General features: G+C 40.0%; 384 protein-coding genes, 16 tRNA genes, 2 rRNA genes, 5 pseudogenes and 7 riboswitches (1 of these 414 running past the window's edge). Of the genes and pseudogenes, 271 read left to right on the top strand and 136 right to left on the bottom strand.

What is annotated here, in order from left to right; genetic code table 11:
* The 20 genes from ACQKFG_RS04915 to ACQKFG_RS04820 all read left to right on the top strand — a co-directional run.
* Window positions 1-89: ribosomal RNA gene (locus tag ACQKFG_RS04915) — 23S ribosomal RNA — on the top strand; the annotation flags it as partial.
* A gap of 119 nt (window positions 90-208) precedes the next feature.
* A 5S ribosomal RNA gene (rrf, locus tag ACQKFG_RS04910) occupies window positions 209-324 on the top strand.
* A 9-nt stretch (window positions 325-333) separates the two neighbouring features.
* Window positions 334-408 (top strand) — tRNA-Asn (locus ACQKFG_RS04905).
* A 5-nt stretch (window positions 409-413) separates the two neighbouring features.
* Window positions 414-505, top strand: a tRNA-Ser gene (locus ACQKFG_RS04900).
* 9 nt (window positions 506-514) lie between these two features.
* A tRNA-Glu gene (locus tag ACQKFG_RS04895) sits at window positions 515-589 on the top strand.
* A gap of 15 nt (window positions 590-604) precedes the next feature.
* Window positions 605-680 (top strand) — tRNA-Val (locus tag ACQKFG_RS04890).
* Window positions 681-783: 103 nt separating this feature from the next.
* Window positions 784-857, top strand: a tRNA-Met gene (locus ACQKFG_RS04885).
* Window positions 858-862: 5 nt separating this feature from the next.
* Window positions 863-938, top strand: a tRNA-Asp gene (locus ACQKFG_RS04880).
* Between the two features lie 11 nt (window positions 939-949).
* A tRNA-Phe gene (locus tag ACQKFG_RS04875) sits at window positions 950-1,025 on the top strand.
* A gap of 7 nt (window positions 1,026-1,032) precedes the next feature.
* Window positions 1,033-1,108, top strand: a tRNA-Thr gene (locus ACQKFG_RS04870).
* Between the two features lie 16 nt (window positions 1,109-1,124).
* Window positions 1,125-1,208: transfer RNA gene (locus ACQKFG_RS04865), tRNA-Tyr, on the top strand.
* 10 nt (window positions 1,209-1,218) lie between these two features.
* Window positions 1,219-1,292: transfer RNA gene (locus ACQKFG_RS04860), tRNA-Trp, on the top strand.
* A gap of 17 nt (window positions 1,293-1,309) precedes the next feature.
* Window positions 1,310-1,385, top strand: a tRNA-His gene (locus ACQKFG_RS04855).
* 35 nt (window positions 1,386-1,420) lie between these two features.
* Window positions 1,421-1,495: transfer RNA gene (locus tag ACQKFG_RS04850), tRNA-Gln, on the top strand.
* Between the two features lie 3 nt (window positions 1,496-1,498).
* Window positions 1,499-1,573: transfer RNA gene (locus tag ACQKFG_RS04845), tRNA-Gly, on the top strand.
* 8 nt (window positions 1,574-1,581) lie between these two features.
* A tRNA-Cys gene (locus tag ACQKFG_RS04840) sits at window positions 1,582-1,655 on the top strand.
* Window positions 1,656-1,663: 8 nt separating this feature from the next.
* Window positions 1,664-1,744: transfer RNA gene (locus ACQKFG_RS04835), tRNA-Leu, on the top strand.
* Window positions 1,745-1,885: 141 nt separating this feature from the next.
* Complete coding sequence (locus tag ACQKFG_RS04830) at window positions 1,886-2,872, top strand: tyrosine-type recombinase/integrase (RefSeq protein WP_427556707.1); 987 nt, start codon at window positions 1,886-1,888, stop codon at window positions 2,870-2,872.
* A gap of 183 nt (window positions 2,873-3,055) precedes the next feature.
* The gene (locus ACQKFG_RS04825; RefSeq protein WP_427556704.1) at window positions 3,056-3,556 is read left to right on the top strand and encodes a hypothetical protein; all 501 of its coding nucleotides are present in this window, start codon (window positions 3,056-3,058) and stop codon (window positions 3,554-3,556) included.
* Window positions 3,557-3,602: 46 nt separating this feature from the next.
* Window positions 3,603-3,845, top strand: coding sequence for a hypothetical protein (locus tag ACQKFG_RS04820; RefSeq protein WP_427556702.1), 243 nt, complete (start codon window positions 3,603-3,605; stop codon window positions 3,843-3,845).
* Window positions 3,846-4,137: 292 nt separating this feature from the next.
* On the opposite strand, the pseudogene ACQKFG_RS04815 reads toward ACQKFG_RS04820, so the two are convergent.
* Window positions 4,138-4,623, bottom strand: a pseudogene (locus ACQKFG_RS04815) (bclA protein); the annotation flags it as partial.
* 452 nt (window positions 4,624-5,075) lie between these two features.
* Between ACQKFG_RS04815 and ACQKFG_RS04810 the strand changes: the two are divergent.
* A complete protein-coding gene (locus ACQKFG_RS04810; protein WP_427556699.1) occupies window positions 5,076-5,219 on the top strand; it encodes a hypothetical protein in 144 nt (47 codons plus the stop codon).
* 33 nt (window positions 5,220-5,252) lie between these two features.
* Here the strand turns inward: ACQKFG_RS04810 and ACQKFG_RS04805 are convergent, their stop codons facing one another.
* From ACQKFG_RS04805 to ACQKFG_RS04780, 6 genes are all read right to left on the bottom strand, one after another.
* Window positions 5,253-5,756, bottom strand: coding sequence for a YfmQ family protein (locus tag ACQKFG_RS04805; RefSeq protein ID WP_427556696.1), 504 nt, complete (start codon window positions 5,754-5,756; stop codon window positions 5,253-5,255).
* On the bottom strand, window positions 5,746-6,063 hold the full coding sequence (locus tag ACQKFG_RS04800; RefSeq protein ID WP_427556693.1) for a hypothetical protein: 318 nt from the start codon (window positions 6,061-6,063) through the stop codon (window positions 5,746-5,748). The genes ACQKFG_RS04805 and ACQKFG_RS04800 overlap by 11 nt, the downstream gene beginning before the upstream one ends.
* Before the next feature lie 385 nt (window positions 6,064-6,448).
* Window positions 6,449-6,697, bottom strand: a complete 249-nt coding sequence (locus ACQKFG_RS04795; RefSeq protein ID WP_427556690.1) for a hypothetical protein — start codon at window positions 6,695-6,697, stop codon at window positions 6,449-6,451.
* A gap of 131 nt (window positions 6,698-6,828) precedes the next feature.
* Complete coding sequence (locus tag ACQKFG_RS04790) at window positions 6,829-7,104, bottom strand: hypothetical protein (RefSeq protein WP_427556687.1); 276 nt, start codon at window positions 7,102-7,104, stop codon at window positions 6,829-6,831.
* A 240-nt stretch (window positions 7,105-7,344) separates the two neighbouring features.
* The gene (locus ACQKFG_RS04785) at window positions 7,345-8,220 is read right to left on the bottom strand and encodes a winged helix-turn-helix domain-containing protein (protein WP_427556684.1); all 876 of its coding nucleotides are present in this window, start codon (window positions 8,218-8,220) and stop codon (window positions 7,345-7,347) included.
* A 16-nt stretch (window positions 8,221-8,236) separates the two neighbouring features.
* Window positions 8,237-8,518: a hypothetical protein gene (locus tag ACQKFG_RS04780; protein WP_427556681.1), complete on the bottom strand. Its 282-nt coding sequence runs from the start codon at window positions 8,516-8,518 to the stop codon at window positions 8,237-8,239.
* Between the two features lie 999 nt (window positions 8,519-9,517).
* Here ACQKFG_RS04780 and ACQKFG_RS04775 point away from each other — a divergent pair.
* Entirely contained in the window at window positions 9,518-10,042 is a 525-nt protein-coding gene (locus tag ACQKFG_RS04775; RefSeq protein ID WP_427556679.1) for a hypothetical protein, read from the top strand.
* Window positions 10,043-10,619: 577 nt separating this feature from the next.
* Here the strand turns inward: ACQKFG_RS04775 and ACQKFG_RS04770 are convergent.
* Window positions 10,620-10,910, bottom strand: coding sequence for a hypothetical protein (locus ACQKFG_RS04770; protein WP_192207899.1), 291 nt, complete (start codon window positions 10,908-10,910; stop codon window positions 10,620-10,622).
* Between the two features lie 382 nt (window positions 10,911-11,292).
* Window positions 11,293-11,499 carry a hypothetical protein gene (locus ACQKFG_RS04765; RefSeq protein WP_427556676.1) on the bottom strand — a complete coding sequence of 69 codons (207 nt, stop codon included), beginning with the start codon at window positions 11,497-11,499 and terminating at the stop codon, window positions 11,293-11,295.
* A 446-nt stretch (window positions 11,500-11,945) separates the two neighbouring features.
* On the opposite strand from ACQKFG_RS04765, the gene glsA reads away from it, so the two are divergent.
* Complete coding sequence (glsA, locus tag ACQKFG_RS04760; RefSeq protein ID WP_192208149.1) at window positions 11,946-12,887, top strand: glutaminase A; 942 nt, start codon at window positions 11,946-11,948, stop codon at window positions 12,885-12,887.
* A gap of 274 nt (window positions 12,888-13,161) precedes the next feature.
* Here glsA and ACQKFG_RS04755 read toward each other — a convergent pair whose 3' ends face one another.
* Window positions 13,162-13,356 (bottom strand): hypothetical protein, encoded by a 195-nt coding sequence (locus ACQKFG_RS04755; RefSeq protein WP_192207901.1) that lies wholly within the window; start codon window positions 13,354-13,356, stop codon window positions 13,162-13,164.
* Window positions 13,347-13,859 (bottom strand): tyrosine-type recombinase/integrase, encoded by a 513-nt coding sequence (locus tag ACQKFG_RS04750; RefSeq protein WP_192208150.1) that lies wholly within the window; start codon window positions 13,857-13,859, stop codon window positions 13,347-13,349. Before ACQKFG_RS04750 ends, ACQKFG_RS04755 begins: the two co-directional genes overlap by 10 nt.
* Before the next feature lie 374 nt (window positions 13,860-14,233).
* Between ACQKFG_RS04750 and ACQKFG_RS04745 the strand changes: the two genes are divergently transcribed.
* The 4 genes from ACQKFG_RS04745 (at window position 14,234) to ACQKFG_RS04730 (ending at window position 17,307) form a co-directional block, all read left to right on the top strand.
* Entirely contained in the window at window positions 14,234-14,557 is a 324-nt protein-coding gene (locus tag ACQKFG_RS04745) for a hypothetical protein (RefSeq protein ID WP_427556673.1), read from the top strand.
* A 425-nt stretch (window positions 14,558-14,982) separates the two neighbouring features.
* The gene (locus ACQKFG_RS04740; protein WP_427556670.1) at window positions 14,983-15,690 is read left to right on the top strand and encodes a sigma-70 family RNA polymerase sigma factor; all 708 of its coding nucleotides are present in this window, start codon (window positions 14,983-14,985) and stop codon (window positions 15,688-15,690) included.
* A 30-nt stretch (window positions 15,691-15,720) separates the two neighbouring features.
* Complete coding sequence (clpP, locus tag ACQKFG_RS04735) at window positions 15,721-16,305, top strand: ATP-dependent Clp endopeptidase proteolytic subunit ClpP (protein ID WP_098370859.1); 585 nt, start codon at window positions 15,721-15,723, stop codon at window positions 16,303-16,305.
* A 414-nt stretch (window positions 16,306-16,719) separates the two neighbouring features.
* The gene (locus ACQKFG_RS04730; protein WP_349730374.1) at window positions 16,720-17,307 is read left to right on the top strand and encodes a DUF6241 domain-containing protein; all 588 of its coding nucleotides are present in this window, start codon (window positions 16,720-16,722) and stop codon (window positions 17,305-17,307) included.
* 185 nt (window positions 17,308-17,492) lie between these two features.
* Here ACQKFG_RS04730 and ACQKFG_RS04725 read toward each other — a convergent pair whose 3' ends face one another.
* Window positions 17,493-18,386 carry a TauD/TfdA dioxygenase family protein gene (locus tag ACQKFG_RS04725; RefSeq protein WP_427556666.1) on the bottom strand — a complete coding sequence of 298 codons (894 nt, stop codon included), beginning with the start codon at window positions 18,384-18,386 and terminating at the stop codon, window positions 17,493-17,495.
* Between the two features lie 30 nt (window positions 18,387-18,416).
* Window positions 18,417-19,406, bottom strand: a complete 990-nt coding sequence (locus ACQKFG_RS04720; RefSeq protein ID WP_427556663.1) for an aliphatic sulfonate ABC transporter substrate-binding protein — start codon at window positions 19,404-19,406, stop codon at window positions 18,417-18,419.
* Between the two features lie 389 nt (window positions 19,407-19,795).
* Between ACQKFG_RS04720 and ACQKFG_RS04715 the strand changes: the two genes are divergently transcribed.
* Both ACQKFG_RS04715 and ACQKFG_RS04710 read left to right on the top strand, forming a co-directional pair.
* Entirely contained in the window at window positions 19,796-20,554 is a 759-nt protein-coding gene (locus ACQKFG_RS04715) for an ABC transporter ATP-binding protein (protein ID WP_427556774.1), read from the top strand.
* Window positions 20,555-20,576: 22 nt separating this feature from the next.
* A complete protein-coding gene (locus ACQKFG_RS04710; protein ID WP_370662513.1) occupies window positions 20,577-21,410 on the top strand; it encodes an ABC transporter permease in 834 nt (277 codons plus the stop codon).
* 61 nt (window positions 21,411-21,471) lie between these two features.
* Here ACQKFG_RS04710 and ACQKFG_RS04705 read toward each other — a convergent pair whose 3' ends face one another.
* Window positions 21,472-22,698, bottom strand: a complete 1,227-nt coding sequence (locus ACQKFG_RS04705; protein WP_427556659.1) for an ATP-binding protein — start codon at window positions 22,696-22,698, stop codon at window positions 21,472-21,474.
* A 620-nt stretch (window positions 22,699-23,318) separates the two neighbouring features.
* Between ACQKFG_RS04705 and ACQKFG_RS04700 the strand changes: the two genes are divergently transcribed.
* From ACQKFG_RS04700 to ACQKFG_RS04670, 7 genes are all read left to right on the top strand, one after another.
* On the top strand, window positions 23,319-24,248 hold the full coding sequence (locus ACQKFG_RS04700) for a glycerophosphodiester phosphodiesterase (protein ID WP_427556656.1): 930 nt from the start codon (window positions 23,319-23,321) through the stop codon (window positions 24,246-24,248).
* Window positions 24,249-24,404: 156 nt separating this feature from the next.
* Window positions 24,405-25,544 carry a zinc-dependent alcohol dehydrogenase gene (locus ACQKFG_RS04695; RefSeq protein WP_427556653.1) on the top strand — a complete coding sequence of 380 codons (1,140 nt, stop codon included), beginning with the start codon at window positions 24,405-24,407 and terminating at the stop codon, window positions 25,542-25,544.
* A gap of 331 nt (window positions 25,545-25,875) precedes the next feature.
* The gene (locus tag ACQKFG_RS04690; protein ID WP_427556650.1) at window positions 25,876-26,328 is read left to right on the top strand and encodes a hypothetical protein; all 453 of its coding nucleotides are present in this window, start codon (window positions 25,876-25,878) and stop codon (window positions 26,326-26,328) included.
* A gap of 234 nt (window positions 26,329-26,562) precedes the next feature.
* A complete protein-coding gene (locus ACQKFG_RS04685; RefSeq protein ID WP_192207912.1) occupies window positions 26,563-27,096 on the top strand; it encodes a histidine phosphatase family protein in 534 nt (177 codons plus the stop codon).
* Window positions 27,097-27,265: 169 nt separating this feature from the next.
* The gene (locus tag ACQKFG_RS04680; protein WP_427556646.1) at window positions 27,266-28,054 is read left to right on the top strand and encodes an HAD family hydrolase; all 789 of its coding nucleotides are present in this window, start codon (window positions 27,266-27,268) and stop codon (window positions 28,052-28,054) included.
* 115 nt (window positions 28,055-28,169) lie between these two features.
* Window positions 28,170-28,284: riboswitch (TPP riboswitch) on the top strand.
* 135 nt (window positions 28,285-28,419) lie between these two features.
* A complete protein-coding gene (thiC, locus tag ACQKFG_RS04675; RefSeq protein WP_427556643.1) occupies window positions 28,420-30,201 on the top strand; it encodes a phosphomethylpyrimidine synthase ThiC in 1,782 nt (593 codons plus the stop codon).
* A 22-nt stretch (window positions 30,202-30,223) separates the two neighbouring features.
* Window positions 30,224-30,394 (top strand): hypothetical protein, encoded by a 171-nt coding sequence (locus tag ACQKFG_RS04670; RefSeq protein ID WP_427556640.1) that lies wholly within the window; start codon window positions 30,224-30,226, stop codon window positions 30,392-30,394.
* 92 nt (window positions 30,395-30,486) lie between these two features.
* On the opposite strand, the pseudogene ACQKFG_RS04665 reads toward ACQKFG_RS04670, so the two are convergent.
* Both ACQKFG_RS04665 and ACQKFG_RS04660 read right to left on the bottom strand, forming a co-directional pair.
* Window positions 30,487-30,994: pseudogene (locus ACQKFG_RS04665) on the bottom strand (DUF3231 family protein).
* 46 nt (window positions 30,995-31,040) lie between these two features.
* Entirely contained in the window at window positions 31,041-31,235 is a 195-nt protein-coding gene (locus tag ACQKFG_RS04660; protein WP_427556637.1) for a hypothetical protein, read from the bottom strand.
* Between the two features lie 178 nt (window positions 31,236-31,413).
* Here ACQKFG_RS04660 and ACQKFG_RS04655 point away from each other — a divergent pair, with 178 nt between their 5' ends.
* Window positions 31,414-32,046: a spore coat protein gene (locus ACQKFG_RS04655; protein ID WP_260287322.1), complete on the top strand. Its 633-nt coding sequence runs from the start codon at window positions 31,414-31,416 to the stop codon at window positions 32,044-32,046.
* A 58-nt stretch (window positions 32,047-32,104) separates the two neighbouring features.
* Here the strand turns inward: ACQKFG_RS04655 and ACQKFG_RS04650 are convergent, their stop codons facing one another.
* From ACQKFG_RS04650 to ACQKFG_RS04640, 3 genes are all read right to left on the bottom strand, one after another.
* A complete protein-coding gene (locus ACQKFG_RS04650) occupies window positions 32,105-32,470 on the bottom strand; it encodes a carboxymuconolactone decarboxylase family protein (protein ID WP_192207918.1) in 366 nt (121 codons plus the stop codon).
* Window positions 32,471-32,582: 112 nt separating this feature from the next.
* On the bottom strand, window positions 32,583-33,365 hold the full coding sequence (locus ACQKFG_RS04645) for a cytochrome c oxidase assembly protein (protein ID WP_349730383.1): 783 nt from the start codon (window positions 33,363-33,365) through the stop codon (window positions 32,583-32,585).
* Window positions 33,355-33,873, bottom strand: coding sequence for a DUF2243 domain-containing protein (locus ACQKFG_RS04640; protein WP_349730384.1), 519 nt, complete (start codon window positions 33,871-33,873; stop codon window positions 33,355-33,357). The genes ACQKFG_RS04645 and ACQKFG_RS04640 overlap by 11 nt, the downstream gene beginning before the upstream one ends.
* A 290-nt stretch (window positions 33,874-34,163) precedes the next feature.
* Here ACQKFG_RS04640 and ACQKFG_RS04635 point away from each other — a divergent pair.
* The 6 genes and pseudogenes from ACQKFG_RS04635 (at window position 34,164) to ACQKFG_RS04610 (ending at window position 39,077) form a co-directional block, all read left to right on the top strand.
* Window positions 34,164-35,008, top strand: a pseudogene (locus ACQKFG_RS04635) (manganese catalase family protein).
* A 473-nt stretch (window positions 35,009-35,481) separates the two neighbouring features.
* On the top strand, window positions 35,482-36,249 hold the full coding sequence (locus ACQKFG_RS04630; protein ID WP_192207922.1) for an arylamine N-acetyltransferase family protein: 768 nt from the start codon (window positions 35,482-35,484) through the stop codon (window positions 36,247-36,249).
* A gap of 192 nt (window positions 36,250-36,441) precedes the next feature.
* Complete coding sequence (locus tag ACQKFG_RS04625) at window positions 36,442-37,059, top strand: hypothetical protein (RefSeq protein ID WP_342615113.1); 618 nt, start codon at window positions 36,442-36,444, stop codon at window positions 37,057-37,059.
* Between the two features lie 356 nt (window positions 37,060-37,415).
* Window positions 37,416-37,559, top strand: a complete 144-nt coding sequence (locus ACQKFG_RS04620) for an anti-repressor SinI family protein (protein WP_260287328.1) — start codon at window positions 37,416-37,418, stop codon at window positions 37,557-37,559.
* A gap of 204 nt (window positions 37,560-37,763) precedes the next feature.
* Window positions 37,764-38,333, top strand: a complete 570-nt coding sequence (locus tag ACQKFG_RS04615; RefSeq protein WP_427556631.1) for a YdhK family protein — start codon at window positions 37,764-37,766, stop codon at window positions 38,331-38,333.
* A gap of 225 nt (window positions 38,334-38,558) precedes the next feature.
* A complete protein-coding gene (locus tag ACQKFG_RS04610; RefSeq protein ID WP_427556628.1) occupies window positions 38,559-39,077 on the top strand; it encodes a GNAT family N-acetyltransferase in 519 nt (172 codons plus the stop codon).
* A gap of 339 nt (window positions 39,078-39,416) precedes the next feature.
* Here the strand turns inward: ACQKFG_RS04610 and ACQKFG_RS04605 are convergent, their stop codons facing one another.
* Window positions 39,417-40,253, bottom strand: a complete 837-nt coding sequence (locus tag ACQKFG_RS04605) for an RMD1 family protein (protein WP_192207926.1) — start codon at window positions 40,251-40,253, stop codon at window positions 39,417-39,419.
* A 458-nt stretch (window positions 40,254-40,711) separates the two neighbouring features.
* Here ACQKFG_RS04605 and ACQKFG_RS04600 point away from each other — a divergent pair, with 458 nt between their 5' ends.
* The 6 genes from ACQKFG_RS04600 (at window position 40,712) to ACQKFG_RS04575 (ending at window position 45,931) form a co-directional block, all read left to right on the top strand.
* Window positions 40,712-41,896, top strand: coding sequence for a glycosyltransferase family 4 protein (locus ACQKFG_RS04600; RefSeq protein WP_427556625.1), 1,185 nt, complete (start codon window positions 40,712-40,714; stop codon window positions 41,894-41,896).
* A 20-nt stretch (window positions 41,897-41,916) separates the two neighbouring features.
* Entirely contained in the window at window positions 41,917-42,240 is a 324-nt protein-coding gene (locus ACQKFG_RS04595; protein ID WP_192207928.1) for a hypothetical protein, read from the top strand.
* Window positions 42,241-42,277: 37 nt separating this feature from the next.
* Window positions 42,278-44,068 carry a hypothetical protein gene (locus ACQKFG_RS04590; protein ID WP_427556622.1) on the top strand — a complete coding sequence of 597 codons (1,791 nt, stop codon included), beginning with the start codon at window positions 42,278-42,280 and terminating at the stop codon, window positions 44,066-44,068.
* Window positions 44,069-44,347: 279 nt separating this feature from the next.
* A complete protein-coding gene (locus tag ACQKFG_RS04585; RefSeq protein ID WP_192207930.1) occupies window positions 44,348-44,833 on the top strand; it encodes a PaaI family thioesterase in 486 nt (161 codons plus the stop codon).
* 226 nt (window positions 44,834-45,059) lie between these two features.
* Window positions 45,060-45,515: a LytTR family DNA-binding domain-containing protein gene (locus ACQKFG_RS04580; protein WP_192207931.1), complete on the top strand. Its 456-nt coding sequence runs from the start codon at window positions 45,060-45,062 to the stop codon at window positions 45,513-45,515.
* A complete protein-coding gene (locus tag ACQKFG_RS04575) occupies window positions 45,515-45,931 on the top strand; it encodes a DUF3021 domain-containing protein (RefSeq protein ID WP_427556618.1) in 417 nt (138 codons plus the stop codon). Before ACQKFG_RS04580 ends, ACQKFG_RS04575 begins: the two co-directional genes overlap by 1 nt.
* Window positions 45,932-46,051: 120 nt before the next feature.
* On the opposite strand, the gene ACQKFG_RS04570 is transcribed toward ACQKFG_RS04575, so the two are convergent.
* Together ACQKFG_RS04570 and ACQKFG_RS04565 are read right to left on the bottom strand one after the other, a co-directional pair.
* Window positions 46,052-46,216, bottom strand: coding sequence for a hypothetical protein (locus ACQKFG_RS04570; RefSeq protein WP_427556615.1), 165 nt, complete (start codon window positions 46,214-46,216; stop codon window positions 46,052-46,054).
* 67 nt (window positions 46,217-46,283) lie between these two features.
* The gene (locus ACQKFG_RS04565) at window positions 46,284-48,353 is read right to left on the bottom strand and encodes a Na+/H+ antiporter (protein ID WP_427556612.1); all 2,070 of its coding nucleotides are present in this window, start codon (window positions 48,351-48,353) and stop codon (window positions 46,284-46,286) included.
* 372 nt (window positions 48,354-48,725) lie between these two features.
* Between ACQKFG_RS04565 and ACQKFG_RS04560 the strand changes: the two genes are divergently transcribed.
* The 9 genes from ACQKFG_RS04560 (at window position 48,726) to ACQKFG_RS04520 (ending at window position 57,273) form a co-directional block, all read left to right on the top strand.
* Window positions 48,726-50,318 (top strand): spore germination protein, encoded by a 1,593-nt coding sequence (locus ACQKFG_RS04560; protein ID WP_427556609.1) that lies wholly within the window; start codon window positions 48,726-48,728, stop codon window positions 50,316-50,318.
* Window positions 50,315-51,559 (top strand): Ger(x)C family spore germination protein, encoded by a 1,245-nt coding sequence (locus ACQKFG_RS04555; protein ID WP_427556606.1) that lies wholly within the window; start codon window positions 50,315-50,317, stop codon window positions 51,557-51,559. Before ACQKFG_RS04560 ends, ACQKFG_RS04555 begins: the two co-directional genes overlap by 4 nt.
* Window positions 51,560-51,573: 14 nt before the next feature.
* Complete coding sequence (locus tag ACQKFG_RS04550) at window positions 51,574-51,777, top strand: hypothetical protein (protein ID WP_427556603.1); 204 nt, start codon at window positions 51,574-51,576, stop codon at window positions 51,775-51,777.
* A gap of 47 nt (window positions 51,778-51,824) precedes the next feature.
* The gene (locus ACQKFG_RS04545; protein ID WP_427556600.1) at window positions 51,825-52,925 is read left to right on the top strand and encodes a GerAB/ArcD/ProY family transporter; all 1,101 of its coding nucleotides are present in this window, start codon (window positions 51,825-51,827) and stop codon (window positions 52,923-52,925) included.
* 189 nt (window positions 52,926-53,114) lie between these two features.
* Window positions 53,115-54,221 (top strand): GerAB/ArcD/ProY family transporter, encoded by a 1,107-nt coding sequence (locus ACQKFG_RS04540; protein WP_427556597.1) that lies wholly within the window; start codon window positions 53,115-53,117, stop codon window positions 54,219-54,221.
* Between the two features lie 463 nt (window positions 54,222-54,684).
* A complete protein-coding gene (locus ACQKFG_RS04535) occupies window positions 54,685-55,422 on the top strand; it encodes an extracellular solute-binding protein (protein ID WP_427556771.1) in 738 nt (245 codons plus the stop codon).
* Window positions 55,423-55,444: 22 nt separating this feature from the next.
* Window positions 55,445-55,915, top strand: coding sequence for a hypothetical protein (locus tag ACQKFG_RS04530; protein WP_427556594.1), 471 nt, complete (start codon window positions 55,445-55,447; stop codon window positions 55,913-55,915).
* A gap of 80 nt (window positions 55,916-55,995) precedes the next feature.
* Entirely contained in the window at window positions 55,996-56,550 is a 555-nt protein-coding gene (locus ACQKFG_RS04525; RefSeq protein WP_427556591.1) for an RNA polymerase sigma factor, read from the top strand.
* Window positions 56,551-57,273 (top strand): anti-sigma factor, encoded by a 723-nt coding sequence (locus ACQKFG_RS04520; RefSeq protein WP_192207940.1) that lies wholly within the window; start codon window positions 56,551-56,553, stop codon window positions 57,271-57,273.
* Window positions 57,274-57,506: 233 nt separating this feature from the next.
* Here the strand turns inward: ACQKFG_RS04520 and ACQKFG_RS04515 are convergent, their stop codons facing one another.
* Window positions 57,507-58,880, bottom strand: coding sequence for a sigma-54 interaction domain-containing protein (locus tag ACQKFG_RS04515; RefSeq protein WP_192207941.1), 1,374 nt, complete (start codon window positions 58,878-58,880; stop codon window positions 57,507-57,509).
* A gap of 295 nt (window positions 58,881-59,175) precedes the next feature.
* On the opposite strand from ACQKFG_RS04515, the gene ACQKFG_RS04510 reads away from it, so the two are divergent.
* The 7 genes from ACQKFG_RS04510 to ACQKFG_RS04480 all read left to right on the top strand — a co-directional run bounded on the left by ACQKFG_RS04510 (window position 59,176) and on the right by ACQKFG_RS04480 (window position 66,792).
* Window positions 59,176-60,195, top strand: coding sequence for an NAD(P)/FAD-dependent oxidoreductase (locus tag ACQKFG_RS04510; protein ID WP_427556587.1), 1,020 nt, complete (start codon window positions 59,176-59,178; stop codon window positions 60,193-60,195).
* Window positions 60,196-60,220: 25 nt separating this feature from the next.
* Entirely contained in the window at window positions 60,221-60,469 is a 249-nt protein-coding gene (locus ACQKFG_RS04505) for a ferredoxin (protein ID WP_192207943.1), read from the top strand.
* A gap of 90 nt (window positions 60,470-60,559) precedes the next feature.
* A complete protein-coding gene (locus ACQKFG_RS04500) occupies window positions 60,560-61,642 on the top strand; it encodes an aromatic ring-hydroxylating oxygenase subunit alpha (RefSeq protein WP_427556584.1) in 1,083 nt (360 codons plus the stop codon).
* A complete protein-coding gene (locus ACQKFG_RS04495; RefSeq protein ID WP_427556581.1) occupies window positions 61,635-63,086 on the top strand; it encodes an aldehyde dehydrogenase family protein in 1,452 nt (483 codons plus the stop codon). The genes ACQKFG_RS04500 and ACQKFG_RS04495 overlap by 8 nt, the downstream gene beginning before the upstream one ends.
* A gap of 18 nt (window positions 63,087-63,104) precedes the next feature.
* On the top strand, window positions 63,105-64,187 hold the full coding sequence (locus tag ACQKFG_RS04490) for a tartrate dehydrogenase (RefSeq protein WP_427556578.1): 1,083 nt from the start codon (window positions 63,105-63,107) through the stop codon (window positions 64,185-64,187).
* Window positions 64,188-64,382: 195 nt separating this feature from the next.
* On the top strand, window positions 64,383-65,933 hold the full coding sequence (locus ACQKFG_RS04485; RefSeq protein ID WP_427556575.1) for a BCCT family transporter: 1,551 nt from the start codon (window positions 64,383-64,385) through the stop codon (window positions 65,931-65,933).
* Between the two features lie 163 nt (window positions 65,934-66,096).
* The gene (locus tag ACQKFG_RS04480) at window positions 66,097-66,792 is read left to right on the top strand and encodes a YjjG family noncanonical pyrimidine nucleotidase (protein ID WP_427556572.1); all 696 of its coding nucleotides are present in this window, start codon (window positions 66,097-66,099) and stop codon (window positions 66,790-66,792) included.
* A 90-nt stretch (window positions 66,793-66,882) separates the two neighbouring features.
* Here ACQKFG_RS04480 and ACQKFG_RS04475 read toward each other — a convergent pair whose 3' ends face one another.
* Window positions 66,883-68,181, bottom strand: a complete 1,299-nt coding sequence (locus ACQKFG_RS04475; RefSeq protein WP_427556569.1) for an MFS transporter — start codon at window positions 68,179-68,181, stop codon at window positions 66,883-66,885.
* A 451-nt stretch (window positions 68,182-68,632) separates the two neighbouring features.
* Between ACQKFG_RS04475 and ACQKFG_RS04470 the strand changes: the two genes are divergently transcribed.
* From ACQKFG_RS04470 to ACQKFG_RS04455, 4 genes and pseudogenes are all read left to right on the top strand, one after another.
* On the top strand, window positions 68,633-68,812 hold the full coding sequence (locus ACQKFG_RS04470; RefSeq protein WP_098370899.1) for an IDEAL domain-containing protein: 180 nt from the start codon (window positions 68,633-68,635) through the stop codon (window positions 68,810-68,812).
* A gap of 289 nt (window positions 68,813-69,101) precedes the next feature.
* Window positions 69,102-69,230, top strand: coding sequence for a hypothetical protein (locus ACQKFG_RS04465; RefSeq protein ID WP_260287369.1), 129 nt, complete (start codon window positions 69,102-69,104; stop codon window positions 69,228-69,230).
* Between the two features lie 172 nt (window positions 69,231-69,402).
* A pseudogene (locus ACQKFG_RS04460) lies at window positions 69,403-69,737 on the top strand (antibiotic biosynthesis monooxygenase).
* Window positions 69,738-70,232: 495 nt separating this feature from the next.
* Window positions 70,233-70,406 (top strand): hypothetical protein, encoded by a 174-nt coding sequence (locus ACQKFG_RS04455; protein ID WP_427556565.1) that lies wholly within the window; start codon window positions 70,233-70,235, stop codon window positions 70,404-70,406.
* A 329-nt stretch (window positions 70,407-70,735) separates the two neighbouring features.
* On the opposite strand, the gene ACQKFG_RS04450 is transcribed toward ACQKFG_RS04455, so the two are convergent.
* The gene (locus ACQKFG_RS04450) at window positions 70,736-72,139 is read right to left on the bottom strand and encodes a sigma-54 interaction domain-containing protein (RefSeq protein ID WP_427556562.1); all 1,404 of its coding nucleotides are present in this window, start codon (window positions 72,137-72,139) and stop codon (window positions 70,736-70,738) included.
* A 316-nt stretch (window positions 72,140-72,455) separates the two neighbouring features.
* On the opposite strand from ACQKFG_RS04450, the gene speB reads away from it, so the two are divergent.
* The 17 genes and pseudogenes from speB to ACQKFG_RS04365 all read left to right on the top strand — a co-directional run bounded on the left by speB (window position 72,456) and on the right by ACQKFG_RS04365 (window position 90,715).
* Window positions 72,456-73,454 carry an agmatinase gene (speB, locus tag ACQKFG_RS04445; protein ID WP_342615123.1) on the top strand — a complete coding sequence of 333 codons (999 nt, stop codon included), beginning with the start codon at window positions 72,456-72,458 and terminating at the stop codon, window positions 73,452-73,454.
* A 100-nt stretch (window positions 73,455-73,554) separates the two neighbouring features.
* Window positions 73,555-74,994, top strand: a complete 1,440-nt coding sequence (locus tag ACQKFG_RS04440) for a sodium:solute symporter (protein ID WP_342615124.1) — start codon at window positions 73,555-73,557, stop codon at window positions 74,992-74,994.
* A 24-nt stretch (window positions 74,995-75,018) separates the two neighbouring features.
* Window positions 75,019-75,798 carry a class II aldolase/adducin family protein gene (locus tag ACQKFG_RS04435; RefSeq protein WP_427556558.1) on the top strand — a complete coding sequence of 260 codons (780 nt, stop codon included), beginning with the start codon at window positions 75,019-75,021 and terminating at the stop codon, window positions 75,796-75,798.
* An 89-nt stretch (window positions 75,799-75,887) separates the two neighbouring features.
* Entirely contained in the window at window positions 75,888-76,877 is a 990-nt protein-coding gene (locus tag ACQKFG_RS04430) for a D-2-hydroxyacid dehydrogenase (RefSeq protein ID WP_427556555.1), read from the top strand.
* 311 nt (window positions 76,878-77,188) lie between these two features.
* Complete coding sequence (locus tag ACQKFG_RS04425; RefSeq protein ID WP_349729232.1) at window positions 77,189-78,058, top strand: 5-oxoprolinase subunit B family protein; 870 nt, start codon at window positions 77,189-77,191, stop codon at window positions 78,056-78,058.
* Complete coding sequence (locus tag ACQKFG_RS04420) at window positions 78,055-79,053, top strand: biotin-dependent carboxyltransferase family protein (RefSeq protein WP_342615127.1); 999 nt, start codon at window positions 78,055-78,057, stop codon at window positions 79,051-79,053. Before ACQKFG_RS04425 ends, ACQKFG_RS04420 begins: the two co-directional genes overlap by 4 nt.
* Window positions 79,046-79,294, top strand: coding sequence for an acetyl-CoA carboxylase (locus ACQKFG_RS04415; RefSeq protein ID WP_323599577.1), 249 nt, complete (start codon window positions 79,046-79,048; stop codon window positions 79,292-79,294). Before ACQKFG_RS04420 ends, ACQKFG_RS04415 begins: the two co-directional genes overlap by 8 nt.
* Window positions 79,295-79,325: 31 nt before the next feature.
* Window positions 79,326-80,678, top strand: coding sequence for an acetyl-CoA carboxylase biotin carboxylase subunit (locus ACQKFG_RS04410; protein WP_427556551.1), 1,353 nt, complete (start codon window positions 79,326-79,328; stop codon window positions 80,676-80,678).
* Window positions 80,679-80,683: 5 nt separating this feature from the next.
* Complete coding sequence (locus ACQKFG_RS04405) at window positions 80,684-81,448, top strand: LamB/YcsF family protein (protein WP_192207956.1); 765 nt, start codon at window positions 80,684-80,686, stop codon at window positions 81,446-81,448.
* Window positions 81,449-81,819: 371 nt separating this feature from the next.
* Complete coding sequence (locus ACQKFG_RS04400) at window positions 81,820-83,868, top strand: sigma-54 interaction domain-containing protein (RefSeq protein WP_427556547.1); 2,049 nt, start codon at window positions 81,820-81,822, stop codon at window positions 83,866-83,868.
* Between the two features lie 18 nt (window positions 83,869-83,886).
* Complete coding sequence (locus ACQKFG_RS04395) at window positions 83,887-84,762, top strand: 5-oxoprolinase subunit B family protein (RefSeq protein WP_353871521.1); 876 nt, start codon at window positions 83,887-83,889, stop codon at window positions 84,760-84,762.
* On the top strand, window positions 84,763-85,740 hold the full coding sequence (locus ACQKFG_RS04390; RefSeq protein ID WP_427556543.1) for a biotin-dependent carboxyltransferase family protein: 978 nt from the start codon (window positions 84,763-84,765) through the stop codon (window positions 85,738-85,740).
* 334 nt (window positions 85,741-86,074) lie between these two features.
* A complete protein-coding gene (locus tag ACQKFG_RS04385; protein WP_220126990.1) occupies window positions 86,075-86,167 on the top strand; it encodes a putative holin-like toxin in 93 nt (30 codons plus the stop codon).
* A 465-nt stretch (window positions 86,168-86,632) separates the two neighbouring features.
* Entirely contained in the window at window positions 86,633-87,205 is a 573-nt protein-coding gene (locus tag ACQKFG_RS04380) for a TetR/AcrR family transcriptional regulator (RefSeq protein WP_192207960.1), read from the top strand.
* A 58-nt stretch (window positions 87,206-87,263) separates the two neighbouring features.
* On the top strand, window positions 87,264-88,691 hold the full coding sequence (locus tag ACQKFG_RS04375) for an MDR family MFS transporter (protein ID WP_427556540.1): 1,428 nt from the start codon (window positions 87,264-87,266) through the stop codon (window positions 88,689-88,691).
* A gap of 247 nt (window positions 88,692-88,938) precedes the next feature.
* Window positions 88,939-89,979, top strand: a pseudogene (locus ACQKFG_RS04370) (alkene reductase); the annotation flags it as partial.
* Window positions 89,980-90,193: 214 nt separating this feature from the next.
* Window positions 90,194-90,715: a topology modulation protein gene (locus ACQKFG_RS04365; RefSeq protein ID WP_192207963.1), complete on the top strand. Its 522-nt coding sequence runs from the start codon at window positions 90,194-90,196 to the stop codon at window positions 90,713-90,715.
* A gap of 148 nt (window positions 90,716-90,863) precedes the next feature.
* On the opposite strand, the gene ACQKFG_RS04360 is transcribed toward ACQKFG_RS04365, so the two are convergent.
* The 3 genes from ACQKFG_RS04360 to ACQKFG_RS04350 all read right to left on the bottom strand — a co-directional run bounded on the left by ACQKFG_RS04360 (window position 90,864) and on the right by ACQKFG_RS04350 (window position 95,216).
* Entirely contained in the window at window positions 90,864-92,270 is a 1,407-nt protein-coding gene (locus ACQKFG_RS04360; RefSeq protein WP_427556536.1) for a M20 family metallopeptidase, read from the bottom strand.
* A gap of 38 nt (window positions 92,271-92,308) precedes the next feature.
* Entirely contained in the window at window positions 92,309-93,568 is a 1,260-nt protein-coding gene (locus tag ACQKFG_RS04355) for an amidohydrolase (RefSeq protein ID WP_427556533.1), read from the bottom strand.
* 118 nt (window positions 93,569-93,686) lie between these two features.
* Complete coding sequence (locus tag ACQKFG_RS04350; RefSeq protein WP_427556768.1) at window positions 93,687-95,216, bottom strand: AbgT family transporter; 1,530 nt, start codon at window positions 95,214-95,216, stop codon at window positions 93,687-93,689.
* A 488-nt stretch (window positions 95,217-95,704) separates the two neighbouring features.
* Between ACQKFG_RS04350 and ACQKFG_RS04345 the strand changes: the two genes are divergently transcribed.
* The 5 genes from ACQKFG_RS04345 (at window position 95,705) to ACQKFG_RS04325 (ending at window position 101,836) form a co-directional block, all read left to right on the top strand.
* Window positions 95,705-97,009: a hypothetical protein gene (locus tag ACQKFG_RS04345; RefSeq protein ID WP_349729212.1), complete on the top strand. Its 1,305-nt coding sequence runs from the start codon at window positions 95,705-95,707 to the stop codon at window positions 97,007-97,009.
* A 380-nt stretch (window positions 97,010-97,389) separates the two neighbouring features.
* Window positions 97,390-98,688: a hypothetical protein gene (locus ACQKFG_RS04340; protein ID WP_427556529.1), complete on the top strand. Its 1,299-nt coding sequence runs from the start codon at window positions 97,390-97,392 to the stop codon at window positions 98,686-98,688.
* Window positions 98,689-98,930: 242 nt separating this feature from the next.
* A complete protein-coding gene (locus tag ACQKFG_RS04335; protein ID WP_427556765.1) occupies window positions 98,931-100,103 on the top strand; it encodes a M20 family metallopeptidase in 1,173 nt (390 codons plus the stop codon).
* Between the two features lie 12 nt (window positions 100,104-100,115).
* A complete protein-coding gene (locus ACQKFG_RS04330; protein WP_192207968.1) occupies window positions 100,116-100,316 on the top strand; it encodes a DUF3311 domain-containing protein in 201 nt (66 codons plus the stop codon).
* The gene (locus ACQKFG_RS04325) at window positions 100,313-101,836 is read left to right on the top strand and encodes a sodium:solute symporter family protein (protein WP_427556526.1); all 1,524 of its coding nucleotides are present in this window, start codon (window positions 100,313-100,315) and stop codon (window positions 101,834-101,836) included. The genes ACQKFG_RS04330 and ACQKFG_RS04325 overlap by 4 nt, the downstream gene beginning before the upstream one ends.
* 236 nt (window positions 101,837-102,072) lie before the next feature.
* On the opposite strand, the gene ACQKFG_RS04320 is transcribed toward ACQKFG_RS04325, so the two are convergent.
* On the bottom strand, window positions 102,073-102,201 hold the full coding sequence (locus tag ACQKFG_RS04320) for a hypothetical protein (protein ID WP_255256698.1): 129 nt from the start codon (window positions 102,199-102,201) through the stop codon (window positions 102,073-102,075).
* Between the two features lie 1,015 nt (window positions 102,202-103,216).
* Window positions 103,217-104,560 (bottom strand): alpha/beta hydrolase family protein, encoded by a 1,344-nt coding sequence (locus tag ACQKFG_RS04315; protein ID WP_427556523.1) that lies wholly within the window; start codon window positions 104,558-104,560, stop codon window positions 103,217-103,219.
* Window positions 104,561-104,908: 348 nt separating this feature from the next.
* Window positions 104,909-105,074, top strand: a riboswitch (M-box (ykoK) riboswitch).
* A gap of 282 nt (window positions 105,075-105,356) precedes the next feature.
* On the opposite strand from ACQKFG_RS04315, the gene mgtE reads away from it, so the two are divergent.
* The 6 genes from mgtE to ACQKFG_RS04285 all read left to right on the top strand — a co-directional run bounded on the left by mgtE (window position 105,357) and on the right by ACQKFG_RS04285 (window position 111,625).
* Window positions 105,357-106,715, top strand: coding sequence for a magnesium transporter (gene mgtE, locus ACQKFG_RS04310; protein WP_192207971.1), 1,359 nt, complete (start codon window positions 105,357-105,359; stop codon window positions 106,713-106,715).
* A gap of 483 nt (window positions 106,716-107,198) precedes the next feature.
* Window positions 107,199-108,227: an NADP-dependent oxidoreductase gene (locus ACQKFG_RS04305; protein WP_427556520.1), complete on the top strand. Its 1,029-nt coding sequence runs from the start codon at window positions 107,199-107,201 to the stop codon at window positions 108,225-108,227.
* A gap of 32 nt (window positions 108,228-108,259) precedes the next feature.
* Window positions 108,260-108,448 (top strand): hypothetical protein, encoded by a 189-nt coding sequence (locus ACQKFG_RS04300; RefSeq protein WP_427556517.1) that lies wholly within the window; start codon window positions 108,260-108,262, stop codon window positions 108,446-108,448.
* Between the two features lie 405 nt (window positions 108,449-108,853).
* Entirely contained in the window at window positions 108,854-110,806 is a 1,953-nt protein-coding gene (locus tag ACQKFG_RS04295; protein WP_427556514.1) for an FUSC family protein, read from the top strand.
* 146 nt (window positions 110,807-110,952) lie between these two features.
* On the top strand, window positions 110,953-111,366 hold the full coding sequence (locus tag ACQKFG_RS04290) for a YbjN domain-containing protein (RefSeq protein ID WP_427556511.1): 414 nt from the start codon (window positions 110,953-110,955) through the stop codon (window positions 111,364-111,366).
* A gap of 185 nt (window positions 111,367-111,551) precedes the next feature.
* Window positions 111,552-111,625: transfer RNA gene (locus tag ACQKFG_RS04285), tRNA-Gly, on the top strand.
* A gap of 434 nt (window positions 111,626-112,059) precedes the next feature.
* Here ACQKFG_RS04285 and ACQKFG_RS04280 read toward each other — a convergent pair.
* Entirely contained in the window at window positions 112,060-112,728 is a 669-nt protein-coding gene (locus ACQKFG_RS04280; RefSeq protein ID WP_427556508.1) for a B3/B4 domain-containing protein, read from the bottom strand.
* Between the two features lie 104 nt (window positions 112,729-112,832).
* Here ACQKFG_RS04280 and queG point away from each other — a divergent pair, with 104 nt between their 5' ends.
* Complete coding sequence (gene queG / locus ACQKFG_RS04275) at window positions 112,833-113,972, top strand: tRNA epoxyqueuosine(34) reductase QueG (protein ID WP_427556505.1); 1,140 nt, start codon at window positions 112,833-112,835, stop codon at window positions 113,970-113,972.
* 473 nt (window positions 113,973-114,445) lie between these two features.
* On the opposite strand, the gene ACQKFG_RS04270 is transcribed toward queG, so the two are convergent.
* Window positions 114,446-115,138 carry a DUF421 domain-containing protein gene (locus tag ACQKFG_RS04270; RefSeq protein WP_427556502.1) on the bottom strand — a complete coding sequence of 231 codons (693 nt, stop codon included), beginning with the start codon at window positions 115,136-115,138 and terminating at the stop codon, window positions 114,446-114,448.
* Window positions 115,139-115,410: 272 nt separating this feature from the next.
* Between ACQKFG_RS04270 and ACQKFG_RS04265 the strand changes: the two genes are divergently transcribed.
* From ACQKFG_RS04265 to ACQKFG_RS04235, 7 genes are all read left to right on the top strand, one after another.
* Window positions 115,411-116,268, top strand: coding sequence for an amidase domain-containing protein (locus ACQKFG_RS04265; RefSeq protein ID WP_192203428.1), 858 nt, complete (start codon window positions 115,411-115,413; stop codon window positions 116,266-116,268).
* Window positions 116,269-116,335: 67 nt separating this feature from the next.
* Window positions 116,336-116,824 carry a tRNA (uridine(34)/cytosine(34)/5-carboxymethylaminomethyluridine(34)-2'-O)-methyltransferase TrmL gene (trmL, locus tag ACQKFG_RS04260; protein ID WP_192203429.1) on the top strand — a complete coding sequence of 163 codons (489 nt, stop codon included), beginning with the start codon at window positions 116,336-116,338 and terminating at the stop codon, window positions 116,822-116,824.
* Window positions 116,825-116,905: 81 nt separating this feature from the next.
* On the top strand, window positions 116,906-117,655 hold the full coding sequence (gene nfsA / locus ACQKFG_RS04255; RefSeq protein ID WP_427556497.1) for an oxygen-insensitive NADPH nitroreductase: 750 nt from the start codon (window positions 116,906-116,908) through the stop codon (window positions 117,653-117,655).
* A gap of 290 nt (window positions 117,656-117,945) precedes the next feature.
* On the top strand, window positions 117,946-118,794 hold the full coding sequence (locus ACQKFG_RS04250) for an ABC transporter ATP-binding protein (RefSeq protein WP_192203431.1): 849 nt from the start codon (window positions 117,946-117,948) through the stop codon (window positions 118,792-118,794).
* The gene (locus ACQKFG_RS04245; RefSeq protein WP_192203432.1) at window positions 118,745-119,665 is read left to right on the top strand and encodes an iron-hydroxamate ABC transporter substrate-binding protein; all 921 of its coding nucleotides are present in this window, start codon (window positions 118,745-118,747) and stop codon (window positions 119,663-119,665) included. The genes ACQKFG_RS04250 and ACQKFG_RS04245 overlap by 50 nt, the downstream gene beginning before the upstream one ends.
* 66 nt (window positions 119,666-119,731) lie before the next feature.
* Window positions 119,732-120,742: a FecCD family ABC transporter permease gene (locus ACQKFG_RS04240; protein WP_427556493.1), complete on the top strand. Its 1,011-nt coding sequence runs from the start codon at window positions 119,732-119,734 to the stop codon at window positions 120,740-120,742.
* Window positions 120,739-121,746 carry a FecCD family ABC transporter permease gene (locus ACQKFG_RS04235; protein WP_427556490.1) on the top strand — a complete coding sequence of 336 codons (1,008 nt, stop codon included), beginning with the start codon at window positions 120,739-120,741 and terminating at the stop codon, window positions 121,744-121,746. The genes ACQKFG_RS04240 and ACQKFG_RS04235 overlap by 4 nt, the downstream gene beginning before the upstream one ends.
* A 78-nt stretch (window positions 121,747-121,824) precedes the next feature.
* Here the strand turns inward: ACQKFG_RS04235 and ACQKFG_RS04230 are convergent, their stop codons facing one another.
* The gene (locus ACQKFG_RS04230) at window positions 121,825-122,772 is read right to left on the bottom strand and encodes a response regulator (RefSeq protein WP_342615143.1); all 948 of its coding nucleotides are present in this window, start codon (window positions 122,770-122,772) and stop codon (window positions 121,825-121,827) included.
* 4 nt (window positions 122,773-122,776) lie between these two features.
* Window positions 122,777-124,039, bottom strand: a complete 1,263-nt coding sequence (locus ACQKFG_RS04225) for an ATP-binding protein (protein WP_192208158.1) — start codon at window positions 124,037-124,039, stop codon at window positions 122,777-122,779.
* Between the two features lie 406 nt (window positions 124,040-124,445).
* Between ACQKFG_RS04225 and ACQKFG_RS04220 the strand changes: the two genes are divergently transcribed.
* The 3 genes from ACQKFG_RS04220 to ACQKFG_RS04210 all read left to right on the top strand — a co-directional run bounded on the left by ACQKFG_RS04220 (window position 124,446) and on the right by ACQKFG_RS04210 (window position 129,642).
* A complete protein-coding gene (locus tag ACQKFG_RS04220) occupies window positions 124,446-125,435 on the top strand; it encodes a glutaminase (RefSeq protein ID WP_427556761.1) in 990 nt (329 codons plus the stop codon).
* A 164-nt stretch (window positions 125,436-125,599) separates the two neighbouring features.
* On the top strand, window positions 125,600-127,234 hold the full coding sequence (locus ACQKFG_RS04215; RefSeq protein ID WP_427556487.1) for an APC family permease: 1,635 nt from the start codon (window positions 125,600-125,602) through the stop codon (window positions 127,232-127,234).
* Between the two features lie 512 nt (window positions 127,235-127,746).
* A complete protein-coding gene (locus ACQKFG_RS04210) occupies window positions 127,747-129,642 on the top strand; it encodes a PrkA family serine protein kinase (protein ID WP_192203436.1) in 1,896 nt (631 codons plus the stop codon).
* A 209-nt stretch (window positions 129,643-129,851) separates the two neighbouring features.
* On the opposite strand, the gene ACQKFG_RS04205 is transcribed toward ACQKFG_RS04210, so the two are convergent.
* Window positions 129,852-130,061: a hypothetical protein gene (locus tag ACQKFG_RS04205; protein WP_063235974.1), complete on the bottom strand. Its 210-nt coding sequence runs from the start codon at window positions 130,059-130,061 to the stop codon at window positions 129,852-129,854.
* Window positions 130,062-130,179: 118 nt separating this feature from the next.
* On the opposite strand from ACQKFG_RS04205, the gene ACQKFG_RS04200 reads away from it, so the two are divergent.
* Together ACQKFG_RS04200 and yhbH are read left to right on the top strand one after the other, a co-directional pair.
* Window positions 130,180-130,359: a hypothetical protein gene (locus ACQKFG_RS04200; protein WP_427556483.1), complete on the top strand. Its 180-nt coding sequence runs from the start codon at window positions 130,180-130,182 to the stop codon at window positions 130,357-130,359.
* A gap of 512 nt (window positions 130,360-130,871) precedes the next feature.
* Entirely contained in the window at window positions 130,872-132,041 is a 1,170-nt protein-coding gene (gene yhbH, locus ACQKFG_RS04195) for a sporulation protein YhbH (protein WP_427556480.1), read from the top strand.
* A 304-nt stretch (window positions 132,042-132,345) separates the two neighbouring features.
* Here yhbH and ACQKFG_RS04190 read toward each other — a convergent pair whose 3' ends face one another.
* Entirely contained in the window at window positions 132,346-133,572 is a 1,227-nt protein-coding gene (locus ACQKFG_RS04190) for a CynX/NimT family MFS transporter (protein WP_427556477.1), read from the bottom strand.
* Between the two features lie 14 nt (window positions 133,573-133,586).
* The gene (locus ACQKFG_RS04185) at window positions 133,587-134,264 is read right to left on the bottom strand and encodes a FadR/GntR family transcriptional regulator (protein WP_427556474.1); all 678 of its coding nucleotides are present in this window, start codon (window positions 134,262-134,264) and stop codon (window positions 133,587-133,589) included.
* A 517-nt stretch (window positions 134,265-134,781) separates the two neighbouring features.
* On the opposite strand from ACQKFG_RS04185, the gene ACQKFG_RS04180 reads away from it, so the two are divergent.
* Window positions 134,782-135,315, top strand: a complete 534-nt coding sequence (locus tag ACQKFG_RS04180) for a dihydrofolate reductase family protein (protein WP_427556758.1) — start codon at window positions 134,782-134,784, stop codon at window positions 135,313-135,315.
* 270 nt (window positions 135,316-135,585) lie between these two features.
* Here the strand turns inward: ACQKFG_RS04180 and ACQKFG_RS04175 are convergent, their stop codons facing one another.
* The 3 genes from ACQKFG_RS04175 to galU all read right to left on the bottom strand — a co-directional run bounded on the left by ACQKFG_RS04175 (window position 135,586) and on the right by galU (window position 137,598).
* A complete protein-coding gene (locus ACQKFG_RS04175; protein WP_342615149.1) occupies window positions 135,586-135,759 on the bottom strand; it encodes a hypothetical protein in 174 nt (57 codons plus the stop codon).
* A gap of 99 nt (window positions 135,760-135,858) precedes the next feature.
* A complete protein-coding gene (locus ACQKFG_RS04170; protein WP_427556471.1) occupies window positions 135,859-136,128 on the bottom strand; it encodes a hypothetical protein in 270 nt (89 codons plus the stop codon).
* A gap of 609 nt (window positions 136,129-136,737) precedes the next feature.
* On the bottom strand, window positions 136,738-137,598 hold the full coding sequence (gene galU, locus ACQKFG_RS04165; RefSeq protein ID WP_192203444.1) for a UTP--glucose-1-phosphate uridylyltransferase GalU: 861 nt from the start codon (window positions 137,596-137,598) through the stop codon (window positions 136,738-136,740).
* Window positions 137,599-137,775: 177 nt separating this feature from the next.
* On the opposite strand from galU, the gene ACQKFG_RS04160 reads away from it, so the two are divergent.
* The 12 genes from ACQKFG_RS04160 to ACQKFG_RS04105 all read left to right on the top strand — a co-directional run bounded on the left by ACQKFG_RS04160 (window position 137,776) and on the right by ACQKFG_RS04105 (window position 152,235).
* Entirely contained in the window at window positions 137,776-139,440 is a 1,665-nt protein-coding gene (locus ACQKFG_RS04160; protein ID WP_427556755.1) for a DUF6044 family protein, read from the top strand.
* 15 nt (window positions 139,441-139,455) lie between these two features.
* On the top strand, window positions 139,456-140,478 hold the full coding sequence (locus tag ACQKFG_RS04155) for a glycosyltransferase family 2 protein (RefSeq protein WP_076367686.1): 1,023 nt from the start codon (window positions 139,456-139,458) through the stop codon (window positions 140,476-140,478).
* On the top strand, window positions 140,438-140,893 hold the full coding sequence (locus tag ACQKFG_RS04150) for a GtrA family protein (RefSeq protein WP_192203445.1): 456 nt from the start codon (window positions 140,438-140,440) through the stop codon (window positions 140,891-140,893). The genes ACQKFG_RS04155 and ACQKFG_RS04150 overlap by 41 nt, the downstream gene beginning before the upstream one ends.
* A gap of 5 nt (window positions 140,894-140,898) precedes the next feature.
* Window positions 140,899-141,051, top strand: a complete 153-nt coding sequence (locus tag ACQKFG_RS04145; RefSeq protein ID WP_349729184.1) for a hypothetical protein — start codon at window positions 140,899-140,901, stop codon at window positions 141,049-141,051.
* A gap of 193 nt (window positions 141,052-141,244) precedes the next feature.
* A riboswitch (cyclic di-AMP (ydaO/yuaA leader) is annotated at window positions 141,245-141,389 on the top strand.
* Between the two features lie 138 nt (window positions 141,390-141,527).
* Window positions 141,528-143,354, top strand: coding sequence for an APC family permease (locus ACQKFG_RS04140; RefSeq protein WP_427556465.1), 1,827 nt, complete (start codon window positions 141,528-141,530; stop codon window positions 143,352-143,354).
* 871 nt (window positions 143,355-144,225) lie between these two features.
* Window positions 144,226-145,071, top strand: a complete 846-nt coding sequence (locus ACQKFG_RS04135; protein ID WP_427556462.1) for a helix-turn-helix domain-containing protein — start codon at window positions 144,226-144,228, stop codon at window positions 145,069-145,071.
* A gap of 177 nt (window positions 145,072-145,248) precedes the next feature.
* The gene (locus ACQKFG_RS04130; RefSeq protein WP_427556459.1) at window positions 145,249-146,721 is read left to right on the top strand and encodes an aldehyde dehydrogenase family protein; all 1,473 of its coding nucleotides are present in this window, start codon (window positions 145,249-145,251) and stop codon (window positions 146,719-146,721) included.
* 76 nt (window positions 146,722-146,797) lie between these two features.
* On the top strand, window positions 146,798-147,748 hold the full coding sequence (locus ACQKFG_RS04125; protein WP_369618832.1) for a DMT family transporter: 951 nt from the start codon (window positions 146,798-146,800) through the stop codon (window positions 147,746-147,748).
* Window positions 147,749-147,833: 85 nt separating this feature from the next.
* On the top strand, window positions 147,834-149,786 hold the full coding sequence (locus ACQKFG_RS04120; RefSeq protein ID WP_427556456.1) for a primary-amine oxidase: 1,953 nt from the start codon (window positions 147,834-147,836) through the stop codon (window positions 149,784-149,786).
* 36 nt (window positions 149,787-149,822) lie between these two features.
* A complete protein-coding gene (locus ACQKFG_RS04115; protein ID WP_427556453.1) occupies window positions 149,823-150,407 on the top strand; it encodes a hypothetical protein in 585 nt (194 codons plus the stop codon).
* A gap of 169 nt (window positions 150,408-150,576) precedes the next feature.
* Window positions 150,577-151,431, top strand: a complete 855-nt coding sequence (locus tag ACQKFG_RS04110; RefSeq protein WP_427556450.1) for a RhaT/GlcU family sugar-proton symporter — start codon at window positions 150,577-150,579, stop codon at window positions 151,429-151,431.
* An 18-nt stretch (window positions 151,432-151,449) separates the two neighbouring features.
* A complete protein-coding gene (locus ACQKFG_RS04105; protein ID WP_192203454.1) occupies window positions 151,450-152,235 on the top strand; it encodes an SDR family oxidoreductase in 786 nt (261 codons plus the stop codon).
* Window positions 152,236-152,305: 70 nt separating this feature from the next.
* Here the strand turns inward: ACQKFG_RS04105 and ACQKFG_RS04100 are convergent, their stop codons facing one another.
* Window positions 152,306-152,851, bottom strand: a complete 546-nt coding sequence (locus ACQKFG_RS04100; protein WP_192203455.1) for an NADPH-dependent FMN reductase — start codon at window positions 152,849-152,851, stop codon at window positions 152,306-152,308.
* Between the two features lie 106 nt (window positions 152,852-152,957).
* Window positions 152,958-153,926: a bile acid:sodium symporter family protein gene (locus ACQKFG_RS04095; protein ID WP_192203456.1), complete on the bottom strand. Its 969-nt coding sequence runs from the start codon at window positions 153,924-153,926 to the stop codon at window positions 152,958-152,960.
* A 244-nt stretch (window positions 153,927-154,170) separates the two neighbouring features.
* Between ACQKFG_RS04095 and ACQKFG_RS04090 the strand changes: the two genes are divergently transcribed.
* The 4 genes from ACQKFG_RS04090 to cobT all read left to right on the top strand — a co-directional run bounded on the left by ACQKFG_RS04090 (window position 154,171) and on the right by cobT (window position 157,373).
* Window positions 154,171-154,587 (top strand): Rrf2 family transcriptional regulator, encoded by a 417-nt coding sequence (locus ACQKFG_RS04090; RefSeq protein ID WP_427556445.1) that lies wholly within the window; start codon window positions 154,171-154,173, stop codon window positions 154,585-154,587.
* A gap of 114 nt (window positions 154,588-154,701) precedes the next feature.
* On the top strand, window positions 154,702-155,409 hold the full coding sequence (locus ACQKFG_RS04085; RefSeq protein WP_192203458.1) for a nitroreductase family protein: 708 nt from the start codon (window positions 154,702-154,704) through the stop codon (window positions 155,407-155,409).
* 256 nt (window positions 155,410-155,665) lie between these two features.
* The gene (lepB, locus tag ACQKFG_RS04080) at window positions 155,666-156,211 is read left to right on the top strand and encodes a signal peptidase I (RefSeq protein ID WP_342615157.1); all 546 of its coding nucleotides are present in this window, start codon (window positions 155,666-155,668) and stop codon (window positions 156,209-156,211) included.
* A gap of 115 nt (window positions 156,212-156,326) precedes the next feature.
* Entirely contained in the window at window positions 156,327-157,373 is a 1,047-nt protein-coding gene (gene cobT / locus ACQKFG_RS04075; RefSeq protein WP_427556441.1) for a nicotinate-nucleotide--dimethylbenzimidazole phosphoribosyltransferase, read from the top strand.
* A 59-nt stretch (window positions 157,374-157,432) separates the two neighbouring features.
* Here cobT and ACQKFG_RS04070 read toward each other — a convergent pair whose 3' ends face one another.
* Complete coding sequence (locus tag ACQKFG_RS04070; RefSeq protein WP_192203461.1) at window positions 157,433-158,836, bottom strand: sigma-54 interaction domain-containing protein; 1,404 nt, start codon at window positions 158,834-158,836, stop codon at window positions 157,433-157,435.
* A gap of 264 nt (window positions 158,837-159,100) precedes the next feature.
* Here ACQKFG_RS04070 and ACQKFG_RS04065 point away from each other — a divergent pair, with 264 nt between their 5' ends.
* Entirely contained in the window at window positions 159,101-160,768 is a 1,668-nt protein-coding gene (locus ACQKFG_RS04065; protein WP_427556437.1) for an alpha-keto acid decarboxylase family protein, read from the top strand.
* 730 nt (window positions 160,769-161,498) lie between these two features.
* Here the strand turns inward: ACQKFG_RS04065 and ACQKFG_RS04060 are convergent.
* The 5 genes from ACQKFG_RS04060 to ACQKFG_RS04040 form a co-directional block, all read right to left on the bottom strand.
* Window positions 161,499-162,680, bottom strand: a complete 1,182-nt coding sequence (locus tag ACQKFG_RS04060; protein WP_427556435.1) for a LysM peptidoglycan-binding domain-containing protein — start codon at window positions 162,678-162,680, stop codon at window positions 161,499-161,501.
* Window positions 162,681-162,966: 286 nt separating this feature from the next.
* A complete protein-coding gene (locus tag ACQKFG_RS04055) occupies window positions 162,967-163,803 on the bottom strand; it encodes a TIGR03943 family putative permease subunit (RefSeq protein ID WP_342615162.1) in 837 nt (278 codons plus the stop codon).
* A 14-nt stretch (window positions 163,804-163,817) separates the two neighbouring features.
* Window positions 163,818-164,699, bottom strand: a complete 882-nt coding sequence (locus ACQKFG_RS04050) for a permease (RefSeq protein ID WP_370662517.1) — start codon at window positions 164,697-164,699, stop codon at window positions 163,818-163,820.
* A gap of 338 nt (window positions 164,700-165,037) precedes the next feature.
* The gene (locus ACQKFG_RS04045; protein ID WP_192203465.1) at window positions 165,038-165,658 is read right to left on the bottom strand and encodes a DNA-3-methyladenine glycosylase; all 621 of its coding nucleotides are present in this window, start codon (window positions 165,656-165,658) and stop codon (window positions 165,038-165,040) included.
* A 110-nt stretch (window positions 165,659-165,768) separates the two neighbouring features.
* The gene (locus tag ACQKFG_RS04040) at window positions 165,769-167,334 is read right to left on the bottom strand and encodes an MDR family MFS transporter (RefSeq protein ID WP_427556430.1); all 1,566 of its coding nucleotides are present in this window, start codon (window positions 167,332-167,334) and stop codon (window positions 165,769-165,771) included.
* Window positions 167,335-167,601: 267 nt separating this feature from the next.
* On the opposite strand from ACQKFG_RS04040, the gene proC reads away from it, so the two are divergent.
* On the top strand, window positions 167,602-168,408 hold the full coding sequence (gene proC, locus ACQKFG_RS04035) for a pyrroline-5-carboxylate reductase (RefSeq protein ID WP_192203467.1): 807 nt from the start codon (window positions 167,602-167,604) through the stop codon (window positions 168,406-168,408).
* Window positions 168,409-168,492: 84 nt separating this feature from the next.
* Window positions 168,493-169,860, top strand: a complete 1,368-nt coding sequence (locus ACQKFG_RS04030) for an FAD-binding oxidoreductase (protein WP_349729164.1) — start codon at window positions 168,493-168,495, stop codon at window positions 169,858-169,860.
* Window positions 169,861-170,208: 348 nt separating this feature from the next.
* Here the strand turns inward: ACQKFG_RS04030 and ald are convergent, their stop codons facing one another.
* The 6 genes from ald to ACQKFG_RS04000 form a co-directional block, all read right to left on the bottom strand.
* A complete protein-coding gene (gene ald / locus ACQKFG_RS04025; RefSeq protein WP_192203469.1) occupies window positions 170,209-171,342 on the bottom strand; it encodes an alanine dehydrogenase in 1,134 nt (377 codons plus the stop codon).
* Window positions 171,343-171,515: 173 nt separating this feature from the next.
* The gene (locus ACQKFG_RS04020) at window positions 171,516-172,337 is read right to left on the bottom strand and encodes an EcsC family protein (RefSeq protein ID WP_427556425.1); all 822 of its coding nucleotides are present in this window, start codon (window positions 172,335-172,337) and stop codon (window positions 171,516-171,518) included.
* 49 nt (window positions 172,338-172,386) lie between these two features.
* The gene (locus tag ACQKFG_RS04015) at window positions 172,387-173,643 is read right to left on the bottom strand and encodes a PucR family transcriptional regulator (protein WP_427556422.1); all 1,257 of its coding nucleotides are present in this window, start codon (window positions 173,641-173,643) and stop codon (window positions 172,387-172,389) included.
* Window positions 173,644-173,772: 129 nt separating this feature from the next.
* Complete coding sequence (locus ACQKFG_RS04010; RefSeq protein ID WP_192203472.1) at window positions 173,773-174,771, bottom strand: inorganic phosphate transporter; 999 nt, start codon at window positions 174,769-174,771, stop codon at window positions 173,773-173,775.
* Between the two features lie 15 nt (window positions 174,772-174,786).
* Window positions 174,787-175,407, bottom strand: coding sequence for a DUF47 domain-containing protein (locus ACQKFG_RS04005; RefSeq protein ID WP_063235631.1), 621 nt, complete (start codon window positions 175,405-175,407; stop codon window positions 174,787-174,789).
* A gap of 238 nt (window positions 175,408-175,645) precedes the next feature.
* On the bottom strand, window positions 175,646-176,644 hold the full coding sequence (locus ACQKFG_RS04000; RefSeq protein WP_192203473.1) for an inorganic phosphate transporter: 999 nt from the start codon (window positions 176,642-176,644) through the stop codon (window positions 175,646-175,648).
* A 396-nt stretch (window positions 176,645-177,040) separates the two neighbouring features.
* Here ACQKFG_RS04000 and ACQKFG_RS03995 point away from each other — a divergent pair, with 396 nt between their 5' ends.
* Complete coding sequence (locus ACQKFG_RS03995; RefSeq protein ID WP_342615168.1) at window positions 177,041-177,871, top strand: aldo/keto reductase; 831 nt, start codon at window positions 177,041-177,043, stop codon at window positions 177,869-177,871.
* A 464-nt stretch (window positions 177,872-178,335) separates the two neighbouring features.
* Window positions 178,336-178,590, top strand: a complete 255-nt coding sequence (locus ACQKFG_RS03990; RefSeq protein ID WP_179086047.1) for a GlsB/YeaQ/YmgE family stress response membrane protein — start codon at window positions 178,336-178,338, stop codon at window positions 178,588-178,590.
* Between the two features lie 202 nt (window positions 178,591-178,792).
* Here ACQKFG_RS03990 and ACQKFG_RS03985 read toward each other — a convergent pair whose 3' ends face one another.
* A complete protein-coding gene (locus ACQKFG_RS03985; RefSeq protein WP_427556416.1) occupies window positions 178,793-179,704 on the bottom strand; it encodes an RluA family pseudouridine synthase in 912 nt (303 codons plus the stop codon).
* A gap of 231 nt (window positions 179,705-179,935) precedes the next feature.
* Here ACQKFG_RS03985 and ACQKFG_RS03980 point away from each other — a divergent pair, with 231 nt between their 5' ends.
* On the top strand, window positions 179,936-180,355 hold the full coding sequence (locus ACQKFG_RS03980; protein ID WP_260284401.1) for a YhcU family protein: 420 nt from the start codon (window positions 179,936-179,938) through the stop codon (window positions 180,353-180,355).
* A 67-nt stretch (window positions 180,356-180,422) separates the two neighbouring features.
* Here ACQKFG_RS03980 and ACQKFG_RS03975 read toward each other — a convergent pair whose 3' ends face one another.
* Window positions 180,423-180,893 carry a thioredoxin family protein gene (locus tag ACQKFG_RS03975; RefSeq protein ID WP_192203476.1) on the bottom strand — a complete coding sequence of 157 codons (471 nt, stop codon included), beginning with the start codon at window positions 180,891-180,893 and terminating at the stop codon, window positions 180,423-180,425.
* Between the two features lie 126 nt (window positions 180,894-181,019).
* Window positions 181,020-181,307, bottom strand: coding sequence for a hypothetical protein (locus ACQKFG_RS03970; RefSeq protein WP_349729159.1), 288 nt, complete (start codon window positions 181,305-181,307; stop codon window positions 181,020-181,022).
* Between the two features lie 202 nt (window positions 181,308-181,509).
* Between ACQKFG_RS03970 and ACQKFG_RS03965 the strand changes: the two genes are divergently transcribed.
* From ACQKFG_RS03965 to ACQKFG_RS03955, 3 genes are all read left to right on the top strand, one after another.
* Window positions 181,510-183,057 carry a carbon-nitrogen hydrolase family protein gene (locus ACQKFG_RS03965; RefSeq protein ID WP_192203477.1) on the top strand — a complete coding sequence of 516 codons (1,548 nt, stop codon included), beginning with the start codon at window positions 181,510-181,512 and terminating at the stop codon, window positions 183,055-183,057.
* A 153-nt stretch (window positions 183,058-183,210) separates the two neighbouring features.
* Window positions 183,211-184,941: a phospho-sugar mutase gene (locus tag ACQKFG_RS03960; RefSeq protein WP_427556411.1), complete on the top strand. Its 1,731-nt coding sequence runs from the start codon at window positions 183,211-183,213 to the stop codon at window positions 184,939-184,941.
* Window positions 184,942-185,107: 166 nt separating this feature from the next.
* Complete coding sequence (locus ACQKFG_RS03955) at window positions 185,108-185,635, top strand: NADPH-dependent FMN reductase (RefSeq protein WP_076367619.1); 528 nt, start codon at window positions 185,108-185,110, stop codon at window positions 185,633-185,635.
* Window positions 185,636-185,767: 132 nt separating this feature from the next.
* On the opposite strand, the gene ACQKFG_RS03950 is transcribed toward ACQKFG_RS03955, so the two are convergent.
* Window positions 185,768-186,010 (bottom strand): YhdB family protein, encoded by a 243-nt coding sequence (locus tag ACQKFG_RS03950; protein ID WP_427556407.1) that lies wholly within the window; start codon window positions 186,008-186,010, stop codon window positions 185,768-185,770.
* Between the two features lie 132 nt (window positions 186,011-186,142).
* Here ACQKFG_RS03950 and ACQKFG_RS03945 point away from each other — a divergent pair, with 132 nt between their 5' ends.
* The 12 genes from ACQKFG_RS03945 to ACQKFG_RS03890 all read left to right on the top strand — a co-directional run bounded on the left by ACQKFG_RS03945 (window position 186,143) and on the right by ACQKFG_RS03890 (window position 198,428).
* The gene (locus ACQKFG_RS03945; RefSeq protein WP_353871533.1) at window positions 186,143-187,111 is read left to right on the top strand and encodes a M14 family zinc carboxypeptidase; all 969 of its coding nucleotides are present in this window, start codon (window positions 186,143-186,145) and stop codon (window positions 187,109-187,111) included.
* A 49-nt stretch (window positions 187,112-187,160) separates the two neighbouring features.
* A complete protein-coding gene (locus ACQKFG_RS03940) occupies window positions 187,161-187,481 on the top strand; it encodes a DUF3889 domain-containing protein (protein WP_349729156.1) in 321 nt (106 codons plus the stop codon).
* A gap of 242 nt (window positions 187,482-187,723) precedes the next feature.
* Entirely contained in the window at window positions 187,724-188,605 is an 882-nt protein-coding gene (locus tag ACQKFG_RS03935; protein ID WP_427556403.1) for a radical SAM/SPASM domain-containing protein, read from the top strand.
* A 204-nt stretch (window positions 188,606-188,809) separates the two neighbouring features.
* The gene (locus tag ACQKFG_RS03930) at window positions 188,810-189,652 is read left to right on the top strand and encodes a MurR/RpiR family transcriptional regulator (RefSeq protein ID WP_427556400.1); all 843 of its coding nucleotides are present in this window, start codon (window positions 188,810-188,812) and stop codon (window positions 189,650-189,652) included.
* A gap of 65 nt (window positions 189,653-189,717) precedes the next feature.
* A complete protein-coding gene (locus ACQKFG_RS03925) occupies window positions 189,718-190,872 on the top strand; it encodes a M20 peptidase aminoacylase family protein (RefSeq protein ID WP_427556397.1) in 1,155 nt (384 codons plus the stop codon).
* The gene (locus ACQKFG_RS03920; protein ID WP_192203485.1) at window positions 190,865-191,659 is read left to right on the top strand and encodes a GNAT family N-acetyltransferase; all 795 of its coding nucleotides are present in this window, start codon (window positions 190,865-190,867) and stop codon (window positions 191,657-191,659) included. The genes ACQKFG_RS03925 and ACQKFG_RS03920 overlap by 8 nt, the downstream gene beginning before the upstream one ends.
* Before the next feature lie 13 nt (window positions 191,660-191,672).
* On the top strand, window positions 191,673-192,782 hold the full coding sequence (gene menC / locus ACQKFG_RS03915) for an o-succinylbenzoate synthase (RefSeq protein ID WP_342615174.1): 1,110 nt from the start codon (window positions 191,673-191,675) through the stop codon (window positions 192,780-192,782).
* Window positions 192,783-192,947: 165 nt separating this feature from the next.
* Window positions 192,948-194,027, top strand: a complete 1,080-nt coding sequence (locus ACQKFG_RS03910; RefSeq protein ID WP_192203487.1) for a YkvI family membrane protein — start codon at window positions 192,948-192,950, stop codon at window positions 194,025-194,027.
* 163 nt (window positions 194,028-194,190) lie between these two features.
* Window positions 194,191-195,606 carry a SpoVR family protein gene (locus ACQKFG_RS03905; RefSeq protein WP_192203488.1) on the top strand — a complete coding sequence of 472 codons (1,416 nt, stop codon included), beginning with the start codon at window positions 194,191-194,193 and terminating at the stop codon, window positions 195,604-195,606.
* A gap of 155 nt (window positions 195,607-195,761) precedes the next feature.
* The gene (locus tag ACQKFG_RS03900; protein ID WP_427556391.1) at window positions 195,762-196,250 is read left to right on the top strand and encodes an arsinothricin resistance N-acetyltransferase ArsN1 family A; all 489 of its coding nucleotides are present in this window, start codon (window positions 195,762-195,764) and stop codon (window positions 196,248-196,250) included.
* Window positions 196,251-196,530: 280 nt separating this feature from the next.
* A complete protein-coding gene (locus ACQKFG_RS03895) occupies window positions 196,531-196,986 on the top strand; it encodes a MarR family winged helix-turn-helix transcriptional regulator (protein WP_192203490.1) in 456 nt (151 codons plus the stop codon).
* Between the two features lie 68 nt (window positions 196,987-197,054).
* On the top strand, window positions 197,055-198,428 hold the full coding sequence (locus ACQKFG_RS03890; protein WP_427556388.1) for an FAD-dependent oxidoreductase: 1,374 nt from the start codon (window positions 197,055-197,057) through the stop codon (window positions 198,426-198,428).
* 176 nt (window positions 198,429-198,604) lie between these two features.
* On the opposite strand, the gene ACQKFG_RS03885 is transcribed toward ACQKFG_RS03890, so the two are convergent.
* Window positions 198,605-198,922: a hypothetical protein gene (locus tag ACQKFG_RS03885; protein ID WP_427556385.1), complete on the bottom strand. Its 318-nt coding sequence runs from the start codon at window positions 198,920-198,922 to the stop codon at window positions 198,605-198,607.
* 470 nt (window positions 198,923-199,392) lie between these two features.
* On the opposite strand from ACQKFG_RS03885, the gene ACQKFG_RS03880 reads away from it, so the two are divergent.
* From ACQKFG_RS03880 to arsC, 3 genes are read left to right on the top strand one after another with little or no spacing between them, the layout of a single operon-like run.
* A complete protein-coding gene (locus ACQKFG_RS03880; protein WP_192203493.1) occupies window positions 199,393-199,740 on the top strand; it encodes an ArsR/SmtB family transcription factor in 348 nt (115 codons plus the stop codon).
* 17 nt (window positions 199,741-199,757) lie between these two features.
* The gene (locus ACQKFG_RS03875) at window positions 199,758-201,056 is read left to right on the top strand and encodes an arsenic transporter (RefSeq protein ID WP_427556382.1); all 1,299 of its coding nucleotides are present in this window, start codon (window positions 199,758-199,760) and stop codon (window positions 201,054-201,056) included.
* Between the two features lie 31 nt (window positions 201,057-201,087).
* Entirely contained in the window at window positions 201,088-201,507 is a 420-nt protein-coding gene (gene arsC, locus ACQKFG_RS03870) for an arsenate reductase (thioredoxin) (RefSeq protein WP_427556380.1), read from the top strand.
* Between the two features lie 84 nt (window positions 201,508-201,591).
* Here arsC and ACQKFG_RS03865 read toward each other — a convergent pair whose 3' ends face one another.
* Entirely contained in the window at window positions 201,592-202,368 is a 777-nt protein-coding gene (locus tag ACQKFG_RS03865) for a SurA N-terminal domain-containing protein (protein ID WP_353871539.1), read from the bottom strand.
* A gap of 427 nt (window positions 202,369-202,795) precedes the next feature.
* Between ACQKFG_RS03865 and ACQKFG_RS03860 the strand changes: the two genes are divergently transcribed.
* Window positions 202,796-203,842, top strand: a complete 1,047-nt coding sequence (locus tag ACQKFG_RS03860; protein ID WP_427556376.1) for an HD domain-containing phosphohydrolase — start codon at window positions 202,796-202,798, stop codon at window positions 203,840-203,842.
* Between the two features lie 190 nt (window positions 203,843-204,032).
* Here ACQKFG_RS03860 and ACQKFG_RS03855 read toward each other — a convergent pair whose 3' ends face one another.
* The 7 genes from ACQKFG_RS03855 to ACQKFG_RS03825 all read right to left on the bottom strand — a co-directional run bounded on the left by ACQKFG_RS03855 (window position 204,033) and on the right by ACQKFG_RS03825 (window position 210,916).
* On the bottom strand, window positions 204,033-204,584 hold the full coding sequence (locus ACQKFG_RS03855) for a TVP38/TMEM64 family protein (protein WP_427556373.1): 552 nt from the start codon (window positions 204,582-204,584) through the stop codon (window positions 204,033-204,035).
* 1 nt (window position 204,585) lies between these two features.
* Window positions 204,586-205,263: a response regulator transcription factor gene (locus ACQKFG_RS03850; protein ID WP_427556370.1), complete on the bottom strand. Its 678-nt coding sequence runs from the start codon at window positions 205,261-205,263 to the stop codon at window positions 204,586-204,588.
* Window positions 205,241-206,638, bottom strand: a complete 1,398-nt coding sequence (locus tag ACQKFG_RS03845; RefSeq protein WP_427556367.1) for an ATP-binding protein — start codon at window positions 206,636-206,638, stop codon at window positions 205,241-205,243. Before ACQKFG_RS03845 ends, ACQKFG_RS03850 begins: the two co-directional genes overlap by 23 nt.
* Window positions 206,639-207,676: 1,038 nt before the next feature.
* Window positions 207,677-208,231, bottom strand: a complete 555-nt coding sequence (locus ACQKFG_RS03840) for a chromate transporter (protein WP_427556364.1) — start codon at window positions 208,229-208,231, stop codon at window positions 207,677-207,679.
* On the bottom strand, window positions 208,231-208,818 hold the full coding sequence (locus ACQKFG_RS03835; protein ID WP_427556361.1) for a chromate transporter: 588 nt from the start codon (window positions 208,816-208,818) through the stop codon (window positions 208,231-208,233). Before ACQKFG_RS03835 ends, ACQKFG_RS03840 begins: the two co-directional genes overlap by 1 nt.
* Window positions 208,819-209,115: 297 nt before the next feature.
* Complete coding sequence (locus ACQKFG_RS03830) at window positions 209,116-209,988, bottom strand: DMT family transporter (protein WP_427556358.1); 873 nt, start codon at window positions 209,986-209,988, stop codon at window positions 209,116-209,118.
* 715 nt (window positions 209,989-210,703) lie between these two features.
* Window positions 210,704-210,916 (bottom strand): hypothetical protein, encoded by a 213-nt coding sequence (locus ACQKFG_RS03825; RefSeq protein WP_061461893.1) that lies wholly within the window; start codon window positions 210,914-210,916, stop codon window positions 210,704-210,706.
* A gap of 452 nt (window positions 210,917-211,368) precedes the next feature.
* Between ACQKFG_RS03825 and ACQKFG_RS03820 the strand changes: the two genes are divergently transcribed.
* Complete coding sequence (locus ACQKFG_RS03820; RefSeq protein ID WP_098373329.1) at window positions 211,369-211,731, top strand: group I truncated hemoglobin; 363 nt, start codon at window positions 211,369-211,371, stop codon at window positions 211,729-211,731.
* Between the two features lie 646 nt (window positions 211,732-212,377).
* On the opposite strand, the gene ACQKFG_RS03815 is transcribed toward ACQKFG_RS03820, so the two are convergent.
* Genes ACQKFG_RS03815 through ACQKFG_RS03805 form a run of 3 tightly spaced genes read right to left on the bottom strand, consistent with a single transcriptional unit; the run spans window position 212,378 to window position 214,606 of the window.
* On the bottom strand, window positions 212,378-213,658 hold the full coding sequence (locus ACQKFG_RS03815; RefSeq protein ID WP_427556353.1) for an FtsW/RodA/SpoVE family cell cycle protein: 1,281 nt from the start codon (window positions 213,656-213,658) through the stop codon (window positions 212,378-212,380).
* Window positions 213,655-214,074, bottom strand: coding sequence for a PadR family transcriptional regulator (locus ACQKFG_RS03810; protein ID WP_342615185.1), 420 nt, complete (start codon window positions 214,072-214,074; stop codon window positions 213,655-213,657). The genes ACQKFG_RS03815 and ACQKFG_RS03810 overlap by 4 nt, the downstream gene beginning before the upstream one ends.
* Window positions 214,064-214,606: a sigma-70 family RNA polymerase sigma factor gene (locus ACQKFG_RS03805; RefSeq protein WP_192203506.1), complete on the bottom strand. Its 543-nt coding sequence runs from the start codon at window positions 214,604-214,606 to the stop codon at window positions 214,064-214,066. Before ACQKFG_RS03805 ends, ACQKFG_RS03810 begins: the two co-directional genes overlap by 11 nt.
* 269 nt (window positions 214,607-214,875) lie before the next feature.
* Between ACQKFG_RS03805 and ACQKFG_RS03800 the strand changes: the two genes are divergently transcribed.
* Entirely contained in the window at window positions 214,876-215,010 is a 135-nt protein-coding gene (locus tag ACQKFG_RS03800; protein WP_342615186.1) for a hypothetical protein, read from the top strand.
* 82 nt (window positions 215,011-215,092) lie between these two features.
* On the opposite strand, the gene ACQKFG_RS03795 is transcribed toward ACQKFG_RS03800, so the two are convergent.
* Together ACQKFG_RS03795 and ACQKFG_RS03790 are read right to left on the bottom strand one after the other, a co-directional pair.
* Entirely contained in the window at window positions 215,093-215,284 is a 192-nt protein-coding gene (locus ACQKFG_RS03795) for a hypothetical protein (RefSeq protein WP_427556349.1), read from the bottom strand.
* Between the two features lie 209 nt (window positions 215,285-215,493).
* Entirely contained in the window at window positions 215,494-216,951 is a 1,458-nt protein-coding gene (locus tag ACQKFG_RS03790) for a S8 family serine peptidase (protein WP_427556346.1), read from the bottom strand.
* 510 nt (window positions 216,952-217,461) lie between these two features.
* Between ACQKFG_RS03790 and ACQKFG_RS03785 the strand changes: the two genes are divergently transcribed.
* The 18 genes from ACQKFG_RS03785 to ACQKFG_RS03700 all read left to right on the top strand — a co-directional run bounded on the left by ACQKFG_RS03785 (window position 217,462) and on the right by ACQKFG_RS03700 (window position 239,780).
* Window positions 217,462-217,650, top strand: a complete 189-nt coding sequence (locus tag ACQKFG_RS03785; protein ID WP_192203508.1) for a hypothetical protein — start codon at window positions 217,462-217,464, stop codon at window positions 217,648-217,650.
* Window positions 217,651-217,883: 233 nt separating this feature from the next.
* Entirely contained in the window at window positions 217,884-219,239 is a 1,356-nt protein-coding gene (locus tag ACQKFG_RS03780) for an APC family permease (protein WP_192203509.1), read from the top strand.
* Between the two features lie 27 nt (window positions 219,240-219,266).
* The gene (locus ACQKFG_RS03775) at window positions 219,267-220,892 is read left to right on the top strand and encodes an amidohydrolase (RefSeq protein ID WP_427556341.1); all 1,626 of its coding nucleotides are present in this window, start codon (window positions 219,267-219,269) and stop codon (window positions 220,890-220,892) included.
* 31 nt (window positions 220,893-220,923) lie between these two features.
* Window positions 220,924-221,838, top strand: coding sequence for a carbon-nitrogen hydrolase (locus tag ACQKFG_RS03770; RefSeq protein ID WP_342615191.1), 915 nt, complete (start codon window positions 220,924-220,926; stop codon window positions 221,836-221,838).
* A 384-nt stretch (window positions 221,839-222,222) separates the two neighbouring features.
* The gene (locus ACQKFG_RS03765; RefSeq protein WP_155727232.1) at window positions 222,223-222,363 is read left to right on the top strand and encodes a hypothetical protein; all 141 of its coding nucleotides are present in this window, start codon (window positions 222,223-222,225) and stop codon (window positions 222,361-222,363) included.
* Between the two features lie 944 nt (window positions 222,364-223,307).
* Window positions 223,308-224,612, top strand: coding sequence for an MFS transporter (locus tag ACQKFG_RS03760; protein WP_394571519.1), 1,305 nt, complete (start codon window positions 223,308-223,310; stop codon window positions 224,610-224,612).
* Window positions 224,613-224,911: 299 nt separating this feature from the next.
* Window positions 224,912-225,829 carry a class II fructose-bisphosphate aldolase gene (locus ACQKFG_RS03755; RefSeq protein ID WP_192203512.1) on the top strand — a complete coding sequence of 306 codons (918 nt, stop codon included), beginning with the start codon at window positions 224,912-224,914 and terminating at the stop codon, window positions 225,827-225,829.
* A 135-nt stretch (window positions 225,830-225,964) separates the two neighbouring features.
* The gene (gene tpx, locus ACQKFG_RS03750) at window positions 225,965-226,495 is read left to right on the top strand and encodes a thiol peroxidase (protein ID WP_427556335.1); all 531 of its coding nucleotides are present in this window, start codon (window positions 225,965-225,967) and stop codon (window positions 226,493-226,495) included.
* 613 nt (window positions 226,496-227,108) lie between these two features.
* Window positions 227,109-227,774 (top strand): GntR family transcriptional regulator, encoded by a 666-nt coding sequence (locus ACQKFG_RS03745; RefSeq protein WP_228467332.1) that lies wholly within the window; start codon window positions 227,109-227,111, stop codon window positions 227,772-227,774.
* A gap of 357 nt (window positions 227,775-228,131) precedes the next feature.
* Window positions 228,132-229,529: an NCS1 family transporter gene (locus ACQKFG_RS03740; protein ID WP_427556332.1), complete on the top strand. Its 1,398-nt coding sequence runs from the start codon at window positions 228,132-228,134 to the stop codon at window positions 229,527-229,529.
* Window positions 229,530-229,663: 134 nt separating this feature from the next.
* Window positions 229,664-231,046 carry an allantoinase AllB gene (gene allB / locus ACQKFG_RS03735; protein WP_427556329.1) on the top strand — a complete coding sequence of 461 codons (1,383 nt, stop codon included), beginning with the start codon at window positions 229,664-229,666 and terminating at the stop codon, window positions 231,044-231,046.
* A gap of 160 nt (window positions 231,047-231,206) precedes the next feature.
* The gene (locus ACQKFG_RS03730) at window positions 231,207-231,962 is read left to right on the top strand and encodes an IclR family transcriptional regulator (protein WP_349729124.1); all 756 of its coding nucleotides are present in this window, start codon (window positions 231,207-231,209) and stop codon (window positions 231,960-231,962) included.
* Window positions 231,963-232,230: 268 nt separating this feature from the next.
* Window positions 232,231-233,055 (top strand): transketolase, encoded by an 825-nt coding sequence (locus ACQKFG_RS03725; RefSeq protein WP_427556326.1) that lies wholly within the window; start codon window positions 232,231-232,233, stop codon window positions 233,053-233,055.
* A gap of 1 nt (window position 233,056) precedes the next feature.
* Window positions 233,057-234,004: a transketolase family protein gene (locus ACQKFG_RS03720; RefSeq protein WP_427556323.1), complete on the top strand. Its 948-nt coding sequence runs from the start codon at window positions 233,057-233,059 to the stop codon at window positions 234,002-234,004.
* A 33-nt stretch (window positions 234,005-234,037) separates the two neighbouring features.
* Complete coding sequence (locus tag ACQKFG_RS03715) at window positions 234,038-235,492, top strand: four-carbon acid sugar kinase family protein (protein WP_427556320.1); 1,455 nt, start codon at window positions 234,038-234,040, stop codon at window positions 235,490-235,492.
* Window positions 235,493-237,250 carry a thiamine pyrophosphate-binding protein gene (locus ACQKFG_RS03710; RefSeq protein ID WP_427556317.1) on the top strand — a complete coding sequence of 586 codons (1,758 nt, stop codon included), beginning with the start codon at window positions 235,493-235,495 and terminating at the stop codon, window positions 237,248-237,250.
* A 142-nt stretch (window positions 237,251-237,392) separates the two neighbouring features.
* Window positions 237,393-238,331, top strand: a complete 939-nt coding sequence (locus ACQKFG_RS03705) for a sugar phosphate isomerase/epimerase family protein (protein WP_192203520.1) — start codon at window positions 237,393-237,395, stop codon at window positions 238,329-238,331.
* Between the two features lie 198 nt (window positions 238,332-238,529).
* Complete coding sequence (locus tag ACQKFG_RS03700) at window positions 238,530-239,780, top strand: allantoate amidohydrolase (protein ID WP_427556313.1); 1,251 nt, start codon at window positions 238,530-238,532, stop codon at window positions 239,778-239,780.
* A 449-nt stretch (window positions 239,781-240,229) separates the two neighbouring features.
* On the opposite strand, the gene ACQKFG_RS03695 is transcribed toward ACQKFG_RS03700, so the two are convergent.
* Window positions 240,230-241,882 carry a PucR family transcriptional regulator gene (locus tag ACQKFG_RS03695; protein WP_427556310.1) on the bottom strand — a complete coding sequence of 551 codons (1,653 nt, stop codon included), beginning with the start codon at window positions 241,880-241,882 and terminating at the stop codon, window positions 240,230-240,232.
* Window positions 241,883-242,506: 624 nt separating this feature from the next.
* Between ACQKFG_RS03695 and ACQKFG_RS03690 the strand changes: the two genes are divergently transcribed.
* The 7 genes from ACQKFG_RS03690 to ACQKFG_RS03660 all read left to right on the top strand — a co-directional run bounded on the left by ACQKFG_RS03690 (window position 242,507) and on the right by ACQKFG_RS03660 (window position 252,211).
* On the top strand, window positions 242,507-243,874 hold the full coding sequence (locus ACQKFG_RS03690) for an allantoinase (RefSeq protein WP_427556307.1): 1,368 nt from the start codon (window positions 242,507-242,509) through the stop codon (window positions 243,872-243,874).
* A 414-nt stretch (window positions 243,875-244,288) separates the two neighbouring features.
* Window positions 244,289-245,053, top strand: a complete 765-nt coding sequence (allE, locus tag ACQKFG_RS03685; RefSeq protein ID WP_192203524.1) for a (S)-ureidoglycine aminohydrolase — start codon at window positions 244,289-244,291, stop codon at window positions 245,051-245,053.
* Between the two features lie 129 nt (window positions 245,054-245,182).
* Window positions 245,183-245,566, top strand: a complete 384-nt coding sequence (locus ACQKFG_RS03680) for a cupin domain-containing protein (protein ID WP_427556304.1) — start codon at window positions 245,183-245,185, stop codon at window positions 245,564-245,566.
* Between the two features lie 227 nt (window positions 245,567-245,793).
* Window positions 245,794-247,098: a uracil/xanthine transporter gene (locus ACQKFG_RS03675; protein ID WP_427556301.1), complete on the top strand. Its 1,305-nt coding sequence runs from the start codon at window positions 245,794-245,796 to the stop codon at window positions 247,096-247,098.
* Window positions 247,099-247,384: 286 nt separating this feature from the next.
* A complete protein-coding gene (locus tag ACQKFG_RS03670; RefSeq protein ID WP_427556298.1) occupies window positions 247,385-249,553 on the top strand; it encodes a malate synthase G in 2,169 nt (722 codons plus the stop codon).
* An 899-nt stretch (window positions 249,554-250,452) separates the two neighbouring features.
* A complete protein-coding gene (locus tag ACQKFG_RS03665) occupies window positions 250,453-250,641 on the top strand; it encodes a hypothetical protein (protein ID WP_427556295.1) in 189 nt (62 codons plus the stop codon).
* Window positions 250,642-250,981: 340 nt separating this feature from the next.
* Window positions 250,982-252,211, top strand: a complete 1,230-nt coding sequence (locus ACQKFG_RS03660; RefSeq protein ID WP_427556292.1) for a pyridoxal-phosphate-dependent aminotransferase family protein — start codon at window positions 250,982-250,984, stop codon at window positions 252,209-252,211.
* Between the two features lie 341 nt (window positions 252,212-252,552).
* Here ACQKFG_RS03660 and ACQKFG_RS03655 read toward each other — a convergent pair whose 3' ends face one another.
* Genes ACQKFG_RS03655 through ACQKFG_RS03645 form a run of 3 tightly spaced genes read right to left on the bottom strand, consistent with a single transcriptional unit; the run spans window position 252,553 to window position 254,916 of the window.
* Complete coding sequence (locus ACQKFG_RS03655) at window positions 252,553-252,999, bottom strand: hotdog fold thioesterase (protein ID WP_349729109.1); 447 nt, start codon at window positions 252,997-252,999, stop codon at window positions 252,553-252,555.
* Window positions 253,000-253,015: 16 nt separating this feature from the next.
* Window positions 253,016-254,566: a solute symporter family protein gene (locus tag ACQKFG_RS03650; protein WP_342615203.1), complete on the bottom strand. Its 1,551-nt coding sequence runs from the start codon at window positions 254,564-254,566 to the stop codon at window positions 253,016-253,018.
* Window positions 254,563-254,916 carry a DUF485 domain-containing protein gene (locus ACQKFG_RS03645; protein ID WP_192203531.1) on the bottom strand — a complete coding sequence of 118 codons (354 nt, stop codon included), beginning with the start codon at window positions 254,914-254,916 and terminating at the stop codon, window positions 254,563-254,565. Before ACQKFG_RS03645 ends, ACQKFG_RS03650 begins: the two co-directional genes overlap by 4 nt.
* 264 nt (window positions 254,917-255,180) lie before the next feature.
* Between ACQKFG_RS03645 and ACQKFG_RS03640 the strand changes: the two genes are divergently transcribed.
* From ACQKFG_RS03640 to paaX, 15 genes are all read left to right on the top strand, one after another.
* The gene (locus ACQKFG_RS03640; protein WP_427556287.1) at window positions 255,181-256,509 is read left to right on the top strand and encodes a phenylacetate--CoA ligase family protein; all 1,329 of its coding nucleotides are present in this window, start codon (window positions 255,181-255,183) and stop codon (window positions 256,507-256,509) included.
* Entirely contained in the window at window positions 256,490-256,621 is a 132-nt protein-coding gene (locus tag ACQKFG_RS03635; RefSeq protein ID WP_260284461.1) for a hypothetical protein, read from the top strand. Before ACQKFG_RS03640 ends, ACQKFG_RS03635 begins: the two co-directional genes overlap by 20 nt.
* 90 nt (window positions 256,622-256,711) lie before the next feature.
* Entirely contained in the window at window positions 256,712-256,951 is a 240-nt protein-coding gene (locus ACQKFG_RS03630; protein ID WP_192203533.1) for a ferredoxin, read from the top strand.
* 128 nt (window positions 256,952-257,079) lie between these two features.
* Window positions 257,080-258,036: a 1,2-phenylacetyl-CoA epoxidase subunit PaaA gene (gene paaA, locus ACQKFG_RS03625; protein WP_427556283.1), complete on the top strand. Its 957-nt coding sequence runs from the start codon at window positions 257,080-257,082 to the stop codon at window positions 258,034-258,036.
* 18 nt (window positions 258,037-258,054) lie between these two features.
* Window positions 258,055-258,414 carry a 1,2-phenylacetyl-CoA epoxidase subunit PaaB gene (gene paaB, locus ACQKFG_RS03620; protein WP_192203535.1) on the top strand — a complete coding sequence of 120 codons (360 nt, stop codon included), beginning with the start codon at window positions 258,055-258,057 and terminating at the stop codon, window positions 258,412-258,414.
* Window positions 258,404-259,204 (top strand): 1,2-phenylacetyl-CoA epoxidase subunit PaaC, encoded by an 801-nt coding sequence (gene paaC, locus ACQKFG_RS03615; protein WP_427556280.1) that lies wholly within the window; start codon window positions 258,404-258,406, stop codon window positions 259,202-259,204. The genes paaB and paaC overlap by 11 nt, the downstream gene beginning before the upstream one ends.
* A gap of 24 nt (window positions 259,205-259,228) precedes the next feature.
* Window positions 259,229-259,726, top strand: a complete 498-nt coding sequence (paaD, locus tag ACQKFG_RS03610; protein WP_192203537.1) for a 1,2-phenylacetyl-CoA epoxidase subunit PaaD — start codon at window positions 259,229-259,231, stop codon at window positions 259,724-259,726.
* Window positions 259,727-259,746: 20 nt separating this feature from the next.
* Window positions 259,747-260,052: an EthD family reductase gene (locus ACQKFG_RS03605; protein ID WP_034314904.1), complete on the top strand. Its 306-nt coding sequence runs from the start codon at window positions 259,747-259,749 to the stop codon at window positions 260,050-260,052.
* Window positions 260,049-260,825 carry an enoyl-CoA hydratase/isomerase family protein gene (locus ACQKFG_RS03600; protein ID WP_192203538.1) on the top strand — a complete coding sequence of 259 codons (777 nt, stop codon included), beginning with the start codon at window positions 260,049-260,051 and terminating at the stop codon, window positions 260,823-260,825. The genes ACQKFG_RS03605 and ACQKFG_RS03600 overlap by 4 nt, the downstream gene beginning before the upstream one ends.
* Before the next feature lie 10 nt (window positions 260,826-260,835).
* A complete protein-coding gene (locus ACQKFG_RS03595; RefSeq protein WP_427556275.1) occupies window positions 260,836-261,609 on the top strand; it encodes an enoyl-CoA hydratase-related protein in 774 nt (257 codons plus the stop codon).
* 23 nt (window positions 261,610-261,632) lie between these two features.
* Window positions 261,633-263,153 (top strand): aldehyde dehydrogenase family protein, encoded by a 1,521-nt coding sequence (locus ACQKFG_RS03590; RefSeq protein WP_230302805.1) that lies wholly within the window; start codon window positions 261,633-261,635, stop codon window positions 263,151-263,153.
* A 116-nt stretch (window positions 263,154-263,269) separates the two neighbouring features.
* Window positions 263,270-264,142: a 3-hydroxyacyl-CoA dehydrogenase gene (locus ACQKFG_RS03585; protein ID WP_192203541.1), complete on the top strand. Its 873-nt coding sequence runs from the start codon at window positions 263,270-263,272 to the stop codon at window positions 264,140-264,142.
* A complete protein-coding gene (locus ACQKFG_RS03580; RefSeq protein WP_427556271.1) occupies window positions 264,139-265,347 on the top strand; it encodes an acetyl-CoA C-acyltransferase in 1,209 nt (402 codons plus the stop codon). Before ACQKFG_RS03585 ends, ACQKFG_RS03580 begins: the two co-directional genes overlap by 4 nt.
* Before the next feature lie 66 nt (window positions 265,348-265,413).
* Window positions 265,414-266,190: an enoyl-CoA hydratase-related protein gene (locus tag ACQKFG_RS03575; RefSeq protein ID WP_427556268.1), complete on the top strand. Its 777-nt coding sequence runs from the start codon at window positions 265,414-265,416 to the stop codon at window positions 266,188-266,190.
* Between the two features lie 85 nt (window positions 266,191-266,275).
* A complete protein-coding gene (gene paaX, locus ACQKFG_RS03570; protein ID WP_142244574.1) occupies window positions 266,276-267,157 on the top strand; it encodes a phenylacetic acid degradation operon negative regulatory protein PaaX in 882 nt (293 codons plus the stop codon).
* 76 nt (window positions 267,158-267,233) lie between these two features.
* Here the strand turns inward: paaX and ACQKFG_RS03565 are convergent, their stop codons facing one another.
* Entirely contained in the window at window positions 267,234-267,746 is a 513-nt protein-coding gene (locus tag ACQKFG_RS03565; protein WP_076367452.1) for a gamma carbonic anhydrase family protein, read from the bottom strand.
* Between the two features lie 80 nt (window positions 267,747-267,826).
* On the opposite strand from ACQKFG_RS03565, the gene ACQKFG_RS03560 reads away from it, so the two are divergent.
* Window positions 267,827-268,792, top strand: a complete 966-nt coding sequence (locus ACQKFG_RS03560) for an NAD(P)H-dependent flavin oxidoreductase (protein WP_427556264.1) — start codon at window positions 267,827-267,829, stop codon at window positions 268,790-268,792.
* Between the two features lie 331 nt (window positions 268,793-269,123).
* Entirely contained in the window at window positions 269,124-269,735 is a 612-nt protein-coding gene (locus ACQKFG_RS03555; protein ID WP_192203545.1) for a DedA family protein, read from the top strand.
* Window positions 269,736-269,780: 45 nt separating this feature from the next.
* On the opposite strand, the gene ACQKFG_RS03550 is transcribed toward ACQKFG_RS03555, so the two are convergent.
* The gene (locus tag ACQKFG_RS03550) at window positions 269,781-269,912 is read right to left on the bottom strand and encodes a YjcZ family sporulation protein (protein WP_427556260.1); all 132 of its coding nucleotides are present in this window, start codon (window positions 269,910-269,912) and stop codon (window positions 269,781-269,783) included.
* Between the two features lie 217 nt (window positions 269,913-270,129).
* On the opposite strand from ACQKFG_RS03550, the gene ACQKFG_RS03545 reads away from it, so the two are divergent.
* From ACQKFG_RS03545 to ACQKFG_RS03525, 5 genes are all read left to right on the top strand, one after another.
* On the top strand, window positions 270,130-270,873 hold the full coding sequence (locus ACQKFG_RS03545; protein WP_427556258.1) for a metallophosphoesterase family protein: 744 nt from the start codon (window positions 270,130-270,132) through the stop codon (window positions 270,871-270,873).
* A 98-nt stretch (window positions 270,874-270,971) separates the two neighbouring features.
* The gene (locus tag ACQKFG_RS03540) at window positions 270,972-271,106 is read left to right on the top strand and encodes a hypothetical protein (RefSeq protein WP_286182057.1); all 135 of its coding nucleotides are present in this window, start codon (window positions 270,972-270,974) and stop codon (window positions 271,104-271,106) included.
* Window positions 271,107-271,314: 208 nt separating this feature from the next.
* Window positions 271,315-272,238, top strand: a complete 924-nt coding sequence (locus ACQKFG_RS03535) for a cation diffusion facilitator family transporter (protein WP_427556254.1) — start codon at window positions 271,315-271,317, stop codon at window positions 272,236-272,238.
* 251 nt (window positions 272,239-272,489) lie between these two features.
* Window positions 272,490-273,179: a response regulator transcription factor gene (locus ACQKFG_RS03530; protein ID WP_427556251.1), complete on the top strand. Its 690-nt coding sequence runs from the start codon at window positions 272,490-272,492 to the stop codon at window positions 273,177-273,179.
* The gene (locus tag ACQKFG_RS03525; RefSeq protein ID WP_228467657.1) at window positions 273,169-274,599 is read left to right on the top strand and encodes a HAMP domain-containing sensor histidine kinase; all 1,431 of its coding nucleotides are present in this window, start codon (window positions 273,169-273,171) and stop codon (window positions 274,597-274,599) included. The genes ACQKFG_RS03530 and ACQKFG_RS03525 overlap by 11 nt, the downstream gene beginning before the upstream one ends.
* Window positions 274,600-274,653: 54 nt before the next feature.
* On the opposite strand, the gene spx is transcribed toward ACQKFG_RS03525, so the two are convergent.
* Window positions 274,654-275,049: a transcriptional regulator Spx gene (spx, locus tag ACQKFG_RS03520; protein ID WP_034314875.1), complete on the bottom strand. Its 396-nt coding sequence runs from the start codon at window positions 275,047-275,049 to the stop codon at window positions 274,654-274,656.
* A 247-nt stretch (window positions 275,050-275,296) separates the two neighbouring features.
* On the opposite strand from spx, the gene modB reads away from it, so the two are divergent.
* Window positions 275,297-275,950 (top strand): molybdate ABC transporter permease subunit, encoded by a 654-nt coding sequence (gene modB / locus ACQKFG_RS03515; protein ID WP_349729097.1) that lies wholly within the window; start codon window positions 275,297-275,299, stop codon window positions 275,948-275,950.
* Here modB and ACQKFG_RS03510 read toward each other — a convergent pair.
* Window positions 275,912-276,391: a GNAT family N-acetyltransferase gene (locus ACQKFG_RS03510; RefSeq protein WP_427556751.1), complete on the bottom strand. Its 480-nt coding sequence runs from the start codon at window positions 276,389-276,391 to the stop codon at window positions 275,912-275,914. The two genes, modB and ACQKFG_RS03510, sit on opposite strands and share 39 nt — an antisense overlap.
* Window positions 276,392-276,507: 116 nt before the next feature.
* On the opposite strand from ACQKFG_RS03510, the gene ACQKFG_RS03505 reads away from it, so the two are divergent.
* Together ACQKFG_RS03505 and ACQKFG_RS03500 are read left to right on the top strand one after the other, a co-directional pair.
* Window positions 276,508-276,999 carry a hypothetical protein gene (locus tag ACQKFG_RS03505; RefSeq protein ID WP_192203553.1) on the top strand — a complete coding sequence of 164 codons (492 nt, stop codon included), beginning with the start codon at window positions 276,508-276,510 and terminating at the stop codon, window positions 276,997-276,999.
* Window positions 277,000-277,197: 198 nt separating this feature from the next.
* On the top strand, window positions 277,198-277,395 hold the full coding sequence (locus tag ACQKFG_RS03500) for a cold-shock protein (protein WP_028393295.1): 198 nt from the start codon (window positions 277,198-277,200) through the stop codon (window positions 277,393-277,395).
* A 40-nt stretch (window positions 277,396-277,435) separates the two neighbouring features.
* Here the strand turns inward: ACQKFG_RS03500 and ACQKFG_RS03495 are convergent, their stop codons facing one another.
* From ACQKFG_RS03495 to ACQKFG_RS03480, 4 genes are all read right to left on the bottom strand, one after another.
* Window positions 277,436-277,603: a hypothetical protein gene (locus tag ACQKFG_RS03495; RefSeq protein ID WP_369618866.1), complete on the bottom strand. Its 168-nt coding sequence runs from the start codon at window positions 277,601-277,603 to the stop codon at window positions 277,436-277,438.
* Between the two features lie 122 nt (window positions 277,604-277,725).
* The gene (locus ACQKFG_RS03490) at window positions 277,726-278,163 is read right to left on the bottom strand and encodes a flavodoxin domain-containing protein (RefSeq protein ID WP_192203554.1); all 438 of its coding nucleotides are present in this window, start codon (window positions 278,161-278,163) and stop codon (window positions 277,726-277,728) included.
* Window positions 278,135-279,187, bottom strand: a complete 1,053-nt coding sequence (locus ACQKFG_RS03485) for a ribonucleotide-diphosphate reductase subunit beta (RefSeq protein ID WP_427556246.1) — start codon at window positions 279,185-279,187, stop codon at window positions 278,135-278,137. The genes ACQKFG_RS03490 and ACQKFG_RS03485 overlap by 29 nt, the downstream gene beginning before the upstream one ends.
* 45 nt (window positions 279,188-279,232) lie before the next feature.
* Entirely contained in the window at window positions 279,233-281,530 is a 2,298-nt protein-coding gene (locus tag ACQKFG_RS03480; RefSeq protein WP_260284483.1) for a ribonucleoside-diphosphate reductase subunit alpha, read from the bottom strand.
* A gap of 139 nt (window positions 281,531-281,669) precedes the next feature.
* Window positions 281,670-281,850: riboswitch (cobalamin riboswitch) on the bottom strand.
* 293 nt (window positions 281,851-282,143) lie between these two features.
* Between ACQKFG_RS03480 and ACQKFG_RS03475 the strand changes: the two genes are divergently transcribed.
* Window positions 282,144-283,073 carry a manganese-dependent inorganic pyrophosphatase gene (locus ACQKFG_RS03475; protein ID WP_349729096.1) on the top strand — a complete coding sequence of 310 codons (930 nt, stop codon included), beginning with the start codon at window positions 282,144-282,146 and terminating at the stop codon, window positions 283,071-283,073.
* Window positions 283,074-283,171: 98 nt separating this feature from the next.
* On the opposite strand, the gene ACQKFG_RS03470 is transcribed toward ACQKFG_RS03475, so the two are convergent.
* The gene (locus ACQKFG_RS03470) at window positions 283,172-283,318 is read right to left on the bottom strand and encodes a hypothetical protein (RefSeq protein WP_192203558.1); all 147 of its coding nucleotides are present in this window, start codon (window positions 283,316-283,318) and stop codon (window positions 283,172-283,174) included.
* Window positions 283,319-283,402: 84 nt separating this feature from the next.
* The gene (locus ACQKFG_RS03465; RefSeq protein ID WP_427556241.1) at window positions 283,403-284,860 is read right to left on the bottom strand and encodes a SulP family inorganic anion transporter; all 1,458 of its coding nucleotides are present in this window, start codon (window positions 284,858-284,860) and stop codon (window positions 283,403-283,405) included.
* A gap of 304 nt (window positions 284,861-285,164) precedes the next feature.
* Between ACQKFG_RS03465 and ACQKFG_RS03460 the strand changes: the two genes are divergently transcribed.
* Together ACQKFG_RS03460 and ACQKFG_RS03455 are read left to right on the top strand one after the other, a co-directional pair.
* On the top strand, window positions 285,165-285,464 hold the full coding sequence (locus ACQKFG_RS03460; protein ID WP_427556238.1) for a hypothetical protein: 300 nt from the start codon (window positions 285,165-285,167) through the stop codon (window positions 285,462-285,464).
* Window positions 285,465-285,851: 387 nt separating this feature from the next.
* Window positions 285,852-286,052 carry a hypothetical protein gene (locus tag ACQKFG_RS03455; RefSeq protein ID WP_427556235.1) on the top strand — a complete coding sequence of 67 codons (201 nt, stop codon included), beginning with the start codon at window positions 285,852-285,854 and terminating at the stop codon, window positions 286,050-286,052.
* 199 nt (window positions 286,053-286,251) lie between these two features.
* On the opposite strand, the gene ACQKFG_RS03450 is transcribed toward ACQKFG_RS03455, so the two are convergent.
* Window positions 286,252-286,446, bottom strand: coding sequence for a hypothetical protein (locus tag ACQKFG_RS03450; protein WP_349729092.1), 195 nt, complete (start codon window positions 286,444-286,446; stop codon window positions 286,252-286,254).
* Between the two features lie 77 nt (window positions 286,447-286,523).
* Window positions 286,524-286,614, bottom strand: a riboswitch (cyclic di-GMP riboswitch).
* A gap of 350 nt (window positions 286,615-286,964) precedes the next feature.
* A complete protein-coding gene (locus tag ACQKFG_RS03445) occupies window positions 286,965-288,176 on the bottom strand; it encodes an MFS transporter (protein ID WP_192203562.1) in 1,212 nt (403 codons plus the stop codon).
* A 195-nt stretch (window positions 288,177-288,371) separates the two neighbouring features.
* Here ACQKFG_RS03445 and ACQKFG_RS03440 point away from each other — a divergent pair, with 195 nt between their 5' ends.
* Window positions 288,372-289,679, top strand: coding sequence for a CitMHS family transporter (locus ACQKFG_RS03440; RefSeq protein WP_192203563.1), 1,308 nt, complete (start codon window positions 288,372-288,374; stop codon window positions 289,677-289,679).
* 167 nt (window positions 289,680-289,846) lie between these two features.
* A complete protein-coding gene (locus tag ACQKFG_RS03435; protein WP_427556230.1) occupies window positions 289,847-290,479 on the top strand; it encodes a superoxide dismutase family protein in 633 nt (210 codons plus the stop codon).
* A gap of 308 nt (window positions 290,480-290,787) precedes the next feature.
* Here ACQKFG_RS03435 and ACQKFG_RS03430 read toward each other — a convergent pair whose 3' ends face one another.
* Window positions 290,788-291,753, bottom strand: coding sequence for a rhodanese-related sulfurtransferase (locus ACQKFG_RS03430; protein WP_427556227.1), 966 nt, complete (start codon window positions 291,751-291,753; stop codon window positions 290,788-290,790).
* A 140-nt stretch (window positions 291,754-291,893) separates the two neighbouring features.
* Between ACQKFG_RS03430 and ACQKFG_RS03425 the strand changes: the two genes are divergently transcribed.
* From ACQKFG_RS03425 to ACQKFG_RS03415, 3 genes are all read left to right on the top strand, one after another.
* Window positions 291,894-292,910, top strand: coding sequence for a nitronate monooxygenase (locus ACQKFG_RS03425; protein WP_427556224.1), 1,017 nt, complete (start codon window positions 291,894-291,896; stop codon window positions 292,908-292,910).
* Window positions 292,911-292,927: 17 nt separating this feature from the next.
* Window positions 292,928-293,383 (top strand): GNAT family N-acetyltransferase, encoded by a 456-nt coding sequence (locus ACQKFG_RS03420; protein ID WP_427556221.1) that lies wholly within the window; start codon window positions 292,928-292,930, stop codon window positions 293,381-293,383.
* 73 nt (window positions 293,384-293,456) lie between these two features.
* Entirely contained in the window at window positions 293,457-293,600 is a 144-nt protein-coding gene (locus tag ACQKFG_RS03415) for a hypothetical protein (RefSeq protein ID WP_342615211.1), read from the top strand.
* A 46-nt stretch (window positions 293,601-293,646) separates the two neighbouring features.
* On the opposite strand, the gene ACQKFG_RS03410 is transcribed toward ACQKFG_RS03415, so the two are convergent.
* Window positions 293,647-294,225, bottom strand: a complete 579-nt coding sequence (locus ACQKFG_RS03410) for a GNAT family N-acetyltransferase (protein WP_427556217.1) — start codon at window positions 294,223-294,225, stop codon at window positions 293,647-293,649.
* A gap of 103 nt (window positions 294,226-294,328) precedes the next feature.
* Between ACQKFG_RS03410 and ACQKFG_RS03405 the strand changes: the two genes are divergently transcribed.
* Window positions 294,329-295,720: a PLP-dependent aminotransferase family protein gene (locus ACQKFG_RS03405; RefSeq protein ID WP_427556214.1), complete on the top strand. Its 1,392-nt coding sequence runs from the start codon at window positions 294,329-294,331 to the stop codon at window positions 295,718-295,720.
* Window positions 295,721-295,788: 68 nt separating this feature from the next.
* Here the strand turns inward: ACQKFG_RS03405 and ACQKFG_RS03400 are convergent, their stop codons facing one another.
* Window positions 295,789-296,208, bottom strand: coding sequence for a MarR family winged helix-turn-helix transcriptional regulator (locus tag ACQKFG_RS03400; RefSeq protein ID WP_076367409.1), 420 nt, complete (start codon window positions 296,206-296,208; stop codon window positions 295,789-295,791).
* 359 nt (window positions 296,209-296,567) lie between these two features.
* Window positions 296,568-296,771, bottom strand: coding sequence for a hypothetical protein (locus tag ACQKFG_RS03395; RefSeq protein WP_098372640.1), 204 nt, complete (start codon window positions 296,769-296,771; stop codon window positions 296,568-296,570).
* A 128-nt stretch (window positions 296,772-296,899) separates the two neighbouring features.
* On the opposite strand from ACQKFG_RS03395, the gene ytvI reads away from it, so the two are divergent.
* On the top strand, window positions 296,900-297,943 hold the full coding sequence (gene ytvI / locus ACQKFG_RS03390; RefSeq protein ID WP_349729081.1) for a sporulation integral membrane protein YtvI: 1,044 nt from the start codon (window positions 296,900-296,902) through the stop codon (window positions 297,941-297,943).
* Window positions 297,944-298,289: 346 nt separating this feature from the next.
* Here ytvI and ACQKFG_RS03385 read toward each other — a convergent pair whose 3' ends face one another.
* Complete coding sequence (locus ACQKFG_RS03385; protein ID WP_192203572.1) at window positions 298,290-299,642, bottom strand: hemolysin family protein; 1,353 nt, start codon at window positions 299,640-299,642, stop codon at window positions 298,290-298,292.
* 615 nt (window positions 299,643-300,257) lie between these two features.
* Here ACQKFG_RS03385 and ACQKFG_RS03380 point away from each other — a divergent pair.
* The 4 genes from ACQKFG_RS03380 to ACQKFG_RS03365 all read left to right on the top strand — a co-directional run bounded on the left by ACQKFG_RS03380 (window position 300,258) and on the right by ACQKFG_RS03365 (window position 302,718).
* Window positions 300,258-300,833 (top strand): YitT family protein, encoded by a 576-nt coding sequence (locus ACQKFG_RS03380; RefSeq protein WP_311202512.1) that lies wholly within the window; start codon window positions 300,258-300,260, stop codon window positions 300,831-300,833.
* 91 nt (window positions 300,834-300,924) lie between these two features.
* Complete coding sequence (locus ACQKFG_RS03375; protein ID WP_427556208.1) at window positions 300,925-301,638, top strand: FixH family protein; 714 nt, start codon at window positions 300,925-300,927, stop codon at window positions 301,636-301,638.
* A 92-nt stretch (window positions 301,639-301,730) separates the two neighbouring features.
* Entirely contained in the window at window positions 301,731-301,895 is a 165-nt protein-coding gene (locus tag ACQKFG_RS03370) for a hypothetical protein (protein WP_230302241.1), read from the top strand.
* 163 nt (window positions 301,896-302,058) lie between these two features.
* Window positions 302,059-302,718 carry a DedA family protein gene (locus ACQKFG_RS03365; RefSeq protein ID WP_427556748.1) on the top strand — a complete coding sequence of 220 codons (660 nt, stop codon included), beginning with the start codon at window positions 302,059-302,061 and terminating at the stop codon, window positions 302,716-302,718.
* Window positions 302,719-302,743: 25 nt separating this feature from the next.
* Here the strand turns inward: ACQKFG_RS03365 and ACQKFG_RS03360 are convergent, their stop codons facing one another.
* The 4 genes from ACQKFG_RS03360 to ACQKFG_RS03345 form a co-directional block, all read right to left on the bottom strand.
* Window positions 302,744-304,075, bottom strand: coding sequence for a hemolysin family protein (locus ACQKFG_RS03360; protein ID WP_192203575.1), 1,332 nt, complete (start codon window positions 304,073-304,075; stop codon window positions 302,744-302,746).
* A gap of 281 nt (window positions 304,076-304,356) precedes the next feature.
* On the bottom strand, window positions 304,357-305,466 hold the full coding sequence (locus ACQKFG_RS03355) for a histidine kinase N-terminal domain-containing protein (protein ID WP_427556203.1): 1,110 nt from the start codon (window positions 305,464-305,466) through the stop codon (window positions 304,357-304,359).
* 236 nt (window positions 305,467-305,702) lie between these two features.
* Entirely contained in the window at window positions 305,703-306,590 is an 888-nt protein-coding gene (locus ACQKFG_RS03350; RefSeq protein WP_342615214.1) for a cation diffusion facilitator family transporter, read from the bottom strand.
* 440 nt (window positions 306,591-307,030) lie between these two features.
* Window positions 307,031-307,555 carry a universal stress protein gene (locus tag ACQKFG_RS03345; protein WP_427556199.1) on the bottom strand — a complete coding sequence of 175 codons (525 nt, stop codon included), beginning with the start codon at window positions 307,553-307,555 and terminating at the stop codon, window positions 307,031-307,033.
* A 319-nt stretch (window positions 307,556-307,874) separates the two neighbouring features.
* Between ACQKFG_RS03345 and ACQKFG_RS03340 the strand changes: the two genes are divergently transcribed.
* Window positions 307,875-309,872: a transglycosylase domain-containing protein gene (locus tag ACQKFG_RS03340; RefSeq protein WP_427556196.1), complete on the top strand. Its 1,998-nt coding sequence runs from the start codon at window positions 307,875-307,877 to the stop codon at window positions 309,870-309,872.
* A gap of 191 nt (window positions 309,873-310,063) precedes the next feature.
* Here ACQKFG_RS03340 and ACQKFG_RS03335 read toward each other — a convergent pair whose 3' ends face one another.
* Window positions 310,064-310,372: a hypothetical protein gene (locus ACQKFG_RS03335; protein WP_098372549.1), complete on the bottom strand. Its 309-nt coding sequence runs from the start codon at window positions 310,370-310,372 to the stop codon at window positions 310,064-310,066.
* A gap of 192 nt (window positions 310,373-310,564) precedes the next feature.
* On the opposite strand from ACQKFG_RS03335, the gene iadA reads away from it, so the two are divergent.
* From iadA to ACQKFG_RS03300, 7 genes are all read left to right on the top strand, one after another.
* Window positions 310,565-311,737, top strand: a complete 1,173-nt coding sequence (gene iadA / locus ACQKFG_RS03330) for a beta-aspartyl-peptidase (protein WP_192203580.1) — start codon at window positions 310,565-310,567, stop codon at window positions 311,735-311,737.
* A gap of 190 nt (window positions 311,738-311,927) precedes the next feature.
* Window positions 311,928-312,113, top strand: coding sequence for a hypothetical protein (locus tag ACQKFG_RS03325; RefSeq protein ID WP_427556191.1), 186 nt, complete (start codon window positions 311,928-311,930; stop codon window positions 312,111-312,113).
* 395 nt (window positions 312,114-312,508) lie between these two features.
* On the top strand, window positions 312,509-313,597 hold the full coding sequence (gene pdhA / locus ACQKFG_RS03320) for a pyruvate dehydrogenase (acetyl-transferring) E1 component subunit alpha (protein WP_427556745.1): 1,089 nt from the start codon (window positions 312,509-312,511) through the stop codon (window positions 313,595-313,597).
* Window positions 313,597-314,580, top strand: a complete 984-nt coding sequence (locus tag ACQKFG_RS03315) for an alpha-ketoacid dehydrogenase subunit beta (protein WP_427556189.1) — start codon at window positions 313,597-313,599, stop codon at window positions 314,578-314,580. Before pdhA ends, ACQKFG_RS03315 begins: the two co-directional genes overlap by 1 nt.
* 29 nt (window positions 314,581-314,609) lie before the next feature.
* A complete protein-coding gene (locus ACQKFG_RS03310) occupies window positions 314,610-315,890 on the top strand; it encodes a dihydrolipoamide acetyltransferase family protein (RefSeq protein WP_427556186.1) in 1,281 nt (426 codons plus the stop codon).
* Window positions 315,891-317,315 carry a dihydrolipoyl dehydrogenase gene (gene lpdA, locus ACQKFG_RS03305; protein WP_192203583.1) on the top strand — a complete coding sequence of 475 codons (1,425 nt, stop codon included), beginning with the start codon at window positions 315,891-315,893 and terminating at the stop codon, window positions 317,313-317,315.
* 355 nt (window positions 317,316-317,670) lie between these two features.
* The gene (locus ACQKFG_RS03300; protein ID WP_427556183.1) at window positions 317,671-319,050 is read left to right on the top strand and encodes an amino acid permease; all 1,380 of its coding nucleotides are present in this window, start codon (window positions 317,671-317,673) and stop codon (window positions 319,048-319,050) included.
* 89 nt (window positions 319,051-319,139) lie between these two features.
* Here the strand turns inward: ACQKFG_RS03300 and hisC are convergent, their stop codons facing one another.
* Window positions 319,140-320,252, bottom strand: a complete 1,113-nt coding sequence (gene hisC / locus ACQKFG_RS03295; protein WP_427556180.1) for a histidinol-phosphate transaminase — start codon at window positions 320,250-320,252, stop codon at window positions 319,140-319,142.
* Window positions 320,253-320,425: 173 nt separating this feature from the next.
* On the opposite strand from hisC, the gene ACQKFG_RS03290 reads away from it, so the two are divergent.
* Window positions 320,426-320,893, top strand: a complete 468-nt coding sequence (locus ACQKFG_RS03290) for an Lrp/AsnC family transcriptional regulator (RefSeq protein ID WP_427556177.1) — start codon at window positions 320,426-320,428, stop codon at window positions 320,891-320,893.
* 97 nt (window positions 320,894-320,990) lie between these two features.
* On the opposite strand, the gene ACQKFG_RS03285 is transcribed toward ACQKFG_RS03290, so the two are convergent.
* Window positions 320,991-321,386 (bottom strand): carboxymuconolactone decarboxylase family protein, encoded by a 396-nt coding sequence (locus ACQKFG_RS03285; protein WP_192203587.1) that lies wholly within the window; start codon window positions 321,384-321,386, stop codon window positions 320,991-320,993.
* Window positions 321,387-321,504: 118 nt separating this feature from the next.
* Between ACQKFG_RS03285 and ACQKFG_RS03280 the strand changes: the two genes are divergently transcribed.
* Both ACQKFG_RS03280 and ACQKFG_RS03275 read left to right on the top strand, forming a co-directional pair.
* Window positions 321,505-321,933, top strand: a complete 429-nt coding sequence (locus ACQKFG_RS03280) for an Lrp/AsnC family transcriptional regulator (RefSeq protein ID WP_342615219.1) — start codon at window positions 321,505-321,507, stop codon at window positions 321,931-321,933.
* Between the two features lie 152 nt (window positions 321,934-322,085).
* A complete protein-coding gene (locus ACQKFG_RS03275) occupies window positions 322,086-323,018 on the top strand; it encodes a catalase family peroxidase (RefSeq protein WP_427556172.1) in 933 nt (310 codons plus the stop codon).
* A 282-nt stretch (window positions 323,019-323,300) separates the two neighbouring features.
* On the opposite strand, the gene ACQKFG_RS03270 is transcribed toward ACQKFG_RS03275, so the two are convergent.
* Together ACQKFG_RS03270 and ACQKFG_RS03265 are read right to left on the bottom strand one after the other, a co-directional pair.
* Window positions 323,301-324,971 carry an ABC1 kinase family protein gene (locus ACQKFG_RS03270; RefSeq protein ID WP_427556169.1) on the bottom strand — a complete coding sequence of 557 codons (1,671 nt, stop codon included), beginning with the start codon at window positions 324,969-324,971 and terminating at the stop codon, window positions 323,301-323,303.
* 15 nt (window positions 324,972-324,986) lie between these two features.
* The gene (locus ACQKFG_RS03265) at window positions 324,987-325,289 is read right to left on the bottom strand and encodes a phasin family protein (protein WP_260284516.1); all 303 of its coding nucleotides are present in this window, start codon (window positions 325,287-325,289) and stop codon (window positions 324,987-324,989) included.
* A 244-nt stretch (window positions 325,290-325,533) separates the two neighbouring features.
* Between ACQKFG_RS03265 and ACQKFG_RS03260 the strand changes: the two genes are divergently transcribed.
* Entirely contained in the window at window positions 325,534-326,286 is a 753-nt protein-coding gene (locus ACQKFG_RS03260; protein ID WP_427556165.1) for a glucose 1-dehydrogenase, read from the top strand.
* 1 nt (window position 326,287) lies between these two features.
* Here the strand turns inward: ACQKFG_RS03260 and ACQKFG_RS03255 are convergent, their stop codons facing one another.
* Together ACQKFG_RS03255 and ACQKFG_RS03250 are read right to left on the bottom strand one after the other, a co-directional pair.
* Window positions 326,288-326,518, bottom strand: a complete 231-nt coding sequence (locus ACQKFG_RS03255; protein ID WP_144526882.1) for a hypothetical protein — start codon at window positions 326,516-326,518, stop codon at window positions 326,288-326,290.
* Between the two features lie 63 nt (window positions 326,519-326,581).
* The gene (locus tag ACQKFG_RS03250) at window positions 326,582-327,373 is read right to left on the bottom strand and encodes a TIGR00266 family protein (protein ID WP_192203593.1); all 792 of its coding nucleotides are present in this window, start codon (window positions 327,371-327,373) and stop codon (window positions 326,582-326,584) included.
* A 192-nt stretch (window positions 327,374-327,565) separates the two neighbouring features.
* Between ACQKFG_RS03250 and glpK the strand changes: the two genes are divergently transcribed.
* Both glpK and ACQKFG_RS03240 read left to right on the top strand, forming a co-directional pair.
* Window positions 327,566-329,056 (top strand): glycerol kinase GlpK, encoded by a 1,491-nt coding sequence (gene glpK, locus ACQKFG_RS03245; RefSeq protein ID WP_427556161.1) that lies wholly within the window; start codon window positions 327,566-327,568, stop codon window positions 329,054-329,056.
* A gap of 73 nt (window positions 329,057-329,129) precedes the next feature.
* On the top strand, window positions 329,130-329,597 hold the full coding sequence (locus tag ACQKFG_RS03240; RefSeq protein WP_192203595.1) for a CBS domain-containing protein: 468 nt from the start codon (window positions 329,130-329,132) through the stop codon (window positions 329,595-329,597).
* 51 nt (window positions 329,598-329,648) lie between these two features.
* Here ACQKFG_RS03240 and ACQKFG_RS03235 read toward each other — a convergent pair whose 3' ends face one another.
* From ACQKFG_RS03235 to ACQKFG_RS03220, 4 genes are all read right to left on the bottom strand, one after another.
* Window positions 329,649-331,763, bottom strand: a complete 2,115-nt coding sequence (locus ACQKFG_RS03235; RefSeq protein ID WP_427556157.1) for a peptidoglycan D,D-transpeptidase FtsI family protein — start codon at window positions 331,761-331,763, stop codon at window positions 329,649-329,651.
* A gap of 360 nt (window positions 331,764-332,123) precedes the next feature.
* Window positions 332,124-332,477: a hypothetical protein gene (locus ACQKFG_RS03230; protein WP_349729057.1), complete on the bottom strand. Its 354-nt coding sequence runs from the start codon at window positions 332,475-332,477 to the stop codon at window positions 332,124-332,126.
* Window positions 332,478-332,551: 74 nt separating this feature from the next.
* Window positions 332,552-333,643, bottom strand: coding sequence for a DUF2515 family protein (locus ACQKFG_RS03225; RefSeq protein WP_427556154.1), 1,092 nt, complete (start codon window positions 333,641-333,643; stop codon window positions 332,552-332,554).
* Window positions 333,644-333,754: 111 nt separating this feature from the next.
* A complete protein-coding gene (locus ACQKFG_RS03220) occupies window positions 333,755-333,922 on the bottom strand; it encodes a hypothetical protein (RefSeq protein WP_427556151.1) in 168 nt (55 codons plus the stop codon).
* Window positions 333,923-334,432: 510 nt separating this feature from the next.
* On the opposite strand from ACQKFG_RS03220, the gene ACQKFG_RS03215 reads away from it, so the two are divergent.
* The 3 genes from ACQKFG_RS03215 to ACQKFG_RS03205 all read left to right on the top strand — a co-directional run bounded on the left by ACQKFG_RS03215 (window position 334,433) and on the right by ACQKFG_RS03205 (window position 338,580).
* Window positions 334,433-336,184: an ABC transporter ATP-binding protein gene (locus tag ACQKFG_RS03215; RefSeq protein WP_192203601.1), complete on the top strand. Its 1,752-nt coding sequence runs from the start codon at window positions 334,433-334,435 to the stop codon at window positions 336,182-336,184.
* On the top strand, window positions 336,181-338,199 hold the full coding sequence (locus ACQKFG_RS03210) for an ABC transporter ATP-binding protein (RefSeq protein ID WP_427556147.1): 2,019 nt from the start codon (window positions 336,181-336,183) through the stop codon (window positions 338,197-338,199). The genes ACQKFG_RS03215 and ACQKFG_RS03210 overlap by 4 nt, the downstream gene beginning before the upstream one ends.
* A 132-nt stretch (window positions 338,200-338,331) precedes the next feature.
* Entirely contained in the window at window positions 338,332-338,580 is a 249-nt protein-coding gene (locus tag ACQKFG_RS03205) for a type B 50S ribosomal protein L31 (RefSeq protein WP_061461980.1), read from the top strand.
* A 112-nt stretch (window positions 338,581-338,692) separates the two neighbouring features.
* Here ACQKFG_RS03205 and metC read toward each other — a convergent pair whose 3' ends face one another.
* A complete protein-coding gene (gene metC / locus ACQKFG_RS03200) occupies window positions 338,693-339,874 on the bottom strand; it encodes a cystathionine beta-lyase (RefSeq protein ID WP_427556143.1) in 1,182 nt (393 codons plus the stop codon).
* Complete coding sequence (locus ACQKFG_RS03195; protein ID WP_260284525.1) at window positions 339,871-340,983, bottom strand: methionine biosynthesis PLP-dependent protein; 1,113 nt, start codon at window positions 340,981-340,983, stop codon at window positions 339,871-339,873. Before ACQKFG_RS03195 ends, metC begins: the two co-directional genes overlap by 4 nt.
* An 86-nt stretch (window positions 340,984-341,069) precedes the next feature.
* Window positions 341,070-341,183: riboswitch (SAM riboswitch) on the bottom strand.
* A gap of 324 nt (window positions 341,184-341,507) precedes the next feature.
* Here ACQKFG_RS03195 and fumC point away from each other — a divergent pair.
* Window positions 341,508-342,890, top strand: a complete 1,383-nt coding sequence (gene fumC, locus ACQKFG_RS03190) for a class II fumarate hydratase (RefSeq protein ID WP_427556140.1) — start codon at window positions 341,508-341,510, stop codon at window positions 342,888-342,890.
* 108 nt (window positions 342,891-342,998) lie between these two features.
* Entirely contained in the window at window positions 342,999-343,241 is a 243-nt protein-coding gene (locus ACQKFG_RS03185; protein ID WP_387596500.1) for a hypothetical protein, read from the top strand.
* 60 nt (window positions 343,242-343,301) lie between these two features.
* Here ACQKFG_RS03185 and ACQKFG_RS03180 read toward each other — a convergent pair whose 3' ends face one another.
* Window positions 343,302-344,447, bottom strand: a complete 1,146-nt coding sequence (locus ACQKFG_RS03180; RefSeq protein ID WP_192203607.1) for an ABC transporter ATP-binding protein — start codon at window positions 344,445-344,447, stop codon at window positions 343,302-343,304.
* Window positions 344,448-344,572: 125 nt separating this feature from the next.
* Window positions 344,573-345,457, bottom strand: coding sequence for a PucR family transcriptional regulator (locus tag ACQKFG_RS03175; RefSeq protein ID WP_427556137.1), 885 nt, complete (start codon window positions 345,455-345,457; stop codon window positions 344,573-344,575).
* A 183-nt stretch (window positions 345,458-345,640) separates the two neighbouring features.
* Here ACQKFG_RS03175 and ACQKFG_RS03170 point away from each other — a divergent pair, with 183 nt between their 5' ends.
* A complete protein-coding gene (locus ACQKFG_RS03170) occupies window positions 345,641-346,678 on the top strand; it encodes an NAD-dependent epimerase/dehydratase family protein (protein WP_192203609.1) in 1,038 nt (345 codons plus the stop codon).
* Window positions 346,679-346,919: 241 nt separating this feature from the next.
* Here ACQKFG_RS03170 and ACQKFG_RS03165 read toward each other — a convergent pair whose 3' ends face one another.
* Genes ACQKFG_RS03165 through ACQKFG_RS03155 form a run of 3 tightly spaced genes read right to left on the bottom strand, consistent with a single transcriptional unit; the run spans window position 346,920 to window position 349,468 of the window.
* Window positions 346,920-347,741, bottom strand: coding sequence for a MetQ/NlpA family ABC transporter substrate-binding protein (locus ACQKFG_RS03165; RefSeq protein ID WP_192203610.1), 822 nt, complete (start codon window positions 347,739-347,741; stop codon window positions 346,920-346,922).
* A 55-nt stretch (window positions 347,742-347,796) separates the two neighbouring features.
* Complete coding sequence (locus ACQKFG_RS03160; protein ID WP_098372520.1) at window positions 347,797-348,465, bottom strand: methionine ABC transporter permease; 669 nt, start codon at window positions 348,463-348,465, stop codon at window positions 347,797-347,799.
* Entirely contained in the window at window positions 348,452-349,468 is a 1,017-nt protein-coding gene (locus tag ACQKFG_RS03155; protein ID WP_427556132.1) for a methionine ABC transporter ATP-binding protein, read from the bottom strand. Before ACQKFG_RS03155 ends, ACQKFG_RS03160 begins: the two co-directional genes overlap by 14 nt.
* A 68-nt stretch (window positions 349,469-349,536) precedes the next feature.
* Window positions 349,537-349,641: riboswitch (SAM riboswitch) on the bottom strand.
* A 282-nt stretch (window positions 349,642-349,923) separates the two neighbouring features.
* Between ACQKFG_RS03155 and ACQKFG_RS03150 the strand changes: the two genes are divergently transcribed.
* Window positions 349,924-350,748, top strand: a complete 825-nt coding sequence (locus ACQKFG_RS03150) for an MBL fold metallo-hydrolase (RefSeq protein WP_342615230.1) — start codon at window positions 349,924-349,926, stop codon at window positions 350,746-350,748.
* A gap of 121 nt (window positions 350,749-350,869) precedes the next feature.
* On the opposite strand, the gene ACQKFG_RS03145 is transcribed toward ACQKFG_RS03150, so the two are convergent.
* From ACQKFG_RS03145 to ACQKFG_RS03120, 6 genes are all read right to left on the bottom strand, one after another.
* Window positions 350,870-351,058 (bottom strand): hypothetical protein, encoded by a 189-nt coding sequence (locus ACQKFG_RS03145; protein ID WP_076367325.1) that lies wholly within the window; start codon window positions 351,056-351,058, stop codon window positions 350,870-350,872.
* A gap of 85 nt (window positions 351,059-351,143) precedes the next feature.
* Window positions 351,144-351,347 (bottom strand): YheE family protein, encoded by a 204-nt coding sequence (locus ACQKFG_RS03140; RefSeq protein ID WP_427556128.1) that lies wholly within the window; start codon window positions 351,345-351,347, stop codon window positions 351,144-351,146.
* A gap of 63 nt (window positions 351,348-351,410) precedes the next feature.
* Window positions 351,411-352,607 (bottom strand): YheC/YheD family protein, encoded by a 1,197-nt coding sequence (locus ACQKFG_RS03135; RefSeq protein ID WP_427556125.1) that lies wholly within the window; start codon window positions 352,605-352,607, stop codon window positions 351,411-351,413.
* Window positions 352,604-353,971 (bottom strand): YheC/YheD family protein, encoded by a 1,368-nt coding sequence (locus ACQKFG_RS03130; RefSeq protein WP_349729044.1) that lies wholly within the window; start codon window positions 353,969-353,971, stop codon window positions 352,604-352,606. The genes ACQKFG_RS03135 and ACQKFG_RS03130 overlap by 4 nt, the downstream gene beginning before the upstream one ends.
* 3 nt (window positions 353,972-353,974) lie before the next feature.
* On the bottom strand, window positions 353,975-355,045 hold the full coding sequence (locus ACQKFG_RS03125) for a YheC/YheD family protein (RefSeq protein WP_342615234.1): 1,071 nt from the start codon (window positions 355,043-355,045) through the stop codon (window positions 353,975-353,977).
* 17 nt (window positions 355,046-355,062) lie between these two features.
* The gene (locus tag ACQKFG_RS03120; RefSeq protein ID WP_349729043.1) at window positions 355,063-356,424 is read right to left on the bottom strand and encodes a YheC/YheD family protein; all 1,362 of its coding nucleotides are present in this window, start codon (window positions 356,422-356,424) and stop codon (window positions 355,063-355,065) included.
* 349 nt (window positions 356,425-356,773) lie between these two features.
* Here ACQKFG_RS03120 and ACQKFG_RS03115 point away from each other — a divergent pair, with 349 nt between their 5' ends.
* The 4 genes from ACQKFG_RS03115 to ACQKFG_RS03100 all read left to right on the top strand — a co-directional run bounded on the left by ACQKFG_RS03115 (window position 356,774) and on the right by ACQKFG_RS03100 (window position 358,896).
* Entirely contained in the window at window positions 356,774-357,049 is a 276-nt protein-coding gene (locus tag ACQKFG_RS03115) for a hypothetical protein (RefSeq protein ID WP_427556120.1), read from the top strand.
* A 90-nt stretch (window positions 357,050-357,139) separates the two neighbouring features.
* Complete coding sequence (locus tag ACQKFG_RS03110) at window positions 357,140-357,496, top strand: YlbF family regulator (RefSeq protein ID WP_192203620.1); 357 nt, start codon at window positions 357,140-357,142, stop codon at window positions 357,494-357,496.
* Window positions 357,497-357,642: 146 nt separating this feature from the next.
* Window positions 357,643-358,509 (top strand): Cof-type HAD-IIB family hydrolase, encoded by an 867-nt coding sequence (locus ACQKFG_RS03105; protein ID WP_192203621.1) that lies wholly within the window; start codon window positions 357,643-357,645, stop codon window positions 358,507-358,509.
* Window positions 358,510-358,623: 114 nt separating this feature from the next.
* Window positions 358,624-358,896, top strand: a complete 273-nt coding sequence (locus ACQKFG_RS03100; protein WP_228467335.1) for a transcriptional regulator SplA domain-containing protein — start codon at window positions 358,624-358,626, stop codon at window positions 358,894-358,896.
* Window positions 358,897-359,144: 248 nt separating this feature from the next.
* On the opposite strand, the gene ACQKFG_RS03095 is transcribed toward ACQKFG_RS03100, so the two are convergent.
* A complete protein-coding gene (locus ACQKFG_RS03095) occupies window positions 359,145-359,375 on the bottom strand; it encodes a hypothetical protein (protein ID WP_427556115.1) in 231 nt (76 codons plus the stop codon).
* A gap of 184 nt (window positions 359,376-359,559) precedes the next feature.
* Entirely contained in the window at window positions 359,560-360,009 is a 450-nt protein-coding gene (locus ACQKFG_RS03090) for a DinB family protein (protein ID WP_342615238.1), read from the bottom strand.
* Window positions 360,010-360,362: 353 nt separating this feature from the next.
* On the opposite strand from ACQKFG_RS03090, the gene ACQKFG_RS03085 reads away from it, so the two are divergent.
* On the top strand, window positions 360,363-360,758 hold the full coding sequence (locus ACQKFG_RS03085; protein ID WP_427556112.1) for a hypothetical protein: 396 nt from the start codon (window positions 360,363-360,365) through the stop codon (window positions 360,756-360,758).
* 128 nt (window positions 360,759-360,886) lie between these two features.
* Window positions 360,887-361,372 carry an HIT family protein gene (locus tag ACQKFG_RS03080; protein WP_342615239.1) on the top strand — a complete coding sequence of 162 codons (486 nt, stop codon included), beginning with the start codon at window positions 360,887-360,889 and terminating at the stop codon, window positions 361,370-361,372.
* A 72-nt stretch (window positions 361,373-361,444) separates the two neighbouring features.
* Here ACQKFG_RS03080 and ACQKFG_RS03075 read toward each other — a convergent pair whose 3' ends face one another.
* Window positions 361,445-362,323 (bottom strand): dimethylarginine dimethylaminohydrolase family protein, encoded by an 879-nt coding sequence (locus tag ACQKFG_RS03075; RefSeq protein ID WP_192203625.1) that lies wholly within the window; start codon window positions 362,321-362,323, stop codon window positions 361,445-361,447.
* Between the two features lie 374 nt (window positions 362,324-362,697).
* Here ACQKFG_RS03075 and ACQKFG_RS03070 point away from each other — a divergent pair, with 374 nt between their 5' ends.
* Window positions 362,698-364,314 (top strand): long-chain fatty acid--CoA ligase, encoded by a 1,617-nt coding sequence (locus ACQKFG_RS03070; protein WP_349729030.1) that lies wholly within the window; start codon window positions 362,698-362,700, stop codon window positions 364,312-364,314.
* A 93-nt stretch (window positions 364,315-364,407) separates the two neighbouring features.
* Window positions 364,408-365,205 carry an enoyl-CoA hydratase gene (locus tag ACQKFG_RS03065; protein ID WP_192203627.1) on the top strand — a complete coding sequence of 266 codons (798 nt, stop codon included), beginning with the start codon at window positions 364,408-364,410 and terminating at the stop codon, window positions 365,203-365,205.
* Between the two features lie 350 nt (window positions 365,206-365,555).
* Here ACQKFG_RS03065 and ACQKFG_RS03060 read toward each other — a convergent pair whose 3' ends face one another.
* Window positions 365,556-365,744 carry a YhzD family protein gene (locus ACQKFG_RS03060; RefSeq protein WP_192203628.1) on the bottom strand — a complete coding sequence of 63 codons (189 nt, stop codon included), beginning with the start codon at window positions 365,742-365,744 and terminating at the stop codon, window positions 365,556-365,558.
* Between the two features lie 333 nt (window positions 365,745-366,077).
* Here ACQKFG_RS03060 and cysK point away from each other — a divergent pair, with 333 nt between their 5' ends.
* The 8 genes from cysK to ACQKFG_RS03020 all read left to right on the top strand — a co-directional run bounded on the left by cysK (window position 366,078) and on the right by ACQKFG_RS03020 (window position 375,115).
* Window positions 366,078-367,001 carry a cysteine synthase A gene (gene cysK, locus ACQKFG_RS03055; RefSeq protein ID WP_089364653.1) on the top strand — a complete coding sequence of 308 codons (924 nt, stop codon included), beginning with the start codon at window positions 366,078-366,080 and terminating at the stop codon, window positions 366,999-367,001.
* A 179-nt stretch (window positions 367,002-367,180) separates the two neighbouring features.
* Window positions 367,181-368,392, top strand: a complete 1,212-nt coding sequence (locus tag ACQKFG_RS03050; protein ID WP_427556105.1) for a metallophosphoesterase family protein — start codon at window positions 367,181-367,183, stop codon at window positions 368,390-368,392.
* A 21-nt stretch (window positions 368,393-368,413) separates the two neighbouring features.
* Window positions 368,414-371,443 (top strand): AAA family ATPase, encoded by a 3,030-nt coding sequence (locus tag ACQKFG_RS03045; RefSeq protein WP_427556102.1) that lies wholly within the window; start codon window positions 368,414-368,416, stop codon window positions 371,441-371,443.
* 31 nt (window positions 371,444-371,474) lie between these two features.
* Window positions 371,475-371,882, top strand: a complete 408-nt coding sequence (locus ACQKFG_RS03040; protein ID WP_349729025.1) for a hypothetical protein — start codon at window positions 371,475-371,477, stop codon at window positions 371,880-371,882.
* A gap of 318 nt (window positions 371,883-372,200) precedes the next feature.
* Complete coding sequence (locus tag ACQKFG_RS03035; RefSeq protein ID WP_342615244.1) at window positions 372,201-373,025, top strand: ABC transporter ATP-binding protein; 825 nt, start codon at window positions 372,201-372,203, stop codon at window positions 373,023-373,025.
* Complete coding sequence (locus tag ACQKFG_RS03030) at window positions 373,018-373,716, top strand: (2Fe-2S)-binding protein (protein ID WP_427556098.1); 699 nt, start codon at window positions 373,018-373,020, stop codon at window positions 373,714-373,716. The genes ACQKFG_RS03035 and ACQKFG_RS03030 overlap by 8 nt, the downstream gene beginning before the upstream one ends.
* A 178-nt stretch (window positions 373,717-373,894) precedes the next feature.
* Window positions 373,895-374,833 carry a 3'-5' exoribonuclease YhaM gene (yhaM, locus tag ACQKFG_RS03025; protein ID WP_192203634.1) on the top strand — a complete coding sequence of 313 codons (939 nt, stop codon included), beginning with the start codon at window positions 373,895-373,897 and terminating at the stop codon, window positions 374,831-374,833.
* A gap of 99 nt (window positions 374,834-374,932) precedes the next feature.
* The gene (locus ACQKFG_RS03020; protein WP_370662518.1) at window positions 374,933-375,115 is read left to right on the top strand and encodes a sporulation YhaL family protein; all 183 of its coding nucleotides are present in this window, start codon (window positions 374,933-374,935) and stop codon (window positions 375,113-375,115) included.
* 59 nt (window positions 375,116-375,174) lie between these two features.
* On the opposite strand, the gene ACQKFG_RS03015 is transcribed toward ACQKFG_RS03020, so the two are convergent.
* Window positions 375,175-376,041, bottom strand: coding sequence for a peptidylprolyl isomerase (locus ACQKFG_RS03015; protein ID WP_192203636.1), 867 nt, complete (start codon window positions 376,039-376,041; stop codon window positions 375,175-375,177).
* A gap of 199 nt (window positions 376,042-376,240) precedes the next feature.
* Here ACQKFG_RS03015 and ACQKFG_RS03010 point away from each other — a divergent pair, with 199 nt between their 5' ends.
* Both ACQKFG_RS03010 and ACQKFG_RS03005 read left to right on the top strand, forming a co-directional pair.
* Complete coding sequence (locus ACQKFG_RS03010) at window positions 376,241-376,324, top strand: YjcZ family sporulation protein (protein WP_141242671.1); 84 nt, start codon at window positions 376,241-376,243, stop codon at window positions 376,322-376,324.
* Between the two features lie 183 nt (window positions 376,325-376,507).
* Window positions 376,508-376,591 carry a YjcZ family sporulation protein gene (locus tag ACQKFG_RS03005; protein ID WP_034314699.1) on the top strand — a complete coding sequence of 28 codons (84 nt, stop codon included), beginning with the start codon at window positions 376,508-376,510 and terminating at the stop codon, window positions 376,589-376,591.
* 111 nt (window positions 376,592-376,702) lie between these two features.
* On the opposite strand, the gene ACQKFG_RS03000 is transcribed toward ACQKFG_RS03005, so the two are convergent.
* On the bottom strand, window positions 376,703-376,885 hold the full coding sequence (locus ACQKFG_RS03000) for a hypothetical protein (protein ID WP_034314696.1): 183 nt from the start codon (window positions 376,883-376,885) through the stop codon (window positions 376,703-376,705).
* Window positions 376,886-376,993: 108 nt separating this feature from the next.
* Entirely contained in the window at window positions 376,994-377,380 is a 387-nt protein-coding gene (locus tag ACQKFG_RS02995) for a DUF3267 domain-containing protein (protein ID WP_387597157.1), read from the bottom strand.
* 390 nt (window positions 377,381-377,770) lie between these two features.
* On the opposite strand from ACQKFG_RS02995, the gene ACQKFG_RS02990 reads away from it, so the two are divergent.
* Entirely contained in the window at window positions 377,771-378,097 is a 327-nt protein-coding gene (locus ACQKFG_RS02990) for a DUF1878 family protein (protein WP_427556093.1), read from the top strand.
* Window positions 378,098-378,099: 2 nt separating this feature from the next.
* Here the strand turns inward: ACQKFG_RS02990 and ACQKFG_RS02985 are convergent, their stop codons facing one another.
* The 5 genes from ACQKFG_RS02985 to ACQKFG_RS02965 all read right to left on the bottom strand — a co-directional run bounded on the left by ACQKFG_RS02985 (window position 378,100) and on the right by ACQKFG_RS02965 (window position 382,263).
* A complete protein-coding gene (locus tag ACQKFG_RS02985; RefSeq protein ID WP_034314691.1) occupies window positions 378,100-378,678 on the bottom strand; it encodes an HTH-type transcriptional regulator Hpr in 579 nt (192 codons plus the stop codon).
* Window positions 378,679-378,867: 189 nt separating this feature from the next.
* Window positions 378,868-379,230 carry a YtxH domain-containing protein gene (locus tag ACQKFG_RS02980; RefSeq protein WP_427556090.1) on the bottom strand — a complete coding sequence of 121 codons (363 nt, stop codon included), beginning with the start codon at window positions 379,228-379,230 and terminating at the stop codon, window positions 378,868-378,870.
* A gap of 595 nt (window positions 379,231-379,825) precedes the next feature.
* A complete protein-coding gene (locus tag ACQKFG_RS02975) occupies window positions 379,826-380,344 on the bottom strand; it encodes a tryptophan transporter (protein WP_076367276.1) in 519 nt (172 codons plus the stop codon).
* 126 nt (window positions 380,345-380,470) lie between these two features.
* Entirely contained in the window at window positions 380,471-381,574 is a 1,104-nt protein-coding gene (gene serC, locus ACQKFG_RS02970) for a 3-phosphoserine/phosphohydroxythreonine transaminase (RefSeq protein WP_427556086.1), read from the bottom strand.
* Between the two features lie 266 nt (window positions 381,575-381,840).
* Complete coding sequence (locus ACQKFG_RS02965) at window positions 381,841-382,263, bottom strand: HIT family protein (protein WP_192203641.1); 423 nt, start codon at window positions 382,261-382,263, stop codon at window positions 381,841-381,843.
* A gap of 659 nt (window positions 382,264-382,922) precedes the next feature.
* Here ACQKFG_RS02965 and ACQKFG_RS02960 point away from each other — a divergent pair.
* The 3 genes from ACQKFG_RS02960 to ACQKFG_RS02950 all read left to right on the top strand — a co-directional run bounded on the left by ACQKFG_RS02960 (window position 382,923) and on the right by ACQKFG_RS02950 (window position 385,678).
* Window positions 382,923-383,666, top strand: coding sequence for an ABC transporter ATP-binding protein (locus ACQKFG_RS02960; protein WP_192203642.1), 744 nt, complete (start codon window positions 382,923-382,925; stop codon window positions 383,664-383,666).
* Window positions 383,659-384,867 (top strand): ABC transporter permease, encoded by a 1,209-nt coding sequence (locus ACQKFG_RS02955; protein ID WP_427556081.1) that lies wholly within the window; start codon window positions 383,659-383,661, stop codon window positions 384,865-384,867. The genes ACQKFG_RS02960 and ACQKFG_RS02955 overlap by 8 nt, the downstream gene beginning before the upstream one ends.
* A gap of 103 nt (window positions 384,868-384,970) precedes the next feature.
* A complete protein-coding gene (locus ACQKFG_RS02950; RefSeq protein WP_342615246.1) occupies window positions 384,971-385,678 on the top strand; it encodes an EcsC family protein in 708 nt (235 codons plus the stop codon).
* A gap of 28 nt (window positions 385,679-385,706) precedes the next feature.
* On the opposite strand, the gene ACQKFG_RS02945 is transcribed toward ACQKFG_RS02950, so the two are convergent.
* A complete protein-coding gene (locus ACQKFG_RS02945; protein ID WP_349729018.1) occupies window positions 385,707-386,918 on the bottom strand; it encodes a M20 family metallopeptidase in 1,212 nt (403 codons plus the stop codon).
* A 92-nt stretch (window positions 386,919-387,010) separates the two neighbouring features.
* On the opposite strand from ACQKFG_RS02945, the gene ACQKFG_RS02940 reads away from it, so the two are divergent.
* The gene (locus ACQKFG_RS02940) at window positions 387,011-387,634 is read left to right on the top strand and encodes a phosphatase PAP2 family protein (RefSeq protein WP_427556076.1); all 624 of its coding nucleotides are present in this window, start codon (window positions 387,011-387,013) and stop codon (window positions 387,632-387,634) included.
* Window positions 387,635-387,815: 181 nt separating this feature from the next.
* Here ACQKFG_RS02940 and ACQKFG_RS02935 read toward each other — a convergent pair whose 3' ends face one another.
* Window positions 387,816-388,331, bottom strand: coding sequence for an antibiotic biosynthesis monooxygenase family protein (locus ACQKFG_RS02935; RefSeq protein WP_427556073.1), 516 nt, complete (start codon window positions 388,329-388,331; stop codon window positions 387,816-387,818).
* A 272-nt stretch (window positions 388,332-388,603) separates the two neighbouring features.
* Between ACQKFG_RS02935 and hemE the strand changes: the two genes are divergently transcribed.
* From hemE to ACQKFG_RS02920, 3 genes are all read left to right on the top strand, one after another.
* Window positions 388,604-389,647, top strand: a complete 1,044-nt coding sequence (gene hemE / locus ACQKFG_RS02930) for a uroporphyrinogen decarboxylase (RefSeq protein ID WP_192203647.1) — start codon at window positions 388,604-388,606, stop codon at window positions 389,645-389,647.
* A 78-nt stretch (window positions 389,648-389,725) separates the two neighbouring features.
* Window positions 389,726-390,661 (top strand): ferrochelatase, encoded by a 936-nt coding sequence (gene hemH, locus ACQKFG_RS02925; RefSeq protein WP_192203648.1) that lies wholly within the window; start codon window positions 389,726-389,728, stop codon window positions 390,659-390,661.
* Between the two features lie 268 nt (window positions 390,662-390,929).
* On the top strand, window positions 390,930-391,505 hold the full coding sequence (locus ACQKFG_RS02920) for a TetR/AcrR family transcriptional regulator (protein WP_260284571.1): 576 nt from the start codon (window positions 390,930-390,932) through the stop codon (window positions 391,503-391,505).
* 162 nt (window positions 391,506-391,667) lie between these two features.
* Here the strand turns inward: ACQKFG_RS02920 and yhfH are convergent, their stop codons facing one another.
* A complete protein-coding gene (gene yhfH, locus ACQKFG_RS02915; protein WP_076367255.1) occupies window positions 391,668-391,796 on the bottom strand; it encodes a protein YhfH in 129 nt (42 codons plus the stop codon).
* 173 nt (window positions 391,797-391,969) lie between these two features.
* Here yhfH and ACQKFG_RS02910 point away from each other — a divergent pair, with 173 nt between their 5' ends.
* The 6 genes from ACQKFG_RS02910 to ACQKFG_RS02885 form a co-directional block, all read left to right on the top strand.
* On the top strand, window positions 391,970-392,704 hold the full coding sequence (locus ACQKFG_RS02910; RefSeq protein ID WP_192203650.1) for an MBL fold metallo-hydrolase: 735 nt from the start codon (window positions 391,970-391,972) through the stop codon (window positions 392,702-392,704).
* A gap of 41 nt (window positions 392,705-392,745) precedes the next feature.
* Complete coding sequence (locus ACQKFG_RS02905; RefSeq protein WP_342615249.1) at window positions 392,746-393,735, top strand: lipoate--protein ligase; 990 nt, start codon at window positions 392,746-392,748, stop codon at window positions 393,733-393,735.
* 179 nt (window positions 393,736-393,914) lie between these two features.
* The gene (locus ACQKFG_RS02900) at window positions 393,915-395,459 is read left to right on the top strand and encodes a fatty acid--CoA ligase family protein (protein ID WP_427556066.1); all 1,545 of its coding nucleotides are present in this window, start codon (window positions 393,915-393,917) and stop codon (window positions 395,457-395,459) included.
* Window positions 395,460-395,634: 175 nt separating this feature from the next.
* The gene (locus ACQKFG_RS02895) at window positions 395,635-396,162 is read left to right on the top strand and encodes an HD domain-containing protein (RefSeq protein ID WP_034314654.1); all 528 of its coding nucleotides are present in this window, start codon (window positions 395,635-395,637) and stop codon (window positions 396,160-396,162) included.
* A gap of 178 nt (window positions 396,163-396,340) precedes the next feature.
* Complete coding sequence (locus tag ACQKFG_RS02890; protein ID WP_427556063.1) at window positions 396,341-397,033, top strand: LuxR C-terminal-related transcriptional regulator; 693 nt, start codon at window positions 396,341-396,343, stop codon at window positions 397,031-397,033.
* A gap of 329 nt (window positions 397,034-397,362) precedes the next feature.
* Window positions 397,363-397,570 carry the beginning of a M48 family metallopeptidase gene (locus ACQKFG_RS02885; RefSeq protein ID WP_427556060.1) on the top strand. 1,058 nt of this gene lie beyond the right edge of the window, so the window shows 208 of its 1,266 coding nt (coding positions 1-208); it begins with the start codon at window positions 397,363-397,365; its stop codon lies off the right edge, out of view.

Below are 397,570 nucleotides of genomic sequence, written 5' to 3'. Positions count from 1 at the left end.
CCTGAAAGATGATCAGGTTGATAGGTCAGAGGTGGAAGCGTGGCGACATGTGGAGCTGACTGATACTAATAGATCGAGGACTTAACCAACGCTTTAAAAAAAATGAAATACCTTCTTATTATCTAGTTTTGAAGGAATGAAAATTTCTTCTTGCATTTTCTCAAAAAGACGTTATAATAATATATGTCTTGAAACAATGTTAACATTGTTTGGTGACGATAGCGAAGAGGTCACACCCGTTCCCATTCCGAACACGGCAGTTAAGCTCTTCAGCGCCGATGGTAGTTGGGGGTTTCCCCCTGTGAGAGTAGGACGTCGCCAAGCTTATATTGTTCCGCAGTAGCTCAGTGGTAGAGCATTCGGCTGTTAACCGAACGGTCGTAGGTTCGAGTCCTACCTGCGGAGCCATTATTGGAGAGCTGTCCGAGTGGCCGAAGGAGCACGATTGGAAATCGTGTAGACGGGTAACCCTGTCTCAAGGGTTCAAATCCCTTGCTCTCCGCCATTTATACCTGGCCCGTTGGTCAAGCGGTTAAGACACCGCCCTTTCACGGCGGTAACACGGGTTCGAATCCCGTACGGGTCACCATTTAGACAACATATTGGAGGATTAGCTCAGCTGGGAGAGCATCTGCCTTACAAGCAGAGGGTCGGCGGTTCGATCCCGTCATCCTCCACCATTATTCAATAAGATCAGGTTGTTTCTCTATAAAGGATTGATCATTCATCCCCTTGAAACGCTCAACACGAAAACTTGATTCATAATAGTAACATTAATACCGTCGCGGGGTGGAGCAGTCCGGTAGCTCGTCGGGCTCATAACCCGAAGGTCGCAGGTTCAAATCCTGTCCCCGCAATCTATGGTCCCGTGGTGTAGCGGTTAACATGCCTGCCTGTCACGCAGGAGATCGCGGGTTCGATTCCCGTCGGGACCGCCATTTTATTGTTTGGCTCAGTAGCTCAGTCGGTAGAGCAAAGGACTGAAAATCCTTGTGTCGGCGGTTCGATTCCGTCCTGAGCCACCATAGTAGTGCCGGTGTAGCTCAACTGGTAGAGCAACTGACTTGTAATCAGTAGGTTGGGGGTTCAAGTCCTCTTGCCGGCACCATGTTTCATCCATATGCGGAGGGGTAGCGAAGTGGCTAAACGCGGCGGACTGTAAATCCGCTCCTTCGGGTTCGGCAGTTCGAATCTGCCCCCCTCCACCATCTTTCTTACAGGGGTATAGTTTAAAGGTAGAACAGAGGTCTCCAAAACCTCCAGTGTGGGTTCGATTCCTACTACCCCTGCCAATTTCAATCCTATAATGGCGATTGTGGCGAAGTGGTTAACGCACCTGATTGTGGTTCAGGCATTCGTGGGTTCGATTCCCATCAGTCGCCCCATTTAATAAAACATGGTATAATGATTACAACGTTAATGGGCTATAGCCAAGCGGTAAGGCAACGGATTTTGATTCCGTCATGCGAAGGTTCGATCCCTTCTAGCCCAGCCATATGCGAAAGTAGTTCAGTGGTAGAATACAACCTTGCCAAGGTTGGGGTCGCGGGTTCGAATCCCGTCTTTCGCTCCAAAAACGTTGGCGGCATAGCCAAGCGGTAAGGCAGAGGTCTGCAAAACCTTTACCACCGGTTCGATTCCGGTTGCCGCCTCCAACATACATGCCGGTGTGGCGGAATTGGCAGACGCGCACGACTCAAAATCGTGTTCCTCTGGAGTGCCGGTTCGACCCCGGCCACCGGTATCATGAAAAACGTTAATGAACGTTGAGTTAAAAGGATTCTTACAGAAAATGTAGGAGTCCTTTTTTCGTTATCTACATACGATTTTCTCCGAAATAATCTGATTCATATAATCGTGCGACCTGTCAAAGGAGAATCAATATTTGATGAGGCGTACCAACGATTTAACCCCTGTTGAAATTGCTAAAATCCATGTAAATGTAAAGTCTAATGCAATAGACTTCAAAACCGCCCTAGAACGCTTCCTTGATGACTGTGAAATAAGGAATTGTCGTTCACAAACCATCCAATATTATAAAAATGAGTTGGCAGTTTTCTATAAAATCCTTAGAGAGCAAGATATTGAGGTCAATCTAAAAGGTTTAGTATCAGATCATATAAAACAAAATGTCATTCGTTATATGAAAAGGAAAAACTGTAAAACAGTAACCATTAATACGCGATTAAGAGCGATAAGAGCATTCTTCAATTTCCTTGTTAGGGAACGGCTAATAACGAAAAAACAAAATCCTATGAGTGAAGTAAAATTACTTAAGGATAGGAAGTACGCTGTTCCTACATATACAAACGATGAAATTAACCTTCTCTTTAAACAACCTAATCAAAAGAAATTTACTGGCATAAGAGACTTAACAATCATGATGCTACTGCTTGAAACAGGTATAAGGGCATCTGAATGTATAGGAATTAATATCAAAGACATTGATTTTTCAAGATCCAGATTATTGATTCAAAACACTAAGGGATATAAACAACGTTTTGTACCAATTCAAGACAAGATGAAAAATCAACTTCAACGATTCCTTACAATTAGAGGATTGTTGGAACACGATTATCTGTTTGTAAATATAGACAATGATCCATTAACGAAAAGACAGATGCAATCACAAATATCAAAATATGGACGAGCTTTTAATGTGAGAGCAACATGCCACAAATTCAGGCATACTTTCGCTCGTTTATCTGTAGAGGGTGGAGCTGGCATATTTGAACTACAGGCAGTTTTAGGACATACATCAATGGAAATGGTTAAGCATTATGTTAATTTGTTTTCTGATGACGTTGTTAAAAAGCATAAAGAATTTTCACCAATTGAGAATCTAAATAAAAAGGTGAAAAAGAATCAATAATTAAACAAAAAAAAGACTGCTGGTACTCGACATACCGGCAGCCTGTTGCAAATTGCACAGAGAATGCAATAAGCCTCAACCTATTGTAATTGTATGGGATTTTTCGTAAAAAATCAAACATCCCATGCTTATTTCTCTGTGCCTTTCAATCTGTTCAAATGTTCTTATAAGGAGAGAATAAGCATGAAATCAGGAAGAATAGAAGATTTTAAACATTTATCAAAGTTTCGTGATACAAAAGATTTTAATAATCAAATTGAACAATGGATGATCGACATTAAAGATCAGTTTACCAAGTCAGAACTAGTCGCTTTGAAACGTCTTATTCGCTATGCTTGCAAGTTTTCTGGTGTATCGAATGCTAAGATACAAACTATCGTAGCCGCTATTCATAAGGACACTATCGGCATTTCAAGAAGCACGTTCGAACGAATGTTACGCAAAGCCAAGAAACTGGGAATAGTTAAAATTCAAAATACAAAGCGTGGTAACTTTCAGGGCCACAACGTATATACATTCTTGCCTTATCCTTCAAAAAAAGAGGAAATAAAAGAATCGTATTTAAATGAAGTAGTTAATCCTGAGAATAATGAAGGAGCAATAAAAACTACTATTCTTTCTAAAACTAACAACCAAGATTTAAAAAAACGTAAGGAGCCGATTGATTCAACATTTACGAATTAATCAGTTCCTAAAACATTCAAGAACCTTGCAAAGTGTTTCTTTGACGATGCTAATACGATTGAATCTTACTGGAACAGGGTACAAATTGCAGCTTGGCGGAAATAGATGTGAACAGAATGCGGATCAAGTATTAGACGTTGCTATTGTTAGCTTTAAGCAGCTAATCGGTAAAATGAAACGTTCAAGGGTACGGGATGCTTTCGGTTATTTCTATGGAATCTTAGACAAGAAATTTAACAATATATTTTACGATGAACTTTTTAAACTTGGTATCCAGAATAGTGGGTAAGTGATAACTTATTAGTAAGTGGTTGTTAAGTTGTTAGTAAGGAGTATCCTTGCTGCTTCTATGTGGTGAAGGCAATCGATAATTCGATTTTATAACTCGTTGCAAATGCTCTCTGGATGCCTTTACCAGAATGGAATGAAAGGAGGGAGCAAGGTTAACACTTTAATCACTGGCGGTTTAACAGTTGCGGTATTTTTTTAAAGGCTTTGTTAAAGATTAATGTTGATTTTTGAACAAATAAAAAAGACCACCTATAAGTGGTCTTCTTTATTGCATCCTTTGGATTCCTTATTCAACTAGTCTGGCCTACAGCAGTAATTTTACAAGTTGAAATTGCAAATCTAACGATTGTTTCAGGGCTTATTGGTAAAGTACCTAACACAATGCCGAGACCTGTTTGTTCCACGTTAAAATCTGCTGCAATAGAACCATTACTTGCTAAAAGATTCACTGTAGAACCGATTAGTGTATTCAGCAATTGTCTGATTGGTCGTTCACGACAATCACATTCGCACCCAAAATTAACAGGTGGCAACAAGTTGATAGTAGGTCCTGGTGGTAAAAATCCTACCCCTGTTACATCAGAAATATTTACCTCAAAAGTTGTCACTCCATTTGTAACAGTAACTAAAGAATCATTCACGTCAATAATAGTGTATAAAAAAAAGAGAGGAGGTACATTTGGTGCGTCTGCAATAGTGCCAAGAATTACTTCTTGCCCAACAAGTTGTTGTAAGACGGACTGAAGTGGAGAAACACAACAGTCACAAAGACTGCCACAAGGTCTTGGAGGAAAAAAGTTACAACCTTGTGGCGGTGTTAGTTTTTCTAAACAAGAGTTTAATAATTGATGTTTCCGTAATTTCGTAGATTCTGGTCTATATTTTGATGAAAAAAATCGATTGTTTGTAATTATAATCACCCCTTTCTAATTCAGTATATTTTCAACTTCACTAAACGTCTGTGAACTTACCTATTTATTTTGGTGTTAGAGAAGAAATTCTTATTAAACTAAACTGCCCCGTTAGTTCATCAAGAATATCAACAATACCCTCCGTTGATCTGTAAAAAGATACCGTTAATAAGTATCAATAATTAGCCCTGTGCATATTTGGTATATGTTTGGCATAAACTTTAGCAAGAGTGTAGCTTGCAAACAGAGGCTAAAGTTGAGATAGCTAATACAATACTACTACTTCAGACAAGTGGGAGTTAATTGGAGGGATTCAAATGGCAAATAAAAAAGTTGTTAATTTCACACATGAATTTAATGGAGAAGGTAAGGAAGAATTAAAGGACATATTTCAAAGACAGTTTGTAAGATGGGTGAATACACAAAAAGGATATTCGTATTTAAAGTTAAAAACAAAATAAAAAGATGCCCTTAAAAAAGGACACCTTCAGCACTTATAAAGTAGAATATCTTCGAATGTTTTCACGTTCAATAAGCAAAATGTCTTCTCCTATTAACTCGTTATATTCGTTAAGCAGAAATCCAAGATCAATATCAGATAAGTTGTTTTCCTGCATCAGATTAGCGACTAAAGGAGACGAACTAGGATGTGATGGGTTAAGCGTAATCTTCTTATTCTGCTTCACTAATTCAATAAATTGCTTGATAATATTTAATTCAGTCTGTTTCTTACCAGAAGCATAAGCGTAGATCATAAAGCTGCCGTTTCTTTTAACATTAATATTTTCTTTTTCAAGGTACATTTCATTTTCAAAACTGTCTAATATCTTAAATAGCTTTCTTCCACTAAATCGGCGATAAGTAAAATTTATAACGCTACGATCAGAAAGAAGTAGGTCATCTTTATTGAATTTAACCTCTCCGTGTTCCTTCACAAGTTCAGAGAATTCTTTTACAATTTGTTCATCCGTTAAGGCCTTTTCTTCGTTAATAAACATATTCTTTACCTTCCTTTTCTAATTCTTCAATAGTCATATCAGGGAAAATTTGTCGAAACTCTTTTAAAATGTTCAATTCTGGTTGCAATAATTGTTTATTTGCTGCTTTCTTCTTGAGTATTTCTAATATACCTTTATCGTTGAACTGTTTTAACAGTCGTATATCTGCGGTTTCTAGTTCTTCGATGCCTTCAAGGTAATTAATAGATGTTTCATTTTCGGCTGCTAACCACTTTAGATCATCATTATTAGAAACAAGTTCCTTATCGTTGTCTAGCTGCTCAATGCCTTCTAACCAATTTTTCATAATCCTTTTGCCTCCTCGTATTAGTTCAAGTTTTCAATTCCTTCAAGGTAGTTAATTTCATAATTCGAAGCTACTTCCGGAAAATTCAATTCTGTATTTGATTTTTTAGCAACTTCCCAAGATAACGATTTAGAACATTGGCCGGTTGGTTCCTCGACTAGCGCGTTACCGATGAATTTTATTCCTTTTAATATCCTTCCGTTAATCGTTTGCTCTTCAGAATTATAAGAACATTCCATAGAACAAAATAACTGTCCGCTTAAATGCATTTCATAAAGAGAAGCAACTAACTCCGGATAGCGCGACTTATATAACTTTGCAGTAACTTCTAAGTGTTCTTTACCGTCATTCTGGATAATCCTAGAAGCTGTATGATGTCCAACTATTACCGATTGTTTTTCGAGCTTAGGGAGTGTTCTGTAGGTGCTTCGAAAATATCGGGAATAACATAAAGAGGAGTATCGATAATTGTATCTTTTGTCTTCATGACTTCTTCCTTTGTAAAAATAGCGCCGTTTAAATTGGAATAATCCAGAGTTACAAGAATTAACGTAAGAAGTACATAATCTTCAGTCGAACTTGTTTCATATCCGTCAAGTTCATCAATGCGTTCTATTCCTTCTAAAAAGCTCATATTGCTGTTCCTCCATTTGTTTAATAAGTGCTGGCCCTCACCAGAGAAAAGGGGAGGGGAGTGAGTTGTATAAGAACTAATACAATCCTTACCGTGTTTTTGCTTGCTTCCTTTTCTGGCTAAGGCTACCTTCAGTTATTTTCCAGAGTCTTATCTTCTTCAGCCACTAGATAATAATGATTAATACCCTTGATTTTCTTAACTTGAATACCAGCAGCTTGTAACATAGCCATTACTTTTGCATCCTTTTTCCTCATTCTTAAACTATCTGCTGATACATTTAAGTAAGCTGCAACTTCTAAAAATGAAACCGGTGATCCGTCAACCGCATAACGTCCGAGTGTTATAGTCGAAATATGTTTAACGAACTCCTGTCTACTGTAGTAAATATTTTTCTTTAGTTTCATTGTTTATTGCCTCCGGTAATTATTGTTTTATGTCCTGTCCTATTGAAATTGCCTTTTGTTTAATTTTGATATCACTCGCTAGTTTGTTTTCAAATTCTTTATAAGAAGTTGCAATCGGCAGATTGCTAATATTGATAAATATTGTTGATATAAAGATTCTTGATAGTCTGTACTGGTGTTACAAATTGTACTTGTATTCCGGATACAACTTACACTTGTATTGCCAGTACAAATCGCTTTTTACTTTCTTTTCGTCCTGTAACCATATGGAGTTAACAAAGTGTAAGAGGAGCTGTTGTGCCTTCTAACACGTTTGATTAACCCTAATTTGACGAGCTGTTTTAAACGTTTATCAATACCGGCCGGAGAAATTCCAAATGCTTCAGCCATCGTTTCACGAGAGTGTGAACAATATCCCTGCTCATGATCCGCTTTTAACCATAACCAAGTTAATAATTGCCCTAATTCCGGTTTAATCTGAGTGATTAATTCTGCATAACCTGTCCAAAATGGCATATATCCGCCAACCTCCAAACCCTTCTTTTTCCATTCTGAGAAAATAGCAGCATGATCGTTTAATTGAACTTTTACAGATAGTTTTTTATTGTCATTTTTCCTGATGATATAAGACTCTTCCTTAGTTTCATTTGTATTAGGGGTACAAGTAACACCTTCAGTTTCTTCTTTGTTGCCATTTTCCTGTTCTTCTGGCAAGGCATCCGGCCCTTTATTTACTTCGATTGATTGTTCGACGACTTCCTTTGCCTTAATTTCTTCGATCCAAAGTTCCTGACTTTCCGAATACAAATCCCAATCCCATTCGCTTAAATCATCTTGTTTTTCCGATGATTGATTACTTCCTGTTTGCTCCTCCTTACCAAAACCGTACTTTGGAAATAGTTCATTAAAACGCTGCCTATCTTCGTCAGTAAAAGTGAAACCATGTCCGTATAATAAAAGGCTTATTGTAGCCGGATCATAATTTTTAGTGATTCTGATGTAATCGATTATTTCCGCGCCTTCAGTTGATTGAATTTGATTAGTGTAAAAGCTGTTATCTGAATTTCCGTAACCTAGCATGTCAGGACTGATGGTCCAAGTGTCGTTTGTGTCCATATCAAGTTATCTCTCCTTAGTGTTTTGATTTAAATTCTTTTACTTTTTTGTTGTGCAAAAATCTTAGGAATGAAAGATGAAAGCAAAGTTTGTTAGCATCAATCATTAACGTTTTTTTGTCATACTGTTTAATCATCTGATCTACTAGTGGCTGCAATTTCTCTGGATACTCATTTCTGTACGTTACAAGGTGCTTTCCGTCTACAAGGTCAACCGTTAATAATCCGATGTTAATACCTTCCACTGTAGCTAAGATTGCAGCCTTATTCATATCAGTCGCTTCAAAGATTTTAATCATCCATTCCATTCCTTTCTGAAGTCCTTTAATCGGTTTATTTGATTTACAATAATGTAAAAATTGATGATTTTTGTTGCTCGTTTACTCGATAACTACTTTCCGAGTGTTCGCGAGTATCGGTTCCGAGTGTTTCGGAATGTGTTCGGAGCATCATTCTTGTTTACTGCCAAAACCAATGAAGCAGTTACAAAAATGAATTATTCGTTCTTAATTTTTCGGAGGAGTGAATTTATTCATATAAAAAAGAGGTCATTCTGAAGGTGTAGGAAAGCCGGTTAATTTTTGGCCCTTCAAAATAACCTAATAATAGGGAAATACATTTGAACAAGCGTGATGAAGGCCTGCTGAAAACCTTCTTCTAAGTTCATTAATACGAAAATTTGTTACCAAAAGCGCGTTTTTAGAAAATATTTTTACGTTTATTTGAAAAAATTAAGTGGAGAAGAAAGAGTGACATCGTTAGAAGGGGAGCATAAAAGGACTCGACCACACGCGTTCTGTTAATTGTCAGATATACGATACGCAAAAATAAAAGGGGAAAGCATATCGAAACGAAGAAAATTGCTCCTGCTGTATTTGTTACATGCGACATATGAGGCAAAAAAAGAACCGGCCAGCTCGACCGATTCCTGTTTGTCTCTTATTTATATAAGTCTTCAACTGCTGCGTGCTTATCCTCTTCAGAAGGTGGTGAATACCTGTCAACTAAAGATTATGGGAAAAATGTTGCATTAGTGGTGAGGCAGGTTTCTCCTATTCCATGGACATATGATATTGAATTCATAAAAAGTAAAATAAATTTTCAAAATAGTCCTTTTGATAAAGGGATTTGGATACTAAATTCTGATCTAAAAATTATAAGGTTGAATTAAGTACAATTATTTGAGAATGAATTTAACAAAATGCGACCCGAGCTTAAGTGTTAATATAAATCATGATAGGCAGGATGGAAATAGCTCCTTTTGTCGAATTTTATTTTATTATGAATGGAGAGATTATATGCCTGATATAGGAGACTGGATAGCGTTGTTAGGAATATTGTTAACAGGTTACTTTAGTTATAGAGTACTAAGAGCTACTGAAGCTACCAATAAGTTATCTGAAGCGACCCTAGAATTAAATAAAGAGATTAAGAAGCAAGAAGAACGGATGAAAAATGAATTTAAATTAAATATGAGGACACAACTACTACCTGGTATATTAGAAAAATCAAGCCAAGCTTATAAAGCTGTAGCAGATACGAATTATACTAAAATACATGATAAAATAACTGCTGGGCCAAAAAAGTTAGATATCGATAAAGAAGTTTTATCAAGTTATTTTGAACCTCATGAGGTGCAATTAATTACAAATGCTTGGACTAAGTATGAGAATTATGTAAATAAATATTATAAGACATCATACTATTACAGTTCAGATATGGATAATAACGATGGAATAGAAAAACTTATTGAACATAATGGTCCTGTTATTGAGGTTTTTAGTGAGTTAGAAAATTATTTTAAAAGTGAACATAAGAATTAAGCATCCTTCTTGGGTGTTTTTTTATATCGTAAAAGGTGAGGAATATTGCTCCTTATAGTTTGGTATTTTTTTCAATTTACCTTGAAAAAGTCTTTAGAATTTGCTATAGTGTTTTTAAATAATATAGTCGTACGGTATATTTTTGAATCAGTTTATTTTTCTTGTGAAAATCCTTAATAATTCAACGTTTTCCTTAAGGGGAAAATTTAACGTTTTTAGCACGACTCAAAATCGTGTTCCTCTGGAGTGCCGGTTCGACCCCGGCCACCGGTATCACGAATAGCGAAGAATCGCTATTACAAAAAGCTTCACACTTAATTGTGTGAAGCTTTTTTGTGTTTATGGCGCACTATAACATATGTACAAATAATGTGCGGGATTATTGTGCATTGATTTTTCATCACTCAAGAATGGAGGCGATACATGAATTTAGGTGCCACAGATATTGTGGGGAGTGATAAGAAATATTTAAAAATTATTTGATCAGCAATAGTATAGAGTACGTTTGTTCTAATGATGAAAATAAAAAACGAATGGAAAGAGCATTAACTCTCCCATTCGTTCCAAAACAATAAATTTAAATTTCAATATTGATTGCATTTAGCTCCGCTTCCGTATAGCCAGAAGAGGATAGTGCTATTTCAATTTCTTCGGCAGCCTTATAATCAAATAATTTAAATTTAGACATTAAAGCGAAAGCATTTTGATTTTCGATTGCCAGGGCAACAGCTTCCACGTCTTGCAGTAGCTTCAGGTCTTCAATGTAGAATTGAGCGGTTCTCATCGCTAAATACTCATTCATTGTAGTCGAATTGTAGAAAAGATTTGTTAAAGTGGTGATTGCGTTAGGAACGAAAATCTTATTCATACTTACCCCTCCACTATTCTTAATATTCTGTCATTAATTCATTTCTAGTATGAGTCACGATAAAAATGTTGTCAATCTTTATCTTATGAGCATTTTAACTCACTAATTGAAAGTAAATCCGTACTCAAATTGATAAAACGAAAACAGGCTATTACAAAGGCAAAAGTGATTGGGAATGAATGCTGCTGAGTTTATGAAACGAACCAACTTACATGTGACATGTTGATTTAAGCTAGATTAATAGGTCTGGTTGAGCATCAAAAAGCCAATGTCACAAGTGGCACGATTAAGAAGAATGTTTTAGAATTTTTTTAGAGATTCTTTCATTGATGATTTCCTTTCTTTGTTTAAAATTATCGAAGGCTTGTAAAACAACAGATCCTTATTGACTGTGAAGAAGGCGGGCTTCCACATTACGCAGCTCTCCGAATGAAACACTATCAGCCACAATTATTTGCAATGTTCTCGTAGCTGTCATTCGTTTGTCTGGATGCTTCATTTGTAGATGCTGTTGTATCGCTCGGAATAGTTCATTATTTTCTGGACGGTGGGCGTTATAAATTTCTTGTAAACTCTTCGATTTCCCCATGGCTTTTCCTACTTTCCATCAAGTGTGAAAGACATATGAAAGCTTAATAATATTCGTATGTCTATATTTCCGTCTGAGCACGTCTAATTCCTTCTTTTTTCAATTAAATCTTCTTTAAAGTTCCTGACTTTTTTACATGGCGTTAGCTTAGCTGTCTTACTGCTTGACTGTTGCCTGTATATGTTGTTGTTTTCCTTTGTCTTTAACACGACCAAAGCAATGCAGAATCATGTTCTGCATTGTGTTGTTAGAATGTTCATATTGAGACATGTTGCACTAGTCCCGTTATCAACCAGGAAATTAGCTCTTTTAACCTTACTTCTATTTATTTTCCGCTTCGTACTTTTTCTAAATAATATCAATGAAATATGGTAATAAATAAAAAACCACTATTTAAGAACACTTCAAATAACAAATTTTCTAAGGGGCGGCAAAATGTGAACAATATGGGATGTCAATGCAGGTCCAATGACGAGTTACAGCAACTGGTCGATCAGGCAAAAGAATATACAAATATGGGAAAGGTGGCAGACTATATACCGGCTCTTGAAAAGGCGAATCCTGGGGATTTATCTGTTGCTATTTACTATCCTGACGGAAAAGGATATTGTGCAGGGGATGTAAGTGGGAAAATGACACTGCAAAGCATATCGAAAGTTTTGACACTTGCTCTCGTATTAATGGAAAAAGGGGAGGAATATGTCTTTTCCTATGTAGGTAAGGAACCCACCGGCGACCCTTTCAATTCGATTGCCAAGTTAGAGACAAACAAGCCATCCAAACCGTTAAATCCGATGATCAATGCAGGAGCATTGACTGTGACCCACATGATCGCAGGTGATAGTGTGAATGAACGATTTCAGCGTATTTTAGATTTTATCCGGGAATTGACTCAAAACCCCACGATTGGTTTTAATGAAGATGTAGCCCGGTCAGAATACAATACAGCAGACTTAAATAGGTCGTTAAGCTATTTTTTAAAGCAGCATAATGTAATAAATGAGGATGTGGAGGACTTAATCGAATTGTACTCGAAGCAGTGTGCCATTGAAATGGATAGTCAGGATTTGGCGAGGATAGGCTGTGTGCTGGCCATGAATGGGAAAGATTTATTGACGGGAAAGCAAATCATCCCCGGGGATATTGCCCGTATTTGCAAGACATTCATGGTCACTTGCGGCATGTATAACGCATCAGGTGAGTTTGCCATAAATGTGGGCATACCGGCAAAAAGCGGTGTGTCAGGGGGAATCATGGGGGCCGTTCCCGGAAAATGTGGGATTGGAATTTATGGTGCAGCGCTGGATGAGAAGGGGAACAGCGTTGCGGGGATAAAAATCTTGGAAATGATGGCGAAAAAGTATTCTTTAAGTATGTTTAATTTTTAAACCTTGACCATTAGCGGTGGGGCGATGATATTAATCAAATTATTTTTCATTCGGATGCTGTCTGGCTAAGGAGAGTCAGAGAAGAGAGAGAATAAAGCTTGGAATAAGAGCTTTTTCGTTTGTTTGGTGTGGTCTTACAGGAAAAGGCCTATCTGATACGATTGGTACAGTAGGATTATCAATTGAGGTTCAGTCTAAAGCCTGAAAGGAACAAATCACTCACTTTCACGGCAAAAAAAGGACCTCTGCACATTCGGCAAGGGTCTTAAGGTGATCATAACAAGTTGGATAGGAGAGATACTTTTTTATATAATGCATGTACCTCTTTATTTCGATGTTCCCCGATGTCATTTCTTAGGTGGCCTTCCATATCGGTCATTAAATCAGCTAATTTCAATGCCTTTTGCCTATCGGAAATATTGCTTCGAATGATGGATTCATATTTTGCATTGTATTCAGTCAGTGACATTTCTTCCGTCCTCCCATAATATCATTTAAGCTGTCCTCTGTTCCTTCATCAGCAATCCCAATGTACTTTAGTGTAATTTCAGGATGTGAATGATTAAGGATCGTTTGTAATTCAGCAAGGTCCTTACTTCGTTTATAGTGCCAGTACCCGAAAGTTTTCCGCATGGTATGGGTACCGACGCCCTCGATGTCCACCATATCCGCTGCTTTATTAAGCTGTCTGTAAGCCTGAATCTTGCTAATTGGCTTATCGCCCTTGCGTGAAGGGAATAGCCATTCACCATCGATGGTCGCTATATAAGCTGCCAATTCATTACATACATTATTAAGCTGTATTATTCTTGGCTTTTTTGTTTTGCCTTCCTTGATGATGACCTCCATCTTACCTTTAATGTCCTTTATCTTCAGCGATAATAAATCAGACACACGCAAGCCGGTATTAATGCCTAACAGAAACAATATGTAGTCTCTCTCGCTGCAATGTCTCTTCAGTGACCATTTCATATCATCTAATTTTTCCAATGATCTGATTGGTTGAACGTCAATTAAATGTTCTTTTGGCAAATGAGATCACCCTTATTTCATGCTAATGGAATCAGTGTTTTGAATGTATACTTTTTTTATTAATTTAAGAGTAACACTTGAAAAGGATGGAAGTCAATGTGATGTGTATAATGAAATTTTTTGGACTGTCCACGGTTAGGAGAATTTTAGTTGTTTATTCGTATTAAGGCAGAATAATGGCATTAAAAACTTCTGGAACTTGATATAATGAATCTATAGGAATATTCTTCTAAACTGGCGTTTTGATGGATATTTAATAGATGAATTAATTCATTCTGAATTTATTATGCTTTAACAGGATTGGGGTAACCAACATGAAGAGAGGTTTAGTTATATTGAAAAAGTTACAGCCTTTAATGTCAAGGGTGTTTACTATGGCAATAATGGTTGCGGTTTTTTACTGTATGTTCATGTTCGCAGACTTGGAGAAGGAAAAGACAGACAGCGGCGGGCGTCATAACGAGCAATCCGTTAATTTTGAAAAGACGAGCGATCAAGAAGAGAAGCCTGCAGGTTCTTTGGTGAACTATTGTAAAGATAGTGCTAATGAGAGTCGCACCTCCAGTTGGTTTGGTATTGAAGAAGACGTTCTGGAACCTAGCGAATATACGGTTGAATGCATGGAACACTTGGAATAGCAGCAGAGTTCCTATGGATCAACCGTAAATTTGAAGTTCAGGACAATAAGGATTCTGGACATCAGGGTTTAGCGAAAAGGTAAGGACATATAGCCGAACATTTCCGTGAGCGGGGGACATCCAAAAGCTGGTGGCTTAATGGAACGGAGTGGAATTCACGGGAATATAAGTGTTTTGGAAAATAAGGCTTCGCCGAAATGATTGGTGACGAACGGGTACGCAGGGGGGAGGCCATATTTGTTGCATATAGAACATTGACAATGGCCTGTTTGGATCTTGACCAAACAGGTTTTTAGTATGAAAGGAAATCCAATGGATAGAATGGAATAGAATATTATGAAGAATGAAGGAAAATTTTCCACCCCCATATCTTTTTCACTTTCTGAAACGTTTATAGGATAGAGGGTGTTGAAGGAGTGAGAAAAATGATAAATAAGTTAAGGGAAGATATTTCTGAAGAAAAGGATAACGGTGCGATCTTGCGTGAAGTCTATCCTGAATTGCTTCGGTTTTGCCGATTCCTAACCCAAAATAATTGGGATGGGGATGATTTGGCACAGGAAACGATATTGAAGGCAATGCAGGGCTATGGTAAGAAAACCGAGATAACAACGGCTTTATTGAAAACGATAGCCCGCCATTCCTGGATTGATACGATACGAAAAAGGAAAAAAGAATCATTAGACGAACTGTTGGATACCGAACAACAGGGATCAGTTGGGGAAAATGCCTTTGAAACGGTTGAATATATAATAAAGTCACTTACCCCGAAACAAGCTGTTGTTTTCCTGTTAAAGGAAGGATTCCTCTATCGGACAAAAGAAATATCAGAATATTTGCACACCACGGAAACGGCTGTAAAGGCAATCTTGAACCGTGTGAAAAAGCGTTTTGCCGATGAGGCTGAAGAGCGTAAGTTGTCTTGTGTGGAAGATTGGCAAGGTGATGAGGAACAGCGGCTCATGTCCCTGATGACTAAGGCTTTAAAAGCCCAGAATCCTGATATCCTCATTAGAAGCATCCCATCTTTCAAATCCTTGAACAGTGAATCGATGATTCCTAAACTGATGAATCGTTCGATTCTTTCCAAATCAAGCTTCACTCCTTCAAACACACTCTCAATGGCTGCATAGCCAATATCATTGATAGGAGGAAGAAGAGATATGACCACAATTCCATATGTAATTGAGCAATCAGGCAAGGGTGAGCGCTCGTATGATATTTATTCCAGACTTCTAAAAGACCGTATCATCATGATTGGGGAAGAAATCACCGATCATTTAGCCAATAGTGTGGTTGCTCAATTGTTATTCTTGGCAGCAGATGCACCTGAGAAGGAAATTACCATTTTCATAAACAGTCCGGGGGGATCGACCAGTGCCGGTTTCGCCATTTATGATACGATGCAATATATTAAGCCTGATATCCGGACTGTATGTACGGGGATGGCTGCATCATTCGGTGCCATGCTTTTATTGGCGGGTACGAAAGGGAAACGGTGCGCTTTGCCAAATAGTGAAATCATGCTTCATCAACCGCTTGGTGGGGCGAGGGGGCAAGCCACGGAAATTGAAATTTCTGCCCGAAGGATTTTGAAACTAAAGGATCATATCAATCAAATCATCTCGGAAAGGACTGGGCAGCCTATCGAAAAGGTGGCGAAGGACACCGATCGTGATTACTTCTTAAGCGCAATAGAGGCGAAGGATTACGGTATAATCGATGAAATAATCGTTCAAGATAATTAATCCTGATAAAAAAGGCCATCAGTAAACTCAAAAATAAGCTGGATGAAAACGAAAAGAAACTGTAGATATCTATATCGGCAGTTTCTTTTTTACCTTCGACATTACTCCATATATTTATTTTCAAATCCCCATACCTCGTTCCAATACTTTTTTGGATCCACTAATGTAGCTTCATCTCAATGGCCGCATAGCCAATATTATTTTAGGAGGAAGAAGAGATATGACCACCATTCCATATGTGTGAAAAAATAGAAGGGTGCCCAGGGTGATTATTGATATCTGAAACTACTGAAATTCTTTTTGAAAAGGGCTGAGATAAGGATTTTGGATGTCTACCTTTTCTGGATAGTCCATCCATTTAATATGTTAAAATAAATATTATCTAACATTATCAATATCTTGGAGGAAGTTTCTATGAAGAAAACGCAAAAGGTTTTACTTATTAGTGGAATCTTTGTTGGGGCATTATTCGGGTTGGGGATTGCTTCCTTTAAAATCATTGAAAACTCCAATGATTACGAAAAAGCACAACTGGAGATCGAAGCCAGGGAAACCAAAGAACAAATTGAAAGAGAAAGAGAGGATGTGAAAATCAAAGCCCAGAGGGAAGCGAAAGCTAAAGCGGCGGAACTTGAAGCGAAAACAGCCATATATGATGGGATTGAATTTGAAACAGGACTTGATGGAGACTCAACCGAAACGGAAGTCATGGACGTCATGCATAAAATGACTCATCAAAAAGTTCGATCGCAAGATAAATGGGGAGCTATACCGATGTCCCCTAAGATTATAGAAGAGGTTTATAAAATAGTGGATTTAAGTGATTTTCAGCATAGAGATAGATTGCTCGGCATTGCTGCCAGGTGGCGGGACTTTAATTTTAGCACGATCGTTCAGGACCATAACTTCTTTTGGGAAGACAAAGAAGGCACCGTTGGAAAAGCCCATGGCACATTAAGTGCGGCAGAAGAGATTGAATTCATTGAAGTGAATTTTAAGTGAGGCCATTTGCAGGGAAGTACTGAATATATCAAAGGGCGAGTTGATAAGATCCGTTCAATAAAGAAAACACTTAAACCTCCTGCAATAAGGCCAGTTCCTCAGGAGGTTTGAGTGTTTACAATTCAACTCAGTCATTCGCTTATGGGGAAGTCAAGCAATGGAACCTTTCATTCTATACATGAGTTTTATTTCTTAATAATTAGTGTGCTAGACTCGTTCTCCTTGTTTACGGGAACGTCTTTTCCTACTGTGACCCTGCGAACGACGCGGTGCTGGTCCCCGTAATCGGCAATAGCGTAATGCTGCGTGGCTAGGTTATCCCAAATGACCACGTCCCCTTCACTCCATTGCCAACGCACGGTATTTTCTAAGCGCGTGACGTATGAATCGAAGATGCTTAATAATCTTTCAGATTCACTTGTTGTATATCCTTCCACTCTGCCGGCAAAGCCACCTAATAATAAATGTCTTTTTCCGGTTTCTGCGTGCACGTGAACGACTGGGTGCCTTGTTTTATAAATGGTCGATTCGAATATATCACGATATTTCTTTTTAACCTCATCATCAATGTTTTCGGCTGGTTTGAATTGTGCATAATCATATTCATTTGTATGGATCGCCCATAGTTCATCCGCTAAATTCTTCAATCCCTCAGGCAGGTCCTCATATGCTTTATTCGTATTTGCCCATACTGTATCGCCTCCAACATCAGGGATGGTTACACCTCTTAAAACAGAGTATTTGGGGACCTCTGGAACAAAAGTGACATCAGTATGCCAATGGTTTGCTTTAGCGCCCCGTTCGGAATCAAGTTCGAAAATATAGTTAGTGTTGTCTTTGACCGGTACTGTAGGATGCGCATAAGGTTCACCCAATAGTTTGGCAAATGCCTCTTGGCTGGCATCGTCCAAATGACTTTGACCCTTGAAGAATACGACTTTATGATCGTTTAACGCTTGTTTGATTTCATTGAAAATAGCTAAATCCAAGTCTCCGCTTAATTGGACTCCTTGAATTTCCGCACCAATCCTTCCTGCTACGGGTACCACTATTAATTGTTGTGTTTTAGTTTCCGTCATAATCAATCTCCTCCTATAAAGTATGTTTTTTTATTTTTTAAAGGCTGCATCAATGTATTCATTGTGGATCTGGTTTTTAAAATTAAATGATTTCTTGATATAACCCACACCAGCTAAAGTATCGATTGATTCTTGTTGTGCCTTGATGGCATCATCGGTAAAGTAGATATTTGGTTCTTCAGCCGTTATTATTTTCTTGACTGTGCTCACAGGCAATTTAGTTTCTTTAGAATAAATTTCAGAGGCTTCATCTGGATTTGCAATTTGCCAATCGGCAGCTTTTTTATAAACCTTTAAATAGGCCTCGACAATTTCAGGATGTGCTTTTGCAAATTCGTTACGTGCAATGATTGCACCAGGAGCTAATATTTTTTCTTTTACTTTAAGTGCGACTGCATTCCCTTTTTTAATATTATTAAGGTAATAAGGGTTCCATATCGCCCAGGCGTCCAATTGTTTGGTTTCAAAAGCGGATTGAGCATCATCCGGTTGTAAATTGATGAGTTTAATATCATCAATCGTTAAACCATGTGCTTTCAATGCCTTGATTAAATACACATGACCTGTTGTCCCGGAGGCAACACCGACCGTTTTTCCCTTTAAGTCTTCAATCTTCTTAATGTCTCCTTCTGGCTGAGCCAGGATCCGGACAGATGACTCACCTCGACCCGTTTGTGCAATCACTTCAAATGGCAGATTCTTATCAATTCCGGCAATCAGTGCACCATCCCCTAAAAAAGATAGGTCAACCCGATTGGAAGCGAGGGATTCCAAAAGCGGGGGACCACTCGGGAATTCACTCCACTCGATTTGGGCATCCAGTTTAGAAAACTCTTCGTCGAACAATCCCTTTTCCTTTGCAATGACCAATGGCCCCATCTTTCCATTTAAGGCAATATGAACTTTAAGTGGATCACTTTTCCCGGAAGCCTTGCCGGCATCGGAATTGCAACCTGCCAATACAGCAATGCTAATGATGGCAAGCAATATGGCGGTTAACTTGTTACGGTATCCCTTCATGAATTCCCTCCTTTTTTATTACACTTACCTCATCTGGATAGTCAGATTAATGACAAAAAGAGATTCAACGAAGAGTATGCAGGGTTACTCTCCATTGAATCTCCGGTAGTCCAGTTGATTCACATGACCTATATTTAATTGGTTTTTTGTGAAGCGGATTTGTGTATGAATGCATCTTATCAGGTGTTAGAATAATCTGTCAATTCCTTTTTTAATTAATCCGATAAAATAAATTGGTATTGAGTGTTGATTATAAATAATCGATAAGTTAATATAAAATGAAATATAGAATCGACTAGTTAACTAGAGATTCAGCAAAGGGACAATATGTGCCTTATTGCTGGATCTCTATTTTTTTTATTTGAGAAAGGGTGAGGTTATTGGTAGCGATGTTAGAAATGAATCATGTAAGCAAAACATTTAAGAATGATAATGAAAGTGTCCATGTTTTGGATAATTTAAATCTGCACGTCAAAAATGGTGAGTTCGTCACCATCATTGGTCCGAGCGGCTGCGGGAAAAGCACACTATTAAAGCTGATCGCAGGGCTTGATTCAGACTTTGACGGCACGATCATAGCAGGGGATCATCCGGTTAGCGCCCCTTCTAAAGACCGTGGTTTCATTTTTCAGGAGCACCGCTTATTTCCATGGCTGAATGTGGAGAAAAATATTGCAGGTAACCTTCCATTAAAAAAAACGGACATTAGAAAAAGGGTGGACGCTTTAATTTCACTTGTTAAGCTAAAAGGATTTGAAAAGGCGTATCCACGCCAATTATCCGGTGGAATGTCGCAGCGTGTTGCCATTGCCAGGGCCTTATTACGTAATCCTGAAGTTTTATTGCTGGATGAGCCATTTGGTGCATTGGATGCTTTCACGCGAACGCATCTTCAAGAGGCTTTACTAGAAATATGGGAGAGGAATATGACAACGATGGTGCTTGTCACCCATGATATTGATGAATCCATCTTTTTATCGAGCAAAGTGGTAGTCATGGAGGCAAAGCCTGGACGGATTAAAGCTATCGTTCCAATCGATTTACCATATCCAAGAACTCGAACAAGCAAAGCGTTCCAGGAATTCAGGACTGTCATTTTAACCCAACTTGATCATCATCCGGAAGAAAGGGAAGATTGGAGCATTTAATTAATTTTTGAAAAAAGGAAGGATGAAAAATATGTCTACACAGACCGTTGCTCAAAACAAGTCGCTTGTCATGAGGAAAACGAAAAAACAATCCAAACTTGCCAAATCAGCATTGCGGGGTTCGTTCCTTCCTGTTGTCGTGTTGATTGCATGGCAATCATTAGGTTCGGTTGGCATCCTGCCTGCTCAATTATTCTCATCTCCTTTATTGATCGTCACGACTTTCATTGATCTCGTTCGGTCAGGGGAAATGGGCATGCATTTACAAATCAGTTTAACGCGGGCTCTTCTTGGCTTTGCATTAGGTGGTTTTTTAGGCTTATTGCTAGGAGTCATCGTGGGCATGCAAAAAAAATCCGAAGAATATCTTAATCCGAGCATTCAAATGTTACGAACGGTTCCTTTACTTGCGATTACCCCTTTATTCATAATGTGGTTCGGGTTTGGTGAACTATCCAAAGTGCTGCTTATTGCTTTAGGTGCTTTTTTTCCTCTATATTTACAAACTTTTTTGGGCCTTCGGAATGTGGATAAAAAACTATACGATGTTGCCAGAATCTTAGAGTTTAGCCGTCTGGAACAAATAACGAAGCTCATGATTCCGGCAGCTTTGCCAAACATATTGCTTGGTATCCGTTTAGCCTTAAGTGCGGCTTGGATGTGCCTGGTCGTAGCTGAATTGTTGGGTGCGGATAGAGGAGTGGGCTTCATGATCCAGGATGCCCGTTCATTCATGCAGACGGACGTCGTATTCGTAGGCATCATCATTTTTGCCGTCGCTGGCAAAATCTCCGATTCGTTTGTCCGCTTTTTAGAAAATCATTTACTGAAATGGCAAGATAGTTTTAAAGCCTAATTGAAAAGGATGACCGCTCGGTTTTGGGAGGTCATCCTTTTTCTTGTTTGGTAATGTTTGTTTAATCTATTTCTCTATGTAAGGGCAAATAAATGGTGAAGGATGTCCCTTTGTTCAATTCGCTCTGCACCACGATTTTCCCTTTGTATTTTTGAACGATGGAATAACAAACGGTCAGTCCGATACCTGTTCCCCTGTCTTTAAGCGAATAAAAAGGGGTACCGAGTATTTCAAGCTGTTTTTTGGAGAGGCCCATTCCTGTATCCGTTATTCGTATTTTTGCCATAGTGCCTTCCTGCCCTGTTTCCACTTTGATGAATCCGGGATTGTTCATTGACTCAATTCCATTTTTTATGATATTGACCAGTATCTGTTTAAGCTCGATGGGACTCATGTTAATGTGCAGGTCGTCACGGAAATCCAAGAGAAAGCCTATGTTTCGATTATTGGCGAAACTCGTTAATAGATCGGAAATCTTTTGGATCTCGAAATTTAAAGGAATGACCTCTACATTATCCGTTTGCGGTTTTGCCAAAGACAAATAATCATTGATTATCACTTGTGTATATTCGAGTTCTGTGAGTATGGTCTGTACATAAAATTTTTCCGTTTCATTCAGTTCCTTCTCTTGGTCCAATAACTGGGCAAACCCTTTCACGACTGTAATCGGATTACGTATCTCATGTGCAATGGTGGCAGCGAGCTGTCCGATTGAGTTCAGTTGCTTGGCCTGCTGTATTTCCTTGTGAAATGCATTTGTGGATTCGACCCTATTATTGGTTCCTATGAATACGAATACCAATATGATTTGTATGGCGATAAAATTAAGCGTGTTGCCGAAACTATCCAAAGCGACATATTCATAAGTGTTTTGAAAATCCGTTTTTGAAATGATCAAGATGGAAGCGGGACCTAATATGAAATTTAAAGTGGCGACAATATAAAACCCGATTTTATCAAAGAGAAAAATGGGAATCAAGGGTGCTAAAGCAAATAAAGCCAACATGATTGCGGTATCTGGAAATATCAAGAATTTTCCATATAAATAAACAGTAATTAAGAAAATGAATAGGGTTTTATAAAAATTGACTTCAGTTTTTAAGTAAAATAACAGAGAAATTATCATCCCCGATATTAAAATGACCTGCAATATCATCTCGTAGGGATTATCTTTCCAACTTATAGGTGATACAGAAATCCCAACTAATAGTAAAAGGGATATCATTGCCATGAATGCTTTCAGTATAAATCGGTGTTTGTTTTGATAATATTGATAATTTTTTAACATAATTCCCCTTAATATTAATATTCTGTTTGTTTGTTTAATAGTAATATGATACTAGTTTTTTGTAAATCAGAAAAAGATAGGTGTTGCCATCGATATTTTTTCTATATAGTACCGGAAGGGGAGGTCAAGGAGTTAGGAACATATCTATCCATGCTCACTTAGTATGTCAACATTGGCACATCTGATCTAATATATGGGTTTTATAGGGGTTGTTTTTGGTTTAGTATGGATGTGTAAGACTTAAAGAACAAGCCCTAATGGGGATGAACGATAAAGAAATCGTTAAAGACTGCGAAGAATGGAGTTAAGTAATGAGATTCTGAAAATATTTGGTTGTTGGTATTTGGGTGACTGTTTTTTTCTACTATTTCAATATGTACATGCCAAGAAACTTTTTATATTTTCTAATTGGATCACCAGTATCCATGTTTAGCACGTTTTTTATGTATGATTTTTTTTAGAAAGAGAGGCTTTTAGCGGGTTTATGAATGCACGTGGGTAATTGTTTGATAGGTTATTTTACTCATTTTTACTAAAATATGATTTCTTTACATTATATTAGCTGTAGATTCACATTCCCCTTCTAAAATGATGGTAATAATAGGAGGGGGAGAGGGAAAATGAAAAGGAATATAAAGAAATTCGGCTTTTGTATGATGAGTGCGGCCTTTATATTGCAAGCTACTTCCATGGGGGTCTCAGCTGCAAATGGAAATCATTCCAATTCATCTATTTATGAGAAGAAAATCGTGAATATTGCACATCGAGGAGCTTCTGGTCATGCACCTGAACATACCATTCCAGCTTATCAATTGGGAGAACAAATGAAAGGTGACTACATAGAAATCGATCTTCAGATGACCAAGGATGGAAGATTGATAGCCATGCATGATGAAAAGGTGGATCGTACAACGAATGGTACAGGACTGGTGAAGGATTTAACGCTGGCAGAAATCAAGAAACTGGAGGCCGGTTCATGGTTCAATGAACAAAATCCGCAATTGGCAAAAGAGGTATATGAAGGGGCAAAGGTTCCCACTCTTGAAGAAGTCTTTAAGAAGTTCGGAAAGCAGGCCAATTACTATATCGAAACAAAGTCCCCTGAAGTATATCCAGGAATGGAAGAAGAACTTCTGCAGGTTCTAGAAGAATATAAAATGGTGGATTCAAAAGGCCGTACCAAGAATGTATTAATACAATCGTTCAGTAAAGAAAGCCTTATGAAGGTTCATGACATGAATCCAAAGTTACCGCTTGTGCAACTCTATTCTTATAAGAACCCAGCAACCATTTCCGATGAAGAATTGGAATCCGTTAAGGAATATGCAATTGGCGTTGGCCCGAACTTCAATAAGGTTGACGGACAATATGTGAAGATGGTTCGCAGTCATGACCTTCAATTCCATCCATATACAGTAAATGATAGAGCGGATATGAAAAAGGCTCTTGAATGGGGTGCAACGGGGCTGTTCACTAATTATCCTGATGTATTCAGCGAGGTACTAAGAGAGTACAAGCATGATAATCACGATGAAAATGGGAGTTTATAAGGTTACTATATAATTGCTTCATATGTGAGTCCCGGTTTTCCGGGGCTTTTTTTGTATTGAAGGGCATGATTAGTGGGGAAATTGGGTGGTCTTAGGCTTAGCGGTCTTTTTTGACGGGTATAACAAATGTATTAAAAATATTTTAGGAGGTTGATTATGAAAGCTGTCACTTTTCAAGGAGCAAAAGAGATACAGGTAAAACAAGTTGAAGATCCGAAACTGCAGCAAAAGGATGATATCATCGTCCGAGTGACTTCAACGGCTATTTGCGGATCCGATCTCCATATATATCAGGGTGCTTTGCCCACGCATAAGGATTATGTCATTGGCCATGAACCGATGGGCATCGTTGAAGAAGTGGGTTCGGGAGTAACGAAGGTGAAAAAAGGGGACAGGGTTGTCCTGCCTTTTAACATTTCTTGTGGGCACTGTTATTATTGTGAACATGATATGGAGAGCCAATGTGATAATTCCAACCCAAATGAAGCGGTGGATACAGGCGGATACTTTGGTTTTACGGAACGATATGGGAACTATCCAGGCGGACAGGCTGAATATTTAAGGGTCCCATATGGAAACTTCATGCCGTTTGTCATACCAGAGTCATGTGAGCTTGAAGATGAAGCACTATTGTTCATGTCCGATGTGCTGCCAACCGCATATTGGAGTGTAGAGAATGCTGGCGTCAAGAAAGATGATACGGTAGCGGTGCTTGGCTGTGGGCCGATAGGCTTGATGGCTCAGAAGTTCGCTTGGATGAAAGGTGCAAAAAGGGTCATTGCAATCGACAATCTTCCTTATCGGCTCAATAAGGCAAAACAGATGAATAAGGTTGAGGCGTATAACTTCGACGAGTATAACGATATGGGCAGCTACATTAAGGAAATCACTTCAGGCGGGGCCGATGTGGTCATCGATTGTGTGGGTATGGATGGCAAGAAATCAACGATCGAGGCGATTGAGCAAAAGCTGAAACTTCAGGGCGGAACGTTAAGCGCGATGGAGATTGCACTTAACGCCGTACGTAAATTCGGTACGATCCAACTGACTGGCGTATATGGATCCAAATATAACATGTTCCCATTAGGCAATTTATTTGAAAGGAACATTAACCTGAAAATGGGGCAAGCACCTGTCATTCACTACATGCCAAAGCTTTTTGATGAAATCACGGATGGAAAGTTCGACCCTACGGAAATCATATCCCATAAAGTCCCTCTCGAAAAAGCGAGTGAAGCTTATCAAATCTTTAACGATCACGAAGATGAATGCATTAAAGTGGTGTTAAAGCCTTAATCTTAAGCTTATAAAAAGTCCAATGCATGGAGTTGCATTGGACTTTTTGGATATGTTCACAAATGGTTAATGGTGTATTATGGATAAACGTATAAAAGAGGTGTGAAATATGAATGATAATTATGCCTTTGTACGGAAGAAATCAGGATTACACTGATTTTTTCCGGAAATGTGACGACTGACCCTTCAGATGATGAAGGAGCATATGATTCAAAAAGAAGAGTTGATTTAATAATAAGGTGCATTGCCAAGTGAACTTGAATAAGGGGTTTGGGTAATGAGATGGAGTATTTTTATTATATAATGATAGTGACAAAAGGAGGATGTATAGATGGTATATAATTCGGCAGCAGAACTTTGTGAAGGGTTTGGGTATCCGCCCGTTCACGTTAAATTGACGATAGAGATCGTCGATAAGAGATTGGGACCTGTAACGGCGGAAGCAGAGATTGCCATCAAGCCTGTTAAGTCAAAGGAATATCTAGAAGTATTGGTGGAAGAATTGGAATCGGAGCATATCTTTGCTGATGAAAATGGCAGTATCTATGGCAGCTTCGGCATCGATCAAAGTATCCAGATATATGATGAAGTCTTGGCTACAATTCCGTTCGAAGAGTTAATAGGAAAGGAAAATTGGAAAGAGACAATTGAGGAATCAATCACTGTGGATAAGCTAAAGGAACAACTGGGGAAATCCCTCAATGATTATCAATTCAGTGATTTGAGCGGGAAATATAAATTCAGGAAAAGATGTACGATAACGGAACTTCAATTCATAGAATAAACCAAAACTGGAGAAGGCGAAATGCTTTCTCTTTTTTCAATGCCATTATAATCAAATGCTGATAGTGACACAATCCGTAAGAGTTTTTAAACATACACAATGTCAAGAAGAGATCAGTAAGGTTTTTTATGGTTGCAACATACATTTTTTTATGGTTTTACATAGGGTAATATATTGATAAGGACTTTTACAAGAAAACGAAATGTATATTTTAAAAGGTAAAAAGGAGAATATATGAAAATTGGTTTGGTACGGCATTTTAAGGTGGCACATGAATTTCCCACTGGGAGACCTGTTACGGCGGATGATATGAGGCAATGGTTTGAGGATTATGATGCAGCGGATATCATTTACGGTACGACTTTATTCGGTGTGGAGGAATGGCAGGAATGTTATTGCAGTGATATGTCGAGAGCTGTCAAGACAGCCGAACATATCTATCCAGGTACGGTTCATCGGATGGAGGAGCTGCGGGAAATACCTTCCCCTCCACTTAAAGGAAAGGTTAAGCTGCCGTTCATCCTTTGGGCCATCTGGATCCGCTGCTGCTCGGTAATCAACAAGCAGACAAGGGCGGAAATTAAGATCGCTGAGCAAAGGATCAATAAAGTATTGGATGAGGTCTTAGCAAAAGGGGACAGGGATGTTCTGATCGTGAGTCATGCCGCCCTCATGGTATATATGAGGAAAGAGCTGATACGACGGGGGTTCACAGGTCCAAAGTTCAAGATTGCCAGTAATGGAAAGCTTTATGTATTTGAAAGATGATAAAGGGAATATATTAGGTTTCCCATTAGGAAGGGAAGGTCATTTTTGCTTATTTTAAGAAAGAGGAAGGCATTTGCCGAATAGTTATTCTTTTTTTATTGGTTGTGGTTTATTATTGTAATAGTGTAATTTTTGCGAATTCAATAATAGGGAAAGAGGGGTGGACATTTTGCTGAAGGCAGTTTTTTTTGATTTAGATGATACATTACTTTGGGATCAGAAAAGTGTAAAAGAGGCTTTTGTGGCCACATGCGAAGTGGCTAAGGCGAAATATGACCTGAATGTAGACGAGTTTGAAGAGGCTGTGCGAAAGGAAGCACGTGAGCTTTATTCTTCTTACGATACATATGCATTCACTCAAATGATCGGAATCAACCCATTTGAGGGATTATGGGGAAACTTTCAGGATGATCATGATGAATTCCGGAAGATGGCCGGGATTGCACCGGCTTATCGGAAAGAAGCGTGGACGAGAGGTTTGAAGGCATTAGGGATCGATGATCCGGAATTTGGGCTTGAACTGGCAGAACGATTCCCGGCCGAGAGACGCAAAAAGCCATTTATCTATGAAGAGTCCTTCCGTGTTCTCGATGAATTAAAAGGGAAGTACAAATTGCTATTGCTTACGAATGGGTCTCCTGAACTGCAAAATACCAAACTTGAAATTACGCCTGAACTGGTTCCTTATTTCGACCAAATCGTGATTTCAGGCGCTTTTGGACGAGGTAAACCAGATGCCTCCATTTTTGAGCATGCTTTGGAAATCATGGAGCTTGATAAGGATGAAGTATTGATGGTCGGAGATAATTTAATGACCGATATCCTTGGAGCATCACGGGTAGGCATAAAGTCAGTTTGGATAAATCGCCATGATAAGGAACGGAATGAAGTGATTCCAACCTATGAAATCAAGCATTTAGAGGAGCTTTACCCAATTCTTGAGAGCTTGGGGAATTAATTAATGGCCCTCTCCAAATAACAGATTTTGGAGAGTTGTAATGAAAATATTAGGTCTTTCAAATTATTTACAGAATGAAAAGGGTGATATATAGTTACCCTGTAATCAATTAAATTATTCAGACTAGGGGTGTCCAATAAAAGTTGGGCTGAGAGAGAAGCGCTTAAGCTTCTTAACCCTCAGGACCTGATCTGGTTCATACCAGCGTGGGGAAGTTAGAATCTACTAAACAATGACATTTCAATTGGTCATTTCTGTAGTCATACTAACGTTAGCCGGGTCTTAAATATGAGATCTGGCTTTTTCGTGCGAAATGGATTGGATTTTGTCCTTTTTAAATGAACTTAAAAAGGAGAAATGAAATCATGATGAGTAATTCTGTAAATGACATGAACGTTTCAATTATGTCCAGTTTTGCCGGGAGTAAAAAAGTGTATGCTGAAGGATCTAGACCCGATATTAAAGTACCTATGCGTGAAATTAAGCTAAGTCCGACTACAGGGTCATTCGGCGAAGAAGAGAATCCGCCTTTACGAGTTTATGACACAAGCGGTTTTTATACGGATTCAGATTATCCCATTGATATTCGTAAAGGTCTGGCCCCGATTAGACGAAGCTGGGTTCTGGAACGGGAAGATGTTGAAGAGTATGATGGCCGTGAAATAAAGCCCGAAGATAACGGGTATAAAAAAGTTGAGTCACAATCCAATGCCGACGTTTTTCCGGGATTGAAAAGAAAACCATTGCGTGCAGTGAAAGGGCAAAACGTAACCCAGCTCCATTATGCCCGTAAAGGTATCATCACTCCAGAAATGGAGTTCATTTCGATCAGGGAAAATGTGGCCCCTGAGTTTGTAAGGGAAGAGGTAGCTAGCGGGCGGGCTATCATTCCAGCAAATATTAACCATCCTGAAAGTGAGCCCATGATCATCGGACGTAATTTTCATGTGAAAATAAATGCGAATATTGGGAATTCGGCTGTCAGTTCATCGATCGAAGCTGAAGTGGAGAAAATGACTTGGGCTACACGATGGGGTGCAGACAATATAATGGATCTTTCCACCGGAAAGAATATTCACACGACCCGGGAATGGATTATCAGAAATTCACCTGTGCCAGTTGGGACGGTTCCGATATATCAAGCATTGGAAAAAGTGAATGGAGTCGCGGAGGATTTAAATTGGGAAGTTTTCCGGGATACATTAATCGAGCAGGCTGAGCAAGGTGTCGATTACTTCACCATACACGCTGGTGTCCTTTTGCGATACATCCCCATGACAGCCAAGCGAGTTACGGGAATCGTTTCCCGAGGGGGCTCCATCATGGCACAATGGTGCTTGGCCCACCACCAAGAAAGTTTCCTCTATACTCACTTTGAAGAGATTTGTGAAATCATGAAGGCGTATGATGTCTCATTCTCATTAGGTGACGGCCTTCGTCCTGGATCCATTGCAGATGCAAACGATGAGGCACAATTTGCTGAATTGGAAACACTTGGGGAACTGACGAAGATTGCTTGGAAGCACGATGTTCAAGTCATGGTGGAGGGCCCTGGTCACGTACCGATGCATTTGATTAAAGAAAATATGGATAAGCAGCTGGAAGTCTGTCAAGAAGCGCCATTCTATACTCTGGGACCATTGACAACGGATATAGCTCCTGGATACGATCATATCACTTCAGCGATTGGTGCTGCCATGATTGGATGGTTTGGAACTGCCATGCTTTGTTATGTGACACCGAAGGAGCATTTGGGACTTCCGAATAAAGAGGATGTTCGGGTAGGGGTCATAACTTATAAAATTGCGGCCCACGCAGCTGACCTTGCTAAAGGCCATCCGCATGCAAGAAAACGGGATGATGCCCTTTCGAAGGCTAGATTCGAATTTCGTTGGAGAGATCAATTCAATCTTTCCCTCGATCCTGAAAGGGCGGTCGAATATCATGATGAAACTCTACCTGCTGAAGGTGCCAAAACAGCCCATTTCTGTTCAATGTGCGGCCCGAAATTCTGCAGTATGAGAATCTCCCAGGACATCCGTGATCTGGCGAAGGAAAAGGGTCTGGGTTTTGAGTCGGTAATCGATGAAGGGCTTAAAGAAAAAGCGAATGAATTCAGGAAAACGGACGGGGAAATCTATCAATGATTCCGACGAGAGGGAGAATTCGATGAATCGGGTAATCCAGATAAAAGTTGAAATGAAACAGTTGGAAAATCAATTGGAACAGCTGAAAAGAGAGCTGAACATTTTTCGGGAGAATTGTAATCATGAATTTGTAAACGATGATTATAGTCAGCAGTGTACAAAGTGCCACTTAATCGAAAGTCTGCAATGGTAGTGATGCCTTAATTGTCCTTTCATTATCTAATTCCCTTAATCATGTTGGACATTCAATCACAAAACATGATTAAGGGAATCTTTCATTACTATTTACATACTTGTTTTATTAATATGAAGAGGAGGGGGGACAAGCCAGCCTTTTTCCTTATTCAATCTTAGGAAGTCAGCACCCAATGCAGCTTTATTCGTATGGAATTGCGCAAACATCTGTGCAATATCTTCGCGGATGCATTGACCCATCATTTGGCTGCAAGCAACTAATCCTGCATTAATATCGATTGATACTGAAGTAGAGATTTCAGGATCTTGAAGACGTGCCCCGACGGGAATATCCTCCAAGTTAGCTTTAGGCCTTTCAGGTGGTGAGGGAGGCAGTCCTACATTATTTTCTTTTAATAATGATTCAAGTTGGTCATGTTCCTGTTTCCCTTGATTGATCACTTCAACAAGCAATTTATGCAGGTCCTTGTCGCCAGTTTGATTAAGCATAGTTTGATGACAGGCAATCTACCCTTGTAGTTGTTAGAAATGCCCATGTTCCAAATACTTCTCCGTAATGCATAGGCTCATCTTTCGGATTTCCGCTTAAAATTCCCATAACCATCCTTTTTGAAATTCATTAACGGGTTTAAGTTACCCTGAATTTATCCAAGCATGCATCGTTGCTGTTTGGGAAATGCTAGAGGGATTTTAATACTTAACCTTTTATTCCTTATAGCCATTCTTGATAACATTATCACAGAGCATTTCATTTCTATCCATGTCAGTAACTTGAAGCGTTCCGGCATGGATTTTTTTTCTTCCGTTTCATCAGTACAATAGAAGTATTTATGTGTCATTAGAAATCCTCCCATTGAAATAAATGTGTTTATAGTTTAAAACGTCACGTTTTTTTTATACAGAAAACATGTCTGCAGCTTAATTAGTCTTCTTGGAAGAGTTTAGATTGAATAATCCAGTTGGGGTTCAACATACTAAACTTGTTCGCATCATTGATAAAACGAGGAGGGAAATACAATGCAAAACCAATATCAACAAGGTCAAGTACACCAGAACATGCAAACGGGGGCAATTCCTCCACAAATGAATCACGGTGGTCACGAAGTATTCGATGTACATGAAGTGTTGTCGGGAACGATTGGTACTTTAAACACGTATACTCTTTTGCGTCAGCATATCAAGGATCAGGAATTACTTGACATCCTGGATCGTCAATATCAGTTCATCCAAGATGAATATAATATTTCATTGGAGTGCTTCCAAACGGGCCAGGATCCTTCTAAACGGACTCAGAGCTACAAAATGAATCAAGATAACGATTTTATATATGGATTGACACCAACGCAGCCAAAGAAACCTTTGCAATCCGTCTCGGAAATTACGGATGAATGCATTTCAGGCTTGATGCTTGGAGCTGTCAAGTCTGCAGCATCCATGAAAGCGATGGCAGCGCTTGAAATAACGAATCCGGTGGTTCGCCGCGTATTTGCAGATTCCGTTCCGAACTGCATTGAAATGGCATATGAGATTTCGATATATCAAAACAAACATCATTACTACCAAGTTCCTCAGCTTGCACAGCAGGATATGCAACAAATGTTGAATTCGTATGCACCTGCACAAGGAAATAACAACAACATGAGTCATTAAAAGCATTTGTTAAGAACATAAAAAAGGGATAGGACTAACTCTCCTATCCCTTTTTTTATCATTGTTTCATCTGATTTATTTCCTGGATGCTTTCCTGGACGAGGGTTACAGCCTGACTCATGGTGGCTCCTCCGCCAAATGCTGCGGTCACGCCAATGGCTTCAAGAATTTCTTGTTCGGAACAGCCTTGATCAAGACATCCCTTTGTATGATAGATAATACAGTATTCATCTTGAGAATATAAGCTTATTCCTAGTGCGATAAGCTGTTTTTCTTTCTGGGATAATTGACCTTCTTTAAAGCACTCTTCCGTAAATGAATTGAATTTCTCTGCGAGATCAGGCATTTTATGCGTAAAGACACCGATTCCAGCTTTATAATCACGAAGAGCATTTTCAGTAGAATTATTAGCTTCGAATTCCATTTTCCATTCAGCTCCATCCTAAATTTTTTTCATCAAAAATTAGTATGAGCTAAATGCTGGATGAATAAACAGAAACATGGAGTTTACCTAAGTAATCATGGAACCGTCCTTCCTACAAGGCAAGTGAACCCTTAGGCCGGGTGGCTTTGAACCATTGATAGCAAAGGATGCAGATAAGTGCAACGTCAATGGCATCACCGGCATAGTACATTAGCATTCCTCCATTTTCCGCTTGTTCCTTGGTGACTCCGGTTGGAGGGTGAGCAAATACATATTTAGAAAGGATATCATGGCCGGCTAGTGAAATTGTAAATACGATAGCTCGAAACATGAAGCTGAACCTGTGTGGCGCAGGGTCCATATAGATCATGGACGCAGTGAATAGATAGCCGGCTATGAACACGTGAAAATGCACCAAGGCATATAGAAGAGAATTTTGATGCATCAACCCATATAACCCAGTCGTATAAAGTATCCAGAGTCCCCCAATATTAAGCGCGGAAGCAGTGATTGGATGACTTAAAATTCGCAGCGGCCAACTTTTCAACAACTTTGAAAGGAGTCTTGCTGATTGTACATCAAGTGTTCGCAGTGCAAGAGTTATAGGTGCAGCAAGCACGAGTAGGATGGGTGCAATCATTCCAAGCAATAAATGACCAACCATGTGCGCGGTGAAGTCCAGATGCGCCCGATTGGCTATGGGGCCTATAACTGCAAAGACTGCACAAATGGTGCCAAGAATCCAAAAGAAAGTCCGGTATAAGGGCCATTTTTTATAGCGGCGGTTCGAAAATACGACAGCTGCGATATAAATAATGATAACAAGTGAGAAAAGAATCAATAAAATCGGTTCAATACCAGTTCCATTTTCATGAATATGTCCATTACTGTCCATTGCGGCCATCTTCTTTCATTTTAAGTAAGCTGCTTCTTGTTTGAATGACAAAGATAATGCCGATCAGTATCATGATTGCGGCTGCAATGTTCCAGATCAAGTCGTATGGGAGAATATCTACATTGTAACGGATTTGATGGAGACGCATTAGCTTGTGCTGGATGGTCCCATCATATAACTGAAAAGCACCTGCCCCAAGCAAAACTCCTCCTATCCACCTTTTCAGCCATAATCCCTTTCGGCGGCGAAGGTCAGCGAACATGAACAGAGACCCGACCGTTGCGAACCAGCTTAGGGCATGAAATAAACCATCCGAGACAAGTCCGATGCTGGATGAGGACTTGTCATAGAAATGATGCCAATGTAATAGTTGATGAAAGATGGCCTCATCGATGAATGCCACCAATCCGATCCCGAATAGAAAACCGGACCATAGATTACGAGCGGAATAAGTATATCGTAATTCTGAAATGGATTGATTTTTTTGATTTCGGGGCCTGAAATCCATTTTCCCTCCTCCTTTTAAGTTTCTTTATAATGTGGTTGGTTTTCCTATATATGGTTCTTCTACTGTACCCTGTATTGTAAAGTTATAGACAGGTATATGGATCTTTTTAAAGCTTATTATTGATTCATAGTCCTAAAATAATCCTTGGATTTTTAGTTCAATGTTCATTGTTGATTGCATGTAAATTTTTTTCAAATTATTGTTCGTTATAACTGGATCCATGTTTCAAGCATGGGCAGGCGGGTAATAAAAACCTAGAAAGTCAACTATTAAAAAAAGGAGGAGTTAATTTGTTTCGTCATCAAAAAGAATTGCAATTTGAAGTTAAGGTAGAGCGGCCAGATCCGATGCTTGCACGTCAAATTCAGGAAGTGTTAGGTGGACAGTTTGGGGAAATGACTGTCATGATGCAATATCTTTTTCAGGGCTTCAACTGCCGTGGAGAAGAAAAATACAAAGATATGCTGATGGATATTGGTACAGAGGAAATTGGACATGTAGAGATGCTTTGTTCGCTCATTAGTCAATTACTTGATGGCGCTTCTCCGGAAGATCAGTCAGAAGCTGCAAAAGATCCTGCCACAGCAGCAATCATGGGTGGAATTAATCCCCAACATTTGCTCGTAAGCGGACTTGGCGGACTGCCAACAACTCAAATGGGGTGCCTTGGAACGGATCTTATATTGTAGCGAGCGGAAATCTATTAGCGGACATGCGATCGAATCTCCATGCTGAAAGCCAAGGACGCCTTCAAGTGGCCCGCTTATACCATATGACCAAAGATGAAGGGGTACGTGCTACCTTCCGTAAAATGTTAGCCCGTGATCGTTACCACCAATATCAATGGATGGCGGCCATTGCAGAACTTGAAGAAAAAAATGGCGTTGTCGTTCCCGCGTCATTCCCACCGGAAGCGGAAATGGAATCTCAACCGGAAGCGTACGAATTCTGGAACTTGTCAGAAGGTAATGAATCAGGAGACGGCCTTTGGGCAACAGGAAGCGCCCCAGATGGTACGGGAGATTTTGTTTATGTTGCTGAACCAGTTGCAAAGGGGCAGATTCCTAACCCTAAGGTTCCGGCAGCACAATTGCATCATGACCTGGATAGAAGTCAATCACTTAATAAAAGGTAATGGAAACTTTTCAAAAGAGGCTCGATGGCCCCTAAAGGGACATCGGTTTTTTTATGTTTACAAAATCTGATTATTTGCCTGTGGGTATGTTTTGGAGTAGCATAGTGTTCATCTTCAAGACAACTTTATTAAAGGATGGACACTACTTTAAATAGTAAGAAGTGGGACAAATGAAAGCAATAGGTGCGGAAAAATTACTATTTAAAGATCTTTCCAAGCCCACCCCGGAAAAGGTCGAATATTAATTAAGGTGAAAGTTTTTGCGATAAATAGAACGGATATTATTTCACGAGAAGGGAAATCCGGTTATATGGCCAATCTAATATTGGTGAATGAAGGGTCTGGGTAAGTGGTGAAAGGGAAAAGGTGGAGCTAATGGCAGATTTATTGAAGAATGAAATATGGACAAAGTATAATGAATATATACAAAGTCAAGATACTCTTCGTCGGTATCTGTCTAAGGGGGAATCTTAATGAATGAACTGAATGCATTATTCAGGAAAAGAATAGGGCTCCAGGAAGATGTGAAACTGACATTTGAGAAATTAGATGAAATGCTGGAAAAGACAGCGAAAACCATTCCTTTTGAAAACTTATCGATCATGGCATCCCATTTGAGTGATATTAATAAATCGAATATCATGAACAAGGTCCTCGTGAGGAATGAGGGTGGATTATGCTATGAATTGAATGCAGCCCTTTATTTTTTCCTGAAGGAAAATGACTTTGATGTATTCTTGGTACGGGGTGTCATCTATAATCAGGGGTGGATGACCATAGGAAGGACCCATGTCACCATTCTATTGAACCATGAGGGGAGAACCTATTTGATCGATACGGGTTTTGGCGGGAATCTGCCTTTAAAACCAGTTCCGTTGAACGGGGAAACGGTCGTTTCCCAAAATGGTGAATTCAGGATAAAAAAAGAAAGTACCGACCATGGAGATCATATCCTTGAATTGAAACTGAAACATAAAGATCGCGATTGGAGAATAGGGTATGCTTTTGATTCTTCAAAACCAGTAGGAAATGTAGCGGAACTTAATGAGGTCCAAACGATCATCAGGGAAAATCCCCAATCGCCATTTAATAAACATCCATTAATCACCCGTTTGACAAACAGCGGGAACATCACTTTAACTGATACATCCTTTACACGGTGGGAAGATGGGAAAGTGACGAAAGAAGAAATAGATGGAACACGATTTAAAGAGTTAATGAAACAGCACTTCGATAGATAGTGGATAAAAAGACTGTCCATTCCCGACAGTCTTTTTTATGAATACCGGCGGCCAGGCTGCGGAAAGGAAGCGAAATTCGAAAAAAACGTAGGCAAACTCGCTTTTTTCGAATTTGCCTACAGTCTAAATAATCCATTACGGAAGTTTTTAATATTTATTCAATAAATTCGAATTCAGTGGGGTGAGAAGGATATGGAGAGGAAGAATCGATTGGTTTTTACTAGATCGAATACAGCTGCTAAACGAAAATTCGATGAAGCGATCACCATTTTGGAATATAGCGTAATGCTCGTTGAACTCTTTGGATTAGAAGAGTTCAACAATATAATTGCCGGACAGTTAAGGCTGATTTTATGTGAAACGAAAAATACGCGCATTAAGCGGGAAAAGGTCACGATTGACCAATCCTTAATAAAGAAAATCAATCCTAACCCGAAATTGTATCCCATTAAAGACTCCATTCAAATGAGCAATGTTCATATCACGGAAGACCTCTTCGATTATACTAAACAGAGGATTGAGCTTAAGCTTTGGAGAAATCAAATTATCTATAAAACCGACATTGATGGGGAAATCCAGGAAATTAAAATCATTGATTTTATTAAGGAAACAGCTAATAAGATTGGCGGTGCGCAAGCTGAATCAAGTTTCCCTAATAAGTCCATTATTTCGGATGGACATACCAAAATCATGTTAATAGGTATAGCGAAAGGGTTATTCAAATCCATAGGCAGGGATTATAAAAAACATGCCTCCATGAACCTTTCGCATATCATGCAAAAAATCGAACAATCAACTTTGGGAGACTAGACATAAGAAGGACTTTTGACCAAGTCCTTCTTGCTTGATTACCAGGCAATATCCGGAAGGATTGATCACCTCAAATACCCTCTATCAATAATCCATCCTTTTTTACCTCTGTTAAACTACGCGAGAGCATGCTGTTCACTTTTATTATGAAATAATTAAGGTTATTAATATAGAAGAATGGTGAATTCCCTGATTACAAACAAACATGGGGGGCCTTATGTATAAATGTAAAGACTTAATAAATTTACACTAAAATGCAGCTATGGATGATTGAGATAATTTATAATGATATTCCGAATATAGTTTTAGACATTATTGGAAAAATAGACTAAAAATAAAAAGAAAGAGATGATGATATGAAGGATTTTGATGGAAACCTTCCTGACGAATGGCTGGAATTAGTCACATTGGCAATGAAATCGGATATTACAAAAGAGCAATTCAAAAAGTTTTTGCAAGAAAAGTCGAATAGCAATAAAAGTAAAGATTGTGGTGGTTAAATAGAATTCTGTTAGGTGATTTTTCTATGACGTGGAATGGTTCTTCTTTTTTCAGATCTTTAATAATAACGCTATCAGGTTCAATTCAGGCAAGACTATTGTAAAAAAAGTATGAGGTACCATTACTTTTTCCACGAGTCACTCCATATTTTCTGCATATTTAATTGGTAAGATAGATGCAATCATAAAGGAGGTTTACTCAATATGAAAAAAAGAACAAAATTGCCTATCATCCTATCATTATTGGCAGCGCTGTTTTTAATCCTTGGCGCATGTTCCAACAGCGATGATAAAAACAAAGAGGATAAAGAAGAAATGGGACATAGTGAAATGGATATGAACCATTCTAGCTCGGGTGATGTTCCTGAAGGATTAAAAGCTGCAGAAAATCCAACATATGAAGTTGGAAGTCAAGCGATTATCAAATCAGGTCATATGGAAGGCATGAGGGGGGCTGAAGCAACAATAGTGGGTGCATTTGATACGACTGCTTATGCCATTTCGTATACGCCTGCAACCGGCGGGGAAAAAGTGGAAAATCATAAATGGATCATACACGAAGAAATCAAAGATGCAGGAGAGAATACGTATGAACCCGGAGCGAAGGTCACAGTAAATGCTTCTCATATGGAAGGGATGAACGGAACAGTCGCTGAAGTTGAATCTGCTGAAAAAACAACTGTTTATATGGTCGATTATACACCGACTACGGGGGGAGAAAAGGTAAAGAACCATAAATGGGTAACGGAAAGTGAATTATCGGCATCTGAATGATTTAACATCATGATTTGCAAAAAGGAAGAAGAAAATAAGCCTTGGTTATCCTTAATGGTTCCTTTTTTACCAGGAACGTTTTTTTTAAAAGTTGTAATCAACTCGCTTTTCTTCGAGTTTTTCTACAGTCTGAAGGAATGGCAAACAAGCCATTCCTTTTTTGTGAATAATCATTTTTGGAAATTATTGTTTGTGGGGAATTGTAAAATTTTAGTATATGTTAATGTGGATATATCAAAATGTGAAAAATGGGGTGCAAATATGTTGACTGGATTAACCATTAGGCCTTTTATCGAAAATGACTATGAGGCGCTGAGCAACTATTGTTTACCTAAAGAACAAGCAATCTATACTTCTTTACCTTTGAAAGTTATCGAAGACTTCAGAAAGGATAAATATAACCTCCCCATGGTCATTTATTTAGATGAGGATTTGATCGGTTGTTTTGCCTTATATACGGATAAAGCGGGAAATCAATATACAAGTAATGAGAATGCGGTTCTTCTTAAATCATTCTCCTTGGATTTGCGCCATCAAAAAAAGGGGCTGGCTTTTAAGACTTTAAAAGTGTTGCCTGAGATGATCAAACTAAGTCATCCAGATAAAAATGAGATTATACTAACAGTGCATCATTCGAATGTTCCAGCGATAAATTTATATAAAAAAGCTGGATTCGTTGACAAAGGATACAGATTTAAGGGGGAAGAAGGGGAGGAATTTATTTTCCATTTTGCTCTGGATTAAGGGAGCTTTAGATAACTTCCGGAATATATAGAGGGCAGTGGGACGTGTTGGCAACCTCGGGTAGTATGATAGAAGAAAAACGTTCTCCCATAATAGGTAAACGATAGGGGGACCAATCATTATTAGAGGTATAAAGGAGATGCGAATCCCCAAAAATACCTAGTCCCCGGTATGGATGGAATTTAATTAAACTTCCATACACAGTAACTTAAAAATGAAAGAGTGGTTAAACGCAAAATAAGCATCTTAATGATGCTTATTTTTTGGAAGTTCTCCATCCATCCAACCTGCTATGCAGGAAAATTTTCACCATTAATATGGATACGGCATATTCAGAATTCATGGTATCCATCCTACAATTTCTAAAATGGTCAGAACAATCTCAAAGACAATGAGAATCACAATGATCCATTCAACGAAAAGTCCCCTGATCGAATGGCTGATGTTAGAAAACCCATCCATAATGTTATATAAAATTTCGGTTTTACTTTTCAAGATTTTATACCGATCATTCAATTCAAAAAAATCAAGCATTCTGTCATAAAATTCGCCAGCAATACTGCTTGTCCATGTAATATCAGGTTTATCCAGAATCATGATATACGCTAGGGTATTGTACTCGTGACGAACGATTTTTGCCGTCGTCCTCGCTAATTCCTTGTTGCCGATTCTCAGTTTGCCTTTTTCCAGCCGGTCTATCATGGCTTCGAGCTTGTCGTGGATTTTTCCGAGTTGTTCCTCTGTTTTTTCAAGTGCCACCGATTTAGCGAGAATCGTGGAAATTAATTCAGGATAGAAAAATTCATATTTAGGCACAACTACATATTCGTCTGTCAAATTGATGTTTTCAGTTTCACTGAAGTGAAGTCTGTAATCGTCTGTATATTTGTCTACATTAACGAGATCAATGTCCGGCTCGAAAGAATGGATAAAGGATGAAAACTCCTTAATCTCATCCGCGTGTGAATAATTAATGAAGACAATGCTGCCAAAGGAGAAAACCAGCACCTGTTGCGATTCGTCCACATTTTTATTAAGGATGGAACTTAGAATATCGCCTTTAAGGATTAAAGGCTCTTCCCAGGTGAATTTTTTAGGAATGCCGCAATGAATGGCAATTTTGTTCAAATCAATTTCATTAGTGATTGCACATGCTTTAAAGGTAATGGGTTCCATCTATATCACTCTCTTCAGCAAATTGGTCTTTTTTCGATTCTATTCTATTCTTACAAAAACATGCTTGAATAATTCTTGAAGGTAGAAAAAGGTTACTGATTGGTCCTTGGACCCAATAAATCCCATAAAGGATATGAGCTTTTGGTTTTATGCTCTACACTCCCAGGTCTTATTAACAGACTTAAAATATAATAGTTTATATGTAAGAGGGCGATTATACGAATGCTGATCCTCCCGGTTATGTCATTACTGAAATTTAACAAAAATATATAAAAGTTCATGAAAACTTTACTTATATTTACAGAATTCTCATATTGATGTCAATATTCAGTAATACATGTTTGTTATAATCGATTGACGGTTTTAAAAGTGATTGCAAAAGGGTCTTCTAAAAATCCTTCATTTACAGATGAGTAGCAGGCTGATTGAAGATGACTGAATAGTAGGAGTGAACAAAAATGGAGGAATCTATAAATCTATATGAGCTTACATTTAGTGAAAAAGATAGATATGTAATCATTACGAATGCTTATCCACATGAAGATCAGTTATATCGGAATGGATTTATCCACAGAAGAGTCAAGGCTTATCTAGATGAGGGTTTGAAGGTCGATGTCTTTGTTTTGCATCCTGCCTATAAAAAAGCAGAAAAATATACGTATGAAGATGTGCCTGTTTATCGAGGAACTGAACAACATCTGCGCATTTTCTTAAATCATAAAGTACATAAAAAAGCGCTCATTCATTTTGTTAATCCAAAAATGATACAAGCGATAAAAGAAACGAACACAGATTTACCGATTATCACCTGGATACATGGATTTGAAACGGAGGCATGGCATAGGAGATGGTTTAATTTTCTTGAAAGCCCTGAAAGCTTGAGGAAGATACTTGAAATGTCGGAAGACTATTATGTAGAACAGCTTTCTTTTATGAATTGGTTTTATCAAACGAATGAATTGGATACAACCTTTGTTCATGTTTCCAAATGGTTCAAAGAACATATTGCGGAATGTGACGCAAGAACAGAATCGAAAAATTCAGTAATCATTCCTAATGTAATAGATGACAATCTGTTTACCTTTATGGAAAAGCCCGTTGAAAAGCGGACAAAAGTCCTTTCAATCAGGCCATATGCTTCACGAAAATACGCCAATGATTTATCGGTGAAAGCGGTGCTGGAACTATCGAAGAGACCATACTTCGATAAGTTGGAATTTGGATTTTATGGTGATGGGAAATTGTTCGATCTAACCGTTGAGCCAATCCGGGATTTTGAGAATGTAACGATTCATAAAGGTTTCCTATCTCAGGAGCAAATCGCTGCATTACATAAGGAGTATGGAATTTTCCTTTGCCCGACCCGTTTGGATTCTCAAGGTGTTTCAATGTGCGAGGCCATGTCCAGTGGGCTAGTGCCGATTTCAACAGATATCACGGCAATTCCGGAATTCGTTAAACACGACGTTTCTGGCCTTCTTACAAAACCTGAGTCTCCTATCGATATTGCGGATGCAATAGAGCGCTTATATTACAACTCGGACGTATTTTTAAGAGTGTCAAAACAAGCTTCTCAGTCGATTCGTGAAAAATGCGCGGTAGATGTTGTTATTAAAAGAGAATTGGAGATTATCCAAGGTTAAATGAGGGGAGTTTTTTCAATATGGACGAACGAAACGAATATTGGAAAACTATGTATGAGGAACTTGAATTACAAATGAAAGACATGATGTCCATGACATTGGAGCTCATAGAGGCAAGTGGCACTGAAAAGCAAAAAATAATTGAGAATATGACAAAAGAAAATAATAGGCTGCGGGAAGAATTAGAAAAAAGTAAGATGGCCCAAATAGAAAATATTAAGCTTAACAAAGAAATGCGAAGACTTAAGTTATTAGAACACAAATTCAACGTTACATATGCAGGGAAATTCACGCTAAAATATCTTGCGCTTAAATCATCTATTAAAGAGCAAATAAAAAAATAAAAATTCATATCAGATTTCAGTCATTGGAGTGAAAACTTTGAATTCACATGAACTAGTTGAAAACAGAAAAATGAAGGTGCTTCTATTTGGCTTTATTGACATGAATTCAATGGATGGGTCTGCAGTTTTTTTATCTTCCTTAGCATCGACCATTGCGTTAGATTCCAACATCGAAGTTGACTTACTTTTAGCTAGCCCGGTCAAACGTGATATCTTAATTCAGCCTCTTGAGAAATTTGATAATATAACCATTCTCAATCCTTTTGTTGATCCTTTTTTTAGGGCCACCGATGATGAGTGGGTAAAAAAAGGTGTCATTGATTTTGATATAGCTGAAATGCTCATTTCACATTATTGGAGTCAAAAGGAATATGATTGGCTATTTGTAAGAAGCATTGAGACTGTTGAAAAAATAGCAAAGCATAAGCATATCATAAAGAATACATTAGTTTATGCTACAGGCTTGACTCACATAGGTCAGGATGTTAATGAAGAAAAATTTGAGAGCATCAAAAATATATATGATCAGTGTGCGTATTTCTTATGTCAAACAGAAGAGATGTGCGATTTTGTCATTGAGATTCTTAATTTGAATAAAGAAAAAAACAAAGTTTCCCTGCTTACGCCGATGATACCGAACGTTGAATCAGCAGAAGGGCAGACCCGGTTAAAAAACAAACTTGTATATACAGGGAAATTCGACCCGGATTGGAAGACCATTCCCATCATTATTGCTTTTAAAGAATTAAAACGCGAGATTCCGAATCTGTCACTTGATGTAGCGGGGGATAAATTCAAATGGGTTAAAGATGATTCTCAGTTTAAGGAAGAAGCGGCATACCTCCTTAAAAATACAGATGGGCTTACATGGTACGGGGCATTGACAAGGGAGAATGCCCAACAATTAATCGTGAACAGTGATATTGGGATAACCTGGAGAAGTGAGGAAATGGACAGCAGTCTGGAACTGTCTACAAAGCTATTGGAGTATGGGATCTTAAGGAAGGCTGTAATAATGAATCCAACTGAAATGCATATAAAGCTTTTTGGCGAAGATTACCCGTTATATGCCGTTACAGAGAAGGATTTCCGTGAAGCTGTCAAATTAGCGCTATGTAATAAGGATATATATGAGTTTGCGGCGCAACGAATGTATCAAGTTAGCAGGCAATTTTTATTTTCGGAAGCCATAAAAAAACTGCAAGGTCTATTATGGAGCAAACGTATTACAGATTATGTGAATGAAAGCACGGATATCTTTTATATTGATGAAGATGATTTTGATGAACTGAATAAGCTTGCACCATCAAAAAAAGTGGGGAAATTGCCTGCAGAGTTTAATGTTGACGAAGTTTTCATCTATATTGTCAAAAACATACCTGAAGAAATAAAACGAGTTGAAAAACTGTTTAAACTGTCTGGGTATGGTCAAATCACTTCAGTAGAAAAATCTGGATGTTATACATTTCTCCACATCCATAAAAGTTATGGAAACTTTGAACAAAATTTTCAAAATAACATGCCATATTTAAAAACCATAGGGTTTGAAACCTATGGCAATCCTAAATTAAAACCAAAAGATGTGGAAGTTTCAATGAAAGAACAGGCAATTGTCGATAATAAAAACAATGAAATTAAAGTGAAAAATAAAGAATTGGTTAAAGAAGTGAAGCAATTAAAAAAACTGAACACAGTTCAGCTTAAACAAATTACTAAGCTGGAAAAACAGAACCTAACACTTGGACGTAAATATGATTCACTTTCGAAGTCGAAAATGGGTAAAATGACATTCAAATATTGGGATTTAAGAAAAAGGCTTAACTTTTAATAATGCAATGGCAGACACTTCTTAACTATATATTAGTCAAAGGAAAGCTCCTGAATGCTGCAAGCATACAGGGGCCTTTGTCATTTATATCGAATAAAGGAGCAAGGGATCCTTGCAAACTTTTTATGTATGTTGTCGATTTCCTCAGTATGTATAAAGCTGCGTCATTTTACGATTTCATGAAAATTAAAACTAAAACACTACTCTTTCACCATTTACCTAAATAGACCGATTATCCTTTAGTAGTGTTATAATATTCTGAAAAAGGGGGGAGAGTTGATGGAGGAGAATGTGCTAAAAGCGATTCAAGATGATTATCCAGATGAATTTGCATGGTGTTATGGATGTGGTCGGTTAAATAAAGATGGTCATCATTTTCGAACGGGTTGGCAAGGCGAACAAACAAGGACAATTTATACACCACGTCCAGAGCATATCGCAATTCCAGGATTTGTTTATGGTGGCTTGATTGCATCGTTAATTGATTGTCATGGAACAGGTTCAGCTGCACTGGCAATGCATCGTAAAAATGGGCATGAAGTTGGAGATGGAGTGGAGCCTCCCAGGTTCGTGACAGCTTCACTGAAAGTGGAGTTCGTAAAGCCAACCCCAAATGATGTGCCATTAATGGCCGTTGGAAAAATTCATGAGATTCATCCTAAGAAATGGAGAATCGAAACAGAGGTATTTGCGATCGATAAACTTTGCGCCCGAGGCGAGGTTGTCGCTGTGGTGATGCCAAGTACGTTTACAAGCAAAGAGTGATCGAACTCTTGGAAAAGTTCATTAAATAAGCTAATTAATATGAACGCAATCAAAAGGGAATTAAGATTTTTGCAAAGGGCCGTCCAATTATTTGGACGGTTATTTAGTGTATATGAGTATCCATTTCAAGCATGTTATCGCTATAAAGCGACATGTAGCTGGAAATCACAAACGATATATCGAAGATATTAATATACTTACATTATAAGCAAAGGGAGGTCGCAGAATGAAAATAAACGTAGAGATAGATAAGGAGATCAAGGCGATAGAGGTGCTTATCCGCAATCATGAATGGAATGAGGAAGTGCAGGAACTGATGGAGCGCTTAAAGGAGAGGAAAAGACCGTATTTTGTTGGTAGAAAAGAAGGAATGCAGCATGTCTTCCGGGCAGAAGAAATTATCTGTTTGTTCACAGAGCAAGATTCCATAATGGTGCGGACGAAACAGGGTACTTTCGAAATGAAAGAAAGGTTATATGAACTGGAAAAGGACCTTCCTGGTAATCAATTCGTGCGTTTGTCCAAGTCAGTGATTGCCAATTTGGATGAGTTAAACAGATTCGAGGCATCTTTCAACGGTACCTTATGTGTGTATTTCCGATCAGGGGAAAAAGAATATGTTTCTCGCCACTATGTTCAAGGGATCAAGAAAGCATTTCAATGGAAAAGGAAGGGATTATGATGAAAACACTATTATTCCGTAGCTTTGCTGGGATTTGCCTTGGGGCACTCGTGATGGTGCTGACGTGTTTTGGAGTGATCGCTTTTGGGGAGGTCACAGCATTAGACAGTGAAATATTTGTAAAAAACGCGATAGGCTGCTTATGCTGTGGCTGGTTCTTCAGCACGGCAACAATCATCTTTGAAAATGAAAAATGGAGTTTATTATCTCAAACCATTCTGCACTTCCTGACTGTCAGCATCCTTTACTTCCTATTATCCTTCTTTGTTGGGTGGATTCCATTCAGCTTAAAAGGATTAGCTATAGGAATTGGGATTTTCATACCATTCTATATGATCGTTTGGATCATTTTCTATCTATATTTCCGCCATCAAGTGAAGATATTGAATGATGGACTTGATAAAAGAGAGAATTGAGCGTGGATTGATCAGTTAGAGAGGTTTAAAGCTGAACCGCAAGAAAATAAAGGAATTTTCGTATAACCCGCCGGCTTCATGATGCTTCATCAACTGCAGGATGTTCAATTGAAACAACAGTTAAATCTGTAAAACGAACTTACCATTTGACCGAACAAGAACACCAAAAAGGATAATGGGATCAGGTGCCATGAAGATATCGTACCAACTTAAACTGAAACCCTTATACCTGCTCGATCTATAGCAGGTCTTTTTATTTTCATCTTTCCTATGACATTTCTCCATTTATTTGACCCCCTTTGGATTTAAATAAAGAGACACCGCTCGTTGTTGTATCGGTGTCTCTTTGTATTTATCGGCTTTCTATCATTAACATTTCATCATAGATTAAGTTCTGTCTAAGCTCAGTCGCTGTTTTCATGGATATTTGCTCATCTTCAACCATTTGCTGAATGATATCACGTTCGATTTGCATTGCATTCAACTGAAAATGACTCACCATCTCTTCAAAGCGATTAGCTTCTTTTTCACTTAATGTTCCGAATGGATTCAAATAACGATTATATCTTTGAATGACAAGCATGACTTCATGACGGTTTTCAGGTGTAGTTTGTTGTTTGATCAATGAAATAGCTTCCTTTGAAGCTTCTTTTTGTGCTTTACGGAACTCACGTATCAGGTCAGCATTTTTAACGATGGAGTCCTCCAATTTAGCTTCCCATTTTTTATCCCATTTGACATTGATCTTTTTCTTGAAAAGAATGGCCTGCAAATTGATCCAAGCCCTTTTCAGCGAAGATTTTTGCATATAATTTAAGGTTCTTGAAATATACACTTTATAAAGTTCAAAGGCTGTTTCCGATATAGTCCCTTTTTCGACTAATCCAGAAACGACCTCCAATTCCTTATTGGCACCTAGCTCCACTAAATCGCGTATTGTCCGATTATCCGGTCTATTCGTTATTCCCCGCTCCAAATCTATCAGTTGTTCATTTAAATCTTCCATCACTTGATGGACTGCTTTCTGATTATCGATGGTTGCTTCTTTGCTCAGCTGTTCGATCGTTTTATTTAAAACAATTTCATAAGCCTCCTCAGGGGTTAGGCGCTCATCTTTGAATACAATCGGTGTCTTTACCAGTAATGGCAAGAGAACCATAGCTAATATGACGCTTAACAATATGACGCAAGCTGCGATAAACAAGACTGTATTACGCATCGGGAATAAAGTGTCATCCGGCATGAAATATGGTATGGATAAAGCTGTAGCCAATGTGATGGTACCATGAATGCCGCAAACGGATGTCAAAAATGCAAATCGGGATCTTGAGACATTATCATCATCGGTGTTTTCGCTATCTTCTGGATGAACCCTTGACATGATGAATTGCTCTAAGGGATTCACTCTGTTTTTCGTGAAAGTATCATGTAAAATGTATACCCAAATAAAACGGATCACCAATAATAAAAGAACAATCAGAACACTTATCCCAAAAAGATTACCCCTATTTTGGTCGGACTCAATTTCCTGATAAACACTCGGCAACATGAATCCTAATAAAGCAAATACAAGTCCATTCAAAACATAACCTAATACAGACCATGTATTAGTTGATACAATTTGCAATTTAGTTGTGGAACTCTGAAGGCGGTCCCGCTCGATGCCATGGATTACACCTGCAGCAACCACTGCCAAGATTCCGGATACATGGAATTCCTCAGCTACCATATATATGGCAAAAGGCGTAATCAGTTCAATAACAATGGACATGGAGATTTCCTCAAGTCCATGAACCCGTAAAAATAATCGTAATTTAACGATTAAATAGCCCAATAGGATACCTATAAAGATACCGCCTAAAGCTACAAATATAAAATTTAGCGAAGCATCTTTTATAGAAAATACCCCAGTTAGGGCAGCTGTCAAGGCAACTTTAAAAGCAACGATTCCAGCAGCATCATTGAAAAGTGATTCACCTTCAAGGATGGGCATCATATTTCCGGGCAATTTCAACCCTTTTGTAATCGATTGTACCGCTACGGCATCTGTAGGGGTAATCGTTGCTGCTAAAGCAAAAGCGACAGCCATCGGCATATCGGGTATTAACCAGTGGATGAAAAAACCTCCTGCAAAAACAGTCACGAACACTAACCCAAAGGCCAATAACAGAATAGGTTTACGCAATTCAAGCAATTCTTTACGGGACGTATTTTTTCCTTCTGTAAAGAGAAGCGGAGCAATGACACAGATCATGAATAATTCTGAGTGAAAATCCAACGATAATGGAAATGGCAATAATGAAAGTATTGCTCCCATGGATATCTGATATATCGGCAGTGGAATACGAGTCCATTTGGCATTTAATATTGTAGCGATTATTGTGGAAACTAATAATCCGAGCAATGTGATTAAGAATGACATAGAATCTCCCTTATCTTCTAATGTTTTAGTCTGTTTGCCCATGAATCTTCTATAAAATGATAAAAAAGCAGAGGTATTTTAAAGCGAATATCCATCCTTTAAAAAGTATCCCCTACTTTATGGCCTTGCATTTCTGTCAAAATCCATACTTAAACAGAGGCAGCATTTTTCACTGGCCTCGGTTTTTGATATACCCCTTTGTTATTAATTACAAACAGGATATCACAAAGTATTACGGTTTATTCAATATCAACTTATAACATAACTTTTCAATTTGCTAAATATAAGTTCATGCTGAGCTCATGATTTTCTGTATAAAATACCCTTAATGAAGAAACATAGAAAAATGGAGTTAGAGCGACCTGCAAAAAAATGGGGGTAACCAGCTTGATTCGTAATGTTGGCAAATTGCTAAGAAAAAAGAAAGAAAAAAAATCCCTGGTACAAAATGATTACCTGGATTCCAAACCTGCAGATTCACTTGATGCGAATTTCAGTCAAAATGTAGAAACACTTCGTTCTGTTTATGATAATTGCTCGGATGTTATGTTCCGCTCGTTCTTACTTTTCGGAAAGACGCGGGCGATGCTCATTTACATTGCGGGACTCTCAGACATCGAGGCGATAGAGCAATATGTGCTTTCCCCACTCATGCAGGGGTCATCAAAAGAACCACAACCATTAAATGAGTTTATTGAACATAAAATGCCCGTTCCTAAAGTGGTAAAAGTGAATTTGTTGGCGGATTGCATTGAATCGATTTCCTCTGGAAACCCGATCCTTCTATATGAAGGGGGAAGCGATGGATTTTCTTTAGGATTGTCCAAATGGGAAAAGCGGGCGATTGAAGAACCTGTGGCAGAGGGGGGAGTTAGGGGGTCAAGAGAGGGATTTATTGAATCTCTAGAGGTAAATACTTCCCAATTGCGACGTATTATCAAAAGTCCTGCCCTTAAAATACAATCGATGAAGATCGGAACGTATACCCGGACGAATGTTTCAATTGCTTTTATTGATGGACTTGCGGATAAAACACTGATTGAAGAGATTACAACTCGGTTGGAACGAATTAAAATAGACGGTATTTTAGAAAGCGAGTACATTGAGGAAATGATTGAGGACAATCCGTATTCACCTTTCCCTCAAATCATGTCGACAGAACGGCCGGATGTAGCCTGTGCCAGCTTACTGGAGGGACGGGCTGTCATTCTTGTAGAAGGAACCCCTTTTACATTAATTGCACCAATATCCTTCTTTTCTTTGATTCAATCACAAGAGGATTATGCTCAACGTTTTATGGCAGGCACTTTTATCCGTTGGTTACGATATTTTTTTATGGGATTATCTCTTTTGCTTCCTTCACTGTATGTTGCTATTTTAACGTTCCATCATGAGGCGGTCCCAACCGCACTCCTGCTAAGCGTAGCATCATCCCGGGAATCGGTCCCTTTTCCTGCAATAGTGGAGGCATTGGCTATGGAAATTACGTTTGAAGCACTAAGGGAGGCAGGGGTTCGCTTGCCAAAGCAGGTAGGTTCTGCCGTCAGCATTGTTGGAGCGCTAGTGATTGGTCAAGCTTCCGTACAAGCGGGCTTGGTTTCAGCGCCAATGGTCATTGTGGTTGCAATTACGGGAATCGCTTCTTTTATGATGCCTCGCTATATTGCCGGAATTGCTTTCCGGATGCTGCGTTTCCCAATGATGCTGCTTGCCGGTACCTTGGGACTGCTTGGCATCATGATGGGAATCATCGCCATAGTCATTCACTTATGCAGCTTACGGTCTTTTGGCGTTCCATACTTAGCGCCACTGGCACCGTTAAAAGGTAAAGAGCTGAAAGATGTGCTGTGGAGAGCCCCTTGGTGGATGATGGATTCACGCCCGCGTCTAACAGGGGATTCTAATGTTTACCGTCAAGCCCCGGAACAGAGTCCAAATCCAAAAAGGGGGAGTGAAACGGAGTGAATAATGGCTGGAGGCGAAAAAGGATATTGGAGAAAGGAAAGAGGCGTCGTTTCATGAAAAACGTCCTTCTTTTGCTTGTTATTTGTGGAACGACCCCTTTTCTAAGCGGTTGTTGGGATCGAATAGAAATCACTGACTTGGCGATTGTCACAGCAGCCACCATCGATAAGAAGGGTAATAATCAAATCGAACTATCCGTCCAAGTCTTCATTCCAAGTTCAATTAGCAGTGGAGGCGGTCAAGGAGGGAGCAGTCAAGGTGGGAGTGGGGTTACGACAATGGTGAGATCTGCAAAAGGCTCCAATATTTCAGATGCATTGTCTAAGCTTCAAAGTAAGCTTCCGCGAAAAATATTTTGGGGACATTGTAAGGTATTTGTATTCGGTGAAAAGTTAGCGAAGGAAGGAATTCAAAAGCAGATGGATTTTTTGCTGCGCCATCCTCAGCCAAGAGAGAAAGCAAATGTGTATGTCAGTAAAGGGATAGCAAAGCCTATCCTTGAATCTTTGCCGCCCCTGGAAAACTATTCAGGGGAAGTGCTTAGAGAACTATCTGATTTACATATTGGGATGCTGGTCACATTACAGGATTTAGATGAAATGTTAACGGGTAAGCCTCAATCGGCTGCACTTCCATACGTTAAAATATTGCCGCCGGGGAAAGGGCAAACAAAATTACAGGGGATTCCTTACATTGTCGGAACAGCCGTTTTTAAAAAAGATAAGATGACCGGGACGATGACGGAAAAAGAAACAAGAGGGCTATTGTGGTTAAGGGATGAAATGGAATCATACACCGTGACCTTTCAGCCCGAAGGTGTGAAAGGGGAGATTTCTTTGAATCCAGTGACGGCTCAAATCAAGAAGATTCCGCAATTTCGAAATAACAAATGGAAATTGTTAGTGAAGGTAACTACAGAAGGAGCTGTTATACAAAATGGAACGAATTTAAACCTTTCAAGTCCAAAAATGCTAAAAGCTGCAGAACGGGCATACCAAAAAGATATAGAAGACCGCATCGAGATGGCTTTTCTGCATACTCAGGATAAGAAAGCGGACATTTTAGGGGTGGGTAAAGATTTCTATAGGAAATACCCTAAACAGTTTAATAAGGTCGAAAACCACTGGGAGGATATATTCGCTGAGATGGAAGTGGAAATCGATGTTGCGGCCCATATTCGAAGACAGGGCTATATAAACAAACCGGCAGGCTTGTCTGAAAATGAGGTGAAGGACAAGTGAGATGGGGGGCTTTTTTGTGTACAACCGTGATCGTAGCTTTAATCATTTTGTTTGAATGGCCAAAAATGATAAAAAATCCCAAAAAAGATAAAGTGGCATTTCTTACACTGCTCCTCACTGGCTTGGTTCTGTCCATGTTCAATCTCCCGCAGATGTCAGGACCTACTCAATGGATGGAAACTCTTTTCAGGCCATTTGGAGAGTTTATGGAAAAGTGAATCTGTTGCGGGATTAAATTCATTCCATTAAAGAAAGGAGGGAGCAGATGGAGAAAGGAAAAATTTCATCTCTGCAGATGGCATTCATGATGTATCCGACGATTGTGGCAACGGCTATGCTCGGAGTTCCAAGCATCACTGCCAAATATGCCAAAACTGATCTATGGCTTTCCCCCATTTTTGCTGCGCTAATAGGGTATCTGACGGTGTATATTGCATATAAACTGCATAAAATTTTTCCAAAACAAACGGTTTTCCAATTCACTGAAAAGATCATTGGTCTGATTCCGGGGAAAATTCTCGGTTTCTTACTTTTGTTTTTTTATATCCAGAACACGGGGATAATCGTTAGAGACTACGCGGAATTTGTTGTCAGCTCTTTTCTGGTAAATACCCCCATAAGCGTGATCATGGCATCGATGGTGCTTTTGTGTGCTTTCATCGTACGCGGGGGAATAGAGGTGTTGGGGCGAGCTGCTGAGTTGTTTGTACCGGTTTTTATTTTCCCAATCTGTATCGTAATTCTCTTGCTGATTCCTGACTTCGATTTTATGAATATATTTCCGGTATTGGGTAATGGCTTAATGCCCCCAATCAAGGGTGCGATTGTACCGGGAGGATGGTTCAGCGAGTTTTTTCTGGTCATTTTTCTTCTTCCCTTTTTGGCGGATATGAAAAAAGGGATGAAATCCGGGATGATGACTGTATTTGCCGTGATGATGACATTAATCGTGGTGAATCTTTTGGTTCTATTTGTACTAGGGGGAACAACACCCTCAAAGAATTACCCCTTGATGAATACATCTCGATACATTAGTATCGCCGACTTTTTTGAACATGTGGAGTCCGCGGTCATGGCGGTTTGGATAGTAGGGGCGTTTTTAAAAATTTCCGTATTTTATTATGTATCTGCTTTAGGTACGGCGCAGTGGCTGAATCTTTCCGACTATCGGCCCGTTGTATGGCCGATGGGGATCTTGATTGTCATTTTCAGTTTTTGGTCGTTGCCTAGCTCAATAGATGTTAATCGTAATGATATCATGGCCTTCCCTTTACAAGGAATCTTGATGCAAACGATTATTCCTCTGATATTGTTGGCGATTGCGGTTTTAAGGAAAAGAAAACGTAAAGGAACCGAAACAAGCTGAATGGGCGTTTTTATGCTAAATATCCTATCGATAAGGTGCTATCTATGTTCATTCTCGCGCAACGGGGGCAGAACCAACTGATTGGATTGCATCTTTTTTTAGCCGTTTGATGAGTTTACAAAAAAATGAATCTATCCAGTGGGTTGTGTGATTTCAGATTTACGTACTACCACAGAAAGGAGGAAGACGATGGAGAAAGGAAGAATTTCAGCTTTACAGATGGCATTCATGATATATCCAACAATCGTGGCAACGGCTATTCTTGGTGTCCCAAGCATCACAGCCAAATATGCCAAAGCTGATTTATGGCTTTCCCCCATTTTGGCGTCTCTCATCGGGTATGCGACGGTGTATATTGCTTATAAACTGCACAAACTTTATCCGAAACAAACGGTTATCCAATTCAGTGAACAGATCATCGGTCGGATTCCGGGGAAAATTCTCGGTTTTTTATTCTTGTTTTTTTATATCCCGATCACAGGGCAAATCCTAAGGGAGTATGGAGAATTTATTGTCGACTCTTTTCTGGTCAAAACTCCGATTAGCGTGATCATGGCATCGATGCTACTCCTCTGTGCCTTTATCGTCCGTGGAGGGATAGAGGTGTTGGGGAGAGCTGCCCAATTGTTTGTTCCTGTTTTTATCCTTCCGATCCTCCTCTTAATCATCTTACTCGGCCCTGATTTTGAATTTAAGAATATATTCCCGATATTGGGGAATGGAATTATGCCTCCGATCAAAGGTTCAATTATACCGGGAGGATGGTTCAGCGAGTTTTTCCTGATCATTTTTCTCCTCCCTTTTTTAGCGGATATGAAAAAAGGAATGAAATATGGGATGATGACTGTGTTTGCTGTGATGATGACGTTAGTTGTGGTGAATCTTATCGTTCTTTTTGTACTCGGATCGACAACATCCACAAAGAATTATCCCCTGATGAATGTAACTCGGTATATCAGTTTAGCCGACTTTTTTGAACATTTGGAGTCCGCCATCATGGCCGTATGGATAGTAGGAGCGTTTGTCAAAATTTCTGTGTTTTATTATGCAGCTGCTTTGGGTACTGCGCAGTGGATGAATCTCTCCGACTATCGTTCTGTTGTATGGCCGATAGGGATTTTGATTGTAGAATTCGGCTTTTGGTCGTATCCTAGCTCTATGGCTGTCAGTCGATATGATATCGTCGCCTTCCCTTTTCATGGAGTTTTGATGCAAACAATTATTCCTCTGTTATTGTTGGGAATTGCTATGGTTAGAAAAAGAAATAGTCAAAGAAAGGGAAGCAAATCGAGCTGACCTTTCAGCCGATTTTTTGATTTTCGATTTAAGAGGCTTGAAAAAGTATGGGCATGAAAGTAGGCAAAAGGAGCTCTAATCTTAATGTTAAAACAAAGTTGATAGGAACGAAATGTACGAGACTCCTGCTTGGAAAAGCGCTTCAATGGGAGAACCCGCAGGCGCAATGGCGCCGCGGGCACTACGTTCCAATCAAAGGCCAATTTTAAAAACCTACAAAAAATTGTAGACAAACACAATTATTTTGGAGTTTGTCTACATCTGCAACCATTCCGTTTTCGAATGGTTTTTTTGTTGCGAGAAACTGGAGATCATTAGATGTATTTTGCAGCAAGTTAAAAATAAATAACAATTTTTTTCAAACCGTTTGGAAGTTTGTCCCGTTATCTATAGTACAAAGGCTTTTTAGAGGGGAGAGATAAAAGACTTGAAAAAGGTCATTTTTGTCGGTTGGATAGCATTGATGGCAGTCTTGTTAGGGTTTTCACCGGAAATGGGTACGAAACGGGGGCAAGCTGTCAACGATGTCGTAAAAGTATACGGTCCAGGTGGCCCTCTTGGACCTATCAAGGAAATAGCGCAACAATTCACCAAAGAAACAGGGATAAAAGTTGAAGTTACAGCGGGACCCGAAGAAAAATGGATTGATCAAGCCAAACAGGATGCGGATATCATTTATGGAGGGTCCGAGTATATGCTGACTGAATTCATGCATGATCATCCGGAGGTCCTTGATGAAAAAAAGCGGACAGAATTGTATGCACGGTCAGCTGGCATTCTTGTTAGAAAAGGAAACCCAAAGAATATACAGTCATTGGAGGATTTAACGAAGAAGGGCGTAAAGATTGTAGATGTTAATGGAGCAGGGCAACTGGGGCTATGGGAAGATTTGGCCGGAAGAAAGGGATTGATCCCTGGAATTAGCAGGAATATTGACATTTCAGTGAAGTCCAGTGCAGAAGCTATCGATCTATGGAAGGCAAATTCTAAATTGGACGCATGGATTACTTATGAATCCTGGCATTACCGTCTGGCGGATGTGACGGACCTGGTTCAACTTCCTGAAGAAGACAAGCTCTATAGAGGGACCCCGGTAAGCATAACAAGTAAGAGTGAAAACAAGAAAAAAGCAAAACGATTCATTGATTATCTTAAAACGGAAGAATCCCATCAAGTATTTCAAAAATGGGGATGGAAGTAAATTTTATGAGGAGTGAGAGTATATGAAAAAGTGGATGGTATTTTCAGTTTTTATGATGGTCCTAGTTTTGGCGGCATGTGGAAATGAAGCTGATGATTCACCCAAAAATGATCAAGTGGTTAGTGGGACTGCCGATGAAAAAGCGGTAACCCTAAAATTGTTGGAAAGTGAAACAACAGACGAATACCTGGCTGATTCCAAGGGAATGACACTTTACTTTTTCAAGAATGATAAATCAGGAAAAAGCAATTGCATGGGTGATTGTCTCAAAAAATGGCCGCCATTCATGGATAAGGATTTTGCTGTCCCTAGAGGATTTGAGGAAAAAGACTTTGGAACCATTAAAAGGGAAGATACGGGGGAAGAGCAGGTAACCTACAAAGGATTTCCACTCTACTATTTTGTGAATGATAAGGCAGCGGGAGATGTCAATGGCGAAGGTGTGAAAAATGTTTGGTATATTGTAAATAACAAGACGATTTTTCCAAAATAAGAAAAAAGGGACGATCATTGATGGTCGTTCCTGTTATACGTTTTTTTCAAAAATTTACTTGTGAGGAGTTGCAGGTGCGATTGAAAGAAAAACTTGATAAGGATTTGATGGCATTAGTAATGAAAAAGCATCGTCCTGCTCTGGAAGAACTTTATGACCGGCATATTAAATTAATCTATGGTTTTATTTTTAAGTTCACAAATGGAAATGCGGATAAAACGAAGGAGATTGTGCAGTTGGTCTTTTTAAAGCTCTGGACCACAAAAAGCAGTTACAATTCCGAAAAGGGGCACTTTGTAAGCTGGCTATTGACCGTTACACGAAATGTGTGTGTGGATTATGTCCGTAAAGACAGCGTTCATATCCGGAATAACAAACAAATGGACATGAGTCATCCAATAGACATAGAAGATCCTAATAATGATATAGAAAATGGGCTATTATACAGTGAAATTGCCAATGCAAAGAGTAAGTTAAGCAAGCCGCAAAAAAGGCTGATTGATTTACTGTATTGGAAAGGGTACTCGTTAACGGAAATTGCCAAAATTGAAAATGAACCGGTTGGTACCATCAAGAGCAGACTTCATCAGTCGCTTAAATTGTTGAAAAAGTATTTGGAAGTAGGTGGTTTGTAAATGGATACAGAGTGCACTAACCTGCTTTCATTTTTATCGGGTGAACTGGGAGAAAAAGAGAAAAAAGCATTCACGGAACACTTAATGCAATGCTCTGAATGCACTAGGGAGTATGAACAAATGACGGAAGCCTGGAATTCATTGAAATGGGATTTCGAAGAAATAGAACCTTCTTCTTCCCTGAAATCAGAGGTTATGAATTTTGTCTTTGAGACTGATGATGAAGCTCCGGTGAGAAGGGAAAAGAATTGGAGTAGTTTTTTCTTTAAGCAGTTTACACCAGTCACTTCAGGTCTCGTACTGGCCGCACTGGTTTTGGCGTTTGTGCTGTTATATTCCAATATTCAACTGAAAAAAGAACTTGCGGCTGTCGATCTGCCAATGGAGGTTAAAACGTCGCTATCTTTGCAGCCAGCCGATATGACCGCTGTAAAAATGAATACGGACGGTGCTGCATACATTTTGCAGCAAGGTGAAGAAAGAAGGTTAATCGTTCAGATTCAGAATTTGCCTAGCCTTCAAGAATCAGAGGTGTATCAGGTGTGGTTACTGAAAGATGGAAAACGGACAAACGCAGGAACGTTCAAGCCTGATGAAGCCGGCACAGGATCGTTGACATACAAACTGTCCATTAATGATAAATTCAATCATATTGGCATCACAAGAGAACCAGATGCAAATAGTACAAAGCCGAGAGGCGAAAAAATAGTAGGATCTTCTTAAAAATAAGAGACTTGCCCTAAAAGGGGAAGTCTCTTATTTACTGTTCGTGCCTGATTTCAATAGCAAGTGATTTAAACAAGAAGAAGTCGCGATTTACAATGGAAGTTCATATGAATTGGAATATAAGTGTTTACCCTTCACCATCGATCAAAAGCAACGAATAACCAGCATTTTTCGGCTGGGGGCCAATGGACTTGTTTAAGGGTGGACAAACATCGTCATTTTCATGGTGCCTATTTATTCATTAAGTCCTCACAGTACTCCCGGATCAATGCTGAGGCTTTCGTTTGGCTGATGGAGAGGTCCTTCGCGACTTTCCTTGATGATTTATATGTTTGGTAAGATTTCCTGATCAATATCCGTTTCGTTTCATCAAGTGCTTTATCGAGAGTAGTGGGGAGATCGATCTGTGTGACCTGTTCAACGTTCTCGGTTATCATTTCTGGCAAGTCGGACATTAAAATAACGGAGTCACTTATTAAGACCAACCTTTCAATCAAGTTTTCGAGCTGGCGTACATTGCCGGGCCATGAATAATGAATTAATAGATTCAAGCATTCTTCCGAAATGACTTTATTTTCGTGATATCTTTCATTGAACTTGTTTAAAAAATTGTACGTAAGGGGAATGATATCTTCTTTACGTTCTCGCAATGGAGGCAGTTGAATATCAATCACATTCAAACGGTAAAATAAATCTTCCCGGAATCTTTTATCATTGACCATTTCTATTAAGTTCTGGTTTGTAGCTGCGACGATGCGGATATCGACTTTTTTCATTTCACTGCCGCCGACGGGAATGAATTGTTTGTCCTGGATTACTTGGAGAAGCTTTGCCTGCAGAGCGAGCGGAATTTCCCCAATTTCATCAAGAAAGACAGTGCCACCGTCTGCGGATTCAATCAATCCGCGTTTTCCAGTTTTGTTTGCACCGGTAAATGCACCTTTTGAATAGCCGAATAGTTCAGATTCGAGCAGTTCCTCCGGGATTGCTGCACAGTTGATTGTCAGAAAAGGTTTGCTTTTCCGTTTACTGATCCGGTGGATGAAATGGGCAAGCACTCCTTTTCCCGTTCCAGATTCCCCTTGGATTAAAATCGTGGAATCAGTCGGCGCGACCTTTTCACAAAAAGTGAGGATGCGGTTGATTTTACCGCTATTAGTAATGAATCTCCCCGTTTCATCTTCGTCATGAGTGATTTTTGACTCACCACTTGCTTCATTTGCTTTTAACATTTTATATGTTTGGGTTTCTGTGGAGGTAGTGACGACCAGTTCAATTTCCCCCGCATCATTTAAAATTGGAATCGCTGATGTCATCAATTCAGCCCCGATATACGTTTGTTGTTTTATGTAGCATGGTTTTTTCCTTTTAAATACCTCAGGCACGATGGAGGGTTTCCAGTACCCTTTTTCAAATAAGTCCACATTATATTTGCCAATGACATCAGTAGGTTTCAGACCATAATGGCGCTCACATGCCTTGTTGACGTAAAGAATCCGCTTTTCGCCGTCAAGGACGAAAATCTCATCTGAGGAATGATCAAGAATTTTTAATAAAGTTTGGAGCGTCATCTCGACACTGTCAGTAGAATCCGTACTTTTCATAGGGTAATCCTCTTTTCAAAAGGGAATGAGTGAATTTTGATTAGGGTTTCATCAATTTCGAGTTAATTATAACTCGGTATGACAGCGTTTTCAATTTGAATTCTAAATATTTTGTTTATTCAGAGTGTTTCCGGAGGTTGGCACGCATATTGCATTATATAAAATTATCAATTGGTGAAATTGACGAAGTGCCACGTTTGCATGTCAGATTATTGCATGAATCGACATCTGAGCATAGCAGAATTCTAGTAAGCGGATTTATCTTATTCAAGGAAGACATCTAGGGGGAATGAATTTGGAAGAAAAGTATGAAGTATCTGACATCACTATTATCGGGGGAGGACCGGTTGGTTTGTTCACCGCCTTTTATGCGGGGATGCGCCAAGCTTCAGTGAAAATCATTGAAAGTCTCCCTCAATTGGGAGGGCAGCTATCTGCTTTGTACCCTGAAAAATACATTTATGATATTGCAGGTTTCCCGAAAATCCAGGCCCAGGAGCTCATCAATCGATTACTGGAACAAATGGGTCAATTCAAAGCGGATATTTGTCTTAATCAATCTGTAGAGACCATTTTTCGTACTTCGGATGGGATGTTTGCCATTACGACATCCGAAGAAACACATTACACGAAAGCGATAATCATAACTGCTGGAAACGGGGCATTCCAGCCTCGGAAACTAAAAATGGAAGGTGAAGAAAGATTTGAAAATGCCAACCTTCATTATTTCGTCCAGAATATGAGCCAATTCGCTGATAAGAAAGTGGTTGTGTTCGGTGGCGGTGATTCGGCGGTCGACTGGTCGCTAATGCTTGAACCGATAGCCGAAAAAGTGACACTCATTCACCGCAGGGATAAATTTCGTGCCCATGAACATAGTGTAGAGCGATTGAAACAATCAAAGGTTGAGGTCTTGACTCCTTATCTCCCAGCCGAATTGATCGGAGATGAACATATAGAAAAAGTGATTGTGACGGATGCGAAGAGTGGAAAACCGCTTGAATTGGAAGTCGATGACGTTCTCGTCAATTATGGATTCGTATCATCAATAGGGCCAATTAAGGATTGGGGTCTTGAAATTCAAAACAATTCCATTGTTGTCAATTCTAAAATGGAAACGAATATCAAAGGCATATACGCAGCAGGAGATATTTGCACGTACGAAGGCAAGGTGAAGCTGATTGCTAGCGGGTTCGGTGAAGCGCCTACAGCAGTGAGTAATGCAAAAGTTCATATCGACCCGAGTGCGAAAGTTCAGCCGCTGCACAGCACGAGCACAATGGGAGGAAAAGAGAAAAGCACAGCGTCCGTTTAATTATGTAAATGGGGAGGGAAACCACATGGCTAAATACACAGTAGTTGACCAGGAGACATGTATCGCTTGCGGGGCATGTGGAGCGGCTGCACCGGAGATTTTCGATTATAACGATGAAGGAATCGCCTTTTCAATCCTGGATGCCAACACAGGAATAACCGAAGTATCCGAAGATCTGGAGGAAGACTTGGAAGATGCCTTTGATGGTTGTCCGACAGATTCGATTAAGTTGGCGACGGAACCTTTCGCCAATATACCGGTGTCAGCCGGCTGAATCGGAAGTTCGGATCAATCAAGAAATATCAATTTTTAATAGCAAGTATGGCAGGGATGCTAGTAATCATTTTTTAGGGGGAAATGAATGATGGCTTATAACAAGGTGGAAAATGTAACAAATCGTACATTTGAAAGAACATTGATATATGACAAATACACGGATCCGAAAGTTCTCGAAAAGGAAATCGATCTAGTATTCTCTAAATCTTGGCAGCTTGTGGGTCATGTCAGCCAATTGGAAAAAGTGGGATCATTCTTTACGACAGAGGTAGCCAATGAGCCGATCATAGTGAACCGCGGCCAGGATGAGGTGATCCGCGCTTTTTATAACGTATGTCCGCATCGTGCAACTAAGCTTGAAAAAAGTGAATCAGGCAAGAAGAAAATTTTACAGTGCAGTTATCATGGTTGGACATTCAAATTGGATGGGAAATTGAACAAAGCGCCGAATTTTAAAGGAGAAGATGAAGCCTGTGTACAAGATGCCTGTTTACGCTCCGTTCGCATGGAAATCTTGGAATCTTTAATTTTTGTAAACTTGGATGATAATGCGAAACCGCTTAGTGAATCTTACGGCGATTTCTTTGACCGTTTAAGTAAATACCCGTTTTTAAGTGAGTTAAAAAGAACAAGCCAAAAAACGAGGGTGATCAAGGCAAACTGGAAAGCGTTCATAGATAACTATTTAGAATGTGACCATTGCCATGTAGCACATCCAAGCTTTGTTGCAGCACTTGATATGGATGATTACCAAATCATTACTTGTGATAACTATTCACTGCAAGGTTCGATTGTTAAACCGGATAAAAATTACGGAACGGTTGATTTAAATAAGGCGGAAATGCAAGGAGGATCCTTTTTCTGGCTGTGGCCTAACTTGATGTTGACCATTTATCCAGGTCCTGGAAATATGGCGACCATTCAAATGGTTCCGATTGATCACGAAACGACTTTGGCTGTTTACACATATTATTTCCGCGATGAGAATTTGACTCAGGAAGAGAAAGATCTTGTTACGTTTGCCGAACAAGTCCGTCAAGAAGATGTGGAACTTGTTGAGCTGGAACAAATCGGTTTCCGCTCCCGTGCCTTTAACAAAGGTAGATATTCTTCTTCGGAAAAAGCAATTGTTCAATTTCATGAAATGCTATTGGAGGCCCTAAATGAGTAAATTAGCGAATCAATTTAAATCGATGAAACAATATTTGATGATCAATGGCGAAAAAGTCGAAACGGAAAGCTATGCCCCGCTATATTCCCCTTTTTCCGGGGAAGAAATCGCCCAAATTGCCATGGCGGATAAAGAGCTGACCGAAAAGGCGATTGCAGCCGCCTACAATGCGCGCGAAGTCATGGCAAAAATGCCAGCATATCAAAGGGCGGATATATTGGAGAAGGCTGTCGCGTTATTAATGGAGAATGCGGAAGAAGCGGCAGAAATCATTTCCCGTGAATCAGCCAAACCGATCATGTTCGCAAAAGCGGAAGTTGGAAGGACCATCGAAACGTATAAGTTCTCGGCTGAAGAGGCTAAAAGGATTCACGGTGAAACAATTCCTTTTGATGCAGCCATAGGCGGTGTTGGCCGAATTGGTTACACGTTAAGAGAACCGATCGGGGTCATTGGTGCCATCACTCCATTTAACTTCCCGATGAATTTAGTGGCGCATAAAGTCGGACCGGCAATAGCTGCAGGGAACACCATTGTTTTGAAGCCTGCTTCGCAAACTCCGCTGTCCGCACTTTTCATCGCAGAAATTTTTGAAAAAGCGGGTCTGCCGGCTGGCGTATTAAATGTAGTGACAGGACCGGGCGGCACTGTCGGAGAAGCGATTGTAGAAAACGATCGGGTAAGCATGATCACATTCACAGGCAGCCCAAGCGTGGGAATCGGAATCCGCAACAAAGCGGGTCTGAAAAAGACCACACTTGAACTTGGCTCGAACTCGGCCTTAATCATTGATAAAGATATAGATATCGATAAAATTATCGAACGCTGCATCATGGGTGCCTTCTCCAATCAGGGGCAAGTCTGTATTTCATTGCAACGTGTATATGCACATGAGGAAGTGTATGAAGAGTTTGTCGAAAAATTCACTGCAGCGGCCAAAAAACTTAGAATTGGCGATCCATTGGATCCGGATACGTATATTTCCGCCTTAATCTCCAAAGGGGAAGCAGCCCGTGTATTGGGCTGGATTGAGGAAACTAAAGGCAGTAGGGCAACGATCGCTGCAGGGGGGGAATTGCGAGGTGACATTCTTGAACCGACAATCATTACAGATGCGGATCATACGCTAAAAGTCTCATGCCAGGAAGCATTTGCTCCGGTTGTCATTGTAAATAAAGTGGGTTCAGTGAAGGAAGCGATTGATCAAGTGAATGATTCCCGCTTTGGCTTGCAGGCCGGGATATACACAAACAATGTGAAAAACGCATTGTACGCATCACGGGAATTGCATGTAGGCGGTGTGATCATCAATGATGTGCCGACCTATCGTGTCGATCAAATGCCATACGGCGGAGTCAAAGAAAGCGGGACTGGCCGTGAAGGCATTAAATATGCTGTGGAAGAAATGACCGAAATGAAATTGGTCGTTTGGAACCAAGACTGAAAATCGAGGAGATCATTTATGAAACAATTCAAAATTGCGGTCATCCCAGGAGATGGCATTGGCCCTGAAGTGATTAATGAAGGCATAAAAGTATTAAAAAAAGTGGCTGAACTGGATTCAGGTTTTCAATTGGATTTCACATACTTCCCATGGGGCTGCGAATTTTATGCCGAAAATGGTAGAATGATGGATGATGATGGGATAGAAAAGCTGAAATCGTTTGACGCGATTTATTTGGGAGCGGTCGGGTTTCCGGGCGTTCCAGACCATATTTCCCTATGGGAGCTATTATTGAAAATCCGTAAAAGTTTTGATCAGTATGTCAATATCCGGCCCGTGACACTTTTAAAAGGGGCTCACTTGCCTCTCCTTGATGTGAAACGTGAAGATATTGATATGCTGTTCATCCGCGAAAACAGTGAAGGTGAATATTCAGGCGCAGGAGATTGGCTGTTTAAAGGGCAGGAACATGAAGTTGTACTGCAAAACAGTGTGTTTTCCCGTAAAGGGACGGAAAGGATCATCCGATATGCTTTTGAAACCGCGAAAAAAGAAGGCAGATCGCTTACGAGCATTTCTAAAGCCAACGCCTTGAATTATTCAATGGTTTTCTGGGATCAAGTATTCGAAGAGGTCAGCAGGGAATATCCCGAAGTCGAAACGGCTTCATATCTTGTCGACGCAGCGGCAATGCTGATGATCAAAGACCCGAAGCGCTTTGAGGTCGTTGTCACTTCGAACCTGTTCGGTGATATTTTAACAGACTTAGGAGCAGCGCTTGCTGGAGGAATCGGACTTGCTGCCGGTGCCAACATTAATCCTGAAAGGGAATTTCCATCGATGTTCGAACCAATTCACGGCTCAGCTCCTGACATTGCCGGCAGGGGTATCGGAAATCCGCTTGCTTCCATTTGGTCAGCAAGCCAAATGCTCGACTTTTTCGGCTATGAATCACATGGTAAGATTGTGCTTGAAGCGATTGAGCAACTGTTGCTGGAAGCCCAGGTGCTAACGCCCGATATGAATGGCACGGCATCCACTTCCGAAGTGGGGGACCGGGTAGCGGAAATCATCGAGTCAATCATTTTATCCAGAGTCTGACGGTGAAATGATCGTTCAATTTGATTGTCTGGTCATTAATATAAATGTTGTAATGAAGTTGACTACATCTTTTTTGTCATTAGCCCCTGAATGGGTACCGAGGGCTAATGACAAAAATTAAATTTTTTATTCAACAAAGAAAACGTTTACATAATGGGTGTAAACTGTCTATCTTATTATTTAAGGGGTGATTGGATGAAAAGTAAGAAATATGTGTTTTACATATCATTAGCAATCAGCTTAGGCTTAATAGCCATTGGTATATTCATGCCAAGCCAATTAGAGAGTTTTTCTAATTCATCGCTTGATTTTATCTACAATAATTTGGGTTGGTTCATTTTGGGGAGTGTTTTTACTTTCTTTGTGTTTTGTATGTATATAGGACTGTCTAAATTCGGTCATATACGTTTAGGAGAAGATAGCGATCGCCCTGAATATAAAACAGCAACTTGGATTGGCATGTTATTTAGTGCTTCCATTGGAATCAGTCTAGTATTTTGGGGCGTGGCAGAACCTGTTTCCTACTATATTAATCCTCCTTTTGGTAAAGCCTCTTCCGAAGAGTCAGCAAAGCTCGCTTTGCAATTAGTTTACTTGCATTGGGGAGTTTCGGCCTGGGCCTGTTATGCACTTGTAGGAGTTTCTTTAGCATTCTTCCAATTCAGAAAAAAATTACCTTCTTCATTAAGTTCTGTTTTTTATCCCTTAATAGGAGACAAAATCAGAGGCCCCATTGGAAAGGGGATCGATGTGATTGTCATTCTCTCCATCGTCATTGGCATTGCTACGTCACTAGGTTTTGGTACGTTGCAGGTCAACAGTGGCTTGAACTTTCTGTGGAGTCTGCCGATGAATGTTAGTGTTCAAACATCTATTATTGTGGTAGTGACAATTATTTATGTAGCATCCACGGTTTCTGGGCTACAAGGGGCCATGAAACATTTATCCAATCTAAATATGCTGCTAGCTTTTGCATTATTGGCTTTCGTTCTTTTTCTCGGACCGACCCAAACCATTTTTAAAGTCTTTTTCCAAGGGATAGGTGATTACGTTCAAAACTTTGTAGGCATGTCGTTCAGGACTGAGCCTTATAGTGATGAAAAAGGGAATTGGATAGCTAGTTGGACTTTATTTTATTTTGGTTGGTGGATTGCTTGGGCGCCGCTTGTTGGAAGTTTTGTCGCTAGAATATCAAAAGGCAGAACGATTAAAGAATTTATGATGGGTGCCGTATTCATTCCGGTAATAGGATCATTCTTCTGGTTTGCTGTTATGGGGGGCTCAGCCATTCATTTAATTCAAAATATGGGTGAAACAGCACTAGCTACTGCAGTTTCGACCGACGTGACATCGGCATTGTTCAAATTTTTTGATTATTTTCCGATGACTACATTTTTAAGTATTCTAGCTATGGTACTCGTACTGGTTTTCTTTATCACATCTGCTAACTCAGCTGTTTTTGTGTTAGGGATGTTTAGCGAAAATGGAAATCCAAATCCATCCCATTCAATAAAAATAATATGGGGAGCTGTCATTGCGGCAATTTCTATCGTATTGATCATGACTGGTGGTCTGGCAGGTTTGCAATCTGCACTTGTTGCAACCGCTGTTCCTTTGGCGGTGCTAATGCTCATCATGTGTTATTCTACATATAAAGGTCTTAAAGCCGAAATAGGTCTAACAATGGGAAAACAAAATAAAGAATCTGAACAAAAAGCGCCCCTTCCTAAAAAAAAGGCTTTATAAACAGGGGATTGTGTCATCGGTCGAATAATGGACACTAATAAAACGGTGTTCATTATTCGGCTTTTTTATGCTTGGAGGAAGTTATTCTTCGTCAGGATTCTAATGATAGGAATAATAATACAGATGATGACTTTAAAGTTCAGTTTGGATACAGGAGGCAGCGATGAAATACGAGATTATCTTATTTGATGTTGATGATACATTGCTAGACTTTGGAATATCGGAAAAAAAGGCACTGCATGAAGTCTTCTTGGAGTTCGGTTTGCCCACAGGGGCGGAGGACTATGCGGGATGCTACCAAGAAATCAGTCAGGTATTATGGAGGGACCTGGAACAGGGGCTTATTGATTTAACAAATCTGGGAGTGGAGAGGTTCAAGCGATTGTTCCTGAAGCATGGGCTTGATATCGATGCAGATGCGTTCAGCCGTGCATACCTTGGACATTTGGGAAAGGAAATACATCTTCTGCCTGGGGCTTTAGAGGTTTGCGAGAAGCTTGGAGGATGCCGGCTGGCTATTATAACAAATGGCTTCACGACAGTGCAGACAGCAAGAATCGGGGGGTCACCCCTGTGCAATATCTTTGAGACTTTGATAATTTCCCAAGAGGCTGGGTTTCAGAAGCCTGATAGGGGGATTTTTGATTATGCATTTTCCAAGTTAAAGATCACGGATAAATCGAAAGTGTTGATGGTGGGTGACTCCTTGACATCAGATATACAGGGCGGTTTGAATTATGGAATGGATACATGCTGGTACAATCCCCATCAAAAGGATAATAATCTCGGAATCAAGCCCACCTATGAAATCCGGACGCTCACTAATCTTTTGGAGATTGTAGGAAGCAAGGAAGTATAACGAGGTATATGCGTTCTAAAAAAACAGAGGCCGCTCGTCCGAGTGATCGGACTTGCAGCCTCTGTATTACTCATGCCAGAGATTTTAGTATCAGTTCAAATCCAGCTCATGTGGGTTGAGTGTTTGATCCTTTTCAATCCTTTTGCTGAAATGTGGTGATAATATACAAAGCGCCACGGAAATTGCGAGACCTGCCATCATGAATCCGCCAAAAACCAAAGGGGATGGGCCATATGATTCCGCCATGGCAGTCCAGATGAGCGGACCGAAGCCTGCAATGGCTGCCGCGACCTGATAACCGACAGATAATCCAGTATAACGGACCTTGGCTGGAAAGAGCTCCGAGAATAGTGTCCCTTGTGTCGAAAAAATGGCTCCCCAGATGACGCCGAGTACAACTGCCTGCATAATGTAGAACCAGCCGACCCCACGCCCAATCAATGTGAAATATGGGATGGCCAAAAGGAAAAGGAGAATCAGGCCCCCAAAATAGATGATTTTTCGATTAATGAAATCTGAAATGTAACCAATGACAGGAATGGTAATTAGCATTGTAGCGCAGCCAATCGTTAAACCGGTAAGGGCTGAATCTTGGGAATAACCAAAATACAATGTAGTAAAGACGAGAACATAGGACATGATGAATACATTGAAGAACCCGTCCCCAATTTTTAGTCCGATTACTTGGAGCACACTTCTCCAATCGTGTTTCAACGTTTCAATAATGGGAACTTTCGCAAGATCACCGCTATCTTTCTGTTGCTGGAACTCCGGCGTTTCTTCAATGCCACTCCTTACCCAGATTGCCAATGCGATCAGTATACCGCTTAAAAGAAATGGAATCCGCCAACCCCAAGCTAAAAATTGGGCATCTGTTGTCAAGGAACTGATAAGGGTTAGGCTGAATGAACCGGCAACCAAACCGATGGGGACCCCTAGTTGGGGAATGGATCCATATAACCCACGGACACCCTTTGGAGCAGATTCCGTTGCCAATAGGATGGCTCCGCCCCATTCACCTCCCAAGGAAATTCCTTGAATCAACCTCAGCACCACCAAGATGGCGGGGGCGGCCAACCCAACCTGGGCATAAGTGGGCAGAACACCGATAAGCATTGAACTCCCTCCCATACCAATAAGGGTGAACATGAGTGCTGCCTTCCTTCCGATGCGATCACCCATATGGCCGAATAGGATACTTCCGATTGGACGGGCAGCGTAACCAGCCCCGAAAGTGACAAAGGCGAGAAGAAGTGAAATCGCCGGATCATGATTGGGAAAGAATAGAGTTGTAAAAACTAGGCCTGTTGCTGTCCCGTATAAATAGAAATCATACCACTCAATAACGGAACCAGCTAAACTAGCGAAAAGAACTCGACTTTTTTTCATGGAAATGCTCCTTTAATGCGTAGTATTTCATCAAAATTGTTTACAGCAATAAATAAAGCTGAAATGAACAAAAATGATGCTTAAGGAATATAAGTAAAAAAATGGATTATTTAGATTATTTTAGAGGGGTTATCCATGCCGGTCAACATATTTCTGATTTTTCTGAAAAAATGAAGCGAATAACTTAGCTCTCACCACCTGTATTGGAATATATTTCATTCTAAAGTAATGGAAATAATGATTTGAACTTCCCGGATAAAATGAAAAAGTTTTAACTAAGGAGGAGAATTAAACTCAAAACATTTAGAATTTTTCATGTATAGAAGAGTGGCAAAGTGGAAATCATGTGGATAAGGAAATGAAAAAAGAGGAAAGGATAAGATTTCAAGAAATAATAATAATCTCCAAGTTATTTAGTATAATAGAAAAAAGGTTAAGGAGTTGGTTTCGTATGGAGAAGCAATTGCCAGGAACATCGCTTGAACCTGAAGAGATGGCTGAAATGGTTTTAAAAAAGGCCCTTAGTGATTACCGGAGAGCACAAATCGAAAAAGAAATCGATGACTCATTAAGAAATCGAGATAAGGAAGAGTTCCTTCGTTTAACTGAAATATTGAAGGGGATTTCATGAAATTTCATACACTGTGAAAAAGACAAGTAGTAATGATATTGAAAGTACACCTGAAAGCCAGCAGGGCTCGATCATTTAAATATGATGTAGATGAAGCTTTATATAACTGGAACATTCTAATTAAATAGCAATCTATAGTATTATAACATTTTACATTGTAAGCGCTTTCTTATATAATCAAATAAAGAAAACGATGGAGAGTAGATGTAAGTGGACTACGGCGGAATACACGGGTATTAGTGGCTGAAATGTTCATGCACCGGGATAATGACTAAAAGGGGGAAGAGATATGAAAAAGGATGGAGTGTCGTTAATCGAATTTGTTCAGGAGGATCGATTTGAACTCAGCTCCTACATTACTTCTTTATTTAACAAACTGAATGACTATGTTCCCAAAAGTCTTAAAGATAAAAGGTGAATGACAATAAAAAACGGGTCAGGAAGATCTGCATGACTTCCTGATTCATTTTTTATTTTGTTTTTGGGATTTAGAGTTCTGAGGCCCAAAGTCAAAGGTACAATAATGGACAATGATAATCGTTATCGACTAAAATGTTTCATTATTAGCATATCGATTGGAGTTGTTCATAATGTTCGTTCAGATGAGGAAAATGGTAGTAAAAGAGGAAATGCGGACCAAGTAGTAAAACGGTTCAGTGGGGAAGGGATCATTGAAAGGCAGGATGGGTTCAGCGATTTAAGTGTGATCGTGAAAAAAGTGCGACGCGGCGATGAAGAGGTCATCATCATGATCAATTGGTCGGAGGCATATTTGAAGCAGTGGGAAAAGAGTGAAGCCCATATCGCAGGCCATAAAGCAAACCTTGGGAAACCAAAGCCTGAATATATCGTCAGTTCGGAAGGATCATTATATGAAGTGAAGGCTATTAAAAAGGCAGTGGACAACTTACTAGCCTTTTTTTGAATTCCGTACATTAGAAAAGTTAAGTTACTGGGTGGAATATCCCATTTCTCAACTATCGCGTCGTATAGGGATGCGGAATGGTGGCCGTTCACATACAATAGCTTACCTTCACTAAAATTCAGGCTCCCTTTATGGGTGCCTCTTTTTGTCGATGGAATCATCTCAAAATAGGTTCAGGTTATTCCTATTCTATTGATATAGTAAAATATTTTTTTAGAATGGTGACTTTGATGGGAAATTGAAGAGTGGGGGACCAGGAAGGTCGTTTAGTATGTGGATATTTATGAACTTATAAGGGGGTTAATTCTAAGGATGGCTAGGATTCCTAAGATAAAGTCAACTAAGTTTAGAAATATTAATATTTAAAAATACCCTTCAGATGTCTTTAAAGTAGTCGTTAGTTCCTCTGAAATCAAACCGGTCCCAGCAGATTTCGATTACGATTCGTGCGCCAGGATAGGCGTTCACCTTTTCCTTCAGGTGGAACTGAAAGAAATGAAAACGATTTCATTTGATGACGGTTCTTATATTGGCTTGATGATAAAAAAATATATTAAGTGGACCTTAATGAAAGGCGGAAACATTGAAAAGAAAAAATTCGTTATGGAAGATGAGCTGATCATCCGCAAAACTTGCGGTTCCAAATTGGAAAAAAGCTTGAATGTATAAAAATGTTTGGCAAGATTGCTATGTTAGTAATAGAAGGCTCCCTTTTATGGGAGCCTTATACGTTTGAGAGAGATTCAGGTTTATTCACTCAACACCACTAGGATTCTTATCTGGTGGAAATATCAGACTAAGCCACAGGTGTTGCAGGAGCTTCACTGACATCATTCTTAAATTAATGTAAGCTTTACCCTAAATATTTGGAAACGTAAATGATGTTTGTGAATCCCATTCATCTTGAATGTGGAATTTTTGAATGTTTAGGGCTTTTTAATTGGCTTTATTTTTCGGTTCAAAGATTTCACTTTTAGTGGATTCCAGTCCAGATGAAATTACAAATACTGTTTGTATTTCTTTAACTTATAGATGACTGTTGGCTGGCTGATGCCCAAATGTTCTGCCATCTCGTATGTGGTTTTACATTTTTTCCATGCTTTTGCAATCAGTTGCCTTTCAACCCTTTCCAGAGTTTTCTTTAAATCGAAATTCTCTTCACAATCCTGTTCGATTGCAAGGAAGGTGGAGTCTTCAGGCTGTTCAATTTGCCCTGTGATGGATTGCGGAAGGTGTTCCGGAAATATAATTGGTTCTTCGATGGTCAGGATTAACCGTTCAATCAAGTTTTCTAATTCCCGTATATTACCGGGCCAATGATAATGAGTCAAAACTTCATACGTCGATGGATGGATTTTTTTGAATTTCTGGTATTTATCACTGGTTTTCTGTAAGTAATGCTGAATTAAGAGAGGGATATCTTCTTTACGTTCATGTAATGCCGGAATCTGGATGGGAATCACATTCAAACGATAAAATAAGTCCAATCTAAACTTACCTTGACTTACCATCTCCTTCAAGTCTTGATTAGTTGCTGCAACCAGGCGGAAGTTAATATGGCTTTCTTTTTTTCCACCGATGCGCTTTATCTTTTTTTCCTGTAATACTTTCAGTAATTTAGCTTGCATGGCAAGTGGGAGTTCCCCGATTTCATCCAAGAAAAGAGTTCCGCTGTCAGCCTGCTCAATCAGGCCTTGCCTCCCTTGTTTATTTGCCCCTGTAAATGATCCCGGCTCATAGCCGAATATTTCCGATTCAAACAAGCTATCAGGTATCGTACTGCAATTCACTTCGATAAAAGGTTCTTTCTTTCGGTTGCTTTGGTCATGAACTGCACGGGCAAAAGTGCTTTTCCCTACTCCGGAAGGTCCTAATAATAGAATCGTGGCATCGGTTTTTGCAACATTATGGATCGTTTTTAAAATATGCTTCGTTTCATTACTTCTAGCAATCAAATAATGGTAATCCAGTTCCTTTTCTCTTAAATCCTCGACTTCGGTTTGATAGCCTTTTATTTTTCGTTGTAATTGTTCAAATTGATCCTGCAATTGCAGAATCTCGGTTTGATCCTGACCATAGCTGATTGCCCTGACGAGAAGTCCGTCCTTATTAAAAATGGGATAGCCAGTCGACATGACAACATGACCCGTTTTCGTTTCCTGCATTATCCGCATCGCTTTCTTTTCTTTTAAAACAATCGCATTGATGGAAGGTGTGAGAAGGCCCTCGCTTTCTAATTGATAGACGGAGGTACCGATATAAGAGTCACTTTCCATACCATAAATCTCCCAAAGCTTTGGGTTGGAATATAAAATGATTCCGTCTTGATCGGTAATGAGAATGTTATTATTCGATGTTTCAATAATCTTATTTAGTTCTTCCTCCAGCATATCATCGTACATACATTCCGCTCCTTTCGGTTTTGGGATGCTGTTTAATTAAAATATAAATTAAATAGTCCAAATAATCAAAAATTAAATCAAAAAACAAGAAAATGATTAAGTTTTTAATCATTTGATGAAACAAAATAATGAAAAGCCTTATATACCGCAGTGAAATAGTTGGCCTGAATCTTGCTTATGTAAAAGGTAAGAAGAGAATTTCCAAACAAGGTGTTATATATGTCCATTCTATTTGAAAAGATGGAAGTTTGTATGACATCTGCCATTGCAGTGGAGTGAAAAATAATAGCAGATTTAGAATTTAGGAGGATGTTACATGATGAAGTATCAACCGAAAGACTCATTCAAATCACCCCGTTTTTGTGGAGTGCGTACGTTTATGCGGCTCCCATTTGTTGAACGGGTAGATGAACATATGGATTTTGTCATTACGGGAATTCCTTTTGATTCCGGGCAATCATTTAGAACGGGTGCGAGATTCGGACCAGAAGCTATTCGCGATTTTTCAATCCTTTTACGTCCTTATAATCCAGAACAAGATATTAATATTTTTGACTATATATCCGGAATTGATTATGGGGATATTCCGATCATTCCGGGGTATATTTCTGAAACATATAAAAAGATCGAGGAAGAGCTTACCCCCGTCATTGAAAAAGGGATCATTCCCATTTCATTGGGGGGCGATCATTCCATTACGCTAGGGGAGTTGCGTGCGATCGTAAAAAAACATGGTCCAGTTGCCCTGCTTCAATTCGATGCTCACTCTGATACTTGGGATAGTTATTTTGATCAAAAGTATAATCACGGAACCGTTTTTCGCCGTGCGATAGAAGAGGGTCTCATCGATGTATCACGATCTCTTCAAATTGGTATGAGGGGCGGTCTGTATGGACCGGAAGATCTTCAGGATGCCCGGGATTTAGGTTTGGGCGTTTATACGACAAACGATTATAAACGTATCGGGGTCGAAAAGATGCTAAGGGTCATTCATGAGCGTGTTGCGGATGGTCCGGTGTTTTTATCCTTTGACATTGATTTCTTAGATCCGGTCTATGCTCCAGGAACGGGTACCCCTGAAGTTTCAGGAGCCAGCATTGATGATGCTTTAGCCTTAGTGAGGGGATTGACGAATATAGATTTTGTTGGATTCGATCTTGTTGAGGTTTTACCATCATACGATCACGGACAAATCACGGCTGCCGCAGCCGCTAATATTGTCTATGAATTCATCACACTCATCGCTCTCGCAAAAAAAGGGAAACTGGAGAAAAAAGAGAGAGCCGGAGATTTGGAAACCCAGCTTAACAAGTAATTCCTCATTTTTACTGGAAAGAAGGAAGGTATCGGTGTAATCCCTTCCTTCCCTCTTTACAAAGCGATAGAACATAACAAGCCCAAAAGGAGATGTGTAAATGCATATTTTGGATATATCGATCATGATTCTATATTTTTCTGTTTTAATCATTGTGGGAGTAATCGGATCCAAACGGGCAAAAACGGCAGATGATTTCATTGTGGCAGGACGTAATCTTGGTCATTTTATGTATTTATCCTGCTTAGCTGCTGTGATATTAGGGGGTGCTTCTACTCTAGGAACAGCAAAGTTAGGTTATCAGTTTGGGATATCCGGTATTTGGCTAGTGGTGATGATCGGGCTCGGAATTATCGCTATCGGGTTGTTTTTAACAAATAAGATATTTAATTTAAAAGTATTGACGATCAGTGAAATGCTTGAGAAGCGCTACAACTCTCAGACAAGATTGATCAGTGCCCTTGTCTCTGTTATCTATACATTCATGCTGACTGTAACGCAAGTGATTGGGATGGGGACGATTTTACATGTTTTGGCTGGCTGGAATTTAACGGTTTCCATGATAGTCGGGGGTGGGATCGTTTTATTTTATACAATATTAGGAGGTATGTGGTCAGTCACCATGACTGATGTCGTGCAATTCGTCATCATGACGATCGGCATTTTCTTTATCATGCTTCCGTTGAGCATCTCTAAGGCAGGAGGGTGGGGCTCGCTTAAAGAGAGTCTCCCTGCATCACATTTCGAGCTAGGCAACATTGGCGGAGAGACAATTTTTCAATATTTCCTACTATTTACTCTAGGAGTAGTTGTTGGCCAGGATATTTGGCAGCGTCTTTTTACTGCACGAACCAAAGCAGTTTCTCGTGGAGGAACGATTGGAGCGGGACTATATAGTGTTTTTTATGCAATTGCAATCAGTATCATTGGAATGTGCGCTTTTATTATCCTTCCCGATTTAGGAGATCCACAAAATGCATTTACCAGCATAGCGATGGTAACTTTACCTGCTGGTCTATTGGGGGTTGTAATTGCGAGCGTGGTATCTGCCCTAATGTCCACAGCTTCAGGAACTTTGCTAGCTTCGTCCACTTTAGTCGTTAATGACATCATTAAAAAATATATTGGTCCAAAAATGAGTGAACGACAATTTTTAAAAACATCCCGAATTACAACTTTAACGATCGGTGTATTGACCATAATCGTTTCGATATGGATTCAAGATATTTTAGTAGCATTGGATGTAGCTTACGCCATTTTATCCGGTGCTGTGTTCTTTCCGATCATCCTTGGTTTCTTTTGGAAAAGGGTCACGGCCACAGCGGCATTTTACTCCATTCTGGCCAGCATGATCGTTATTATTGTGGGATTGATGATAAATGGACCTTCCTCCACTCAACCAATTCTGTACGGGCTTGCTACTAGTTTTGTCGTCATCACTACGATTACCTTCCTAAGTTCCAATAATGATCAAAAGAACAAAAGTGAAGTAAAGCAAGATCTAAAGGGTAAAGCTGACATGGACACAATGGCTAATTGATGGTTCGGCAAAAAAAAGGAAAAATTGAGGAGGAAAGTAAAAATGACAAAGACAATTTCCCTGCAACCGGCAACATTCAATACATTGGAAGAAGAGCGCATTCACAGGAAGCGACGGTTGGCAGCTTCATTCCGTCTTTTTTCAAAGTTTGGTTTCGATGAAGGGATAGCTGGCCATATTACGGTCCGTGATCCTAAATATACAGACCATTTCTGGGTTAATCCTTTTGGGATGCATTTTAGTCAAATTTCCGTTTCGGATCTAATATTGGTTAATCATAAAGGTGATATTGTAGAGGGTGAACATTCCGTGAATGGTGCTGCCTTTGCCATTCATTCTGAAATTCATAAAGCTCGACCGGATGCGATTGCAGCGGCGCATGCTCATTCGGTATATGGAAAGACATGGTCTTCCTTAGGGAGACTATTAGATCCGATTACACAAGATGCCTGCCAATTTTACAATGACCATGCATTATTTGATGATTTTACTGGTGTGGTTTATGCATCCGAAGAAGGTAAGCGCATTGCTAAGGCTTTAGGTCAATACAAAGCTGTCATCCTCCGCAACCATGGATTGTTAACGGTCGGCCAATCTGTAGATTCAGCTGCTTGGTGGTTCATAACGATGGAACGGTCATGTCAAGCTCAGATAATGGCTGAATCTGTTGGTAAGCCGATTTTTATAGAAGAAGAGTATGCAAAGTTAACAGCAGAACAAACAGGAACGGAATATGAGGGTTGGCTGAGTTTTCAGCCTCTTTGGGACAGAATCAGAAAAGAGCAACCGGATTTCTTGAAGTGATCATCATGCACGGCATGATATAGTCGCAACGGATTGCCTTCCAATAATACAGGGAAAAGGGAATCGGAGGGTCTTGAGGAGGTTTTATAATGTCTGGTTCTAAGAAAATGGCACCTTCACTTTATATCAGGGTCGATATACCGGGAAAATACATCAATGAGTTTAAGGAGATTTGTTCAGAAGTTGTTGTCGAGCCATGGGAATTCGGCGAACCTGAACCACAGCCAACAGTTGATTTATCAAAGTTTGATGTCATTTATACGCAAGGGCTTCATGATAATCTTAACATTATAAAAAAAGCTCCTGGGATTAAATGGGTCCATTCAGACACTGCTGGAGTGGAGGCCATGCTGAATGAAGATATAGAAAACAGCGATGTCATCATCACCAATGTCAAGGGCTGCACATCTGTCCCGATAGCGGAGCATACAATAGCGATGCTTTCTTCATTAGCAAGAGGTGTACCGACAATGATCAGAAATCAAATAAACAAAACCTGGGTTGAAATTCCGGTGAAAGATCTCGAGAATGCGACTGTGGGGATAATTGGGTATGGTGATATTGGCTATGAGATAGCAAAGCGATGTAAAGCACTAGGCATGACCGTTATCGGGTGCCGCCGGAATCCCTCAAAGAGGAATAAAGAATACGAACCTGCTGATTTGATAATGGGTATGGATCAAGTGGATGATGTCCTTTCCAGGTCCGATTTTGTCGTCTTGGCACTGCCGTATACACAAGATACCTCATACTTTTTTAATAAAGAACGCTTAAATAAAATGAAAAAAGGCAGCTATGTAATTAATGTCGGCCGCGGCAATACGATTGTGGATGAAGATTTAATCGATTCCTTAAGCAATGGGCACATAGCAGGAGCGGCTCTAGATGTGTTTGAAGTAGAACCTTTACCTAAGGATCACCCTTTCTGGCAGCTGGAAAATGTCATGGTTTCCCCGCATAATGCTTATAACTCTTCCAAACACATAGATCGTGTGATGGAATTATTCCTGAAAAATTTAAAGCTTTTTTCTGACGGTAAGCCCCTAATGAACGTTGTGGAAAAAAAACTTGGTTATTAGTAGTAATGGACTCATTGTAAGAAAATACTTTATAGAATAGTGTTCATTATTGTTGATGAGGACATAAATTGAGAGACTGCAAAAGCCTAGAAAGCTTTGTGGTCTTTTTTATATTTTAGACATTATGAACTAGTAACCGGTTGATTTATTTCATTTATGAAAGATTATATTTCAGAATTGAAATATAAATTAAGGGATTTAGGCGATTTACCTTTTTAATAATCTGAATAATCAACAAATATTATAGTTCTCTGTTTTGGCATGAGAATTGCAATGGTTTAGTATAAATCCAATAAATGAGGTGAAGTCCATTGACCCGTTACGAATATGGCGGTGATGAGTTTATTTTTGTTGAATTAGCTGAGGCAATGAGTCTTGAAACAAATTTTCAAGCAATGGCTATTACTAAGGCGTTACGAAAAGAGAAAGTATCAGGAATTTTGGATATTTGTCCTTCCAATGCTTCCTATATGATTCGGTTTAATCCAGATCTCATTCATCCAGATGACCTAATTTCAAAATTGAAAGAACTTGAACAATATGTTTCCTTGGAAAACTTTGAAATAACTGCACGTGCAGTAGATGTACCCATATTATTTGAAGATCCTTGGACACATGAGGCATTAATGCGTTTTAGAGATCGGCATCAGGATCCAACATCAACAGATATTGAATATGTGGCACATACAAATGGCTTTCATACGAAAGAAGATTTAATTAAATCAATTACGGATGCCCCTTATCTGGTTTCGATGATAGGCTTTGTACCAGGCTTGCCATGGTGCTATCAAATGGTTCCAAACGAGCAGCAAATCGAAGCACCTAAATATGTTCGCCCTCGAACATATACGCCAGAGAGGGCATTCGGATTCGGCGGTTCATTTGCCGTTATATATCCGGTTCAAGGTGCAGGTGGTTATCAATTGTTTGGAACTGCTGCAGCACCGATCTTTCAAAAGGAGCAACGTTTACATGATTTTAAAGAGTCAATGACCTTCCCGAGACAGGGGGATGTTTTTAGATATCGAAGCATTTCCATGGAGGAGTACGAAGATATTCGAAAACAAGTTGAAAATGGGGAATTCCGTTATTTGACGAAGGATATAACCTTTAAACCTAAAGATGTTCTCGGAAATCCAAATGCGTTTTCAGAATCTGTGATAAGGAGGTTATATGCATGATTAAAGTTATTAACCCTGGCCTTCAAACGACTGTTCAAGATTATGGGAGAATAGGCTTTTATGAAGTGGGTATGCCACCATCGGGAGCCATGGATAAATACTCCTTCAGGGCAAGCAACTTTCTTGTTGGGAACGATGAAAATGCAGCTGTTCTCGAGATTACTTATATGGGGCCAGTCTTAGAATTCCAACAAGATGTAACCGTTGCTATTGCAGGAGGGGAAATACCACCAAAAATTAATGATCAGTATGTTCCGATGTGGGAAACATTGGAAGTTAAAGCTGGGGATGTTTTGTCCTTTGATTTTGTTAAACAAGGAGCCCGGGTGTATTTAGCGGTAGCCGGCGGAATTGAAGTGCCGCTTATTATGGAATCACGGTCCACATATACATTGTGCGGAATTGGAGGTTTCGAAGGAAGACCACTTCAAGCTGGGGACTTTTTGAAAATCGGTAATGCAAACCAATCAAAGATTGCGATCGGAACACGCATAAGTGATGAATTAATTCCGGTCTTCTCAAAAACGAATATAATACGTGTTGTTGTAGGATTGTGCAGTTATCGCCTTACTGAGGAAAGTAAAAAACGCTTTTTCTCCATCGATTGGACGGTTACAACGGAAGCAAACCGTGTTGGCTACCGTTTTAAAGGGGAGCGTTTGAATTTCGTAGAGCGTCAACAACCATTTGGAGCCGGCAGCAATCCTTCAAATGTTGTGGATTTAGGGTATCCTATCGGATCGATTCAAGTACCAGATGGTGTCGAACCGATTGCCCTGTTAAACGATGCTGTGACAGGTGGAGGCTATGCGACGATTTGTACAATTATCAGTACGGATTTAGACAAAATGGCACAAATCAAAACAAATGAGAAGGTACGCTTTGTGGCTATTGACATTAATGAAGCCCTCGAGGCAAGAAATGAATACAAAGAAAAAATCAATCAAATGAAAAAACAAGTATTAGGACAAATAGGGGGAATCAATCATGGCTGAACAAAAAACAGTTCTATCACCAATCCCAGGAGTATTTTATCGCAAACCCGCTCCCGATAAGGACGTGTACGTAAAAGAAGGAGATACAGTTAAGACTGGTGACGTTCTTGCTATGGTGGAAGTGATGAAAAACTTCTATGAAATTAAAGCAGAAACAGATGGAGTTCTTGCACAATTCTTTGTAGAGGACGAGGACATTCTAGACGCAGGACAGGAAATAGCGGTAATCATTGAGCAGTAATCAATTTTGAATAAGGAAGGAGGAAAAGTAAATGGGCTATTTTAAAAAGGTGCTAATTGCAAACCGAGGGGAAATTGCTAGGAGAATTATTCGCACTTGTAAAAAGGAAGGTATTCAAACAGTCGCTGTCTATTCTGAAGCCGATGCAGAGGCTCCTTATGTCAGTGAAGCGACTGAAGCTGTATGCATCGGCCCTGCTCAAGCGAAAAAGAGTTATCTTGATATTGAAAAAGTGATTCAGGCAGCAAAAGAAACACATGCAGATGCTATTCATCCTGGGTATGGGTTCTTATCTGAAAATGCGGAATTTGTACGCAGATGTGAGGAAGAAAATATTGTCTTTATCGGTCCTTCTGCGGAAACGATACACATTATGGGCAGTAAGCTTGAAGCTCGTACCCAAATGCAAATGGCGGGCGTAAGGGTTGTGCCAGGTACGGATAAAAGCATTGAGTCAGTTGACGAAGCATTGCTGATTGCGAACGATCTTGGCTATCCACTCATGTTAAAAGCTAGCGCCGGTGGTGGTGGTATTGGGATGCAGCTTGTTCAAAATGATGCCGAGTTAATAAAAGTGTTTGATGCGACGAAGCAACAAGCTACTTCATTTTTTAAGGATGGAACTGTCTTTTTAGAAAAATGGATTTCAAAACCCCGCCATATTGAAGTGCAAATTGTCGCTGATACATACGGAAATGTCTTACATTTATTTGAACGGGAATGTTCAGTACAGCGCCGAAATCAAAAGGTGATAGAAGAAAGCCCTTCGCCATTTCTAAATGATACCCTTCGAAAAGAATTGTTGGAAGCAGCCATTCGAGGTGTAAAACAAATCGATTATACAAATGTAGGCACAATGGAATTCATTTTTGATGAAAATCAAAATTTCTATTTTCTTGAAATGAACACTCGTCTGCAAGTAGAGCACCCAGTAACTGAAGAAATAACAGGAATAGATTTAGTTGAACTACAGTTGAAAATAGCTGCGAAGGAAAAACTGCAGATTACACAGGAAGAGATAAACAAAACAGGACACGCGATTGAAAGCAGACTTTATGCAGAAGATCCTAGTACTTTCTTTCCTAGTCCTGGTGTAATTTCTAGGTTGAAATTACCCGAAAACGATGTAAGGTTGGATTTTGGCATCGTCGAAGGTAGTGCGGTGACCCCTTTTTATGATCCGATGATCGGTAAAATTATTGTTCACGGAATAACACGTGATCAAGCAATCTCAAAAATGCAGGGAGTGCTTGAAGAAATTGAAGTACAGGGAGTTAAAACAAACCTCTTGCTTCTCAAACAAATCATGAAAAATAACCAGTTTATTAGTGGTAATTATACGACTCAATTTTTAGCAGAAAATAAAGTTCAAGTTGAGGGGTGAAAGCAATGTATAAGGTAGATTTGAACTGTGATATGGGTGAGAGCTTCGGCCTTTATGAATTAGGCTATGATGAAGAATTAATGCAGCATATTACCTCGGCTAATATTGCATGTGGTTTTCATGCCGGAGATCCCCATGTTATGAGAAAAACAGTGGAAATAGCAAAGAAATATGATGTAGGGATTGGTGCACATCCAGGTTTTCCAGATTTATTGGGTTTCGGTCGTCGCTTCATGACCTGTACACCCTCAGAAATAAAAGACTATGTAATGTATCAAGTAGGCGCCTTAAGAGAATTCAGTGCAGCAGCAGATGTCAAAATCCAGCATTGTAAACCACACGGAGCTTTATTTATGAAAGCAATGGAAGATAAGACTATAGCACGAGCAATATTAGAAACAATTCATGAAATCGATCCAAATATGATCATATTTGCGCTTAGCCAATCGGAAGTGATGGAAGAAGCTATAAAAATGGGTGTCCCTGTTGCAAAAGAAGCTTATGCTGACAGGGAGCATACTGAAAGCGGGTCCATTTTGCTAACGAGAACAGGCGCACGAATCAATGATTATGAAGAAATGGCACAGCGAGTTGTTCGTATGGTCAAAGAAGGAAGAGTCATCACACACGATGGAAAAGATGTTTCCATTAAAGCAGAGACCATTTGTATACATGGAGATACACCAGGAGCGCCGACTCTGGCTAAAAAAGTTGTAGAAGCTTTAAAGGGGAGTGGCGTCGAGATTGTCCCTATTAATAAGATCATCTAATAAGATACTTGTCCTAAAATGTATATTGGTATAGTAGTGGGGTTCTAATGAATGAACTATGCTCTTTAAAATAGGACAGTCCTAAAATAGGATTAATAGATAGTTGACTAGTAAATGACTCCGGTATTGTATGCCGGAGTCATTCTGTTTAGATCCCAATATAACGGATTGTATTGTAAATGCCTTCTAGACTCTCTTCAATTAATTTGTTAACTTCTCAAACTAAGCCGTAGTTACTTCACTAGTTGTTGAAACAAAGTATAGATATAATTGACCGAATAATCGAAATTATATTTATATTAAAATACTTCTAAATACTTATCCTTAACTAAAAAAAGTATAATAAAATAAAGATTCCGTAATCGGGAGGGGTGAGTAAGTTGATTATTTGGAACGATATTCTTAAACCGATTTCCGTATATGTTAATATACATTGCACCATTGGAGCTGTCATTCAAAAATTATCAAATCAAAAAGCGAATATTGTGTTTGTAAAGGATAAGGGGTCTTTAGTGGGCTATAGTACTATCGAGATTCTAATGAACCAAATTGCTCAAAATGAAGACTTATCAAAGCCAATTATCTATAAAAATGATATTTTAAAAGTCCCACAGTTTTCGCCTGTTGAATTTTTCCATAACGTTACTCTTATTATAGGGGAGGATGCCAATGGAGAAATTATCGGCTTCACTACAATTGAACAGGCCCGAAATCAAATCAGTGAGCTGAATTTGAAGGATTTAAATCTCCTTTTACATGGAGCTGGGGTAGGAATTGTCCGAACGAATATCGATTACCAAATAGAATATATTAATGAAACAGCAGAAAGTATTTTAGGTCTCCACCGCTCATTTTTACAGTTTCGAGACTATAAAATGTTATTAAGTATCGATAAAAATCTTGATAAAGTAATGACTGGGGAAACCCTTATAAATGTGAACGCTTCTATTAATTTTAAATGCACAGTTGGTAACTTTTACCCTTTTAAGATGGAAGATAAAATAAAAGGACTCATTCATATTTTTTTCTCGCGTGAAGTTTTCGAGGATTCTGTTAAAGAATTAGACTTTGTAAGAAATCTGAATTCTGATTTACAAACGGTATATGCTTCTTCCCAGGAACAAATACTCGTCATTGACGGAAGCGGAAAAATCATTCGAGTAGCGGGAATGTTTCTTCACGATTTTTGGAAAGTGGATAATCCAGAAAACATAATTGGTAAGAATATAAGTGAGTTTACAAGAAAAAACATTTTTCAGCCTAATGTTTTTGAACTATGTCAGAAACAAAAGAAAAAGGTTACATCGATTCAGGATTCTATGGGAAAAAGTAGAGTCTGGTCTGTAGCTACCCCGGTGTACCATGAAGGGAAATTAGAAAAAGTAGTTGTACTTTCAAGGGATATTACACAAGAAAGTTCCTCAATTCATTATCAGTCGGACGAAGGTTCTCAAACTCTACAAGATCATGATGATTTTAACAATAAACAACTTGTTTATCGTTCGAAAACAATTGAGCGCTTAGTAGTAGAGATAAAGCGAGTAGCCCAATTTAATTCGACTATTCTACTGGAAGGTGAATCCGGTGTTGGGAAAGAAGTATTTGTCCACCAAATTCATTCAGCCAGTCCTCGGAGTAACCAGCAGCTAGTCCGGATTAACTGCGGTGCTATTCCAGAGAATCTCATTGAAAGTGAATTGTTCGGTTATGAGAAAGGGGCATTTACTGGTGCAGATAAAAATGGGAAAGCAGGGTTGTTTGAAATTGCTAATAACAGCACGCTTTTTCTCGATGAAATTGGTGAACTCCCTTTAAATATGCAAGTGAAGCTATTGCGTGTGTTGCAGGAACGAGAAGTGACTAGAATTGGCGGGACCCATCCAAGACCTGTAGATGTTCGAATTATAACGGCAACCAATAAGGACTTACAAGAGTTGGTGAACCAAGGTGAATTCAGAGAGGATTTATACTACCGACTATATGTTATTCCATTTAATATTCCGCCATTGCGTGAACGAAAAGATGATATCTTTCCCCTCGCCATTTATTTTTTGGAACAATTTAAAAAAATGTATGATATCAAGAAAAGTTTCACCCCAGAAGCCATTGAAGTTTTAGAGACATATACATGGCCGGGAAATGTAAGGGAACTTCAAAATATAGTGGAGCGCTTAACATTATTGGGAGAGGGGGAATGGATTAAACGGGAGCATGCATTGAAATTTTTGTACGGGGAAGTTCAAAAAAAGAAAAAACAACTATTAGTTTTAGAATTAATGCCGCTTAAAGAAGCGGTAGAAGAATTAGAAACTCAACTTATTCAAAGAGGGATGCAAAAATACGGCACTGCCGATAAATTATCTAAGGTACTAGGTGTTAGTCCTGCGACAATAAGCAGGCGGATGAAAAAGCTGAAATAACAAAGGGGGCGACAAGTATTGTTTAATTTGCCTGAAACTCATTTTAATTTCGGGGGAGACGAATACATTTATGCTGAAATTTCTCGTGAAATGAGAATTGAGAGTAACTTTAAAGCAATTGCGGTGACTGAGGAGCTGAGAAAAAGAGAAATTCCAGGCATTATTGATATTGTTTCATCCAATGCCTCCTATTTAGTTCGTTATAGTCCGGACATCGTCTCAGCAAGAGATTTACTGGATTATTTAAAAGAAATAGATTTAAAGAAAAGTAATCCTGAAAAATTAAATTTATCAGTACGAATAGTAGAAATTCCAGCATGGTACGACGATCCAGTGTCAAGAGAATATTCCCTGCGTTTTAAGGGCAGACACCCGGCCCCTGAGTTAACAGATTTTGAATATGTGATGAAAGTAAATGGGTTTACAGACAAAGAATCATTTATTGAAACTCATTCAGAGACACCTTATTTAATTACGATGGTTGGATTTCTGCCTGGAACGGGTTGGCATTTTCCGCTTGGATTAAAGCCAAATGAGATCATTCAAGCACCAAAATATTATAGTCCCCGTACAGAAACGCCGGAAAGAAGCATTGGTATAGGTGGTGCGTTCAATGTGATTTATCCAGTCAATGGACCAGGCAGCTATCAACTAATAGGACGATCAGCTATCCCTTTAGTAGATAAAATAAACCCTTTAGAAGAGACTTCTTTTTTGGCAAGACCCGGAGATATATGGAAGTATCGTCCTGTTAAGGAATCTGAATATAATGAGATCGAAAGCAATGTAAGTGCTGGAACATATATTAATAAAGTAAAAGAAATTGATCTTTCGCCACTTGAATATGTACAAAAGGGAAAAAAATATATCGATGAGCTCATGGAGGGTTTTTAAATGATAGAAATTAAGGAGCCTGGGTTATGGACCACGGTACAGGATATGGGACGCGTCGGGAAGTATCATCTGGGTGTACCGCCATCAGGAGCAGCTGATAAATATTCATTTATTATTGGAAACCTTCTAGTAGGAAATCCAGCTGAATTTGCATCACTTGAGATGACATTATTAGGGGGAATGTTTGAAATTCATAGAAATTTAATTATCGCCCTTACAGGTGCTCCAATGGAAGCATACTTAAATCACCAACGATTATCTTTCTGGGAAACCCATCAAGTAAAAGAAGGAGACATCTTAACGATAAAAGCTTGCCAACAGGGGGTGAAAAGCTATTTAAGTATCTCTGGTGGCATAAAGGTTCAAGATGTTTTAGGTAGTAAATCAACCTATGAACTAAGCCAGATTGGGGGCTTTTATGGCAGAAAGTTAGCTGTAGGCGATAGAATACAGATTAATGAACCACTGCCAGGAGCTTCAAAACAGGTTGGTAAATCTGTTCCACTAGAATTCGTCCCAACCTTTGATGACTTTCAAGAATTACGTGTCACGATGGGGTTATCAGGTTACTTGTTGAGCGATCAAGGGTTAAAAACTTTCCTCAATTCGGAATGGATCGTTTCGCATGAATCCAACCGGGTCGCTTACCGATATACTGGCCCAAGTGTGACATTCACTGAGCAATATCCACCATTCGGTGCAGGAACTAGTTTTTCGAATGTAGTTGATTTTGCGTATCCTATAGGATCTGTTATGTTTACAAATGAGGAAGAACTGATTGTTTTACATAATGATGCAATGACGGGTGGTGGTTTTGTCACAATAGGCACCGTCATAAGCCAAGATTTAGATTTAATTTCTCAATCTAGACCTTTATCGAAATGTCACTTTATCACAGTTACCATTGATCAGGCCATCCAAGCGAGAGTGGAGAGGAGGGGAAATATGGAAAAGTTGTTCAACCTTATTAAAAGGTAAGTAATGATTTAAACTTTGGACAAACATAATAAAACTCATATCTATAACAGGAGCAAAGTGTATGAGTGTATATGAAGAGGCTCAAAAAACACTCGATAGCAGAAGCGGAAATCAAGAGCTTATTGTCAATAAAGAGTTTAGATTATAGTCGTTCCAATAAATATGTACTTTCGATTCCAAGGAATATGATTATTACGTGAGCATATTTTAACTTGTTGGGTTGCTCTTTTTTTTTATTAATGCAATATACCGTTTAAAAGCCCCCTCTTCATCTTTTTCTTGTATAGGACAATCTCTGATCAGGAAAAGCTGGGTATAAGGAGGCGATGTATGAATGGGTACTTTCGAAGTTATTTCCCTAATGCTAAGCTTTGGCATGTTTGTAATTGCTATTCTTGATTTTAAAAATCATGACAAGAATCCTTGAAGATAATGATGGCCGGCCGATTATTTTGATCATTAATGGAAGCGTTTTTAAAAAATAGCGGATTAGGTATTGCCTCGATTTTTAAACTTGCAGAGAACACCATCATGAGGTGTTCTTTTTGTTTGGCCCTTTTCGTAAAGATTGTTGTTTTTAAAAACTAAACGATTTAAGGTTGATTGGAGCGCAAGTGCGAGACTCCTGCGGGAGCAGCGGGACAGATGAGACCCCAGGCGTTTACGCCGAGGATGCTCACCGCCCGCCCTGCGGAAAGCGAGCATCTGGAGGGGAAATCAACCACACCGCTTTACTTGGTAAATAGCACCAAAGTATGCGGAAACAGTCTTTTGTTTTCACTGAGAAAATAGCATATTCCATTCATAGGCTTAGTCATTTTTGACAAAACAATGATATACAAGTAAAGTTTCTAATAGACCGGTTGATATAATTTTAAGGAGTGATCCAGCTATGGCAGAAAAACGAAACTCGAAAGATATTCTTATTGAAGCTGCTTCCCGACTTTTTCGGATACGTGGATATTACGGTGTAGGGCTCAAGGATATCATCGAGGAAAGTGGTATCCCAAAAGGTTCGCTGTATCATTATTTTCCGAAAGGCAAAGAAGAATTGGCGATCGAGGCGATTATTCATACAAAAGAATTCGTGATAGATGAAATTGAACGGGGATTTGATGAAATTGAAGACCCAATCAAAGCCATTCAGTCTCATATTTTTCATTTATCCGAGGTATTTGGTGATAGTGAAAATCTATTAGGACTGCCAATCGGGACGATTGCAGCGGAAACATATACGACGAGTGAGCAGATAAGAACGGCCTGTCAAGAAGCGATAGAAGATTGGCAATCCATATATGTGAAGAAATTACTCGAGGCGGAATTCAGTGAGAAACGGGCAAAAGAATTGAGTATCGTAATTAATGCTTTAATCGAAGGCGGTATCCTTTTATCCTTAACGGCGAAAAACGGGGAACCTCTCCAAGCCATTGCGGAACAGATACCATTATTGCTGATAAATAAATAAGTCATGGGAAATTATCTTAAGCTTAGGTCGAACAGTTAGTAATTGGAGGAATTATTTTATGTCTGCAGATGCAACACAGCAACAAAACCCAGTCATTAGAACGACCCCTATATTAATAGCATTTTTAATTGCAGGGTTCATTGGGTTATTCAGCGAGACGGCATTAAACATGGCGCTGGGGGATCTAATACAAGAATTCAATGTCAGTCCTTCCACTGTTCAATGGCTGACAACGGGTTACCTATTAACATTGGGGATATTGGTACCCGTTTCGGGACTCTTGATTCAGTGGTTCAATACTCGTCAATTATTCATTGCCTCAATGGTGTTCTCCATCATTGGGACGCTCATTGCAGCAATTGCCCCTGGGTTCGGCATCTTGATGCTAGCACGTGTCATCCAGGCTATCGGAACGGGTCTTTTATTACCTCTCATGTTCAATACCATTTTATTGATTTTCCCTATTCATAAAAGGGGAGCGACGATGGGATTGATGGGGCTGGTGATCATGTTTGCCCCAGCCATCGGACCGACGGTTTCAGGTTTGATTATCGAAAATCTAGAATGGAATTACATTTTCTGGGTGTCTTTGCCGTTCTTTGTGATCGCTTTACTATTCGGTCTCAAGTATATGCAAAACGTTTCAACAATCACCAAACCTAAAATCGATGTACCATCCATTATATTATCGACCATTGGTTTTGGGGGAATTGTTTATGGTTTCAGTATTGTCGGAGAACAAGGATGGAACAATGCGATAGTTCTATCATCGATCATTGTTGGACTTATAGCACTATTCCTGTTTGCTGTGAGGCAATTCAACATGGATAAACCGATGATTGATTTGCGTGTTTTTAAATATCCGATGTTCACGTTAGGGTTAATAACCGTCTTCATCACCTTCATGATCATCATGTCATCCATGATCCTCTTACCGTTATATCTGCAAACCGGTCTTGCATTAGCTGCGTTTTCTGCTGGGCTTGTACTATTACCGGGTGGAGTGCTTAATGGTATCATGTCTCCGGTTACTGGGCGCATTTTTGATAAGTTCGGGCCAAGAGGTTTAGTGATCCCGGGCTTCATTATCATGATTGTCATGTTATGGACTTTGACGAACGTAACGACTGAAACGGCGATCATTATGGTAATCGTCATGCATACCCTCCTTATGATTGGTGTTTCGATGGTCATGATGCCGGCCCAGACAAATGGTCTGAATCAACTGCCGAAAAATCTTTATCCGGATGGAACGGCTCTAATGAATACATTGCAGCAAGTATCGGGGGCCATCGGTACAACCGTTGCCATTACAATCATGTCAGCATCCCAAAAAAATTATATGGCAAATGCAGAAGATCCGTTCGATCCATCTGCCATCAGCGGTTCATTGACTGCAGGCGTTCAAGATGCCTTTATTTTCGGTCTTGTCCTTGCAATCATTGGTTTGATCGTGTCGTTTTTTATCAGGACAGCACGGGACTGAAAAGAATTACTGAAAAAAGATAAATTAGCCAGCAGGGAAAGATTTTCTCTGTCTGGCTTTTTGTTTGGAAAAAAACAATAACGTTCTTATTGGTCTTTATTCCCATATTTTATCAAATGCTTTAAAAACAGAGTGAATTATTTGAAAACCAACCACTTATCGGATAATCTTACACAGTAACAGTTACTAAAAATTAGCCCAGGTAAAGCGGTTAACAGGAGGAATTCAAATGAATACAATGAAAGCCAAAATGTTTGAACCTGTAACAATAGGTGCATGGAACTTAAAAACAAGAACGGCAATGGCTCCTATGACACGGTCGTTTGCCGATAACGAAACGGGTGTTGTGAACGACCTGACCGTAGAATATTACCGAAAACGGGCTCAAGATGGAATCGGACTTATCATCACTGAAGGTGTAGTGATTTCACCTAGAGCAAAGGGCAATCCTGGGGTTCCCGGAATATATGCTCAAGAGCAAATTAACGGGTGGAAAAAAGTAACGGAAGCAGTGCACGCAGAAGGCGGAACGATCATTGCGCAAATCTGGCATGTGGGCCGTGCAAGCCACCATGAAATTGCAGGAGGACTTCCTCCGCAGGCTCCGTCACCCATCGCTGCAGAAGGCAAGGTTTCACGATTCGGTAAACCTTTTGACACTCCTGAAGAAATGACAGAGACGGATATTGCAGAAGTTGTGGACCAATATAAACAAGCTGCAAAGAATGCAATGGATGCTGGCTTTGATGGCGTTGAAATTCATGGTGCACACGGCTACTTAATTGACCAGTTCAATTCAGACACCTCCAATAAAAGGACCGATCGGTATGGTGGTGATTTAAAACAGCGTCTGACTTTTATGAAGGAAGTGTTAAAGGCAGTTATTGATGCTGTTGGAGTGGAGCGCACCCTTATTCGTTTCTCGGCTTTGAAAATTGACCAGCCGTCCTACATGTGGGAAGACCCTGAAAAAGCGATCCAAACATTTATTGAAGCGTTCAATGAAACAGGGGTCAAAATGATTCACCCATCCACGATGGAATTTACCAAACCGATTGCAAGAGGATTGACGATGCATGAATTGGTACGCAGCAACTGGGATGGAATCATAATTGGTGTAGGGGGGCTTGATCCTGAAATCGCAGAAGTCGCACTGGAAAAAGGCATTATTGACGTTGCGGCGATTGGGCGTCCACTTATAGCTAACCCGGATTATCTGGCACGAATTAAGCAGGATGAAAAACTTGTTGATTACGAGGCAAAGAAACATTTAGGGGAACTGATTTAATAAAGATAAAATAGAGTCAGGCTTGTTCATCGACAGGACACCGCAGTAACCATACTTCCTTTTCTATAACTGATGCGATTCTTCATTCAAGAAGGGTCGCCTTTTCTATGGAACTAAAGGGAAGTGCAAAGGAAGAAGGCTGTTAAAAAGGTTATATATATTTGGTAGACATACTGGTCATTTCAATTAATAAAGTGAGGAAGCTGGTATATAAATGGAACGTATCATGGTTATCGGAGTGTCCGCGGGTGTCGGAAAATCTACTTTTGCAAGAAGACTTGGAGATAATTTGGATATCGAAGTACATCATTTGGATACATTCTACTGGAGGCCAGGCTGGGTGGAAGCTCCTTTAGAGGATTTTATTTCTGCTCAGAAGGAAGTATTGAGTCATGACAAGTGGATAATGGAAGGCAATTATAGTAATTCTTTTAATTTGCGTTCGGAGCTTGCCGATACGATTATTTATTTAGAGCTTCCTCTCCGTGTTTGCCTTTACCGTGTTATAAAACGTAGGTTATCTTATCTAGGTAAAACAAGACCTGATATGGGCAAAGGCTGCAATGAAAAATTAGACTGGCAGTTTGTTAAATTTATCATGACCACCTACTTTCCTCGCAAGAAAGAAATGAAAAAGAGATTTGCAGATCTTCAAAAAAGTGACCCTGAAAAGCTAATAGTTATATTGAAAAGCAAGCACGAAATGGAAGGATATCTGTTGAAAATGAAGGGATAAGCTTCTTCACATCAATTTTTATGACACTTAGAGGTTTCTGAGAGTAAATATAAAGCCAAAATGGAAAAGGGACCTTCCAACCGAAGGTCCCTGAGACTTTAGACAAAACGGACAATTAATGGTTACTTCAACCCACTAATCTAGTTTCTCATCTTTTAACTAAAGGCTTTACATCTTGCGGAATAGGGGAGATATAGCTTTTCCCTTTTAATCGATCTTTTAGCTCTGTTTTTGCCTTTTCAATTAATTCCGGATTCTGAAGCACTTCTATTGCAGTTGCCGCAATAACCTTGCCAGCATGAAGCATTCCTTTATGGGCAATGGATGTTGATCCCAGTGTAACCCACTGCCAGCTATGCAAAGGTGACCCAAGAACAAAACAAGCTGTTGTGCATTGGGCAGTAGGAACGATCCAACTAACATCTCCCACATCCGAGGAACCTGTTAATGGTGCTTGTAAGCCCTCGATGGGTTCTAACCAATTTGCCAATGCATCATCTTGGTTATCTTTAAAAGGATTGATTGTACTGTTCCTTTCTTGTTCGGTTAAGGTGGCGCGGACTTCTTTGGCAAGCTGTTTTTCCTTATCATCGTGTTGTGGAATACCTAATTCTTGAAAATTCTTGTACATGACGGATTCTAGCACATTGTTTTGGATAACATTGGAACAGGCTTTATCGAAAACGATTTCTAATTCAGTTCCTGTCATAAGGGCAGCTCCTTTAGCAATATTACAAACTCTCAAGTAAATATCTTGAACTTGTGAAACTTCCGGAGCTCGTAATAAATAAAGAACTTCTGCATCTTGTTGGACAACATTTGGCGATAATCCACCTGAATTCGTTATTGCATAATGGACTCTTGCTTCTTGAATAATATGCTCTCTTAAATAGTTCACGCCAACATTCATAAGTTCTACGGCATCTAAAGCACTCCGTCCCAAATGTGGTGATGCTGCTGCATGAGAGCTTTTGCCTTTAAACTTATAATACACTTGGAAATTGGAAAGTGAATCCATCGACATAATGCCGTTAACATCCAGTGGGTGCCAACAAAATGCAAAATCAACGTCATCGAACAAACCCTCTCTGACCATGAAGGTTTTGCCTGATCCGCCTTCTTCTCCTGGACATCCATAATAACGAACTGTCCCATTTATATGATTCTCTTCCATATAATCCTTCACCGCAACAGCTGCAGCTAAAGATCCCGTACCAAGTAAATTGTGACCACATCCATGGCCATTTTCACCTTGGACTATTGGCTCTTGTTTAGCTGTAGCTTTTTTTTGACTCATACCTGACAGCGCATCAAATTCCCCCATGATTGCCACAATAGGTTTACCGGTCCCGTAGCTACCGATAAATGCCGTTTCTATGTTCCCAACACCTTTTTCAACAGAAAATCCTTCGTTTTCTAACGTGCTGCACAGCAATTCAGCAGATTGATATTCTTCAAAGCGTGTTTCTGCAAAATTCCATATACAGTCACTGACTTCAATGAATTTTTCTTTTTTTTGTTCAATGATTTCCGATAATCTCTTTACATGTGTCATTTTACACTCTTTCCTTCCTATATTTATATTCTGAAGAATTATTTTAATAGGCGTCTTGCAATTAGATTCAAAAGTTCTGCACTCCTTGGTAAAACTTCTTCTTGAACATCAAATTTAGGGTGGTGATGTGGTGCAGGAATATCAGTCCCAATAATCATATATGTCCCTTTCCCGCCATTATCCTGTACTCTTCGAATCATAAAACTTGCATCTTCGCTACCAGCAGAACCGGATTCCCTGCATGCTTTGATTGTTGAAAAACCATCTACATTCTTGGCTTCTTCCATGGCCAGTTCGACAAGTTCCTGATCACAACGAATCGTAATTGCTTGACCTATGATTTCAATTTCATGTTCAAGCTCATGCATACCTGCACTATGAGCCACGATATTTCGAACACGTCGCTCCACTTCAGTATTTGTTTCTTCGGATACAGACCGTGTCTCAATGACCATTTTTGCATGCGCTGGAATAATATTAGCGGCTGTTCCTCCGTTAAGAATACCTACATTTATGCGGGTAGAACCTGAACTGAATCTTGGAATGGCATGTATATTTAATAATGCGGTGGCTGCCCCTAACAAAGCATTTTTCCCTTTTTCCGGAGAAGCACCTGCATGAGAAGATACCCCATGAAAATGGGCAGCCATTTTCGTACTTGCTAAAAAGCCGGAAGAACCACCATGAAATTCTCCTAGGGGGACATCTGTGCCAAGGTGCAGACAATATAAATAATCCACATCATCCAAAATCCCTTTTTGTACAATTGAATAGGCACCGCGTACTCCCTCTTCAGCAGGTTGAAAAATAAGCTTTACCGTTCCTGAAAAATTCCCATCCGCTAATTTTTCAGCAAGTCCTAAGCCGATTGCTGTATGGCCATCGTGTGCACAGGCATGCATATTCCCTTCATATTTGGAACGAAAACCGTTTATTTGCGGGAAGTGGTCAGTATCAGTACTTTCCGTAACAGGCAATGCATCCATATCAAAGCGGAAAGCTACGGTTGGGCCATCAGTTTTTCCTTTTAATAGACCAATGACAGCAGTATATCCACCCTCCATTTCTTGGAGGATTTTTGGATTGGCGCCATCTTGTAATGCTCTATTAAATGTTTCCTCCAATACTTCTATAGGGGGTACTCCACGGCGAGAATCACCATCTAAAGCATCTTTTCCAAATATCACGTTATATTTCAGAGAAGTTAGTGCTTCTACTACCTTTGAAGCAGTACGAAATTCCGTAAAGCCAACTTCTGGATGTTGATGAAGATCACGTCTTAAAGAAATAATATCCAATTCGTTTCACTCCTGATTTATTTGATGATCATTCATATAATACGATTTGTTGTTTACACCAAGCGGCCAGCCCCCCAAGTCGGATAAGGGGCAGGTGAGGCGCTTGAGAATTTTTAAATTATGGTAATTTTGGATATACTCCGGGACCAATTGGGAGGCCAAGGAAATACCAAACGACTACCAATAGCGTCCAAATGATGAAGATGATAATCGGATACGGCAAAATAAGAGAATAATAAGTTCCTAGTTTTGCATCTTTTCGATACTCTTGTAAGAAACTTAAGAATAGTGGGACAAATGGAGATACAGGTGCCAATGGCAGTACAGATGAATCTGCTACCCTGAACAACATTTGGGCGAAGGCAGGATGATATCCTAATACCATGAACATCGGGACAAAAACGGGTGCCAATATAGACCATATTGCAGATCCGCTAGCAATGAACATGGAAAGAAGTCCAGATAAGAACATTAGCCCAATTAGGACAGGTGCACCTTCTATGTTTAGCTGTTCCAAGAGATCTGTGATGGATAAAGCCAAAAATTTACCCATATTACTCCAGTTAAAGCAAGCGACAAACTGGGAAAGCGGGAAAACCATAATGATGAATCCGGCCATTCCTTTTATTGGGTCCACCAATAATTCCGGAATGTCATTTTGTTTCTTGATTGCTCCCACCTTAACTCCATAAGTAATAGAAACTGTAAAAAAGAAGAGTAAGATGATTGCGACAATTCCAGACATGAATGGAGAGGGGAGAATGGCTCCAGTTTCTGGATTTCGCAATAGAGCTCCTTCTGGAACGACTAGAACGGCCATGACAGCTATAAAAATCAATGCTGAAATACCTGTAGCCAGGAGTGCTTTGTTTTGTTGCTTTGTTAATTGCTCCAGTTTTTTATGCTGACCGCCACCTTCATACTTTCCTAAGCGCGGCTCGACAAACTTATCTGTAATCAGGGATATAACTACCGTAAGTACGAGAACGGACGTCGCCATAAAGAACCAGTTATCCGTAACATTAACGGTCAAATTTGCGTTCATGCCTTTCGCTACTTCCGAACTAATTCCTGAAAGCAAGACATCTGTTGTGACGATTAATAAGTTGGCAGTGAAACCTGAACCAACCCCAGCGATGGCAGCGAGCAATCCAGCAACAGGGTGACGTCCCACAGCAAGGAAAATCAAAGCACCAAGAGGAGGCATAATAACAAGCGCAGCATCAGAAGAAACATGACTAAAAAAAGCAACAAATACAACTAAATAACTAGCGTATTTCCCTGAGACTTTTAACGACATCTTCCGAATCAAAACTTCCAACAATCCAACTTTTTCCGCTAATCCTACTCCTAGCATAAGAGCTAAAATAGATCCCAGTGGTAAAAAGCCGGAAAAGTTTTTAATCATATTCGGCAAGATCCATTGGATGCCTTCACGGCTTAAGAGGTTTTGAACTTCAACCTTCTCTCCACTTATGGGGTCCGATGCCGAAACATGGAAGATTGATAAGAGAGCGGTTACAACAAATAAAAAGGCAATCATATAAATAAATAAGATAAAGGGGTGGGGGATTTTGTTTCCTATTCGCTCTACTCGATTGAAAAAACCACCCGTTTTATGATTTTGAAGATTGGTTGTATCTTTCATTACTTTTTGTTCCATTACATTCTCCTCCTAAACCTTCTTCCATTTGTAGTTTGTGCGTTTTGCACCATTTCCTTTATAAACTTTTTCTCTAGAAATGCCTTAAGCTCAAATTACCGACTTTCATACCTTGTTGAACTTCATTAATTCCTTCCAATATACTGATTTTTATTTAACGAACATTTAACGCTATTTTCGTTAAATGTATTATATAATTAAGAATAATCTATTTCAATAAAATTTTCAGAAAAAAGGGAAAATATTTTCTGGTAATTCTTGTGAAATAAAAAATGGATTCGAAACCTTTGAATGAATAAGCTCTGCCACTCTTGGACTCATGATAGATAAGTATCCATATTAAGTAGCACTGTTTATTTATGTCAAACGGTGCTTTACTTGCTTTTATATTTGGAGCTCTTATTTTATTCCCTGTTATGGTTGGTTATTTTGATATAATAAAACTAATAGTATGATGTAGGGGTGAAATAAACTTGTATAAAATTGGTGTTGTAGGTCCACTTTCATCTATAAAGAAAATTCGGGATGTTACTAATGAATTTGAACATGAAATAGATTTTATTGATTTTCCATATGAAGATGCACGTGAGGTAACGGACATTATAAAAAATAACCAAAATGCAGTAAATGGTTGGTTTTTCTCTGGACCGGTCCCATATAGAATAGCTAAAGAAATGTTAGATTCAGATGCCAATTTTACGTATTGTCCTCCTGTAGGATCTAGTTTATATAGATGTTTTTTACAAATGTCGGCAGATCAAAAATATTTTTTCGATAAGATATCCATCGATATGATTCGATTGGAAGACTTTTTTTTGCAAGAATCGCTACAAGAGCTGGGGATTTCCACCGAACATATTTATGTAAAAACATTTGATGAACAATATGATTTTCAAGACATTGTCCAATTTCATCTTCATTTGTGGAGGGAAGGGGCGGTACATGGTGTCCTTACCGTTTTACAGTCCGTATATGAGGCATTGAAGAAGGAGAATGTTCCTGTTTACAAAATAAATATGACAAAGATGGAAATCCGACAAGCGGTCAAGATTTTAATTGAAAAAGCAAAAAGTACTTATTTCAAAGATAGCCAGATAGGTGTGGAAATCATTGAAATTGATCAGTTCGATCAATTTGTTGACGAGGTTGATATTCGTTACCATCTGCAGCATGTAGAGCTTAAGATTAAACAAACATTACTTACATTTTGTGAAAAATTAGATGGATCCCTCATCGAAAATGGAAACGGCCGCTATCAAATATTTAGTTCACGAAAGGCAATTGAACGGGAAATTGGCAGCTTGCAAAGTACTGTTCAACAACTGGCCCTTGAAATGGATGTCCCAGTTGCAGTTGGTATTGGTTTTGGTGAGACGGCTGCATCTGCAGAAATCAATGCCCGCAAGGCGATCCGTCATTCGAAAAAGCAAGACAGTTCCGGTATTGTTGTAATCCAAGAAGATGGTGTAATGATTGAATCCGTAGGTCAAGAAGAACAATTGGCATATACCTTTCGTTCTGATGATAAAGAACTGCTAGATAAATTGAATCAGGGTAACATTAGTGTAAAAACGTATAAAAAGATAGAAGCATTGGTTGATCGTATGGGCTGGGACGGCTTCACTTCCTCAGACTTAGCTTCTCATTTATCCATGACCGTTCGAAATGCCCAGAGAATTATGAGTAGTTTGAGTGAAAGCGGTTTAGTGGAGTACAAAGGAGAAGAACTTCAATCACCTCGGGGAAGACCTCGTAAAATTTATATGTTAAAGAAGTAACACCTCGTTGGTATACACGTAAATGAAATTCGAGGGAAGCTGTCATTGAGACAGCTTTTTTATTGTAATGGGCAGGAAAGTAGAATAATTCCCAAGAGGAGATGTTCACGAATAAAAGTGTTGCATGATAAAATGATTCAAAAGAGAAAAGTTTGCGTGGGTAAGAATACAACTATATATACCAGTGCTATCACTCTTTTCTTTTTGCTGCCGATACGATAAGAGTAACTAGACAACTGATAATCACGACTCAATACAAATTAAGCAATAGTTAGGCAGAAGAAGAATTAGGGTTATGATACCATGACTGAGATTAAACTAGGATATTCTACAAAGAACAATGATTCTATTACAGATTATAAAAGGAAGTCGATTACTGGATGTATAAAATCGGACTGGTCGGTCTAAAAACTTCTATAGAACAAATTTTAATCTTGGCAGAAGAATATAAACATGAGTTGGAATTCATCTCTTTGCCCTATGAAAAGACAGAAGAGGTAGAGAATATTGTAAAGGAACATGATTCTAACGTACATGCATGGCTTTTTTCTGGTCCACTTCCCTATGAAATTGCCAAAAAGATACTAGGTACAGATAAAATAATGGTCCATGTTCCGGCCACGGAATCAGGTTTTTATAAATCCTTATTAGAAATGATCTACGAACAAGGGAAAATCATCGAGCATCTAAGTATTGATACTATGTCCTCCAATAATATTAGCGAAGAAGCTTTGTCCCAGTTGAATATAAAAACCAAAAAGATTTATACGAAAGTGTTTGAGACAGATGTTGATACGGATGAATTGGTACATTTTCACTTGGATTTATGGAATACGGGAAAGACAGAAGGAGCTTTTTCTTGTTTTCCGTCCGTGTGTGAAGCTTTAAGGGAATATGGCATTCCAGCCTACCGGTTGTCGATGAGTAAGATGGAAGTGCGGCAAACGCTTCGAATTCTTTCTGAAAAAGTAAAGACATCTTACTTTAAGGATACGCAAATCGGAGTTGAAATCATTGAAGTCGAATATTTTAACAAAGTGGCAGAGGAAATGAAAACTCCATATCATTTACAGTACTTGGAGCTTCGCCTAAAAGAAATGTTGATTCAACTTGGAGAAAAAATAAATGGTTCCTTTTCAGAGAAAGGGAATGGAAGGTACATGATTTTTAGTTCTCGCGGCGCAATTGAACGAGAAATCATTACACTCGAAGATACCATTCAAAAGTTGGCCTTTGAAGCAGATACACCCGTTACCGTTGGAATTGGATTCGGCGAGACTGCCTATTCAGCGGAAATCAATGCTTTTCGTGCTATTCAACACTCGAAAGAGATGAAAAAGCGTGAAATTGTGATTATTCAAGATGATGGAAAAATTATCGAATCACCAGGCAAAAAGAAAGAATTGCAATATGATACCCGTTCCCACAATAAACCTCTTATAGAAAGGTTGAAAAACGGAAATATCAGTGTTAAAACGTATAAGAAAATATCTGCTCTCGTTCAAAGAATGGGCTGGAGCGATTTTACTACAAAGGATTTAGCGACACATCTTGAAATGACAGAGCGCAATGTACGGCGAATTGTTGCAGATATGTGCGAAGTTGATTTGGCACAATGCATTGGGGAAGAGGCTAACGCCACTCGTGGAAGGCCGAGTAAAATTTATCGATTATTATAAATAAAAGGCACCCATAATTGGGGTGCTTTTTTATTTTCGCTTCATTCTGCGTTTCAATTTTTTTGTAAAACATGGAGATTAGATGAAGTTTGAAGACGGTTTGGAATTTTCGAAAAATATTGAAATAAACAACAAGGGAGATTATAATCTATTTAAGGAATTTTTTCCTTAAACTATCCTAAAACAATGGATGTTATGTAAATTGAATGAAAAAGGGGTTGTAGTGGGTGTCTCAAACGATAATGATTCATGATTTGATCGAGGCTGTTAAAGATGAAGTGGTGGCTTGGAGAAGATATTTACATAAGTATCCAGAGCTTTCTTTTCAGGAGGAAAAAACAGCACAATTTGTTTATGAAAAGCTGCAAACTTTTGGTGAATTGGAAATTTCACGTCCGACAAAGACGAGTATTATGGCTCGTTTGATCGGTCAGCAGCCTGGGAAGGTTATTGCACTGCGGGCAGATATGGATGCGCTTCCAATTGAAGAAGAAAATGATTTTGATTTTGTGTCACAGAATTCAGGAGTTATGCATGCTTGCGGACATGATGGGCATACGGCGATGCTGCTTGGTACAGCAAAAGTTCTTACACAGTTAAAGGATCAAATTAAAGGGGAGGTGCGTTTTTTATTTCAACATGCTGAGGAACTGCCGCCCGGTGGAGCTCAAGAAATGGTGAAAGCCGGTGTGCTTGATGGAGTGGATATGATCATAGGCACCCATCTCTTGTCGACTCTTCCTTTAGGGAAAATTGGTTTGGGCTACGGTCCGGTGATGGCTGGAGCTGATACTTTTAACATTACCGTGGTGGGGAAAGGGGGGCACGCCTCACAGCCTGAACTTACCGTCGATCCCATATCGATTGGATCACAGGTTGTATCGAATCTCCAGCATATTGTTTCGAGGTATCGGGATGCCCAGGAAGCCCTTGTGATTTCAGTGACCCAGTTCCATGCGGGAAGTGCGGTTAATGTCATTCCAAGTAGTGTAAGCATTGGTGGATCAGTTCGAAGCTTCAATCCGGAACTGAGGGAAAACGTTCCAAACTATATCGACCGCATAGTAAAAGGGATTACGGAAGCGCATGGAGCCACTTATGAATTCGATTATCAGTTTGGTTATGCCCCTACCATTAATGATGAAGAAGTTACCCGATTGATGGACGAAACGATCTGTGAAGTATTTGGTGAAGGAAGTCGAGAGATTTTAAAGCCGATTATGGGAAGTGAAGACTTCTCTGCTTTTCAAAAAGAAGTTCCGGGATCCTATATTGTAATAGGGGCCCGTAATGAAGAAAAAGGGATAATACATCCTCACCATCATCCTAAATTCACGATCGATGAACAGGCTTTACAATATGGGGTGAAGTTATATGTTCATGGGACTTTGAAAATGTTAAATCTAACATATTAGGGGGATAAGAGTTTGAAAAAAATATATTGGCTCGGAATTATCCCGTTTCTTGGCTTTATTGTGGGCGCTTTGTTTACAAATAAAGTGACTCCCTATGTTCTGGGAATGCCATTTTTTCATTTTTGGATTGTACTCTGGTCTGTGCTGACCACAGGTATAATGGGGGTTATTTACCTACTGGATCCTGCTAATCAGAAGGGAGATTCAAGATGAATATTGCCGTTTTTTTTATCCTGTTTTTTTTCGTCATTTCTGTTTTGATCGGTATCCAGGCTAAAAAAGGGAAAGAAATGAACTTGGAACAATGGTCGGTTGGCGGACGCGGGATGGGAGCCCTATTGATTTTCCTCTTGTCCGCTGGTGAAATGTATACAACCTTTACCTTTTTGGGTGCAAGTGGATCTGCTTATGGGGAAGGGGGGTCCATCTTTAGTATCGTATCATATGGCTGCCTGGCTACAGTGATCTCCTATTGGACATTTCCTGCTATCTGGAGGTATGCAAAGAAACACCAATTAGTTTCCCAATCTGACTTTTTTGTAAAAAAATATCAAAGTCCTTATCTTGGTGTGCTTGTTGCGGTTATAGGTGTTGTAGCTTGTACTTGCTACTTAGTGCTGCAATTGAAGGGGTTAGGATATATCGTTTCAGCAACATCCTATGGGGCAATCTCTTCTGCAGCTGCCATTTGGGCCGGAGCAATTGGCGTTACCATTTTTGTAATGGTTTCCGGCATTCACGGCTCTGCGAGGACAGCTATTTTGAAGGATATTCTGATTCTTGGCATTGTCGTATTTTTAGGAGTTTATTTCCCACTTCATTATTACGGCGGGCTCCAACCTATGTATGAGGCAATTGAAAATGCAAAGCCGAACTATACCATACTTCCAGATCAGGGAATGAGCGTTTCATGGTATATATCCACTGTTATATTAAGCTCTATTGGATTTTATATGTGGCCGCACGGGTTTTCTCCTATATATGCTGCCTCTAGCGAAAAAGCTTTACGGAAAAACGCAATCCTAATGCCCATGTACCAATTGATATTATTGTTTGCCTTTTTTGTTGGATTTGCAGCGATTTTACAGATGCCTGGATTAAAAGGCGGCGAAGCCGATCAAATCTTGCTGCAGCTATCTAAACAGGATTTTGATCCATGGTTTGTGGGCTTAATCGGTGGAACTGGCGTGTTAGCCGCTTTAGTGCCAAGTTCCATGCTCTTGATGTCCATATCAACAATGCTTGCAAAAAATGTATATAGCGTATTCACTCCATCAGCAACGGAAAAACAGATTGCAAAACTGGTAAAATACTTGGTTCCCCTAATTTCTCTCTTAGGGATTTACTTGACCTTTAAAGGTGGAAATTCGCTCTTTAGTCTCGCTCTAATCGCCTATAATTTCATTACACAACTTGCTCCTGCCTTTTTCGCAAGTTTGATGAGAAAGAATTTTGTAACCAAACATGGAGCATTTGCCGGGATAATAACAGGAGGGGGGCTAGTCTCTATTATGGAACTGGGGAACATGAAAATCAGTCAACTATTTCCTCATCTTCCTCAAGCAATTAAGGACCTGAATGTAGGAATTATTGCCCTATTTGTCAATATCGTAGTCTTGGTGGTGGTTAGCTTGATGACAAAAAATATTAATTATACTCATCAAGGTACCGATAGTTTGGAAACGACAACGGAAGGGCACAAGTTTCCAACACCAAAAGAATCAAATAGCTAACTTAGCATGATTAATAATTTGACTTACGATATGTTAATGAAGAATGAATGCGCTCTTTTCTGGGGGCAGTTTTGCAGGACGCTATTTACAGTTCGGATAACGCTGATAATGATTTGGACTTTCTGGAATCAAAGTTGTCCGTGCACATATGCTTGACCGCTTTCTGCCCAATAACAAAGAAGATGATCCACAAAAGGAACAAACCGGTCTGAATATGGCCGGTTTGTTTCAGTTAATTACTCAGTTTTGGAACTTTGATCTTTATTTCTTTTATTTCCTTTACTGTTGTCCCCACTAACAGGAGCTTGCCCGTGTAATTGCGGTGAATTTTGATTACGGCTGCCTTTATTGAATTTTTTTGTCATGTCTCACATCTCCTTTCTTTTTTCAAATACAGTTTGTCCCTTTTTGGTGATCTTATGTTTTCACTTGGTAAGAACATCAAATTCAAAGTGATATTCAAACCATTGTTTCAAAGATAAAAACCGAAAATTGCCTTTCAGGATATAGGCATGTGATAAAAATATTTTTACGTACAACAAGAAAAAAACATGAACCTTGAGATGCAGGGAGGAAACGCATTTCTTTCACACTGCATCTAAGGCCAGAGTAAGATCTTGTTGAAAAAGAGTCGTTCACCAATTCCAAACTGGTGGATATCATCACGTAATGAAGGAGGGTCAATTTAAGTGGGTATTTTTTCCGTAAATTACCTCGATAGAATATAATTTTCGCACTAATTTTGGAATGACAAAAACTGATTTTGGTATGTACCTTATGAAGGGCCTGTCGAATATTTGCCCCACAGTTACTAGCACTTGTACCATTAATTCGACATGGGGGAGATTTTCTGGTTACTGCTTTTTTTCTTAATTAGTGCCATTTATTTTTCATGCTCTTTCAAAAAGGCTGTTTTCGCATACTTTGGTGCTATTTACCAAGAAATGCGGTGTGGTTGATTTCCCCTCCAGATGCTCGCTTTCCGCGGGGCGGGCGGTGAGCCTCCTCGGCGTAAACGCCTGTGGGGTCTCACCTGTCCCGCTGCTCCCGCAGGAGTCTCGCACTTGCGCTACAATCAACCTTAAATCGTTTAGTTTTTAAAAACAACAATCTTTACGAAAAGAGCCTTCAAAAAAGTTTATTAGCATATAATTTAAAAGTGGGACAGAGTATCTCAGAGGAAATATAAAAAACAAAAGGCAGATTGATTCTGCCTTTTGTTTTTAGTTTTAAAAATTCCCCTGTTAGTCTTTCTAAACTATATTGATTATTCCTATTCATGATTTAATAGGAATTTGGGGAAACCAAAGAACCTGAGCCTATACACTATAACCAGCTTTCATTCAACCCGAACAACTGAACCCGGGGGAGAAGCAATTCTCAATTGTTATTTTTATGGCCGTCATTACTTGTAATGTCATTTTTGTTTAAAAATTCAATGATTCCATTCACCAATCCAGGGGATAAAGGTAGTTCAGGATTTGTATAGGTTGCTAAATTTCCCTTTCGATCTTCAGGTGCTTCTTTCAATACATGATTCATCTTTTCAAGTATAAGTAATTCAGAATCTTTTTTTTCTTTATGCAATGCTTTTGCGTTGGTTGCCGGCACTTGAATATCTCTATTACCGTTCACGATCAGAACAGGGATGTTCAGTTCCTTTACTAATTCTATCGGGTTATATTGAATCCATGATATCATGTAAGGTTGAACAGAAGGTCGGAATACACTTTGTAAATCAGCACTGACAGTCCCGACTTGTTTTCCTTGATTTAGCTTTGCCAGTATATCTTTGGATTCCGTTAATAACGTCGGTGTCAATTGCTCTTCAAGCTGTTTAATGAGTACTTGGTCAATGGATTCGCCTGCACCCGCCAATGAAATGAATATGTCTGTTTCCGTTTTCTTTGCGGCTGCCATCCCAATTAAAGAGCCTTCACTATGGCCGATGATGCCAACTTTGGAAAAACGGCCATCCTTTTTGGCAAATTGAGCCCAAGCAGCTGCATCATCAATATATTGTTCAAATCTCAGGTCCTTTTCTTTTCCTGCCAATTGCATATTTTCGCCAATTCCGCGCTTATCATACCTAATGCTTGCGATACCTTTTTCTGCAAGACTCTCGGCTAACATTTTTAAACTATTATTTTTTCCGGGATTTGCATAGGAGTTACCATCTTTATCGGTCGGACCAGAACCCGCAATTATAATCATAACAGGAAAAGGCCCTTCATTTTTTGGTGTTTCCAAAAGGCCTTTTATGGTTCCGTTCTTTAAGTCAGCCTGCACGATTTCACCTGTTTCTTTCTCTTCAACTGCCTGATCGGATTTCTTAAGCAATTCAAAGGGGAACGCTCGCCCATTTTGAACAAATGTGCCTGAAATCCTTTCCTTATCTACTTTCCCATCAAACGTTATTTTCTGATTTTGGATATCCATATTAAAAAACAAGTCTGGATTGCTTAACTTTACGCTTGTTAAGGGGAATTCGTTCAACCCTTGTACAGGAATGCTTATCGTTCCATCTTTCTTTGTGAAATGAACAATGATTGGAAGCGGTTGATTTGGAATCTTAATATCTCCCTCCCACCTGCCTTCAATAGCTTTCAATGAGCTCACTTCCTTCGATTTCTCTTCCACCTCTACCGTGTCCTTGGTTCTGCAACCTACCATTAATACAAAAGCACTTACGATAAAACATATAATCGCCAAAGGTCTTTTCATTTGAGCAATCCCTTTCTTTAATAATTAGAGATAAACATGTAAAGTGTCTCTTTGTTTCATTCATTCATATCCGTCTTCATTATAAGTAAGTTTTCATATATAATTCCAATATTTTCCCTTAAAATGATGTTTATTTTCCCAGTTTACCCTTTTAAATATGGTGGCAATATGGGACGTTTTAAAAAAATATCGAAGAGACATTCAACCAGACTGTCTTAATCGGGAGCGCTTAAATCGGTGTTTTTCTCATGGTACTCTTTTAAAGGTAAGATATTAGGTCAAAATTAGAATGATTTGAATCAAACATTGACATCTAAAAGAAACTCTTTTAAAGTGGATTTGTAAATTAAATATCCTCGTTAGGTGAGGCTCCTGTGTAGGAGATACGCTACTGCCCAAAAATGTCGAAAGACGCCAATGGGTCAACAGAAACCATCGACATAAGGTGGTTTTTAATGTAGCTGGCTTTGTCCTATGCCACACAGTGCTAAAGCTCTACGAATGGAGGAACTGGATTTATGCTTGTATTTGTCATTCAGTCATATACGACTGTTTGTATTTGTCATCCAGGCAATGTACGCATATAAACCGTATTAAGCACCTCCATTTGTAATGGAGGTGCTTTTATTTTTTTCTGGAGGTGAGGATAGTGGGGAACTATTCACGACGATATATTCGAAGCTTAATGAAAATTGAATGAACACAAAGAGTTTGGGAAGGGGAATAATAATATTTTTTTACCCTTGATATTTAAGGGAAATATTTTTGGCTCCCCTAAAAAGGAGTGAGTGACGAAATGATAAAAATCCTGACGGAAGATCAAATGACTTTACAAATCATAAAAGTATTAAAAGAAGGAAAAAAGAAAGAATTTCAAGCAATATTAGAAGAACTCCAACCATATGACATTGCGCGAATTTTTGAGGGGCTTCCAGAAAAACATCATACACGTTTCTTGTTATTACTTGATTCAGAACAAATCGCTGAACTGATTCAAGAAGTTGAAAAGGTTCATCAATTGAAAATCCTTAGTAAATTAGGAATAGAGAAATCCGGCCATGTAATGGATCTAATGGATAATGATGATCTAGCTTCATTGTTAGAGGACCTATCCCCTGAAAAAATTGAAGAACTTCTTTCAGGTATGAAACAAGAAGAATCAAAAATCGTTCAAAATATCATGAATTATCCACCTGAGACGGCAGGGCGAATAATGACAAACCGTTTCGTATGGATACCCCAACATTATACGGTTCGAGAATCAGTTGAAAAGCTGAAAATCTTTGCAGAGTTTTCGGAAACGATCAATTATCTTTATGTAATAGATAATGATAAAAAATTAGTAGGTGTTGTGTCATATCGGGATTTAATAATAAATGATGAATCTGAAAAAATTCAAGATATTATGTATAGCCGGGTTATCTCCGTATCTGCTTATGAAGACCAGGAAGAGGTAGCGCGTGTTATTGAGCGATATGATTTTTTAGCAATTCCTGTAGTTGAAAAAAATAATGAGTTATTAGGAATTGTGACCGTCGATGATATTATTGATGTTGTCATTAAGGAAGCGAATGAAGATATTGAAAAATTATCGGCTTCGGGTAAAGCTATAGACTTTGACACGAAGGCACACGTGGCCGCATATCGTAGGCTACCCTGGCTTATTTTACTTTTATTTATCGGATTAGTGTCCGGAACTATAATAAGCGGTTTTGAAGAAACATTGTCCAAAGTTGTTGCACTTGCTTTCTTCATGCCGATGATCGCAGGGATGACTGGAAATACAGGTACTCAATCTTTAGCTGTTGTTGTAAGAGGCCTAATCACCAGTGATACGGATAAAGGTGTCGTAACCAGACTTATAATACGGGAAATGAAAGTTGGATTGATAATAGGAATTACCTGTGGAATATTAATTTCCATCATTGCTTATGTTTGGCAGGGAAATCCCGTTCTGGGATTAGTGGTTGGAAGTTCGTTAGTGATGACCCTAATTATCGGGACGTTAGCTGGGACCATTATTCCTTTGATATTATATAAATTCAACATAGATCCTGCCGTTGCTTCTGGTCCGCTAATTACAACATTGAATGATATACTTTCGTTACTCATTTACTTTGGAATTGCAACGATGTTTATTTCAAAATTGATGTAGACTTTCCAGTAAACCAAGTTCCCATATGCTTGTAAAGTTTTTTTAAGTGTGAACTCAGTCTCAAAGATTTCAGAACAAAATGTCCATGCCGACGTTTTAAATCGGGATTATAGATAAGAAGAAAAAAAGTAGCTGCTGAGCTTGAACATTTGCCAAGCAGATTAAAAAAAGCTGCGGCCTTTTCCGGTATCCAAAAGGGGAAAGGCCGTTAAATTTTCCTGGGAAGCGAACCGTATAATATAGAAGTCTACGTACATGATTTATTCTTAAACGAACATTGAAGGTAAAAAAGTCATTTGCTGATGACCTTTATATGAAAGAGAAACATGGGACATAATAGGTCGTAGCAAGTTTAGGATTTTCAGGAAAGGCTACATAAAGAGTGTTATGAAGCAATAGCCAATCATATTCTTTGACCTATGAACTTCATCAGTGATACGCTTCTTTTCGAAATTACGTATTTAAAACCAAGGAGGAACAATGATGACACAAACCAAACAGCAAATGATCACCCTGGTAAATCGTCCAAAAGGTATGCCTTCGAAAGGGGATTTTAACTTTGTTGAGAGTGACGTTCCCACACCAAAGGATAATGAGATTTTAGTACGTACACTATATTTATCTGTCGATCCATACATGCGTGGCAGAATGCAAGATACAAAATCATATATTGCTCCATTTGAATTGAATAAGGTTATCACCGGTGGAGTGGTTGCTGAAGTTGTTGAGTCCAAATCGAATTCCTTCAAACAAGGGGATGTCGTTGTTGGGAATATCGACTGGGCAGAATACACAGTTGTCACTGAAAAGGAAATCCGCGTGATTGATCCCAAGGTGGCTCCGGTCACAACTCATTTAGGGATTCTTGGAATGACCGGTTTAACTGCATATTTTGGCTTGCTTGATATTGGTAAACCTCAAGAAGGTGAAACTGTAGTGGTTTCAGGAGCGGCTGGAGCAGTTGGTTCAGCAGTCGGACAAATTGCTAAGATTAAAGGTGCGAAGGTTGTTGGCATCGCCGGTTCAGATGAAAAACTTGAGTACTTAACGAAAGAGCTCGGATTTGATGGAGCCGTAAATTATAAAAGAGATAGTTTTAAGACAGATTTAGCTAATGCTGTTCCCGATGGAGTCGATGTTTATTTCGATAATGTGGGCGGCGAGGTGTCCGATGCTGTTTTCACACTTTTGAATGCAAATGCCCGAATTCCATTATGCGGAGCGATTTCCTCCTATAATGCAGAAGGGAAAGATCTAGGACCGCGTCTGCAATCGGCGATGATCAAAACGAGTGCCCTTATGAAAGGTTTCACAGTTGGGAATTATGCCGCTAGATTCCAAGAGGGGGCTACGGATTTAGGTAAGTGGCTTCAAGAAGGAAAGCTGAAGTATGAAGAAACGATTATTGAAGGGTTCGAAAACACAACTGATGCCTTTTTAGGTTTATTTAAAGGAACGAACCTTGGTAAACAGCTTGTAAAAGTTGCGGAACCTGAATTCGCTCAACTATAAGATTAGGGAACAAAGTGGAGGCGGAATCTTGTTTGACCTTTGAAAATGAGGGTGTATTAAAAGAGCTGTTATTTCAAAAAAATCCCGTTAAACCAATAATAGAGGTCGAAGCACATCTTTCAGCTAAATTGATGTGCTTCGACCTTTTTTATTTGGGTATAGGGGTGTCCATTCCTGATCATTTACAAAGCATGTCCTTCATGAAAGATAATCAACCTTAGGAATAAAATATGCAAAGGATTCTCTGGATTTTCATATGTTGGAATCAATGTCGTTTTCGGACAATTTGTTGTTATGAATAACATCCGAGATAAGATAGTTATATATCATCAATAATTTCGATACTAGTCACTAACACATGAAAGGCCGTGTTTGTCTACATATCTGTTGAAGTCATGACAGTGATGCTCCATCTTGAAAGTCAAGGACTTCGATACGTGTGGAAATCATACGAAAAGTAGGTGAAAAACAAAGGTTTTAAAGAATTCTTTACCCTTTACCGTATCTTTTGTTCCATATGAAGGATATTAAAAAAGGGTCTCTATAAACATAGCTCTCGACATAATGATATGATAAAGAAAAAGAATAGTTACCTAGGTAATCATTTGGTGGAAGGGAAAATTGAAATGAGTAAAAATAAGCAAGGGACATCTTCAAAATCCCTGAAGTTGGATGTAATACATACGACATTTAAACAGGCTTTTGAATTAAAAAAGAATCCATTTCCTTGGATAAAAGCTTTAAGTGCAGGGATAGCGGCTGCCTTACCTGTTTTAATTGGCTTATTATTCGGCAATTTAGCGTACGGTTTACTGGCAGGAATAGGCGGGTTCACTTATTTATATGTATTTAACCAACCGTATTACCAAAGAGCTAAAAAGATTTTCTTTGTGATGGTGGGTCTTGCTTTATCTGTTGTATTAGGGACACTTTTGGCTCCATACCAATTGGGAACAGCCATAATGATGGGGATCATCGGGGCAAGTGTTTTTTTTATTTTTAGTGCATTAAAGATTACCGGTCCTTCGGCGGTTTTCTTTGTCTTGAGTTTTGCGCTAGCGACAGGTATGCCCATTGATCAGACGCTTGCGCCGTTGCGTGGAGGTCTTGTTTTATTGGGGGGGGCACTGTCTTGGATAATCTGTATGTTAGGTTGGTTTTTCAATCCTCATGGACCAGAAAAGCTTGCGGTGGAAAAGGTGTACAGAGAATTGGGTGCATTCTTTGATTCGCTAGGCACCGGGGGATTCAATGCAGCAAGACAAAGAACGGTATTGGCGATGAAACAAGCGGAAGATACATTGTTAGCCGGGTTTTCAAACAGGCGAAGCTCAGACATGCTAAAGCGGTTGTTTCTATTGAATGACCAGGCAAATGTCATTTTCCTGGAAGCATTGGAACTATCCTTGCATAAAAAGGCTGTGCTACCGCCAGAATTAGGACAATCGGTACGTGCCTTGGCCGTCTCCATTGCATCTAAAACTAAAAATGAATCAAAAATTCTTCAGCCGGACCAAATGGAACTAGAGGTGGAAAAGCTATTCGATGAAATTTACAATGCAGATGCCATCATGAATGAACCGGTTAGTAAAATCCACCAAGAAGCTTCAATCTCAAAGCCTTCATTAAAAACGATTTTTCTTGGGGCGTTCGACAAGAACTCGATTGTCTTTCTCTCTTCCATTCGATATGGAACAATCCTTACCATTGCCGCCATCATCGCCTATTCCGCTGATTTTAACCGTTCGTATTGGATTCCCTTATCATGTGCAGCCGTTATGTCAGGTGCGACCATCGTTGCCACATTTCATCGTGCGGTACAAAGGACCTTCGGGACAATCATCGGACTCCTATTAGCAAGCTTAATTCTTGCATCCGTTCATAACGAGTTCATTATCGTTCTGATCATTTTGTGTTTGACAATCATTACAGAGCTTTTTATCGTACGGAATTATGGATTGGCGGCGATGTTTTTTACCCCTTCAGCTTTAATCATGGCGGAATATTCAACGCAAAGCTATGATTTTAGTTTTTTTGCGACCGTAAGAATAACCGATATCGTCGTTGGGAGCATGATAGGTCTTCTTGGATCGCTGTTAATCGGCAGTCAATCGGCCTCAAGCCTTCTCAATCATTTGATGGCCAAAACAATTCGAAGCCAGGGGCAATTTCTGTTGGTGGCGTTCTCTGGACATGATAATGGACTTGCAATCGATGAAAGCAGTGAAAGGAACAAAATGCAAACCAATATGGTGAATCTATTAACGGTCTACAATGCGGCTCTTGGTGAGATATTCAAAAACAAGGCTAGACTGGAATCTCTTTGGCCCGTGATATTTTCGATAGAACAGTTGGGATATTATTTAAATGCAAGCTTGAAATTCTCTGAACGGTCGGTACTTTCAGAGCGTGAACTTGCTCAATTACTGTATGTTTTTGAAACAATGGCAATCGCTGCAGATAAGGGGAGGCCACTTACTAATAAAGAGGTTCCGGAAATTGAAGGGTACTCAAAAATCCGCCACGAAATTTTGGATCTTCAAAAAGCACTTCGATTTAGCGGTGAAGCAACGAGCTAATTAATCTAGTGATTCTAATAAGGGAGTTCTTATTAGAATCTCATTCGCCACTGTTAATAGGATGAAATTTGCAGGATTATAGAAAAGTCTGTAAAAATGCCGGTTTTCATTATAAAATGTATTTACAAACAGAAAGGTGATGAACCATGTCAAACGTTGCTAAATTTCGTGATTTTTTAACTAGTGAGAAAATCTATATGAATGAGTTGAAAGAAGATGGCACCACCTTTTTTAGAGCCGAGCAAAAGTTAAAGGACGGGTGGAAGGTCCTTTTAGTATTTGCTTTCAATCAAGATGAAAATGTGGCGGACTTATTTTGCTTTAATGTCGCCGAGTTGAAGAATCCTGAAAAGAGACAGGATGTACATACACTGTTGAATGAATATAATGCTAATTTTAGGTATTCAAAGCTGTATGAAGAAAATGGGACCATTTCCATTCGGTATTCATACTCCATTGAGGGGGACATCGTACCGGATCTGGCATTCAGGAAGTTAATCATGCTGCTTGAAACGGCACAGCAGGTTTATCCGCGGTTAATGGAAGTCATTTGGTCTTAAATCATCATATAGGATGAAAAAGTTCTCTGAATCAGGGGACTTTTAACATCTTTACTAGAGTGAATGAATATATTAACGTTACAATACATTAATTATTAAATTTTTTTAAAAGAACTATTGCATTTTTTCACATTAAACTATATAATTAATTTTGTTAGTGATTCGACAAAGTTCTACAAGGATATGCGGGTGTAGTTTAGTGGTAAAACCTCAGCCTTCCAAGCTGATGATGAGGGTTCGATTCCCTTCACCCGCTCCAATACATACTCATAACGTAGGGTTTCGTTACCTGGAGAACGAAGCTTTGCGTTTAAATATTATTACAAGAATTCTACTGTTTACAGTGGGATTTTTTTATTGTCCCAATTAACTACATTCTATGGAAGCGGTAATGCCGGATGTCATACCGTAACGAAAATCGTGGCTTTCTATTTATTGTGATCCTTCATCTGGAAGAGTGGGGATTTCGATGCAGAACAAACTTGTTCAAAGAGATTAACTACGTAAGTAGAATCAGTTTGAATAGGTGTGTGCTTTTATTGTCCAAACTGAAAAAGTTGTGTAATTAGGTATGACCGAACGGTTGAATAAAAGGATATTCGCGCACGGGTTTTATTTATCCATATAAGTTAGGAAAAATCATGAAAAGACCCCTTCCGATTGTGGAAAGGGCTTATTTCCGTTCAGTTTTAATCATCCTTCTACAATCGAGTAAGTTCCTACACCCCCATGGATCTCAAGGAACATGTCCATCAAGGATTTCGTTAGCTGATTTGCTTCGGTGATTGGAGTATTGGGTTGTAAATATATGATTTGGATGGCCTTTTTCGTTCCTTCGGTGACTTTCGTGCGTTCTGAATCAACGTAAGGACTTCCGAATGCGCCATCATGGTCGGCTGATGTAATCATATTTTCCATGGAATTCAAGCGGCCATTCAACCCCTCATAACCATCTGACCCTTCGCCAATCTTTATCGAGATGTCTCCTGATAATTTGTCCGCATCATAAATGCCGATCGGAACTTCATATAACAGCGAGAAGAAGTTATTCAAATCGATGGCTGAATGGATGGGTGCCAAGTAATTCTGTTTTTTTATGCGGCGGTAAAGGGCTTCCACGGAGGGGCGATACCGTGACGGGTTTGTTCCTGTAGCCTTGAAAATCTCCCGCCACGCTTTAATTCCGGAAAAGTCGGTCAATTCCTTTTCTTCAAGGTCGAAGAAAAGTGCTTCCTGAAATAGTTGAAGTCTTCCTTTCACCATTTGCGGGGAGGGACCTACTTCGATTTTTTCATATGTAATGATCCCAACTTTGAATTCAGGGATTTTACTGCTTAGATTAGCTGATATAGTAATTTCCAACCGTTTCACCTCCAAAAATGATTGCAATTAGTTTATCATAGATAGCAATGGTTTGAAATGGATTCAAGCTTCAATGGGAATACTGAATGAAGTAGGTGATTAGTATGGATATGAACTTATTCAAGCAAGAAGTTATTTTATATAGTAAGGAAATCGGCATTGATAAAATCGGCTTTACATCAGCCACGGCTTTTACCGAATTGAAAGGTAGGCTGATACGTCAACAGAAGCTGGATTATCAGTCAGGGTTTGAAGAAACCGATATAGAAAAGAGGGTAAGGCCTGAATTGATATTCGATAAACCGCAATCCATCATTTCGATTGCGCTTGCTTATCCTTCGAAATTGAAGGATGCTCCGCAAAGTACAAAAAGTGAGCGACGCGGGATCTTTTGCAGGGCTTCTTGGGGAACGGATTATCATACCGTTCTTCGAAATAGATTGCAGTTACTTGAGAATTTCATTAAAGATAAAGTGCCAGGGGCATTGACGAAATCCATGGTTGATACGGGTGAATTATCAGATAGGGCAGTGGCTGAGCGTGCGGGAATTGGCTGGAGTGGAAAAAACAGTATGATCATCACTCCGGAATTCGGGTCTTATGTATATTTGGGGGACATGATTACAAACCTGCCATTTGAACCTGATCAACCGATGGAAGATCAATGCGGGACATGCAATAAATGTGTCGATGTTTGCCCGACTGGTGCGCTCGTTCAGGGCGGGCAGCTAAATTCCAAGCGTTGCATTGCATTCTTAACCCAGACAAAAGGTTTCCTTCCGGATGAGTTCAGGACGAAAATAGGCAATCGTTTGTATGGGTGTGATACATGCCAGACAGTTTGTCCGAAAAACAAAGGAATGGATTTTCATTTCCATGAAGAGATGGAACCCGACCCCGAGCTGGCGAAACCGCTGTTGAAACCACTGCTTACGATTTCAAATCGGGACTTTAAAGAGAAATACGGCCATGTATCTGGCTCATGGCGTGGTAAAAAGCCAATCCAACGAAATGCCATTTTAGCACTGGCCCACTTCAAAGATGAAACGGCATTACCCCAATTGATACAGGTCATGAAGGAAGACCCAAGGCCTGTAATCCGAGGAACGGCGGCTTGGGCAGTTGGGAAAATTGGCCGGGAGCAGGCCGTTTCCGTTCTGGAGGAAGCAAGAATGAAGGAAACGGATGAAGAGGTACTGGCGGAAATTGAGAAAGGACTGCAGTTTACCTTGGAAACAAAATGATATTTAAGATGTAGAGGCTGTCCCATAAGACGTAAATGACTTTTGGGGCAGCTTCTTTCTCTTTTTTCTAGTTATGGACATTATCACTGAAGGTAACCGGATAGCTGTCATTTTATATTCACTAAGTAGTAGTCTTTGTAGTAAATACATTATTGAACAGAAGATAAAACCAGTATCGATTTTCAGCAGAACTTACATCCCCATAATAAGATTGCTGTTATACGGGTATATTTGTTACGGCATCTACCAATTCATACTTTAGGTGAACTGCAGCACCGCTTATTTCGGACACTTTCCATTCTGAATAACTAGTTGTTATGCTATTCCTATGGTGGGGATATTTGTATATATATAAATATATATACCTGTGGGTACCTAAAAAGAGAGATTATTGGGCTGTTAATAATCAGCAAATCGTTAGCTCTCGAAGCATGACTGTCCGAATTTAAATGACTTGAGTCCCCCTATCCCTCTTAACGTGGAGGAAACTGGTCATCTTGTCTTTTATCTATATACAAAGTGCCATCACTTTGTATTTCAGCATAAAATACATCTTGTGGGCATACACCAAACTGCTGTAATTGCGTTTCCAACCAGTTTTGGTTTAAACTCAGTTTACTTAAATTATGAGGAACGATTTTTCCATCCACAATAATTTCTGTAGGTATGTATAATGGTTTCACATAAGTAATATCCTTTTTGGAAACACTCTGGCTATCCACTTTTTTTAAGACAGACAATTGACCATTTGGTTCTAAAACGGAATAGTTTACCTCTTGCATGGAGAATATGCTTTGTTCTCGCAACAGCATGCTAAGGTCATCCATGTTTAATCTTTCCCCTTTCAAAGCGTTCTCTAGGATTTTTCCATCTTTGATTACAATTGTAGGTTCGCCGTCAAGTATTATACGAGCTTTTGGAGATTTTAAATTAATAAAGCTTACAAGAATAGTGAGTACGGACCAACCGATTAAACTAACGAAGGCGTCAACCATATCAATACTTGTATCAATTGTGATGGAAGCAGCCACCGCGCCGATAGTGATACCTGTAATATAGTTGAAGTAAGTCAACTGACTTACTTGTTTTTTTCCCATAATTCGAGTAATCAATAGTAAAACCACAAAAGCAGCGACCACCCTACTTAACACTTCAATAATGCTCAAAATTTCCGTCTCCAATCTGGTCTAATCAAGTTAGAAAATTGTGTATTCATTCTTATAATTTCCCCAATATTACTTTGATTATAATTCAGCATAAAAAAGCCATACTGTAATCGACCCATACGGAAAGGCTTCACACGTGACTTTAAAATTTATGAATGTAAGGGTTGTTTGGATTGCCCTTTAAAATCAAAAGGCGAGGGAAATCGTCAGGTGCATTTTAATCCCCTTCGCACATACACATTAGCATAGATGGTAAGAAGGAGGGCATGAACTTGAGGGAACAATTGCAACGCCTTTTACAAGAAAGAGTGGAGTTTTATACTTCCGATGATTTGGAGCGGAGTGAAAGGAAGTTACATTTGAAGAGGGAAATGATGAGGAACCGTGCTGCTGAAATTGTTCGGGTGAATGCGGCAGGGAAGGTGCATTCGAGGAAAAAGGAAGATAATGATACAGTCCTGACATATCATGTGCATCTGCAATATTTATTGAAACAGGAGGATTCATTTTATATAGAAGAAGAAATGGAAGAAAGGGAGGCCCGGTTTCGAAATGGGTATATAGTGGATGAACGTGAGCTTTTTCCCACCTTTGAAACCGAAGAGGCACCGCCAAAATGTGATCCAGGCGCAGATCGTCTCGCATATAAATATGATCGGATGAAGGCCGTCCAATATGCCGAGCGTTGGTGGAATGAATTCAATCCGGCTTATCATAAATTCACTGATGATTGTACGAATTTCATTTCACAATGTTTACATGCGGGAGGAATACCGATGTGGGGGGCGCCAAACAAAAATAAGGGCTGGTGGATAAGGGGAAAAAGCTGGAGTTACACATGGACGACGGCCCATTCCTTATATCATCTGCTTAAAGCCGGGAATGTCATCAGGACAAAGCGGGTGGAGTCGGCCAAGGAATTGAATTTGGGTGACATCCTCTGCATAGATTTCGAAGGCGACGGACGGTTTGATCATAACTTGATTGTTACGGCGAAGGATCAGGACGGGATGCCGCTTGTGAATGCACATACGATGAACAGCCGTCACCGATATTGGACGTATGAAGATTCGACCAGGTATACACCAAACATCGTTTATAAATTCTTTGTGATTTTGGATGGAGGGTGATTGGTTTTTAGTCTTTTTTGTTTAATGCTATAATTAAGGTGAAGTTCAAACTAGAGGTGAAAATGAAGTGTCAATACATGTAGTTTTATATCAACCACAGATTCCAGCAAATACAGGAAATATCGCAAGAACATGTGCAGGGACGGATACGTCTTTACATCTCATCCGCCCGCTCGGTTTCTCGACGGATGACAAACAGCTTAAACGGGCCGGTCTCGATTATTGGGAAAATGTAAAGATCCATTATTATGATTCGTTAGAAGAGTTTTATGAAAGAAATGCCGGCGGTGAATTTTATTACTTAACGAAATTTGGAGAGCAGCCGCATTCCAGCTTCGATTACAGTGATCAAGACAGTGAAATATACTTCATTTTTGGCCGTGAAACGACGGGTCTTCCGAAAGAATTGATCAAAGAAAATATGGATCGGTGCCTGCGGATTCCGATGACGGATAAAGTACGTTCCCTTAATCTGTCGAACACGGCTGCCATCTTGGTTTATGAAGCACTGAGACAGCAAAATTACCGTGAATTGGATTTGAAAACAAAAGGTTGAGTTTCACCAATGTCATACTGTCATCGGGGACATTTGAGCCCCGATGATGGATATTTTACATATTCTTAAGGGGTGGGAGCATTGAATAACATTATTGAGAAGATTTTAGATCACCGTTCCATTCGTTCTTTTGAGGACAAGTTATTGTCTGAGGAGCAAATCAATACGATTGTGGAATGTGCCCAAGCGGCATCGACTTCAAGCTATATCCAAGCGTATTCAATCATAGGGGTAACCGATCCCGATAAGAAAGCCAAGCTTGCTGAACTTGCCGGACCACAATCATATGTAGAGAAGAATGGACATCTATTCGTCTTTTGCGCCGATTTATATCGTCAGGATAGGGTTTCCGAAATGGAAAACACGGACCTGTCCGAATCGATTGAAAGTACGGAGAAATTCATGGTTGCCTGTATCGATGCTGCTCTTGCGGCTCAAAATGCAGCATTGGCAGCAGAATCGATGGATCTTGGCATTTGCTATATAGGCGGGATCCGCAATAATCTCCCGGAAGTGGCAGCGATTTTGAATATACCGCATCGCGTTATACCATTATTCGGTTTAGTGGTCGGATATCCGAAAAACCGTTCGGATAAAAAGCCGCGTTTGCCGCTGGCCAATATCTATCATGAAAATGGATATCAGGAGGATAAGCAAGAGTTCATCGGACAACTTGAAGAGTATAATGAAACGATTTCGAGCTATTACGAGCAACGGACTAAAGGTAAACGAAAAGACACCTGGACCGGTCAAATGGCTGGAATGCTTGGAAAGAAAAGCAGGTTGTACATGAAAGATTATGTTGAAAAACAAGGTTTTAAGAAACATTGATAGATGAAATTGCTTATTAGGAATATTCTTGCCTTCCCATAAATGACATCTTTCAAAGTCCTGAATATGGGCCAAGCGGTAAAGATCCCGGAAATGTTTCCGGGATCTTTACCGTTTTCATTTATATACGGTTGGCTCAAGAAACCCCGGCAGAATTTCTTCTTATATGCCCATGAAATTACCATTGACAATATATATAGATAGAATTATAGTAATTAGGTAATGGATAATGATAATCATTTTCATTTGAGTTTTTACTTATCTATTTTTCAGTAAATGGAGGTTAAAAAATGGTTCGCCTATATACAGAGAATTTAAATATTGGTTATGGTGAACGTTTAATTGTAAAAGATCTCAGTGTGGAAATTCCAGATAAAAAAATCACAACGATCATCGGTTCAAATGGATGTGGAAAATCCACACTTTTGAAAGCGATCACCAGGATCATTCCAAATCAATCAGGTTCGGTTGTTTTAGATGGAGTGAATATTTCAAAAGAAAGCACTAAGATCCTTGCAAGAAAAATGGCCATACTTCCGCAGACACCCGAGAGTGCAAGCGGATTGACGGTTGGGGAGCTCGTATCATATGGGCGTTTTCCCTATCAAAAAGGTTTTGGGCGCCTGACCCAAAAAGACTATGATGTGATTGATTGGGCACTTGAAGTGACCGGAACGAAAGACTTTAAGTTCCGTCCGGTGGATGCTCTTTCAGGAGGTCAGCGCCAGCGTGTTTGGATTGCCATGGCCCTTGCCCAGGAAACGGAAATCATTTTCCTTGATGAGCCGACCACTTATTTGGATATGGCGCATCAACTGGAGGTTCTAGAATTATTACAGAAGCTGAATGTAGAACAGGGACGTACAATCGTCATGGTTCTTCATGATTTAAACCAGGCTGCTCGCTTTGCCGACTATATCATTGCCTTAAAGGACGGGGAAATAGTGAAAGCGGGTGATTGCGAAGAAGTCATCACTCATGAAGTGCTTAAGGAAGTATTCCATATTGATGCGGTAATCGGGCGAGATCAACGAACGAACAAACCAATGTGCAGCACATACAATTTATTAAAAGGAGATTTGACAACAAATGAAAAAGATAATGATCCCGTTTATACTGCTGTTAGTGTTAATTATTAGTGCTTGTGGTAACGAGTCAACCGAAAAAGAAAAAAGCACCGCTTCAAAAAAGGGAAAATCAGGTACCATCACATATCAATCTGAAAATGGTCCTGTTGAAGTTCCGGCAGATCCTCAGCGTGTTTTAGTACTATCATCTTTCGCAGGTAATGTAATGGCATTGGATGTTAACCTTGTAGGGGTTGATTCGTGGTCTAAAATGAACCCGAACTTTAAAGAGTTAAAAAATGTCGAGGAAGTAACGGACGAAAACCTGGAAAAAATCATCGAGTTGAATCCGGATTTAATCATTGGTTTATCAACGATTAAAAATGTGGATAAATTAAAGGAAATTGCTCCAACTGTAACGTATACATACGGAAAAGTGGACTATTTAACACAACATGTAGAAATTGGTAAACTTTTGAATAAAGAAAAAGAAGCTCAAGCATGGGTGGATGATTTCAAAAAACGGGCAAAAACAACCGGTGATGAAATTAAGGCTAAAATTGGAGAAGATGCTACCGTTTCCGTTTTCGAAAAGTTTGATAAACAGTTCTATGTATACGGCGATAATTGGGGCCGTGGAACGGAAATCCTTTATCAAGAAATGAAATTGGGCATGCCGGAAAAGGTAAAAGAAACGGCATTGAAAGATGGTTACTTTGCCTTATCATTAGAAGTCCTGAAAGACTATGCCGGTGATTATGTGATTTTGAGCAATAACAAAGATCAGGACAATTCATTCCAGCAAACAGATACGTTTAAAAACATACCTGCCGTTAAAAACAATCAACTATATGAAGCTGATGCAAAAAAATTCTACTTCAATGATCCAATAACATTAGAATATCAATTAGACTTCTTTTCCAAAAGTTTTCTTGGAAAATAATACAGCGAGGGAGAGGGATTCCAATTCCTCTCCTTTTATTCTATAAAAAAGAGATGAGAGAGACAGATGACTAATGAAAATCAACGTTTCATCCCATTTATATATAAACTGATCATAGGGATCGCTCTATTCATAGGCATGTTCATTATTTCAATGGCATTTGGTGCTGCGGATGTTACCGTAAAAGATGTCTGGCAAGCACTGACATCAAATGCTGCTGGTGAAAAGCTTTCAATCATTCGGGAAATCCGTTTCCCTCGAGAAGTGGGGGCAATCTTTGTGGGTGCAGCACTTGCCGTTTCCGGTGCCATCATGCAGGGAATGACTAGGAATCCACTTGCTGATCCGGGGTTGCTTGGATTGACGGCAGGAGCCAATGCAGGTCTCGCCATTACTTTGGCATTTATTCCAAATGCCAATAATTTAGGAATCATGATTGCGTGTTTCATAGGTTCTGCTGTGGGGGCAACCATGGTTTTCGGGATCGGTGCTATGAAAAAGGGAGGATTTTCTCCTTTACGGATCGTATTGGCTGGTGCTGCAGTCTCTGCATTCCTTTTTGCCGTTTCGCAAGGGGTCGGCCTATATTTCAAAGTATCAAAAGATGTATCGATGTGGACTGCAGGCGGGAATATTGGAACATCATGGGACCAGCTTCGTGTAATCGTCCCGTTCATTTTAATAGGCATCCTTATCTCCCTTATCTTTTCCAGACAGCTCACCATACTGAGCTTAAGTGAAGAAGTGGCGGTAGGATTAGGTCAAAAGACCACACAAATAAAGGCGGTTCTCTTCGTAGTCATCATTCTCCTGGCAGGCGCTGCCGTTGCACTTGTTGGAAATATGGTATTCATCGGGTTAATGGTCCCCCATATGGTCCGGGTTTTCGTGGGTACGGATTATCGATTCATCCTGCCTATGTCTGCGATTTTAGGGGCCACTTTCATGCTACTTGCCGATACGATCGGCCGTACAATCAATTCTCCATATGAAACACCTGTGGTAGCGATTGTTGCGATGATTGGTTTACCTTTCTTCCTCCTAATCGTGCGTAAAGGAGGTAAAGCATTTTCATGATCCAGTCAGCTCTAGTCAAAAAACAGCGATGGATAGTAGGTGCACTATCCGCACTCATTATCATTACAATCATTATAGGGACGTGTTCGGGATATTCGAATCTTTCTTTAGGGAGACTGATTCCAACGCTTTTCGGGCAAGGGACATTTAAAGAGGAATTCATATTATTTTCCGTCCGATTACCACGAATCATCATTACCATTTTAGCAGGCATGGCTCTTGCACTGTCGGGAGCCATCCTTCAAGGAATCACACGTAATGATTTAGCCGATCCTGGAATCATCGGGATCAACTCAGGAGCCGGTGTTTCCATAGCCGCTTTCTTTCTGTTTTTCCCGCTTGACGCTGGATCGTTTGTTTATATGGTTCCGCTTGTCGGTTTTATCGGCGCGTTATTGACGGCCTGCTTAATATATATCCTCTCATTTAAGAGAAGGAGCGGCCTTGAACCCGTTCGGTTAGTATTGATAGGGGTTGGTTTTTCAATGGCGCTTTCAGGCCTGATGATTGTCCTCATTTCATCAGCGGAACGAGCCAAAGTCGATTTCATCGCAAAATGGTTGGCGGGAAATATATGGGGAACGGATTGGCCTTTCATTTGGGCAGTTCTTCCATGGTTAATTATCCTCATTCCATTCACTTTATATAAAGCAAATCGTTTGAATCTGCTTGGTTTAAGTGAACCGGTAGCAATTGGGGTCGGTGTATCGATTGAAAAGGAGCGGATCATATTGCTAATCACGGCTGTAGCACTGGCCGCTGCTGCCGTTTCTGTTACAGGCGGAATTGCATTCATTGGACTTATGTCCTCGCATATAGCAAAATCTTTGGTAGGACCTCGAAATCAACTATTCATTCCGGTTGCCATTTTAATCGGCGGATGGCTATTGTTGCTTGCCGATACAATAGGCCGTAATATAATTGAACCAGAGGGGATTCCTGCAGGTATCATGGTTGCATTGATCGGTGCTCCTTATTTCATGTATTTATTGTTGAAAAAATAAAATCTTGCAAAAATCCCCTGAAATTTTTCAGGGGATTTGATGTCTTTTCAGGGCTTCCGTTTTTGGTTTTAATTAGGATTATGTATATCTAATTATTTCATCAGGACTCAATCGTTTCGCTTCGAAATAAAACACTTGAATAAACTTTTTTGTATTTACCCGGGTAGGTGTAAGGACTATTGTTGAATCATTTTGCAGTTCTTTCATCTTTTGACGAACGACTGTGAAATCAAAAAATTTAGAAGCGTAATTTTCAAACTTCGGATTTGAAAAATCCGTTAAACCGAGCGAAGCAAAATGATTTAACGAATGGTTAATCGTTCTGCGTATTCGCTGTTCGGCAGCTTTTATTTCCCGGTTGATATCAACCTGCAAAGCTGATGTGCCGAGCTTTTTTTTGGTGATTTCTACAAAGATATCTTTAAGGGTCGGGAAATGCCTTCCAAAAGTAAAAGTCCGTTCATACATAAATAAATATTGCAGCATTTCGATTAAATCTTTTGCACCCTTTTCTCCAACGATCCCTAATTCCGATAAAAGGAACTCACCCACCTCTCTTATACTTTTTTCATTATAACGATTGGATTTATCAACTTTTGGCTGTTCAAAGTTCAATACACTGTTTAATGAGGCCTGGATATTTGTGATCGATCTTTCTAAATGAATGCGTTCCATGACTTTTCGGATGACTGTTAATATTTCAATACGATTGATTGGTTTAGTAATATAATAATCGATTCCAAGTGAGTATGCCTCGCCAATCAGATCCTTTGATTCAACCTGCGAAATCATTATTATTTTCCCGTTAAATGTATTTTTTATATGACGAAGTGTCTCAATGCCATCCCGGATCGGCATTAATAAATCAATAAATAGTATATCGATTTGTTTTAAATTCAAAATATGTCCTTCTAATAGACTTCCATCCTCGGCTTCCTCCACCACTTCTCCTAAATCTTCGTTCTCAATAATTTGGCTCAAGTTTGAACGTATCGCACAATCATCATCTGTTATAAAAAAACGCATGGAATCATCCCTTCTGGATCAACTTATGAATGGGTAATTTTATTGAAAAAACGGCACCGTTAAAACTATTCTCAAACAGGATATCGCCTCCCAGTTCTTTTACGACTTCTTTAACATATGAGAGACCAATCCCTGTTGAAGGTGTCCCAAAATGATCATATTTTGAAGTGAATCCAGGTTTGAATATGACAGTCTGATATTTTTGAGGAATTCCAGGTCCGGTATCAGCAACCCTGAATTCTACATTGTCGCGACTTTCACTCAAACTTAAATGTACGATTCCCTTTTCTTTAATTGCTTCCACTGCATTAGCGACTAAATTATTGAAAAGGGATAACACGGTATATACATGATAATGTGAATCGTTTTTTCCGTCTAATGAGTATTCAAATTGAATATCCTTTCCTAATGATAAGGCATATTTTTCATTAATTCGGATGATTAAATGAAAAAGCTCAGCAGCATTCATATAATCCCTAAAGCTCTCATTGGAAATCAATTTGGAGAGACCAGCAAAAATTCGTTGATTATCTTTCTTGACTTCATGCATTTCACCCGCGATGCGCAATGCTTTTTGACTATAGGGTTCTGTAGGAACATGAAAGTGCTTTTCACGTTTTTCCAATGCTTTTAATTCCCGATACAAATCATACGATTTCTTTGTAATATTCTCTGCATTTTTTAATGTTTTTTTTAAGTGGATCGTTTCCTCGTATAAATTGGAAATGAGCATCAGCATATGTTCATTTTGTTTTCTGATTTGCCGTTCCCTTGATTGTGCTTCATATAGTTTCATCATATTAAAAAAGCTTAAAACGATAAAACTGTGGGCGAATGCGATCATGATCATCTCGTTTAGTGAACCTAACGTAATTGTTGTTTCTAATACAATATATTGAAAGATTAATTCTATTGAGTCAGACAATATTTCGATAATAAGACCAATAAATCCAATTATCAACGATCGGTTTTGAAAGCGATTGATTTTCACTAAATAAAAAAGAAAGGAGTAGGTGAAATAAAAAAAGAAACTTGGAAAATGAACTTGAAAAGAGGAAGACCAGGAAAAACTATCAAGCATGAAAAAGTCTATTAGAATACGAAATACCACAACCATTGTTCCTGTCAGGAAGCCTGAAAAAATGGCAGGTGTTTTCTGTAATAATAGTAAAAAGAAGAAAAGTACAGGCGGACCAAAGCTTACCCGAAACGTTTCATTTAAAGGATAAAAACTCAATTCGCCTGCTAACGGCACTGTTAACAACATCAAAGCAAGGATATTGACCTCTTTTTTCATTAACGTACTGAGATTCAAGTCGTCACCACCCAATTTGTTTAAAAAATCAGTATACAGTTTCATCGGCTTCAATACAACGCTTACTTTGTATCTGAATAGAACGGCTTATTACGATTATGGTAAACCCAAACTTTTTTCTATATGTGAAATAAACACGTTTTTTTTTGGTTTTTTATTTTGATTTTGTAGGTTTTCGTATGATTATGTAGTTCCCAATTTAAAATGAACGGTAGATAGAAATATTTGAAAGCGCTTAATAATATTTAGAATATTCATTATGTTTTCATCGAATCTATTACAAGTAAGCTTGGTGGCATTCGGAAAGACGCTCATATTGAAAAAAATGATACAACAACTGAAGAGGTGGAAGAATGTGATTGAAGAATTGTCAAAAGAGTATGACATTCATGTTAATAGTCAAAGAATAGCCGACTTAGATGAATGGGTGGCACATTACAGATCCTTTGCTGCTGAAGGGCAAACCGCCAATTATATACCGGCATTGAGAAATGCACATTTACCGCAATTGGGCATTTGCATATTGGAGCCTGGTGGAACAATGATCAAGACAGGGGATTGGGAAGTCCCCTTCACGCTGCAAAGTATTTCAAAAGTGCTCAGCTTTATAGCCGCATGCTTGGGGTGCGGCATTTCTTATGTGCTAGAGAGGGTCGATGTGGAACCAACCGGGGATGCTTTCAATTCAATTATTCGTTTAGAAATGAATAAGCCGGGAAAGCCATTTAATCCTATGATAAATGCAGGAGCGATTACCATAGCATCACTTCTCCCAGGGGATTCTTCACGAAAAAAATTGGAATTTCTCTATGCATTATTTGAAAATTTGTTAGGGAAGCGCCCAACCATCAATGAGGAAGTATATCAATCTGAGTGGCAAACTTCCCATAGAAATAGAGCTTTAGCCCACTATTTAAAAGAGATGAATTATTTAGAGTCGGATGTAGAGGAAGCTTTAGAGGTCTACCTCAAGCAATGTTCCATAGAAGTAACCACAGAAGACATAGCCTTGCTTGGACTGATTCTTGCACAAGATGGATACCATCCTATTCGTAAAGAACAAGTACTCCCTAAAAAAGTGGCTAAGCTGGCCAAAGCATTAATGCTTACTTGTGGTATGTACAATGCTTCGGGGAAATTTGCGGCTTTTGTTGGGGTGCCAGCCAAAAGTGGAGTATCTGGCGGGATTATGGCACTAGTTCCTCCAAGTGCCCGAAGCGGAATGCCTTTTCAAGATGGATGTGGCATTGGCATATATGGACCTGCCATTGATGAATATGGGAATAGTGTAACAGGTAGTATGTTATTGAAACAAATGGCACAGGAATGGGATCTAAGTATTTTCTAAAAGCAGGGAAATTCATTCTTAGAAAAGTAATCTTTAACAAGTGGTTATGTAATTCAGCAATTACTTTAAGATTCAGTTGAATGTACTTGAGACCGATCATAAATCCAATTACTTTAAGGACCTTATTATAAAGGAATAATTTTGGAAAGCATGGTGATGAACATATGAATAATTTGCAGCGAAAGATGGGAACGTTTTCGTTAACGATGGTAGGACTCGGGTCTATTATTGGCTCAGGTTGGTTATTCGGTGCTTGGAGAGCGGCGCAAATCGCAGGACCCGCTGCCATTATCTCTTGGATTATCGGGATGGTCGTTATTTTATTTATCGCACTTTCTTACAGTGAATTAGGGTCTATGTTTCCTGAAGCTGGGGGAATGGTAAAATATACGCAATACTCTCATGGTTCTTTTTTAGGGTTTCTTGCAGGTTGGGCAAACTGGATTGCAATCGTTTCCGTAATTCCAGTTGAAGCGATCGCTTCTGTTCAATATATGAGCTCATGGCCATGGGAATGGGCACGGTGGACTCGTGGATTAGTAGAAAACGGAAGTCTTACTGGGGGAGGCCTGGCAATTGCTTCTGCCTTACTGATCGTGTACTTTTTATTAAATTACTGGACAGTTAGTTTGTTTTCGAAAGCTAATTCATTCATTACAGTCTTTAAGGTTATTATACCTGGACTTACGATTGGGTCACTTTTATTTGCAGGGTTTCATGGATCCAATTTTACCTCTGCAGGAAGTATCGCTCCAAATGGTTGGGCAAGTGTACTTACAGCTGTAGCAACTTCTGGTATCATCTTTGCATTTAACGGTTTTCAAAGTCCAATTAATATGGCAGGTGAGGCAAAGAATCCTGGACGTTCGATCCCAATTGCCGTAATTGGATCCATTTTAATTGCAACGGTCATCTACGTTTTATTACAGGTTGCGTTTATAGGAGCCGTGGATCCGTCCATGATCGTGAACGGATGGCAACATTTGAATTTCAATTCACCGTTTGCTGACTTAGCAATTGTTCTAGGCATAAACTGGTTAGTCATTTTACTATATGTCGATGCATTTATTTCTCCATCCGGGACAGGAATAACTTACACGGCGACAACGTCACGAATGCTTTATGGAATGGAAAAGAATAAATATTTGCCAAGCGTTTTTGGAAAACTGCATCCACTTTATGGAATCCCTCGTCAAGCCATGTTTTTGAATTTAGGGGTATCTTTCTTATTTTTATTCATGTTTAGGGGCTGGGGCGTTTTGGCAGAGGTTATTTCGGTTGCGACATTAGTTTCTTATATTACAGGTCCAGTCACAGTTATGACATTAAGGCGCACAGGTCAGAATTTGTACAGACCATTACGTCTAAAAGGATTAAGCATCATCGCACCACTTGGTTTTGTTTTCGCTTCCTTGGTTCTATATTGGGCAAGATGGCCGCTGACAGGACAAGTATTATTTATCATTATGATTGGTCTTCCCATTTATTTCTATTATCAATCAAAAATGAAATGGAAGGGATTCCGTCAAAACTTTTCGGCTGGGCTTTGGATGGTTGTTTACTTACTCTGTATGATGACCGTTTCATACTTAGGCAGTGAAAAGTTTGGAGGACTAAACATAATCCCATTTGGTTGGGATATGGTCATCATTACATGTTTAGCCTTAGGGTTTTATAGTTGGGCAATAAAGAGTGGATTCCAAACAGAATATTTGGAACAAGGACAAAAAGTAAATGAAGACTTGAGATCGATGGAGAACGACGTTGCATCCCAAACTGATAAAAAGAACGCTGTATAAATGATGAATCCACTTCATTGGTTAGCATGTTCCAATAAGCTATTACATTCGTAGAATGACATCGAAAGTGCTTATTTCTATTTATATTGATGAGGACACAAAAAAGGGGGACGGCAAATTTAATTTGCCGTCCCCCTTTTTGGAATGTAAGTAAAGGCTGTTATTCTTTTATTTCACACCTGGTTTATCTTCATATCCGGCAGTGAAGATAGCAGCTAAAAATGTAATAGCAACTCCAACGATAACAACTGTGCCCATGTTATGACCTCCCTTTACCCATAATGTCCCACTTAAGTATAGGCTTAGTATACCCTAATTTTTAGCAGGAGTGCACACAAATTTTCTTGTCAGCATATTAATCATCAATTCTCAATGATTAAGCCTTTTTCGATACATGGAGAGTCAAGGGGGATTCGAAACATTGCCCGGCCACTTTTTAAAGTCTGACATGTTTGTCAGACTTGGAGCATAGATTTAAGTATTCTCTGAAAGTGACAGGGGGAGGTTCCTTAATGGATATTTTAAAGAAAATCGAAAAATTTAGAGAAGATGAACAGAAGCTGAAGTGGGAAGGCACCTTCGCAGAGTACTTAGAAATATTGAAAGAAACGCCTTTAGTTGCTCAATCTGCTCATTCACGTGTATACAACATGATCAGAGATGCAGGGATAGAGGAAGTAAATGGGACAAAGAAATACAATTTTTTCAGCGGTCAGTTGTTTGGACTAGAGGATTCACTGGAAAGGCTCATCGAGGAATATTTCCATCCAGCGGCAAAGCGGCTCGATGTCCGTAAGCGGATATTGCTTCTCATGGGTCCGGTGTCAGGTGGGAAGTCCACACTCGTTTCTTTACTGAAGCGTGGACTTGAAAATTATTCATTAAAAGACTCTGGCGCGATTTATGCAATAAAAGGATGCCCGATGCATGAAGATCCACTGCATCTCATTCCGCAGTATTTACGGAATGATTTTTTTGAAGAATATGGCATCCGGATTGAAGGAAACCTATCGCCGCTGAATGTAATGAGGTTAGAACAGGAGTATGGAAGCAGGATTGAAGATGTGATGGTCGAGCGTATTTTCCTTTCAGAGGATAAGCGTGTTGGAATTGGAACATTCAGTCCTTCAGACCCTAAGTCACAGGATATTGCTGATTTGACGGGCAGCATCGATTTTTCGACCATTGCCGAATACGGATCGGAATCGGATCCGCGTGCCTATCGCTTTGATGGTGAGCTGAACAAGGCGAACCGCGGGATGATGGAGTTCCAGGAGATGCTGAAATGTGATGAGAAGTTCTTATGGCATTTGCTATCATTGACACAAGAGGGGAATTTTAAAGCTGGCCGTTTTGCATTAATCAGTGCAGATGAACTCATTGTGGCTCATACGAATGAAACGGAGTATAAAGCGTTCATTTCCAACAAGAAAAATGAAGCATTGCATTCCCGTATCATTGTCATGCCTATTCCATATAATCTTAAGGTTACCGAGGAAGAAAAGATTTATGAAAAAATGATCCGTGAAAGTGATGTCTCGGATGTTCATATAGCCCCGCATACATTAAGGGTGGCGGCAATCTTCAGCATCATGACCCGCCTGAAGGATCCCAAAAAGGGCGATATCGATTTAGTGAAAAAGATGAGGCTTTATGATGGGGAAAATGTCGAAGGATTTAATTCCGCAGACATCAATGAATTGAAAAAAGAATACCAGGATGAAGGCATGAGCGGAATCGATCCGCGTTACGTGATTAACCGAATTTCCTCTACGATCATTCGGAAGGAAAATCCGTCCATTAATGCATTGGATGTACTTATGTCATTAAAGGCAGGTCTTGACCAGCATCCGTCCATTACGAACGAACTTCGGGAGAGGTATTTGAATTTCATTTCACTGGCACGTAAAGAGTACGATGCCATTGCAAAAAATGAAGTGCAAAAGGCATTTGTTTATTCGTACGAAGAGTCGGCGAAGATCCTCATGGATAACTATCTTGATAATGTCGAAGCATACTGCAATAAATCAAGGCTGCGCGATCCATTGACTGGGGAGGAAATCAACCCTGATGAAAAATTGATGCGCTCGATAGAAGAGCAAATTGGAATATCCGAGAATGCGAAAAAAGCATTCCGCGAAGAAATATTGATTCGCATTTCTGCATATGCGCGTAAAGGGAAGAGATTCGATTATAATTCCCATGATCGTTTACGGGAAGCGATCCAGAAAAAACTATTTGCGGATTTGAAGGATGTCGTTAAGATCACTACCTCAACTAAGACACCAGACGAAAGGCAACTGAAGAAAGTGAACGAGGTCATCACGAGACTTATCGATGAGCACGGATATAATTCGACTTCAGCCAATGATTTGCTGCGCTATGTGGGCAGCTTGTTAAATCGGTAATCCATAATTTTTTGCCCCTGCCCCATATCGGGCAGGGGTTTATCCCCTTTTGCGGAAGGCGAGAGGGAATCCAACCAATTCCTCTGAATTACATTGAAATCAGCACCTTTTGAAAGTGTTAAAGGGTCCTTCGACAAGGAATGAGAAATAATGAGCCAAACAAAGCACCGGGCCCTACGGTATGAAGTGGAGCCCGGTGCTTTTGATTTCTATTTAGTTACATTCAACCCATACTGCTCAATCAGTGTAATAAGTTGATTCGGTGATAGCTTGTCTTCGCTATGATCGATTTTAATTTCCCCATCATCAACATCGATGATTGCACGTTCCACACCTTCCGTTTTCAAAAGTATGGACTCCAGATTTAAAATCGGACCTTCTGACGTTGCTTCCTTTACATAAAGTGTAGTTGTTTGCATACTTCCTGCACCTCCTTAGATTTGTTCATGATGTTTTATCTATACCCGATATTTCCATAAGATATGTTACGTTTTGGATTTGGAAATATTGGGTATCAATAAGTAGGGGTGATGTTAAATGAGTAAAGAGGAATTGAAAAAAGAACATGTTCCGGAAAACAGCTCCATGGCCAAGGATTATGAAGAGATGAAAGAACTGGGGAAGCAGATGGAAAATCAAAGGACGAATGAAGAATTGAAAGAGTGGAATAAACGCCCAGGTACAGTTCAACATGAAATTGAGGAAGATAAAGATTGACGAATATCACATCCAGAATCATTCTATCTGTTTAAAAGGGGTGTCCAGAAAAACTACTGAGGCACCTTTTTTGTTGTATTTCATTGCTTTTGATGTCATTGGAGGTTTCTGTTTTGCAGATCAATTACGTGGCTAATAAGTCAAAAAGATATTTTAAGTTATCCTATAATCCGACAAATAAAACCTGCTTTAAAAAAGAACAGACCTGATAATCATCAAGTCTGTTCTTTTTCTTGAAATACTTATTTTACAGTAACATTTAGAAAACAACCTTATAGGGCCCATAATGCCCTTGCCAGGACTTGTCTAGTCCGTAGGCAAACGTCCATTATTGAATTTTGTTGTAAATTATCCTGCATCGCTGCATAAGATAGAGTAATACTTTTCTTTTAATCCGTTTTTTCGCACTGTATTTTTCATTGGAAAACCGGAATGATGTGGGCATTCCCACACTAACTTATTATATGAAGGAATGATGAAAAGCGTGCAAACATTTTTAAGGGGGGAAGAGAATGTCGGAAGAGAGTAATCAACAGTATGTTATCTCACAGGAAAATTGGTCCCTCCATCGGAAAGGTTTTGATGATCAACAACGTCATCAGGAAAAGGTGCAGGAAGCGATCAAGAATAATTTGCCTGATCTAATTTCAGAAGAAAGCATCGTAATGTCCAATGGCCGGGATGTTATCAAGATTCCCATTCGCTCCTTGGATGAATACAAAATTCGTTATAACTATGATAAAAACAAACATGTAGGGCAAGGCGATGGAGACAGTAAAGTGGGGGATGTGGTCGCAAGGGATGGCTCACCGTCCGATACAGGAGCCGGTAAGGGCCAAGGTGCGGGTGACAAGGCAGGTGAGGATTATTATGAAGCCGAAGTGTCGATGATGGAATTGGAGGAAGCCCTGTTCAGTCAATTGGAACTCCCTAATCTTCAGAGGAAAGAACATGCGGAGCACACGCTTGAACACATCGAATTCAACGATATCCGCAAGACAGGCCTAATGGGAAACATCGATAAAAAGAAAACGATGATATCGGCTTTCAAACGGAACGCCTTAACGGGGAACCCGGGTTTTCATCCTATTTATAAGGAAGACTTTAAATTCAAAACCTGGAATGAGATTCAGAAACCTGATTCTAAAGCAGTTGTACTGGCAATGATGGATACTTCCGGAAGTATGGGGTTATGGGAAAAATATATGGCTCGAAGCTTTTTCTTTTGGATGAACCGTTTCTTGCGGACGAAATATGAAACGGTGGAAATCGAGTTCATTGCCCATCATACAGAAGCGAAAGTAGTTCCGGAAGAGGATTTCTTTTCAAAAGGGGAAAGCGGCGGTACGATTTGTTCGTCCGTATACCGAAAAGCATTAGAACTTATTGATCATAAATATGACCCCATGAAGTTTAATATCTATCCGTTTCACTTTTCCGATGGTGATAACCTAACATCAGATAACGTCCGATGCGTTAAGCTTGTTGAAGAACTCATGAAGGTTTCCAATATGTTCGGGTATGGAGAAGTCAATCAATACAATCGTCACTCGACATTGATGACAGCTTATAAAAATATCGATAATGAAAAATTCAGGTACTATATCCTTAAGCAAAAGGCTGACGTTTTCCACGCAATGAAGAGCTTTTTTAAAGACGAGGAAAGTAAGAAGTATGCATAAAAAGGGAAACGTGGTAAGTGAAATTTTCAGATCAAAATAATTGTAGGTTAAAAAGGCGTACGATTCACATTGTACGTCTTTTTTCTAATCTTCCTTTTGGCAATGTCAGGGTGACGGATAAGACCAGATGAAAAGGCTGTTGCTCAACAGAAGCAACGGCCTTTTCAAATCTCCTTTATTTATATCATCCGTTTGAAGTTTTATATTCACAATATTTATAAAGTTGAACAGAACCAAAGAAAGACAAAAAACAACCATACCCTTATATTTAGTATGGTTGTTTTACAAAATTTCATGACTGGTTTTATTGAGTAGTTACATATTCATTATTTCCTGCACGCATTCCAACAATGAAAATAAGTGCCGATATTGCGGCCAACATCAATAAGGGAACTGTCCAGCTGTGTGTAATGTCATGTAGCAATCCGAATAATACAGGTCCAATGGCAGCTAAGAGGTACCCGAATGATTGAGCCATTCCTGATAATTCCGTCGCCTCATAGGTGCTTTGTGTTCGAAGACTAAAGAACATCATGGATAAACTGAATATGGTTCCGACCCCAATTCCAATCAATATCATGCATACTGGTATGAATAGAGTGCTTCCATATAATATGCCGAATATCCCTGTGATAAGGAAGACGACAGGCGGGACCACTAACAGACGCTGACTTTGTAGGCGTCCAGCTAAAATTGGCACAAGGAATGTTATAGGAATGACGGCAAGCTGCATGATGGATAGCATCCAACCAGCCTCATCAGCGTTCAGCCCTTTTTGCTCCAGGATTTCCGGCATCCAGGTAATTACTGTATAGAAGATAAACGATTGCAATCCCATGAAGAATGTTATTTGCCAGGCTAACCCAGAACGCCATAAGTTAATCTTTTTATCCTTTTGTGCCGTTTGCACATCCTTACCTGACTTGAATGGCCGTCTTAATTGCGGCATCCATAAGAAGGCTGTAATAAGTGATAAGATTCCCCAACATCCAAGGGCACCAGCCCATCCCAATCCCGATGAAGAAGCAAGGGGAATGCTGATCCCGGAACCTATTGCGCCACATAAATTCATGGAAACAGCATAGGTTCCTGTCATCAAACCGATATTCCTGGCAAAGTTATGCTTGATCAGACTGGGTAACAATACATTGCCGATTGCAATGGCTAACCCGATTAAAATGGTCCCTATGAACAATGTTGGCACTCCGCCAACTGAGCGTAACCCGATCCCGATTGTTAATAATATCAAGGAAAGGAAAAGTGTAAGTTCCATTCCAAAACGCCGTGCTATCCTAGGTGCAAATGGTGATAATAAAGCGAAAGAAAGCAAAGGCAATGTCGTTAATGAACCTGATAATGTATTGGATATCCCCAGGTTATCACGGATCGAAGTGACAAGGGGGCCAACAGATGTTAAGGGAGCCCTCAGGTTTGCCCCAAGAAGAATGATCCCGATGATGAGTAGTCCAACCTTGGGTTTAATATCCATTTTTGTTTGTTCTAGTTGATTTGCTGCTTGGTTAATGCCCATATTCTCCTCCTTACTTACTCTAAAGATTTTTTGAATTGTGCAATGTATTCATTCACTGTTTCGATTGCCCGGTTCGCATCTTGTTCGATGATGGCAGCTACAAGATTGCAATGAATGCTCAAATGAAAGTTCACATCAGAACTCATCTCCACTATCTGGTGGATGGATTCATGCAGGGGGTGTTCCATATGTTCGTACAAATCAATCAATAAATCATTATGTGATGAAGCCATAATCGATTTATGTAACTGTATATCGGCTTCTTCGTAAGCCTTGATATCCTTTGCCCTGGCAGCTTTACTGCATGCTGATATATGATATCGCAATCGTTCTATATCTTCTTGATTACGTCTTAATGCCGCTAACTGAGCTCCCTCTCTTTCGAGGGCATGACGGACCTCTAACGTTTCTAATATACTTGACTGCTGGATCCTTCTTTCAAAAGCAGCCCCCAAGGCACTTGATGACCTTACGAATGTTCCTTTTCCTTGTTTCGTTACTAAAAGGCCCGCATAAACAAGTGATCGTACAGCTTCTCTTAATGTATTTCTGCTTACATCGAACTGTTGGATCAAATCCATTTCAGGGGGGATTTGATTTCCAATTTTCCATTCACCTGATTCGATTAACGATTCGATTTGGGAAACGACTTGTTCTACAAGTGATAAGCGATTTGTTTTAGATATGGTCAATTTTACACCTCGAATTTGTAGGATGATTGGTTCATTGGTTATTTTAACATATGTTTATTGAAGATGGTGCAAACGAAGTATTTTAAATCCAAATTTGTTTCCCTTTTATTCTTCAGAAAAAAGTTGCAGTTGATTTTAGAAATCAGCCCCCTTTCTGCCGACTGTCTGCCAAGCCTCATCAAAGCAAGCGGCTGTAGTGTCTCGGCTAGCCAGTAATTCTGCAGGCGTGTCGCAAATTTCTTCCATCCAATAAGCGTTTAGAAATTGCCGAAAAGGTGTATTCTTGGGAAGATATAATTTATAAATGGGACTTCTTTAAAAAGAAGCTCAATTTTATCAATGGAATACCTTTTTCTTCTTCTAACGACACAGGTTAGCAAAAGAAGGAGGAATTAAATTTAGTGAAGATTTAATCTTGTTAGGAATGGTATCTTGCCTAGAGGAATTATTAATGGAAAAACAGGATGGTTTATTTGAAGGAATATAAGTTTATGTTCCGAGGGGGATCAGTTGGTTGATGAAAAAACAGCGTAACATTATTTTTTACATTGGTACTTCAATTGATGGCTATATTGCGAATGATGATGGTACATTGGAGTGGTTAGAATCAACAGAAGTAGAAGGAGATTCAGGCTACAATGCACTTCTGGAAAGAATTGATACTGTCGTTATGGGAAAAGGAACTTATGATGTCATTCGTGGATTTGATATAAATTATCCTTATATTGATTATAAAAATTATGTATTTTCTAAATCTGTTAGTGGTTCTGATGAATATGCTTCATTTATTGATGAAGATGTCAAAACTTTCATTAAAAAGATAAAACAAAAGCCTGGTAAAGATATATGGTTAATTGGTGGAGGAAACTTAGCTCGTGAATTTTTTAAAGAAAATTTAATTGATGAATTCCAACTAGCTATTGCACCTATTATTTTAGGGAAAGGAATTTCCCTTTATGTGGGAGATGATATTGCGCTAAAATACACATTAACGAAAGTAGAAAAATTAGGTCAACTTGCTATGCTTCATTATATAAAAAAAAAGTTTTGATCATCTTTCCCTTTTCAACTACATTTATTACTGAAAACCGATCGATGTTTATATAACTAACGATGAGCTTTAGTATAATAAGTTAATAAAGATAAATAAAAGGAAGGGCACAGTTTAAATAACTGTGCCCTTTTTATTGTAATATACTAAAATCACCGAAAAAACTCGTATATAATAACTTGCATTTTTTAGATTAAATAGTTTGTGACAGGTAAAAGAACCGGTTACTTTCAAGGCCGGTTTTCTTTAATATAGGAAAAGCTAACAAGGCTATCCGTTCTCATCTAAAAAGAGAAGAGGGGCCGGCTGTAGGTTTTCTGTTTCTTGTATCGGTTCAATTTCGCTTATAAATTCCAAATAACCGGAATATACCTGCGAGGCCATCCCTAAATAGTGCAATTCAGTGTGGATGATTCCCTTCTGTGGTGAATGGTACATATACATATTTTCATCCCTCCTTTCTATAAAAAATAGGCCAGCCAGTTATAGGAGTTAATCGAACCATTATGAACGTTATTTTTATTTGAGCTCATTCTTAATACTTCAAATATTGGATGCTCCAGGTTCGAAGTCCTTGGATTTGACGAAGGATTTTTGTTTTGTTACGAGTATTTGTTTTATTAAATCAGGATTAAAAAATGTGATAAACATTTTGGAATGGTCGTAAACGGAATTTAGCGACTTCCCCATATTCCTTGGCCAATCGGTCAGAAAGCCGATGGTATCAGTTTGGAACTCCTTTGTATGTCCGTAAATCAGCCTTCCTTTTGGAACCTTTGGAGATGTGCGGAAGACATCATCAGCGTGGCTCAATGTAGTTTTCCCCTTTCTTTAAAATAATTACATATAATCATTCTATGAGGATAAGCTAAATCGGTTTGGACAAGTCATTAAAGAAAGGGCAAATAATTCTATGGAAAAAATAAAGTTTCATAAGTTAGCAAAAAAAAAACTCTGGATGAATAGAGCCAGAGTCTTTCATGAAAGCTTTGGATTAATGGTTTTCAAGTTCTTTCTTCATCGTCCCCATGTAGGAAACGATCATTTTTTTTATTAATGGGCCCGCCAAATTGTGCATTGATTTCCTTAACCACTTGATCTAAAAACTCATCGGATATTATTGGATTTTTAGTTTTTTTGTGCATGTGTTTTTCAACAACCCTTTCTGGAAATCGTTGTTAGGATCAATAATGAAGGATACGTTATCAACATAACCTCACTGATAATAAATTATTCTTCTATGGCGAACATTTTCACTCGCTTTTACATTTCACGGAAGCGTTTATTATAAACAGGTATATTTCGCTTAGAGATTATGGTAAGGGGATATGTTAGTGGATCATTTTACAACCAGAGGGGTGAACCCGATGTGGAAATGGCCCAATTACCTCTAGGTAATTGGGCGGAGGTATATTCATTTCATTAAGGGAACAACTGCCTTAAATATGTTATTAGCTGATCACGAAGTTCAGGTCGTTTCATGGCGAAATCTAATGAAGCTTGGAGGAAGCCGAATTTATCGCCGACGTCATATCGATTTCCTTTGATGATATACGAGTATATTGGTTCCCTTTCTAACAGAAGGTCTAAAGCTTCGGTAAGCTGGATCTCCCCATTCCGATCGGGCTGTGCGGTTTCAAGGATTTTAAAAATCGCAGGTGATAAAATATATCGTCCAATAATCGCCTGTGTTGATGGTGCATCCTCCACTTTTGGCTTCTCCACCAAGTTTCTTACCAGAAATATATCCTCATATCGTTCTTGGAAATTTACAATCCCATACTTGGATACATCTGCAGGTGATACATCCTTACATCCGATAATGCTCGTACGAACCTTGTTATACCGTTCCATTAACTGCTTCAAAGCTGGAACCGGGCTATCCACGATATCATCCCCTAACAAGACGGCAAAAGGTTCGTCTCCGATAAAAGTTTTGGCACATAAAACTGCATGCCCCAGGCCTAAAGGTTCCTTTTGTCTTACATAGTGGATATCCACCATGTTGGAAATGTTCTCCACGATTTTAAGCAGATCATTTTGACCTTTCATTTGCAGAAGCATTTCAAGTTCAATGGATTTATCGAAATGATCTTCGATTGCACGTTTGTTTTTCCCAGTAACGATGATAATATCTGTAATCCCTGATTGTACCGCTTCCTCGATAATATATTGAATGGTCGGCTTATCGACAATCGGCAGCATTTCCTTTGGTTGAGCTTTCGTCGCAGGTAAAAATCGTGTTCCTAAACCGGCTGCTGGAATCACCGCTTTCTTTATCATAGCCCAGCCCCTTTTTAAGGTTCTTTAATATGTTTTTTGTTCTACCCTTCATTTTATGTGGTCATTGGTTGACCTATTTCAAAATGTGTTAAAATAAATCCCTGAAATAGAATAGATTTACCTTTGAAGCAAATATTATGGATATATGAATTGAGTCAAGAGGTGTATATTTTGCCAATTGAAAATCAAGAGAGAGTTCAAATCCTTTTTGCCTTACTCGTCATTGTTTTATATCTTTCTCCTTTATTCATCCTTGGGGAAAATGCGCATATTCGCGTACATGATAATTTGGATTCCAACCTTGCCTGGTATAAAGTCCTTTCAGAGAGCGGTGAGTTATTCGGTGCAATAGACGCCAAAATTCCCCAGATTATGAATGGGCTGCCCCGAAATGCTTTTGGCAGTGAGTTCAGTATTATCGTGTGGCTTCATTCACTCTTTCCGACAATGGTTGCATATGCAATGAGCCAGGCATTAACAAGGTTTATTGCATTCTTTGGTATGTATATCCTATTAAAGAAACATTTGATTACAGGATCCCGATCAGGCTGGATTAGGGTTGGAACATCCTTAGCCTTTGCCCTTACCCCATTCTGGCCATCGGGAATGCTCAGTACACTTGGAATGCCGCTTGCACTTTGGGCTTTTTTGAATATTCGCGGCAAGGACCATTCTTGGAAGAATTATTTGGTCCTTACACTTTTACCGCTTTATTCAAGCATCGTACTTGGCTTTTTCTTTTTCCTTGTTGCAATGGGGTTTCTTTGGCTAACGGATTTGATCAGGAAAAAAGGATGGAATATAACGTTTCTTCTTTCAATCGTGTATATGACGGTCATTTTTGGAATGGTGGAGTATCGTTTGGTCGCTTCATTCATTTTTGATTCGGAGCCAAACAGCAGAGATGAATATTTTCACGCAAGGCTGCCCCTCGAGTGGGTCATTAAACTTACATTCAAAAACTTTGTTCTTGGCCATACGCATGTCATGACTGTACATGCGCTTATCATCCTGCCAATTACCATTTTTGCCTTTTATATTATTCTGACCAAAAAACTGTGGAGACAGGAAAAGGTATATGTTTTTTTATTTTGCTTGAATTTTATCCTCTCAGCGTGGTACGCATTTTGGTTTTATAAAGGCTGGGTTCCTTTAACGGAAAGGTTTCACACCCTGGATACCTTTAATTTTGCCAGATTTCACTTCTTAAGGCCGATGGTCATTTACGTGGGGTTTGCCCTCGCGATAAAGATCATTTGGGAACACAGCGATTATGCTAAGAAAACCCTTTCTATTTTCATCGCCGTTCAAATTATGGTCTTGATGGGATTCAATGAAGAAATCACTCATAATAAAAAACCTTCTTTTAAAGAGTTCTATTCAGAAAGCCTTTTTCGGGAAATAAAAGATCATATTGACCTTCCGCAAGAAGAATATCGTGTTGCCAGCATTGGACTGCATCCCGCAATTGCACAATTTAATGGATTTTACACGTTAGATAGCTATAACAATTTCTATCCACTTACTTATAAACATCAATTTCGTCAAATAATTGAAAACGAATTGGCTAAGAATAAAAACATCAGAATCTACTTTGATGAATGGGGAGGACGTTGTTACCTATTTGCCGATGAGCTTGGGAAGCATTATATGTTCAAGAAAAGCTCGAGGAAAGAGCTGGAAAATTTAGACCTTAATATGGATGCGTTTAAAGGATTAGGTGGCAAGTATATATTTTCTGCCATACCAATCAACAACGCGGAGGAAAACGGATTGGTACTAGATAGGATTTTCACAAAAAAAGGAAGCGTATGGAAAATTTATTTATACAGAGTCATGTGAAAAGGGGGGAATAGAGTGAATTCACCGATACTGACGATTGTTGTACCTTGTTATAACGAAGAAAGCGTATTGCAGGATACCATTTCCCAGCTTTGTGGATTGGTGAGGGGGTTAGTTGAAGAAAACGTTGTTTCTGGTCAAAGTAAAATTCTATTGGTTGACGATGGAAGTAAAGATCAAACTTGGAAGATCATTTATAAGGAAACGATAAATAATGAATTTGTTCGTGGGCTAAAGCTTTCCCGGAATGCAGGACATCAAAATGCACTTCTGGCAGGATTGTTTACAGCTAAAGAAGCCTCGGATTGTGTGATCTCCATTGATGCAGATTTACAAGATGATATTCAAGTCATCCCTGAATTCATCCGGAAATTCAATGAAGGGTGTGAAATTGTATACGGTGTCCGCCAGAAAAGGGACCTTGATTCATTTTTTAAACGAACATCTGCAACTGGTTTTTATAAAATGATGAACAAGATGGGGGTTAACCTTGTCTATAATCATGCGGATTTCCGGCTAATGAGTAAAAGGGCGATCGCGGAGTTGGAACGTTTTGATGAAACGAATCTTTTTTTACGGGGAATCGTACCGCTCATTGGGTTTAAGACGGACTCTGTTTATTATGATCGAAAAGAAAGATTGGCTGGGGAAACGAAATATCCATTTAAGAAGATGGTTGCTTTTGCGCTTGATGGCATTACTTCCTTTTCAGTTACACCGATTCGGCTTGTTTTATGGCTAGGATGTCTTTCGTTTTTCATTAGCTTACTCTTTGGGTCTTACTTTTTATGGTTAAAGTTTTATGGGCAGACCGAGACTGGATGGACTTCATTAATCACCTCCATATGGTTGATCGGTGGCTTACAGCTGATTGCAGTCGGCTTGATTGGGGAATATATCGGTAAAATCTATAATGAATCCAAACGCCGGCCTAAATATATAGTTGATCTGGACCTATTTAATCCGCTCGATTTAAAAAAACGGGAGCAACTAGACAATGAACGGAACAGTATTGAAAAACTATCTAAAACACACTAACTCCTTTATCCGCTTTTTATTGGTTGGGATAGTCAATACAGCGCTTGGACTTTCCCTCATGCTTTTTCTCATGAATGTTCTTGAATTATCTTACTGGGTCTCCACCTTTATCGGTAATGGTACGGGAGCTGTAACGAGTTTTCTTTTGAACAGGACTTTTACCTTTAAAAGTGATATAGAATGGCGAAGGGGAGTTGCACGTTTCTTTTGCGTCATCCTGATCTGTTATTCCGCCGCATATTCTTTAGGCCAAGCTATTGCCGAATCAATGGAAGGATCCGTTCATTTACCCATACAACAAAATGTGGCTGTGATGATAGGAGCCATTTTTTACACAGTTCTCAACTATATTGGCCAGAAATACTTTGTCTTTAAAAAAAGCAATTTAAGACCAATTCAAGAAGGCAGGAACTAATTAGGATGGAGCAGTGGGATAATGCCCCCGGTTGGATGGGAATTAAAGTGGAATCGAAAGCGAAAATCAATGCAAGTATAACGACTCAAGCTGGGGGCAGATCTGTTTCACTTCATCCTTCACACTCTCCAAGTGGCAATCATTTATTCCTTTTCTGACCATCTTTTGTTCATTCACTCCTTGTTTTTTTTCTTTTTGGACGCTCCATTCCTCCCTTCGAACCATGTGTTTGCATGACTTATGTAATATACGTCAAGAATAAAACCTCGCATACAAAAAATAATTATATTTCCGAGCAAAATTTTCATTTACTTTTCCATTTCACGGGAGTATGATAATCAACAGTTTCATATTTCTAAATCGCTTAAACCTTATGGTGCGGGGGACCCGGTATTGGGATTGTTACGACAATCCAAGGGGTGAATCCTTTCAAGGTAGGGCTACTCTTAGGTCCGAATCCGACAGCTAACCTCGTAAGCGTTATATGAGAAGGAAGGTGGAGCTTGTTAGACAAAAAAATTGATGTCTACAGGTCTATTTAGTTATGACTTGTAGGCATTTTTCTATTTCTTCTTGTATTTTGCTACAGCAGGGTAGCATAAAATTATAAATTTAATATGGTGGTGAATACTTGATGTTATCTTCTATAAAGAGATTCTTGATTGGGAGACCTTTAAAATCAAATGCACTTGGTGAACAAAAGCTTAACAAAACAAAGGCTTTGGCGATATTATCTTCTGATGCTTTGTCTTCGGTTGCTTATGGACCTGAGCAAATATTGATCGTTCTGATCACTGTCGGTGCTGCAGCATTCTGGTATTCCCTCCCTATCGCAATCGGAGTATTGATCCTGTTAACCGCCTTGATCTTGTCCTATAGACAGATCATTTTCGCTTATCCGCATGGCGGGGGGGCATATGTGGTTTCAAAAAATAATTTGGGAGTCAATCCAGGGCTGATAGCTGGAGGATCCTTATTGGTGGATTATATATTAACTGTGGCTGTTAGTGTTTCTGCAGGTACGGATGCAATCACGTCCGCTTTTCCCGGCCTGCATTCATATAATGTCATCATAGCCATCATTTTCGTCATTCTGCTTACAATCCTGAACTTGCGGGGGGTTACGGAGTCGGCCTCTGTTTTGGCCTATCCGGTGTACCTATTCGTTTTAGCATTGTTCATCTTGATTGGTGTCGGGATTTACAAGATTTTGACAGGGGGAGTTTCACCTGAATTGCACACGCCCATCGGGACTCCGGTAGCGGGCATCAGTTTATTCATACTGCTAAGGGCATTTGCGTCAGGAAGCTCCGCATTGACAGGAGTCGAAGCTATTTCCAATGCAATCCCGAACTTTAAAGATCCGGCCCCGAATAATGCGGCGAAAACTTTAATAGCGATGGGTTCCTTATTAGCTGTATTATTTTCGGGAATCGTATTCTTAGCCTATTCTTTAAGCATTGTCCCTAGCGCAGAGGTAACGGTCGTCTCCCAGGTTGCTGAAGAGATCTTTGGACGGAATTTCATGTATTTCTTCATTCAAGGTACGACTGCTTTGATCTTGATACTTGCGGCCAATACTGGCTATTCGGCCTTCCCTCTGCTTGCGGTAAATCTAGCGAAGGATAAATTCATACCGAGGGCGTTTACGATCAGAGGGGACCGGTTAGGGTATTCCAATGGAATAATCATACTGGGACTTGCCTCGATCATCTTAATAGTCTCATTTGAAGGACATACAGAAAATCTCATTCCGCTTTATGCTGTAGGGGTATTCATTCCATTTACTCTGTCCCAGACCGGGATGATTGTTAAATGGATCCGCGAAAAGCCAAAAGGCTGGATGTTGAAATTAACCATTAATTCAATTGGTGCCATTATTAGCTTTATCGTCACGATGATATTCTTCTTGACCAAGTTTACTCAGGTTTGGCCTGTTTTGATTTTTATACCTATTATCCTGTTAGTTTTTCATCGAATCAGAAAGCATTATGAAGCAGTTGGTGACCAACTAAGGATTACAACATGTGAGCCGATCTTGCCAATTGAAGGAAATATCATTATCGTACCTGTGGCCGGGATAACTCATGTGGTCGAGAACTCTTTAAATTATGCAAAATCTCTTTCAGCGCATCAAGTCATTGCCGTTTATGTTGCTTTTGAAAGAGAAGATGAAAAGAAATTCGAAGAAAAATGGAAAAAGTGGCAGCCGGATGTCCGACTGGTTACACTGAATTCTTATTACAGAAGTATCATTCAGCCATTAACAAAATTCGTGGATACGGTTGAACATAAGGCGAGTGAATCCAATTATAAAGTTACGGTGATCATCCCCCAATTCATTCCGAAGAAGGGCTGGCACAATATTCTTCATAACCAATCAAGTTTACTGATCCGTGCCTACTTACTTTATAGAAGGAATGTGGTTGTTACGACTGTGCCATATCATTTGAAGAAGTAAGTTCCAGTATCTAAGAAATATAGAAGCCCAGACTGCAGGCAAACTTGAACTGCCTCGTAAATGTTAGACACCAAACTAACATTTACGGGGTGTTTTTTTTTATGGCTTGTACAATTTGGGGCGTTTATTTCAGCTCCTTTCCGCAGCCGGTCCTGAAGCCCTCTCGGCTTTGCGCCTTCGTGGGTCTCCCTTATGGACGCGCTTTTCCCGCAGGAGTCTTGCACACCCACTCCAATCAACTTGGTTATAGCATTTAGTTAGAAACCAAATCTGGGGATTTGAAGGTGTTGCTTCGGGGCAGTTGGTTCCTTCATTTGATGAAAGAGTCGTTTTCCGAACTCCTTATGTCTACTAACTGATAGGAAGCCTAAATATGGTTTTCTTTTTTTTATAATCTTATAAATAAAAAGACAGTCCCTACAGATGCTTTTCTTCAACTAACTCCCCCGGTAGTTGAAGAAAAACATTAATTAAAAACTCATTAAATCCACAATAACGATTATTGCTAATGAAACCCATACAAGAAAAAGGATTGCAGTAAGATGAGGGAATAGGCATAATGATTTAAATTTTTTCAGTCAAAAGGATTTTGGAAATACTTGTCGAAAATTTATAAAAACAACGCTCATGTTGATAATATCCAGGCATGGGAAGAATGATGAACGGCTCTCCGGAAACGCGAAGAAATGTGGATGACCTTCTCGGCTGTACTCAAGGCAAACGATTACTTTAATAAATCCCTAATTGCAAGCCAGGCTTAGTGAAAGCATGAAAGTCATTGTATCAATGTTGCGAAATTATCACTGCTTGCAAAAGTTTCAAAGGTAAAGGGACTGGGTGACAATGCAATATAAAAGGAGCGTGATGGTAGTTGAACATCATTCAGAATTTCAATACCTTCGACTATTTTCCATTCCAGCCGGAATTTGAGATTCTATCGGATTACTATATAGAATATAAACAAAGAAATTCTGACCATTCAACTACATTATTCTATCAATTTAAAATCAATCGGGATTTAATGAATCCAATGTCCGTCATTCCCGATGGGTGCATCGACATATTATTTTATTGCGATCCCGATAGCCCCTCCGCAGATGTATGCGGGAGTGTCCTCAAGTACAAAACGATAAACTTTCAGGCTAATTGTGAATATTTCGGTGTGAGGTTTTTGCCTAAGCAGGAAACCCAGCATTTTAAATATTCCATGAAGGAGGTAATCAATTGCCAAATCCCCTTAGCCGATATGGTGAAAATTGGACCTGCCATTATGGAAAGGTTAATAAATGAACGGGATTTTCGTAGAAGAATAAAGCTATTCAAAGAAGAAATAGGGATTAATATTTTTGCGTGTAATGAGTTGCCTGCCATTATAGAATATTCCTTGGACAAAATATATTCTTCTAAAGGAAATGTAAATATGAATCAATTAGCCGCTGAGACCGGATACTCTACAAGGTACTTGCGAAAGCAATTCGATGCCCATGTAGGAATGCCGCCCAAATTATTCAGCCAAATAGTGAGGTTCCAAAACTCCCTGCATATGTTATTGAACAAACGGGCTTTTACGGTTTGGGATGTGATTAATGAGAATGGATATTTTGATCAATCACATTTAATTAATGAATTTAAAAAATTTGGTTATATGACTCCTAATGAATTCATCGATGCCGTTTCAGGAAATTGTCAAACCCAATATAATGTTATTGATATATAGTGATTACATTGGAAAGATCCCGTTCATACGAGATCTTTTTTTGTTTGGTTTTAATCCATAGCTTAAATATTCTGAATGTTCCGCTTTTTACAATAAAAAAATAATGCGTAGCCTTATTCTTTTAATAGATATACGATGGTTGTTTTTGAGATTTCCACTAGAAAGGGGAAACGATGGATGGGGAAAAAATATCAATTGTTCATTGATGGGCGATGGGTTGATTCATTATCTGGAAGAACATTTGAATCACTTAATCCTGCAACAGATGAAGTGAATGCTGTAGTTGCCGAGGCTGGTCCGGAAGATGTTGATTTAGCGGTAAAAGCTGCACGGAGGGCGTTTGAATCTGGCCCATGGGCTGGAATGGCGCCGGGGGATAGGGGAAGGTTACTGAATAAAGTGGCACAGGCACTGTGGGAGAAAGCTGATATGCTGGCCGAAGTCGAATCACAAGATAACGGGCTGCCAATCAATGAGACAAAATTCATTGCGATGCCAGCCATGATAGACGTACTCGAATTTTATGCGGGGTTAGCAAATAAAGTCCAGGGAAGTACCCTTGCTTCTCCTAATAACCGGTTCAATTATACCTTGAAGGAGCCAATCGGTGTCATAGGAGCCATAGTGCCTTGGAACTTTCCTCTTATGCTGACGATGTGGAAGCTAGCCCCTGCTTTAGCGGCAGGCAATACGATCGTGATCAAACCAGCTGAGCAAACTCCTGTAAGCATTCTGGAAATGGTTAAAATCTTTCAAGAAGTCGGAATTCCAGATGGAGTCATCAATGTTATTCCGGGATACGGGAAGATAGCGGGGGATGCCCTCTCATCACATCCGGACGTCGATAAAATCGCTTTTACGGGTTCAACGAATACTGGCCGCCTAATCATGCAGGCAGCAAGTAAGAACTTAAAACCAATCAGCCTTGAATTAGGGGGAAAATCACCAAATATCGTTTTTGATGATGCTTCCATTGAGAATGCAGTGAATGGATCCATGTTTGGTATCTTCTTCGCCCAAGGCCAAGTATGCGCCTCTGGTACAAGACTTTTTGTGCAGGAAAGCATATATGATCGATTCATGGATTCATTCGTGAAGAAAGCACAATCCATCCGTGTAGGGAATCCTTTAGATCAAACGACCCAAATGGGACCGCAAGTTTCTTTACAGCAACTGAACAAAATTCAACAGTACGTAGCGGCCGGACTGGAACAGGGAGCTAATCTTGTCATGGGCGGCGAAAGAAACACGGTGGCAGGAAAAGGCTATTTTTTCACGCCCACCGTTTTTGAGAATGTCACCAATGATATGACAATTGCCCGGGAAGAAATTTTTGGGCCGGTTTTGTCGGTCATCAAGTTCAAAGATGAAGAGGATGCATTGAACAAGGCAAATGACAGCTTGTATGGGTTGGCTTCAGGTTTATGGACCAATGATTTAAAACGGGCGCACCGTATGGTAAGGGGGTTAAAAGCGGGGACGGTGTATGTGAACACGTTTAGCATGCTTGATAGCACAGCCCCTTTTGGCGGCAGGAAGCAAAGCGGTTTTGGAAGGGAACTGGGCATCCAAGCGATGGATTTGTATACGGAAACAAAAAATGTGTGGATTGATTTGAATGAGCAAGGCTTGAACTGGTATGGAGTTTAAGGGCAGGGATTTGATCAGCTCTTCTCACGGGTACTGGCTTAAGTTGGATTTCCTGCTATCCGCTTGATAAATCCGTATGAATGGGGTGGGTTTACTGAATATTGGCTATCTCTTCATCATATTGAATATGATTGTTTTAGGTCTTTCAATCCCGGCCGGCAGTGTAGCAATGGCAACCATTCCCGTATGGCTGTTTACGGCCATGACGCTTGGCATCGCTTGTATGATCTTACTGCCAGCAGCGAAAATATACGAAAGAATCAAGTGGAAAGGGCTAGGATATAAAACGTACTTCGGGATATTCATGCAATCCCTTTTTACCGTTACATTATATACGGTCTTCCTTTTATATGGTTTGAAATACTCTAGTGTGATAGCGGCTGGAATCATAAATAGTATGGTGCCAGCCGTAACGCTGGTTCTTTCCTTCATATTATTGGGAGAAAGATTGAACATCCGTAAGGGCATAGCCATCATGCTAGCTGTTTCAGCTGTTCTGGTAATGGAGCTCGCAGGTGCGAGTACTGAGGGGGAATCCAGTGCATTAGGGATTGCTTTCATGATATTGGCAGTTGTGTCATTGGGCTTGTTTTTTGTATATGCAAAGAAATTCGCAGTGGATGTGCCACCGGTGACAATGGCCGCAGGACTGTGCTTAATGGGTTTTCTAACTACGCTGCCGATGGCCATTCATGAGGCGATATCCTTTGATTGGGGAAAAATGACGCTTGGTTTATGGGGGGCTGTCATAGCCTATACCTTGCTTGGGTGGGTATTTGCTTATATTTTCACGTACTTAGGAATTTCAAAGGTTCCAGCAAGCACCATCGGGATGGCAACGGCAATCATCCCGATTACTGCAATGCTATATGCCGTGTTATTCCTGGGGGATAAATTACGAAAGGTCGATATCATTGCGACTGTTTTATTAATACTATCGATATTCATTGCAGAATCAAAAGAAAGTGTAAAGGAAGGAAAAGAGTCCATTCCAGTTATCGGGAAAGATGATGCGGTAGGCAAATGAAATTTGCACTTTATACACGAGTCACTTCGAGGGAAAGTTTACTTAATAGATAGAATGATATTTTAACTATAAGGGAGAGGTTAATATGGAAAAAACGTCTAGTATGAAAGTGACGAGGGAAAATCACCCGCTTGATCCATTAACGGCCGAAGAACTTAAACTGACGGTCCAGATTTTAAAACGTGATAAAGGATTGGATGACCATTACCGCTTTGCTAACATCAGCTTACTGGAACCTGCAAAATCCATTGTTCTGGGTTATCGGGAAGAAAAACGAATCAATAGAGAAGCATTCTGTATCATTCTTCATAATAAAGAGGGAAAAACATATGAGGCTGTAGTTTCCTTAACGGAAGGCAGCATAAGGTCATGGAAACTTATTCCTGGAGTGCAGCCATCCATAATGGCTGATGAATTCATGGAGTGTCAGGAAGTCATGAAAAGCCACCCTGAGATGATGAAAGCCTTTGCCAAAAGAGGGCTTACGAATATGGATGATATCATGGTCGATCCATGGTCAGCAGGGAATTTTGGAATCGAAGAGGAAGTGGATGTACGAATCGTCAGGGCTTTATGTTATTACCGTACATCATTATATGATAATGGGTATGCTCGTCCCATTTCAGGATTATATGTCCTTGTAGACTTAAATAAGATGGAAGTCCTCAAGATTGTGGATAAAGGTGTCATACCATTTCCGCCGCTTGATGGAAATTATACACCTGATCAAGTAGGTAACATGAGGCAGGATGTTAAACCTTTGGAAATAGTCCAACCAAAAGGACCAAGTTTCACGACGGAAGGCCATGTGATAGATTGGCAAAAATGGAATATCCGTTTTGGTTTCAACTCCCGTGAAGGTCTTGTCCTTCATACGGTCAGTTACAATGATGATGGAGTGCAGCGGCCAATCCTGTATAGAGCTTCTTTATCCGAGATGGTGGTGCCTTATGGAGATCCAACAGATCCGGTGAACAGGAACAATGCATTCGATGCAGGGGAATACGGCATTGGCATGTTGGCGAACTCACTAGAACTCGGGTGTGACTGTCTAGGTGAGATAAAGTACTTTGACGCGAATCTGGTGGATAGTAAAGGGAATGTAATTCATATTAAAAATGCAATTTGTTTACATGAGGAGGATTTTGGAATCGGGTGGAAACATACGGATTGGAGGACAGGTCATGTTGAAGTTCGCCGTTCAAGAAGATTGGTCCTATCGAGCATTTCGACAGTTGGAAATTACGAATATGGATTTTATTGGTATTTCTTTCAGGATGGGACGATACAGTTTGAAGTGAAATTGACAGGCATATTGCATACACAAGCCATCGAACCTGACCGGAAGCACCCGCATGGCAATTTGGTTGCACCTCAATTATTTGCTGCACACCATCAGCATTTCTTTAATATGAGGCTTGATATGATGGTTGATGGAATTAAAAATTCAGTTTATGAAGTCAATACAAAAAGTATGGAAAAAGGACCGGACAACCCATATGGAAATGGCTTCTACCCGGTTTCGACTTTGCTTAAAAATGAATCCGAGGCGGTCCGGGACCTAGATTTGCGCACAGCGCGTTTCTGGAAAATCGTCAATCCATCAAAAACGAATATATTGGGGGAACCGGTTGGTTATAAATTGTTTGCCGGGGAGAACTGTTTCCCGTTCGCCCATGATGATTCGCCCTTATTAAAACGGGCTGGATTTTTAAAACATCATTTTTGGGTGACGCCATTCGATCCTGAAGAACAGTTTGCATCAGGGAGATACCCAAACCAACATGCAGGTGGGGATGGGTTGGAAGAGTGGGTTAAAGCCGAGCGCTCCATTGAAAATGAAGATGTGGTGGTCTGGTATAACATGGGCCACCATCATATAACCCGACCTGAAGATTGGCCAGTCATGCCTACCGCTTATATTAGCTTCATTTTGAAACCGACGGGCTTTTTCAATCGGAATCCAGCTCTTGACGTGCCTCCCTCAAAACCAAAGAATTCAGCTTGCCAGATGGGCGGTAATTCTTCCTGTCATTAAAAATAAATCGTTTCACTATTGCTCGTAAAGGGGGAAATGAATCGCATGCTGCTGCTGATCAGTTTTATGATAGTCATGGCATATACAGTTTACTTTTCTAAAAAAGCTCATCAGAAAAAAGAGCATATTGGTGTTAGCCTGGGAAAATGCATGGTCATGATGTTAAGCATGACCACAAGTTTAACCTTAAGTTTAATGCTGTCATTCCTTTTGCCCGGCAAGCTGGCGGTTTTAACCGTCCTGGCTATCGCATTATGTGCAGTGGCAGCAGCAATCATCGGAAGGCCTTTCGGTTTAACAGCGGTTATGGAATCTCTATCAACAACCCTGATGGGGGCAATGATGGGAGCCATGCTTGGGGTCATGCTGCCTCTTGATTCACAAACTTTCATGCTAGTTTCGATGGATCTGATCTACCTTGCCAGTATATTCTTTGTGACTTTTTATATAAAAAGAGAGGATGTAAAAGAACTAAAAAGTGGGAGGGGATTTGCACCTTTCTATCTGACACTCTTGTTCTCCATCATCATTATCGGAACGACGGCTGTTTGGGAAAGTGATTATTTCAAGGTCGGTGATGATTCGGAAATGGACATGCAACATCATCAACATGGTGGGTAGCTGCAATAATGTCACTATCATCAAAAAGGGCTGCATCTGCAGCCCTTTTTGTGTTGCGGAAACATTTCATAAAATTTCCAAGGGTCAATTCAAATAATGCGAACATATTAAAAGAAGACAAATTGAAATTTCCTGCTTAGTTTTGAACATACATATATGGGGGTTGCAAATGGATATATTATTAGCTCTCTTACCGGCATTATTCTGGGGAAGCATCGTTTTATTTAATGTGAAACTCGGGGGAGGACCCTATAGTCAAACACTAGGTACAACGATTGGCGCCTTGATTTTTTCAATTGGTGTTTATATTTTTGCAGATATTAAGTTGTCACTCCTGGTGTTTGGAGTCGGAGTCGTATCTGGATTGTTTTGGGCCGTTGGACAAGCTAATCAGCTTAAGAGCATTGATTTAATGGGAGTTTCCAAAACAATGCCAATATCAACAGGATTGCAGCTCATAGCAACCACTTTATTCGGGGTCATCGTTTTCAACGAATGGTCTACAAAGAAAGCGATTATTTTAGGCGTTTTGGCTTTAGTCTTCATCATTATAGGAATCGTCTTGACCTCCTTGGAAGATAAAGAATCGAAAGAGGGCAAGTCGGGAAACTTGAAGAAAGGAATCGTTATTCTCCTCATCTCGACATTCGGTTATTTGGTTTATGTGGTCGTGGCCCGTCTTTTTGATGTTGACGGGTGGTCAGCGTTGTTCCCTCAAGCGATAGGGATGGTGATAGGCGGTCTGTTATTGACTTTTAAACATAAACCGTTTAACAAATATACGATTCGCAATATCATTCCGGGATTGATATGGGCTGCAGGGAACATGTTTTTATTCATATCCCAGCCCCGTGTAGGCGTGGCTACTAGTTTTTCCCTTTCACAAATGGGCATAGTCATCTCAACTATTGGCGGGATCATCATTTTACGTGAAAAGAAAACGAAGCGCCAACTAATTGGAATTGTAATTGGAATTATCTTGATCATCATAGCTGGGATTATGCTCGGGGTGGCAAAAAGTTAATAATTGGAGGGTGATTATATGTATACAGATTTAGAAGGTAAAGTCGTTGTTATAACGGGTTCATCCACTGGCTTAGGAAAAGCGATGGCCATTCGCTTTGCTAAGGAAAAGGCAAAGGTCGTGGTTAATTATCGTACTAAATTAGAGGAAGCAGATAGTGTAATGGAAGAAATTAAAACAAGTGGTGGGGAAGCCATTGCAGTTAAAGGCGATGTCACCATTGAAGAAGATGTGATTAACCTTGTTCAATCAGCGGTAAATAATTTCGGGAAACTCGATATATTCATCAATAATGCAGGAATTGAAAATCCTGTTCCATCTCACGAGATGCCGTTAAGTGACTGGAATAGGGTGATTAATACCAATTTAACTGGAAATTTCCTGGGGTGCCGTGAAGCTATCAAGTATTTTGTCGAGAACGATATTAAAGGGAATGTTATAAACATGTCCAGTGTACATGAAATGATTCCCTGGCCTTTATTCGTTCACTATGCGGCAAGCAAGGGCGGGGTTAAGCTGCTTACGGAAACCCTGGCTCTTGAATATGCACCAAAAGGAATCCGTGTGAACAGCATTGGTCCTGGAGCCATCGCCACGCCAATAAATGCCGACAAGCTTGAAGATTCCGAAAAGAAAAAAGATCTTGAAAGCATGATTCCGATGGGGTATATCGGAAAGCCTGAAGAAATTGCTGCGGTTGCTGCATGGCTGGCATCTTCAGAGTCCAGTTATGTAACGGGCATCACTCTATTCGCTGACGGGGGAATGACAAAATACCCTGCATTCCAAGCGGGAAGAGGATGAATGTAGTTTAATTTGATGCAATAAGAATCCCAGCAGGAACATTCCTGCTGGGATTCTTGTTAAACATGCATTAACGAGTATGATGATTATACCAGCTAATGAAGTTATCGACGACCGTATCGATAAACTGGACAGTCGACTCATGTGTAAGCTTGCCTTCGTTATCGATTTTGTCATGAACTGCACCAACATATACTTCATTTCCGGGAAGGAGCGGGGAGGAGATGCCTAATGCGAATAGGATCTCACGTAAATGCAATTGAGCTTTAACCGTTCCTAATTGCCCCATTGACGCACCCATGATCCATGAAGGTTTGCCGATCAAGACTTTATCGACACGTGATAACCAATCGATTGCATTGCCCAATACGCCTGGAATCGTACCATTGTATTCAGGTGTTACCCACAAGACTGCATCTGCTTCAGCCACTTTGCTTTTAAATTCTTTTACAACTAATGGAGGGTCATTTTCAATATCTTGATCATAAAAAGGTAAATCCCGAATGGTCAAGATTTCGAGATCAAATCGATCTTGATATCTAGTTTGAATATATTTTGCTAGCTTAAGGTTGTAAGACTCTTTACGAATACTTCCCACTATTGCAACAACTTTCATCTTCAATACCTCCAAGGATTATTAATGGATAATCATGTAAATGTGTTCCACTTACCTATTATAATTGGAATATAGATGAAAGGGAAAAAGGATGCTTGAGAAATAATCATTCTGCGGATCGCCCTTCATTCACACCACGATGGAAATGCTTCTCCATGACATAACCAAAAAAGGAGGCAAGCATTTGTTGAAACAGCATGCCAAGTACAACGGGAACAGCGACGGCAGCAGGGAAATAGGTTGTTGCAAGAACGGCTCCAGCACTGATATTTCGCATACCGCCTGTAAATGTCAAGGTGATGATATCCGCCTTTTCCCATCTTAAAAATGCACCGACCATCCAAGAAAGGGCATAACCTGAAGCTGCTATGAACAAAACCAGGAAGGCCATGATCATTAATTTCTTATCGAAATGGGTTAAGTAAGGAGCGATTTTTGAACTGTTCAATATGACTACGATTCCAACGCTTATCTTGGAAAATGGAGCTAAGCGGGGGGATAGTGTATATTGTATTCTCCCTTTTGTAGCCTGATTCAAGAACATGGCAAGCATGGAGGGAAGAACGACCATTCCGATTAATCCTTTCACAATCGATCCCAAATCCATTTCAATCGAACCGCCTCCAAGAAGGGAAACACTGTAAGGAACGATGAATGGCGAGAGAAGGGTGTCGATCAAGATGATGGTTAGGGCAAGTATGGCATTCCCATTATAAATGGATACCCAGATCATACTGGTGACACCGGTTGGAATCACTACAGCCAGGACTAGTCCGGTAATCGTGAAAGCATCACCATGAAACACTAAGTGGCCGAGACCAAAAGCCCAAATAGGCATGAGCATATGAAGGATGAGCAATACGATGAAAACCGGTAAAGGGTGGGTGACGGCCTGTTGCAAAGATTTAAAGTTGGAGCCTAAACTTCCGGAAAATGTAATGAAGGCGAATATCCATGGAACAAGAAAGGTGTAATCGATTAGATGTCCGGCCAATAATACCCCAATCACCACGCTTAACGGAGTGATGAGGGGCATGATTTTATCCATTTGTTCATTTAATTTTTTCAAAATCATTCATCCACTTCCTAAGCTATTCTATTAAGTAAGTTTACCATATTCCTAAAGAGATAATTTGTAAGACAAGTATTTTGTCTGTTTATTTTTGGAATAGTGAAAAGCATGTATTGGAAGGATTCATCGTTCCAAAAAGGATTTTCCCGATTATGTTCATTAACAAGAGATTTTGGCAGGTTTGCTCGATGCATCGTTGTATATTCATCGAAAAATAGTTTAAAGTAGAGGGGAGAGGTGAGGAGAAATGTCAGAAAAGGTTTCCAGTATAATGTGGTTTAGTCTTGCAGTACAAGCTCTGCTTGTTCTTGCTGATCATGATGGATTATGCAATAGTAATAAATTGGCTTATAAGCTTGATTCGGAGTCAGGTTTTCTTAGAAAAATATTAAGTAATTTAGTGAAGGCAGGGCTGATTAAAGCAAAGGAAGGAAGGGATGGAGGTTATTCACTTGCCAAAAATCCCGACCAAATCATTCTTGCAGATATATACGCTGCAATTAAATCCGAACCTTTTTCAAAGGGCTTTCTTGATGTGAATGATAAGAAATGCTTTCAACCATCTTCACGCGAAGCTTTATGCGGATTGAAAAACGAGATGGAGAGCTGGATTATACAAGGCTTGGAGCAGAAAACGATTGCTGATTTACTTTCAAAATCATAATGTGAAAAACGAAACTGAAAGGGTTTCGTTTTTTACAAACTGTATTTGACAAAAGAACAGTATGCGTTATATACTGTTCCTGTATTAATTACAGTTAAATGGAGGTCATTATAAATGACAAAAAATATAATGAGTAAAGAAGAATACTTAAATAAATCGAAAGAATTGAATATACCGTTTGAAAAGCCCAAAGTCCTTAATGATACGGACTTCATTACGGTAGCAAAAGAACGGAGATCTGTTCGCCAGTACGATGCTGAATACGTGATGACTGAAGAGGAAATTCGCGAAATCCTGGATATTGCGATCCAAGCACCGTCTTCTTCCAACTTACAGCCATGGAGATTCCTTGTGATCCAAGATAAGCAAACCCAACAAGAATTGCTCCCCATCGCCAATAACCAACAACAAATCGTCGATGCATCTGCTGTCATTGCCGTTTTAGCGGATATAGAAGGCTACAAAAATGCAGAGCGGATTTATGGTGAATTAGTCAATAAAGGGATCATGAAGAATGAAATCAAAGAGCCATATGTAGCATCTATTCTGCATAATTACGGTAACTTTTCCGCTGAAAAGGCTTTAAGTGTAGCCATGATTGACGGTGGCTTGGTATCCATGCAGATCATGTTAGCTGCAAAAGCAAAAGGGTACGATACAGTCCCAATGGGTGGTTTCGATGAAGCCAAATTTGTGGATGCATTCAATGTACCGGAAAACTTCAAACCTGTCATGTTAATTTCCATTGGAAAAGGAACTAAAGCAGGATTTGAAAAAGTCCGTTTGCCACTTGATACTGTATTGACTTGGAATAAATACTAAGGTTTTGGAAAAATATTTGTACTATGTTAAAAGGATAGCTAAAACTCGCTATCCTTTTTTTCATGATTTGAGATTTGCTCTCTACTCCTAAAAATGATTATTCTCGCAAGCGATATAAGGATATGTTACAATTTTTCCATATATTTCTTTCAGGATATCTCTTCTGAAACAGTGCTAAAGAATTATTTTTGGAGCTGAAAGCCAAAAAATACAGCAATTATCGTTGGCCGTTTACAATGGATGGGAGGGAGTCCTTATGAAGAATAAGAAAAGTGAATTGTTCTCGTGGTTGAAATCTATCTTATTCGCTGTAATGATCGTGTTCATTTGCCAACAGTTTTTATTTACACCAGTTACAGTAAAAGGTGAATCAATGGAGCCGACTTATGAAAATGATGACCGGATAGTGGTAGCTAAAATCGGAAAGCCGGAGCGCTTCGATATGGTCGTATTTTATGCTCCCGATGCGGAAGAGAATTATATAAAAAGGGTGATCGGTCTACCAGGTGACAGCGTCGAAATGAAAGATGATGTCTTATTTATCAATGGGAAAAAGTATACAGAACCATATTTGAAAACAAAAAAAGGGGAAATTCCACCTGAAGAGAATCTGACGGAGAATTTCACCCTGAGTGATTTACTTGGGAAATCCAGGGTACCTGCCGGCCATTTATTTGTCATGGGGGATAATCGAAGGAATAGTTGGGATGGAAGAAGATTTGGTTTTATTTCTGAAAAATCACTTGTGGGCAAAGTGAAATTTCGTATCTCTCCATTAAATGAAATGGGAGTGCCGAAGTAAATGGAAAGCCAAGAGGATTATTATTATATGGACTAAGTTGTATTTATAGCAGATGATGGATAAGAACCTTTTCCTGTGGTTAAGGTTTTTCATTTTGGATTGTAGGGGGATTAATATGACGAATGGATTAGCTGCCATCTCCATCCCGATGTTGGATGAAGAAATGGGACGGCAGGTTAAAGGACATGTCGATTCACTGACTGTTCCTCTGGGGAGCCTAGGCCGGCTTGAAGAATGGATAATCGAACTGGCCAAGATGACAGGATTGGCATTTCCGGACATTTCGAAACCGGGGGTGATCGTGTTTGCGGCCGACCATGGAATTACGGAAGAAGGGATTTCGGCTTATCCTAAAGAAGTGACGGAACAAATGGCACTTAATTTCCTGAATGACGGTGCTGCCATCAATGTATTGAGTCGCGCGATAGATGCATACTTGGACATTGTCGATATAGGGATCGATGCAGATATCGAAGCACCGGGGTTAACTTCGAGAAAAGTCCGCAATGGAACTAGAAATTTTTATAAAGAAGAGGCGATGACAAAGGAAGAAGTAATTCAAGCGCTTGAAATTGGATATGACCGTGCACAGAAAATGATTGCCCGTGGTGCGAACTGCCTGATCCTTGGTGAAATGGGAATCGGAAATACGACTTCCAGTACCGCCATCATCTCCATCGTAAGCGGGAAAAGCGTTGGATCACTAGTGGGGCAGGGAACAGGATTGAAGTCAGAAGGCATTATACATAAGCGGAGAATAATTGAAGAAGCGATTTCATCAAGAAATCCTAATCCAGATGATCCAATCGATATTTTGATGAAAATCGGCGGGTTCGAAATTGCAGGTATGGCAGGGGCCATGCTTGCTGCAGCGAATAACCGTAAACCCATTCTTGTTGATGGTTTCATTACAACCACGGCTGCTGTATTGGCCAACCTGATTTCCGGACGTGCAGCCGACTATATGTTTGTTGGTCATCAATCTGCAGAACCTGGTCATAGAACGGCCATAGAACTGCTTGGCAAGGAGCCGATCCTCGATGTAGGAATGAGAATCGGGGAAGGAACAGGGGCTGCCCTGTCATACCCCATCCTTAAGGCAGCGACATTGGTCATTAAAGAAATGGCAACATTTGAATCTGCAGGCGTGTCAAATAAGTAAGAAATAGGAGACCTTCATTGTGATGGTCTCCTATTTTTATAACTTCTTTCAGTTCACTTTTACTTAATGGGCAGATGCCCTTTATATTTCTTCATTTTCCTGACGACGGAAGGCTGGCTGATCCCTAAGAATTTAGCCATTTCATATGTGGACTTACATTGTTTACTCGCTTTCATCATCATCCATTTTTCCACTTGTTCGAGGGCGGTATTGAGATCACTATCATCAACCATCACATCGTCAATCATTAGGGAATCATCTATTTTCTCAAAAGATTCTTGTCCATGGAAATGGGAGGGGAGAAAGCCAGGGAAAATGATGGAGTCTTCCGAGGTCAAAATGAGCCGTTCAATCAAGTTTTCCAATTCACGCACGTTTCCTGACCATTTATGCTGAATCAGTATTTCGTAAGTGGAAGGGTGTAATTTCTTATCTGACTTGTATTTCTTGTTGATGATTTCAAGATTATGATTGATTAAGATGGCAATATCTTCTTTTCTTTCTCGTAATGGCGGTATTTGGATGGGGATCACATTTAAGCGATAATACAAATCGAGCCTGAATGTTCCCTTTTCCACCATTTCCTCAAGGTTTTGATTGGTTGCCGTTACAAGCCGAAAATCTATCTTATGCTCTTTTTTTCCGCCAACCCTTTTAAAAGTCTTCTCTTGCAGGACATTTAATAATTTCACTTGCATATCCAGCGGAAGCTCTCCGATTTCATCCAGAAATAGGGTTCCATTATCCGCTTGTTCTACTAGCCCTTGCTTCCCCTGCTTCTGCGCTCCGGTGAAGGAGCCCGCTTCATATCCAAACATTTCAGATTCAAAGAGACTTTCAGGGATGGTACTGCAGTTGACTTCGATGAATGGCTCTTTGCTGCGGTAACTCTGATTGTGCAGCCTGCGGGCGAATACGCTCTTCCCTACACCGGATTCACCGAGAAGCATGACTGTCGCATCCGTTTTGGAAACACGGTGTATCGTTTTGGCGATTTGCCGCATTTCCTTGCTGCGATAGATCAGCTCTTCCTGTTCTCTAAGTTCCTCGACTTCCGATTGGTATTCTTGAATCTTTCTCTCCAATTGACCATACTGATCCTGGAGGTTCCTGATTTCAGTTTGATCTTGGGCATAGCTGACGACACGAATCAATTCACCATCATCATCAAAGATGGGATAGGCAGTCGACATGACGATTTTTCCCGTCTTTGTATGCTGCATGATCTGGATTGGTGTTTTCTCTTTCAATACCATGGCGGAAATCGACGGTGAAAGGATTCCTTCCGTCTCGAGCTGGTAAACTGATTTTCCAAGATAATGTTCCGGTTCGATTCCATATATCCACCAATGGTTAGGATTCGTGAATAAAATGAATCCTTTTTCATCGGTCACGGTAATATTATTATTGGATGTGTTGATGATGCATTCCAAAACTCTTTTGACATTATTATCACTCATCATTTTCCCCCTTATCCACTGTTCCGGTGATTCAAATATAAATCAAAAATAGAGGTGAAATCAAGAATTTTCAGATATTTCGATTTGGAATTGAATCATTTTTTATAAGAGCCATGCCTGAGATAGTCTCACTCACTTCATTCATCAAAGCTAAAACTAGAGTAATAGAGTAGCGAATCCACCTTAAGTATATGGATATTTACGGTTAACCTACTTATGTTTGGGTATAAATAAAGTAGAGAGTAATCGATTGAAGGAGTGATTGACTTGACTGAAAAAAGAACCTTGGGACAGTATTTATACAACTGCTTAAAAGCAGAAGGCATTACAGAGATTTTTGGTGTGCCTGGAGACTATAATTTCTCATTGCTAGATACTTTGGAAGATTACGATGGGATTGAGTTCATTAATGGACGAAATGAACTCAATGCAGGATACGCTGCGGACGCTTATGCCCGTGTGAAGGGAATTTCGGCACTCATCACCACCTTTGGTGTCGGTGAAATGAGCGCATGTAATGCAATCGCTGGCGCGTACAGTGAGAATGTGCCGCTCATACATATTGTCGGCTCGCCAAAGTCCATGATGCAACAGGAGAAGGAGCTTGCCCATCATACGTTTATGAATGGAGATTTTGATGTTTTCCGTAAGGTTTATGAGCATATCACCAGTTATACGGCAATTCTTACACCAGAAAATGCAGCAAGGGAGATACCGGCTGCAATCAGGATCGCGAAAGAAAAGAAAAAGCCCGTTTATTTGGTAGTGGCTATCGATCTTGTTGAAAAACCGTTGGTTTCTCACGGTGAGACTTCTGATAATGTGGCCAAAACGAATGTCGATGCGCTGCAGTCAGCAGTGAAGCATATAAAAGGGATGCTAGAACATGTGAACAAGGCGGTTCTGCTTGTCGACGTGAAAACACTTCGTTATAACCTGCAGAAACCCGTACTGCAGCTCGCTGAGAAGTTAAATGTTCCAGTTGCTTCGCTAATGCAGGGAAAAAGCGGGTTTGATGAGAGCCATCCCCAGTATATCGGTGTTTACGGCGGAGCTTTCGGAAGTAAGGATGTCACTCAGACTGTTGAAGAAGCGGATTTCATCATAGCCGTTGGAGCTGTTTGGTCAGACGTCAATACCTCCAAAGGTACAGCAAAGCTTAACCCGTTGAAAATGGTGGAAATTCAACCTGATACAGTAAAAGTGGGGGAAGCCAGCTATATGAATGTCAAGGCGGAGGAAATTCTAAATGCACTCCAGGACATTGGGTACCGGCAGAACGAATCTGTGGGAAACATCTCATTTCCTTTTGACACAATGGTTGAAGACCCATCAGCACCATTGAAGGCCGCTTCTTATTATCCTCGAATTCAGCAAATGTTAAAAGAAAATGACATTGTGGTCACGGAAACAGGAACATTCTCTTATGGCATGTCACAGGTCAGGTTGCCGAAAGGGGCGACCTACATAGCTCAGGGAGGCTGGCAAAGCATCGGATATGCCACGCCCGCAGCTTTCGGTGCTTGCATAGCGGATAGAAACCGGCGTGTTCTTTTGTTCACCGGGGACGGATCGATACAGCTGACGGCACAGGAAATAAGCTCGATGCTGGAGAACGGCTGCAAGCCCATCGTGTTTATTCTCAACAATAACGGTTACACGATAGAAAAATTCTTGAACGTAAAAGTCGATATAGAAAAACAGAAATACAACGAGATACCAGAGTGGAATTATACAAAACTGGCTGAAGCGTTTGGTCAAGAGGCATTTACAGCAAAAGTCGAGACGAATGGTGAACTGGATGATGCCATTACAAATGCTCAGAACGCTGATAAGCTTTGCCTTATAGAATTGGTCGTGAAAGATCAAATGGATGCCCCGGAATATTTGCAAAAAATGAGGCAGTATCTTGAAAAACAAGAGAAACTAAAGTAATGCCATGTTCGAAATGCTCTCACGCGGGCGGTCCGGGAGCCTCTTCGGCGCTCTTTGCGCCTATGGGGTCTCCCTTGGACACGCTTTTCTAATCAGGAGTCTCGAACAGCTCCTCCAATCAACTTCGTTTAAAAAATTCAGATAGAAACCCATTTGGGGAAAGGGAGCTGATTTCTGAAATCAACTGAACTTTTTAAATAAAAAACTGCAGGCAAACTGAGTTTTCATAGAGTTTGGCGCAAAATGGTGTTCGAAGTCCAAATAGTAAGGTGAAGGTCAAAAAAAATTCTTGAATGGTCGAATATAGTGCTTCGGCCTTTATGGTTTATTACTCTAATCCTCATTGGGTGGAAGAAATATGCGACACTCCTTGCCGAATAACTGGCTAGGAAACCCTTCAGCCGCTTGCTTTGATGAGAAGCCTGCGGAAAGAGAGAGGGTTTCTGAAACAGCTGGAACGGATTTTTAAAGAAAGGTCTTCTGTTTATGAAGGCCTTTTTTTATTGGTATGGAAACTGTACTTACGATATATCTATACGGCTCGATCAAGGACAAGAATGCAAGTTGGAAAAGTAATAGGATGGATTCCAAAAAGATAATGAGAATGGTAATAAGCCATAACACCAGTTGGCAGCCGTTTGACATAATAATACGCAAAAAAGCGTGTATGATAGTTTATCAAAACACGCTTTTTGTTCTTTTATCAAGGCATTTAATGCCATATCATTATTTAGTTAAGAACTCGGACTGCCTTTACAAAGCTAGGTCCCCAGTAAGAACTGTTGATGTCAGCGTAGGATACACCTTTAGATGTGGAAGCATTCAGCATTTGACCATTACCGGCATAAATTCCCACATGATTGATTACACCATCATTGTTGGTATCGAAAAATACTAAATCCCCTTTTTGGAGGGATTTTGAAGATACCGTTGTACCAACGTGTGATTGTGCCACTGAATTTCGAGGCAAGGAAACACCTGCACTTTGGAATGCCCTTAATGTGAATGAAGAGCAATCAAATACATCAGTGCGTGAAGTGCTAGCACCGTAAACATACTTCGCTCCCATATATTTAGCGCCAGCAGCCAAAACTTGATCTGCCTTGTTCGATTTGGACTGTTTGTTAATTGCAGATCCTGAGGCTTGTCCGGAAACCCGGATGGATTGGCCAATACGAATACGATTTGAATTGGAAATAGTAGGGTTCATTTTAAGTAAGGCACTAAGGGAAAGGTTATATCTTTTAGAGATTGTTGATAAGGAATCCCCTAATTTAACCACATAAACTTCTGTTGTATTTTTACTATTATTCGTATTCGTATAGTTGTTAAGGGTATTAACCTTCAAGACCTGGCCGGGAAAAATAAGGTTACTAGTCAAATTGTTTTTAGACTTTAATTGTTTGACAGTCATATTATTGACTCTAGCAATCTTATCCAGGGTGTCACCGGATTTGACCCTATATGTAGCATTAGAAGGACTGTTTTTAGCCGCAGAGCTAGATGCAGGGGCTTTTCCGGAAACCCGGATGGATTGGCCAATATAAATGCGATCTGAATTAGAAATATCAGTATTTAATTTAAGCAGGGCACTAAGGGAAAGGTTATACTTTTTAGCAATTTTTGATAAAGTATCCCCCAGTTTAACCACATATTTTTCGGTTTTATCTATATTTTTATCTGTATGGTTGTTAAGGTTATTAACCTTCAAGACTTGGCCGGGAAAAATAAGGTTACTGGTCAAATGGTTTTGAGACTTTAATGTTTGGACAGTTGTATGATTAGCTTTAGAGATTCCATCAAGGGTGTCCCCTGATTTAACTTGATAAGAACCAGCATAAGCGGAAGTGCCTGCCACTAGGGTACCTATAATAGTACCTGCAAGAATGAAAGAGTTTTTAGAATTGTTCATTTAGGAAAGTTCCTCCTGATGTGGTAAAAAAATATGTAGCATTTATATTATAAGGGTATGGACTATAAAAAACATGACCCATATAAATAAAATTCAACTTTTTCGTCATTTTTCGGGTAATCTTGCTGCAGATAAATGGGGGTTTATGGGATTTAGATGGAGTGTAAGAGGGCCATACTGTAATTTCGTATAAATGGATAAAAAGAGCATTTCATAAAATGGAAGTTTGAAGTAATTAAAAAGAAAGGTAAGAATAGAATATCCTTACCTTTCCATGATTCATTTTTTAATATTGTCTATAAACGTAGGGATCATCCGGTTCAGCGATTTTACTATGTGATGATACTTTGAGCAGGGGAATGGTTTTCTTGAATGGCTGATAATAAATGGATTCCAATTCACCTGTCACGGAATACCACTCATCATTTTTGGGATGCATTCCTTCAGGAAATTCGATTAGCATACCGAATACCCCAGAGTCCGCGACACAGTGAATGACCCCAAACCGGAACAAGAATACCTGGTTTTTGGCTAGCTCATTTGAATTGTACGAAAATCCGGTTAACGTTATTTGCTTGCCAGTGAACTTTCCAGGAGAGTAATAGATGGCTTCTAAATCGTTTAGGTAGTTTTCATCTGTTAATTGAAGACTATCACGATCAACCAAGCCTTTGAGAGAGTTATCCATTAAAGTTAAATAGTCATCCTTGCCATAATAAAGACTCGTATCCGGCTGCAGGAATTGATGCTGGCTATATTCATCTGAGTCTTCATATACTGGGAAATGAAACCCCTTTTTTTCTACAATATTGGAGTCCATAGTGGCAACAGGCAAAAAAAGACCGGTTAAAATGGGAATGAAGAATAGTAAGTAAGTAAGGTTCCTTTTCCATTTCTTATTTTCCTGGGAGTGATCATGTCCGCACTGACAATCATCACCTTCTTCTTGATTATCTTCCTTAAAATATAAATAAGATCCCATTAACGTGAATATTGCCAGTATATAGATGGCAATCTGTGAAACATATGAATATTCCATATTAATATATTTCGATATATTCCCTGAGGCGTGTAAATGCATGAATAAAAAAGTAAGTCCAAGTAATATGAATAATCTTCCCATATAAAACACCCTCTTTAAGAAATAAACAATAAAGTTAGGCCTAAGACGGAAATGAATATATAGGCCATCAAACATAAAACGAATTTTGTTTTGAAGGTACCTAAAAGCATGATTGTATTTTTAATATCAAACATGGCCCCGAATACAAGAAAAGCAACTAGTGAAGAGGGCGAAAAGGTACTTCTAAAAGAACTTGCAACAAAGGCGTCCGCTTGGGAACACAAGGACATGACATAGGACAAAGCCATCATGACTGCATTCCCGGATAGTTTTCCTTGACCGATTTCAAGCAATAGCGATGTTTTCAAAAAAGTTTGAATGGCAGCTGCCAGCAATGCACCAATGATTAAGTATTTTCCAACAGAAAAGAACTCTTCAATCGAGTGTTTGAACATTCCCGTTATTTTGTCTTTAAATGTAAGTTTATGTTGATGTATATGTTCGATATGTTCCTGTTTAAGCTGATTTGTCTTAAACTGAAAAGACAGGATGCATGCAATGATCAGGACGACCACGAATGCAATTCCACCACGATAGAAAACCATGCTCCAGCTATTACCAAACGCTATATAGGTGGAAAACAGGACAATCGGATTGAGAATGGGTGCAGAAAGCATAAAGGCAATGGCCGCTGAAAGAGGAACCCCTTTTGCGATCAAACGGCGGGTAATCGGGACAATCCCGCACTCGCAGGCAAGAAAAAAGACTCCTGCACCTATTGCGGTTAGAACAGATAAGATTGGATTTTTCGGAATGATTTTTGCAATCATCTCTTCTGACACAAACATTTGGATGATTCCAGATATAAGGACTCCCAGTAAAATGAAGGGAAGGGATTCAATTAGGATACTAATAAAAATTGTATTCATTTGCAAAAGGGCCTGAACGTTCATCATAAACCACCTTCCATATTGCTGACTTAACTATATTAGGTTCGTAATAGAAGGAAGTCAATTTATTATTACTGGGGTAATAAGCTGGAAGTTGAAGGGGTAAGGAACTTATGTGATATTGAGGGACTTGAATGGTCTAATGTATAAGTTTGGCAGGAATAATTATTACTTCAATATAAGCCTTGTTCCTTTTGGCTAGAGCTTACATTAGCGATATTCATAATGTTTTCATACACGACTTGTTGATATGGATTTAGGGATGCTTACGGACAAAGTAAAATCCCTCAAAGTTGTGTAATATCCACGGAATTTACACAACTTTGAGGGGATAAAATCATGGTTCATTTTTTCGGCACAGCTTTATTAATTAGGTTTTTACGGGATATGAACGGATTGTCGGTAATCCAGAAACGCCAAGGATAATCTTTTGCTGCCCCGGAGTTGTCGATTCCGACGCGGGGGCCGCTGGATATGTGTTCAGGCATTTTTCCGGCAGCAAGATATAGCGGGGGATCCGTAAAAGTTCGACCATAATCATCCATGGTGATGCCTAGTGCCTTTGTTAGCTTCCCAGGTCCATCGGTCCATTTTCGAATATCGGCAATTCCGCGTCTTTCCTGCATTAACTCAAGCCCTGAATAGGGTTCAACAGCTCGAATTAAAATGGCCTCCGGATTTTCAGGCCCGCCGCTTACGACATTGACCAGTGTATGTGTGTGCATGACGTAAGTATAAATCAATCCGGAATTACCGAACATCACTTCCGTCCGTTTTGTCCTTCTATTTCCAAAACTATGTGCGGCCTTGTCCCCAGGTCCGATATAGGCCTCTGTTTCAACAATGAATCCAGAAGCGGTTCCATCCGCTGTTTCTTTTACAATGAGGCAGCCAAGAAGGGATTTTGCCAGTTCAAGCGTGGGCTGCTGATAAAAATCTGCGGGTAAAATTGAATGGTTTATCATAGTATCACTCCATTTAGTCTCATACAGGTAAAATTCCCTTATCAATGAAAAAGAAACATCAAGGGATTAAAAAGACCGGCTGAATATATTAGCCGGTCCCGAGCATATTTTTAGCCTAATTCTTTTTCCGTTTCTTGATCTCTTTTGATACGGCCTGAACCTACGGAAAGTGCCACTAATATCCCCGCGGAAACAAAAAAGATACCGGTGATGAAAACGCTGGAGAATGCATCGACCCAAGCATTTTCAATCGTTTTTACAAGGACATTGCTGACTTCTGCCGGCATTTTAAGGTTTTCCGGATAAAGCATGATGTTGAATAACGCATCCGTTTTATCGGCCAATGCTTTCAGTGCCTCATGCAATATAGGGTCCTTTTGGCTTACGACCGCATCATCCATATTTTGCTGGAGATTGTGATTCATGACAGCGTTCAAGATCGTGATGCCCATCGTTCCTCCTATAGATCGGAAGAATGTGGAAGCAGCTGTAACCGACCCTAGTTGGGATTTTGGAAACTCGTTTTGAACGGCAATCATCAATGTCGGCATGACAAGACCCATACCTATTCCAAGGATGGCCATGAATGAGTACGCAGTGAATATAGTCGTACTGCTGCCCATCATGCTCATTAGGAAGAAGCCAAGCGTTGCAAAGACCATTCCAAAGGTAAGCACAGTACGAAAACGGAATTTCAATAGTAACCGCCCACCAATGATACTGGAAAGAATCATGCCGACCATCATCGGAGTCATGGTCGATCCCGCTTTTGTTGGTGAAACTCCCAGTACGCCTTGCATGAACAGCGGGACGAACATGATTGCCCCGAACATTCCAAGGCCAAGCAGGAATCCCAAAATATTCGTGGTGGAAAAAACTCTATTTTTAAAAAGGGATAAATCAAGGATCGGTTCGACTGCTCTTCTTTCAAAAATGATGAATAGGGCAATGAAGACAATGGTGCTGCCGAAAATCAAGAAAGATTCCAGTGATAACCATTCAAATTTATCACCACCGAAGGTCAAGCCCAGCAGTAACAGCACAATACCAGGAATCAAGGTGAAAATCCCCAGGTAATCGATATTCACCTTCTCTGCTTTCCTTATGGCTTCATGTTTCAATCCAACATAAATCAAAATGGCAGATAGTAAGCCCGTCGGTACATTGATCAAAAAGATCCAATGCCAGCTGATATGGTCAACGATCAGGCCGCCCAGAAAAGGACCGATGACGGAACTTAAACCAAAAAGAGCTCCAAATACACCCTGCCATTTGGCTCTTTGTTCGGCAGAGAATATATCGCCGATGATCGTTTGGGATAAAGGCATGATCATCCCGCCGCCGATTCCCTGCAGCCCTCTATAAATGATCAATTGCTCCATCGAAGTGGCTGTGGCACATAAAAACGAACCAATCGTAAAAATGATCGTACCAAGCAGATAAAGGGAACGCCTGCCATATAAATCAGATAGCTTTCCAACAATGGGTACGACAGTCGTTGAGGCTATTAAATAGGCAGTCGTCACCCATGCAAAGATGGTAAAACCATTCAATTCCCCGATAATTGTCGGCATGGCCGTACCGACGATCGTCTGTTCCAATGAACTGAAAAACATTCCTATGATCAATCCTGTTAAAACTAGCTTGGTATTAACTGCTTTTTTTTCCATTTTCATATGATTTCTCCATTCCTGGAATTGTATTCCTTGTTCGTTTTTTGACTGATAGGTCAAAATTATAAATCTGAAATGACCATTTAGTCAACGGTTTTTTCACTGAAAATTTCCATTGAATTTGGATATCAAGATTCATCCATAACAATTAAGTAATTCGACCAGAAACCACCAAATCCTTCCTGATTAATATCTCCAACGTGTTTCCATTTATGATATCCGATATAATAAGAAGGAATATAGATGAACTTATGATTGGAAGTGTAAGATATGAATAAAAAAATCGGGTTTATTGGATGCGGCAAAATGGGTGAGGCAATGCTTGAGGGCATGTTGCTTGCAGAGGTCATTTCACCTGAAGGGATCATGGTCAGTACTGCGAGTGCGGAAACTAAAACTAAAATCACCACGAAATATAACGTTAAAGGCACTTTGGATAATTTAGAGGTTGCTGGTTTTGCCGACATTCTCTTTCTAGGGATCCAACCTGCCATGCATAAGCAAGTGCTTGAAGAAGTGAAGAATCATGTGAAAGAAGAAGCTGTAATCATTACCATGGCAGCTGGGATCACTATATCTTTAGTTGAGAGCAGCTTCGGAAAAAAAGTGAAGGTTATCCGGACGATGCCAAACACTCCTTCGCTTGTCGGTGAAGGCATGACGGCCATGAGCATCAATGCTGAAATTACCGATGCTGATATAGAGGATGTGACTTTTTTGCTGAATAGTTTCGGTAAAACGGAAATCCTCCATGAAGATTTGATGGACGCAGTACCGGCCATCAGCGGTTCGTCGCCTGCTTATGTATACATGTTCATCGAGGCGCTGGCTGATGGAGGGGTCCGTGATGGAATTCCACGGAAACAAGCGTACCGAATGGCAGCACAAGCTGTAATGGGGGCTGCTAAAATGGTACTGGAAACGGAAAGGCATCCTGCTGCTTTAAAGGATGATGTCTGCACGCCGGGAGGATCAACGATAGCTGCGGTAGCGTCTTTAGAAGAGAATCAGCTAAGATCCAGCATTCTGCAAGCAATGAAGTCCTGCACGGATAAAACGAAAGGTTTCAGCAAATGAAGAAAGATGGATTGCCTATTAGCGGGCAATCTCATTTTGTACAATATTTTCAGAATGTTTGGTAAAAAAAGAGGAGGCAGCATAATGAATGGTTATATAGAAAAATTAAGGAAGATACTGACGGAAGAACAAGTAACGGTGAATGAAACATTATTGGAACAGCATAGCCATGATGAATCCTACCATACTCCGCATTTACCGGATATGGTCATATACCCAAGGGATACTGCGGAAGTAAGCGCAGTCATGCGGTTTGCGAATGAGCATGAAATACCGGTCATTCCTTTTGGATTGGGTTCAAGTTTGGAGGGGCATGTCGTTCCTGTCAAGGGTGGAATTTCCCTGGATTTGTCCTTGATGAATCAAATATTGGAAATCAGGGAAAATGATTTCCTTGTGAAGGTCCAACCAGGTGTGACAAGGACGCAACTCAATAAAGAATTAAAAAAATACGGTTTGTTCTTTTCCGTCGATCCTGGTGCAGATGCTACATTGGGAGGGATGGCAGCTACGAATGCAAGTGGTACGACCTCGGTCAAATATGGGATAATGCGGGATCAAGTCAGGGATCTGGAAGTGGTTTTAGCAAACGGTGAAGTCATTCATTCCGGAAGTTTAGCGACAAAGTCATCTTCAGGCATTCATTTGAATGGCTTGTTTGTCGGCTCTGAAGGTACGCTAGGTGTATTTACTGAACTGACATTAAAGATATATGGCATTCCTGAAGTCACAATGGCTGGGAGGGCCTCATTTCCAACCGTCGAACAGGCAGTATCTGCGGTTAATGGGATCATGCTTGCTGGAATTCCGATTGCACGAATTGAATTGGTTGATGCCGAGTCCATAAAAAAGGTTAATCAATTCATGGACAAATCCTATGATGTCAAGCCAACTTTATTCCTCGAGTTTCATGGGAATTTTGCCGGCTTGGAACAGGACGTCAAATTTGCCAAGGAAATCGTAAGTGATTTTGGCTGTGGCGATATTCAGTTTGAAACCGATTCAAAAGCACGGAATGCCTTATGGGAAGCACGCCATAACCTCGCTTATGCATTCATTCACAGCGCACCTGGAAAGAAGCTGATGGTGACCGACGTAAGTGTGCCCCTTCATGAATTATCGAATGCCATACTGGATACAAGGAAGAAAGTCGAACAATCCAAAGTGGAGGGTGCGATCGTAGGACATGTAGGTGACGGGAATTATCACGTATTGTTCATGATCGATCTGAAAAATCCTGAAGAAGTAAAAGAAGCGAAGAGGTTAAATGAAGAAATCGTCGAATATGCATTAACAAAAGGCGGTACATGTACGGGTGAACATGGAGTAGGACTTGGAAAATCGAAGTATCAGCGAAGGGAGCATGGAGGAGCTTACGAAGTGATGAAAACGATCAAACAGGCATTGGATCCGAAAGGAATAATGAATCCTGGGAAGATCTTCATAGATTAAGAGGAATATACTATTTTATAGATTAGTAATAACATCAAACAGACTTGATCCCATATAAAATATAGTGGAAATCTTGTCTATTATATGGGGCCAAGTCGAAAAAGCCATCTATATATCACGGAATTTAAACATATATTCGCATAAAAATGATTTTCGTCTTTCATTCGGGCTATAATCGGAAAATGGTCCGTCCGATCTGATAATTTGACCTATATCTGGCTAAATCGCCCGTAGTGCGGCTAATCCGGCCTGATCCAGATATTGTACGAAGAAGTACAGCTTTCAACGAGATTCTCGTCCAAAAAAACAAGACTCCAGACAAGGTTTTGTCTGGAGTCTTATTTTTTATTAAGCGTTAATGTTATTTGAATTTAAGGCATTTTCAACACTTACATAGTTGTAGCCAAGGTCTGTGGCAACTGCTTCGAACGTGATTTCACCGTTCGCTACATTGACGCCTTTTGCAAGTGCATCATTTTCAAGGATCGCTTTGATGGCACCTTTGTTTGCAATTTGAAGTGCGAATGGTACTGTTACGTTAGTTAATGCAACTGTAGAAGTTTGAGGCACTGCTCCTGGCATATTCGCCACTGCATAATGCACTACTCCATGTTTAACATAAGTAGGGTTATCATGTGTTGTTATGTGGTCGACCGTTTCAAAGATACCGCCTTGGTCGATTGCAACATCGACAATGACTGAACCAGGAGACATCGATTTAACCATTTCTTCAGTAACGAGCTTAGGAGCTTTTGCACCTGGAATCAATACAGCACCGATCACTAAATCGGCATCTTTGACTGCTTCCGCAATATTATAAGGGTTGGAGATAAGTGTAGTCAGTTCATTTCCGAAAATATCATCAAGCTGACGAAGGCGGTCAGGGCTTAAGTCAAGAATGGTAACATCTGCGCCTAATCCAATAGCGATTTTAGCAGCATTCGTTCCAACCATACCTCCGCCGACAACAGCGACTTTACCACGTTTAACTCCAGGAACTCCGCTTAAAAGTATTCCTTTGCCGCCGTTATTTTTTTCAAGGAACTGAGCACCGATTTGTGCAGCCATGCGTCCTGCAACTTCACTCATTGGTGTCAATAATGGTAGTGTGCGGTTTACTGCAACCGTTTCATAAGCAATGGCCAAGACACCGCTTTCTTTTAGGGCCTGAGTTAGTGCCGGTTCAGCCGCAAGATGTAAATATGTGAAAAGGATCAAATCTTTTCGGAAATATTTATATTCAGATGAGATAGGCTCTTTTACTTTCATGATCATATCTGTGCTTGACCAAACGCTAGCAGCGTCCTCGACTATAACAGCACCAGCTTCTTGATATGATTCATTTGTAAAACTGCTTCCTAGACCTGCGTTCATTTCGATTAATACTTCGTGACCTGCATTGACTAATGCCACAACCCCGGCTGGAGTGATAGCTACACGGTTTTCATTGTTTTTAATCTCTTTTGGAATTCCTATTCTCATCTTAATCCCTCCAATAATATGTTTTTACTATTTGTATAACAAGTATAGTTGGAAAAAGAAATAGTTAGTATGTGGAAATCAGAAAATTGAAAAAGGTGTATTTGTGGAATTCCACAAACGCAGTGTCAAAAAATATGGGCTAGCCAGGAACAAGACCTTTTTAAAAGCTGAATTCAATTCTTTGCAATAGGTTCTTGAAGGCGCTCTAAAATCCTTCTTTTCTTATATAGCATGATTCCCGTATCGGCTATATCGGCAATCATGGAACGATTTGTAAGGGCGCCAAAGATTATCCCGGCAACAGGAACCATTTGCATAAGCTTTTTCCAGCCAAACTGATCACGGTATGTATAAACGACTTCCCGCCAACCTTGCAGTTCGGATGCTATTTCCCTTTTTGATTGGGAATCGGTCTGGTCCATTTTCGATAATTCATTTAATAGAGCCTTTTTGCCGACAACATCCGATGTTGTGAATTGCAGACATTTGACGATGAAAATACGTTCTTGGCGGTCTCTAGGATTGAAGCCATATGTGATGGCGATATCCTGAAGCGTTTTGATAGACATGCCGAGAAGAAGGGGGATGTCTATGGCCAAGGTGAAAATTCCGCCAATCCCTGTAGTGGCACCTTGAACCGTTGCCAATTTGCTGCCTGAATTTTTAATATCCTGACTCACGCTATCCATGATTTGGAGGGGGATGCCTGAAACATCTTCCAGGGCTTTAATTTCCAACTCGGGAATCTTGGCTTGCAGCTGACTTAGAATATGAGATTCTTTCGTTAAATATTTTCCGCCATTCTGAATGTAGCTGCCGATTTCATCAAGCATGACACCCAATTTTTTCTGAATGAAATCCGGTGTCAACTTATCCAATAGCTTGAAGGGAATCCGTCCGATCCTTTCCCAAAACCATAGTCCTTTCTGATCTTTTTCCCATTTTTCAATGATTGTTAATTCTTTTTCAAGCTCTTCTTTTGTTTCAAGTTTCATATGATCAACCTTTCCACACTTCTAGTATTCCATATCAGGGAATATATCATTAATTTTTCTTGTGAAATTCATCATATTGATTAAGTTTAATGTTAAGGAAGAGGGACATTTTTTGAATCGGGTCTTTTAGCCGAATATTTCCCACTTCAGAGATTCTTTTTAATCGGTAATTCAATGTATTCACATGGATATGAAGATTACTTGAAGATTCATTTGGATTGCAGTCTTTCTCTAGATAGACAGTGAGCGTGTGCAGCAATTCCGTCTGGTTTTTCATGTCATATGCTTTTAGCTTAAGGATGGAAGGATGAACACGACGCTGTTTGTTGCTTGCGAGTGATTCAATCATTTGAAACATGCCAAGTTCTTCATAATGTAAAATGAGTTTCATGTCATCTGGGAAAATACTCTTCATTTTAAGGGTGTATTGAGCTTCTTCGTAACTTGATTTAACATCCATTAAGTTTTTATACATATTGCCAGCCGTTCCAAGGATATGCTCAACACCGAAACGCTGTTTCATCTCCAGGATGAAAAAAGGAATGAACTCATAAATCGATGAAGTGAAAGATGGGCTGTTTTCCTGGTTGCCTCCCGCGAAAAGAATGAGCTTGTTATGGTCAATGGCAAATAAGGAACTGTTTATCTTCTGAGTGGTCGTTAACATGTATGAAATGTAACGCTCCACTTCGCGATTGATCTCTTTAGGAAATTCGAATACCAATATGGAAAAAACCACTGGAACGTGGATGGAAAATTTCTTGAAATGTTCAATTATTTCCGATTCTTCTTGGTAGTGCCCGGTCAACATGCGCCAAAGGAACTCTTGATGACCTGCTTCTTTCCTTTTCTTTTTCAATTGCAATTGCTGTAACTGGTTCTTCGCCTCCTTGGCAGCGAATTGCAAAAATTTCATATCTTCTCCGGAGAAAGGTTCATTTACTTCCAAAGCCCAAATGAATCCAAGTACTTCATTATTTTTCCGGATGGAAACCGCAACCCTGTTACCGAGACCAACATCATTGATGGCCCCGATTTTAATGGGGGCATCTTCTTTCAATAACGCGGGGATGAAGCCATCTTTCCATAAACTGTTGATGACCTTTTCAGGGACACGTCTTCCGATTATGGTCATGATACGAGCCTGATCCGTAGTATCATCGTGTGTGCTATAAGCAAGTAAGCGGTGGTTACCGTCCTCGATCGTAATGGGGCAACCCAAAACAGAACTGATTCTATCGGCAAATTCCATCATATCTCCATAAAGGTCTTTAAAAATATCTCTATTTTTTTCGAATTCCTTCATTTTTATTTGCCCCTCGCTAAAAAAAATTCCTTCTTCTTGAATTTTAAACGATTTCCCATTAATAAGCATAGATAAATCCTTTGTTAAAACAGAAAATCCCTACCGATGGAAACCGGAAGGGATTTTATTTTAGAATAAGAAGTTAATTAAAAGATAAAGCAAACCAGCTAATGTTGCCGAGATGGGAATGGTAATGAACCAAGTGATGATCATTCTTTTTGCCGTTCCCCATTTAACGCCCTTGACACGATGCGCAGATCCAACACCAAGGATTGAAGACGAAATAACATGGGTTGTACTGACTGGCATGTGTATTACTGTCGCGCCGAAAATGATGAAAGCCCCCGTTAAATCCGCTGCAACACCATTGACCGGACGGATTTTCATGATTTTGCCGCCAACGGTTTTAATGATTTTCCATCCGCCGACAGAAGTTCCAAGACCCATTGCTAGCGCACAGGAGAATTGAACCCAGAAGGGGATATCGGCACTTGATGCATAACCATTCGCAATGAGGGCCATCGTGATGATACCCATCGCTTTTTGTGCGTCGTTCGTTCCGTGGGTATACGATTGAAGTGCTGCAGTAGCAATCTGTATAGTACGGAATTTTTGGTTTGTTTTTGTCAGGTTATTGTTTTTAAAGACTACTTTAAAGATACTGTATACGATAAACCCGATTGCAAAAGCAATTAGCGGGGAGAAAATCAAAGCTTGAAGAATTTTCATGAACCCTTCCCATTTAATGCCGGCGAAGCCTGCTGCAGCAATGGCGGCACCTGCAATCGAACCAATCAATGCATGGGAGGAACTGCTTGGTATTCCGTAATACCAGGTAAGAAGGTTCCATATGATAGCGGCAAGCAGGGCAGCCAAGATTACATACGAACCATTCGGAAGCGTGAATGGATCCACGATATCCTTCGTTATGGTCTTCGCTACTCCAGTGAATGTCATAGCTCCGACGAAGTTCATGATGGCTGCCATGATGATGGCATGCCTAGGCTTCATGGCCTTTGTTGAAACGGCAGTCGCAATTGCATTGGCTGTATCATGAAAACCATTGATGAAGTCAAATGCTAAAGCAAAGAAAACGATTAATATTGTTAAAATTAATAAAGTATCCATTTATTGGGGTACTCCTTAGGCGTTTTTCATTATGATTGTTTCAAGTGTATTGGCCACTGCTTGACAGTGATCGGCGATTTCTTCAAGGCTTTCGTAAATTTCTTTATATTGAATGATTCTGATTGGATCTTTTTCAACTGTAAACAAGTTTTTGATTGATTGACGTTGGATTCCGTCACAAACTGATTCAAGATCTTTAATCTTGATTGCATTTTCGCGAATCATTGGTAATTTCTTAGTGGATAGTGTATCGACAGCATTTTCAATCTCATACGTACACTGTTTGATTGCATCCACAAACTTAAGCATATACTCATCTGCATTGACAATTGAGTACATCTCGAATAATGCTGCACAGTGTTCCAAACCGTCTATGACATCATCCATTCTCATGGTCAATTCAAGTATATCTTCCCGTTCGATAGGAGTGATGAAGGCATTGTTCAGCTCTTTAATCACATTATGAACCATTGAATCGCCTTTATGCTCATAGTCTTTCATCGTATCTGAAAATACTTTGAGATCGGAGATGTTTTTGAGTTTATAATCCGCGAAATAGTCAGCACCTTCTTTAAGGTTTTGAGCGATGTTAAAAAGCATTACTGCGAATTTGTCTTTTTTTGATTTAAAAGCCATGTTAAAGCCTCCCAATTAGTCATGCAAATTTACGCACTTTAGTCGTACGCTTAGTATTAACAAATTGATTGTAACGAATTCATGTAGTATCCGGGAAGGTTTTTCGACGAAAATTTACAAAATCTTAATAAAACTTTATATAAAAACACAATGAAAATTAAAAAATGGGAAAAACCCTACAATTATAAGGGGGTAATCTGTAAAAAAAAGCCTTTCCAATATGGAAAGGCAAAAGTTTCTATAAAAATAAAGCGATTAAATAGTAAATGATTCCAGCTAAGGAAGCAGAAATTGGCAATGTAATGAACCAAGTGATCAACATGTTTTTTGCGGTTCCCCATTTTACCCCTTTGATGCGGTGTGCAGAACCGACCCCAAGTATTGAAGAAGATATGACATGTGTCGTGCTGACCGGCATATGCAGGAAGGTTGCACCGAAAATGATGGATGCTCCAGTCATATCGGCAGCCACACCGTTAACCGGGCGGATTTTCATGATTTTACCGCCAACGGTTTTGATGATCTTCCAGCCTCCGATTGATGTACCAAGCGCCATGGCTATTGCGCAGGATAGTTGTACCCAGAAAGGAACTTCAGAGGTAGAGGCATAACCGTTTGCGATTAAAGCCATCGTGATGATCCCCATGGATTTTTGAGCATCATTCGTTCCATGTGTATAAGACTGGATGGCCGCCGTGAGAATTTGTATTCTCCTGAATCGCTTATTGGTTTTTCCTAAATTATTATTTTTGAATACTACCTTGAAGATACTGTAAACAATGAATCCAAGCGTGAAGGCAAGGATAGGGGATAGAATCAAGGCTTGTACAATTTTAGTGAATCCACTCCATTTAATCGCATCGAATCCACTAGCCACGATGGCAGCTCCCGCTATTGAACCAATGATCGCATGGGAGGAACTGCTTGGAATGCCAAAATACCAAGTGATTAAATTCCATATTATTGCCGAAATTAGGGCGGCAAGGATTACATATGAACCATTGTTCAATGTGAAAGGATCAACGATATCCTTCGTAATGGTATGCGCTACGCCGGTGAAGGTCAGTGCTCCTAATAAATTCATGACCGCAGCCATGATGATTGCATGACGTGGTTTAAGCGCCTTGGTTGATACTGCTGTAGCGATGGCGTTAGCCGTATCATGGAAGCCATTGATAAAGTCAAAGACCAAAGCAAAAATAATAATTAGCGCGGTTAAGATGAGTAGGCTATTCATACATGGAGGACTCCCTTGATTTCAAGTATGTAAAGTGTATATGGATTGTCGCCAATGAATGGGCAGGACAGTTTGCAACTCCTCAATATTAGAATGGGAGTTTTACATTTGATTATTCTTAAAATTTGGCACCTTCTTTTTTACTTGGTTTTAAGCCGAACTATTCAATTGTAACGAATTTCATACCTATAAGGATAGATGTTTCGTCATTTTTTTACAAAATATTTAACTTAGTGAATGATTTAAAAGATAAAATGATCCCTTTAATATATATAATATGGTATGTAAGTGTGTGTTTTCGCTTAAGAGGCTCTATATAAATCCCGAGGCTTATGGTTAGAAATAGAAGGTGGAGGGATGTATAATTGGTAAATAAAAGTAAGGGGGAATGATGGAATGATTTCAAATATTGGGGAAACGATCACCTTACATAATGGAGTTAAAATGCCACAGTTGGGTTTCGGTGTATTTAAAGTGAAAAATGGCAATGAAACGGTTGAATCCGTCAAGAAAGCGATCGAAGTTGGTTATCGTGCGATTGATACGGCGGCCATTTATGAAAATGAAGAAGGTGTTGGCCAGGCGATTCGGGAATGCGGAGTGCCACGTGAAGAATTGTTCATTACATCTAAAGTGTGGAATACAGAGCAAGGATACGAAACGACGCTCAAGGCATTTGATGATAGTTTACATCGCCTTGGTTTGGAATACTTGGATTTATACTTGATCCACTGGCCGGGAAAAGATAAATATCTGGAAACCTGGAGGGCATTGGAAAAGCTTTATAAGGATGGAAAGGTGAAATCAATCGGTGTAAGTAATTTCCATGTTCATCATTTGGAGAAGTTATTTGCAAACAGTGAAGTGAAACCGGTCGTCAATCAAATTGAATTGCATCCACTTTTGACTCAAGTCGAAATTCGTGACTACTGTGCAAAACATGAAATAAAGGTAGAATCCTGGAGCCCGCTGGGCAGAGGGAACCTATTGGAAGAGCCGACAATTAATCATATAGCGAAGAAGCACGGGAAAAGCTCAGCCCAAGTATTGATTAGGTGGCATCTACAACATGATCTAGTTGTAATACCTAAATCGATTACACCGTCCCGTATCGAGGAAAATGCAGAGGTATTTGACTTTTCATTAAGCCTGAATGAAATGAATCAAATAGATGCCTTGAACAAAAATGAACGGTTCGGCAGCAATCCCGATGAACTTTTGTTTTAAAAAATACTGATAGAAGGGTGTCCCAAATGGGGCATCCTTTTTCTTTTTCCTCATGAACATAATTGAGACAGTTATTGCTTATACTAACTATGTGACAAAGTTGAGCCTATGGTATACCCGTTTAATATGTCTAATAATCCTGTTTTCATTGCCAAATATTTTTTAAAAAAATTAGGTTTTAGATTAATTAAACGGGGAAAATAATGAGTACAGCGGCAAACAAAAAGAAAAAATTCACTAACATGAGGATTGTCCAATCAGTTACTCAAGGGCTATAGCTAGCTAAATCTACCCAATAACTAAAACATTCACATTCATTAGATATTGTGCGTTATCGGCATCATACCATTTGAATGTAAAAGTTAAAATTACTGAAAAAAGGCATGACAATATGGAAGTGATTTGATTTCTTGGAGTCTGCTGCAGAAATTGAAAAATAACTAATTTTAAGGAGGAAATATATTATGGGATTTTTATGGTCATTAATTATCGGAGGTATCATTGGTTGGTTAGCAGGTATGATTGTTGGACGTGACGTACCATTTGGAATTATCGGTAACATTATCGCTGGTTTTGTTGGTGCATGGTTAGGTTCGTTGATTCTTGGGAACTGGGGCCCTTCAGTAGCGGATTTCGCTATAATTCCAGCATTGATTGGTGCTATCGTGTTTGTTTTCGTCTTAAGCCTTATCTTAAAAGGCATGAGAAAAGCTTCATAAATGCAAAGATTAAGCTGGCCCAAGTGGCCAGCTATTTTTTTTGCCAAAATGGACGGATTTTCGTCCCGACATGCCTTTAAGCCATCAATTCGCCCCAATCGTAGAAAATCCTGCCGCTGGTCCACAAAAAAATATGGGCAACAATTTCATACTAATGGAAGTAATAAGAACACCGTTCCCAATGGAACGGTGTTTATTCAGTTTAAATGGTGATATCGAATATTTCAGGTCTATCCATGAAAGGAGCTTCAATGCTCATTTTTTTTTCTGAAATGGGGTGGATGAATTCAATTTTCCTAGCATGCAGGGCTTGACGTGGAAATGTCTTTTTTCCGCCATACAAGGTATCTCCGGCCAAGGGGTGATTCAAATGACTGAAATGCACCCTGATTTGATGGGTTCGGCCGCTTTCCAGTGTACAGCTGACAAGTGTCAAGTTTTTCTTGGGATCGCGATTGAGTACCTGAAAATGGGTGACTGCCGTCTGGCCTGTAGGGGAAACCCTTCGTCTCGTGGCATGGTGTCGATCGCGGCCAATTTTTTCTTTGATTTCGCCTTCGTTCCTTTTAATGTTTCCTTCAACTAAAGCTAGATATGTCCGTTTAATCTCCCTTTCTTCCAACATTCTATCCAGCATGGACCCTATGAGGCGGTTTTTGGCAAAAAGGACCGCACCGGTGGTATCCTGATCAAGCCTATGAATATGCTTGATCATACAGGACTGGCCAGTTTTTTGAAGATGGTGCGCCACTCCATTGATGAGGGAGTGTGACTCACCCGGTTGAGAAGGGTGGGTATCCATTCCAGCCGGTTTATTGGCTATCAACAACACATCATCTTCATATATGATGGGAATTCCTAAGTCTGTCGCTTGAACTGTTTCATTTTCAGCGTGATCCAATAAAGGGATGCTGATCGTATCTCCTTCATTAAGAACAGTTGACCATGCGACGGAATTTCCGTTCACTGTCACTTCTTTACTCATCCTCCATTCATGGACTAATTTCTTTGGGGCCTTCCACCGGTCCCTAAAAAGCATATCCAATGTTAATCCATTCCAACTTTGGAGAACATCTATTTTTAAATGTTGGTTAGTTAATTTAAAATTTTCCAATTAAACTCCTACTTTCGACTACTTTGGTTTTATTTAAATGAAAAAATATATAATAATTAAAGATAAATCATGAAAAAAGTAACCTTGGACCTATTGTTGAAATTTCCGTGGTGGAAATTACCACATATTTTTTACAAAATTTATGTTATTCTATGGGGAAAGAAATCGCTTGTCCTAGAATATACATATAATAGATAGGTCTAACGGATCTGAAAAAAGGTGGTTTTTTTAGTGAAGACGGTCTTTTCTTCAACTGAAGAACAAGAGCAAGAAATAGCGAGTCTCGTTTCTCGTTTCTACGAATCTGTATTTCCAAAATACTTTACGGAAAGTGAAATTCTTCATTTTCGCGAGATTGGCGTTTTAGAACCCAATCAAAGTTCTGTTACTTACTTGGCAACATTAAGAGATGCATTTCAAGTAATGACATGTCTTCAAGTTCTTATGTCGATATTAGACAAACAAAAGAGAGAAGATTTTATAATGATGGAATCTAAATCTGAAGAATTGTTCCAACATAACATCACACTATTGAATGAATGCGGAATATTCTTCCCTTTTTATTATGACCATTTTTCAAGCATAAACCAAGAAGCGAATAATGATATGCAGATGATGGACATCCAGGTGGCGAATCAATATTTAGTATAAGGTAAAAAAAACGAGCCGGCTATAACGGGAGAATCATTTCCGTTAGGGCCGGCTCATTTTTTCATTCTTAATTAATATCATGGTCCTCGAACCATTTCTCGAACGTTACTTCATCATTAAAACCGACGATTCGTTCTTGTTCTTCACCATTTTTATAGTGAACGATGGTCGGGGTCTTTTTAATGCCATAATCGCTCCATCCTTGTTCAAACTCCAAAAGATTGAATTGAACAAGATCAATACCCAACTTCTCGGCCAAAGGTGCTACGACTGGTGTGGTTTTTTGACTGGTTGAATTCGTAGGACTATAGAAATAAACGGTCACGTCTTTACTATCTTGGAGGTCCTTCTCTAACTCTACAGGAAGGATCAAATTTTGATAATTGGGGTCATCCAGCTGATCGACAGTGGCAGGTTTAAGCTTATCCTTGCCGTATGGATTTCCTTTTGATTTTTCTTCTTTTTTCATGTTTGTAAAAACGCCCAGCAGGACAAAAAGGGCGACGATTATCACTAAAAATATAGCCATTTTCTTCATTAAGCTGCAACCTCCTTGGATCTTGTCCATACGATGTAAATAATAATGACGAATGCAGTCAAGGCTAGAACGTGATGGTGATGAAACCAATACGTTTATATATTGTCCTGTACATGGAACCCTTCCTCATGCAAGGGTGTGTTCGGGAAAGAATGAAACCTTTGCAAAATAATGATACGTGAAAATGTATGCACCGATGCTGTTACTATCCTGGTATAAAAGCAAATCCAATGATCCTATCGAATGATTGCAATTCCTAAAATGATCGTAAAAGGATACGTCGCTGATACCAACAGAGCGCAAACGGTTCATTTTGCTTAATTTCAGAGAAATAAAAGCTTCCAAACATAGCAATGATGGAGCAGCCAAGGCTAAAGTTAATAGGTTTTCCCCATTGCAAATAGTCTTGTTCATGGTCCCTCTTCCCCATCTCTTTTCGCTCTCATGAAAAGTATAGTATGTATGGACGGGGTCTGTAAAATATATATTCTTTTTATCGGGCATTGAGAATGGTTTTTATCCATGCAATTTTGAAATCCATGGGTAGGTTCAGTTGTTTTAATTTTTGAATAAGGGGTATAATCCTTATGGAAGAGATTAAAGGAGTATGAGGAAAATGCCCAATTTGGACCTGCATAAATATGAAAAAATAATGGAAATACGTAATATGAGGCTAGGAGACATAGATGAAATAATTGCTTTGCAGTCGAGTTGCTTTCCTGGAATGGTTCCCTGGAAGCGAGATCAGCTTGAGAGTCATCTGGCAATTTTTCCGGAAGGACAGTTTGTGGCTGAATATGATGGAAAAGTGATTGGCTCATGTTCCAGTCTCATTATTAATTTTGACGAATATGATGACCGGCATACATGGGACGATGTAACAGATAATGGATATATCACGAATCATAATCCGGACGGTTATAATTTATATGGGATCGAGGTCATGGTCCATCCTAAATTCCGCAGGATGAAAATTGGACAAAGACTATATGATTCAAGAAAAGAACTTGTTGCCCATTTGAATTTAAAAAGCATCATTATCGGCGGCAGGATCCCCAATTACCATAAACATGCGGACGAACTGTTACCAAGGGAATATGTGAAAGAAGTGCAATTGCATAAAATATATGATCCAGTTCTTTCGTTCCAGCTTTTGAATGGGTTCACGCTTATGAGGATCAATCCGAATTATTTACCGGATGATCTGCAATCGAATAAGTATGCTACGCTCATGGAGTGGAATAACGTCGATTATCAACCGAAAACAAAACGTTATTATAAAACATCAGAACCGGTAAGGGTTTGCGTCGTGCAGTACATGCTGCGTAAAATCGATTCATTCGAAGACTTCGCTAACCAAGTCGAGTATTTTACCGACGTTGCTTCGGATGCTAATGCGGATTTCGCCGTGTTCCCGGAATTATTCACCACCCAGCTGATGTCTTTCTTGAATGAAAGATCACCAAGCTTGGCTGTACGGAAACTTTCGGATTTCACGGAGCAGTACATTGAATTGTTTACCACTTTAGCTGTAAGGTATAACGTCAATATCATCGGCGGTTCCCATTTTGTAAAAGAAGATGATGATAATATCTATAATATCGCTTATTTATTCCGTCGCGATGGAACGATTGAAAAGCAATATAAAATTCATATCACACCAAATGAGAGAAAATGGTGGGGTATTAACGCCGGTGACCGCGTTCGAGTCTTTGATACGGACTGTGGAAAAATCGCCATACAAATTTGTTATGATATTGAGTTTCCAGAACTCGCCCGGATTGCTACCGACATGGGAGCCAAAATCATATTCACTCCATTTTGTACGGAAGACAGGCAAGGCTACCTGCGAGTTCGTTATTGTGCTCAGGCCCGTGCCGTGGAAAACCAAATTTATACCGTCATTTCCGGAACGGTCGGGAATCTTCCGCAAACGGAAAATATGGATATTCAGTATGCCCAATCGGGAATCTTCGCTCCATCGGATTTCGAATTTGCGCGTGATGGCATAGTCGGGGAAACCAGCCCGAACCTTGAGATGGTCCTGATTGGCGATGTTGATTTGGAAATCTTAAGGCGGGAGCGACAGTCTGGTACTGTAAGGCAATTGAAAGATCGCCGCCATGATATATACAATCTGCATTACAAAGATGGCGAAAAATAAAGAGGTAAAAGAGCTCGTGATGTGAAGAACACTAGATGTGGTTCTTTTCATTACGAGCCTTTACTTCATTTATTGGAATAAATATGATAATTTTGTATATGTAAGGAAGGTACATAATCATTACAAATAAGGCGTTGGGAGGAGATGTTGGAGATGGATTGGAAATCTTTATATACCACATGGGCAGGGTACCAGAATTTAAATGGGGAATTACGTGTCCTCCTTGAGGAAATGCAGCTGGATGAAGCAAAACTCGAAGATGCCTTTTATAAAAATTTAGAATTTGGAACAGGCGGAATGCGTGGGGAAATCGGAGCGGGAACGAACCGGATGAATCTTTACACTGTAAGGAAGGCTACGGTTGGGTTGGCTCAATATATCTCTTCGTTTGGGGAAGAAGCAAAAGGAAGAGGGGCTGTGATCGCTTATGATTCGAGGCATAAGTCCCCGGAATTTGCACTCGAAGCAGCAAAGACCCTGGCTACATTTGGTGTGAAGGCTTATTTATTCGATGAATTGCGTCCGACTCCGGAATTGTCATTTGCGGTTCGCGAGCTGAATGCTTTTGCTGGAATCGTCATCACGGCAAGCCACAATCCGCCTGAATATAATGGTTACAAGGTTTATGGGCAGGATGGGGCACAATTGCCCCCGGAAGCAGCCGATCAAGTGATCAGCTACGTGAATGCCATTGAAAATGAGCTTGAAATTCAGATTGAAGAAGCTGATATCCTTAAAAGGAAGGGCCTCATCGAAATGGTCGGGGAGGAATTGGATGCGGCATATAACCGTGAGTTGCTCACAGTTCCCGAGAATCCGCAGCTTGCCGAGGAAATAGATGTGTCAATCGTCTTTACACCGCTTCATGGAACGGCCAATAAATCCGTCAGGCGGGCACTGCAAAGCTTAGGGTATCAAAATTTGCATATCGTCAAGGAGCAGGAATTGCCAGATCCGGATTTTTCGACAGTTAAGTCACCAAATCCTGAGGAACCAGCTGCATTTGAAATGGCCATCGAACTTGGAAACAAAGTGGAAGCGGATTTATTGATCGCAACGGACCCAGATGCCGACCGGCTTGGAATTGCCGTGAAAAACGAAGTAGGTCAATATGTTGTCCTGACTGGAAATCAAACAGGTGCACTTTTCCTGGACTATTTACTGTCCCAGAAAAAAGAAAAAGGGAAGATTCCTCAAAATGGAGTCGTCTTAAAAACCATCGTCACTTCAGAAATCGGTCGGGCGATTGCCGAGTCATATGGCTTGAAGACGGTAGATGTACTTACCGGGTTTAAGTTCATCGCCGAGAAAATAAATCAATATTATGTAAGCGGGGAAAATAGCTTTTTGTTCGGATATGAAGAAAGCTACGGTTACCTGATTAAAGACTTTGCACGTGATAAGGATGCCATTCAAGCCGCAGTGCTGGCTGTTGAAGTCTGTGCTTATTATAAAAAGCAGGGATTGACACTATATGAAGGGTTACTGAATGTGTTTGAAAAATACGGCTATTACTTGGAAGGATTGCGTTCATTGACTTTAAAGGGCATAGAGGGAGCGAAACAGATTTCTGGAATATTGAATCAATTCCGTCAAAATCCCCCTTCCCGAATAGCTGGCATTCCGGTAGTTGCTGAAGAAGACTATCAACGCAGCAAAAAGCGTACATTACTTTCGAATGATGAAGATTTGATCGAGCTTCCGAAATCAAATGTATTGAAGTATTTCCTTGAAGATGGTACATGGGTTTGCCTCCGTCCTTCTGGCACTGAACCGAAAATTAAATTCTATTTCGGTGTCCAAGGTAAATCCATGCCAGAAGCTGAGTCCAAGTTATCGGGAGTCATGGAAGATTTCATGAGTAAGATTGAGGCGTTGGTTTAAATGTATGAAAGCTAAACGAAAGACCCTTTTCGGTCTTTCGTTTTTTTGTGATGGGAAATTTTCAGCAGCATGAATGATCAAAATTCTAGGAAATTCCGTTTCCTGTTTGGTATACTGTATTGGCGATGATCTCGGAAAACATCGGGAATAATGGAGGTATAAATTCATGAAATTAGTAATCATTAACGGTTCACCACGTAAACAAGGGCGTACGGGGATAGCCTCACGCTACATATCCAAGAAATACGGAGCGGAACTTATTGATTTAAGCAATAGTGAAATCCCTTTATATTCAGGTGAAGGTGAGCAATATCAATTGGATGTGATTCAAGGTCTTCGGAAAAGCATCGAGGAAGCGGATGGCGTAATCCTGACCACTCCGGAATATCATGGTTCCATGAGCGGAGCCTTGAAAAATGCCTTGGATTTTCTAAGCAGTGAGCAATTCACGCATAAACCAGTTGCACTTTTGGCTGTATCCGGCGGAGGTAAAGGTGGAATCAACGCCTTGAATTCCATGAGGACAGTGGGTCGAAGCCTTTATGCAAATGTGATCGCTAAACAATTGGTTCTTGATCCACATTGCTTCGATTACGAAAATGATGGTTTATTTGAAGAGTCTGCCGTACTTGTAGAAGGTATGATTGAAGAGCTTAAAATGTATGCAACTGCATATACTGCAATGAAAAAATAAAGAAAATGGGGGTCAGGTATTTAAATACCTGACCCTTCCTTGTTTTTATAGGGTTTCACCAGCCAAAGTTATATCCCCGATAATTAATCCTCTTGTATAAATTTTCCCGTTTTGCAAAAACTATAGTTGATTTTAGCTTGGAAGTTCACTTAAATAATCATTTGTTTGTTCTGCCGCATGATCCAGATAGCGAAGCAGTGCATACAACTGGGATTGAATGATTTGATAATCATGCTCAAACCTGTAAGCATGCAAAAAATGTTCTATTTTTTTCGAAAGAAAGTGATCTTTCGTTCGAACCATCAATACTAACAAGCTGTCCCAATCAGAACGGTGTGTGTGAAACAATGCCTGATCATAATCCGCTATCCTCATGTTTTTCTCCCCCTTAATAAGGAGCTATTTGTATTTTGTTCAGATATGAAAGAACATTTCCTTACAATAAGTGGCGATGTATTTGGACCGCGGTTGTTGCTTTTTTCCTGAATAAAAATAAAAGGTGAGTACATGAGGAAAATACTAGTAATAGGAATATTGGTGCTGCTTTTTTTTCCTGAACCATCGCTGGCGGCAAAAGTGTATTCCCCTGAACAGATGGAAATGGATCTGCAGGGAATCCAAAAGCAGTATGAAGTTAACGTTAAAATAATCGGACAAACTGAAAAAGGGAAAAATATAAAGGCAGTCAAATTAGGAAAAGGAAAAAGATCGATTTTGCTGGTGGGATCACATCATGGAAGGGAATGGCTCAGTTCCATACTTTTAATGCGCATGCTTGAAGAGTATGCAGCCGCCTATCAAGCGGGCAAACAAGTTGGAGAATACCGGACGGAATCATTGGATGAAGTGAGCATCTGGTTCATTCCGATGCTGAATCCAGATGGAGTAAGCATCCAGCAAGGAGATCTCTCCAACTTAAATGTTTTTGAAAAGGCTGCAGTATGGAAAATGAACCGATTTAGCAGGAATTGGTCCAGGTGGAAAGCCAACGCTAAAGGCATTGATTTAAATAGGCAGTATCCGGCTGGATGGCAAGAGGTCATGAGTGATGAAACAAAACCAACGTATAAATTTTATAAAGGCGGAAAACCATTAGAAGCAGCTGAAGTAAAAGCGCTTACGGATTTCACGAAGGAGATCGATCCCCTTATTGCTGTTTCCTACCATACCTCAGGAAGGGAAATCTTTTGGCATTACAAAAACAAACGGAAAAATATGGCGAGGGATTATGGGATTGCCAAAAAAACTGCCGAATTGACTGGATATGAACTGACCTTTCCGGAAAAAGAAGCGGTAGGAAGCGGATTTACGGATTGGTTCATTACTGAATTCCGCCGCCCGGGAATGACGATCGAACTTAGTTATTTAGTGGATGAAACCAATCCGCCGTTGGCTGTGTTTCCTGAGGAGTGGAAGAGGAATCGATTGGTTGGAATCATGCTTGTAAAAGAAGCGAAGCAGCTGCATAACAACTGAACAATTTTACATAATAATAGTAAGCGAAAAGTATAAGGAGGAAAAGATTTTGAAAAAAGTCATCGTGTTGCTAATGGGGATTTTTTTAATCATGCAAGCAGGTGCCATTTCAGCACATGCCCAAAAACCCGATTACGAAAAATACGGAAAGATTGCAATTACAGTTGTGCAGGCGGATTATCCTGAAGTTGAGATTAACGATTACGAATATAAGGGCAGAAAAACTGTATCGAAAAATCTCGTCGAAGACGTTTTCAGATTTTTGGTCGATGATAAAGGGCAGAAGTTCAATGTCATCGTGACCGTACAACATGATTTGAAAAATGAAAAATTACTTAGTTTGAAGGTCACGGAGCAAAAAGGAAAGTGAGGTCAGAACAAGTCGAAAATTCAAGGTAGGCACCTTACCGGACATCTTCACCTCGAGAAGATGTTTTTTTCTGATTTCTTTTATAGGTTGTCCGGAAAATGGTGAATACCGGATTAGTTGCCAATGGAAAGTGATTCGCATCCGTTCAGCTGCCATGAAGTTTTCATTGCATTTATGAGCAGCTAACCAGTATAGTTAGTATCAGATTGAAACAATAAGCTTGATTGTAGGGGTATTAGAAAATGAGAAGGTTTAAGAAAGTTTATGTGGAAATTACGAATATATGTAATTTGAAGTGTAATTTTTGTCCAAGTTCCAGCTTGCAAAGGACCCTGAAATTCATGGATCCTGAAGGGTTTACGGATGTAATCAAGAAAATCAAACCACACACCGATCATATTTATTTTCATCTGATGGGTGAACCATTTTTAAATAAAAATTTGGGTACATTCCTGGATATCAGTGCTGAAAATGACCTGAAGGTTAATATTACAACGAACGGTACTTTGATTCAAAAGGTCAAAGACAAGCTGCTCTCCAAAAAAGCCCTTCGGCAGGTGAATATTTCACTTCATAGCTTTGAGGCAAACGATACGAACAATAGTCTTGATTCTTATGTCAGTAATATTGCCGATTTCATAAATGAAGCAAATGAAAAAAGTGAAGTGATTTGTGCCATTCGTTTATGGAATATGGATACGGCTGAATTAAAAGCGAGTAATGGCCTAAACGACGATATTCTTAGCATGCTGGAGGAGAAGCTTTCATTGGACATTCGCTTAAGTGAAGCTCTTCAGCAAAAGAATAATATTAAGTTGAAGGACCGGGTTTATATAAACATGGCCGAAAAATTCGAGTGGCCGGAATTGGACCGTGACATTATCGATGAAAATATTTTCTGCTATGCCCTTAGAGATCAGTTAGGCATCTTGGTGGATGGTACAGTGGTACCTTGTTGCTTGGATAGTGAAGGGAAAATACCGCTTGGAAATATATTCGAAACATCACTTGAAGACATTTTGAATGGTGAACGGGCGAAAAATATGTACGATGGTTTTTCAAGAAGATGTGCAGTTGAAGAATTATGTAAACGCTGTGGCTATGCTAAGCGCCATAAAAAATAAGATTAAGAAAAACCACGGAGTCCATCTTCGTGTTTTTTTGTGTGATTGAATGATATTGCCCCTCCTTTTTTATTAAAAATTCAGAATATTATTGTTTTATTGGAAGTCCTGTGATAAAATACTCACTATTATTGATGAAGTGATAACTTCATATTGTCATATAAAAAGTATTGAATTCATATCTTGCTTCAGAGGGGATGTTTTATGGATTTACAGCAAAAGGTTAAAGAAGTATTCCCTAGTTTATCCACTGGTCAAAAAAAGGTAGCAAAATACTTGTTAGTGCATTCACATACATTTGCAGTCACTTCAGCTCAAGAGCTCGGTAAAGATATAGGGGTCAGTGAAACGACCATCATCCGCTTTTGCTATTCATTGGGGTTAAGTGGATATGCGGAACTTCAAAAACTTATTCGCAATCAATTGATATACGAGAGCAGCAGTTTGAATGAATATCACTCTTCAAAACTTGAAGCCGCGAATCAGCCAAACTTCATGGCTCAGGTGATGGGGCAAGATATCATCAGCATCGAAAAGACAATGAATAATTTATCAAATGAAGATTTCTCCAAAACAGTTGATAAATTGGCGGCAGCTGACAATGTTTTGATATCTGGACACCGGTTATCATTTTCCGCAGCACATTGGTTAACCTTTACGCTGCGGCTTGTTAGGGATGAGGTCCATTTATATAGGCCTGATACAGATGATATTTTTTTACTGTTGAATAAAATGACTGAAAATTCCGTTTTCATATCTATTTCTTTTCACCGTTATGTTAAAGAGACTGTGAAAATTACGGAAATGGCCAAAAAAGCGGGTGCATTTGTAATTGGCGTTACAGATTCTGAACTGGCTCCAATTGCTGAATACGCTGACATATTATTGCCCATTTCAACACCCAGGACTTCCACTATCGATACGGCACCAGTGTTATTCTCATTATTGAATAGTTTAATAGCTGGTGTATCGATTAAGGACGAAAAGGGTTTCAAAGAAAGAAAAGCTATATATGATGCGTTCAATCAAGACGAATTTTTCTTTTAAAAGATTAAATTTCCATCAGTTCGGTGAACAAGCCGATTAAACCGGGATACAAGGGGGAGACAGAAATGGATATCACACAATCTATCGAAAAATTAAGGCCTCGTATACTCGATATCTTTGAGCATTTACACGCACATCCTGAAACGAGTTGGAATGAAGTGAATACGACAGCTTTCATTTCAAATATTTTAACGGAAAATCAGTGTACGGTAAAAACATTCAAGGACTGTACAGGAGTGATTGGGGAAATCGGGGATGGGGATTTCACGGTAGGGTTACGATCGGATATCGATGCACTTTGGCAGGAGGTGGATGGGACGTTTCAAGCCAATCATTCCTGTGGACACGATGGACATATGACCTTGGCACTTGGAGTATTCCTGGTATTGAAAGAAATGGACTTCCATCCAAGAGGCAAACTTAAATTCATTTTTCAGCCTGCTGAAGAAAAAGGTACGGGCGCCTTGAAGATGATTGAAGAAAAAGTATTGGATGATGTCGATTTCCTTTATGGGGTGCACTTAAGACCGGTTGAGGAAGTGAAGGATGGGCAAGCGGCACCAGCCATTATCCATGGTGCCGCTCAGTTCATTAAAGGAGAAATAGCGGGGACTGATGCACATGGGGCCAGACCGCATCAAGGGCAAAATGCCATCGAGATAGGAGCAGCATTCATCACTTTGTTAAATGGTATCCATCTCAATCCATCCATCCCTTATTCGGCAAAAATGACGCAGTTTTTTGCTGGAGGGGAAAGCTCCAATATCATCCCTGGGAGAGCCACTTTCTCATTGGATTTACGGGCACAGGACAATGCAATGATGGAAGAGCTCACCAAGAAGGTGGAGAAGGTTGCAGAATCTTTGGCCATTGTCCATGGAGTCGAAGTGAAACTCGAACCGGGAACCAATGTTGCCGCAGCAACCGTGAACGATCAAGCCCAGGACATAATGTCTGAAGCGATAGCCGATACACTCGGGGAAGAAAATCTGGTAGCGCCTGTCATTACGACAGGAGGAGAGGATTTTCATTTTTATACGTTGAAAAGACCTGAACTGAAAGCGACGATGCTTGGATTGGGCTGTGATTTGGCACCAGGGCTCCATCATCCGAACATGACGTTCAACAAAGATGCTTTATTATCGGGGATCGAAATCCTGACCAAAGCCATCATACTGACTTTCGAGAAATATGGGGAGGGGGGACACTTACATGACTGATGAACTATTCATTAAATCCCTATCAACACTTGAGGATTTACAAGAAGTGCAGCGACTGGAAGTTCTTGTATGGGGCATGGATTGCGTTCCCATCCATCAGACGATTACGGCAGTCAAAAACGGCGGGCTTGTTTTAGGCGGCTACTTCAATGGCGAGTTAGTCGGGTTTCAATACAGTTTTCCGGGATTCAAGGATGGAAGGGCATATCTTTGTTCACATATGTTAGCAATCCATCCATCCCATCAAAAGAAGGGCTACGGCAGATTACTTAAACTTGCGCAAAAAGAAGAAGCACTGAAAAAAGGTTACGACTTGATCACATGGACGTATGATCCATTGGAAAGTGTGAATGCAAACTTGAACATCGGTAAGCTAAAAGCTGTTTGCTCTACCTATATGGATGATTGTTATGGAAATATGAATGATACCCTCAATGAAGGATTGTCCACTGATCGATTCATGGTGGAATGGAATATACGCCAGGAAGGAAAGGAAGATACACCACTTCCAGATAAAGCCGCACACATCGTAACGACAGGAATGAATGACCAAGGCTTTCCTTACATCAAGGATTATCATTTTGAAACCAATGCAGAGGTGATCGCCATACCCATTCCGACAGATATTCAACAAATCAAAAAGGCTGATCTCAGCCTTGCGATTGATTGGCGGTTAAAAACCGGTGAATTATTCAAAAAGCTTTTTGCCAAAGGATATGTTGCATCCGGGATTGAACGGGAACAAGGTGAAAATATTCAAAACTATTTATTAAAAAAACAAGAATAAGAGGGGAATCGGGATGAAAATAACAGAAGTGCGTTTACGTCATTTAAATATGGATTTGGTAGCTCCCTTTACAACAAGCTTTGGAACGTTTGTGGATAAGGAGTTCATTCTTGTGGAAGTGAAAAATGGAGAGGGGCTTTCAGGTTGGGCTGAATCTGTGGCGTTTTCAGCACCTTGGTATAACGAAGAAACTATAAAAACCAATTGGACCATGCTGGAGGATTTCCTGATACCGCTTGTATTGGATAAAGAAATAGAGCATCCCCGTGATGTATCGGATATGTTCTCGCATATCCGTAAGAATAATATGGCAAAATCGGCAATCGAGGGAGCCATCTGGGATTTATACGCAAAAGAAAATAATATCCCATTAAGCAAGGCTTTAGGCGGGGAACTGGAAAAAATCGATGTTGGGATCAGTATCGGCATCCAAAAAACGATACCTGAATTACTGGCGAAGATAGAAGCTGGATTGAAGGATGGGTATAAAAGAATAAAAATGAAAATCCAACCAGGCTGGGATGTAGATGTAATCAGGGAAGTGCGCAATCGATATCCCGATGTCCCGATCATGGCAGATGCAAACTCCGCATACCGCCTGAAAGACATCGAATTGTTGAAACAGCTTGATCAATTTGATTTAATGATGATCGAGCAGCCTTTGTCATCAGATGATATTGTCGATCATGCCACATTACAAGCGGAAATCAAAACACCGGTTTGCTTGGATGAAAGCATACATTCCGTGGAAGATGCAAGAAAAGCCCTTGAATTGGGAAGCTGTAAAATCATTAATATTAAGATCGGCAGGGTTGGCGGTTTAACGGAAGCAATGAAAATACATGAATTATGTAAAGAAAGGAATGTACCGGTTTGGTGCGGAGGCATGTTGGAGTCTGGTGTGGGGCGTGCCCATAATATCGCATTGACAACACTTGATAACTTCACGATGCCTGGTGATACGGCAGCATCCGCGAATTATTGGCATAAAGACATCATCCAACCGGAGGTTACAGTGGAAGATGGAGTCATAACGGTTCCAAAGGCGGCAGGCATTGGCTATGAAGTCGATTACGCTGCGGTCGATGAATTCACTTCCTATAGTAAAAGATATACCAAATGATAAATATATAAGAGTTGAAAATAAAAGAGCCTCCCAGCTTCATTTGCTTCGGCACGTTAACTTGAAGCTGGGAGGGGTTTGAAAGAACCGGATAATGATGAAGGGAAAGATATTTCCTTTACCTTAAATTGTCAGAATAGTCATATAATTGAGGTGGTATGTGAAATGAAAAATAGTGTAAATCTTGCAGGGGCCTATATTGGAATCATCATTGGAGCAGGTTTCGCTTCAGGACAAGAAGTATTACAGTTCTTCACGAGTTTTGGAATCTACAGTGTATTGGGAATTTTGGTGGCAACAGCTTTATTCGCGTTTTTAGGCATGCAAGTTACTCAATTGGGGAGCACGCTTCAAACACGCTCCCATAAAAGCATCATCGATCATATTTGTGGCCGCTATGTAGGCAGGGTGGTCGATATTATTATCACATTTTTCTTGTTTGGCGTTACGGTCATCATGATTGCCGGTTCCGGAACGATTTTTGAAGAACAATTCGGGATTCCAAGCATAGTTGGTGCAATCGTCATGACGGTGCTCACGATTGGTACTCTTTTACTTAATGTTAACAAAATAATGTCCATCATAAGTGCTGTAACACCGTTTTTATTTGTTATCATGATCATTATTTCAGGTTATTCATTTTTCACATCCGATTTAAGTTTCAATCAAATCATTTCATCTTCAAGTAAAGGGACGGCAGCAACCGGAAATTGGATGATGGGGTCATTACTTTATGTTTCATATAATATGACTGCCGGAATTGCCATGCTAGCCGTAATGGGAGGGACCCTCAAGAATAAGAAAGAGGCTGGTATGGGAGGGGTTCTAGGAGGTATAGGATTGGGGATTTTGCTATTTTTGATCAATTTGGGGATGATGTCCGACTTGAAGGGCATAGAAGGCTCAGGTATGCCTACCCTTCATTTAGCAAATCAGATTTCTCCATGGTTGGGATATCTCCTATCAATCATCCTTTTAGGAATGATTTATAATACAGCTGTCGGGATGCTGTATGCATTCACCGCCAGGTTGGTGCCTGCTGAAACGAAACGCTTTAAAATATCCGTGATCATGGTCGGGATCCTCGCGTTCCTTGCAAGTTTCGTTGGCTTTATTGAATTGGTTGGGACGGTATACCCAATCACAGGGTACTTAGGTTTTGTAATCATAGCAGCGCTCATCATTTCCTGGGTCCGTTCAAAAACGAAAAAAGAGGCTGTGAATACGGAATTAGTGAAATTTTAATATCCATAAATTTGAGTGCAGAACTGCATGAAACATTTGGCCTGACATCTTCTTCATGGAGGTGTTTTTTTTCTGTTATCGAGGACCTTTACTCATGATCACGGCATTTTTCCTCCTTTTTTTCATACATTAGTTTAAAGGCGGAAGACAAGGGGGATATCGGATGAATGAAGCGGAGCAAAAGGCTCTGGAATATGCCATTAGTGAAATTACAGAAATAGCAACTGGGTTCGGGTTGGATTTTTACCCGATGCGTTATGAAATTTGCCCTTCAGAAATCATTTATACATTTGGTGCCTATGGGATGCCGACCCGTTTTTCTCATTGGAGCTTTGGGAAGCAATTTCATAAAATGAAGCTGCAGTACGACTTTGGATTAAGTAAGATCTATGAACTGGTCATTAACTCTGATCCTTGTTACGCTTTTCTGCTGGACTCCAATTCACTTGTACAAAATAAATTGATTGTTGCGCACGTTTTGGCGCATTGTGACTTCTTTAAGAATAATATCCGTTTCAATAATACTAAGAGGGATATGGTAGAAAGTATGTCGGCAACGGCAGAAAGAATCCGTGAATATGAAATCCTGCATGGCAAAAAGGAAGTGGAAACCTTCCTCGATGCACTTTTAGCCATTGAAGAACATATCGATCCGTCGCTGATGAGACCGAAACTTGCCTGGACGATGGAAGATGAGGAAGAAGAAGAGGAAATAAAACCGACAGCCACACAATACGATGATTTATGGAACCTTGATAAAAAGGATAAACCGAAGCAATCGAACATTAAAAAGAGAAAAAAATTCCCGCCAAGGCCTGAAAAGGATATTATGCTTTTCATAGAACAGTACAGCAGGGATTTAACCGATTGGCAACGGGATATCATGACGATGATCAGGGAAGAGATGCTTTATTTCTGGCCGCAGTTGGAAACGAAAATCATGAACGAAGGCTGGGCATCCTACTGGCATCAGCGCATAATCCGTGAATTGGATCTATCCTCAGGGGAAGCCATTGAATTCGCAAAACTGAACGCGGGTGTCGTTCAGCCATCACGGACCAGCATCAATCCTTATTATCTTGGATTGAAAGTGCTTGAAGATATTGAAGAACGCTATGATAATCCATCTGAAGAAATGATCAAGCTGGGCGTCAAGCCTGGATCTGGCCGGGAAAAGATGTTCGAAGTCAGGGAAATCGAATCGGATATTTCCTTTCTCCGTAATTATTTGACGAAAGATCTAGTCATGCGGGAGGATATGTACTTATTCCAAAAGCAGGGCAAGGATTATAAAATCGTCGATAAGGCATGGGAAAATGTTCGTGATCAACTCGTGAGTATGAGGGTTAACGGCGGTTTCCCTTATATCACAGTAAATGATGGGGACTACATGCGAAATGGGGAACTTTATCTAAAACATTGGTATGAAGATATTGAACTGGATCTGAAGTACCTCGAAAAAGTCATGCCATATATCCATCAGCTCTGGGGCCGCTCCGTTCATATGGAATCAGTCATAGAAGGAAAAGAAGTCCTGTTTTCCTATGATGGAAAAGGTATTCACCGGAAATACTTATAAAGCAGAAAAAACTGCCGATCACTCGGCAGTTTTCTTGTTTTAAGCTCTATAATTCGTTATAAAGAATCATGATACTTGTGATTTGCAACTATTAATGTTATAAATCGATTATAGAATTTTGAAAAAACTCATTAGGCAAACGGAAGGGGGAAGGTATGATTATTCGTGAAGCGGTGGAAGAGGACATAGATTCCATCAAAGAAATATACAATCAAGGGATTGAGGATAGAGTTGCCACGTTAGAAACAGAGATGAAGGACCGAATCTACATGGAGGAATGGTTCGCCAAACACATCGGACGCTATAAGGTCATTGTCGCTGAGCAAGAAGGGGAGATTGTTGGATGGTCCTCCTTGAATCAGCATAACAATCGCAGTGCTTATAAGGGCGTTGCTGATTTATCCGTCTATATCTCAAGAGATCATCGAGGAAAAGGGATTGGCGGTTTATTGCTGCAATCCATCGAAAAGCTCGCAAAAGAATATGACTTCAATAAAATTGTGTTATTCACATTTCCCTTTAACCAGATGGGTCAAGGGTTGTATAAAAAACGGGGGTATCGCGAAGTAGGAGTGTTTAAGAACCAGGGAATGTTAGACGGGGAATTTGTCGATGTGATGGCCATGGAAAAATTATTACTTTAAACATTTAGGGGGTAGGAGGATTATGACAGTGAACCATTCAGGCGTTTTGTCTGTTGGTTATTTTGATGCCTATTTCAAGCGGTTTTAACTTCTCGTGAACCTGTGCAAAAGGATACATTGAAACAAACTTTTTTAAGGCGAAGCGTGTTATTATGGCGAGCAAACTCACCGAATTTTCATGACAGCTTTTAATAATCTAAAAGGATAAATAAAAATATATTTGCATCAAATAGTTGCAAAATGCAAATAATATGTGTATAAATAAAGTGAGGTGAAAGTAATGGAAAATGAAAACCTTAGAGGTCTCTTCCAACTCTTAACTAGACGTTTTGGGTTATTGAATAAAAATTGTTGCAGCGCTGATGGAATTGAGATATCACTTGTCCAAAGCCACATCCTGTATGAAATAAACCGACAAAACCACACTTCCATCCAGCAAATTGCAGAAACCCTTGGAACGGATATTACGACGTTCAGCCGGCAAATCCAATCCCTTATAAAATTGAATTTAGTCACAAAAACGCCAGATGCGGAAGATCGGAGAATTTCTATCCTTTCTCTGACCGATGAAGGCGTGAAAATCAATCAAACCATCGATAAGCAAATGAATGATTACTTGAATGAAGTCTTCAAGACGATGAATGAGTTTGAAAAGGAATCAGTTGTGCGTTCTCTGAAATTGCTTAATGATCGAATGTTGAAGTCATCCGTATGTTGTACTACTCCTTGGGGGTAGTATAATTTTTAGACAATACTTGCAAATTACAACTTTTTTAAGAAGTGAAAATATAGGAGGGAATAATGATGGTACAATTTGATAAAAGTGCATTACCGGTAGCAATTATAGGCGGGGGACCTGTGGGGCTGGCCGCTGCCGCTCATTTACTAAAAAAAGGGGAGAAGTTTATCGTATTGGAAGCGGGGGACTCGGTTGGTTCCAGCATGCTGGAGTGGGGTCACGTTAGAATGTTTTCTCCTTGGCAGTATAACATCGATAAAGCAGCAAAGGAATTGCTTGAGAACAATGGATGGATGTCACCAGACGAAGAAGCTTTGCCGACAGGCAGCGAATTGGTAGAAGAGTACCTTTTGCCGCTAAGTAACCTTCCAGAAATGAAGGAAAACATCATGTTACAAGCAAAAGTAGTCGGTGTTGCCAAAAAGGCTCACGATAAGTTAAAAACAGGAAAACGGGACACAGTTCCCTTTCAACTGTATGTAGAAGTGAATGGTGACACAAAAGTCATTGAGGCCAAAGCAGTGATTGATTCATCAGGTACTTGGACCAATCCAAACCCCATCCTATCAAATGGCATCTGGACGAATACGGAGAGACAATTACACAATCAAATCCACTATGGCATTCCAAACGTCGAACAGCTAGAAAACAGATATCAAAATAAATCCATCATGGTAATCGGAAGCGGGCATTCGGCCATCAATGCCCTATTGGATCTGGCAACATTACAGCAAAAATTTACGGATACAAAGATCTACTGGGTTCTTCGTAAAAAACAGATCAATGAAGTGTACGGCGGGCAAGAAAACGACGGATTGGCCGCTCGTGGAGAATTGGGCATAAGAATTCAACAATTAGTGGAATCTGGACGAATCATTATTCTTACTCCCTTTCATATAAACGGTGTTACTCCAACAAACGATAAAATCACGGTAGTCGGAGAACTAAACGGAGAAGAATTTACACTCGGTGATATCGATGAAATCGTTGTGAGTACGGGCTTCAGACCTGATACATCCTTTTTAAATGAAATAAGGATAAACCTTGATTCAGCTGTGGAAAGCATAGAAGCGCTTGCCCCGCTAATTGACCCGAATATTCATAGTTGTGGAACCGTGCGGCCGCATGGTGAACAAGAACTACGACATCCTGAAAAGAACTTCTACATTGTTGGCATGAAGAGCTATGGAAGAGCACCTACATTCTTACTGGCGACAGGCTACGAACAAGTCCGTTCGGTAGTGGCTTATCTAACTGGCGATATAGAAGGGGCAAAAGAAGTACACTTGGAACTCCCTGAAACAGGAGTATGCAGTGTGAATCTCGCTCCAAGTTGCTGCGATTCTGATATTCCTGCAAATGAAAAAAAGGATAATTCTTGCTGTGGCAGTCCGGTTCTAGCGAGATCGGACATTTTAAATAATTCTTGCTGCGAATAAACCAAAAGACCAGTCTGATGAAACAGACTGGTCTTTTTAGAGGCTTTGTTATTATTGTTATTTTTGAACAAATAGAAGAGACCACTTATTGAGGCCTTCTTTCGGGTACTTATGCATCTATTTATTTATTTATTTATTTATTTATTTATTTATTTATTTATCCCTTCTACTGCTATTTAATTCATTGACCCTGCTTCTATTACATCCGCACTCCTTTTATTTCTTTCATCCAATTTAGTTGAGGCATATCCACCTGCAAAAGTTGCCAAAATTCCTAAAAGACCAAAACCTACTTTTCCTGTCCAGTCCTTCCAACTCTTTCGTGCATCTTCAATTTTTTCACTTAGACTGCTAATTTCTTTGTAGATATATCCCATTTCTTTTTCACTAATATTATCTTTATTCAACCGCTCAAAAAGTCTATTAATTGTATCTTTATGAACATCTATCACTTTTTCATGAACAGCTTTATTTTCTGAAGATAATTTATGCATAAAGAACAAAATTTCTCTCGGTGTGTTGGGATTTTCAATTATAGGTGATAATTTCTTTTAGTTTCCCATAAGACTTATCAATTCATCTAATTGACTGTCAGGATACTCTCCTTTATGTCTTTCAACTAAAAACAGTTTATTAACTATATTCCATTTTTACCGAAAATTATAGTGGTATAAATTGATAACTTCTTCTCGTATGCCTATTTACTCATAAAATATTTTCTGTGCACCAGTAATCCCATTTAAAGTGACTAGCCCTTTTAGTTCCATAAAAAAAGGATTGTCAAAGCGCCCTTTTGATATTGAAATAAAGCAAATCATCTTGTATCAACTCTTTTAAGCAGACTAACATTAAACTATATTGTTGAATATTTAATCCTTGATTAAATAAGAATATGCTTATACAATGATAAAGAATAAATACATAAGCATTTGATTATATGATCGATTAGGCTAGGAGGGATAACATGCAAACGAATGAAGCGTTGGATATAGAAGCTACGGCAAATGTTCTTAAACTTTTAGGTGATAAAACACGTTTGACGATGGTAAAAATTATGTCTGAACATGAATGTTGTGTCTGTGAATTTGTTGACCTGTTTGATATGAGCCAACCTGCTATTAGCCAACATTTACGAAAGTTGAAAGATAGCGGAATTGTGAATGAAGCGAGAAGGGGACAATGGATATTTTACTCGTTAAACCAAACTTCCTCGTATTACTCATTTATTCAAACGGTTATCAGGGATTTGCCAAGCCAGGCATTTAAAGTAGAAGAATTAACTGCACAAGGAAAACGAATTTGTTGTGACTAACGAGGAGGAGAACAACAGTGGGTATAGTTATATTAGCTAGTATCATCTTTTTGCTGACGTTGACACTCGTCATCTGGCAACCTAAGGGATTGTCAATTGGCTGGTCAGCATGCGGAGGTGCGGTACTTGCCTTACTCGTTGGGGTTGTTGACTTCAACGATGTAATTGCCGTTACGGGTATTGTATGGAACGCGACGTTGGCGTTCATTGCTATTATCATTATTTCTTTGATTTTAGATGAAATTGGTTTCTTTGAATGGGCTGCCTTGCATATGGCGAGAGCAGCCAAGGGAAATGGAGTAAGGATGTTTGTGTATGTGAGCATTCTCGGAGCTCTAGTCGCTGCATTCTTCGCAAATGATGGAGCCGCGCTCATTTTAACTCCGATTGTTTTGGCGATGGTTCGAAACTTGAAGTTGGAAGAGAGAATGATCTTCCCATTTATCATTGCGAGTGGGTTTATTGCGGATACTACATCCTTACCCCTTGTCGTAAGTAATTTGGTCAACATTGTTTCTGCTGACTTTTTTGATATCGGTTTTATTGAGTTCGCATCTAGAATGATCGTTCCCAACCTGTTTTCATTAGCGGCTAGCATCCTGGTATTATATTTGTACTTCAGAAAGAGCATTCCGAAGAATTATGATATGGCTCAATTGAAGAAGCCAGTTGATGCCATTCGTGATATAAAAATGTTTCGCCTGTCTGGGATTGTTTTAGGTGTTCTGCTGGTTGGCTATTTTATCAGTGAATTTTTCAACATTCCAGTATCCATCATTGCGGGTATTATCGCCATTTTCTTCTTGTTTATGGCAAGGCGAAGCCCAGCTGTTAATACCAAGACCGTTGTAAAAGGCGCACCATGGGCGATTGTGTTCTTCTCCATTGGAATGTATGTCGTGGTGTATGGATTGAGGAATGTTGGATTGACGAATATTTTAGCTGACCTTATTCAAGTGACGGCTGATCAAGGATTATTCGCTGCTACTGTCGGGATGGGATTCATCGCAGCTATTCTTTCATCGCTTATGAATAACATGCCGACGGTCATGATAGACGCTCTTGCCATTTCCGATACGAATACAACGGGCGCGATTAGGGAAGCCCTTATTTATGCCAATGTCATCGGTTCGGATTTGGGACCGAAAATTACACCGATCGGTTCTTTGGCTACGTTATTGTGGCTGCATGTCCTTTCTTTAAAAGGCGTGAAAATCTCATGGGGAACCTACTTCAAAACGGGAATCATCTTAACCATCCCAACATTGTTCATCACATTAGTCGGCTTATATATATGGTTACAAATCTTGCATTAAACACTTACTTTAAACTAAGGAGAGAAACATCATGGCTAAAAAAACACTTTACTTCTTATGTACTGGTAACTCTTGCAGAAGTCAAATGGCAGAGGCGTGGGGGAAGAAATATTTAGGTAACGAATGGCAAGTACTTAGTGCAGGAATCGAGGCACATGGATTGAATCCAAAAGCTGTAAAAGCAATGAATGAAGTTGGATTGGACATCTCCAATCAAACATCGGATATCATCGAACCTGACATATTGAATCATGCTGATTTTGTCGTTACGTTATGTGGTGATGCGGCAGACAAATGTCCAATGACGCCACCGCAAGTTAAACGTGAACATTGGGGCTTTGAAGACCCGGCAAAAGCAGAAGGAACAGATGAAGAAATATGGGCTGCCTTCCAACGTGTTCGTGATGAAATTGGAGAAAGAATTTCACGTTTCTCTAAAACGGGTGAATAAATGAACATGAAAAGCCGTTAGTGTTAGTAAGCGGACCGAAGACCATAAAGAAAGAGCTGCCAATTTTGGCAGCTCTTTTCATCATTAAATCTTAATATCGACCTTAGCATTTTTCTGGAGTTCTTCCACATGCTTCACAAGCTTTTCCTGTTTCTTTTGCTGCTCTAATTGTTCCTTGATTTGCGGCTTCAATTCTTCGAGTTTCTGTACCTTCTGCCCGCTTGTTTTAGCTTGCTCTGCAACCTGGTCGTAATACTTTTGGATTTCTTCATCAGTTGCTTCTTCCACTTTAATCTCTTTTTCAACATACTTCGTATATGGGATGTTCTCTGCGATCTGAGCATTCAGCATTTCTGAATTCAGGCCTGCTTGCTTCATCGCTTCCTTGAATTTCTCTTCACTGTCATATTGCTTTTTGATTTCGGCAAGTTGCTTTTCAATTTCGGCCTTGGAAGCTGTGTAGCCCTTTTTATCAGCTGCTTGAAGCAGCAATGTTTGCCCCACTAAAGAGTTGAGTGTTTGCTCTTTAATTTGTTTGGCTCCCTCCTTGGTTGTTGGATCTTGTCCGAATTGCTGCATTTGCATTTGTGTGGTAGACAACACGGTATTATATTCCGCACCTGAAATTTTTTCGTCATTGACGATAGCCACCGTTTTCTTTTCATCCACCTTTTGCTTGTCTAGTTTCTTCTGCATTTCTTCCATCTGTTTTTGCTGTTCCTCAGTTGCTTTAGCCGTTTCTTTCTCAGTTGTTTTAGTCTCTTTCTCGTCATTTTTCTTATCAGCTTCATCGTTCGAACCACAAGCCGTTAGTACAACTGCCAATAATCCAATGATGATTGGGTATAATAGTTTCTTCATATTTCAGTCTCCTCTCGTATTCAATGCTAAAAAATCATCTAATGCGCATTATAAAGGAATTTCCCATTAAAACACAATATTTTCATTCTTTTTTCCAGAAAACAGGAGGATAGTATAGGCATTAGCTCATTATATAAGTGTAACATTCGCGGAAATGAACCAATTTACCCTTCGTCATGAAATAAGCTTAAAAGGAATTCGAAGACTGATACGTGGTGCAGACAGAAACTTGTAGTCCATCACTTACACACAAAACATTGCTTAGTAACTATTGTATCTAAAACTTGTATGGTATTATATACTTTATCATCCGGATGTAGTTCATTTAGCCTATATATTGAGATTTTTAATCATGAACGGAGTTAGCCGTGAAAATGAGAAAAGTGAAGAGACAGGATTGGAAATCCAGCTATTGGAGGTATAGATATTGAAAGGGAAAACAAGGCTGCCATCTGAATTGGCAGCGTATTTAAAGTTGGGGGATGCCGTCATCATTACGGATCAAGATCATCGCATACTTGATATTAATGCTTATTATGAAAGGACGACAGGGTATTCAAGGAACAGTATCATTGGGTTCAAAGCTGGATTCCTAAAGTCAGGGATAACACCTTTGTATACATACACATCCCTGAAAAACGAGTTAAGGAAGGGAAATCCTTGGTCAGGGGTCTTCACCAACCGAAAGAAATCGGGTGACATTTGGCACTCCTCGATTACGATTACTCCTATTCAACTAGGGGGGCAGTGGTATTTTGTCGGGATTTTCCGTGAACTGGAACAATTGAAAGAAGGGATTTACCTTTCGGAAAAGAAAAGGGCAGAGACCCAAAGGGAATTGTTAAAGGTCCTCGCCATTTCATGCGAAATCCGTGATCCAGGCATTGAAGAGCATTTATTGAGAGTTCAAAACCTAACCGAGCAGCTAGTCATGGTTCATAATCGAAGATGCCAGCTGGAACTATCTAAAAGCTATATGAATCATATCGTTCATTCAAGTATTCTGCATGATATCGGAAAAGCGGAGATTCCTGAAGGGATATTATACAAACCTGGCCCGTTATCTCCATATGAACGAAAAATCATCGAGATGCATCCGTTGATGGGATCCGATATATTGAATAAGATTTCAAGGGAAATAAACCATGATGTAATCAGCAGCCTGGAAGTGGCTGAAAACATCATCCTCCATCATCATGAAAAATGGGATGGCACTGGATATCCACATCGTTTGAAAGGTGAGGATATCCCATTGGAAGCTAGAATAGTTGCCATTGTGGATGTGTTCGATGCATTGACCAGCAGAAGGCCGTATAAAGATTCCTGGTCAGTGGAGCGGGCCTTATCATTCATAAACGAACAAAAAGGAAAGCATTTCGACCCATCCATCGTAGCGTCTTTCATTTATTATTTTAATGAAAAGGGAGCGCAGAAAAAAGGTTTAGAAACCGTTCGCAGCACAGGGATATATTGAACTCATAGAATACCTTATCCGATATAATGGGGTTGTAATGCCTTCGTGGAAAGAAAAGGTCGCATCCGTCTTCTGGATCTGGTCGTTAACCTTTGGTGACCAAGGGGGAACGGCTCCTATCAATTGTAGGGTTGAAAAGAAAATCCCTGCCAATTTACCCTAAAAGTAGAGAAGCAGAGAAGCCTTTTTACTACATTCCTTTTTTCTTGTTTCTATTAAAGTAATAAACGATTGCGATTACCAGAATCAGCAGTACCAAAACAATTCTTACATCGTCCGATGCCTTCAATACTTGTGTTACCGAATACGCTTCGACAAGGAGGGCAGGCAGTTTTCCGATGGATGTCGCGAGAAAGAAAATCATCATCCCCGTCTTGCTTAATGCTGCTGTAAGGTTGATCACGCCGGATGGAATAAAAGGAAGGAGCCTAAGCATCAGGATCATCCAAAATGCATGAATTCCTTGTGACCTTTGCAGCTTCATGACCCACCGGTTCTTCATGAACTTGGGTTTGAATGTTTGAAAGCCCTTTCGGTATAACCAAAAGCTGACCACTGCTCCGGCAATTTCCCCCATGTAAGAAAGGATCAATCCCTTTTCAAATCCAAATACGGTGATATTGGCAGCCGTGATGAATACGCTTGGAATAAAACCAAGCACGCTAATCAATATATTGAATGCTAAACTTACAGCAATGGAAAAAGGACCGCTGGATAGTAATGCCTCAGAAATGAAATTCATATCAATCCACGGAACTCCATTTATATCCGATGCCCCAGACCGTTTTCAAATGTTGATCTGCTGGAAAACCGGCATGACGCAGTTTCTCTCTAATATTTCGAATATGGGAATCGATTGTCCGATCTTCCGTATCCGTTTTAAATCCCCATATGGTCGAAAGGAGGTGGTCTCTGGAATACACTTGATCTGGGGATTTCAAAAACAAGCACAACAGTGAGAACTCTTTTGGTGTTAATGGGATCGTTTTGGTATCATAATGTGCTTCATAAGCGGATTCATTTAATTTTAGCCCCCTAAAGATCACATGATCATCCTGTTTATGCATTCGCCGCGTGACCGCTTCGATTCTGGCAAGTAAAACATCTTCATTAAAGGGTTTCGTGATATAATCGTCTGCGCCCTTTTTCAACCCTTTCACCATTTCTTGTGCAGCATCCCGGGCTGTGAGCATGATTATGGGAATATTGGAAAACGCACGGATCCTTTCGCACGTTTCCCACCCATCCAACTCAGGCATCATTACATCAAGAAGTACTATGTCCGCATGTTTATGCCTTAAGAACTGTATGGCTTCATATCCAGATTTAATCTTCATGCATGTATATCCGTGAGGTTTCATGTATAGCTCTAATAGATCAAGCATTCTCTGTTCATCATCAACCAGAACTACTGTCTTCATTTGTTATCTCCTTAAATGTGATGGTGAAGCACGTTCCTTGCTTCAAGTTGCTTTTAACCGAAATGGTTCCTCCTTGTATCTCCACTAATTGCTTGACGATGGAGAGTCCCAATCCGAATCCACCGGTATCTCTGGCGCGTGATTTCTCGACACGATATAAACGATCAAAGATATGGGGGATATCTTCAGGGGGAATGCCAACCCCTTGATCGATTATGGAGATGGAAATCCTGCCAAGGCATTCAGTGGCTTTGATGGTGGTGACTGTATATTCGTTCGAGTACTTCAGCGCATTATCCAGCAGGTTAAGAATGACTTGCTCAAACCGTGAAGGATCTATATCGATAAATAAATCATCCTTACATTCCAGATTCAATTGAATTCTTTCATTTGTAAAAGCCGGTAAAACCTTTTCGTGAATGTTTCGCAGGAATGAAGAGAGCTGGACGGTTTCTTTTGATATGGTGAATGTATTTAGATCCATTCTAGCCATATTGAATAGTTCGTCCAATAATCTGTTTAATCGTTCGGATTCATCATGGATGATCTCTAGGTATCGTGATCGTTCGGAATCATTCAAATCTTTCCTTCGGGCAACATCGGCATATCCCTTTATATATGTTAGCGGCGTTCGCAGTTCATGAGAAATACTTGCCAAAAATTCATTGCGTTCCTTCTTTAAATAGTTCAATTCATCAGCCAAGCTTTGAATGGATTGGGCAAGCTCCCCAAGTTCATCATGAGATCGTACGGGCACAGCCACTGAAAAATTCCCTTTGCTGAGCTTGGTTGTCGCTTCCTTCATCGATATCAGTGGCCTGGTCAAAGCCTTTGATAGAAAATAAATGATGACAAGCATGAAGAAAAGGAGCAAAGCAGTCGCAAGAAGGAAATGCCTATTCAATTGTGCGATTAAATCCTCCACTTCTCTTGTATCTTTAAACATATAAACATAGCCTTTGTTTTCTTCATCGCTGATAAATGGCGTAACGGTGGCTATATATCTTTCATCCTTCCAGCTCGATTGGATGATCAGACCTTTTCGGGGGACATGCGGGAGGTTTTTAGCTAAGATTTTTTTCATTCCCCCATCCACCTTTTCGGAAGATATCAGAATAGCTCCTCTTGTATCCGTAATCACAACATCTGTATCGGTATGTGATTCCATCAGGCCGATATGCTGAAGGGTTGAGCCGGAATATGTAATTTCCAATACATCACGATGACTATTGCCACGGGCCTTCAGTGACTCCAATTCCTGATTGACACGTGAATGTATCACTTTATTATGCAAGTAAACCATGGAAACGGTTTCCAGCAAAAATATGCAAACAAATATAGATAGTCCGAGCTTAAGTGAGATTTTCAGGAGCATTCACCTTCTTATAGAATAAAGTCAGTTTAGCGAAAAAATATGAAGAAAGTATGCAGTTTTTTCAATTTCTGCGCATCTTCTTAAATAATAATACGGTTTTCAAAAGGAACAAGCCAATAAATTGCCGAGGTCATCAATTTGATGTTGGAGGGAGGGGTGCGTGTTCGTAAACTAATGAAAACTGCCAACCACTTCAAGATATTTCGGATTACAACCCGTTGTTATAAAAAAAAGCTGTTTTCGCATACTTTGTTGCTATTCACCAAGTAATGCGGTGTGGTTGATTTCCCCTCCATTGCTCGCTTTCCACGGGGCGGGCGGTGAGCCTCCTCGACGTGAACGCCTGTGGGTCTCACCTGTCCCGCTGCTCCCGCAGGAGTCTCGCACTTCCGCTCCAATCAACCTTAAATAGTTTCGTTTTAAAAACAACAATCTTTACGAATAGAGCTAAAAAAAAAGATGATTATTCATCACTTGAATTTAAATATACTGGTCTTATTTTAATCACCTATAAAAATATGAAATTGCCAGGAAATTGGGCAGTTATTTTAGTTCGTTCAAAATATTTTGTGTTAAGGAAACATTTTGTCGTAAGTGAATACTATGTAAAAAAGGAGTTGAACCATATGAATTGTACAAACCGTACGCAGAAAAAAATAATTGTTTATTCCGCATTATTCAAAAAAATGGGCATTTTCAATGATGAGGAATATAAAAACATCACAAAGACTTTTCAAACAAAGGATTGAGGAAGTGTCCATTGGATATATTCATAACTTTTCATCCTGCATTAATAGGTCTGTAAAATCCCCCGCCTTTCAATTTTTCGAATGGGGAGGGGGAGTTGCAGTCTGGCGGGAACTCATTTGCTCCCATTAATTACGACGGAGGATGGTTTCCCTACTGTCTCTTAGGGGTGTGTCGCCGGTGTTATCAATTTGTCCCGCTCTGATTCCCATCGGATTTTTCATCTGTTTGATTGCTTCGTTTTTAGCCATACGGCTGGACGAAATGCCCCCTATATAGGTGGGTTTTTTATTAGTAGGTGAGCGGGATGATAAAGCCGCCGTACGCAAAGGCAAGAATGATTACGAAGGCGGGGTGGACCTTGAATTTACCTAGGGCCAAAAAGGCCAATCCAGCGATGACGATTGAATGGATGTAGCCGATGGAACCGACGGCATCCTCGGCCATATTCCAGGTGAGCAATAACATCATGATTGCAATCACGGGCTGTACAAGCAAGGACATGCCTTTTACGATGGGAGATTGCTTGTATTTTCGCAGGATTTTTAATAAATATATCAAAGCCACAGCTGAAGGGATGATCGTGCCTGCCAATGCGGCTAGAAATCCTGGCCAGCCATATACATCATATCCGACATATGCGGCTATTTTCGTGGCGATAGGACCTGGAAGTGAATTTCCTAACGCAAGCATTTGTGAGAATTCGGCATTATCAAGCCAGCCATAACGGGTGACGATTTGATCATACATAAGCGGAATCGAGGCTGGACCTCCGCCATAACCAAGAATATTGGCAATGAAAAACGCTAGAAAAACAGCAACACCTATTGGGATAATAAGACCCATTAACCGGATTCCTCCTTCCTATTCACCTTTTTATTATTCAATCTTTCCTTTAATTTAAAATGGAACGCCCCATATAGAAGGAAAATCAAAATGACGATACCCGGATGCAGGGAAATGACTTGCAGAAGCAAAAAGGAAATCGCAAAAAAGGTGATTCCGAGCACCTTTCCTAACCCTTTTACCGCCTTTTCGCCAAACTCATAAGCCATTTGACAAAGCATGACAGCAACAACCGGCATTACAGCAGCGATCATATTACTGATTATGGCCGAATTGCTTAACACATTAATGAATGCAATCAAGAAAACCATCGCAATGCATGAAGGTAAAACGTGAGCGGCCACGCTGACTATGGCTCCTGGCCAGCCTTTTAATTTATAACCAAGATATGCTGCCATCTTAGTGGCAATAGGTCCTGGGAGTGTATTGGCAATCGCCAAAGTGTCCCCGAATTCATCATCGTCGAGCCAGTGATAACGGGAAACTGCTTCGTGGCGGATGAGCGGGATGACAGATGGCCCGCCGCCGAAACCTAAAATCCCTGTTCTCATCATCCCGAACGTCAATTCCGCATATGGATTTTTCAAGAACATTCCTCCTTGGTTTTAGAATTCTTTTCCATGATTATGAATTAATGATAACAAAGACGCTTTCGAAATGTACATGAAATCATGATGATAATTACGTAATGAATGTATAAGAGGTATTTTTCAATGCAATAGGTTGAAGTTAATAAAAAAACTTCTTTTTGTCTAAAGAAATAAAAATTGGATTGCGCAAGACAGGTAAAAATACAAAAAGTACCCTATAGGCAGACCTTTTTAAAGTGACTGCTCTATAGGGTACTTTTTAAAATATAGCTTTAACAAACTTTTTAATGTGTGTTATTCTTCCCGAATGACTAATAACACACCAATGAAAATTAATATTGTACCTATCCAAAAAGACAAGCCGATTTGTTCAGCTAGTATTAACCAACCTAAAAAAGTACCCACTATAGGTTGTAAAAAGAAAAATAATCCGCCACTTGATGCGGTAAGCATTTGCAGTCCGCGATTCCACAATAAAAAGGCACAAGCTGTGGAAATAACGCCCAAGTATAAAAGGCCGCCCCATATGGATGGATGCATGATTGCTTGAAAGTCAAGCTCGTCTAATCGACTAATCGTAATGGGTGTTAAACAGACAATTGCCACAAGCACTGCATAGGTCGTTATAACAATTTGTGAATATTGCCCAGGAATCCGTTTAATTAGAACTGACATAAGTGCCCAAGTTAATGCAGCAATCAGCAGCGATACGCCCCCAAGTTGGTGAGATGAGCCAATATGGGCATTTCCGACAATGATGCCAACACCGATCGTCGCTAAAATAACAGAAATTGATTTTTTAAAAGTGATCTTTTCTTTTAAAACGATACGTGCAAATATCACCATAAAAGCAGGGGTTGTCGAAGTAATGATGGCTCCCATTTGTGCAGTGGATAGAAGCGTACCGACTTCCTGGGTTACGATAGAAATTGTGTTTCCAACAAGTCCTATAATGAAAACCAAAAGCCAGTCTCGTCTTTCAATCCGCCAAGATTGTTTTGTTATAAAACCAATTGTCAACAATGCTAAAATCGCAATCACATATCGTAATAATACTAATTCAAGTGGTGGAACAACGTCTACCACAACTTTTACCACAACATACATCCCGCCCCAAATGCTAGCAGCGAGTGATAAATATAAAGAACCTAATATAGTGTTTTTCATTTTGTACCCTCCGTTTTAACTATACATTTCCAGTCCCTAACGGAGTTGCAATTTTCTACCGTTAAGGAAGAATAACTGCAGGTACATCATTTTCGAATAGCGGTGACCACAACATCAGCTTTCAGCTCTCTTTCAAAAATATTAGTTTCAATGATTTTTAGTTAATTATAAAACTATTCTGTTGTAACGGATCATTTGATTCAATAATCAGTAAGTTATATTAAATATACAAGATTTTAGGTATTTATAAAACAACAAAAAATAGTTTTGGACACAGCGTACCGATGGAAAACAACTCACTTGAAAATCTTCCATTAAAAAACTACTTTACACATTGAAGCCAATTTATCCGGCGTGGTTGCAAAAGAGGGACCTCCCAGTTTACGTAGATGTAGAAACCAAACTAAAACCCCACCGGTTGTAATAGGAAAAGGTGGGGGGGGGGGGCCATGTTTTAAGCTTTAGTATACTGTCTTGATTGACGGATGATCTTTGCTTATATTTTAACGTAAGATAAGAAAAATGGATTCCAGTTTGAATGAAAAGAGGAATTTATAGGGAAGGGAAGCAAATGGTGCAGTAATGGTGTTAGTCAAATGTCTGCAGCGGTAATGATGAAAGAAAAAACGTGGATTAGGATTAAAAAGGCTCCCTTGAAGAGTTTAATCCTAATCCACCATTAAGCTTTTTTTAGTGCATGGCCTTTCCAGAAGCATCACAATCGGTTATATTTTCGTTCGATTTTCCTGAACTCATCTGAAAGTTCAAATAAGGTGTGTAATACTGCTGTTTGAATATATAGATTCATATAATTATCATTGCTCTTCTTTTGAAAGGATAAATCATGTTTTTCATTAATTTTCCTAGTTATACATTCATTAATTTCGCTCCACATTTCTTTTGTTCCTTCTTTAATTTTAGTCTCCATAATCTCCCACTCCTTTTTTATTAGTTTATCCAATCTATTACATTCTTATACTTATTTATTGGCCAAGCTGGTGACTTTTTTATCTTAAAATTAATATTTACCGTTCACGATATGATTCTTTGCGTAGAAAAGGAGAGAGTAGCGACTATAGTGTTAGTCCATCATTATTTTTTTGTGGAAATCAAAAACCTCTAATGGATGATGACCTATCCTTATTGAGTTTGTTCTCAAACAGCAGGATACCAAAGGGCTAATGAACTACGGGTTCTTTGCTTCATTATCGGAGGTTGCATTGGCAGCACATTATGGAGCTACAGGGAAAGGATAGTTGCATAAGATCAAAAGGTGCCGGAGCAGTTTATCTTTTAAGTGGATTTAATTGAAAGATGAGGAATAAAAACGAGCTTATCAACAGAGAATACTGCTATTAACTACAAAATAGGAGTGTAAATATGGAACAGACACTTTATGAAAAAGTCGGCGGAGAAGAAGCGATAGCAAAAGTTGTGGACTATTTTTACTCCGAGTTGGTTCTTAAGGATGATACAGTTAATCATTTTTTTGAAAAGACGGATATGGAAAAACAACGCCGTCATCAGACGAAATTTATTAGTTTTGCATTAGGTGGTCCAAAACAATACTCTGGACAATCCATGGCAAAAGCTCACCAAGGATTGAATCTGCAACCAGCCCATTTTGATGCCATTGTAAAACATCTAAACGATGCACTTGCTCACTTTGGAGTGAATGAAGCTGACATAGATACAGCTTTAACTAAAGTTGCTTCATTAAGAGATGATATCTTGTATAAATAACCGATATTTAGCTAAAGGTACATTGCTTATGGAGCTGACTAGCAGCTCCTTTTCTTATGGAAGTAAAGGGAATTCCACACGGTAAGCAAAAAATATTATTCTTTTAGCCTAAAAATTACATTAATCGGTGTCAGTTTGACTTTGGATACGATTTTCCATTCGAGTTGATCAACAGCCTATATGGAATGTTCTAATTCCATTTTTTCATTTCTTTTAATTTAATAGTTCTCTTATTATTCGCACTTCGTAATCGAGGGGGAATGGGGGATATAATCCATGGAACAACGTAAATATCGGGTGAAGAGGTTATAAAGGGTTTCCTAGCTCGACTACCGGAAAGTGAACAACGAAACTTAAAAAAGGTAATTCGGCAGAATTACCTTTTTACTCATGCTTGAACTTCCGGTAAGCTGGTTTTTCTTCAATCTATAAACATTTTATACAATGTAATGCTTAAGCTGTGCGTTAGTTTTTTAATGATTACTAAAAATAGTCAAACTATTTTATAAAAACTGTATACTGCATCGCAGAAAAGAATCCATTTCAATCAATCTATTTTCAAAATGATTCTTTTTATTTACGCTGTGGGGGCTCAGGTTTGCCCATTCCAAGTTTCTTCAGAAAAGAGAATATGAGCTACAGTACCTCATATTTTCTTCATCAGTATAATATCTTTTTTGTGATATACACTTAAAACCAGACCAAACAAGCAGGCGTTAATTATAGCTGATAAAGCACCATAACTCATAAATGGCAGGGATACGCTTGTTATTGGTAATAAGCCGAGAGACATTCCGATGCTGACGGTTACCTGTGCAGTGAATATGGCAAAACTGCCGGAAACGAGCATTTTCCCAAATGGGTCTTTCACAGTTTGGAATATACGGGAAATTCGCCAGATCATCCATAAAAACAGCAGACCAATGAGCAAGGCCACGGACCAGCCAAGCGTATAGGTAATCGTTACAAAGATAAAATCCGTCATCATTTCATTTGAAAAATCAATCTTCCCGAGGGAACCAAAATGTCCAAACCATCCGGCATCCTCAATTAGCTTTTCCAGTTTCAAATACATATACCCCGATGTCTCACTGAATTTTTCAGGCGTAACGAACGCAAAAAGTCTTTCAAATTGATAGGTCCTTATATTTTTCAACTCTAACTCTATAAGCAGAAGTGAAACACATGCAGTAAGCAGGACCGCTCCAGTAATAAGGATTTTCCTTTTATTTAGGCCGCTCTTCCAGACCATTACAGCAACCATCAATGAATAAAGCATTGCCGCCTGCAAGTTGACTGTATTCAGAAACAGGAATGCAGAACCAACGTATAAAATGGCAGCCAAATAAACATTCATCTTTTTTGATTGAAGCATTCCGGCCCAGGCAAGCAGAAAAATTGGCAGAACCACAATAGAATCGACCGACAATAAACCTATAATATTAATTCGAGGACTGCCGTTCACTAATACATTGGAAAATTGGAACTGAAAAAGAATCAGACATCCTATCGTAAAGAAAACCCAGCCCCATCTCTGAAATTTCCGATAATCGAAAAAAAGAAGGATACAGGCCAAAATTACACTTCCTGTGACAGAATATACCTGCTTCAGCACTGAAAATGAATTTCCATCCTTAAACAAGAACCAAAACAAAAACAGGCCCGTAGCTGACATGAACAGAAACATGCTCATTAGCTTCCAATCAATCTTCGGCCTGTGCAGCTTGTCCATCTTCTGCCCAATGTCAGAGGGGCTTCCCATATTCCGGACAGCCAGTTCCTCTGCTTCATCCTCTGTATATCCTTTTTTGACCAGTTCAGTTTTAGTTTGATGCAGATGGGCTTTTAATTCAGCTTCTATATATTTTTTTGCTTCTTTTGATCGGATATACGACGAAACCTCATTTAAAAAATGATTGCTTCTCAATCGGTTCTTCCTCCTTCAAACGCTGTCCGCCAACTAGCAGAGGCGGAACCACTTTTAGATTCCTTTTTCTTAAGCCACTTTTTCGCACGTTCATCCAAGGAATAGAGCTTCCTTTCTTCCGTTTCCCAAAAAGACTGGAGCCAGCCTTCCTTCTCAAGCTCATGCAACGCAGCATACAAGGAGCCTTCGTTATTTTCAAATTTCCGGATGCCTTTCTGGTAAAGAGATTCATTAATTTGATAACCGCTTTTTTCCTTATCCAAAGATCTGAAAATACCAATCAAAATGTCTTCCTTACTTACATCCTGCTTTTCGATGGCAGTATGGATGGAGTTTCTATGGTTTTCAGTGAATTTCAAATCAAGAAATGTATGCTTTTTCATTGCCGATTTCAAGCGTGTTAATTTATCTTCCATCGGTGGATTCCTCCCAATAGGTTTTTAACCTTCTTTTCGCCTGGCGCATCCGGGTCTTCACCGTTCCAAGTTTGACCCCGGTAATTTCAGAAATCTCCTTGAGCTTCATTTCCTGAAAATAATGGAGATAAATAAGCTCGCGATACTGGATAGGCAGCTCCATAACTGCAACAGCAAGCTGCCTGTCTTCATCCTGCTGAATGACCTCTTCTTCCACGTCATCGGTAGAAGTCCATTCCTGCTCCTCTTCCGCAGTCGAAACTTTTCGGAAGTACCAGCTTTTTCTATAATCCTTACAATGGTTAATAGCAATTCTCCAAAGCCACGTCCTTATATTTGATTGCTGGTTATACGTGGAAAGCGCCTTATAGCATTTGATGAAAATCTCCTGTGTCAGGTCCTCGGCCACAACTGGATCTTTTACATAGGAATAGACCAATTGCAGAATATCCTGGCCATAAAGGGACATAATTTCATCTAGTAAGGATTCGTCATCTTTCATTTGAGACCATTTCAACACAAACTCCTCCAAAACAGTTCACACTTCCTTCCCTAGATATATAGACGATAGTACATAAAAGAAGGTTTTTGTTTTTTGAAATTATTCCTTTTTTACTACAGCTAAAAATATAGAAAACATTTTAGAATTAGTACAGCAATAGTAGGAATCCTCGCCTGACAACATCCAATCAGAAAAGTTTAACCGGTTATAAACATGATAAACCAAAATAAATACTAGAATATCTTATTCTTATAGCACTATTAGGACAGATTAGTTGAATAAGAAAAGGCGGGACAAAAATGGAAGCGTTGATTGAAGAGTATGGTCGTGGATACGCAATGATTCGGAAAGCTATCGAAGGATTAGCGGAGGAGGAGCTTCGTTCAAGCTCGCACCGGACAAGAGGAGCATCCATCAAATTCCCATCCAAATGACGGATGCTGAGGTCTTGTCTACACATCGGCTGGAAAAAAGTCTTGGCGGAGCAGGAGCCACTTCTGCTTTCGTTTGATCAAGTCACATGGGCGAATGGCTTGGGGTTATGATCTGTTGGACCGTGAACAGTATTTGCTCCTGTTCCAATTGCTGCGTTCCAGTATGCAGCCTATTCTGGACCATCTGACAAATGAACAAAGCGGGCGGGTGGGGGTATATGACGATGCAGAGCGGTGCACATTTAAGCAACTGCTGGAATTCCGTGTTGAGCATGTTCGAGGACACCTTGCCCAGATTGAAAGGGTGAGGGAAGCGTATCGGCAGAGCAAAGTATAATGTCTGTTAAATTTATAGAGCTAACAGGTGCAAGAGTTAAAGAGGGAGGCCACTCACCTTATCAGTGGCCCCTATATTTATTTTGAAAAGATGATTTCCTTTTCCTTTTCTTGTACTTTTAATATTTTCTTATTTAGAAACATAAGCTACTTCTTTATATTTGCTAATGCTCTATAAGCATTTGCTTCTCCTGAACCAAATAAAGCATCTTGTCCATTCTTTCCATAGTCAAAAGCTGTTTGCTTAATACGTGCTGTTACTTGGGCAGGTTTATACTCTGGGTGAGCTGCCTTAATAACTCCTGCAATTCCAGCTACTTGAGGAGTGGCCATAGAAGTACCAGCATTAAACTCATATGAAGTACCTAGATAGGTAGGCCAAGTACTTAGGATTAAGTTACTTGGATCAGCTGCCGCAGGATCATTGGTTTCTGCATATTTAGGCCCATAATCTCCTCCAGGAGCTGCCACGTCAATAGCACTGTTCCCATAATTAGAGTAGAAAGCAAGCTGCTGAGTTGACCAGCTTGTGGAGGCAGACACATTAATAACTCCTGGCATTTGTGCTGGTACTACAGTTGCAGGCCCTTTCACGCTCATTCCATATGGTTCATACATTTTATTTAAAAATTCGTTTACTGCCTTCTTGTCATCTAAATTTAAACTTTCATTACCACTACCGGCTACTACAGTTACTCCATTCTTTACTGCATATTGAATAGCTCTCTTCCAAAGTAACGTTTCAGCGACTGATTTATAACTTTCTCCCTCAATTGTCATTTTGGTATTATTATAGAAACGAAGAGACATATTAATAACATCTACCTTGTCATTTGTTGCTGCAATAATTCCATCTATAACCCAAGCTGGTAATCCAAGGGCTTGCTCTGAGTATAATACGCGATAGGATCGGATTCCTAAATCTGGTCCTACACCTTTTATTTTACCATTTGCTCCAATGATCCCGGCAACGTGAGTGCCGTGCCCATTTCGATCTTTTATATCAGTAGGATCACCTGTTTCAGATTCATCCATTCCAGCAGGAACAAGATTACGTCCACCTATTATATTATTCTTTAAGTCAGGATGAGACTCATCAATTCCAGTATCAATCACTCCCACCACTGCTTTATGAGTGATACTACCATCTTTATTTTTATATCCGCCTGTTTCTAAATCATATGATTTCCCGTCGTTGGTCACCCTTTGAATATCCCATTGGGAGTCCCAATAACTCTCTGAATTTTGCTGGCTGATGATACTAGACTCATAGTTATAAGGGCTGACTGCTGTTTTGTCTATAGTTAAGGGGATCTCTCTGTTAGCAGCTTCTATTGAAGAATTACCTTTTAGTTTTTTTAGAAAAGAAGGCTCGTCAGATTGAGCTTCTATTCCTCCAACTTCGGGAAGAACTTTGGTTACTTTACCACCAGCTTTCCGTATTACCTCTTGATAATTCTCTGGTAATCCACTTTTAAAAGCTATTGCGTATGTGTCATTCATCTCCTGATCTTGACTCTTAGCTTGGATAGGAACACCGCCAACGGACAATATCCCTGCTCCTACTGCAATCGAAAGTACCGTATGTAGAATTTTCTTTTTCATATTTCTCCTCCTATATATGGAAAATTTTCATCATATACTATCTTAATATACAACAACTTAAATTCCAAGTTTTCCTAATAAATCTCATATTATAGAAATTAGAAGCTCTTTTTTCTTATCAAACTATCAGTTGAAACCTTTTTGGAAAAACCTTGTATATAGATAGGGGAATGTATTTTTAAATAGGGGAACAGGTCAGGTTAGGGGATATGATATATCAAGTTATTGTTTTCGGAGGTATATAGCATCTATTTTAGGTGTTGGAGATTTTTTATTGTTTAAGAAGACCAAGAAAAGCTAATTAAATTTCTAATTCAAGTAACGGGTGCAGTATCATTCAATTGAATATGTTAAGAGCATGTTTTGATCAATCTTTTTCAAAACATGCTCTTTCTATTTATTTATCAAGGTTATTTGTATTAATTGATCAAGCTTTAGAACCTTGAGTTAGTTCCATATGATGGTCGTCAATGGCGAATTTTTTAAGTTCGATTCTTGATATAGGTTGGTTTGAAAAATGACAAAAAAGCGATTTTATTTGGTGGCATTACCGGTGATAAAATATTTACAAAAGTTCAATTAGCGGAAGGGTTAAATACTTCAAGAACGCCGGTAAGGGCAGCTATTCAAGATTTCAAGAAACAAATTAACAGCTTAACAGCGAATCTTAATTGTATTACGGCACGTAGCTTACTTTGAACCTTATTCGAATCAACCAAGAATACACAGTGAGACATCTTCGGTAGCTAACGACTACTTATGCGATTTTGAATAATTGATGTAATATTGCATAAAACTATTAATTTAATGAATAATCTGTATGTTGTAATTATTGGGAATATATAGATGATTAAATCACTAAGTAATCAATCTCCACTTGGTATGGTATTTGCATATTAGTTAATTAATCACGAATAAGGGTGGAGTGATACATGGAGAATGCAAAATTAAGACGTTCGTTAACAGTGTTTCCTTTAGTGCTATTTGGATTGGCTTATATGGCACCTACAACAGTTTTTTCTACTTATGGGGTTGTTGCGGAAATAACGAAAGGGATGGTGCCTGCTGCTTATATCATAGCTTTAGTTGGTATGTTATTTACAGCATATAGTTATGGTCAAATGGTTAAGGCCTACCCTGTTGCCGGTTCTGCATATACATTCACTCAAAAGGCTTTTAATCCTCACCTTGGGTTTTTGGTAGGCTGGGTTATCCTATTGGACTATTTATTTTTGCCAATGATCAATGGATTACTGATCGCCATTTACTTAAACGCATATTTTCCTTCCGTTCCTTTTTCCTTCTGGTTAATTACCTTTGTCATTTTAATCACCACTGTAAATATAATTGGAGTGAAAATAGCAACAAAAATAAATCTTTTATTAGTTGCCTGTCAATTCTTAATAATAGTTATTTTTACATCCCTCTCGATTAAAGGGTTACTTAACGGAATGGGTTCAGGAACATTATTCATGAGTTCCCCATTTGTGAATGGAGATATACCACTATCTTTAGTATTAGCGGGATCTTCCATTTTGTGTTTATCTTTTTTAGGATTTGATGCTGTTACCACATTTTCAGAGGAAACCATTAATCCGAAAAAAGTAATACCAAAGGCTATTTTCCTCGTCGCATTAATAGGGGGTGGTCTGTTTATCACCATCTCATACATCAGTCACCTTATTTACCCAAATTTCCAAGCCTTTAAAGATCCAGATTCCGCTTCCTTGGAAATTGCTATGTATATCGGGGGTAATTTATTTCAATCTATTTTTCTAGCAGGTTATATTACCGGGGGGCTGGCGTCTGGTTTATCAGCTCATGCAAGTGTTTCGCGACTTTTGTATGCGATGGGGAGAGATGGAGTTCTTCCAAAGAGAATTTTTGGTCATATTCATCCAAAATTTCAAACTCCAACACACAACATCATCTTAGTGGGCATTTTTGCTTTATCTGCGTTATTTATTGATCTAGTGACAGCCTCATCCTTTATTAACTTTGGGGCGCTCGTTGCCTTTACATTTGTTAATCTCTCAGTTATTTCCCATTATTTCATTAAAGAAAAACAGCGAAGCGGGATTAACACACTAAAGTACCTGATATTGCCGCTGATTGGTACTGGTTTCACAATTTGGTTATGGACCAGTCTTGATTCAAAGGCGCTTTTACTCGGACTGGGATGGTTAGGAATTGGTTTCATCATGCTCCTTTCTAATACGAAGATGTTTAGTAAGCGGCCACCAGAGCTTTCTATTGATAGTGCGATTGAAAAAGAAATTCAAGCATAAAAGCTATATTCATTAAGGAGGATAAAAATGGTAAGTGCAGACATCATTCTTTCTGGTCAACATGTATTCACTGGGTTACAAGATGAGCCAATAAAAGCAGCTATCGCTATTAAAGGTAATAAAATTATTAAAATCGGTTCTAAAGAAGATATAATGTCATTCCTTGGAAATGAAACGAAAGTGTATGACATGGAAGACGGACTAATTATTCCGGGATTTCATGATTTTCATATGCACATTATGATGGGAAGCATTTTACAGAAGGACAGTGCCAAATTATTTGATGCAGCTTCAGAAGAGGATGCAGCCAAAATAGTAGGTGAATTTGCAGAAACGAGACCAAATGATGAGTGGATATTCGGCGTGGGTTGGGATCATACCAATTGGAAGAACAAAGTGCTGCCACATAGGACAACACTAGATAAATATATTAGTGATCGCCCTGTTTTATTATTCAATGCAGAAGTGCATTACGCATGGATCAATAGTAAAGCAATGGAAATGATTCAATTAACGAAGGATACCCCAGATCCGGAATATGGAGAAATTGGAAAAGATGAAAATGGGGAACTGACAGGCCTTCTATTTGAACAGGCAATTGGGTATGCATCAGAGCATGCATACAAATTACCGAAAGATAAACGTGTAAGCCTATTCCAAGGTTTCCTTAATGAAACAAAAAGATTGGGAATTACATCTGTTAATGATTTATATGGAGCTAAAATTGCGCCAAATCCATTAGACGATCTTGAAATTTTTAAGGAATTTGAGAGAGAAGGGTTACTTACAACCAGAATTCACTTTTCGCCGGAGTTAAAAATGGATTTAGCTGCCGCAAAGGAATTACAAACAAATTATCAGTCAGACAAGCTCACCTTTTCTGGATTAAAACAATTTATAGATGGTGTTGTGACAAGTCATACTGCTTTTTTATTGGATCCTTACAAGGACCGTCCAGATACAAAAGGCGGAACCACTTATCCAGCTGAAACAATTAAACAATTAGTAAAAAAGGCAGATAAGGAAAATTTTCAAATTCGTTTCCATGCTATTGGTAACGGTGCAGTCCGTTTAGCATTGGATGCATTTGAAGAAGCGAGAAATGTAAATGGAGAAAGAGATGCTAGACATGTCATTGAACATGTGGAGGTATTGCATCCGGATGATGTTCATCGCTTTAAGGAATTGGATGTAATAGCTTCCTTTCAACCTAAACACATAGAATTAATGGAAAGTGAGGCATATACAGCCAGAATCAGTGAAACACAACAACCTCTCTATTATCCTATCAAAACACTAGTGGATACTGGTGCTAAAATTGCCTTTGGTACAGATTTTCCTGTAGTGCCCCTAAATCCCATGATGGGCATTTATCAGGCAATCACGAGAAAAGATTTAACCGGGAAAGCGTGGCAAGAGTCGGAAGGATTAACATTGGCACAAGCGTTAAAATACTACACGGCCATACCGGCATACGGGTCATTTAGAGAAAATGAATTAGGCACGTTGGAAGCAGGGAAGATAGCGGATATCGCTGTATTGAATAAAAATTTATTTAGCATATCAACAGAGGAAATTCTTGAAACAGAAGTGAAGATGACGATCATGGATGGAAAGATCGTATATGAAAACCTGGTCGTCCAAACTGTATAAGGTAAAAAAATAAAAGTGGGGAAGTGAGAAGATGTCAAAAGTAAAAGTTGGTCTTGTCCAAATTCATTGTGGAGAATTCATTGAGCAAAATATTCAAAAAACGATAGAGAAAATAAAAGAAACAGTAAATAAAGGTGCACAAATCGTTTGTTTACAGGAATTATTTTCTTCGCAATATTTTCCGCAAACGGTCAGTGTGAAAAATTATGATTTAGCTGAAGATGTAGATAGCGGTACATTAGCCGAAATGGGTGAATTAGCAAAGGAATTAGCAATTGTCTTGATTGTACCTTTTTACGAAAGAGCAGGTGCTGGTATTTATTTTAATAGTGCAGCTGTATTTGATGCAAATGGAGAATGTTTAGGGATTACAAGAAAAAATCATATTCCGGATGGTCCCCAGTATCATGAAAAATATTATTTCGTTCCAGGCAATACTGGGTATCCTGTCTATGAAACGGCTCATGGAAAAATAGGAGTCGGGATTTGTTGGGACGAGTGGTATCCAGAAGTTGCCCGAATTTTGAGCTTACAAGGTGCAGAGATATTATTCTATCCTTCCGCTATTGGTTCAGAGCCAGATCATCCCGAGATATCGACAAGATCATCCTGGGAAAAGGCAATTTCCGCTCATGGCATTTCGAATGGTGTATTTGTTGCTGCAACAAATCGAGTGGGCCAGGAAAAGGACATGAATTTTTACGGTGGTTCATTCATTAGCGATACATTCGGGAATATTTTAGCTTCACTTGATGATGAAGAAGGAATTATTGTGCAAGAAATTGATTTAAAAGAGATAGAAGAGACTAGAAAAATTCTGCAATTCTTTAGAGACCGTCGTGTCGATACATACGGCCCTATTTTACAAAAAGAAATACTTCAAAACCCCATCTCCTTCAAAAAAGGGAGCGAACAAAGCGCTGTTCAGTTAATCATTAAAAAATAAAGCAGGTGTTTTTCCTTATCAGGTACATCATAAATCCATCAAGCTAAATTTGTTTTTAATGTACGCAATCCTTCTTCTCAAAGTCGGGTATACTTGGACAACGTTGTATGGTTTTGACTTCCATAAGATTGATTTTAGATCGGAGCTGTCTTTAAGGCAGCTTCTTTTTTTGAGCAAAAAAGCAGTAATTAAAAGGAGGAGGTATCTAACACCTATCGTACTATTTTTTGTTAAGTGAGACGGTTAGAGAAGAACAATGTGGGAAATACTAAGAGAATGAAAACGTTACCGAATTTTCAGAAAAATGTATTGACGGGAAAATGTGGTTGTTATATATTATTAATAAGTTAAATTTATTGTTATATAACAGAAGGAGGAGTCAAGATGATGAACATTCAGGATAAAGCCTATGAAAGTTATTTAAAGATTTGTGAAAGGTACGAAATCGAGTCGATAAACTTCGATCACTTCATCAAAAATTTAACCAAAGATCAGTTGGATGAATACAGTAAATTAGCCGTTTAAATGAAAGGAATTGATTGCACAAGATGGATCTCCCGGTTGATGTAGATGTAGAAGCCAGTTAGAAACCCCACCAGTTGCCATTGGGAACAGGTGGGGTTTTGTCATGTGTTTTAAGAGGCTATTTTTAATTAGTAGGATAACTTGACTGACGAAAATGATAGGAAGTATGATCAATCTTTTTGGATTACCGGCAATTTTCTTGTAAAATCAAAACAATAAAATATCAGTTACTATTACATTATTATGAAGGAAAAAAGCTGTGTATTAAACTTTAGTAGGTAAGAAAATAAAATTCTGAATTTTCTTGAAATTAATCCATGCACATGTTAGAATTCATTTCAGATAAGAATATTATCAATAAGATAATATTGGAATTATGGTGAAACTACGTTTCTTAATAAGCAACAATTTCAATAAGGAAGGATTGAAGAGAATCTATATAGGAAATAAAGTCTACGGAGGTTGGTAAAATTAAACGATTCCTTATTTAAAAGCAAAAATATCTCCTCTATTTATATCATCCAAGCATCCAGTCATACTATCTACCTTAAAACATCAAAAATCAGCACAATGATTGTTATGCATAACGACATAGCTAATAATACTTTTTATAAAAGATTTTTCGGCAATAAAATGAAACGACGTTGCTTATTAAGGAATGATGACCATTGATTACTTCTTCAGTTTTAATATTATTCAAATCTATTTATGAAGGGGTGAGAGATAATTTGAAAGCGCTTCATCGATATCGAACTATAGAAAAGTTTGATGGAAAATAATATCTAAAATCAGCTTAACAGCACAAATAAAAGTTATGTCGATGTAAATATCTAATGATTTATTTTTTTGGGTGGTGGAATTGTAAGCACTTATATGAAAGTGATCAGTGGGTAATGTCCAGTGTATTTAGCATATAAATGAAATCATTCAGGAGGTTTTGATTAATGAACAAACAACTTCAGATGAATAAGAAATTTAAATGGAAAGTTCGTTATACTGTCTTATTTGTATTATGGTTATGTTGGCTGTTTTCTTTCCTTGATCGAATGGTTATCACTATTGCACTGCCTTTTATTGGTGAAGATCTAAATCTAACGGCGACAGCTCAAGGGTTATTGTTAAGTATTTTCTTTGCAGGTTATGCACTGTTCCAAATACCGGGCGGGATGTTATCAGATAAATTTGGCTTTCGTCGTGTGATGAGCATTGCGATTGTATGGTGGTCAATTTTCACATCATTGACTGGCTTAATTTTTTCTTATCCACTTATGTTAATTATTCGATTCGTATTCGGTTTAGGTGAGGCATGTTTACCAGGTGCTGCTTACAAAGGAATAGCTAATTACTTTCCTAGTAAGCAACGCGGGACGGCCACAGGAATTCAGTCAACGGTTAATACGTTAGGACCGGCTCTTGCTGCTATTGCTGCGGCAGCAATTATTGCGGCATTTGGATGGCGTACAGTGTTTATCGTAATGGGTATTCCGGGCACTATAATCGGTCTGTATATCTGGTTTAAATTCAAAGATAATCCGAAAGATCATCCTAAAATGACGAAAGAAGAGCTTGCAGAATTAGAAGAAGACAGTGAGACAGAAAATTCGAAAGAAGAGAAGAAATCTGGAGTTTCCTTTAAGGAACTTTTAAGAAAGCCTATTTTATGGCAAATGGCGCTTATTTGGTTCTTCTTTGATATTACTTTCTGGGGATTTACTTCTTGGCTCCCATCTTATCTGATAAATGTTAGAGGACTTTCTTTAATGGATACTGGTATTTTCAGTGCCTTACCTTATCTAGTTGGTACAGTCTCAATTGTTCTTGGTGGGTACTTGTCAGATAAAGTAAAAGGAAAAAGGAAATGGGTGTTTATCCCTAATGCTGTAATTGGTGGTTTAGCATTATTATTGATGCTTCAAGCTTCTTCCACTGCAATGGTCATTACATATCAATGTGTTGCAGCATTCTTCATGTTCTTAGCTCAAGGAGCATTCTGGGGTCTGGTTGTTGACACACTTCCTGCGAAAATAATGGCTGCAGGCTCATCTACTGTTAACTGTTTCGGATCAATTGCAGGATTTATCGCCCCGTTTTTAATGGGATATATGATTGAAAGCAGCGGTGGTTCTTACAATTCATCTTTCATATTAATGATTGCAGCAATTATTGTAGCAGCAATTATTGCCCTTACGATTGGCAATAATACCGAAAAAGAAAATTCATTGAATTCAGAAACAATAGTAGAAGCTTAATTTGAATTGCAAATTCATCAGTAAGTAAATGGGTTCATTCATCTATGCTGAGGATAGCAATATAATATAAATGATGTTTTTTAACATGGTAATAGCAGTATATTTACAAACCCCTTGATAAGCGGCTGTCAGATGGCAGGCGCTTTTTTTTCAGATATTGGGTAAGAAAGAGGAAAAAAAAGTGTTGTAATTTTCAGAAAAGTAATTAAAATTAAATAGGAACACCGTTGCTTATTAGGTAACAGGAAGGGTGTGAATAAACGAAATAAATTAAATCATTTAAAAGGGAGTTTGAATGAATGAAAGTAAATTTAAAACCAAGCAATGTTAGTTCATTAACAAAGGTACTTGCAGTAGCTACGCAAAATCAATTTGCTGTCGGTTCGTTTACTCCTAGAGCTACAAAGATGGTAACTCCTATACTTAGAGCGGCCCAAGAAAAGAAATCTGCGGTTATTGTTCAAACTTCTGAGAGAGAGCAGGAACGATACGGAATTAATTTAGCGGAATTTAGCCGAGAGTTTTATCGTGTGATCCAAGAGGAGAATATTACGATCCCTGCCGTGTTACATTTAGATCATACGAAGGATTTCAATGTAATTGCTGAAGCCATCGAAGTTGGTTTTACATCGGTTATGATTGATGCATCAGAGCAACCATTCAAGAAAAATATTGAGATAACAAAAAAGGTTGTTGAGTATGCACATTCAAGAGGCGTAACTGTTGAAGCTGAATTAGGCAAGATAGGGACAACCGACTTTATTGAAACCGACGTTGATGAAGAGCTATTTACAGAGCCTAAAGAAGCAAAACAGTTTGTTGAAGAGACCGGTATTGATGCATTGGCGGTTTCTGTCGGAACTTCACATGGTGTTTATCTTGTTAAAAATCCAAGAATTGATATTGAGCGTTTAATAGAAATTCGTGCATTAACATCTGTACCTTTAGTGTTACATGGTGGTTCAGGCACTCCTTCAGAGATGATTAGGAATGCAATTCAAATTCCTAATGGCGGAATTAGTAAAGTGAATATTGCAACAGATATAGAACATATGATGATAAAAACTCTTAATCGAGAAAATCATGTTACAGAAAAAGAGTGGTCGGAACTACCAACTGAAACATTAACTTTAGTCCAAAACGCAGTTCAGAACGTAGTAAAAGAAAAAATTGAAAACTTTTTGATAAGTAGCGATAGCGCTTCTTATTATATTTAAGAAGTAATATTATACTAACTTTGAACTATACCCCCTTATTTTAGTCACATAAGATAAACTCTTTAACCACATAATGGATGGCTATACTAATTATCGTCGAAGATAACTTTTTTAGGTAATAGGAGGAAAAATAATATGTCTATAGAAAGGTCTAGTTTAGTAACCTTTGCAGGTAATCCAGTTACGTTGATTGGGAGTGAAATTCGTGTTGGTGATAAAGCGCCAAATTTTGAAGTATTAGCAAACGATCTCTCAAAAGTTACACTTGAAGATTCAAAAGGGAAAGTCCGCCTTATTTCATGTGTTCCCTCACTTGATACAGGAGTATGTGACGCACAAACACGGAAATTTAACCAATTAGCTAGCAATCTAGGAAATGATGTAGAAGTATTAACAATTAGTGTAGATCTTCCATTTGCACAAAAAAGATGGTGTGGAGCAGCAGGAATAGAACAAGCCCAAACCCTTTCGGATCATTTTAAGATGTCATTTGGTACAGCTTATGGAACATATATAAAGGAACATCGTTTAGAATGCCGTGCAGTATTCGTTGTAGATGAAAAAGATGTCGTACAGTATGTTGAATACGTTCCGGAAATTACGGAACATCCAAACTATGAAGCAGCTATAGAAGCAATTAAGTCATTAATAAAAGTTAAAAAGTGATATAAGTAAGCAATATACACTATGCTTAAAGGACGTATATTATTTTCCATTAATCCCAAGAAGTAAAATGTTTATTGCATTAAAATCTTTTTTTCTCAGTTTATTTTATTCTACTCCCAAAATAGAAAGGCTGCCTCACAAAAGGACAGCCTCTTCTACTAATGGTTTTATTAATGGGGTGGTGAGGTACAAACATTGAGACAAAAAAGTTGTTATTACCTTAAAGAAATAGGGTTAAAGTTTAAATTAATTTTTGTTAATAAGGAGTCGGTAGTATTCTGAATTTTATAATTTTTTGTTGAAAAACTAAGATAGTGGTGATAGTATAAAAATGCAAATAATTTACTAAATATAGAATAAAATAACATATTTTACTCGTTTACCGAAACGGTGTTGCTTATTAAGAGGCGAAAAGGGGCAGCTAGGCTTCTGAATATTGGCAATGATATTTGAAAACAGATAGATTGAAGTATGTTAAAGAACTTAATCTAAATGACCAGGGTGTATAAAATTAGGATTCTATCATTATCCAATTTTAAATATTTTTTTACCCAATATTGTATACAATACTGCATTCAATTTTGAATTCTTCATTGAGGGGAGGTATAAAGTGTTGAATAGTTTAGAAATGGATATCTATAATAAAATCAAGCAAGCTATTATCCAGCAAAAGCTTCGGCCAAATATGCAACTAATAGAAAAGGATCTTGCTGAATCGTTTGGGGTAAGCCGTACCCCTGTTCGAAATGTTCTGCGCAGATTGGAATATGAAAAATTAGTGAAAATTAAAGAGCATAAAGGTACCTTTGTATCTTGTTCAACAATTGAAGAAGCAAAAGAAGTATTTGAAATGAGGAGAATTTTAGAAGGGGAGGCAGTGCGAAGAGCATGCAGACTCTTTAACGAGGAACAATTACAAGAGCTAGAGACTCTGGTTGAAGAAGAACGACATATTTATGGTAGTCTAGATTTTTATGAATCTTTAAAAATATCTGGGGATTTTCATTTAAAAATAGCTGAAATCGCAGGGAATTCGTATTTTTATCAATATCTCGAAGACTTAATTTCCCTAACTTATGTGATCATAGCAATCTATGGAAGAGGTAAAATGGAAACATGTGGTTCTCACGATCATTTGCAAATTTTTAATGCTATTAAGCAAAGGGATGGTGATCTTGCAGAACGCTTATCTCTCATTCATCTTAGTGAAATTGAATCGAATCTTCATTTTAATGAGGAATTACAGATCTCGTCTTCATTGTCAGATATATTTCTTTAAATATTAATTGAAAGCGCTTACTAATGTGGTATTTAAGGAGGTGATACAGTCCATCGAAATCATTTTCAAACGTAATGTAGTTGTCATGTTATTTTTTTTGATTTTCAAGAAACGCTGTTGCTTAATATGCGACGATACCTTGAGTCAAACGTAATAAGATGGTGGAGAATCGATGGGAAATAGTACTTTTAACAAAACAAATTCGTATTTTAATTCCTGTGAATGAAGAACTTAAAAAGAACACTTAGAAGAAAGATTGCATCATATCATAGCCTTGGCAAACATCTAAGACCTAACTTGTTAACCAATGCATATGTCAGAAATGCGGAAAACAATAAAAAAGGGGTTGGATGTATCATGTCTACAAATTTAAAAAGTTACGTTCCACAAGAAACGCAGATCCAACATGATACGGGTGTGGATGAATCACTTAATCCGAAAACCGAGGAAGGTAGGACGGTAAGTCCGTTAAACTATATTTTTATGTGGGTTGGAGACGGTGTTAATTTAGGTAATATGACGCTTGGAGCTAGTATGATTGTAGCGGGAGTCGCTACGTTAAACATCTTTCAGACATTTGCCGCAGCTATCATGGCAATTGGAATCATTTCAACTGTTTTTGCTTTAAATGACAGGCTCGGATACAGAACGGGAATACCATATGTAGTACAGCTTAGAATGTCTTTTGGGCTGAAAGGTTCCGTAATATCATCATTAATGCGCGGTATTCCCGCCATCGTTTGGTACGGTTTTCAAAGTTGGATTGGCGGTACTGCCTTAAATGAAATTGCGAAGATTATTACGGGCGGCGCCTTTGATAATGTTGCCATTTGCTTTGTAGTGCTACAGTTGGTGCAAATTGGGCTTTCGCTGTATGGATTCCATGCCATTAAATGGGTGGAAACGCTTGCGTCTATTGTTATTGTACTAGCGCTTCTCTATGTATTTGGCGTTCTACTAACTTCCCATAGCGAGGTTATTGCAGAAAAATGGGTTCATGCAGAAGGATCATGGGGCTTACCTTTCTTTGCATTGATAATGATGTTTATGGGGAATTATGCGGCTATCTTTTTAAGTGCAGCGGACTATTCAAGAGAGCTAAAATCTGGTATTAGCGACGCAAAACGCGGGTTTTTGTACTTTCTTCCTATATTAATAGCGTACGGCTTGACACTTGCAATCGGTGGAATGCTTGCTTCCGCAACCGGCATCAACAACCCTGTGAAAGCGTTTGCGGTAGTGGTGGATAACTCTTATATTACACTCTTTGTATCCGCATTTATTGTTTTGGGTGCAGTTGCAGTAAACATGGTTGCCAATATTATTCCGCCAACCTATGTCATTACCCTGCTTACAAAAATGAAATATAAACCTGCAGTTACCATAACCGGACTGCTTGCATTTTGCTCATTCCCTTGGGTTCTTGTACAGGATTCTTCGGCAAAGGGTCTTGGTATTTTCATCCTTATATATTCCGCATTTTTAGGTCCTATTGTTTCTATACTATTAGTCGAATATTATATATTAAGAAAGCAAAAAGTAAATGTTGCAGATTTGTATAAGGAAGACGGTCCATTTGCCGGGTATAATCCGGCAGCGGTGCTTGCATTGCTTATCGGCGCCGGAGCAGCCTTCATGAAAGTGGAGCTGGCATGGATTATCGGTGTTTTTGTGGCAGGTATTGCATATTTGCTTTTGATGAAATTTGCATTTAAAGATTCAAAATTCAAAAAGGGTACTATTTTTGAAAAGTAAACCTGTATTTCTAGGTTTCTAGGGGTTATTCACTCTGTCTAATTATATTGGATTGATGCAATCGGAGGATGAAATAAACAAGGTAGTTGAGTAATGTGAATATACGGAAAATTTTGAAAAAAGGGGTTGGGAGAATGAAGTTTGATTTAATTATAAAGAACGGAAATGTAGTAATTGAACATACAGTAGAACAACTAGATATCGGTATACTTAATGGTAAAATTGCAGAAATTTCAAAAGAAATAGTCGGAGAATCTGCTGAAATTATAGATGCTTCTCATCAATATGTCATGCCCGGGATGATAGATGCCCATGTCCATATTTGCGAGCCAGGAAGAACGGAGTGGGAAGGGTTTGTAACAGGAACTCAAGCACTAGCTGCAGGGGGGACAACTTCATTTGTTGATATGCCATTAAACGCTTTGCCGGCAACGACTACAAAGAGTTCACTGCATTTAAAATTAAAATCTGCAGAAAATAAGGCGTATGTTGATTATGCTTTGTATGGTGGATTAGTTCCTGATAATCTCGAAGATTTAGAGGACCTTTCTAACGAAGGTGTTGTGGCCTTCAAATGTTTTATGGCAACATGTGGTAGTGAGGAAATTGGAGATTTTAAAAATGTTGATGATTTTACTCTATATCAAGGTATGAAAAAACTATCGGAATTGGGGCATATTTTATCTATACATGCTGAGAATGCAGAGCTTACTGATAAACTGGCAATTGAAAAGAAGAAACAAGGGAAGACAACAGCAAGAGATTATGTCGAGTCCCGCCCAATTTTTACTGAGGTTGATGCTGTAAAACGTGCTTTGTTATTAGGTAAAGAGACTGGCTGTAAATTACATTTCGTTCATATTAGTAGTGGAGAGGCTGTTGAAGAAATCCTTAAAGCACGTAAACAAGGCCAAGAGGTTACGATAGAATCGTGTCCTCACTATTTCATGTTAGATACGGAAACCTTTGAAAAGATAGGACCTGTTGCGAAATGCGCTCCGCCGCTTCGTTCTAAAACGGAACAAGATAAATTATGGGAAGCTCTTAAGGAGGGGAAAATTGATATCCTGACATCAGACCATTCCCCATGTCCTCCAGATATGAAGCAGAGCAACACAAATAATATGTTTGATGTGTGGGGAGGGATTAGTGGCTGCCAAAATAATGTTGATTTAATGTTTGACGAGGCTGTTAAGAACCGAGGGGTTTCTGTAAGTGAATTTTCAAAGATGATTGCGACAAAGCCTGCAGAAATATTTAACTTAAGAAATAAAGGAAGCATTAAAGTTTCCTATGACGCTGATATCATTCTCCTTGATCCAAATAAATCGTACACCGTTAAGCCAGAAGGTTTGTATTACCGTCATCAACAAAGCCCTTATGTTGGAAGAAAGATTAACTGTCGAGTGACGAAAACGTTTGTAAGGGGACAACTAGTATTTGATTTTGAGACAGGGATTGTAGGTCAGCCAATCGGGAAGTTTATTTCGGCAAAAAGTAGTTTCGTAAAAGCATAAAATCCTCTAAAGAAGGTTGACCTAAAAGGGCACTTAAGTTGCTCTTGATGGCGTCATACCTTCTTTTTGTTTTATTTTTTGAATGGTATTATGTTTGGGGATTGCTATTGTGGTAAGATAAAGAAAAAGTAATATAGGATTTAATCGGAGGGTAATGCAAATGGTTAAGTCAGTGGATAGGGCGTTAACAATTATTTCATTAGTAAGCAAGCGTAAAGAAGGGATTGGGGTTACTGAGCTTGCCTCCAATCTAGATTTAAATAAAAGCTCTATATTCAGATTATTAAGTACTCTTGTAGATCATGGATTCATCGAACAAAATCCTGAAACTAAAAAATATAGATTAGGCTATAAATATTTAGAATTAAGTTCGATGCTGCTTGAATCTATTGACTTGAGAACTCAAGCTAAACCTTTTCTGGAAGAGTTAGAATCACATATTAATGAAGTGATCCACTTGACCGTATATGATCAAGGAGAGGTAATCTATATTGAAAAACTTGAGGGAAGTGAAACCCTTAGAACACATTCACAAGTAGGAAGACGGGCCCCAATGCATTGTACGGCAGTCGGCAAGGTAATCTTAGCCCACCTGCCATTAAATGAGATCGTAGATATAATTGACAGGCATGGTCTACCAAAGCATACTGAACAAACGATTACAGATAAAGAATCTTTTTTTAAAGAATTGGGGAAAATAAGGAACGAAGGTATTGGTAGAGAAGTTGAAGAAAATGAACAAGGAATCACCTGTATTGCAGCGCCAATTTTTGATAATCGGAAGAAAATTACTGCTGCCGTGAGTATTTCAGGACCAAGCATCCGAATGACTGAAGAAAGATTAACTGAAATTAAACCAATTATAATGGATATTGGTAAAAAGATTTCCAAAAGGCTTGGTTACACAGACAATTAAATAATGTGAAAAAGGAATTGGTATCAAACCAATTCTTTTTTTGTGGCAATTTATTGATTCAAGTTTATCTTCGAAGGGGCACTCTGATCTTTTGTCCTTCGAAGAATCTTCATAAAAAAATTATTGACAAAAATACTTGAAATATTCAAAAAACGGTGATAATATCAAAATAAGAAACATGGTTAGTTAATAAGCAACAAGATGCTTATTTTTTTAATCATTAAATGAAACTGCGTTGCTTATTACAAAACTAAAAGGAGGAGTAATAGTGGATTTTTCTAAAGAGAAAAGCAAATTTTATAATAATCTAACGAAAACAATTCGCCGGCACATAGTTAAGATGACGAACCATGCAGGAAGTGGTCATCCCGGTGGTTCTTTATCAGCAACTGAACTAATGTCCGTGCTATTTTTTGAGCACATGAATGTTGATCCTAACAACCCAGATTGGCAAGACCGAGATTGTTTCTTCCTATCTAAGGGTCATTGTACACCTGTATTTTATTCAGTATTAGCTGAAAAAGGTTTCTTCCCAGTTGAAGAGTTAATGACATTCAGGGATGTTGACGGTAGGTTACATGGACATCCATGTGGAGAGCATATTCCAGGCGTAGACATATCTTCAGGATCACTTGGTCAAGGATTATCAGTAGCTAATGGTGTTGGACTAATTGCAAAACTAGATGGTAGCAATAGAAGATCATATTGCATGATTGGTGATGGGGAATTACAAGAAGGTCAAGTTTGGGAAGCGGCAATGACAACTGCACATTACAATCTTGATAACGTTTGTGCGATTATCGACTGGAACAAAATTCAACTTGATGATTTTGTTGAAAATGTAAAAGGTGTAAAAAATCTTGGTGATAAATTTAGAGCTTTCGGTTGGCACGTTGTTGAAATTGATGGTCATGATATTCATGCAGTTAATGAAGCGTATAAAGAAGCTAAACGCACTAAAGGCAGACCTACTGCAATTCTAGCTCATACGGTTAAAGGCAAGGGAGTTTCATTTATGGAAGATACCCATGATTGGCATGGAATGGCTCCGAATGATGAGCAATTAGAAATCGCTTTAAAGGAGTTGGCTTAAGATGGCAAATCAAGAAGCACCACGTAAAGGTTTTGCTGATGCACTGATTAGACTTGGAGAAAAACATGACAATCTAGTGGTACTTGACGCGGACTGCGCAAAATCGAATATGACAAATCTATATAAATATAGATTTCCAGAACGCTTTTTCAACATCGGTATTTCTGAATGTGATTTAGTAGGTACCGCAGCCGGTATGGCAGTGGCGGGTAAAGTACCATTTGCCAATGCTTATGCAAACTTCCTTACTGGGCGCGCATTTGATCAAATGAGAATTTCAGTATGTTATTCAAATAACAATGTGAAAATTGTCGGTCATAACGCTGGTACATCAGCTGCTCAAGAAGGTGCAACACATTTACCGCTTGAAGATATTTCTTTAATGCGATCACTTCCACGTATGACTGTAATTGTTCCAGCTGATGCGGTTGAAATGGAAAAAGCAGTAGAAGCTGCTTATTACCATGAAGGACCAATTTACCTCCGTGTTGGCAAATTACCAGTACCGATCGTTACCAAAAAAGAAGAACCATTCAAAATAGGTAAAGCAATTAAATACCGTGAAGGATCTGATATTACAATCATCAGTACGGGGATAATGCTTGATGAATCACTAAAAGCCGCAGGTGAATTGGAAAAGCAAGGCGTAAGCGCCGAACTTTTACACATCCATACAATTAAACCTATTGATAAAGAAGCCATTATTGCATCTGCTGCAAAAACAAAACATGTCATCACAGTTGAAGAGCATTCAATTATAGGTGGATTAGGTAGTGCTGTTGCTGAAGTATTATCGGAAAACCAACCAACTAAATTAAGAAGAATCGGTACAAATGACCGTTTTGGGGTTTCTGGAAAAATGGATGAATTACTTGATTTATTTGAATTAAGAGCACACCGTATTATTTCTACTGCAAATGAATTATTAGGGCATAGAGTAACTAGCTAATCACATTTTTAGATAATGAAAGGGGGAGGGTTTTTGTCAAACGCAACCCAATATCTAAGTTTAAAGGATACTTTAGACCTCTTCTCTAAATCGGATGACAGCCTTCGTGCAAAAATCAAAGCTCATTTAATTCAAACAAAACATAAGTTTATCGTTTTAGATGATGATCCAACTGGTGTCCAAACGGTACATGATATTTTTGTCATTACGGACTGGGGAAAAGATTGGATTAAAAAAGGGTTATCTAATGAGAGAAGTGTACTTTATATTTTAACAAACACAAGAAGTTATAATGCAGAAAAAACGGAAAACATCAATAGGGAGATTGTCCAAAACATTGTTGACGTTACTAAGGAAATGGGTATTAATTATTCGATTATCAGTAGAAGTGACTCAACATTAAGAGGGCATTATCCACTTGAAATTAATGTGCTCCAAGATGAATTAGTAAAAACTGCTAATGTACAAATTTCAGGTCATTTAATCATACCGGCTTTTTTTGAAGCACATCGTTACACCTTGGATAATACTCATTATTTAGGGATGGATGGTCAGCTTATCCCAGTAAATGAAACAGAATTTGCGAATGATTCCGTTTTCGGGTTCAATACTGCTAATTTGCCGAAATGGATTGAAGAAAAGACAAATGGAAGCGTAAATTCAGAGTCAGCTTTGATCATTTCACTTGAAGATATTCATGATGGCGGCATTGATAAAGTTTATGAGATTTTACTATCTGCCAACAATAATGCCCCTATTATAGTAAATGCTAAATCTTATTATGATCTGGACATCGTATCATTAGCTGTCCTTAAAGCAATTGATTCTGGCAAGCAATTCTTGTTTAGAACTGCAGCATCTTTTGTAAAATCGATTGCGGGAATTCAGGATCGTCCATATTTATCAGCTAATGAGATTGTTTCAAATGATATAAGCCAAAACAATGGTGGCTTTATTATAGTAGGTTCTCACACGAATAAAACTACGGAACAAATTAAGGAACTAATGAATAAATACCCGATTGAACAAATCGAAATGAATGTTGTGAAAGTTCTGAATAAAGAAACGAGAATTGAAGAGCTAACACGAGTATGTCAATTAGTAGATCAAAATATTTCTTCTAATCGCGATACGCTTGTATATACGAGTAGAGATTTAATTAGTGCGAAAGATAAGGAAGAAAACTTAAAGATTAGTCAAACTGTTTCAAGTTCTTTAGTTAAAGTTATTCGCTCACTAAAAGTAAAGCCGAAATTCATCATTGCAAAAGGCGGTATAACTTCGAGTGATGTGGCAACTGACGGCTTAAAAATAAAATATGCAAAAGTTTTAGGGCAAGCGATCGCCGGTGTTCCAGTATGGTTAACCGGAAGTGAAGCTAAGTTCAAAGATACACCTTATATCGTATTTCCAGGCAACGTTGGGGATAAAGATTCGATTGCTCAAATCTTTGAAAATATAAAAAAGGATCAAAAGGGAGAGATATAAATGGCTAAACAAAAAATGACAGCTGCTGAGTTAATTGCCTTGTATTTAGAAAAAAGAGGAGTGAAACACGTTTATGGTATACCGGGAGCTGCAATTTTACCATTCTATGATGCAGTAAAAGAATTAACTAAAATTGAATCTTATATTGTCCGTCACGAGCAAACTGGTGCTTTCATGGCTGACGGTTATTCAAGAGCAACTGGTGAAGTGGGTGTATGTGCTGCCACATCAGGTCCTGGTGGAACTAACTTCTTAACTGGTCTTTATGGTGCATGGATGGATTCCATACCAATGATAGCAATTACTGGTCAACAAAAAAATAGTCTAATTGGAACCATGCAATTCCAAGAAGCGCCTATCGTTGAAATGGCAAAACCTGTAACAAAAGCTGCTTACCGTTTAACTGACGGCTCGAAAACCGCTGAATTTATTCACGAAGCATGGGTAACAGCAACTACTGGAAGAAAAGGTCCAGTCCTTCTTGATTTACCGATTGACCAACAAAAAGTAGAAATAGAAGTAGACCTAGATGAGCTTATCGCTTCTACTCCAGTCGATAACTTACCACAAGCTTCCGATGCCGATATAGAGAAAACATTAGAATTATTAAAAGACGCTAAAAGACCAGTCTTACTTTCTGGTGGAGGGGTTAACATTGCAAACGCTACTACTGAATTAAAAGCGTTAGCTGAAGAACTGCAAATCCCTGTAGTGACTTCTGGCATGGGGATGGATACATTCCCCAACGATCACCCTTTATTCGCTGGACGTATGGGAACGATGCTTGATACTCCATTCGGTAACAAAACAATTGTTGAAGCTGACTTAGTCATCAACCTTGCCGGACGTTTCGCTGATCGTTCTACTGGTAATGTTTCGGTATTCACACAAAACGGTAAGAAAATTGTCCACGTAAACCTTGATAATAAAGAAATTGGTAAAGTTGTACCAACTAATTTAGGTATCGTTTCTGATGTTAAAACATTCATGGTTAAACTTGCAGAAGCCCATAAAGCACTTGGCGCTCATGTCGCTGCAACTGCCGAAGTAGGTACTAAAGTTAACTTAGCTGAAGAGCGTAAGAAATGGGCACGTAAAACGGATTACACAACACTTCCAATCAGACAAGAGCGTGCATTGCGAGAACTTCGTGAATTCTTGGATCGCGATGCCTTCGTATCACATGACTGTGGTATCAGCCAGATCTGGTCTAGTCAATTATTTGAAACGTATGAACCAAGAACATACTTATTAACTGGCGGTGCGGGTACAATGGGGTGGGGGCTTGGTGCAGCAATGGCAGCGAAACTTGCATTTCCTGAAAGACAAAGTGTAAACATCCTTGGTGATGGAAGCTTAGGGATGTCATTACAAGATATTGCTACAGCTGCAAAACATGATATTCCGGTCATTATTTTCTGTATGAATAACTCATTAATGGGATTAATTCGTCAACAACAAAACTGGTTCTATAATGAACGCCAAATTTCTACAGACTTAATTTACAAAAATGAATTATGTGATAATGAAGAGCGAGGAATCGACTTTGTTAAAACGGCTGAAGGTATGGGTGTTCGTGGTGAGCTTGTTACACATTATGATGATATCAAACCAGCTCTACAACGTGCAGTTGACTCAGGTAAACCATATTTAATAGAAGTTATAGTTGATCCAGATCCTAAGAACGCATGCGAATTCTCTAATAACGGTGCACTTAACGGCTTTAAATACTCTGAAAAAATTGATTATTCTAAATAATCATCACTAATGGAAGTGATTTTTTTGAAGCAATGGGATATGACCTATTGCTTCAAAAAACATATTAGTAATAAAAAGCAGTATTGCCTTTACTTAAATAATGGGTTCATTAAAGGAGGGAAGCCGAAAAATCGGCGAAACGATGTCAGCAAATCTTCATAATTCTATGAAAGTCGGAATTGTTCACTTTATGGCTTATCCGGAAACAATGGGTGGAGATGGCCCAGCTGTTGAAACAATTAAGAAAATTGTACAAGATGATTTTTTCTCTGGAATTGAAATTACATCCATTAACAATCCTGAAGAACGTAAAGAGGCTGCTCAAATTTTACAATCTGGTGGAATGAATGTAGGATTTGGTGCACAACCGATTCTATTAAGAAACAAAGGAAACCTTAATTCTTTTGATGAAGCTGAGCGTAGAAGGGCTATCGATTTAGTAAAAGGCGGAATTGACCAAGCTTACGAAGTAAATGCTGCTAAACTTGGCTTCTTAAGTGGGGCTAAACCAGATACTCAACAAGATGTTGCCTTACAATTACTAACGAATTCTATCAAAGAATTATGCGATTATGCAAAATCTAAAGGTGATTTAGTACTCTCACTTGAAACATTTGATGATGAGACTGATAAGAAATGTCTAATCGGTTCGAACAAACTTGCTGTTGAAGTTGCAAAAGAAGTTCGTAAAGTAGATCCCACTTTCGGTTTAATGCTTGATTTAAGTCATTTACCAATGCAACGTGAAACGTCTCATGATGCATTAACGGTTGCTCGTGATTATATTAACCATGCCCATATCGGAAATTGCTATATTAAAGATACTTCTGATCCTGCTTACGGCGATCAGCATCCGCGTTTCGGATATCCAGGAAGTGAAGTTGATGTTTCTGAATTAGCGGAGTATTTACGATCCCTATTAGAAATCGGTTACATCGGTGAAGGCATAAAGAATATAGTCGCTTTTGAAGTAAAACCTGTCGGTACAGAATCATCAGATATTGTAATTGCACAGTCAAAACGTACTCTCGTTGATGCATGGTCATTATTACATTCAAAAAAAGGGCGTTTAGTTAGTTAGCCTATATATATGTACGATATGTATTAAACGGTGACAAGTGCTTTAGCTTGTCGCCGTTTAATCTAACTTTTAATTAGCTTATCATGCAGAATTCCTATTGAGCAACGACTAAATGTGTTAATATGACTTTGCATTAAGTAACTGGATTTAAATAACAAAAAATTTTCTTAGAGATTAAATTGGCAGGGAAGTGATCGATTGGTTAAACTTCAGAAGGATGTTGACGCTATAAGAATCAACACTAGAACCGAAGAACTTGCTGCTTGTTCATCTACATCTGTTGGTGTCACTAGACTACCTTTCACAGTGGAAAGTTTAAAAGCAGAAAGTCTAGTTGAAGAGTGGATGAAAGCAGCTGGGATGACGGTAAGAAAAGATGCTCTTAATAATATAATCGGACGTTATGAAGGGAAAGATCCTACAGCTCCAGTTTTAATGATTGGTTCACATTTAGATAGCGTGATTGAAGCAGGTAAATATGATGGTATTCTAGGTGTTATAACTGGAATCGAAGTTGTTCAAACTCTTAAGGATAATGGCATTATATTATACAATCCAATCGAAGTGGTAGGTTTTTGTGATGAGGAAGGAGTAAGGTTTCACTCAACTTTCCTCGGTAGTAAAGCGATTGCAGGAACTTTTACTGCTGAAGATTTAGAAAGGGCAGATGAACAAGGAATAACAATTGCTGAAGCGTTAAAAGGAATTGGTATTGCTGACCCATATGCTTATAAAAAGGCTAGTCGTACTCCAGAAGAACTTCTCGCTTATTTGGAACTTCATATCGAACAGGGGCCTGTGCTTGAGAAGGAGAATGAACCTGTCGGAATAGTTCGTGGGATTGCTGGTGCTACAAGATTTTATTTTGAAATTATCGGGAAATCTGGACATGCAGGGACAGTTCCTGTTGCCCTTAGACAAGATGCACTTTTAGGAGCTAGTGATCTCATTTCCTACATTGAGAACATCGCTGTCCAAAATGAACCATTAGTAGCGACAATTGGTAAACTTACTGTAAGCCCGGGTGCTAGTAATGTAATACCTGGCCTTGTAACAGGGACGCTGGATATCCGTGATTTAAATGTGGATCGTAAGAAAAAAGCCATTGATGCCATATTAACTGAAAGTGAAAGAGTAGCAAAAGCTAGAGGACTCCAAATTCATTTTGAACAGGTCATGGAAGCCGATCCTGTATACTGTGATGAACAATTGATTAAAGTAATCGAGGAGTCCATTAGCGAACTGGATGGTAGTGCTATCAGTCTTGTAAGCGGTGCTGGCCACGATGCAATGGCTATGGCGGATATAACGAATGTTGCAATGATTTTCGTTCGTTGTAAAGATGGTCTTAGTCATCATCCTGATGAATTCGTTACTGTAGAAGATATGGGTGCAGGAGCTAGAGTCCTTTACTCTACAGTAATTAAAATAGCCACAAAACAATATTGAGGGACAAATAAGGTTTTATAGAGAATATAAGACTCCTTCAAAAAAACTCGTGATCCGACTGTATCGGATCACGAGTTTTTTCAAAATGAATACATTTCAATCAGTACCTCTTGAACAAATCAGTCAACTGTTATTAGAAGCATTTTCTATAATATTGAATGCTTCGAAAAGGCCATTCGATAAGAAATATATTTAAGGTAGAGATCCTTCAAGCGATAAAACAGTCATAGGTATCAACACAGATCCGATGGTTACAAAAGGAGTTCTGGATGGACTCTTTATCATGTTAATAAAAAAGCCACTGAAATTCCTGGATTCCTCCATAATCCAAGGATTCTGTAGTGTCACTTCAGAAAAAGAAGCCGAGTTTTACTCTTCATATTGATCTCTGTCTGCGTGGGCAGTTAACTTCAGTCAATACCTGCTTAAGTAGTAATTACAACTACTTATTAATCATTGTTATCTCTGAAAATTGAACCCATGAGTAAAGCTATACGTAAATGAAGTGAGTTTTTTGAATCATGAACGGAATAATTCAAAATGTCCTCACATTTGGCAATTCGGTATTTAACGGTATTACGGTGAACAAACAGTTTCCTGGATGTAATCGCAAGTTCACAATTATTATCCAAATATACCGATAAGGTATTAATTAAGTCTTTTTCATCTTTATTTTTCGGATAGGATAGAGAACGTAAAGTATTTTCATAAAATTTTTTTAAATCTTTTTCGGGAATTAACCGAATCAGTTCGATTAATTGCTTGGTCTCGTAAAAGTTTATAAATTTATTTTGAAACAGTTCAGACCCATGTGTCCATGCTTCCACTGCCTCTTCGTATGTAAGGTGGATATAGGTAAGGTCATTAGAAAAGTTACCAACTCCAAACGACAACGAAATTTTTAGCTTTGAATAAGCCTCATTCTGGAATTCCTTCAGCCTTTCTTCTATTATGCTTTTAATCGAATCATTAATATTCAGAGGAGATTGCATCAAAATAACAAAATAACCATCTTTCATAAAAACGATGTTGTTAGTATCTATCTTTAAAAATGATTTATGTAAAAATTTATATAAATAGTCGTATGATCTATTCATTATTTCTGCACTTTTTTGTAAAGCGTTTTGTTTATCATAATCAATCTTACATACAATGCATGCGTATTTCATATTGTCGATTAAGCCATGCTGTTTTCCCCTATGAATAATTTCTTGTTTGTTGGAAATCTTTCCATCAACAAGGGAAGCAAAAAAGTTATTTTCTAACAAACGACTGTTTTCTCTAATTGCCTCGTTTTTAAGCAGCGTAAATGAAATGACTGTTGATGCTTGCTCTATAGCTAATTGGGAAGATGGGAATGAAAGCTTCTCAGGGTGAAGAATTATTAGTAAGTATGGATAGGGACGCATAGTTTTCACCCGAAACATTTTTATAGAAATGTCAGTATTTTGGATGTCGATTGTGAGCTGGTTTTTTTCTAGGTATGTTTCTATATCACTTTTAATGTGTTCCTGAACATTTTTCATAACGATTTTCATATTTCCTGTACTAAAATGATGAGAAAAGGATGTCACATCACCAATAGGATCAAGTAGGAGAACAGGACATTTTAATAGGGAGCCAAGATTTTCAATTAAAGAATTCAGGCTGTAGCCTTTTATCATCATATTGGTAAATTCCTTGTGAATATGCATCGCATAAAATAACTCTTCGATTTGGTTATCCCATATAAAGCTTAATAATTGATGAGCAACCGCACCTAATGTTAATGTCTCTGGAATTTGAATAATGGGAAATTCTAATGAGTCAGCTAATTCGATTACATCCGGCGGTATCTTATCAATGAACCTTTTAAGTTTAATGGCGATCCCTGCACATGGAAGTTCATTAATTTGGGAAATGAGATTGCATAATGCATGAGGGTCGTCTTTAAAAGCGTATCCTGTTGTCAATAATAGGGAGTTTTCAGCTAAAAAATTGATGGCATCGGGTGTTTCTGAAATCTCAATGGATTCTACTTTCCTTTTAAGTCCGGCATGTCCAGCAATAATTTTGGCTTCTCGAAACACATCAACGATAAATAAATCTTCTACCTTTTTCATCATACACCTTCTAATTCTACATTTTTGTCAGTTTTTATTTCTAGAAAGGGAAGCAAACGAATGTTGTTAAATTTGGACAAAAATTTAAATGGTAATTGTTTACATTGCATAATGATTTTGTGAATTAATCCGCTTATAATCAATTGTATAGAGGATTGAAGGGTAATGAAACTGTTTTCAAGATTTTTTTGCATTCCATAAATCTCAAGTTTATATTTATTTAGCAACTATATTTTTATTTAGAAGCACATACAATCATACATAATTTTGCAATGGTTAAAATAGCTAATCCGGGTTTTAACATCTAAGATTTTAAAGACCTTTTATACCTTTATATATATATCCAGTTTTTATTTCGGTGAAAAGTAAGCGCTATCATGCTAAGTTTTATAACGAGGAGGAACCGTTTTGAACAAACCAGAGCTCCATTGGAGCAGGAAACACAATTTAGTAGAGGCTTATTGGCAACAAAACCCGAAGAGAGAAATTGGAAAGTGGGAAACTATTTTTCTATATGGATGGGTTCTGTTCATAATGTAATAGTTGTATCTTGTTCCGAATATTAAAGAGGATTGGATTTAATAGTAATTATAAAATTTGATTTTCATAGAAAGGAATGAACCTATGGCTACATATGATTTACTCATTAGAAATGGAAATCTTGTAATGTTAGATTCGATTGTTCAAGGAGATATTGCAATTAAGGAAGGGAAAATTAAAGAAGTGTCCATCGGAAAAAATATTGATGCTATTGCAACAAGAGAAATTAATGCTGAGGGGCAGCACATCCTCCCAGGATTAATTGACACTCATGTTCATTTCAACGAGCCAGGCAGAACTGAATGGGAAGGTGTTCAAACTGGTAGCAGAAGTTTAGCGGCAGGTGGGGTAACAACCTATTTTGATATGCCATTGAACAGTACACCACCAACAATCAATAAAGAATATTTGGCATTAAAGAGAGCTTGCTCCGAAGAAAAGTCGGTAATCAATTGCCGCTTTTGGGGTGGACTTACACCTGAAAATATTGAGAATATTAAGGAACTTGATGAAAATGGAGTAATTGGATTTAAAGCTTTTATGTCACCGAGCGGAATTATCGATTTCAATCATGTCGATGATATTACGATTTTTAAAGGGATGAGAGAAATTGCCTCTATAGGTTCACTTTTAGCCGTTCATGCTGAAAGCACAGTCATTTGTGATCAGCTTACACAAGAAAAACAAAGACAAAATAAAACGACTGCAAAGGACTTCGTTGAATCAAGACCGATAATTTCCGAAATTGAAGCGGTTAGAAGAATAATTTCATATGCTGAAGCTACAGGTTGTAAACTGCATATTGTTCATGCGAGCAGCCGGAAAGTAGTGGACGTCATTAATCAGGCAAAGCAAAGAGGCCTAGATATTACGGTAGAAACATGCCCTCATTATTTATCTTTGACAGTAAAAGACTTAGAGGAAAAAGGCGGATTGGCAAAATGCTGTCCTCCACTGCGTGATGATGAAGAAGTAGAACAATTATGGGAAGCTGTAGCAAACGGTGAAATTGACGTTATAGCATCCGACCATTCACCAGCACCTGCATCTATGAAAAAGGTAATAAATGAAGACTTTTTCAGTGCCTGGGGTGGGATTTCTGGTGCTCAAACTACGCTCAATATTATGTTGACAGAGGGGCATTTTAACCGTAATCTTCCTCTGGGGAAAATTGTTGAATTAACATCAACGAATCCAGCTAAGTTATTTGGCCTTTATCCCCATAAAGGGATAATAGCGGTTGATAGCGATGCTGATTTGGCGATAGTTAATCTGAATAGAAGCTTCGAGCTGAAAAAGGAAGATTTGTTCTACCGCCATCAGCAGTCGCCTTATGTTGGCAGGACATTCAAAGGGCAAGTAACGACGACGATCGTCAATGGGGCTATTGTTTTTGAAAATGGAAGCATTACCACTGTGGAAAAAGTAAAATCTAGTGTTGTTAAGCTATAAAGGATTGAGAAAGTCTTAATCATTTTATTAGCTGATTCGCTTTCAGACATTTGTTTTAGGCTTACACAATCTTAAAGGCAAAAGAAGCCTATAAGGAACTGGGACTGATAAAAGAGAAAATCATGGATGAAGAAATAAGAAGATGTTTTATCTATAATAGACAAAAATATAAATCGTTTTTATTGATTAGGCATAATGACTATTTAAATGAAAGCGTTTAACATTTGTATAAGAGACTTAATGGTTTCTGACACAAGTTAATAATATATGAAAAGAAGCTTCAATAATAAGTTAATCTATAACGGTAACAGGGCACACCATTATTCACATGCTTATATTGGCTCACGATTTAAAAGTTTGATTGGTGTCATATGAATTGGCTCACAAAATACGATTAAAAGGAGAGTTTAAAAGATGGGTTATCCTAAAGATTTATTAGCAAGCAGATCAATAATTGAGCACGGTAAATATGCTTTAATTGCACCTGAAGGATTGGTCAATAATGTTGTTCCAGGATTTGAGAATTGTATCATTTCCATTTTGGGTTCTCCAAAGCTTGGAGCAAGCTTTGTCGATTATATTGTGACAATGCAAAAGGAAGGAAAGAACAGCGAGGGGTTTGGTGGACAAGAAGATGTAGAGACATTTGTCTATGTTATTGAAGGGAAAATAAAAGCTGCTGCAGGTGAACAAGAGTTTGTCCTCGATGAAAGCGGTTATTTATACTGTCCTCCAGGAACAAAGATGTATTTAGAAAACCAATTGGATGGAGATTCTAAACTATTCCTATATAAGCAAAAGTATCGTCCGCTTGAAGGACGGAGGCCATGGGTTTATTCAAACCATGCCAACAATATTGAATTTAGGATTTATGATGATATGCATAATGTCCATCTTAAAGATCTTTTGCCTGCTGATATAGATTTTGATATGAATTTTCATATTCTTTCCTTTGATCCTGCTGCCTCTCATCCGTTCATCGAAACACATGTGCAAGAACATGGCGCCTACTTACTCTCGGGAGAAGGGATGTATAATCTGGATAATCAGTGGGTTCCTGTAAAGAAAGGAGATTACATTTTTATGGGTCCATATGTACATCAAGCAGCCTATGCGGTAGGTAGAGAAAATTTAACATATGTTTACTCTAAAGATTGTAATCGTGATGCATCCTTGTAAAATGTCACATCACTTAGTAGGAATGCGTAGGTGCCAACTTCAAGAGATTTAATGTGGGCAGAATCTGTATTATAGGGAAATCTGGTAAGTGTAATTCAAACCCATTAAATATAAAAGAGGTGCTGAGATATGGACAAGAATATAATTTTGAACAAAAAGTCGATAATAGAGGAAAGAGTTTTTGAAATCGATAAAATAGCAAAATTCGATTCCAATGCACCACAAAAAAATTATTTCTATGAAACGGATAAAACTGTTGGGGCAGTTTGGTGTCTTGAACCTGAGCAGGAAGTATATTTACATTCTCATTCGAATGTTGATGATATTTGGGTTTGCATAGAGGGGGAAGGAACATACTTTCCGGATTTAGAGAATGAGATTACGATCAGAAAAGGAATGGTAGTATTGGCCAAGCCTAATCAAATTCATGGAATGCGTAATACAGGAAACAGTCAATTCATGTTTGTAGGCTTTGCTGCAGGGGCATTGCCAATGGATATAACAAGATATTAGAAAAAGGCTAAGATTATTAAACAATTACAAAATAATTTAAGTTTCTTCTTTCAAAAAACAAAAAAAGTGATTAAGGCGAAGCGATTGTAATGAAGACAGCGCTTCGCTTATATTTTTATTTATAAAAAGAAATGATTTGTAATTTTTACAGGAAATCAATACTTTTAAGAATTGGCTTCCTTAAAAACTCGCAAACAGATTTTATAAAGGAAATGGTGATGATTAAGATGACACAGCAAGGAGTTACTGTAACATTATTGTCCTCTTTACAGTGGCTTTTTTTTATTTTTGCCAATACGGTTGTCGTACCAATTTCTGTAGGGGCAGCATTCCAGCTTCCTTCAGAAACAATTGAAATGACGATAAGATGCTCTTTTATCTTTACAGGAATAGCCTCTATTCTGCAGGCCTGGATTGGGCATCGTTATCCATTATTGGACAGCCATTCGGGGCTAATGTGGGGTCTGATGATAAATATGGGCATCTCTGCATCTGCACTCGGATTGGATTTTGCAACCGTAGGAGGGGGAATTGCAACAGGTATTCTGCTGGCGGGAGCTGTAACCGTACTGCTTGCGGCATTTAACCTGATTTATATCATACAGAAAGTAATTAAGCCGATGGTGATAAGTGTTTATATATTTTTGCTAACCTTTCAGCTCATCTTTATTTTCTTCAAAGGTATGTTTAAAATAACCGAAAGTGGAACAATTGATCTCCCTGTCAGTTTGTTTTCAATCTTGATTGTCATCTTCGTTGGCTTTTTAAGGATTAAAGGAGGGAAAATACTAGGCAATTTCTCAATCTTAATCGGAATTATCGTAGGATGGTCATTATATCGAATTATTTTCCCTTCAGATCTTCCGACGGCTAGCTCTTCAGGTATGGCATTCACTTTCTTTCCCCTTGGAACTCCAAACTTGGATATTGGTATTATTCTTGTCTCCTTTTTTGCGGTCCTTCTGAATTTAACGAATTCTTTCGCTTCTATTCAAGCTGTTGCAGATGTTTACAAGGAAAAGGTGGAACATAGTCAATACAGGAGATCTATTTTTGTAACAGGTATTTTTGCGTTTATCTCTTCAATTTTTGGCTTGGTCCCTTTTACTCCATTTACATCTACAATAGGGTTTTTACAAAGTACCAAGTTATTTAAACGAGAGCCATTTATGATAAGCGGATTCTTGTTTATTCTCCTTGGAGTTATCCCGCCATTAGGGAGGTTCTTAGGAACAATACCACTAACAATAGGTAACGCTGTTTTGTTTGTAGCATACCTTCAATTGTTTGGGACCGCATTAAACAGCTTAAAAGGAACGTTATTCAACTCTGAAACGATACTCCGTTTAGCGGGTCCAGTCCTAGTTGGAGTTAGCATTATGAATATCCCGCCGGCATCATTCGGCAGTATTCCTGTCCTCTTGCAGCCTTTCATTACAAATGGTCTCATTATGGGTGTCATTATATCGATTTTTTTGGAAAAACTTATTGATTGGAATAAGTTAACAAATAAGTTGGAAGTCAGGAAGTAATCGATATATCTGCCTGAAAATGGAAAAAATGAGCAACAACATTTGGATAAAAAAGGAATTCATATATAATATTGACTACTTTGGATCTGTTGAAGTCAATGGTCAACTTTCTAACGATAAACTTGAAATTGATTATAAGAAAACAAAATAATAAATTGAGAACTTGATTAATCGATAGCAAATGAAGTATTGAACCCGTTCAAAGGTAGGAGAGATCACCTGGTTTAAGAAAATTCCTCTCGGCGTATGCCGGGAGTCAAACTAATTTTTAAAGGAGGAATACACCATGGGCGAATATGTAAAAATACGTAATCTTCAAGTGGCTCCGGTACTTTTTGAATTTATCAATAAAGATGGGATACCTGGAAGCGAACTGAATCAGGAACAATTTTGGGTTGATTTTGAAAAATTGGTACATGACTTGTCTCCAAAAAACAAAAAATTGTTAGCTCGTCGTGATGAAATTCAAACCAAAATCAATACATGGCATAGAGAAAATAAAGAGATTGACTTTGCTGAATATAAATCATTTTTACAAGAAATTGGCTATCTAGAACCTGAAGGAGAAGACTTTCATATCACGACAGAAGGGGTAGATGATGAAATAGCCTTCCAAGCTGGGCCGCAGCTAGTTGTCCCGGTTGATAATGCCCGATATGCTATTAACGCTTCAAATGCAAGGTGGGGAAGCCTTTATGATGCTCTTTATGGAACAGATGTTATTAGCGAAAAAGGAGGAGCCTACCGAGAAGGGAGCTACAATGAAGTACGCGGGGGAGAAGTCATTTCATTTGCAAAGGATTTTCTTGATCAAGTAACTCCTTTAAAGGATTATTCACATAAAGACGCTGTGAAATATGCAGTAGTAGATGGGGAATTAGCTGTTACACTCAGAAATGGAGAAATTACGAGTTTAGTAGAGGAATCTAAACTAGTTGGCAATCAAGGTGAATACGAAAAGCCATCGGCTATATTATTAAGAAATAATGGTTTGCATTTTGAAATTCAGATTGATCGAAGTCACATGATCGGTAAAATAGATAAAGCAGGCGTTAAGGACATTCTAATGGAATCTACTCTTACGACCATTATGGATTGTGAGGATTCTGTTGCGGCAGTGGATGCTGATGATAAAGTCCTGGTATATCGAAATTGGTTAGGTCTTATGAGGGGTGATCTGACTGTAACTTTCAAAAAGGATAATAAAATGATGACACGTACATTGAACCCGGATCGTTTATACAGAGCACCAGATGGAAAAGAATTCTCTTTGCCTGGTCGTTCACTTATGTTTGTCCGTAACGTGGGACACTTAATGACCACAAACGCAGTCCTAGATGCTAATGGTGAGGAGATTCCTGAAGGGATTATGGATACAGTCATGACTAGTTTACTTGCCAAACATTCCCTGTTAGGTAATGGTAAATATTATAATTCCTCTAAGGGATCAGTCTATATCGTTAAGCCCAAAATGCATGGATCCGAAGAGGTGGCTTTTGCCAATGAACTCTTTGACCGTGTGGAAGACATGCTAGGTCTACAGCGAAATACACTGAAAATTGGTGTTATGGACGAAGAACGTCGAACTTCATTAAACTTGAAAGCTTGTATCCGCCAAGTTAAAGAAAGAGTGGCATTTATTAATACCGGGTTCTTAGATCGAACTGGAGACGAAATTCATACTTCTATGGAAGCCGGACCCATGATCCTCAAGAATTACATGAAAGGATCAAAATGGCTACAAGGTTATGAAAAATCGAATGTCAATGTAGGTTTAGCAACCGGTTTTCAAGGTCGTGCTCAAATTGGTAAAGGAATGTGGGCAATACCTGATATGATGGCGGAAATGCTAAAGCAAAAGATTGGCCATCTGAAAGCAGGGGCGAATACAGCATGGGTGCCTTCTCCAACTGCAGCGACATTGCATGCTCTTCATTATCATCAAGTGGATGTAAAAAAGGTACAAGATGAGTTGAAAAAGAATCCAGTAAATTTACGTGATGATATTTTAGAAATCCCAGTGGCTCAAAACCTCGAATGGAGTCCGGAAGAAATTCAGCAAGAATTAGATAACAATGCTCAAGGTATCCTCGGTTATGTTGTACGTTGGATAAATCAAGGAATTGGTTGTTCCAAAGTACCGGATATCAACAATGTAGGATTGATGGAAGACCGTGCCACACTAAGAATTTCGAGTCAGCATATGGCTAACTGGCTTCACCACGGAATTTGTACGAAAGGACAGGTTTTGGAGACTTTACAACGAATGGCTAAAGTAGTGGATGAACAAAACACTGGAGATTCATCATATCAATGTATCGCGGAAAATTACGACAACTCAGTGGCTTTTCAAGCGGCATGCGACTTAGTGTTTCAAGGCTATAACCAACCAAGTGGGTATACTGAGCCTATCCTGCATCGACGACGCATTGAAGCGAAGAAAAATAAGTTGTAACAATAAGTGGAATTTCTGGGGCATTCATACCAACCAGGATGCAATGTTATTAAATTCATTCATAAAGCTTAGCGTAGGAAAAACTAATTGTCTCTTTCTATTTATTGTTTAGTTAAGGTTTTAGGTTAAAGTGGGTATCCCGTGTATAAGAAACAAGATTTTTCGCAAAGTTTTAACTCCATATTTCAGGGGGAATCTCCATTGACTACACTGTATAAACAGATTCGTGATAAGCAATTGTTACCAACGAAAGAAATAGGGTTCCTTAAAGTTCAAGTTCACCGAGTGCCATAACTTAACTTCCACTAGTAAATTCATACGGGGCTTCGGATTAAAATAAGTGATTATTCAATAAAATGGGGAACAAGTGATCAAAATTACTTGTTCCCCATTTTGGTTTGATTCTTTATAAAAAGAAGAAGCTAAGTAAACATATGTGAATTAGATGTAATAAGATAAGATTAGTCTTCATCCTTTTAGAGACCATCAGAAGTTAATTCGGACGGCATAAGTAGAATTAGCATCTTAATTTATCAAAAAACACCAGTGAAATATGATAAGGTGCTAACTATAACAATAAGTACCACTTCTTTTGATCATAGAAATCTGTATATTTTATTGGTTTGCTTCCATTGGTTATTTTGCACAAAAAAACACCGAAATACTAACAGAATTGTCAATGAAGTTAAATGCGAAAGCAAGTAAAATATTAGATGATATAAATTTCGTGAAATTAATAACGTGAATGGTTATTGAGAAGGGAATCGATGTGATGGGCAATCAAACGAAAAATTCATAGACGAAAAGGATGATGCTGCGTTCGATGATAAAATGGTTAGCATCCTTCGAGGGCAACAGAGAGTAATGGGGTGACCCGGATATAATATTCCAAGGAATGGATGAGCGCTCAGCAAGCAATGAAAGCTGAGATGGAAAAAGAAAACCTGATTACATATTTTGATAGTGTAGGCAACTTGTTTGGCAGGCTTGAGGGAACGGATTCCTCCGGTGGAATCATTCGGGCCGGTTCTCATATAGACACGGTCAAGGATGGGGGGGACACTAGGCAGAATGGATGTTTAACCTAATGTTCCGAATGTCATTGCTGGTGAAGTGGGGCTCAGTCTCGATATCAGGCATCACGAGGAAGAGGTTCTTGAAAGGTTTTGTAAGGAAATCCTTTCAACTTTCGAACCCTTCGCAAAAGAAGGTGAAATGAAGCTGGGGGTTTCACAATGGATGGATGTCAAACCTGTTGCGATGGATCGGTAAATGAATCGCCTTGTCTCGACTTGCTGCAGTTCGTTTTAAGTAAGGGGGGCTTAGCCATTCTCCTAAGGAATTTACTAGTGTTGCGGATATGGAAAAGGGAATCGACGTTTTAAGTGAAATACTATATAAATTAGCCTATTAAAGGAGTTGGTTAAGATGGCATATTCAGAATTGAATGCACCGATGAGAACGATCATGACACCAGGGCCGGTCGAGGTGGACCCGCGTGTCTTAAGGGTGATGAGCACGCCAATATTAGGGCAATTCGATCCTTCATTCACTACTATCATGAATGAAGTGATGGAAATGCTGCGTTTGGTTTTTCAAACAAAAAATAAATGGGCGTTCCCGATAGATGGTACCTCACGATCGGGGAATGAAGCGATTCTATGTAGCATCATTGAGCCAGGAGATAAGGTTCTAGTTCCTATATTCGGCAGGTTCGGTCATTTGTTGGTGGAAATTTGTGAGCGATACGGAGCTGAAGTCCATACGATGGAATGTCCTTGGGGGGAGGTGTTCGAACCGGAAGCCGTCATCGCGGAAATCAAGAAGGTCTCCCCTAAAATAACAGCAATCGTCCATGGGGAAACTTCCACTGGTTGTATGCAGCCTTTGAAGGAAATCGGGTTGGCTTGCCGTGAATTGGGAGTCCTGCTTGTGGTGGATGCGGTTGCCTCCATCGGGGGCACCGATGTAAAGGTGGATGAATGGTGTATTGATGGATTGATAGGCGGGACACAAAAATGCTTATCCGTTCCTTCGGGTATGGCACCGATTACGTATAATGAGCGAATAGAAGAAATCATCCAGTCCCGCAAAAAGGTGGAGCGTGGTATTGCGACGGATGAAGACAACCAAAAGGTTTCGGTCCGCCGGCCCATCGCCAGTAATTATTTCGATTTAAGCATGCTGCAGGATTATTGGGGGCCGCGCCGTTTGAATCACCATACAGAAGCTACTTCCATGATTTATGCGTTACGTGAAGGGTTGCGCCTTGTACTCGAAGAAGGTCTGGAAACGCGCTTTGCCCGTCATGAACTCCACGAATCCGCTCTCGTTGAAGGGATCAAGGCAATGGGACTTACGTTATTCGGTGATGGGAAAAACAAACTTCCATGTGTAACTTGCATCGGAATTCCAAAAGGAATCGATGGTGAAACTGTTAGAGCCATGCTGTTGAATGAATTTGGTATCGAAATCGCTTCCTCGTTTGGTCCGCTTCACGGGAAAATTTGGAGGATCGGAACCATGGGGTTCAGTTGCAGGAAAGAAAACATCCTGTTTGGATTGGCCTCCTTGGAAGCTGTCCTTTTGCGCCAGGGGTTCCAAGTTAATCGGGGAGAGGCTTTGCAGGCTGCTCTTGATGTGTATGTAGGAAAATAGAAGAGAAATTCGATATGATTTCTTCCGACCACTCACCATGCCCTTATGAACTGAAAGATCCTGCCATACATAATATTTTTGAAGCGTGTTCGCAAAACATAAGCAAAGCGTTTATATGGGCCCTACCTTTGCTTGCCTAATCACGGGTACCATTAATAATGGGAAAATAGTATATCAGACTGATGTAATAAGTGAAGGGGAGCGTGGGGATTGGTTAAAAGTGATGGATTCCGAATCGGGAATCCCCTCCTTTCTTTTTATCAGCTTTGCGTATGCATCATGGGCAAATCAAGGGAAAAGAAACCGGACAAGTGGATTGCTTGTCCGGTTTCAAACGTTACTTATTCAACGTGGTCGACGAAATATTGATTTTTCCTGAACACCATCGCTTCCATGGTTGCGATCAATTCCCTTTCATTTAACACGTCTATTTTATACCATGCCAGTTTATTGTTTTTCTTAATCTCTTTCGCTCTAGCGGTTAAAGTCTCCCCCCGTTTGCCAGCTGATAAGAAGTTGATGTTATTTGAAACGCCAACCGCTATTTTGCCATATGAATTGCTGGCTGCTGCGAACACATAATCAGCAAGTGAAAAGATAATGGCCCCATGAACCGTTCCATGTGCATTGAGCATGTGGTCACTAGGAATCAATTCTGCTTCCGCTGTGCCGGGACCGAGTTTCGTCAATCTCATCCCTAGAAAAGAAGCATATGGTTCGTCAACCAGTACTTGTTTGATTTGGTCATAATGCAATTCATGAACATCCTGATCTAAATGTGTGGTCATGGAAATCCCCCTCTTTTTAATGGTCTTTTGCTGAACTTATCCCATATCCGGTATTGGATTTGAACAGTACTTCAGGAAAACTGTTTTCCTCATCTTTTGCCTTTGACAGGATTGTACCTAAGTAGGCTCCAATAAAGCCAAGCGGTACGGTGAAAATGGTCGGGTTGCTCATCGTGAAGAGGGGATTGCCTGTGAAAATACCCATCCCAGGTTCCGGATTCCATACATTGGGACTGAGCATGACCAGTATGATAGAACTGAGTAACCCGAATAACATTCCTGTGATCGCTCCGGTTGCGTTGAAGCGTTTCCAATAAATTGTGCAAAGGATGATCGGTAAATTGGCACTTGCAGCAATTCCAAGCGCAAGGACTGAAAGAAAAGCGACATTCATTGATTGTGCAAATAAAGCAAGTAAAATCGAAATGACAGCTACTCCGACAGAAGCCATTCGGGCGACGAGTATTTGCTGTTTTTCCGTAATCTTTCCTTCCTTGATGATTTCACCGTATATATCATGTGCAAAAGCGGATGCTGACGTTAAAACAAGACCGGATACAACCGCTAAAATCGTGGCAAATGCCACAGCAGAAACGAATGCGAATAAAAACTCACCGCCCATGGTTAATGCAAGAAGGGGAGCGGCCATGTTTCCAGCCGAGTTTGCTGCGACGATCCGCTCAAAACCGACGAAGGATGCAGCACCGAAACCAAGGAAAATCGTCATGATGAAAAATATCCCTATAAACCATGTGGAATATACGACGGATTTCCTTGCAGTAGCTGCGTCCTTTACTGTAAAGAAGCGGACGAGTAAATGAGGAAGACCTGCTGCTCCAAGGACAAGCGACATATTAAATGAAATCATGTCGAGTCCATCGGTGTATTTATTTCCAGGATTCAAAAATTCCTTTCCGAGTGGCGTTGCAGTTTGGACATGATGGAACATCTCTGAAATGTTGAAATTAAAACGGGAAAATACGATGAACGTCAGCACAGCGGAACCGCCTAGTAAGAGAACCGCTTTGGTGATCTGCACCCAGCTTGTCGCTCTCATCCCGCCGAAAATCACATAAATCGTCATCAGCACACCGACAAGTAGGACGGATAGCCAATAATCGATGCCGAGCAGCAGTTTAATTAATCCCCCTGCACCAACAAGTTGTGCAATCATGTAAAAGATTGAAATGACAAGTGTATTGGCGGCAGCTATCCCTCGCACTTTTTTTGATTTGAAGCGTGCTGAAATCATGTCTGCCAGCGTAAACTTACCTAGATTGCGAAGTGGTTCCGAGACAAGGTACAATAAGACAAGAAAGGCAACAAGGTTCCCGATGCTCATGTAAAAGCCATCGAAACCAATCAGTGCGATTGCCCCTGTAATTCCCAGGAAAGAAGCGGCTGACATAAAGTCACCTGCTACGGCCAATCCATTTTGCCATGCTGTCAATCCGCCGCCGGCAGTATAAAAATCACTGGCATTTTTCGTTTTCTTAGAAGAGTAATAGGTTATTGTAAGCGTTAACAAAATGATGCCCAAAAAAAGTGTGAGAGATAAAATGCTCATTCGCCAAGCTCCTTCTCATATTTTTTCAAGATATTTTTAGCCAGTTTGTCGTACTTCGCCGCTTTTTTGATATAGACAATTCCTCCCAACCATACGACGGCAAATTGGAGAAGTGCATATACCCATGCCCAAGTAATATTGAAAAAAGCTTCACCTTTCAATACTTCGCTATAAGCAGCTAAAATAGGCAGAACAAAATAAAAAGCAAGAAAGAAGAGAGTGACAGGTACGATGAAAGCTTTTTTCTTTTGAAGCAAATACTTGAATTCTTCTGTTTCAATTAATTGACGATACTTATTTCCGCTGTCATGTCCTGATGGTGAATGTTCAGTTTTAGCTGGTGATTCCATAGTAAGCCCCCTTTTTAGTGTAGTACGTTTTTAAAACGAATATTTGAAAAAATGATATATCATTGTTAAAATTAACATAGTCTGAAAATTTAGTAAATTGTTATTTTTGTTTGTTCGGTCATTTTTCTGAATTTAAAAACATTATTGACAACGTAGAAATGACGTATTAATCTTGAAATGAATCATAACAATAACTTAATCTCCGTTTTATTACCGTTATGTATATCGGGTGGGACAATAGTAAAATTAAGGGGGACTGAAACAATGTACAATCCGGAAATTGAAACGGCTTCGCGTGCTGAAATGGAAAGTTTACAATTGGCTCGCCTAAAAAAAACGATAAGCCATGTATATGAAAATGTACCTTATTACAGAGAGAAATTCAGGGAGATGGGCCTGGAACCAGAAAATATACAAACCCTAAACGATGTGATAAAGCTTCCCTTTACAAAAAAACAGACTCTACGTGATCAGTATCCATTCGGTTTATTCGCCGTTCCGATGGAGGATGTCACTCGCATTCATGGTTCATCCGGAACTAGCGGAAAGCCTACAATTGTCGGGTATACGAAAAATGATTTGGAAAATTGGGCAACAATCGTCGCACGTGGAATTGTAGCAGCAGGAGGTCGCAAGTCAGATATTTTCCATAACGCATATGGATATGGTCTGTTTACCGGGGGCCTTGGTTTGCATTGTGGTGCAGAAAAGCTAGGAGTTGCGACAGTGCCCATTTCAGGGGGAAATACCGATCGGCAGATTACGATCATCAATGACTTTAAACCGCGCGGCATTTGTGGAACCCCTACTTATATTTTGAATATTGCCGAAAAGATGGAAGAGATGGGAATTGATCCTGCAGATAATGGGCTTGATTATGGGATTTTTGGAGCTGAGCCATGGTCAGAGGAAATGAGGGCAACACTTGAGAGAAAACTGAATTTGAAAGCCATCGATATTTACGGACTAAGTGAAATCATGGGGCCCGGCGTTGCGATAGAATGCCATGAAGCACAGAATGGACTGCATATCGCAGAAGACCATTTCCTTGTCGAGGTCATTAACCCGGACACGCTCGAACCAGTGGAGGACGGCGAAGATGGGGAACTTGTCTTTACCAGCCTTACAAAGGAAGCGCTGCCAATCATTCGTTATCGGACGGGCGATATCGCTTCAATTACCCATGAACCGTGTAAATGCGGGCGGACCACAACTAGAATGTCACGTGTTAAAGGCAGAACGGATGATATGATCATAGTCAGGGGAGTGAATGTATTTCCTTCTGAAATTGAGCGTGTATTATTCCAAATGGATGGAATTGTTCCTCATTATCAGATTCATCTCGTTAAGAAAGGGAAAATGGACGGTGTTGAACTGCATATTGAAATTGAAAGCGGTTTCTATAAGGAGATTGAAGAAGACTTATCGCATGGGAATGTAGATATATTAAGGAAAACGATACAGCATCATTTGAAATCCACATGTCTTGTAACGATGGATGTTGTTGTCAACATTCCAAAAAGCATACCCCGTTCAGAAGGAAAAGCCATTCGTGTCGTCGATAAGCGGAAGGATGAAGTCATTAGTTTATAAATTCCACGCTCATGAACATGATTCTGACGTTCAGTATATGACTGCTCATGTACCGATTGAAATACGGGAAGCGAAAGAACTCGAACAAGTGGTGCGAAAACGCGATACATAAAGCGGATGCATTCGTGGTTGACCATGGGTTTAACCCTTATTGGAAGCGGAGATAAGGACCGATCATGAAATAGGGAAGGAGGAGGGCATCTTGGCTAAATATACAGTTGTTGATCAAGAAACTTGCATTGCCTGCGGTGCATGCGGTGCTTCTGCCCCGGAAATTTTTGATTACAATGATGAGGGGGTGGCGTTTGTCATCCTGGATGAAAATGAGGGAACTGCAGAGGTCGCGGAAGAGTTATTGGATGACCTGGATGATGCAATGGAAGGCTGCCCAACAGATTCAATTAAAGTGGAAACTTCGCCCTTTAAAGTTTTAGTGGATTAAAAGATTCGTGAAATGCACTGATAATTTCCTTTTTATTATGAAAAAAGACAGAATAGTCTTGCGTTAAATATAACAATAAAATATAATAACGTTATATAAACGTTATATTATAAAATGAGGTGATTTGGATGAACGTTCTTTTAAATGATATGGCAGGAGAAGAAAAGCTAAATCAATTCATTGCCAGAATCGAAGCAGGAGAAAAGATAGAAGCGGATGATTGGATGCCGGATGAATACCGGGGCACTTTAATCAAGTTAATATCGATGCATGGAATCAGTGAAATCATGGGGGCGCTTCCAGAAAAGGAATGGGTGCCTAAAGCCCCGACCTTAAATAGAAAACTTGGAATCATGGCAAAGGTGCAGGATGAAATGGGGCATGGGCAATTATTGCTTCGGGTCGCCGAGGATTTGCTAAAACCGTACGAAAAAAAACGGGATGACCTAATGCAAGATTTGTTTAAAGGAGATTTAAAGTTTCATAATGTTTTCCATATGGAAGCCAAATCCTGGGGCGATGCTGGATTGATTGGCTGGCTGGTTGATGGTGCAGCCATCATTTCCCAGACGAATATGCTTGGCGCCTCATACGGACCTTATGCCCGGGCATTACAAAGGATTTGCGCGGAAGAAGTTTTTCACGCCCAACATGGTGAAGCGATCATCATGGCTTTGGCTGAAGGGACGGAAGAACAAAGGAAAATGGTTCAAGACTCCATCGATTATTGGTGGGAATCTTTATTACTCTTCTTTGGACCTCCCAGCAAGAATGAAGTGGGCACATCCAAACAGGATATAACGATTAAGTACAGAATCAGAACCAGTACGAATGAAGAGCTTCGACAAGCCTTTTTTTCTAAATATGTGAAGCGGATCCTTTCACTCGGTTTTAGCATTCCCGATGAAACGCTTAGGTTTGATAAAGCATCTGAAACCTGGATTTACAAACAGCCCGATTGGGGGAAATTGAAGGTGCTCGCAAGGAATGAAGGACCCCGTTCGCAGGATCGCTTAAGCCTTCGAAGAATTTCTTATGAAAATAATAAATGGGTACGTGAGGCGTTGGCGCCAAAGGTCATCTAATGAGGGGGGAAGGACGATATGGAAACTAGACAAGGAAATTACTTTGAAGAATTTGAAGTATTCAGCCGTAAAACGCAATCAGCACCCGTTCAATACCACTTCAGCCTGCTGGCCCCAAATGAGGATATCGCCATCATGATGGCACAAGAAAACTTCATGAGACGTGAAGCGGTTGATGATATCTGGGTCGTGAAAAGACGGAATATACGGAAAATGACGGTCGAGGAAAAGAAAACGCTTCAACGTATCGATAATAAAGATTACAGGACCACAAAAGGGTACGGGTATTTAAAGAAAAAATGGCGGAAGTATGAGCAGGGAATGCTCGATGAAAAAGAGATAATGTCTTGGGCTGGAGGTGTAAAAAATGAAGAATGAATCATTGAAGGACATCGCAGTCAAGGAATTGCTGCTTCAACTGGCGGATGATGACTTCATCCATTCATACCGTGGTGCAGAATGGCTTGGACTCGCACCGCATATCGAAGAAGATGTTGCATCCGCTTCGATATCTCAAGACACGATGGGGCATGCAGCCATATATTATAAATTGCTGGATGAACTCGGTGTAGGTGATGCAGATAAACTGGCTCATGACCGTCCCGCAAAGGAACGGCGCAATGCGATCATTCTCGAATTGGTCAATGGTCCTGGTTACTATATGAAAGACCCGGAATATGATTGGGCGTTTGCGGTAGTGCGGAATTACTTTTATACCCAAGCCAAAGCGATTAAGGTTCGATCCCTTCATTCATGTTCATATGAACCGCTTGCTGAAGTGGCACAAAAGGTACAGATGGAACTTTACTATCATTTGATGCACTGGAAAACATGGTTCGTCCAATTGCTGGGATCTGGCCACTTGGAAGCGGTATCAAGGATGAAAGCGGCTATTGGGAAAACAATGCCGGATTTTGCCGGGGTATTTTCACTTGGGCAATATGGAGAGGAAATGGTGGAGCTTGGCTTGATAGAAGGCGAAGCTGACTTACAGAAAAAATGGATCGAGGCTATCACCCCAATTTTTGAAAGTGTAGGATTAGCAACAACTATTGAAATAGGCATGGCAAGAGGTGATGGCCGTAATGGCCAGCATACGGAAGATTTGGAAAAGGCGCTAGAAACGTTAAGTGAAGTGTACGCAACCGATAAAGCAGCTTCATGGTGAATCAATGAAAAGGGGAGGGGTACCATGTCGACCATACAGTTAAACATAGAAGAAATTTATAAGCTCCTGGAAGACGTTAAAGATCCCGAAATCGATACAGTAAGTATCCTGGATTTGGGGATGGTTGAAGACGTTAAGGTTTCGGGCCAGGACGTTTCGGTAAAAATGCTGCCAACTTTTCTTGGGTGCCCGGCATTGTCGATCATCCAAAAAAATGTGGAAACAGCTCTTCGACAGCTGCCTGCCGTAAGAAATGTAAATGTGGAATTTTTACGTTCCCCTTCGTGGACATCCGATCGAATTACGGAAAAAGGGAAAGCTGGATTGAAGGTTTTCGGAATCTCCCCTCCTCCTCGACAAATGAAAAGTGATGGGTCATGGCATGTGGATTGCCCATATTGTGAATCGACATATGTCACGATGGAAAATATCTTCGGTCCAACGGCCTGCCGCAGCATTTTATATTGTAAAGCATGCAAAAATCCGTTCGAAGCGATGAAACCGATGATAAAAATAATTTAATACAATGGAGGTTCTATAAAATGGTAAAGTTAATCGCCCTATACAAACAACCTGAAAATAAGGAAGAATTCGATGAGCACTATTTCAATGTACATGGCCCGATAACGGAAAAAATTCCAGGTCTTCAAAAAATGGAGGTCACTAAAATTGTAGGGACTCCAATGGGCAAAGACTCCGAGTATTACATTCTTTGTGAAATGTATTATGAAGACCACGACGCATTGCAGCAAGGAATGCGTTCTCCGGAAGGAAAAGCATCAGGGAAGGACCTAATGGGCTTTGCAGGGAAACTTGTTACGATGATGATCGGCGAAGAAATAAAATGAATGCGCTTCAATTCATTGAAACGTCAATCGCGGAAGGCATTGGTTATATCTCTTTAAATCGGCCGAAACAACTGAATGCCCTTAACAGGAAAATGGTCAGGGAAATAGTTTCAACCATGGAAGATTTCGACCGGGACCCACAAGTGAAGGTGATTTTGCTATCGGGCAATGGGAAAGCATTTTCCGCTGGAGCTGATATCGACGAGATGGTGAACGACAGTCCAATCAGTATGGAGTTAACGAACCAATTTGCCGATTGGGACCGGATAAGCCTAGTCAAGAAGCCTGTAATTGGTGCGGTGAAAAGTTTTGTATTCGGCGGTGGTTTTGAACTTGCATTATCCTGCGATTTCCTGATAGCCGCCAGCGATACCCAGTTTTCCTTTCCGGAAGTGACACTAGGAGTCATGCCTGGTGCAGGAGGAACCCAAAGGTTGACGAAATTGGTGGGCAAGACGAAGGCACTTGAATGGATGTTGACGGCTGAAAGGATAAAGGCAAAGACAGCCCTGCAATATGGTTTCATTAATAAGATCGTGGCACCTGAATTGTTAATGGAAGAAACGGTTGATTTTGCTAGAAAGATAGCAAAGCAACCCCCGTTAGCAGTAAGGCTGATCAAAGAATCCGTCAATAAGGCAGTTGATTATCCCTTATATGAGGGCATGCAATTTGAACGGAAGAACTTCTATATTCTTTTTGCATCAGAGGACCAAAAAGAAGGAATGAAAGCATTTGTTGAAAAAAGGGAGCCGAAATTTACAGGCGGATAAGGGGTGCTCTATGTACGAAACGATCAAATATGGGGTTGAAAATGGAGTGGCTTGGCTTACTTTGAACCGTCCTGATAAACTGAATGCCTTTACGTCCCAAATGAATAAGGAAATACAGAAAGCGATCAAAGTATCTGCGGGGTCGGATGAAGTGCGGGCCATTATCATTACAGGGGAAGGCAGGGCCTTTTGTTCGGGACAAGATTTATCGGATGTTGATGAAGGCATGAATTTAGGCCAGGTGCTGCGGGAAGCCTACGGTCCGATGATGGAGCAAATAGCAAACTGTGAAAAGCCGATCATTGCCGCAGTCAATGGAGTGGCTGCAGGGGCTGGCTTCAGCCTAGCACTGGCATGCGATTTTCGGCTTGTTTCTGAAAAAGCCAGTTTTGTAAATGCTTTTGTCAATATCGGATTGATACCTGATTCGGGGAATCTGTATTACCTTTCGCGGATCGTTGGTCATGCGAAAGCCTTGGAATTATCTTTATTGGGGGAAAAGGTTCCGGCTAGCGAGGCGAAAAATATCGGGCTCGCTACAAAAGTGATTGGTGTGGAAGAATGGAACGACCAATTGAAAGCCTTTGCAGAGAATATCGCGAACAAGCCAACGAAAGCAATCGGGTTAATTAAAAGATACTTAGAGGCGTCCTATCACCTTTCATTGGAAGAATACTTAAAAGAAGAAGCGGAGGGTCAGCGAATTGCTGGCTTAACGAAGGATTATGCAGAAGGTGTGGCAGCATTCATTGAAAAAAGGAAGGCTCAATTCATAGGCAAGTAATATAGAAAAGGGAGTGGGATTACATGGTAAGAGTTCAAGAGGCGGCATTTGAAAAAGCGGAAATGAAGCGTGATTATTATCATCTGATCATTAATGGAGAAAGAGTGGAAAGCTCTGATGGTTCCACGATTGATGCGTACAATCCTGCAACTGGTGAAATCATTGCCAAGGTTGCAAAGGCAACAAGGGAAGATGCAGAAAAAGCTGTTCAAGCTGCACGTGAAGCATTTGATAATGGGAAATGGAAGAGGACTCCGATTAATAAGCGTTCTCGTGTATTGAACAAAATTGCAGCAATCATGCGTTCACGCTTTAATGAATTGGTTGAATTGGAAGTTCTGAACAGCGGCAAATCCATTTCTGCAGCACAAGGCCAAGTCATGCAGGCAATTGAAGATTTCGAGTTTTATGCAGGCGCATTGGTTGCACACCGCGGATCTGTCAATAATGTACCTGGTCAATTCCATAACTATACGGAAAAAGAGCCAGTAGGTGTTTGTGCTCAAATCATCCCTTGGAATTACCCTATGATGATGGCAGCGTGGAAAATTGCACCAGCAATTGCAGTTGGCTGTTCGGTCATCGTTAAGCCAGCTTCGTTAACGCCATTGACGGCAATTGTATTAGGGGAAATCTGTTTAGAAGCTGGTGTTCCTTCCGGTGTGGTCAATATCATTCCAGGCCCAGGATCGGACGTAGGGAATTACCTTGTCGAGCATCCGAAAGTGAATAAGGTTGCCTTTACGGGTTCTACGCCAATCGGCAGGGATCTCATGGGCAAAGCTTCACAGACATTAAAAAGGGTGACATTGGAGCTTGGCGGGAAGTCCCCTAATATTGTCTTTGAAGATGCAGACCTTGAAGCTGCCATCGATGGATCATTATATGGCATATTCTACAATACTGGACAATCTTGCGAAGCTAGATCCCGTTTATATGTACATGAAGACATATACGACGAATTCGTTGCCAGATTCGTGGAAAAAACGAAAAAATTGAAATTGGGCAATCCGCTCGACAAAGAAACACACGTCGGTGCAGTCATAGATCAAGGGCAATTGGATGTCATCGACAATTATGTGCAATCTGCCATTACTGACGGAGCAAAAATCCTGACAGGAGGAAAGCCAGCTGTCATTGAAGGATTCGAAAACGGTTATTGGTATGAGCCAACGGTCATAGCTAATGTCAATCATGAAATGGATGTAGTGAAAGAGGAAATATTCGGGCCGGTCGTTGTCATAATGAAATTCAAAGATGAAAAAGAAGCCGTGAGACTCGCAAATGATACGGAATTCGGTTTGGGTTCGGCTCTTTGGACAAAAGATGGCGGGCGTGCGACTAGAGTGGCCAATCAAATAGAAGCGGGAATCGTCATGGTGAATTGCCCATTCTCAGCATTTCCTGGAACACCTTTCGGAGGGTATAAACAATCAGGATTCGGCCGGGAACTTTGTATTGAGACACTTGATCTTTATACAGAAACGAAAAGCATCATTTCCTATCATGGAAGCCGTCCCTTAAATCCCTTTGGAATTCAATAAAACATAAAATAGGTGGCTGGCTGATCGGTATGTCGGAAAAGTAATTCAGGAATGGATGAATGCTGATCTGATTCATCGTAGCCAGCCCTATTTATTTTTGAAGGAGGAATGAACGAATGATTAGAAATCTAGTGATTGTCGGATCTGGTGTCATGGGCAGGGGAATAGCTTATGTAGGAGCAACAGGGGGCTTTAATGTAGTACTGGTGGATGTGAATCAGGATGCTTTGGAAAGTGCAAGAAAAGAGATCGATGGAATTTTTGAGAAGGGTGTACGCTACCAAAAAATCACCCAGGAAGAAGCGGCAGCTGCAAAAAGCAGATTTTCTTATTCTTCCAATTTGAAAGAATCAGCAGCATATGCGGACTTGATCATAGAAGCAGTTCCGGAAAAGGCGGAAATTAAAAGGGCAGTCTTCGAAACGATTGAAGTCCATGCAAAAGAAGACTGTTATTTTGCAACCAATACTTCCACGATGAGCCCGACAGAAATTGGTTCTTATGGAAAGCGTCCTGAAAAAACGATTGCCATGCATTTTTTCAATCCTGTACAAAAGATGCCGCTCGTTGAAATTGTACGTGGTCTTGAAACCAGTGATGAAACGGCAGCCATAATAAAAGAGGTAGCCGGAAAAATGGGGAAGGAAACCGTGGTCATTAATGAATTCCCTGGGTTTGTAACTAGCAGGATCAGCTGTTTGGTTGGTAATGAAGCGTTCTTTATGCTTCAAGAAGGTTTAGGTACGCCAGAAGAAATCGATAAGGCAATAAAGTTAGGGCTGAATTACCCAATGGGACCATTTGAGCTAGGTGATTTGGTGGGATTGGATGCTCGTTTGAATAATTTAAAATATTTACATAGTAAACTTGGTGAAAAATACCGCCCGGCCCCCCTTCTTGAACAGTATGTTAAAGCTGGCAGGCTCGGCCGTAAGACAGGTAAAGGTGTGTACGATTATACAAAAGATGGCGAGCTGGTGAAGAAATGAAGGATGTTGTGATTATTGATGCTGTGAGAACACCAATCGGAAGATATAAAGGAGCTTTGAAAAGCGTTCGCCCGGATGACCTCGGTGCAATTGTAATCAAGGCGCTGACCGATCGCAATCCAGAGCTTCCGCCAGATCAAATTGAAGATGTCATCTTCGGGAATGCAAATCAAGCAGGAGAGGATAATCGCGATGTGGCCAGGATGTCTGCCCTTTTAGCTGGTCTTCCGGTAAATGTGGCTGGTACGACAATAAATCGTTTGTGTGGATCAGGATTGGATGCCGTCATGTATGCTGCACGCTCCATTGCTGTAGGTGAAGGCGATATTTATATCGCAGGCGGTACCGAAAGCATGACAAGGGCGCCGTACGTCATGGCCAAACCTGAGAGTGAATTTCCGCGGGGTTCAATGGAGCTTCAGGATACAACAATCGGATGGCGCTTCACGAATGAGAAACTTAAAGAAATTTATGGTACGGATTCGATGCCTCAAACGGCTGAAAACGTCGCCCAGCGTTTTTCGGTTTCAAGGGAGGACCAAGATCAATTCGCATATCAAAGCCAGCAAAAAGCGAAAAAAGCAGTGGAAAATGAGCGTTTCATTAATGAAATCGTACCTGTTCGATATACGGATCGTAAAGGGAATGAAGTCATTGTCGAGAAGGATGAACACCCTCGTCCTGACACGACCATCGAAAAGTTGGCAAAACTCAAACCGATCTTTAAAGACGGCACTATAACGGCCGGTAATGCTTCAGGCGTAAATGATGGAGCCTCGGCATTACTTTTGATGAGTGCAGAAAAAGCACGGGAGCTTGGATTGAAACCTCTGGCCAAATATGTAGTAGGGGCGGTAGCGGGATTAGAACCGTCCATTATGGGCCTTGGCCCGATTCATGCCACCAAAAAAGCATTGGAGAGGGCAAGTTTGACGATTGAAGACATCGGGCTAGTGGAATTGAATGAAGCATTCGCATCCCAATCCTTGGAGTGTATCCGCCAATTGAAAATGGATCATGAGAAAGTGAATGTCAACGGCGGGGCAATAGCGTTTGGCCATCCGCTCGGTGCAAGCGGGGCGCGTATTTTAACGACGCTCGTCCACGAAATGAAAAAGCGGAATGTCCGCTATGGTCTTGCGACGATGTGCGTAGGCGTTGGCCAAGGCATTTCCGCCATTATAGAAAATATTGAAAAAGACTAAGGATGCGGTAGGCCCTTATTAGTTTTATCTGCATAAGGGTCATTTTTTTAAAGGGGGAGGAGACTTATGTCCAAGGTTATATATAAAGTGATAAATCAAATCGGATATGTAACAGTGAATCGGCCCGACGTATTGAACTGCTTCGACTATGAGACACTTTGTGAACTGCAGGATGTCATCGATGCAGTTTACTATGACGGCGATATCCGTGTTGTCATTTTCACCGGTGCAGGGGAAAAGGCCTTCAGCGCGGGAGCGGATTTGAAAGAAAGGAAGTCTTTGAATGATGCGGAAGTAAGAAGGAACGTTAAAGCGATTCGCGATGTTTTTAATAGTATTGCAGGGCTTCCACAGCCAACGATAGCTGCCGTCAATGGATATGCATTGGGGGGAGGATTTGAATGGCTGCTTTCATGTGACTTTGCAATTGCTGCCGAAGGTGTTTCTTTGGGGCTCACTGAAACTAGCTGGGCCATTATTCCTGGGGCAGGAGGTACACAGCGGCTGCCGAGATTGATTGGGGAAATGAAAGCGAAGGAATTGATCTTCACCGCTAAAAAACTGACTGCAGAAGAGGCATGTCAATTAGGGATCCTTTTGAGGGCCGTGCCAAGGGATCAACTTATGTCAGCCTGTGAGGAATTGGCAGCCAATATCATGAAAAATGGGCCGATTGCAGTTAAACAAGCCAAATATGCGATTGACCAAGGAATGAATACGGACTTGCAAACCGGAATGGCCATAGAGGGAAAGGCCTATGAATTGACCATCCCGACTCAAGACAGATCGGAAGCGCTCCTGGCATTTAGTGAACGGAGAAAAGCACGATTTACTGGTGAATAACATTGCGCTTTCTTTTTAAAAAGATATAATAATTATTATGTCTTCCGTGTGAAAATAGTAACAATGTAAGGGCGAGGTGAGAAAGATAGGTACTAACACTCAATCCATGATTTTTACGATATACGGCGATTATATCCGTAACTATGGAAATAAAATCTGGATAGGCAGTTTAATTCGTTTATTGAAGGAATTCGGCCATAATGAGCAGGGCGTACGTGTAGCCGTTTCACGAATGGTCAAGCAAGGATGGATCCAGTCAGAGAAGCAGGGAAATAAAAGCTATTACTTTTTGACTGATCGCGGTGTGCAGAGAATGGATGAAGCGGCCAATCGCATATATAAGATGAAACCGAATGAATGGGACGGTAAATGGCGTATCTTAATGTACACGATACCTGAAGATAAGCGGCAATTACGGGATGATCTCCGTAAAGAATTATTATGGAGCGGGTTTGGCAGTTTTTCAAGTGGTTGCTGGATTTCCCCTAATGATTTGGAGAAGCAAATCAATCGTTTGATCGAGAAATATGACATCAAAGAATATGTTGATTTTTTCATTTCGGAATACAAAGGCCCTAAAGAAAACCAATCGCTTGTAGAGAAAAGCTGGCATTTGGAAGAGATTGAAAATAAATATGAAGAATTCATCGAGAAATACAGCAAACAATTCATCGTTCATCAAAGCATCATTAACAGGGGCGAAATGTCCGATGCCGATTGTTTTGTGGAACGAACGAACTTGGTGCATGAATACCGTAAATTTTTATTTATCGATCCAGGCCTGCCAAAGGAACTTCTGCCTTCAAAGTGGAATGGGAACCATGCTGCTCTTTTATTTAGCCAATATTATCAAGTCTTGGCTGAACCAGCAAGCCGTTTCTTTGAAAGCGTATTTCAGGAAAATAATGATTTATGCCGGAAAGACGAAACCTATGATGCCAAGGATCATCCACTTATCATTAAGTGAAAAAGAGCTTCAGCCAGTCGCTAATGACGACTTGCTGAAGCTCTTTTCACATTAGCATTTTCGACTTTTGCAATAATTAATCAAGTATACCTTTGAAGTCTTTCCCTTTTTGAACATATGTATCGATAGAAAGTTGAATCAATTCAAGATCTTTATTATTCAATCTGCGAACCACTTTTCCTGGGGAACCGATCACGAGTGAACGTGGAGGTATGATTTTGCCAGAGGAAATTAATGTGTTCGCTCCGATGATGCATTCTTCACCGATCTCTACATTATCCAATATCGTCGAACCCATTCCAATAATGGATCGTTTGCCTATTTTACAACCATGCAGGATAACATTGTGACCAACCGTCACTTCGTCTTCAATGACAACTGGGCACCCTTCAAATAAGTGAATGGTGGAGTTATCTTGTATACTGCATTTTTCTCCTATCGTTATTGAATCCTCATCACCGCGCAGTACGGCATTAAACCAAATGGTAGAGTCTTTCCCAATCGAAATATCACCGATTAAATGAGCGCCAGGTGCCACGAAAACAGTATCATCAATGGATGGTTTTTTATTATTATACGGAATAATCATAGTATCGCTCCTTTTTGAAAAGTCAGAATTGTTTTTCTAATGAATATAGTATAACATTAAATTGACAGGGAGGGATAAAAGTGAAATATATTTGTGAACTTTTTGCGATAAAATATCCTATTATACAAGGCGGCATGGGGAATATAAGCAATGCAAGTCTTACGGCTGCAGTGTCCAATGCAGGGGGACTAGGGACAATAGGGTGCGGTACCATGAATCCTGAACAGGTAGAAGCCATCATTCTCGAAACCAAAGAAAAAACCAATAACAATTTTGCGCTGAACATTCCAATAAACGTTAGTCCATATACTGATGAGTTAGTGAATCTTGTCCTGAAGCATGATATACCTGTAGTTTCCTTATCTGCAGGAAATCCTGCCCCTTTCATTCCACTATTACAAAAAAAGAATGTAAAAGTGATCGCCATCGTCGCTTCGGTCAAGCACGCGCAAAAAGCGCAAGCTGCAGGGGCTGATGTGTTGGTCGCAGAAGGGTTTGAAGCTGCCGGCATCAATTCGAACCTGGAAATGACGACCTTTACACTCATTCCGCAAATCAGCAAGCATGTGACCCTTCCGGTTTTGGCCGCTGGCGGAATAGGCAATGGACAGGGTTTGGCGGCTGCATTGATGCTGGGGGCTTCAGGAGTCCAATTAGGAACCAGGCTGATCGCTACACAAGAAGCACCGTTCCATCCGTCATATAAGCAGAAACTAATCGAAGCGATGGGTAATGATACGGTAATTTTGGGCAGAACACTTGGCCAGGTCAGAAGAGTATTGAAGGATCCATATACCGAGAAGGTCCTGGATTTGGAAAAACAGGGACTGTCTCCTGTGAATTATCGTGAAATGACCTCTGAAGTCCATCATATTAATGGGGCGATGAACGGGGATGTTAACAATGGATTCATGAACAGCGGCCAGGTCGCTGGATTGATTGACGATATACCCACTGTTAAGGAATTACTTGATGGCATGATGAAAGATGCGAAAAAACAAATGGAGAATGGATTGAGCAAGCTCTCTGCCCCTTTTATGATTTGAGAGCGGAGTGAGCCAATCTTATCATTAGTTCATGGGTTTACTCCTTGGTAATTTACCGAAAGCTTGAGGTCAATTCGTCCTCAAGCTTTTTTTCATTTCTGGACCATTTGAAATTATATGATCATTCTTTACAATCTTAAATCTAATGTGAATAGCCCCATAACATAAAATGGACTCCATAAGGCACATTGTTTTAGGATAACATTTTAGAAAAATGTGATTGAACTTGTGATACAATGGAAAATGTCTCTTTTGAAATCAAGGGATGCCTAGAATCAATCAATCTGGGTGCACCCCTTTTATAATAAAAGTTAGAAAAGGGGAAAAGTCTATGGAAACTTTAATAATGGATATGATTGAAGCATTTAAATCTCTATCCTATTTCGGTGTGTTGCTAGCTTTGACTTTCGAATTCATTCCTGCTGAAATCGTTTTGCCACTGGCTGGATACTGGGTTTATCAAGGTGATATGAATTTATACTTGACTATCCTTGCCGGTTCGATTGGTGGGGTAACGGGCCCATTGACGCTTTATGCTTTAGGCAAATATGGCGGGAGACCGCTTGTATTAAAGTTCGGGAAATACTTTTTGATCAAAGAGGAGCAGTTGAATAAGGCTGACCGATTCTTTGAAAGGTTTGGTGGGGGAATTGCCTTTTTGGGACGGTTTGTACCAGGAATTCGTACCGCCGTTTCGCTGCCATGCGGCATGTTGAAAATGAGTATTTGGAAATTCATTTTATATACCTATATGGCGATGCTTCCCGTTACAAGCGTTTATGTTTATCTAGGGTATAAGTTAGGACCGAGGTGGGAGCAGGCAGGAGCCATCTTTTCACAATATGCGAATTTCTTGCTTATCCCCATCGCACTTATAATCATTTGGTTCATTATGAAGACTCAAAAACAAAAGCAAAGACAAAAACTAAAAGTCAATTCATAACAAAGAAGGCGCCTTGATCAGGCGCCTTTTTGATTTATGTCATTATTAGCAGCATCCGCCGAATCCCCAACTGCATCCGATGATGATCAACAAGATGAATAATACGATCAGCAATGCAAATCCGTTATCGAAACCACCGAATCCGCCGTCGCAACATTCGTTACAATTTCCACCCATTTGATTTCCTCCTCAATACATAATATGCATTACATACCTAGCAAAACATCTTTACCGGGAATACTTCATACTATGTATTCTAGGCCGAAGTGTTTGCTTATTCATAAAAAATGGGCGTGGGCAATAAGGGGGAAATAAGCCCGAATATTTTTTTGATTTCCTTTTAAATGTTATAATATACCATGTGGATTGTGAGGGAAGGGAGCTGAACTAAGTCATGAAAGTTGCCATTATAACTGATGTGCATGGAAATGCTTCAGCGTTAAAAGCCGTTCTTAAGGATATTGATCAAAGAGAAGATATAGATCGTCTCTATTGTTTGGGAGATATGGTCGGGATTGGCCCTGATACAAATGAAGTCCTTGAACTTTTATTTTCAAGAAATGATCTATCGATGATAACTGGAAATCATGATGAAGCTGTCCTGGCCATCATTAACGGGGAGCCGCATCCGGACGGCCATATTCATGTAAAGGAGCATCATGAATGGATAGCTGAAAGGATGCAGCGGAAATTCATAAATGAATTGGGGAAATTGCCTCGAACCATACATCATATCATTAATGATCACTCCGTTTACTTCACTCATTATCACATGGAATCGAAGAAATTGGATGAGCACATAAGCCAAAATCCATTTAGTAAAATAGTTGAACCGAATTTAAATAACTTAGAAATGCTTTTCAAAGATCAACATCACGATTTAATAGGATTTGGACATCATCATCCTATCCACCTCTTTAAAAATGACCGAACGATATTCCTGAACCCTGGTTCTCTTGGATGCAATGGTGAACCAGTTGCACCTTATGCCATTGTCACGATTGAAAATACAGGTATACAGGTAAAGCTTGAAAAAGTCGCCTATGATAATATATCGTTCCTGTTATCGTATCAAAGTTTACAAGTTCCAGAGCGTGAATTCATTATACGTGCCTTCCATGGCGGGCAGCAGACCTAACACGTTTATAAATGAAGAAGTATGGGAAAATGTTGAGCATAAAGGTACATGCCTGTGGATACGATAATAGGCAAACATCATGATGCTGGAGGTACGTTATGAAGGAAAAGGAACTGGAACAGGTAAGCCAAGGGCAGGAAGAGATGGAACGGCATAGTCTTGTCTGTAATGATGAATTGTTTAATAAGGATCTGCACGCCATTGTCGATGACACAATGCAAGAGGATAGATAAACGGGAAAAACGCTGCAGGAAATGTCTGTAGCGTTTTATTTTACTTTGGAATGGTTGAAGGCTGAATTTCGGTTTTTCGGATAAGGTCCCGTCCTGCTTGTTTTCACTACCCCCTTTCTTCCAGTGGATCCCGGAAATGAATCATTTGAAACCATTCTGGATTTATCCCATACTATATATAAGTTTCAAATCCGAGAGGAGGGATGGCATGGGACATCATCACGGTCACGCCCATGATCATGGGCACGGACACCACCATTCTAATAATAAAAAAGCATTGTTGGCATCTTTCTTATTAATCTCGACATTTATGATAGTCGAGGTCATTGGTGGATTCTTGACAAATAGTCTGGCTTTACTATCGGATGCAGGTCACATGCTTAGCGATGCGGCAGCTTTAGGACTAAGTTATACAGCGATCAGGTTAGGGGAAAGGAAGGCCACATCTTCCAAATCGTTTGGATATAAACGGTTTGAAATCATTGCTGCTTGTTTGAATGGATTGACCTTGATCGTCATATCCGTATTCATTTTCGTAGAGGCGATTAAGCGGTTCCTAGATCCCCCTGAGGTGCAAAGCTTGGGAATGCTGATGATTTCAATCATCGGCTTACTTGTTAATATCATTGCGGCCTGGATTTTAATGAGCGGAGATAAGGAAGACAATCTGAATGTACGGAGTGCTTTTTTACATGTTATGGGTGATATGCTTGGATCTGTGGGTGCCATTGCGGCCGCCCTCTTGATTTATTTTTTCGATTGGGGAATTGCAGATCCGATTGCGAGCGTCATAGTTGCGATTTTAATTATTATCAGCGGTTTTAGGGTAGTGAGGGATTCTTTTCATATCTTGATGGAGGGCACACCGGACCAAGTCGATATGGATGAAGTGAAAGCATCCTTGATGGGATTGGTCGGAGTATCCGATGTCCATGATCTCCATATCTGGACGATCACGTCTGGTTTTTTGACACTGAGCTGCCATGTTGTCATAAATGAGAGCGGTAATCACGATTCAGTTTTGGCAGAAGCGCAAAAACTACTTCACGATCGGTTTGGAATCGAACATAGCACGATCCAAGTGGAAAGACAGGAAGCGGGCTGTCCCAATCCACACGAGACATGTAATTGAAAAGGGCTGGCTCAGTATAGAGCCAGCCTCTTAAAAGTTTAAATAAGAAAATCATAGTTTTTCCTGTATGATTATTACAACCATTTAGCAGCATTCCTGTTAAAATGACTAAGTGAAAACATCGGTTAATTTTACTACGAACATAATCCTGACACATAAAAAGGGTAAGATTGAGGAAAAATGCTTGGTGTTTTTAATGGTTAGCATATGCAAAATGTTTCCACTATAATTCAGGAAGGAGGAATCCATAAATGAAGAAAATTCTTGTAGTAGAAGATGAAATCGCCATATCGATGGTATTGAAAGCATATTTGGAACGGGAAAGTTTTGATGTAGTCCAAGTTTACGATGGGCTAAACGCCATTCCGGTATTCGAAGAAACGAAGCCAGACCTTGTCCTGCTTGATGTCATGCTGCCGGGTAAGGAAGGCTGGGATATATTGAAGGAAATTCGGGAGAACGATACATGTCCGGTTATCATGTTGACTGCACTGACAGATGTCGATTACAGATTATCGGGATTTAAGTCAGGTGCGGATGATTACATCTCCAAACCTTTCGTTGCCGAAGAAGTCGTGGCCCGGGTGCATGCCGTTTTAAGAAGGTCCTCATCGGTCGATACGGAAGATGGTCATATACATGAGTTTGGGAGTTTAACCATCGATGATCTTTCTTATATGGTGCATTTGAATGGGGAAGAGATAAACTTGACGCCGCGTGATTTGTCGCTGCTCGTTTTTTTCGCTAAGCACCCTAATCAAATTTTCACGAGAGAACAGCTGCTCGACCAAGTGTGGGGCATGGATTATGACGGCAGTGACCGTGCGGTGGACCTGGCGATCAAACGGATCAGGAGGGCGATAGATGCATGGCCTGTAACCGAGGGGGAAATAAAAACATTGCGTGGATTGGGGTATCAATTGAGTGTCTATGAAAACTAAAAAAAGAACCACTTTACAACGCTATTGGACTAAGAGATACGTATTGACCTTGATTTCCGGTTTGATCTTATTGTCTGTTTTTTCCTTATGGTGGATGGAAAAAACGGCTTTGGAATATAGGCTTAGCCTTCTTAAGTACTTAGCTGATGAAACATCCGATCGGGCGATTAAGGATAATGGTCAGATTGTCGTTGGTCCGATCCTTTCGGAAATTGTAGAGGAAAGGGAGAAAATCCTTCATCTGAACCAACAGCCTATCATCTATATCGTCGATCCCGATGCCACCATCATATATACGATGCCACAATTGTATATAGATCCGGATGAAAATAAACTCCCGGATGTCATCATGAAAAATACGGAGTTAATCCAGAAGGTCAAGATTTCCGACAACAAAGTGTATGTCGTCAAATCCCCCATTACGTTTAATGATGAGACAAGAGGCTGGGTGGTCATTGCACAGGAAGAAGGGGCATTGAAGGAAATCAACCAAGACCATGGCTTGTTGGCGATCATGATTGGAGGCCTGCTGATTCTGGGAACGGGAGTCATTTATTTTCTTTCCAGGCAGATTTCACGTCCCATCCAAGACGTAGCTAACGCCGCTGTCCAAGTTCGTGAAGGCAACTATGATATCCATTTCAAAGAGGAAGAGGAAATCAAGGAAGAAGAAATTTATGAACTGATAGAATCATTTAAGGAAATGACCAATCGATTGAAGGTCATGGAGAAGTTACGGGCGGAATTGCTTGCAGGCGTAACCCATGATTTGAAAACGCCAGTAACATCCATTAGCGGACTGATACAAGCGGTTAAGGATGATGTCGTCAAGGGAGAGCAAAGTAAGGAATTCCTCGATATTTCCTTGAAGGAAACTCAACGTTTGCAAGGTATGATAGAGGATTTACTCAATTATAATGCCATATCGGCAGGTGCTTTTAAAATTCGGCTCCAAAAAGAGAATATCAATATATTCATTAAGGAAATCGCCTATCGCTGGCAGGTGACCCAGGATGATGATCAAGCGTTCGCTCTTGAGATAAAAGTTCCTGATGAACCGGTCTTTGGTCAAATTGATTCATTGCGGATGCAGCAAATCGTCATTAACCTTTTGAATAATGCCAGGCATGCACTTGATGGCAAAGGGAAAATAGCGATTCACCTTTATGAAAAGGATGAAGAAAGAATCTGCATTGATGTACTGGACAGTGGCCGGGGGATCCCAAAACATGAACAACAATTTGTGTTCGAACCATTTTATCGTGGTGAAAACAAAAAGTTGAAGGTACGTGGTTTAGGTTTGGGACTGCCATTCAGTAAGATGCTCGCAAAAGCGCAAAAGGGTGATCTAGTACTTAAAGATAGCGATGAACAAGGCACCACCTTCACGATTGTCATAGAGAAAGCGGATCAGGTATAAAAAAGGGTTGTCCGATGTAATGGACAACCCTCTTATTATGCAGGATGCTAACTATTAAGCCAATTGGCTGATTGCACGCCATAATTGTACATGACGGACCTTCCTTGGAAGGAAGCGTCCCATTTCTTCTTCATTATATCCTGCATGCAAATTCTTATGGTCGAAAATGATTGGCCGGCGAAGTAAATCCGGGTTATCTTGAATAAGCTTACAAAGGTCATTAAGCGGTGTATTATTTATATCGATATTCAGGCTTTTGAATTTTTTGGAACGGGTTGAGATGATTTCATCTGTCCCGCCTTCCGTTTTACGTAAAATCTCTTTTATTTCTTCTATAGAAAGAGGTTGGGAATATAGGTTGCGTTCATTAAAGGAAATTTCGTTCTTTTTAAGCCAAGCTTTTGCTTTACGACAGGCTAGACTGCTTGGAGTAGTATAAATTGTTACCATTAAAATCGACTCCTTCAAAGTTTTCAAGTTTATTGGAATGAAATTATTTTTATATTTGTGATACTCTTACTTTAACGTTTCTTTGTGTCAGCAAGATGTCAAGAAAAATAAACTTAAATGTTATTTTAAAAAGAAAGGGAGAAAATGAAATGAAATCTGCCTTTAATGAAAAAGAAGCCATTTGGGTAATGATGCCGAACAAGGATCTGCATGGGCCGATATTTAACAGTGTTGTGCGGATAGTATCATGACAGGGGATTTTTGGTCACCAGTCAGGCTATCGATACAAGTAGCGGGACTATCGGGTATCCTTGTTTTCATTTTAGGAATTATCCTGGCGCGAATGATGGCTAAAAAGAGATTCAGGGGAAGGGTCCTGTTGGAAACAGCGTTTTTATTGCCGCTTGTTTTGCCGCCTTCCGTCGTTGGGTTTTTATTGATTGTAATCTTTGGAAAGAATGGATTGCCGGGACAATTCATTGAAAGGGTTTTTGATCAGCCCCTGATGTTCACGTGGTGGGCGGCGGTCATTGCATCTACCGTGGTAGCGTTTCCGCTTATGTACCAATCCGCTAAAACGGGTTTTGAAGGTATAGATGAAGAAATCGAAAATGCGGCAAGGGTTGACGGGGCAGGCGAGTTGAGGTTGTTCCTGAATGTATCCCTTCCATTGGCGGTCAAATCCATCGTCACAGGTGCCATCTTGAGTTCTGCTCGTGCGTTGGGGGAATTCGGAGCCACACTCATGTTCGCCGGAAACATTCCCGGACAGACACAAACCATACCGACTGCGATTTATATCGCCATGGACTCCGGGAATATGACATTAGCCTGGCTATGGGTTGCCGTAATTATTGTCATTTCATTTCTTATGCTTTTTATCGTGACCTACATAAAGTGAATGCTTTTTCTCGAATATACTTATGAAAAAGTGGGGTGAGGCTTCTATGTCTTCTTTATGTGTGAAGCCGTTTTTTTCGTAAAGGTTCCGTGCAGGCAGGTTCATTTTACCGGTTGAAACGGATATCTTTTCCCAATCGCCTTGTAATTGAAGAGCAAGCAACAGTGCATCCGCGATACCCTGCCGAAAATAATCAGGATGGACAATCATTCGGCAAATCAGCATTTGACGATTCTCTTTTGAAAAAGATAGTGCACCCACTAACGCATCACCCTTTAAGTAGCATAAGAACGTTTCATGACAATGAATGAATTGTTCATATGTTTCCAATAGAGGAGGTATATCGGCAAAATCGATCATATCCGCTTCCACCTTATAGGCCTCTTTTTGAAGTTTAAAAAGCTGCTGGCCATAATCGGAGTCCAGATCCCGAATTTTCATGATCAAATCGTATCACTCCCTTTCATCACATTATAATGGAAGAAGGAGATTATTGTTTCCAATCAGTCTGTGTTATAATCGACAAACAATATGAACTAATGAAATGAGGAAGAAATTTGTTAACATTTGAAGAAAAATTGAGCATCATTGAAACTTTTCCGGAATTACAGCGAAAAGATGTTTCATTGGGACGTGTAAACTTTCATTATCCAGATAGCGTCCAGGAGAAAAAGATCGTCGTTCAGCACTTGCATCCCAATGGAAATGGATTCGTTTACGCAGGGCATATGAGAAAAAAAGACACTGACCGTAAAGGTTTTATCAATATTCGTGACTATAATGAAGCGGAATTAAAAGAATTGATCCAAAAAAGCGTCGATTACCTATCTGAACCTCCGGTTGAATTCGAAGAAGAGGAAGACGGGTTCGCTAGGTTGGAAGGGACATGGATTGGCCCTGAAAAGCAAGAGCTTACACTTGAAAGGGAAGACCTGCTTTGGAATGTGTATTCCGGATCGAACCTTGAAGAGTGTTTCGAGAGTCCAGTAGAGGCGGAGCGCTACTTATTGGACGAAGGCTTCCGACAAAGCAAGAAGAGGAATATGTAGAATTTTAGGATAATTTGTCGGTTGATTTACAGCGATAATCTTGTTTTTTTAGGAATTTCCATGATATAATATAAGTAATTATTTTTGTTCGGAATAAGTTTGATAGAAGGATTTACTGTAATAGGATTCCTCTTGAAACATTATCCAGAACCAAAAATAGTAATAAAATGGATTTTTCCAAACACAGGAGGAACTATCATGGTACAAGGTAAAGTAAAATGGTTTAACGCAGAAAAAGGTTTCGGTTTCATCGAAGTTGAAGGCCAAGACGATGTATTCGTACATTTCTCAGCTATCCAAGGCGAAGGCTTCAAAACGCTTGAAGAAGGCCAAGAAGTTTCTTTCGAAATCGAGCAAGGCGCTCGTGGACCACAAGCAGCTAACGTTCAAAAATAATTGAACGCATATAAAAAAAGACTCCGATTATGGAGTCTTTTTATTTTTCCTTTTTTTCGGCCATTTCCTTTAATGCTTTGTCCAATTTTTCTTCGATCCGTTTAGAACGATTAAAATGCCCTGCCAGGAAAAACACGATGAATATAACGAATGCGACAAGCACTAGCATAAAAAGGATAGGCAGGAACTGGGTTATATTTTCATTCATTGGATATTATCCCCTTTTTTATTCCATTATATACTACATGCTTACCGTTGCTATGATAGAGGGAGCCAAGTTCTTAAAAAAACACTGAAAGGGGATATGCGAATGCGCATATCCCCTTTCAGTCAGTTCTGGAATAGCGAGGCGAACTTTTGAAGTCTGGGCAAGTCCGATTCTTGATACATCTGTTCTATCTTCAATGTCACCAATAACTGGCTCTTGGCAAATAACATGTCCCGGAAATGATCGACCGCCCCACAAAAATGATGATAGTTGGTTTCACCAGTTCCGAAGACTCCCGATTTCAGATGAGCAATAGGCAACTGTTCCAGTTCTTTATAAAAGGCTGCTGATTTAGCAGGAAGTTCCCCATTGCCCCATGTATAGGTGCCGACGATTAATGCATCGTAATCCGGCAATGTGCGTAAGTCGAATTCATTCATTCGATATAGTCCAGCTTCAGGTAAAAGGGAAGCGAGGGCTTCAGCAAGCGCTTTTGTATTGCCTCCGGCAGAATGATAGACAATGGCAACTTTACAGCTCATCGAACCCATTGCTGGCATTTACTTGACTGTATGTCCTTGACTTCTGTTCGAAGAAATCGGTTTTGGTAAGTCCGATCGATTCATCATCGAACGTTTTGATCCATGGCATCGGATTGTCGCCATACTCTTTATACAAATTCTCAAGGCCTAGCATACGTAACCGTTTGTTGGCGATATATTCGATGTACTCATTGAATTCTTCCAAATCGAGATCGGCTTTGGTTTGGATATCTTCGAGCATATATTCAGACCATTCTTTTTCGAGTTCGACTGCTTTTTCAATCGTTGTATAGATGAACTTCGTGTTTTCTTCATTATTTAACTCAGGATATTCATACATCAAGATTTGAACGAGCATTCCAATGAAATCGAAATGGACCATTTCATCGCGATGAATATAGGATATCATCGTAGCGGAACCAGTCATTAAATTTTGTCGTCCTAAATTATAATAAAAGGCGAAAGCCAGATAGAAATATATCCCTTCAAGGTTCGTTGAATGGATCAGTGCCTCGAATAAATGCTGAGGGCTGGGATCGTCCACGAACGTTTGATAAGCATCAACGATCGGTTGGTTACGCTTAATCACTTCAGGATGTTCTTTAATGCGGTCGAATAGCTGTTTTTGTTTGCCTACAGGAATCAAGGAAGCAAGGATATAGGAATAAGACTCATTATGGATCGATTCCTGCTGGGCCATGTTGGCCAGAATAGCTTTTGCCGCCGGATCTTTGATGTACCGAAGGATTTCTACTAAAGTGGGCGTTTGAAGACTATCCATTCCAGCAATCATTGTAAGGATATCGAGAAAAGCGTCCTGGATATCTTCCTCCAATTCGCCCCACTGCTTTTTATCCTGAATCATGTTCACGCTCGAAGGCTTCCAAAAGTTATTGATGAGCTGTGTATAGGTATCATAGAATTTTTCATACTGAATATCGTTCCAAAGGAGGAAGCCTGAAGCTTCTCCTTTGAAAACACCGGTTGCTTTGGTTGGATGCGTAGGTTCGAGCATCCGAATCTTTTTGATATGATTGGTCATTCGTGAAAACTCCTTTAAGAATAGATTACTGGGTTATGATGGTCGTTAACTTGAACAGCTTTCGCAGGCATTGTCATACTCGGAAGAAGTCGAACGAACATAATACGTTGATTTCAATCCGCTTTCCCATGCAGTTAAATGGATGTCCAATAGAACCTTCGCTTTGATTGTATTGTGTACATACAGATTAAAGCTGATTGCTTGGTCAATATGGCGTTGGCGGGCTGCATTTTGCCTGATGCTTTCCAGTTGGTCCAAATTAAATCGCGTCTTTTTATAATATTCATACGTATTTGGCGTCAAGCCTGGAGCGGTCACCTTGAATTTGAAGTTTTTCTTTTCTTCGTAAAATTCAATTTCATACAAAGGGTCGATTCCATCCGTGGAATTACCGATTTTAGCTGTCGAAGAATTCGGGGCAATGGCCATTAAATAGCCATTACGGGTCCCGTGTTCATGCACGTCTGCTTTTAAATCCATCCATTTTTGATCTGTATAGTCACGCAGTTCGAAATAGTCCCCTGTATGCCAATCAGATCCTTCAAAATATGGGTATGAACCTTTTTCCTTGGCCAATTCATTGGATGCCTTGATTGTTAAGTAAGCGATCTTTTCGTATAAAGCATCTGCATAGTGAACAGCCTCATCGGATTCCCAATAAATATTCTGTGTGGCAAGTAAATGATGCCATCCAAACGTTCCTAAACCAATTGCCCGGTAACGTTTGTTCGAGATGGATGCTTGTTTGACAGGAAGATTATTCACATCTATGACATTATCCAGCATGCGGATCTGAATGGGAATCAATCTTTCCAAAACATCGCTGCCCACTGCCCGGGGCAAGTTAATGGATGAAAGGTTGCAGACAACGAAATCGCCGCTTTTACGAACCACAACAACATCTCCATCTTCTGTTTCATATTCATCCGTGATTGTCGAAGGGCTTAAGTTTTGGGCAATCTCCGTGCAAAGGTTAGAGCAATAAATCATACCTTTATGCTTATTGGGATTCTTCCGATTCACTTCATCGCGGTAGAACATATACGGTACGCCTTCTTCCAATTGAGAAATCATGATGCTTTTCATGATGTCCATCGCTTTGATTTTTTCAAAGCTATAGTTTGGAAGTGTGCCATTTTCTGCGGCCTCGACAGCAAGTGCATAATGATTCCTGAAGCTTCCTTCGCCTTTCTTCTCGTCATAAAGATCTTCAAGTGAAAATCCAAGGGTTTGCTTAACGGTATGCGGATCGAAAAGATACCATTCTTTTCTGTCGCGTACAGCTTCCATGAATAAATCGGGTATGCATACGCCTGTAAAAATATCATGGGCTTTTAATCTGTCATCCCCGTTTTGTGTCTTTAAATCGAGGAAGCTCATGATATCTTTATGCCAGGCATCCAAGTAAATCGCGATGGCACCTTTACGTTGCCCCAATTGATCGACACTTACAGCTGTCTGGTTGAATAGTCGAATCCAGGGAGTCGTGCCGGAACTGTTTCCAGAGAAACCCCGGATATCAGAACCAAGCGATCGAACCTTACCGACGTAAAGACCTACTCCGCCGCCAAATTTAGATACTTTTGCTGCATCGTAGTTTGATAGGTAGATTCCGTCAATGGAATCTTCAATTGCGTCGATAAAGCAGGAGCTTAATTGTCCATGTGTTTTACCTGAATTGGAGAGTGTAGGAGTCGCAACGGTCATATAAAGATTGGACATGGCCCAGTATGCTTCTTTAATAAGTTGCAGGCGGTGCTCCGTTTTTTCCAATCGCATGATTTCCATCGCGATGATCATGAAACGTTCTTGTGGCAGTTCGTAGACCTTGTCCTTTTGAGGGCGGGCCAGATAGCGGTCGTTCAATAAGTAGATGCCTATGTACGAGAATAATTTATCTTTTTCCGGATCGATCACCGAACCCAATTCCTCAATTTCCGCTTTCGTATATGAAGATAGCAGTTCCGATTTATAAATAGGATAACGCTGACCTTCTGAAAGCTGGGAGAGTTCCGCGATCAGCTCATAGAATGGGCCATAACTCATGCCTTCATAGCCTCGATTGGCTTGTGCATCCCTATACATTGTATTCAACAGTTCTGCTGCAGCAACGAACGTCCAATCCGGAGCATCGATATCCACACTTTCAAGAGCGAGCTGAATCAGTTTTTTTGATGCCTGTTCTTCGGTTGAGTCACTTTTGCGATCTAGCCATTTTGTAAAACGCTTTTTGAACTTTTCCATATCGAGATGGCCTTCGAATTCCTTTGATAACATCTCGAGCTGGATGGACTTCGCTTCTGTGTCATTTTCACTTATGGTAGAGTTATATGTTTGAGTCATTAATAATCCTCCTTGTTGACTTTCTTCTAAAATAAAAAAACCGCCCAATGAATTGAGCGGATCAAACGATAGAATAAAAGAGCCATGAAAAAATAGCCGTTAAACTATCGTTTCATCATCTCAATCCCCGAAGAATAAGAAACGTGAAAAATTCAAGGCAGGTCTCCTGACTCATGATCATCCTACTTTGAGTCCTTCCCGTATAGAGAGCTATACAGTGGGTTTCTCATTTCGTCACATTTACAGTTGCGGGGACAGTTCCGGGTTTACACCGGATTCCCTTTTCAGCCATCACTGGCACCTTGGATTGTAAAAAATTCTATATATAGTTATTGGTAATGTTTATGTAATCAATATCTAGTATTTCTGCTTATATTATCGTAAGCCATATACGATGATAATTCAACTAATATATTTGAAAAAAACCAACCCTTATCTATTGACAAAGTGAGGGCAGAGTGCGAAGGAATGAAAGAATTTATTGGGGAATGGGTAATTCAAGCGCTGATTTTAGGCGATTTTGTGTTAAAATAAATTGTCTAGTGAAGGTGGCTCTCCCTTATTGCGATGAGGGGATTCGCGGAAAAATATTTAAGAAAAAGGGGATAAAATCTTGGAAAAAGTATTAGTTTTTGGACATAAAAACCCGGATACAGACACAATCTGTTCAGCAATCGCTTATGCAGACCTGAAAAAGCAGTTAGGTATCAACGCTGAACCAGTTCGTCTGGGTGAAGTGAATGGTGAAACCCAATATGCATTGGACCAATTCAAATTCGAAGCTCCCCGCCTTGTGGAAAAAGTCGCAGGGGAGGCTGAAGGTGTAATCCTGGTCGATCATAACGAACGCCAGCAAAGTGCTGAAGATATTGACCAAGTCCGTGTGTTGGAAGTTATCGACCATCACCGTATCGCTAACTTTGAAACAAGCGATCCACTATATTACCGGGCGGAACCAGTTGGCTGTACTGCAACCATTTTAAATAAAATTTATAAAGAAAATGGCATCGAAGTCCCTAAAGCAATCGCAGGTCTTATGTTGTCTGCCATCATTTCCGATTCGTTATTGTTCAAATCTCCTACATGCACGGAGCAAGACGTTGCAGCAGCAATGGAACTGGCTGCCATTGCGGGAGTCGACGCTGAAACATACGGCTTGGAAATGTTGAAAGCCGGAGCTGACTTGAGCGACAAAACGATTGCCCAGCTTATCACGCTTGATGCAAAGGAATTCTCCATGGGGATGGCTAAAGTGGAGATAGCACAGGTCAATGCTGTAGATCCGAACGAAGTCCTTGCTAAGCAAGCAGAATTGGAAGCGGCGATTGGAGAGGTCATCGCTGAGAAAGAATTGGACTTATTCCTATTTGTCGTAACGGATATCTTGACTAATGACTCTGCTGCCTTGGCGCTTGGTAAAGCAGCTTATGCAGTGGAAAAAGCATACGACGTTTCATTAAACAATAACATCGCCGTCTTAGAAGGCGTTGTATCTCGTAAAAAACAAATCGTGCCGATCTTAACGGACGTATTCAGCAAATAATACAGGAAAAGGGGGTGTTCATTAAAAACATGGACATCCTTTTTCTGTATATGCAAAAAAAGACTCAACCACCATTAAGTGTGGTTGAGTCTTTTTTCTTAATTCAAAGCTTCCTTTTCTTTTTCATAGGCAATGACAATCAGTTCTTTGTTGGCTTCCTCGCCAAGTCTGTTTTCAAAGCTTTTCAGTTCATTCAATAAATCCGGTGACAGATTTGCAGCTGTATAATCCTGCTCGGGTGTCATGCTTTTCGCCCCTTTCAAAAGGAAATAATTCATGTTATCTATTTTGTCGGTTTGAAAAGTTTCTATTCAACAAAACTTACTTCTTCAAGATATTTTACTTTCTGATGTGGCGAGTTTTTCAAGCAATAACGAACTTTCTTCATCCAGTCCTTGCACTTGGACAGGTATTCCCAGAAGCTGATATTTAAGGATAACCGTATCAACAGCACCAACTGCTGAAGCATCCCAGATTTTAGAATGGGAAAAGTCGATGACGATTGAATCGGCTTTTTCCTTGAAGTCGAACTTCGAAACAAAGTCCTGGACAGAAGCGAAAAATACCTGCCCGCTGATATGATAAATGGTTTTCTTAGCCTGAATATCTTCCGTTTTCACTACAGCCACTTTAGAAATTTTAGCGGAGAAGAAAATCATGCTCAAGAGCACTCCGGCAAATACCCCTTTTGATAAATCATGTGTATAAAGGACAATGAGGACCGTCACGATCATCACGGCTGCATCCGACTTTGGAGCTTTAGTGAGCCTCTTTAGGGAAGACCAGTCAAAGGTCCCGATTGAAACCATGATCATGACTGCGACAAGTGCAGCCATCGGGATTTTAATAAGGACATCATTCAATACCACGATTAATACCATAAGAAATGCGCCAGCTACAAAAGTGGAGAGCCGCCCCCTTCCTCCTGATTTAATATTGATACCGGATTGGCCGATCATCGCACATCCCGCCATGCCGCCAAAGCATCCGGCAATGATATTCGAAATCCCCTGGCCTTTGGCTTCCTTATTTTTATTACTGTCTGTGTCAGTCATCTCATCGACTATTTGGGCTGTCAATAATGATTCAAGCAGCCCAACAAATGCAAGGGCTATGGAATAAGGGAAAATGATCGACAAAGTTTCGAAGGTCAAAGGGATATCTGGAAGCATGAACATCGGTAGCGCTTCGGTCAATTGCCCCATATCCCCAACCGTCCGCACCGTAGCCCCCGTGGCAACTGCAACGATCGTCATGAATATGATGGCGACAAGTGGTGAAGGTATGACTTTCGTGATCAGCGGAAAAAGATAAATGATAGCTAAAGAAACGGCTGTCATGACATACATGATCCATGTTTCGCCCACGAAATGGGTGAGCTGTGCCGTGAAAATCAAGATGGCTAAAGAATTCACAAAACCAGTCATGACCGGCTTCGGTATGAACTTCATTAATTTCCCGATCTTTAAAACCCCTAGTAAAATTTGCAGCAAACCAGTCAATATTGTTGCAGCAAGTAAATAGTTCAAGCCATGATCTTTAACAAGATCGACCATGACGAGTGCCATTGCACCAGTGGCTGCCGATATCATTCCCGGCCTTCCGCCGACAAAAGAGATGACGATGGCAATGCAGAATGAGGCATATAGACCAACCATTGGGTCAACGCCAGCAATGATCGAAAAGGCAATCGCCTCCGGAATCAATGCCAAGGCAACGACAATTCCCGATAGAATATCTCCTCTAACGTTGCCGAACCATTCCTGTTTATATCCAGATGTATTCAAAGAAACACTCCTTCTTTCTATATATATGTGTTCATTTCTGTTTTAACGCACTAAATTATAGCATGAGTCCTTCTTTCTATCTATATGCATAATATTAACGACAAACCGAGGGCTATTCATTTCGTATTATAGGCGAATGAAGGTAAAAGGCATACAGGGGGAAATTTCAAGAAATGCCGATGGGCAACATCCAATGATGAAGGGCAAAAAAATTTCCAAAGCCTTCTTTATCGCTTTCACTTTCAGATTTTTCTGTATTTAAATGAGTTATTCTTTTATTATGAATGAAAATGGGGTTACTCCTATGAATAAGAGCGAGAAAAGAACGAAACTGCTGGAAAAGGTTGAGAATCATTTAAGACTGACTGCAAGGAATTTAGTGAAATTCGATACAATCCAAGAAACATTGGATTTTACGGTGGAATCATTTCAATTGGAATTTTCGTTGGACTTTGTGGCGATCGTATTGAGAGGGGATGATCGTTTGTATCCAAAAGTATGGAAAGGCGGTTCGCTGCATTTTGCTGATTCTTTTCCCATTCACCTAGGTGAATGTTCCCCGGAGATTCTCGAAGAAGAGGTAAAGGATAGTTACATAACTTAATTGTTTGAAGAGAAAATAGAAGATAAGCTAAATAAGTGAATATGCGACATTGATGAACAATGATTTATACAGGCCACACCGGATTGCCGTTTTGAAACTGAAAGAGGGTCACTTACTGCCCATTCGAACCTGATCGAAAGTGAAGCGGAAAAAGCCTCGGAATGGGATCATATGAAAGAACAGCTTTATCTTAAATATAAAGAAATCATCGTGACAAAAATGGGATGATATGCTGATATTGATGATACCGGTGAAAAGGGAAAATAAACTCGCATCCTCATACTGGGAGGGGATAAGTCTTTACCTTAGTGAATATCCGATATTAAAGAAGCTTTCCCTGACGATATTATGGGGGTGGTACCACCAATAAGCTGGAGGATAATTATTATGCCTACAAATAGGCCATGCATACTCATAATGTTCCCGAAATGGATTCCCGAAAAAAGTCTTGGCCATTTTGACGAATTGGGCTCCTGCACGCTATTGAATGAACTGAAAGACCCTGTACCTGCCGAGTTATTACTTAAGAAATATTTGGCCCAGTTGATGGAAGACCAAACGGGAAGCGGAGTAGCGCTTATAAACTGATGATTTGAATCGAGCCAGCTATATTCCGCCGCACATTCACTTTACATAGCAATGATAAAAGATCTTGAAAGGGTCTTTTTTTATTCGATTTTGTGTGTAATCTGGGTAAGGAGGCATGAGGGCTATTGTTACCGAAACAAGGTGAAAAGGCCAGCTCTATCAAAGTTTTTGGAGTAGAAACGCTCCCGGTGTTAAGAGTCTATTCCTTTTCAATGATACTGGATTTACATTTAGGACATGTCACTTCTTTATAATGCTTGAACCTGATTTTTCGAAGGTCGCTTCTAGTCAACATTGCGAATACATTATACCTTGTGCCGCATGCACAAGTATTTTTATCTTTAACTATGTGTCTCTCATCTGTAGTAGCTGAATAAATGGTTGGAAAAAACATATATAACCCTCCTATTTTTAATTTTAGGCAAATTAAAAAGGGGCAATTGATAATAAAGTGATCCATTCAAGAAAAATCTTGGCAGCCCGGCTGCCATGACAACCAAGTTGTTGTGTTAGGCCCGTGGCTTTGCGTCTTTTACTTTCATAAAATTTGCCTAAAATAATCTTAACATAAAATTTGTTGCATTATGAAGTGTTTATGGCTGCGGCCAACCTTCCCCTTTTATTAAGTATCAACAGCAATCACCGGGATTGTCCAAATATAGAAGGAAAATAGAGAAGAAAGGTTTGGCACGCTATGTACCTATAGTTCGGAAAACCATGTGCAGCAGCTGGTTTCCAATATTCCTTTTTCATGTGTGCAGGACCCATGTTCGTTTTTGGCCTCACTGCCTGTATTGGAATACGACCGAAATGAAATCCAGTTCCAGAAGTATCCAGCACTACAGCTGTATGAGCATTAAACATGAGAAAGCCTGATTCCAACTGGAAGCAGGCTTTCTTGCCAAAGTGAGATTAATGTGATCTGGCCAATTCCGGATTGCGGTGCATCGCGAAATAGAGGACAAGTCCCGCTATGAGGAGTAACGTGCTGGTCGTGATGAAAACGGCGGAGAATCCGTAGAAACCAGCAACCATTCCGCCCATCGCGGGTCCAATGATATTGCCTAAAAAGCGCAGGCTCGTATTGTAACCAAGTACTTCCCCCTGCATTGCGACAGGAGCTTCCTGGCGAATGTAGGCAATCCTTACAGGGATGATGCCGCCTATTGCCATGCCAAGTATGAAACGTACCAGAACAAGCTGCCAAAAATGATTGATGAAGGCACCGGGCAAGTAGACTGTAGCAGTCAGGAAAAGAAGCAGCACAAGAATCTTCACATGTCCATGACGATCACCTATCTTGCCCCAGTGACGCGCCATCAATAAATTTCCCAGGCCTGCTGCAGAAAAGGCGATACCTGAATAAAATCCAAGATTGGAAGTTCCATGCAACTGGCCAACGTATAAAGAAAGAATGGGCTGGATGCTGAAGTGGGCAACTTGAACAAGTGTCGAAATGAGCATGACATTGACTAGGATGGGATTCCTCAAGATATGCGAGAGAACCTCCCTGCTTGTATAGCTCGATTTTGTTCCCTTCTGCCGTTCCATTTGGTACTCCTTGGTTGCAAAAACAAGAAGTCCGGAGATGAAAATGGTGATGGAGGTGAATTTAAAGGCGGTTGAATAGCCGAGTGTGTCTGCAAGCAGGCCGCCAAGCAATGGTCCGAAAAGGGAACCGGTTATATTACCCGTTTGCAAGGTTCCCAGTACGCGTCCGGCAATTTCTTTTGGGGTCTGCGTTGATATGAAGGCCTGTGACATGGAAATGAAGCCAGTGAATATCCCGGTGAACATCCTTAAGACGAATAGCTGCCAAACATTTTCAACGAATCCCATCAGGAAAATGGACAGCCCCATCCCAAAGGCACAGGCAATCAAGATTTTCTTCCTGCCGTACCGATCACCAATTCGTCCCCAAATGGGAGAAAATAAAAAGGCAGTCACAAAAGTGATTCCAAATGTCCATCCGGACCAATGCTGGATATATTGAGTCGAATAATCTCCGAATGTACCAATGTATAAGGATATGAATGGGAGAACCATCGTCATGCTCCCGCCTATGAAGAAATTGGCGAACCACATGATGAAAAGATTCCGTTTAGCTATTTTATGAGCATTCATTTTAGATTCAACACTTCTTTCCTCCGAAAAAAACTTCGGGTTCCTAAATAATAGTATACATAATTTAACTAATTTATTAAACGAATTTGTTTTTATTGGTTTTTTAATGAATAGGCAAATGATATAATGTGAAAATATTGATTTTTCAGAAAAGTTAATAAAGTATTAACTTTTCCATTTAAGGGAGTTTTTAACATGTTGACGATTTTAGGATTTTGCATGATTTTAACGTTTCTGGTCTTAGTCATCACAAAGCGCTTATCAGTGGTTGTCGCTTTTATCTTCACGGCAATAGCTTTTGGTCTGATTGGTGGATTTGCCTCGGAAATGGGAGATATGATGGTTGCGGGTATTTTAAAGGTGACACCGACAGCAGTCATGATCGTTTTTGCTATTCTATACTTTGGTTTAATGATTGACGTTGGTTTATTCGAGCCCATGATCGCTAAAATACTCAGTTTTGTAAAAGGAGATCCGCTAAAGGTTGTCATGGCAACCGCCATTATAACCATGTTGGTAGGTTTGGACGGAGACGGTTCTTCCACATTCATGATTACCGTTTCAGCCATGCTGCCGCTTTATATCAAATTAGGGATGAACAGGCTCGTTTTGGCCTGTGTTGTTGGTTTAGCCGCCGGCGTCATGAATATGATTCCTTGGGGAGGTCCTTTGGTAAGGGCGGCCGCGAGCCTTCAGGTTGAAGTATCGGAGCTATTCATTCCTCTCATTCCGGTCATGATTTGCGGTCTATTATGGACACTTTTTTCTGCATATGTACTTGGTAAAAAGGAAAGGGAGAGATTAGGGGTCAGCACGATGGAGACGAACATGCAACCTGGTATGGGAGAACAGGCTGCAGCTGTTGAAACCGCACCTAAAGGAACATCCAAGCTTTTTTGGTTTAATTGGTTCTTGACGATTTTACTGATGGTTTTGCTGGTGATGGAAGTGCTGCCGATCCAAATTTTATTTGCCACTGCTTTTGCGATTGCACTATTCGTTAACTTTCCGAACCCAAAAGAACAGCAGGAAAGAATTTTATCTCATGCCAATAGTTTCGTGATGATCTGTACACTCATTTTCGCTGCAGGGATTTTTACGGGTGTATTCACAGAAACAAAGATGATGGACTCGATGGCTGCTTCAATCGTAACTGTCATTCCTGAATGGATCGGGGCACATTTGCCACTGGTGGTAGCGCTGACGAGCATTCCGATGGGGTTCATTTTTTCACCTGATGCCTATTACTTTGGCATTCTGCCAATAATAAGTGAAACGGCATCGAACTTCGGCATTTCTCCTGTAGAAATCGGAAGGGCGGCTTTATTAGGCCATTCGACCGCAGGGTTCCCATTATCGCCATTGGTGCCTGCGACCTTCATATTGATCGGTCTTGTAGGTGTGGATTTTGGGGATCACCAAAAATTCCTGTTTAAATGGGCATTTGGGACAACCATCATCATGACGATTGCAGCCATTACTTTTGGGGTCATCACTTTGTAAAATGCGAGACCATTAAGCTATAATGCAAAATTCCTGTCTGTGAAATTAGTAAGGTGTTCGCCCTCACGGAATAATCCATTTTCCTATTTATTCCGCTTTCTGTTTATTCTTCCATGATGGTGGAAAGTAATAGAAGAAGATACATATAAGAGAGTGAGGGAGTTTATATGAACTATAAACAAAAACTTGTGCTGCCTATGTGTGCTGCCCTTTTACTGTATGGATGTAATTCAGCGGATGATTCAAATCAGTCCGACAATAATGCCGAGGACATGACTACAGTGGGACAAGGAACAGAAACAGGGGTTGATCCTCAGGTAAAAGCGGAAGTTAAAGATGTAGAAGGTAAAACACTTGGGACGGTTAACTTTACCGCCGAAGAGAATACTGTGGTGATCGAGACCGCTTTGGAAGGCCTTGAGCCAGGCTACCATGGATTCCATGTCCACGAAAACGCAGTATGTGAGCCGGATGCTAAGGAAGGCCCTTTCACTACAGCGGGAGGACACTTCAATCCAACTGATGACACGCACTCTAAACATGCAGGGGATATGCCCCCTTTATATGTGAAAAAGGATGGGACAGCCAAATATACGGCAACATTGGATAACATGACGATAGACCAGCTGAAGAAAGAAGAGTTGGCTGTAATCGTTCATGCGAAGCCAGACAACTTTGCCAATATTCCTGACCGTTATGAAGCCAATGGAGAAAAAGGACCGGATGTGGATACCTTGAAAGCCGGTGATGCAGGCGATAGGCAAGCTTGCGGGATTGTTGTAAGTGCAGAGGAAAAATAACATTAATGAAGCAAGAGCGATTCCTCTAAAGAGGAATCGCTCTTTTCATTGAAGGTAAAACCGTTGACCGCTAAATTTTAAGCTGAATTCATTCTTTTTACGTATTAAGAAGGTTTTTTCTATTGTGATATAGAAGTAAGAGAGTAAGTAATATTGGATTTGAAGCAGATGGCATTAAAAGATCATAGTTAATTCTTGCAGTGGAATAAGGTCCAAGGCATAGATTTAATATAGAAAAATAAGATTTGATTTAAATGGATAAAAAAACCCGAATAGGGATCATGTCCACTGATTCGGGTTTGCTTTTATCATTTTACGGTACTGGTTTCTTCGATTAGCTGTAATCTCTCAGCCACTTCTTCTTCAGAAAGGTTATGCTCGACTACATAGCGGTTACGGGGATGCACTCGGCATTCATGAGTACAGCTGCGCATATGTTTGTGCTCGTTCTCTTCACTGCAAAGGATTTTCTTGTTGCATTCAGGGTTAGCACAATTAACATAGCGTTCACAAGGTTCGCCGGAATAAATATCGCGACCGACAATGACATGTTCCTTTTGATTGATAGGTACGGCTATCCTTTCATCGAATACATACATTTGGCCATCCCAAAGCTCACCTTGGACTTCGGGATCCTTTCCGTATGTTGCGATGCCGCCATGCAGTTGGCTTACATCTTCAAAGCCTTCTTCGACAAGCCAGCCGGAGAATTTTTCACAGCGGATACCGCCGGTGCAATACGTTAGGATTTTTTTGCCTTCGAACATTTCTCTATTTTCCCGGACCCAATCCGGAAGTTCACGGAAATTCGTGATTTCTGGCTTGATTGCACCCCTGAAATGTCCCAAATCAAATTCATAGTCATTTCTGGCATCAAGGACGATGGTATTTTCATCTTGCATTTGCTCGAAGAACTCCATCGGGCTCAAGTATTTGCCTGTCGTCCGGTTCGGGTTGATGTCTTCTTCCAATCGAAGCGTTACAAGCTCATTTCGTGGACGAACATGCATTTTTTTGAAAGCATGGCCGTCAGCTTCATCTATTTTAAACACGATATCGGCAAAGCGGGGATCGCTTTTCATCATGTCCATATATTTGGTAGTTTGTTCGATCGTACCAGAAACCGTTCCGTTGATCCCTTCTGCTGCCACCAAGATACGGCCTTTCAATTCAAGTGCTTTACATGCCGCAAGATGCTCGGCTGCGAATTCTTCGTGATTCTCGATTGGTACATACAAATAATAAAGTAATACTCTATATGGTTTTGTTTCCATTTTTATTTACCACCTGTGTTTTATATTTGCAAGATATAAAGGGTGATCATTTAGACACTTTTCTCTTACAGATAATCATTATACCAAGAAAACGTAAAAATGATAAGGGCATGAAGAAAAATCAAAAGGAGTGGTATGGAATGCTAAAAAAGTTAATGAGATATCCGATCATTCAAGCACCGATGGCAGGAGGAGCTTCCACCCCGAAGCTTGCGGCTTCAGTATCCAATGTAGGTGGACTGGGCTTTCTCGCAGCTGGCTATAAGACTGCAGAAGAGATGAAGGACGAAATAGGGCAGACCCGTCAGTTGACTGGGCACCCTTTTGGCGTGAATGTATTTGTGCCAGGAAACGAGGCGGTGGATGAAAATATATTATCTGCCTATCGTGAAAAGATCGAAAAAGAGGCCGAGAGCGTTGGGGCTGAGATTGGAAAAGCCGATAGTGATGACGATGATTGGGAAAATAAAATAACGGTATTGAAGGAAGCTGGGGTCGCTGTCGTCAGTTTTACGTTTGGATGTCCAACGGAAGATGTAATAAGGGAGCTCCAAGGTGTCGGTTCCCTTATAGCCGTGACGGTAACCAACCTTCAGGAAGCAAAAAGGGCGGCGGGAGCAGGTGCGGATGTGCTATGTGTACAGGGGTTTGAAGCAGGGGGTCACAGGGGCAGCTTTGAAAACCGCACAGAAGATGATTACGGTCTTTTAGTTTTGATACGGTTGATACAAAGTGAGCTGGACTTGCCGATCATTGCGGCGGGCGGACTGATGCATGGAAAGGATATCGCGGCCGTGCTCGAAGCGGGAGCAACAGCGGCACAATTGGGAACAGCTTTCCTTCGCTGTCCCGAAAGCGGGGCAAGTCCCGTCCATAAGGAAGCTCTGGGAAATCCCCGGTTTACCAAGACCTCTATTACCCGAGCCTTCAGCGGCCGGAGAGCACGCGGGTTGGTGAATCAATTTATAACCGATTATGATGGAATTGCACCAGTCGCCTATCCTCATGTCCATCACATGACAAAGCAAATGCGAAAAGTGGCTGGACAAAAAAACAATCCTGAATTGATGGCTTTGTGGGCAGGACAAGGGTATAGGTTGAGCAGGGAACTTCCCGCATCGGAATTGGTTGAACTTCTTGTAGAAGAACTAAAATGAGAAGGGGGTGGATGGAGATGGAGATAAGGGAATTATTCATGGATGAGCCACCGCCGATGCATTTATTGCTTTTGGCAGATCCCTCAAGGGAATTGGTCGAGGAATACTTGGGAAGCGGAACATGCTTTGTTGCCTTGAATGATGAGCGAATGATCGGTGTTTATGTTTTACTGCAAAAAGGTCCAAAACTGATAGAGATAATGAACATCGCTGTGGAAGAACGGCACCAAGGAAGAGGAATCGGCAGGCAATTGATTGAACACGCCATAGGCCGTGCAAGGGAACAGGGATATAAAACGATTGAAATCGGCACGGGAAATTCGGGGATAGGGCAGCTTGCCCTTTACCAAAAATGCGGTTTTAGAATCACTGGGGTAGATCGGGATTTTTTTAATAGAAACTATTCCGAGGCCATTTATGAAAATGGGATTCAATGCCAGGATATGATTCGCTTGTCACAAAGTTTAGGCTAAGCAATGAACATCCAAGTTTGACGGGAAAGTTTACAGACAAAAGTGCGCGTCGCATGGTTTAGGGGGAATGAACTTGTTCTTTGGAGATATGATTTATCTTCTTTTTGCTTTATTAATGCCGTTTTTATTTGCGATTGGCGTTTTCATATTCATTCGATCAACGAAAAGGCAAAAGGATTTTTTATCGGATATTAATAAAGACTCACATGAAAGATAGCAGCAAGAGAAAAAGAGTGCAAACAACGGCACTCTTTTTCATATCTTCACCTTTTCAAAAAGGCTTCCAAATTCCTTTTCACATTGGGCCATTCATGCTCGAGAATACTGTAGACCACCGTGTTCCTTATCCTTCCATCTTGCAGTTTTTTCTCCATTCTCAAAATGCCTTCTTCAAGGGCGCCGAGCCTGGTTATTGCTGCACGCGATCTTTTGTTGCATTCGTCTGTCCTGAATTCAACCCGTTTCATTTTCCACCTTTCAAAAGCATGCTGCAATAGCAGGTACTTACATTCTGTGTTAATGGCAGTCCGCCATTTGTCGGGATGATACCAAGTCGCACCGATTTCCAGGGATTGATTATGAAATTGAATATTTCTTAAGCTCGTGCTGCCAACTATCGAATCATCAGTCTGATCGATAACGACAAATGGATGATGAAGTTCCTGTTCCCTTGCTCGTATGCCATCCTTTACATAGGAAATCGCTTCTTCATAGGACAAAATTTTTGTTGCGCTCCATTCCCATATTTCAGTTGGCAAGGAAGCGGCGTAAAGCGGTTCGATATGATGATCCATCATCGGGGTGAGTAGCACGTGTTTCCCGAATAATTCGATATGTTCCATAGTATCCTCCTCTTGATTGATATCTTCATTATAAAAATATTCTGGTCCTGCAATAAGGACCAAACCTGATATAATTTATGGAACCAGTTTGAAGGAGGACCAAATGTTTGAAGTTACTCTAAATTTAGATAAAACGAATAAAGAAGCTTTATATGTCCAATTGTATAAATACTTAATAAAGGAAATCCAGAATGGACAAATAAAGGCTGGGATGAAACTGCCTTCCAAACGAAAACTGGCTGTGCATTTAGGGATAGGCCTGAATACAGTGGATACGGCTTATCATCAGTTGATGGCAGAAGGATATGTGGAAAGTCAATTAAGGAAAGGGTATTACGTGGCCGATTTAGAACCGATCTCACCTTTGAATGAGCCTTTGCCTGTAACAGAAGGGATGATGTGCCCTCCGAATGAAAGAAATGAGATAGATTTCAATCATGGACGGGTGGACGTCGATTCTTTCCCGCATGCCGTGTGGAAAAAATGCTTAAACAATACATTGTATCTACAGGAAAGGGAAATGTTCATGAGCGGTGATCCTCAAGGGGAATGGGGGCTCCGCTTTGAAATCTCATCCTATCTATTCCAATCGAGAGGAGTTCGCTGCGGGGCAGATCAAATCATCATTGGGGCAGGTACCCAGTATTTCATCCATCTATTGCGGTTACTTCTTGGAGATGAACGGGTATTCGGGTTGGAAGAGCCTGGCTTTCATCGAATAAGGGAGGTACTGAGGTTGGAGGGAGCGGATATGGCATACATACCCTTGGATGAAAGCGGAATGAGTGTGGACTCCCTGAAAGAGAGTGCCGCGAATGTTGCCTATGTCACTCCTTCCCATCAATTTCCTTCCGGTATGATCATGCCGATAACTAGAAGGGTGGAGTTGCTGAATTGGGCAGCGGAAAAAAAAGGTTATATCATCGAAGATGATTATGACGGGGAATTCCGACATTCAGGCAAACCGATTCCGTCCCTGCAGGGGTTGGACACAAAGGGAAAGGTCATCTACCTAGGCACGTTTTCAAAGTCGCTCATCCCATCAATCAGGGTAGGATTCATGGTGTTACCTATGGAGCTGGCTTGCCGCTATCAAGAGAAGTTAATGGGATATAAACAGACCGTCTCCAGATTGATTCAGGAAACGCTCTGTCTCTTTATGAAAAATGGACATTGGGAACGCCATCTGAATAAAATGCGAACGATTTATCGTAAAAAAAATAAGGTGCTGCTTAATGCAATCGAAGAGAGCTTCCATGATCGTGTAGCCGTAATCGGTGAAAAGTCAGGATTGCACGTTCTTTTAAAAGTAAAAAACGGCAGCAGTGAGGCAGAGCTCATTCAAAAGGCTGCCAGTGTTGGGGTTAAAGTCTACCCAACTTCGGTTTATTATTCTAAGAATGTGAAAGATCCGACTGTTTTGATTGGGTACGGTGGATTAACCGAAAGTGAAATCAAAGCAGGAATCCGACTTTTAAAAATGGCATGGCTATAGCTTGATGCGAAAAAATAAGGAAAAGGCCTTGATTCACACTTATTCAACAATGATATAAGGTATCCATTTTAGTTTCTTATATTATTGAGGATTTTAAGGACTGTCTGGAAAAATATTTCCTGTTCTTCCTCGGTAATGCCTTCCAGGGCTTTTCCTTCGATTTTTTCTGCAATTTTAAGACATTTTGTATGTACCTCTTTTCCCCGGGGCGTCAGTTCAATCCGTTTTTCCTGTTCATCTTTTCCAGGAACTTGTTTAATCATATTATTCTGTTCCATGCTGTTGACTGAACGTGTGATGATAACACTATCAACATCCAAGTAACTGCAAATATCGGGGATTGTGGAATATCCACAGTTCTTTAAATAATTCAGGATCGTCCACTGATTATGGTAAATTTCAAGAGCTGTAATTTGTTCATTCATTTTGCTGACTAATGATCTCGATACTTGTAAATATTGATGAAATAATTGAGTAGGGTTCGTCATATGATTCTCCTTTATAATGGTCGACCAGTCCATTATATTCTTTAATTCTTAAAAGTCTATTGTAAAGAATCATTTTTTTCAGTCAATGTTTATTTTTGGAAGTAAAGCAGTGGAGGAAGGAATTCCGCAATGCGAATGGATTATGGAAGAGTCCAATTGTACTGGATTTTCAAAAGCTGACAAGGGGGATCTTTATATATGATGGCAAATATATATTTTTTTCCTTCGAATGTTCCATTAGCAAGTATCAAAGTGCTGCCGAGAATTGGTAAAAGTCAATACGGCACATCACCCCTTGAAGCTGAATGCAATTATGTCCTGCAACCAAAAACCAGCCCTCTATAGTGGCTGGTTTTTGGTTAAACCCTCTCGCTCGTGGAGCGGTGTTTTGTTTCTTTTTTATTTCGTTCTTCTTGTCGTTCATATTTTATTTCATCAATTGGTAAATCATCAATGGGCATGACCACTTGATCACGTTCCAGCTGTTTTTCCTGATCTTTCTTGAATGCCTTGGATTTATCATTACGCTCTTCAAGATACTTTTCTTTATCTTTATTATCCAATGTCAATCCCTCCATCTCTTTGTATCTCTTTTTCCCCTTATTTAGAAAATAAAACGTTTAAGCGAAATATATGTGACCACATTTCATAAATATAAGGAGAACAGGAAAGTGCAAGGAGGGTTTGTTCAGTGAATGTCGCCGTCTTTTTCCGTTGGTTTTGGAGAGGTATTCTCCTTTTATGCATATTAATCGTCATTCCCTATTCATGGGCTTTGATATTAGCATTGCTCACCGCCATTCTTTTAGATGGATTGGTCCGCATGATTGGCGAAACGGCAAAGCTGCATCGGTTTTGGGCAGTGTTGATTTCATTTGTTCTATATGTAGGCGGGCTTATAAGCATCACTTATTTTTCCTTTTCGGTATTAATCAAGAAGGTCATTATCTATTCGGAAGAATTTCCTGGTTTCATACGTGAAGTGTATTTGACGGCTATATTGCCAGTCATTAGGAAATGGGAACGGTATTCCCAAACGTTGCCGCCAAATCTCATACAGTCGATAGAACAAACGATGGAAAAGGGAGTCAGGGCTTTAGAAGGGTTCACAGAGGGCTTTGTTCAGGATATGGTTCAGTTCGTCACACTCATTCCCGGGCTCTTCATTGACTTTTTAATTTATTTAATCGCATTATTCTTATTTAGTCTTGAATTGCCTAAGTTAAGAAAAAAGGCAGTCCTTTATTTAAAGACATCCACTTATCAAAAGATTTCGCTAGTTTATCAAGATTTAAGTATGGCAGCCGTAGGCTTCATCAAGGCACAAATCCTTTTGAGTTTAATAACGTTCATCATGGCTTATGGAGGACTATGGTTATTGAATGTGAAGTATACGGTTCCATTGGCATTGTTAATTGTAGTTGTGGACATTCTTCCTATCTTGGGGACGGGATCTGTACTGGTTCCTTGGGCAGTAATTGTTTGGGCTCAAGGAAACCATCATCTAGGTGTTGGTCTCGTAATCCTATTCCTGGTCATTACGATCATAAGAAGGACCATAGAACCGAAAATCTATTCAGCAAATATGGGATTGAGCCCATTGGCATCGTTGGTCAGCCTTTATTTAGGGTTTAAAATGCTCGGTTTCATCGGGCTTTTCCTTGGACCTTCGATACTGATTGTTTATGATACGTTAAAGAGGGCAGGTGTCATCAAACCCAACTTCAAAATATGAAAGATTATTAGATGTTTTTTGCCTGATTTCTTAAATTTGACATATCTTTTACAGCTCTACCTTGACCGTTGCAATGATTGCAGTCCCGGGAAAAAAATTGCAGATAGCGGGTTTTCCCTTTCCCTTTGCAGTGTTGGCAAATGGTTATGAGTTTCATGATTCCTCACTCCTTCAATAAGTATCGCTTTTCTAACAGTATGAAACAATAAAGGTAGAACTATACTTCATGTAATCATTCAATTTAAAATGAAGCAGGTTTTATATATTATGTTATTATTTCATTTCATGTACCGGTTGGAAAAAAATAACCCCCGCTCCTATTGTCAATTAGGAACGGGGGTTATTATCATGAAACGATTTCAGTTTGCGATATTATCGGGAATTCTTTTACTTCGCTTACGACTTTTGCTTGTTTGTATATTTCAATATAACGAATATGGTGATCTTCCATTTCTTTTATTCTAAAGTTATAGGGACCATAAGTCAGAATATCACCTTGTTTGGCCTCGTAATTCTCGGTAAGGATCCATCCGCCCATCGTATCAATATCTTCATCATTAATATCCAATCCAAGTAAATCATTCACTTCACTGACTAATACCTTGGCATCGATGATGTAGTGATCTTCTTTTAATTTGCGGACATCAGGAACTTCATCCAGGTCGAACTCATCGCGGATATCGCCAACGATTTCTTCAAGGATATCTTCAACGGTCACCAAACCTGACGTACCGCCGTATTCATCCATGAGGATAGCCATGTGGATGCGCTCCTTTTGCATTTTTAAAAGTAAATCGTGAATTGGGATACTGTCAATGACACGGATGATCGGACGAACATATCGTTGGATCGTGGATGCTGTCTGCTTGTTATTGTCTATCATTTCAGTGAATAGCTCTTTTACATTGACCATACCGATAACATGGTCTTTATCTCCGTCAATGACAGGATATCGTGTAAAGTTCTCCTCCGCCATGACGGTGAAAAACTGTTGGATCGTATCATCTTTGGATACCGTTGCAATTTCTGTACGTGGAACCATGATTTCTTTTGCAATCCGATCATCGAATTCAAAAATTTTATTCACATATTTAAACTCTGATTGGTTAATTTCACCACTTTTGTAGCTTTCGGAAACAATGATACGAAGCTCTTCTTCTGTATGAGCCAAATCATGTTCGGAAACTGCTTTTAATCCTAGCATTCTTGTAAGCGTCCTTGCAGAGCCATTCAGTACCCAGATGAATGGATACATGATTTTGTTAAAACCAATTAAAGGTTTGGAAACCAATAAAGTTACTCGCTCCGCTTTTTGAATCGCCAATGTTTTTGGTGCCAATTCCCCAACAACCACATGTATGAAAGTTATTAAAGAAAAGGCAATTGCAACCGAGAGTGCATGTGAAGCTGAATTTGGAAGATTCAATTGATTCAAGAGTGGGTGCAAAATCTTTTTGACTGTCGGTTCCCCGAGCACCCCAAGCCCTAGAGCGGTAACGGTAATACCGAGCTGGCATGTTGAAAGGTATTCATCCAGGTTGGATATCACTTTCTTTGCTGAAAGAGCATTCGGCTTTCCTTCTTCAATTAATTGATCGACCCTCGTGCTTCTCACTTTAACAATCGCAAACTCCGTAGCTACAAAAAATGCTGTTAAAGCAATTAAAATGGCAATAAGAACCAAGTTTATTATGTCCAAATAGTCTCCCTTAACTCGCCTTCGAGACGAATAAGGAGTACACCTCCTACATTTTTAAAATATACAAGTATATTTTTTTTGCCTTGCTGAATATTATCGGGAATCATTCAAAATGGCTGTGGTAATTGATGTCCAGCCGCTTTAACTCCCATTTCTTTAAGTGATGAAGAGAATAATAGTATATGCCGATTGGCGACGCGTAGACGGGAAATAGAAGAATTTCCGTCTGAAGGAGTACAGCCATTTTTCAATAGGATGCACATATCCATTACGCAAATCAGCGTCCGCCTGTCAAAACGAACATTCTTTAATGCCCCATCAAATCACCTCAATCTAATTAATTTAAATACTTTCATTATAGAAAGAGTTAATCATTCAGTCAAATAGCTTTCTGCACCATAAATCCGGTAAATTGCTTGTAAAGGATCAGTTTGAGCTAATAATTAGCTGTTTTTGACTGTTTTCACTACTTTATTGTATGACATTATGGAATATTCAGAAAATTATAGGCGGTTACATAAAAAATTGGTCAGTTTCATTATTTTTTCGCTTGTTCATACATATTCTATAGAGTCCAAGACAAGTTCTAAATGCAGATTAAAGGGGGTGGCAGCCATGAAAATCATGGAAAGGATGGCAGCAATCATCGCCGGCAGCATGCTTGTAGGTGTGGGAATCAATTTTTTCCTGATACCTTATCATTTATTGGATGGCGGCATGATAGGGATTGGGCTGATTTTTCATTACTATATAGGACTTCCGACAGGCCTGGGTGTGATTTTGAGCAGCATTCCATTATATATATATGCTTGGTACTTTGAAAAGAAATTATTCCTGAACAGTTTGCATGGCCTGCTTTTTTCCTCATTATGCATCGATATTTTTTCCGACGCTGTCATCGGCTGGAATCTTCCCATTTATGTAAGTGCGATGATCGGGGGAGGTTTGATTGGATTAGGAATCGGCTTGATGCTTCGATATGGGACATCAACAGGCGGAACGGATATGCTGGCACAGATCCTATCAAGGAAGAGCGGATTCAATGTAGGTTTACTGATTTTTATCATTGATGGATGCGTGCTTCTTTGCGGATTGAGTGTTGTGGGGACTTCAATCTTTTTATATTCATTTTTAACGATCATCGCGGTGGCCATGCTGACCTCAGTCACCGTGATGCGAACCATTTTTTGATGAATGACGTATAAAAATCCGAAAAAAGGAAAGGATGGGCAATATGAAGAGGACAGATTTTTAGTCTAATAAATAGTAAAGGAAAGTTCATATGAAAAAACTCTATATGTTTACTGCGTTGTTAGTTATGTTGGCTGGATGTCAGGAGTCTGAAATGCCAGAGGACAAGGAAGTTAACAGTGCTGTTCCAGAATCGATGGATGCATCAATCGTCATTAAAGGCAAAATGGAGCCTGGAAAAGAAGTCATTCTTGAAACGACAGTGAAACAGGGAAGCAAATTGGTGAATGAAGCAGATGAGGTACTCTTTGAAGTAAGAAAGTCAGGGCAGGATAAACGGGAAATGCTTGAAGCAAAGAATACTGGAAGTGGCATGTATCAAGTGATGCATACTTTTGAAGAAACAGGCAAATATATTGTAGTCTCCCATGTTACGGCCAAAGGCCTTCATGTAATGCCTGAAAAAGAAGTTGTCGTTCCAGAACATGAAAGTGAAGGCGCATCGGTTCATCCTAGTACGGATGTATCCATCGAGTTTCAAAGTAACCCTGTAAAGGCAGGAAACAGTTCGAACTTTGCAGCGACCGTTGAATTGGATGGGAAGCCACTGACAAATGCAGATGTGAATTTCGAGGTGTGGAAGGAAGGCAGCGAAGAGAGTCATTTCACCAAAGCTGAAGAAGATGGAGATGGAACATATCTAAATAAGGTATCTTTCGAAGAATCGGGAACCTATAAGGTGCAGGTACATGTTGAAAAAGACGAAGTGCATGAACACCAACTGCAAACCATTCAAGTCAATTGATTGTTTTTTGGAGCGAATGGTTTAAACAGGTTTTATCCTTTCGTTAAATGGGAAGGTAAAGGATAACGGTACAGCAGAAAGGGAGGGTAAGCATGAATAATCAAATAATCAACAAGTATAAAGATCTCGGGATTCATATTGAAAAAACGAAATCACGCCAGGAGATTTTCACTAATGTTTCGCAAAATGATTCATCCTTACTCACCACAGCTGTTTTTTCTCAATTTTCCCAAAAAAGGGAGTTAAAAGAATATTGATGCAATGAGACCGGAGTACATATCAGCTGGTCTTTTTTTGTGCATTCCTAAATGTGATGCATTGTGAAACTGGATTTGAAAAGCCGAATAGAACGCTATGAGCTGAAATAGGATAGAAGGACAAACAATTTGAAATTAGCGGTAAGGGGAGTCCGATAGCATGATATCACAGCTTATTATGACGATATTGAATTGGTTTGCTGAAATGGGGTATATGGGGATTTTATTGGGGCTTATGGTTGAAGTCATCCCTAGTGAGCTAGTTTTAGGATACGGTGGTTATGTGGTCGGCCTGGGGAAAATGAATTTTTGGGGAGCTGTTCTTGCAGGTGTGGCAGGCGGGACGATGGCACAACTTTTTCTATATTGGGCTGGGTATTATGGAGGACGGCCCTTTCTCTTGAAGTATGGAAAATATATTTTAATAAAAGAAAAACATATTGTAAATGCTGAAGAGTGGTTTCAAAGGTATGGCGTTGGCGTGATTTTTACGGCTCGATTCATTCCAGTGGTTCGCCATGCTATTTCCATCCCAGCCGGAATTGCAAGGATGTCCGTATGGAAGTTTATATTTTATACGGTTGCGGCTGTCATACCTTGGACCATATTGTTCCTCACCTTAGGAAGGGTTCTCGGCGAGAATTGGCAGCAAATCCGGGGAATAACTGAACCTTATCTAATTCCGGCTGCTGGTTTTTCCTTTATCTTTATCATGTTGTATATCTTTTGGAAAAAAAAGAGCACTCCTCCAATCGTAACGGTCAAAAAAATGGGACGGTTTCCCGATAAATGTACAAATCGAAAAAACAGCCACGTAAAATAACCTTTTACGTGGCTGTTTTTCATCATTATCCTTGAGGAAGGTCTTCTTCCAGAGGAAGCTGTACGACCTTTTTGGTGACCTCTATAAAACGAATGGCGTGATCTTCCATTTCAATCACTTTAAAGCAGAATCCGTCTTTTTCCATGATGTCCCCTACCTTCACATCATAATTTTCAGTAAGGACCCAACCGCCTATAGTATCGACATCATCTTCTTCTAAGTGAATGCCAAGTAGGTCATTCACTTCCTTTACAAGAAGTTTAGAGTCTAAAATATAATGTCCATCTTTAATTTTCCTGATCGAGGCGACTTCATCAATATCGAATTCATCACGAATTTCCCCAACGATTTCCTCGAGGATATCCTCGACTGTGACAAGTCCGGAAGTACCGCCGTATTCATCCATCAAAATGGCCATATGAATGCGTTCTTTTTGCATTTTTAGCAGCAAATCGTGAATTGGGATATTTTCCATCACCCGAATGATCGGACGAGCGTAATTTTCAATCGCTTTGATATGGATTTCCCGGTTCTTAATAAGATCCGAGAATACTTCCTTTAAGTTCACCAAGCCGATGACATGGTCTTTATCACCTTCGACAACAGGATATCGAGTGTATTTTTCCAATTTGGCCACATCGACGAATTGCTGTACCGTTTCATCTTTGGATATGGTCATGATTTCTGTCCTTGGAACCATGATTTCTTTAGCAACACGATCATCGAACTCAAAGATGTTATTTACATATTTAAATTCCGACTGGTTAATTTCTCCGCTTTTATAGCTATCTGAAAGGATGAAACGTAATTCTTCCTCCGTATGGGCTATTTCGCTTTCGGATGCTGGCTTAAAGCCAAATAATCCGACAACGAATCGGGAAGAATGATTCAAGGCCCAAATGAAGGGAAAGGCTATCTTATGGAAAAAAATCAGCGGGCTGGCAATTGCCAAGGCCACTTGCTCAGCCTTTTGGATGGCAACCGTCTTTGGAGCCAATTCTCCAACAACCACATTCAGGAACGTAATCAGGGAAAATGAAATAACGAATGTCAGAACGCTTGTGACTTCTTGAGGGATGTTCAATGCCTTGAATAAAGGCCCAACCAATTTGAGGACGGTCGGTTGTCCTAGCCACCCCAATCCAAGGGCAGTTACTGTAATTCCAAGCTGTGTCGCGGATAGGTACTCATCAAGATCGGATGTGACCTTCTTGGCCGCAATGGCTTTTTTGTTTCCCTCTTCAATCAATTGATCGATCCGAGAGCTGCGAACCCTTATGATCGAAAATTCCGAAGCTACAAAAAAGGCAGTTAAAGCAATTAAAATAATGACAAATAAAAAACTTAATATGTCCAATTAGTGTGGGACTTAATTGAATCGCCAGATGTTGAGAACGATTTAATTATCCCAGTCACCTCCCAAAACCAATAATGAATGAAATGATATTAGTATATAAAATGTTAGATGAAAAATAAGTCTAGTCTATCTCGTATGAAAATTTCTCTTGTTTTTATTTTCAATCTATAGAATCATTCACCTCGATTAGTAGTGGAACCTACCTATTAGTATAAGTAACTGGGCGCCAATCAGTCAAAAATTTCACACTAAAAACCTAAGGAAAAAAGGATATTTATCCATTATTTAGTTTTTAATTGTATGGAAAAGGTCGTAAGGAAATCGGTAGAGTGACAGGATAAGGTTCCTTGATGCTTTAAAACGATTTCTTTACAGACGAATAATCCCAATCCCGTTCCTCTCTTTTTTGTGGTGATGAATGGTTCAAAAATATTCGGCAGGACGTCGTCAGGTATCTTCGGCCCATTGTTCGATATATTTAAAGTAAGAATGCCGGGTGGTGATTCAGAGCCTGAAATGTAAATGGATGGGGAAGGCATCCCCGCAACCACATCAAGAGCATTTAATATAATATTAAGTAAAACTTGACGGAATTCTTCTTTAGAACCGGAAATTACGGCATCCTCGGCAATATTGCATGTAATGGAAGCATTAACTTCCAAAATGCTAGGATATAAAAATTCGATCACCTCATTCACAAGCTGAGCAATGGAAAATAGATCAGGTGGTGATGAGGAAGTTTCCTTTTTGGAAATATTAAGAAATTGTGTGATCCGGTAATTGAGCTGATCCAATTCCTTCGAAATGATATCAAGGTACTTTATCTGAGGTTGTTCTGCCTGTAACAATTGTATGAATCCCATGATGGAAGTCAGTGGATTTCTGAATTCATGGACAAAGCTTGAGGTCATTTGGCCAAGGAGTGTCAACCGGTCTTTATGATTTGGGCTTATGAATTGATAGCGTTCTTCAAGTTCCGTCGTTTTCAATTCGGTATAATGGGATAATGCAAAATGAATAAGTTTATCGAAGTAAACGTTTACTTGCTTAATTAGTCCCGATATTACTTCTTTGGATGATTCGGAATTCAAAACATGCTCTATGATGATGGATCTCCCGATGGTAGCAGTGGAAAAGAAATTTTCCATATCCAATTGCTTATTGACTCGATCAGACGCAATCTTTTCCCCAACGACCTTCAGTACATCGTCTATTTCAGTATCCGATTTTCCAAGCTGATCCAATAGCAGATTGAAAATATTTTCCACTTCTCCTTTAAAATACCCCAGATATCCGTCCGGTAAATGCAGCAACTCATCTTTCCATTTGGAAATGATACTGCTTTTTTGAGAAGATAAAAAGTGAATGGTCATTTCTCGATTAGATACCATCTTGCCCTCCATACTGTAGGAAAATGAATTTACTTTTGACCCAGAAATTGCTTTATTTGAATAAAATTACAAAATATCAAAATAATTACATCTTGTTTTCATGATAACAGATTAATGTTCTTTTAACATGTGTTAATTGGATAAATATTCGGCAATCAATCAATAAATCCCTTTTTTTGACACAGCTTTATTACAGTGATTACAGGAATCAATAACAAAAAAAGGTATCCGTAAAGTTAATGACGGTTACCTTTTTTATGGAATGCATATGGTTCGATGTGAACGATTACATGCTGGATATTATATTCCTTCAAAAGATTTTCTTCGATTTTAACCGTAATATCATGACCCTGAATGACGGTCAAAAGAGGATTAACATGAACGGTAGTTTCGAGCAGGATTTCACTTCCATGCATCCGGGCTTTAATTTCACTCATGTCTTTAACACCCTCTGTCAATATAATGGTTTGTCCGATCTTTTGCAGGAGCTGCTCGTCGAAACCATCAGTTAAAGAGATGGAGGCATCACGAAAGATGTCCCAGGCCGTTTTGCATATGATGACCCCCACGACGGCTGCCGCTATCGCATCCAGCCAAGGGATTCCCATCTTAGTACCGATTATTCCGATGAATGCACCAACACTGACAAGGGCATCGGAACGATTATCCTGGGCAACGGCATAGATGGAAGAGCTGTTGATCTTTTTACTTAATGATAAGTTATAACGGTAGATTCCGTACATGAAAATTGCAGAGAATAGAGCGACATAGCCGGTCAGCATGCTGGGAACGGTTGTTGAATTTTGGTGAAAGAAGGATTCAATGGCACTGAATAATACCTGAAGGCCCACGGTGATCATAATGAAGGCAGCTACCAACGAGGCTACGGTTTCCGCCCGTAAATGACCATATGAATGATTATCATCAGGAGGTCTCTTTGAAATTTTCAAACCGATCAATACGGCTAAGGAAGCGATGATGTCGGTCGTATTATTTAAACCATCAGCCCAAAGCCCTTTAGAATCACCGAAATAACCAAATGACAATTTAAGAGCAGACAAGAATATGTAAGCGGCAATGCTTATGTAGGCGCCTTTTTCAGCTGAAATCGAATGTTTATCCATGTCCATTCCCTCCCCGATGTAAATTAGGCTTAATAAATCAAACCTTTGTGAGTCTATAGATTTAGCCATCTAACTTGGTTAATGGCAGGTGTAATGAAGGTCTGTAAAGAAGTTGGTTAAACAAAAGAATATGCCCTAAAATGGGGATGACAAGTTGATGATATGTATATTTTCTTTAATTGTCATTTATAGAAACTAATACTATATTCTAACCGATGATCGAAAATTAAATACTTCTGCAAGGGGAGCCAAAAAGGCTGAGTGGGACACTTGGTTACCGCTGTGTAGGATGGTTTTGGTCAGCAATTGGCGCCCCGGTGTTTTTTGCTACAAATGTATGACTGAAAAAATCCTCTTAACAAAAAGGCCGGATTCTATAAGGATCCGGCCTTTTTCAGAGAATGCTCTACTCAAGCCATACAGTGCGAACCCGCTAATCTTCATTTTGCAATGAATACCGAACAAGGTGCGTTTTTCGCAATGGAACTACTTGTACTGCCAAGAAAGAATTTTTCCAAACCGCTTTTAGCGCTATTGCCGACAACGATAAGATCGGCTGAAGTTCTTGCTGCAAAGTCACATACGCTATCTGGGGCATATCCTTCCAATAGTTCGAATTTCCCCCTGACTTGACATTCACTTAACAATCTCAACGTATTACTTTCTGCGTTCTGAATACTATTCTCGACGGGGGAAGGGGTGTCATTTACCTTTTGAGGTCCTGGCTGATCGACTTCAATAACGGGATGTGTCTGGACTGGATCTACATAAAATCCGGCAGTAGGTACGAACCCCGGAGCCGAGGCGTCTCCCATGATACGCTGTTCAACCTTATCATTCAGGACATGAACAACGGTCAATTCGGCTTTTGGAAAGGCCTTTTTCAATATTGCCCCATATTTTACGGCCCGCTTACTCTCTTCATTTCCATCAAAAGCGACGACAATATGTTTTAAGTCTTTCATTAATATCATCTCTCCCCTTTATAAGACCTTATAAGTGTTATACCCGCTTTTAAAAGGCTTCACGCCTTTAATCGGTATATAGATTGCCTTTTAAGGGTAAAGGATAGATACGAGCATAGTTAAAATGGTAGGATGAAATCTGGTCCTTCATTTAGCTGGCATACTCAGACGATGAAGGGATATCATCGGCAAGGATGCCGATTCGCGGGTATGTGCTACAAGAAAAGGGCGCCTTTTATTCAATCGGCGAGTTTTCTTTAATAAAAAGGGTAAAATATTTTTAATGAAACATGTCGAGATGGGAAAATGGGGGGGACAAATGAAAGGGCTAGTGAAATTAGGTCTAATTATAATATTGGCGGTTGTGGTTTTAGGCGCCGGTTCACTATTGTATTTCAAGCAGGGTGCAGATATAAGTCATCTTGAAAATAAACTTCAGCAACCGACAGGAATCTATGATCTGGATGGGAATCTTGCCAGTACGATCACTGCGAATAAATCCGAAGGGGTTGCGATAGAAGAAATACCGGAACATATGAAACAAGCGGTGGTTTCCATTGAGGATCACCGTTTTTATGAACATCACGGCATAGATTATCAAGGGATTATGCGGGCTTTGGTTAAAAATGCGAAGGCTGGAAGTGTTGTTGAAGGCGGGAGCACTCTCACCCAGCAGCTTGTGAAAATCACGATGCTGGAATCGAATCGGACATTGAAGAGGAAGATAGAAGAGTTTTTTCTAGCCCAGGAAGTTGAAAATCAATATACAAAAGATGAAATTCTGGAAATGTACCTGAATCAAGTTTATTTTGGCCATGGGGCATGGGGAATCAAAAAGGCCGCAAATATTTATTTTTCCAAAGAGGTCTCTGAATTGACCGTTGCCGAGGGAGCTTTGCTGGCGGGTGTCATTAACTTACCATCCAAACTTGATCCATACAAGAATTTAGACGGGGCAGTCAAGAGGCGTGATTTGGTTCTTTCGAGAATGGCGGAACATGGTTATTTGACGAAAGATGAAGAAGCAGCTGCAAAAAAAGATTCGGTGACACTTCTAATGGGGGAGAAGGAAACCGATCCATTAAGAGGTAAATATCCTTATTTTGTCGATCATGTTTTATCGGAAGCATCGAGTAAATATGGTATTAAACTTGAGGATCTGCTATCAAAGGGCTACAAAATTTACACGACACTGGACCAATCCATGCAGCAGTCTACAGAAACCGTTTATGCGAATGATGCCAATTTCCCAGTGGGAACGAGTGCAGATGAACTGGTTCAAAGCGGGTCTGTCCTCCTTGATCCTGAAACGGGAGGCATAAAGGCACTTGTCGGTGGGAGAGGTAAGCATCAATTCATGGGATATAACCGGGCAACCCAGCTGACAAGATCTCCCGGTTCATCCATTAAACCGCTTGTCGTATACTTGCCAGCGGTTGAAGAGGGATACGACATCACCGACCCTTTAAAGGATGAAAAAATGAGCTTTGGTGAATATGAGCCAACAAACCTTAGTGGTCAATATAAAGGGGAAGTGCCCATGTATGAAGCGGTGATGAATTCCTTGAATGTACCAACGGTTTGGCTATTGAATGAGATAGGCATCGATAAGGGGCTTGATTCACTTAAGCGGTTTGGAATTCCATATGAAAAAGATGATCGAAACCTATCGATAGCTTTGGGTGGGATGAAAAAAGGTGTATCCCCGCTGCAGATGGCAGGAGCCTTTTCAGCTTTCGCCAACGGTGGGGAAAGAATGGAAACCCATGCCATTATAAGAATAGAAAATGCCGATGGAAAAGAGGTAGCCGCCTGGAAAGAGAAAAGCACCAAAGTGACCTCTGAAGGCGCCGTCGACAAAATGAATTCCATGCTGCTTGGAACAGTGGAATATGGCACAGCGAAAAACGCCGCTGTTTCCGGTTATGAAATAGCAGGTAAAACGGGTTCCACACAAGTTCCCATCGAAGGAATATCAGGGGTCAAAGATCAATGGTTCATCGGTTATTCACCTTCGCTGGTCGGTGCTGTATGGGCTGGTTATGATAAGACGGACGAAAAGCATTATCTAACGACACACAGCAGTCAGGGAAGTGCAATCATCTTTCAAAAAATAATGTCGCAAGCTTTACAGAATCAAACTGCCCAATCCTTTAAAGCTCAAGATATCGGTCCGCTTATAGCTGAACAACAGGCACTTATAGCTGAGCAAAAGGCAAAAGAAGACGATGAGCAAAGGAGACAATATTGGATTGATAAAGGAAATGAAATTCGGGAAGGTTTGAATAAATGGAGGGACTGGAAGTTGCCGTGGTGATTCCCAGGAAGGGGAGCATGAAACAAGCTTTTGCATAATTTAATCAACAAAAAAGACTGTCAATAATTGACAGTCTTTCGTCATTCTTAAAAAATGAGATTTGCTATTATGCCGATTACGACGATTGCGCCTATCACCATTAGAATGGTTCGCATTTCTATACACCCTCTTCATGACGTAGTTGGAATGATTTAAATATTAACGGTTTGGTTCGATTGGAATCCAAATGAACTTTCATCATTTTCTTTACAAATAGCCTGTACTTTTTCTAGCATGGCATGTACATTCTCGCCTTCAAGTATGACTTTCATGGTTGCACACTCTTGAAGAATGAGCACAAAGGATACGAAAGTCGAAAGTTTCTTGGCATCGACCAATTTATGGTTGCAGATAAAATATATATTCCCTTTAAATTCTTTTGTAACTTGATATAGGTTCATGATTTGTCGCATGGATAATCTTTTATTTGTTTTAATATCTGAAGAAATCACTTTATTCATGTCGTTTAACTCCTTTTGTTTTTATACTTTTGGAAAAGCATAATCAAGATGTCAGTTCAGCTACAACTTTTTAAAATGAACAATTATTGTTTGTCTTTTTTTATGTAATTGTTAGCGGGTCATATTGTATATTTACCCGAGTGAAAGATTTTGAAACCTATTTGAAAATTTCAATTGGAGGGGGAACGAACATTGCTCACACTTATTAAAAATGGGGAGCTTTATGGTCCGGAATATATGGGCCAAAAAGATATCCTCTTGGTAGGAAAGCAAATTGGCTTCATTGAGGACAAGATTGAAAAACCTGCCAATTTCGTTGAAATGAAAGTGATTGATGCGAGTGGTCAAATTGTGGTTCCGGGTTTTATAGATGCTCACGTACATATTATCGGCGGAGGTGGGGAAGGGGGCTTTAAAACGAGGACACCAGAAATCCAATTAACTGATGCCACTTTAGCGGGTATAACGACATTGGTAGGGGTCATCGGAACAGATGGAACGACAAGGACCATGCCAGCACTGCTTGCTAAAGCGAGAGCGCTTGAAGAAGAAGGAATTAGCTGCTTCGTTCAAACTGGTTCCTATCAAGTTCCAGTCAAGACGTTAACAGGTAAGATCGAAGATGATTTGATTCTTGTGGATAAAATTATCGGTGTTGGCGAAATAGCCATCGCCGATCATCGTTCTTCACAGCCGACTGCAGCTGAACTGGCTAAACTGGCCTCTCAGGCGCGAAATGGAGGCCTGTTGTCCGGGAAAAGCGGTATCGTCAACATTCATGTCGGCGACAGTTTAGATCATTTGCAGGTAATTGAGGAAGTTGTCGAGACAACGGAAATACCAATCACCCAGTTCTACCCTACACATATAAATCGAAATCCGCATTTATTCAATGCAGGTGTGGAATATGCAAAAAAAGGGGGTTATATCGATTTTACGACAAGTACGATCCAGAAGTTCCTTGAAGAAGGCGAGGTCAAAGCAAGTACAGCAATAAAAATGGCACTGGAAAAAGGCGTTGAAATCGGGCAGATCACCATAACTTCAGATGGACAAGCCAGCCTGCCTGACTTCGATGGCAACGGTAACCTGCGTGGTTTGAACATTGGTACATGCATGTCCTTATATGATTGTGTTGCCGATGCGATCCTCGAGGATGGAGTGACAATTGCCGATGCCCTACGAGTTGTGACGGAAAATCCGGCAAAAATTTTAAAACTTTCTACAAAGGGGCAGCTTGCTGTAGGTAAGGATGCCGATATCATCATGATGAAGAAAAAAACTTTAGAAATGAATAGTGTTATCGCGATGGGGCAGATCATGGTCAAAGATGGTCAAGCAGTCGTGAAAGGAACATTTGAATGATAAATCTTTCTAATCTTGTTGGTAAGGTTTTCATCTTGGTTATGGCAGGAGTGATTTCCGGTGCTTGTAATACCCCCATCAATCATGAAATGCAAAAAGACCCGTAATTATATAATGGGTCTCAGTTTGTCTACAAAAAGGAGTTCGATTGATATAATCCCAAACCATTATTTTATAAGTAAACTTGGATTTGAATGAAACCCTCAATGGATTGAAGAAATTTGCGACACTCCTGCCGAATAACTCGCTAGCCGAGACCCCACAGACGCATGGCAGACAGGCGGCGGAAAGGGAGTGGATTTCTGAAATCAACTGTATCGTTTTTAAAGAAAAAACGGCAGGGAAAGGCTTTTCCTCGAGTTTGTCTACAGTCTAAGACCCATTTATTATATAATGGGTCTTTTTTTGTGCTGGAGACTTTTTGGATAGGTCTTGAATCGATCGAGCATATGAACAACTTGTAGATAATCAATATGAAATTTCCCATTAAAGGTTCTCATTTTCAAAATGAAGGTATGTTATCAGAAAACATATTCTAAATAAAGGTAAAACGAGAAAAATTCATTCTATTTAACATATTATTAAAAACATGGATGTATTATCCTTTTATATAAGGAAATGTAGTTTATGAAACAGCATTTAATTACAGACATAAAGACCAATAGATACATTTTGGGCTGTTATTTCATGACTGTTCAAAACCTTGGTAAGTTTGCGAAACAAATCTATCTTAAGGGGAGAAATGAAATGGAAAAGACGGGAAACCCAATAATGAAAGCGTATTCAAATGAAGTTGAGCCGGAAATATTTCGCGTATTGACTCCTGATGGCGAAATCATTGAAACGATTGATGGAAAAATCGATAAATCACTTATGTTAAAGATGTATGAGAGCATGCTCCTGCTCAGAACGTTTGACCGAAAATCCGTTAATCTCCAGCGCCAAGGCAGGATTGGAACTTATGCACCTTTTGAAGGACAGGAAGCATCCCAGGTAGGAAGCGCCTTAGCGTTGTCGGCAGGGGATTGGATGTTTCCCACATACCGTGATCATGGAGCGGCAATTATTCATGGGCAGGAATTATATCGTGTTTTCCTATACTGGATGGCGCATTTTGATGGCTCAATTTGTCCTGAAGGAAAAAGGATATTGCCTCCAAGCGTTCCGATTGCCACTCAAATGGTTCATGCCGTTGGAACGGCTTGGGCAAGTAAGATTAGAGGCGAAAAGAATGTTAGCATTGCTTATTTTGGTGATGGAGCAACTTCTGAAGGGGACTTTCATGAGGCACTGAATTTTGCTGGCGTTTATAAAACCCCAACAATCTTCTTCTGCCAAAATAATGGCTACGCGATCAGTGTCCCTTTTGAAAAGCAATCGGCATCCAAAACAATATCCCAGCGGGCTGCCGCTTATGACATCCATGGGGTGCGAGTGGATGGAAATGATATTTTCGCAGTATGGCTGACTGTAAAGCAGGCTGTCGAAAGAGCGCTTAATGGGGAAGGACCTACATTAATCGAAGCCATCACCTTTCGTTATGGCGCTCATACTACTGCAGACAATCCGAACATATATCGCGATCAGGACGAAATTTCAACGTTCTGGAGGGAAAACCGGGATCCCATTACACGTCTTAGAAAGTATTTGAATAAAGAGGGTCACTGGAATGAAGAGCAGGAGGAATTGGCGTTAAAACAATTCAACGAACTGATTGAAGCTCACCTTCAAAAAGCCGAAGGGTATCCAAAATCCGACCCGCTCGAAATGTTTAACCATGTATATGCCGAGGAGTCATGGCATTTAAAGGAACAGAAGCAGGAATTGAGCCAAATCTTAAGGAAAGGCGGGAAGAAATAATGGGCAAAAATTTAACGATGCTCCAGGCTATTACGGAAGCGATGGACCAAATGCTGGGTCTTGATGATCGCGTGATGATCATGGGTGAGGATATTGGAGTGAATGGCGGGGTTTTTCGATCGACGGAAGGTCTTTATGAGAAGTATGGAAAAGATCGAGTCATTGATACGCCATTAGCTGAATCCGGAATCATTGGGTCTGCAATTGGTTTAGCCCTTAACGGAATGCTGCCTATTGTAGAGATACAGTTTCTCGCCTTTATTTATCCGGGATTCGAACAACTCGTTTCCCATGCTGCCCGTATGAGGTATCGTACCCGTGGGCAATTTGGGGTGCCCCTTTTAATCCGTACTCCATATGGTGCCGGAATCAGGGGCCCTGAACTTCATTCTGAAAGTGTCGAAACCTTCTTTGCCCATACCCCGGGTTTAAAGGTGGTTGCACCCAGTAATCCATATGACGCAAAAGGGCTGCTCATTTCAGCCCTCGAAGATCCAGATCCGGTGATTTTTTTGGAACCGACTAAATTGTATCGGGCTTTCAAGGAAGAAGTTCCCGACGAAATGTACCGAATACCAATCGGGCAAGCAAAAGTGGTCCAGGAGGGGAGCGATCTGACCATTTATGCATGGGGGGCCATGTTAAGGGAGGCATTGAATGCCGCGAAAAAGATTGAAGCAGAAAAAGGCTGGAAGTGTGAAGTGGTCGATCTTCGAACATTATACCCTTTAGATAGGGATACGATCGTGCAATCCATTAAAAAGACAGGTCGTGCATTAATCGTCCATGAAGCCCATAAGACGGCCGGATTAGGTGCGGAGATTATCTCCATCATTAATGATGAAGCTCTTATTTACCTGAAAGCGCCGATTAAGCGTGTAACAGGATTTGATGTACCGGTTCCGCCGTTTACAATAGAAGATCATTATTTACCGACTGTTGATCGTGTAAAACAAGGAATTGTCGAAACGTTATCATTTTAATAGTGATTAAGGGAGAAGGAGGATGACGCATGATGGAATTTAAACTTCCTGATGTAGGGGAAGGGATGCATGAAGGGGAAATTATCCAATGGCTCATTAAAGAAGGGGAGGCGGTTAAACAGGACCAACCCATTGTTGAAGTGCAAACGGATAAAGTCAATGCGGAATTGACGGCTCCTGCAGCGGGAGTGGTCAAGAAAATATTTTTTTCCGAAGGGGATATCGTGGAAGTGGGAACCACTATATTCACAATTCAGGAAGAGAACGATGTGTCAGTTCCTGATAAAGGCATGATTGACGAAGAAATCCAAGTCGTGCAATCTGGTGATGTAATAGTTAATGCAGAACAGATTACGACTAAGCAGCATCATGAGGTAGTGCGTGCGTTGGCAACGCCATTCGTTCGTCAAATGGCGAGGGAAATGAAGGTTGATATCGAGAAGGTTAAAGGATCCGGCCCGGCTGGGCGAATTACCGAAAGTGACCTGAAGCAGTTTAAAGAAAATAACTCGATTACACTGGAAGATGCCAAACATCATGATAGCAAGAGTGTTCAAGAGATGGCCTTGATGAATGATGCCATTCAGGCAAAAGGAGTGGGAAATGAGTGGGAAGAGCGGATTCCGCTTAAAGGCATTCGAAAAAAAATCGCTGAACATATGGTAAAGTCGGTTTCAACCATTCCTCATGTAACCCATGTAGATGAATTGGAAATGGACCGATTGAAGGAATTTAAAAACCAATTAAAAGAGTACTCCGATGATAAGGATATTAAGTTGACTTTTTTGCCATTTTTCGTTAAAGCCATTGTCATCGCCTTAAAGGAGTTCAAAACATTAAACGCTTCAATTGATGAAAAGACCAATGAAATCATTCTGAAGAATTATTATCATATTGGGATTGCGACGAATACCGAAGAGGGTCTCATAGTTCCAGTCATAAAAAATGCCGATCAAAAGACCATTTTCCAACTGGCTGATGAAATCAAGCAATTGGCAGCCCAAGCCCGTGAAGGGAAGTTGAGCATTGATCAAATCACAGGCAGTACATTTACCATCAGCAATGTAGGACCGATCGGAGGGATGCACGCGACCCCGATCATTAACTATCCGGAAGCTGCCATACTAGCTTTGCATAAAATGGAACATCGCATGGTCGTTCGTGATCTTGAAGGTGTTATCCGTTTAATGATGAATATGTCTCTATCTTTCGATCATCGTTTGATTGATGGGGTAACAGCGGTGCATTTTACCAATAGAATCAAGGAATTGCTGGAAAATCCAATTCGTTTAGTTGTGGAGATGAGATAAATGGTAGTAGGGGAAGTTGCTGTAGAGACGGAAGTTATCATCATTGGAGGAGGTCCGGGAGGGTATGCTGCGGCTATCCGTCTCGGCCAGTTAGGAAAATCGGTCGTACTGATTGAAAAGGATAAGCTGGGCGGGGTTTGTCTTAATCGGGGCTGTATACCTTCAAAGGCATTAATTCACACAGCTGATCAATACCAAAGGCTTAACGATTTAGGGAAAATGGGAATCCGGCTATCCCAGGAAAGAACAGCTATGGACTTGGGAGTTTGGCAGGATTGGAAAGCGGGCATCACATCTCAGTTGAAGCAAGGTATTGCCCATTTGTGTAAGGAAAATGGAGTGACGGTGGTTAAAGGTCAAGCAGCCTTTTTATCTGATGACCGTATTGGAGTTGAAACCGATGGCGATTTTGAAACCTACAAGTTTGAGCAGGCGATTATTGCGACGGGGTCCAGACCTTTCATTCCATCCTTCATTAAAGTCGATGGAGAATATATATTGGATTCAACATCATCTTTGCAGCTGCAGGAAGTTCCATCAAGCTTGTCGATCATTGGCGGTGGATATATCGGAATCGAATTAGGTATGGCATTTGCAAAGCTGGGTACTAAAGTGACCATCATTGAAATGGCCAATCGCATCCTTCCCCAAATTGCTGAAAACCTTGTAAAGGAAGTCACCCGGAGCGCCAAGAAGCTTGGGATGAATATCAAAACATCCACGAGGGTAGAAAAGGCGAGTGTAGTGGATGGCCATGTACACCTTCATGTATCCTCGGAAGAAAAAGGGGCGGAAGTGGTCGTGAGTGAAAAGTCCCTGGTTACAATTGGCAGGATACCTAACACTGAAGAAATTGGCCTGAATCGGGCTGGAGTTACAGTTGGTGAAAAAGGCCATATAGAAGTGGATATGGAATGTCGTACAAATGTGCCGCACATCTTTGCCATCGGTGACACTACTCCTGGTCCAGCTCTTGCGCATCGAGCGTCCAAACAGGGAGTGGTGGCAGCTGAAGTGATAGGGGGATTGCCAAGTGCCGTTGACTCACCTAATGTTCCCTATGTAATCTTCTCGGACCCCCAAATAGCTGGTGTTGGTTTAAGCCGTGAAGAAGCTGAACAACAGGGATACAGCGTCAAAATCGGCAAATTTCCGTTCAGTGCCAATGGAAGGGCGCTTGCAACGGATGAAACGGAAGGATTTGCTGAAGTGATCGTGGATGCCGATAGCCACATATTGCTCGGAATGCATATGGTAGGTGCTGATGCGTCAAACCTTATAGGTGAAGGGGTCCTTGCCCTTGAGATGGCGGCTAGGGTCGAAGATATAGCCCTGATCATGCATCCACATCCAACTTTGACTGAGGGGTGGATGGAAGCGGCTGAGGCAGTTTTGGGACATGCGATTCACATCGTAAATAAATAGGAAAAGGTAAAGTCATGGGGATTACCAAAGTAGTCCCCGATAATGGAGTCAGAAAACCTCTCATTGGTCTCCAAAAGGCAAGGCTATCAGCAAATTCACGCCATTTCCAAAATTTTACCCGGCGTTTGACTAGATAGGATCCTTAATAGGCCTGCGATGATCCCTCTTGTAAAACTAACAACATATTGATATCTTTTACTTTGGTGAAGTATGAAGAGATTTTTCAAGAAGGCTTTGCATCCTTCCACTCCAAAACCAAAACGGTTGATGAATAACTTATCTATTCGCCATTCAACGATTGAAATGGGTTTGATTTTTTATACGGAAAAATTATGGAAAGAAGGAGGCAGATGTAATGGAATCAAATGGTGGGTCACTGCAAAAGAAATTATTGCCGCGGCATATTAGCATGATGGCAATGGGAGGGGCAATAGGTACTGGCATTTTTAAAGGAAGTGCCGAAACCATATCGTTAGCAGGGCCAGGAGTCATATTCACTTATATTTTTGCAGGATTATTACTGCTTATAGTCATGGGTGCTATAGCGGAAATGGCAATTATTTATCCAAATACGAATATGAAAGGTTTCGTTCAGAAAGCATTCGGTAACCGCTTTTCATTCATTATAGGCTGGATGTATTGTTTCATGTGGCTATCCGTCTGTGTCATTGAGGTAGTGGTTGCAGGAAGCTTCTTGCAATATTGGCTCCCAGCAATCCCGCTATGGATATTAAGTTTAGGGTGTACGGCTTTCATCATTGGGATTAACATGATGAATGTCAAAAATTATGGTGAATTCGAATTTTGGTTTGCTGGCATTAAAATTACAATGATTATCGTATTCATCATATTGGGAGCCTGTATTTTATTTGGAGTCATCCCAACCGGGGAATCTAATTATCTACAAAACTTCACCGGGTATGGAGGGTTTTTCCCAAATGGGTGGATGTCCATCTTTTCGGCATTACTGATCGTCATGTTCTCCTATGGCGGTTCAGAGTTAATAGGGGTGACGGTAACCGAAGCAAAGGATGCGGAACGCATTTTACCGAAGGTCATTAAAAACTATATTTGGAGAGTCGTATTATTTTTCACCTTACCGATACTTATAATCTGCGGTTTGATTCCTTGGAACGAAATTAGCGACCAGGCAAGTCCGTTTGTACAAGTTTTATCAATGTCCGGTTTTCAGGGATCTGCACATATCATGAATTTCATTTTGATTACGGCCGTCTTATCTGCCGCAAACTCAGGAATATATGGGTGTACCCGCATGCTACATTCTTTGGCTGCAGAAGGGGAAGCTCCCAAGTCGTTCTCTTATGTATCAAAAAATGGCGTTCCTTTGTATAGTTTGATATTAAGTGCTTTTGTATTGGTCGTCGGCTCCATGGTTACTTTCATTGCACAGGACAAGGCATTTACTTTATTAATGGCGTTTCCAGGTTTTGTAGTATCCCTTGTATGGATCAGCATCTGTTTAGCGCAGCTAAAACTTCGCAATTCGTATCCCAAAGCCCCGAGTTTTAAATTGTGGGGATTTCCATATGTAACCTTGTTTGCCGTAATCACCTTAAGCATCATTTGTATATCGTTCGTTTTCAGTGAACAGAATCGGATCAGTATCATTGCTTGCCTGATTGTGTTGGCTGCATTAATCTCGATTTCCATTTTTAAATTTAAAAGTGGGGATGAACAGGGGACAACGATAATAGAAAAGGATATTGCTAAATAAATTACGGAAAAGATACGACATGTGCAAAGGCGTCCATGTCGTATCTTTCATTAATAATCATCGATATACTGCAACTTCATTTCGAACGTTCATGTACCTGACGTTTCATTGATTATATGTTGTAAGGAGGATATGAACCTCTCGTTTTCAAGTGGGGTGCCGATGGTCACGCGGATAGTATTTTCATAGCCTAGCAAATGACCGGAACGGATGATGACACCTTGAATTAATAACTTCTCAAAAATGTTCCTCCCAGGCTGATTCAATTTAACCATCAAGAAGTTGGCATGTGAAGGGAAGAATGTTAATCCCATCTTGCTTAGTTCGTTTTCTAAATATCTTCTTCCTTCGGCATTCTTACGGACACATTTCTCAACGAATGGATGGTCGTCGAGGGAAGCGAATGCCGCAGCCTGTGCTAAACGATTGGTATTGAAGGGTTCCTTCACTTTAACTAGCTCTTGTATGATGGAAGCATCCATTAAACCGTAACCAATCCTTAATGCAGCCAGTCCATAAATCTTTGAAAAAGTGCGTAGGATGACCAGATTTGAATGCATATTTAAAAGTGGCAAGGTTTCTAAATATTCTGCATCATCGACATATTCATAGTATGCTTCATCAACGATCAGTAAAATATGTTTCGGCACCTTCTCGATAAAAGAGCGTAACTTTTCTTTTTGAACGATTGTTCCTGTCGGATTATTGGGATTACAGACAAATATCATTCTTGTTTTTTCTGTTATGGCATCATACATCCCCTTCAAGTCATGTACCCCATTAATAAGAGGTATCTTTACAGGTGTGCCGCCGTCAATCAATACATTCGTTTCATATCGTGGAAATGTCACATCAGCCATGATGACTTCATCATTTTGTTGGATATAGGTTCGTGTTAACAAACGAATCACTTCATCAGATCCATTGCCTAAAATGATATGATCTTTATTGATATTCAATTTCCTTGCCAACTTTTCAGCTAATGCAGGTGCCATACCTTCAGGATAAAAGGAGGTTTGCTCCATTTCAGTAATCATGGCTTCTTTTGCTAGAGTTGAGCAGCCGAATGGATTCTCATTGGATGCCAATTTAACGACCGTTTCAAGACCAAGTTCACGTTGCACTTCTTCAATAGGCTTGCCGGAAACATATGGACTAATGCTTTCGATGTTTTGTCGAACCGGGATTTTCGTAAAGGTCAATGCAGGTTCCTCCCTTTGGTAAATTCTGAATTTTCTTTTTCCATTGGATTATTTTAATGATAGAATATTAACTGATAAAATTACATACAAAAAAGAATGTATTTTTCACTATCCATACAACATTTTAAAGAAATATAAGCTTATATTCCTTCATTATGAAAGGCGGTTGCTTCATGGATGAAATAGATGTCAATTTACTGGAACTTTTACAAAAGGATGGACGCATTACGATTAGTGAACTCTCGAAGAAATTGGCTCTCAGTCGACCTAGCATCTCTGAACGAATGTATCGCCTGCAAGAAAAGGGGATCATTGAGGGGTTCAGCGCAAGGATTTCACCCCTGGCAATAGGAAGGGGGGTACTAGTGTACATTCAGGTGAGTGAACTTAAGGTTCCAGTTTCCGATTTTGAGCAATTGGTGAAAAATGATTTAGACATTATCGAGTGCCATCGTGTAACAGGAACCGTTGGATATTTCTTGAAAGCGGCTTTGGCTGATATGGACAGCATGAGATTACTGATAGATCGATTAATACCATATGGACATCTGAATACATCCGTGGTTTTGACATCCCCGGTACCTTCACGCTCCATCCTTCCTAGGATCAATGAAATGGAGGATCATGGTGCGAAATCCTAGGTGGAAGTTCAACCGATCCTTGTAAATGGGTTTGCACGGAAACCAATGAAGGTTTAAAGAAAGGAACGAGGCACGGTGCCTGTTCCTTTTTTGGTTATTATAAATCCATCAAAGCCCCGAAATATTGCTGGGCCGTTGTAAAACAAATGAATGCCAATAGTTCAGAAATCTCCTCATCACTGAATGTCTCCTTCAATACTTGGAAAAACTTTTCCTCCGTTTTTTCACGTTGTAAGAGGAATACTTCCGCAAAGGCGATTGCATAGCTTTCTTTCATATCTTCCGGCTTTAGTGGAATCCCTTTTGCCTGACAATATGAGCAGCCATTACCATATGCCAGAACCCTTCTGACGTTTTCCTTTAACTTCTTTGAAAGTTTCCCATCTGCAGATATGCAATCTGAGAGGTCCGACCATTTATGCGAAATCTCTTCAGAATGAAATAATCTTTGAAATGGACTGGATCCCTGCGATGATTTTTTTATTCTTGTCATGAACATCTCTCCTTTGAGATAATACTAATATAAAAATCCAGGAGTTTTAATTCCATTTGTAAAGAAATGCGGATTAATAATGAATAAATGTAAAGAAAAGAAGGAGAATATTTGGGGAATGAAAATTGATGAAAAAGACCAGAGTATCCTTGCTGAATTAACGTTGAATAGCCGAATTTCCATGAGGGAATTGGCAAAGAAAGTAAACCTCTCCGCTCCCACCGTTGCAGAACGGGTACGGCAAATGGAGTCGTTCGGGATTATTAAAGGGTATGTTGCCGAGATTGATCATAAAAAGATCGGTTTTCCAATTGAGTGTATCGTGGAAGCAACAATAAAAAATGGGGAATATGAGAAATTCAAAAAGTATATATCCAAGGTGCCGAATGTTGACTTTTGTTATCGAATTGCCGGGCGGGCTTGCTTTATGCTGAAAATCCACAGTGAGAGCCTTGAAGAAGTGGAGGAATTCATCAATCGGACCATTTCGTTTGCGGCAACCGTTACCCATGTGATTCTTTCAAAGGTGGAGCGGGAACTGGAATGAGTATTTTTTTCTAAATGATGTGTGCAGCGCCTGGATAATTCCAGGTGTTTTTTTGGCGATCAATGTTTTCGGCGATTCAATAAGAATAAGCTATTGGAATAAGGGGTACATGTAATAATGGATTCGAATCTGAAAAGCAGGGGTGAGATATCATGGAGGGAACGGACGACTTTAAACCTGAACTAGCCAGAGAAGCAGTTAATGTGATTGAAAATGTGGCTGGAACACATCCTGGTTATCGGCGTGCGCATGCAAGGGGATATGTTTATGAAGGGGTTTTTACCCCAAACGGAAAAGCGTCCCCATTAACGGTGGCTCCGCATCTTCAGGATGAAGCTGTGCCGGTGGTCATTCGGTTTTCAAATAGCTCGCCGATTCCAAGCCATCCTGATGCCATTTCCCCTGTAAAGGGCATGGCCGTCAAGTTTCAATTGCCGAATGGAGAAGAATCAGATCTTATTACTGTGACCATTCCGTTATTCTTTGCGAAAACACCGGAAGCGTTTGTTGATATGGCTGACTTTTTCAAGTCTGCCAAAGAAGGTTTCCCCAATCTGAAAGAGCTTGCAAAAATCATTTGGAAATACCCTGAAAGCAAGGCAAGCCTGCAAATGCTTAAAGAAATGCGTTCTCCAGCCAGTTTCTCAACGTGTCAATATTACTCCATTCATGCATTCTATTTCATTAACGCGGAAGGAAGGCGGCAGGCAATCAAGTACGAGTGGGTACCTGATGACGGCCTTAGTATGCTAGAAAAAAAGGAGGTGGCCAAGCATTCGCCGGAGTATCTGGATGAAGAAATGGAAGAAAGGCTCAAGCGCGGTCCGGTGGGCTTTAAATTGAACATCCAAATAGGAGGGGAAAATGACCCGACTGATGATCCAACCAAAGCTTGGTCGGAAGATAAACAGGTAGTCACGATAGGGCATTTGAAGATTTCCAGAAAATCGGCAGTGTTTAAAGATACTTTAATGTTTGATCCAACCAATATTCCTGCAGGAATCGAATGCTCGGAAGACCGAATCTTGCATTTTCGCCATAATGCGTATGCCGTCTCTTATAAACGTCGGATAAATAACGAATGAATGACATCAAGAAAAAAGGGAATTCCCGTACTTTTAAGGGTTCCCTTCAGACTATTGGTAAACTTGCTTTAAGAAATCAGCTTCTTTTCCTCGGACTGAGCCAAGCCTCATCAAAGCAAGCACCTGTTGAGTCCAGGCTAGCCAGTTATTGGGCAGGTGTATCGCAAATTTTCTTCAATTAAACGAGGATTTCATTTATATAACAGTAAAACATGGGGGATACCCTTAGTCATGTTTTAAAATCATGGTTCGGAGATCAATCCGAACCCTTTTTTCGTAAGTTTACATTTTTCCGGATCTGAAAATGGTGTAGAGCATAAGTAAGAACATTAGGGTTGCGACGACAAATCCAATCTCGATAACCGGTATTTTCCAAAGGATCAAGGTTTCCCCGCCTATTGCAGAGCCGATAATGAGACCGACCATGATTATGCTGAATGCTAGCAGGATAATGCTGAAAGACAGCCTATTCGAGATTTGATCAAGCTTATGTAAAAACACTTGGAGTTCGGGAATGTTGATATCAAGCCGTAATTTTCCTTTTTTAATGATACCTGTCACTTCCCTGATATCCTTGGGCAATTCGGCAATGGCTTCAGCAGACTCGATGAATTGATTCCAGGCGTTCTTCGCAATGTTTTTGGGGTTGTAGCGTTCCTTAAAAAGCCTTTCTCCAAAAGGTTCAGCTGCCTTCATAATGCTGAAATTCGGATCTAATCCTTCGACAATGGCCTCCATGGTAAGCAAAGCCTTACCGAGCATCGTGAATTCGGGAGGGATTTGGACTTGATGCCGATTGGCAACCGTGAACATGTCATTGACAGCTCCGCCTAAGCTGATTTGGCTCAATGGGATATCATAATATTTATTTCGCAGTTCATCGATATCCCCTCTTAATGATGCCATGTCGATTTCGTCCGTCAGGAGGCCCATCTCTGAAAGCGTCTTGATCAATCCATTGGTGCTGCCGCGTTTCAAATTAATGACCAGCGAGGCGAACTGAAACTTCGTCTCTTCCTCCAACCGACCCACCATTCCGAAATCCATAAGTGCGACGACATTCCCTGGCAAAATGATGATATTGCCAGGGTGGGGATCGCCGTGGTAAAAGCCGTCGATCAATATTTGCTGAAGCATGGAATTCGCTAATCTTTCCGCGATTTGCCGGCGATCATAACCTTCATCATCAAGCTGTTTATAATGATTGATCTTAATTCCTTGAATGAAATCCATCGTCAGGACCCTTTTTGTGGAAAATTCCCAATGGATCCTTGGTACCTTAAACCCTTGATCATCGACGAATTGCTTGGCTATTCTTTCCCCGTTTCGGCCCTCGGAGTTATAATCGAGTTCTGCACGGAGTGATTTAGCGAATTCATCAATCATTTTTCTGATTTGGTAGCGTCTTGCCCAAGATATGCGTGCTTCCATTAGTCTTGCCAAATCATCGAGAATTTCCAAATCCGTTTCCACAATCGGCAGGATATCGGGCCGCTGCACTTTGATTGCTACGACTTCCTGTGATGGAAGCCGTGCAGTGTGGACCTGACCAATCGAAGCCGTTGCCAGTGGGGTTTCATGAAATTCAAGAAAAAGGTTTTCCAAAGAATCACCCAATTCGGCTTCGACAATTTTTCGAACTCTCTCAAATGGAAAGGGGGTGACCTGGTCCTGTAGCTTTTCAAGTTCGCGGACGATTTCGTCAGGAACGAAATCACGCCTCGTACTTGCAATCTGACCAAGTTTAATGAATGTAGGTCCCAAGCTTTGTAATATCGTATGCAGCCTTTCCCCGATTGAGCGGAGGTTCAGGTTTTCATCAGGTTGGAGTTTCGATGCAGCTTTGCTCTCGGATAATCCCAGACGATAGATGAAGTAACCAAAACCATTTTTCAAGAAGGCATTAATGATTTCTTGGTAACGATGTGCGTGTTTCAGTCGCTTGCGAAACATTCGAGTACCTCCTGATCAGGATTGTATGTTTTGGTTCTGTTTTTCCAAAATCGCGATACGGCGCTCCAATTCCTGAACTTCTTCTTTAGTTGCCAAGTTTAGGCCATTGAGCGCTTGGTTGACTTTGGCCTTGACGGAATCATCCAGCTGCTTTTGGGCTTGTTCCCCTTTTTCGACCCATTGCTTAATAAGAACCTTTGAGTCTTCTTTTGAGATATCGCCTTTTTTCACAAGAGAGTCCACTGCTTTTTCAATTTGCTCTTTTGTAGCAGCGGCAGCACCTAATCCTAAAGAAAACACATTTTTTAATAAGTCCATTTTTACATTCCTCCAATTAAAATTTTCACACTGTAAGAAAGATAATGACGGATGCTTTTCACTGTGGTTCATTCTTGTTGTTACTATCTATCATACATCACTTTAGGGCCGCTACAAAAATATAAGGGTTCTGCAGATTTTTGATGATAAGGAAAAGAATTAATTGATCAGGCGCGGAAATGTTTGAAGTGAAGCGAATTGGATAAAATGATAGGGACAAATCTGTGAAAGCGGGGATGGAATAATGGGATTCACAAATAAAACGGTGATTGTAACAGGCGCTTCGAATGGTATAGGGAGAGGCGTGGCAAAGGGATATGCAGAAAGCGGCGCTGCTGTCGTTCTCGCAGATTTGGACGAGCGGGAAGGTGTTCTGTATGTGGAAGAGCAGCTCAAAAGTAACGGACATGAAGCCATGTTCGTTAAAACGGATGTACGCAAGGAGGATGACATCCAACATTTGATGGATGTAACTTTAAAAACATATAAGACCATTGATATATTAATCAATAATGCAGGAAAGGCATTATTCAAATCGCTTTATGATCTGACGATTGAGGATTGGGACGATATGATGAATACGAATTTGCGCAGTGTTTTCCTTTGTTCCCGGGCAGCGGCAGAATCGATGCGGAAAAATGCAAAGGGAGGTGCAATCATCAATATAGCATCAACCAGAGCGATAATGTCTGAGCCGGATTCTGAATCCTATGCAGCGACAAAAGGAGGGATCAAAGCCCTGACACATGCACTTGCCGCTTCTTTAGGCAAAGAGAAAATTACGGTCAATTCGATTTCTCCGGGCTGGATTGAAACGGGAGATTATGACTCGCTGAGGGATAAGGACCATCAGCAGCATTTTTCCAATCGGGTTGGTATGCCGGAAGACATTGCAAGGGCCTGTCTTTATTTGACGGCAACGGAAAATAATTTCGTTACGGGTGCGGATCTTATCGTCGATGGAGGCATGACAAGAAAAATGATGTACGAGGAGTAACTCATTTTTTTCGATAGAGATATTGCAGTTCAGTTCCGAGCTCACGGTTGAGCAGCTGTTCCATTTCTTCAAGCTCCTTTATGCCGATGGGGGCATCGGCAGCTGTCCAGTGAATGGTATAAACAAAATAGTAATCTCTTATTTTTCGGAAAATAACAGGCGAATTCGGGAATTGATCAAAAATTGCCCTGATATTATAGCGTCTCATGTAGGACCACTTAACAAGCTGCATGTAGCTACCCATCCTTTTCAAAAGAGATCAATGACTGCCAGGGTGGCAGCCATTGGTCGGTTCTTATTTATCGTTGAATAAATTGAATAAGCCTCTAGCTACGCTGCCTTCTTCGGATGATCCTCCATTTTGCGGCGCTGCAGCAAATACACGGCTGGCAAGCCGGCTGAATGGCAATGATTGCACCCACACGGTTCCGGGCCCTTTTAATGTTGCAAAGAATAAACCTTCGCCTCCGAATAAAGCGGTTTTCACGCCTTTTACAGTTTCAATATTATAATCTACCCCGCTAGTCATTGCCACTAAACATCCTGTATCGACGCGTAAAATCTCTCCTGCTGACAATTCCTTTTTATGGATCGTGCCGCCGGCATGAACGAAGGTCATCCCATCTCCTTCAAGTTTTTGCATGATGAAGCCTTCACCGCCAAAGAAGCCTGCCCCTATTTTTCTCTGAAACTCAATTCCGACCGAAACGCCTTTTGCTGCCGCCAGGAAAGCGTCTTTTTGACATATGATTTTCCCGCCTAGCTCGCTTAAATCCATCGGGATGATTTTACCTGGATAAGGCGAGGCGAATGAAACGTGTTTTTTATCTCGTCCTTCATTCGTAAAAGCCGTCATGAAAAGACTCTCACCAGTAAGGAGCCGTTTCCCGGCACCGAATAGCTTACCCATCATTCCGCTGTCACCATTCGAAGACCCATCGCCAAAGATGGTTTCCATCTTGATTCGATCTTCCATCATCATTAAACTTCCTGCTTCGGCAATCACCGTTTCCTGAGGGTCCAATTCCACTTCAACAAACTGCATGTCATCACCATATATTTTAAAATCTATTTCATGGTTATTCATTTTCCATTCCTCCTATCCGCTTTATTTTCATTGTAAAAGATAAACTCTTAACCTGCCAATATTTTTCAGCTTTCCGCTGTGATTTATATATTTTTTGTTTTCAAGGGTATATCTAGTAAAATGAAGAAAGAAAAAACAGCATGACACTTAAGGTGAAATGAAACGTAATCTTAAGTGTGGGGGGAGACAACCATGGAGACTTACATATTATCATTGGACCAGGGAACGACGAGTTCGCGGGCCATTTTATTTAATAAAAGCGGGGAAGTCTTGCATATTGCGCAAAAGGAATTCACACAATATTTCCCGAATCCTGGATGGGTGGAGCATAACGCCAATGAAATTTGGGGTTCCATCCTATCGGTAATCGCTTCCTGTCTATCGGAAATGAATATAAAACCGGAACAAATCGCTGGAATTGGCATAACGAATCAACGGGAGACGACCGTGGTATGGGATAAGGAAACAGGTCAGCCGATCCATCATGCCATCGTCTGGCAATCCCGGCAGACAAGTGAAATTTGCACTCAATTGAAGGATGAGGGTCTCGATGACTTATTTTTGCAGAAAACCGGTTTGTTGATTGATGCTTATTTTTCCGGTACGAAGGTGAAATGGATTCTCGATCATGTAGATGGGGCACGGGAAAAGGCAGAAAACGGAGACTTATTGTTTGGTACGATCGATACGTGGCTAATATGGAAACTTTCGGGTGGTAAGGCACATATAACCGATTATTCGAATGCTTCAAGGACGCTGATGTATAACATTCATGACCTGAAGTGGGATGAAGAGCTGCTGGATATCCTGCAAGTGCCGCAATCGATGCTCCCGGATGTTCGCTCTTCTTCAGAGATATACGGGAAAACAGCGCCACACCATTTCTTTGGACACGAAATCCCGATTGCCGGAGCAGCTGGAGATCAACAGGCAGCTTTGTTCGGCCAAGAATGCTTCGAAAAAGGAATGGCCAAGAATACGTATGGCACCGGATGCTTTATGCTGATGAATACAGGAGAAAAGGCAGTGAAATCAGAGCATGGCCTGTTGACCACGATTGCATGGGGGCTGAATGGAAAAGTCGAATATGCCTTGGAAGGCAGTATCTTTGTCGCAGGTTCGGCCATACAATGGTTAAGGGATGGGCTGAAACTCTTGCATGATCCGAAAGACAGTGAAAAATATGCTTTGCGGGTCACTTCAGCGGATGGAGTTTATGTAGTTCCCGCATTTGTTGGATTAGGCACCCCTTATTGGGATAGTGATGTCAGGGGAGCTGTATTCGGGCTGACAAGGGGGACATCGAAGGAGCATTTCGTCCGGGCAACATTGGAAGCGTTGGCCTATCAGACAAAAGATGTCCTTAGTGCCATGGAAGTCGATTCTGGGATTAACCTAAAGTCTTTGAGGGTCGATGGCGGGGTTGTCAAAAACAACTTCTTGATGGAATTTCAAAGCGATCTCCTGAATGTCCCCGTCGTACGACCGGTTATTAGTGAAACGACAGCGTTAGGAGCGGCATATTTGGCTGGACTCGCTGTCGGGTATTGGGAAGATCAGGAAGAGATTTCAAAGCTATGGGCAGTCGATAAGAAATTCGAACCAGGGATGGAAGAACAGGAAAGAAAGGATTTATATAATGGCTGGAAAAAGGCAGTTCAGGCGGCAACGGTTTTTAAATAGAGTAAGTAAGGGTATTATTAATAGAGGAGAGAGATGAATATAGAACGTACAAACATAAAAAAGGGGTGGTAATATGTTAGTCAAGGATTTCATGATAAGGGAAGTCTATGTAGCCCGTCCTGATTTTACATTAAAGGAAATTCTGCGAATCTTAATCGAAAATAAAGTGGGCGGGGTACCGGTCGTGGATGAACATGATAAGCTATTGGGAATGGTGACGGACGGGGATATCCTTCGTTATTTGACACCAGCTGAGGAAGCCATCATGGGGTATTTCACCTATATTACGGTTCTTCCCGGTGAAGAATTGGATGAAAAGGTTACATCCAAAATGAATGATAAAGTTGCACGAATCATTAAAAATAAAAGGATTACAAAGCTATCCCCCGAAGATCCGTTAGATGAATTGATAAAGGTCCTTTCCAAGCATCATTTCAAGAAAATCCCTGTCGTGGACAAAAATGATAAAGTCGTCGGCATCATCAGCAGGGGAGATGCACTAAGGGCACTATATAAGGAATTCGTTCAAAATCTTGAATAAGGGATTAAAAAAAGGCCCGCTCGTAATCGAGCGGGCCTTTTTTTGTAATTATCATTGAGTGCTTTCTAATGCTTTATCTGCATCAGATTCACCTTTTGCTCTTTTTTCCTTCAATTTAAAGTAGGCGTCCGTTACGTCCCTCCCGATCCTTTTGTTTATATCATCAGAGGGCTTGCCTTGATACACCCATGGCACGACAACGGAAAATGCCACTTCCGGATTATTGTGAGGTGCATAACCTACAAGCGTCAAATTGATAGTCGGGACTGGCGCGCTATATTGATTCCTCCGCGGTCCGTCGTAAAAGGCCTCGGCAGTACCCGTTTTTGCTGCCGCACGGTAAGACTTCCCGCCGAAATATTTATAGGCCGTCCCGCCTGGCTCCTGGGCAACCTGCCTGAATCCTTCCTGGACACGCTGCAACCAAACGTCTTTCCCGCCTAAATCGTTTAACACTTTGGGACTCATTGTTTTAAAGACGCTGCCCAATTCATTGTGTTCGTTGGATGGATTCCTGATTTCCCTGACCATATGGGGCTCAAGCCTTTTTCCGCCGTTCGCAATCGTCGAAACATACTGTGCCAATTGCATGGGTGTATATGTATCATACTGGCCAATCGATAAATCCAGCAGCAATCCGTCTGTTGACATATCGACGCCTTTAAACCCTACGGATTCATTTGGCAGGTCGATGCCTGTACGGACACCTAAACCGAATTGGGCATAATGATTCCGCATGATGGAATATGCTTCCCGGTTGATTCCTAACGGCCGGTGAGGGATATAATGACCGCCGGCAATTTTGATTGCCGTCATGAACATATAGACATTCGACGATTTCTTTAACGCAGAGACATCGGTTACATAGCCCAAATCACTATAAGATCCTTTGGGATTAGCCCCTGCTAAAAGGAGTTTCCTGTCAAAAAAAGCTGACCCTGGTGCGATGGCTCCTGTCTGAAAGCCTGTGTAGACAGTGGCTCCTTTAACAGATGATCCCATCGTATAGGAGGTCGTAATGTTTCCAAGGGCAAAATCGTTCATTTCGGTCAATCCGGTTTTACTGTTGCGGCCGTATTGCCTGCCGGCCATCGTGAGTACCTCGCCTGTATTCGGGTCCATTAAAACGACGAAGGCACGATCCAATAAGTAGGTATTTCCCTTAGCCTTAGTTTTGCGCAATTCGTTCTCGATGATTTTTTCAACCTGTTGCTGCAGCTCCATATCAATTGTCAGGACCAAGTCTTTTCCGCTCTGCCCTTCAGTAAGGGTATTCGTATTGATGACTTCCCCTTTGCTCAGCACATTTTCAATCCGCGTCTTTTGACCGCGCAGGACATCTTCATATTGCTTTTCGATATAACTTTTTCCGACCCGGTCATTCCTGGTATAGTCTCGTGCCAGATAATAGTCGATATTTTCACTGGGAATGCCTTCTTCGGAAGAAGAGACCTTGCCAAGAACCGAGCGGAGGGTCTCGTCATACTTATAGGTCCTTTCCCAATCCGTCGTAACATCCACGCCTGGCATTTCATCCAAATGTTCGCTGACCCTGGCGAATTCCTTAGTGGTGACATCTTTATTCTTCACGATTGACGGTGCGAGGGCATAGCCGCTATTGAATTCCCGGAAGATGGCGATCACCTCCAATTCATCCTTGGTGAATTCCTTGATATTCTCTTCGGTCACCCGTTCCATTTGAAGTTTGTATAAATCTTTTTGCTCCAATTTCTTTTCGATTACTTTCTTCTTCTCGGCCTTGGTGATCAAGGCATCGGCTTCTTTCGGATGTTTTAAAATCCAAAAATCCTTTTTATCCGGCAGGGTCACCTTTTTGGTATCTTTTTCTATCAAGGTAGCAAGGACCTCTGCCGTCTTCACCATATCGGTCGTTTTCGTATTCGGGTATTTCGTATAAGTGATGGCATTACGCGGCTCATTATCAACGACCGGATTCAAGTTGCGGTCATACATCTTGCCACGGGGAACGGGGGTATTGGCCACATCGTTTTCCGTTCGGTCCACTTCCCGGAGGTAATCATCCCCATACACGATTTGGACGATGCCAAGCCGGATTATTAAGCTTGAAAATAAAATGAATATTAAAAAGAACATGAAGTTCAGCCGGAAAGGAATTGGGGTTTTTTTCTTTTTTTCTTTGGCCATCAGTAACATTCCTTTCTAGTAAAAGTAAAAAATAAGAAAATTCCTATCTCCAATGATATATAAAATTAACTTATTTTTCTATGCTTTATCCGTAAATTTATCTATATTTCCAAAAGAATGTTTTGAAGTTATATAATTCCTAGTAATCTTATAATTAGGAAAATTGCTATAAAGGCCAATGAGTCCGAAGTGGTATTAATAGATAAAGAGAGGGCGAAGCGGCAAAGTGACCATCATGAGGAGAGATGTACATATGAGGCGCTTCTGTGAAAAAGGGGAGCTCACAAAGTGAATGAATGAACAATGAATGACTTTAATCTTTGGAATCCATTCACAATGACTTAAGTACCATGATAAGCCTTAATTTGCTTCATATTTCCTAACGGGAGCTTGAGTCGTGACGCTGATAATCTCTTTGAAATATCCGCATAGCTCAAGCCATTTTTCAGGGTAAATATAGTTGAATCGTTCGATCGTTTCTAGGGAGTGAAGCACCAGGCAATCGATTTGACCCGTTTTTTTACTTTGTAAATTGAATAGAAGCTCATGCGGGATTGTGTAATAAGGGTGAATTTGATACGGATTGAGTATGACCGGGGAAATATTCTTCCCTTCCATATACTTGTCCGTCACGATCTTTTGGATTGCAAAGCTTTCATCCGTATGTAAATCCCCGATTTTGTAATGTGGATTCAATAGTACAATGCCTCTCATTTGCTTCACCCATTCTTTTTGCTAACCATTCTTGCCAAATGGGGGATGGGATATTCAAAGTAAGAGGCTTGATGCTAGAAAATGGCTTTCATTCCGTTAAGTGTTTTGAGATGATTGACATTTTCGAGCACCTCGTTGGTCAGATCCGCCTTTTTAATGATCGGTGTGCTTCGTAAATCTTCTATGAAGCTTTCATTCGTGAACCAATCAAAGGAATGGGGAGGAAAGAATAGTTGATCTTCCCATGCATCATGAAGAGTGGGGCTGTAAACTTTATCATTTTTTGACGTGGATGCATCAGAGGTATATATGCTTGCCCAGTAATCCTCTCTGGAACCCGTGTGGGGAATCTCTTTTGTAAATTGGCCAACACCGCGAAAAACCACCGGATGCTGAAAAAGAAGCTCATATAATGATTTCCCCGTTTCAATCCGCTGTTTCGGGTCGGCAAAGCGTTCGACGGTAAGGCCTGTCAAGGAATGAAGTCCATTTTGCTTGTTTGCATAAGGAAAGATCACTTTCATGAAGCCTAAGTATTCCTGCAGCTGAAAATCAAGCCTGCGGAGGATTTCACCATGACGGGTGCGTTTTAAGATCCTTTCCTGAAGCATTCTTTGTTCATTAATGATAAGGGCCGTTGTCAAAAGGGATGAATGGGGCTCTTCAATGAAAGATTCCCAAATCGGGGCCATGAATCTTGAAATGCGGAATACCGGTAAATACCTTCTTAGCGGAAGTTCTTTTTGTTTAGAATGTTCATATAGAAGAAGCTGGGGGAAGGCATCTGCAAATATGGCTGAATTGGCGCGCTCAAGGAACAGGAAAAATTTCTGCCGTTCCGCTCGGTCAAGGAGGTGGGTCATGGCTGAACTTTTCAAGTCAGTCATATGGTATCCTCCATTCCTCGAAACCATATGTGCTAAAAAGGCCCAATGGACCTCTGGGTTACGATTGTAAAAGGCAAGATATGCTTGTGTTCTTGTGATATTGTTCCGGTTCAAGGCAGCCGTCTCGGTTCGAATGCTTTTTATAAGGGCGGTTTCCTCAGGAAAAAAAGCTTTTGACTCATCAAAAGGCTGAAAGAGCTCTTTGTGTAAAAGGGATTTTAGCGTGTCATATCTTTTGGCATCGATGATGGGTTTTGTTTTGACAGGTTGTTTGCCCATCAGCTTCTGCAAATATTGGGAGAGCATACAATCACCACGAATGTTTTTCGACCATTATATGCAGAGCCGTCAAGAAAGGGGCGTTGCATTTGCAACGCCCCCAAGGTGATGTCATCTTTTCTTCTTCTTTTCCAGGTACAATAAAATATAATAGACTATCCAGAAAAGAAACACAGGAATGAAGGTTAAAAATCTATATTGGACCGGTACGGCAAATAAGATGAAAATGGCTGATAATAAAAAGGGAACCGCCAGGAGTATATATTTTCTCCATTGCATATGCTGAACCTCCTTAGGTTACGTCATTCTTATAAGAATAAAGGATTATCCAGCAATAATCTAGAAAAGTCGCAATTGACAAAAATATGCAAACGTAGTAATCTTTAAACACAAGTTAAAAATTTCCATTAATTAATGAAAAAGGAGGCGAACGTCATGACTAAATCAGTTAAGCACAGTGATGTCATAATCGAATATCATACGTCCGCCTGCCCTGGGACCTTGTCTTTCTAGACAAGGGATCCGACGTGTTCATTGATTATTTTAAAGTGCAGGTTGTGGAATTTTCGCGGCCTGCGCTTTTATATGTGTTATAACGCATCTAAAAAAGCTTCCGCTAATTGGCGGGGGCTTTTTGGCATTTGGAATACAGGTGCATCTGCACCCTTTCTATATAAAAGATAGGAGGAATTTTAAAATGAGACGAAAGACATTGGAAATTTTGTTGCAGCCTGGAGATCCAGAAAGCGGTTAGCGAGTGAAAGATTTGACCAAAAGGGAGGGGAATTCATGTTTGCGATTTTTAAAAAGCTGTCCTGGTTCTTTAAAGAACAGTGGCAGCGTTACACCTTGGCGATTTTATTTCTATGTCTAGTGAATATCTTGGAGGTTATCCCGCCAAAACTTGTCGGGAATGCCATCGATGATATGAACAATGGCAGCATGACACAGGAAGGGGTCATGAAATACGTTATTTATTTGCTCATGGTACTGATCGGCAGTTACCTATTTGGTTACTTATGGAGTTTTCTGTTATTCGGCGGCGGAAACTTGGTCGAACGAAAGCTAAGGTCCGGATTTATGGGCCATTTGCTGAAAATGACGCCGAGTTTTTATGAAAAAAACCGTACAGGGGATTTAATGGCAAGGGCAACCAATGATTTAAAGGCAATATCCCTCACAGCTGGTTTCGGGATATTGACGCTCGTTGACGCGGTGCTGTTCACCATTACAGTAGTGGTCATGATGGGAGCTACGATCAGCTGGCAGTTGACGATTGCGGCGGTGCTGCCACTTCCGATCATGGCAGTGATGATGCAAATTTACGTGAAGAAAATTTACAAACGTTTTACGGATGCACAAGCAGCCTTTGGTACTTTAAATGACAAGGTCCTGGAATCCATTTCAGGTGTCCGTGTTATCCGGGCCTATGTCCAGGAACGGGAAGATGAAAAGCGATTTGATGAAATGACGGAGGATGTATATCGTAAAAATATAGCCGTGGCAAGAATCGACGCCCTCTTTGATCCGACAATCAGCATTATCATCGGCATCAGTTATTTAATCGGGTTGGGCTACGGGGCTTATCTTGTGTTTCAGCAGGCCATAACACTTGGCGGACTTGTTTCGTTCAATGTGTATTTAGGCATGTTAATCTGGCCGATGATAGCGGTGGGTGAACTGATCAATGTCATGCAAAGGGGTAATGCTTCGCTAGATCGTGTTCAGGATACCCTTTCATATGAAGCGGATGTGAAAGATTCATTGGGTCTGAAGAGTATTCAAAAACCTGGAAATATCCAATTCAATTCAGTGCATTTTACATACCCTTCCTCAACGGTTGTGAATCTATCCAATATTTCCGTTCAGCTTGAGCGTGGTCAAACATTGGGGATAGTGGGGAAAACGGGAAGTGGAAAAACGACATTCGTGAAGCAATTGCTGCGGGAATATCCTTTAGGAACAGGTGAAATCGCTTTTGCAGGCATGCCGTTGGAGCAACTGAACCTTGAAGATATTCGTAAGTGGATCGGGTACGTTCCACAGGATCATTTTTTATTCTCGAAATCTGTTAGGGAAAACATCTTGTTCGGTAAAATGGATGCAACGGAAGAGGAACTGGATGATGCTATCCGGCTTGCGGATTTTGAGAAGGACTTAATGATGCTGCCCAACCGTCTTGAGACACTCGTCGGTGAGAAGGGTGTCGCCCTATCTGGAGGGCAGAAGCAGAGGATCTCGATTGCCAGGGCACTGATCAAAAATCCGGAAATCCTTATATTGGATGATTCCTTATCCGCTGTAGATGCAAAAACGGAAACGACAATCATCGAAAATATCCAAAATGAACGTGCAGGGAAAACGACGATCATCACAACCCATCGCTTATCAGCCGTTCAGCACGCGGACAGAATTATCGTGATGGACAACGGAGAGATCATCGAAGAGGGGACTCATGCGGATTTACTGCAAAAGGATGGCTGGTATAGAGAACAATATGAACGACAGCAGGTTGACGAAGGGACGGAGGTGAAGTCATGAAGGTCGTAAAGAGACTTTTTAATTATGCTGCCCTTTATAAAAAATTGATCATTGGCGCCCTGATCATGCTGGCACTTTCGGTAGCGGCGGATTTAACGGGTCCTTTCATTGCCAAGAGAATCATCGATTCACATATACTTGGCATTGAATCTACCTGGTATGAAGCGGGTAAAGGAAAAGATGCTGTCAAGTATGATGGAAATTGGTATAAACGGGCTGATTACTTTGCAAAAGGTGAGAAGAAAGGCAGGGAAGTCCATATTCTGCAGGTGGGCAATCAATTTGTCTTCGTAAATGAAGCTGTCCCTATCGAGGGGCGCAGAACCTTGGAGAACCAATCGTTGATCATCAAGAAAGATGGGAAAGAGCAACATGCGCAAGCTGTGAAATTGACGAGTCAGGAAGTGCTGCGGTTTTACCAACCGGAAATCCCGCGGATCATTAAGCTTGTGGCTTTTTATTTTAGTCTTGTCATCCTTTCCTCCATTTTTCAATATGGGCAAAGTTTTTATTTACAGAAAGCGGCGAACCGAATCATACAGAAGATGCGAAATGATATTTTCACTCATATTTCCCGTCTGCCGATACGTTATTTCGATAATATGCCAGCGGGTAAAGTTGTAGCCAGGGTCACAAATGATACGGAAGCGATTCGGGAATTATATGTAACCGTGCTCGCCAACTTCTTCTCGAGTACGATTAATATCTTCGGGGTTCTGATTGCTTTGTATATTCTGGATCCACGAGTCGGTACCATTGGACTTTTACTTATTCCGATCATCGTTATCTGGACGATTGTATACCGCAAATTCGCCTCGAAATATAATCACATCATTCGGGAACGGGTCAGCGATATTAATGGGATGATCAATGAATCCATTTCTGGAATGAGCATCATCCAGGCATTTGGACGTGAAAAGGAGACAAAGCAATCTTTTGAGAATCTGAACCGGGAGCATTATTCCTATCAAAATAAAATGCTCCATTTGAATTCGTTGACGGGTGGAAACTTGATCGGGGTCATTAAGGTTTTGGCGCTAATGGCATTCGTCTGGTATTTCGGCGGGATTTCCCTTACAGCGAGTTCAGCCATTTCTTTAGGGATGATGTATGCAATTGTTGATTTGATCAGCCGCCTGCTTCATCCGCTTCACGGAATCGTCAATCAGTTCGCTAACCTTGAACAGGCACTTGTTGCAGGGGAGCGGGCATTCAGTTTATTGGATGAGCAGGGATTGGCAGTCAGTGATGAAAGCATGTCCAGATACAAAGGAAATGTGCAATTCGAAAATGTTTCTTTTGGTTATAAGGATAATGAATATGTGTTAAGGGACATTTCCTTCTCCGCTAAACAAGGGGAAACGGTCGCATTAGTTGGCCATACTGGGTCAGGAAAAAGTTCCATAATGAATTTATTGTTCCGTTTTTATGACAGTAGTGAAGGTCAAATCAAAATCGATGGCACGAATATATTGGATATCCCCCATCAGACACTTAGGGAGCATATGGGAATCGTCCTTCAGGATCCCTATTTATTTACTGGCACCATCGCTTCCAATATCAGTCTGAATCATAAAGGCATCACAAGGGAAATGGTTGAAAAGTCATTAAGAGATGTAGGGGGGGACAAAGTGCTGAAGCATCTTCCTTTAGGGTTGGATGAACCTGTTATCGAAAAAGGGGGAACATTGTCTTCCGGACAGCGGCAGCTAATCTCTTTTGCACGTGCTCTTGCATTCAATCCGGCGATATTGATTTTGGATGAAGCGACAGCAAGCATCGATACTGAAACCGAGGCAATTATCCAGGAGGGAATGGAAGTGCTGAAAAAAGGGAGAACGACCTTCATCATTGCCCATCGACTTTCCACGATAAAAAATGCCGACCAAATTCTTGTACTGGATAAAGGGCGGATTGCTGAGCAAGGTACACATGAAGAATTAATGGAGTTAAAAGGGAAGTATTATCAAATGTATGAACTGCAGGCTGGTCCGCATAAAGGCATGGCTGGCTGAACACAGAATAAGGATGGATAATCAAGACCAAACTATAATGAGGTTGTCGTAATCGGCACCCTCAAGCAAAAATGTTGATAATAGTAACCATTACGTTTAAGATACACCTATACAGACGATGAGGTGATTATAGTGAAACAAGAAATTCATCCAGATTATCGACAAGTGGTATTCATGGATACCAACAGTGGGTATAAATTTTTGACGGGCTCCACGAAAACGTCAAATGAAACGATCGAGTGGGAAGACGGCCAAACGTATCCATTATTAAAAGTGGAAATCAGTTCAGATACGCACCCTTTTTATACCGGAAAGCAGAAGTTTGCTGAAAAAGGCGGACGGGTGGATCGCTTCCTGGATAAATATAATATGAAGAAATGAGAGTCAGGCCATCGGAAAATCGATGGTCTTTTTTTATGACTGGGTTTGAAAAAGAGTTAATAATGAAGCTAAGGAAAAGGGTGCCCATAATCATGAGGCACCCATCCTGAAATCATTTTGCAGCAATTGCTTCCCCTTTGGCAATATTAACGAGGGCTGCTTCGAAGTCCTTTATTAAATCGTCCGGATTTTCAAGCCCGACAGAGAGGCGGAGCAAGCTGTTCGTGATGCCTCGCTTTTCCCTTTCATCATCAGGCATGGCAGCATGGGACATTTTGGCTGGGTAAGATAATATAGATTCGACCGCTCCAAGGCTTACGGCAAAAACAGGGAGCTCGACAGTGTTCACGAAAGAACGGAAGACCTCCTCACTTTCCAATTCAAAGGATAGGACCGCCCCCGCTCCAAGTGACTGGCCCTTCTGGATGGTGTGCTGTGGATGATCGGAAAGGCCGGGATAATACACTTTTTTCACCAATGGCTGTTCCTTTAAGTAGGCTGCAATCTTTTCTGCCCCTTTTTGTGAATGTTCCATTCTAACTGATAAGGTTTTCAAACCTCTCATTACAAGCCAGGCATCCTGGACACCAAGGACCGCTCCAAAGGAGTTTTGGAGCGAGCCGAGTCTTGCGGCCAATTCCGGATCTTTCACTACCGCAAGCCCAGCTACCACATCACTATGTCCGGATAAAAACTTCGTCGCGCTATGAAGGACAACATCAGCGCCCAGATTCAACGGTTTTTGCAAAGCCGGGGTCAAGAATGTGTTATCAACAAAACTTAAGGCACCAGCTTTTTTTGCGATATCACATACGGCTTGAATATCGGTCACTTTAAGTAACGGATTTGAAGGCGTTTCGATATATATGGCCCTGGTATTTGGCTGAACGGCGGCTTTGACACTTTCAAGATCCGTCATGTCAACGAAGGTATGCTCAATATTGAAACGGGTCAATACGCTTGTGACCATCCTGAACGTTCCGCCGTACACATCTTCGGAAATGACGATATGATCCCCGGCAGACAATAGCAGGAAGGCTGTTGAAATGGCAGCCATACCTGATGAAAAAGCAAAGCCGTGAGTGCCTTCCTCAAGTTCGGCAATGATGTCTTCAAGTGCTTCGCGAGTCGGGTTCCCGCTTCTGCTGTAATCATATTTGCCAAATTGATCGATATCGGATTGATGGAAAGTCGATGCATGCTGAATGGGGACGCTCACACCGCCCGTTGCCGGATCGAATTTATGCTGATTATGAAGTAATTTCGTTTCAAAGCTAAAATCATGACCTGTCATCGTAGCGCCTCCCTTTTTACATGTGCGAATGCTTGCTGCAAGTCCTGAATCAAATCATCGCTATCCTCGATGCCAACGGAGAAGCGGAGCAGGCGATTACAAACTCCATTTGCCGTTCTGACTTCAAGCGGTATATCGGCATGCGTTTGTGTGGCAGGATAGGTGATAAAGCTTTCAACCCCTCCAAGGCTTTCTGCAAAGGAAATTAATGAGAGCGATTGTAAAAAGGGGTTGACCGCCGATTCATCAATGATACGGAATGAAATCATGCCGCCTTTGCCGGGATACAATACGTCCGTGACACAATCATGTTCCGACAAGTAATCTACAAGTATTTTGGCATTCTTTTCATGACGCTCCATCCGCAATGCCAAGGTTTTCATTCCACGCATCAACAGCCAAGAATCAAAGGGGCTCAAGACAGCTCCGGTACCATTATGATGGAAGGCTAATGCATCACATAATTCAGCGCCGCTAGCAACGATCAGTCCGGCGAGCACATCATTATGACCACCGAGATACTTGGTTGCACTGTGAATCACGATATCCGCTCCAAGCAGGATGGGTTGTTGGATAAGAGGCGTGTAAAAAGTATTATCAACGATTAATAATAAATTATATTGTTTGGCCAATGCGGCAACAGCGCTAATGTCCGTTTGCTGCATAAGAGGGTTAGTGGGAGTTTCGATGAAGATGGCTTTCGTGTGAGGAGTGATGGCTTTTTCTATATCCTCCAAACAACAAGTGTTTACATAGTCACACTGCAATCCCCATTTTTTAAAACCTTGTTCTAACAGACGATATGTACCACCATAAAGATCTTCGCTGACAATCCAGGCATCACCTGATTTAAAAAGGGCAAGGATAGTGGAAATGGCGGCCATTCCTGAACTGCAGGCATAACCTTGGTCGCCTTTTTCCAGATCGGCGATGGAACGCTCCAATAATTGGCGTGTAGGATTACCTGTCCTTGTGTAGTCGAATCCCGTCGATTGGCCAATTCCTTCATGGCGAAAAGCTGTTGAAAAGTATACTGGCGGATTGACTGTTCCTGTCGCCGTTTCGCTGCGGTTTCCTAATTGAGCAAGATATGTTTCAGTTTTGTACATGGTTTTCACTGCTCCTTTGAGTTATATAAAATAAAAAAAAGTCTTCTTTAAGAAGAAGACTTTGATTAAGTAAGGACGAGTCATTCTTCTTATCTTCCAAGTTCACAAACTTGTGGAATTAGCACCTTTTCATTGGTTTGAAACAAATGAAGGTTGCTGAGGTGTCATCGGGCCATTCCCTCTACCTCTCTCGATAAGAGTTTAGATTATTCAATTTCTTTTGAATTTACTATATATACAAAATACTGTCAAGGACATTTTGGGATGGATAATGCTTGGATGTTCATGACCAGGTTAATTGGTGCCTAGTGCCTCAACACTTTATGTATCTATAAAAAAAATATCCGAATCTTCATATAAACACGAAGGGGCATGGGATTTTCGGAAAAAGTGAAAGGTCAGCGGATATTTTTGCTTTAAAATAATAAAGTTTGTACAATGTATGGAGAGAAAGAATAATTCGACATTATTCATTTCATATGCAAAAAGTCTCAATGAATAGTGCAAACATAGGAGGAGAACACATGGAATACAGAATCGAACGAGATACGATGGGTGAAGTGAAAGTTCCTGCTGATAAATATTGGGGAGCACAAACCGAGAGAAGCCGTAACAATTTCAAAATCGGTAACGAAAAAATGCCGATTGAATTAGTTCGTGCATTTGCATACGTTAAACAAGCTGCGGCAAAGGTGAACTATGATCTTGGTGATCTTTCGGAAGTTAAAAAGAATGCCATCGTCAAGATTTGCGGCGAAATCCTTGAAGGAACGCTAGATGAGCATTTCCCGCTTGTAGTTTGGCAAACGGGAAGTGGTACGCAAAGTAATATGAACGTGAATGAAGTGGTCGCTAACAAAGGAAATGAATGGTTAAAAGAAAATGGTGAATCGGAAACCCTTCATCCGAATGATGATGTTAACAAGGCACAGAGCTCCAATGATACTTTCCCGACAGCCATGCATATTGCTGCCTTTATGGAAGTCGCTGAAAAATTGGTTCCTGCCATTAAAGCTCTTCGTGATACATTCGATACAAAAGAAAAAGAATTTTGGGATGTCGTGAAAATTGGCCGGACACATCTTCAAGATGCTACACCATTAACATTGGGACAAGAGATTTCCGGTTGGAAAGCGATGCTCGACAAAGATCTAGCGATGATTGAGGAAAGCAGCCAAAAATTATTGAACCTTGCACTAGGAGGAACGGCTGTAGGAACCGGAATCAATACAAAAGAAGAATTCCCGGGACTTTCCGCCAAACAAATTGCAGCTGATACTGGATATCCTTTTGTCACATCTGATAATAAGTTCCATGCATTGACAAGCCATAACGAAATCGTCTACGCACACGGTGCTTTAAAAGCATTGGCAGCGGATTTAATGAAAATTGCGAACGATGTCAGATGGCTGGCAAGTGGGCCAAGAAGCGGAATCGGCGAAATAGCCATTCCGGAAAACGAGCCAGGCAGCTCCATCATGCCAGGTAAAGTCAATCCAACACAAAGTGAAGCGCTTACCATGATTGCAACTCAAATCGTGGGTAACGATGCTACAATTGGCTTTGCAGCAAGCCAAGGTAATTTTGAATTGAATGTATTCAAGCCTGTCATCATCTATAACTTCCTGCAAACGGTAAAATTATTGACGGAAGGCATTCATTCATTCAACGATAATTGTGCGGTGGGCATCACTGCAAATGAGGAGAAAATCAAAGAAAATGTAGAACGCTCCCTTATGTTGGTAACAGCATTGAACCCGCATATCGGTTATGAAAAAGCAGCCAAAATCGCCAAAACTGCATTCAAGGACAACTCAACATTGAAAGAAGCTGCGTTGAAATTGGAGTTCCTGACGGAAGATGAATTCAAAGCATGGGTCGATCCTGCTAACATGGTTAATAAATAATTGAATGGAAGTGCCCTCCCTTGGTATTAGGGAGGGTGTTTCCATGGGTTAAAATAATGGAATGAACAAATACTGAGATCATAGGTATCGTGAACAGGAGGAAAAACAATGTCTTTATGCCCGCTTTGCAACGGTCTAAGAAAAATTCATGTGAATTGCCCGAAATGCGGCAGTGATCTTGATGATAAAGGGAAATTCATGGACTACGCTGATGATTACAGTGCTTATATGGATATCGACATACTTAAAGAAAACGACGGATACCCTAAATCCCTTCAAAAAGGCCAATGCCCGCATCTCATGAAATGCTCAGAATGCGGACATGATGAAGTGGTATTGGTCCAGGAATGAATTTATCCTTTTTAGTTGAATAAACGTAAAAAGACCCACTACGAATGGGTCTTTTTACGTTTAATTGGCTGATAACTTCATGCTTTCCTGCATCTGTTCATCTTCTTCCACTAAAATGCGATGTTCAGTCCCTTTGTCAAAAAAGTGTGCTTTATTCATATCGAGGGCAAGTTCGATGTTTTCGCCTGCCTGGATGATATTCTTGGCATCGACGCGTGCGACGAAGTCCTGCCCCTCTAATGTGGAGTAGAGCATGATCTCCGCGCCCATCAGTTCGGCTACATCAATTTGGGTTGTGAATGCAGTGTTAGGGGACTTCGTGAAGTAAGCACCTTCATTATGGAAGTCCTCCGGACGGATGCCAAGGATTATGTCTTTTCCGACATATCCTTGATCACGCAGCATTTTCATCTTCAATTCAGGTATTTCAAGTGTTTGTTCGCCTATTTTAATAGTGCCTTCTTTTAAGGTTCCAGTAAAGAAGTTCATGGCAGGCGATCCGATAAAGCCGCCGACGAAAACGTTTATCGGTTTCTCATAAACGTCCTTTGGTGCACCGACCTGTTGGATGATACCATCCTTCATTACAACAAGACGTGTTGCCATCGTCATTGCCTCTGTTTGGTCATGCGTGACATATATCGTTGTGGTGTCGAGCCGTTTATGTAGTTTAGCGATTTCCGCACGCATTTGAACCCGTAGCTTTGCGTCGAGATTGGATAATGGCTCATCCATCAAGAAAACTTTTGCGTCCCTTACAATGGCCCGGCCAAGTGCGACACGCTGGCGCTGACCACCTGAAAGGGCTTTAGGTTTCCTGTTTAGCAGCTCTTCAAGTCCGAGAATCCTTGCCGCTTCATTGACTCTTTGCTTGATTTCCGCTTTTGGCGTTTTCCTGAGTTTTAATCCGAATGCCATATTATCATATACGGACATATGAGGATATAAGGCATAGTTCTGGAAAACCATCGCAATATCACGATCTTTAGGGGGGACATCATTGACTCGCTTGCCGTCTATATATAAATCCCCTTGGGAAATGTCTTCAAGTCCGGCAATCATCCTTAATGTCGTTGATTTGCCGCAACCCGAAGGTCCCACAAAAACTATGAATTCCTTATCGGCAACACGAAGGTTGAAGTCTTTAACAGCCGTAACCTTTTTATCATAAATCTTGAATATATGATCCAACACTAACTCTGCCATGAAAAATCCCCCTTTTAAACTCCTGGATTACTTGTACCAATTAACTATAGTCTAAGCCATCGGATTTGAAAAAAGTATGGGCACATTGCACAAAAAAGGGTGATATTACCTGTTTGCATTGAAAATTAATCATTCAGTAAAAGTATCAAGTATGCAGTAAGGGCATGACGGAAGTTTCTAATATCGAGACCAGTTCTTTCAGAGAATTTATCGATTCGGTATTGTAAGCTGTTCCGATGTATATAAAGCTGTTTGGAGGCATAGGTGGCATTTGAATTACATTCGATATACGTTTTAATCGTTTTGATCAGTTCTGTATCCTGCTTGGTCTTGCCAAGAATCTCATTGATATACCACTTTGCATCCTTAAAGGATGGATCCTTTATTAATGAGTGAGGGATGATGTCTGCCAAATCAGCCACCTTTAGGTCCGGCAGATGCATCTGTGACAAACCAAAACACTTTTTCTCCTGAGTCCAGTGCTGATGAAGGTCTTGATTTATAGGGTGAAAGCGCCCGGTGAACATACGGGTCTTTACATAAAAGTCACTTTCAAGCGTGGAAGAAATGGCGATTAGTTGTTTAGTTGATAAAGATTCTTCTTCGTCCGTTTCAATTAAGACTCCTGCCGTTTCATTTTCCCAAACAATAGCTGCCTCAGATGGAACGAAAGCGAGGAAGGCTTCTTCAAAATCGGTGTTGGAAAAATCAGCATGAGTCAGCTTGAAATGAAGAAATCGAACATTCTCCCAGCTCGTTAAAGGCAATGGTGCATTCGGTTCGGATAAAAAAGTTTTCCATGATGAGTCTGGATGTACATTGAAGTTATTCGGGTTTATGGAAGGAGCAAAAAGCAGTTCCAATAAACGGATTTCTTCGTCTGTGATTTCTGAACGGGGAATGCCAAGAATACTTCTTGAGTCTTCGAACCAAACATAGTCAGAAATTTCATCAGTATCCATTTTATTGGTAAGGGCATTCGGGAATTTTTGTTTAAGATTTTCAAGCATCATTTCCACCTTCTTTCTCCCTTTCCATATCATTATAGCGAAAAAGAATAAAGTTCAAAAGAATAGGATATTGCTAGTTTTTCCGGGAAGGGATAATCAAAGAAAAGTTGCAAGTTTTATTAATTTTAGGAAAGGGTATTGCGTATGCTTTATGGAATATCGTTAAAAAGAGGAGGGAATCTTTTGAACATATTATTATTGGGCGGTACACGGTTTTTAGGCAGGTATTTAGCAAGAGCTGCGATAGAGAAAGGGCATGAAGTCACACTTTTTAATCGTGGAAGCGATCCTTATGTCTTTCCCGAAATAGAACAGTTAAAAGGGGACCGCGATGGAGATCTGGAAATGTTGAAAGGGAGACAGTGGGATGCAGTCATTGATACATCAGGATTTATCCCTCGAACTGTATCTAAATCTTGCAGACTGCTTAATCAAGTTAAACATTATACATATATTTCAAGCATCTCAGTTTATAGTGATCCAACCGAGCCAGGAATTGATGAAAATGGAGAGGTTCATATACTAAATGATGATAAAGCGGAAGAGATCACCCGCGGAACTGCTGGACCGATATACGGTGAATATTATGGACCGTTAAAATCATTAAGCGAAAAAGCAGCTGAAAAAGAACTGCCGGGGAAAGTTTTGTCCATTCGTGCGGGGCAAATAGTGGGTCCATATGATTACACTGACCGATTGCCGTACTGGCTTAAAAGAATAGCGGAAGGGGGAGAAATTTTATCTCCTGGACGCCCTGGACGTCCAATCCAAGTCATCGATGCAAGGGACTTGGCTCAATGGATCATCCAAATGATAGAAAAAAGTATGACAGGTACATATAATGCCGTTGGACCGGATTATACACTAACTATGGGGCAATTACTTGAAGGCTGCAAAAAGGTAACAGGAAGTAATGCTGACTTTACATGGGTATCTGAAAAGTTTTTAGATGACAATAAAGTGGAGCCGTGGGGAGAGATGCCTTTATGGATACCAGAAGAATTCCCTTTTCCGGGAGCTAAGGAACCTCTGAATGGTTTTTTGGCTGTCGATAACAATAAAGCCATCAATAATGGACTAACATTCCGTCCCCTATCAGAAACCCTCGAAGAAATATGGAATTGGGAAAAGGGACGTCAGGAATCTGTTGTTAGAAAAGCAGGTATCCACAGACAACATGAAAGTGATCTACTTGGATTATGGAAACAGACAATAGGCTAGAAACCTTCTTTTATTTTATAGAAGTACTGAAGGCAAATTAAGTGTGCTTGGTGAAAAGGATGATTTAACCAAACAATGTGAAGGAATTAAAAAAACGATGGGGTAAAAACCCCATCGTTTTTTTAGTACATGGATCTGCTTGCATGGTTCGTGAGGATTTCAAGGTTTTCCAAGGCGGCCGCCACGTTGTCCTTAATGAAAGGCCTGCTCCCAATAAGGGGAAGCAGGCCTGATTATTTGATCAATTCATCCAGTCTGGTTTTCCGAACCCGGCAAATTTGTCATCGATGACTTTTTCGAACTGGTCGGATTCCACTACTGATTTAATATCCTTTGCAAATTGGGAGTCTACATCTTTTGTATTCACTGTAACAACGTTTCGATACATATCCGGCATTTTTTCCAAAACAAGGGCATCCTGGAGGTCCATTTTCGCTGCAAGAGCGAAGTTGCCAGGGACCGCTGATAGGTCAACACTGTCTGTTGCCCGGGGCAATTGAGCGGATTCCAATGGTTTGAGTTGGATGTTTTTTGGATTTTTCGTTACATCCTTTTCAGATATTTTTAAAGGGTCGACATCTGGATCGACTTCAATCAACCCTTCATCCACCAGCACTTTAAGTGCACGTGCGAGGTTAACCGGATCATTGGGCACTGCAAGGGATGTACCGTCTTTAATTTCTTTCAATGATTTATACTTGTTCGAATATATGCCCATTGGTGCTGTTGGAACTATGATAAGGTCGGAAAGCTCTAAATCATTTTCTTTAGCGAAGTTATCCATGTACACCTTATGCTGGAAGAGGTTGGCATCTATCGAATGGTTGCCAAGGGACTTATTCGGCTGGATATAGTCGGTGAATTCGACAATCTCTACATTGTATCCGAGATCTTCCAGACCTGGTTTGATGGCCTCTTTAACCATATCGGCATAGGGCCCGGTAGTCGCCCCGATCTTCAATTCTTTTTTGTCTTCAGTTTTTGGGGATGCATCATCACTCCCGCATGCTGCCAAGCCAAGGGCAAGTGCACAGACTGATAATAACGAAGCTATTTTCTTCATTTGAAATTCCTCCTGTTTAATGAAATGTATTGAATCATTGAAAAATGACTGATCCCTATCGTTTGTTAACTATGTATGAGGCCTTGTCACCAACCATTTGAATGATTTGCACAAGGCAGATCAGCACGACGATCGTCGTGATCATGACTGTGTTGTCATAACGGTAATAACCGTACCGGATGGCCAGGTCGCCAATTCCGCCCCCGCCGATTGTCCCTGCCATCGCTGAGTAACCGATAAGCGAAATGGTCGTTAATGTCAGTCCTTGAATGATACCCGGTTTTGCCTCTGGAAGAAGTACATCCTTAATGATCATCCATGGAGTGGCTCCTACGGCAATTGCAGCTTCAATCACTCCTCTGTCTATTTCACGTAATGCCGTTTCAACGATTCTTGCAAAAAAAGGTATTGCGGACACCGACAGGGATACAGAAGCCGCTCTCGGCCCTATCGTCGATCCAGTTAGAAGATCCGTTAAAGGAAGGAGGGCGACCAAGAGAATGATGAAAGGGATTGAACGGACAATATTGACTGCGAATCCTAGAGATCGATTCACGATACTATTTTCAAAAAATAAATTCCTTGTTGTTGTAAACAGCAATACTCCAAGCGGTAAACCGATCAACAGGGCTACTGCAAGGGAAACACCGACCATATAAATCGTTTCAAGAAAGGCTTTATTAAGATCAGGTAAAATATTGACGATGGAATCAAGCAGTGACATGTTTTAGCACCTCCACAGAACTGGAACGATTTTTTATATATTGCAATGCCGAATGAACTTGAGCGGCATCGCCTATTAACTCGATGATTAAAATGCCTAAAGGGACATCCTGGATATACTCAATTTTACCGTGTAAAATATTCCCCTTTACTGAATGGGATTGGAGAGCATCCGAAAGGATCGACTCACCAGCGGTTTGCCCTTCGAATTGAATTTTAATGATCGTACCTTTACTTTCATCAATCAAGTGCGGAGGGAGTGCGAAATCCAGAACACTGCTAATGAATTGCTTCGTTAACTCCTGCTTAGGCTGTGAAAATATTTCATAAACGGGACCTTCTTCAATTACACGGCCATCCTGCATGACGGCGACACGGTGGCATAGTTCTTTGACCACTTCCATTTCATGTGTAATCAACACGATGGTGATGCCAAGCTTACTGCTTATCTTTTTCAATAATTGTAAAATCGCTTTTGTAGTTGTTGGATCAAGTGCTGAAGTCGCTTCATCACATAATAGAACAGTGGGGTCATTTGCTAAGGCACGGGCTATGCCTACCCGTTGCTTCTGTCCACCGCTAAGCTGCGCCGGATAGACATCTTTCTTATCGCTGAGCCCTACGATTTCCAACAATTCCAATACACGTAACCTGATGGCATCCTTCGACCGATGCGCGGCCTTTAAGGCGAAAGCGACATTTTCATAAACGGTTTTTGAACTGACCAGTGAAAAGTGTTGGAATATCATTCCGATTTTTTGCCGTTGTTTACGAAGTTCTTTACTTGATAAAGAGGTTAAATCAATGCCGTCGATGATGATATTTCCACCTGTCGGACGTTCAAGCAAATTCAAGCAGCGGAGTAATGAGCTTTTTCCAGCTCCACTGTAGCCGACAATTCCATACACTTCGCCAGTTTGAATGGTTAAAGATACGTTATCCACTCCGATAACTCGGTTTTTCTTCGAGACGTATTCCTTTCGGACTGAACGGATTTCAATCATGAGCTTTCCCCCTTAAACATTAAAAAACTGCCCCTATCATTCAGAAAGAGGCAGCGAAATTATATCTCGTCTTATCTTTCAGAATGCAATCATTCTGCAGGAAGTGGCACCGTTCCCTAAGGGCGGTTGCCGGACATCACAGGGCCTGATCCCTCCGTCACTCTCGATAAGTAAATTATTATTTTAAAATATTTCAAGTTTTTCAATATAATCTATATTATTTGTAAAATTCGACAATGTCAATCGTTTCTGAAATTTTCGGGGTGATTTTTTGTTATTAAAATTTAGTAAGGTCCGTTAAAAAAGGGCAATTATGCGATAATCCAGCATTTTTGTCCAGGTTAATTATTCCAAAATTTCCTTGTCAAAAGAGTGAAGTGGTAATACATTTATTATAGTAAAGTTAAAAAAAGGAAGATGAAACTATATTTGTGTAATGATGGGGAGGCAATTGAATGTTAGAGATTAACACGATAAATGATGTGGTTTGTGTGAACGGGACTCCTGGCGGGAACAAATCCGGGATGAGTGTTTATGTCTTTTTAACGGATGGTCTATTGATAGATACTGGCGCACAGATTTTATTGGAAGAGCTCATTCCATTCTATGAGTCCGCAGACTTCGACTCAGTGGTCCTGACTCACTATCATGAAGACCATACCGGGGGCGCTGCATGGATACAGGAAAATAAAAAGGTCCCGCTTTTCATTCATCCGATGTCGGTTGAGGTTTGTGCAAAGGATGCCGTATATCCTGAATATCGTAAAATTTTCTGGGGAAAGAGAGACGCCTTTAAAGCTGAACCGGTAGGGAAGGCCATTCATTCACGCACCCAAACGTGGGAGCCGATTTTTACCCCTGGTCATGCAAAGGACCATATGGTGTATTTGAATCACAGTAATGGCATGCTCTTTTCAGGAGACCTTTTCGTAACACCAAAAACAAAGCTTGTCTTACGGGAAGAGTCTGTCCCGGTCATCATCGATTCCATTAAAAGGTTACTTCAATATGACTTCGGGGAAGTGTTTTGCTGCCATGCTGGGCATGTCCCTGATGGGAAGGACATGTTTCGGAAAAAGCTCGATTATTTGGAAAACCTACAAGGTGAAATTTTACGCTTGCATTCTCAAGGGCTGACCGTTCATGAAATCCAGCAGGCCGTTTTACCTAATCGCTATCCCCTTATCGAGATATCTGGGCATGAATGGGATTCAGAGCATATCATTACATCGATATTAAAAGAAAATATTTTAAATGTAAGGGACAATGGAACTATTTGAATGCTATTTCAATGTTTTCTATTTGTCACTCAAACAACTTCCATAGGGGGAATGCAGTGCAAGCGGGAGATGAACGGGATAAGTAAAAAAGGGGAGCCCTCCTTAAGAGAGCCCACCTAAATTATTTATTTTCGTTGGGATCTGTTTCATCATAAAAATCATGTGCTTCTTCGATGTTCTGAAGGTTAGCGACTTCATACACATTTCCGCCTGCCATTCCTTCATTGATGATACGGTCGATATCCAGGTAAACGGAGTCCTTGCCATCATATTCGGTATCCTTCAAAAATGTCATTTTTTCTTTATCCAAAATTAATCCCTCCTAGCCTTTTCTTTAGTTTAGGCAAAGGAGCTTTTTTTATTCTGTATAAGGATTTCATGAATGTAAAGAAAATTCATTCATATACATGGAAGATCATTAAATCATGTACCATGCTTTTGAGTTTGGTTTCATCTGTTTCGGAAGGCGGGTTGTCTGTCCACTCGATGGAGCCATCTTTATGATACAAGGCTTGGACTGCCTTCTTGTTGAAATAAAAGGAAATTCTCCATCCCGGCAGATTTTTATGCAATGGTGACCATTGAAAATGAGTGATCATATGTATTACCTCCATATATACAGTTTCTCATTTAAGTATAATGGAAAACGGCAGCTGGAGGTGTTATTTTATTGTCAGGTTGGGAAAAGTTAATTCAATGAAAAGATTTTTTAAATGCAAAAGCCTGTTTGTTTCAATTTCCACTTCATCGAATTGCATGGGCTTTGAGTTCACTTCATATATGAAGAGCGAACCCGATTCGTCTTCCCCTATATCAATGGAAAACTCTCCGAGAAACCCGATTTTTTTCGAAAGTATCTCTCCGCATTTTTGGGCGATATTCGCTAATTTTTGATTCAGGCTTCTTGATTGCAGGTCTTGATAAGGAAAAAGCTTACCCCCTCGGGGAGTGTGGGTGGTGATTTCCTGGGTTTGTGACATCCTTACCGCTTTGCCGGTCACTTTATAAAAACCTTTTTCATAATGGACGAGAATCCGGTAATCATAACGATGTCCAAAAAGTTTTTTTGGTCTGATCGCCTGTTGAGCAAGATAGCTCCTTTTTAATAAATCCCTTTTTTTTGTTTCCCAGAATGATGCGAAATCCGGGAAGGACTCACTATGCTTCAAGCTATTGAACAATAGTGTACCATCATCATTTTTGATTATGGTATAAATGCCTTTCCCTTGGCTTCCTTTGCAGGGTTTAAGGTATATATGCCTGTAGGTCTCCAGGAATGAATAAAGGCAATCGCTGTTTCGTAAGACCGTTGTGGGCGGAAGGTGTTTTGTGAGGAATCCATCTTCATTTAATGCTTCGAACATTACATATTTATCTATAAAACAGGGGTTGAATAGATGCATTCGGGAATCTTTAAAGTGTGTGATAAGATGTTGGAATTCCTCTGACGCCTCATAGCTCCTCGAAGGGATACGGTTATAGACGATGTCAGGGAAAGGTACTTTACATTCGATCCACTTGTTTAAAATGGAGGAAAAAACATACCCTCTCAACGAATCGGGATGAAGGGCATTTCCTGTGAATACATACGCCAATATTCCATGTTTTAATAAATATAATGATAGGTCCCGAAAAAGGGTCAGGTTTCCACCCAAACCTGATTCCTTTTTGGGATTGGAAACAGTTAAAATTCCGACGGCGAGAATCCGGTTACCGGGATATATCGTGATTGGAATTAGGGGTTGATTCGAATGGTCCTTTTTATAGCTGATTTCCTCTTTGGCAGGGCCGGCGAAAAGTTCAGCATTCTCATGATTGTGGTACCAATTTTCAGTGGGGCTATCGTAAAAAATGTTCATCGCGGTACACTGATTGATTTCGTAATCGTCTGTTCCGTAAGATAAATGGCATAATCAAGGCTTAGCTTTCTGGTCAGCAATTCGAAATCCTTGAGTTTTGGATGGGCGAATATGGAACGTCCAGGTTTGGAATTGGCTTCAAACATCCAAACCTGCCCTTTTTTATCCAATCCAAAATCAAATCCTATTTCTGCAATGATGCCGTCCAAGTTCTTTTCAATACTGTCACTTAAAATCAGCGCGGCTTCCGATAGCTTTCGTTCGACTTCTTTCGCCTCATCGTCATCTCCAAACAGTTCGGCAACCGTTTTGATGACACCCCCGCTTTTAATATGGGTAGTGACGCTGCCGGCACCGGCGATTTTTGCGGCAATCGCGGTTACCTGCCATTTTCCATTACTGTCCTTGTTCGTATGGACCCGGAAATCCACTGGACGTTTTTCAAATCGAATTAATGGGATGCCCTGCTGTACAATAAGGTTTTCAAGCGGTCGATCGTGAAAAATATGTTTAACGATGGATTCCAATGTAGGGAATTTTTGCAGTTTATTTTCTTTTGCTTCATTTGTATAGCGACAATAGTAAACATCCTCATGCTTATCATAAAGAATTTGGTGAATCCCTAGACCGAGGCTGCCGTGAATGGGCTTTATATAAACTTGCCGGTAATGGGAAAGAAGGGTTTCCACCACGGACATGGATTGAAATGGATATGTTTCCGGCAAATAAGGCAGTGCCCGCTCATCTGCGCATAGCCTTTCATTTACATCCCATTTATTGAAAAATCCAGGATTATACCATGGTATTGTATATTTTTTTTGGAATTTCCGCTTCACTTCTTTAGGTCCATCCCGGTTTTCCGTCATCCGATTTGGGAGACGGTCATAGATGACATTAGGGAAAGGAAATTCATTTATGTGCCAGTGATCGTTAGCAAACACATAGCCTTTGATTGTCTCCTCATCCCAATTGATTACATTCTCTCCAAAAACAAAGGGGATACAGCCGGTGGTCCTGCTAAGCGAAAGGAGTTTTGCGAAAAATTCCGATCTCTCCCCTAATGGTTTGTTTGAAACGCCAGTGAACCCTGAGGAAAATATTCCGACAAGCGGTCCGATATGGATGCTCTTGCCGTAAATGAATAAATGTAGGGGAATATCGGTATGATCGAATAGTAGGGATTCCGCAAGGCTTTCCGATAATACGATTGACTGATTGACGGCTGGGTTTTGTTTGACGATGGCAGGACATGAATGCCGTCCGAAATAAATTAATTCAATCTCTGCCAAATCTCCAAGCTCTGAAGGGTAGTAGAGAACATTGCCAGGGATAGCGGCAATTTCGGCAGGGTAAGTCTTTCTCACTTTCTATTCACCTGCTTTCTGAAGATGTTCGGCTAAATACTGGCTATATTGAAACGGTGCGCGATGGATATCCTTCATGGTCTCCGGCTGTAGTGCCTGAATGATTTTCCTTCCGGGCTTGGAGTTGATGTCCATGATCCATAATTGGCCTTTTTTATCGATGCCTAAATCAATCCCCAATTCGAATAATCTTTCAAAGACAGCTTCGGTTTCTACGGGCAGCGTGCGAAGGATATGCTGAATCTTTTGTTCGACAGCAATCGAAATCGTATCCGGGTTTCTTTTGTTGAAAGTCTCTAATGAAATGGCTTCACCGCCTGTGGCAAGATTTGAAGTAATTCCGTCTTTTTGTCCAGTGCGAATTCCGCGGCCCCGTTCCATCCATTGATTCTTTTCGTTTTTTTGAAGGAAAATCCGTAAATCGAATGGCTCATTATTTTGGTTGCAAAGTTCTAAATATGGCTGGCAAAGGTAGCGGTATCGATTTAATAAATGCTGCAGCCATTTGTTAAGCTGAGATTTGGAGGAGAATGGGCGGTCATATTTGGTGCCCTTTTTCGTCATGGATACCAAAGTGCCGTCTTCGGTTTTTGTTAGGAGATAGATTCCTGTGCCGCCTGCACCGAACTCAGGCTTGATGATGATTTTATCCAGGCGTTCTAAATGACCGGTAATATCTTCAGGCGTCGTCACTTGTACGGTCTCTGGAAAAAATGCCTGCAGGTGTGGATGGTTTTTTAGGATTTGGTACACTTCCCACTTACCAGGAAGGCCCAGCCCTAAGAAATTCGAGTTATCTTTTAACCAATTGATTTTGTTTCGCGTTTCCGTTGACTCACGGACTAATCCGTGAAAACAGCGATCATATACAAAATCAGGTAAATCAAAAGATGTAGCAATCCAAGTTTCATTCTCGGCATCAAAACGCTCGCCACGCACTTTTTTAAGATCCATATCAATATTTTCAGGTGAGAATTTACAAACTTTCATATTAAATGATTTAGCGGTTTTGGCTATTTCGGTGAAGTAGTTGTTTTCATGTGTATCCGACGCGGCCATTAATCCTATTAACACGAGCTAGCAACTCCTTTTTATGGATGGTCTTCGCGGTTAAGGGCAAGCATGAAATCTATGATGGATTTTACTGATGGACGAAAGGTTTCATAACTGCCTTGAAATTTTTTCGAAGGTTTTGAATTCACTTCGATGATCCATGGATGTGTATCAGTATCCAGTGCTAAATCGATCCCTAGCTCACCGAATGAATCGTCATGGTTTTCGACCAAGGCCTGGGCAGTATTTTTAGCCAGCCGAATGAGCTTTTGATATATGCGGCTGGCGTCCTGAAGATCAAATGCTTCCTTTAGAAAGTCCGGCCCATTTTTCATCAATCCGCCTTGTGCAAGATTGGAAACGATTGTACCAGGGTCCCCAATCCGGGCAACCATTGATGAAACTTTCCATTCAAGCTGATCATTCCGGTGAAGAAGAATACGGAAATCAACTTTTCTCTGATCGATTTCGAAAAGGGAAATCCCTTTTTGAAGAATGAAGGATCGTCTTCTTGAAAATCTTTTTAACGTTTCATACAAATTTTCATCCGTATCAGCAAAATGTACATTCTGGAGATGTCCGGATTGCTCGATTTTCCATTTTCCAGCTACTTGCGTTAATCTGCAAATATTCCTGCCTTGGCTTCCTGCTGAAGGTTTAAAGTAGATTACCGAATGCCTTTCTATAAAAGACAAGAAAGTTTCCTTTTCGTTAAAAAGGATCGTCTCGGGCAAATTTGGCAACAGCTCATCTTCTAAGATTAGCAGCTCATGTACATGATGTTTGGAGAGGAACCTTCCATTGAACATCGGTATCGACCGTTCCTCCAGTTCAGTTTTAAACAGCTTGAAAGAATGCGATTCCTCAAGTTTACGTGAGTGTATCCGGTTATAAAATACATCAGGAATGGGGAGGGTAAAGGTTTGCCAGCCATTTTGCCCAGGCAGGTAGCCTTCCACAACTCCATCTTGAAGAGACTGCAGTTTTACTAAATAGAAGGGGATGCCCTGCTGATTACAATATGATTTCATTTCCTGATAAAATTTTTCCATCTCGCCGAATGTCCCGTCTTGCAACGGGGTCTGGTTCATGAGTGAAGCGAAGAATGGGCCTATTTTTATTGACCTTCCTTCCACATGGTATGAGACGGAGATTGGATCGGAAAAAACGGGTAAGGATAAAATCTGGTTCATATCATATGAAAGTTTCAATGTAGGCTGGGATGACGGGAATGGTTGGACAAGTACCGGGACGGAACGGCATCCAGCCATGATCGTTAAGGATTCTCCAAATTGAAGGCCCCATTCCTCAAATAGTTTTTCTTCGATAAACAGTAGCGCCTTCTTTCTAGTTTCTGCGGAATTTACCGTAATGAAAACTTTCTGATGGTTAAGGTTCATAATAATTCCCCGTTTGCACTAAGTTTGATATCCTTTTATAAGTAAATGATGGGCAAATGTGGATAACACATTCTATGTTTTTTTTATTAGAAGGTGTCATCAAGCCTTTATTTCAAGCAATAAAAGGAGAAATTTCAAGGGTAGTTTTGGGTGAAGATTCTATTTATGGTCTTTGGTACTGTAATAGGTGATTCACTAATTTATTAGCTATCAGAATGCTGTTCAAACCTTATAAACCAATCTATTCTTGCGGGAAACAGCTGCCGTTGACACCCGGGGTGATTCCAGAGCGGCAGGAAGAGTTAGGCAAATAATTAGGCAAATTGTTAATGATGCCTCTATACAGAATATGAAAATTTTCGTGAAGGCAGAAGTAAAGAAAGCATTGTTTACGGAAAAAAGTACTGCACAATTGCTTGATCAATTGGGAATGAAGAAAGCCGCTTCGAGAATTGACGCCAATTTCCCGGACACCATTGTCGAAAAAGGTGCTGAGTACTTATCACTCATTTTCAGCCGCTATTCCAGAAACTGCATAGCAAGATATCGTGGAAGAACAGGTTTCTTCATTTTCGGTGTCCCAGGAAATGGGGTAGAATCATCGGTTTATTTCAAGGTTTCGTAACTGTTTTAATAGGATGACGTGTAATTCTTAATCGGATTTGTTATAGTGGAAAAGATGTATGAATACAATGATTACCGGGAGGGGAAATAAATGAATAACGTATATGATGCAGCGTATGAAATGGAAAAGGCTATTAGGGCAAGTAATGAATATGCCGATTTGCAACGCTTATATGATCTTGTCAATTCTGATGAAGCAACAAAAGGAATGTTTGAAAACTTCCGTAATCTGCAAATAACATTGCAGCAAAAGCAAATGATGGGACAGGAGATTGCACCGGAAGAAGTTGAGCAAGCACAAAAGACGGTACAGCTTGTCCAACAAAACCCAACCATTTCACAATTGATGGAAGCTGAACAACGGATGAGCATGGTCATTGCAGACCTCAATAAAATTATCATGAAGCCGCTTGAAGATTTATATGGCTTGCCTGAACAACAGCAATAAGCAGTTGGAGACTCCCTTCTATAATGGTTGGGGGTTTTTTTGTTCCCTGAATGCACCTGTGCAAGGGTCGTGAACCACTATATGTTCTATTCCCGAAATTTTAGTCATAAATTTGAAAGAGGATACTACAGATGGGGGAGATCAGCATGGTATATCGACTACTTGCGGTCAATATTGACGGGACATTGCTCCAGTCGAATGGCCGTTTAAATAAATCGACTAAAGAAGCAATAGATTATGTTCACCAAAAAGGTGTCCATGTTGCACTTGTGACGTCAAGAAACTATCACTCAGCAAAAAAAGTGGCCAAAGCCCTAAAAATAAATCCGATGATGGTTGCTCAGCAAGGGGCCTTTGTCGGAGCTTCCGTAGAAAAGCCGATAATGGTAAAAAGAATATCGGAAGAACTGACTGTAGAGCTCGTGCAAATGCTTGAAAAGACCACATGCCAAATATTGCTCATTCATGAAAAATACTCTCTGGGCAATCGGGTGAACCTTCCGGACAATTTGCTAGGTAAATCGGTTATGTATTTGAATGAACAAAATATTTATGCTCAAAATTATGTGGACGATATCAGTGAAGAGCTTATTGACCAACCGATGGCCCCGACGAAGATGGACGTAATATTCTCAGAGAAAAGTGATCAAAATGATATGTTGAAATTGATGAAGAAAATGTTCCCTGAAGTGGATGCAATATTACATCCAGGACATAAAATTACAATCGTTCCGAAGGGGGTTTCTAAATGGAGTGGTGTATTGTATTTAGCCGACCATTTAGAGGTTAGAAGAACGGAAATCGTCTCGATTGGCGATGGATTGGATGATATGGAGATGATTGCCGGATCTGGTCTAGGTGTTGCCATGGGCAATGCGGATGAGGAAGTAAGGAAAGTGGCAAAATGGGTGACGCGCTCCAATGATCAAGATGGTGTTGCCTATATGCTGAGGGAATTTTTCCGGAAACAGCATCCAATCGAATTTTTACAAAAGATGAATATGCTTAAGTGAATGGCAGGGCTCCTTCATATGAAGGGGCCCCATTCAGATAATGCAGCTTGCGAGGCCCGTTTCATTTCATAAATAATTATAAGCTTCTTTCCATAAACTAAAGGAAAATCAGTAATGGAAAGGAAGAATTCAATGGGTGTAATCAATGCAAAAGAAGTGCAAGTCGGTGATGAGGTGTTTGTGATTTATAATAATCCCCATGTTCCCACCGTTTCGAATATAAGGGCAGCGGAAATTGTTCCGCATCCCAAAGACCCCAATGCAGTTGCCTTGTTCCTGAACGATACATTTCATACGATTGAGGATGATGATGCCTTGTTCACTTCGGAAGCCGCAGCGGAAAAAGCCTACAGTGATTATATGTATAATCAGGACCAGATGACTTGAAAAGGCGTTTACTTCGCTTTACTGAAAGAGAATGAATAGAAGAAAGCCCTCGCTTATAGAGCGGGGGCTCTTTTTGAGCATATTTACGAGTAAAAGCCCGGAATTTTTGAGTAACGCTCGAATTCACGAGTATTTGCTCCAAACTCACGAGTAAAAGCTCGAATTCACGAGTATTTGCTCCAAACTCACGAGTAAAAGCTCGAAATTCACGAGTATATGCTCCAAACTCACGAGTAAAAGCCCGAAATTCACGAGTAACGCTCAAATTCACGAGTAAAGGCTCGAAATTCACGAGTAAAGGCTCTGAATTCACGAGTAAAAGCTCGAAATTCACGAGTAAATGCTCCAAACTCACGAGTAAATGCTCCAAACTCACGAGTAAAAGCTCGAAATTCACGAGTAAAAGCCCGAAATTCACGAGTAACGCTCGAATTCACGAGTAAAAGCTCGAAATTCACGAGTAAAGGCTCTGAATTCACGAGTAACGCTCGAATTCACGAGTAAAAGCTCGAAATTCACGAGTGTTTGCTCCAAACTTATGTGTAAACGCACCCACACTTACATGTTCAGAAGCCAGTAGTGTTAAAACAGCATATTTTGCTGGTGAATTAAAAAAACTGCCACTCATTTTTTCAGGAAAACAGAGTGACAGTTATGGCTTTATCAGTTATTGGATTGTATAAATAGTTTCATTGCGTGAATTTGCCCAATATGGTTGGTTTCGTGGAGCACTACAAAATTAATAAATTCCCCGACTGTTTCCATTCCGTTGAAAGGCTGTGCTGTTTTTTCTGTCAATCGTTCTTCCGGAATTTCAAGAAGTCGATCAAGTTGCTCATGCAGCTGTTGCTTTAATAATTCAACGCTAGGTACGTCCCCGCTCCAGTTCGCTGGTTTTGAACCATATCCGAATAGTTGGCTGTAATTCGCTGGCAATTCACTGTTGGATTTCAATAAAAAATTTTCGGCTGCAGTAAGGACATGTCCAAGATGCCAATGGATTGTATTATTAAAACCTTCAGGCTGTACATCCATAAACTCTGGATTGATTCCCTCGATTTCTTTTAAAAGATTGCTGCGCATGACCGTTAGCTGATTTTTTATATAATTCATTTTATATTCCCCTTTCAATCTTGTTTTTCTAAATGCTATCTCATGAAATTATAGCAAGGATAATTCAATATTATCAAATTTTAGATAAGTCTTTTCAAGAAGGAAAGGATTATCGATTCTTAATTTCTTTTTTAGGGTTTTAATTGTCAGTTAATAATCGGAATGAATGCATTTGAAGCGAGTAGCTCTAATTTGGTTTGGTTGAGTACAGGGTTCATGAACTCTTAAGCCAAAGGTTGGAGTTTTTTTGCTGTTAATTAATTGACAAATATTCCTATTACTCTTTTATGTGGACTAGTATAATGAAATATATTGGATAATTAATCCATTAGGGTGTGAGGAGATGACATATGATGAAAAGGAAACAGCTGCTTGTTGCACTTAGTCTATTATCAATTACGGTAGCTTCAGGTTGTACAACAAAGCAAGAACGTATTTCCGTCCAAAAATATGAAGGTAAAAACTACAAATTCGAAGCATATAAACAAAAGGTAGAAGTGGCGAAAACAGAAAAAACAAAAGAAATAATAAAGAATGCGGATTGGGAAGAATTCGCATTGGAGAAGGATCATCCTAAGGCGGACTTCATCTTTTATTTTAATGATGAAAAAAGCGAAGGTAAAATGGCTGTATATTATGTTTGGATTAATACTGATGAAAATATTGTAGAATTAACCAAGGATAAATATAGCCAATATGCACAGTTAAATAGAAAGGATTCTGAAACTATATTAAGACTTCTGCATTAATGAAAAGGAGGAGATAGGCAGGACCTGCACTTTCTAAAAACCTCCAGCCAAGCATTTTTTCATTACATTTAGAATTCACATGTGACCGAGTGGCCAGTTATTTATGGGGTAATCTTTTGGAGGGGCTTATGAGGAAAATTACTTTATCTAATGGAAAAATGGTGGAAGTTGAATGTTTAAGCTGCGCTTTGACAAGTGGGGAAGTAGAAGCAGAGGGTGGTGTAATAGTCGAATCTGAATATTTTCATGCTCACCAAGACGTTGCATACCCCATTGAAGGTTTAGTGATATTAGCATCTAAACGCCATATTAAGTGCTTTGATGAATTAAATGAACGAGAAAAGGTTGATTACATAAACGTATTAACCAGGATTAGAAAAGCTCAAAGGGAAGTATTGGGGGTAAACCACGTTTATTATTTTTACAATGAGGATACTTTCCACCATTTTCATACTTGGATGGTTCCTCGATATGAATGGATGTACGAGTTTGGACGTTCGGTGGAATCAGTTAGACCAGTTTTGCTGCATGCAAGAAACAGCTTGAATGATGTTGAAAATTTAAAAACTGTAATGGATGGAATCGAGGCATTAAAAAAAGAATTAAACCGATAATCCTTCCTGTTCAATGTTTAAAAAAGGAGAAAGAACCCATTTTCCATACAGGTCCGGGTTCTTTCATTATGCTCAGGCTGAATCAGTCTTCTTATTCGTTGTCCTCAATAGTGGCATTGTGCAACAACGGAAAGAGCCACCGGACTTGATGATTTCGCTTATATCGATTTCAATGACTTCGTATCCGCGTTCACGAAGCTGGCTATTTACCTGTTTATTACATGGTAGACTGAATAACCTTTTATTGCCAATCGAAAGCACGTTGGTTCCTAATGTGAATTGTTCTTCTTTAGTCACTTCTATCATGTCGTAACGTGAAGCTAATAAATCCATCTCTTTTTTTGTAAAGGACTCTGGAAAAATAAGCGCTTCAGTCGGTGATATGATATTGAAAACACAATCTAAATGAAGGAATGTTTCAATGAAAGGAACCGCGATGACATCGTATTCCGGTAATAGGGATTGAAGATGCTTGACGGATGTTTCATCCGTTCTTTCACTGATTCCAATATAGATGGTCTTTCCGTCAATAATGACATCCCCGCCCTCAATATAATTTTTGAGGAGGTTGAAATATGAGATACCATTCGTTTCGAGCCAGGATTTCAATATTTGTTCTTCACCCTGCCTTATACCTGTTGCCAATTCAGCAACGTATACGGTATTGCCAAGAGTAAAACCGATATCCCTCGTGAAAACTTGTTCTGGATATGTAAATTGTGGCGGAAGTTTTATGACTTCAATCCCTTCATGTTCAAGAGCCTTAATAAATTGGGCGTGCTGCTTCATGGCAAGTGCCTGATCGATATTTTCTTCTTGAAACTCTTTTTGAGTTTCGTTAATGATCTCGCGGATTTCCATATAACGTGGTTCACAGACGATCACCCGTGATAGCTTTGAATATTCACTTGCACAATAAGCTTCCAGTTCTTCGTTTATTTTGTTCACCATAAATGAGCTCCCTCTAAATAGAATTGTATCTTTACTATTTCCTCTTTTTTCTAGAAAGAAACATAAAATTATATCATCGAACTGCACCGCTAAATTTGGATGGGTTAAAACTAACTTCTCTGACCGCCCCTAATAAATGATTCCGGTATAAACGGGTTAGAGTCTTTCAATTCGAAGAAAGTTCTGTTTAAAAAAACATTCCAGTTGTTTTCATAAATCCGCTCCCTTTCACGAAATCGTCAAACTGATTTAAAAATTTCATCTAGATAAAGCCGAATTTAAAATAATCGTAAACGGCACCTAGGGAAAAAGGATTATTTTTTTTCTGGTCGAATATATAATGAGCATGCTTTTAATATAAGGGGGAGATTGTAATGATGGATACTCCATTGATCATGACTCAAATCATTGAGAGAGCTGAAAAATATTTTCCGAAGAAAGAGGTAGTTTCGCGTACGGATGGTGGAATTCACACATTTACATACGCTGAGATTACTGAGCGTACAAGAAGGCTGACCAGTAGTCTTGAAAAATTCGGTATTCAAACAGGTGACCGTATTGGGACACTTGCCTGGAACCATCATCGGCATTTAGAAGCTTATTTTGCGATTCCTTGTCATGGTGCTGTCCTACATACAATCAATATGCGTCTGTCTCCTCAACATGTATCTTATATCGTCAATAGTGCGGAGGATCGATTATTATTGATAGACCCGGATGTCATCCCCCTTTTGGAAGCAATTAAAGATGAGTTAACGTCAGTGGAAGGCTATATCATAATGACGGATAAAGATGAGCTGCCTGAAACGACCCTTTCACCTATTTACCATTATGAAAAATTATTAGCAGAAGGGAATCCGAAACAGCCATTCATTCAAACCTTGGATGAAAATGCACCTGCCGGAATATGTTATACTTCCGCCACGACCGGGAATCCAAAAGGTGTGGTTTATTCACATCGCGGAATTTTGTTGCATGCGATTGCACTGGGGCTTGCCGATTCTACAGCATTAAGCGAACGTGATGTGGCACTTCCTGTCGTGCCCATGTTTCATGTGAATGCCTGGGGCATGCCTTTTGCCAGTGTTTGGTTTGGAACAAAGATGGTTTTGCCGGGACCTTATTTTACCCCAAAGATTTTGGCTGAGCTTATAGAAACAGAGAAGGTTACAATCGCAGCAGGGGTTCCGACGATATGGCTGGGCTTATTGAAGGAGCTAGAAGAAGGCAGCCATGATACGAGCAGCATTCGTGCTGTTTTATGCGGAGGGTCGGCTGCTCCGAAAAGCATGATTCAAACCTTTGAACAAAAGTATGGGATACCATTCCTGCATGCTTATGGAATGACTGAAACAAGCCCGCTCGTATTTGTATCCAAACCAAAAAGCTATCAGGAAAATCTCCCTGAAGAAGAACTTTATGAGTTGAAGGCCAAGCAGGGCCTTGTTTCACCAATGATAGAAATTAAAGTGATCGGTCAGGGTGGCGAAGTGAAACCTGATGGAAAAGAAATGGGCGAATTGCTGATCAGGGGCCCATGGATAGCGAATGAGTATTTTAAGGATGAGCGGTCAGAGGATACGTTTAAAGATGGCTGGCTGTATACGGGGGATGTTGTCACGATTGATGAAGAAGGATTCGTGAAAATCGTCGACCGGACCAAGGACTTGATAAAAAGCGGCGGTGAGTGGATTTCTTCCGTAGATATAGAGAATGCATTAATGGCCCATGATGCAATCTTTGAGGCGGCGGTGATTGCGGTGCCTCACGAAAAATGGCAGGAACGGCCGATTGCCTGTGTTGTTTTGAAGGACGCATACAAGGGGCAAGTGTCCCAGGAGAACATCATTGAATTTTTAATGCCGCAGTTTGCAAAATGGTGGCTGCCCGATGAAGTGGTCTTTTTGGATGAAATTCCTAAAACGGGTGTTGGGAAGTTCTTGAAAAGGGCATTGCGTGATCAGCTTCAGGATAAATATATCAATAAATAATGCTATATTTGTTTAATTATGACTTTTCTGCCTATTCCGTTAATGGTAGAAAAATATATAATAGAGTAATAGAACGAAAGAGGAGGAAATAAATTGAATATTGAATCGACATCACCTGCTGGTACTGTTTTAATAACATATTCGGACAGAACGGCTACTGTTGCAATGAACCGTCCAGAGGCCATGAATGCCTTAAATCCGAAAATGCTGTATGATTTCATAAATGCCCTTAAGGAAGTAAGTGAGAATGATGAAGTGGACGTCGTCATTATAAAAGGGAATGGCAAAGCATTTTCCGCAGGTGGTGACATTAAGATGATGCTCTCGCCTGAAAAAGAAAACGCTTTCGATGAACTGATGGATGGAATCAGTGAATTGGTGACCACTCTATACTTCATGCCTAAATTGACCATCAGTGCCATTCATGGTGCAGCTGCAGGACTTGGGTTGAGTATAGCGCTTGCAACCGATCACCTTATTGCCGATTCGGACAGTAAGGTTGCGATGAATTTTATCGGGATTGGATTAATCCCTGATGGCGGCGGACATTTTTTCCTTGAACGCCGTCTTGGTGAAGTGGGTGCGAAAGAATTGATCTGGGAAGGTAAAGTGCTTACAGCTCTTGAAGCAAAAGAAAAGGGCATCATTCATGAAGTGGCAGAAGGAACCTTGGAACATGCGGTAGAGAAGAAAGTGCAATCATGGCTGCAAAGCCCGGTTCAGGCCATGATTAAAACGAAAAAAATCCTTAGTGAAAAAAATCGCCCACTATTAATCAAGATCCTTGAGATTGAAAAAGCTGCTCAGATGAAAATGCGCCAAACGGCGGACCACCAAGAGGGAATAAAAGCTTTCGTGGAAAAAAGAAAACCGAACTTCATCGGAAAATGAATGAGAAAGGCCGTCACTTTCTAGTGACGGCCTCTGTTTGTAGGCAAAAGGGATTCGGAAAACTTTTCTTTCATCAACGATGTTCCTGCACCAACTGAACCAAAGTAAAACCTTCAACTCCTCGAGTATGGTTTCTATCTAAAGTTTATTACAAAGTTGATTGGAGCGGTTGCCTGGGGCAGTAATCAACGTCCAAATTGTATAAGCCATAAAAAAACGTAGGCAAACTTGAGTTGCATTGAGTTTATCTACAGTCTGGGTGGCGGTCATGATATGTGACCGCCTTTTTTATATAAGGAATGTGTGGAAAACTTGATCATATTTTTCAGTGATTGCGCTTCCATTTCCAATCAGCGATGAAAAAGCAATAAAGCGCCTGAAGGTGATGTACAGCGATGTGTTCGATCTTGATAGTTTTTTTCCTTTAATAGATTTTGTCCCAATTCTTTTGCTTGTTCATCATTCTCGGCTGTAAATGGTTCATCCAATAGTTTTTCCCCTGACGGTTCAAAAACGGTCAATTTGTATATTCTGCTCATTTTCAAAAACTCCCTTGTCAATAATGATGCTGTCTTTTATCTAAAGATAGGTGCTGTTATAAAAATTTTATCATTATCTGTCAATTTTGACTATTGTTATGTAAGGGAATGTATTAAGAAAGCGAACATTGATAAGTAGCTGAATATCTTGAAAAATGATGGTAAATAACTAAATCGAACTAATTTCATGGTTTCTTCCTTTATCTTTGGAAACAATGAAAACAAAACCTATTTATACTAGAGGAATTCTCTCCTTAAAATGAAAAATCATAAATGATATAATAAACCTGAGTAAAATGTAGGAAGTGTATGGAGCGAAGGGGGATTTTTTGAATGACGGTAAAAATCGTTAATAATATCACTGAATTGATAGGAGATACACCTGTTGTAAGGATTAATCATTTAACAGCGGAGGGTGACGCTGAAGTATTTGTGAAACTTGAATATTTCAATCCGAGCCGCAGCGTAAAAGATCGGGCTGCCTTCAACTTGATTAGGCAGGCAGAATTGGATGGTATCATTCAATCCGGGGCCACGATCATAGAACCAACATCAGGAAATACAGGAATTGGGCTTGCAATGAATGCCGCGGCAAAGGGGTATCGGGCCATTATGGTCATGCCGGATAATATGTCGAAAGAAAGAATCAATATCTTAAAGGCATACGGTGCGGAAGTTGTCCTAACCCCAGCATCAGAGCGGATGCCTGGAGCCATTCGTAAAGCTGAGGAACTTGCCGCAGAGATTCCGAATAGCTTTATTCCGCAGCAATTCGAAAACCAAGCCAATCCTGATATTCACAGAGTGACGACAGCAGTCGAGATTCTGGATCAGATGGATGGAAACCTGGATGTGTTTGTCGCTACTGCTGGAACGGGAGGAACGATAACCGGTACAGGTGAAGCCTTAAAAGAACATCTGCCGGAGTTAAAGGTTGTCGTTGTCGAGCCTAAGGGTTCCCCAGTTCTTTCCGGCGGAAAGCCTGGTCCTCATAAATTAGTGGGTACAAGCCCTGGTTTTATCCCCAATATTTTAAATACAGAGGTATTTGATGAAATCGTTCAAGCGGCAGATGAAGATGCGATTTCCACCATGAAGGATTTGGCTTCGAAGGAAGGTATATTGATTGGACCTTCAGGAGGTGCTTCTGTCTGGACTGCCCTGCAAGAAGCCCGTCGTCTCGGAAGTGGCAAACGAGTATTATGCATTGCACCAGATAATGGTGAACGATATTTAAGTATGGATATTTTTAAATGAAAAAAAAAGACCGAATGCCGTGCATGAAACAATGTTCACGCCATTCGGTCTTTTTCCTGTTGAAATTGCCCATACTGGAATAACCAGGTACAATGATGCCGTATTAAAATAATAATATATGAGAAAGTATGTTCTGTTTATGTTAGAATTAAATGTTGAAAGAAATCGAGGTGATACTTTTGAGCGGTTTGAAGTTCATTCATGCGGCGGATCTCCATTTGGATAGCCCCTTTTCAGGGTTGAAGGATATGCCGTCAGCTATATTAAAGGAATTAAGGGACAGTCCGTTTAAAGCTTTTAAAACGATCATTAATGAAGCGATTTCATATCAGGTTGACTTTATCGTGTTATCGGGGGATCTATTTGATGGGGAAAATCGGAGTCTCCGGACACAGGTGCGCTTTCGAGCCGAAATGGAAAAACTCCAGCAGCATCAGATCCCTGCTTATATCATTCATGGTAACCATGATCATCTTGGAGGCTCATGGATCACTGTGGGGCTGCCGGATAATGTCCACGTATTTTCAGGGAAAACCGAAGTGAAACGGTTTGAAAAAATCGATGGGACGACTGTCCACCTTTATGGATTCAGTTATCCACGCCGTCACGTAAGGGAGAGAATGATCGAAACATACATAAAAGCTGAAGGGGCCGATTATCATATAGGTCTGCTTCATGGGAATTTGGAAGGCAATTCCGAACATAGCCCATACGCCCCTTTTTCATTGAAGGAACTAGCTGCTAAAGATTTCGATTATTGGGCATTAGGCCATATTCATAAACATCAGGTAGTATCAGAAGATCCGCTAGTGATATACCCAGGAAATATTCAAGGCAGGAACAGAAAGGAGTCCGGCATTAAAGGGTGCTTGCTGGTCGAATTCGACGGGCACATGAAGCGTCACTCTTTTATTGAAACCTCTGAGGTGATATGGGAAAGCGAAACAATTGAAATATCCGCGGAAGGTGGATTTGATGTCCTGTTCAAGCAATGCAAGGAAGTAATTGAACAGAAGCGTTTCGATGGGAGAAACTTACTTTTGGAATTGAAGCTGGATGCAACTGACGCAGCAGGCCCTTCCGGGGATTATCTTGAAGAATTGACCCGGATCTTGCAGGAAGAGGACCAAGGGGAACCATTTATCTGGGTGTATAAAATCAAAGTCATCCAGTCCATGCCGATGATTAGGTCAAATGAAAGAATATCGCCCTTTATGGCTGAGGTATCGATGCTTGCTTCTGAATTTGATGATACGGATGCTGCTCTGGCCCCGCTTTATATTCATCCGGATGCAAGAAGGTTTCTTGATTCAATAGGGCCGGAAGAGCAGAGGGAACTTTTGGATGAAGCGGAAAGATGGCTTTTGCAAGTTTTTGAAGCGAATCAATGAATGTAGGAAGGAGGAACGGATTTGATTATTAAAGACCTCCATGTTTATGGTTACGGCAAACTGGAAAATCAGCGTTTTCCTGAATTGGGACAGCTGCAGGTTTTCTTTGGGGAAAATGAATCGGGCAAGTCAACCATCATGTCTTTCATTCATAGTATGCTGTTTGGTTTTCCGACAAAGGTTCAAAACGAACCGCGTTACGAGCCCAAAATGCATGCCAAATATGGGGGAAGGCTCAGTCTCATAACAAAAAATGATGGGGAAATCGTCATTGAGCGTGTGAAGGGAAAGGCTGCTGGTGATGTAAAATTGACCTTCGAGGATGGAAGGGTCGGCGGCGAGGAAGAATTGAATGAGATTCTCCATGGCGTTGATAAAAACTATTACCAAGCCATTTTTTCTTTCGACCTTCAAGGTCTGCAGGGATTACATACATTAAGTGAAGGGACCATGAGCAAATATCTGCTTTCAGCTGGGCTGATTGGGAATGATAAACTTCTTGAAGCCGAAACGAAATTGCAAAAGGAGCTCGATTTAAGGTTCAAGCCTTCAGGCCAAAAACCTTTACTGAATGTGAGATTGAAAGAACTTAAGGAATTGCAGAAAAAGGTGAAAGCATCGGAAGAAGAGCAGCAGTCATATACGGCATTACTTCAGGAAGAAGCGAAACTTAAGGAGGAGCTTTCTAAAGTCACGTTAGATATTCAAGAGATTGAAGAAAACCTTGTTAACGTGAGCACTTTTTTGCGAATTAAACCCTTGGTTGAAGAACAGCGGGAACTTGAAACAGAAATAAGTGAAATGCCGGATGTAAGTTTTCCTGTTGATGGCTTAAAAAGACTTGAACAGTTTCAGGCAGTTGGAATGCCCCTGAAAGCCCAACTTGCGGCATTGACTGAGAAAATGGAAAAACTTGAGGTGAAACTAACGGAAATCGAAATCAATCCGTTCATCAAGGAGCATAAAGAGCAGATTGAACATGCAATCGATCAAGGAACATTGCTGGAGAAGCTTGAGCTGGATATAAGAAAAGCGAAACACGAAAGGCTGTTGGAAGAAAAGAATATTGAAAAGGTGAAGCAGGAATTATTCTTGGATGTTTCTGATGATGAAATAAGAAAACTGGATATCAGTACATTCATGAAGGAAAAGGTGAAAAGGGCCGAGAGGGAAAAGCATCAACTCCGAAATGATAAAAAACAGCTTGATGAGAAATATGGACTGCAAAAGGATAGTCTGGAAACTGCAGAATCCCGCTTGAAGGAGATAAAGGCCCAGTTACTGCCAGATGAAAAGAGAATCGAGCTGGAGTCCTTATACAATAAGCAAAATAACATCGAATTTGAAGCGGCACAATCCCTTATCCTTGATGAACAAATACTCGAGCTTGAAAAGCAATTGGCTTTACAGAGGAAGAAGGAAGCGCATAATCGCAAGCGTTCACTTATCATGAATGGCAGTTTAATAGTACTTCTTTGTTTAGGTGCAATCGGAAGTTATTTCAGTGAACAGATTTTGTTGGGGGTTATACTTCTAGCCATGGCTGGTCTGTTTGCGGTTTCCAGGCATCTCTTTAAAGGTGATGGTACATTGTCCGGATATATCAGGCAATTGGATGAGATGAAAAGGAAAAGGGCTGCAATTGGCAGTGAAACCAATCGAGTGAGTGATGGAGAGTCGATGGGTAGGTTGCTTGAAATGGACCAACGTCTTCAAAGGCGGTTTGAAAGTGAAATGTTTAAATATGAAGAAAGGGAGGAAGCTTTTGAATCGACCATTCAGGAATATGCTACTTGGGAAGCTAGCAGGGACCGATTGGATAAAGAAGTGAGAAGCATCTTAAGCGATTGGGGCCTGTCTTATTCCGGAATGGAAATCAATCTTGAATCTGTATTTGAACTTCTTGAGAAATGGAAGGAAGCCGTTGATAGGAAATATGAAGCCATCAAGATGCACAATTTTCTGCATGCAGAATTTGAGGGTAAAGCGAAGGCTTTATTTCACTTTGCACACAGCCTTGATCTTGAACCATCCACATGGCGGGAAGCGATTGGCCTATTGAAACGGGAAATGAATAAAGCGGTTGAATACTCCGTTCAACTAATACAATGGATGCAGGAACGGAGTCATTTGACGAACGAAATCGAGCAGTTGACGATGGAAAAAGGCTATCTTGATTCAGAAATGGAAATGCTTTTTAAGTTAGCGAAGGTCAAGGACGAGGAAGAGTTCAGGCAAGACGCTGCATTGTCCGAAAAGAAAATTGCTTTACAAAAACAGCTTGATTTGATCACCATTCAAATTGGGCAATCCAGAATGCTGCCTGAACAAATCCAAACTTACTTAAAACAGGGGATCAACACGTATACATTTGAAAATTTAGAAGAAAAGCGTAAGGATTCTGTAAAGGTGAAATCCCTTTTATTAGAGAAACAGGCGGATGCGAAGCATAAGATAAAACAGCTTGAAGTTTCAGGGATTTATGATGACTTACTTCATCGTTTTTATGAAGAAAAAGCCGCATTTAACGAAGAGGCGAAGGAATGGGCGAAATTGGCAATAGCCAAAAGCTTATTGAATAAAACCTTGGACCGATATAAAAGGGAACGCCTGCCGAAGGTCATCGCTGATGCAGAGCGGCATTTTTCCTTTTTAACGAATGGAAGCTATCATAAAATCATCCTTGATCAGTCGGGAGAAGGCATTTGGGTACAGCGCAGTGATGGTTTGAGTTTCAGGGTTGAAGAGGTCAGCCGCGGGACAGCAGAGCAAATTTATGTTTCCCTAAGGCTCGCACTTGCTGATCATACTTTTGAAAATGATTCATTCCCTCTCATCATCGATGATAGTTTCGTCAATTTTGATGCGGAAAGGACAAAACGGATGCTCAAGTTATTGGAAAAGGTTTCGGAAAAACGGCAAATTTTATTTTTTACTTGTCACCGATATATAATGGAGTACTTTAGCGAAAACCAAGTGATTCGTCTATCCAGCCCCGTATTGCGCCAAGATATGAATGATTTGTTCATCCCGAAATATAATGGGTTATAAACTATAAATAAAGAGAGTGAAGTCATTGAAAATGAATGAGTTTGTAAGTCACCATGATTCTTCTTTGGAGCTAATAATCGAAAAGGAGTTTCCTGGTGAACGATGTGTTGGGGGAAAATATTCTGCCAAAGGACATAGCATCACTTTATATGAGAGAGATATCGAAATTCAATGTGAACGCTCCCTAGGCTCGCTTGCAAGGCTTGAGGAATACTCATGGGTGATCCTCACACATGAGTTGGGCCACGCATTGGATCCCGAACTTGCTGTGCTTAGTGAGGAGCTATACACTACAGGAAAATCAGAAATCCTTTATCAAATAGAGGTCAATGCATGGAATATTGCAGAAGGATTAATTCCTTTCGCGTTTCAGGATTTGTTTGCCATCATTAGGGATGAATCTCTGGAACATTGTACAAATCGCCTGCGGGTCGGTTAAAAGGCTCTCCATATGGAGGGTTTTTTTATTTTCCGCTAAACGGAAATTCCGATAGAGTTTGGGTCGAGGGGGAGAATGGACTATTGAATAGTTCGGAAGCTGCAGAAAGTGGTAAATGATATGGAAAGTTAATATAATGTGCTTTTTACATTAATGTTTCCAAAGGAAACTTCATATCTTTAATGGGGTATTCACTTTAATGAATCGTTAAAGAGGAATGGGACATGGATGGATTTTTTGGTTTATATTTTTAAAAGATTGACAGTGAGAATCATTTTCATTAAACTAGTATTATTAGACTAAAAGGGGAGTATTTTAATGCGACCAGCTATTAACACACAGTCTTTATCGCTCGGTTATGGTGAAAAATTAATTATAAATGATATGAATATAGAAATACCCAAAGGGGAGATCACCGTATTCATCGGTGCTAATGGATGTGGAAAATCAACACTGCTAAGGTCGGTTGCCCGATTGTTAAAACCTCAATCCGGCTCAGTTTTGCTCGAAGGCAAAGCGATTTCGACCATGTCATCGAAGGATGTAGCAAGAAAGATGGCGATTCTTCCACAATCCCCGGTTGCTCCTGAAGGACTTACAGTCTATCAACTTGTTAAACAAGGAAGGTATCCTTATCAAAGCTGGTTGAAACAGTGGAGTTCCGTAGATGAAGAAAAAGTTCAAAAGGCGATTGAAGCGACGAACCTGACTGATTTAAAGGATCAGGCAGTCGATGAATTATCGGGAGGCCAGAAGCAACGGGCATGGATAGCAATGACGCTGGCTCAGGATACGGACGTCATTTTGTTGGATGAACCGACTACATATCTTGATATGACCCATCAAATCGAGATTTTGGACTTATTGTTCGACTTAAATGAGTCTGAGAACCGAACGATCGTGATGGTGCTTCATGATTTGAATTTAGCTTGCCGTTATGCGGATAATCTGGTGGCACTTAAAGATGGGGCGATACATGCTCAAGGCCGACCAGAGGATATCATCACGCGTGAATTGGTACAGCATGTATTCTGCATGGAATGTCAAATTTCTTGTGATCCGATTTTCGGCAGTCCCATGTGTGTCCCATTTGGTAAAGGCCGCTACGCCCGAAGTCAGGTAAAAGCGCTGGCCAATGCATAACCTACCACCCGCTATTGAAAAAGAGCTGCAGGGATATCGCATTTCCTTTCGGGATGAAGCGAAAGTTTCCAAGACCTTCAATCATGCTGATGAGCTTATTCAGTATGCACAAGCCCGGACTGGTGCTGAAACATCAAGGATAGCCATTTCAATGTGGTTCAGACGCTATGCTTTTTTTGTCACGGCACAATTTTACATGTTCAGCAAACATCGGCTTATCTGGAAAGGCACACTTCAGGAAATTGGAGTTTTGGATGATCCAGAAGATGAACATTGGCTCCCGAGTTTTTTGATGAAAACTAACAGGTGGAGCAATGTCACGGAAAAAGAAAGCACATCTGCCCTCCATTCCATATTAAGCAGCTTTGGTGCAGATGCCATTCGCTTCTTTTCCGGAACTGCTAAAATATCGAAGCTAGTGCTCTGGGAAAATATTTGGAGTTATACGGTATGGATGTATAGTGAGTTATTGAAGCAGGCAGATATAAAGATGCGGGTTGAAAAGGACATTGAAATACTGCTTGAAGATGAAGTATGGCTGAATATTGAAACGCATTCGCCCTTTAAACGGTTCATTGGGGAAAAAAGTGTTCCTGCGTCCATGAATCCTTATAAACGGGTGACATGCTGTTTATATTACCGAATTGAAGGTCAGGAAAAATGTGCGTATTGTCCGAATAATAACTGTTGAAATAGATTTGATTGGAGAGCCAGGCTTGGGGTCAAGCCTGGTTTTCTTGTGGAGTGATAAGAGACGGTCAGCTTAGGCTTTTTCTTGTCCATTGTCTATCACTTATTAACGAAAACTAAACGCACTAACGAGATTGGTATGTTATAATGTTGATATTTAATTGAACGGAGGCAGTCGCATGGGAAATGGGATCATACACTACGGAATTGGTGAAGTAGTAGATATATATATGTACATTAAAACGAGTACAAAAGCGGTGGCAAGTAATGGAAAGCCATTTTTAACATTGATTTTGTGCGATAAAACCGGGGAGATTGAGGCAAAGTTATGGGATGTTTCCGAGGCTGACGAGAAAACATACAGTGCGGAAGCTACGGTGAAAGTTCAAGGGGAAGTCCAGAATTATCGAGGACGCAGCCAATTGAAAATCCGTAATATCAGAATTACTTCAGACACTGATGGGGTAACAAAAGCCGATTTAATTCAAACGGCTCCTATAAGTCAGGAAGAAATGATGGAAACCATCACTCAATTCATTTTTGAAATGAGGAACCCGAATATCCAAAGGGTGACTAGGCATCTTATAAAAAAATATCAGAATGAATTCCTGACGTTTCCTGCTGCCACCAAGAACCACCATGAGTATATGTCGGGTCTGGCCTATCACGTTGTATCGATGCTAGGGCTGGCTAAGGCCATTTCAACCCTATATCCTTCCCTCAATAAGGATCTATTGTATGCCGGAGTCATTCTCCATGACCTTGGAAAGGTACATGAGCTATCTGGACCTGTTTCGACTGTTTATACAGTGGAGGGGAACTTGTTGGGGCATATCACCATCATGGTAAATGAAGTCGGCAAAGCTGCAGAGGAATTGGGCATTGAAGCGGAAGAAATCATGATTCTCAAGCACTTGATATTAAGTCATCATGGTAAAGCGGAATGGGGCAGTCCAAAACCGCCAATGGTGAGGGAAGCGGAAGTGCTGCATTATATTGATAATATGGATGCCAAGATAAATATGATGGACCGGGCATTAGAAAAAGTGAAACCGGGTGAATTTACGGAAAGAGTCTTTGCGCTCGATAATCGTTCATTCTATAAACCAACATTTTAATGAAATATGTTTCTTTCTCGATGGAGAAAGAAGCATATTTTTTTTGTTCACGCATATTCTCTAGTAAATGAATAGTAGATTTTTTGGGAGGGAATGGACATGCCAATTTGGATCTGGTTCGTGTTTATTGGAATAATCGTCAGTGCAGTCATGGCAATTTGGACAGCTAGGCAGGAACGCCTGATAGATGATGCATGGATTGAGAAGGAAGGTCAGAAGTACATTGAACGTATGGAAGAAGAGCGTGAGAGGCGTAAAAAGGATATAAATCAGGGAGCGTAGCTTGAATGATGAGAAAAAAGAAGCGACAGGCCAAAGGCCTGTCGCTTTTTACTATCCAATTATTTTTCAGCCTTGGTTGCGTCACCAGAAGTGATGGCATCTTTCAGATCTTTATCTTTAATCTTCACGTCCGCTTTTTTGACTTCTGAATTCAAAATATCCTGAACTTTAGTTTGGTCAATCTGAGCGACTTTCAAATCATATTCAAGATCTTTTTTCATATCTTTGTATGGTTTCTTTTCTTTTGTATCAAGAAGTTGGATGATGTGGTAGCCATAATCGGATTTAATTGGCTTGCTGATTTCATCTTTCTTCATTTTGTAAGCTTGTTCTTCAAATGCAGGAACCATTTCACCTTGTCCGAACCAGCCTAGCTCGCCGCCTTTTTCAGCTGTGCCTGTGTCTGTTGAATATTCTTTTGCAAGTTTAGCGAAATCTTCGCCCTTGTCCAATTTAGCTTTAACTTCGTTGGCAGTTTTTTGGTCTTTCACTAGAATATGTCTCGCTTTGATTTGTGGTTTATAGTCTTCATAAGCTTTTTTCACATCAGCTTCTTTAACTTTTATATCGGCAACGGCTGCTTTTTCTTGAAGCATGCCGATTTTAAGTGCGCGTTTAAGATCATCTTCGCTCTTATATCCGGAAGAGGCCAGGGCCGTTTCGAAATTTTCACCCATTTGCTCTTTAAGTTCGTCCGTTTTAGCTTTAACTTCTTTATCAGTTACTGTATATTTTTCAGAGAGAACTTTTTCATAAACAAGTTCCTGAAGAACGGTTTCACCATAACGGTCTTTCATTACATTGTAAAATTCCTCTTTAGTTATATCCCCCGCTTTAGTTTCCACGACTGCTTCCTTGTCGCTGTTGCATGCTGTAAGTCCGATCAGCCCTGCAGTAACAGCAATCGATAATGCCCACTTCTTCATAAAAACAACTCCTAGTTTTAAGTTTCTGATTTGCTATTTTTCGTATTTCCACAAAATTAACTATAACATATTCTGGTTACTTTACAAAAAATAATATATTGGTGTAAGAATAAGATTTTTTTTGAAAATGGGTGAACGCCTACCCACATAATAAACCATTACATATGATAAATCGAGGACAACAAAAGGGGGTAGGAAAATGGGTAATGGATTTAACGGAGGTTTCGCTTTGTTAGTGGTGTTATTCATATTATTAATAATTGTAGGATCAGCCTGTTTCTAATCGGCTGCAAAATTAATAATGGAAAGAGCCCACTCCTTTTGTCATGGAGTTGAATAGGATATGGTAGCCGCTCAACATAAAGACGAAGTGAATATCAAGCTTAGAAAGGAATGGATTCCTTTTGGCGGATTTAAGGGTGTGCATGAAATTACAATTACTTAAGAATGGAAAGGAGGAAGATCAATGTCTGGAGGAATAGGTGGAGGCTTTGCTCTAATTGTCGTTCTTTTCATCCTGTTAGTCATCATTGGAGCTTCTTGGTTATAAACTCATAAACAAAAGGCGAAGCTGTTGCTTCGCCCTTTTTCTTTATGTGGATAATGCCCCGGATATCACCAATGTATGTAACAAATGATGGCAATCATTTGTTGCTCATCTCTACGTATACAAAATTTCAATATAGGAGGATAATAACATAATAGTAATTAATACATTAATGGTCCTGAATACTTTAGGCTGCCGGTCTTCAGCAATTTCCTTTTGAATGCATAAAGAGTTTGTCATTCTATTAATATTATAAAGGATCAAAATAGCAAAAATAATAAACCAGAACGAGATCAAAACCTAAAATCCCTCCTTGCAAAACTTCATGTATAAATACGATACCAAATTATAATGAAAAAAGATACATAAAAATCTTATTGGACATCATTATGAATGAATAAGAAATCACTTTTGAATAAGTATATCGTATCCTTCGAGATGTTCCTCGATAAAAGAATGTCTTGGGGAACCAATCAGGTTTTTTATATAAATAAAATCCGATACGCATAACCCGGTGTGCAGGGATAATAAAATAGTGAAATAATGAATGTAATGTGGAAAACTAAGGGCACAACCAATCAATATGACAGACATAATGACGAAAGGCAGCACAAGGGTCAAAAGATAAAGATGCTTTCGAATAGGAACATGCACATTGACTTTGCATGTAAGCACAAGGTTCCACTTCAAGGACCAAGAAGTTTTTACTTTTTTGCATAATAATCGTAAAGGTAAATAGTGTAATAGTTTGTGAACAGGATATAATAAGAGCAATAGGCTAAAAAATACCATTGTTTGATCGCCATACAAAATAACATGAGTTAAAAAGACACTTAATAATGTATAGATCAGAACAAAAGACAACAATATAGTAAAAACTGCAAAAAAGATCAGACGGCAACTGCCATATTGTTTTGCCACGTCAATTGTTTTCCACGAATTCATTTCGAAATCAGCCCTCCAAAGCTGTTTTAATATACTTACATACATTACGATGAATGGATGGAAAAAGCAATGAAATTCTTGGGTTAACTTTAAGATAGTGTGTTGGCAAGCTAAGGGCGTTAAAGGCTGGGTTTTGAACCAGGGATCTGACGGAGTCCTGAGTATGAAAAATCAATAATTATTGGGTCATATGCCTTTTTATGATAAATTGAATGATCGATTGGGGATAAGTGATGTATGAAAAATATAAATGAAGAAATAGAAATACTCCGTTTTCATCAACGGCTTTTATTAAACATGATACGCAATCCAGAGGCCAAGTTGGACTATCTATTTGTGGAAAAAAATTTCACGAAGAAGGAAGCGGAAGAATTATTGAAAACATGTGATACCTTGAGCAAACGCTATGAAATAGAAAAAGCGGAAGGGTATATGAACTTTCGACCGCTTTTTAATCAATTTGAAAGAAATATCAATTCAAAAATAACCATAAAGGAATGCGTTGATGCATGCCTCTCACAAGGTTTATATGTATCATTCATGAGGGAAATGGATAGAGTATGAGATTAAACTGGCTCAGTTTCTTTCTCTATCTTTTTTTTTGTGATTTTACCCTCCACGTCAGTAAACTCCTGATCAATATTATCGAAGGACCGTTCAAAGATTTGCATGAAATCTTCACCGTAGATATTACGGATGATGGCCATCATTTCAATCATATCGGGAAACTTGCCATAAAGCTCACGCAGTGGAAGTGCACCTGAGAAAGCAGAGTTCTTGCTTGGGTCGTATGTCTCCATTAAATCAAGAAGGATTTTTTCACCTTCTGCCGTGATCTCTATATACGTATTCCTTTTGTCATTTTCTTTTTTGGAAAATGTTAAGTATCCGCGTTCCTCTAATTTTTTTGAAAAGTTAAATGCCGTAGAAACATGCATGACCCCAAATTTTGCAACATCAGAAATGGAAGAGCCATTAAGATGGTAGGCAATCCAAAGAATATGATGCTCATTGATATTTAAATCATAGGGCTTGATCCATTGCTGCCAATCTTTTTCAATCGATTTCCATAATGCTTTGCTTAATTGTGCAATTCGTTGACTAAAAATCATTGCTTCTTTCATAGAATAATTTTTATTCTGCATATTATGGGCTCACCTACTTATAAGATTCTATATATTTATTATGACAATAAAATAAAAATTAATAAAGAAAAATATTTGCGAAATTTTTAGAAAATTTTAGTTTTTTAATGAATTCTCCATTCTTTCCCAATAAACCATGTAATTTATTGGGAAGAATGGAGAATCAAGATTTTGTGACGATGTCAGCTATTAATTTTTTGAAGAAGGGGCGGCCGCTTCCAATTCTTTCAATGAATTTTCAATTTCTTGAACGTTCTTCAATAATTCATTTTTATTGGGTTCGATTTCCCGCTTCCAGTTCTCGATGACGACCTGAACATCCGAAATGAACGTTTTTACCGTTTCTTTGCTGATTTGTGAAGCTTCCATCGTGTCATCTTTAATATTTAGCATTTTTACCTTTAACTCATCAATTGTATTCTTAATATCTTCGGTATTCGTTTTGATGCGGGTCCGTAGGTCTTTACCTGAACTTGGTGTTGAAAGTAAGGTTGCCGCACCAGCTACTACTGTTCCGGTCAAAAAGCCAATTAGTAATGATTTTGCATTCATTAGGATCACCTCATTTTATATTATGTTTTCGCTTTCCATGGTCTGAATCCCTGCTGAAAAAAGCATCAATTGGAAATTATGATAAATAGGGAGAGAAATACTATTGATATCAAAATACCATAATTTTCATCCTTATGGAAGAGTATCGACCATTTTATCTTTATATCACAAAAATATTTTTTTAAACTTAGAGAGTAAATATATAATATTTAAAAATAACTTGAAGCTTTATTAATAATGCTTCATATAAAGGGAAGAGCAGCATATAGATAATAAAAACAAGCTGTCGGAACATGGATGGCACTGGTGGGTAAAGAATGAAAATCATTTTTTTATTAGGTCTGGTATGCGTATGCGGAATGGGGTATTTTCTAAGGCGAGCTAAAACTCCTGGCATCTATCCGCCTAAGAGGGTGCTCCAGGCTAGAGCCTTCGCTATGGGCCTCCCCGGGGTTTTACTGCTTTTCATTTGGTTTATGTGGATATTGATTCAATGACCGATGAAGGATGATTCTGACTAGAGTTCCAGATTCATAAGATTGGAAAAAAAGCACCGGATATTCCGGTGCCTTTTTAGGTATGATGATCCTGCTGCTTAAGCATTAATGGGTATATTTGATTTTCTTACGATGCCGTTCACAATTGGATAAATGATGACCATCGCAACTGTATTTAACAGTACGGCAGGAAGTACAACAGCGCCGAAAAGTGCAACGAAAGGCCCTGGAAGGGAAACGATATAATAAGCCGAACCAAGGAAGACAGCGCCGGAAATCATTGTTCCTACGGCAGTCAAGATACTAACGGTGACAACGGATGTTGAAAACTTCTTAAGACTGATGAATAAAAGGTAAAACAGAAAGGCTGTTGCCAATTTGTCTATGATATTTGGAATCTGTCCACCAGGAAATGTAGTCGTCATGGCAGAGATGGCTCCAGCAGCCAAGGCGACAATGAAAACATTCTTCTTCGCGGGAAACAGGGTAATCGCCAAAAACATCATCAACAGCATCATATCCGGTTTCATTCCAAGGAAGAATCCAGGCACGATAAAATGCAGGGCAGCCCCAATCCCGATTAATAGGGACAGTGACACAAGGGTTTTCGTTTTCATTTACTCATCTCTCCTATTCTCATCTCAACTAACATCTTTTCTTCAACAATGCACTATTGCTTGTTGCAAGAAGTTTAAAATAGTATATCATAAGTCCTATTTTTTTAGAAGTTATATTTGTTTGAATTAAAGGATTTGAGCTTCCTTCGCTTTATACGATTCCTGGAATTTCTTCATGAAATCCGCAAGGTCCTGGCAATGGGATAAAGGGACAGCGTTATAGATGGATGCTCTGCATCCACCGATGGAACGGTGACCGTTCAGTCCTACGAATCCGGCTTGCTTTGCCTCTTTAAGGAATTGTACTTCAGCTTCTTCGGATGGAAGCTTGAACGTCACATTCATTAATGAACGGCTGTCCGGTAGGGCATGGCCTTTATAAAAACCATCGCTGCCGTCGATGGCATCATAAATGACTTTTGCTTTTTCTTCATTGGCTTTTGCAATCTTTTCCACGCCGCCTTGTTCTTTTGCCCAATCCAACACAAGGGACAATAAGTAAATGGCCAATGTCGGAGGCGTGTTGTATAAAGAGTTATTTTTCGAATGGATAGAATAGTTCATCATGGATGGGATTTTGTCATTATCCGTAATTAAATCTTTACGGATGATAACGACCGTGATTCCCGATGGCCCCAGATTCTTTTGTGCACCTGCATAGATGATGCCGAATTTTCTAACATCAATTTTTTTACTGAGAATATCACTTGACATATCAGCTACTAAAGGAATGCCACCTGTTTCCGGGAAGTCCTTCCATTGCGTTCCGTAAATCGTATTATTGCTTGTGATATGAAGATATGCAGCATCATCATTCAATTGGATGTCTTCGACTTTAGGGATGAACGTATATTTTTCATCTTTGGATGAAGCGACAACAGCCGTTTCACCAACCTTTTTGGCCTCTTTTAATGCCTTTTCCGACCAAGAACCAGTTAGGACATAATCTGCCCTTTTCCCATCATTCAATATGTTGATGGGAATCATGGAAAATTGTAGGCTTGCTCCTCCTTGAAGCAGGAGAACTTCATAATTTTCAGGAATTTCCAAGAGTTCTTTTAATGATTGAATGGCATGGTTATGAATCTTTTCGAATTCCGAACTTCTATGGCTTAATTCCATGACCGACATACCTGAATCCTCAATATTCAACCACTCGTTTTGGGCTCTTTGTAAAACCTCTAAGGGAAGGGCGGCTGGCCCAGCGTTAAAATTGCGTGCACGTTTCAATTTTTTTCCTCCTATGCGACTATGCGATAAAGTATTTGGGACTATTCATATATCCTACCAGAAAACTAAATTCAATAGGAGGAAAATTTAGAATTTTAGGAGACATTTCGTTTTAATGATGTGCCAATGCAAAAAGGTCCTCCACTTTGAGTGAGGACCAAATCGGGATCTTTGTTTTTCATGCAACCAGCGTGAGCTAGCGTTCAATTGACGATCCTTTTAAAAGATATAACGAGAGGAAAAAGAAACCTTCATTGACCACGGTCTCATTTTAAATGCTGTGCAATGGAGTCGGCGATTTGTTTCAGGTCATCTGGTGTATAGTCGCTCGTATTCGTTTTCCAAACAGCCCCAAATCCGTCTCCTTCACCATGCCGAGGAATTAAATGCATATGAAAATGGAAAACGGACTGTCCTGCGGCTTCACCGTTATTATTTAGAACGTTCAGGCCTACAGGTTGAAATTCCTGCTTCATGGCACGGGCAATTTCCGGCACCACTTCAAAAAGGTTCTTGGCAATCTCAGGTGTCAACTCATAAAGGTTTTCCTTATGTACTTTTGGTATTACCAGCGTATGGCCTTTTGTTACTTGACTGATATCGAGAAAGGCCAATACATGTTCATTTTCGAAAACTTTGGAACTTGGGATATCCCCATTGATTATTTTGCAAAAAATGCAATCACTCATTAAAAACGCCCCTTTAGAAATTAATGTATTTGGTTAATCGTACCATAGCTTGAATCCCTGGGAAAAGGAAAAATCATAAAAACAGGATGCAACATAAGTTGCACCCTGCCTGTTGAAAAAGGGGGTTTTGCTTCAAAATTCGCATTAGCATAAGTTCTCTGTGACAAACACCTCATCTACATTTTGGTAAAATATGGTTATTATCTGATTAGAGATTTTCCATTCAAAGCAACCATCTCCTATATCTTTAAAGTTTCATCAACTTTCAAAGCATAATTGATAATTATTGAATGATTTTTCTGCTTTTACGTGCAAGAGAACCATCTCCTTGCTCGAAACGATTTTTTTTAATGAAGCTTCTGGTTTAATTCAGTTATGCGTCTTTAACTGACACCTCATTTACAATATGATGTAAATCATTTGTAATAAAACATTTGGGTATTTCAGTGTAATACGTCTTTAACTGACACCTCATTTACAATATGATGTGAATCACACGTAATGACTAACCCCTTCTTCCTTATTTATGATGACCACAAAGCAGGGAAAATATAATTAGTTATTTATGGAAATTCAGTCCCGGGAACACTCGACTATATAAAAGCAGGAGAATTTGATAAAATGGAAATAAGAACCTCTATATAGAAAGGATCGTTTATATGTCCTTATTGGAAATAAAGCAATTAGTGGGCGGATATACGAAAACGCCCGTTTTAAAGGGAATAAGTTTTGACATTCAACCAAATGAGCTAGTGGGGTTAATTGGGCTCAATGGGGCTGGGAAAAGTACGACAATTAAACATATCATCGGACTTATGGAGCCGAAAGGCGGAAGTGTCTCGATTCATGGAAAAACTCTTGCCCAGGACCCGGATACATATCGGAAACAATTCACTTATGTTCCAGAAACGCCAATCTTGTATGATGAGCTTACACTTGAGGAGCATTTAAAGCTTACGGCCATGGCACATGGTTTGGCGGAAGCCACATATAAGGAAAGGATGGGCGTTCTATTAAAGGAATTCCATATGGAAAAAAGGCTTAAATGGTTTCCGGCCCATTTCTCAAAAGGAATGAAGCAAAAGGTCATGATAATGTGCGCCTTTCTAGTACAGCCGTCATTATATATCGTCGACGAACCCTTCGTAGGTCTTGATCCATTAGGCATTCAATCCCTGCTCGATTTGATGAGGAAAATGAAAGAGAGCGGAGCGGGAATTTTAATGTCCACACACATACTGGCGACAGCCGAGAGGTATTGTGATTCTTTCATCATCCTGCATAATGGAGAGATTCGGGCAAAAGGCGATCTTGAGCAGCTTCGCAAACAATTTTCCATGCCGGGGGCAACTCTTGATGATTTGTATATTCAATTGACGAAAGAAGAAATCGGTCATGAATAGTCAAAATCTCTGGAAGGAAAGATATTTAGGCTATATAAATGAAACGCAAAAATATCTGCGCTATATTTTTAATGGCCATCTAGTTTTTGTCATGGTATTGGTTCTTGGTGGTTTGGCCTATTATTACAGTGATTGGGTGAAGACATTGGACAGTGATTTCCCTGCTGAATTGATCATGGCCTTTGTTTTATCGATCATTGTGACCAGAAGCCCGATCAATACTTTTTTGAAAGAACCTGATACGGTATTCCTGCTTCCGCTTGAAACGAAGTTGCGTAGCTATTTCAAGAATTCACTGATATTAAGTTGGGTCATGCAGGGGTTCATTCTTCTGGTGGTCCTCATTGCATCCATTCCGATGTATTCGAAGGTCACGGGTGCAGGAGGTACTGACCTTGGAATCATCCTTGTCGTTTTGCTTATTTTGAAGTTCTTGAATTTAACCATGCGCTGGCAGGTGTTGAAATATCAGGATACATCAGTGAGCCATTGGGACTCTTTCATCCGCTTTTTACTTAACGGAGTGATTCTTTATTTCATCTGTTCGAGGGCAAATATACTGTTTGCACTTATAACATTTTTATTATTGTTAGGACTTTACATGTATTACCGAAGCGCAACCAAAGGATTTGTGCTTAAGTGGGAACGGCTGGTGGAGCTGGAAAACAAGAGGATGAATTCTTTCTATCGAATAGCAAACATGTTTACTGATGTTCCCCATTTGAAAGGAAAGGTAGCAAGAAGGAAATGGATGGACTGGCTATTATCATTCATTCCGTATGGCGAAAAATCAACGTATACCTATCTTTATGCCCGTACTCTGTTGCGATCGAATGATTATGTGGGACTTTGTTTTCGCTTGACTATCATTGGGTCAGTGATTTTAAGTGTATTCACTAACATATGGGCACATTTGATTGTAACCTTCATGTTCCTATTCATGACAGCCCTGCAACTGCTGCCGGTATGGAAGGCTCATGAATGGAAGGTATGGGTCTCATTGTATCCATTGCCAGCAAAAATGAGAGAATCTGCAGTCATAAAGCTAATTTCTTATTTCTTATTATTTGAGGACCTTGTCTTCGGTTTGATCCTCCTGGTGAAAGGGGAATGGATGTCCGCTTTAGCCGCCTTGGCAATGGGGCTTGTTTTCTTGCTCGGTTTTAAAATTTATGCAGCCAAGAAAATTAAAAACTTTTAAACAGAAAGCTGATTTTTCATAAAATCAGCTTTTTCTTTTAAGAAATGAAAATTGAAACTAAAAGCCTCATATGTGGTATATACATATTTAACGGAGGTGTTAAATGATGGATGAATATGGACAAAAGGCATTATCGGAACTAATATCCTGGAAAAAGAAAGTAGCCAAGAAATCCGGCAAGCTTGAGCGGATGTCCAAAAAGGCGCAAATCAAAATGAATAGTTATATCCCAGACCGAGTGCACAAAATGATTACTGATAGTATTAAAGGGATGATTGAGGCCGTATTATCAGGTTCAAAATATATGTCTAAAGAAAAAAATGTAGTGCTTCTATCCTTACAGCAAAAAGAAGAATGGGTTGCGGAAACTGTAACGGCCTATCGGAAAACGGCCGTTATAGAAGGTGTGGGAACAGGAGCGGCAGGGCTTTTAATTGGATTGGCTGATTTTCCATTACTGCTTAGCATCAAGATGAAGTTATTATTCGAAATATCCCGTATATATGGTTTTGATCCAAATAAATATGAGGAACGCCTGTTCATACTCCATATCTTTCAGATGGCATTTTCGAGTGAGGAAAAAAAACTGGAAACATTACGGGTAATAGAAGAATGGGAATCAGGGAAATGGCCGGAAATAGACTGGCAAGAATTTCAGCAGGAATATCGCGATCACATCGATGTCATCAAAATGTTCCAGCTAGTCCCAGGGTTTGGGGCAGCTGTCGGTGCATATGCCAACCATCATTTGTTGGAACAACTTGGGGAGACGGCTGTCAATTGTTACCGAATCAGACTTCTAAAAGAGTAAGGGACGGGGAGAACCCGTCCCTTACTCTTTACCGTAATAAAGATTCATTCCCCTTTTGCGATGATTGTTTCTTATTGTGATAGGTTACAGCTGCAGTGCCTAATATCTTGGCTGCAATGAGCATCGCTTTTTCATCGATGTCAAACAAAGGATGATGATGCGGATATGTATGTTCATTTTTGGGCTTGGCCCCCGTAAAGAAGAATGTACCCTTCACATTTTGTAAATAATAAGAAAAATCTTCACCTGTCATATCCGGGTCAATTTCCTCTGTAATCAAAACTTCCTTGACGGATTCAGTGCTTTCGATGAGGAATTTAGTTTCCTCAACATGTGGAATAACAGCTGGATAACCCTGAAAGTATTGATATTCATAAGTGCAGTCGGCAGCTAGGCAGGTTCCTTTAACAACCCGCTCCATTTCTTCGCTTATGAATGAACGGACATCCTCCTTGAAAGTGCGGACGGTCCCGATTATTCTAGCCTTATCCGCAATGACGTTAAAGGCATTATCCGCTACAAAGGAACCGACGGTAATGACTGCAGAATCTATTGGGTTAAGGCGGCGGCTTACGATTTGCTGTAGGGCCATGACTAGCTGGGAGCCGACTACGATTGCATCACGGGTTTTATGCGGCTGGGCTCCATGTCCGCCCTGCCCTTGAATGGTGATTTCAAAACGGTCGGCAGCGGCCATAATGGGTCCATAAGCGTATTGGACTGTTCCGGTAGGGATCGTGGCCCATAAATGGGTGCCGAAAATTACATCCACTCCATCAAGGCAGCCAGCCTCAATCATCGGTTTGGCACCTCCTGGAGCATATTCTTCAGCATGCTGATGGATAAATATATATTCACCTTCGAGCTCATCCTTCAGATCATTCAGATTTTTTGCAAGGACAAGGAGTGCCGCTGTATGGCCATCGTGTCCACACGCATGCATTACCCCGGGTACGGAAGATTTATAGGGAACTTCTTTTTCATCCTGAATGGGCAGGGCGTCGAAATCAGCGCGCAAAGCTACGGTTTTACCAGGCTTATTGCCTGTAATCTTGGCAATAACACCATTACCGCCTACATTCGTCCGGTGTTCGATTCCAATTTTTTTATAATATCCAGCGATGAAGGAAGCCGTTTGGGTTTCTTGAAAAGAAAGCTCGGGATGTTGGTGGAGATAACGTCTGATGGAAACCATTTCTTCATATGAACCATCTAGAAGATTGTGTAATCGCTGTATCATTTTTCGCCTCCTAATGATTGGATTAATTGTAAATAGTATATCATATTCTGAAAGATCCAAAGTGAATTAAATACCTTGAGGAGATATATATCATGATTAAATATTCCTGGATTGTTATGGTTTTGATTTGCTTGCTACTGTTCTTTTTTTTGATGCAAGAAGTCCAGAGTGGGAAGCCTTTAACGTTCGATACATATTTTACGAAACTTATTTCCGTAAGTGAGAATACATTTTCGTTCACTTTCTTCAAGTCCATTATCTATCTTGGGAAATCCAAGTTCATTGGTTTTGGAAGCTTATTATGTGTTCTATATTTATGGATAATAAAGAAGGATTATTGGACCATGGCCATCTTCTCGATCGGTATGGCCGGGGGTGATGTATTAAATGAGTGGATAAAAAATCATATTAAAAGAGTGCGCCCAGAAAATCATTTAATGGAGATCGCTGGCTTCAGTTTTCCAAGTGGCCACGCAATGGTGGGCCTTATTTTCTTCAGTATGGTTGCTTATTTAATCATGAAAGAAATTAAAGGGAACTCTTTGAAATGGGCAGTGGGAATCGGTTTCGTTAGTCTGATTCTGTTAATCGGGGTCAGCAGGATCGCTATGAAAGTCCATTTTCCAACTGATATCCTGGCAGGCTTTGCATTAGGAGCGGCATATATTTTAACCTTGTTTAAATTGTATAAATATCTCGGGCCTAAAGTACTTTGAAAGAGGGATTCAGATAAAATAATTGTAAATACACGTTGCATTTCCCCGGAAATAAAGAAGGAATTTGTCGGAAGGTCATTGGTTCATATGATTTTTGGGCCGTCCCAAATAACGCTCTGTATTACTATGAATTCAAAGAGGCCCATCCATGAGGATGGGCCTCTTATTGAGCAAGAATGGATTATTCTTCTGAATTCTTCACTAAAGTATACTGCGTTACATAAGGTTCACCTGAAAACATCTTCTGGCTGGAATTCGTAACGGGAGCTTTGGAGTCGCTGATATGCGCCTTCTGAAAGGAACTGGATTTCTTCCAGTGCAGGAAATCGGTTTGTTTCTCCCAAATCGTTAAGATTACATAAGTTTCAGAGTTGGTTGGCCGCAGTACACGAAGGGCGACGAAACCTGGTTCATTTTCAATGAATCCTGCCCTGTTTTTAAAACGATGTTCGAATACCGGTCTTCCTTCTTCACTGACCGGTATATTGTTCATGACCACATACCCATGATCCTGAAGATTCCCTTTCCCATCAACTACTTCATATTTGCGTGGAGAGCTGAAGATCGTTTTACCTTCTGTTTCATGTAAAAGTACTGTAGTGTCAGGGTTTTGCATAAGTAATATATTTTCATTCGGATGCTTATCTTTTTTGCTTTTCAAAAAATTGAAACTGCCTGATGTAATGAATACATTCATAAATTCCCCTCCAATATCTATATAGTACCTGTATACCCATTTTACCCAATCAATAGTGCTTTTACCATTTTCAATCTAACCAATAGCCTTTGATACCGGTAAGATACTTATAAAAAAGTCGATTTTCTGACAAATAAATAGGTTGGCTATACTTCTATTATAGAAAAGGCTATAGTTTAAGGAGATTCGATTTGAAATTCAACATCCTTCTGATATTCTATGTAGGTAATGAATAAAAAATAGAAACGTGATTGCTTGAAAGGTGGATATTAATGTCTAAGGAAATTACGAATGATACATTTTTAAAAGCTGCAAGAGGAGAGAAAACGGATCATGTGCCTGTTTGGTATATGCGTCAGGCTGGCCGTTCACAGCCGGAATACCGTAAGTTGAAAGAGAAGTACTCCCTTTTTGAGATTACTCATCAGCCGGAATTATGCGCTTATGTGACTAGATTGCCAGTTGAACAATATGACGTAGACGCTGCGATTTTATATAAAGATATAATGACACCGCTACCAGCCATTGGTGTGGATGTTGAGATTAAGTCTGGAATCGGTCCAGTCATAGCCAATCCGGTCCAATCGGTGACAGATGTTGAAAAATTAGGTGAATTGAACCCAGAGAAAGATATCCCATATGTGTTGGACACGATTAAATTATTGACCACGGAGCAATTGTCCGTTCCTTTGATCGGTTTCTCCGGGGCACCGTTCACCATTGCTTCCTACATGATTGAAGGCGGCCCATCCAAAAACTACAATAAAACGAAAGCTTTCATGTATTCCGAGCCAAAGGCCTGGTTTGCATTAATGGATAAGCTAGCGGATATGATCATTGTATATGTCAAGTCACAAATTAAAGCCGGCGTTAGTGCCATCCAAATCTTTGATTCATGGGTAGGTGCTTTGAACGTTGAAGATTACCGCGTGTTCATCAAGCCGATCATGACTCGTATCTTTTCTTCATTGCGTGAAGAAAATGTACCGCTAATCATGTTCGGGGTCGGCGCAAGTCATTTGGCACTTGAGTGGAATGATCTTCCGATTGATGTAGTCGGGCTCGATTGGAGACTGCCAATTACAGAGGCAAGACAAATGGGAATACAGAAAACGGTACAAGGTAATCTTGATCCTGCCCTTCTTTTATCATCATGGGATGTTATAGAAGAAAGGACGAAAAGGATCCTGGATCAGGGCATGGAACAGGACGGCTACATCTTTAATCTGGGACATGGGGTTTTCCCTTCCGTAAATCCTGAAACACTGAAGAGGCTGACTGCTTTCATTCATGAATATTCATCAAAAATGAAGTAAGGTGAGCGAACCATTTGCTAAAATTCCTTAGTTGGATGCACAATAAAAGAACGAAATCTTTTAATGAGGTGTAATTTCATGTCAAGAAAAAAAATGGGCCTTTTAGTCATGGCTTATGGTACTCCATATACTGAATTGGATATTGAAAGATATTATACACATATTCGTCATGGGAGACGGCCAAGCGATGAATTGATTGCCGACCTAAAAGGCAGATATGAAGCGATTGGTGGATTATCCCCGCTTGCAAAAATAACGGAAGGACAAGCTGAAGCCCTTGAAAAGAAATTGAATTCTGTTCAGGAAGAAGTTGAATTCAAGGCTTATCTTGGACTGAAACATATTGAACCTTTTGTTGAAGACGCAGTGAAACAAATGCATGAAGATGGAATCAAAGAAGCGGTAAGTATAGTATTGGCCCCGCATTTTTCAACATTCAGCGTGAAGTCTTATAATGGACGTGCCCAGGATGAAGCCGCTAAATTGGGGGACCTGGCCATCACTTCCGTTGAAAGCTGGTATGATGAGCCGAAATTCATTCAATATTGGGTAGACCAAGTAAAAGAAGTAATCGGGAAAATGACCTCGGAAGAACGCGATAACTTCGCTTTGATTGTGTCGGCACATAGCCTCCCTGAAAAAATCCTGCAATCAGGAGATCCGTATCCAAATCAATTGAAAGAAACGGCAGACATGATTGCTGAAGGCGCAGGTGTTACCAATTATGCAGTAGGCTGGCAAAGCGCTGGACAAACACCTGAACCATGGTTGGGACCCGATGTACAGGATTTAACCAGAGATCTTCATCAAACAAAAGGCTATAAAGCTTTCATTTATATTCCTGTTGGCTTTGTTGCCGAGCACCTTGAAGTTCTTTATGATAACGATTATGAATGTAAGGTTGTGACGGAAGAGATTGGTGCAGGTTACTATAGGCCGGATATGCCCAATGTTAAACCTGAATTCATCGATGCTTTGGCCACGATCATTTTAAATAAATTACAGGAAAAATGATCAATCCATAGAGGAAATTGGTTTAACCATGCTTACAATGTGCACTACATATTTTCATATGAAATTGATAGGTGCCATACACCTGGAAAAACGACGCTTTTTTACGTTACCTGAGTGATTTAAATAAATACCCTTTGAAAGAGTGGCTGTCCATTAATGAGGATGGCCATTTTTTCTCTAAAAAATATTGAAAAGACTGAATACTTTTGATATGATATCGTTGAACATAATGACTATTTTGTCCGTTTGGTCAGGATCGAGGTGGGAAATGTCTGTTGATCGTAAAAAATTAATTTTAGAAGCCGCGACCAAGTCGTTTTCTCTTTTTGGATATAAGGCAACGACGATGGATCAAGTCGCTAAAATTGCCAATGTGGGAAAAGGGACCATTTATACCTTTTATAAAAATAAAGAAGAGCTGTTTAAAGAAATCGTTCAGCGGATGATAGAGGAAATGAAATATGAAGCGGAACAATCTTTGGATGACCAACTCTCCTTTTTTGAAAATCTGCATCGGGCCGTATATCGAATTCTGGAGTTCAGGCAGGAACATCAATTATCTTTAAAACTTCTTCAGGAAGAGCGGGATATTGGTACGCCGGCCGTTCAGGAAATGGTTAATGAAATGGAAGAAGCCATTGTATCCTACATTAAGGAAAAACTAAAAATAGCGATTGATAAGGGCTATATACAGCCTTGCGATCCAGAGATAACAGCTTTCCTGATGCTAAAGATGTACCTTGCCCTGATTTTTGATTGGGAAAGGAACCATGCCCCATTAGAGAAAGAGGAAATTGCTGAACTATTTAAAATATACTTGTTCAAAGGATTATCCGTAAATTGATAATTCTATTTTTTTGCTGAAAGGAAATGAATCCCAATAAAAAGAAGAGATACCGCTCATCGGTATCTCTTCTTTTTATTGGGGATGTTTTTCAGCTGCGAAACTGAAGGTTATATAAATTCATCCTGCTATTTGGGAAGCGGATGGTGGAACACAAGAATACTACTCTCCAGAAAGGCAATGATCACAGTGGTTTCCATAACATTCGTGCTGTTCTTCGATTTTTTTTCCGCATTCCATGCATTGTTTCGGAGGCAGGTTTTTAAAGAACTCAACGCTACTTTGAATCATGAACATCATCTCCTGAATTATTTTATTATTCGCTTTTCTATGGTTTTATTGTATTATAACAGAATCTATATGTCAATGAATGTTTTATAACATAAGTAAAAAAGGTGAAATAAGGGCAAGAATAGTTTATATTAATGGGGAAGTCATTGAGAGAAAAAAAGGAGTGCCTAAGCATGAAAATCACCGTAATTGGCTGCTGGGGCGGTTATCCAGCTAAAAATGAGGCAAGTTCCGGCTATTTGCTTGAATATGAAGATTTTCGCATTCTGCTTGATTGTGGCAGCGGTGTTCTATCACAGCTGCAAAACCATATGAAGCCGGAGGATCTAGGTGCTGTTGTATTATCCCACTATCATCCGGATCATGTAGCGGATATTGGTGTCCTGCAGCACGCTGCGTTCATACAGCAGATATTGGGCAGCGAAAAAAGGACGATTCCCATTTATGGTCATGATTTGGACGAAGTCGAGTTTGGTAAGTTAACTTATAAAGACGTGACAAAGGGGATAGCCTACACTGCTGATCAGCCCTTAACCATTGGACCGTGTAAATTTACGTTCATGAAAACAAATCATCCAGTCCCTTGTTTTGCAATGAGGATTGAAGCTGAAAATCATTCGATAGTTTACACAGGGGATAGTTCATATATGGATGAGCTGGCGGATTTCGCTAAAGATGCAAACGTTTTACTATGTGAAAGTAATTTTTACAGTGATATGGATGGTTCAAAGGCGGGGCATATGACGGCAAGAGAAGCGGGCATGCTAGCAGAAAAGGCTGACGTCCAGCTATTGCTGTTAACTCATCTCCCTCATTATGGGGATCTTGATCAACTGAAAAAAGAAGCATCCAAGGTATTCAAAAGGGAAATAGCTGTAGCTAAAACCAATCTCGAATTCCAACTATAAATGAAACATCAGTGATATGAAGTCTACAAGGAGGAACAACTGTGCTTTTTATTGATAATAAGGGAATTACCGATCCAAGAATTAACCTCGCCATCGAAGAATATGCGCTTAAACATTTAAATATAGATGAAACCTATCTTCTATTTTACATTAATCGTCCTTCAATCATCATAGGAAGAAATCAAAATACGATTGAGGAAATCAATGCCGATTATGTAGATGGAAATGGGATTACAGTTGTTCGCCGCCTTTCCGGGGGTGGAGCGGTTTATCATGACCTGGGGAATCTCAATTTCAGTTTCATCACGAGAGATGATGGGGATAGTTTCCATAATTTCAAAAAATTCACCCAGCCAGTAGTGGAAACGCTTGAGAAACTTGGAATACATGCTGAATTGAGCGGTCGTAACGATATCCTGGCTGAAGGAAAGAAAATCTCGGGAAATGCGATGTTTTCAACGAAGGGCAGAATGTTCAGTCATGGGACATTGCTGTTTCAATCAGAAATGGATCACATTGTATCCGCTTTAAAAGTGAAAAAAGATAAAATCGAGTCCAAAGGGATAAAATCAATAAGAAGCCGTGTCGGTAATATCGCTGATTTCTTAAAAGAACCGATGTCTGTTGAAGAGTTCCGTTCATTCCTCCTGCAAAATATTTTCAAAGATGGCGGAAAGGTTACAGAGTACGTTTTAACGGAGACGGATTGGGAGAAAATTCACAAAATCTCTGAAGAAAGGTATCAAAATTGGGAATGGAATTACGGAAAATCGCCTAAATTCAACATGCAAAACTCACATAGATTCCCTGTGGGGTCTGTTGATATCCGCCTTGAAGTGAACAGGGGAATCATTGAAAATTGTAAAATCTATGGCGATTTCTTCGGGGTCGGAGAGGTTGCGGATATTGAACAAAAGCTTACTGGAACACGTTATGAAAAGGAAGCGATCAGCAGGGTACTAGATGAGACCGATGTTCGTCATTATTTTGGCAATGTAACGAAAGAAGAAATATTGGCACTAATATATTAAGCCACAAAAGCCGTCCCGACTTAATAGGACGGCTTTTGTGCCTAATAATGACAGTAATTGCTTGAATATGGATAAAATTGTTGCTGTAATAGCTTTCTTTTAATATAATAAAAATGTATTTAGTTCACCATAAAAATGAATGACTATTCATTCATGCTATTTGCAGGGGAGGGAGAAATTTGAATTTATCTGAACAGCTTCATCAAATGGCTATAAAAAAGGCGAATAAGCCAGCATATTACTTTATGGATCAATCCACTTCATATGGGGAATTGGATAAAGCCGTTACGAAGTTCGCAGACGAATTACATAGGCTTGGTGTTTCAAAAGGTGATAACATTGCGCTGTTATTGGGCAACTCTCCACATTTCATCATTTCGTTGTATGGGGCTATGCGAGTAGGGGCAACAGTCATTCCCGTCAATCCAATTTACACACCTGACGAGATTGTTTATATCCTGAATAATGGCGATGTAAAGGTTGTTGTGGCATTAGATAAGCTTTTACCCTTACTAGAGAAAGTGAACCCGATCCTCTCAAGCGTAGAACAATATGTTATTTGTGAAACGCAGCAGGATAATGGGGATATTAGCGAATTTAATATCTATCCCAAAATGAAATCGTTTACAAAAATGATCGAATCGGGGGATGACGGTTTTAAAGGGCCAGAACTGGATCCTGAAGATACGGCAATCATACTCTATACTTCCGGAACAACGGGGAAACCAAAGGGGGCCATGCTCACACATACCAATATATTTTCCAATGCGCATGATATTGGTGAATATTTAAAAATCTCGGAAAGCGACCGCGTCATTACGACATTGCCAATGTTCCATGTTTTCAGTTTAACGGTAGTTGTGAATGCCCCATTGATAAGCGGAGGTACGCTTTTAATTGTTCCGCAATTCAGTCCAAAGGAAATATTCAGGCAAATCAAAAAATACGATGCGACCGTTTTTGCTGGAGTGCCTACGATGTATAACTTTCTTTTCCAATACCCGGATGCAAAAGAAGATGCTTTGAAGTCGTTGCGGATATGCATTTCGGGCGGATCCGCCATGCCAGTGTCCCTTCTTGAATCATTCGAGCAAAAATTTAATGTCAGGGTATCAGAAGGATATGGCTTATCAGAAGCTTCCCCTGTTACCTGCTTCAATCCTTTGGATCGTCCAAGGAAGTCGGGATCCATCGGAACCTCCATCCTTAGGGTGGAAAACAAAGTGGTCAATGAGCTTGGAGAACAAGTGCAGATCAATGAGGTAGGAGAATTGGTTGTCAGAGGTCCGAATGTAATGAAGGGTTATTATAAAATGCCTGAAGAATCAGCTGCTGTCTTGAAAAATGGCTGGTTATATACAGGCGATTTAGCCAGGATGGATGATGAAGGCTATTTTTTCATTGTAGATCGTAAAAAGGAGCTTATCATCGTCGGTGGCTATAATGTCTATCCACGTGAAGTAGAGGAGGTTCTGTATGCCCATCCTGAAGTAGTTGAGGCAGCAGCCATAGGCGTTCCCGATCCCAATCAAGGGGAAGTGGTTAAATGCTTTGTCGTAAAGAAAAACAATGCATTGACGGAGGAAGAACTGCTTGCTTATTGCATGGAACACTTGGCCAAATATAAGGTACCGGCAAAAATCGAGTTTTTGGATGAACTTCCTAAAAATGCGACTGGTAAAATATTACGCCGATCCTTGAAAAACCATGTACTGCAAAACTGAATATTCATTGACCATCAGGGATCATTGCCTATAACCGGCATGGTCCTTATTTTGTACAACCAAAGTGTAGCAGGCTGCATAAAATATATTGGAGAATCTTAAAACCTTGATTCTTGTTTCGAAAAGAGTTATGATTGTCATTAAAAATTTCCACATAATTGTAAGGAGGGGTTAGATGAGAGATGTAAAGCTTTTGGATATTTTTACGCATCCCATTGCTCAAAAATACTTGAACCGTTCAGGCCTGGCACATGCAATTGCAGTAGCATACCATGCGTTTCACTTGGCAAACGAATATAATGTCGACCCTGATATTGCTGCTAAAGCTGGACTTTTGCATGATATGGGGCATTTCACCTGGTATCGCAATGGTAAATGGGATTATGATTTGTATAAACAAAATGATATTCACCCCATCAAAGGAGCAGAACGAGCACATAAACTGTTAATCCGCTTGGGAGAAAACCCGATAAAGGCAAAGACCATTTCCCTCGCCATTTTATTTCACACCGATTCGTTCTTACCTTCAAATGATATTATTCGTACACCGCTTCAGCAAGTCGTCAAATGGGCCGACGAAAAAGATGAAGAAGAAGGTGGAAAACACCATTATCGCAAAATTGATTTTCCCCGGGCAAAGGAGAGCATCATGAAACTTGATACGCTCATAGATGAGGAACAAAGAAAAAGGCTATCATCCTGAAGGTAAACGGGTGATAGCCTTTTTACTGTCAGGAGGTACACTTTTTAAGCATATTACAGTTTAAATTTGTTATCAGGTGAATTAATGATGTAAAGTATAGACCAATAGAACTATTCGCGGCGGCAATTTTAAAAAGTTATCGGATTAATAACAAATAATGAAAGTTATAGGTGATGTTATGAAGTCGATTAAGCTATTGATATATGGTGGTCAGGGAGGAATTGAAGAATTCATCGAAAAAGAAGAAGACATTAAGGCCATAGGGGTGACTGGAAATGAAATGGACCTTCTTGATTTTAATCACACATCATCAGTCATGCCAGATGTCATTCTTATTGATGCCCGGTCATCAGGGAAGTATGGACAGGAAGTCATGCCAATCTTAAAGGTAAAATATCCATCCACTCCTTTCATCATTTTTACTGCCTATTCAGAAGGTCATTATCTTATCGAAGCGATATGCCATGGTGCAGCGGGTTATGTGTTACAGGATGGCGGAATGAAACAGGTGCTGTCGGCAATCCGTCAATGTACCAGCGGTCAGATAGTTTATCCTGCCTCATTTAAATCAATTTTAATGAAGAAGCTGCAGCAGGATGCTGAAAGATCACCAGTAACTTTGGATAAGGCAATCGAAAAATTGGGGGCCTTTTCTAAACGCGAGTATGAACTGCTTATCCTGCTGACCCAAGGTGAAACAAATCAGCAAATCTCAAAAAAACTTTTTCTATCCGTCGGCACGGTAAAAAACTATATAAGCCGCATTTACAGAAAACTGAATGTTAATAATCGACCGGAGCTTATGGCACTTTTGCATAGTCTTCAAAAAAACGGGATAAGGGATGACTACTCATGCCCGCCGTTCCATTAGTCGGCTTCGTGACGAATTCACATTCCAAAAAATTTGAGGAAACGAACTACATCAAATCAATTAGGTGGCGGCAAAGGGATTAATTCGCCGTTGCCTTAAACCTCCCGGCCCTCCGGTTTTTAAAAAATATCTCTGCATATTCATTATTTCACCTCCTCGTATGTCCATACTATCCCGGAAGTGCATTTTTGCCTGAAGGAGTATTCAGTTAATTCATAAGGTTGATAATGAGATTGAAAGGAATAAATAATATAGAAGGGAAATGGGGTTCTAACCTGTCCATTTTGGATTAAACTATTAAGAGGGAGATTCGTTTAAGGAGGGGCAACATGGTTAGAAAATGGGCTGGAAGAGCGATTCTGTTATATATCCTTTATGCAGCGGCAATGTATTGGTATATTTTTTATGGAGCTGATACCTCGATTCCCGAAGCTTTGCGTGGAACTGCAGCAGATCCTGCAACATTCCTTAATGCAAGGGAACTAAAGCTTAGCGAAGAGTATTCAGGACTGCGGAATTTTATTTTTTTCGTATCCA

Origin of the sequence: Peribacillus sp. NPDC076916 (assembly GCF_050269675.1) — a bacterium.
In the GTDB taxonomy this organism is placed as follows: Bacteria; Bacillota; Bacilli; order Bacillales; family DSM-1321; genus Peribacillus; species Peribacillus aracenensis.
The sequence above is the reverse complement of the archived record's forward strand: the minus strand, read 5'-3'. Positions and strand labels throughout refer to the sequence as shown.

Excerpts from the sequence above, each read along its gene's own strand:
- ACQKFG_RS04180 (WP_427556758.1), top strand. The coding sequence starts at position 134,782 with ATGAAAAAACAGCGTAACATTATTTTTTACATTGGTACTTCAATTGAT.
- galU (WP_192203444.1), bottom strand. The coding sequence starts at position 137,598 with ATGATAAAGAAAGCGGTGATTCCAGCAGCCGGTTTAGGAACACGATTT.
- ACQKFG_RS03445 (WP_192203562.1), bottom strand. The coding sequence starts at position 288,176 with ATGAATGCTCATAAAATAGCTAAACGGAATCTTTTCATCATGTGGTTC.
- ACQKFG_RS04325 (WP_427556526.1), top strand. The coding sequence starts at position 100,313 with ATGAATATTGCCGTTTTTTTTATCCTGTTTTTTTTCGTCATTTCTGTT.
- ACQKFG_RS03655 (WP_349729109.1), bottom strand. The coding sequence starts at position 252,999 with ATGACCACACATTTAGATCAGGATGTTCATGAATTGCATTATGACCAA.
- ACQKFG_RS03155 (WP_427556132.1), bottom strand. The coding sequence starts at position 349,468 with ATGATTGAAATCCGTTCAGTCCGAAAGGAATACGTCTCGAAGAAAAAC.
- ACQKFG_RS03030 (WP_427556098.1), top strand. The coding sequence starts at position 373,018 with ATGCATAACCTACCACCCGCTATTGAAAAAGAGCTGCAGGGATATCGC.
- ACQKFG_RS04520 (WP_192207940.1), top strand. The coding sequence starts at position 56,551 with ATGGATACAGAGTGCACTAACCTGCTTTCATTTTTATCGGGTGAACTG.
- clpP (WP_098370859.1), top strand. The coding sequence starts at position 15,721 with ATGACCACAATTCCATATGTAATTGAGCAATCAGGCAAGGGTGAGCGC.
- ACQKFG_RS02980 (WP_427556090.1), bottom strand. The coding sequence starts at position 379,230 with ATGAATGCAAAATCATTACTAATTGGCTTTTTGACCGGAACAGTAGTA.
- ACQKFG_RS04475 (WP_427556569.1), bottom strand. The coding sequence starts at position 68,181 with ATGAAAAAAAGTCGAGTTCTTTTCGCTAGTTTAGCTGGTTCCGTTATT.
- ACQKFG_RS03650 (WP_342615203.1), bottom strand. The coding sequence starts at position 254,566 with ATGAGCATTTTATCTCTCACACTTTTTTTGGGCATCATTTTGTTAACG.
- ACQKFG_RS03380 (WP_311202512.1), top strand. The coding sequence starts at position 300,258 with ATGAAAATCATGGAAAGGATGGCAGCAATCATCGCCGGCAGCATGCTT.
- ACQKFG_RS04145 (WP_349729184.1), top strand. The coding sequence starts at position 140,899 with ATGGAGCAGTGGGATAATGCCCCCGGTTGGATGGGAATTAAAGTGGAA.
- ACQKFG_RS03885 (WP_427556385.1), bottom strand. The coding sequence starts at position 198,922 with ATGCATAAATTATCTTCAGAAAATAAAGCTGTTCATGAAAAAGTGATA.
- ACQKFG_RS03845 (WP_427556367.1), bottom strand. The coding sequence starts at position 206,638 with ATGCTCCTGAAAATCTCACTTAAGCTCGGACTATCTATATTTGTTTGC.
- ACQKFG_RS03300 (WP_427556183.1), top strand. The coding sequence starts at position 317,671 with ATGGAATCAAATGGTGGGTCACTGCAAAAGAAATTATTGCCGCGGCAT.
- ACQKFG_RS03925 (WP_427556397.1), top strand. The coding sequence starts at position 189,718 with ATGGATATCACACAATCTATCGAAAAATTAAGGCCTCGTATACTCGAT.
- ACQKFG_RS02960 (WP_192203642.1), top strand. The coding sequence starts at position 382,923 with ATGTCCTTATTGGAAATAAAGCAATTAGTGGGCGGATATACGAAAACG.
- ACQKFG_RS03970 (WP_349729159.1), bottom strand. The coding sequence starts at position 181,307 with ATGAACAAGACTATTTGCAATGGGGAAAACCTATTAACTTTAGCCTTG.
- allE (WP_192203524.1), top strand. The coding sequence starts at position 244,289 with ATGGGTTATCCTAAAGATTTATTAGCAAGCAGATCAATAATTGAGCAC.
- ACQKFG_RS04695 (WP_427556653.1), top strand. The coding sequence starts at position 24,405 with ATGAAAGCTGTCACTTTTCAAGGAGCAAAAGAGATACAGGTAAAACAA.
- ACQKFG_RS04205 (WP_063235974.1), bottom strand. The coding sequence starts at position 130,061 with ATGCAAACAACTACACTTTATGTAAAGGAAGCAACGTCAGAAGGTCCG.
- thiC (WP_427556643.1), top strand. The coding sequence starts at position 28,420 with ATGATGAGTAATTCTGTAAATGACATGAACGTTTCAATTATGTCCAGT.
- ACQKFG_RS04500 (WP_427556584.1), top strand. The coding sequence starts at position 60,560 with ATGGCTTATAACAAGGTGGAAAATGTAACAAATCGTACATTTGAAAGA.
- ACQKFG_RS03540 (WP_286182057.1), top strand. The coding sequence starts at position 270,972 with ATGAAGGAAAAGGAACTGGAACAGGTAAGCCAAGGGCAGGAAGAGATG.
- ACQKFG_RS03935 (WP_427556403.1), top strand. The coding sequence starts at position 187,724 with ATGAGAAGGTTTAAGAAAGTTTATGTGGAAATTACGAATATATGTAAT.
- ACQKFG_RS03640 (WP_427556287.1), top strand. The coding sequence starts at position 255,181 with ATGTACAATCCGGAAATTGAAACGGCTTCGCGTGCTGAAATGGAAAGT.
- ACQKFG_RS03180 (WP_192203607.1), bottom strand. The coding sequence starts at position 344,447 with ATGGCAGAGTTAGTGTTGGATCATATATTCAAGATTTATGATAAAAAG.
- ACQKFG_RS03375 (WP_427556208.1), top strand. The coding sequence starts at position 300,925 with ATGAAAAAACTCTATATGTTTACTGCGTTGTTAGTTATGTTGGCTGGA.
- ACQKFG_RS02975 (WP_076367276.1), bottom strand. The coding sequence starts at position 380,344 with ATGAAAACGAAAACCCTTGTGTCACTGTCCCTATTAATCGGGATTGGG.
- ACQKFG_RS04385 (WP_220126990.1), top strand. The coding sequence starts at position 86,075 with ATGGGTACTTTCGAAGTTATTTCCCTAATGCTAAGCTTTGGCATGTTT.
- ACQKFG_RS04375 (WP_427556540.1), top strand. The coding sequence starts at position 87,264 with ATGTCTGCAGATGCAACACAGCAACAAAACCCAGTCATTAGAACGACC.
- ACQKFG_RS03275 (WP_427556172.1), top strand. The coding sequence starts at position 322,086 with ATGGAGGGAACGGACGACTTTAAACCTGAACTAGCCAGAGAAGCAGTT.
- ACQKFG_RS03020 (WP_370662518.1), top strand. The coding sequence starts at position 374,933 with ATGCCAATTTGGATCTGGTTCGTGTTTATTGGAATAATCGTCAGTGCA.
- ACQKFG_RS03545 (WP_427556258.1), top strand. The coding sequence starts at position 270,130 with ATGAAAGTTGCCATTATAACTGATGTGCATGGAAATGCTTCAGCGTTA.
- paaD (WP_192203537.1), top strand. The coding sequence starts at position 259,229 with ATGTCGACCATACAGTTAAACATAGAAGAAATTTATAAGCTCCTGGAA.
- ACQKFG_RS04605 (WP_192207926.1), bottom strand. The coding sequence starts at position 40,253 with ATGGAACCCATTACCTTTAAAGCATGTGCAATCACTAATGAAATTGAT.
- ACQKFG_RS03645 (WP_192203531.1), bottom strand. The coding sequence starts at position 254,916 with ATGGAATCACCAGCTAAAACTGAACATTCACCATCAGGACATGACAGC.
- ACQKFG_RS03430 (WP_427556227.1), bottom strand. The coding sequence starts at position 291,753 with ATGGAAACAAAACCATATAGAGTATTACTTTATTATTTGTATGTACCA.
- ACQKFG_RS04005 (WP_063235631.1), bottom strand. The coding sequence starts at position 175,407 with ATGGCTTTTAAATCAAAAAAAGACAAATTCGCAGTAATGCTTTTTAAC.
- ACQKFG_RS03480 (WP_260284483.1), bottom strand. The coding sequence starts at position 281,530 with ATGACTCAAACATATAACTCTACCATAAGTGAAAATGACACAGAAGCG.
- ACQKFG_RS04250 (WP_192203431.1), top strand. The coding sequence starts at position 117,946 with ATGGTTCGCCTATATACAGAGAATTTAAATATTGGTTATGGTGAACGT.
- ACQKFG_RS04305 (WP_427556520.1), top strand. The coding sequence starts at position 107,199 with ATGACACAAACCAAACAGCAAATGATCACCCTGGTAAATCGTCCAAAA.
- spx (WP_034314875.1), bottom strand. The coding sequence starts at position 275,049 with ATGGTAACAATTTATACTACTCCAAGCAGTCTAGCCTGTCGTAAAGCA.
- ACQKFG_RS03005 (WP_034314699.1), top strand. The coding sequence starts at position 376,508 with ATGTCTGGAGGAATAGGTGGAGGCTTTGCTCTAATTGTCGTTCTTTTC.
- ACQKFG_RS04575 (WP_427556618.1), top strand. The coding sequence starts at position 45,515 with ATGAAAACACTATTATTCCGTAGCTTTGCTGGGATTTGCCTTGGGGCA.
- ACQKFG_RS03185 (WP_387596500.1), top strand. The coding sequence starts at position 342,999 with ATGTCTTTATGCCCGCTTTGCAACGGTCTAAGAAAAATTCATGTGAAT.
- ACQKFG_RS03530 (WP_427556251.1), top strand. The coding sequence starts at position 272,490 with ATGAAGAAAATTCTTGTAGTAGAAGATGAAATCGCCATATCGATGGTA.
- ACQKFG_RS04535 (WP_427556771.1), top strand. The coding sequence starts at position 54,685 with ATGGCAGTCTTGTTAGGGTTTTCACCGGAAATGGGTACGAAACGGGGG.
- ACQKFG_RS04430 (WP_427556555.1), top strand. The coding sequence starts at position 75,888 with ATGTCTGGTTCTAAGAAAATGGCACCTTCACTTTATATCAGGGTCGAT.
- ACQKFG_RS02940 (WP_427556076.1), top strand. The coding sequence starts at position 387,011 with ATGATTAAATATTCCTGGATTGTTATGGTTTTGATTTGCTTGCTACTG.
- ACQKFG_RS03260 (WP_427556165.1), top strand. The coding sequence starts at position 325,534 with ATGGGATTCACAAATAAAACGGTGATTGTAACAGGCGCTTCGAATGGT.
- ACQKFG_RS04545 (WP_427556600.1), top strand. The coding sequence starts at position 51,825 with ATGGAGAAAGGAAAAATTTCATCTCTGCAGATGGCATTCATGATGTAT.
- ACQKFG_RS04800 (WP_427556693.1), bottom strand. The coding sequence starts at position 6,063 with ATGAAAAATTGGTTAGAAGGCATTGAGCAGCTAGACAACGATAAGGAA.
- ACQKFG_RS04085 (WP_192203458.1), top strand. The coding sequence starts at position 154,702 with ATGACAAAAAATATAATGAGTAAAGAAGAATACTTAAATAAATCGAAA.
- ACQKFG_RS04440 (WP_342615124.1), top strand. The coding sequence starts at position 73,555 with ATGCATATTTTGGATATATCGATCATGATTCTATATTTTTCTGTTTTA.
- ACQKFG_RS03470 (WP_192203558.1), bottom strand. The coding sequence starts at position 283,318 with ATGACACCCGAGCAGGATTATACAGCTGCAAATCTGTCACCGGATTTA.
- ACQKFG_RS03720 (WP_427556323.1), top strand. The coding sequence starts at position 233,057 with ATGGCAAATCAAGAAGCACCACGTAAAGGTTTTGCTGATGCACTGATT.
- ACQKFG_RS04245 (WP_192203432.1), top strand. The coding sequence starts at position 118,745 with ATGAAAAAGATAATGATCCCGTTTATACTGCTGTTAGTGTTAATTATT.
- ACQKFG_RS03210 (WP_427556147.1), top strand. The coding sequence starts at position 336,181 with ATGAAGGTCGTAAAGAGACTTTTTAATTATGCTGCCCTTTATAAAAAA.
- ACQKFG_RS04765 (WP_427556676.1), bottom strand. The coding sequence starts at position 11,499 with ATGGGGAAATCGAAGAGTTTACAAGAAATTTATAACGCCCACCGTCCA.
- ACQKFG_RS04560 (WP_427556609.1), top strand. The coding sequence starts at position 48,726 with ATGGGGGTAACCAGCTTGATTCGTAATGTTGGCAAATTGCTAAGAAAA.
- ACQKFG_RS04175 (WP_342615149.1), bottom strand. The coding sequence starts at position 135,759 with ATGTATATGTACCATTCACCACAGAAGGGAATCATCCACACTGAATTG.
- ACQKFG_RS04335 (WP_427556765.1), top strand. The coding sequence starts at position 98,931 with ATGATTCATGATTTGATCGAGGCTGTTAAAGATGAAGTGGTGGCTTGG.
- ACQKFG_RS02950 (WP_342615246.1), top strand. The coding sequence starts at position 384,971 with ATGATGGATGAATATGGACAAAAGGCATTATCGGAACTAATATCCTGG.
- ACQKFG_RS03290 (WP_427556177.1), top strand. The coding sequence starts at position 320,426 with ATGGATGAAATAGATGTCAATTTACTGGAACTTTTACAAAAGGATGGA.
- paaB (WP_192203535.1), top strand. The coding sequence starts at position 258,055 with ATGGAAACTAGACAAGGAAATTACTTTGAAGAATTTGAAGTATTCAGC.
- modB (WP_349729097.1), top strand. The coding sequence starts at position 275,297 with ATGACAGGGGATTTTTGGTCACCAGTCAGGCTATCGATACAAGTAGCG.
- ACQKFG_RS04780 (WP_427556681.1), bottom strand. The coding sequence starts at position 8,518 with ATGATTAAAATCTTTGAAGCGACTGATATGAATAAGGCTGCAATCTTA.
- ACQKFG_RS03965 (WP_192203477.1), top strand. The coding sequence starts at position 181,510 with ATGCCCAATTTGGACCTGCATAAATATGAAAAAATAATGGAAATACGT.
- ACQKFG_RS04620 (WP_260287328.1), top strand. The coding sequence starts at position 37,416 with ATGAAGGATTTTGATGGAAACCTTCCTGACGAATGGCTGGAATTAGTC.
- ACQKFG_RS03420 (WP_427556221.1), top strand. The coding sequence starts at position 292,928 with ATGGAGATAAGGGAATTATTCATGGATGAGCCACCGCCGATGCATTTA.
- ACQKFG_RS03400 (WP_076367409.1), bottom strand. The coding sequence starts at position 296,208 with ATGACGAACCCTACTCAATTATTTCATCAATATTTACAAGTATCGAGA.
- ACQKFG_RS04530 (WP_427556594.1), top strand. The coding sequence starts at position 55,445 with ATGAAAAAGTGGATGGTATTTTCAGTTTTTATGATGGTCCTAGTTTTG.
- ACQKFG_RS04810 (WP_427556699.1), top strand. The coding sequence starts at position 5,076 with ATGGCAAATAAAAAAGTTGTTAATTTCACACATGAATTTAATGGAGAA.
- ACQKFG_RS04115 (WP_427556453.1), top strand. The coding sequence starts at position 149,823 with ATGAATCGCATGCTGCTGCTGATCAGTTTTATGATAGTCATGGCATAT.
- ACQKFG_RS03285 (WP_192203587.1), bottom strand. The coding sequence starts at position 321,386 with ATGACAAGAATAAAAAAATCATCGCAGGGATCCAGTCCATTTCAAAGA.
- ACQKFG_RS04715 (WP_427556774.1), top strand. The coding sequence starts at position 19,796 with ATGTTAGAAATGAATCATGTAAGCAAAACATTTAAGAATGATAATGAA.
- ACQKFG_RS03235 (WP_427556157.1), bottom strand. The coding sequence starts at position 331,763 with ATGGCCAAAGAAAAAAAGAAAAAAACCCCAATTCCTTTCCGGCTGAAC.
- ACQKFG_RS03890 (WP_427556388.1), top strand. The coding sequence starts at position 197,055 with ATGGTACAATTTGATAAAAGTGCATTACCGGTAGCAATTATAGGCGGG.
- ACQKFG_RS03820 (WP_098373329.1), top strand. The coding sequence starts at position 211,369 with ATGGAACAGACACTTTATGAAAAAGTCGGCGGAGAAGAAGCGATAGCA.
- ACQKFG_RS03555 (WP_192203545.1), top strand. The coding sequence starts at position 269,124 with ATGGAAACTTTAATAATGGATATGATTGAAGCATTTAAATCTCTATCC.
- ACQKFG_RS04030 (WP_349729164.1), top strand. The coding sequence starts at position 168,493 with ATGAATGGTTATATAGAAAAATTAAGGAAGATACTGACGGAAGAACAA.
- ACQKFG_RS04000 (WP_192203473.1), bottom strand. The coding sequence starts at position 176,644 with ATGAATAGCCTACTCATCTTAACCGCGCTAATTATTATTTTTGCTTTG.
- ACQKFG_RS02995 (WP_387597157.1), bottom strand. The coding sequence starts at position 377,380 with ATGGTATTTTTTAGCCTATTGCTCTTATTATATCCTGTTCACAAACTA.
- ACQKFG_RS02910 (WP_192203650.1), top strand. The coding sequence starts at position 391,970 with ATGAAAATCACCGTAATTGGCTGCTGGGGCGGTTATCCAGCTAAAAAT.
- ACQKFG_RS04410 (WP_427556551.1), top strand. The coding sequence starts at position 79,326 with ATGGGCTATTTTAAAAAGGTGCTAATTGCAAACCGAGGGGAAATTGCT.
- ACQKFG_RS03690 (WP_427556307.1), top strand. The coding sequence starts at position 242,507 with ATGGCTACATATGATTTACTCATTAGAAATGGAAATCTTGTAATGTTA.
- ACQKFG_RS03070 (WP_349729030.1), top strand. The coding sequence starts at position 362,698 with ATGATGGATACTCCATTGATCATGACTCAAATCATTGAGAGAGCTGAA.
- ACQKFG_RS03795 (WP_427556349.1), bottom strand. The coding sequence starts at position 215,284 with ATGCTCAACACGGAATTCCAGCAGTTGCTTAAATGTGCACCGCTCTGC.
- speB (WP_342615123.1), top strand. The coding sequence starts at position 72,456 with ATGATGAAGTATCAACCGAAAGACTCATTCAAATCACCCCGTTTTTGT.
- ACQKFG_RS04585 (WP_192207930.1), top strand. The coding sequence starts at position 44,348 with ATGGAGGAGAATGTGCTAAAAGCGATTCAAGATGATTATCCAGATGAA.
- ACQKFG_RS03995 (WP_342615168.1), top strand. The coding sequence starts at position 177,041 with ATGATTTCAAATATTGGGGAAACGATCACCTTACATAATGGAGTTAAA.
- ACQKFG_RS02965 (WP_192203641.1), bottom strand. The coding sequence starts at position 382,263 with ATGAGTGATTGCATTTTTTGCAAAATAATCAATGGGGATATCCCAAGT.
- ACQKFG_RS03950 (WP_427556407.1), bottom strand. The coding sequence starts at position 186,010 with ATGAGGATAGCGGATTATGATCAGGCATTGTTTCACACACACCGTTCT.
- ACQKFG_RS04655 (WP_260287322.1), top strand. The coding sequence starts at position 31,414 with ATGCAAAACCAATATCAACAAGGTCAAGTACACCAGAACATGCAAACG.
- ACQKFG_RS03240 (WP_192203595.1), top strand. The coding sequence starts at position 329,130 with ATGTTAGTCAAGGATTTCATGATAAGGGAAGTCTATGTAGCCCGTCCT.
- ACQKFG_RS04365 (WP_192207963.1), top strand. The coding sequence starts at position 90,194 with ATGGAACGTATCATGGTTATCGGAGTGTCCGCGGGTGTCGGAAAATCT.
- ACQKFG_RS03195 (WP_260284525.1), bottom strand. The coding sequence starts at position 340,983 with ATGTACAAAACTGAAACATATCTTGCTCAATTAGGAAACCGCAGCGAA.
- ACQKFG_RS03990 (WP_179086047.1), top strand. The coding sequence starts at position 178,336 with ATGGGATTTTTATGGTCATTAATTATCGGAGGTATCATTGGTTGGTTA.
- ACQKFG_RS04670 (WP_427556640.1), top strand. The coding sequence starts at position 30,224 with ATGAATCGGGTAATCCAGATAAAAGTTGAAATGAAACAGTTGGAAAAT.
- ACQKFG_RS04225 (WP_192208158.1), bottom strand. The coding sequence starts at position 124,039 with ATGTTGTTAACAGTGCCGTTAGCAGGCGAATTGAGTTTTTATCCTTTA.
- ACQKFG_RS04110 (WP_427556450.1), top strand. The coding sequence starts at position 150,577 with ATGGATATATTATTAGCTCTCTTACCGGCATTATTCTGGGGAAGCATC.
- ACQKFG_RS04125 (WP_369618832.1), top strand. The coding sequence starts at position 146,798 with ATGAATGGGGTGGGTTTACTGAATATTGGCTATCTCTTCATCATATTG.
- ACQKFG_RS03135 (WP_427556125.1), bottom strand. The coding sequence starts at position 352,607 with ATGAACATTTTTTACGATAGCCCCACTGAAAATTGGTACCACAATCAT.
- ACQKFG_RS04770 (WP_192207899.1), bottom strand. The coding sequence starts at position 10,910 with ATGAATAAGATTTTCGTTCCTAACGCAATCACCACTTTAACAAATCTT.
- arsC (WP_427556380.1), top strand. The coding sequence starts at position 201,088 with ATGGCTAAAAAAACACTTTACTTCTTATGTACTGGTAACTCTTGCAGA.
- yhaM (WP_192203634.1), top strand. The coding sequence starts at position 373,895 with ATGGGAAATGGGATCATACACTACGGAATTGGTGAAGTAGTAGATATA.
- ACQKFG_RS04600 (WP_427556625.1), top strand. The coding sequence starts at position 40,712 with ATGGAGGAATCTATAAATCTATATGAGCTTACATTTAGTGAAAAAGAT.
- ACQKFG_RS04515 (WP_192207941.1), bottom strand. The coding sequence starts at position 58,880 with ATGAAAAGTACGGATTCTACTGACAGTGTCGAGATGACGCTCCAAACT.
- ACQKFG_RS04380 (WP_192207960.1), top strand. The coding sequence starts at position 86,633 with ATGGCAGAAAAACGAAACTCGAAAGATATTCTTATTGAAGCTGCTTCC.
- proC (WP_192203467.1), top strand. The coding sequence starts at position 167,602 with ATGAATAAAAAAATCGGGTTTATTGGATGCGGCAAAATGGGTGAGGCA.
- ACQKFG_RS04580 (WP_192207931.1), top strand. The coding sequence starts at position 45,060 with ATGAAAATAAACGTAGAGATAGATAAGGAGATCAAGGCGATAGAGGTG.
- ACQKFG_RS04450 (WP_427556562.1), bottom strand. The coding sequence starts at position 72,139 with ATGTACGATGATATGCTGGAGGAAGAACTAAATAAGATTATTGAAACA.
- ACQKFG_RS04595 (WP_192207928.1), top strand. The coding sequence starts at position 41,917 with ATGGACGAACGAAACGAATATTGGAAAACTATGTATGAGGAACTTGAA.
- metC (WP_427556143.1), bottom strand. The coding sequence starts at position 339,874 with ATGACAGGTCATGATTTTAGCTTTGAAACGAAATTACTTCATAATCAG.
- ACQKFG_RS04540 (WP_427556597.1), top strand. The coding sequence starts at position 53,115 with ATGGAGAAAGGAAGAATTTCAGCTTTACAGATGGCATTCATGATATAT.
- ACQKFG_RS04700 (WP_427556656.1), top strand. The coding sequence starts at position 23,319 with ATGAAAAGGAATATAAAGAAATTCGGCTTTTGTATGATGAGTGCGGCC.
- menC (WP_342615174.1), top strand. The coding sequence starts at position 191,673 with ATGAAAATAACAGAAGTGCGTTTACGTCATTTAAATATGGATTTGGTA.
- ACQKFG_RS02935 (WP_427556073.1), bottom strand. The coding sequence starts at position 388,331 with ATGAATGTATTCATTACATCAGGCAGTTTCAATTTTTTGAAAAGCAAA.
- ACQKFG_RS04820 (WP_427556702.1), top strand. The coding sequence starts at position 3,603 with ATGCTAATACGATTGAATCTTACTGGAACAGGGTACAAATTGCAGCTT.
- ACQKFG_RS04050 (WP_370662517.1), bottom strand. The coding sequence starts at position 164,699 with ATGATGAACGTTCAGGCCCTTTTGCAAATGAATACAATTTTTATTAGT.
- ald (WP_192203469.1), bottom strand. The coding sequence starts at position 171,342 with ATGAGAATAGGAATTCCAAAAGAGATTAAAAACAATGAAAACCGTGTA.
- ACQKFG_RS03115 (WP_427556120.1), top strand. The coding sequence starts at position 356,774 with ATGAAAATTTTCGTGAAGGCAGAAGTAAAGAAAGCATTGTTTACGGAA.
- ACQKFG_RS03830 (WP_427556358.1), bottom strand. The coding sequence starts at position 209,988 with ATGAAAAACACTATATTAGGTTCTTTATATTTATCACTCGCTGCTAGC.
- ACQKFG_RS04350 (WP_427556768.1), bottom strand. The coding sequence starts at position 95,216 with ATGAAAGATACAACCAATCTTCAAAATCATAAAACGGGTGGTTTTTTC.
- ACQKFG_RS03930 (WP_427556400.1), top strand. The coding sequence starts at position 188,810 with ATGGATTTACAGCAAAAGGTTAAAGAAGTATTCCCTAGTTTATCCACT.
- ACQKFG_RS04055 (WP_342615162.1), bottom strand. The coding sequence starts at position 163,803 with ATGGGAAGATTATTCATATTACTTGGACTTACTTTTTTATTCATGCAT.
- ACQKFG_RS03220 (WP_427556151.1), bottom strand. The coding sequence starts at position 333,922 with ATGCAATGGAGAAAATATATACTCCTGGCGGTTCCCTTTTTATTATCA.
- ACQKFG_RS04705 (WP_427556659.1), bottom strand. The coding sequence starts at position 22,698 with ATGTTAAAAAATTATCAATATTATCAAAACAAACACCGATTTATACTG.
- tpx (WP_427556335.1), top strand. The coding sequence starts at position 225,965 with ATGTCTATAGAAAGGTCTAGTTTAGTAACCTTTGCAGGTAATCCAGTT.
- ACQKFG_RS03765 (WP_155727232.1), top strand. The coding sequence starts at position 222,223 with ATGATGAACATTCAGGATAAAGCCTATGAAAGTTATTTAAAGATTTGT.
- lpdA (WP_192203583.1), top strand. The coding sequence starts at position 315,891 with ATGGTAGTAGGGGAAGTTGCTGTAGAGACGGAAGTTATCATCATTGGA.
- ACQKFG_RS04320 (WP_255256698.1), bottom strand. The coding sequence starts at position 102,201 with ATGACAAAAAAATTCAATAAAGGCAGCCGTAATCAAAATTCACCGCAA.
- ACQKFG_RS04295 (WP_427556514.1), top strand. The coding sequence starts at position 108,854 with ATGAGTAAAAATAAGCAAGGGACATCTTCAAAATCCCTGAAGTTGGAT.
- ACQKFG_RS03585 (WP_192203541.1), top strand. The coding sequence starts at position 263,270 with ATGATTAGAAATCTAGTGATTGTCGGATCTGGTGTCATGGGCAGGGGA.
- ACQKFG_RS04015 (WP_427556422.1), bottom strand. The coding sequence starts at position 173,643 with ATGAAGGAATTCGAAAAAAATAGAGATATTTTTAAAGACCTTTATGGA.
- ACQKFG_RS04470 (WP_098370899.1), top strand. The coding sequence starts at position 68,633 with ATGGAGAAGCAATTGCCAGGAACATCGCTTGAACCTGAAGAGATGGCT.
- ACQKFG_RS04825 (WP_427556704.1), top strand. The coding sequence starts at position 3,056 with ATGAAATCAGGAAGAATAGAAGATTTTAAACATTTATCAAAGTTTCGT.
- ACQKFG_RS03840 (WP_427556364.1), bottom strand. The coding sequence starts at position 208,231 with ATGGGTCTTATTATCCCAATAGGTGTTGCTGTTTTTCTAGCGTTTTTC.
- paaC (WP_427556280.1), top strand. The coding sequence starts at position 258,404 with ATGAAGAATGAATCATTGAAGGACATCGCAGTCAAGGAATTGCTGCTT.
- ACQKFG_RS03270 (WP_427556169.1), bottom strand. The coding sequence starts at position 324,971 with ATGTTTCGCAAGCGACTGAAACACGCACATCGTTACCAAGAAATCATT.
- ACQKFG_RS03770 (WP_342615191.1), top strand. The coding sequence starts at position 220,924 with ATGTCAAAAGTAAAAGTTGGTCTTGTCCAAATTCATTGTGGAGAATTC.
- ACQKFG_RS03595 (WP_427556275.1), top strand. The coding sequence starts at position 260,836 with ATGTACGAAACGATCAAATATGGGGTTGAAAATGGAGTGGCTTGGCTT.
- ACQKFG_RS04805 (WP_427556696.1), bottom strand. The coding sequence starts at position 5,756 with ATGTTTATTAACGAAGAAAAGGCCTTAACGGATGAACAAATTGTAAAA.
- ACQKFG_RS02990 (WP_427556093.1), top strand. The coding sequence starts at position 377,771 with ATGAAAAATATAAATGAAGAAATAGAAATACTCCGTTTTCATCAACGG.
- ACQKFG_RS03535 (WP_427556254.1), top strand. The coding sequence starts at position 271,315 with ATGGGACATCATCACGGTCACGCCCATGATCATGGGCACGGACACCAC.
- ACQKFG_RS03080 (WP_342615239.1), top strand. The coding sequence starts at position 360,887 with ATGAGGAAAATTACTTTATCTAATGGAAAAATGGTGGAAGTTGAATGT.
- ACQKFG_RS04465 (WP_260287369.1), top strand. The coding sequence starts at position 69,102 with ATGAAAAAGGATGGAGTGTCGTTAATCGAATTTGTTCAGGAGGATCGA.
- ACQKFG_RS03945 (WP_353871533.1), top strand. The coding sequence starts at position 186,143 with ATGAGGAAAATACTAGTAATAGGAATATTGGTGCTGCTTTTTTTTCCT.
- ACQKFG_RS04750 (WP_192208150.1), bottom strand. The coding sequence starts at position 13,859 with ATGAAATGGTCACTGAAGAGACATTGCAGCGAGAGAGACTACATATTG.
- ACQKFG_RS04745 (WP_427556673.1), top strand. The coding sequence starts at position 14,234 with ATGAAGAGAGGTTTAGTTATATTGAAAAAGTTACAGCCTTTAATGTCA.
- ACQKFG_RS03810 (WP_342615185.1), bottom strand. The coding sequence starts at position 214,074 with ATGGAAGATAAATTAACACGCTTGAAATCGGCAATGAAAAAGCATACA.
- ACQKFG_RS04090 (WP_427556445.1), top strand. The coding sequence starts at position 154,171 with ATGTCAGAAAAGGTTTCCAGTATAATGTGGTTTAGTCTTGCAGTACAA.
- ACQKFG_RS03255 (WP_144526882.1), bottom strand. The coding sequence starts at position 326,518 with ATGCAGCTTGTTAAGTGGTCCTACATGAGACGCTATAATATCAGGGCA.
- ACQKFG_RS04645 (WP_349730383.1), bottom strand. The coding sequence starts at position 33,365 with ATGGACAGTAATGGACATATTCATGAAAATGGAACTGGTATTGAACCG.
- ACQKFG_RS04040 (WP_427556430.1), bottom strand. The coding sequence starts at position 167,334 with ATGAAAATGGAAAAAAAAGCAGTTAATACCAAGCTAGTTTTAACAGGA.
- ACQKFG_RS03310 (WP_427556186.1), top strand. The coding sequence starts at position 314,610 with ATGATGGAATTTAAACTTCCTGATGTAGGGGAAGGGATGCATGAAGGG.
- ACQKFG_RS03675 (WP_427556301.1), top strand. The coding sequence starts at position 245,794 with ATGACACAGCAAGGAGTTACTGTAACATTATTGTCCTCTTTACAGTGG.
- ACQKFG_RS04565 (WP_427556612.1), bottom strand. The coding sequence starts at position 48,353 with ATGTCATTCTTAATCACATTGCTCGGATTATTAGTTTCCACAATAATC.
- ACQKFG_RS03250 (WP_192203593.1), bottom strand. The coding sequence starts at position 327,373 with ATGAATAACCATGAAATAGATTTTAAAATATATGGTGATGACATGCAG.
- ACQKFG_RS04120 (WP_427556456.1), top strand. The coding sequence starts at position 147,834 with ATGGAAAAAACGTCTAGTATGAAAGTGACGAGGGAAAATCACCCGCTT.
- ACQKFG_RS03345 (WP_427556199.1), bottom strand. The coding sequence starts at position 307,555 with ATGAAAGACTTAAAACATATTGTCGTCGCTTTTGATGGAAATGAAGAG.
- ACQKFG_RS03680 (WP_427556304.1), top strand. The coding sequence starts at position 245,183 with ATGGACAAGAATATAATTTTGAACAAAAAGTCGATAATAGAGGAAAGA.
- ACQKFG_RS03140 (WP_427556128.1), bottom strand. The coding sequence starts at position 351,347 with ATGATCACTCATTTTCAATGGTCACCATTGCATAAAAATCTGCCGGGA.
- ACQKFG_RS04720 (WP_427556663.1), bottom strand. The coding sequence starts at position 19,406 with ATGAAGGGATACCGTAACAAGTTAACCGCCATATTGCTTGCCATCATT.
- ACQKFG_RS03455 (WP_427556235.1), top strand. The coding sequence starts at position 285,852 with ATGCCTACAAATAGGCCATGCATACTCATAATGTTCCCGAAATGGATT.
- ACQKFG_RS04390 (WP_427556543.1), top strand. The coding sequence starts at position 84,763 with ATGATAGAAATTAAGGAGCCTGGGTTATGGACCACGGTACAGGATATG.
- ACQKFG_RS03905 (WP_192203488.1), top strand. The coding sequence starts at position 194,191 with ATGAATGAAGCGGAGCAAAAGGCTCTGGAATATGCCATTAGTGAAATT.
- ACQKFG_RS03775 (WP_427556341.1), top strand. The coding sequence starts at position 219,267 with ATGGTAAGTGCAGACATCATTCTTTCTGGTCAACATGTATTCACTGGG.
- ACQKFG_RS04060 (WP_427556435.1), bottom strand. The coding sequence starts at position 162,680 with ATGAACAATTCTAAAAACTCTTTCATTCTTGCAGGTACTATTATAGGT.
- ACQKFG_RS04755 (WP_192207901.1), bottom strand. The coding sequence starts at position 13,356 with ATGTCACTGACTGAATACAATGCAAAATATGAATCCATCATTCGAAGC.
- ACQKFG_RS03600 (WP_192203538.1), top strand. The coding sequence starts at position 260,049 with ATGAATGCGCTTCAATTCATTGAAACGTCAATCGCGGAAGGCATTGGT.
- ACQKFG_RS04210 (WP_192203436.1), top strand. The coding sequence starts at position 127,747 with ATGGATATTTTAAAGAAAATCGAAAAATTTAGAGAAGATGAACAGAAG.
- ACQKFG_RS04685 (WP_192207912.1), top strand. The coding sequence starts at position 26,563 with ATGAAAATTGGTTTGGTACGGCATTTTAAGGTGGCACATGAATTTCCC.
- glsA (WP_192208149.1), top strand. The coding sequence starts at position 11,946 with ATGGGATGTCAATGCAGGTCCAATGACGAGTTACAGCAACTGGTCGAT.
- ACQKFG_RS03350 (WP_342615214.1), bottom strand. The coding sequence starts at position 306,590 with ATGGATAAACATTCGATTTCAGCTGAAAAAGGCGCCTACATAAGCATT.
- ACQKFG_RS04485 (WP_427556575.1), top strand. The coding sequence starts at position 64,383 with ATGAAAAGTAAGAAATATGTGTTTTACATATCATTAGCAATCAGCTTA.
- ACQKFG_RS03370 (WP_230302241.1), top strand. The coding sequence starts at position 301,731 with ATGAATAATCAAATAATCAACAAGTATAAAGATCTCGGGATTCATATT.
- ACQKFG_RS03760 (WP_394571519.1), top strand. The coding sequence starts at position 223,308 with ATGAACAAACAACTTCAGATGAATAAGAAATTTAAATGGAAAGTTCGT.
- ACQKFG_RS04505 (WP_192207943.1), top strand. The coding sequence starts at position 60,221 with ATGGCTAAATACACAGTAGTTGACCAGGAGACATGTATCGCTTGCGGG.
- ACQKFG_RS03215 (WP_192203601.1), top strand. The coding sequence starts at position 334,433 with ATGTTTGCGATTTTTAAAAAGCTGTCCTGGTTCTTTAAAGAACAGTGG.
- ACQKFG_RS03575 (WP_427556268.1), top strand. The coding sequence starts at position 265,414 with ATGTCCAAGGTTATATATAAAGTGATAAATCAAATCGGATATGTAACA.
- ACQKFG_RS03525 (WP_228467657.1), top strand. The coding sequence starts at position 273,169 with ATGAAAACTAAAAAAAGAACCACTTTACAACGCTATTGGACTAAGAGA.
- ACQKFG_RS03510 (WP_427556751.1), bottom strand. The coding sequence starts at position 276,391 with ATGAAAATTCGGGATCTGGACTCCGATTATGGCCAGCAGCTTTTTAAA.
- ACQKFG_RS03355 (WP_427556203.1), bottom strand. The coding sequence starts at position 305,466 with ATGGTATCTAATCGAGAAATGACCATTCACTTTTTATCTTCTCAAAAA.
- ACQKFG_RS04640 (WP_349730384.1), bottom strand. The coding sequence starts at position 33,873 with ATGGATTTCAGGCCCCGAAATCAAAAAAATCAATCCATTTCAGAATTA.
- ACQKFG_RS04105 (WP_192203454.1), top strand. The coding sequence starts at position 151,450 with ATGTATACAGATTTAGAAGGTAAAGTCGTTGTTATAACGGGTTCATCC.
- ACQKFG_RS04725 (WP_427556666.1), bottom strand. The coding sequence starts at position 18,386 with ATGACGGAAACTAAAACACAACAATTAATAGTGGTACCCGTAGCAGGA.
- ACQKFG_RS04070 (WP_192203461.1), bottom strand. The coding sequence starts at position 158,836 with ATGATGAGTGATAATAATGTCAAAAGAGTTTTGGAATGCATCATCAAC.
- ACQKFG_RS02945 (WP_349729018.1), bottom strand. The coding sequence starts at position 386,918 with ATGATACAGCGATTACACAATCTTCTAGATGGTTCATATGAAGAAATG.
- ACQKFG_RS03590 (WP_230302805.1), top strand. The coding sequence starts at position 261,633 with ATGGTAAGAGTTCAAGAGGCGGCATTTGAAAAAGCGGAAATGAAGCGT.
- lepB (WP_342615157.1), top strand. The coding sequence starts at position 155,666 with ATGAAGAATAAGAAAAGTGAATTGTTCTCGTGGTTGAAATCTATCTTA.
- ACQKFG_RS03740 (WP_427556332.1), top strand. The coding sequence starts at position 228,132 with ATGTCTACAAATTTAAAAAGTTACGTTCCACAAGAAACGCAGATCCAA.
- ACQKFG_RS03105 (WP_192203621.1), top strand. The coding sequence starts at position 357,643 with ATGGTATATCGACTACTTGCGGTCAATATTGACGGGACATTGCTCCAG.
- ACQKFG_RS04775 (WP_427556679.1), top strand. The coding sequence starts at position 9,518 with ATGCCTGATATAGGAGACTGGATAGCGTTGTTAGGAATATTGTTAACA.
- ACQKFG_RS03755 (WP_192203512.1), top strand. The coding sequence starts at position 224,912 with ATGAAAGTAAATTTAAAACCAAGCAATGTTAGTTCATTAACAAAGGTA.
- ACQKFG_RS04405 (WP_192207956.1), top strand. The coding sequence starts at position 80,684 with ATGTATAAGGTAGATTTGAACTGTGATATGGGTGAGAGCTTCGGCCTT.
- ACQKFG_RS03405 (WP_427556214.1), top strand. The coding sequence starts at position 294,329 with ATGTTTGAAGTTACTCTAAATTTAGATAAAACGAATAAAGAAGCTTTA.
- hemH (WP_192203648.1), top strand. The coding sequence starts at position 389,726 with ATGTCAAGAAAAAAAATGGGCCTTTTAGTCATGGCTTATGGTACTCCA.
- ACQKFG_RS03800 (WP_342615186.1), top strand. The coding sequence starts at position 214,876 with ATGGAAGCGTTGATTGAAGAGTATGGTCGTGGATACGCAATGATTCGG.
- ACQKFG_RS03865 (WP_353871539.1), bottom strand. The coding sequence starts at position 202,368 with ATGAAGAAACTATTATACCCAATCATCATTGGATTATTGGCAGTTGTA.
- ACQKFG_RS04420 (WP_342615127.1), top strand. The coding sequence starts at position 78,055 with ATGATTAAAGTTATTAACCCTGGCCTTCAAACGACTGTTCAAGATTAT.
- ACQKFG_RS03225 (WP_427556154.1), bottom strand. The coding sequence starts at position 333,643 with ATGGGCAAACAACCTGTCAAAACAAAACCCATCATCGATGCCAAAAGA.
- ACQKFG_RS04240 (WP_427556493.1), top strand. The coding sequence starts at position 119,732 with ATGACTAATGAAAATCAACGTTTCATCCCATTTATATATAAACTGATC.
- ACQKFG_RS03500 (WP_028393295.1), top strand. The coding sequence starts at position 277,198 with ATGGTACAAGGTAAAGTAAAATGGTTTAACGCAGAAAAAGGTTTCGGT.
- ACQKFG_RS04785 (WP_427556684.1), bottom strand. The coding sequence starts at position 8,220 with ATGGACACAAACGACACTTGGACCATCAGTCCTGACATGCTAGGTTAC.
- ACQKFG_RS04490 (WP_427556578.1), top strand. The coding sequence starts at position 63,105 with ATGAAACAATTCAAAATTGCGGTCATCCCAGGAGATGGCATTGGCCCT.
- ACQKFG_RS03580 (WP_427556271.1), top strand. The coding sequence starts at position 264,139 with ATGAAGGATGTTGTGATTATTGATGCTGTGAGAACACCAATCGGAAGA.
- ACQKFG_RS03450 (WP_349729092.1), bottom strand. The coding sequence starts at position 286,446 with ATGTTTTTTCCAACCATTTATTCAGCTACTACAGATGAGAGACACATA.
- ACQKFG_RS02920 (WP_260284571.1), top strand. The coding sequence starts at position 390,930 with ATGTCTGTTGATCGTAAAAAATTAATTTTAGAAGCCGCGACCAAGTCG.
- ACQKFG_RS04315 (WP_427556523.1), bottom strand. The coding sequence starts at position 104,560 with ATGAAAAGACCTTTGGCGATTATATGTTTTATCGTAAGTGCTTTTGTA.
- ACQKFG_RS03110 (WP_192203620.1), top strand. The coding sequence starts at position 357,140 with ATGAATAACGTATATGATGCAGCGTATGAAATGGAAAAGGCTATTAGG.
- ACQKFG_RS04095 (WP_192203456.1), bottom strand. The coding sequence starts at position 153,926 with ATGATTTTGAAAAAATTAAATGAACAAATGGATAAAATCATGCCCCTC.
- ACQKFG_RS04660 (WP_427556637.1), bottom strand. The coding sequence starts at position 31,235 with ATGACACATAAATACTTCTATTGTACTGATGAAACGGAAGAAAAAAAA.
- ACQKFG_RS03975 (WP_192203476.1), bottom strand. The coding sequence starts at position 180,893 with ATGAAGAAAATGGCTATATTTTTAGTGATAATCGTCGCCCTTTTTGTC.
- ACQKFG_RS03900 (WP_427556391.1), top strand. The coding sequence starts at position 195,762 with ATGATTATTCGTGAAGCGGTGGAAGAGGACATAGATTCCATCAAAGAA.
- ACQKFG_RS03060 (WP_192203628.1), bottom strand. The coding sequence starts at position 365,744 with ATGAGCAGAATATACAAATTGACCGTTTTTGAACCGTCAGGGGAAAAA.
- ACQKFG_RS04360 (WP_427556536.1), bottom strand. The coding sequence starts at position 92,270 with ATGACACATGTAAAGAGATTATCGGAAATCATTGAACAAAAAAAAGAA.
- ACQKFG_RS03085 (WP_427556112.1), top strand. The coding sequence starts at position 360,363 with ATGAAAAGGAAACAGCTGCTTGTTGCACTTAGTCTATTATCAATTACG.
- ACQKFG_RS03015 (WP_192203636.1), bottom strand. The coding sequence starts at position 376,041 with ATGAAGAAGTGGGCATTATCGATTGCTGTTACTGCAGGGCTGATCGGA.
- ACQKFG_RS04630 (WP_192207922.1), top strand. The coding sequence starts at position 35,482 with ATGAATGAACTGAATGCATTATTCAGGAAAAGAATAGGGCTCCAGGAA.
- ACQKFG_RS03825 (WP_061461893.1), bottom strand. The coding sequence starts at position 210,916 with ATGGAGACTAAAATTAAAGAAGGAACAAAAGAAATGTGGAGCGAAATT.
- ACQKFG_RS04020 (WP_427556425.1), bottom strand. The coding sequence starts at position 172,337 with ATGAAACTTGAAACAAAAGAAGAGCTTGAAAAAGAATTAACAATCATT.
- ACQKFG_RS03280 (WP_342615219.1), top strand. The coding sequence starts at position 321,505 with ATGAAAATTGATGAAAAAGACCAGAGTATCCTTGCTGAATTAACGTTG.
- ACQKFG_RS04140 (WP_427556465.1), top strand. The coding sequence starts at position 141,528 with ATGTTATCTTCTATAAAGAGATTCTTGATTGGGAGACCTTTAAAATCA.
- ACQKFG_RS04740 (WP_427556670.1), top strand. The coding sequence starts at position 14,983 with ATGATAAATAAGTTAAGGGAAGATATTTCTGAAGAAAAGGATAACGGT.
- ACQKFG_RS03490 (WP_192203554.1), bottom strand. The coding sequence starts at position 278,163 with ATGCCAGCAATGGGTTCGATGAGCTGTAAAGTTGCCATTGTCTATCAT.
- yhbH (WP_427556480.1), top strand. The coding sequence starts at position 130,872 with ATGTCGGAAGAGAGTAATCAACAGTATGTTATCTCACAGGAAAATTGG.
- ACQKFG_RS03230 (WP_349729057.1), bottom strand. The coding sequence starts at position 332,477 with ATGAGAGGCATTGTACTATTGAATCCACATTACAAAATCGGGGATTTA.
- ACQKFG_RS04480 (WP_427556572.1), top strand. The coding sequence starts at position 66,097 with ATGAAATACGAGATTATCTTATTTGATGTTGATGATACATTGCTAGAC.
- ACQKFG_RS04570 (WP_427556615.1), bottom strand. The coding sequence starts at position 46,216 with ATGGAGAAATGTCATAGGAAAGATGAAAATAAAAAGACCTGCTATAGA.
- ACQKFG_RS03265 (WP_260284516.1), bottom strand. The coding sequence starts at position 325,289 with ATGGACTTATTAAAAAATGTGTTTTCTTTAGGATTAGGTGCTGCCGCT.
- ACQKFG_RS03410 (WP_427556217.1), bottom strand. The coding sequence starts at position 294,225 with ATGGAACATATCGAATTATTCGGGAAACACGTGCTACTCACCCCGATG.
- ACQKFG_RS03960 (WP_427556411.1), top strand. The coding sequence starts at position 183,211 with ATGGATTGGAAATCTTTATATACCACATGGGCAGGGTACCAGAATTTA.
- ACQKFG_RS03460 (WP_427556238.1), top strand. The coding sequence starts at position 285,165 with ATGAATAAGAGCGAGAAAAGAACGAAACTGCTGGAAAAGGTTGAGAAT.
- ACQKFG_RS04230 (WP_342615143.1), bottom strand. The coding sequence starts at position 122,772 with ATGCGTTTTTTTATAACAGATGATGATTGTGCGATACGTTCAAACTTG.
- ACQKFG_RS04730 (WP_349730374.1), top strand. The coding sequence starts at position 16,720 with ATGAAGAAAACGCAAAAGGTTTTACTTATTAGTGGAATCTTTGTTGGG.
- ACQKFG_RS03665 (WP_427556295.1), top strand. The coding sequence starts at position 250,453 with ATGAGCGCTCAGCAAGCAATGAAAGCTGAGATGGAAAAAGAAAACCTG.
- ACQKFG_RS04455 (WP_427556565.1), top strand. The coding sequence starts at position 70,233 with ATGAAAACGATTTCATTTGATGACGGTTCTTATATTGGCTTGATGATA.
- hemE (WP_192203647.1), top strand. The coding sequence starts at position 388,604 with ATGTCTAAGGAAATTACGAATGATACATTTTTAAAAGCTGCAAGAGGA.
- ACQKFG_RS03335 (WP_098372549.1), bottom strand. The coding sequence starts at position 310,372 with ATGAATAAAGTGATTTCTTCAGATATTAAAACAAATAAAAGATTATCC.
- cobT (WP_427556441.1), top strand. The coding sequence starts at position 156,327 with ATGACGAATGGATTAGCTGCCATCTCCATCCCGATGTTGGATGAAGAA.
- ACQKFG_RS02895 (WP_034314654.1), top strand. The coding sequence starts at position 395,635 with ATGAGAGATGTAAAGCTTTTGGATATTTTTACGCATCCCATTGCTCAA.
- ACQKFG_RS04200 (WP_427556483.1), top strand. The coding sequence starts at position 130,180 with ATGAGTAAAGAGGAATTGAAAAAAGAACATGTTCCGGAAAACAGCTCC.
- ACQKFG_RS03165 (WP_192203610.1), bottom strand. The coding sequence starts at position 347,741 with ATGAAGAAAATAGCTTCGTTATTATCAGTCTGTGCACTTGCCCTTGGC.
- ACQKFG_RS03670 (WP_427556298.1), top strand. The coding sequence starts at position 247,385 with ATGGGCGAATATGTAAAAATACGTAATCTTCAAGTGGCTCCGGTACTT.
- ACQKFG_RS03895 (WP_192203490.1), top strand. The coding sequence starts at position 196,531 with ATGGAAAATGAAAACCTTAGAGGTCTCTTCCAACTCTTAACTAGACGT.
- ACQKFG_RS03660 (WP_427556292.1), top strand. The coding sequence starts at position 250,982 with ATGGCATATTCAGAATTGAATGCACCGATGAGAACGATCATGACACCA.
- ACQKFG_RS03780 (WP_192203509.1), top strand. The coding sequence starts at position 217,884 with ATGGAGAATGCAAAATTAAGACGTTCGTTAACAGTGTTTCCTTTAGTG.
- ACQKFG_RS03035 (WP_342615244.1), top strand. The coding sequence starts at position 372,201 with ATGCGACCAGCTATTAACACACAGTCTTTATCGCTCGGTTATGGTGAA.
- ACQKFG_RS03710 (WP_427556317.1), top strand. The coding sequence starts at position 235,493 with ATGGCTAAACAAAAAATGACAGCTGCTGAGTTAATTGCCTTGTATTTA.
- ACQKFG_RS04615 (WP_427556631.1), top strand. The coding sequence starts at position 37,764 with ATGAAAAAAAGAACAAAATTGCCTATCATCCTATCATTATTGGCAGCG.
- ACQKFG_RS03705 (WP_192203520.1), top strand. The coding sequence starts at position 237,393 with ATGTCAGCAAATCTTCATAATTCTATGAAAGTCGGAATTGTTCACTTT.
- ACQKFG_RS03955 (WP_076367619.1), top strand. The coding sequence starts at position 185,108 with ATGAAATTAGTAATCATTAACGGTTCACCACGTAAACAAGGGCGTACG.
- ACQKFG_RS04130 (WP_427556459.1), top strand. The coding sequence starts at position 145,249 with ATGGGGAAAAAATATCAATTGTTCATTGATGGGCGATGGGTTGATTCA.
- ACQKFG_RS04215 (WP_427556487.1), top strand. The coding sequence starts at position 125,600 with ATGAATAATTTGCAGCGAAAGATGGGAACGTTTTCGTTAACGATGGTA.
- ACQKFG_RS03550 (WP_427556260.1), bottom strand. The coding sequence starts at position 269,912 with ATGGGTGGAAATTGTAACGAATGTTGCGACGGCGGATTCGGTGGTTTC.
- ACQKFG_RS03160 (WP_098372520.1), bottom strand. The coding sequence starts at position 348,465 with ATGTCACTGCTTGATTCCATCGTCAATATTTTACCTGATCTTAATAAA.
- ACQKFG_RS03605 (WP_034314904.1), top strand. The coding sequence starts at position 259,747 with ATGGTAAAGTTAATCGCCCTATACAAACAACCTGAAAATAAGGAAGAA.
- ACQKFG_RS03150 (WP_342615230.1), top strand. The coding sequence starts at position 349,924 with ATGTTAGAGATTAACACGATAAATGATGTGGTTTGTGTGAACGGGACT.
- ACQKFG_RS03315 (WP_427556189.1), top strand. The coding sequence starts at position 313,597 with ATGGGCAAAAATTTAACGATGCTCCAGGCTATTACGGAAGCGATGGAC.
- ACQKFG_RS03880 (WP_192203493.1), top strand. The coding sequence starts at position 199,393 with ATGCAAACGAATGAAGCGTTGGATATAGAAGCTACGGCAAATGTTCTT.
- ACQKFG_RS04650 (WP_192207918.1), bottom strand. The coding sequence starts at position 32,470 with ATGGAATTCGAAGCTAATAATTCTACTGAAAATGCTCTTCGTGATTAT.
- ACQKFG_RS04625 (WP_342615113.1), top strand. The coding sequence starts at position 36,442 with ATGGAGAGGAAGAATCGATTGGTTTTTACTAGATCGAATACAGCTGCT.
- ACQKFG_RS04340 (WP_427556529.1), top strand. The coding sequence starts at position 97,390 with ATGTATAAAATCGGACTGGTCGGTCTAAAAACTTCTATAGAACAAATT.
- ACQKFG_RS04010 (WP_192203472.1), bottom strand. The coding sequence starts at position 174,771 with ATGGATACTTTATTAATTTTAACAATATTAATCGTTTTCTTTGCTTTA.
- ACQKFG_RS03075 (WP_192203625.1), bottom strand. The coding sequence starts at position 362,323 with ATGGTGAACAAAATAAACGAAGAACTGGAAGCTTATTGTGCAAGTGAA.
- ACQKFG_RS02985 (WP_034314691.1), bottom strand. The coding sequence starts at position 378,678 with ATGCAGAATAAAAATTATTCTATGAAAGAAGCAATGATTTTTAGTCAA.
- glpK (WP_427556161.1), top strand. The coding sequence starts at position 327,566 with ATGGAGACTTACATATTATCATTGGACCAGGGAACGACGAGTTCGCGG.
- ACQKFG_RS03695 (WP_427556310.1), bottom strand. The coding sequence starts at position 241,882 with ATGAAAAAGGTAGAAGATTTATTTATCGTTGATGTGTTTCGAGAAGCC.
- ACQKFG_RS03100 (WP_228467335.1), top strand. The coding sequence starts at position 358,624 with ATGGAAAGGAAGAATTCAATGGGTGTAATCAATGCAAAAGAAGTGCAA.
- ACQKFG_RS04235 (WP_427556490.1), top strand. The coding sequence starts at position 120,739 with ATGATCCAGTCAGCTCTAGTCAAAAAACAGCGATGGATAGTAGGTGCA.
- ACQKFG_RS04100 (WP_192203455.1), bottom strand. The coding sequence starts at position 152,851 with ATGAAAGTTGTTGCAATAGTGGGAAGTATTCGTAAAGAGTCTTACAAC.
- mgtE (WP_192207971.1), top strand. The coding sequence starts at position 105,357 with ATGATAAAAATCCTGACGGAAGATCAAATGACTTTACAAATCATAAAA.
- fumC (WP_427556140.1), top strand. The coding sequence starts at position 341,508 with ATGGAATACAGAATCGAACGAGATACGATGGGTGAAGTGAAAGTTCCT.
- ACQKFG_RS04790 (WP_427556687.1), bottom strand. The coding sequence starts at position 7,104 with ATGAAACTAAAGAAAAATATTTACTACAGTAGACAGGAGTTCGTTAAA.
- ACQKFG_RS03495 (WP_369618866.1), bottom strand. The coding sequence starts at position 277,603 with ATGAATGAAAATATAACCCAGTTCCTGCCTATCCTTTTTATGCTAGTG.
- ACQKFG_RS03790 (WP_427556346.1), bottom strand. The coding sequence starts at position 216,951 with ATGAAAAAGAAAATTCTACATACGGTACTTTCGATTGCAGTAGGAGCA.
- ACQKFG_RS03010 (WP_141242671.1), top strand. The coding sequence starts at position 376,241 with ATGGGTAATGGATTTAACGGAGGTTTCGCTTTGTTAGTGGTGTTATTC.
- ACQKFG_RS03635 (WP_260284461.1), top strand. The coding sequence starts at position 256,490 with ATGAAGTCATTAGTTTATAAATTCCACGCTCATGAACATGATTCTGAC.
- ACQKFG_RS04690 (WP_427556650.1), top strand. The coding sequence starts at position 25,876 with ATGGTATATAATTCGGCAGCAGAACTTTGTGAAGGGTTTGGGTATCCG.
- ACQKFG_RS03565 (WP_076367452.1), bottom strand. The coding sequence starts at position 267,746 with ATGATTATTCCGTATAATAATAAAAAACCATCCATTGATGATACTGTT.
- queG (WP_427556505.1), top strand. The coding sequence starts at position 112,833 with ATGGATATGAACTTATTCAAGCAAGAAGTTATTTTATATAGTAAGGAA.
- ACQKFG_RS03040 (WP_349729025.1), top strand. The coding sequence starts at position 371,475 with ATGAATGAGTTTGTAAGTCACCATGATTCTTCTTTGGAGCTAATAATC.
- ACQKFG_RS04045 (WP_192203465.1), bottom strand. The coding sequence starts at position 165,658 with ATGATAAACCATTCAATTTTACCCGCAGATTTTTATCAGCAGCCCACG.
- ACQKFG_RS03090 (WP_342615238.1), bottom strand. The coding sequence starts at position 360,009 with ATGAATTATATAAAAAATCAGCTAACGGTCATGCGCAGCAATCTTTTA.
- ACQKFG_RS04415 (WP_323599577.1), top strand. The coding sequence starts at position 79,046 with ATGGCTGAACAAAAAACAGTTCTATCACCAATCCCAGGAGTATTTTAT.
- ACQKFG_RS04190 (WP_427556477.1), bottom strand. The coding sequence starts at position 133,572 with ATGGGCATTAACCAAGCAGCAAATCAACTAGAACAAACAAAAATGGAT.
- allB (WP_427556329.1), top strand. The coding sequence starts at position 229,664 with ATGAAGTTTGATTTAATTATAAAGAACGGAAATGTAGTAATTGAACAT.
- ACQKFG_RS03485 (WP_427556246.1), bottom strand. The coding sequence starts at position 279,187 with ATGACCAATCATATCAAAAAGATTCGGATGCTCGAACCTACGCATCCA.
- ACQKFG_RS03175 (WP_427556137.1), bottom strand. The coding sequence starts at position 345,457 with ATGCTTGAAAATCTTAAACAAAAATTCCCGAATGCCCTTACCAATAAA.
- ACQKFG_RS04710 (WP_370662513.1), top strand. The coding sequence starts at position 20,577 with ATGAAAAATATGTCTACACAGACCGTTGCTCAAAACAAGTCGCTTGTC.
- ACQKFG_RS03440 (WP_192203563.1), top strand. The coding sequence starts at position 288,372 with ATGTTGACGATTTTAGGATTTTGCATGATTTTAACGTTTCTGGTCTTA.
- ACQKFG_RS03435 (WP_427556230.1), top strand. The coding sequence starts at position 289,847 with ATGAACTATAAACAAAAACTTGTGCTGCCTATGTGTGCTGCCCTTTTA.
- ACQKFG_RS03120 (WP_349729043.1), bottom strand. The coding sequence starts at position 356,424 with ATGAACCTTAACCATCAGAAAGTTTTCATTACGGTAAATTCCGCAGAA.
- ACQKFG_RS02890 (WP_427556063.1), top strand. The coding sequence starts at position 396,341 with ATGAAGTCGATTAAGCTATTGATATATGGTGGTCAGGGAGGAATTGAA.
- ACQKFG_RS03730 (WP_349729124.1), top strand. The coding sequence starts at position 231,207 with ATGGTTAAGTCAGTGGATAGGGCGTTAACAATTATTTCATTAGTAAGC.
- paaA (WP_427556283.1), top strand. The coding sequence starts at position 257,080 with ATGAACGTTCTTTTAAATGATATGGCAGGAGAAGAAAAGCTAAATCAA.
- ACQKFG_RS04495 (WP_427556581.1), top strand. The coding sequence starts at position 61,635 with ATGAGTAAATTAGCGAATCAATTTAAATCGATGAAACAATATTTGATG.
- ACQKFG_RS03850 (WP_427556370.1), bottom strand. The coding sequence starts at position 205,263 with ATGAAGACAGTAGTTCTGGTTGATGATGAACAGAGAATGCTTGATCTA.
- ACQKFG_RS03425 (WP_427556224.1), top strand. The coding sequence starts at position 291,894 with ATGCTAAAAAAGTTAATGAGATATCCGATCATTCAAGCACCGATGGCA.
- ACQKFG_RS03855 (WP_427556373.1), bottom strand. The coding sequence starts at position 204,584 with ATGAATTTCATTTCTGAGGCATTACTATCCAGCGGTCCTTTTTCCATT.
- ACQKFG_RS03340 (WP_427556196.1), top strand. The coding sequence starts at position 307,875 with ATGAAAGGGCTAGTGAAATTAGGTCTAATTATAATATTGGCGGTTGTG.
- ACQKFG_RS04150 (WP_192203445.1), top strand. The coding sequence starts at position 140,438 with ATGAACGGAACAGTATTGAAAAACTATCTAAAACACACTAACTCCTTT.
- ACQKFG_RS04795 (WP_427556690.1), bottom strand. The coding sequence starts at position 6,697 with ATGAGCTTTTTAGAAGGAATAGAACGCATTGATGAACTTGACGGATAT.
- yhfH (WP_076367255.1), bottom strand. The coding sequence starts at position 391,796 with ATGATTCAAAGTAGCGTTGAGTTCTTTAAAAACCTGCCTCCGAAACAA.
- ACQKFG_RS03910 (WP_192203487.1), top strand. The coding sequence starts at position 192,948 with ATGAAAAATAGTGTAAATCTTGCAGGGGCCTATATTGGAATCATCATT.
- pdhA (WP_427556745.1), top strand. The coding sequence starts at position 312,509 with ATGAAAGCGTATTCAAATGAAGTTGAGCCGGAAATATTTCGCGTATTG.
- ACQKFG_RS04290 (WP_427556511.1), top strand. The coding sequence starts at position 110,953 with ATGTCAAACGTTGCTAAATTTCGTGATTTTTTAACTAGTGAGAAAATC.
- cysK (WP_089364653.1), top strand. The coding sequence starts at position 366,078 with ATGACGGTAAAAATCGTTAATAATATCACTGAATTGATAGGAGATACA.
- ACQKFG_RS03920 (WP_192203485.1), top strand. The coding sequence starts at position 190,865 with ATGACTGATGAACTATTCATTAAATCCCTATCAACACTTGAGGATTTA.
- ACQKFG_RS02955 (WP_427556081.1), top strand. The coding sequence starts at position 383,659 with ATGAATAGTCAAAATCTCTGGAAGGAAAGATATTTAGGCTATATAAAT.